This is a genomic window from Natronomonas amylolytica (genome assembly GCF_037031205.1).
In the GTDB taxonomy this organism is placed as follows: domain Archaea; phylum Halobacteriota; class Halobacteria; order Halobacteriales; family Haloarculaceae; genus Natronomonas; species Natronomonas amylolytica.
Genome location: NZ_JAYEZM010000001.1, coordinates 1 through 439,627, shown reverse-complemented (window position 1 = coordinate 439,627; position 439,627 = coordinate 1). Strand labels below are relative to the sequence as shown.

At 63.6% G+C, this 439,627-nt stretch carries 469 protein-coding genes, 12 tRNA genes and 3 pseudogenes (1 of these 484 cut by a window edge); 244 read left to right on the top strand and 240 right to left on the bottom strand.

The window, feature by feature from the left end; genetic code table 11:
- Window positions 1-20: the 5' end (the start) of a ZIP family metal transporter gene (locus U5914_RS02420; protein ID WP_336133886.1), read on the bottom strand. It extends 835 nt beyond the left edge of the window; 20 of the gene's 855 nt are visible here — the first part of the coding sequence; the start codon lies at window positions 18-20; the stop codon falls past the left edge of the window.
- Between the two features lie 195 nt (window positions 21-215).
- Between U5914_RS02420 and U5914_RS02415 the strand changes: the two genes are divergently transcribed.
- The gene (locus U5914_RS02415; protein ID WP_336133885.1) at window positions 216-575 is read left to right on the top strand and encodes a hypothetical protein; all 360 of its coding nucleotides are present in this window, start codon (window positions 216-218) and stop codon (window positions 573-575) included.
- A gap of 3 nt (window positions 576-578) precedes the next feature.
- Window positions 579-908, top strand: a complete 330-nt coding sequence (locus U5914_RS02410) for a hypothetical protein (protein ID WP_336133883.1) — start codon at window positions 579-581, stop codon at window positions 906-908.
- Between the two features lie 210 nt (window positions 909-1,118).
- Here the strand turns inward: U5914_RS02410 and U5914_RS02405 are convergent, their stop codons facing one another.
- The 5 genes from U5914_RS02405 to U5914_RS02385 all read right to left on the bottom strand — a co-directional run bounded on the left by U5914_RS02405 (window position 1,119) and on the right by U5914_RS02385 (window position 5,316).
- A complete protein-coding gene (locus U5914_RS02405; protein ID WP_336133881.1) occupies window positions 1,119-2,483 on the bottom strand; it encodes an NAD(P)/FAD-dependent oxidoreductase in 1,365 nt (454 codons plus the stop codon).
- Window positions 2,484-2,561: 78 nt separating this feature from the next.
- Window positions 2,562-3,098, bottom strand: coding sequence for a cob(I)yrinic acid a,c-diamide adenosyltransferase (locus U5914_RS02400; RefSeq protein ID WP_336133879.1), 537 nt, complete (start codon window positions 3,096-3,098; stop codon window positions 2,562-2,564).
- Between the two features lie 38 nt (window positions 3,099-3,136).
- Window positions 3,137-3,364, bottom strand: coding sequence for a hypothetical protein (locus tag U5914_RS02395; protein ID WP_336133878.1), 228 nt, complete (start codon window positions 3,362-3,364; stop codon window positions 3,137-3,139).
- Between the two features lie 415 nt (window positions 3,365-3,779).
- Entirely contained in the window at window positions 3,780-4,934 is a 1,155-nt protein-coding gene (locus tag U5914_RS02390; RefSeq protein WP_336133877.1) for an acyl-CoA dehydrogenase family protein, read from the bottom strand.
- Window positions 4,935-5,040: 106 nt separating this feature from the next.
- Entirely contained in the window at window positions 5,041-5,316 is a 276-nt protein-coding gene (locus U5914_RS02385) for a PadR family transcriptional regulator (protein WP_336133876.1), read from the bottom strand.
- Window positions 5,317-5,545: 229 nt separating this feature from the next.
- Here U5914_RS02385 and U5914_RS02380 point away from each other — a divergent pair, with 229 nt between their 5' ends.
- A complete protein-coding gene (locus U5914_RS02380; protein WP_336133875.1) occupies window positions 5,546-5,824 on the top strand; it encodes an amphi-Trp domain-containing protein in 279 nt (92 codons plus the stop codon).
- A 176-nt stretch (window positions 5,825-6,000) separates the two neighbouring features.
- Here the strand turns inward: U5914_RS02380 and U5914_RS02375 are convergent, their stop codons facing one another.
- A complete protein-coding gene (locus U5914_RS02375) occupies window positions 6,001-6,147 on the bottom strand; it encodes a hypothetical protein (protein ID WP_178289087.1) in 147 nt (48 codons plus the stop codon).
- Window positions 6,148-6,231: 84 nt separating this feature from the next.
- On the opposite strand from U5914_RS02375, the gene U5914_RS02370 reads away from it, so the two are divergent.
- Both U5914_RS02370 and U5914_RS02365 read left to right on the top strand, forming a co-directional pair.
- Window positions 6,232-7,182 (top strand): asparaginase, encoded by a 951-nt coding sequence (locus U5914_RS02370; RefSeq protein ID WP_336133874.1) that lies wholly within the window; start codon window positions 6,232-6,234, stop codon window positions 7,180-7,182.
- A 75-nt stretch (window positions 7,183-7,257) separates the two neighbouring features.
- Window positions 7,258-8,184 (top strand): biotin--[acetyl-CoA-carboxylase] ligase, encoded by a 927-nt coding sequence (locus tag U5914_RS02365; RefSeq protein WP_336133873.1) that lies wholly within the window; start codon window positions 7,258-7,260, stop codon window positions 8,182-8,184.
- Window positions 8,185-8,265: 81 nt separating this feature from the next.
- On the opposite strand, the gene U5914_RS02360 is transcribed toward U5914_RS02365, so the two are convergent.
- The 6 genes from U5914_RS02360 to U5914_RS02335 all read right to left on the bottom strand — a co-directional run bounded on the left by U5914_RS02360 (window position 8,266) and on the right by U5914_RS02335 (window position 13,240).
- Window positions 8,266-8,769: a universal stress protein gene (locus U5914_RS02360; protein WP_336133871.1), complete on the bottom strand. Its 504-nt coding sequence runs from the start codon at window positions 8,767-8,769 to the stop codon at window positions 8,266-8,268.
- A gap of 84 nt (window positions 8,770-8,853) precedes the next feature.
- The gene (locus U5914_RS02355) at window positions 8,854-9,870 is read right to left on the bottom strand and encodes an amidohydrolase family protein (RefSeq protein WP_336133869.1); all 1,017 of its coding nucleotides are present in this window, start codon (window positions 9,868-9,870) and stop codon (window positions 8,854-8,856) included.
- Window positions 9,871-9,949: 79 nt separating this feature from the next.
- The gene (locus U5914_RS02350; RefSeq protein WP_336133866.1) at window positions 9,950-11,209 is read right to left on the bottom strand and encodes an HD domain-containing protein; all 1,260 of its coding nucleotides are present in this window, start codon (window positions 11,207-11,209) and stop codon (window positions 9,950-9,952) included.
- A gap of 79 nt (window positions 11,210-11,288) precedes the next feature.
- Window positions 11,289-11,798, bottom strand: coding sequence for a PIN domain-containing protein (locus tag U5914_RS02345; RefSeq protein ID WP_336133865.1), 510 nt, complete (start codon window positions 11,796-11,798; stop codon window positions 11,289-11,291).
- Window positions 11,799-12,023: a UPF0175 family protein gene (locus tag U5914_RS02340; RefSeq protein ID WP_336133863.1), complete on the bottom strand. Its 225-nt coding sequence runs from the start codon at window positions 12,021-12,023 to the stop codon at window positions 11,799-11,801.
- Between the two features lie 62 nt (window positions 12,024-12,085).
- The gene (locus U5914_RS02335) at window positions 12,086-13,240 is read right to left on the bottom strand and encodes an HD domain-containing protein (RefSeq protein ID WP_336133862.1); all 1,155 of its coding nucleotides are present in this window, start codon (window positions 13,238-13,240) and stop codon (window positions 12,086-12,088) included.
- Window positions 13,241-13,333: 93 nt separating this feature from the next.
- Here U5914_RS02335 and cofD point away from each other — a divergent pair, with 93 nt between their 5' ends.
- From cofD to asd, 7 genes are all read left to right on the top strand, one after another.
- Window positions 13,334-14,338, top strand: a complete 1,005-nt coding sequence (gene cofD / locus U5914_RS02330; protein ID WP_336133861.1) for a 2-phospho-L-lactate transferase — start codon at window positions 13,334-13,336, stop codon at window positions 14,336-14,338.
- The gene (locus tag U5914_RS02325) at window positions 14,338-15,111 is read left to right on the top strand and encodes a tRNA-dihydrouridine synthase (protein ID WP_336133860.1); all 774 of its coding nucleotides are present in this window, start codon (window positions 14,338-14,340) and stop codon (window positions 15,109-15,111) included. Before cofD ends, U5914_RS02325 begins: the two co-directional genes overlap by 1 nt.
- Window positions 15,104-15,937 carry a triphosphoribosyl-dephospho-CoA synthase gene (locus tag U5914_RS02320; protein WP_336133858.1) on the top strand — a complete coding sequence of 278 codons (834 nt, stop codon included), beginning with the start codon at window positions 15,104-15,106 and terminating at the stop codon, window positions 15,935-15,937. The genes U5914_RS02325 and U5914_RS02320 overlap by 8 nt, the downstream gene beginning before the upstream one ends.
- Before the next feature lies 1 nt (window position 15,938).
- Window positions 15,939-16,544: a DUF447 domain-containing protein gene (locus U5914_RS02315; protein ID WP_336133857.1), complete on the top strand. Its 606-nt coding sequence runs from the start codon at window positions 15,939-15,941 to the stop codon at window positions 16,542-16,544.
- A 72-nt stretch (window positions 16,545-16,616) separates the two neighbouring features.
- Entirely contained in the window at window positions 16,617-16,862 is a 246-nt protein-coding gene (locus U5914_RS02310; protein ID WP_336133855.1) for a PLDc N-terminal domain-containing protein, read from the top strand.
- A gap of 89 nt (window positions 16,863-16,951) precedes the next feature.
- The gene (locus tag U5914_RS02305; protein WP_336133854.1) at window positions 16,952-17,143 is read left to right on the top strand and encodes a 30S ribosomal protein S17e; all 192 of its coding nucleotides are present in this window, start codon (window positions 16,952-16,954) and stop codon (window positions 17,141-17,143) included.
- Window positions 17,144-17,260: 117 nt separating this feature from the next.
- The gene (asd, locus tag U5914_RS02300; RefSeq protein WP_336133852.1) at window positions 17,261-18,295 is read left to right on the top strand and encodes an aspartate-semialdehyde dehydrogenase; all 1,035 of its coding nucleotides are present in this window, start codon (window positions 17,261-17,263) and stop codon (window positions 18,293-18,295) included.
- A 530-nt stretch (window positions 18,296-18,825) separates the two neighbouring features.
- Here asd and glyA read toward each other — a convergent pair.
- The gene (gene glyA, locus U5914_RS02295; RefSeq protein ID WP_336133851.1) at window positions 18,826-20,100 is read right to left on the bottom strand and encodes a serine hydroxymethyltransferase; all 1,275 of its coding nucleotides are present in this window, start codon (window positions 20,098-20,100) and stop codon (window positions 18,826-18,828) included.
- A gap of 201 nt (window positions 20,101-20,301) precedes the next feature.
- Here glyA and U5914_RS02290 point away from each other — a divergent pair, with 201 nt between their 5' ends.
- The 3 genes from U5914_RS02290 to U5914_RS02280 all read left to right on the top strand — a co-directional run bounded on the left by U5914_RS02290 (window position 20,302) and on the right by U5914_RS02280 (window position 25,006).
- Entirely contained in the window at window positions 20,302-22,269 is a 1,968-nt protein-coding gene (locus tag U5914_RS02290; protein WP_336133850.1) for a hypothetical protein, read from the top strand.
- A 130-nt stretch (window positions 22,270-22,399) separates the two neighbouring features.
- The gene (gene tbsP, locus U5914_RS02285) at window positions 22,400-23,209 is read left to right on the top strand and encodes a transcriptional regulator TbsP (protein ID WP_336133848.1); all 810 of its coding nucleotides are present in this window, start codon (window positions 22,400-22,402) and stop codon (window positions 23,207-23,209) included.
- Window positions 23,210-23,305: 96 nt separating this feature from the next.
- Window positions 23,306-25,006, top strand: a complete 1,701-nt coding sequence (locus tag U5914_RS02280) for a YcaO-like family protein (protein WP_336133846.1) — start codon at window positions 23,306-23,308, stop codon at window positions 25,004-25,006.
- Between the two features lie 39 nt (window positions 25,007-25,045).
- On the opposite strand, the gene U5914_RS02275 is transcribed toward U5914_RS02280, so the two are convergent.
- The gene (locus tag U5914_RS02275) at window positions 25,046-25,786 is read right to left on the bottom strand and encodes a proteasome assembly chaperone family protein (protein WP_336133844.1); all 741 of its coding nucleotides are present in this window, start codon (window positions 25,784-25,786) and stop codon (window positions 25,046-25,048) included.
- A 76-nt stretch (window positions 25,787-25,862) separates the two neighbouring features.
- On the opposite strand from U5914_RS02275, the gene U5914_RS02270 reads away from it, so the two are divergent.
- Window positions 25,863-26,960 (top strand): mechanosensitive ion channel family protein, encoded by a 1,098-nt coding sequence (locus U5914_RS02270; protein WP_336133842.1) that lies wholly within the window; start codon window positions 25,863-25,865, stop codon window positions 26,958-26,960.
- Here U5914_RS02270 and U5914_RS02265 read toward each other — a convergent pair.
- Both U5914_RS02265 and U5914_RS02260 read right to left on the bottom strand, forming a co-directional pair.
- Window positions 26,944-27,345 carry a universal stress protein gene (locus U5914_RS02265; protein WP_336133841.1) on the bottom strand — a complete coding sequence of 134 codons (402 nt, stop codon included), beginning with the start codon at window positions 27,343-27,345 and terminating at the stop codon, window positions 26,944-26,946. The genes U5914_RS02270 and U5914_RS02265 overlap by 17 nt on opposite strands.
- A 59-nt stretch (window positions 27,346-27,404) precedes the next feature.
- Window positions 27,405-28,766, bottom strand: coding sequence for a bifunctional metallophosphatase/5'-nucleotidase (locus U5914_RS02260; RefSeq protein WP_336133840.1), 1,362 nt, complete (start codon window positions 28,764-28,766; stop codon window positions 27,405-27,407).
- A gap of 82 nt (window positions 28,767-28,848) precedes the next feature.
- Here U5914_RS02260 and U5914_RS02255 point away from each other — a divergent pair, with 82 nt between their 5' ends.
- Window positions 28,849-29,085: a DUF5816 domain-containing protein gene (locus U5914_RS02255; protein WP_336133838.1), complete on the top strand. Its 237-nt coding sequence runs from the start codon at window positions 28,849-28,851 to the stop codon at window positions 29,083-29,085.
- 124 nt (window positions 29,086-29,209) lie between these two features.
- Complete coding sequence (locus tag U5914_RS02250; RefSeq protein ID WP_336133836.1) at window positions 29,210-29,524, top strand: DUF7116 family protein; 315 nt, start codon at window positions 29,210-29,212, stop codon at window positions 29,522-29,524.
- Here the strand turns inward: U5914_RS02250 and U5914_RS02245 are convergent, their stop codons facing one another.
- Entirely contained in the window at window positions 29,525-30,706 is a 1,182-nt protein-coding gene (locus U5914_RS02245) for a pyridoxal-phosphate-dependent aminotransferase family protein (RefSeq protein WP_336133835.1), read from the bottom strand.
- 114 nt (window positions 30,707-30,820) lie between these two features.
- Here U5914_RS02245 and U5914_RS02240 point away from each other — a divergent pair, with 114 nt between their 5' ends.
- Window positions 30,821-31,018, top strand: coding sequence for a dodecin (locus U5914_RS02240; protein WP_336133833.1), 198 nt, complete (start codon window positions 30,821-30,823; stop codon window positions 31,016-31,018).
- Between the two features lie 94 nt (window positions 31,019-31,112).
- Here the strand turns inward: U5914_RS02240 and U5914_RS02235 are convergent, their stop codons facing one another.
- Window positions 31,113-31,472: a HesB/IscA family protein gene (locus U5914_RS02235; protein ID WP_336133831.1), complete on the bottom strand. Its 360-nt coding sequence runs from the start codon at window positions 31,470-31,472 to the stop codon at window positions 31,113-31,115.
- Window positions 31,473-31,653: 181 nt separating this feature from the next.
- Here U5914_RS02235 and U5914_RS02230 point away from each other — a divergent pair, with 181 nt between their 5' ends.
- From U5914_RS02230 to U5914_RS02205, 6 genes are all read left to right on the top strand, one after another.
- Window positions 31,654-31,923, top strand: coding sequence for a DUF7553 family protein (locus tag U5914_RS02230; protein ID WP_336133829.1), 270 nt, complete (start codon window positions 31,654-31,656; stop codon window positions 31,921-31,923).
- Window positions 31,924-31,973: 50 nt separating this feature from the next.
- Window positions 31,974-32,048 (top strand) — tRNA-Val (locus tag U5914_RS02225).
- A 108-nt stretch (window positions 32,049-32,156) separates the two neighbouring features.
- On the top strand, window positions 32,157-32,453 hold the full coding sequence (locus U5914_RS02220) for a hypothetical protein (RefSeq protein WP_336133827.1): 297 nt from the start codon (window positions 32,157-32,159) through the stop codon (window positions 32,451-32,453).
- A 77-nt stretch (window positions 32,454-32,530) separates the two neighbouring features.
- Window positions 32,531-33,631 carry an AI-2E family transporter gene (locus tag U5914_RS02215; RefSeq protein ID WP_336133826.1) on the top strand — a complete coding sequence of 367 codons (1,101 nt, stop codon included), beginning with the start codon at window positions 32,531-32,533 and terminating at the stop codon, window positions 33,629-33,631.
- Window positions 33,632-33,744: 113 nt separating this feature from the next.
- Entirely contained in the window at window positions 33,745-34,371 is a 627-nt protein-coding gene (locus U5914_RS02210) for a DUF7504 family protein (RefSeq protein ID WP_336133825.1), read from the top strand.
- 306 nt (window positions 34,372-34,677) lie between these two features.
- Window positions 34,678-35,853 (top strand): hypothetical protein, encoded by a 1,176-nt coding sequence (locus U5914_RS02205; RefSeq protein WP_336133824.1) that lies wholly within the window; start codon window positions 34,678-34,680, stop codon window positions 35,851-35,853.
- 23 nt (window positions 35,854-35,876) lie between these two features.
- Here U5914_RS02205 and U5914_RS02200 read toward each other — a convergent pair whose 3' ends face one another.
- The gene (locus U5914_RS02200; protein WP_336133823.1) at window positions 35,877-36,668 is read right to left on the bottom strand and encodes an SDR family NAD(P)-dependent oxidoreductase; all 792 of its coding nucleotides are present in this window, start codon (window positions 36,666-36,668) and stop codon (window positions 35,877-35,879) included.
- 165 nt (window positions 36,669-36,833) lie between these two features.
- Here U5914_RS02200 and U5914_RS02195 point away from each other — a divergent pair, with 165 nt between their 5' ends.
- The 5 genes from U5914_RS02195 (at window position 36,834) to U5914_RS02175 (ending at window position 40,773) form a co-directional block, all read left to right on the top strand.
- Window positions 36,834-37,259 carry a DoxX family protein gene (locus U5914_RS02195; RefSeq protein WP_336133822.1) on the top strand — a complete coding sequence of 142 codons (426 nt, stop codon included), beginning with the start codon at window positions 36,834-36,836 and terminating at the stop codon, window positions 37,257-37,259.
- Window positions 37,260-37,328: 69 nt separating this feature from the next.
- A complete protein-coding gene (locus tag U5914_RS02190) occupies window positions 37,329-38,741 on the top strand; it encodes an FAD-dependent oxidoreductase (protein WP_336133821.1) in 1,413 nt (470 codons plus the stop codon).
- Entirely contained in the window at window positions 38,738-39,286 is a 549-nt protein-coding gene (locus tag U5914_RS02185) for a hypothetical protein (RefSeq protein ID WP_336133820.1), read from the top strand. Before U5914_RS02190 ends, U5914_RS02185 begins: the two co-directional genes overlap by 4 nt.
- Window positions 39,287-39,378: 92 nt before the next feature.
- Window positions 39,379-40,272 (top strand): bifunctional methylenetetrahydrofolate dehydrogenase/methenyltetrahydrofolate cyclohydrolase FolD, encoded by an 894-nt coding sequence (gene folD / locus U5914_RS02180; RefSeq protein WP_336133819.1) that lies wholly within the window; start codon window positions 39,379-39,381, stop codon window positions 40,270-40,272.
- A complete protein-coding gene (locus U5914_RS02175) occupies window positions 40,273-40,773 on the top strand; it encodes an NUDIX hydrolase (RefSeq protein WP_336133818.1) in 501 nt (166 codons plus the stop codon).
- A 9-nt stretch (window positions 40,774-40,782) separates the two neighbouring features.
- On the opposite strand, the gene U5914_RS02170 is transcribed toward U5914_RS02175, so the two are convergent.
- Both U5914_RS02170 and U5914_RS02165 read right to left on the bottom strand, forming a co-directional pair.
- Window positions 40,783-41,493 (bottom strand): DUF7117 family protein, encoded by a 711-nt coding sequence (locus tag U5914_RS02170; protein ID WP_336133817.1) that lies wholly within the window; start codon window positions 41,491-41,493, stop codon window positions 40,783-40,785.
- 51 nt (window positions 41,494-41,544) lie between these two features.
- On the bottom strand, window positions 41,545-42,786 hold the full coding sequence (locus tag U5914_RS02165; RefSeq protein ID WP_336133815.1) for an MFS transporter: 1,242 nt from the start codon (window positions 42,784-42,786) through the stop codon (window positions 41,545-41,547).
- Between the two features lie 85 nt (window positions 42,787-42,871).
- On the opposite strand from U5914_RS02165, the gene U5914_RS02160 reads away from it, so the two are divergent.
- From U5914_RS02160 to U5914_RS02150, 3 genes are read left to right on the top strand one after another with little or no spacing between them, the layout of a single operon-like run.
- A complete protein-coding gene (locus tag U5914_RS02160; RefSeq protein ID WP_336133814.1) occupies window positions 42,872-43,246 on the top strand; it encodes a universal stress protein in 375 nt (124 codons plus the stop codon).
- Window positions 43,247-43,285: 39 nt separating this feature from the next.
- Window positions 43,286-44,230: a D-2-hydroxyacid dehydrogenase gene (locus tag U5914_RS02155; RefSeq protein WP_336133813.1), complete on the top strand. Its 945-nt coding sequence runs from the start codon at window positions 43,286-43,288 to the stop codon at window positions 44,228-44,230.
- Between the two features lie 24 nt (window positions 44,231-44,254).
- Window positions 44,255-44,626, top strand: a complete 372-nt coding sequence (locus tag U5914_RS02150) for a universal stress protein (protein WP_336133812.1) — start codon at window positions 44,255-44,257, stop codon at window positions 44,624-44,626.
- Here U5914_RS02150 and U5914_RS02145 read toward each other — a convergent pair.
- Both U5914_RS02145 and U5914_RS02140 read right to left on the bottom strand, forming a co-directional pair.
- Window positions 44,623-44,997 (bottom strand): VOC family protein, encoded by a 375-nt coding sequence (locus U5914_RS02145; RefSeq protein WP_336133811.1) that lies wholly within the window; start codon window positions 44,995-44,997, stop codon window positions 44,623-44,625. The genes U5914_RS02150 and U5914_RS02145 overlap by 4 nt on opposite strands.
- A gap of 59 nt (window positions 44,998-45,056) precedes the next feature.
- A complete protein-coding gene (locus U5914_RS02140) occupies window positions 45,057-45,548 on the bottom strand; it encodes a hypothetical protein (protein ID WP_336133810.1) in 492 nt (163 codons plus the stop codon).
- 109 nt (window positions 45,549-45,657) lie between these two features.
- On the opposite strand from U5914_RS02140, the gene U5914_RS02135 reads away from it, so the two are divergent.
- Window positions 45,658-46,560, top strand: coding sequence for a DMT family transporter (locus tag U5914_RS02135; RefSeq protein ID WP_336133808.1), 903 nt, complete (start codon window positions 45,658-45,660; stop codon window positions 46,558-46,560).
- Window positions 46,561-46,614: 54 nt separating this feature from the next.
- Here U5914_RS02135 and U5914_RS02130 read toward each other — a convergent pair whose 3' ends face one another.
- The 4 genes from U5914_RS02130 to U5914_RS02115 all read right to left on the bottom strand — a co-directional run bounded on the left by U5914_RS02130 (window position 46,615) and on the right by U5914_RS02115 (window position 51,781).
- Window positions 46,615-48,459, bottom strand: coding sequence for an acetyl-CoA carboxylase biotin carboxylase subunit (locus tag U5914_RS02130; RefSeq protein ID WP_336133807.1), 1,845 nt, complete (start codon window positions 48,457-48,459; stop codon window positions 46,615-46,617).
- Window positions 48,460-48,582: 123 nt separating this feature from the next.
- A complete protein-coding gene (locus U5914_RS02125; protein ID WP_336134065.1) occupies window positions 48,583-48,828 on the bottom strand; it encodes a DUF8022 family protein in 246 nt (81 codons plus the stop codon).
- 2 nt (window positions 48,829-48,830) lie between these two features.
- Window positions 48,831-50,381, bottom strand: coding sequence for an acyl-CoA carboxylase subunit beta (locus U5914_RS02120; RefSeq protein WP_336133806.1), 1,551 nt, complete (start codon window positions 50,379-50,381; stop codon window positions 48,831-48,833).
- Window positions 50,382-50,464: 83 nt separating this feature from the next.
- A complete protein-coding gene (locus tag U5914_RS02115) occupies window positions 50,465-51,781 on the bottom strand; it encodes a sodium-dependent transporter (protein ID WP_336133805.1) in 1,317 nt (438 codons plus the stop codon).
- 175 nt (window positions 51,782-51,956) lie between these two features.
- Here U5914_RS02115 and U5914_RS02110 point away from each other — a divergent pair, with 175 nt between their 5' ends.
- From U5914_RS02110 to sucD, 3 genes are all read left to right on the top strand, one after another.
- Window positions 51,957-52,634 carry a glycerophosphodiester phosphodiesterase gene (locus U5914_RS02110; protein WP_336133803.1) on the top strand — a complete coding sequence of 226 codons (678 nt, stop codon included), beginning with the start codon at window positions 51,957-51,959 and terminating at the stop codon, window positions 52,632-52,634.
- Window positions 52,635-52,715: 81 nt separating this feature from the next.
- Window positions 52,716-53,861, top strand: coding sequence for an ADP-forming succinate--CoA ligase subunit beta (gene sucC, locus U5914_RS02105; protein WP_336133802.1), 1,146 nt, complete (start codon window positions 52,716-52,718; stop codon window positions 53,859-53,861).
- A 1-nt stretch (window position 53,862) separates the two neighbouring features.
- Entirely contained in the window at window positions 53,863-54,732 is an 870-nt protein-coding gene (sucD, locus tag U5914_RS02100; RefSeq protein WP_336133801.1) for a succinate--CoA ligase subunit alpha, read from the top strand.
- Between the two features lie 148 nt (window positions 54,733-54,880).
- On the opposite strand, the gene U5914_RS02095 is transcribed toward sucD, so the two are convergent.
- The 3 genes from U5914_RS02095 to U5914_RS02085 form a co-directional block, all read right to left on the bottom strand.
- On the bottom strand, window positions 54,881-55,018 hold the full coding sequence (locus U5914_RS02095; protein ID WP_336133800.1) for a hypothetical protein: 138 nt from the start codon (window positions 55,016-55,018) through the stop codon (window positions 54,881-54,883).
- A gap of 184 nt (window positions 55,019-55,202) precedes the next feature.
- Window positions 55,203-55,427: a hypothetical protein gene (locus U5914_RS02090; RefSeq protein WP_336133799.1), complete on the bottom strand. Its 225-nt coding sequence runs from the start codon at window positions 55,425-55,427 to the stop codon at window positions 55,203-55,205.
- A 30-nt stretch (window positions 55,428-55,457) separates the two neighbouring features.
- Window positions 55,458-56,237 (bottom strand): hypothetical protein, encoded by a 780-nt coding sequence (locus tag U5914_RS02085; protein WP_336133798.1) that lies wholly within the window; start codon window positions 56,235-56,237, stop codon window positions 55,458-55,460.
- Between the two features lie 106 nt (window positions 56,238-56,343).
- Between U5914_RS02085 and U5914_RS02080 the strand changes: the two genes are divergently transcribed.
- On the top strand, window positions 56,344-57,753 hold the full coding sequence (locus tag U5914_RS02080; RefSeq protein ID WP_336133797.1) for a two-component system sensor histidine kinase NtrB: 1,410 nt from the start codon (window positions 56,344-56,346) through the stop codon (window positions 57,751-57,753).
- A 205-nt stretch (window positions 57,754-57,958) separates the two neighbouring features.
- On the opposite strand, the gene fer is transcribed toward U5914_RS02080, so the two are convergent.
- Window positions 57,959-58,624 carry a ferredoxin Fer gene (gene fer, locus U5914_RS02075; RefSeq protein ID WP_336133796.1) on the bottom strand — a complete coding sequence of 222 codons (666 nt, stop codon included), beginning with the start codon at window positions 58,622-58,624 and terminating at the stop codon, window positions 57,959-57,961.
- A gap of 101 nt (window positions 58,625-58,725) precedes the next feature.
- Between fer and U5914_RS02070 the strand changes: the two genes are divergently transcribed.
- The gene (locus tag U5914_RS02070) at window positions 58,726-60,567 is read left to right on the top strand and encodes an SLC13 family permease (RefSeq protein WP_336133794.1); all 1,842 of its coding nucleotides are present in this window, start codon (window positions 58,726-58,728) and stop codon (window positions 60,565-60,567) included.
- Here U5914_RS02070 and U5914_RS02065 read toward each other — a convergent pair.
- From U5914_RS02065 to U5914_RS02040, 6 genes are all read right to left on the bottom strand, one after another.
- Window positions 60,564-63,599, bottom strand: coding sequence for a PAS domain S-box protein (locus U5914_RS02065; protein ID WP_336133792.1), 3,036 nt, complete (start codon window positions 63,597-63,599; stop codon window positions 60,564-60,566). The two genes, U5914_RS02070 and U5914_RS02065, sit on opposite strands and share 4 nt — an antisense overlap.
- A gap of 110 nt (window positions 63,600-63,709) precedes the next feature.
- Window positions 63,710-64,264, bottom strand: a complete 555-nt coding sequence (locus tag U5914_RS02060; RefSeq protein WP_336133790.1) for a DoxX family protein — start codon at window positions 64,262-64,264, stop codon at window positions 63,710-63,712.
- Between the two features lie 84 nt (window positions 64,265-64,348).
- Window positions 64,349-65,119 (bottom strand): pirin family protein, encoded by a 771-nt coding sequence (locus U5914_RS02055; protein WP_336133789.1) that lies wholly within the window; start codon window positions 65,117-65,119, stop codon window positions 64,349-64,351.
- Window positions 65,120-65,173: 54 nt separating this feature from the next.
- Window positions 65,174-65,247 (bottom strand) — tRNA-Thr (locus U5914_RS02050).
- A 5-nt stretch (window positions 65,248-65,252) separates the two neighbouring features.
- Window positions 65,253-65,756, bottom strand: coding sequence for a GNAT family N-acetyltransferase (locus U5914_RS02045; RefSeq protein ID WP_336133787.1), 504 nt, complete (start codon window positions 65,754-65,756; stop codon window positions 65,253-65,255).
- Between the two features lie 3 nt (window positions 65,757-65,759).
- Window positions 65,760-66,944: a phosphoglycerate kinase gene (locus U5914_RS02040; protein ID WP_336133785.1), complete on the bottom strand. Its 1,185-nt coding sequence runs from the start codon at window positions 66,942-66,944 to the stop codon at window positions 65,760-65,762.
- 173 nt (window positions 66,945-67,117) lie between these two features.
- Between U5914_RS02040 and U5914_RS02035 the strand changes: the two genes are divergently transcribed.
- From U5914_RS02035 to U5914_RS02020, 4 genes are read left to right on the top strand one after another with little or no spacing between them, the layout of a single operon-like run.
- Window positions 67,118-68,254, top strand: coding sequence for a branched-chain amino acid ABC transporter permease (locus U5914_RS02035; RefSeq protein ID WP_336133783.1), 1,137 nt, complete (start codon window positions 67,118-67,120; stop codon window positions 68,252-68,254).
- Window positions 68,251-69,636 carry a branched-chain amino acid ABC transporter permease gene (locus tag U5914_RS02030; RefSeq protein WP_336133782.1) on the top strand — a complete coding sequence of 462 codons (1,386 nt, stop codon included), beginning with the start codon at window positions 68,251-68,253 and terminating at the stop codon, window positions 69,634-69,636. The genes U5914_RS02035 and U5914_RS02030 overlap by 4 nt, the downstream gene beginning before the upstream one ends.
- Window positions 69,629-70,504 carry an ABC transporter ATP-binding protein gene (locus U5914_RS02025; RefSeq protein ID WP_336133781.1) on the top strand — a complete coding sequence of 292 codons (876 nt, stop codon included), beginning with the start codon at window positions 69,629-69,631 and terminating at the stop codon, window positions 70,502-70,504. Before U5914_RS02030 ends, U5914_RS02025 begins: the two co-directional genes overlap by 8 nt.
- Window positions 70,501-71,280: an ABC transporter ATP-binding protein gene (locus U5914_RS02020; protein ID WP_336133780.1), complete on the top strand. Its 780-nt coding sequence runs from the start codon at window positions 70,501-70,503 to the stop codon at window positions 71,278-71,280. Before U5914_RS02025 ends, U5914_RS02020 begins: the two co-directional genes overlap by 4 nt.
- Window positions 71,281-71,347: 67 nt before the next feature.
- Here U5914_RS02020 and U5914_RS02015 read toward each other — a convergent pair whose 3' ends face one another.
- Window positions 71,348-72,631 carry an ABC transporter substrate-binding protein gene (locus U5914_RS02015; RefSeq protein WP_336133779.1) on the bottom strand — a complete coding sequence of 428 codons (1,284 nt, stop codon included), beginning with the start codon at window positions 72,629-72,631 and terminating at the stop codon, window positions 71,348-71,350.
- 149 nt (window positions 72,632-72,780) lie between these two features.
- Window positions 72,781-73,542, bottom strand: a complete 762-nt coding sequence (locus U5914_RS02010) for a GTP cyclohydrolase III (RefSeq protein ID WP_336133778.1) — start codon at window positions 73,540-73,542, stop codon at window positions 72,781-72,783.
- 116 nt (window positions 73,543-73,658) lie between these two features.
- On the opposite strand from U5914_RS02010, the gene udk reads away from it, so the two are divergent.
- On the top strand, window positions 73,659-74,243 hold the full coding sequence (gene udk / locus U5914_RS02005; protein WP_336133777.1) for a uridine kinase: 585 nt from the start codon (window positions 73,659-73,661) through the stop codon (window positions 74,241-74,243).
- A gap of 475 nt (window positions 74,244-74,718) precedes the next feature.
- Here the strand turns inward: udk and U5914_RS02000 are convergent, their stop codons facing one another.
- Complete coding sequence (locus U5914_RS02000) at window positions 74,719-75,021, bottom strand: DUF5785 family protein (protein WP_336133776.1); 303 nt, start codon at window positions 75,019-75,021, stop codon at window positions 74,719-74,721.
- 135 nt (window positions 75,022-75,156) lie between these two features.
- Between U5914_RS02000 and U5914_RS01995 the strand changes: the two genes are divergently transcribed.
- Window positions 75,157-75,807, top strand: a complete 651-nt coding sequence (locus tag U5914_RS01995; protein ID WP_336133775.1) for a helix-turn-helix domain-containing protein — start codon at window positions 75,157-75,159, stop codon at window positions 75,805-75,807.
- A gap of 46 nt (window positions 75,808-75,853) precedes the next feature.
- Here U5914_RS01995 and U5914_RS01990 read toward each other — a convergent pair whose 3' ends face one another.
- The gene (locus U5914_RS01990) at window positions 75,854-76,309 is read right to left on the bottom strand and encodes a DUF5793 family protein (protein WP_418766737.1); all 456 of its coding nucleotides are present in this window, start codon (window positions 76,307-76,309) and stop codon (window positions 75,854-75,856) included.
- A gap of 111 nt (window positions 76,310-76,420) precedes the next feature.
- On the opposite strand from U5914_RS01990, the gene U5914_RS01985 reads away from it, so the two are divergent.
- The 4 genes from U5914_RS01985 to U5914_RS01970 all read left to right on the top strand — a co-directional run bounded on the left by U5914_RS01985 (window position 76,421) and on the right by U5914_RS01970 (window position 81,395).
- Window positions 76,421-76,909, top strand: a complete 489-nt coding sequence (locus U5914_RS01985; RefSeq protein ID WP_336133772.1) for a DUF7549 family protein — start codon at window positions 76,421-76,423, stop codon at window positions 76,907-76,909.
- 88 nt (window positions 76,910-76,997) lie between these two features.
- Window positions 76,998-78,623, top strand: a complete 1,626-nt coding sequence (locus U5914_RS01980) for a type II/IV secretion system ATPase subunit (RefSeq protein ID WP_336133771.1) — start codon at window positions 76,998-77,000, stop codon at window positions 78,621-78,623.
- Window positions 78,624-80,708 (top strand): type II secretion system F family protein, encoded by a 2,085-nt coding sequence (locus tag U5914_RS01975; protein ID WP_336133770.1) that lies wholly within the window; start codon window positions 78,624-78,626, stop codon window positions 80,706-80,708.
- 60 nt (window positions 80,709-80,768) lie between these two features.
- Window positions 80,769-81,395: a class I SAM-dependent methyltransferase gene (locus U5914_RS01970; RefSeq protein ID WP_336133769.1), complete on the top strand. Its 627-nt coding sequence runs from the start codon at window positions 80,769-80,771 to the stop codon at window positions 81,393-81,395.
- 466 nt (window positions 81,396-81,861) lie between these two features.
- Here U5914_RS01970 and U5914_RS01965 read toward each other — a convergent pair.
- Window positions 81,862-81,932 (bottom strand) — tRNA-Gly (locus U5914_RS01965).
- 320 nt (window positions 81,933-82,252) lie between these two features.
- On the opposite strand from U5914_RS01965, the gene U5914_RS01960 reads away from it, so the two are divergent.
- The 7 genes from U5914_RS01960 (at window position 82,253) to U5914_RS01930 (ending at window position 89,837) form a co-directional block, all read left to right on the top strand.
- Complete coding sequence (locus tag U5914_RS01960) at window positions 82,253-84,091, top strand: type II/IV secretion system ATPase subunit (protein ID WP_336133767.1); 1,839 nt, start codon at window positions 82,253-82,255, stop codon at window positions 84,089-84,091.
- Window positions 84,088-86,118 carry a type II secretion system F family protein gene (locus U5914_RS01955; RefSeq protein WP_336133765.1) on the top strand — a complete coding sequence of 677 codons (2,031 nt, stop codon included), beginning with the start codon at window positions 84,088-84,090 and terminating at the stop codon, window positions 86,116-86,118. Before U5914_RS01960 ends, U5914_RS01955 begins: the two co-directional genes overlap by 4 nt.
- A gap of 4 nt (window positions 86,119-86,122) precedes the next feature.
- Window positions 86,123-87,682: an Ig-like domain-containing protein gene (locus U5914_RS01950; protein ID WP_336133764.1), complete on the top strand. Its 1,560-nt coding sequence runs from the start codon at window positions 86,123-86,125 to the stop codon at window positions 87,680-87,682.
- 221 nt (window positions 87,683-87,903) lie between these two features.
- Window positions 87,904-88,140 (top strand): hypothetical protein, encoded by a 237-nt coding sequence (locus U5914_RS01945; RefSeq protein ID WP_336133763.1) that lies wholly within the window; start codon window positions 87,904-87,906, stop codon window positions 88,138-88,140.
- Complete coding sequence (locus tag U5914_RS01940) at window positions 88,130-88,534, top strand: PIN domain-containing protein (protein ID WP_336133762.1); 405 nt, start codon at window positions 88,130-88,132, stop codon at window positions 88,532-88,534. The genes U5914_RS01945 and U5914_RS01940 overlap by 11 nt, the downstream gene beginning before the upstream one ends.
- An 86-nt stretch (window positions 88,535-88,620) precedes the next feature.
- Window positions 88,621-89,244, top strand: a complete 624-nt coding sequence (locus U5914_RS01935) for a response regulator (protein WP_336133761.1) — start codon at window positions 88,621-88,623, stop codon at window positions 89,242-89,244.
- Between the two features lie 2 nt (window positions 89,245-89,246).
- On the top strand, window positions 89,247-89,837 hold the full coding sequence (locus U5914_RS01930; protein WP_336133760.1) for a DUF7504 family protein: 591 nt from the start codon (window positions 89,247-89,249) through the stop codon (window positions 89,835-89,837).
- Window positions 89,838-89,843: 6 nt separating this feature from the next.
- Here the strand turns inward: U5914_RS01930 and U5914_RS01925 are convergent, their stop codons facing one another.
- Window positions 89,844-90,662 (bottom strand): HD domain-containing protein, encoded by an 819-nt coding sequence (locus U5914_RS01925; protein ID WP_336133758.1) that lies wholly within the window; start codon window positions 90,660-90,662, stop codon window positions 89,844-89,846.
- 38 nt (window positions 90,663-90,700) lie between these two features.
- A complete protein-coding gene (locus U5914_RS01920) occupies window positions 90,701-91,180 on the bottom strand; it encodes a redoxin domain-containing protein (protein WP_336133757.1) in 480 nt (159 codons plus the stop codon).
- Window positions 91,181-91,268: 88 nt separating this feature from the next.
- Here U5914_RS01920 and U5914_RS01915 point away from each other — a divergent pair, with 88 nt between their 5' ends.
- The 3 genes from U5914_RS01915 to U5914_RS01905 all read left to right on the top strand — a co-directional run bounded on the left by U5914_RS01915 (window position 91,269) and on the right by U5914_RS01905 (window position 92,049).
- Complete coding sequence (locus U5914_RS01915; protein ID WP_336133756.1) at window positions 91,269-91,517, top strand: Sec-independent protein translocase subunit TatA/TatB; 249 nt, start codon at window positions 91,269-91,271, stop codon at window positions 91,515-91,517.
- 87 nt (window positions 91,518-91,604) lie between these two features.
- A complete protein-coding gene (locus U5914_RS01910) occupies window positions 91,605-91,937 on the top strand; it encodes a twin-arginine translocase TatA/TatE family subunit (protein WP_336133754.1) in 333 nt (110 codons plus the stop codon).
- Between the two features lie 38 nt (window positions 91,938-91,975).
- A tRNA-Arg gene (locus U5914_RS01905) sits at window positions 91,976-92,049 on the top strand.
- Between the two features lie 635 nt (window positions 92,050-92,684).
- On the opposite strand, the gene U5914_RS01900 is transcribed toward U5914_RS01905, so the two are convergent.
- The 4 genes from U5914_RS01900 to U5914_RS01885 form a co-directional block, all read right to left on the bottom strand.
- Window positions 92,685-92,936 (bottom strand): winged helix-turn-helix domain-containing protein, encoded by a 252-nt coding sequence (locus tag U5914_RS01900; protein WP_336133753.1) that lies wholly within the window; start codon window positions 92,934-92,936, stop codon window positions 92,685-92,687.
- A 76-nt stretch (window positions 92,937-93,012) separates the two neighbouring features.
- Window positions 93,013-94,050: an MBL fold metallo-hydrolase gene (locus U5914_RS01895; protein WP_336133752.1), complete on the bottom strand. Its 1,038-nt coding sequence runs from the start codon at window positions 94,048-94,050 to the stop codon at window positions 93,013-93,015.
- Window positions 94,047-94,361: a ubiquitin-like small modifier protein 1 gene (locus U5914_RS01890; protein ID WP_336133751.1), complete on the bottom strand. Its 315-nt coding sequence runs from the start codon at window positions 94,359-94,361 to the stop codon at window positions 94,047-94,049. Before U5914_RS01890 ends, U5914_RS01895 begins: the two co-directional genes overlap by 4 nt.
- A 66-nt stretch (window positions 94,362-94,427) precedes the next feature.
- Window positions 94,428-95,036 (bottom strand): VOC family protein, encoded by a 609-nt coding sequence (locus tag U5914_RS01885; protein WP_336133750.1) that lies wholly within the window; start codon window positions 95,034-95,036, stop codon window positions 94,428-94,430.
- 147 nt (window positions 95,037-95,183) lie between these two features.
- On the opposite strand from U5914_RS01885, the gene U5914_RS01880 reads away from it, so the two are divergent.
- Window positions 95,184-96,086, top strand: coding sequence for a haloalkane dehalogenase (locus tag U5914_RS01880; RefSeq protein WP_336133749.1), 903 nt, complete (start codon window positions 95,184-95,186; stop codon window positions 96,084-96,086).
- A gap of 270 nt (window positions 96,087-96,356) precedes the next feature.
- Here the strand turns inward: U5914_RS01880 and U5914_RS01875 are convergent, their stop codons facing one another.
- On the bottom strand, window positions 96,357-97,247 hold the full coding sequence (locus tag U5914_RS01875; protein WP_336133748.1) for a beta-keto acid cleavage family enzyme: 891 nt from the start codon (window positions 97,245-97,247) through the stop codon (window positions 96,357-96,359).
- 43 nt (window positions 97,248-97,290) lie between these two features.
- Window positions 97,291-98,133, bottom strand: coding sequence for an enoyl-CoA hydratase/isomerase family protein (locus tag U5914_RS01870; RefSeq protein WP_336133747.1), 843 nt, complete (start codon window positions 98,131-98,133; stop codon window positions 97,291-97,293).
- A gap of 143 nt (window positions 98,134-98,276) precedes the next feature.
- Here U5914_RS01870 and U5914_RS01865 point away from each other — a divergent pair, with 143 nt between their 5' ends.
- Genes U5914_RS01865 through U5914_RS01855 form a run of 3 tightly spaced genes read left to right on the top strand, consistent with a single transcriptional unit; the run spans window position 98,277 to window position 100,638 of the window.
- Entirely contained in the window at window positions 98,277-100,055 is a 1,779-nt protein-coding gene (locus U5914_RS01865) for an acyl-CoA dehydrogenase family protein (protein ID WP_336133746.1), read from the top strand.
- 58 nt (window positions 100,056-100,113) lie between these two features.
- The gene (locus tag U5914_RS01860) at window positions 100,114-100,383 is read left to right on the top strand and encodes a type II toxin-antitoxin system HicB family antitoxin (RefSeq protein WP_336133745.1); all 270 of its coding nucleotides are present in this window, start codon (window positions 100,114-100,116) and stop codon (window positions 100,381-100,383) included.
- A 3-nt stretch (window positions 100,384-100,386) separates the two neighbouring features.
- Window positions 100,387-100,638, top strand: coding sequence for a type II toxin-antitoxin system HicA family toxin (locus U5914_RS01855; protein WP_336133744.1), 252 nt, complete (start codon window positions 100,387-100,389; stop codon window positions 100,636-100,638).
- 52 nt (window positions 100,639-100,690) lie between these two features.
- Here the strand turns inward: U5914_RS01855 and U5914_RS01850 are convergent, their stop codons facing one another.
- Window positions 100,691-100,816, bottom strand: coding sequence for a hypothetical protein (locus U5914_RS01850; RefSeq protein WP_281362667.1), 126 nt, complete (start codon window positions 100,814-100,816; stop codon window positions 100,691-100,693).
- Window positions 100,817-101,100: 284 nt separating this feature from the next.
- Here U5914_RS01850 and U5914_RS01845 point away from each other — a divergent pair, with 284 nt between their 5' ends.
- From U5914_RS01845 to U5914_RS01830, 4 genes are read left to right on the top strand one after another with little or no spacing between them, the layout of a single operon-like run.
- Window positions 101,101-101,604, top strand: coding sequence for a nuclear transport factor 2 family protein (locus U5914_RS01845; RefSeq protein ID WP_336133740.1), 504 nt, complete (start codon window positions 101,101-101,103; stop codon window positions 101,602-101,604).
- On the top strand, window positions 101,601-101,837 hold the full coding sequence (locus tag U5914_RS01840; RefSeq protein ID WP_336133737.1) for a hypothetical protein: 237 nt from the start codon (window positions 101,601-101,603) through the stop codon (window positions 101,835-101,837). Before U5914_RS01845 ends, U5914_RS01840 begins: the two co-directional genes overlap by 4 nt.
- Before the next feature lie 47 nt (window positions 101,838-101,884).
- Window positions 101,885-103,051 carry a thiolase C-terminal domain-containing protein gene (locus U5914_RS01835; protein WP_336133735.1) on the top strand — a complete coding sequence of 389 codons (1,167 nt, stop codon included), beginning with the start codon at window positions 101,885-101,887 and terminating at the stop codon, window positions 103,049-103,051.
- Window positions 103,048-103,419 (top strand): Zn-ribbon domain-containing OB-fold protein, encoded by a 372-nt coding sequence (locus U5914_RS01830; RefSeq protein ID WP_336133733.1) that lies wholly within the window; start codon window positions 103,048-103,050, stop codon window positions 103,417-103,419. The genes U5914_RS01835 and U5914_RS01830 overlap by 4 nt, the downstream gene beginning before the upstream one ends.
- On the opposite strand, the gene U5914_RS01825 is transcribed toward U5914_RS01830, so the two are convergent.
- Window positions 103,416-103,721, bottom strand: coding sequence for a DUF7577 domain-containing protein (locus U5914_RS01825; protein WP_336133732.1), 306 nt, complete (start codon window positions 103,719-103,721; stop codon window positions 103,416-103,418). The genes U5914_RS01830 and U5914_RS01825 overlap by 4 nt on opposite strands.
- 52 nt (window positions 103,722-103,773) lie before the next feature.
- Window positions 103,774-104,718: a zinc-dependent metalloprotease gene (locus tag U5914_RS01820; protein ID WP_336133730.1), complete on the bottom strand. Its 945-nt coding sequence runs from the start codon at window positions 104,716-104,718 to the stop codon at window positions 103,774-103,776.
- A 91-nt stretch (window positions 104,719-104,809) separates the two neighbouring features.
- On the opposite strand from U5914_RS01820, the gene U5914_RS01815 reads away from it, so the two are divergent.
- Both U5914_RS01815 and U5914_RS01810 read left to right on the top strand, forming a co-directional pair.
- Window positions 104,810-105,004, top strand: coding sequence for a hypothetical protein (locus U5914_RS01815; RefSeq protein ID WP_336133728.1), 195 nt, complete (start codon window positions 104,810-104,812; stop codon window positions 105,002-105,004).
- Entirely contained in the window at window positions 105,001-105,843 is an 843-nt protein-coding gene (locus tag U5914_RS01810; RefSeq protein WP_336133727.1) for a beta-keto acid cleavage family enzyme, read from the top strand. Before U5914_RS01815 ends, U5914_RS01810 begins: the two co-directional genes overlap by 4 nt.
- Here the strand turns inward: U5914_RS01810 and U5914_RS01805 are convergent, their stop codons facing one another.
- A complete protein-coding gene (locus U5914_RS01805) occupies window positions 105,844-106,098 on the bottom strand; it encodes a hypothetical protein (RefSeq protein ID WP_336133726.1) in 255 nt (84 codons plus the stop codon).
- A gap of 144 nt (window positions 106,099-106,242) precedes the next feature.
- Between U5914_RS01805 and U5914_RS01800 the strand changes: the two genes are divergently transcribed.
- The 4 genes from U5914_RS01800 to purF all read left to right on the top strand — a co-directional run bounded on the left by U5914_RS01800 (window position 106,243) and on the right by purF (window position 109,395).
- Window positions 106,243-107,307 carry a M20/M25/M40 family metallo-hydrolase gene (locus U5914_RS01800; protein WP_336133724.1) on the top strand — a complete coding sequence of 355 codons (1,065 nt, stop codon included), beginning with the start codon at window positions 106,243-106,245 and terminating at the stop codon, window positions 107,305-107,307.
- 58 nt (window positions 107,308-107,365) lie between these two features.
- The gene (locus U5914_RS01795; protein ID WP_336133723.1) at window positions 107,366-107,551 is read left to right on the top strand and encodes an LSM domain-containing protein; all 186 of its coding nucleotides are present in this window, start codon (window positions 107,366-107,368) and stop codon (window positions 107,549-107,551) included.
- Entirely contained in the window at window positions 107,548-107,721 is a 174-nt protein-coding gene (locus tag U5914_RS01790) for a 50S ribosomal protein L37e (RefSeq protein WP_336133721.1), read from the top strand. Before U5914_RS01795 ends, U5914_RS01790 begins: the two co-directional genes overlap by 4 nt.
- A 201-nt stretch (window positions 107,722-107,922) precedes the next feature.
- The gene (gene purF / locus U5914_RS01785; RefSeq protein ID WP_336133720.1) at window positions 107,923-109,395 is read left to right on the top strand and encodes an amidophosphoribosyltransferase; all 1,473 of its coding nucleotides are present in this window, start codon (window positions 107,923-107,925) and stop codon (window positions 109,393-109,395) included.
- 7 nt (window positions 109,396-109,402) lie between these two features.
- Here the strand turns inward: purF and U5914_RS01780 are convergent, their stop codons facing one another.
- Complete coding sequence (locus U5914_RS01780) at window positions 109,403-110,116, bottom strand: sterol carrier protein (RefSeq protein ID WP_336133719.1); 714 nt, start codon at window positions 110,114-110,116, stop codon at window positions 109,403-109,405.
- A gap of 84 nt (window positions 110,117-110,200) precedes the next feature.
- Window positions 110,201-110,764 carry a DUF420 domain-containing protein gene (locus U5914_RS01775; protein WP_336133718.1) on the bottom strand — a complete coding sequence of 188 codons (564 nt, stop codon included), beginning with the start codon at window positions 110,762-110,764 and terminating at the stop codon, window positions 110,201-110,203.
- 96 nt (window positions 110,765-110,860) lie between these two features.
- On the opposite strand from U5914_RS01775, the gene U5914_RS01770 reads away from it, so the two are divergent.
- Complete coding sequence (locus U5914_RS01770; protein WP_336133716.1) at window positions 110,861-110,995, top strand: rubrerythrin-like domain-containing protein; 135 nt, start codon at window positions 110,861-110,863, stop codon at window positions 110,993-110,995.
- Window positions 110,996-111,271: 276 nt separating this feature from the next.
- Here the strand turns inward: U5914_RS01770 and U5914_RS01765 are convergent.
- Window positions 111,272-111,356, bottom strand: a tRNA-Leu gene (locus tag U5914_RS01765).
- 171 nt (window positions 111,357-111,527) lie between these two features.
- On the opposite strand from U5914_RS01765, the gene U5914_RS01760 reads away from it, so the two are divergent.
- The 3 genes from U5914_RS01760 (at window position 111,528) to fdhF (U5914_RS01750) (ending at window position 115,377) form a co-directional block, all read left to right on the top strand.
- Window positions 111,528-112,031 carry a multiprotein-bridging factor 1 family protein gene (locus tag U5914_RS01760; protein ID WP_336133715.1) on the top strand — a complete coding sequence of 168 codons (504 nt, stop codon included), beginning with the start codon at window positions 111,528-111,530 and terminating at the stop codon, window positions 112,029-112,031.
- 103 nt (window positions 112,032-112,134) lie between these two features.
- The gene (locus tag U5914_RS01755) at window positions 112,135-113,262 is read left to right on the top strand and encodes an acyl-CoA dehydrogenase family protein (RefSeq protein ID WP_336133713.1); all 1,128 of its coding nucleotides are present in this window, start codon (window positions 112,135-112,137) and stop codon (window positions 113,260-113,262) included.
- A 60-nt stretch (window positions 113,263-113,322) separates the two neighbouring features.
- A complete protein-coding gene (fdhF, locus tag U5914_RS01750) occupies window positions 113,323-115,377 on the top strand; it encodes a formate dehydrogenase subunit alpha (RefSeq protein WP_336133711.1) in 2,055 nt (684 codons plus the stop codon).
- A gap of 8 nt (window positions 115,378-115,385) precedes the next feature.
- Here the strand turns inward: fdhF (U5914_RS01750) and U5914_RS01745 are convergent, their stop codons facing one another.
- Together U5914_RS01745 and U5914_RS01740 are read right to left on the bottom strand one after the other, a co-directional pair.
- Entirely contained in the window at window positions 115,386-115,835 is a 450-nt protein-coding gene (locus U5914_RS01745; RefSeq protein WP_336133710.1) for a universal stress protein, read from the bottom strand.
- A gap of 78 nt (window positions 115,836-115,913) precedes the next feature.
- On the bottom strand, window positions 115,914-116,330 hold the full coding sequence (locus U5914_RS01740) for a DUF2267 domain-containing protein (RefSeq protein ID WP_336133709.1): 417 nt from the start codon (window positions 116,328-116,330) through the stop codon (window positions 115,914-115,916).
- 113 nt (window positions 116,331-116,443) lie between these two features.
- On the opposite strand from U5914_RS01740, the gene U5914_RS01735 reads away from it, so the two are divergent.
- The 3 genes from U5914_RS01735 to U5914_RS01725 all read left to right on the top strand — a co-directional run bounded on the left by U5914_RS01735 (window position 116,444) and on the right by U5914_RS01725 (window position 119,008).
- Window positions 116,444-117,976 carry an SLC13 family permease gene (locus U5914_RS01735; RefSeq protein ID WP_336133708.1) on the top strand — a complete coding sequence of 511 codons (1,533 nt, stop codon included), beginning with the start codon at window positions 116,444-116,446 and terminating at the stop codon, window positions 117,974-117,976.
- Between the two features lie 97 nt (window positions 117,977-118,073).
- Window positions 118,074-118,484: a hypothetical protein gene (locus tag U5914_RS01730; protein ID WP_336133706.1), complete on the top strand. Its 411-nt coding sequence runs from the start codon at window positions 118,074-118,076 to the stop codon at window positions 118,482-118,484.
- On the top strand, window positions 118,481-119,008 hold the full coding sequence (locus U5914_RS01725) for an HAD family hydrolase (protein WP_336133704.1): 528 nt from the start codon (window positions 118,481-118,483) through the stop codon (window positions 119,006-119,008). Before U5914_RS01730 ends, U5914_RS01725 begins: the two co-directional genes overlap by 4 nt.
- Here U5914_RS01725 and U5914_RS01720 read toward each other — a convergent pair.
- Window positions 118,975-119,217 (bottom strand): DUF5822 domain-containing protein, encoded by a 243-nt coding sequence (locus U5914_RS01720; RefSeq protein ID WP_332313447.1) that lies wholly within the window; start codon window positions 119,215-119,217, stop codon window positions 118,975-118,977. The genes U5914_RS01725 and U5914_RS01720 overlap by 34 nt on opposite strands.
- Before the next feature lie 115 nt (window positions 119,218-119,332).
- Between U5914_RS01720 and panB the strand changes: the two genes are divergently transcribed.
- Entirely contained in the window at window positions 119,333-120,139 is an 807-nt protein-coding gene (panB, locus tag U5914_RS01715) for a 3-methyl-2-oxobutanoate hydroxymethyltransferase (protein ID WP_336133701.1), read from the top strand.
- A 22-nt stretch (window positions 120,140-120,161) separates the two neighbouring features.
- On the opposite strand, the gene U5914_RS01710 is transcribed toward panB, so the two are convergent.
- On the bottom strand, window positions 120,162-120,548 hold the full coding sequence (locus tag U5914_RS01710; RefSeq protein ID WP_336133700.1) for a cupin domain-containing protein: 387 nt from the start codon (window positions 120,546-120,548) through the stop codon (window positions 120,162-120,164).
- Window positions 120,549-120,636: 88 nt separating this feature from the next.
- Here U5914_RS01710 and U5914_RS01705 point away from each other — a divergent pair, with 88 nt between their 5' ends.
- Window positions 120,637-121,332, top strand: a complete 696-nt coding sequence (locus U5914_RS01705; protein WP_336133699.1) for a Bax inhibitor-1 family protein — start codon at window positions 120,637-120,639, stop codon at window positions 121,330-121,332.
- Window positions 121,333-121,357: 25 nt separating this feature from the next.
- Here U5914_RS01705 and U5914_RS01700 read toward each other — a convergent pair whose 3' ends face one another.
- The gene (locus U5914_RS01700; protein WP_336133697.1) at window positions 121,358-121,567 is read right to left on the bottom strand and encodes a DUF8066 domain-containing protein; all 210 of its coding nucleotides are present in this window, start codon (window positions 121,565-121,567) and stop codon (window positions 121,358-121,360) included.
- A 133-nt stretch (window positions 121,568-121,700) separates the two neighbouring features.
- Between U5914_RS01700 and thyA the strand changes: the two genes are divergently transcribed.
- The 6 genes from thyA to U5914_RS01670 all read left to right on the top strand — a co-directional run bounded on the left by thyA (window position 121,701) and on the right by U5914_RS01670 (window position 130,384).
- Complete coding sequence (thyA, locus tag U5914_RS01695; protein WP_336133696.1) at window positions 121,701-122,729, top strand: thymidylate synthase; 1,029 nt, start codon at window positions 121,701-121,703, stop codon at window positions 122,727-122,729.
- Complete coding sequence (locus tag U5914_RS01690) at window positions 122,726-123,217, top strand: dihydrofolate reductase (protein WP_336133695.1); 492 nt, start codon at window positions 122,726-122,728, stop codon at window positions 123,215-123,217. Before thyA ends, U5914_RS01690 begins: the two co-directional genes overlap by 4 nt.
- 66 nt (window positions 123,218-123,283) lie before the next feature.
- The gene (locus tag U5914_RS01685) at window positions 123,284-126,343 is read left to right on the top strand and encodes an FAD-linked oxidase C-terminal domain-containing protein (protein ID WP_336133694.1); all 3,060 of its coding nucleotides are present in this window, start codon (window positions 123,284-123,286) and stop codon (window positions 126,341-126,343) included.
- Window positions 126,344-126,424: 81 nt separating this feature from the next.
- Window positions 126,425-126,553, top strand: coding sequence for a hypothetical protein (locus U5914_RS01680; RefSeq protein ID WP_336133693.1), 129 nt, complete (start codon window positions 126,425-126,427; stop codon window positions 126,551-126,553).
- Between the two features lie 51 nt (window positions 126,554-126,604).
- Window positions 126,605-127,840: a helix-turn-helix transcriptional regulator gene (locus U5914_RS01675; protein WP_336133692.1), complete on the top strand. Its 1,236-nt coding sequence runs from the start codon at window positions 126,605-126,607 to the stop codon at window positions 127,838-127,840.
- Between the two features lie 75 nt (window positions 127,841-127,915).
- A complete protein-coding gene (locus U5914_RS01670; RefSeq protein ID WP_336133690.1) occupies window positions 127,916-130,384 on the top strand; it encodes a bacterio-opsin activator domain-containing protein in 2,469 nt (822 codons plus the stop codon).
- Here the strand turns inward: U5914_RS01670 and U5914_RS01665 are convergent, their stop codons facing one another.
- Complete coding sequence (locus U5914_RS01665) at window positions 130,385-130,711, bottom strand: thioredoxin family protein (RefSeq protein ID WP_336133688.1); 327 nt, start codon at window positions 130,709-130,711, stop codon at window positions 130,385-130,387. It abuts the gene before it with no gap.
- A 100-nt stretch (window positions 130,712-130,811) separates the two neighbouring features.
- Between U5914_RS01665 and U5914_RS01660 the strand changes: the two genes are divergently transcribed.
- The 5 genes from U5914_RS01660 (at window position 130,812) to U5914_RS01640 (ending at window position 134,126) form a co-directional block, all read left to right on the top strand.
- Window positions 130,812-131,054, top strand: a complete 243-nt coding sequence (locus U5914_RS01660; protein WP_336133686.1) for a hypothetical protein — start codon at window positions 130,812-130,814, stop codon at window positions 131,052-131,054.
- A 190-nt stretch (window positions 131,055-131,244) separates the two neighbouring features.
- Window positions 131,245-131,979: an archaeal proteasome endopeptidase complex subunit alpha gene (gene psmA, locus U5914_RS01655; protein ID WP_336133685.1), complete on the top strand. Its 735-nt coding sequence runs from the start codon at window positions 131,245-131,247 to the stop codon at window positions 131,977-131,979.
- Window positions 131,972-132,661: an archaeal proteasome endopeptidase complex subunit beta gene (gene psmB, locus U5914_RS01650; RefSeq protein WP_336133684.1), complete on the top strand. Its 690-nt coding sequence runs from the start codon at window positions 131,972-131,974 to the stop codon at window positions 132,659-132,661. Before psmA ends, psmB (U5914_RS01650) begins: the two co-directional genes overlap by 8 nt.
- 145 nt (window positions 132,662-132,806) lie before the next feature.
- Window positions 132,807-132,881, top strand: a tRNA-Glu gene (locus tag U5914_RS01645).
- Between the two features lie 141 nt (window positions 132,882-133,022).
- On the top strand, window positions 133,023-134,126 hold the full coding sequence (locus U5914_RS01640) for a tyrosine-type recombinase/integrase (RefSeq protein WP_336133683.1): 1,104 nt from the start codon (window positions 133,023-133,025) through the stop codon (window positions 134,124-134,126).
- A gap of 8 nt (window positions 134,127-134,134) precedes the next feature.
- Here the strand turns inward: U5914_RS01640 and U5914_RS01635 are convergent, their stop codons facing one another.
- The 3 genes from U5914_RS01635 to U5914_RS01625 all read right to left on the bottom strand — a co-directional run bounded on the left by U5914_RS01635 (window position 134,135) and on the right by U5914_RS01625 (window position 135,958).
- Entirely contained in the window at window positions 134,135-134,362 is a 228-nt protein-coding gene (locus U5914_RS01635) for a DUF8139 family protein (protein WP_336133681.1), read from the bottom strand.
- Window positions 134,363-134,552: 190 nt separating this feature from the next.
- A complete protein-coding gene (locus U5914_RS01630) occupies window positions 134,553-135,422 on the bottom strand; it encodes a hypothetical protein (protein ID WP_336133680.1) in 870 nt (289 codons plus the stop codon).
- On the bottom strand, window positions 135,419-135,958 hold the full coding sequence (locus U5914_RS01625) for a hypothetical protein (RefSeq protein WP_336133678.1): 540 nt from the start codon (window positions 135,956-135,958) through the stop codon (window positions 135,419-135,421). Before U5914_RS01625 ends, U5914_RS01630 begins: the two co-directional genes overlap by 4 nt.
- 181 nt (window positions 135,959-136,139) lie before the next feature.
- Between U5914_RS01625 and U5914_RS01620 the strand changes: the two genes are divergently transcribed.
- Window positions 136,140-136,376, top strand: a complete 237-nt coding sequence (locus U5914_RS01620; protein ID WP_336133676.1) for an HTH domain-containing protein — start codon at window positions 136,140-136,142, stop codon at window positions 136,374-136,376.
- A gap of 624 nt (window positions 136,377-137,000) precedes the next feature.
- On the opposite strand, the gene U5914_RS01615 is transcribed toward U5914_RS01620, so the two are convergent.
- The 5 genes from U5914_RS01615 to U5914_RS01595 all read right to left on the bottom strand — a co-directional run bounded on the left by U5914_RS01615 (window position 137,001) and on the right by U5914_RS01595 (window position 144,666).
- The gene (locus tag U5914_RS01615) at window positions 137,001-137,282 is read right to left on the bottom strand and encodes a hypothetical protein (protein WP_336133674.1); all 282 of its coding nucleotides are present in this window, start codon (window positions 137,280-137,282) and stop codon (window positions 137,001-137,003) included.
- An 835-nt stretch (window positions 137,283-138,117) separates the two neighbouring features.
- Window positions 138,118-138,840 (bottom strand): M48 family metallopeptidase, encoded by a 723-nt coding sequence (locus U5914_RS01610; RefSeq protein ID WP_336133673.1) that lies wholly within the window; start codon window positions 138,838-138,840, stop codon window positions 138,118-138,120.
- Window positions 138,833-141,811, bottom strand: coding sequence for a type I restriction endonuclease subunit R (locus U5914_RS01605; RefSeq protein ID WP_336133672.1), 2,979 nt, complete (start codon window positions 141,809-141,811; stop codon window positions 138,833-138,835). The genes U5914_RS01610 and U5914_RS01605 overlap by 8 nt, the downstream gene beginning before the upstream one ends.
- Entirely contained in the window at window positions 141,804-143,171 is a 1,368-nt protein-coding gene (locus U5914_RS01600; protein ID WP_336133671.1) for a restriction endonuclease subunit S, read from the bottom strand. Before U5914_RS01600 ends, U5914_RS01605 begins: the two co-directional genes overlap by 8 nt.
- Window positions 143,164-144,666, bottom strand: coding sequence for a type I restriction-modification system subunit M (locus U5914_RS01595; RefSeq protein WP_336133670.1), 1,503 nt, complete (start codon window positions 144,664-144,666; stop codon window positions 143,164-143,166). Before U5914_RS01595 ends, U5914_RS01600 begins: the two co-directional genes overlap by 8 nt.
- A gap of 101 nt (window positions 144,667-144,767) precedes the next feature.
- Between U5914_RS01595 and U5914_RS01590 the strand changes: the two genes are divergently transcribed.
- A complete protein-coding gene (locus U5914_RS01590) occupies window positions 144,768-145,103 on the top strand; it encodes a hypothetical protein (protein ID WP_336133669.1) in 336 nt (111 codons plus the stop codon).
- Window positions 145,104-145,174: 71 nt separating this feature from the next.
- Here the strand turns inward: U5914_RS01590 and U5914_RS01585 are convergent, their stop codons facing one another.
- Window positions 145,175-146,188, bottom strand: coding sequence for a hypothetical protein (locus U5914_RS01585; protein WP_336133667.1), 1,014 nt, complete (start codon window positions 146,186-146,188; stop codon window positions 145,175-145,177).
- Between the two features lie 300 nt (window positions 146,189-146,488).
- On the opposite strand from U5914_RS01585, the gene U5914_RS01580 reads away from it, so the two are divergent.
- Together U5914_RS01580 and U5914_RS01575 are read left to right on the top strand one after the other, a co-directional pair.
- On the top strand, window positions 146,489-147,097 hold the full coding sequence (locus tag U5914_RS01580) for a hypothetical protein (RefSeq protein WP_336133665.1): 609 nt from the start codon (window positions 146,489-146,491) through the stop codon (window positions 147,095-147,097).
- Between the two features lie 300 nt (window positions 147,098-147,397).
- A tRNA-Glu gene (locus U5914_RS01575) sits at window positions 147,398-147,472 on the top strand.
- Window positions 147,473-148,725: 1,253 nt separating this feature from the next.
- Here the strand turns inward: U5914_RS01575 and U5914_RS01570 are convergent.
- From U5914_RS01570 to U5914_RS01560, 3 genes and pseudogenes are all read right to left on the bottom strand, one after another.
- Window positions 148,726-149,349: pseudogene (locus U5914_RS01570) on the bottom strand (IS6 family transposase).
- 356 nt (window positions 149,350-149,705) lie between these two features.
- Window positions 149,706-150,128: a cobalamin B12-binding domain-containing protein gene (locus U5914_RS01565; RefSeq protein WP_336133663.1), complete on the bottom strand. Its 423-nt coding sequence runs from the start codon at window positions 150,126-150,128 to the stop codon at window positions 149,706-149,708.
- Window positions 150,125-151,822 carry an acyl-CoA mutase large subunit family protein gene (locus tag U5914_RS01560; RefSeq protein WP_336133661.1) on the bottom strand — a complete coding sequence of 566 codons (1,698 nt, stop codon included), beginning with the start codon at window positions 151,820-151,822 and terminating at the stop codon, window positions 150,125-150,127. Before U5914_RS01560 ends, U5914_RS01565 begins: the two co-directional genes overlap by 4 nt.
- Before the next feature lie 1,052 nt (window positions 151,823-152,874).
- Here U5914_RS01560 and U5914_RS01555 point away from each other — a divergent pair.
- On the top strand, window positions 152,875-153,714 hold the full coding sequence (locus U5914_RS01555; RefSeq protein ID WP_336133659.1) for a DUF8073 domain-containing protein: 840 nt from the start codon (window positions 152,875-152,877) through the stop codon (window positions 153,712-153,714).
- Between the two features lie 237 nt (window positions 153,715-153,951).
- Here the strand turns inward: U5914_RS01555 and U5914_RS01550 are convergent, their stop codons facing one another.
- The 4 genes from U5914_RS01550 to U5914_RS01535 all read right to left on the bottom strand — a co-directional run bounded on the left by U5914_RS01550 (window position 153,952) and on the right by U5914_RS01535 (window position 159,179).
- Complete coding sequence (locus tag U5914_RS01550; protein WP_336133658.1) at window positions 153,952-154,716, bottom strand: coenzyme F420-0:L-glutamate ligase; 765 nt, start codon at window positions 154,714-154,716, stop codon at window positions 153,952-153,954.
- A gap of 22 nt (window positions 154,717-154,738) precedes the next feature.
- Complete coding sequence (gene npdG, locus U5914_RS01545) at window positions 154,739-155,410, bottom strand: NADPH-dependent F420 reductase (protein ID WP_336133657.1); 672 nt, start codon at window positions 155,408-155,410, stop codon at window positions 154,739-154,741.
- A 278-nt stretch (window positions 155,411-155,688) separates the two neighbouring features.
- Entirely contained in the window at window positions 155,689-156,525 is an 837-nt protein-coding gene (gene surE / locus U5914_RS01540) for a 5'/3'-nucleotidase SurE (protein ID WP_336133656.1), read from the bottom strand.
- Between the two features lie 1,391 nt (window positions 156,526-157,916).
- Entirely contained in the window at window positions 157,917-159,179 is a 1,263-nt protein-coding gene (locus U5914_RS01535) for an ABC transporter substrate-binding protein (protein WP_336133654.1), read from the bottom strand.
- A gap of 135 nt (window positions 159,180-159,314) precedes the next feature.
- Here U5914_RS01535 and cofC point away from each other — a divergent pair, with 135 nt between their 5' ends.
- From cofC to U5914_RS01520, 3 genes are all read left to right on the top strand, one after another.
- On the top strand, window positions 159,315-159,971 hold the full coding sequence (gene cofC, locus U5914_RS01530) for a 2-phospho-L-lactate guanylyltransferase (RefSeq protein WP_336133653.1): 657 nt from the start codon (window positions 159,315-159,317) through the stop codon (window positions 159,969-159,971).
- Window positions 159,972-160,077: 106 nt separating this feature from the next.
- Window positions 160,078-160,335: a hypothetical protein gene (locus tag U5914_RS01525; protein ID WP_336133652.1), complete on the top strand. Its 258-nt coding sequence runs from the start codon at window positions 160,078-160,080 to the stop codon at window positions 160,333-160,335.
- A 251-nt stretch (window positions 160,336-160,586) separates the two neighbouring features.
- Window positions 160,587-161,039 carry a MaoC/PaaZ C-terminal domain-containing protein gene (locus U5914_RS01520; RefSeq protein WP_336133651.1) on the top strand — a complete coding sequence of 151 codons (453 nt, stop codon included), beginning with the start codon at window positions 160,587-160,589 and terminating at the stop codon, window positions 161,037-161,039.
- A 37-nt stretch (window positions 161,040-161,076) separates the two neighbouring features.
- On the opposite strand, the gene U5914_RS01515 is transcribed toward U5914_RS01520, so the two are convergent.
- The gene (locus U5914_RS01515) at window positions 161,077-162,921 is read right to left on the bottom strand and encodes an acetyl-CoA carboxylase biotin carboxylase subunit (RefSeq protein ID WP_336133650.1); all 1,845 of its coding nucleotides are present in this window, start codon (window positions 162,919-162,921) and stop codon (window positions 161,077-161,079) included.
- A gap of 334 nt (window positions 162,922-163,255) precedes the next feature.
- On the opposite strand from U5914_RS01515, the gene U5914_RS01510 reads away from it, so the two are divergent.
- Entirely contained in the window at window positions 163,256-164,065 is an 810-nt protein-coding gene (locus tag U5914_RS01510) for an endonuclease/exonuclease/phosphatase family protein (RefSeq protein WP_336133649.1), read from the top strand.
- Window positions 164,066-164,211: 146 nt separating this feature from the next.
- On the opposite strand, the gene U5914_RS01505 is transcribed toward U5914_RS01510, so the two are convergent.
- Complete coding sequence (locus tag U5914_RS01505) at window positions 164,212-165,315, bottom strand: LLM class flavin-dependent oxidoreductase (RefSeq protein WP_336133648.1); 1,104 nt, start codon at window positions 165,313-165,315, stop codon at window positions 164,212-164,214.
- Window positions 165,316-165,481: 166 nt separating this feature from the next.
- Here U5914_RS01505 and U5914_RS01500 point away from each other — a divergent pair, with 166 nt between their 5' ends.
- From U5914_RS01500 to U5914_RS01490, 3 genes are all read left to right on the top strand, one after another.
- On the top strand, window positions 165,482-166,618 hold the full coding sequence (locus tag U5914_RS01500) for an acyl-CoA dehydrogenase family protein (RefSeq protein ID WP_336133646.1): 1,137 nt from the start codon (window positions 165,482-165,484) through the stop codon (window positions 166,616-166,618).
- A 157-nt stretch (window positions 166,619-166,775) separates the two neighbouring features.
- Window positions 166,776-167,813: an LLM class flavin-dependent oxidoreductase gene (locus U5914_RS01495; protein ID WP_336133644.1), complete on the top strand. Its 1,038-nt coding sequence runs from the start codon at window positions 166,776-166,778 to the stop codon at window positions 167,811-167,813.
- A gap of 243 nt (window positions 167,814-168,056) precedes the next feature.
- Complete coding sequence (locus U5914_RS01490; RefSeq protein WP_336133642.1) at window positions 168,057-169,220, top strand: ABC transporter substrate-binding protein; 1,164 nt, start codon at window positions 168,057-168,059, stop codon at window positions 169,218-169,220.
- Window positions 169,221-169,317: 97 nt separating this feature from the next.
- Here U5914_RS01490 and U5914_RS01485 read toward each other — a convergent pair whose 3' ends face one another.
- The 3 genes from U5914_RS01485 to U5914_RS01475 form a co-directional block, all read right to left on the bottom strand.
- Window positions 169,318-170,328, bottom strand: coding sequence for an LLM class flavin-dependent oxidoreductase (locus U5914_RS01485; RefSeq protein ID WP_336133641.1), 1,011 nt, complete (start codon window positions 170,326-170,328; stop codon window positions 169,318-169,320).
- Window positions 170,329-170,407: 79 nt separating this feature from the next.
- Window positions 170,408-171,445 carry a branched-chain amino acid ABC transporter permease gene (locus tag U5914_RS01480; RefSeq protein ID WP_336133640.1) on the bottom strand — a complete coding sequence of 346 codons (1,038 nt, stop codon included), beginning with the start codon at window positions 171,443-171,445 and terminating at the stop codon, window positions 170,408-170,410.
- Window positions 171,442-172,317, bottom strand: coding sequence for a branched-chain amino acid ABC transporter permease (locus tag U5914_RS01475; RefSeq protein WP_336133639.1), 876 nt, complete (start codon window positions 172,315-172,317; stop codon window positions 171,442-171,444). Before U5914_RS01475 ends, U5914_RS01480 begins: the two co-directional genes overlap by 4 nt.
- A gap of 347 nt (window positions 172,318-172,664) precedes the next feature.
- On the opposite strand from U5914_RS01475, the gene U5914_RS01470 reads away from it, so the two are divergent.
- Window positions 172,665-173,366 (top strand): ABC transporter ATP-binding protein, encoded by a 702-nt coding sequence (locus U5914_RS01470; RefSeq protein WP_336133638.1) that lies wholly within the window; start codon window positions 172,665-172,667, stop codon window positions 173,364-173,366.
- Window positions 173,359-174,060 carry an ABC transporter ATP-binding protein gene (locus tag U5914_RS01465; protein WP_336133637.1) on the top strand — a complete coding sequence of 234 codons (702 nt, stop codon included), beginning with the start codon at window positions 173,359-173,361 and terminating at the stop codon, window positions 174,058-174,060. The genes U5914_RS01470 and U5914_RS01465 overlap by 8 nt, the downstream gene beginning before the upstream one ends.
- Window positions 174,061-174,079: 19 nt before the next feature.
- Here the strand turns inward: U5914_RS01465 and cofG are convergent, their stop codons facing one another.
- Both cofG and U5914_RS01455 read right to left on the bottom strand, forming a co-directional pair.
- On the bottom strand, window positions 174,080-175,186 hold the full coding sequence (gene cofG, locus U5914_RS01460; RefSeq protein WP_336133636.1) for a 7,8-didemethyl-8-hydroxy-5-deazariboflavin synthase subunit CofG: 1,107 nt from the start codon (window positions 175,184-175,186) through the stop codon (window positions 174,080-174,082).
- Window positions 175,187-175,220: 34 nt separating this feature from the next.
- A complete protein-coding gene (locus tag U5914_RS01455) occupies window positions 175,221-176,951 on the bottom strand; it encodes an AMP-binding protein (protein WP_336133635.1) in 1,731 nt (576 codons plus the stop codon).
- Between the two features lie 122 nt (window positions 176,952-177,073).
- Here U5914_RS01455 and U5914_RS01450 point away from each other — a divergent pair, with 122 nt between their 5' ends.
- Window positions 177,074-177,862, top strand: a complete 789-nt coding sequence (locus U5914_RS01450) for an enoyl-CoA hydratase-related protein (protein ID WP_336133634.1) — start codon at window positions 177,074-177,076, stop codon at window positions 177,860-177,862.
- Window positions 177,863-177,865: 3 nt separating this feature from the next.
- Here U5914_RS01450 and U5914_RS01445 read toward each other — a convergent pair whose 3' ends face one another.
- A complete protein-coding gene (locus U5914_RS01445; protein WP_336133633.1) occupies window positions 177,866-179,308 on the bottom strand; it encodes a zinc ribbon domain-containing protein in 1,443 nt (480 codons plus the stop codon).
- Window positions 179,308-180,495 (bottom strand): thiolase C-terminal domain-containing protein, encoded by a 1,188-nt coding sequence (locus U5914_RS01440; protein ID WP_336133632.1) that lies wholly within the window; start codon window positions 180,493-180,495, stop codon window positions 179,308-179,310. The genes U5914_RS01445 and U5914_RS01440 overlap by 1 nt, the downstream gene beginning before the upstream one ends.
- A gap of 141 nt (window positions 180,496-180,636) precedes the next feature.
- Between U5914_RS01440 and U5914_RS01435 the strand changes: the two genes are divergently transcribed.
- From U5914_RS01435 to U5914_RS01420, 4 genes are all read left to right on the top strand, one after another.
- Window positions 180,637-181,857 (top strand): acyl-CoA dehydrogenase family protein, encoded by a 1,221-nt coding sequence (locus U5914_RS01435; protein WP_336133631.1) that lies wholly within the window; start codon window positions 180,637-180,639, stop codon window positions 181,855-181,857.
- An 11-nt stretch (window positions 181,858-181,868) separates the two neighbouring features.
- Window positions 181,869-182,783 (top strand): MBL fold metallo-hydrolase, encoded by a 915-nt coding sequence (locus tag U5914_RS01430; RefSeq protein ID WP_336133630.1) that lies wholly within the window; start codon window positions 181,869-181,871, stop codon window positions 182,781-182,783.
- A 112-nt stretch (window positions 182,784-182,895) separates the two neighbouring features.
- Window positions 182,896-183,294, top strand: coding sequence for an acyl-CoA thioesterase (locus U5914_RS01425; protein ID WP_336133628.1), 399 nt, complete (start codon window positions 182,896-182,898; stop codon window positions 183,292-183,294).
- Between the two features lie 162 nt (window positions 183,295-183,456).
- Window positions 183,457-184,308 (top strand): amidohydrolase family protein, encoded by an 852-nt coding sequence (locus U5914_RS01420; RefSeq protein ID WP_336133626.1) that lies wholly within the window; start codon window positions 183,457-183,459, stop codon window positions 184,306-184,308.
- A gap of 15 nt (window positions 184,309-184,323) precedes the next feature.
- Here U5914_RS01420 and U5914_RS01415 read toward each other — a convergent pair whose 3' ends face one another.
- The 3 genes from U5914_RS01415 to U5914_RS01405 all read right to left on the bottom strand — a co-directional run bounded on the left by U5914_RS01415 (window position 184,324) and on the right by U5914_RS01405 (window position 187,315).
- Window positions 184,324-184,791, bottom strand: coding sequence for a hypothetical protein (locus tag U5914_RS01415; protein WP_336133625.1), 468 nt, complete (start codon window positions 184,789-184,791; stop codon window positions 184,324-184,326).
- A 64-nt stretch (window positions 184,792-184,855) separates the two neighbouring features.
- Window positions 184,856-186,232 carry a 7,8-didemethyl-8-hydroxy-5-deazariboflavin synthase subunit CofH gene (cofH, locus tag U5914_RS01410; protein ID WP_336133624.1) on the bottom strand — a complete coding sequence of 459 codons (1,377 nt, stop codon included), beginning with the start codon at window positions 186,230-186,232 and terminating at the stop codon, window positions 184,856-184,858.
- A 90-nt stretch (window positions 186,233-186,322) separates the two neighbouring features.
- Window positions 186,323-187,315 carry a DUF7065 domain-containing protein gene (locus tag U5914_RS01405; RefSeq protein WP_336133623.1) on the bottom strand — a complete coding sequence of 331 codons (993 nt, stop codon included), beginning with the start codon at window positions 187,313-187,315 and terminating at the stop codon, window positions 186,323-186,325.
- Window positions 187,316-187,380: 65 nt separating this feature from the next.
- On the opposite strand from U5914_RS01405, the gene U5914_RS01400 reads away from it, so the two are divergent.
- Window positions 187,381-188,688, top strand: coding sequence for a phenylacetate--CoA ligase family protein (locus U5914_RS01400; RefSeq protein WP_336133622.1), 1,308 nt, complete (start codon window positions 187,381-187,383; stop codon window positions 188,686-188,688).
- 26 nt (window positions 188,689-188,714) lie between these two features.
- Here U5914_RS01400 and U5914_RS01395 read toward each other — a convergent pair whose 3' ends face one another.
- The 9 genes from U5914_RS01395 to U5914_RS01355 form a co-directional block, all read right to left on the bottom strand.
- Window positions 188,715-189,155: a MaoC family dehydratase gene (locus U5914_RS01395; protein ID WP_336133621.1), complete on the bottom strand. Its 441-nt coding sequence runs from the start codon at window positions 189,153-189,155 to the stop codon at window positions 188,715-188,717.
- A gap of 8 nt (window positions 189,156-189,163) precedes the next feature.
- Window positions 189,164-189,646 carry an FAS1-like dehydratase domain-containing protein gene (locus U5914_RS01390; protein WP_336133620.1) on the bottom strand — a complete coding sequence of 161 codons (483 nt, stop codon included), beginning with the start codon at window positions 189,644-189,646 and terminating at the stop codon, window positions 189,164-189,166.
- A gap of 6 nt (window positions 189,647-189,652) precedes the next feature.
- Window positions 189,653-190,534, bottom strand: a complete 882-nt coding sequence (locus U5914_RS01385; protein ID WP_336133619.1) for an SDR family NAD(P)-dependent oxidoreductase — start codon at window positions 190,532-190,534, stop codon at window positions 189,653-189,655.
- Window positions 190,535-190,597: 63 nt separating this feature from the next.
- Complete coding sequence (locus tag U5914_RS01380; protein ID WP_336133618.1) at window positions 190,598-192,205, bottom strand: acyl-CoA carboxylase subunit beta; 1,608 nt, start codon at window positions 192,203-192,205, stop codon at window positions 190,598-190,600.
- 20 nt (window positions 192,206-192,225) lie between these two features.
- The gene (locus U5914_RS01375; RefSeq protein WP_336133617.1) at window positions 192,226-192,690 is read right to left on the bottom strand and encodes a Zn-ribbon domain-containing OB-fold protein; all 465 of its coding nucleotides are present in this window, start codon (window positions 192,688-192,690) and stop codon (window positions 192,226-192,228) included.
- 76 nt (window positions 192,691-192,766) lie between these two features.
- On the bottom strand, window positions 192,767-193,939 hold the full coding sequence (locus U5914_RS01370) for a thiolase family protein (protein ID WP_336133616.1): 1,173 nt from the start codon (window positions 193,937-193,939) through the stop codon (window positions 192,767-192,769).
- A gap of 2 nt (window positions 193,940-193,941) precedes the next feature.
- Window positions 193,942-195,096: a thiolase family protein gene (locus tag U5914_RS01365; RefSeq protein ID WP_336133615.1), complete on the bottom strand. Its 1,155-nt coding sequence runs from the start codon at window positions 195,094-195,096 to the stop codon at window positions 193,942-193,944.
- A 111-nt stretch (window positions 195,097-195,207) separates the two neighbouring features.
- Window positions 195,208-195,984, bottom strand: coding sequence for an enoyl-CoA hydratase/isomerase family protein (locus tag U5914_RS01360; RefSeq protein WP_336133613.1), 777 nt, complete (start codon window positions 195,982-195,984; stop codon window positions 195,208-195,210).
- A gap of 64 nt (window positions 195,985-196,048) precedes the next feature.
- The gene (locus U5914_RS01355) at window positions 196,049-196,432 is read right to left on the bottom strand and encodes a PaaI family thioesterase (protein ID WP_336133611.1); all 384 of its coding nucleotides are present in this window, start codon (window positions 196,430-196,432) and stop codon (window positions 196,049-196,051) included.
- Between the two features lie 111 nt (window positions 196,433-196,543).
- Here U5914_RS01355 and U5914_RS01350 point away from each other — a divergent pair, with 111 nt between their 5' ends.
- Entirely contained in the window at window positions 196,544-198,256 is a 1,713-nt protein-coding gene (locus tag U5914_RS01350; protein WP_336133609.1) for an AMP-binding protein, read from the top strand.
- A 147-nt stretch (window positions 198,257-198,403) separates the two neighbouring features.
- Here the strand turns inward: U5914_RS01350 and U5914_RS01345 are convergent, their stop codons facing one another.
- On the bottom strand, window positions 198,404-199,465 hold the full coding sequence (locus U5914_RS01345; protein WP_336133608.1) for a phosphotransferase family protein: 1,062 nt from the start codon (window positions 199,463-199,465) through the stop codon (window positions 198,404-198,406).
- Between the two features lie 169 nt (window positions 199,466-199,634).
- On the opposite strand from U5914_RS01345, the gene U5914_RS01340 reads away from it, so the two are divergent.
- Both U5914_RS01340 and U5914_RS01335 read left to right on the top strand, forming a co-directional pair.
- Window positions 199,635-201,269, top strand: coding sequence for a class I adenylate-forming enzyme family protein (locus tag U5914_RS01340; RefSeq protein ID WP_336133606.1), 1,635 nt, complete (start codon window positions 199,635-199,637; stop codon window positions 201,267-201,269).
- 114 nt (window positions 201,270-201,383) lie between these two features.
- Complete coding sequence (locus U5914_RS01335; protein WP_336133605.1) at window positions 201,384-202,571, top strand: hypothetical protein; 1,188 nt, start codon at window positions 201,384-201,386, stop codon at window positions 202,569-202,571.
- Between the two features lie 217 nt (window positions 202,572-202,788).
- On the opposite strand, the gene U5914_RS01330 is transcribed toward U5914_RS01335, so the two are convergent.
- The 7 genes from U5914_RS01330 to U5914_RS01300 form a co-directional block, all read right to left on the bottom strand.
- A complete protein-coding gene (locus U5914_RS01330) occupies window positions 202,789-203,781 on the bottom strand; it encodes a DUF7065 domain-containing protein (RefSeq protein WP_336133604.1) in 993 nt (330 codons plus the stop codon).
- A 52-nt stretch (window positions 203,782-203,833) separates the two neighbouring features.
- Entirely contained in the window at window positions 203,834-204,289 is a 456-nt protein-coding gene (locus tag U5914_RS01325) for a MaoC/PaaZ C-terminal domain-containing protein (protein ID WP_336133602.1), read from the bottom strand.
- Window positions 204,290-204,359: 70 nt separating this feature from the next.
- Window positions 204,360-205,430 carry a phosphotransferase family protein gene (locus tag U5914_RS01320; protein WP_336133601.1) on the bottom strand — a complete coding sequence of 357 codons (1,071 nt, stop codon included), beginning with the start codon at window positions 205,428-205,430 and terminating at the stop codon, window positions 204,360-204,362.
- Window positions 205,431-205,514: 84 nt separating this feature from the next.
- The gene (locus tag U5914_RS01315) at window positions 205,515-205,820 is read right to left on the bottom strand and encodes an acetone carboxylase subunit gamma (RefSeq protein ID WP_336133599.1); all 306 of its coding nucleotides are present in this window, start codon (window positions 205,818-205,820) and stop codon (window positions 205,515-205,517) included.
- Between the two features lie 2 nt (window positions 205,821-205,822).
- Window positions 205,823-207,805, bottom strand: coding sequence for a hydantoinase B/oxoprolinase family protein (locus tag U5914_RS01310; protein WP_336133598.1), 1,983 nt, complete (start codon window positions 207,803-207,805; stop codon window positions 205,823-205,825).
- A gap of 54 nt (window positions 207,806-207,859) precedes the next feature.
- Window positions 207,860-210,007 (bottom strand): hydantoinase/oxoprolinase family protein, encoded by a 2,148-nt coding sequence (locus tag U5914_RS01305; protein WP_336133596.1) that lies wholly within the window; start codon window positions 210,005-210,007, stop codon window positions 207,860-207,862.
- A gap of 168 nt (window positions 210,008-210,175) precedes the next feature.
- Window positions 210,176-210,937: an IclR family transcriptional regulator gene (locus U5914_RS01300; RefSeq protein WP_336133594.1), complete on the bottom strand. Its 762-nt coding sequence runs from the start codon at window positions 210,935-210,937 to the stop codon at window positions 210,176-210,178.
- 1,595 nt (window positions 210,938-212,532) lie between these two features.
- Between U5914_RS01300 and U5914_RS01295 the strand changes: the two genes are divergently transcribed.
- Window positions 212,533-212,808 carry a hypothetical protein gene (locus U5914_RS01295; protein WP_336133592.1) on the top strand — a complete coding sequence of 92 codons (276 nt, stop codon included), beginning with the start codon at window positions 212,533-212,535 and terminating at the stop codon, window positions 212,806-212,808.
- A gap of 184 nt (window positions 212,809-212,992) precedes the next feature.
- Window positions 212,993-215,782 (top strand): aconitate hydratase AcnA, encoded by a 2,790-nt coding sequence (gene acnA, locus U5914_RS01290; protein WP_336133590.1) that lies wholly within the window; start codon window positions 212,993-212,995, stop codon window positions 215,780-215,782.
- A gap of 159 nt (window positions 215,783-215,941) precedes the next feature.
- On the opposite strand, the gene U5914_RS01285 is transcribed toward acnA, so the two are convergent.
- The 4 genes from U5914_RS01285 to U5914_RS01270 form a co-directional block, all read right to left on the bottom strand.
- Entirely contained in the window at window positions 215,942-217,003 is a 1,062-nt protein-coding gene (locus tag U5914_RS01285; protein WP_336133588.1) for an enolase-like domain-containing protein, read from the bottom strand.
- A gap of 240 nt (window positions 217,004-217,243) precedes the next feature.
- Entirely contained in the window at window positions 217,244-217,456 is a 213-nt protein-coding gene (locus U5914_RS01280) for a DUF8106 domain-containing protein (RefSeq protein WP_336133586.1), read from the bottom strand.
- Between the two features lie 98 nt (window positions 217,457-217,554).
- On the bottom strand, window positions 217,555-217,905 hold the full coding sequence (locus U5914_RS01275; RefSeq protein ID WP_336133585.1) for a DUF7344 domain-containing protein: 351 nt from the start codon (window positions 217,903-217,905) through the stop codon (window positions 217,555-217,557).
- 107 nt (window positions 217,906-218,012) lie between these two features.
- Window positions 218,013-218,678 carry a helix-turn-helix domain-containing protein gene (locus tag U5914_RS01270; protein ID WP_336133584.1) on the bottom strand — a complete coding sequence of 222 codons (666 nt, stop codon included), beginning with the start codon at window positions 218,676-218,678 and terminating at the stop codon, window positions 218,013-218,015.
- 179 nt (window positions 218,679-218,857) lie between these two features.
- On the opposite strand from U5914_RS01270, the gene U5914_RS01265 reads away from it, so the two are divergent.
- The 3 genes from U5914_RS01265 (at window position 218,858) to U5914_RS01255 (ending at window position 220,102) form a co-directional block, all read left to right on the top strand.
- On the top strand, window positions 218,858-219,499 hold the full coding sequence (locus U5914_RS01265) for a helix-turn-helix domain-containing protein (protein WP_336133582.1): 642 nt from the start codon (window positions 218,858-218,860) through the stop codon (window positions 219,497-219,499).
- A gap of 67 nt (window positions 219,500-219,566) precedes the next feature.
- A complete protein-coding gene (locus tag U5914_RS01260) occupies window positions 219,567-219,920 on the top strand; it encodes a HalOD1 output domain-containing protein (protein ID WP_336133581.1) in 354 nt (117 codons plus the stop codon).
- A complete protein-coding gene (locus U5914_RS01255) occupies window positions 219,917-220,102 on the top strand; it encodes a hypothetical protein (protein WP_336133580.1) in 186 nt (61 codons plus the stop codon). The genes U5914_RS01260 and U5914_RS01255 overlap by 4 nt, the downstream gene beginning before the upstream one ends.
- A gap of 357 nt (window positions 220,103-220,459) precedes the next feature.
- Here the strand turns inward: U5914_RS01255 and U5914_RS01250 are convergent, their stop codons facing one another.
- From U5914_RS01250 to U5914_RS01230, 5 genes are all read right to left on the bottom strand, one after another.
- Window positions 220,460-220,705, bottom strand: coding sequence for a PRC-barrel domain containing protein (locus tag U5914_RS01250; RefSeq protein WP_336133579.1), 246 nt, complete (start codon window positions 220,703-220,705; stop codon window positions 220,460-220,462).
- Between the two features lie 122 nt (window positions 220,706-220,827).
- Window positions 220,828-221,745, bottom strand: coding sequence for a ferritin-like domain-containing protein (locus U5914_RS01245; RefSeq protein WP_336133577.1), 918 nt, complete (start codon window positions 221,743-221,745; stop codon window positions 220,828-220,830).
- 245 nt (window positions 221,746-221,990) lie between these two features.
- Window positions 221,991-222,725, bottom strand: a complete 735-nt coding sequence (locus U5914_RS01240; protein WP_336133575.1) for a hypothetical protein — start codon at window positions 222,723-222,725, stop codon at window positions 221,991-221,993.
- A 182-nt stretch (window positions 222,726-222,907) separates the two neighbouring features.
- The gene (locus U5914_RS01235) at window positions 222,908-223,153 is read right to left on the bottom strand and encodes a helix-turn-helix domain-containing protein (protein ID WP_336133573.1); all 246 of its coding nucleotides are present in this window, start codon (window positions 223,151-223,153) and stop codon (window positions 222,908-222,910) included.
- Between the two features lie 72 nt (window positions 223,154-223,225).
- Entirely contained in the window at window positions 223,226-223,396 is a 171-nt protein-coding gene (locus U5914_RS01230) for a DUF1328 family protein (protein WP_336134064.1), read from the bottom strand.
- A 349-nt stretch (window positions 223,397-223,745) separates the two neighbouring features.
- Here U5914_RS01230 and U5914_RS01225 point away from each other — a divergent pair, with 349 nt between their 5' ends.
- The 3 genes from U5914_RS01225 to U5914_RS01215 all read left to right on the top strand — a co-directional run bounded on the left by U5914_RS01225 (window position 223,746) and on the right by U5914_RS01215 (window position 226,830).
- On the top strand, window positions 223,746-223,979 hold the full coding sequence (locus tag U5914_RS01225) for a hypothetical protein (RefSeq protein WP_336133571.1): 234 nt from the start codon (window positions 223,746-223,748) through the stop codon (window positions 223,977-223,979).
- A gap of 334 nt (window positions 223,980-224,313) precedes the next feature.
- Window positions 224,314-226,125: a glutamine--fructose-6-phosphate transaminase (isomerizing) gene (gene glmS / locus U5914_RS01220; RefSeq protein WP_336134063.1), complete on the top strand. Its 1,812-nt coding sequence runs from the start codon at window positions 224,314-224,316 to the stop codon at window positions 226,123-226,125.
- A gap of 105 nt (window positions 226,126-226,230) precedes the next feature.
- A complete protein-coding gene (locus U5914_RS01215) occupies window positions 226,231-226,830 on the top strand; it encodes a DUF5789 family protein (RefSeq protein ID WP_336133569.1) in 600 nt (199 codons plus the stop codon).
- A 108-nt stretch (window positions 226,831-226,938) separates the two neighbouring features.
- Here U5914_RS01215 and U5914_RS01210 read toward each other — a convergent pair whose 3' ends face one another.
- Window positions 226,939-227,622 (bottom strand): HAD family hydrolase, encoded by a 684-nt coding sequence (locus U5914_RS01210; RefSeq protein ID WP_336133568.1) that lies wholly within the window; start codon window positions 227,620-227,622, stop codon window positions 226,939-226,941.
- 248 nt (window positions 227,623-227,870) lie between these two features.
- Window positions 227,871-228,521, bottom strand: coding sequence for a DUF7344 domain-containing protein (locus U5914_RS01205; protein ID WP_336133566.1), 651 nt, complete (start codon window positions 228,519-228,521; stop codon window positions 227,871-227,873).
- Window positions 228,522-229,176: 655 nt separating this feature from the next.
- Between U5914_RS01205 and U5914_RS01200 the strand changes: the two genes are divergently transcribed.
- Window positions 229,177-229,737, top strand: coding sequence for a DUF7344 domain-containing protein (locus tag U5914_RS01200; protein WP_336133565.1), 561 nt, complete (start codon window positions 229,177-229,179; stop codon window positions 229,735-229,737).
- A gap of 2 nt (window positions 229,738-229,739) precedes the next feature.
- Here U5914_RS01200 and U5914_RS01195 read toward each other — a convergent pair whose 3' ends face one another.
- Window positions 229,740-229,958, bottom strand: a complete 219-nt coding sequence (locus U5914_RS01195; RefSeq protein ID WP_336133564.1) for a hypothetical protein — start codon at window positions 229,956-229,958, stop codon at window positions 229,740-229,742.
- Between the two features lie 324 nt (window positions 229,959-230,282).
- The gene (locus U5914_RS01190; protein ID WP_336133562.1) at window positions 230,283-230,582 is read right to left on the bottom strand and encodes a HalOD1 output domain-containing protein; all 300 of its coding nucleotides are present in this window, start codon (window positions 230,580-230,582) and stop codon (window positions 230,283-230,285) included.
- A 643-nt stretch (window positions 230,583-231,225) separates the two neighbouring features.
- Here U5914_RS01190 and U5914_RS01185 point away from each other — a divergent pair.
- A complete protein-coding gene (locus U5914_RS01185; RefSeq protein ID WP_336133560.1) occupies window positions 231,226-231,501 on the top strand; it encodes a winged helix-turn-helix domain-containing protein in 276 nt (91 codons plus the stop codon).
- A gap of 644 nt (window positions 231,502-232,145) precedes the next feature.
- Window positions 232,146-232,604, top strand: coding sequence for a YbhB/YbcL family Raf kinase inhibitor-like protein (locus U5914_RS01180; protein WP_336133558.1), 459 nt, complete (start codon window positions 232,146-232,148; stop codon window positions 232,602-232,604).
- A gap of 22 nt (window positions 232,605-232,626) precedes the next feature.
- Here the strand turns inward: U5914_RS01180 and U5914_RS01175 are convergent, their stop codons facing one another.
- Window positions 232,627-234,357 (bottom strand): alpha/beta hydrolase family protein, encoded by a 1,731-nt coding sequence (locus U5914_RS01175; RefSeq protein WP_336133557.1) that lies wholly within the window; start codon window positions 234,355-234,357, stop codon window positions 232,627-232,629.
- A 197-nt stretch (window positions 234,358-234,554) separates the two neighbouring features.
- On the opposite strand from U5914_RS01175, the gene pyk reads away from it, so the two are divergent.
- Entirely contained in the window at window positions 234,555-236,309 is a 1,755-nt protein-coding gene (pyk, locus tag U5914_RS01170; protein WP_336133556.1) for a pyruvate kinase, read from the top strand.
- 3 nt (window positions 236,310-236,312) lie between these two features.
- On the opposite strand, the gene U5914_RS01165 is transcribed toward pyk, so the two are convergent.
- The 3 genes from U5914_RS01165 to U5914_RS01155 all read right to left on the bottom strand — a co-directional run bounded on the left by U5914_RS01165 (window position 236,313) and on the right by U5914_RS01155 (window position 238,652).
- Window positions 236,313-236,519: a hypothetical protein gene (locus U5914_RS01165; RefSeq protein WP_336133555.1), complete on the bottom strand. Its 207-nt coding sequence runs from the start codon at window positions 236,517-236,519 to the stop codon at window positions 236,313-236,315.
- Window positions 236,520-236,596: 77 nt separating this feature from the next.
- A complete protein-coding gene (locus U5914_RS01160; protein ID WP_336133554.1) occupies window positions 236,597-237,160 on the bottom strand; it encodes a 2'-5' RNA ligase family protein in 564 nt (187 codons plus the stop codon).
- A gap of 55 nt (window positions 237,161-237,215) precedes the next feature.
- On the bottom strand, window positions 237,216-238,652 hold the full coding sequence (locus U5914_RS01155) for an APC family permease (protein WP_336133553.1): 1,437 nt from the start codon (window positions 238,650-238,652) through the stop codon (window positions 237,216-237,218).
- A 116-nt stretch (window positions 238,653-238,768) separates the two neighbouring features.
- Between U5914_RS01155 and U5914_RS01150 the strand changes: the two genes are divergently transcribed.
- Both U5914_RS01150 and U5914_RS01145 read left to right on the top strand, forming a co-directional pair.
- The gene (locus U5914_RS01150; RefSeq protein WP_336133552.1) at window positions 238,769-239,452 is read left to right on the top strand and encodes an NUMOD3 domain-containing DNA-binding protein; all 684 of its coding nucleotides are present in this window, start codon (window positions 238,769-238,771) and stop codon (window positions 239,450-239,452) included.
- 53 nt (window positions 239,453-239,505) lie between these two features.
- A tRNA-Glu gene (locus U5914_RS01145) sits at window positions 239,506-239,580 on the top strand.
- 80 nt (window positions 239,581-239,660) lie between these two features.
- On the opposite strand, the gene U5914_RS01140 is transcribed toward U5914_RS01145, so the two are convergent.
- The gene (locus tag U5914_RS01140) at window positions 239,661-240,260 is read right to left on the bottom strand and encodes a protein sorting system archaetidylserine decarboxylase (protein WP_336133551.1); all 600 of its coding nucleotides are present in this window, start codon (window positions 240,258-240,260) and stop codon (window positions 239,661-239,663) included.
- A gap of 114 nt (window positions 240,261-240,374) precedes the next feature.
- On the opposite strand from U5914_RS01140, the gene U5914_RS01135 reads away from it, so the two are divergent.
- The 7 genes and pseudogenes from U5914_RS01135 to thiM all read left to right on the top strand — a co-directional run bounded on the left by U5914_RS01135 (window position 240,375) and on the right by thiM (window position 246,202).
- Entirely contained in the window at window positions 240,375-240,758 is a 384-nt protein-coding gene (locus tag U5914_RS01135) for an Hsp20/alpha crystallin family protein (protein ID WP_336133550.1), read from the top strand.
- A gap of 185 nt (window positions 240,759-240,943) precedes the next feature.
- The gene (locus U5914_RS01130; RefSeq protein WP_336133549.1) at window positions 240,944-242,899 is read left to right on the top strand and encodes an AMP-dependent synthetase/ligase; all 1,956 of its coding nucleotides are present in this window, start codon (window positions 240,944-240,946) and stop codon (window positions 242,897-242,899) included.
- A 327-nt stretch (window positions 242,900-243,226) separates the two neighbouring features.
- Window positions 243,227-243,790, top strand: coding sequence for a serine O-acetyltransferase (gene cysE / locus U5914_RS01125; RefSeq protein WP_336134061.1), 564 nt, complete (start codon window positions 243,227-243,229; stop codon window positions 243,788-243,790).
- Between the two features lie 30 nt (window positions 243,791-243,820).
- Window positions 243,821-244,426: a DNA-3-methyladenine glycosylase family protein gene (locus U5914_RS01120; RefSeq protein WP_336133548.1), complete on the top strand. Its 606-nt coding sequence runs from the start codon at window positions 243,821-243,823 to the stop codon at window positions 244,424-244,426.
- A 51-nt stretch (window positions 244,427-244,477) separates the two neighbouring features.
- Window positions 244,478-244,681 (top strand): XapX domain-containing protein, encoded by a 204-nt coding sequence (locus U5914_RS01115; protein WP_336133547.1) that lies wholly within the window; start codon window positions 244,478-244,480, stop codon window positions 244,679-244,681.
- A 41-nt stretch (window positions 244,682-244,722) separates the two neighbouring features.
- Window positions 244,723-245,368 (top strand): annotated as a pseudogene (gene thiE, locus U5914_RS01110) (thiamine phosphate synthase); the annotation flags it as partial.
- Window positions 245,369-246,202, top strand: a complete 834-nt coding sequence (gene thiM / locus U5914_RS01105; protein WP_336133544.1) for a hydroxyethylthiazole kinase — start codon at window positions 245,369-245,371, stop codon at window positions 246,200-246,202. It abuts the pseudogene before it with no gap.
- Window positions 246,203-246,481: 279 nt separating this feature from the next.
- Here thiM and U5914_RS01100 read toward each other — a convergent pair whose 3' ends face one another.
- Both U5914_RS01100 and U5914_RS01095 read right to left on the bottom strand, forming a co-directional pair.
- Complete coding sequence (locus tag U5914_RS01100; RefSeq protein ID WP_336133542.1) at window positions 246,482-246,880, bottom strand: OsmC family protein; 399 nt, start codon at window positions 246,878-246,880, stop codon at window positions 246,482-246,484.
- Window positions 246,881-246,940: 60 nt separating this feature from the next.
- The gene (locus U5914_RS01095; protein WP_336133540.1) at window positions 246,941-247,666 is read right to left on the bottom strand and encodes a metal-dependent hydrolase; all 726 of its coding nucleotides are present in this window, start codon (window positions 247,664-247,666) and stop codon (window positions 246,941-246,943) included.
- A 115-nt stretch (window positions 247,667-247,781) separates the two neighbouring features.
- Here U5914_RS01095 and U5914_RS01090 point away from each other — a divergent pair, with 115 nt between their 5' ends.
- Window positions 247,782-248,207, top strand: a complete 426-nt coding sequence (locus tag U5914_RS01090; RefSeq protein ID WP_336133538.1) for a GNAT family N-acetyltransferase — start codon at window positions 247,782-247,784, stop codon at window positions 248,205-248,207.
- Window positions 248,208-248,213: 6 nt separating this feature from the next.
- Here U5914_RS01090 and U5914_RS01085 read toward each other — a convergent pair whose 3' ends face one another.
- A complete protein-coding gene (locus tag U5914_RS01085) occupies window positions 248,214-248,366 on the bottom strand; it encodes a hypothetical protein (protein WP_336133536.1) in 153 nt (50 codons plus the stop codon).
- An 86-nt stretch (window positions 248,367-248,452) separates the two neighbouring features.
- On the opposite strand from U5914_RS01085, the gene U5914_RS01080 reads away from it, so the two are divergent.
- Together U5914_RS01080 and U5914_RS01075 are read left to right on the top strand one after the other, a co-directional pair.
- A complete protein-coding gene (locus tag U5914_RS01080; protein ID WP_336133535.1) occupies window positions 248,453-249,214 on the top strand; it encodes a fumarylacetoacetate hydrolase family protein in 762 nt (253 codons plus the stop codon).
- On the top strand, window positions 249,214-249,411 hold the full coding sequence (locus U5914_RS01075) for a hypothetical protein (RefSeq protein WP_336133534.1): 198 nt from the start codon (window positions 249,214-249,216) through the stop codon (window positions 249,409-249,411). Before U5914_RS01080 ends, U5914_RS01075 begins: the two co-directional genes overlap by 1 nt.
- 9 nt (window positions 249,412-249,420) lie before the next feature.
- Here the strand turns inward: U5914_RS01075 and U5914_RS01070 are convergent, their stop codons facing one another.
- Window positions 249,421-249,888 (bottom strand): transporter, encoded by a 468-nt coding sequence (locus tag U5914_RS01070; RefSeq protein ID WP_336133533.1) that lies wholly within the window; start codon window positions 249,886-249,888, stop codon window positions 249,421-249,423.
- A gap of 99 nt (window positions 249,889-249,987) precedes the next feature.
- Here U5914_RS01070 and yqeC point away from each other — a divergent pair, with 99 nt between their 5' ends.
- Window positions 249,988-250,710 carry a selenium cofactor biosynthesis protein YqeC gene (gene yqeC, locus U5914_RS01065; RefSeq protein ID WP_336133532.1) on the top strand — a complete coding sequence of 241 codons (723 nt, stop codon included), beginning with the start codon at window positions 249,988-249,990 and terminating at the stop codon, window positions 250,708-250,710.
- Between the two features lie 67 nt (window positions 250,711-250,777).
- Here yqeC and U5914_RS01060 read toward each other — a convergent pair whose 3' ends face one another.
- The 5 genes from U5914_RS01060 to U5914_RS01040 all read right to left on the bottom strand — a co-directional run bounded on the left by U5914_RS01060 (window position 250,778) and on the right by U5914_RS01040 (window position 257,536).
- Window positions 250,778-251,263, bottom strand: coding sequence for a DUF6789 family protein (locus U5914_RS01060; RefSeq protein WP_336133531.1), 486 nt, complete (start codon window positions 251,261-251,263; stop codon window positions 250,778-250,780).
- 196 nt (window positions 251,264-251,459) lie between these two features.
- Entirely contained in the window at window positions 251,460-252,161 is a 702-nt protein-coding gene (locus U5914_RS01055; protein ID WP_336133530.1) for an SDR family NAD(P)-dependent oxidoreductase, read from the bottom strand.
- 33 nt (window positions 252,162-252,194) lie between these two features.
- Entirely contained in the window at window positions 252,195-252,812 is a 618-nt protein-coding gene (locus U5914_RS01050) for a molybdenum cofactor guanylyltransferase (protein ID WP_336133529.1), read from the bottom strand.
- Window positions 252,813-252,860: 48 nt separating this feature from the next.
- On the bottom strand, window positions 252,861-256,061 hold the full coding sequence (gene fdhF, locus U5914_RS01045; protein ID WP_336133528.1) for a formate dehydrogenase subunit alpha: 3,201 nt from the start codon (window positions 256,059-256,061) through the stop codon (window positions 252,861-252,863).
- The gene (locus U5914_RS01040; RefSeq protein WP_336133527.1) at window positions 256,058-257,536 is read right to left on the bottom strand and encodes an NADH-ubiquinone oxidoreductase-F iron-sulfur binding region domain-containing protein; all 1,479 of its coding nucleotides are present in this window, start codon (window positions 257,534-257,536) and stop codon (window positions 256,058-256,060) included. The genes fdhF (U5914_RS01045) and U5914_RS01040 overlap by 4 nt, the downstream gene beginning before the upstream one ends.
- Window positions 257,537-257,626: 90 nt before the next feature.
- Here U5914_RS01040 and hisC point away from each other — a divergent pair, with 90 nt between their 5' ends.
- The 3 genes from hisC to U5914_RS01025 are packed head-to-tail and all read left to right on the top strand — an operon-like array spanning window position 257,627 to window position 259,823.
- Window positions 257,627-258,694 (top strand): histidinol-phosphate transaminase, encoded by a 1,068-nt coding sequence (gene hisC / locus U5914_RS01035; protein WP_336133526.1) that lies wholly within the window; start codon window positions 257,627-257,629, stop codon window positions 258,692-258,694.
- The gene (locus U5914_RS01030; RefSeq protein WP_336133525.1) at window positions 258,691-259,197 is read left to right on the top strand and encodes an adenylate kinase family protein; all 507 of its coding nucleotides are present in this window, start codon (window positions 258,691-258,693) and stop codon (window positions 259,195-259,197) included. The genes hisC and U5914_RS01030 overlap by 4 nt, the downstream gene beginning before the upstream one ends.
- A complete protein-coding gene (locus tag U5914_RS01025) occupies window positions 259,194-259,823 on the top strand; it encodes a CDP-alcohol phosphatidyltransferase family protein (RefSeq protein ID WP_336133523.1) in 630 nt (209 codons plus the stop codon). The genes U5914_RS01030 and U5914_RS01025 overlap by 4 nt, the downstream gene beginning before the upstream one ends.
- Before the next feature lie 223 nt (window positions 259,824-260,046).
- On the opposite strand, the gene U5914_RS01020 is transcribed toward U5914_RS01025, so the two are convergent.
- Window positions 260,047-260,120 (bottom strand) — tRNA-Lys (locus U5914_RS01020).
- Between the two features lie 123 nt (window positions 260,121-260,243).
- On the opposite strand from U5914_RS01020, the gene U5914_RS01015 reads away from it, so the two are divergent.
- Window positions 260,244-261,704 carry a DHH family phosphoesterase gene (locus U5914_RS01015; RefSeq protein WP_336133522.1) on the top strand — a complete coding sequence of 487 codons (1,461 nt, stop codon included), beginning with the start codon at window positions 260,244-260,246 and terminating at the stop codon, window positions 261,702-261,704.
- Here U5914_RS01015 and U5914_RS01010 read toward each other — a convergent pair.
- Complete coding sequence (locus tag U5914_RS01010) at window positions 261,701-261,994, bottom strand: PRC-barrel domain-containing protein (protein WP_336133520.1); 294 nt, start codon at window positions 261,992-261,994, stop codon at window positions 261,701-261,703. The two genes, U5914_RS01015 and U5914_RS01010, sit on opposite strands and share 4 nt — an antisense overlap.
- Window positions 261,995-262,205: 211 nt before the next feature.
- On the opposite strand from U5914_RS01010, the gene trxA reads away from it, so the two are divergent.
- Complete coding sequence (gene trxA / locus U5914_RS01005) at window positions 262,206-262,595, top strand: thioredoxin (protein ID WP_336133519.1); 390 nt, start codon at window positions 262,206-262,208, stop codon at window positions 262,593-262,595.
- Between the two features lie 289 nt (window positions 262,596-262,884).
- Here trxA and U5914_RS01000 read toward each other — a convergent pair whose 3' ends face one another.
- The 8 genes from U5914_RS01000 to U5914_RS00965 all read right to left on the bottom strand — a co-directional run bounded on the left by U5914_RS01000 (window position 262,885) and on the right by U5914_RS00965 (window position 270,864).
- Entirely contained in the window at window positions 262,885-263,364 is a 480-nt protein-coding gene (locus U5914_RS01000; RefSeq protein ID WP_336133517.1) for a hypothetical protein, read from the bottom strand.
- Between the two features lie 82 nt (window positions 263,365-263,446).
- Entirely contained in the window at window positions 263,447-264,157 is a 711-nt protein-coding gene (locus U5914_RS00995; protein WP_336133515.1) for a class I SAM-dependent methyltransferase, read from the bottom strand.
- 57 nt (window positions 264,158-264,214) lie between these two features.
- A complete protein-coding gene (locus U5914_RS00990) occupies window positions 264,215-265,273 on the bottom strand; it encodes a phosphotransacetylase family protein (RefSeq protein WP_336133513.1) in 1,059 nt (352 codons plus the stop codon).
- The gene (locus U5914_RS00985; RefSeq protein ID WP_336133511.1) at window positions 265,270-267,363 is read right to left on the bottom strand and encodes an acetate--CoA ligase family protein; all 2,094 of its coding nucleotides are present in this window, start codon (window positions 267,361-267,363) and stop codon (window positions 265,270-265,272) included. The genes U5914_RS00990 and U5914_RS00985 overlap by 4 nt, the downstream gene beginning before the upstream one ends.
- A gap of 81 nt (window positions 267,364-267,444) precedes the next feature.
- Window positions 267,445-268,500 (bottom strand): metal ABC transporter permease, encoded by a 1,056-nt coding sequence (locus U5914_RS00980; RefSeq protein WP_336133510.1) that lies wholly within the window; start codon window positions 268,498-268,500, stop codon window positions 267,445-267,447.
- Complete coding sequence (locus tag U5914_RS00975; RefSeq protein WP_418766736.1) at window positions 268,500-269,240, bottom strand: metal ABC transporter ATP-binding protein; 741 nt, start codon at window positions 269,238-269,240, stop codon at window positions 268,500-268,502. The genes U5914_RS00980 and U5914_RS00975 overlap by 1 nt, the downstream gene beginning before the upstream one ends.
- A gap of 77 nt (window positions 269,241-269,317) precedes the next feature.
- Window positions 269,318-270,289 (bottom strand): metal ABC transporter solute-binding protein, Zn/Mn family, encoded by a 972-nt coding sequence (locus U5914_RS00970; protein ID WP_336133508.1) that lies wholly within the window; start codon window positions 270,287-270,289, stop codon window positions 269,318-269,320.
- A 98-nt stretch (window positions 270,290-270,387) separates the two neighbouring features.
- On the bottom strand, window positions 270,388-270,864 hold the full coding sequence (locus U5914_RS00965; RefSeq protein ID WP_336133507.1) for a YbaK/EbsC family protein: 477 nt from the start codon (window positions 270,862-270,864) through the stop codon (window positions 270,388-270,390).
- A gap of 102 nt (window positions 270,865-270,966) precedes the next feature.
- On the opposite strand from U5914_RS00965, the gene U5914_RS00960 reads away from it, so the two are divergent.
- Entirely contained in the window at window positions 270,967-271,518 is a 552-nt protein-coding gene (locus U5914_RS00960; RefSeq protein ID WP_336133506.1) for a hypothetical protein, read from the top strand.
- Here U5914_RS00960 and U5914_RS00955 read toward each other — a convergent pair.
- Together U5914_RS00955 and U5914_RS00950 are read right to left on the bottom strand one after the other, a co-directional pair.
- Window positions 271,515-272,897: a zinc ribbon domain-containing protein gene (locus U5914_RS00955; protein WP_418766735.1), complete on the bottom strand. Its 1,383-nt coding sequence runs from the start codon at window positions 272,895-272,897 to the stop codon at window positions 271,515-271,517. The genes U5914_RS00960 and U5914_RS00955 overlap by 4 nt on opposite strands.
- Entirely contained in the window at window positions 272,891-274,075 is a 1,185-nt protein-coding gene (locus U5914_RS00950) for a thiolase domain-containing protein (RefSeq protein ID WP_336133504.1), read from the bottom strand. The genes U5914_RS00955 and U5914_RS00950 overlap by 7 nt, the downstream gene beginning before the upstream one ends.
- 281 nt (window positions 274,076-274,356) lie before the next feature.
- On the opposite strand from U5914_RS00950, the gene U5914_RS00945 reads away from it, so the two are divergent.
- Window positions 274,357-274,776: an ester cyclase gene (locus tag U5914_RS00945; protein ID WP_336133503.1), complete on the top strand. Its 420-nt coding sequence runs from the start codon at window positions 274,357-274,359 to the stop codon at window positions 274,774-274,776.
- A gap of 849 nt (window positions 274,777-275,625) precedes the next feature.
- Here the strand turns inward: U5914_RS00945 and U5914_RS00940 are convergent.
- Together U5914_RS00940 and guaB are read right to left on the bottom strand one after the other, a co-directional pair.
- Window positions 275,626-276,057, bottom strand: coding sequence for a MaoC/PaaZ C-terminal domain-containing protein (locus tag U5914_RS00940; protein WP_336133502.1), 432 nt, complete (start codon window positions 276,055-276,057; stop codon window positions 275,626-275,628).
- A gap of 131 nt (window positions 276,058-276,188) precedes the next feature.
- A complete protein-coding gene (gene guaB / locus U5914_RS00935) occupies window positions 276,189-277,667 on the bottom strand; it encodes an IMP dehydrogenase (RefSeq protein ID WP_336133501.1) in 1,479 nt (492 codons plus the stop codon).
- A 296-nt stretch (window positions 277,668-277,963) separates the two neighbouring features.
- On the opposite strand from guaB, the gene U5914_RS00930 reads away from it, so the two are divergent.
- The 4 genes from U5914_RS00930 (at window position 277,964) to U5914_RS00915 (ending at window position 279,650) form a co-directional block, all read left to right on the top strand.
- Window positions 277,964-278,155 carry a DUF8099 family protein gene (locus U5914_RS00930; protein WP_336133500.1) on the top strand — a complete coding sequence of 64 codons (192 nt, stop codon included), beginning with the start codon at window positions 277,964-277,966 and terminating at the stop codon, window positions 278,153-278,155.
- A gap of 3 nt (window positions 278,156-278,158) precedes the next feature.
- A complete protein-coding gene (locus U5914_RS00925; protein WP_336133499.1) occupies window positions 278,159-279,082 on the top strand; it encodes a DUF5794 domain-containing protein in 924 nt (307 codons plus the stop codon).
- 44 nt (window positions 279,083-279,126) lie between these two features.
- Window positions 279,127-279,351, top strand: a complete 225-nt coding sequence (locus U5914_RS00920; protein ID WP_178291425.1) for a DUF5795 family protein — start codon at window positions 279,127-279,129, stop codon at window positions 279,349-279,351.
- 117 nt (window positions 279,352-279,468) lie between these two features.
- Window positions 279,469-279,650: transfer RNA gene (locus U5914_RS00915), tRNA-Trp, on the top strand.
- Window positions 279,651-279,761: 111 nt separating this feature from the next.
- Here the strand turns inward: U5914_RS00915 and U5914_RS00910 are convergent.
- Window positions 279,762-280,436, bottom strand: a complete 675-nt coding sequence (locus U5914_RS00910) for a hypothetical protein (protein WP_336133496.1) — start codon at window positions 280,434-280,436, stop codon at window positions 279,762-279,764.
- A gap of 207 nt (window positions 280,437-280,643) precedes the next feature.
- Between U5914_RS00910 and U5914_RS00905 the strand changes: the two genes are divergently transcribed.
- Window positions 280,644-281,786: an acyl-CoA dehydrogenase family protein gene (locus U5914_RS00905; RefSeq protein ID WP_336133494.1), complete on the top strand. Its 1,143-nt coding sequence runs from the start codon at window positions 280,644-280,646 to the stop codon at window positions 281,784-281,786.
- A 187-nt stretch (window positions 281,787-281,973) separates the two neighbouring features.
- Here U5914_RS00905 and U5914_RS00900 read toward each other — a convergent pair whose 3' ends face one another.
- Together U5914_RS00900 and U5914_RS00895 are read right to left on the bottom strand one after the other, a co-directional pair.
- Complete coding sequence (locus U5914_RS00900) at window positions 281,974-282,108, bottom strand: hypothetical protein (RefSeq protein ID WP_336133493.1); 135 nt, start codon at window positions 282,106-282,108, stop codon at window positions 281,974-281,976.
- A 127-nt stretch (window positions 282,109-282,235) separates the two neighbouring features.
- Entirely contained in the window at window positions 282,236-282,592 is a 357-nt protein-coding gene (locus U5914_RS00895) for a DUF7522 family protein (protein ID WP_336133492.1), read from the bottom strand.
- A 275-nt stretch (window positions 282,593-282,867) separates the two neighbouring features.
- On the opposite strand from U5914_RS00895, the gene U5914_RS00890 reads away from it, so the two are divergent.
- The 4 genes from U5914_RS00890 to U5914_RS00875 are packed head-to-tail and all read left to right on the top strand — an operon-like array spanning window position 282,868 to window position 286,924.
- Window positions 282,868-284,460: a COG1361 S-layer family protein gene (locus U5914_RS00890; protein WP_336133491.1), complete on the top strand. Its 1,593-nt coding sequence runs from the start codon at window positions 282,868-282,870 to the stop codon at window positions 284,458-284,460.
- Window positions 284,461-284,467: 7 nt separating this feature from the next.
- Complete coding sequence (locus U5914_RS00885) at window positions 284,468-285,385, top strand: ABC transporter ATP-binding protein (protein ID WP_418766734.1); 918 nt, start codon at window positions 284,468-284,470, stop codon at window positions 285,383-285,385.
- A complete protein-coding gene (locus tag U5914_RS00880) occupies window positions 285,378-286,163 on the top strand; it encodes an ABC transporter permease subunit (RefSeq protein WP_336133488.1) in 786 nt (261 codons plus the stop codon). The genes U5914_RS00885 and U5914_RS00880 overlap by 8 nt, the downstream gene beginning before the upstream one ends.
- Before the next feature lie 56 nt (window positions 286,164-286,219).
- Complete coding sequence (locus U5914_RS00875) at window positions 286,220-286,924, top strand: hypothetical protein (protein WP_336133487.1); 705 nt, start codon at window positions 286,220-286,222, stop codon at window positions 286,922-286,924.
- Window positions 286,925-286,934: 10 nt separating this feature from the next.
- On the opposite strand, the gene U5914_RS00870 is transcribed toward U5914_RS00875, so the two are convergent.
- Window positions 286,935-287,594 carry an HAD family hydrolase gene (locus tag U5914_RS00870; protein WP_336133486.1) on the bottom strand — a complete coding sequence of 220 codons (660 nt, stop codon included), beginning with the start codon at window positions 287,592-287,594 and terminating at the stop codon, window positions 286,935-286,937.
- An 83-nt stretch (window positions 287,595-287,677) separates the two neighbouring features.
- Window positions 287,678-288,760 carry a HAMP domain-containing sensor histidine kinase gene (locus U5914_RS00865; protein WP_336133484.1) on the bottom strand — a complete coding sequence of 361 codons (1,083 nt, stop codon included), beginning with the start codon at window positions 288,758-288,760 and terminating at the stop codon, window positions 287,678-287,680.
- Window positions 288,761-288,868: 108 nt separating this feature from the next.
- Between U5914_RS00865 and U5914_RS00860 the strand changes: the two genes are divergently transcribed.
- The gene (locus U5914_RS00860) at window positions 288,869-289,462 is read left to right on the top strand and encodes a hypothetical protein (protein ID WP_336133482.1); all 594 of its coding nucleotides are present in this window, start codon (window positions 288,869-288,871) and stop codon (window positions 289,460-289,462) included.
- A gap of 53 nt (window positions 289,463-289,515) precedes the next feature.
- Window positions 289,516-290,817: an MFS transporter gene (locus tag U5914_RS00855; protein WP_336133480.1), complete on the top strand. Its 1,302-nt coding sequence runs from the start codon at window positions 289,516-289,518 to the stop codon at window positions 290,815-290,817.
- A 9-nt stretch (window positions 290,818-290,826) separates the two neighbouring features.
- Here the strand turns inward: U5914_RS00855 and U5914_RS00850 are convergent, their stop codons facing one another.
- Complete coding sequence (locus U5914_RS00850; RefSeq protein WP_336133478.1) at window positions 290,827-291,015, bottom strand: hypothetical protein; 189 nt, start codon at window positions 291,013-291,015, stop codon at window positions 290,827-290,829.
- Window positions 291,016-291,318, bottom strand: coding sequence for a hypothetical protein (locus U5914_RS00845; RefSeq protein ID WP_336133476.1), 303 nt, complete (start codon window positions 291,316-291,318; stop codon window positions 291,016-291,018).
- A 139-nt stretch (window positions 291,319-291,457) separates the two neighbouring features.
- On the opposite strand from U5914_RS00845, the gene U5914_RS00840 reads away from it, so the two are divergent.
- Window positions 291,458-293,071 (top strand): FAD-binding oxidoreductase, encoded by a 1,614-nt coding sequence (locus U5914_RS00840; RefSeq protein WP_336133474.1) that lies wholly within the window; start codon window positions 291,458-291,460, stop codon window positions 293,069-293,071.
- A gap of 85 nt (window positions 293,072-293,156) precedes the next feature.
- The gene (locus U5914_RS00835; protein ID WP_336133472.1) at window positions 293,157-293,588 is read left to right on the top strand and encodes a hypothetical protein; all 432 of its coding nucleotides are present in this window, start codon (window positions 293,157-293,159) and stop codon (window positions 293,586-293,588) included.
- A gap of 15 nt (window positions 293,589-293,603) precedes the next feature.
- Here U5914_RS00835 and U5914_RS00830 read toward each other — a convergent pair whose 3' ends face one another.
- From U5914_RS00830 to U5914_RS00805, 6 genes are all read right to left on the bottom strand, one after another.
- The gene (locus U5914_RS00830; RefSeq protein ID WP_336133471.1) at window positions 293,604-294,758 is read right to left on the bottom strand and encodes an acyl-CoA dehydrogenase family protein; all 1,155 of its coding nucleotides are present in this window, start codon (window positions 294,756-294,758) and stop codon (window positions 293,604-293,606) included.
- 60 nt (window positions 294,759-294,818) lie between these two features.
- On the bottom strand, window positions 294,819-295,253 hold the full coding sequence (locus tag U5914_RS00825; RefSeq protein ID WP_336133470.1) for a CBS domain-containing protein: 435 nt from the start codon (window positions 295,251-295,253) through the stop codon (window positions 294,819-294,821).
- Between the two features lie 132 nt (window positions 295,254-295,385).
- Window positions 295,386-295,574 carry a DUF7576 family protein gene (locus U5914_RS00820; RefSeq protein ID WP_336133468.1) on the bottom strand — a complete coding sequence of 63 codons (189 nt, stop codon included), beginning with the start codon at window positions 295,572-295,574 and terminating at the stop codon, window positions 295,386-295,388.
- Window positions 295,575-295,650: 76 nt separating this feature from the next.
- Window positions 295,651-296,514, bottom strand: coding sequence for an SDR family oxidoreductase (locus tag U5914_RS00815; protein WP_336133466.1), 864 nt, complete (start codon window positions 296,512-296,514; stop codon window positions 295,651-295,653).
- Window positions 296,515-296,620: 106 nt separating this feature from the next.
- On the bottom strand, window positions 296,621-297,808 hold the full coding sequence (glmU, locus tag U5914_RS00810) for a bifunctional sugar-1-phosphate nucleotidylyltransferase/acetyltransferase (RefSeq protein ID WP_336133464.1): 1,188 nt from the start codon (window positions 297,806-297,808) through the stop codon (window positions 296,621-296,623).
- Between the two features lie 58 nt (window positions 297,809-297,866).
- Window positions 297,867-299,222 (bottom strand): RimK family alpha-L-glutamate ligase, encoded by a 1,356-nt coding sequence (locus tag U5914_RS00805; protein ID WP_336133463.1) that lies wholly within the window; start codon window positions 299,220-299,222, stop codon window positions 297,867-297,869.
- 145 nt (window positions 299,223-299,367) lie between these two features.
- Between U5914_RS00805 and U5914_RS00800 the strand changes: the two genes are divergently transcribed.
- The 6 genes from U5914_RS00800 to U5914_RS00775 all read left to right on the top strand — a co-directional run bounded on the left by U5914_RS00800 (window position 299,368) and on the right by U5914_RS00775 (window position 304,702).
- Window positions 299,368-300,378: a succinylglutamate desuccinylase/aspartoacylase family protein gene (locus U5914_RS00800; protein WP_336133462.1), complete on the top strand. Its 1,011-nt coding sequence runs from the start codon at window positions 299,368-299,370 to the stop codon at window positions 300,376-300,378.
- Window positions 300,379-300,550: 172 nt separating this feature from the next.
- Window positions 300,551-300,940 carry a succinate dehydrogenase, cytochrome b556 subunit gene (sdhC, locus tag U5914_RS00795; RefSeq protein ID WP_336133460.1) on the top strand — a complete coding sequence of 130 codons (390 nt, stop codon included), beginning with the start codon at window positions 300,551-300,553 and terminating at the stop codon, window positions 300,938-300,940.
- Window position 300,941: 1 nt separating this feature from the next.
- The gene (locus tag U5914_RS00790; protein WP_336133459.1) at window positions 300,942-301,307 is read left to right on the top strand and encodes a succinate dehydrogenase hydrophobic membrane anchor subunit; all 366 of its coding nucleotides are present in this window, start codon (window positions 300,942-300,944) and stop codon (window positions 301,305-301,307) included.
- Window positions 301,308-301,309: 2 nt separating this feature from the next.
- Entirely contained in the window at window positions 301,310-302,170 is an 861-nt protein-coding gene (locus U5914_RS00785; RefSeq protein ID WP_336133457.1) for a succinate dehydrogenase/fumarate reductase iron-sulfur subunit, read from the top strand.
- Between the two features lie 43 nt (window positions 302,171-302,213).
- Entirely contained in the window at window positions 302,214-304,043 is a 1,830-nt protein-coding gene (locus tag U5914_RS00780; RefSeq protein WP_336134059.1) for an FAD-binding protein, read from the top strand.
- Window positions 304,044-304,237: 194 nt separating this feature from the next.
- Complete coding sequence (locus tag U5914_RS00775) at window positions 304,238-304,702, top strand: DUF5799 family protein (RefSeq protein WP_336133455.1); 465 nt, start codon at window positions 304,238-304,240, stop codon at window positions 304,700-304,702.
- Window positions 304,703-304,707: 5 nt separating this feature from the next.
- Here the strand turns inward: U5914_RS00775 and U5914_RS00770 are convergent, their stop codons facing one another.
- From U5914_RS00770 to U5914_RS00735, 8 genes are all read right to left on the bottom strand, one after another.
- A complete protein-coding gene (locus U5914_RS00770; RefSeq protein ID WP_336133454.1) occupies window positions 304,708-305,685 on the bottom strand; it encodes an isocitrate/isopropylmalate family dehydrogenase in 978 nt (325 codons plus the stop codon).
- Window positions 305,678-306,322, bottom strand: coding sequence for a 3-isopropylmalate dehydratase small subunit (gene leuD / locus U5914_RS00765; RefSeq protein WP_336133453.1), 645 nt, complete (start codon window positions 306,320-306,322; stop codon window positions 305,678-305,680). The genes U5914_RS00770 and leuD overlap by 8 nt, the downstream gene beginning before the upstream one ends.
- Complete coding sequence (leuC, locus tag U5914_RS00760; RefSeq protein ID WP_336133451.1) at window positions 306,322-307,743, bottom strand: 3-isopropylmalate dehydratase large subunit; 1,422 nt, start codon at window positions 307,741-307,743, stop codon at window positions 306,322-306,324. The genes leuD and leuC overlap by 1 nt, the downstream gene beginning before the upstream one ends.
- The gene (locus U5914_RS00755) at window positions 307,740-307,982 is read right to left on the bottom strand and encodes a DUF7989 family protein (RefSeq protein ID WP_336133449.1); all 243 of its coding nucleotides are present in this window, start codon (window positions 307,980-307,982) and stop codon (window positions 307,740-307,742) included. The genes leuC and U5914_RS00755 overlap by 4 nt, the downstream gene beginning before the upstream one ends.
- Complete coding sequence (gene ilvC / locus U5914_RS00750) at window positions 307,983-308,978, bottom strand: ketol-acid reductoisomerase (protein ID WP_336133448.1); 996 nt, start codon at window positions 308,976-308,978, stop codon at window positions 307,983-307,985. It lies immediately after the preceding gene.
- Window positions 308,975-309,607: an acetolactate synthase small subunit gene (gene ilvN / locus U5914_RS00745; protein WP_336133445.1), complete on the bottom strand. Its 633-nt coding sequence runs from the start codon at window positions 309,605-309,607 to the stop codon at window positions 308,975-308,977. The genes ilvC and ilvN overlap by 4 nt, the downstream gene beginning before the upstream one ends.
- The gene (ilvB, locus tag U5914_RS00740; RefSeq protein WP_336133444.1) at window positions 309,604-311,358 is read right to left on the bottom strand and encodes a biosynthetic-type acetolactate synthase large subunit; all 1,755 of its coding nucleotides are present in this window, start codon (window positions 311,356-311,358) and stop codon (window positions 309,604-309,606) included. Before ilvB ends, ilvN begins: the two co-directional genes overlap by 4 nt.
- Before the next feature lie 295 nt (window positions 311,359-311,653).
- The gene (locus U5914_RS00735; RefSeq protein ID WP_336134058.1) at window positions 311,654-312,853 is read right to left on the bottom strand and encodes a LeuA family protein; all 1,200 of its coding nucleotides are present in this window, start codon (window positions 312,851-312,853) and stop codon (window positions 311,654-311,656) included.
- A gap of 393 nt (window positions 312,854-313,246) precedes the next feature.
- Between U5914_RS00735 and U5914_RS00730 the strand changes: the two genes are divergently transcribed.
- The 3 genes from U5914_RS00730 to U5914_RS00720 all read left to right on the top strand — a co-directional run bounded on the left by U5914_RS00730 (window position 313,247) and on the right by U5914_RS00720 (window position 316,376).
- A complete protein-coding gene (locus U5914_RS00730; RefSeq protein WP_336133443.1) occupies window positions 313,247-313,747 on the top strand; it encodes a gamma carbonic anhydrase family protein in 501 nt (166 codons plus the stop codon).
- 60 nt (window positions 313,748-313,807) lie between these two features.
- On the top strand, window positions 313,808-315,325 hold the full coding sequence (glpK, locus tag U5914_RS00725) for a glycerol kinase GlpK (protein ID WP_336133441.1): 1,518 nt from the start codon (window positions 313,808-313,810) through the stop codon (window positions 315,323-315,325).
- A 67-nt stretch (window positions 315,326-315,392) separates the two neighbouring features.
- Window positions 315,393-316,376, top strand: a complete 984-nt coding sequence (locus U5914_RS00720; protein WP_336133439.1) for an LLM class flavin-dependent oxidoreductase — start codon at window positions 315,393-315,395, stop codon at window positions 316,374-316,376.
- Between the two features lie 102 nt (window positions 316,377-316,478).
- On the opposite strand, the gene U5914_RS00715 is transcribed toward U5914_RS00720, so the two are convergent.
- Together U5914_RS00715 and U5914_RS00710 are read right to left on the bottom strand one after the other, a co-directional pair.
- Window positions 316,479-317,129, bottom strand: coding sequence for a winged helix-turn-helix transcriptional regulator (locus tag U5914_RS00715; protein WP_336133438.1), 651 nt, complete (start codon window positions 317,127-317,129; stop codon window positions 316,479-316,481).
- An 88-nt stretch (window positions 317,130-317,217) separates the two neighbouring features.
- Window positions 317,218-318,252, bottom strand: coding sequence for a saccharopine dehydrogenase family protein (locus U5914_RS00710; protein WP_336133437.1), 1,035 nt, complete (start codon window positions 318,250-318,252; stop codon window positions 317,218-317,220).
- Between the two features lie 128 nt (window positions 318,253-318,380).
- Between U5914_RS00710 and U5914_RS00705 the strand changes: the two genes are divergently transcribed.
- Both U5914_RS00705 and U5914_RS00700 read left to right on the top strand, forming a co-directional pair.
- Window positions 318,381-320,699 carry a PAS domain S-box protein gene (locus U5914_RS00705; protein WP_336133436.1) on the top strand — a complete coding sequence of 773 codons (2,319 nt, stop codon included), beginning with the start codon at window positions 318,381-318,383 and terminating at the stop codon, window positions 320,697-320,699.
- Between the two features lie 32 nt (window positions 320,700-320,731).
- Window positions 320,732-321,724: a TIGR04024 family LLM class F420-dependent oxidoreductase gene (locus U5914_RS00700; RefSeq protein WP_336133434.1), complete on the top strand. Its 993-nt coding sequence runs from the start codon at window positions 320,732-320,734 to the stop codon at window positions 321,722-321,724.
- Here U5914_RS00700 and U5914_RS00695 read toward each other — a convergent pair whose 3' ends face one another.
- The 3 genes from U5914_RS00695 to U5914_RS00685 are packed head-to-tail and all read right to left on the bottom strand — an operon-like array spanning window position 321,725 to window position 322,883.
- Window positions 321,725-321,979: a DUF8152 family protein gene (locus U5914_RS00695; RefSeq protein WP_336133432.1), complete on the bottom strand. Its 255-nt coding sequence runs from the start codon at window positions 321,977-321,979 to the stop codon at window positions 321,725-321,727.
- On the bottom strand, window positions 321,976-322,674 hold the full coding sequence (locus U5914_RS00690) for a nucleotidyltransferase family protein (RefSeq protein ID WP_336133431.1): 699 nt from the start codon (window positions 322,672-322,674) through the stop codon (window positions 321,976-321,978). The genes U5914_RS00695 and U5914_RS00690 overlap by 4 nt, the downstream gene beginning before the upstream one ends.
- A gap of 53 nt (window positions 322,675-322,727) precedes the next feature.
- Window positions 322,728-322,883, bottom strand: a complete 156-nt coding sequence (locus tag U5914_RS00685; RefSeq protein WP_336133430.1) for a hypothetical protein — start codon at window positions 322,881-322,883, stop codon at window positions 322,728-322,730.
- A gap of 263 nt (window positions 322,884-323,146) precedes the next feature.
- On the opposite strand from U5914_RS00685, the gene U5914_RS00680 reads away from it, so the two are divergent.
- Window positions 323,147-323,614: a helix-turn-helix transcriptional regulator gene (locus U5914_RS00680; RefSeq protein ID WP_336133429.1), complete on the top strand. Its 468-nt coding sequence runs from the start codon at window positions 323,147-323,149 to the stop codon at window positions 323,612-323,614.
- A 91-nt stretch (window positions 323,615-323,705) separates the two neighbouring features.
- Complete coding sequence (locus tag U5914_RS00675; protein ID WP_336133427.1) at window positions 323,706-323,930, top strand: TRAM domain-containing protein; 225 nt, start codon at window positions 323,706-323,708, stop codon at window positions 323,928-323,930.
- Window positions 323,931-324,051: 121 nt separating this feature from the next.
- Here U5914_RS00675 and katG read toward each other — a convergent pair whose 3' ends face one another.
- The 3 genes from katG to U5914_RS00660 all read right to left on the bottom strand — a co-directional run bounded on the left by katG (window position 324,052) and on the right by U5914_RS00660 (window position 326,807).
- Window positions 324,052-326,211, bottom strand: a complete 2,160-nt coding sequence (gene katG / locus U5914_RS00670) for a catalase/peroxidase HPI (protein WP_336133425.1) — start codon at window positions 326,209-326,211, stop codon at window positions 324,052-324,054.
- Window positions 326,212-326,288: 77 nt separating this feature from the next.
- Complete coding sequence (gene cutA / locus U5914_RS00665; protein ID WP_336133424.1) at window positions 326,289-326,591, bottom strand: divalent-cation tolerance protein CutA; 303 nt, start codon at window positions 326,589-326,591, stop codon at window positions 326,289-326,291.
- A gap of 3 nt (window positions 326,592-326,594) precedes the next feature.
- On the bottom strand, window positions 326,595-326,807 hold the full coding sequence (locus U5914_RS00660; RefSeq protein WP_336133423.1) for an HEWD family protein: 213 nt from the start codon (window positions 326,805-326,807) through the stop codon (window positions 326,595-326,597).
- A 120-nt stretch (window positions 326,808-326,927) separates the two neighbouring features.
- Here U5914_RS00660 and U5914_RS00655 point away from each other — a divergent pair, with 120 nt between their 5' ends.
- On the top strand, window positions 326,928-327,488 hold the full coding sequence (locus U5914_RS00655; RefSeq protein ID WP_336133421.1) for a YbhB/YbcL family Raf kinase inhibitor-like protein: 561 nt from the start codon (window positions 326,928-326,930) through the stop codon (window positions 327,486-327,488).
- Window positions 327,489-327,515: 27 nt separating this feature from the next.
- On the opposite strand, the gene U5914_RS00650 is transcribed toward U5914_RS00655, so the two are convergent.
- The gene (locus tag U5914_RS00650) at window positions 327,516-327,968 is read right to left on the bottom strand and encodes a DUF7992 family protein (protein WP_336133419.1); all 453 of its coding nucleotides are present in this window, start codon (window positions 327,966-327,968) and stop codon (window positions 327,516-327,518) included.
- 112 nt (window positions 327,969-328,080) lie between these two features.
- Between U5914_RS00650 and U5914_RS00645 the strand changes: the two genes are divergently transcribed.
- Window positions 328,081-328,500 carry a universal stress protein gene (locus tag U5914_RS00645; RefSeq protein ID WP_336133418.1) on the top strand — a complete coding sequence of 140 codons (420 nt, stop codon included), beginning with the start codon at window positions 328,081-328,083 and terminating at the stop codon, window positions 328,498-328,500.
- A gap of 13 nt (window positions 328,501-328,513) precedes the next feature.
- Here U5914_RS00645 and U5914_RS00640 read toward each other — a convergent pair whose 3' ends face one another.
- Entirely contained in the window at window positions 328,514-328,954 is a 441-nt protein-coding gene (locus U5914_RS00640; RefSeq protein ID WP_336133416.1) for an acyl-CoA thioesterase, read from the bottom strand.
- A gap of 229 nt (window positions 328,955-329,183) precedes the next feature.
- On the opposite strand from U5914_RS00640, the gene U5914_RS00635 reads away from it, so the two are divergent.
- The 4 genes from U5914_RS00635 to U5914_RS00620 all read left to right on the top strand — a co-directional run bounded on the left by U5914_RS00635 (window position 329,184) and on the right by U5914_RS00620 (window position 333,126).
- Window positions 329,184-330,683, top strand: a complete 1,500-nt coding sequence (locus U5914_RS00635) for a TraB/GumN family protein (protein WP_336133414.1) — start codon at window positions 329,184-329,186, stop codon at window positions 330,681-330,683.
- Window positions 330,680-331,330, top strand: a complete 651-nt coding sequence (locus U5914_RS00630) for a zinc metalloprotease (protein WP_336133413.1) — start codon at window positions 330,680-330,682, stop codon at window positions 331,328-331,330. Before U5914_RS00635 ends, U5914_RS00630 begins: the two co-directional genes overlap by 4 nt.
- A gap of 101 nt (window positions 331,331-331,431) precedes the next feature.
- A complete protein-coding gene (gene purM / locus U5914_RS00625; RefSeq protein WP_336133412.1) occupies window positions 331,432-332,418 on the top strand; it encodes a phosphoribosylformylglycinamidine cyclo-ligase in 987 nt (328 codons plus the stop codon).
- A 165-nt stretch (window positions 332,419-332,583) separates the two neighbouring features.
- Window positions 332,584-333,126: a CBS domain-containing protein gene (locus U5914_RS00620; protein ID WP_336133411.1), complete on the top strand. Its 543-nt coding sequence runs from the start codon at window positions 332,584-332,586 to the stop codon at window positions 333,124-333,126.
- Here U5914_RS00620 and U5914_RS00615 read toward each other — a convergent pair.
- Entirely contained in the window at window positions 333,123-333,491 is a 369-nt protein-coding gene (locus tag U5914_RS00615; protein WP_336133410.1) for a DUF555 domain-containing protein, read from the bottom strand. The two genes, U5914_RS00620 and U5914_RS00615, sit on opposite strands and share 4 nt — an antisense overlap.
- A gap of 277 nt (window positions 333,492-333,768) precedes the next feature.
- Here U5914_RS00615 and U5914_RS00610 point away from each other — a divergent pair, with 277 nt between their 5' ends.
- From U5914_RS00610 to ligA, 3 genes are all read left to right on the top strand, one after another.
- A complete protein-coding gene (locus tag U5914_RS00610; protein ID WP_336133409.1) occupies window positions 333,769-333,951 on the top strand; it encodes a hypothetical protein in 183 nt (60 codons plus the stop codon).
- A 40-nt stretch (window positions 333,952-333,991) separates the two neighbouring features.
- Window positions 333,992-334,711: an archaeal proteasome endopeptidase complex subunit beta gene (gene psmB / locus U5914_RS00605; protein WP_336133408.1), complete on the top strand. Its 720-nt coding sequence runs from the start codon at window positions 333,992-333,994 to the stop codon at window positions 334,709-334,711.
- Window positions 334,712-334,986: 275 nt separating this feature from the next.
- Window positions 334,987-336,639 (top strand): ATP-dependent DNA ligase LigA, encoded by a 1,653-nt coding sequence (gene ligA / locus U5914_RS00600; RefSeq protein ID WP_336133407.1) that lies wholly within the window; start codon window positions 334,987-334,989, stop codon window positions 336,637-336,639.
- Here the strand turns inward: ligA and U5914_RS00595 are convergent.
- A complete protein-coding gene (locus U5914_RS00595; RefSeq protein ID WP_336133406.1) occupies window positions 336,636-336,881 on the bottom strand; it encodes a hypothetical protein in 246 nt (81 codons plus the stop codon). The two genes, ligA and U5914_RS00595, sit on opposite strands and share 4 nt — an antisense overlap.
- 92 nt (window positions 336,882-336,973) lie before the next feature.
- Here U5914_RS00595 and U5914_RS00590 point away from each other — a divergent pair, with 92 nt between their 5' ends.
- Window positions 336,974-337,666 (top strand): MBL fold metallo-hydrolase, encoded by a 693-nt coding sequence (locus U5914_RS00590; RefSeq protein WP_336133405.1) that lies wholly within the window; start codon window positions 336,974-336,976, stop codon window positions 337,664-337,666.
- 1 nt (window position 337,667) lies between these two features.
- On the opposite strand, the gene U5914_RS00585 is transcribed toward U5914_RS00590, so the two are convergent.
- The 4 genes from U5914_RS00585 to U5914_RS00570 form a co-directional block, all read right to left on the bottom strand.
- Window positions 337,668-337,937 carry a hypothetical protein gene (locus U5914_RS00585; RefSeq protein WP_336133404.1) on the bottom strand — a complete coding sequence of 90 codons (270 nt, stop codon included), beginning with the start codon at window positions 337,935-337,937 and terminating at the stop codon, window positions 337,668-337,670.
- Window positions 337,938-337,974: 37 nt separating this feature from the next.
- Complete coding sequence (locus U5914_RS00580; protein WP_336133403.1) at window positions 337,975-339,081, bottom strand: DNA topoisomerase IV subunit A; 1,107 nt, start codon at window positions 339,079-339,081, stop codon at window positions 337,975-337,977.
- Window position 339,082: 1 nt separating this feature from the next.
- Window positions 339,083-341,482: a DNA topoisomerase VI subunit B gene (locus U5914_RS00575; protein WP_336133401.1), complete on the bottom strand. Its 2,400-nt coding sequence runs from the start codon at window positions 341,480-341,482 to the stop codon at window positions 339,083-339,085.
- Between the two features lie 135 nt (window positions 341,483-341,617).
- On the bottom strand, window positions 341,618-342,133 hold the full coding sequence (locus tag U5914_RS00570) for a DUF21 domain-containing protein (RefSeq protein ID WP_336133399.1): 516 nt from the start codon (window positions 342,131-342,133) through the stop codon (window positions 341,618-341,620).
- Between the two features lie 75 nt (window positions 342,134-342,208).
- Between U5914_RS00570 and U5914_RS00565 the strand changes: the two genes are divergently transcribed.
- The 4 genes from U5914_RS00565 (at window position 342,209) to trpB (ending at window position 348,519) form a co-directional block, all read left to right on the top strand.
- Complete coding sequence (locus tag U5914_RS00565) at window positions 342,209-342,754, top strand: mechanosensitive ion channel domain-containing protein (RefSeq protein WP_336133397.1); 546 nt, start codon at window positions 342,209-342,211, stop codon at window positions 342,752-342,754.
- 91 nt (window positions 342,755-342,845) lie between these two features.
- Complete coding sequence (gyrB, locus tag U5914_RS00560; RefSeq protein WP_336133395.1) at window positions 342,846-344,765, top strand: DNA topoisomerase (ATP-hydrolyzing) subunit B; 1,920 nt, start codon at window positions 342,846-342,848, stop codon at window positions 344,763-344,765.
- Window position 344,766: 1 nt separating this feature from the next.
- Window positions 344,767-347,280: a DNA gyrase subunit A gene (gene gyrA / locus U5914_RS00555; protein WP_336133393.1), complete on the top strand. Its 2,514-nt coding sequence runs from the start codon at window positions 344,767-344,769 to the stop codon at window positions 347,278-347,280.
- A 75-nt stretch (window positions 347,281-347,355) separates the two neighbouring features.
- Window positions 347,356-348,519, top strand: coding sequence for a tryptophan synthase subunit beta (gene trpB, locus U5914_RS00550; protein WP_336133392.1), 1,164 nt, complete (start codon window positions 347,356-347,358; stop codon window positions 348,517-348,519).
- A gap of 11 nt (window positions 348,520-348,530) precedes the next feature.
- Here trpB and rocF read toward each other — a convergent pair whose 3' ends face one another.
- Window positions 348,531-349,436 carry an arginase gene (rocF, locus tag U5914_RS00545; protein WP_336133391.1) on the bottom strand — a complete coding sequence of 302 codons (906 nt, stop codon included), beginning with the start codon at window positions 349,434-349,436 and terminating at the stop codon, window positions 348,531-348,533.
- 209 nt (window positions 349,437-349,645) lie between these two features.
- Here rocF and U5914_RS00540 point away from each other — a divergent pair, with 209 nt between their 5' ends.
- Window positions 349,646-350,185, top strand: coding sequence for an Rrf2 family transcriptional regulator (locus U5914_RS00540; protein WP_336133390.1), 540 nt, complete (start codon window positions 349,646-349,648; stop codon window positions 350,183-350,185).
- An 85-nt stretch (window positions 350,186-350,270) separates the two neighbouring features.
- Window positions 350,271-351,437, top strand: a complete 1,167-nt coding sequence (locus U5914_RS00535; RefSeq protein ID WP_336133389.1) for an NAD(P)/FAD-dependent oxidoreductase — start codon at window positions 350,271-350,273, stop codon at window positions 351,435-351,437.
- A 133-nt stretch (window positions 351,438-351,570) separates the two neighbouring features.
- Here U5914_RS00535 and pyrF read toward each other — a convergent pair whose 3' ends face one another.
- Genes pyrF through U5914_RS00520 form a run of 3 tightly spaced genes read right to left on the bottom strand, consistent with a single transcriptional unit; the run spans window position 351,571 to window position 353,266 of the window.
- Entirely contained in the window at window positions 351,571-352,380 is an 810-nt protein-coding gene (gene pyrF, locus U5914_RS00530; RefSeq protein ID WP_336133388.1) for an orotidine-5'-phosphate decarboxylase, read from the bottom strand.
- A 52-nt stretch (window positions 352,381-352,432) separates the two neighbouring features.
- Window positions 352,433-352,825: a DUF7993 family protein gene (locus U5914_RS00525; protein ID WP_336133387.1), complete on the bottom strand. Its 393-nt coding sequence runs from the start codon at window positions 352,823-352,825 to the stop codon at window positions 352,433-352,435.
- The gene (locus tag U5914_RS00520; protein ID WP_336133386.1) at window positions 352,826-353,266 is read right to left on the bottom strand and encodes a DUF2240 family protein; all 441 of its coding nucleotides are present in this window, start codon (window positions 353,264-353,266) and stop codon (window positions 352,826-352,828) included.
- Window positions 353,267-353,977: 711 nt separating this feature from the next.
- Here U5914_RS00520 and U5914_RS00515 point away from each other — a divergent pair.
- Together U5914_RS00515 and U5914_RS00510 are read left to right on the top strand one after the other, a co-directional pair.
- On the top strand, window positions 353,978-354,349 hold the full coding sequence (locus tag U5914_RS00515; protein WP_336133384.1) for a 30S ribosomal protein S8e: 372 nt from the start codon (window positions 353,978-353,980) through the stop codon (window positions 354,347-354,349).
- A gap of 166 nt (window positions 354,350-354,515) precedes the next feature.
- Entirely contained in the window at window positions 354,516-355,913 is a 1,398-nt protein-coding gene (locus U5914_RS00510; RefSeq protein WP_336133383.1) for an FAD-dependent oxidoreductase, read from the top strand.
- 81 nt (window positions 355,914-355,994) lie between these two features.
- On the opposite strand, the gene U5914_RS00505 is transcribed toward U5914_RS00510, so the two are convergent.
- Window positions 355,995-356,699 (bottom strand): helix-turn-helix domain-containing protein, encoded by a 705-nt coding sequence (locus U5914_RS00505; protein ID WP_336133382.1) that lies wholly within the window; start codon window positions 356,697-356,699, stop codon window positions 355,995-355,997.
- A gap of 128 nt (window positions 356,700-356,827) precedes the next feature.
- Between U5914_RS00505 and U5914_RS00500 the strand changes: the two genes are divergently transcribed.
- From U5914_RS00500 to U5914_RS00490, 3 genes are read left to right on the top strand one after another with little or no spacing between them, the layout of a single operon-like run.
- A complete protein-coding gene (locus U5914_RS00500) occupies window positions 356,828-357,475 on the top strand; it encodes a metal-dependent hydrolase (RefSeq protein WP_336133381.1) in 648 nt (215 codons plus the stop codon).
- Window positions 357,475-358,155 carry a metal-dependent hydrolase gene (locus U5914_RS00495; protein ID WP_336133380.1) on the top strand — a complete coding sequence of 227 codons (681 nt, stop codon included), beginning with the start codon at window positions 357,475-357,477 and terminating at the stop codon, window positions 358,153-358,155. Before U5914_RS00500 ends, U5914_RS00495 begins: the two co-directional genes overlap by 1 nt.
- Window positions 358,148-358,687 (top strand): GNAT family N-acetyltransferase, encoded by a 540-nt coding sequence (locus tag U5914_RS00490; protein ID WP_336133378.1) that lies wholly within the window; start codon window positions 358,148-358,150, stop codon window positions 358,685-358,687. The genes U5914_RS00495 and U5914_RS00490 overlap by 8 nt, the downstream gene beginning before the upstream one ends.
- On the opposite strand, the gene U5914_RS00485 is transcribed toward U5914_RS00490, so the two are convergent.
- The 4 genes from U5914_RS00485 to U5914_RS00470 form a co-directional block, all read right to left on the bottom strand.
- Window positions 358,682-359,263 (bottom strand): DUF7978 family protein, encoded by a 582-nt coding sequence (locus U5914_RS00485; protein ID WP_336133377.1) that lies wholly within the window; start codon window positions 359,261-359,263, stop codon window positions 358,682-358,684. The genes U5914_RS00490 and U5914_RS00485 overlap by 6 nt on opposite strands.
- 57 nt (window positions 359,264-359,320) lie before the next feature.
- Window positions 359,321-360,157: a TatD family hydrolase gene (locus U5914_RS00480; protein ID WP_336133376.1), complete on the bottom strand. Its 837-nt coding sequence runs from the start codon at window positions 360,155-360,157 to the stop codon at window positions 359,321-359,323.
- A 72-nt stretch (window positions 360,158-360,229) separates the two neighbouring features.
- A complete protein-coding gene (locus U5914_RS00475) occupies window positions 360,230-361,240 on the bottom strand; it encodes a sodium:calcium antiporter (protein ID WP_336133375.1) in 1,011 nt (336 codons plus the stop codon).
- The gene (locus tag U5914_RS00470; protein ID WP_336133374.1) at window positions 361,240-361,686 is read right to left on the bottom strand and encodes an NYN domain-containing protein; all 447 of its coding nucleotides are present in this window, start codon (window positions 361,684-361,686) and stop codon (window positions 361,240-361,242) included. The genes U5914_RS00475 and U5914_RS00470 overlap by 1 nt, the downstream gene beginning before the upstream one ends.
- 95 nt (window positions 361,687-361,781) lie before the next feature.
- Here U5914_RS00470 and gcvT point away from each other — a divergent pair, with 95 nt between their 5' ends.
- From gcvT to U5914_RS00440, 6 genes are all read left to right on the top strand, one after another.
- Entirely contained in the window at window positions 361,782-362,870 is a 1,089-nt protein-coding gene (gene gcvT, locus U5914_RS00465; RefSeq protein WP_336133373.1) for a glycine cleavage system aminomethyltransferase GcvT, read from the top strand.
- A 61-nt stretch (window positions 362,871-362,931) separates the two neighbouring features.
- On the top strand, window positions 362,932-363,081 hold the full coding sequence (locus U5914_RS00460; protein ID WP_336133372.1) for a hypothetical protein: 150 nt from the start codon (window positions 362,932-362,934) through the stop codon (window positions 363,079-363,081).
- Window positions 363,082-363,131: 50 nt separating this feature from the next.
- Window positions 363,132-363,512 (top strand): DUF8147 domain-containing protein, encoded by a 381-nt coding sequence (locus tag U5914_RS00455; RefSeq protein ID WP_336133371.1) that lies wholly within the window; start codon window positions 363,132-363,134, stop codon window positions 363,510-363,512.
- A 64-nt stretch (window positions 363,513-363,576) separates the two neighbouring features.
- On the top strand, window positions 363,577-363,960 hold the full coding sequence (gcvH, locus tag U5914_RS00450) for a glycine cleavage system protein GcvH (RefSeq protein ID WP_336133370.1): 384 nt from the start codon (window positions 363,577-363,579) through the stop codon (window positions 363,958-363,960).
- Window positions 363,961-364,055: 95 nt separating this feature from the next.
- Complete coding sequence (locus tag U5914_RS00445; RefSeq protein ID WP_336133369.1) at window positions 364,056-365,009, top strand: phytoene/squalene synthase family protein; 954 nt, start codon at window positions 364,056-364,058, stop codon at window positions 365,007-365,009.
- A gap of 3 nt (window positions 365,010-365,012) precedes the next feature.
- A complete protein-coding gene (locus U5914_RS00440) occupies window positions 365,013-366,428 on the top strand; it encodes a carotenoid oxygenase family protein (protein ID WP_336133368.1) in 1,416 nt (471 codons plus the stop codon).
- On the opposite strand, the gene cruF is transcribed toward U5914_RS00440, so the two are convergent.
- Genes cruF through U5914_RS00425 form a run of 3 tightly spaced genes read right to left on the bottom strand, consistent with a single transcriptional unit; the run spans window position 366,425 to window position 369,618 of the window.
- Complete coding sequence (gene cruF / locus U5914_RS00435) at window positions 366,425-367,276, bottom strand: bisanhydrobacterioruberin hydratase (RefSeq protein ID WP_336133367.1); 852 nt, start codon at window positions 367,274-367,276, stop codon at window positions 366,425-366,427. The genes U5914_RS00440 and cruF overlap by 4 nt on opposite strands.
- Window positions 367,269-368,141, bottom strand: coding sequence for a prenyltransferase (locus tag U5914_RS00430; protein ID WP_336133366.1), 873 nt, complete (start codon window positions 368,139-368,141; stop codon window positions 367,269-367,271). Before U5914_RS00430 ends, cruF begins: the two co-directional genes overlap by 8 nt.
- 1 nt (window position 368,142) lies before the next feature.
- Window positions 368,143-369,618 carry a phytoene desaturase family protein gene (locus tag U5914_RS00425; RefSeq protein WP_336133365.1) on the bottom strand — a complete coding sequence of 492 codons (1,476 nt, stop codon included), beginning with the start codon at window positions 369,616-369,618 and terminating at the stop codon, window positions 368,143-368,145.
- 97 nt (window positions 369,619-369,715) lie between these two features.
- Here U5914_RS00425 and U5914_RS00420 point away from each other — a divergent pair, with 97 nt between their 5' ends.
- The gene (locus U5914_RS00420) at window positions 369,716-370,411 is read left to right on the top strand and encodes an SDR family NAD(P)-dependent oxidoreductase (RefSeq protein ID WP_336133364.1); all 696 of its coding nucleotides are present in this window, start codon (window positions 369,716-369,718) and stop codon (window positions 370,409-370,411) included.
- On the opposite strand, the gene U5914_RS00415 is transcribed toward U5914_RS00420, so the two are convergent.
- The 9 genes from U5914_RS00415 to U5914_RS00375 all read right to left on the bottom strand — a co-directional run bounded on the left by U5914_RS00415 (window position 370,412) and on the right by U5914_RS00375 (window position 377,652).
- Entirely contained in the window at window positions 370,412-371,119 is a 708-nt protein-coding gene (locus U5914_RS00415) for a universal stress protein (RefSeq protein ID WP_336133363.1), read from the bottom strand.
- Window positions 371,119-372,531 (bottom strand): APC family permease, encoded by a 1,413-nt coding sequence (locus U5914_RS00410; RefSeq protein ID WP_336133362.1) that lies wholly within the window; start codon window positions 372,529-372,531, stop codon window positions 371,119-371,121. Before U5914_RS00410 ends, U5914_RS00415 begins: the two co-directional genes overlap by 1 nt.
- Window positions 372,532-372,601: 70 nt before the next feature.
- Window positions 372,602-373,372, bottom strand: coding sequence for a Nif3-like dinuclear metal center hexameric protein (locus U5914_RS00405; protein ID WP_336133360.1), 771 nt, complete (start codon window positions 373,370-373,372; stop codon window positions 372,602-372,604).
- 47 nt (window positions 373,373-373,419) lie between these two features.
- Window positions 373,420-374,037, bottom strand: coding sequence for a hypothetical protein (locus tag U5914_RS00400; protein WP_336133359.1), 618 nt, complete (start codon window positions 374,035-374,037; stop codon window positions 373,420-373,422).
- 36 nt (window positions 374,038-374,073) lie between these two features.
- Window positions 374,074-374,883: an arginase family protein gene (locus U5914_RS00395; protein ID WP_336133358.1), complete on the bottom strand. Its 810-nt coding sequence runs from the start codon at window positions 374,881-374,883 to the stop codon at window positions 374,074-374,076.
- Window positions 374,884-374,899: 16 nt separating this feature from the next.
- The gene (locus U5914_RS00390; RefSeq protein ID WP_336133357.1) at window positions 374,900-375,274 is read right to left on the bottom strand and encodes a translation initiation factor IF-5A; all 375 of its coding nucleotides are present in this window, start codon (window positions 375,272-375,274) and stop codon (window positions 374,900-374,902) included.
- Between the two features lie 53 nt (window positions 375,275-375,327).
- Window positions 375,328-375,813, bottom strand: coding sequence for a double winged helix-containing putative transcriptional regulator (locus U5914_RS00385; protein ID WP_336133356.1), 486 nt, complete (start codon window positions 375,811-375,813; stop codon window positions 375,328-375,330).
- Window positions 375,814-376,746 carry a methenyltetrahydromethanopterin cyclohydrolase gene (mch, locus tag U5914_RS00380; protein ID WP_336133355.1) on the bottom strand — a complete coding sequence of 311 codons (933 nt, stop codon included), beginning with the start codon at window positions 376,744-376,746 and terminating at the stop codon, window positions 375,814-375,816.
- A 72-nt stretch (window positions 376,747-376,818) separates the two neighbouring features.
- Window positions 376,819-377,652, bottom strand: coding sequence for a COX15/CtaA family protein (locus U5914_RS00375; RefSeq protein WP_336133354.1), 834 nt, complete (start codon window positions 377,650-377,652; stop codon window positions 376,819-376,821).
- 154 nt (window positions 377,653-377,806) lie between these two features.
- On the opposite strand from U5914_RS00375, the gene U5914_RS00370 reads away from it, so the two are divergent.
- From U5914_RS00370 to U5914_RS00355, 4 genes are all read left to right on the top strand, one after another.
- Window positions 377,807-380,065 carry an NADP-dependent malic enzyme gene (locus U5914_RS00370; RefSeq protein ID WP_336133353.1) on the top strand — a complete coding sequence of 753 codons (2,259 nt, stop codon included), beginning with the start codon at window positions 377,807-377,809 and terminating at the stop codon, window positions 380,063-380,065.
- 123 nt (window positions 380,066-380,188) lie between these two features.
- Window positions 380,189-381,013, top strand: a complete 825-nt coding sequence (locus U5914_RS00365) for a basic amino acid ABC transporter substrate-binding protein (protein WP_418766733.1) — start codon at window positions 380,189-380,191, stop codon at window positions 381,011-381,013.
- Between the two features lie 101 nt (window positions 381,014-381,114).
- A complete protein-coding gene (locus U5914_RS00360) occupies window positions 381,115-381,945 on the top strand; it encodes an amino acid ABC transporter permease (RefSeq protein WP_418766732.1) in 831 nt (276 codons plus the stop codon).
- Window positions 381,942-382,673: an amino acid ABC transporter ATP-binding protein gene (locus U5914_RS00355; protein WP_336133350.1), complete on the top strand. Its 732-nt coding sequence runs from the start codon at window positions 381,942-381,944 to the stop codon at window positions 382,671-382,673. Before U5914_RS00360 ends, U5914_RS00355 begins: the two co-directional genes overlap by 4 nt.
- A gap of 1 nt (window position 382,674) precedes the next feature.
- On the opposite strand, the gene U5914_RS00350 is transcribed toward U5914_RS00355, so the two are convergent.
- The 5 genes from U5914_RS00350 to U5914_RS00330 all read right to left on the bottom strand — a co-directional run bounded on the left by U5914_RS00350 (window position 382,675) and on the right by U5914_RS00330 (window position 385,907).
- Complete coding sequence (locus U5914_RS00350) at window positions 382,675-384,171, bottom strand: replication factor C large subunit (protein WP_336133349.1); 1,497 nt, start codon at window positions 384,169-384,171, stop codon at window positions 382,675-382,677.
- A gap of 42 nt (window positions 384,172-384,213) precedes the next feature.
- Window positions 384,214-384,588: a PIN domain-containing protein gene (locus U5914_RS00345; protein ID WP_336133348.1), complete on the bottom strand. Its 375-nt coding sequence runs from the start codon at window positions 384,586-384,588 to the stop codon at window positions 384,214-384,216.
- Complete coding sequence (locus tag U5914_RS00340) at window positions 384,589-384,819, bottom strand: AbrB/MazE/SpoVT family DNA-binding domain-containing protein (RefSeq protein ID WP_336133347.1); 231 nt, start codon at window positions 384,817-384,819, stop codon at window positions 384,589-384,591.
- Window positions 384,820-384,916: 97 nt separating this feature from the next.
- On the bottom strand, window positions 384,917-385,285 hold the full coding sequence (locus U5914_RS00335; protein WP_336133346.1) for a hypothetical protein: 369 nt from the start codon (window positions 385,283-385,285) through the stop codon (window positions 384,917-384,919).
- Between the two features lie 64 nt (window positions 385,286-385,349).
- On the bottom strand, window positions 385,350-385,907 hold the full coding sequence (locus U5914_RS00330) for an HD domain-containing protein (RefSeq protein ID WP_336133345.1): 558 nt from the start codon (window positions 385,905-385,907) through the stop codon (window positions 385,350-385,352).
- Window positions 385,908-386,021: 114 nt separating this feature from the next.
- Between U5914_RS00330 and U5914_RS00325 the strand changes: the two genes are divergently transcribed.
- Window positions 386,022-387,650 carry a rhomboid family intramembrane serine protease gene (locus U5914_RS00325; RefSeq protein ID WP_336133343.1) on the top strand — a complete coding sequence of 543 codons (1,629 nt, stop codon included), beginning with the start codon at window positions 386,022-386,024 and terminating at the stop codon, window positions 387,648-387,650.
- 17 nt (window positions 387,651-387,667) lie between these two features.
- On the opposite strand, the gene U5914_RS00320 is transcribed toward U5914_RS00325, so the two are convergent.
- Both U5914_RS00320 and U5914_RS00315 read right to left on the bottom strand, forming a co-directional pair.
- Window positions 387,668-390,334 (bottom strand): AAA domain-containing protein, encoded by a 2,667-nt coding sequence (locus U5914_RS00320; protein WP_336133342.1) that lies wholly within the window; start codon window positions 390,332-390,334, stop codon window positions 387,668-387,670.
- Window positions 390,335-390,391: 57 nt separating this feature from the next.
- On the bottom strand, window positions 390,392-392,044 hold the full coding sequence (locus U5914_RS00315) for a hypothetical protein (RefSeq protein ID WP_336133341.1): 1,653 nt from the start codon (window positions 392,042-392,044) through the stop codon (window positions 390,392-390,394).
- A 137-nt stretch (window positions 392,045-392,181) separates the two neighbouring features.
- Here U5914_RS00315 and U5914_RS00310 point away from each other — a divergent pair, with 137 nt between their 5' ends.
- Complete coding sequence (locus U5914_RS00310; RefSeq protein ID WP_336133340.1) at window positions 392,182-392,733, top strand: hypothetical protein; 552 nt, start codon at window positions 392,182-392,184, stop codon at window positions 392,731-392,733.
- 40 nt (window positions 392,734-392,773) lie between these two features.
- On the opposite strand, the gene rbcL is transcribed toward U5914_RS00310, so the two are convergent.
- The 9 genes from rbcL to U5914_RS00265 form a co-directional block, all read right to left on the bottom strand.
- Window positions 392,774-394,027, bottom strand: coding sequence for a type III ribulose-bisphosphate carboxylase (rbcL, locus tag U5914_RS00305; protein WP_336133339.1), 1,254 nt, complete (start codon window positions 394,025-394,027; stop codon window positions 392,774-392,776).
- Window positions 394,028-394,161: 134 nt separating this feature from the next.
- Window positions 394,162-394,320, bottom strand: coding sequence for a hypothetical protein (locus U5914_RS00300; RefSeq protein WP_336133338.1), 159 nt, complete (start codon window positions 394,318-394,320; stop codon window positions 394,162-394,164).
- Window positions 394,321-394,428: 108 nt separating this feature from the next.
- Complete coding sequence (locus tag U5914_RS00295) at window positions 394,429-395,208, bottom strand: HAD-IIA family hydrolase (RefSeq protein WP_336133337.1); 780 nt, start codon at window positions 395,206-395,208, stop codon at window positions 394,429-394,431.
- A 30-nt stretch (window positions 395,209-395,238) separates the two neighbouring features.
- The gene (locus tag U5914_RS00290; RefSeq protein ID WP_336133336.1) at window positions 395,239-395,475 is read right to left on the bottom strand and encodes a CDGSH iron-sulfur domain-containing protein; all 237 of its coding nucleotides are present in this window, start codon (window positions 395,473-395,475) and stop codon (window positions 395,239-395,241) included.
- 40 nt (window positions 395,476-395,515) lie between these two features.
- A complete protein-coding gene (locus U5914_RS00285) occupies window positions 395,516-396,352 on the bottom strand; it encodes a DUF7537 family lipoprotein (RefSeq protein WP_336133334.1) in 837 nt (278 codons plus the stop codon).
- Window positions 396,353-396,433: 81 nt separating this feature from the next.
- Window positions 396,434-397,225 carry a DUF7537 family lipoprotein gene (locus U5914_RS00280; RefSeq protein WP_336133333.1) on the bottom strand — a complete coding sequence of 264 codons (792 nt, stop codon included), beginning with the start codon at window positions 397,223-397,225 and terminating at the stop codon, window positions 396,434-396,436.
- 55 nt (window positions 397,226-397,280) lie between these two features.
- The gene (locus U5914_RS00275) at window positions 397,281-398,783 is read right to left on the bottom strand and encodes a PH domain-containing protein (RefSeq protein WP_336133332.1); all 1,503 of its coding nucleotides are present in this window, start codon (window positions 398,781-398,783) and stop codon (window positions 397,281-397,283) included.
- Window positions 398,783-399,193 (bottom strand): PH domain-containing protein, encoded by a 411-nt coding sequence (locus tag U5914_RS00270; RefSeq protein WP_418766731.1) that lies wholly within the window; start codon window positions 399,191-399,193, stop codon window positions 398,783-398,785. The genes U5914_RS00275 and U5914_RS00270 overlap by 1 nt, the downstream gene beginning before the upstream one ends.
- A gap of 252 nt (window positions 399,194-399,445) precedes the next feature.
- On the bottom strand, window positions 399,446-400,141 hold the full coding sequence (locus U5914_RS00265; RefSeq protein WP_336133330.1) for a YqjF family protein: 696 nt from the start codon (window positions 400,139-400,141) through the stop codon (window positions 399,446-399,448).
- A gap of 118 nt (window positions 400,142-400,259) precedes the next feature.
- Between U5914_RS00265 and U5914_RS00260 the strand changes: the two genes are divergently transcribed.
- Both U5914_RS00260 and U5914_RS00255 read left to right on the top strand, forming a co-directional pair.
- Window positions 400,260-400,769 carry a macro domain-containing protein gene (locus U5914_RS00260; protein WP_336133328.1) on the top strand — a complete coding sequence of 170 codons (510 nt, stop codon included), beginning with the start codon at window positions 400,260-400,262 and terminating at the stop codon, window positions 400,767-400,769.
- An 88-nt stretch (window positions 400,770-400,857) separates the two neighbouring features.
- Window positions 400,858-401,349, top strand: a complete 492-nt coding sequence (locus U5914_RS00255) for a hypothetical protein (RefSeq protein WP_336133327.1) — start codon at window positions 400,858-400,860, stop codon at window positions 401,347-401,349.
- Here the strand turns inward: U5914_RS00255 and U5914_RS00250 are convergent.
- Window positions 401,346-401,996, bottom strand: a complete 651-nt coding sequence (locus tag U5914_RS00250) for a helix-turn-helix domain-containing protein (protein WP_336133326.1) — start codon at window positions 401,994-401,996, stop codon at window positions 401,346-401,348. The two genes, U5914_RS00255 and U5914_RS00250, sit on opposite strands and share 4 nt — an antisense overlap.
- A gap of 186 nt (window positions 401,997-402,182) precedes the next feature.
- On the opposite strand from U5914_RS00250, the gene U5914_RS00245 reads away from it, so the two are divergent.
- Window positions 402,183-403,073, top strand: coding sequence for a PGF-CTERM sorting domain-containing protein (locus tag U5914_RS00245; protein ID WP_336133324.1), 891 nt, complete (start codon window positions 402,183-402,185; stop codon window positions 403,071-403,073).
- A 10-nt stretch (window positions 403,074-403,083) separates the two neighbouring features.
- Here the strand turns inward: U5914_RS00245 and U5914_RS00240 are convergent, their stop codons facing one another.
- Window positions 403,084-404,058, bottom strand: a complete 975-nt coding sequence (locus U5914_RS00240; protein ID WP_336133322.1) for an aldo/keto reductase — start codon at window positions 404,056-404,058, stop codon at window positions 403,084-403,086.
- 55 nt (window positions 404,059-404,113) lie between these two features.
- Complete coding sequence (locus U5914_RS00235; protein ID WP_336133320.1) at window positions 404,114-404,356, bottom strand: transcriptional regulator; 243 nt, start codon at window positions 404,354-404,356, stop codon at window positions 404,114-404,116.
- Between the two features lie 228 nt (window positions 404,357-404,584).
- On the opposite strand from U5914_RS00235, the gene U5914_RS00230 reads away from it, so the two are divergent.
- Window positions 404,585-404,911: a winged helix-turn-helix transcriptional regulator gene (locus tag U5914_RS00230; protein WP_336133319.1), complete on the top strand. Its 327-nt coding sequence runs from the start codon at window positions 404,585-404,587 to the stop codon at window positions 404,909-404,911.
- On the opposite strand, the gene U5914_RS00225 is transcribed toward U5914_RS00230, so the two are convergent.
- Both U5914_RS00225 and U5914_RS00220 read right to left on the bottom strand, forming a co-directional pair.
- Window positions 404,908-405,174, bottom strand: coding sequence for a hypothetical protein (locus U5914_RS00225; RefSeq protein ID WP_336133317.1), 267 nt, complete (start codon window positions 405,172-405,174; stop codon window positions 404,908-404,910). The two genes, U5914_RS00230 and U5914_RS00225, sit on opposite strands and share 4 nt — an antisense overlap.
- Window positions 405,175-405,253: 79 nt before the next feature.
- Window positions 405,254-406,291, bottom strand: a complete 1,038-nt coding sequence (locus U5914_RS00220) for a tyrosine--tRNA ligase (RefSeq protein WP_336133316.1) — start codon at window positions 406,289-406,291, stop codon at window positions 405,254-405,256.
- Window positions 406,292-406,443: 152 nt separating this feature from the next.
- On the opposite strand from U5914_RS00220, the gene U5914_RS00215 reads away from it, so the two are divergent.
- On the top strand, window positions 406,444-406,929 hold the full coding sequence (locus tag U5914_RS00215) for a DUF7960 family protein (protein WP_336133314.1): 486 nt from the start codon (window positions 406,444-406,446) through the stop codon (window positions 406,927-406,929).
- On the opposite strand, the gene U5914_RS00210 is transcribed toward U5914_RS00215, so the two are convergent.
- Complete coding sequence (locus U5914_RS00210) at window positions 406,926-408,242, bottom strand: sensor histidine kinase (protein ID WP_336133313.1); 1,317 nt, start codon at window positions 408,240-408,242, stop codon at window positions 406,926-406,928. The genes U5914_RS00215 and U5914_RS00210 overlap by 4 nt on opposite strands.
- A gap of 224 nt (window positions 408,243-408,466) precedes the next feature.
- Between U5914_RS00210 and U5914_RS00205 the strand changes: the two genes are divergently transcribed.
- From U5914_RS00205 to U5914_RS00190, 4 genes are all read left to right on the top strand, one after another.
- Window positions 408,467-409,312 (top strand): PKD domain-containing protein, encoded by an 846-nt coding sequence (locus U5914_RS00205; RefSeq protein ID WP_336133312.1) that lies wholly within the window; start codon window positions 408,467-408,469, stop codon window positions 409,310-409,312.
- Window positions 409,254-410,150: a hypothetical protein gene (locus U5914_RS00200; RefSeq protein WP_336133311.1), complete on the top strand. Its 897-nt coding sequence runs from the start codon at window positions 409,254-409,256 to the stop codon at window positions 410,148-410,150. The genes U5914_RS00205 and U5914_RS00200 overlap by 59 nt, the downstream gene beginning before the upstream one ends.
- A gap of 56 nt (window positions 410,151-410,206) precedes the next feature.
- A complete protein-coding gene (locus tag U5914_RS00195; RefSeq protein ID WP_336133310.1) occupies window positions 410,207-410,761 on the top strand; it encodes a CAP domain-containing protein in 555 nt (184 codons plus the stop codon).
- Between the two features lie 140 nt (window positions 410,762-410,901).
- Window positions 410,902-411,792 carry a hypothetical protein gene (locus tag U5914_RS00190; RefSeq protein ID WP_336133309.1) on the top strand — a complete coding sequence of 297 codons (891 nt, stop codon included), beginning with the start codon at window positions 410,902-410,904 and terminating at the stop codon, window positions 411,790-411,792.
- A 46-nt stretch (window positions 411,793-411,838) separates the two neighbouring features.
- On the opposite strand, the gene moaA is transcribed toward U5914_RS00190, so the two are convergent.
- On the bottom strand, window positions 411,839-412,822 hold the full coding sequence (gene moaA, locus U5914_RS00185) for a GTP 3',8-cyclase MoaA (RefSeq protein ID WP_336133308.1): 984 nt from the start codon (window positions 412,820-412,822) through the stop codon (window positions 411,839-411,841).
- A 128-nt stretch (window positions 412,823-412,950) separates the two neighbouring features.
- Between moaA and U5914_RS00180 the strand changes: the two genes are divergently transcribed.
- The 15 genes from U5914_RS00180 (at window position 412,951) to rpsB (ending at window position 420,554) form a co-directional block, all read left to right on the top strand.
- Complete coding sequence (locus U5914_RS00180; protein WP_336133306.1) at window positions 412,951-413,994, top strand: Mrp/NBP35 family ATP-binding protein; 1,044 nt, start codon at window positions 412,951-412,953, stop codon at window positions 413,992-413,994.
- Between the two features lie 3 nt (window positions 413,995-413,997).
- Window positions 413,998-414,228, top strand: coding sequence for a DUF7976 family protein (locus U5914_RS00175; RefSeq protein WP_336133305.1), 231 nt, complete (start codon window positions 413,998-414,000; stop codon window positions 414,226-414,228).
- A 229-nt stretch (window positions 414,229-414,457) separates the two neighbouring features.
- Window positions 414,458-414,541, top strand: a tRNA-Ser gene (locus tag U5914_RS00170).
- A 16-nt stretch (window positions 414,542-414,557) separates the two neighbouring features.
- Window positions 414,558-415,076: a 30S ribosomal protein S13 gene (locus U5914_RS00165; RefSeq protein WP_336133304.1), complete on the top strand. Its 519-nt coding sequence runs from the start codon at window positions 414,558-414,560 to the stop codon at window positions 415,074-415,076.
- Window positions 415,076-415,600: a 30S ribosomal protein S4 gene (locus U5914_RS00160; RefSeq protein WP_178291570.1), complete on the top strand. Its 525-nt coding sequence runs from the start codon at window positions 415,076-415,078 to the stop codon at window positions 415,598-415,600. Before U5914_RS00165 ends, U5914_RS00160 begins: the two co-directional genes overlap by 1 nt.
- Window positions 415,601-415,984, top strand: a complete 384-nt coding sequence (locus U5914_RS00155) for a 30S ribosomal protein S11 (protein ID WP_336133303.1) — start codon at window positions 415,601-415,603, stop codon at window positions 415,982-415,984.
- A gap of 1 nt (window position 415,985) precedes the next feature.
- On the top strand, window positions 415,986-416,729 hold the full coding sequence (locus tag U5914_RS00150) for a DNA-directed RNA polymerase subunit D (protein WP_336133302.1): 744 nt from the start codon (window positions 415,986-415,988) through the stop codon (window positions 416,727-416,729).
- 144 nt (window positions 416,730-416,873) lie between these two features.
- Window positions 416,874-416,958 (top strand) — tRNA-Leu (locus U5914_RS00145).
- 24 nt (window positions 416,959-416,982) lie between these two features.
- Window positions 416,983-417,336 (top strand): 50S ribosomal protein L18e, encoded by a 354-nt coding sequence (locus U5914_RS00140; protein WP_178291573.1) that lies wholly within the window; start codon window positions 416,983-416,985, stop codon window positions 417,334-417,336.
- Window positions 417,333-417,767, top strand: coding sequence for a 50S ribosomal protein L13 (locus U5914_RS00135; protein WP_332312321.1), 435 nt, complete (start codon window positions 417,333-417,335; stop codon window positions 417,765-417,767). Before U5914_RS00140 ends, U5914_RS00135 begins: the two co-directional genes overlap by 4 nt.
- Window positions 417,761-418,159: a 30S ribosomal protein S9 gene (locus U5914_RS00130; RefSeq protein ID WP_336133299.1), complete on the top strand. Its 399-nt coding sequence runs from the start codon at window positions 417,761-417,763 to the stop codon at window positions 418,157-418,159. Before U5914_RS00135 ends, U5914_RS00130 begins: the two co-directional genes overlap by 7 nt.
- 12 nt (window positions 418,160-418,171) lie before the next feature.
- On the top strand, window positions 418,172-418,366 hold the full coding sequence (locus U5914_RS00125; protein WP_156708642.1) for a DNA-directed RNA polymerase subunit N: 195 nt from the start codon (window positions 418,172-418,174) through the stop codon (window positions 418,364-418,366).
- Window positions 418,363-418,536, top strand: a complete 174-nt coding sequence (locus U5914_RS00120) for a DNA-directed RNA polymerase subunit K (RefSeq protein ID WP_336133298.1) — start codon at window positions 418,363-418,365, stop codon at window positions 418,534-418,536. Before U5914_RS00125 ends, U5914_RS00120 begins: the two co-directional genes overlap by 4 nt.
- The gene (gene eno / locus U5914_RS00115; RefSeq protein WP_336133296.1) at window positions 418,537-419,739 is read left to right on the top strand and encodes a phosphopyruvate hydratase; all 1,203 of its coding nucleotides are present in this window, start codon (window positions 418,537-418,539) and stop codon (window positions 419,737-419,739) included.
- Window positions 419,736-420,554 (top strand): 30S ribosomal protein S2, encoded by an 819-nt coding sequence (gene rpsB, locus U5914_RS00110; protein ID WP_336133295.1) that lies wholly within the window; start codon window positions 419,736-419,738, stop codon window positions 420,552-420,554. The genes eno and rpsB overlap by 4 nt, the downstream gene beginning before the upstream one ends.
- Window positions 420,555-420,587: 33 nt before the next feature.
- Here the strand turns inward: rpsB and U5914_RS00105 are convergent, their stop codons facing one another.
- A complete protein-coding gene (locus tag U5914_RS00105) occupies window positions 420,588-421,109 on the bottom strand; it encodes an NUDIX hydrolase (RefSeq protein ID WP_336133294.1) in 522 nt (173 codons plus the stop codon).
- Between the two features lie 83 nt (window positions 421,110-421,192).
- Here U5914_RS00105 and mvk point away from each other — a divergent pair, with 83 nt between their 5' ends.
- Window positions 421,193-422,185: a mevalonate kinase gene (gene mvk, locus U5914_RS00100; RefSeq protein ID WP_336133293.1), complete on the top strand. Its 993-nt coding sequence runs from the start codon at window positions 421,193-421,195 to the stop codon at window positions 422,183-422,185.
- Window positions 422,182-422,913, top strand: a complete 732-nt coding sequence (locus U5914_RS00095; RefSeq protein ID WP_336133292.1) for an isopentenyl phosphate kinase — start codon at window positions 422,182-422,184, stop codon at window positions 422,911-422,913. The genes mvk and U5914_RS00095 overlap by 4 nt, the downstream gene beginning before the upstream one ends.
- 118 nt (window positions 422,914-423,031) lie before the next feature.
- Here U5914_RS00095 and U5914_RS00090 read toward each other — a convergent pair whose 3' ends face one another.
- Window positions 423,032-424,534: a class I adenylate-forming enzyme family protein gene (locus U5914_RS00090; RefSeq protein ID WP_336133291.1), complete on the bottom strand. Its 1,503-nt coding sequence runs from the start codon at window positions 424,532-424,534 to the stop codon at window positions 423,032-423,034.
- Between the two features lie 85 nt (window positions 424,535-424,619).
- Here U5914_RS00090 and U5914_RS00085 point away from each other — a divergent pair, with 85 nt between their 5' ends.
- A complete protein-coding gene (locus U5914_RS00085) occupies window positions 424,620-425,519 on the top strand; it encodes an MBL fold metallo-hydrolase (RefSeq protein ID WP_336133290.1) in 900 nt (299 codons plus the stop codon).
- Here U5914_RS00085 and U5914_RS00080 read toward each other — a convergent pair.
- Window positions 425,514-426,650, bottom strand: coding sequence for an acyl-CoA dehydrogenase family protein (locus tag U5914_RS00080; RefSeq protein ID WP_336133289.1), 1,137 nt, complete (start codon window positions 426,648-426,650; stop codon window positions 425,514-425,516). The two genes, U5914_RS00085 and U5914_RS00080, sit on opposite strands and share 6 nt — an antisense overlap.
- 106 nt (window positions 426,651-426,756) lie before the next feature.
- Between U5914_RS00080 and U5914_RS00075 the strand changes: the two genes are divergently transcribed.
- The gene (locus tag U5914_RS00075) at window positions 426,757-427,566 is read left to right on the top strand and encodes an SDR family oxidoreductase (protein WP_336133288.1); all 810 of its coding nucleotides are present in this window, start codon (window positions 426,757-426,759) and stop codon (window positions 427,564-427,566) included.
- Window positions 427,567-427,989: 423 nt separating this feature from the next.
- On the opposite strand, the gene U5914_RS00070 is transcribed toward U5914_RS00075, so the two are convergent.
- Window positions 427,990-428,331 carry a ribbon-helix-helix protein gene (locus tag U5914_RS00070; protein WP_336133287.1) on the bottom strand — a complete coding sequence of 114 codons (342 nt, stop codon included), beginning with the start codon at window positions 428,329-428,331 and terminating at the stop codon, window positions 427,990-427,992.
- 88 nt (window positions 428,332-428,419) lie between these two features.
- On the opposite strand from U5914_RS00070, the gene U5914_RS00065 reads away from it, so the two are divergent.
- Entirely contained in the window at window positions 428,420-429,343 is a 924-nt protein-coding gene (locus tag U5914_RS00065) for an A/G-specific adenine glycosylase (RefSeq protein ID WP_336133286.1), read from the top strand.
- 273 nt (window positions 429,344-429,616) lie between these two features.
- On the opposite strand, the gene U5914_RS00060 is transcribed toward U5914_RS00065, so the two are convergent.
- The 4 genes from U5914_RS00060 to U5914_RS00045 form a co-directional block, all read right to left on the bottom strand.
- Window positions 429,617-430,273, bottom strand: coding sequence for a hypothetical protein (locus U5914_RS00060; RefSeq protein ID WP_336133284.1), 657 nt, complete (start codon window positions 430,271-430,273; stop codon window positions 429,617-429,619).
- A 167-nt stretch (window positions 430,274-430,440) separates the two neighbouring features.
- Window positions 430,441-431,316 carry a polymer-forming cytoskeletal protein gene (locus U5914_RS00055; protein ID WP_336133282.1) on the bottom strand — a complete coding sequence of 292 codons (876 nt, stop codon included), beginning with the start codon at window positions 431,314-431,316 and terminating at the stop codon, window positions 430,441-430,443.
- The gene (locus tag U5914_RS00050; RefSeq protein WP_336133281.1) at window positions 431,313-432,620 is read right to left on the bottom strand and encodes an MFS transporter; all 1,308 of its coding nucleotides are present in this window, start codon (window positions 432,618-432,620) and stop codon (window positions 431,313-431,315) included. The genes U5914_RS00055 and U5914_RS00050 overlap by 4 nt, the downstream gene beginning before the upstream one ends.
- 102 nt (window positions 432,621-432,722) lie before the next feature.
- Window positions 432,723-433,178: a hypothetical protein gene (locus U5914_RS00045; RefSeq protein WP_336133279.1), complete on the bottom strand. Its 456-nt coding sequence runs from the start codon at window positions 433,176-433,178 to the stop codon at window positions 432,723-432,725.
- Window positions 433,179-433,339: 161 nt separating this feature from the next.
- Between U5914_RS00045 and U5914_RS00040 the strand changes: the two genes are divergently transcribed.
- The 7 genes from U5914_RS00040 (at window position 433,340) to U5914_RS00010 (ending at window position 439,545) form a co-directional block, all read left to right on the top strand.
- Window positions 433,340-434,146, top strand: coding sequence for a CPBP family intramembrane glutamic endopeptidase (locus tag U5914_RS00040; protein ID WP_336133278.1), 807 nt, complete (start codon window positions 433,340-433,342; stop codon window positions 434,144-434,146).
- Window positions 434,147-434,555: 409 nt separating this feature from the next.
- Window positions 434,556-434,984 (top strand): universal stress protein, encoded by a 429-nt coding sequence (locus tag U5914_RS00035; protein WP_336133277.1) that lies wholly within the window; start codon window positions 434,556-434,558, stop codon window positions 434,982-434,984.
- 132 nt (window positions 434,985-435,116) lie between these two features.
- A complete protein-coding gene (locus U5914_RS00030; protein ID WP_418766730.1) occupies window positions 435,117-437,294 on the top strand; it encodes a heavy metal translocating P-type ATPase in 2,178 nt (725 codons plus the stop codon).
- A 141-nt stretch (window positions 437,295-437,435) separates the two neighbouring features.
- Window positions 437,436-437,666 carry a CPBP family intramembrane glutamic endopeptidase gene (locus U5914_RS00025; protein ID WP_336133274.1) on the top strand — a complete coding sequence of 77 codons (231 nt, stop codon included), beginning with the start codon at window positions 437,436-437,438 and terminating at the stop codon, window positions 437,664-437,666.
- Window positions 437,667-437,981: 315 nt separating this feature from the next.
- Window positions 437,982-438,617, top strand: a complete 636-nt coding sequence (locus U5914_RS00020; protein ID WP_336133273.1) for an SOUL family heme-binding protein — start codon at window positions 437,982-437,984, stop codon at window positions 438,615-438,617.
- A 217-nt stretch (window positions 438,618-438,834) separates the two neighbouring features.
- Complete coding sequence (locus U5914_RS00015) at window positions 438,835-439,098, top strand: HalOD1 output domain-containing protein (RefSeq protein ID WP_336133272.1); 264 nt, start codon at window positions 438,835-438,837, stop codon at window positions 439,096-439,098.
- Window positions 439,099-439,347: 249 nt separating this feature from the next.
- Window positions 439,348-439,545: a hypothetical protein gene (locus tag U5914_RS00010; RefSeq protein WP_336133271.1), complete on the top strand. Its 198-nt coding sequence runs from the start codon at window positions 439,348-439,350 to the stop codon at window positions 439,543-439,545.
- On the opposite strand, the pseudogene U5914_RS00005 reads toward U5914_RS00010, so the two are convergent.
- Window positions 439,542-439,627: pseudogene (locus U5914_RS00005) on the bottom strand (IS6 family transposase); the annotation flags it as partial. The gene U5914_RS00010 and the pseudogene U5914_RS00005 overlap by 4 nt on opposite strands.

Here is a 439,627-nt window from a genome sequence, read left to right as displayed (position 1 = left end):
TCCGTAAACTGCGCCGGCATTGCTTAATCCTCAAGAATACAGCATTTATAAGTATGCATCTGCTTGGATCGGAACTGTATCGAAAACGTGTGTTCTGAACACTACCGGGCAAGAAGCTACTAGTCGGCTCGGTAGGGCGAAAGTGTACCTGTCTTGGCTATCAGTAACTTCGGCACAGCAGTACATTCATTACATCAGCACGCTGAGTACTGTATATGCCCGTTCGTATCGAGGAGTTCGAAACAGGGGATCTTCCGAGTGGTCCGAGCGTTCCTGAGCAGGTACTCGTCTACCTGTATGCGAATCGGGACAAAGCGTTCACCCGCTCGGAAATCGCGACCGGAATCGGGGAAGATCCGAATACGGTCGGGACTGCTCTCTCTCGGCTGAAGCAGCGTGACCTCATCAGACATAAGGGTGAGTACTGGGCGATCACGAGGGATCTGGAACGTGTACAGGATGCGTACGATCTCCACACTGTGACGGAGCAGCTCAACGACGAGGATGGGGGAGTCGACCCGGACGAGTGGGATGCGGCCGCTCCGGACGAGTCACATCCCAGCGAGAGGGACTGATAAATGCAACCGGAACGAGGCGACGTGGTCCGCAGTTCCGATCCGTTCAAATTAGGTGAGGATAGCCAGCGACCGTGGTTGATCGTCAACAACAGTTCACACCCGTTCGTCGACGAGCAGTTCCTCGCGGTCGCCGTATCGACGAAGGAGTACGAAGACTCGCTTGCGTTACGCCCCTACGTGTGGGAAGTCGGTGGTGTTCCGCACGAGTCGTTCGCCTCGCCGTGGGCAGTCCACTCGCCACGAATCGAAGATCTGGTAGCGTGGCAGGGCCGAGTTACCGACGAGTTCGTCGATACTGTCGTCGACGAAATAGAGACGTATCTGCGATAATTCGAAATATACGCCCGGAACACTAACTTCCGACGTCACTCCAAGCGGCGTGCCGTGGTCGGTCGGCTAACCCTCGTGCCGGGCGGGTCGAACGTGACCAGCGATGATGTCGCACACCCGGGTTCTCCGGTCCGTCATCGCTGCCCGTGGGGGCGGCTCCGTCGGGGACTAAAGGTGCGCGAGAAGGGCTAGGTCGTTCGTCGGCTTAAGTTACCGGGAACGCTGAACGCTGTACTCCGATTCCCGAATCTGGGCGTATCGGCCGTCCCGGAACCCGAACTTCTTCCATTTGTATTCCGCAAAGAGCTTCGCGCCGGTCCAGCCGGCGTAGACGGCCTCGTGGGCCGAGAAGGCGCCGTCGCCCTTCACGTTGCTGACGAGGCCGAACATGGTGTCCCAGTCGTCTGGTTCGTAGCCGCGGACCATGTCGGCGAAGACGCAGTTGCGGCGGATTTCGTCGCCGATGGCGTCGTGCCACAGGTCGTTGTAGCTGTCGAGGGTGCCGCGTGCGGCCAGCCGCCCGGCGAGTTGGCCGGTTCGGATGGCGACGTGGTCGCCGCCCTCGTGGAACTCGGAGGTCGCGCCCATCGCGCCGCCGGCGACGGCGACGTTGGCGGCTGTCGGCGACTCGATGGGTCGCGTCGAGGAGATGGGGTAGGTCTCGGTGCCGCCGGATTTGCCGCGGTTCTCGACCAGCGGGAAGTCGTCGAGGTCGTAGCCCGGGTACTCCCGCTGGAGCAGACGCTGGATGTAGGTGCCACCCTGTGGGACGCGGTCGTCCTCGGGGCGGAGCAGGCAGTACTCCTCGCGGTTTTCCACGTCGTCGAGGTCCATCCCGATGGGCATCGTCAGGCCGACGCGGGCGACGGGGTCGTCGTTCGGGAAGACCCACGGGTAGGCGGTGTGGCCGGGCATGTAGCCCCACCAGAACTTGATGCGGTCGTCCTCGAACAGTTCCTCCGGAATCCGGCGGTACTCCTGATAGGCGATGTGGTTGGTCTTCCGGGAGTCGAGTCGCGACATCGCCGCGTCGTCGAGCCAGTCTTCGAGGACGGTACCGGTGATGGTTCGCTGGGGGCCGTCGGCGAGGACGAGGTAGTCGGCCTCGATTTCGGTGCCGTCCCGGAGCGTGAGAGTGTGGGTGGGCGGCCCGGTCAGGTCGGTCTCGACCTCGGCGACGCCGGTGCCGACGCGGTATTCGGCGCCGGCGTCTTCGGCGCGCTCGCGGAGCCAGTCGTCGAAGCGGGCGCGGTGGAGGGTAAACCCGAAGTTGGGGTAGGAAGACGGGATACCGGTCGAGGTCAACTCCAGTGTCTCCGAGGGGCCGATGAACTCCGCGGCGTCGAGTTCCTGGTGTTTGACGTGCTCGGGAATCGGCTCGCCGAGGTTCATGATGTCGACCCAGTAATCGAGGATACCGGCGGCGTCCGTCGAGTCGGGGCCGAGGTCCTCGCGGTCGGCCCGGGGGACGCCCTTCTCGATGACGACGGCGTCGGCACCCTCGCTGGCGGCCGCGTGGCCGGCCGAACTGCCGGCGGGGCCGCCCCCGACGATGGCGACGTCTACCTGTTGCATACACGCCTCGGCGTTCCCGTGGGGCTTAAAAGAATTGACCCGCCGTCGGGAGACGGCCCCGAAAGTCGCGCGGTCGGGTCAGTATTTCGGCGATTCTTCCGGGACGCCCTCGCGCTGGTTGACGACGCGGGCCCACACGAACAGCGCGTCCGAAAGACGGTTCAGGTACGCGACGGCGTCCTCGTTGATGGGCTGGTCGGCCGCCAGCGCCACCGCGCGGCGCTCCGCTCGCCGGCAGACCGACCGCGCGTGGTGGATCTTCGACCCGACGTCGCTGCCGCCCGGGAGGATGAAACTCTCCAGCGGCTCCAGTTCGTCGTCGTAGGCGTCCATCCACGCTTCGAGGTCGTCGACGTGTTCGTCGGTCACCCGCGGGGCGTCCTCGTCGTCGCGGTCCGGGTTCGCGAAGTCGGCCTGGATGATGTGGAGGTGGTTCTGGACGGCGCCGAGTTTCTCGTCGATGTCGTCGTAGCCCGACGGTCGGATGCGCCCGACGACGCTGTTGAGTTCGTCGACGGTCCCGTAGGATTCGATGCGGGGGCTGGCCTTCGAGACCCGGGACATGTCCCGGAGGTCGGTCATTCCCTCGTCGCCACGGCCGGTGTATATCTTCATACTCGACCCTTCGACCCGCGAGGGCTTATAAGCGGAGGCTACTCCTCGTCGTTGGCCGGTTTCTCCGCGCCCGCCTCCCCTTCGTCGTCACTCGTCGGTTTGACGAAGAGATACGCGAAGGCGCCGATAGCGACCGCAAGCGGGAGGCCGAACTCCACGCTCGCGCGTACATCTCCGACGAGAAGGCCGCCGAGCAGCATCAACACGAACGCGAGCGCGAAGAACGTCGTCGCCCTGATAAAGTCGTCCTCGACGAGGCTACGCATTACCGGGGAGACGCGCCGCTGGGGGTAAACGGTACGTTTCGATGCGAACGGATGAAGCGCCCCACGGAAACCGTGGGGCAGACACGAGGCACGTGACGAGTGGGCCCGTCAGGCTACGGGCACAACGTCGCCCGACGGACCACGGAGGGAGCATCCGCGGAGGGGGCGCTTGAAAAGCGCCCCCGAGGCGGTTTGCTCAAAAGAGCGCGGTGCGCTCTTTTGGCATGACGAAAGGCGCGAAGCGCCTTTCGAACCACCCGGCGCCGACCGCAGGGAGGCGCCGTAGCGCGCGCGGACTAACGCGGCCCCGAGGGCCGCGGCAGGAGCACGCGCGCATATTTTCACTACGTTTTTGCCGCGGAGGCGGGTCTGGCGCTTTCGCGCGCCAGACCGCCGGAGCGTGCAAAAAGTAGTTTCAGAAGCCCTTGCCCTGCAACTCCCGAGCGATGACCATCTTCTGGATTTCGGTGGTCCCCTCGTATATCTGGGTAATCTTGGCGTCGCGGTAGAACCGTTCGACGTCGAAGTCGTCGACGTAGCCGGAGCCGCCGTGAATCTGGACGGCCTCGTTGGCGTTGCTGACGGCGGTGCGGGAGGCGAACTCCTTGGCCATCGAGGCGAGCTTGGTCAGCTGGCCGTCGGCGTGGTCGACCGACCACGCGGACTTGTAGGTGAGGTTGCGTGCGGCTTCGGCCTCGGTGTGCATGTCGGCGAGTTTGTGCTGGATGGCCTGGAAGTCGCCGATGGGGCGGCCGAACTGCTCGCGTTCCTGTGCGTATTCGAGGGCGCGCTCGGCGGCGCCTTTGGCGATGCCGACGCCCTGTGCGGCGACGCCGGTACGCGTCTCGTCGAAGAACTGCATCTGCTGGAGGAAGCCGGCGCCGCGAGTGCCGACGAGGTTCTCCTCGGGGACGCGAACGTCGTCGAAGATGAGTTCGGCGGTGTCGGAAGCGCGGATGCCGAGTTTGCCGGTAATCTTGTCGGCTTCGAAGCCGTCGCGGTCGGCTTCGACGATGATTTGCGAGAAGCCGTTGTAGCGGCCCTCAGCCTCGGGGTCGGTCTTACAGAGGACGACGAAGAAGTCACCGATGGAGCCGTTGGTGATCCACATCTTGTTGCCGTTGATGACCCACTCGTCGCCGTCCTTCTCCGCACGCGTGCTCACCGAGGAGACGTCCGAACCGGTGTCGGGTTCGGAGATGGCGGCCCCGGAGATGGCCTCACCGGCGGCGACGGGTTCGAGGTACTCCTCTTTCTGCTCCTCGGTGCCGAACTCGATGATGGCCTCCGTACCGAAGCCGCTGGAGGACAGACACAGGCCGATACCGGGGTCGGCGGCGAACAGTTCCTCGACGATGATGGCGGTATCGAGGACGTCGTAGCCGGCGCCGCCGTACTCGAAGGGAATCTGCGGGGCGAGCAGGCCCATCTCGGCGGCCTTCTCGACGACCTCCCACGGGTACTTTTCCTCGCGGTCGTACTCCTTGGCGACCGGAATAATCTCGTTTTCGGCGAAGCGCTGGACCTCGCTTTTCAGTTGCTCTTGTTCTTCGGACAGTTCGAAGTCCATACCCGAACGTTTGACTGCAAGTATAAAACACCAACTTTTCCTAACGACGTTTGCAGCATCTCTACCTTTGGTTTACAACGATAACCGGCTTGTGCCGGTTCGTTTATCAAATGTCGACGTACTGTTCTTCCCACTCGCGGCGCGCTTCGATCTCGCGGCGGCCGCGGCGGGTGAGCGTATAGAAGTTGGTCCGGCGGTCGCGCTGGCCCTTCTCGACGAGGCCCTTGTCGACGAGCGTATCGAGATTGGGGTAGAGACGGCCGTGGTGAATCTCCTTCTCGTAGTAGTCCTCGAGTTCCTCCTTAATCGCAAGCCCGTGGGGTTCTTCCCGCCCGGCGATGACGTACAGCAGGTCTCGCTGGAATCCTGTCAGGTCGTACATCGGTAAGTTCTATCTGCATGTTACTGTCGAATTAGGTTAAATATATCGAACCGTATCTCGCTATCGCTCCGATGACCGTTCCGAAAACCGTTCTGTGCGGCGCTATCGCGGCTACGGAGCGTACGTACGGAACGTGATAATAAACGAAAATGTACTGGCTGTGTTATGTAGTGTCAGGTGATACCACAGTTGCCTGATGGCTTATAGTGCCTCGGCACGTTCCTTCGGTATGGAAGAAGTTCTCTTCGAAAGCGAGAAGCGCCAGTCCCGCAGCGAAACCGCCGAGATGCTCCGTGCGGTCGCGGACAAACTCGACGCGGGTGAGTCGGTGTCGCTGTCCGCCGGCGAGCAATCGGTTACGCTGACGGTGCCGGAAACCCACACCTTCGAGGTCAAGGCCGAACGAGAGACCGGCGGCGGTGAATCGGAGCTGAGCGTCGAGTTCGAGTTGGAATGGGACGAGAACGGGGAATCCGGCGATGGCGACGCCTCTCTAGATATCGCCTGAGCTATCGAATGTGGTTCAGCGAGAGGAAAGCAGCCGACCGGCAGAAAACGCCGGTCGGCCGCTTGCCGCCCTGAATAGGTCCCCGCTGACGCTTCGGCCCTCCAAGCGAAGCGTCACGTGATACAAACGCGTATTGAGGTATAAATGTACCGCCTACGGCGAAGCCGACCGGCGACCTAGATATACTCCTCTTCGAGGACCCAGCCGAGGGCTCGTTTATAATAGGTGAACATCTGCCGGACCCCCTCGTGGTTCATGTTCTCGTCGTCCAACTCCTCTTTCAGGAACTCGTATTGCTCGCGGATCTCCTCTTCGTCGCGCATACCGGGTAGAGGGGTGCGGGACAAATGAAAGTTCGCGACACGGCGACCGGAACCCACAACTCGATGCCAGTCCGGGGTGACGGTATGGACGTCCACGTCATCGCGACCGGCGGAACCATCGCCTCGACCGCGGAGGGCGCCGATTCGGGCGCCGCACCAACCCTCTCGGGTGCCGACCTCGTCAAGGCCGTCCCCGAAATCGAACGCTTCGCCGACGTGACCGTCGAAAGCGTCGCCGACAGTCCCGGCTTCGACATGTCGCCCGCGGTCTGTGCCCGCGTCGCAGACCGAATCGCCCAGCGCGACGACACCGTCGACGGCTTCGTCGTCACACACGGCACGGACACGCTGGCCGAAACCGCGCGCTATCTCGACCTGACCGTCTCGGCGCCGGTCGTCGTCACAGGTGCCCAGCGCCGCCCCGACGAGGCCGGCAGCGACGGCCCGACGAACCTCCGGAGTGCGGTCCGGGCAGCCGCACACGAGCGGCTCACCGAGGGCGCCTTCGTCGCTTTCGACGAGGAACTCCACGACGCTGCGACCGTCCGGAAGGCCCACACCTGTGCGCTGGATACCTTTCGGTCACCCGAGACCGGCCCCGTCGCCCGCCTGACCCGCAAGCGCGTCCACTGGTACCGGGAACCGTCGGCGCCCGACGACCGGCTGCCGGTCCCCGACCCCGACGACCACCCGACGGTCCCGCTCGTCGTCTCCGCCTCCGGGGTCGGCCGCGAGGCCTTCGAGGCCGCCGAAGCGCGCGGTGATGCGGTCGTCGTCGCCGGAACCGGTCTCGGGAACACCACCGCCGCCATCGGGGAGGCCATCGCCGAGGCCGACTGTCCGGTCGTCCTCTCGTCGCGGTGTCACGCGGGGCCGACCGAGCCGGTCTACGGGACGCCCGGCGGCGCCGCAACGCTGGCCGAACTCGACCACGTCCGCTTTTCGCACGCGACGCCGTGGGCGACACGCATCGAGTGCATGCTCGCGGTCGCCGCCGACCGCATCGACGAGCGGTTCGACGACTTCGAGGAGTAGCGGCGTACGGTTCGTCGCCGGATGTGGGCGCTGGACGGACGCCGTTTATATACGCGTCCCGCGATAGCCTCGTCCATGCAGGAGACACGCGAACGCGTCCTCGGGGCGCTGGCCGAGGGACCGGTTTCGGGGCCGAAACTGGCCGAGGAACTCGACGTCTCCCGGGCGGCGGTCTGGAAGCACGTCGAGGCGCTCCGGGAGGCGGGGTTCGACGTCGAGAGCAGGGAGGACGGCTACGTCCTGACGGCGGTCCCGGAGTTCGGCGGTGCGGCCGTCGAGTTCGGCCTCGATGCGCCCTTCGAGGTCGAATACCACGACACCATCGGCAGCACGAACGACCGCGCTCGCGAGTTGGCCGGCGCTGGCGCCGAGGACATCGCCGTCCTCGCCGACGAGCAGACGGGCGCTCGGGGGCGTCTCGACCGGGCGTTCTCCTCGCCGTCGGGCGGCATCTGGGTGAGTCTCGTCTGCCGACCGGACCTGCCGCCGGCGCAGGTGCCGATATACACGCTGGCCGCTGCCGTCGCCACCGCCGAGGCACTTCGAGCGGTCGGCGTCGAGGCGGGCATCAAGTGGCCGAACGACGTGCTCATCGAGGGTAGCGAGGCGAAAATAGTCGGCATCCTCACCGAGATGGAGGGCGAGGCCGACCGCGTTTCGTGGGTCGTCGTCGGTATCGGTATCAACGCGAATATCGACGCCGAAGCCGTGCCGCCGGAGGCGACGACGATTCGAGAACAGGTCGGCGACGTCGACCGGGCCGAGCTGACCCGACACCTCCTCGAACGCTTCGACGAACTGCGCAACGACCCCGAATCCGTCCTGCCGGCGTGGCGCGAGCTATCGCTGACGCTGGGCAAGCGGGTTCGCGTCGAGACGCCGGGCGGCGACGTAATCGGGGAGGCCGTCGACGTGGCGTCCCCCGGGACGCTCGTGGTTGAAACAGAAGACGGAGAAAAACGCGTTTCGGCGGGCGACTGCGAGCACCTGCGACCGGTCTGATACGAACTGTTGTAACGAATTACCGGCGAGCGCCGGGCGTACGTGCGCTCACCGGTCAAAGACTATAACGATTCGTATGACTCACTCCATGGCCTCGCCGACCGGCGAATCCGGCGTGGGGTTCCGCTCGGAGGCTTCGCCGGTTGCTTCGTCGGCGTCGTCGCCGACCCGGACGGTCATCACGGGGACGGGCGCCGAGCGGACGACGCGTTCGGCGACGCTGCCCAACAGCAGGCGATTGATGCCGCCCCGGCCGTGGGTGCCCATCACGATGAGGTCACAGCCCTCCTCGCGGGCGTGGTCGACGATCTCTTTGCTCGGTGGGCCCTCGCCCAGCGCGGTTACGACGTCGTCGGTGTCGGCGCGGCGCTCGGCGGCCTGCAGGGCGGTTTCCCCCTCGTCGCGGAGCATCGAGGTGACGTTCTCCCAGGAGGTCTCCATCGGGAGGTTGGCGAAACTGGCCGTGTTGACGACGTAGAGGAACTGCACCTCCGCGTCGTGGGAATCAGCGAGGTTCGAGGCGTGGTCGATAACCCGGTTCATGCCCGCCGACCCGTCCGTCGGGACGAGAATTTGATTGTACATTGTGACCACCACACATGATTTGTCCGTACACACACAAACCCTTTTCGACCGTTCGAGGGCGGTAGCGTGACAGAAATCGCGTTTTTAGGGCTGGATAACTCGTTTGACGTCGTCGACGCCGGCCCGGCGGACGACGGCGCGGACGGGGTCGCGTGCGCCCGTGAGGTTGTCGGAGTCGCCATCGAGGACGAGCAGGCGTGCTTCGCGGCCGGGTTCGACGACCCCGCAGTTCAACCCCGCGATGTCGGCGCCGGCTTTCGTCGCCATGCGGAGGACCTCCGGCGCGCTCACGTCGAAGAGTTTCGCGGCGAACTCCATCTCGCGGAACATCGAGGGACTGTTGAGGAAGACGTTGTCCGTCCCGAGGGCGACGGTCGTCCGCTCCAGCAACGCCTCGACGGGCGGGAGGCCGACGTCGGTGACGAGGTTCGACCGCGGGCAGACGGCGACCGGGATGTCGTCGTCCTCGACGCGTTCGAGGTGGAGTTGCTGTGCGTGGACCATGTGAACCACGAAGTCCGGGTCGAGGTCCAGCGCGGGGTTGATGTCGTGTTCGTCGACCTCGCCGGCGTGGATGGCGAAGGGCTTCTCGCGGCGTCTGGCTTCGTTACGCTCCGACGTGAAGTCGGCGTCGTCGGCGCCGCTGGCACCGTAGCCGTCGGCGATGTCGAGCACGTCAATCTCCTCGCGGCCGAACACGACTGGGTCGATGTCGATGTGGGCCGCCGCATCGAGCAGGGCGTGGACGCCGTCGACGCCGCCCTCGCGGAACTCGAGGAAGGCGGTAGTACCGCTTTGGGTCATGAATTCGAGCGACCGACGCATCGCTTCGACCTTCTCCTCGCGGGAGGCCTCTCGGAGCAGACGGTGTTTCAGGCCGTCCGGCGGTGCGACCAACTCCTCCAGGGAGAGGCCGCGGCCGGCCTCCTTGGCGATGGAGTCGCCGATGTGGGTGTGGGCGTTGACGAAGGCCGGACAGACGATGTCGCTCGAGGCGGTTTCGGCCTCCTCGATGGCCGTAATCTCGCCCTCCTCGACGACCACACGTCCCTCGACGGGTTCGTACTCCTCGCCGGCCAGTATCGTCCCCGACAGTTCCATACTCCCGGCTTGGGAGCGTCTTGGATAAAAACGGGTCGCTACTCGATGGGCCTCCGGCGAGGACGCCGGAGGCCCCCGACTACTCGTCCGCGCCGGGGCCCGCGTCGACGCCGACATCGGCGCCGAACTCGTCGAGGGTGGTGTGCATGCCCCGCCGGACGTCGACGACCAGCGCTTCCAGGTCGAGGCCCAGCACGTCCTCGGTGGCCTGTCCGACCCGTTCGGTGACCGAATCCGGCGCGTAAACGCCCATCCGCCACTGCTCGTGTTGGGCGCGCTGGAGGGCCTTCACGAGCGTCGACTGGCTGGCCAGTTTCCGAACCTCGCCGTTGACGACGACGCGACTCGACGACTCCCGCATCGTCGGCCGCGAGGGGATATCGAGGATGACCTCGTCGGGGTCGACCTCCGCGCGGGCGGCGATCTCCTGCTCGTACTCCCGGACCGTCTCGTGGTCGGCGTCGACGATATCGTCTGGTACGTCCCGAAGTTCCGCCCAGACCGCGCGTTTATAAAGCGTTCGCGTATCGAGCATCTCCGCAAATCCGGCCGTCTCCGGGCAACTTCGCAGTGCGACGGTCAAATCGCGGTCGTCCATCCGCCGGACCTCCTCGGCCGTCGCCGCGTCGGCCTCCAGCAGGCCCTCGGTCGCCCGCCGGAGCATCGCCTTCGAGATGCGGGCGACGTGGTGATTGTAGACGACGGGGTTCATCAGCGCCCGCGCCAAGAGGAGGGATTCGGCGGTCTGGACGTTGTTCTCCGCCAGCACGAGTTCGCCGTCGACGAAGCGCAACTCCCGGACGAACCGCCCCGTGTCGATGGTGCCGTAGGGGACGCCGGTGTGGTGGGCGTCGCGGACGAGGTAGTCCATCCGGTCGACGTCGAGTTCGCCCGAGACCAGTTGACCGAACTCGCCTTTGCCGGCCACGAGGTCGGCCACCTTCGCGGGGTCGATGTCGTGGAGTGTGAGCACCCGGGCGACGTCGCCCTTTTCGAGCAGGTCCTCGACCTCGTCGTGGAGTTTGCCGGTGCGGCGAGCGATGAGGTCCTCGATGTTGTGGCTGAACGGCGAGTGGCCGATATCGTGGAGCATGGCCGCTGCCCGGAGGCGTTCGGCCTGCTTGCCCTCGATACCGAGGTTGTCGAGGGCGCGCGTCGCGAGATGGTAGACGCCCAGCGAGTGTTCGAACCGGGTGTGGTTCGCGCTGGGATAGACGAGTTCGGCGGTGCCGAGCTGCTTGATGCGCCGGAGTCGCTGGACTGCCGGCGTATCGAGCAGGTCCTCGGCAACCCCCTCGACCGTGATGTGGTCGTGGACGGAGTCCTTGATGGTTGCCATTATTGCCGGCTTCGTCGCCATGACTTAAAAACCGTCGTCCTGGTGGCGGGGATTCGTCGGTGTGGCGGTCGTTGCCGGCCTACTCCCCGGTATCGAGAACGTCACCGACGCTGTCGACGGGTGCATAATAATCCCGCTCGTTTCGCCAGATGTCGAGCCATCGGTCCGCCGTCTTTTGGTCGATGTAGTCGCGCCGGATACCAAGAACCAGCAGGCCGACAGAGCCGATGACTGCTTGGTTTCGCCCTTCGGCGACTCGTCGTGCCGCGAGGTCGTCGGTTGCTATCGTTCCACCGTGTTCGATAGCGCCGCGTAGCGATTCCGCTTCTCCGATGTCGAGACGCTCTCGTAGCTCCGCCAGTAGCTCGTCTTGCGGCACGCTTCGTACTGGTAGCGTGTCCTCGAAGGCGTCGACCGCCGATTCGAGATATTCGTATTCGAGCTGGAATCCCTGCGTAATCTCCTCACGAACTGCTGGCGTCACGACGGTCGACTCGCGCAGTTGAGGGAAAAACGGGAGCGAGTCGGAGCTAGCGAAGTTACTGACGACCGTCGAATCCAGAAAGAGCGGCGAGGCGTAGCCCGACATTTACTCGTCTAACTGACGCGCAGCGTCCAACTCGGCCTGCAACTCCTCGTCCGACCGCGGTCCGTATAGTGCCGTAAACCCCGCCTCTTCGAGGAGTTCTTCGAACTCCCAGCGGGACATCCCAGCCTCTTCGGCAGCTTTGCCGAGGGACACTTCTCCGAGAGCGTACCGGCCGACGGCAGTCGCCAGTTCGTCACCCGGACCACGGTTGGTCGAAGATGCCATTCTATCCATACCTCGGGGCTGTCGAGGTAAGTATCTAACCCGGGAGAGTCTGATATAAAACGTTATCGTGGTAAAGCCAGCACGTCGCTGGCGGCCCGTTCGACGGCTTCGACGTCGCTTTCCGGGCAGTAGACGCCCATCCGCCAGTTGGCGCGGCGGGCGCGACGGAGCGAACCGACCAGTTCCGAAGCCTCTTCGAGTCGCTGGACGACGCCGTTGACGACGACGCGCGAGCGCGATTCCTTGAGGGCGGGCCGGGAGGGGATATCGACGATGACCGATTCGCGGTCGATTCCCGCTTCGTCGGCGATTTCGCGAGCGGCCTGTCGCTCGGCCTCGCGGTCCATCTCCGTGACGGCCTCGGGCACGCGGTCGAGGCCCGCCCAGACGGCGCGTTTATAAAGCGAACGGCGCTCGATGCGCTCGCCGAGGTCGGGCACGTCCTCTCGCAGGGCGACGAGCAGGTCGTGGTCGGCCATCCGCCGGAACTCGTCGATGGTGACGCCGGTATCGAGCAGGCGCTCGCAGGCCCGTTCCAGCATGGCGCCGGCGATGCGGGAGACGTGGTGCCGGTAGACGGTGCCGTCCATCAGCGACCGCGCGAGCAGGAGGGATTCGGCGGTATGTACGTTGTTCTCTGCGAGGACGAGATGACCGTCGCGGAACCGGAGCGCCCGCAGGAGGCGGCCGTGGTCGATGGTGCCGTAGGGGACGCCGGTGTGGTGGGCATCGCGGACGAGGTAGTCCATGCGGTCGACGTCGAGTTCGCCCGAGACCAGTTGACCGAGTTCGCCCTCCCCGGCGACGAGGGCGGCCACGCGGTCGGGGTCGAGGCCGTGGGACTCCAGTACCTCCGCGAGCGTCGTCTCGTAGAGCAACTCGCCGATGTCGTCGTGGTCCTGACCCGTATGCCGGCGGATGACGTCCTCGGTCTGGTGGCCGTAGGGGCCGTGGCCGACGTCATGGAGGAGGGCGGCAGCGCGGACGTGGGCGGCCCGTTCGCCCTCGATACCGAGATGCTGGAGGGCTTCGCGGGCGAGATGGTAGACGCCGAGCGAGTGCTCGAAGCGGGAGTGGGAGGCGGAGGGGTAGACCAGTCGAACCGTCGAGAGCTGTTTGATGTGGCGGAGCCGCTGGAGGGCGGGGGCGTCGACGAGGTCGACCGCCACGTCGTCCAGCGGTATCCAGTCGTGGACGGAGTCCTTGATGGCGTTCATTGCCGACCGTTCGGGTGTCGGTGGCAAAAGATGCCCGAAACACCCCCCTCGCCTAACGGTCAGATACAAATCCGTCGGCGCGAAAGCCGGGGTATGGTCACGTTCCTCGCCGGCGGGACGGGTACGCCGAAACTCCTCGACGGCGCCGACGACGTCTTCGCGCCCGCCGAGACGCCGGTCGTCTGCAACACCGGCGACGACGTGGAGTTGGGCGGCCTGCTGGTCTGTCCCGACGTCGATACGACGCTGTTCTCCGAGGGCGACCTGCTGGACCGCGAGACGTGGTGGGGCATCGCCGACGATACCACCGAGACGCACGAGGAACTGCACGCTCTCGCCGAGGCGGCGGGCCTCGAAACCGGGCCGCGCTACCTCCCCGACGAGGCCCAGACGAGCGGCCGGTATATCGCCCGCTGGCGGCGGTTTTCGGGCGTCGCGGAGTTCATGGAACTGGGTGACCGTGACCGCGCGGTCCACATCACCCGAACCGGTTTGCTGGACGAGGGCAAGACGCTCACCGAAGTCACCGAGATTCTCTGTGATGCTCTGAGCGTCGACCGACCCGTCCTGCCGATGAGCGACGACCCCGTCGCCTCCATCGTTCACACCGAGGAGGGACCGATGCACTTTCAGGAGTTCTGGGTCCACCACCGGGCAGCCCCCGAAGTCGAGTCCGTGGAGTTCCGCGGCGCCGACGACGCCGGCCCGACCGATGCCGTCCTCGATGCGCTTGACGCGCCGGTCGTTATCGGTCCCTCGAACCCAATCACGAGTCTCGGGCCGATGCTCGCGATGGACGCCTTTCGAGAGGCCCTCGAATCGACGCCCGTCGTCGCGGTCTCGCCGTTCGTCGAGGACCGAGTGTTCTCCGGCCCGGCCGGGAAACTGATGGAAGCGACGGGCTACGAGGCCTCGACGGCGGGCGTCGCCGAGGCCTATCCCTTCGCTGATGCGTTCGTTCTGGATTCGGCGGACGGCACCGACCTCCATCGGCCGGTGGTTCGCACCGACACCGAACTCGGAACGCCCGAGGACGGCCAGCGCGTCTGTCGGGCCGTCGAGGAGGCGCTCGCGCTCGCGGGCGCGGAGGTGTCGTGATGTTCGAGCCACGCCTCGCAATCGCGTCGCTGTCGGGCGAATCAGACGCCGAGTGGGCACGAGCGGCGGCGCCGCAGGTCGGCTGTGCCTTCCTCGGCGGTATCGCCCTTGACTCGGCGACCCGCGATGCGGCCCGCGAGATGGTCGACCGGGACCGCACGGAATTCCTGCCCGACGACCCGATAGCCTTCATCGACGAGCAACTCACGGCGCTCGACGACATCGACGTGCGGGCGGGCTTCAACGTCCGAAGCGCGACACTGGAGCCGATTGCGAAGGCAGCCGAAACCTGCGCGCACCACGACGCCATCCTCGAAATCAACGCCCACTGCCGGCAAGACGAGATGTGCGCCGCCGGCGCCGGACAGTCGTTGCTCCGGGACGGCGACCGCCTCTGCGAGCAGGTGGCGACGGCCGCCGACGCCGGTGCGGACGTGAGCGTCAAGGTCCGAACGGAAGTGGCGGGCGTCGACCTGCCGGCGCTGGCCGAACGGCTGGCGGACGCGGGCGCCGACGCGCTCCACGTCGACGCAATGGACAGCGAACCCGTCGTCAGGGAGGTGGCCGAGGCGGCGCCCGACGCCTTCCTCGTTGCCAACAACGGCGTTCGGGACCGGGCGACGGCACACGAGTATCTGGACTACGGTGCCGACGCGGTGTCGGTCGGTCGGCCCTCGGATAACCCGACCGTCCTCCGGCGCGTACGCTCGGCGGTCGAGGAGTGGTTCGCGGAGACGGGCGAAACGGATGCGGAGGTGTCGACCGATGCGTAACCCTGCTGAGAACGCCCAGTTGGCGCTCTTGCTGGAGGTCTCGGGCACGCCGAAACCGGGCAACGTCGACCGGCATCGGGATTACGACGATTTGCGCTTCGAACACTTCATGGCCGGCGCGGTTGGGTCGCTGTCGGGCCTGCGGATGGCCGCCGACGGCGCCCGCGTCGGCCGGGCCTTCGAGCGCGCCGTCGCCGGCATGAGCGACCAGTCGGGTGGCAACACCCAGTTCGGCGCCCTGCTGATGCTCACGCCGCTGGTCCGGGCCGCGGCGACCGCCCGGCTCTCGCACACGGGCACGAGCGACGTAGTCGAAGCGACGACGGTCGCCGACGCCTGCGACTTCTATCGCGCCTTCGACCACGTCGACGTGGCCGTCGACGACCTACCCGAGGACGTCGACGCCCTCGACGTCCGGCGGGGCAGCGACGCGGTGTCGGCGCTTCGCGAGCGCGAGGTGACCCTCCACGACGTGATGACACAGTCCGCGGACCGCGACGGCGTGGCCGCCGAGTGGACCTCCGGCTTCGAGCGGAGTTTCGAGGCCGCCGAGTGGCTACTCGACGCCGACGGCCCCATTTATAAGCGCGCGTCTCGGGTTTTCCTCCGCCTACTTGCCGACGAGGAGGATACCTTCATACTCACCCGGAACGGCGCGGCCGCGGCCGCCGAGGCGACCGAGCGGGCACAGTCGGTTCTCGACGGCGAGGAGGCCGCCGAGGCGCTCGCTGAGGAGTTCGTCGAGCGGGACATCAATCCGGGGACGACGGCCGACCTGACGGCCGCCGCGCTGTTCGTCGCGCTGGAGCGGGGATTGGTGGTCTGAGATGGGCGAGGCTGACGCCGGCGACGCAGATTGGCCCGTCGACCTCTCGGGTGTGACCGAATCCGTCGTAACGACGCTGGGGCCGAACGACCGCTGGAACGTCGCGGCTCTCGGGGTCTTCGCACCCGAGGATGGCGGCCCGGCGACGGCGACCACGTGGGGCCGCACCCGGACGTGGCGCAACTTCACCGAGCGCGGGGCGGGCTACGTGCAGTTCACCCGTGACCCGGTCGATTTCGTCGACGCGGCCTGCTCGGTCCGGGAGGCAGACGAGCCGGTACTCGATTCGGCGGATGCGTGGGCCCGCGTCGACGTTGCGGCTATCGACGAGGGCGACCGCGGCGGCACGCAATGGGTCGAGTGGGAACTCCGGCCGGTGGAGTCGGCCGTCGAGCGGCGGGTCGTCCCGACGACGAACCGGGGCTACTATGCCGTCATCGAGGCGACCGTCGCCGTCTCGCGACTCGACGTGCCCGAATACGACACCGACGAACTGCTGGCCCGCATCGACTACTTCGAGAGCGTGGTCGACCGCTGTGGCGGCGACCGCGAACAGGTGGCGTTCGAGCGACTGCGCGAGTACGCCGACCTATCGCTGGACCAGTAGTATTTAAACCCGTGTGAAACACCGGCAATCGTCGGGAACTTATTTAGCGATTGAGTGTGGGAATTGGGGTGTATGCCCTCCACGATCGCCCTGCAGTCCGGCGGCGGCGGTGCCGTATTGCTCATCTGGTTGTTGTTCATGGTGCTGTTCCTCGCGATGGTCGTCTGGACCTACTCGGACGCCAAACAGAACAGCAGCCATCCGGCCTTCCTGTGGGCCATCGTGGTGTTCCTCGCACCGCTGCTCGGTATCGTCCTCTACCTCCTGCTCGGTCGCGACCAGCAGGGCGGCGGTCCGGGCGGACGCGGGACGGTTTAGGGCCGTCCGCCGTGCGATGCGACACCACGGACCCGTCGGCGACCCTTTCGAACCTTTTTTGAAGTACACAGCAGTAGGGAGGTATACCAATGGCCATCAAACCCGCCTACGTCAAAAAGACCGGAACGCTACTCATGGAACGATACCCGAACGCCTTCGGCGACGACTTCGAGCACAACAAGGAGGTCGTCACCGAACTGACCAACGTCGAATCGAAGGGCGTCCGCAACCGCATCGCCGGGTACGTCACCCGGAAGATGCGCTCGCCGCAGACGGCGTAGTCGGGTTTGTCTTCTCTCGCTTTCGCCGCCCGATAGTCACGGCACCGTCCGTCGACCCCCACGGCCACTCTTGGTACTTTCACAACCGTTTTCCTCCCGCTCATCGTAGCGCCAGCAATGTCTATCCGCGTAGGTATCCTCGGCGCGACCGGCGCCGTCGGCCAACGGCTCATCCAGCTGCTCGAACCGCACCCGGACTTCGAAATCGCCGCGCTCACGGCCTCGCCGGCCAGCGCCGGCCGCTCGTATCGGGACGCCGCCAAATGGCGCGTCGACACGCCCATCCCCGAATCGGTCGCCGAGATGACCGTCGTCGAGACCGACCCCGACGAAGTGCCGAACGATATCCCGCTCCTGTTCTCGTCGCTGCCGTCCAGTATCGGCGCCGACGTCGAACCCGCCTTCGTCGAGGCCGGCTACGTCGTCTCCTCGAACTCCTCGAACGGCCGCATGGACGAGGACATCCCCCTTACCATCCCGGAGGTCAACCCCGACCACCTCGGCCTCATCGAGGTCCAGCGCGACGAGCGCGGCTGGGACGGCGCCCTCATCAAGAACCCCAACTGCTCGACGATTACGATGGTGCCGACCCTCGCCGCGCTGGACGGCTTCGGCCTCCAGCAGGTCCGCGTCTCCACCCTGCAGGCCGTCTCCGGGGCCGGCTACTCCGGCGTCACCTCCATGGAAATCCTCGATAACGTCCTGCCGCACATCGGCGGCGAGGCCCAGAAGATGGAATCGGAGTCCCTGAAACTGCTCGGTGCCTTCGACGGCGCCGAGGTCAGCCTCCACCCAGCCGACGTGTCGGCCTCCTGCAACCGCGTGCCGACCCTCGACGGCCACCTCGAGAACGTCTGGGCGGACCTCGAAGACGACCCCTCCGCCGACGAGGTCGCCGCCATGATGGCGGAGTATCCGAGCGCGGACCTGCCCTCGTCGCCGGACCCGCTCATCCACGTCTTCGAGGACCCCGAACGCCCCCAGCCCCGCATGGACCGCATGCTCGGCGACGGGATGGCGGTGGCCGCCGGCGGTATCGAGGAGACGCCGAGCGGCGTCCAGTTCAACTGTCTCGCTCACAACACGATTCGCGGCGCTGCCGGCGCGAGCGTGCTGAACGGCGAACTCCTGCTCGAAGAAGGCTACCTGTAAGGCACTTTTAAATCTCGGTTTTGTGGGCTGGCTCGGTCGGTTTTCTGGTAACTGCTACTCGAAAGAGACCGCAACCATCTCCGAAGCCCTCGGCCGGCTCGACCCTCCGGGCCTCGCTGCGCTCCTCGTCGCTCACTTCGTTCGCTCCTGCGGTGCTTACGTCGTCCGGGAGGGACCGACCCGACCTCGCCCTTCGATTCCGCCAGGGCAGCACCGCAGCCACACACCTCCCCAACCGACTCCCTCCCTCGCTTCGCTCGGTCAGTCGTCCCTCGCACGGTTTCGTCCGACCGCCGCTCACGAGCGCGTTCGCGGCGGTCTGCCAGCGTGCGCCATTTATAAAAGCCGGGAGCGCGGGCAGCCCGTCAGGGCCGTCGCGCGACCCGGGGAAGGGGCAGGCGCGGTGCGGTTCCTGGCATCCTCGTGAGCGACTGAAAGGAGCGAACGAGGGCTTTCCGGCTGTTTGCGACAGAGCAGACGCCAAGCTCGATTTATAAAAGAACGACAGAAACAGCAGACCGTCCAGCGAGTTACTCGGAGTCGGTAATGGAGCCGTCGCCCTGATAAAGCGGGAACTCATCGCAGAGTTCGTCAACCTCGGCAGCCGCTTCAGATTTGACGTCCTCGTCGTCGGGGTTGTCGACGACCCGGTAGATGATGTCGGCGACCTGTTCGCAGGCGTCCTCGTCGAAGCCGCGAGTCGTCAGCGCGGGCGTGCCGGCGCGGATGCCCGAGGGGTTGAACGGCGAGCGCGTCTCGCCGGGGACGGTGTTCTTGTTGAGGACGATGCCGACCTCCTCGAGGGCCTCCTCGGCGACGGTGCCGGAGGTGTCCGGATGGGATTCCCGGAGGTCGACGAGGACGAGGTGGGTGTCGGTGCCCTCCGAGACCAGCGAGAAGCCGTGGTCCTGCAGGCGGTTGCCGAGGGCCTTGGCGTTGTCGACGACCTGCTGGGCGTACTGGTCGAATTCGGGCTGGAGGGCCTCCTTGAAGCCAACGGCCTTGCCGGCGATGTTGTGCATGAGGGGGCCGCCCTGTGCGCCGGGGAAGACGGCGGCGTCGATGTCGTCGGCGTACTCTTCGTCGCACATGATGATGCCGCCGCGGCCCGCGCGGATGGTCTTGTGCGTGGAGCCAGTCACGAAGTCGGCGACGCCGACGGGCGATTCGTGGACGCCGGCGGCGACGAGGCCGGTGATGTGGGCGATGTCGGCGAGGTGGTAGGCATCGACCGAATCGGCGGTCTCCTGAACGCGCTGGAAGTCGACCTCGCGGGGGTAGGCCGAATAACCGGAGACGATGATGTCGGGGTCGAACTCCTCGGCGAGCGAGTCGAGTTCCTCGTAGTCGATGTAGCCCGTTTCGGGGTCGATTTCGTACTGTTCGACCTCGTAGGTCTTGCCGGTGAAGTTGGCGGGGTGGCCGTGGCTGAGGTGGCCGCCGTGTTCGAGTTCCAAGGAGAGTATCTTGTCGCCGGGTTCGAGCATGGCGAGGTAGACGCCCATGTTGGCCTGCGTGCCAGAGTGGGGTTGGACGTTGACGTGGTCGGCGCCCCACAGTTCCTCGGCGCGCTCGATGGCGAGTTCCTCGACGTCGTCGGCGTACTCACAGCCGGCGTAGTAGCGCTCGCCGGGGTAGCCTTCGGCGTACTTGTTGGTCAACTCCGAGGACTGTGCTTCGAGGACGGCCTTCGAGGCGTGGTTCTCGGAGGCGATCATCGCCAGCGTGTTCTCCTGTCTGTCGCGTTCGCCTTCGAGGGCGTCGGCCAGGGCGGGGTCGACACCGCGGACCGTATCGTAGCTCATGTGAATAGGTCGGGTACGACGAGACAAGAAGCTACCCGTTCTTGGCAAGCAACTCCGGTGTCGATGGTCGCGGGTGGACGGTCGCGTGGCCGTCGTCAGGTGAGGCTGACGCCGCCGAATCGGGGGACGTGTCGTGGCGGTGCCGTCATCCACAGAGCTAGGGAACACTACTATACACTCGGGAAATCTCCGCACGTATTGATGGTCGAGTGGGTAGCCGGCGACGAGTGTATCCGGGGATTCGGCGAGCGCGAGTCCGTCCACCTCGGTGTTTCGGGCTGGCGGCCGCGCGGACGTCCGCCCGCGCTTCGGACGCCGGTCGACGCCGCGACCGTGGGCACCACCCGCGGACTCCGGTTGTCTACGCCCGCTCGCTTGGCAGACGGGACCCCCCTCTCGACGGATACGTCGTTCGATGGGGGCGTCCACCGAATCGTCGCCGACGGCGCCGTCGAGACGCGAATCGCCTTCGAAGGGGCGGCGACCGTCGAGACCGGCGTCGAGGACGACGAAGGCGACGATAGCGGCGTTCGGCTTCGGTTCCCGGCGGGGACTGCCGTCACGGTCGGCTTCCGCGAGGGGACGCCCGAACGTCCCTCGCTGTCGGTTCCGCCGACGCCGGCGGGGCTGGCGGCGGCGGTGACGGCTGCCGGCGCGACGCCCCGGACGACCGGCCCTCGGCGGTCGCATCCGGGGTTTCGGCCGCGGACGCCCACCGTCGACCTCGACGAATCGGCGACGGCCGCAGTGCCGTCCGGCCTGTCGGCACCCACCGACGACCCGCCCACGATGACAGTCCCGGCTTCGACGACGGCCGTCCTTGTGGCCGCGCCGCTCGCGTACTACCTCGGGGCGCGGCTTCGCATCGAGGAGGGACCGCCCCGGCTTCGCGGTCCCGGTCTCGACCGGGCGTTCGCAGCCCTGCCGGCGTTCGCCGAGGAGGCCGCCGACGCGCTGCGCCGACTGGTCGCGCTCGATTGCCGGCTCCGGTCGCTGCCGGGCGAACCGCTGAATCGGCCGCCGGGAATCGAGGCCGACATCGAGGCGCGGCCGCCGACCGAGCGCCTCGCGGCGGCCCTCGACTGGACGCCCGACGGGTTGCCGACGTGGCCGCTGTCGACATACGTCGTCGACGACCCGGCCACCGGCCGGTATCTGCCGTACCTGCTGGACCGGTTGAGCCTCGTCCATCCGGCGTCGGCGTCGCGGCTCGACCCGAAGGCGCTGCTCGAACGGAGCCTCGACGAGTTCTTCCGCGGGGAGGCACCGAACGTCGAGGCGGTCGACCCGGCGCTGTCCGAGAGCCGGCATCATGCGTGGCTCGGGGATGGGACACCGGTCGACGCCTACACCCTGCTCGGCGCCCCGACGGGCGGCACCTCCTCCGGCGGGGACCTCACCGTCGAGGTCGTCTGCAACGACGCGGCGATGGCGGCCGAACGGAACGTTGCCGACGTCTATCGACAGCGACTCACGAGCGACGACGCCGACGTGCGGGTCCACGAACGGCTCTCGACGACCGAACTGGCGGCGCTTCTCGAAACGGAGGCCGACCTCGTCCACTTCATCGGCCACTGCGAGGTCGACGGGCTGGTCTGTCGTGACGGCACCCTCGCGGCGGCCGACCTCGACGCCTGCAGGGTCGGGGCGTTCTTCCTCAACGCCTGTGGCTCCTACTACGAGGGGTTCGACCTCGTCCGGCAGGGGGCGTCGGTCGGCGCGGTGACGCTGACGACCGTACTCGACGAACAGGCCGTCTCGCTGGGGACGACCTTCGCCGAACTGCTCGCCGCGGGCTTTGCCTTCGAGCGGGCACTGTCGCTCGCCCGCGGCGAGATTATCGTTGGCCGTGACTACGCGGTGGTCGGCGACGGCACCCAACGGCTCCGAACGGCCGCGCACCCGCCGGGGGTCTTCACGGTCACGCCGACGGACGGCGGCCGCTACTCGGTCGACTACGACGTGACGCCGCCCGACGCGGCCGGCCGGCGATACTGGGACCCCATCGCCGAGTGCTACCGGCCCTGTGGGGAGACGGCGACGGCGACGCTGGGCGGTGACCGGCTCCGGGAGGTACTTTCGGGGACGGTCCAACCGGTCCGATACGACGGCGCCCTCCGGTGGTCGGACGCGCTGGCGCGGGAACTGGACGAATCCCGACAGGCCTAAACGACGGGGACGACTGGTCCCAAATAAGCGCGACCGTTCCTTGACGGTTACTTAAATATTGTTTTCGTGTGTTCCGCACATAGCCCCGCTAATATTAAATATGCTGTAGACCATACTAATTCGCACGATAATGGAATCAAACCTTCTCGAGCGGACCGTGGCGGACGTACTTTCCGAGGCGCTTTCGACGGTGGACGACGAACTGTTCGTGGTCAACCCCACGACCGAGACCATCGACGAACTGGTCTCCGTGATGGACGGCGACGGGCCGACCGTTCGCCTCCTCGCTACCGAGGACGTCCTGAAATCCGTCATGGACGATTTCCTCGTCGCGAGTCGTGCGGCCGACCACGTCGAGGCCGACCGCCTCGAGATTCGCACCTACGAGGAACCGACCAACACGCTGCTCGTGACCGACTCGACGGTCGTCTCGGTGGTCCGCGCCGACGGCCGCGTCGCCGGCCTGACAACCGACGACGAGGCGTTCATCGAGAGCGCCTACGACCGCTTCAGCGAAGCGTGGGACGACGCCGAGGCGTTCAACCTCCGGACGCCGGCCCTCTCGCGGGTCGAATCGACGCTACGTGACGGCCTCGGTGAGCCGACCGCCGACGACTTCGAGAGCGTCCTCGCGTCGCTGGAGACCGCCCGCGGCAACGGCGAAGGTCTCGACGAGGTGACCATCTCGCTGCTGGTCGCCGCCAAGAACGAGGACCTGCTCTACGACATCTCCAAGTGGGGCGAGGACGTCGGCATCGCCTCGAAGGCCACCTTCTCCCGGACCAAGAGCCGCATGGAGGAGATGGGCCTCATCGACACCGAGAAGGTTCCCATCGACGTCGGTCGCCCGCGCCTGCGCCTCAAACTGGGCGACGACCGACTCCGTGACGCCGACGCCGGCCAACTGGCCAGCATCGCCCAGTCGATGCTCGCGGCCTGATTCCGGTTTTTCCTTCCGTGGTTTTATCGACGCCTCGCCCGAAGCGGCGCGTATGCAACTCGTCTCGACGCTCCCCGCACTCCCCCTGGTGATACCGTGACGACGGTCGGTCTGGTCGGTGACGGCCCTGCCGCCGAATCGATTTCGGCCGCCCTCTCGGACGCCTCGGCCGCGACGACGGCCGTCGACCCGGGCGCCATCGCCGGCGTCGACATCGCCGTCGTCGCGGCGCCGGTCGGCGACAGCGCCTTCGCCACGGCGGCGACGGCAGCCAAGGGGTCGGGCACGCCGGTCGTCTCGGTCGAACTCGGCGGCATCGGTGGCCAACCGGTCGCCGGCGTCGACGCCGCCGTCTCCGGCTACGCGCCGGGAACGGCCTGTTTCGACTGTCTCTGCGACCGCGTCGCCGCGACCGACCCCGAGACCGACGCCGGCGACTACGACGCCGCGACCGCTCGGTTTGCGGGCGCGCTCGCGGGCCGGGAACTCGCCTCGCTCGTCGCCGGCGGCCAGTCGACGTTGCTCGGCGGTGTCATCGAGGTTCCACACGCCCAGCGACGGGTCCTGCCGGTGCCGTACTGCGAGTGTGGCGAGGACTCCTCGCGGGGACCGGTCCCCCGCGAACGGGCCGAGCGGTCGCTGGAGGAATCGCTATCGCTGGCGGAGGGGGCCTTCGACGCCCGCCTCGGCCCGATTACCGAGGTCGGCGAGGTCGAATCCTTCCCGGTTCCGTACTATCTGGCGACGCTTTCGGCGACGCCGTTCTCGGATGCCGACGTTCCCAGCCACGCGGCCGGCGTCGGCGCCGACTGGGACCCCGCCTTCATGAAGGCACTCGGCGAGGCGCTGGAGCGGTACAGCGCCGCGGTGTATCGGACCGACGAGTTCGTTACGGAGCCGTCGAACCCTGTCGTCCCCGAGCGGTTCGTCCAGTCCGGCGGCCCCACGGCCGAATCGGCAATCGACTACTGGCACCCTGCCGAGGACCTCGGGACCGGCGACTCCGTCGAACTGCCGGCCGAACTCGTCGTCTTCCCGCCGCCCGAGCGCAACGTTCGCCCGCCGATTACGACCGGGCTTGGGTTGGGCAACGACGGCATCGAGGCGCTGCTGTCGGGCCTCTACGAGGTCATCGAGCGCGATGCGGCGATGCTGTCGTGGTATTCGAGCTACGACCCGCTGGGGCTGGCCGTCGACGACGAGGGCTTCGAGACGCTCGCGGCCCGCGCCGAAAGCGAGGGCCTCGATACGACGGCCCTGCTGTTGACACAGGACGTCGACGTGCCGGTCGTCGCGGCCTGCGTCCACCGCGAGGGCGAGTGGCCGCACTTTGCGGCGGGGATGTCCGCGGACCTCGACCCCGAGGCCGCGGCCCGCGGCGCGCTGGAGGAGGCCATCCAGAACTGGCTCGAACTCCGGCGGATGGGCCCGGACCGCGCGGCCGACGAGTCGGGGGCCATCGGCCACTACGCCGACCTCCCCGAGGCGGCGCGAGCGTTCGTCACGCCGGAGACGACCGTGCCGGCCGACAGCGTCGGCCCCGAAACGACGCCCGAGGGTGAGGCCGAACTCTCCGCCGTCGTCGACCGGGTTGTCGATGCGGACCTCGACGCCTACGGTGCCCGGGTGACACCGCGGGACGTGGCCTCGCTGGGCTTCGAGGCGGTTCGGGTCGCCGTTCCTGCGGCCCAGCCGCTTTTCACCGACAACGCGTACTTCGGCGAGCGCGCGCGGTCGGTGCCCGATTCCCTCGGCTTCGAGTTCGACCCCGACCGGCCGCACCACCCGTTCCCGTAGCCGTCTCGCTCGACTCGTCGGGTGGGCCGCTCGGTCCTTCTACATGTACATCCGGTCTTCGGGTACCTGCTCTTTCTGTTGGGCTTCGAGTTGGGCGGCCAGTTCCGCGTACTGCTCGGAGACGGCCGCGGCGAACTCCTCGAGGGGGCCGGTGTCGAGGTCGAGGTCGTAGACGGCTTCGATGGCCTCCAGCAGGCGCAACGCGGCGTCGACGTCCGGCACCTGCTGGTGGACCGGGGTGGTGAAGATGCAGGCTCGCAGCGGCTCCTCGATGGCCCGCTCCATCAGCGCGCCGTTGAGGCCGTCGAGGAACCCGCCGGGCATCGGTTTGATGTCGTGGTCGCCGTCGAGGCGGGTCTGCTGGTAGTCCTCGCTGGCGACGTAGAACGGACGGTGGTCGTCGGGGCCGTGTGCGATGGGGATGCCCGAGAGGACGACCACCTCCTCGACGCCGCTGGATTCGGTGTGTTCGATGATGGCGTTGCCGAACGGCTCGGCGGCGTAGGTCGGAACGAACAGTTCGCCGACGGTGATGGTGATGTCGAGGTCGGGCTTCGAGAACAGTCGGGTGTGGTGGCGGGGCGTCCCGTTCTCGAAGGGCGTCACCGCGGGCAACTGGTCGACGGCGATGTGGCCGGTCTGTTCGAGGTCGAGTTCTTTCCGGAGGTAGTCGACGGCCGTCAGGCCGGCGAGGCCGAACTGGGCGAAGCCGGCCACCAGCGTCTCCGTCGGGTTCGGATGGTTGATGTCGAAATCGGGTTCGCGGTGGGTGCCAATCATACACGTACAGTCGCGGCCATCGGCCTTAGCTTGCGGGGGCGGAACGCTTTTTTCGCGTCCCGGCGACGGGATGGGTATGGTCGGTCTCTGGGCAGTTCTGCAGGCGGGAACGCCGACGCCGACGGAGGCGACCGAGCCGTTGGCTCGCCCGCCGTGGCTGCCCGACTACGTGCCGATGTTCGGCTATCGGCTGGTGTTGGCGGTGGCGCTCGTCGTGGGGTCCTACTACTTCTCGCAGTTGCTCCGACAGGTCCTCGGGCGGCGCATCGCCCGCCGGTTCAAGCGCCCGTCGGTGACCCGGACGATTCTCCGGGGGATGCAGACGGTTATCGTGCTTTCGGCGGGCGTCGTGGCGCTTTCGTTCTTCGGCCTCGGGTTCGGCAACGTCGCCCTCTCGGTGGGTGTCTTCTCGGCGGTTGTCGGTATCGTCCTCGCGCCGATTATCGGGAACATCCTGAGCGGCGTCTTCGTCCTCTCGGAACAGCCCTACGAGATCGGCGACATGGTCGAGATAAAGGACACCGAGACGCGCGGGTTCGTCGAGGACATCACGCTGCTGTACACCAAGGTGTTCACCCTCGACAACACCTTCATGGTCCTGTCGAACGGGACGATGCGGGACCGCGATATCGTCAACTACTCCGCGGAGGACACCCGCGTCCGGCTGACGCTGGACGTCGGTGTCACCTACGAGAGTGACATCGGAACCGCGCGCAAGCAGATGGAGGCCGCTGCCCGCCACACCGACGGCGTCCTGAAGGGCGGCCCGGACATCCGCATCGGCAGCGCGCGGTATCCGGCGTCGCCGACCTGCTATATCAGCCAGTTCGGCGACAGCGAGGTGCTGTTGCGGCTTCGGTACTGGGCCCACGAACCCTACAAGCAGATGGCGGTCCGCTCGCGGGTGATGACCAACGTCTGGGAGCGGTTCGAGGACCACGACATCGAGATTCCGTACCCGCATTCGCATCTGGTCTTCGACGACACTAGCGGCGAGATGCAGGTCGCGATGCGGGAGGCCGCGGAGGGACCGGCGGCCCAGCAAAGCGGCGCGACCAGACGGGGGGAATCGGAGAACATGGGGGTCCCGGAGCAGGCGGACGGCGAGGCGGGCGGCGAATCGTCTGCTGACGCCGAAACCGAAGACGATGCGGACGCTACGGGCTCGCAGTGATTACCTGACAGTCCAACTCGCGGCGGAGGAAGTCCTCGATGTCGGGGTCGTCGACGAGGCGGCGGACCATCGACCGCCAGCGACTGGCCTGCTTCTGGCCGATGACGACGAAATCGGCGTCCTCCTCGGCGACCTCGTCGAGGATGGTCTCCTCGACGAGAAAGCCCGGTCGGGCGACGTAGCGGGCGAAATCCAGCCGGCCGAACTCCCGTTCGACGGCCCGCTTGAGTTCGGTTCGGGTCACCCGCTGGTCGCTCTGATAGAGGTTCACATGAAGGACGGTCAGGTCGGCCTCCTCGTCGCGCGCGAGGTCGATGGCGCGTTTCACCGTCGCTCTGGAGTGTTCGGAGAGAGGATACCTGACGGGCACGACGACGAGCGTCATTTGTTGGGGCAAGCAGGGGGTCGGCCCTCAACCTTCCGGTCGCCTCACGGATGACGAATTCACAGTCCCGTCCGGACGATTCGTCCCTCCAGTTCGGGGTCGATGCCGACCTCGCGGGCGTAGTCGGCCAGTATCTCGTATTGGGTGTCGAGTCGGCGGATGGCGTTTCGCTCGGTGAGCGTCGGGAACTCGGCGTCGGTATGCAGGAGGAACTCCGAGGTGGCGAGTCGGTAGGTGGCCTCCGGGTCGATGGGGTCGCCGTCGACGCGGGCCTCGACGAGTTCGTCCTCGCTGTAATCGTAGACGAGGCGGGCGCCGGAGACGTGGGCGTGCCACCAGTCCGATTGGCCGAAGCCGGTCGTTTCGGCGCCCTCCCGGAAGAGGTCGAACAGTTCCGTCCCGGAGAGTTCGGCGACGGCCATCGACTCCTCGAAGGGGACGAGGCTGACGAGGTCGCCGACGGTCACCTCGCCTTCGATGGGCGCGCCGGTTCGGATGCCGCCGCTGTTCTGGAGGCCGACGACCGGCGGGTCGACGCCGAGTTCGCGCTGGGTCGCCCACCGGTAGGCGTCGGCGACGAAGTTGCCGACGCGGCTCTCGCCGCGGAAGGCTTCCCGCTCGGTGCGGCGAATCGGCTCGTCGACGCGGCCGACGACCTCGTCGAGGCCGGCCGCTTCGAGGCGGTCCCGATAGGTCGCCGCGAGGTCGGCATCCAGCGGCGCCTCGGCGACGGTGTGGCGGGTCACCTCGTCGGCCGCGAGGTCGATTTCGAGGACGACCTTGCCACCGCCGCCCGGGCGAGTCAGGAGCGTGCCGGCGGTCCGCTCGATTCGCTCGGAGTGGACGTGGCCGCCGAGAACGACGTCGATATCGCAGGCCGCCGCGAGGCGCTCGTCGGCACGGCCGAGATGCGACAGCGCGACGACGTAATCGACGCCGCGGTCGCGGAGGGCCTCGACGGCCCGGCGGGCCGCTTCGATGGGGTCGGTAAGCGAAAGCGAGTGGGCGCTTTCGTTGCCGGAGGGGGTCGTCGGGTCGGTGAGGCCGACGAAGCCGACGCGGTCGCCGTCGGCCTCGTGGATGGCCCACGGTCGACAGCCGGCGAAGCGGTCGCCCTCGCTGTAGATGTTGGCGGTGAGCCACTGCTGTGGCGAGGCGGCGACGAGTTCGCGGGCGCGGTCGAGGCCGAAATCGAAGTCGTGGTTGCCGAAGGTTTCGACGGCCGGCGAGACGGCCTCGAAGAAATCCAGCGCCTGCCCGCCGCGGGTGACGAGCGGGAGGACGCCCGGCGCCACGTTGTCGCCGGTACCGCAGACGAGGGTATCTGGCCCGCGCCGGTCGGCGATGAGGCCGGCGATGCGGCCGACCCGTTCGGGGTCGTCGTGGGCGTTTTCGATATCGGAGTAGTGGAGGAGACGCACGTTCGACCGGAGGAGTGGGGGGCGCAAAACCGTACCGTATCGGGACCGTGAGCGTTTTGCCGCCGGGCGGCCCACCGTCTGTATGGACGAACGAGAGGGCCCCGACGGGCAGACGCTCTACGTCTCTCGCGAGGTCGAACGCGGCAACAAGGCGCCGTTCCGTGTCGTCTACACGGACCCGGAAGGCGAGACCCGCTGGGGCTTCTTCTGTGCGAACTGCGAGTCGTTCGACACCGCCGTCGACGCGATGGGCCGCATCAAGTGCAACGTCTGTTCGAACTTCCACAAGGCCGAAGAGTGGGACGCCGCCCACGAGTAAATAAATCTAGACGTACTCGAAAAACCGGCTGACTCCGACCGTGCTTCCGTTCCTTCGAGACGTATAGGTCACCCACCGGGCACGTACTAATCTTTATCTCCCAGCGTGACGAATCCCCGAACGAATGGGAGCTGTTAGCACATCCCTCGACGAGGAGGCACGAGACATCTTCACCGACCTCGGCTACGAGGTTTCCGAGGATGGCGAGGAACTCCGCGCCGAACGCAAATGGCGGACCGTCCACGTGACGACCGCCGACCCCGAACAGGCCGCGACACACGGCAACTTGCGCTGTTTCGTCACGCGGGCCGAGCAGGCATCCGCCGTCCGTGAACGGCTACTCGCCGCCGAACCCGATTACGACTGGGCGGTCATCAGCGTCGAGGAGAACGGCTATCAGGTGCTGCATCCGGGGGCGGACGTGCTGCCGGCGCCCTGATTACCGGCTGAACGCGTCCGTCGCCGCCGACGCCCCTGCACCGGGGGCCACGTCGATGCCCTTCTTCGCGAGCGTCTCGCCGAGCGCGCCGAGGGTCTCCAGTACCGGTCCGCGGCGCGCGCCGTAGCCCATACAGCCGACGCGGACCGCCTCGTCGGCGAAGGCGCCGAGGCCGGTCGCGATTTCGACGTCGTAGTCGTCGCGCATCGTGTCGACGACCTCGCCGGGGTCGAGGCCGCCCGGCAGTCGGGCGGTGATGAGACTCGGCAGGCGGACCGACTCGTCGACGACCGGTTCGAGGCCGAGCGCCCACAGCCCCTCCTGAAGGGCTGCCGAGGCGCGCTTGTGGCGCTCCCAGCGGGCTTCGAGGCCCTCCTCGTGGACGATTCGGAGCGCCTCCCGCAGGCCGTAGACGTTGTTGATGGGCGCGGTGTGGTGGTAGGCACGTTCCTCGCCCCAGTAGTCGTCGAGCAGGGAGAGGTCGAGATACCACGACCGGACCGGTTCCTCGCGAGCGTTGATCTTGGCCATCGCGTCGTCGCTGACCGAGAGGGGACTCGCGCCCGGCGGACAGGAGAGGCACTTCTGAGGGCCGGCGTAGGCCACGTCGACGCCCCACTCGTCCATGCGGAACTCGACGCCGCCGATGGAGGTGACACAGTCGGCGACGACGAGGGCGTCGTGGTCGTGGGCGGCCGCGGTAATCGCGGCCATCTCGGGTTGGCGAACGCCCGTCGAGGTCTCGGCGTGGACGACGCCGACGACCGAGGGGTCGTGTTCGGCGCAGGCGTCGGCCACCGTCTCGGGGTCCAGCGGCTCGCCCCACGGCGCCTCGACGGTGACCGGCGTCCCACCGGCCCGGCGGACCATCTCGGCCATCCGGTCGCCGAAGTAGCCGTTGCCGGGCACGAGCGCGGTCTCACCGGGTTCGACCAGATTGCCGATGGCGGCTTCCATCGCCGCCGACCCGGTGCCGCTGACCGGAATCGTCCGCTCGTTGTCCGTTCGGAGCGTCTCGCGGAGCAGCGTCTGCGTCTCGTCCATCACCTCGATAAAGGCGGGGTCGAGGTGGCCGACCGGCTCGGTTCCGAAGGCCCGGAGCACACGCGGGTGTGTCTCGCTCGGGCCGGGGCCCATGAGGAGCCGTTCGGGTGGCCGCAACTCGTCGACGGCGGATTCCATACACGAACGTGCACAGCCGCCGTACAAAAGGACCGCGAATCGAGGGGGATACCCATCCGTATCCTGATAGGTCAGGATACATTTAGGAGCCTGCGGAAAGAAGTCGATACTGCGATGGTATTCAAGAAAATCACGCTCGTCGGTACGAGCGACGAGAGTTTCGATGCGGCGGTAGACGACGCCGTCGACCGAGCTGAGGCGACCCTCGACAACGTCCACTGGGTCGAAGTCGAGGAACTCGGCGTCGAGGTCGCGTCGGTCAGCGACCGGGAGTATCAGGCCGAAGTCGAGGTCGCCTTCCAGCTCGAATAACCATCGCGGTCCTTCGAAAGGGGAAGGAGCCCCCGGCCTCGCCGGGGATTTTTGAGGAAAGAGATCCCGCCGACCAGCCGCCGCGCTCGTCTCGTTACGTTCGGAACGACTCGCCGCAGCCGCATTCGCTTTCGGCGTTGGGGTTCTCGACGTGGAAGCCCGCACCCTGCAGACCGCCCTCGAAATCGAGGACGGAGCCGTCGACGTACTTCTGGCTCGCCGGGTCGACGAAGATCCGGAGCCCGTGGTGTTCGGTTATCGCGTCGTCTTCCTCGGGTTCGAGGTCGAAGCGGAGCCCGTAGGAGAGGCCCGCACAGCCGCCCTGCTGGACGAACAGCCGAAGCCCGGCCTCGTCGGTGTCGTAGCCCTCGTTGGTGAGAAGGTCCAGCGCCTGCTCGGCGGCCGCCTCGGTGACCTCTACCGGTTGGTCGGTCGTTTCGGCGGTCTGGCTCATGCCACTCCGTAGCAGACCCACGGACATAACCCTGACGCACCGCGTTTATATACGATACCCGGGCTCGTCCCCTCCGCCTCGCCCCGCCCGATTCCGACGGGATGGGTGCGGAATCCGTGGGCTGGTCTATCAGGGCTGCCACAATGGTTTTAGCCTTGCTCGCCCTATATTAACTCGTATCATGAACAAGCACTTCGAGGACGCCCGACACCACCTGAAGCGAGCCGCAGAGACCGCGAAAGCCGGTCTCTCCGAGGAGTTCGAACCGGTTCGCGAGAAGGCACAGGACCTCATGAACCGCGAGGAGGAAGAACCCGAACCCGGCCGGTTCGAGGAGGTCAAGCAGGAACTCAAGGACCTGCAGGAGAAGGCCGAGGGCGAAACTCGCGAGGCCATCGCCGACGCCCGCGAGAAACTCGACGACTACCGCAGCCAGCGCACCGAGCAGTAGCCACGTCGGTTGAAAAGGGTTAAGTCCGGCCGTCCGATATTTCGACGCGCGGGCCGGTGGTCTAGGTCGGTTATGACACCTCCTTCACACGGAGGAAGCCGGCGGTTCAAATCCGCCCCGGCCCACTGAGGTTTCTCTGGTGCACTACTCGGAGCGTAGTGCGAACCTCGGCGTACCGGAGCGGCGCTCCCGTGAGTACCGCCTTTTTGAGGACCGGCGCCCATCCGCCGAGTATGCCCGACGACGCCGACATCAACGACGCCCTGCAGGAGTGGAAATCGGAGATGCAGGCCGAGCACGCCGACGCCATCGAGAACCCTGACCCCGACGCCGACCACCGCATCGAAGGGGTGACGCAGGTCAACTACCGGGTGGCTTTCGCCTACGACGCCGAGTCGGGACGACTCGAACGGACCGAGACCGAACAGGTCGACGAGCTCTCGGACCCGGAACTGCTGTCGTGTTCCTGTGGCGTGCGCGGAATGACGCGTGCGGAGGCGCTGAGCCACATCGAGGCGGCTGGAGAGTAACCGAGGCGGCCGGAGAGCCGGTTTCAGCACGTCGACTCGCCCCGGGCTTTATTTGGGGTCCGTCTGACAGACGTCATATGGACGAGAACAAAGCGGTGGTGACGGTGTTCGGCCTCGCCGTCGGTGCGGCCACCGCCTACGTCATCTATCGGTTCATCGCGGCGTTCACCATCGCGGCGTTCCTCTACTACTCGACCCGGCGGTTCTACAGTTACCTCAGTCGACTCCGGATTCCGGCCCGCACCAGAGCGGTGCTGACGCTCTCGTTGCTCGGGATACCGCTGCTGTTCTTGCTCAGTTACACGCTGGTGTTGATGGTACTGGAAGTCCGGCGGTTCGTCCAGGAGAATCAATTCGTCATGTCGACCGTCGAGGATACGCCGTGGTTCCAGAACACCGAGGGCCTTCCGGAGTTGACGATAGACGGCCTGATTCGGGCCTATCAGACCGGGCAGATGGACCCAATCATCGACTTCGCAGTCGAACAGGCCGGGTACGTTACCGGAATCCTGTCGTCGTTCGTACTGAACCTGTTCATCATCGTCGTCGTCACCTACTACCTGCTCATCGAGGGCTGGAAGATACGGGAGTGGTTGCTCGACTTCGAGGACGGCTCGACGGCACGCGAGTTCTTCGAGGCGGCCGACGACGAGTTGGAGGCGGTCCTCTACGGCAACCTGTTGAACGTCATCGCAATCTCCATCATCGCTGTCGTGTCGTATCTCGGCTACAACGCGTTCGCGCCCTCGGCCGTCGAAGTCCCCTATCCCGTCCTCGCCGGGGTCCTGACCGGCATCGCGAGCCTGATTCCGGTCGTCGGGATGAAGATCGTCTACATCCCGCTTGCGGCCGCGGCGGCGCTTCCGGTCGCGCTCGGCGGGGATCCGGAACTGCTGGTGTACATCGGCGCGTTCCTCGGTATCGCCGTCGTCATCGTGGACACGATTCCGGACCTGCTGTTGCGACCGTACCTCAGCGGCAACCGGACCCACGTCGGACTGCTGCTTTTGGCCTACATCTTCGGGCCCATCATCTTCGGGTTCTACGGGCTCTTCCTCGCGCCCATCCTCCTCGTGTTGGCGCTCACGTTCTTCGACGTGGCGCTGCCGCCGCTGCTCGGTGTCGAGTCGGACGACGACGGCATCCCGCCGAGCCAGCGTCGACTCGACGAGTTCTGACCTCACCGGACGCCTCGCCGCCCGATTCGATGATGGCCTCGGGGTGGGTGTTATCCGAGGCTGAAAACGGACGGAACCGTTTATGTGGTGTAGTTCGAAGGTATCGATACCGAATGAGTGCTCTGGGTAGCTGTTGTGAGGATTCGTTCTCGGCGGTCGACCCGCCCGCGAACGTGCTTTTGCGTGCGCCGGCGCTATCGGAGGGCCGGACGTCAGTCTGCCCGCAGTTCGGCGCCGACGATGCCGAGCGGAACCTCCTTCTCGTCTCGCTGTCGGGAAGCCCGGACAGCCATCTGGACGCGTGGCGTCGCCACGGTGGCCTCCCCGAGAAGGTCGCCATCATCACGGCCGACGAGGTCCGGAGCGCGGCCGCGACTGACGGCGGTTCGGCGATGCGGCAGTCGGATGGAACGGTCATCTCGACGACCACGGTCTCCGAACCGGGTGACCTGACCGGCATCGGCATCAAGATGAACAAGGCGCTTTCGGCGTGGGCCGACGACGACGCACACACCCACGTCTGCTTCGATTCGCTGACGACGCTCATGCAGTACGTCGACACCAAACGGGCCTTCCAGTATCTCCACGTGACGACCAAACGCGTCGAATCCGCCGGGGCGACGGCCCACTACCACATCGACCCCGACGCACACGACGAACAGACGCTGGCGACAATCGAGAGCCTTTTCTCGGACGTCTGCGAGTACGACCCCGAAACCGGTACGTGGAACCGGGTCTGACGCCACGTCCCCGACGACTCTCGCTGGTTCATACTGTCGGCTGTAGGTCCGTTCTCAGCGTTTCGAGGTATCCGGCAGTAAACTGTCTCGAACACCGAATCCCGGACGGTCTGTTCGAAATCGTTACAGTCGGCAGTATCAGTACGGACCGGACGTGACACCCCTACGGCCGGCATCTAGTGGTTTAGTCCCCAGGGTATGACGTGTCACGGCCACCGCCGGGAGTATTAAAAGCCGGCTATACTGAGCAGAGAATTTATACATATCTTCCCGAATCTGACGGGCAAGGGAACGCGCTACGCATAGATGACAGAACGAGATACGACACCGGACGATGAACGCGACCGGTCCGAGACGGTCGGCGGCTTCAAGTTCGGGGTGACCGACGGCGGTGATGCCGACGACGAGCGGCCCCCGACTCGGACCGACGGCGCCGGCGGCGGCCGCAGCGCGCGGTTCGATTTTCAGGAGTGGTTCGGTGGCTCGCTGTCGGAGCTCCGCGAGAAGGCACCCGGGTTCGGGGGAACGGAATCGGTCGACACGGCGGCGGCCGAGTCGGTCAGTTTCGCCGGCTTCGACTTCGGCGAGTGGCTCGGGAGTTACACACCGTCGACCCCCGAGACGCCCATCGAGGAATCAGCCGACGCGGAAACGGAGTCGGCTCCCGTCGAGACGCTGGCGTTCGAGGGCTTCGATTTCGGCGAGTGGCTCGAAGCCACGGACGCCGAGGCGGTCGAAACCGAACCCGCCGACCCGGACCCCGCTGACCTCGGACCGACCTACTCGGGGTTCGACTTCCGCCAGTGGATGGCCGCCGACGGCGAAACCGGCCCGAAGGACCCGCCAGCGACGCCCCGCGTCGTCGGCGCGACGCCCGACCCGGACGCCTCTAGGCGGGCACGACTGTTCGGCCTGCTCCCGTTCGTCGGTGGCCCCGAGCAGGTCGACACCTATCCGGGCGGCTTCGAGTTCGCCGAATGGCTGGGCGAGGGCGACGGCACCGCCGAAATCATCGACCCCGTCGATTCCGAGCCGGAACCGGCTGGGGGTGACTCGGCGACCATCGAAGGACCGGAGTACCCGACCCCGCCGGGCGGCAGCATCACCGACACGCCGCCCGTCAAAATCGCCGCGTTCGCGCTCTTCGCGGCGAGCCTCGTCGCGGTCGGGCTGACGATGTCGGGAGCCATCGGCGCTCTCGGGCCGGCGGCCGGGTTCGGTAGCCCGCAGCCGGCCGACGACGGCGGCGAACCGGTCGCGACGGCGACCCCGACGCCGACGCCCGAGCCGACGCCGGAACCGACGGCAACGCCGACGCCAACACCAACGCCGACGCCGACGCCAACATCGACACCAACACCGACACCGACACCAACACCGTCGCCGACGCCGACCCCGGAACCGACGGCGACACCGACCCCGACACCGACGCCAGAGAACGGTAGCGTGCTCGACCCGATTACCGACCCGATTCTCGGGTGAGGCGTTCGAAAAGACGAGTTCTCTTATTCGAGACCGAGGTCGACGTCGAAGCTGTTGCCGGCCCGCGGCACGCCCTTCGCGGTGACGGTTTCGCCGTTCATGAACGCGGCGGCGTCGCTGGCGAGGAACTGGACGACGTCGGCGATGTCTTCGGTGTGACCGATGCGGCGGTCGGCCTCCTCGCGGGCGGGCATCTGTTCCTCGTCGATGCCGAGCGTCTCGGCGACGCCGGGCGTCTGGATGAGCCCCGGCGCGACGCAGTTGACGCGGATGCCGTATTTGGCCCATTCGGTCGCCAGCGTCTCGGTCAGACGGATGATGGCCGCTTTCGAGGCGCCGTAATGGCTCTCGTGGGGCGCGGCGTGCTGGCCGTTGACGCTGGCCATGTTGATGATACAGCCGCCGTCGTTCTCGCGCATGTACTCGCCGGCGGCCTGGATGCCGTGGCGGGTGCCGTGGAGGTTGAGGTCGACGATGGACTTCCAGCCATTCTCGGAGATGTCCTCGAAGGGGGCGACGAACTCGCCGCCGGCGTTGTTGACGAGCAGGTCGACGCCGCCGAACTCCTCGACGGTTTCGGCGACGAAGTCTTGGACCGACTCAGCGTCCCGAACGTCACACTCGACGGCCAGTGCGGTGCCGCCCTTCTCGCGAATCCCCTCGGCGACGGGGTCGACTCGCTCCTGTGCGCGCGAACAGATGGCGACGTTGGCGCCGTCGGCGGCGAGTCGTTCGGCGATGGTCTTCCCGATACCCTGCGAGGCACCCGTTACGATGGCGTTGCGACCCTCGACGCTGAACTGTGAGGTTGGCATACACGCCTCAATGATTTACGGTGTTAAGTTAGTACCGGCATCGGCGACACCATCGCTAACCGTTACGTCGCGAAGGGTGAGGTCATCCGCGGAGCGAACGCACCGCTTTCCGGGAAAACGTATGCCAGCGACAAAGAATAACCCGCCTCGCTCGGTGCTTCGCCCATGGACGACGGCATCCCCGAGCTGCTGGCCCGCCTCAAACTTCCCCTCTGTTATGCGATGGGCGGCATCTACGTCATCGCCGGCATCATGCATTTCGTCGCGCCGGAGTCGTACGTCCAGATCGTCCCGCCGTCTCTGCCAGCACCGCTGGCGCTCGTCTACCTCTCGGGGGTCGCCGAGGTGGGCCTCGGTCTCGGTGTTCTGCACCCGCGGACGCGGCCTTACGCGGCGTGGGGGCTCGTCGCGCTGCTGCTCGCGATATTCCCGGCGAACGTCTACATGGCGACCAGCGGCGTGGTCATCGAGGGGGCGTCGGCGCCGATTCGGGACCCCTCGCCGCTGGCGCGGTGGGCCCGCCTTCCGATGCAGGTCGTCCTCATCGCGTGGGCGTGGTGGTACACGACGCCGATGCCGGACGGCGACTGATACCGCCGGCTTGTCGTCCGGTCGCACTCCCGACCGGCCTTTATAAATGGTGCCGTCGAATCACGGGGTATGTCTACATTCGTAGTCGTCGGCGGCGACGCTGCCGGGATGAGCGCCGCCAGCAAGGCCAAACGCGACGACCCGGACCTCGACGTCGTCGTCTTCGAGAAGGGCCAGTGGGTCTCCTACGGCGCCTGTGGGCTGCCGTACTACATCAAGGGCGAGATTCAGACGCTGGAGGAACTCGTCTCGGTGACGCCCGAGGAGTTCCGCGAGGAACGCGATATCGACCTGCGGACGGGCCACGAGGTGGTCGACATCGACCCCGGGGACCGAACCGTCACGGCCGAAAGCGACGACGGCGAGGTGACCGTCGACTACGACCACCTGCTCATCGCAACTGGCGCCGAATCGGTCGTTCCGCCCATCGACGGCAAGGACCTCGAGGGCGTCTACACGCTCGGGTCGATGACCGACGGCAAGGAGCTGCGGGAGTTCGTCGCCCGCTCTCGGGAGACAAGTCCCCTCGACCAACCGGATCGCGGGCCGGCCTGCCACTTCCTCGAAACCTGTGTGGCTCCCATCGCCATCGTCGGCGGCGGCTACATCGGCGTCGAGATGGCCGAAGCCCTGGCCGAAAACGACTTCGAGGTCCACCTCTTCCAGCGGGGCGACCGCATCCTCAAGGGCTTCAGCGAAGCGACCAGCGAGGCGGTCCGCGAGCACGTCGAATCGAACGACGTCGCCGTGAACCTGAACGCCGAGATTGAGGCCTTCGAGGGCGACGACGGGGTCGAGGCCGTCGTCACGGCCGACGGCGAACGCACCGAGGTGGGGATGGCGCTGCTCGGCGCGGGCGTCCGTCCGCGAACCGACCTCGCGGAGGCGACGGGCGTCGAACTCGGGCCGACCGGTGCCATCGCGACAGACGAATACCGGGAGACGAACCTGCCGGACGTCTACGCGGCCGGCGACTGCGCGGAAGCCGAACACGTCGTCACCGGCGATCCGACCTACGTTCCGCTGGCGCTGACCGCCAACCGCCACGGGCGCGCGGTCGGACAGACCGTCGCCGGCACCCCCAGTGAGGGCGGCGGTGTCGCCGGCACGGCGGCGGTCAAGGCCTTCGACGTCGAGGCCGCCCGCACCGGGTGTCTCGACCACGAGGAAGCACGCGAGGCGGGCTTCGACCCCGTGACGAAGACCATCGACGCCAAATCCCGCGCGGGCTACTACCCCGAGGGCGGCACCGTCAAAGTCACCCTGACGGCCGACCGGGAAACCGAACGCGTCCTCGGTGCCAGCCTCGTCTCCGAGTACGGCGAGGGGGCGGTCCACCGGAGCCACGCCATCGTGGGCGCCGTCACCGAGGGGGTCACCGTCGAGGAACTGGCGAACTACGACCTCGCCTACGCGCCACCGTTCAACACGACGTGGGACCCCGTGTTGACCGCGGCGAAGGTGTTGGGTGGGAAACTGTGAGGCTCGACCGTCGTCGACTCCTCGCCGTCGGTGGTGGTATCCTTGGAGTCACGGTGGCGGGGTGTACCGACGGTGACTCCCCCGATAGCAGCGAACCAGACGCCGACGGCACGGCGACCGAAACCCCGACGCACTCGGCGGAATCTTCGACGCCGACCGACGATGGCGATGGAGAACTCGACCTCCGAGAGGCGAACGTCGTCGGGGTCGAGGCCGAACAGAACGACGGCGAGGTCCGGTTCTCGGTGACCCTGATTCACGACGACGACGGCGAGGACGGCTACGCGAACTGGTGGCGGGTCGAGACGCTCGACGGCGAACGGGTCGGCCGCCGGGACCTCGAACACGCCCACGGGACCCGGGAATTCACCCGTTCCGACACCTTCGAGGTTCCCGACGACCTCGCCTGTGTCGTCGTCCGTGGGCACGACCAGACGCACGGATACGGCGGGCAGGCGATGCTGTTCGACCTCGACTCGGGGGCGACGAGAGCGGTCCGACAGGGGAGCGAACCTGTCGAATTCAACGTCGGTGATTGCCCATAATAATCACATTCATGCATACAAATCGTATTTCTAAGTAGCAAAGTAGCACGAACCCGGATATTTTATACGTCCGGGCCGACCACGCTCGGGTAATGACAGAGGACATCGACGGCAACGCCGTCGCCGCCGACATCCGCGAATCGCTGAGCGAGGGCATCGAGACGCTCGAAGCCGAGGGCGTCACGCCCGGTCTCGCCACCGTGCTGATGAGCGACGACCCCGCCAGCGAGACGTACGTTTCGATGAAACAGCGGGACTGCGAGGAGGTCGGCATCAATGGCATCCACGTCGAGATCGACCCCGATGCGTCCGCCGAGGAACTCTACGATACCATCGACGACCTCAACGCCGACCCCGAGGTCCACGGCATCCTCGTCCAGATGCCCGTCCCGGACCACGTCGACGACCGGCAGGTCCTCCGGAGTATCGACCCCATCAAGGACGTCGACGGCTTCCACCCCGAGAACGTCGGCCGCCTCGTCGCGGGCAACGACCGCTATCGGCCCTGCACGCCCCACGGCGTCCAGAAACTGCTGGAGGCCTACGACATCGAGACGGAGGGCGCCGACGCGGTCATCGTCGGCCGCTCGAACATCGTCGGCAAGCCGCTGGCCAATCTCCTCCTCCAGAAGGCGCCGGACGGCAACGCGACGGTAACGGTCTGTCACTCCCGCACCGACGACCTTCAAGCCAAGTGCCGCAATGCCGACATCCTCGTCGCCGCCGCAGGCATGCCGGCGTTCATCGACGCCGAGATGGTCGGTGAGGGCGCGACCGTCATCGACGTGGGAATCAACCGCGTGGATGCCGACACCGAGAAGGGCTACGAACTGGTCGGCGACGTCGACTACGACAGCGCCAAACAGCAGGCCGACTACATCACGCCGGTTCCGGGCGGCGTCGGCCCGATGACCCGCGCGATGCTCCTGTACAACACGGTCAAGGCGACGGGGATTCAGGAGGACATCGACGTCGAACTCCCGTAGATGGCCGAATTGAGTCCCGAGGCGCTTTCGGCCCGCTACGGCGACCACTACCGGAAGGCCGACCGCATCGAGATTTCCGCCGAGCGATTCGAGAAGGGCCTCGAACGCGGCGACGACGGCGAGTGGGGCGCCGGCTGTCTCGTCGTCGACGACGGGGCAATTCTGCTGGTCCGCGAGGGCGACGACTGGTTGGTCCCCGGCGGGCGAGTCGAAGCCGGCGAATCGCCTGCCGTTGCCGCACGGCGAGAGGTACTGGAGGAGACGGGCCTCTCGGTCGAGGTGACCGGCCTCGGCGCCATCGCCGAACAGACGTTCGTCGACGAGGTATCGGGCGACGCCTACGAGTTCTACTTCGCGACGTTCGTCGGCGAACCGGCCGAGGCAGACCCGTCGTTCGACCCCGAACCCGGAATCGATGAGGTGGCGTGGCTTCGCGATGTGCCGGAGAACACCTTCGACCGGGAGCTGGTCGAACGGCTCGCGGCCGAGTATACGGCGTAAGTCGCGGTCTCAGGCGAGGCTATCGAGTCGGCTCTCGGCCCCTGCGAGCGCGCTTTCGTCGCCTTCTGCGAGATAGCGGCCGATGTCGCGAGTCGCGGCCACGAGCGTTTCGGCCTCCCGTGGCGGGACGTCCCCATCGAGCGCGCGGACGCGCTTGGTGTGGTCGGCGAGTCGTTCCATCACTCGCTGGACCGCGGGGTCCGGATGCTCGTCGAGGTAGGTTCGGAGGTCCGAGCGGTACTCCTCGACGGCGTTGGCGTCGGCCAACCCGGAGAGGGCTCGCAGGGTATCCGGAACTTCCTCGGGGGCCGGCCGTTCGCCCTCGTCGGCGTTCAGCAGTTGCGTGAAGTACCACTCCTCGTCGTCGGTGGCGCTCGTCTTCCGGGCGAGTTCGCCGGCGACGTGGCGGAGTTCCATCGCGGCGAGGTACGTGTCGTCGAGCGGCTGGAGGGTGCCGGCGTCGATGAAGCCGTAGCCGGCGGTGTACTCCTTGGCGCGCTCGGTCGCCCGTTCGGCGAGTCGACGGACCGGGTCGTCGTCGATGTCGTTCCGAATCGGCGTGAGGTCGAGCGTCTTTGGGGCCGCAGTGTGGAGAGAGCGGTCCTCGTCGACGCCGACGCTGTGGAGGCTGCCGCAGTTCGGGCAGGCCACCTCGCCGGTCTCGTAGTAGGACCACCGCGTCCCACACTCCTTGCACTCCCGTTGGCCGCGGACTTTCATATCCCCGGGTTGGGCGGCCGCGGCAAAACACCCTTGGACTCCCGTCGATGGTCAGTCGACGACGACGGTGTCGGTGTCGGCGTCGTAGGTTTCGACCAGCCCCCACGCGACGATGGCCGTCGCGGCGAAGCCGACGAGGCTCGCGCCCGCGAAGGCGACCTCGTAAGTAAAGAGGGTGGCCCCGGCGCCGACGAGTGCGGGGCCGATGACGCCGCCGATGCCCTTCGCCGTCTCGCGGATGCCCATCAGTTCGGATTCCCGCTCGACCGGCGCCACGTCGCTGATGAAGGCGAGGCCGCCGATGGTCATCGCCGAGAAGGACGCGCCCAGCACGACGAAGGTGAGGACGCCGAAGGCGATCTGCGGGAGGCCGGACGGAAGCAGCGTCAGGCCGGCGGCCATGACCGCGAAGACGGCACTGCCGCCCATGCCGACGACCACGAGCGGTTTGCGACCGATGTGGTCGGCGACCACGCCGAGCCAGTACATGAAGACGACCTGCGAGCCGTGATTGAACGCGAGGAGGATGCCCATCGCGACCTGCGTGACGCCGACGACGGCGACGAGGTACGGCGCCATGATGGCCATGATGCCGAGGACGGCGACGTTCCGGAGCGCGACGGCGACGTAGAGCCACAGCAGGCCGTTCCGCGTGAGGTGGCCGCGCTCGTCGGGGGCCGGAAACAGCCGGCGGCGCGTTTCGGCGAGCAGTTCGCTGGCGGTCGGTTGGCGGTCCGGGTTCGGCGTCGGGTCGGAGACGAAAAGCACCGCGACCGTCGAGACGAACGTGACCGCGGCGATGGCCCAGTAGATGTCGACGGGCGTGACGTACTCCAGCAGGGCGCCCGATACGACGTAGCCGACCGCGAACCCGCCGGAGCGGGCGCTGTTGAAGATGCCGATGGAGCGGCCCCGTCCCGTCGTGCCGCCGTGGTGGCTGACGATGGCCAAGGCGACGGGTGCGAAGCCGGCGAGGAAGGCGGCATAGATTCCCCGAGCACCGATAGCGACCGAAACGGTATCGACGACGAGCAGCGGGAGGACCGCGAGGACGCCGCCGATGCCGGTCACGACCAACACGAGGCGGCGTCGACCGGAGATATCCGCCAGCGCGCCCCAGAACGGCGAGAAGAACATCAGGCCCGCGTAGTAGGCGGTGCCGACCATCCCCGCCGCGAAGGCCGAGGCGCGTTCCTCGACGATGACTGCCAGCACCGTCCCCATGAGGATGGCCCCGGCGAAGCGTGCGAACGTGGCGACGCTCAGGGCCGTCCACTGCCGGCGACTCGTCATTATCGGGTCGTCGCGCTGGCTGTTGGTAAGGGCCGCGTTTCGCGCCGACCCGAAGCTTCGAGGGCTGGCCGGCCGAGGTGTCGCTATGCAGTACCTCGTCGCCACCGATTCGGTCCATACCACGGCCGCCGCGTGCGACTTCCTCGAAGACTGCCTCGATGGCGGCGACAGCGTCGCCGTCGTCACGGTACCGGATGCCGATACCCGGGACGCCGCCGACGCCCTCAACGTCGCGAACGCCCGACTGCTCGGCTACGCCGACGTCACGACCGAGCGGCTGGATAGCGATGGCGACCCCGCGAGCGCAATCCTCGCGGCCGCCACCGAGCGGAACGCCGATACCATCGCCATCGGCCCACACGCGGGGACCGACGGCGCTGGTCCGGCGATGGGCAGTACCGCTCGACGCATCGTCGAGGGCGCCGACGTGCCCGTGGTCGTGGTGCCGCCCTCGCTATGAGCCGCGGAGGTTGATATGACCGGCCGTCGAACGACCGATATGAACCTGCTCGTCCTTCGGGAAGGCGTTCATCGCCACGACGCCGAGGAGTACGCGGCCGCGCTCCGGGCACGGCTCGACGACCACACGGTGCGGCACGCCGAAACGCCGGCCGAGGAGCGTCGAGCCATCGCCGACGCCGACGTGGTGACGGGGCCGCGAATCGACGCCGACCTACTCGAACGGGCCGAGGGCCTCGACCTGTTCGCGTGTGCGTACGCCGGGTACGGACACCTCCCGCTTGAGGCCCTCGCCGAGGCCGACGTCGAACTCACCAACGCCGCGGGCGTCCACGCACCGAACGCCGCCGAGCACGCCATCGGCGCGATGCTCACGTTCTCCCGGGGATTCCACGAGGCGAGTCGCGCCGAGACGTGGCAAACGCTTTCACCCGGCGAACTCGCCGGGTCGACTGCCGCCATCGTCGGCCTCGGTGCTATCGGGACCGCTATCGCCGAGCGCCTCGGTGCCTTCGACGTCGACACCCTCGGCGTGCGTCGAAGACCCGAGCAGGGCGGCCCGACCGACGAGGTGTTCGGCCAACCGGACCTTCACGAGGCGCTGGCCCGGACCGACTACCTCGTGTTGTGCTGTCCGCTGACCGAGGAGACGCGTGGGCTCATCGGCGAGGCGGAGTTCGGGACCCTATCGCCCGATGCCGTCCTCGTCAATATCGCCCGCGGTGCCGTCGTCGACACCGATGCGCTCGTTCGGACGCTCCGGCGTGGTCGGCTCGGCGGCGCGGCACTCGACGTCACCGACCCCGAACCGCTGCCGGACGACCACCCGCTGTGGGGATTCGACGACGTGTTGATAACGCCGCATACGGCCGGCGCGACGCCCGCCTACTACGACCGACTGGCGGATATCGTCGCCGACAACGTTCGCCGACTGGCCGATGGCCGCCCGCTTCGGAACCGAGTCGAAATGGGGGAAAGCGATTAACCCCCGGTCGTCCAACCCCCGATAGTGACCCAGTACCTCGTCGCGACGGCGTCCGAACGGACGACCGAATCGGCCTGTGACTACCTCCGCGACAAACTGGAAGCCGGCGACCGGGTCAACGTGCTGACCGTCGACGTACCGGACGAATCGGACGACCGCGAGGCTGCTCTCGACCTCGCGCAGGTTCGACTCGCCGATGTGACCGAGGTCCGCACGTTCCGCCGTGACGGCGAGCCCGCGCGAGAAATCGTCACCTTCGCCCGCGAGAACGACGTCGACGAGATAATCATGGGCCCGGCACGGGAGGGTGGACTCTCTACCATCGGGTCGACGACGCGTGCAGTGCTGTCGCGAGTCGACGAACCCGTGTACGTCGTTCCGAGCGACCCCGCTTAGTCGTCGAGCGGTTCGATGAGTTCGATGACGTGACCGTCGGGGTCCTTGATAAAGGCGGTTCGGGCGCCGGCGGCGGGCTGGTCGGCGGGTTCCTTGACGACGCCGTGGTCGTCGATTTCCTCGAAGGTAGCGTCGACATCGTCGACCTTGACGGCGAGGTGGTCCCAGAGGTCGCCCTCATCGGCGGGCGTCTGTCCGTCGGTGTCCGACAACTGGAGTTCGACGCCGTTTTCGTCGGCGACGTAGCGGTTGACCGTTTCGCCGTCGGGCGTCTCGAAGCCCCACGATTCCTCGAAGTCGAGGTTCGCGGTGTACCAGTCGACGGCGCGGTCGGCGTCGGCCACGTTCAGGCAGGTGTGCAGAATCGCCATATCGATGGGGCGTCGGCCGGACGCATAACCCCGACGGTATCCGCGGTTCGTGCCGCAGCTCACAGGAATAGCGACAGCACCAGCAGCGTCGTCCCGAGAAACACCGCCAGCGCGACGAGTTGCAGCAACGCAAATCGTGACGGCGGCTCCGGCAACTCCGCCGTCCGACTGTCGTGGCGATGCTTCTCGACGGCGGCGACGAAGCCGACCGTCCCGAGCAGTACGGCGCCGCCCGCCGACCCGACGAGGGCGGTCGCCGCATCGCGCAGCGCGCCGTCGGCGAGCGGCGGCCCGATGCGAGCGGCGGCCGGCACGAAGCCGCCGGCCCAACTGGCGAGGATGCTGCCGTTCAGATAGCCGGCGACGAACGACAGTACGAGGCCACCCAGCAGGCCGATGGCCGCATAACCGTAGAGTGTGGCACCGCCGAATTCTCCGAGAAACTGCACGCGTGCGGCTTCCAGCCCCGCGACGAGGACGGCCAATCCGAACGCGATGCCGCAGAAATAGCCCGTCAGGCGCCGCGACCGGCCGACGATGTGTTCGCGCATACCGGCGACTGTTCGCCGAACGGCATGGGGTTTTGGATGGCCTGTGAGTGACCGTCCGCCTCCGGGTTGGTGCGTTGCTACTATACCCTCCCCATTCGAGAATCGACCAATGAGAATCGGACGTGACCTCGGACTTTTCGTCGCCCTCTCGGCGCTGTGGGGGCTTTCCTTCCCCGCCATCTCGGCCGGCCTCGAAACGCTGCCGCCGCTGCTTTTCGCCGCGTTCAGATACGACGTCGGTGGCGTGCTGTTGCTCGCGTTTCTCGTCGTCCGCGGCGTCGCGTGGCGGCCCGACACCCGCGAGGACGGCATCGCCATCCTCATCGCGGGCGCGTTCCTCATCGCCGGCAACAGCCTGCTTTTCGTCGGCCAACAGACCATCCCGAGCGGCATCGCCTCCATCCTCTATGCGCTCATCCCCATCCTGACCACTGGCTTCGCGGCGGTCTTCCTCCCGGCAGAACCGCTGACCGGCCGGCGCATGGTCGGCGTCCTCATCGGTCTCGCTGGGGTCGGCGTCATCGCCCGACCCGACCCCTCGAACCTCCTCGGCTCGGAACTTCTCGGCATCGGGTTCGTCGTCGCCGCCGCCGCCAGCGTCGCCCTCGGGAGCGTGCTCCTTCGGACGCGAAGTCCCTCCATGGATATCGCGCCGATGACCGCGTGGGCGATGATTCTCGGCGGGGTGTTCCTCCATGCCGGCAGTCTCGGGGCTGGCGAACCGGTCGCCAGCGTCCGCCTGTCGCCGGTCAGCATCGTCGCCATCCTCTATCTCGGCGTCCTCGCCAGCGCCCTCGCCTACGTCATCTACTTCACGCTGCTGGAGCGGTTCGGGCCGCTGGAGATCAACCTCGTCTCCTACGTCGTCCCCGTCTTCGCCACCATCGGCGGCATCGTCCTGCTTGGCGAGGGACTGACGATCACGATGGTCGTCGGCTTCGCCCTCATCGCCAGCGGGTTCTTCGTGCTGAAAGCTCGGGTCATCGCGCGGGAGTTCGGGTATCTGGTGTGACGACGTAAGGTCCTGGGAGTCCTCCGACCCTTCTTAAAAAGAGGTGAGCCGAATCTAGTCCAGAACGACCAGCGGGTCGCCCTGGTCGACGCTGTCGCCTTCGGCGACGGCGACTTCGGCGACGGTGCCGCCGACCTCGGCGACGACGTCGTTTTCCATCTTCATGGCTTCGAGGACGCAGATGACGTCACCGGCTTCGACGGTGTCGCCCTCGGCGACGTTGACCTCGAGGATGGTGCCCTGCATCTCGGCGCTGACGACCTCGCCTTCAGCGGAGACGGCGGGTGCGGACCCGCCACCGCCGCCCCCACCGCCACCGCTGCCGCCACTACTGCTGCCGCCGCCCGAGGGGCCGGGCGCGGAGGGGCGTTCGGCGGCGAACTCGGCGCGCTCTTCGAGTTCGACCTCGAAGCGCTTGCCGTTGACCTCGACGGTGAACTCCCGTTCGACGACGTCCTCCTCGCTGGCGGATTCGACGTCGCCGGTGCCCCATTTCTCCTGGGCGTCTTCGAGGCGGTCCTGTTCGAGTTCGTGGTCGAGATATTTCGTGGTGTGGGTGCCGGCGGTGAACTCGTCGTCCCGGAGCATCAGCCGGTGGAACGGGATGATGGTCGGGATGCCCTCGATGTCGTATTCGGCGAGCGCGCGGTCCGAGCGGGCGAGACACTCCTCGCGGTCCCCCCCGTGGACGATGAGTTTGGCGATCATCGAATCGTAGTCGGTCACGAGGTCGTCGCCCTGCCGGAGCGCATCGTCGAGGCGGACGCCGATGCCGCCCGGCGGGTCGTAGGTTTCGAGTGTGCCGCCCTTCGCGGGCGCGAAGTCGTCGGGGGCGGTCTCGGCGTTGATGCGGAATTCGACGGCGTGGCCGTCGAGTTCGACGTCGTCCTGCGAGAAGTCGAGTTCCTCGCCGTCGGCGATGCGGAGTTGCCATTTGACGATGTCGATACCCGTCAGTTCCTCGGTGACGGTGTGTTCGACCTGAATGCGGGTGTTGACTTCGAGGAAGTAGAAGTTCGCGTCGGGGCCGAGGAGTTCGCCGTCCGCGCGCTCTTCCTCTTCGACGAGGAACTCGAAGGTGCCGGCGTTGTAGTAGTCGGCGGCGTCGGCGCCGCGGCGGGCGGCCTCGCCGATTTTCTCGCGGAGGTCGTCCGAGAGGGCGGGCGAGGGGCCCTCCTCGATGACCTTCTGGTGGCGGCGCTGCAGCGAGCAGTCACGCTCGCCGAGATGGCGGACGTTGCCGTGTTCGTCAGCGAGAATCTGGACCTCGATGTGGCGGGGGCTCTCCAGATAGCGTTCGAGATAGACCGAGTCGTTGTCGAAGTAGGCTTCGCCCTCGCGTTTGGCGGTTTCGAGCTGTTCTTCGGCTTCCTCGGGGTCGCGGACGATCTTCATGCCGCGGCCGCCGCCGCCGCCTTCGGCCTTGATGGCGATGGGATAGCCGTGTTCGTCGCCGAACTCGTGGACCTCGTCGACGGTGGTGACGGGGTCGGTGGTCCCGGGGACAATGGGGACGTTGGCCTCGTTCATGATTCTGCGGGCTTTGGTCTTCTCGCCGGCCTGTTCCATCGATTCGGCCGACGGGCCGACCCACGTGATGTCGTCGTGGGCTTCGACCTTGCCGGCGAATTCGGCGTTCTCCGCGAGGAAACCATAGCCGGGGTGGATGGCGTCGGCGTCGGCTTTCTCGGCGGCCTCGATGACGGCCTCGTGGTCGAGATACGAATCGGCTGCGCGGGCCGGCCCGATGTTGTACGCTTCGTCAGCGTACCGGACGTGGCCGCCGTGTTTGTCCGCATCGCTGTAGACCGCGACGGTGTCCACACCGAGGTCATCGCAGGCACGCATGACGCGCACCGCGATTTCACCTCGGTTGGCAACGAGTACCTTGTCGAACATGCTGTGCGGAGAAAATCACGGCGCATACGTCATTCTATCGATTCTCACAATTGACAACTCCGGGAGAGTTTTCGCTGGGGTGCGTAGACGAATCGACGAAAAGGGATTGACGAAGACCGCCGCTCAGTAGCGGTCGGTTCGGCCCGCCGCGCTCCAGGCGTCTCGGGGGGCGTCGGTCGGCACCCGAACGGTGCGGTTCTGCAGGGAGTTGACGCGGCCGGTAAAGCGCCAGCGGTTGCCGGCCCACTCGGGTTCGACGTCGTCGTCCTCGGCGGCGGCTTCCTCCTGTGCGCGCATGTGTGACCGGACGACGGCGGCGATGGCGGCGGCCTCCTCGTCGTCGGCGTCGTCGGGGATGTCGAGCCGCATCGTCACAGCGGGATGTTGCCGTGTTTGCGGTCCGGCTGGTCCTTGCGCTTGGATTCGAGCATCTCGAGGTCGTTGATGAGCCGCGGTCGCGTCTCCTGCGGTTCGAGCACGTCGTCGACGAAGCCACGCTCGGCGGCCGTATACGGGTTGGCGAAGGCATCGCGGTACTCGTCGATGAGTTGCTGGCGTCGTTCCTCGACGTCGTCGGCGGCTTCGAGTTCGTCGTCGTAGAGGATGTTGACCGCGCCGCGCGGGCCCATGACCGCGATTTCAGCCGTCGGCCACGCGTAATTGACGTCGGCTTCGAGGTGCTTCGAGGCCATGACGTCGTAGGCGCCGCCGTAGGCCTTCCGCGTGATGACCGTCAGGAGCGGGACGGTTGCTTCGCTGTAGGCGTAGAGCAGTTTCGCGCCGTGTTTGATGATGCCGTTGTGCTCTTGGTCGGTGCCGGGCATGAAGCCGGGCACGTCGACGAAGGTGACGATGGGGATGTTGAAGGCGTCACAGAAGCGGACGAACCGCGAGCCCTTCAGCGAGGAGTCGATGTCCAGCGTGCCGGCGTTGACGCGGGGCTGGTTGGCGACGACGCCGACCGAGCGGCCGTCGAGGCGGCCGAACCCGGTGACGAGGTTGCGGGCGTAGCCCTCGGCGACCTCGAAGAAGGAGTCCTCGTCGACGACGCGGTCGATGACGTCGACGATGTCGTAGGGTTTCTGCGGTTCGGCGGGCACGATGTCCTGCAGTTCCTCGTCGCGGCGGTCGGGGTCGTCCCACGGTTCGACCCGCGGCGGGTCCTCGACGTTGTTCGAGGGGAGATACGACAAGAGGCGTCGGATGTCGTCGAGGGCGGTTTCCTCGTCGAGTTCGGCGAACTGGGACACGCCAGTCTCATTCGTATGGGTCGAGGCCCCGCCGAGTTCCTCGAAGCCGACCTCCTCACCGGTGACCGTCTCGATGACGTCGGGGCCGGTGATGAACATGTGGCTGGTGTCCTGGACCATGAAGATGAAGTCCGTGATGGCGGGCGAGTAGACCGCGCCGCCAGCGCACGGGCCCATGATGGCCGAAATCTGCGGGACGACGCCGGAGGCCTTCTGGTTGCGGTGGAAGATATCCGCGTATCCTGCCAGCGAGTCGATGCCTTCCTGAATCCGGGCGCCCGCCGAATCGTTCAGGCCGATGATGGGCGCGCCGGTTTCGATGGCGCGGTCCATGACCTTGCAGACTTTCTCGGCGAAGGCCTCGCCGAGCGAGCCGCCGAAGACGGTGAAGTCGTGGGCGAAGACGAAGACCTTCCGGCCGTCGACGTCGCCGTAGCCGGTGACGACGCCGTCGCCGTAGGGCTGGTCTTCGTCCATGTCGAAGTTCGTCGACCGGTGTGTTTTCAGTTGGTCGAACTCCTGAAAGGTGCCGTCATCGAGGAAGTACTCGATGCGCTCGCGGGCAGTCATCTTGCCCTTGTCGTGCTGGGCTTGGATGCGTTCCTCGCCGCCACCTTTCTCGGCCTCGCGCTTCTTCTCGCGTAACTCCTCTATCTTGTCATCCATCGTCATAGTGGCCGCCTTGCTCGGGGAACGGACAGCAACGAAAAAGGCGTTCCGCTATCGGATAGACGAGGGGGTTCCCCCAAACCCGCCTACAGCGGGGCGCCGGTCAACTCGAAGACGCTCAGCGCCAGCGTGCCGAGAACGGCGAGGAAGACGACCGTCCGGACGGACCACAGCCAGACCGGCCCGATACTCGCGAAGGTGTCGGTTCCCTTCCGGATTTCGGCGACCGCGTCGTCGGCGAGCACCCAGCCCACGAAGACGACGACCAGGAGGACCGTCGACGGGACGAGCAGGTTCACGCCGATGTTGTCGAACCACGTCAGCCACGCGGTGTCCATCGCCGAGGGGACGCCGAGCAGGAAGATGAGGGTCCCGAGCAGGAGGGTCGTCCGCTTGCGCTCGAAGTCGTAGGTGTCAACCAGATGCGAGACGACGACTTCGAGCAGCGAGATGGCCGAGGACAGCGCCGCGACGGCCACGATGAGGAAGAAGACGAACCCGACGGCGGCGCCGAACGGCACCTCCGAGAGCGCGGTCGGTACCGACACGAAGACGGCGCCCGCACCGGCCGACCCGTAGTCGCCGCCCTGCACGGCCAAAAGCGGGAAGACGACGAGGCCGGCGGTGATGCCGACGAAGGTGTTGGTCACCGCGATGGCGCCGCTGTCGACGAACATGTCCTCGTCGTCGCCGATGTAGGAGGCGTAGGTGATCATCACCGAGAACCCGATGGACAGCGAGAACAGCGCCTGTCCGACCGCGGCCGGGACGACCGCCTGATAATTATCGGCGATGGCGGAGAAGTCGGGCTGGAGGAAGTACTCGTAGCCGGCGCCGGAGCCGGGAATCGTGAACGCGTAGACGGCAAGCCCGACCAGCAGCACGACGATGCTGGGGACCATCACGCGCGTAGCGCGTTCGATGCCGCCCCGGATACCGAAGGCTACGATACCAATCGTCACGGCCATGAAGACCGCGTGGAAGGCGATGGCCTCGGAGCCGGCGGAGACGGCAAGGAAGTGCTCGCCGGGCGACGAGAGGTACGCGCCCGTGACGCTATCGATGATGTACCGGAACACCCAGCCGCCGACGACGCTGTAGTACGACAGCGTCCAGAAGCCGGCGAAGACGCCCAGCGCGCCCACGGCCCGCCAGCCGGGAAAGCCGAGTTCGTCGAAGGCGTCGATGGCACTCAGCCCCGCCCGGCGTCCGATGACGAACTCCGCGAGTATAGCCGGGAGACCGATGATCAGTACGGCAATCAGGTAGACGACGAGGAACGCCGCCCCGCCGAACTCGGCCGTCTGATAGGGGAACCGCCAGATGTTCCCGAGGCCGACGGCCGAACCGACCGATGCGAGTATGAATCCGAGTCGCGTCGCCCACGTCTCTCTGTCTGACATTCCTATCGGAGACCAACAGCGAATAGGGATAACTGACACTATTCGACGCTGGTGTGCCAAGGGTTCGATTTCGAGCGACGCCGACCGCTCTACTTCCACCGCGTGGCAACCCTTTTTATAATATAATCAAACGCCATACGACAGGCACTTATTCGGCAATCGTTCAGGGGGAGATATGCGACTCATCGCCCACCGTGGTTTCGCGGGGGCGCTCCCGGAGAACACCCGCCGGGCGGTCGAGGAGGCGACCGAGTACGCCGACGAGATCGAAATCGACGTTCGGCGGTGCAAAAGCGGCGAACTCGTCGTGATACACGACGCGACCGTCGACCGCGTGACCGACGGCTCCGGGGCCGTTGCCGACCACACCATCGACGAACTTCGCGCGCTCGACGTTCTCGGAACCGGGGAAGGCGTCCCGACCCTCTCGGCGGTCCTTCGTGCCGTCCCCAACCACATCGGCGTCAACGTCGAACTCAAGGAACCCGGCATCGCGGTCGATGCACTGACGCGGATGGCCTCGCTCCACCCTCAGACGCTCGTCTCCTCGTTCCTGCCGGACGAACTCGCCGACTGTCGGGCCGCCGCCCCCGACGTGCCGCGGGCGCTCATCACCGACGACGGGGACGACGCCGTCCGGGCCGCACGCGACCTCGGTTGTGAGTACGTCCACCCGTCCGTCGACGCCTGCACCGAGCGACTGGTCGGCGCGGCACACCGGCAGGGCCTGAGCGTCAACGTCTGGACGGTGCGCACCCGAAATGAGGCCGAGCGCCTCGCCGAACTCGGCGTCGACGGCATCATCGCGGACCACTGGGACGTCAGGTCGAACGACGCCTCGTTCTCCGAGTAATCCCTCTGTGTGCGCCGTGTTATCACGGATGCGGCAGTATATGACACGTTTTAAGCGCATGCCGGACGCCAACTCAGGTGGATGAAGCTACACGAGTATCAAGCGAAGGGAGTCTTCGCCGATGCCGGAATTCCGGTTCCGGATTCCACGCTCGCATCGACCGTCGACGAGGCGGTCGAGGCGGCCGAGGAGATCGGCTACCCCGTCGCGATCAAGGCGCAGGTACAGGTGGGCGGCCGCGGGAAAGCGGGCGGTATCAAACTCGTCGACGACGCCGACGAGGCCCGCGAGGCCGCCGACGATATCCTCGGAATGGACCTCAAGGGACTGCACGTCGACCGCGTGCTCGTCGAGGCCGCCGTCGACTTCACGAACGAACTCTACGTCGGCGTGACGATGGACCGGACCGTCGGCAAGCCCGTCGCGATGGTCTCGACCCGCGGCGGCGTCAACATCGAGGAGGTCGCCGAGGAGGACCCCGACGCCATCGTTCGGGAACACATCGACCCCGCCTTCGGCATGCACCCCTATCAGGCCCGGAAGGCCGTCTACGATGCCGGCGTCGACCGCGAGGTCGCCAACGACGTCGCCTCCATCCTGACCCAGCTCTACGACCTCTGGGAGGACAAGGACGCGACCGAAATCGAGGTCAACCCGCTGATGGTCACCTCGGACGACGAGGTCATCGCCGCCGACGCGGTGATGAACATCGACGAGGACGCGCTCTTCCGACATCCCGACCTCGCGGAGATGGAGGAGGAAGCCGCGGAGGACGAACTCGAAGCCAAGGCCAACGAGTACGGCTTCGACTACGTCCGCCTCTCGGGTAACACCGGCATCATCGGCAACGGCGCGGGTCTCGTCATGACGACGCTGGACCTCGTCGACTACTACGGCGGCGAACCCGCCAACTTCCTCGACATCGGCGGCGGCGCCAAGGCCGACCGCGTCGCCAACGCGCTCGACATGGTCTTCTCCGACGAGAACGTCGACGCGGTCGTCTTCAACATCTTCGGCGGCATCACCCGTGGCGACGAGGTCGCCCGCGGTATCAACGAAGCCCTCGAAAGCTTCGACGAGATTCCGAAGAAGGTCGTCGTCCGCCTCGCCGGCACCAACGCCGAGGAAGGCATGGAAATCCTGAACACCGACCTCGTGACCGTCGAAAAGACGCTGGAAGACGCCGTCCAGCGTGCGGTCGAATACGCCGATGAGGAGGCGAACTGACATGAGTATCCTAGTCGACAACGACACGCGCGTCGTGGTACAGGGCATCACTGGCGGGGAAGGGAAGTTCCACACCTCCCAGATGATGGAGTACGGGACCAACGTCGTCGCCGGCGCCGTCCCCGGTCGCGGCGGTCAGGAAGTCGCCGGCGTCCCCGTTTACGACACCGTCCACAAGGCCGCACGCGAGGAGGACGCCGACGCCTCGGTCGTCTTCGTCCCCCCGGCCTTCGCCGCGGACGCCCTCTTCGAGGCGCTCGATTCGCCCGTCGACCTCGTCGTCGCCATCACCGAGGGCATCCCCCAGCAGGACATGGCGAAGGTCTACCGCAAACTCAAGGAGACCGACACCCACCTCGTCGGGCCCAACTGCCCCGGCCTCATCACCCCCGGCGAAGCCAAACTCGGCATCCTGCCGGGCAACATCTTCGAGTCCGGTAACGTCGGCCTCGTCTCCCGCTCGGGGACGCTGACCTACCAGGTCGTCGACACCCTCACCAGCCGCGGTATCGGTCAGACCACCGCCGTCGGCATCGGTGGCGACCCCATCATCGGCACCGACTTCGTCGACGCCCTCGACATGTTCGAGCAGGACCCCGACACCGAGGCCGTCGTCATGTGCGGCGAAATCGGTGGCGAGGACGAGGAAGAGGCCGCCGAGTTCATCGGCGCCAACATGGACACGCCCGTCGCCGGCTTCATCGCCGGCCGCACCGCACCGCCGGGCAAGCGCATGGGCCACGCCGGCGCCATCGTCTCCGGGTCCGGCACCGGCACCGCCCAGTCCAAGATCGACGCCCTCAACGACGCGGGCGTCCCCGTCGGCGACACCCCCAACGAAGTCGTCGACCACATCGAGGACTACCTGTAAGCCACTTTCTGCACGCTCCGGCGGGCCGCGGCGCTTCGGCCGCGACCCCGCCTCCGCGGGCGTGACATCGACTGTCGACTCGAATATCCGAACCGCCGGCTAGCGAGTCGTCGAAACGCACCCCGAGTTGGGGCGCGGTGAGACGCCGTCAGTCGTCCGACGGCGACTTTATCTGGGTTATCGTGACGATGTAGTTGGCACCGCAGTCACAGTAGACTCTGTCGTCGTTGGCGTCGAATGCGACCAGCGAACCGCATGTACAGGTGATGGTTCCTTCTTCGACCATAGGTCCTCCCCAACAAGCGGGAAGCGGGTGCATCCCCACCGCTTGCCGATTCCCGACTTGCTGTTGCGGCTACTAATTACACGAGCAAAAATCTTCGGATATAATTATCGAAATCGCTCGAACGAACCCCTTGATAACGCATCCTACTCGGGGATGGGACGGATATTCGGGAAGTATTATTTCGCTACTCCATCCGGGAAATCAGGAGGTACAGCAGGAACACGCCGACGGGGACGGCGACGAGGCCGAGCGTCCCCAACACGAGCAACGCGGTGATGCGGTCGCCGCCGACCTCCAGCCCCAGCGAGAGGTGGGTGGGAAGCATCGGTGCCGCGAGCGTAACGCCGAAGACGATGCCGATGAGGACGGCCACGCCGGTCCCGACGGGGTCACGGATGTAACTGCTCACAGGTCCCGTTGAGTGCGGTGTGATAAGAAGCTATCCGAGAAGCACGGTGGCTACCAGCAACACGGCCGCCGCCCACAGCACGGCGATAGAGCCGAGAAGCGCAACGAGCAGGCCGACCGCGTGACTCCGTTTGCTCGCCCAGCCACAGGCGCCGACGAACGCCATGCCGACGACGACGTGCCCGGGCAGCAACGCCCACAGGAACGGGTCGACGCCGGCCATCCCCGCCAGCCAGTCGAGGGCCGTCGTCACCAGTCCGGTTCGCGTCCCGCCCAACTGCTCGACGACGACCGCCGAGGCGACGCCGTCGAGGGCGATGGCTCCGAGCGTATAGAGGCCGGCCAATCGGAGTTCGGCGAGGGCGTCGGTGTAGACCAACCCGAGGAGGAAGTAACCGACGGCCGCGAGCAACGCGGCGGCGGTCGGCGCGATGACGAACCAGGCGAGTCGCAGCGGCGGGAAATCGGCCTGAAACAGGACCGCCCCGCCGAGGATGACGGCGGCCGCACTGCCCGTCGCGGCCAGATACCGGTCCCGATAGGCGAGTCCGCGCAGGTCGGCCAGATGGATGCTTCCGGCCCAACTCCCGGTCGCGAGTGCGGCGACGGCGGCGATGACGGCTCGAGAGGATATCTCGACCGCGAGCGCGTCGTAGGCGCCCATGCGCGCGGCGACGACGGCGAGCGCGGCGGTGACGGTCCACGGGCCGGCGGCGAGGACGGTCCTGCGGGTCGGAACCGCCAACCGGGCGACGAGCCCACCCATGAGGGCGGCAGCCAGCATGGCTGCCGCCTCGACCGAAGTGACCATACCCTGCCGTGATACGGCCGCCGAGAAAGCGCTTGCGGCCGACGCCCGTTGTCCGGAATCGTGTCGATGCGAGAGATTATACCGGACGCGGACACAGACTCGCCCGATGGGACGATTCGCTGACGCAGTGCCGGCCGGGCCGCTGTTGGTGCTCTGTGGTATCGGGGCCATCGGCATCGCCGGCCAACGGGCCTACGTCGCCGAGACGCTCGACCCGATGCTGGTACTGGCGCTGACTCCCGTGTTCCTCTCCGGGGGGTTCCTGCTGGCGCTCGGCGTCCGAGTCCGGGGCTTGGCGGCGGATTCGGGACGCGTTCTCCTGTGGACCGCTGTCGGGGCCCTTGCCGTCGGACTCTCGGCGGACGTCGTACTGCTCCGGACGCGCGTGTTCGATGCCTCGCTGGACCCGCTTTTGATTCTCGCGACGGTCGCGTCGGTCGGCGCCGCGGGCGGCGCTATCGCCGCCTTCGTCGATACCCGCCGCCGGAACACGGTTCGGAATCTCGAGGCCCGCGCCGACCGCGCCGAGCGGACGCTGGATGCGGCCCGCGGGTTCGTCGTCGCCCGTCTCGACCCCGAAGGCTACATCGACGAGTGGAGCGACGGCGCGGCCGACCTCACCGGCTTCGCCCCCGAGGACGTCGTCGGCGCGCGCCTCGACGCCCTCTATCCGGAACACAGCGACCGCGAGCCGAAACAGGACCTCCAGCGCGCCCTCCGGACCGACGCCGTCGAGTTCGAAGACGAGTTCCGACGAGCAAACGGCGAGACGTTCCACGGTCGAGGGACCCTCACCGCGGTACAGGACGGCGACACCCTCCTCGGCTACGTCCTCGTGCTCGCCGACCGGAGCGACGAACACGAGAAACGCGAGCAACTCGAACGCCGCAATCAGCAACTCGAGGCCTTCGCCAGCGTCGTCAGCCACGACCTTCGGAACCCGCTCAACGTCGCCATCGGCAACGTCGGCATGGCTCGCGGCAAGGACGATAACGAACAGCAACTGGAGACTGCCGAGGAGTCCCTCGAACGGATGGAGAAACTCATCGAGGAGGTGCTCACGCTCGCCCGACAGGGCAAGGACGTCGACGAGTTCGAACGCGTCGACCTCGAGGAGACCGTCAGCCTCGCGTGGAGCAGCGTCGACGAGATGTGGGCCGAGCTCGACTACGGCGAGTTGCCGGATATCACCGCCGACGGCGAGCGGGTCCGACGACTCTTCGAGAACCTCTTTCGGAACGCCATCGAACACGGCGGCGAGGACGCCCACGTCCGCGTCGGCATGATCGACGACAGGGGCTTTTTCATCGAGGACGACGGCCCCGGCATCCCCAAGCACAAACGCGACGAGATATTCGAGGCCGGCTTTACGACCGGCGACGACGGCACCGGCCTCGGGTTGGCTATCGTCCAGAGCATCGCCGAGGCTCACGGCTGGGACATCGAGGCGGCCGAAAGCTCCGCGGGCGGCGCTCGATTCGAGATTACCGGCGTCCAGACGCTGGCCGACCGCTGACCGTCACAGAACCGTGCCGAGATACGATATCGTCAGCAACACCAGCCCGACGACGAGTGCAGTCAACACGAACAGCCCACCCTTCTGCAGGAGGTACATGTGATACTGTCGTCACTGCTTCGACTAAATACCGCCACAGCGGTTTCGGTATCTGAGAAGACCTCTGCCACATCGACAGCGTGGGCTCACGGAGGCGGTCGCCGTCTCAATCGTCGGCCTTCGCCCGTTTGAACGGCCCCGGTGGCAATCGCAGTTCCTCCAACTCCGGCAGGTGCTTGACGTTGTAGACGATGCGGAGTTCTTCGGTGAGCGGTTCGCCGACACAGGAGAGTCGGATTCCCCGGTCGACGAGTTCCGGCGAGAGGATGTGGTCGACCGGCTGGGAGAGTTCGCCCTCGACGACCTTGACAGCGCAGTTCGCACACGCGCCGCCCCGGCAGGCGAAGGGCCACGTGAAGCCGCGTTCCTCGGCGGCCTCCAGCAGGAACTCGCCGGGTTCGACGAGGAACCGGCCGTAATCACGCGTATCGAGGTTCGCGTCGGCGGCCTTCTCGAAGAGGTCGTCGTCGGTCACCGACCAGTCGAAATCGGCCAGCACCTCGTAGTCGAGATACTCCACGCGCGAGGGCCGCTCCTCGGGCGGTTTCTCGACGGTGGGTTCGGGGTCGGGCTCCGGCGACGCTTCCGGCTCCGGTTCGGCGTCGACGTCGCCGCTCTGTATCGCTTCGTAGGCCCGCCGGACGCGGCGAAACGCTTCCTGTGAGCCACCGTGGTCCGGATGGGCGTCCTTGATTCGCTGGCGATAGGCCCGCTCGACCGTCTCCTCGTCGGCTCCGGGCTCGATTTCCAACACCTCGAACGGGGACGGCATTGCTGGAGAGTAGTCGGATGAGACGGATAAACCCCTGTACCGTAGCAATCCATGCTGGTGGTGGGACAACAGTAAAGAGGGCGACCCGAGTCGGAACGTGCATGCCGGTGTTCGAGGTTTCGGGCGCCACCGTCGTGTTCCTCCTCATCGTCGCGGTGCTGGTGGCCTTCCTCACCGAAATCGTCCCCAACGACGTTACCGCCATCGGCGTCGTGGCCGCGCTCGTCGTCCTCGAACCGTGGACCGGCGTGGACTCCCGGGCCGCTATCTCGGGCTTTGCCAACCCCGCGACGGTGACGATTATCGCGATGTACATGCTCAGCGCGGGCATCCAGAACACGGGGCTGGTCGAGCGACTCGGCATCTATCTCGCCGATTTCACTGCCGGCAAGGAGTTCCGCGCGCTCGTCGCGACCGTCTGTACGACCGGCCCAATCGCCGGCTTCGTGAACAACACGCCCGTCGTCGCCGTCTTCATCCCGATGGTCACCGACCTCGCCGAGAAGACGGACATGAGCCCGTCGAAACTCCTGTTGCCGCTGTCGTATGCCGCGATTCTGGGCGGAACGCTCACGCTCATCGGGACGTCGACGAACATCGTCGCCAGCGACTTCGCCCGCCTTCTCATCGACGGCCGCGACGGCATCGGCATGTTCGAGTTCACGGGCCTCGGCGCCGTGCTATTGGCCGTTGGCATCGCGTACCTGCTGACCGTCGGGTGGCGACTGACGCCCGCGCGCGTGCCGGTCGACAGCGACCCGGTCTCGGAGTTCGACCTCGATAACTACCTCACGTTCATGGAGGTCCGAGAGACTTCGGAGGCCGTCGGCGTCTCCGTCGAGGCGTTCGACGAGGCGTATCCCGACGTTCGACTCCTGCAAGCCCGCCGCGACGGCCGGGCCTACGCCGGGCCACATTCCGACCGGCTCCTCGAAGCGGGGGACACGCTGGTCGTCCACGGCTCGCTGCAAGCCGTAAACCGGTTCCGGGAGGCGGCTGGCCTCGGCCAGCGGTCCCGCGAGGCCGTCACCGAGGACACCTTCGAGGCGACGGCGACCGACGGCACGCTCGCGAAGGCGGTCGTACCGGACCATTCGCGATACGTCGGCGAGACGGTCGGCGAGACCGGCTTACACGAGTATCACGAGACGAGCGTCCTCGCGGTGCGCCGGGGTGGCGAACTCCTCAGAACCGACCTCAAAGACCGGACGCTTCAGGCCGGCGACATGCTGTTGGTGCGGACGACGCCGGCGTCGATTCGCTATTTCACCGACACGGGGGACCTCCTCGTCGCCGACGAGCGCGCCATCGACCGCATGGCGAGTACCGACATCGCGGAACTGGCGCCGCTGTCATCGAAGACGCCCGTGGCGGTCGGCATCCTCGCGAGCGTCGTCGGACTCGCGGCGCTGGACGTCCTGCCCATCGTCATCGCCGCGCTCGCGGGCGTCGTCGCGATGGTCGTCACCGGCTGTCTGACGACCGCGGACGCCTACGGGGCGGTCTCGTGGAACGTCGTCTTCCTGCTCGCCGGCGTCATCCCGCTCGGTCTCGCCCTCGAATCGACCGGTGGTGCGGCCGCCGTCGCGCAGTTCATCGTCGCGACGGGGGAGGTGCTCCCACTTCTCGGCGTGCTGTTCGTGCTCTATGCCGCCGTCGGGTTGCTGGCCAGCGTCATCACGCCGGTCGCGACGGCCGTGCTCATGATTCCGGTCGGCGTCGACGCCGCCGCCCGCCTCGGTGCCAACGAGTTCGCGTTCCTCCTGGCGGTGATGTTCGCCTCGGCGACGTCGTTCATGACGCCCGTCGGCTACCAGACGAACCTGATGGTGTACGGGCCCGGCGGCTACGAGTTCTCGGATTTCCTTCGGGTCGGCGGCCCACTCCAGTTGTTGCTCGGCGTCGTCGCAACCGTCGGAATCGCCATCGGCTGGGGGCTCTAGGACGACCTGACGCCCGATATCTCGAACCGCGCCCCGCCGGCGTCCGATTCGGTGACTCGAATCTCCCAGCCGTGGGCCTCGACGATTTGTTTGACGATGCTCAGACCGAAGCCGGTCCCCGCATCGCCCGTCGAGTATCCGGCTTCGAAGATCTCCTCCCGCGACTCGGGCGGGATGCCGGTCCCGTCGTCCTCGACGTAGAACCCGCCGTCGAGGTCGCCGACGGTGACCGTCACGTCCTCGCCGCCGTGTTCGAGGGCGTTCCGAAAGAGGTTCTCGAGGAGTTGCTGGAGGCGCCCCCGACTCGCCGCCACGACGCGGTCGGTCTCGATTCGGACCGCGGCGTCGCCGGTCGAGACGTTCTCCCAGCATTGGCGTACGACTGCTTCGAGGGCGACCGGTTCGAGGTCGCCGACCACGTCGCCCTGTCGGGCGAGCGTGAGGAGGTCGTCGATGAGCGCGTTCATCCGGTCGAGTGCTTGCTCGGCCGGTTCGAGATGCGGCGTGTCGCAGTCCTCCCGTGCCAACTCGAGGCGGCCCGACGCGACGCTCAGCGGGTTCCGGAGGTCGTGAGAGACGATGCTCGCGAACTCCTCGAGCCGGTCGTTCTGTCGGGTCAGTTCGCGTTCGCGGGCCCGGAGTTGCTCCGTCCGTTCGATCTGCTCGAAGGCCGTCGTGATACTGCCGGCCAGAATCTGGCCGAGCGCGATGTCCTCCTCGTCGAACGCGTTCGGCGTCAGCGAGCCGGCGATCAGGATACCGTGCTCGCCGAGCGGGAGATGCAGTTCGCTACGAATCGGGGTCTCCGGGTTGTACACGTCCGCATCGTCGTGGACGTCGTCGATAGCGAGGGCCTCTCCCTCCTCGTAGGCTCGCCACGCGATGCTGTCTCCCGGCGTGAACGTCGGTAGGTCACCGACCAGTTCGTCGATGGTTTCGGTCCGCGCCGCCGGCTCTAGGGCGTCCCGCTCGTCGTTCGCGAGCTGGACGGCGTTGGTGTCCAGCCCCAGCACATCGCGTGCGGCCTCGACGCCGATCTCCGCGACGCGCTCGCGAGACTCGGCGCCGATCAGGTTCTGGGCGCGCTCGTTGAGCGCTTCGAGTCGCTGTTCGTACTCCTTCCGTTCGGTGATATCCCGATACATCCAGAGATGCCCCGGCCCATCCGGCAGTTCGACCGGGACGTGGCTTCGCGTGAAGGTGCGGCCGTCCCGAACCGCTATCTCCTCGTCGGTCATGGCGTCGCCCTCGTCGACGACTTCGTTGATGCGCTCGACGAAGCCGTCGGAGTCGACGAACATGTCGCTGACCTCCTCGGCGATACGTTCACAGTCGGCCCCGATGGCCTCCTCCGGCGTTCGGTCCATCTCGAAGAGGTCGAACAGCCGCTGGTTGGCCGCCAGCACCTCCCGTTCTTCGTCTTCGGCCAGCACCGCGACGGGCAGCGTCTCCAGAAGCGACGAGAGGACGGCGTTCGTCCATTCGAGTTCGCGCTCGTGTTCCTTCTGCTCGGTGATGTCGCGGTCCGAAACGAGAAGCGAGACGACCTCGCCGTCGTCGTTCGTGACCGGCCGGAACACGCCCTCGACGGTGTAGGGGTCGCCGTTGGGGTGTTCGAGGTCGATCTCGTACTCGACGTACTCGCCGGCGGCCGCCCGGTCGATCCAGTCTCGGACCTTCGTCTGTACGGTCTCCGAGTGGGCGAACCACGGTGTCATCCAAAACGGCTCGTCGCGAAGCTCTTCGAAGGACTGCTCGATGTATCCCAGTGCCGTCTCGTTGACGTCCTGTACGGTCCCGTCGGTATCCAACAACCCCACGCGGATGTTGGGGTCGTTGAGCACCGCCTGATACCGGCGTTCCTTCCGCTGGAGTTCCGTTTCGCGTGCTTTCCGTTCGGTGATGTCGCGGATGATGCCGACGAACAGCCGCTCGCCCTCGTAGGTCACCTCGCCGAAGGTGACCGAGAGTGGAATCGACGACCCGTCGCGGTGTTGGCCTTCGAGTTCGGTGTATTCCCACTCGAGGGTTCGCTCGCCGGTTTCGAGGTAGCGCTCGAAGGCGGCGATGTGCCGTTCGGCCACCGCCTCGGACATCAGCGTCGTCACCGGTTCGCCGACCAGTTCCTCGGGCGTGTAGCCGAAGGTGTCCTCGACGGCGGGGTTGACCGATTCGATTCGGTTCTCCTCGTCGACCGTGAGTATCGTGTTCGTCGCGGCCTGAACGACGGCGCGGTGGCGTTCGAGTTCCTGCTGTCGGGTTCGCTGCTCCGTGACGTCCTGGAACTGCGAGAATATCGCGATTATCTCGTCGGCATCGTTCGTCACGACCCAGTTGTGCCACTCACAGAGGACGTGCTCGCCGTCCTTCCGACGGGTCTCGGTCACGGTGTGGTAGCCGCCCTCGTTCTCGAGTACTCCCTCGATGACGGTGGCGGTCTCCGAGCGGTCGCTTTCGGCGACGAGACCCGCCCACGAGCGACCCGAGAGGTCGCCGTCGTCGTATCCGAGGATGTCCGCTGCGGCCTCGTTGGCGCGGACGACCTCGAACTCGTCGTTCCACTCGATGACGCCGAGCGGCGATTCCTCGAAGAACAGCGAGAGGCGTTCTTTGCTCGCCTCGAGGGCGCGTTTCGAGCGGTACTGGTCGACGGCGTTGGTTACGCGGTTGGCCAACACCGCGTACTGGCTCGACGTGGTCTCCTTCTGGAGGTAATCGGTCACGCCCGCCGAGATGGCGTCGCTTGCGACCTCCTCGCTTCCCTTCCCGGTGTACAGGATGAACGGGAGGTCGGGATACTCCGCGCGGACGGTTTCGAGGAACTCGATGCCGTTCGTCCTCGGCATGTCGTAATCCGAGACGATGCAGTCGACGTCGCTGGCGGCGAGAAACTCCAGTCCCGCCGCCGGGGATGTCGCCGTCTCGACCGTGATTCGGTCGTCCTCGCGTTCGAGGAAGGTCCCGGCCAGTTCCGCGAATTCGGGGTCGTCGTCGACGTGGAGGACGGTAATCGGGTCGGTACCTGCACTCATGGGTCGGGACGCATTGCCAGTTCATGGGCCCCCTGCGACTTAAGCGGTGACCACGAACGGGGCCGCCGTCACGATAAAATTCGAGTCCGACCGGTGGTGTGCTGGGTCGACTACCCGAGGAGGTATCGGGTCCACGGATACCGCTCGACGAGCGGGACGCCACCGACCTCGTACTGTTCGACGTAGGCGTCGAGGCCGAGGATGCGACCGGCACCGAACGCCGCCACCGAGAGGAACACCAGCATGTACGCGAAGTCGCCGTTGATGTACCCGTGGCTGACGTCCCAGTTGCCGAGGTAGAACATGAGCATCATGAACGCGCCCCAGAAGGCGGCCAGTCGGGTGAGAAGACCTACTAACAGGCCGAGGCCGATGAGGACCTCCCCCCACGGGACGGCGATGTTCACGAAGTCGACGAACCACGCCGTGTTCCCCATACTGACGAACAGGTCCGCGACCGGACTCCCGTTCGACGGCGGCGCGTTCTGCAGGTAGCCGGCGGCGCTGAAGCTCCCGGACAGGACCTTGTCGACGCCGCTCTGGAGGAACGCGATTCCCATCATGAGCCGCAACGCGAGGATGAACCAGACGCTCAGCGTGTGGAGTTGACCCTTCGCGGTGTAGCCACCGATGGTGCTTTCTAGCCGGACCTCTTGGGAAGACATAACATTTGTCTCATCTCACATCTGATACTTAAACATTTTCACAAAGGTGGTGGGTATGAATACAAAAACACGGGGTCGCCGAAATTAGCGGCCGATCGTTCCCTGTCGGGTAATCGGCGCGTCCGGGTTGATGTGGAAGGCGGCCAGCGTCGAATCCTCGGTGGCGGTTACAGGTACCTCGTCGTCCGCGGTCACGAGCGCGCTTTCGGTGAACCCGATGTGTGCCTCCCCGTCCCCGAGGGTCACCGCTCCATCGAACACGTAGAGGTAGGTATCCCACCCCGCTCGCGATGGAAGCGTGACGGTCGCACCCGATTCGAGTCGGCAGTCGTAGAATTCGGCGTCGTTGCGGACGTACAGCGGTGCGTCGCCGCCTTCGGGACCGAAGAGATGACGCCACTCGTTCGCCGTGTATTCCGGAATCGGTTCGTGCTGGATGCTGGGGTCTAAACCGAGGCTGGGCGGCCGGACGAATATCTGAAGCATCCGCAGCGGCGGGTCGTCGGCGAGCGTCTCTTCGGCGTGCCAGAAGCCGCTTCCGGCGCCCATCACCATCAGGTGCTCGTCGTCGGTGACCAGTTCGTTCCCCTGTCGGTCGTCGTGACGCATCACGCCATCGGGCCCCCACGAGATGATTTCTTCGTTGCGGTGCTGGTGCATCCGGATAAGCGTGCCGGGGTCCATGAACGACTCGACGACGGTCGCCAGCGGGCCGTAGCCGTGGTCGTCGTGGCCCGGGAGGTTGTGTCCGGGAAAGTTCAGATGGATGCGGAACTTCCCCTGGTTCTGGGAAACGTCCGTTCGTGGCGCCGTATGTATCCGTGACTGGGCTCGTGCCGACGATGACTCGTCCATTACGTGTGGGTAGGGCATCGCGCGCTATATGGGTTCTGAGCGACGAAGGCAGAAAGCCAGGGGTGGGATTTGAACCCACGAACTCCCGATTACAAGTCGGGTGCTTGGACCACCCAAGCTCCCCTGGCGCGAATCACTCTTGTCGGTCGCCTTTTGTGAGGCTATCGCTTTCGGCCGGCTTTTCCAGTTCGATGCGGTGGGGGCGATAGCCGTGTCGATGGTAGAACGCACGGGCGCGTTCGTTGGTCGCCATCGCCTGCAGGGCGATACTGTCGACGCCCATCGCTACCAACCGCTCCTCGGCGGCCGAAAGCAGGTCGGTGCCGATGCCCTCGCCGCGGCGCCCCTCGCGGACGAAGACGTTGTGTATCTGGCCGCGAACGAGGTCCTGCTCGAAGGTCTCCGATTCGCGGCCGAAGGTGACGAAGCCGACGATTCGGTCGCCGTCTCGGGCCACGAACGCGGTGTCCGCGACGACTTGCTGGAGCATCACCTCGACCATCCGGTCGCGGTTGGCCTCGGGGTCGAGATGGGAGCCGTAGGCCCGCTGGTCGGCGGCGAGGGCGACCCACAGGTCCGCCATCGTCTCGGCGTCGTCGCTGTCGGCGGGGTCGATGCGATAGGCGTCGTCGGACACGGGTTACTGGTCGAGCGCCTGGACGCCGGCCAGCGTCTCACCGGTGAGCATCTTGAGGGCGGCACCGCCGCCGGTCGAGACGTGGTCGAAGCCGTCGACGCCGAGGCCGCGAAGCGCCGCGGCGGTGTCGCCGCCGCCGACGATACTCATCTCCGAGCGGGTCGCCGCGTTGTAGAGTTCGCGGGTCCCCTCCTCGAAGAGCGGGTCCTCGAAGACGCCAGCAGGCCCGTTGAGGATGGCCGTGCCGGAGTCTTCGAGTATGTCGGCGTAGGCCGCCAGCGTCCGGGCGCCGATGTCCATGGCGGGTTCCTCCGCGGGGAGTTCGTCGAGGCCGATTTCGACGCGCTCGTCGTTGCGTTCGACGGCCACGTCACGGGGCATGTAGATGCGGTGGCTGAAATCGTCCAGCAGGTCGCCGGCCTGTCGGACGGCCTCGTGGCTGCGCTCGTTGACGACGGCGGCGGAGGCCGCCCCGAGGGAGACGCCGTCCGCAAGCAGGAAGGCGTTGCCGACGATGCCGGCGGTGAGGACCGCGTCGGCGAGGCCGCGTTGCAGGACCGAGCGGGCGACGTCGATGGAGTCGTCGACTTTGGCGCCGCCGAGGACGTACACGCGTGGTTCGGGGCTCTCGTCGATGTTGCCGAGGACGTCGATTTCCTCTTCCATGACGCGGCCGGCGTAGGACGGAAGCGTCTCGGGGAAGCCGACGATGGACGGCTGGCGGCGGTGGGCCGCCGCGAAGGCGTCGTTGACGTAGGCGTCGAGCGCGGGGGAGAGCTTGGCGACGAGGTGGGTGCCGGCGGCCGCCTCGGCGTCGAGGGACATGTACTCCTCCGAGTAGAAGCGGGTGTTCTCTAGCAGGACGGCCTCGCCGTCGTCGAGGCCGTCGATGCGTTCGCGGGCGCCCGAGGAGAAGGTCGTATCGCAGTAGTCGACGGGACAATCGAGGAGCTCGTCGAGGCGGTCGGCGTGGGTCGCGAGGTCCGCGAACTCGTCGCCACCCGGCCGACCCTGATGGGCCAGCAGGGCCACGCGACCGCCGCGGGAACAGAGTTCTTCGATGGTATCGACGTGGGCGCGAAGCCGAGCATCGTCGGCCAACTCGCCGTCCTCGAGTGGGCTGTTGATGTCGACGCGAACCCCGAGTGCCGCCCCCTCGACATCGAGGTCGTCGAGCGTCCGTATCATACTGTGGGCTCCCCGCGGGGCCCGCATAGGCGTTTTGTTCCTCGGTCGCCTCGGCCGACCGCCGATTACGGTCGTTACGGCCGTCAATGTCCGACAATTAAGGCGAGTGAGCGAATCGGTAACGAAGGTTTATTTATTGCTAGGCATCCGAAGGTACTGCGTGAACTCGACTCATGGATGTAGCTGAGACATACTCGACTGGCAGGCGAGTCCTCATCGAACGTCCGGCTGTCGCGCTGCTGGTCGTCGTGCTTCTGTACCTGCTCGTCGATCTGATACTGAAAGCGGCGAACGTGTCCGTAGCACCCGGCGGCGTTCACCTCATCGGTGGTGAGGTCCCGCTTTCGAACCTGGCCCGGTTCCTGCTCGACGGACTCATCGTCGGGCTGGTCGTCGGCCTCGCCGGGGTCGGACTCTCGATGACGTACAGCATTCTCAACTTCGCCAATTTCGCTCACGGGGACTACATCACGACGGGCGCCTTCTCCGGCTGGCTCGTGGCGTACATCGTCGGGTTTGTCACGCTCTCGGTCGATGCCCCGTTCGGTGATATCTTCCTGTTCGGCGAATCGTCCCTCGTTTCCGTCATGAACGCCCCGCTCGCGGTCGTTCTTGGCCTCATCGCGTCGGGGCTCGGGACGGTTGCTGTCGTCCTCCTGCTCGACAGATGGGTCTACCGACCGATGCGCGACAAGGGCGGGATTCCGCTTTTGATTGCCTCTATCGGTGTCGCACTGGCACTCCGCTATGCCATCGTCTTCGTCTTCGGCACCAGTTCGTCCGGTCTGACGTCGACCAGTGATATCCCGCAGTTCGATATCCCGGTCGGCGAGGGCTCGGTTCCCATCGACCTTCACGAGATTACGCTCATCGTCGCCGCCATCGCGCTCATGTTCGGCATCCACTTCCTGCTGCAGCGGACGAAACTCGGCAAGGCGATGCGTGCGATGGCCGACAACAAGGACCTCGCGCAGGTGACCGGCATCCCGACCGAACGCGTCATCCGCGCGACGTGGATCATCGGTGGCGGTCTCGCCGGCATCGCCGGCTTCCTTATCGTGCTCGAACGCGGCGTCATCAGCTTCAACATGGGCTGGCGGCTTCTGCTGCTCATCTTCGCCGGCGTCATCCTGGGCGGAATCGGTAGCGTCTACGGGGCGATGGCCGGCGGCATCATCATCGGTATCGCCTCCCGACTCTCGCTGGTGTGGATTCCCTCCGACTTCGCTCGCGTCGCCGCGTTCACGGTCATGATTCTCGTCTTGCTCTATCGACCCGAAGGACTGTTCGGGGGGGTGAAGACCGCATGAGCGTCGGTCAGCGACTCTGGAGCGCCGTCCCCGACTCCATCAAGGAGGACGACAAACGACTCATCATCGCGCTTTTGGCCGGCACCTACCTCGTCTACGCTCTCTCACAGATTTACCTCTCGTTCATGGCGAACGCGGAAATCGTCCCGGCGGTTGCCAACTCCCTGCAGAACCTCACCTTCCTCATCGCCGTCTACGCCATCATGGCACTGGCGCTGAACCTCCACTGGGGCTACACCGGCCTCTTCAACATCGGGATTGCCGGGTTCATGGCCGTCGGCGTCTACTCGATGTCGATTCTGGCCGCGCCGCCGGGTGGCTCGCCGCCCGGGTTCGGGCTACCCGTCCCGCTTGCCATCCTCGGTGCGCTGGTCATCACAGCCATCGTCGGCGGCATCGCGGCGCTGCCGGCACTCCAACTCGAAGCCGACTACCTCGCTATCGTCACGGTCGGCCTCTCGGAAATCATCCGACTCGTCCTCAACGCCGATTACTTCTCTGGGACAGTCACCGACCCCGAATCCAGCAGCTACAACGTCGTCGAGGTCTTCGGCCTCAAGTTCGGGACCGGGGGCGGACAGGGTATCAATACGCCGCTTTCCTCACCGACGTCGTACCTCTACGGACCGGGGAGCGACCCGAACGCGCTCGGCCAGTTCGTCTACAGCCTCGGCGAGTCACTCGGCGTTAACACCAGCGTCGTCAACGGCGCCACCTACGGCCTGTTCCTGCTGGTGTTCGTCATGACTGCCTACTACATCCTGCTGGTCCGCATCGGGAACTCCCCGTTCGGCCGCGTCCTGAAGGCGATTCGGGAGGACGAACTCGTCGCCCAGTCGCTCGGCAAGGACACCCGCTGGTTCAAGGTCAAGGTCTTCATGGTCGGCTGTGCGCTGATGGGACTCGGCGGCATCCTCTGGCAGGGGACCTACGGCTTCGTCAACCCCAACACGTTCCGCCCCATCGTCACCTTCTACATCTTCACGGCGCTCATCGTCGGCGGGTCGGGGTCGAACACCGGCAGCGTCGTCGGCGGCGCCGTCTTCGCGGCGTTCCTCTTCGAGGGACCGCGACAGTTGGCACGGGTCATCGAAGCCGGCACCGAAGCGCTCCTGATTACGCTTTCGGGCCCCGGTGCCTCGATGCCCTCGCCGAACAACTTCTATGCGGCCTTCACCGCGCTGGACCCGCTGGGATGGCTCGGCTACACCATCAACAACATCAGTTCGCTCCGCTTTATCTTCCTCGGCGTCGTGCTGGTCTACCTGATGCAGAACCGCTCCGACGGCCTGCTCGGCCACCGCAAGGAAATCGCCGCGAGCGTCGACCTCAGCGACCGCGAGGGCACGGCGGCGACCGACGGAGGTGAATCCGATGAGTGACGCCCCCGAGTCGGCCGGCAGCCCCGAGGCGAAAGCCCCCGACGAACTGCCGGACGTCGAGGAAAGCGAGGTCGAGAAGGCCGCCCAGGAGACGCCGCGCGGCCTACCCTTGCGCGTCCAGAACCTCGAAAAGCACTTCGGCGGTATCACCGCCGTCGACGGCGTCTCCTTCGAGGTCGAGGAGGGCTCGCTGACCGGTCTCATCGGCCCGAACGGCGCCGGCAAATCGACGACGTTCAACTGCATCACCGGCGTCCACGAGGCCGACGCCGGGACGGTCCTGTTCAAAGGCGAGGACATCACGGGACGGAAGCCCTACGAGATCGCCGACCGCGGGCTGGTCCGGACCTTCCAGATTGCCCGCGAACTCGAGGAGATGACCGTCCTCGAGAACCTGATGCTCGCGCCACGCGGACAGATAGGTGAGAAACTCTATCGGTCGGTGACGCCCGGCCTTCGCGGCGACGTCATCGAACAGGAGGAGGACCTCCGCGAGGAGGTCTGGGAGACGCTGGAGTTCTTCGAAATCGACCACCTCGCCGAGGAGTACGCGGGCAACCTCTCGGGCGGCCAGCGAAAACTGCTCGAACTCGCTCGGGCGCTGATGGTCGACCCCGACGTGCTGCTGCTGGACGAGCCGTTTGCGGGCGTGAACCCGTCGCTGGAGGAGAAACTCCTCGACCGGGTGCACGCGCTCCGCGAGCAGGGCTACACGTTCCTGCTCGTCGAACACGACATGGACCTCATCATGGAGAACTGCGAACACGTCATCGTCATGCATCAGGGCAAGCTCCTTGCGGAGGGGCCGCCCGAGGAGATACGGAACAACGAACAGGTCATCGAGGCATATCTGGGTGAGGACATATGAGCTCCGGAACTGGCGACCAGCGGGACGTCTCGGAAGCGAGCGTCAACGCGACGGATTTCACGACGGCCGACGACAGCCTCCTGCAGGTGGGGGACCTCGACGCCGGCTACGGGGACCTGCAGATCCTCGAAGGCGTCGACATGAACGTCGAGGACGGCGAGTACGTCACCATCGTCGGGCCGAACGGTGCCGGCAAGTCGACCGTGATGAAATCCATCTTCGGGCTGACGAACCACATGGGCGGCACCGTCGAGTTCGACGGTGAGGACATCACCGGCGAGAAACCCGAGGACATCATCCACAAGGGCCTCGGCTACGTCCCCCAGTCGGACAACATCTTCTCGACGCTGTCGGTGCTGGAGAACCTCGAGATGGGTGCCTACATCCTCGACGAGGTGCCGCAGGAGCGACTCGACGAGGTCTTCGACCGCTTCCCGATTCTGGAAGAACGGAAGGACCAGAAGGCCGGCACGATGTCCGGCGGCCAACAGCAGATGCTCGCGATGGGGCGGGCGCTGATGCTCGACCCCGACCTGCTCATGCTGGACGAACCCTCGGCGGGACTGGCGCCCGACCTCGTCGACGACATGTTCGACCGCATCGACCGCATCAACGAGGCCGGAACGGCCGTCCTCATGGTCGAGCAGAACGCCAAGGAAGCGCTTCGGCGCTGTGACCGCGGTTACGTCCTCGTGCAGGGGCAGAACCGCTTTATGGACTCCGGCGACGCGCTGCTCGGCGACGAGCAGGTCCGACAGGAGTTCCTCGGCGGCTAAGTCGGTCGCGGACCTCGGAGTATCGGGTCGCGGACTGCGTTTTCGAAAGAAAAGCTGGGGTTTCGGGTTACTGGCCGAACTGGACTTCGTCGACCTCGGTGAAGTCGCGGTCCTCGACCTCGTAGACGCCGTAGGAGACGGCGACCATGTCACCGTTGTCGTCGAAGTTCGTCGCCGAGGAGGCGCCCTGATAGTTGATGTCGTCGCCGGCGTCGGCGGCCTCGATGGCCTCCGCGAGTTCGCCGGGGCCGAACTCCTCGCCTTCGGGGTTGGCGGCCCGCTGCATGTTGTCGCGGACGGCGGTGCCGTCGTTCTCGCCGGCGTAGACGTTCGCCAGCAGGCAGATGGCCGTCGCGTCGTAGGCGTGGGCGTTGAAGACGCCGGGGGAGCGGTCGTACTCCTCCTGGTAGAGTTCGTCGAAGTCCTCGCGGCCGGGACCGCTGGATTTCGGTGCGGTCCCGGTCACGTTGCCCATGTCGTTGTCGACGTTGTCCGGCAGTTCGTCGTCGATGAGTCCGTCGGTGACGACGATGTCTTCGCCGCTGTCGAAGTCGCTATAGTAGTCGCGGAACAGCTGGTTGCCCGACTCGGGGTAGCCGATGACCACGAGCATGCCCGGGCTGTCGTTGAGCGCGGACTCCAGTTGGGAGGTGTAGGAGCTCTGCTGCTGTTCGAAGGAGACCTGCTGTTTGACCTCGCCGTCGTATTCGCTCTCGAACGTGTCGGCGAAGGACTGCGAGAGCGCCTGTCCGTAGTCGTTGTTGACGTACATCGTCGCGGCGTCGGAGTTGCCGAGTTCCTCGGCACCGACCTGCGCGATGACCTGCCCCTGCAGGGCGTCGGACGGACAGGTCCGGAAGGAGTAGCCGTCGTCCTCGAGGCTCGTGATCGCCGGCGAGGTCGAGGCCGGCGAGCAGTTGACCGTCGAGTTCGGGATGGTCGACTGCTGGGTCACCTGCATGGTGACGCCGGAGGAGGCCGCGCCGGTGATGGCCGGATAGCCGGCGTCGATGAGCGCGTCGGCACCGGAGATACCGGCCTGCGGGTTCGTCTCCGTGTCCTCCTCCTGGATGTCGATGGTGTAGTCGGTCGCGCCCTCCAGCTCCGCGGCCGGCAGGATGGCGCCGTCGCGGATGGGCTGGCCGAGGTTCGCGAGGTCACCGGAAAGCGGCATCAGGACGCCCTGCTTGAGTTCGCGGCCACCGTTGCCACCGTTGCCGTTCCCGTTGCCACCGTTGCCGTTCCCATTGCCATTGCCGTTTCCGCCGCCGAGACAGCCGGCGAACGTGACGGCAGCCCCAGTGGCCCCGGCACCCTTCAATACGTCGCGTCGTTTGATGTTGCGTGGCATACCGGGTGGCTATATAAACCGGTGGGTTATAAATGTGCGCCTCATTGACATCGGTCGGGTATTTGAATCCCCGGCTGTTTCCCACCAGCGTCTCCGGAATTCGAACGGCGCGTTCGTACGGTCGGTCGCAACGATTCGCGCCGCCCGTATCAGGTACCGAACTCGACGGCGGTGTTCTCCTCGCGACAGGTCTCGAGGGCGTGTTTGGCGGCCATGCCGGCCGACTGGGCGTTGTCCGCAGAACCAACGCCGACCTTCAGGTCGACGCCGACGGCCTCCTGAACGTGTTCGATGGCGTCGGCGAACCCTTCGTGGTCGATGTCGCTGCAGACGGAGATGATGTTGTCGCCGCCGACGAAAAACGAGGGCGACTGGTGGGCCCGCCACATGTATCGCATCAACTCGGCGTAGCCCTGTTCGATGTTGATGAAGGAGTCGAACTCGTTGAGCTGGTCGGTGTACTTCGCGGTCGCGTCGTTGACGTCGAAGTGGGCGACCTGTACGTCCCCGTCGGTGCGTTCCGTCTCCGGCACGGGGTCGCCGCGGAGGATTTCCGTCCGACCTTTGTCCTGTGCGCTCCCGGCGTCCTGCAACTGGTCGGTTGCGACCCCGAGTGCCTCCCCCGGTGCGGGGTCGGCGGCGATGCTCAGGCTGATCGTCACCGGATACCGGTTCCCGACCGATTCCTGAATCAGCGCGTGGGTGTCGGTATCCAGCCCGTTCGTCACCGCGACCATGTTGTCGAAACGGGTGAAGAAGACGTAGCCGTCCCGGTTGCCGATGAGTTGGGAGAGGTCGGCGTACAGTCGCGACTGCAGCGTCTGGAGGTCCGGCTCGCGGCGTGGCTCGGGCGTGACGGTCCACGGCCCGTAGTTGTCTATCTGGATGAGCGTTACCTGCGTGTTCGTCACGCGAGGAGGTTAGCAACCCGCCGGTATTTGCCTTATCATCCGTTCCGGCGCGAGCGGCGTGCTCACCGTCGTCCGACCACGACGGCCTTTTGAGGGTTCCAGCCGACGCTTCTCGCATGCTCATCGGTATCGCCGGCGGGTCGGGGGCGGGCAAGACCACCGTCGCCCAGCAGGTCACGGAGGACGTCGCCGACGTGCACGTTCTCCCCCTCGACAACTACTATCGGGACCGCTCGACGCTCCCGCCGGAGGAACGCGCTCGCATCAACTACGACCACCCCGACGCCTTCGATTGGGAACTCGTCCGCGACCACCTCGATTCGCTCGAATCGGGCGACCACATCGAGATGCCGCAGTACGATTTCGAGGCCCACTGCCGGACCGACGAGACGGTCCACGTCGACCCCGCTCCCGTCGTCGTCATCGAGGGCATCCTCGCGCTCTACGACGATGCCGTCCGCGAACGCCTCGACCTCCGACTCTACGTCGAGACCGACGCCGACGTACGCGTCCTCCGCCGAATCCAGCGCGACGTCGAGGAACGCGGCCGCGACCTCTCGGGCGTCATCGACCAGTACCTCTCGACGGTCAAGCCCATGCACGAACAGTTCGTCCGCCCCACCAAACGCCACGCCCACCTCGTTATTCCCGAAGGCGCCAACGAGAAGGCCGTGGAGTTGCTTCGGAACCGCATCGACTAGCCACTTTTTGCACGCTCCGGCGGTTCGGCGCGCTGCGGCGCCGAACCCACCTCCGCGGCAAAAACGTGGGGAAAATATGCGCGACTCGTTCCTGCCGCGCGGCTTCGCCGCGCGTTAGTCACTCGTCGCTACGGCGCCTCACTTCGTTCGGCGCCGGGAACCGCCTCGGGGGCGACCTTCGGACGCCCCGCTCGGCGGATGCCATCTCGGGCTCTTAATTCAGCAAGCTTCGAGGTATCTCTTGTACAGGCTGCCTTAGCAGGAAATAGAGTTGATGTCCGCGAGCGCCCGTAGGGCGCGAGCGGTTCCCCGCGGGACCGAAGGGAGCGCGGGACCAAGGGCCGACCGGAGGTCCCGCGAACGGAGTGAGCGGGAGCGTTGGAAGACGAGCGAAGCGAGTCTTCCTGAGGGAGGCCCGCCGTGTCTTTTTCATGAAGGTTTTTGCCGGGCGCCGTAGGCGCCCGTGCAAAAAGTTTCAGGCGTGTTTTTCGACGTCGATATCCCACATGCCGGCCGACCGCATCGCGCGGCCGGTGGCCTTGTGGAACGAGACGATGTCCTCGAACTCGTCTTCCTCGACGTGTTCGAAGATGTCGTTGACGCTGACGACGCGCTCGTGGTTGATGCGGACGGGTTCGTCGCCGTGGTCCGCGACGAAGTCCTCCTTTTTCAGGGGGAAGTCCTCCTCTTCGTCGAGTTTCTTTGCGAGAACCGCCTGCCCGTACTTGCGTTTCCCCTCGGAGCCTTCCTCGCCGTCGGGGTCGTGGGGCCAGTCCATACCGTATGGGTCGGCCACCCGTCCCAAAAGCGTTTCCGCTCCCGGTTGCCGTGTGGACGGTTCGCAACGTTTGGACGTTTTTGTCAGAACCTTAAATCCCCGTCCTGACCCGGTCCCGGATAGACCGGAGACCCCATGCAATACTTGAAACTCAGCCTCTCGCCGACCGAGCGCGCCGTCCACCCGATAGACCGCTTTCTCGCGGGCCACGACGCGATTTCACGCGAGGCGCTCCTGCACGTCGACTCCCGGGCGGACGGGACGACGGTCCTTTTATATCGAGTGACGGGCGACGGCGAAGGCTTCGCCGACGCGCTCTCGGAGCGGGACGCCGTCCACGACCACGAGACCGTCGACCTTGCGGGCAACGGCTATCACGTCTTCGTCCACGCCGACCGAACGTCCCGGGGGAACGTCCTACTCGACGTCGCCCACGAACACGCCCTCATCGTGGATACGCCGTTGAAGTTCACCGACGATGGACTCCGGGCGACGCTAGTCGGTACCCACGAGAACCTCCGGAACGCGCTGGGTGCGATGCCCGACGCTATCGACTTCTCGGTGAACAACGCGGGAACGTACATCCCCGGCAACGAGGACTTACTGTCGCCGCTGACCGACCGCCAACTGGAGGTCTTCGAGACGGCGGTCGAGGAGGGGTACTACGACGTGCCGCGGCGGGCGACCCACAAGGACATCGCCGACAACCTCGACTGTGCGCCCTCGACGGTCGACGAACACCTCCGAAAAGCTGAATCCCGTGTGGTCACCGGGCTAATCCAGTAGCGACGCGCCCGGATAGAAAAGACGGTTGGCCCTTTTTGCCGGTACGTTATAGCTCCACGCCGCTGGGAATGAGGCTCTCGCCGCGGAGGAGGTCGCCGTCGGAATCGTAGACGAGCAGCGACGACATGTCGTAGGTGGCGAGATGGCCGTCGTCGGTTTCGAGGACGATCCGATACCGGTCGTCGTTGTCCCGTTCGGCGCCGAACTCGCGGGCGGCTTCGATGAACTCGAAGACGGAGTCGGCGTCGGCGTTCAGTTCGAGGACGTACTCGCCGGTCATCCGGTCGGCCAGCGCGACGACGCCCTCGGGGCTGTCGGCGTCGAGGGGGTCCTTGAGGCGGTAGGCGACGTCGACCTCCTCTTCGGAGAGGAGCGACCCGCCCTTGGTCAGCCGCGATTCGAGTTGTTCGGTCGGGCCTTCGTAGGTAATCGTGACGACGGGCCGCTGTGGCTCGTCCGTGGCAACACCGTCGACGGTCAGAGTGAAGTAATCACGCCGCATCCCTTGAGTATCAACACCTAGGGTGGCCGCGGACATGAACGTAACGCCATAGGAGACGCCTTCCGCCCGCGATGCGGTATCTTTTATTCCCTGCCCGGCGCGGCAAGCGGTATGTGGGTCCGCTCGGAATACGCCGGAGAACTCGCCGTCCTGTCAGCGTGGCTCTGCTCGCTCATGCCGTGGGTCGTCACGTACATCCCGACGGGCACCCAGATTCGAATACACTTCCCCTACGTCTTCATCCAGTTCACGCCCACGCTGGCCGATCTCCGGGCGTTCTCGGCGTTCGTTCACGAGGGCGCCGACGGCGCCGCGACCGAAGCGACCGCGACGGCCTACCAGTTGTGGGTCGTCGGCGCCGCCCTGCTGTCGCTCGCGCTCGTGTTGAGCATCGCCTACTACGTCTACGAAGAACGGCTCGAAGCCGAATCGCCGGTCGACCCGGTCCGTCTCATGGGCGCGCTCCTCGTCGGGGCGGGCCTGCCGCTTGCGGTCGCCTGCTACTACCTGTGGGTCGGGCTCGCGGTGTTCACGATTCCGGTCGGGGTCTTCTTCATGTTCTTCCTCGGCGGGACGCTTCTGGTCGTCGAGCGGGCTTGATTGCTGTATCGGGCGGGTGTTTTATGCCGAGCGAAGGACTACGAGGGAACGACACTGAAGACGTGGGGTTCGTCAGGAAGACTCATCGATGGCACGCAATCAAAACGAGGGGGTTCTCGATGCCGTCCGCGAACAGCTGGTACGGACAGCGGAGATGCTCCGCGGTTCGCGCGTGCCCGACGAACTATATCGACCCGGCGAACACGGACTCGTCGCCGACGACCGGACGTTCGAAGGGCGGGAAACCGACCGCTACTGGCTGAACCCGCCGTTTTCCTACGCGGTCATCACCTACGAGGAGGCGGACGACAAGCACCTCTATCACGTCGTCGAACCCCAACTCGACTCCTTCGAGGCGGAACTCGTCGAGACGCTCTACGACGACGTGCGGACGCCGCTCCTGTACGAACCGCGCGAGGGAAGCCCCGAGGAGGTCCTCCGGCAGGAACTGAAGACCCGCCTCGAACAGTACGGCATCGAGGTCGACGTCTCGGGGTTCTATCGGCTCTTCTACTACCTCTACCGGCGGTTTCAGGGTTTCGGTCGGCTCGACCCCCTGATGCACGACCCGTACATCGAGGACATCTCCTGTGACGGCTACGACGTGCCGCTGTACGCCTATCACGACGATTATCTGGACATCGAGACGAACCTCTCCTTCGCACAGGACGAACTCGACAGCTACATCGTCCGGATGGCCCAGCAGGCCGGCCGACACATCTCGGTCGGCAACCCCGTCGTCGAGACGACGCTGCAGGACGGCTCCCGCGCGGAACTGGCCCTCGGCGAGGAAGTGACGCCGCGGGGGTCGGCCTTCACCATCCGGAAGTACAGCGACGAACCGTTCACCCCCATCGACCTGCTGGAGTTCGGCACCTACTCGCTCCAGCAGATGGCCTACCTCTGGATGGCCATCGAGCACAACAAGAACATCGTCTTCGCGGGCGGGACCGCCTCGGGGAAGACCACCTCGATGAACGCCATATCGATGTTCATCCCGCCGCGGTCGAAGCTCATCACCATCGAGGACACCCGCGAACTCGCCTTATACCACGACAACTGGCTCTCGTGTGTCACCCGCGAACGGCTCGACGAGGCCGCCAACGTCACGATGTACGACCTGCTGCGGTCGGCGCTCCGACACCGGCCGGAGTACATCATCGTCGGCGAGGTCCGCGGCGAGGAAGCCATCACGCTGTTTCAGGCGATGAACACGGGCCACACCACGCTGTCGACGATGCATGCCGACTCGGTCCAGACGGTCATCAACCGACTCGAGAACGAGCCCATCAACGTGCCGCGGCCGATGGTCCAGTCGCTGGACGTCCTCTGTGTGCAGACGCTGGCCCGCTTCGGTGGCGAGCGGGTTCGCCGTGCCAAGGCCATCGCCGAGATCGAGGGCATCGACCAGCGGACCGGCGAACTCGACTACACCGGCGCCTACGAGTGGCGGTCGGCCGACGACACCTACCGGGAGGGCAACCGGAACCTCATGGACGAGATTCGCGAGGAGCGGGGCTGGAGCCAGTCGGAACTGCTCCGGGAGATGCAGCGACGCCGGAAGTTCCTCAAGTACCTCTGGGACGAGAACGTCGACCAGTACGAGCAGTTCACCGCGATGGTCAACAAGTACTACGCCGACCCCGAGACGGTGATGGAGAAGATCGCGGACGTCGAAGTGGAATCGACCGAAGCCGAACCGACGAGCACATAGATGCTCCGACTGGTCCCGCTTTTTGTCGCGGCCGTCATCCTCTGTACGTTCGCTCTCGCCCCGTACAGTTCACGCCTGAACGGGGTCCTCTCCCGGATAGCGTTCTCGCTGTTCGACGGCGGGAACCTCGCCATCGATAGAACGCGGGAACGCACGCTCCGAACCGCGGCCATCGGAACGCCGTACCGGGAGTACGCCACGAAGACCTACCTCTACACGCTGGGGTCGGCGTTCGCCGGCGCCGTCCTCGGTGTCTACGGCGGTGCCGTGGCCCTCGCTGCCGCTCGGACGCTGGGGGTCCCGACCGTGCCCTCGCTCGGCCTCTTTACCAACCTCCCGGACCTCTCGTGGGTCCCGTCGCTGCCCGGGATTCCCGAGCGGGTCGTCACCTTCGACGGAACCGTCTTCCTCGTCTTTCTGGGGTCGAGTGCCCTCCTCGGGATACTCGCCGGCGTGACGGCCTACATCGTGCGGTGGAAGCTTCCCGAGGTCCGGTCGGATACCCGTCGTCGGCAGATTGACGCGGGAATGCCGCGGATGGTCGCGTTCATCTACGCGCTGACCCGCGGCGGGATGGCCTTTCCCGACGTGATGCGGGCGCTAGCGCGCAACGACGGCGTCTTCGGCGAAGGGGCATCGGAGGTCGGCATCGCCGTTCGGAACATGGACCTGTTCAACGTCGACCTCGTGACGGCGGTCAAGGGCCTCTCCCAGCAGACGCCCTCCAACCAGTTCGAGCGGTTCTCCGAGAACCTCGGCAGCGTCCTCCAGAGCGGCCGGAACATCTCCTCGTTCCTCAACGAGGAGTACGAACGCTACCGAGAGGAAGCCGAAGAACAGCAGGAGGAGATTCTCGAGTTGCTGGCGACGACCGCCGAGGTCTACGTGACGACCGTCGTCGCCGGGATGTTGTTTCTGGTCACCATCCTGCTCATCATCGGCCTGACCGCCGGCGATACGCTGTTTATCATCCAGCTTATCGCCTATGTCATCCTGCCGGCGGGGAACCTGCTTTTCCTCGCGTATCTCTCGGAGATCACCCAGCCACTTCGAGCCTCGCGCGACGGCAATCGCGTCCTCGCGGCCGAGGCGGAGACGGGGACGCCACGACAGAACGTCGAGGCCGACGGCGGCTACACGCGCGCGGCATCGCCGGCGAACCACGACCGCCTACGCGCCTACGAGCGCCTTCGAACCCTTCGAAGCACGCTGGCGTCGCCGATACAGTCGGCCATCAACAAGCCCGTCCTCGTCTTTTACGTGACCGTCCCCATCGCCGTCGCGGTGACTGCCTATCGGCTGCCGACAGCCGTCGCCGACGGCTCCATCGACCCGCGGGCGCTCGACGACATCGTCGTACAGGCGGTGCTCTTCCTGATGGCGACCTTCGCGGTCGTCTACGAGACGAGCAAGCGCCGCCTCCGACGGCTCGAGGAGTCGGTACCGGACCTCCTGGAGCGACTGGCCAGCCTCAACGAGGCGGGCATCGCCGTCGTCTCCTCGTTCGACCGCGTTCGCAGCAGCGACATCGCCGCCCTCGACGAGGAGGTCGACCGCATCTGGCGGGACATCCAGTTGGGCGCGACGGTCGCACAGGCGCTGGAGCGCTTCGAAACGCGGGTCCAGACGCCCTCCATCACGCGGGTTGTCACGCTCATCACCAACGCGATGCGGGCCTCCAACGAAATCGGGCCGGTGCTCCGCATCGCCGCCGAGCAGGCGCGTGCCGACCAGCGGCTTCGCCGCCAGCGCCGACAGGAGATGTTCACGTACCTCGTGGTCATCTACGTCTCCTTCGTGGTCTTTCTCATCGTCATCATGGCGCTGGACTACGTCCTCATTCCGAACCTCCCGGATACCGGTTCCATCGGCGGTACCGGGGCCGGCAGTGGCAGCTTCCTCAGCGGCTTCGAGAGTGGCGACAGGGACGCCTATCGGCTCGCCTTCTTCCATACGGCCATCATCCAGTCGGCGCTGTCCGGACTCGTCGGCGGCATGATGGGCGCCGGCTCCATCAAGGACGGCGTCAAACACGCGACGATCATGCTGACTATCACTTATATCATCCTGACGCTCTTGGGCTGACTGTCCGTCCCGGTCGGCCCTGACCGTCGCGCTCTTGTGACCGCCCGGAATAGGAGGGGTATGGACGACCGGCAGGGCGTACGCGACACCTACGAATACATCGCCGAGCACTTCGCGACGACGCGGGAGTATCCGTGGCCCGAAGTCGAGTCCTTCTGTGCCGACCGGACGGTCGACACCGCGCTGGACCTCGGTTGTGGCAACGGGCGCCACGTCGAGTTGCTCACCAAGCACGCCGACCGCGTCCTCGGGCTTGATATCAGTCGCGAACTGCTGACCATCGCCGCCGACCGCGTCCCGTCGGCGACGCTCATCGAGGGCGACGCCTCCCGCCTGCCGCTGGCCGACGGGTCGGTCGGCCTCGCCGTCTACGTCGCCACGCTCCATCACCTGCCGAGCCCGGCGCTTCGCCGCGCGAGTCTGGACGAACTGGCGCGCGTCCTCGATGGCTCGGCGCTGGTCAGCGCGTGGAGTACGGCCCACGACCGCTTCGACGCGGACGCCGACGCCGACGAGGGGTTCGATACGGAAATCGATTGGACGCTCCCCGGCGGCGAGACGGTTCCCCGGTTCTATCACATCTACGCGCCCGAAGAATTCGATGCGGACCTCGAAGCGAGTGCACTGTCCGTCGAACGCTCGTGGATTTCGAGTGGGAACTGCTATGCGGTCGTCGAAGCGGAGTGACGCTGGTCGGAAACACGCTATCCTAGTCTTCGGCTGTAGCATCCGCCGAGCGACTACCGCGCGCCGTTAGGCGCGCGACAGGAGCGAGTCGCGCATCTTTTCCCCATGTTTTTGCACGGCCGCTCGCCATCGACGAGCGGCCGTGCAAAAAGTGGTAGTGCGCGGTCCGGGATTTTGAACCGGAGCAAGACAGTCCGGGCCTGCGGCGCTTCGCGCCGTTCCGGGCTGTGACTGGCAGGGTTCAAATCCCGGGGAGGACCTCCGAACTACGCCGAGACGTGCTCGTTCGCTTCGCTCACTCCGCGCGACTCGTCTACTTCGGAGCCCTCGGGCAATTCTCACAGCGCTGCCGCTCACGACGTTCGCGGCGTCTGTGAGAATATGCCCGGGACAAGAATCCTGCCTCACGCGAAGCAGGTAGCGCTTCGCTGTCGCTCAGCGCTACTGCGTTGGTTCGGCAGGAATATGCGCGGTCCGGGATTTGAACCCGGGTCGATGGCTTGGAAGGCCATAGTCATGCCGCTAGACCAACCGCGCAAGCATGTGGATTTTCACCGTCTCCGTTTAAGTCAATTTTCCTTTGGGTCGGGCGGTCGGGTCGAAAACGAACGATGAATCCCGCGAAGATTTATTGTGGGTGAAGAATCTCAACGGTAACAACGTCTGAGCGCGCGGTATACCAGAGCATCGTGCCCTCTATGCCGCGTGGATGAATCGAACCGCACTAAAAAGACCCGTACGTCCGGGCAATAACATTAAATAGACGTTTACGAATCAACAGGTGGAACTAATGAACGACATATGTGGAGGGTTCCCGTATCGCTTGGGTCAATGCGCGGTCGCCGAACGGAGGAACCGTGAGTAGCGATAGCGACTCGGGAGAGGGCGACGAACTCGACGAGTTCGAGTTCGGCGACCCTCGGGGGGACGACGAGCGACCCGACGTGGAGGACCAACCGGAAGCCGACCGGTCGAACGTCGACGCATCGACGGACGGCCAGCAATCAGAGGGAACGCCCGCCGTCAGCAGGGAGGTCGAAGGCGACCGGACGCTGGTTTCGGACCACCCCATCAAGGGTGAAATCCTCCGGGAGGTAAACGAGTACTTCGAGGAGGCGAACATCGACCAGTCGTTCGCCGAGCGGCCGGACTTCGACTTCATCAAGGGTCGCTTCTTCGATTTCTCGTATCTCGATAATCACGAAGAAATCGACCGCCTCTGGGTCAACAAGCCGTACGCCTACGTCTCTATTCTCCGGCGTGACGGCGAGGACAAACTCCGGTATCACGTCCACGAACCGCATCTGACGGAGTTCGAGGAGTACGTCCGGGAGGACCTCGTCAAGATCCTCCGGAACAGCCTGATGTATCAGGACTTGGAGGACGAGGACGACCGGGAGGCCATCTTCGAGCGGAAGGCCAAGGAGATCATCTCCGACCACGCGGCGGCGACCATCGAGGACGGTTCGCTGCTCAAACTCAAATACTACCTCCTGCGGGATTTCGTCCATCTCGGCCCCATCGACCCGGTGATGCGGGACCCCCACATCGAGGACGTCTCGTGTGACGGCATCGAGATTCCGGTGTACGTCTACCACGCCGAACACCGGGACCTGCCGTCGAACATCACCTTCGACAAGCAGGAACTGTCGTCGTTCGCCCTTCGCTTGGCCCAGCGTGCGGGCGAACAGGTGTCGGTCTCGGAGCCACTGATGGACGGGACGCTTCCCGACGGCTCCCGCGTTCAGTTGACCTTCGGTTCCGACGTAGCGACCCGTGGGTCGAACTTCACGATTCGGAAGTTCGCCAACATCCCCTTCACGCCCATCGACCTCGTCGAGCGCGGCACCTTCAGCGTCGAGCAGATGGCCTACTTCTGGCTGGCCATCGAGAACAACCGCTCGCTCATCTTCTCGGGCGGGACGGGGTCGGGGAAGACGACCTCGATGAACGCCGTGTCGATGTTCATCCCCGAGGACGCGAAGGTGGTCTCCATCGAGGACACCCGCGAAATCAAACTCCCCCACGACAACTGGATCCAGAGCCTAACGCGGGAATCGCTGACCGCGGAGGGCCGCGGGCAGGTGTCGATGTACGAACTCCTGCAGGCGGCGCTCCGACAGCGGCCCGAGTACCTGCTGGTCGGCGAGATTCGAACCGAGCAGAACGTCGCGTTCACCTTCTTCCAGGCCATCGGGACCGGCCACACGGCGTATACGACGATTCACGCCGAAAGCGTCGAGGGCGTGCTCAACCGGCTGGAGAACCAGCCGCTGAACGTCCCCGTCCAGATGATTCTGGAGTTGGACATCATCTCCATTCAAAAGCAGACGTTCCAGGACGGCGACCGCGTCCGCCGCAACGACGGCGTGACTGAAATCTTGCCGAGCGGCGACGCCGAGGACTCCATCCGCGCCATCGACGTCTTCGACCGCGACGCCGAGGCCGACACCATCCAGCGGGTGAACAACTCGCAGGTGTTGCAGGAGATCGCCGACGACCGCGGGTGGAGCGGTCGCGAACTCGCCGAGGAACTCCGAAAGCGGCGCGAGTTCCTCCAGTATCTCGTCGACAATGAGATCGACGACTACGCCGAGGTGACCTCGGCCATCCACATGTTCGGCAACAGCGAATCGGAACTGATGGAGAAGGTCGAGGCGGGCACGCTAACCGTCGAGGACATCCGAGAGGAATGAGCGGAGAAACCATCGAGGATACGAGTCCGATTCCGGACTACGAGCTCGAGCAGTACTTCCCGGAGCGACACGACCTCTCGGATTCCGACCGCGAACGGCTCCGCGAACAGCACGGCCGGATTCGCACGTGGTTCCTGATGAACCCCGAGCGGTTCCGCCACCTTCAGCGGTGGCTCAATCAGGCCCGTATGGGCTATACCTACGATATCTACCTCACTCGCGTCGTCGGCTACACGCTCATCGCGACTGCCGTCGGCCTGTTCCTCGGCTCCCTGCTTACCGTTCAGATGATTACCTTCGGCGGCTTTGCCGCCGTCGGTATCGAATCGACACTGGTTGCTGCCCTCTTGAGCGTCTTCATCGTCGTGTTCTCGACGGCGCTGTTCGCCGTCGGCGCCTTCGCGACCGGATATTATTATCCGCGGATGCAGGTCGGCACCCGCGAGCGGAACATCAACGTCGTGCTTCCGCACGCCATCGTCTACATGTACGCGTTGAGCCACGGCGGGATGAACACCTTCGAGGTGGTCAAGGAACTCGCCGACGCCGAGGAGGTCTACGGGGAGGTCTCCAACGAGTTCGACATGGTCGTCCGCGACGTCGAGTTGTTCGGCAACGACCTCTTTACGGCGCTTCGGGACGCGCGCAACCTGACGCCCAGCGAGAACCTCGAACAGTTCATCGACGACATGATATCGGTGCTGGATTCAGGCAGCGACTTCGCGACCTTCCTCGAAGACGAGGCCGAGACCTACATGGACGAGGCCCGCGACGAACAGGACAGTTTCCTCGGAACGCTGTCGATTCTCTCGGAGATATTCGTCGTCGCCTTCGTCGCCGCGCCGCTGTTCCTCATCGTCACCCTGCTCGTCATCAGCCTGCTCGGCGGTGACGCGCTCTTGCAGACGTACTTCCTCGTCTACGTCGGCCTGCCCTTCGGCATGCTCGCCTTCCTCATCGCGGTCGACGTCCTCTCGAAGCCCTACGCCGAACACACCGACCAACTGGAGATCGAAGACGAGGAGTTCAGCCGGGAGTGGGGCCCGCAGGTGACCGAACACTCGCTGTACGAGGACTACGAGGCCGAAAAGCAACGCGCGGCCCGCCGGGAGATGCTGTCGAATCCCATCCAGCACATCCGCAACCGAAGCCCGCTGCTTTCCCTCGTGGTGAGCGCTCCCATCGCTCTGTTCTGTATCCTGTTCCTGCTCGGTACCGGCGCCGTCCCGATGTCGCTGTCCGGCATGCTCGATGCGCCCATCGAATCGACTATCGGCCTGTTCGTCGTCCCGTTCCTTATCGCGACGGTCCCGCTGACCCTCTTTTATGAGGCCAAGCGGCGCCGGCAGAAGCGCATCGAGAAGCGCTTCCCAGATACGCTGAACATCCTCTCCAGCGCCAACCAGATGGGCATCCGACTCGTCGACGCGCTGAACCTCGTCGCGCGGTGGTCAGAGGGCGTCCTCGCCGAGGAACTCCGCAAGGTGCGCAACGACATCCGCTGGAATCACGACATCGAACGGGCGCTGTTGCAGTTCGCCAACCGCCTGCGCGTCCCGCAGGTCACCCGGACGATGAAACTCATCGCCAAGGGCAACTACTCCTCCAGCGACCTCTCGGAAATCATCTCCATCGCCGCGGAGGACACCCGCAACCGCCACCAGATCGAACGCAAGCGCCGCAGCGAGATGAGCGCCTACACGGCCATCGTCATCATCGGCTTCCTCGTCTACCTCGCGGTCGTCGTCATGCTGGATACCAGCTATCTGACCCCGATTAGCCAACTGACGACGACGGCCGCCGAGGGCGCCGGACAGAACGCCGCCGCGGGCGGCGCCGCCGGCGTCATCAACGTGGGACAGGTTCCGGTCGACATCTACCGGACGGTCTTCTTCCACTCGGCGCTCATCCAGGGCATCGGCAGCGGCCTGCTGGCCGGCAAACTCGCGGAGAACAACGTCCTCGCGGGGCTGAAATACAGCATCGGACTCGTCGTCATCACCCTCGTGGTCTTCATGCTCATCTAAACCAATGACACTCAGAAACGACACCAGAGGCGTATCGGAGGTCGTCGGCGCGATTCTCGTCTTCGGCGTGCTAATCGCGCTGCTGGCGGTTATGCAGACGCAGGCCGTCCCGGCCGCGAACCAGCAAGTCGAATTCGAACACAGTCAGGACGTACAGGGTGACTTCGCCGAATTCCACGCGGCCGCAAACGATGTCGCAACCGGTGGCGACCGCGAATCGGTTAGTATCGCGGCTGGAACCGGATATCCGACACGGATGCTGTTCTTCAATCCCCCACGGGTACAGGGGTCGATTTCCACGAGCGAGAACCGGACGGTGACGATACAGAACGCGCAGGCAGTCGACCCCGAGGTCGACGATTACCTGAACGGGGACGATGTCTCGCTCGGGAGTCGAACCCTCCGCTACGACGTCTCCTACAACGAACTCGGGAACCCGCCGCAAGTCCGCTACGAGTACGGCATCCTCTACAACCAGTTCCGCGGTGATACGACCATCCAGAACCCCGGGTCGGTCATCGACGACACCGAAATCAATCTGGTCTTCATGGCCGGCAACTACTCGCGGACGGCGGGTGATACGCAATCGCTCGAAGTCAGGCCGGTAAGCGCCCCATCCCGCCCCGTGACCGTCGAAGGGAAGGATGGCAACAACATCACGATGGTCCTCCCGACTGAGTTGCCAGTCGAGGACTGGCAGGAACTGTACGGCGATCAAGACCACGTCACGATTACGGACGCGACCGGCGACAACATCAAAATCGAACTCGATGGCGACAGGCGGTACACGCTCAAGATGGCCGGTCTCGGACTCGAACAGGGCGTCGACAAGCCCGATGCGCACTACATCGTACCGGCCAAAGAAGGCGTAACCGATGTTGGTGCCGGTGGAAACGTGAGCGTGGCGTTCGAGGTTCGGGACCGGTATAACAATCCGGTTGCGGGCGAGAACGTGAGTATCACACTCGGTGGAAACACAAAATTTGTTGACACGAATGGCGAGGGGAAAGCGGCAATCTCTGTCTCGCCGTCGACGACTGGTACTGCGACTGGTAAGATTGTTGATTGTACTGGGTCTGATCGGTGTACCGCTGATTTCAACGTGAACGTAATCAGTCCCGGTGGGTCAATTAATCCGAGCGGTGGCGTTAGACTTCAGGAAGCCGTTTTGGCTACCTCTATAGAAAATGACCTTGGTAACGCAATCGGTGGTCTCAACCCATGGACCCCCGGTAATAATGAGGGTGATGCTGTAGATCTGGTCTTTAGTGTCGATGACAATCTGGAATTCGATGGAGTTCGAGTCAATTACTACGCATCTAGTGATGATAGTGCACCACCGGAGGAATGGGCCATGACCGACGGAAGTAGCACCATCTCTGGTGAAATCTCTGGAAAGTTCAATAGCTCATCGTCTTTAGACCCTAGCGCCGATCTTCAGGTTGCCTTTACTGACGGAAGTGGTTCTGTTGTGAGCGCAAGTACCTCAGACTATTTTGTTATTACTGTAATACTATCCAATGGAGAACAATCGATATATTTCGCATCACCAAGGACAAATTAAATGCTGGTCCTTAAGCATAGTCTCAACTGACTAAACCGCGAACCGTATACAAATATTTCGACACTCTCGCTCAATCTCCTACTCAAAGCCAACTTATAGAATCCCCCGGGAAATGCCGGATAACCGAATACTAGAGGGGACAAATCAATAGTGGTCTTCAAGAATAAACTGGCATTCACTCCCCACTAATCTTTTTAAATATGCATATCCGAATATACGACATGGCCTCGACCATCCGGGTTTCCGAGGAGTTCAGGGAGTTCGTCAAGGCCCACAAGCGGGACGACGAGACGATGGAGGACACGCTCCGGCGGCTCATCGGCGGGCCGCATCCGGAGTCGGTGGCCGGGTTTCTCTCCGAGGGGACGGCCGAAACAATCCACGAACACGTCGAAACCAAGGCGGAACGCGATGTCGAGAGTCGCCGCCGCATCGTGGAGCGGATGGATGATTCTTGATACGAACTACCTCGTTGCGCTCGGCAAGAACGACGAGGGTGCCTTTCGGAAAGGTGTCGAATTAGTCGAGTCGGGCGAGACGCAGTGGGTGCCGGTTCCGGTGATTCAGGAACTCGAATACGGGGTCGCTTTTACCGGTTCCGAGGCCGAAAAGCGCCGGGTGCGAAACGTCTGGAGTTTATACCCGCCTGTGGAAATAAATCGCGAGATTGCTCGTCGTGCGGGACAGTTGGCCGCCCATGCCGACCTCGAAAACGGTGGCACGGTCGGCGCTGCAGGCATCGACAGTATCGACCCGATGGTCGCAGCTGTCGCGGACGTCTTTGACGACGCAGTGCTGACCGACAACGTCTCCGACTTCGAGGCGTTGGGCGTTCCAGTCGAGTCGTTTTGACCCAAGACCCACCGACTTTCGTCCGTATTGATGCGTACACCGAAGCCAACTTATAGAACCCCTCCGGGGGAACACAGGATAACTGAATGACTGAGGAGGGCAAACCGACGCTGCTCGTCGTTGAGGACGAACGGGCGCTTATCGAACTCTACGTGCGGTGGCTGGAGGACGACTACGACGTCCGCACTGCCGAGGGTGGCGAGGAGGCTCTCGAACGGATGGACGGGGACGTCGATGTCGTCCTACTCGACCGGTTGATGCCGGGGATGAGTGGCGACGAGGTGCTGGAGGAGGTTCAAGACCGGATACCGGACGCCAAGGTCGCGATGGTGACCGCCGTCGAGCCGGATTTCGACGTTATCAAGATGGGCTTCGACGATTATCTGACCAAGCCCGTGGAACGCGAGGAGCTACTCCGGACGGTCGAGCGCCTGTTGGGTCGCTCGGAGTTCGCCGAACTCGAACAGGAACTCTACGCGCTCGTCTCCAAGCAGGCGGCGCTCCGGTCGACGAAACCTGAGGAGGAACTGGCGAAAAGCGACGAGTTCGCGGACCTCGAAGACCGCATCGCGGAACTCCGGTCGGACATCGGTGCTACCCTGCCCGACATCGAAAGCGACGAGTTCGTCGCGATGGTTCGGGATATCGAGGCGGAAGACGAGGACGGCGAGGGCGGTGCGGCCGACACGCCCGGGGATGGGGGTGACTGACAGTGTATCGTGTCGACGAACTCGGAAACGGCGTGTCGTTCGATTCCGGGACGAGCCTCTTGCTGACCGGGACGTCCGCCGAAACCGACGCGAAGCTCTTCGATGCGGTCGCGCCGGTAGGGGACGAGCGGTGTATCGTCATCACGACGAACAAGGACGCCCAGCAGGTCACCGACGAACTCCTCGACCGCGGTGTCGACCGGGAGAAGATCGGCATCATCGACTGTACGAGCCAGGAGACGACGGTCGAGGACGTCGACGTTCGGCAGTTGAGTTCGCCGGGCGACCTGACGGGTATCAGCCTCGAGTTCGCCAAACTGGTCGAGGAGTGGGGCGATTCGGTCCCGACGCGGATCGGCTTCGCCTCGGTGTCGACGGCGTTGATGTACGCGGAAACCCGGACGATGTTCCGGTTCCTACACGTCTTTACGGCGCGCATCCGGTCGGCGGAGATGCTGGGCGTCTTCGCTCTGGACCCGGAGATGCACGAGAATCAGGCCTACAACACGATTCGCGCGGTCTTCACCTGCGAAGCCGAGGTCGGCGAGGGGGAGACCGAACTTCGGGGAAGCGGGTTCCAGATGCAGGCGTGAGACGCGCTACATCTCGATTCGCTCTACCAGTTCGTCGCCATCGCCTCGGGTATTGATGGCGACGATGCGGACGTGTTCTTCGATGCGGGAGTCGTGGAGTTTGTGCTTGAGGAGTTCGTCGACCTGATAGACGCCCGCGGCGTCGGTCATCTCGATTTCGACCAGTACGGGGCTTTCATCGCCGGACTGGAGGGACACCTTTCGGATGGCGCGGCTTGAGATGGTGTTGATGCCGCGGCCGCCCTCCTCGTAGGGGATGCGGGAGCGGCCCCGCTCCATGTCGAGGGCGTCGGCGACGCGGACGACGCCGGCTTCGTGGGTCAGCGGCTGTTCCTCGGTGTGATGACAGAGAATCGCGTGCAACACCTCGCCTTTCATCCGGACGGTCTCGGCGGTGTCGTAGAAGGACAGTTCGCCGAGCAGTCGGTCGAGGATATCCGCCGCCAGCGGGATGGAGTAGTAGGGATGAGAATCACGGTGGACGACGTGGCCGATGTCGTGGAGCGTCGCCGCGAGGGCGATGATGACGCTCTCGTCGGCCTCGTCGAGCCCCTGCTGGGCGGCGCCGTTGAACCCGACGCCACCGCCCTTCAGCAGGTCGTACAGACAGAGCGCGCGGTTGCGGACGATTTCGATGTGTTTCGTGCCGTGGTCGTTGAACCCCTTTCGGGCGACGGGGTTGACGTTCTGGGCCTCGAGATACGCCCGAACCTCCTCGTCGTTTCGGAGGAGTGTCAGCGTCTCGTTGAGACGCTCGTCGGGGAAGGCGTGGTCGCCGTCGGGGTCGTATGTCCGCCCGTTGGCGGTTTCGGAGTCGCTGCTCATGGCGGTGAGAGGTGCGCCGAGGAGAAAAAACGCCCGCCCTATGCGTCGGCCGCGGCGGCCTCGACTTCCTCGTAGTCCGGTTCGACGCCGGGGTCGTCGGAGACCCACGCGTAGGAGACCGCTCCGGATTCGTCGACGACGAAGACCGACCGCTTGGCGACGCCGGCCAGTCCAAGTCCCTCGAAGTCCATCTCGACGTCGTAGGCGTCGATGAGTTCCTTGTTCGAGTCGCTGATGAGCGGGAAGTTGAGTTGGTTCACGTCCGCGAACTCGTCGAGCGCGAACGGCGTGTCGATGCTGACGCCGTAGAGGTCGGCGCCGGCGTCGGTAATCGCATCGAGGCGGTCGCGGAACGTGACCATCTCGCCGGTACAGACACTGGTGAACGCACCGGGGAAGAAGGCCAATACGACGGGACCGTCTTCGAGGAGGTCCGACAGGGCCTCCTCCTCGATGTCGCCGTCGGGGTATGCCACCGGTGCCGAAAACACGGGTGCGTCGTCGCCTGTGTCGACCATATCGGGGCATATAGTGGCGGTTGCTTGAAAGTATGGCTTCCGGCGGGCGCGGCGAAAGGCCTACAAGTGGTGCCACGAACGGGGAGATATGGAAACGCTACTGTTCATCGGTGGGCTCGGGCCAATGGAACTCGGGCTCGTCGCGCTCGTGTTAATCCTGCTTTTCGGTGCCAGCAAACTGCCGGACCTCGCGCGGTCGATGGGGTCGGCGACCGGCGAGTTCAAGAAGGGTCGGCAGGAAGTCGAGGAGGAACTCGAGGACATGCAGGAGCCCCCCGAAAGCGAGGCCGACGAGGACGCCGAACCCGCCGGCGAGGCCGAACGCTCGAACGTCTGAAGGAAGCTCGAACGTCCGACCGAAACGTCTCTTTTCGCGGGAGCGAGGAAAAAGCCTATAATCGCGTCTGGGCTAGCCACGAACACGATGGTAGACCTGATCCCACTGCAGTTCGGGCTTCCGGGTGGTCCCGAACTCCTCATCATCCTGTTGATCGCCGTCCTGCTGTTCGGCGCGAACAAGATCCCGAAACTCGCCCGCTCGACCGGCGAGGCGATGGGCGAGTTCCAGAAGGGCCGTGAGGAAGTCGAACAGGAACTTCAGGATATGCGCGATGGCGCGACCGGCGAGAGCAGCGATTCCGCCACCACGACCGACGACGAGGACGACTACGAGATCGCGGATGCCGAATCCGAACCCGCACCCGCATCCGCGGCCGAACCCGACTCCGAGGCCGAATCCGAAGAAGAGACCAACTGACGCCCGATTTCGGGACGCCCGATTTTCCGTCGGTAGCAGGGCGTGTGGCCTAGTGGACTACGGCGAGAGGTTCCTAACCTCTAGAGCGTGGGTTCGAATCCCGCCACGCCCGCTCGCTCACTTCGTTCGCTCGCGGCCGTGGCGTAGTTCGCAAAGCCGTAGGCTTTGCTCACTCCCGCCACGCCCTGCAGCGACGACTGAACCGGCAAGGCGGGGTTCCTATATCGGCCAGCCGCGCACCGCGATTAAGCACGTCTGGCTCTGGTTCGAATCCTGCCGTGTCCCTACCGATGGCTACTCATCGAAGGCTGCTCACGCTTCGGCCAAGCAGACGACTTAAAATAACTCGCGAGCGTGCGCGACTGGTCTCCGACTCCTGTCTGAATTGGGGTCTCAGTCGCGTACTTTCACGTCCCCTGAAAGGCACTCCATGCACTTTGCTCGGTCCGGTGTCTTCGTCGATTCGAAGGTGTTCCCGCATTCCTGACATTCGAACGTCCGGTGGGTGATACTATCGTCCTCGATCGGTAGCGCGGACTTGAGCTTCTGGATTACGCTCATAGTCTCACCGCATGCGAAATACTAACGTCCGAAATGTAAAACCTGTGTCGTATTTAGTATCACCGAGTAGTGAAAACTTGCGGGACAGTTCTCGGAGCGGTCGAAGACGCGGGACGCGGACGGACGATGTGCGTGTCGCCGGGGCGGATTCGGTAATGTTGGCGTCGTCGGTTACGTCCGACAGTATCAGGCGGTGGGCGCTTCAGTGTTCGATTCGAGGGCGGTGTAGGTCGATTTGCGGGCGTCCATCAGGTAGACCGATTCCTCGATGACGCCGGCGTCGTCGAGCTTCTTGAGCGCGTGGCGAACCGTCCGCTGGGGAAGGAGGGACTCCTCGGCGAGTTCCGACTGTGTGAGCGACCCCTCGTATTCGAGTGTCTTATAAACGAGTTTCGCGCTCGGCGGCAGGGACTCGACGGTTGATTCCGTTTCAGACATGCTACTACGTTGGAGGGTGGGAAGCCGTTTAATGGTCGTTCGGTGTGGTGGCCGGGACACACATCCGGTGCCGATTTTATATATCAGGGTGGCTGGCGGCTCCCGCGGAGACGTCGGGGAACAGCGAATCGAGGTCGGGACCGGCTTCGAGCAGGACGAACGCACGACCGTCCCGGCGGACGACGCCCGCTTCTTCGAGGTGTTCGAGGTGGGCGAAGGCCTCGCCGGGGCCGTGGAGGATGTGGATGTAGGACAGCGAACCGAACAGTTCGGCGCTTACCTCCCACGGGGTCGCCGGTCCCGATTCGAGGATACCGACGATGCGTTCGGTGCGCTCGCGGTGGTGGTGGACGATGTCGGCCGCACGGCCCGGCGGGTCGATGATGGGTCCGCGGTGGCCGGGCCACGCGCGGGTGTAGCCCCGTTCGACGATGCCGGCGAGCGTATCGAGGTACTTGGCGAGGGCACCGTCGACGCGGGTGTCGGCACCACCGACGTTCGGCGTGTAGTAGGGCAACAGCGCGTCGCCGCTGAACACCTCCTCGCCGTCCCGTCCCTCGAAGACGTACCCGACGAGGCCGGCGGCGTGGCCGGGCATGTGGACGGCTTCGAGTTCGACTGAGCCGATATCGAACGTCTCACCGCCCGTGATGGGGGTCACCTCGGGCGGGTCGTCGCCGATACCCGACGTCGAATCGAGGAAGGCCAGCAGTTCGTCCTGTTTGTCCTCGGGCATGCCCCACTCGTCGATACACCGCCGGAGGCGGTCCTCGTGGGCAGCCGTCGCCTCGGGTTCTTGGCCGACCAGCGGCACGTCGGCCTCGTGGACGTAGACGGTACAGTCGCTTTCGGCCTGAATCTCGCCGGCGAGGCCGGTGTGGTCGGCGTGGTGGTGGGTGATGAAGACTCGGTCGATGTCGGCGAAGTCGAGGTCGTACTCGGCCAATCCGTCGCGCAACTGCTCGCGGGTCTCGGGGACCGCAACCCCGGTATCGACAAGCGTCGTGTCGGCGCCGTCTTCGAGGCCGAGGACGTAGCAGTTGTTGTTCCCCTCGAAGGCGGTGTTGCCGAGCGAGACGATTCCCAGCTCGAAATCGAGGCCGGGGTCGGTCATGGCTGGCACCCCGCGAGCGCCGCGGCGTTCGCCCCACCAGCGACGCCGGGCGAGCAGACGACGGTATCGCCGTCGGATAGCTCGATGTCGGCCGGGTCGGTCCCGTTCATCGGTTGGCCGTTCAGCGAGACCGTGACGTTCGGGCGGACCGCGCCGTTGGCTCGAAAGATGAGTGATTCCAGTCCATCATAGTCGTCGGCGACGGCGTGTAACGCCGTCTCGATAGATGTCTCCGCTTCGAGTTCGCGAGCGACCGTCTTCTCGCCGACGGCGTCGCGAAGGGTGGCGTAGAACTCGAACTCGACACGCATACACCCCCCTGTGTCCCGCCGTGTCAAAAGGTTTCGCTCACAGGTGGTTTCGGTCAGTTTTCGGGCTTATACCCTGGTCCCGGTCGGCGCGTCGCCCTCGAACTGCGGTTCGGGGTCGAGACCGAGTTCCTCCAGTGCCGCCTGCATGTGTTCGTCGTCGACGAACCCGGCACCCTCCTCGACGCGTTTCTCGTGGGCCAGCGCCAGCACCTCGCCGCGTCGGTCGTCGGGAATGGCGTACTTCTCGACGACCAATTCGACGATGAGGCCGCCGGGGTCCTGCGTGTACAGCGAGTGGAAGGCGCCGCGGTCGAACTCGTTGAAGCCGTAGCCGGCCGCCTGCAGGGCCTGTTTGGTGTCGTCGAACTCCTCGGGGGCGATGGAGAAGGCGAGGTGGTGGACGTTGCCGGGGCCGCGCTGGGGCCGAGTGCGCTGGCCCTCCTTCGTGAAGAAGGTGAGGATGCGGCCGTCGCCGGTGTCGAAGAAGAGGTGGGTCAACTCGGGTTGGTCGAGGTTGGGCTGTTCGAGGACCAGCGGCATCCCGAGTAGGTCCCGATAGAAGGCGATGGTGCCGGCGGAATCGCCGCCCATGACGGTCATGTGGTCGGTGCCGATGGTGTGGACGGGGCTGTCCGGCTGGTCTGCGGTCACGTCGAACTCCGGTGTGTGTTCCATACGACCTGTAGACTCCGGGGACTAAAGTATAGTCCGCGGCATCGGCGATACCGGGTGACAGCGGTGTAACCGGCTGTGTCGAGGCCCCTGCGTCGTTGAACTCGCCGCCTCCAGAACTGTTTTTGCGCGTGCTCTGGAGTTCCGTTCGTGACTTACATTAGCACGCCCGAATCGGCCTTCGAGGACGTCCCGAACTACGATTACCCACACGACAAGGTCCCCGTCACCGACGACGGCGCGGAGATGGCTTATGCCGATGTGGAGGGGGAAGGAGATGAGACCTTCCTCCTCATGCACGGCGAACCGACATGGGGCTTTCTCTACCGCAAACTCATCCCAACCCTCTCGGAGCACGGCCGCGTCATCGTCCCCGACATGCTCGGCCTCGGCCGCTCCGACAAGTACACCGACCCCGACGACTACGGATTCGACCTCCACTACGAGAGCTTCGAGACGCTGCTGTTCGACGAACTGGACCTCGACGACGTCACCCTCGTCTGTCAGGACTGGGGCGGCATCCTCGGGTTGGCGCTTGCGGGCCACCACCCCGAGCGGTTCGCTCGCCTCGTCCCGATGAACACCGGCGTTCCCGACGGGACACAGGAGATGTCCGACGCGTGGCACGAGTTCGCGGATTTCGTCGAAAACGTCGACGAGTTGCCTATCGGCATGCTCATCCAGAACGCCACTAGCGACGAACTCGACGACGAGGTCATCGCGGCCTACGAGGCGCCCTTCCCCAGCGAGGAATCGAAGGCCTGCGCCCGGTCGCTGCCCTTCGATATCCCCCACTCGCCGGATGACGAGGGCGCCGACACCATGCGCGAGGCCAAGGAACGCCTCAGCGAGTGGCAGAAGCCGGCGTTCGTGCTCTTCTCGGATTCGGACCCCATCACGCGGAACGCCCGCGACCCGCTCCGGGAACTGATTCCGACAGCGAAGGACCAGCCGGATACGTGGATCGAAGGCGCGATGCACTTCCTGCAGGAGGATTCGGGGGAGGAGATCGCCGAGGAAGTCGTCGCCTTCGTTCAGCGGACGCAATCCTGACCGACACCCTCATTCCCGCCTTCTTGGACAAGAAATAGAAGTGGCATCCGCCGAGGGCGGGTTCGAAGAACCCGCCTGAGGCGGTTCCCGGCGGCGACTGCAGGGAGGCGCCGTAGCGCGCGACGACTAACGCGAAACCGAGCAAAGCGAGGTTTCGCGGCACGGAGGAGCGCGCGCATATTTTCCCCATGTTTTTGCCGCGGAAGCGTGTCTGGCGCCGTAGCGCGCCAGACCGCTGGAGCGTGCAAAAAGTGGGCGTCGAGTGGGGATTTAGAGGTGAGGCGCGTCGATTTCCATAATCTCCGCCGCTTCCTCGGGCGTCGCGGGTTCGCGGCCGACGTTGCGGGCCATCTCGGCGGCCTTCCCGACGAGTTCGGGGTTGGTCGCCATCTCGCCGTTCGGGAGGTAGAAGTTGTCTTCGAGGCCGACGCGGACGTTGCCGCCCATCGACAGCGCCGCGGCGACGAGTTGCCACTGGTCTTCGGAGATGCCGATGACCTGCCAGTTGGCGTCGTCGGGCAACTGCCGGACCTGATGGGCGAGATTCTCGACGCTCGGCGGGATGCCGCCGAGGACGCCCATGATGAGCGAGAAGTGGATGGGGTGTTCGAGCGTGCCGGATTCGAGGAACGGGCGGATGTTCCCGATGTGGCCGGTGTCGAAACACTCCAGTTCGGGTTTGACGCCCGATTCGTTCATGGCTTCGAGGAACTGCTCGATTTCGTTGAACGGGTTCTCGAAGACCATGTCGAAGACGAAGTCCTCGCGGGATTCGCTGTACTTCGCGTAGTTCATCGAGCCCATGTTGAGGGCGGCGATGTCGGGCTGGACGCCCTCGACGTACTGGATGCGGGAGTCGACGGGTTCGTGGAGCGCGCCCGTCGAGAAGTTGATGAGGATATCCGTCCGGTCGCGAACCTCGTCGTAAATCTCCTGATAGGTCTCCTCGTCGAAGGTCGGCGAGCCGTTTTCGGTCCGGGCGTGGATGTGTGCGACGGCGGCGCCGTTCTCGCGGGCTTCGGCGGCATCCTCGGCGATTTCCTCCGGCGTGTAGGGAATGTGCTCACACTGGTCGCGCGTGGTGAGCGCGCCGGTCAGCGCCGCGCTGATTATCGCTTTATTGGGGTCGTTGCCTTTGACGGATTCTTGGTCGATTGCCATGGTTGGTGGTTGGTGTCGGTGGTTGTGTCGGGCGGTTAGCAGGTTATTCGGCGTCGGCGTCGTCCTCGCTTTCCTCGTCGGGGCGGCCCTTCCAGTCGGGTTCCTCGCCGGTGAGGAAGGAGTTGAACCCCTCCTCGGCGTCGTCGCTCATCGCCAGCATCGTGACCATCTCGCGCATGTAGTCCAGCGACTCGGAGAAGCTCATCTCGCGCTGGTTGTAGAAGGACTCCTTGCCGATTTCGATCATAAAGGACGACGGCGTGGTGAGGTCGTCGACGAGCGAATCGAGTTCGTCGTCGAAGGCCTCGGGGGCCACGAGGTCCGTGGTAAATCCGATATCGTGGGCGGTCTGTGCGTCGAAATGCTCGCCGGTAAAGAGGTATTTGAGGGCCTGTTTTTCGTTGACCGTGCGCATGATGGGCACGAGCGCCTGTGCGGGGAAGATGCCGATATCGACTTCGGGCGTGCCGAAGGTGGCCTCCTCGCTGGCGACGATGACGTCGCAGGCGGCGGCCAGTCCCATCCCGCCGGCCAGACAGTAGCCCTCGACGGCGGCGACGGTGAGCGCGGCGGTATCGACGGCCCTCTCGATGAGTTGTTTCATGCCGGCGAAGCCCTCGCGGTAGGCCTGCGAACCCTGGCCGACGGCGCTTGCCATCGACTTGATGTCGCCGCCGGCACAGAAGGTGCCCTCGGCGCCGCGGATGACGACGACGCGGGCCGGGCCGTCGTCGGCGAAGTCGAACACGGCCGACAGCCCCTCGATGACGTTCTCGTTGAGGGCGTTGCGGTCGTCCGGGCGGTCGATAGTCGCCCGGACGACGAGGTCGTCGTCGGCTACCTCGACGTCGAGGTCGTCGTTGGAGAGGTCCTCGCTCGTGACCATGCTGTCATACGGATGCGGTGGCGTACCCATCATGATTTCGGACGCCTATAAACGAACAATTAGTTCAACCGTGAAAAGCGGAAGCGGCGTTGTCGAACGTGTTCGACGGGGGAATTTATACTGGCTGCTCCGAAGGATGACGTATGGCAACTGACCCCATCGACTACGGGGAGTTGGACGAAGGGCGGAACTGCAACTACTGGGCGCTGGACCCAACGTTGCAGTTCGAGGCCCAACGCGTCTACCCCGACGAGGAGTTCGAATGGGCTGAAGACGTGCTCTCGGAGTTCGGCGAGGTGCTCGGCCACCGGATGGCCGACACCGCCGACCGCATCGACGAGGAGGGCCACGAACTGAAATCGTTCGACAAGTACGGCGACCGCCTCAACGAGGTCGAATACCACCCGCTCATGCGCGAGCAGGAGGAAATCGCCTACGAGGAGTTCGGCATCACCCACGACGCCTTCCACGCACCGCCGGGCCGGGATGAACCCGTCGGCCTCTCGCATGCGCTGATGATGCAGGCGCTCGTGTCCTACGTCGATATGGGCTTTTGCTGTCCCGTCTCGATGACGAACGGCGCCGCCATCGTCCTCGATAAGTTCGACGACGGCGACCTCGAGGAGTACTTCGAGGGCCTCACCGCCCGCAACCTCGACGAGCACATCGAGGGCGCGATGTTCCTCACCGAGGAACAGGGCGGCTCCGACGTCGGCGCCAACGAGGTTCGCGCGGAGCGGACCGATGAAGACCGGGTCTACGAACTCTACGGCGAGAAGTGGTTCTGCTCGAACATCGACGCCGAGGGCGCACTGGCGCTGGCGCGCACGCCCGACGCCCCCGAGGGCGTCGACGGCCTCTCGCTGTTTCTCGTGCCCCGAACGAAGCCGAACGGCGAGGTCAACGAATCGCACTTCCGCCGCCTGAAGGACAAACTCGGCACCCTCTCCGTGCCGACCGGCGAAATCGAGTTCGAGGGCGCCGAGGCCTACCTCGTCGGCGAGGAGGAGGAGGGCTTCAAGTACATGGCCGAGATGATGAACTTCGAGCGACTGACCAACGCGACGGGGTCGGTCGGCGTGATGGGTCGGGCCCTGCTCGAAGCGAAGGTCCGGGCCGCCCAGCGGGAGGCCTTCGGCGACACTATCGACGAGTACCCCTTGATGCGGCGGGATCTCGTGGACATGGCCGTCGACTACGAGGCCGCGGCCGTCTTCTCCTTCGAGGGCGCGCGCCTGCTGGACGAACGGGAACGACAGGGCGACGATTCGGCGGCCTACCAGTTGATGCGCCTGTTCATCCCCGTCGCCAAGTACAAGACCGCCCGCATGTCCGTCGAGACGGCCTCCTATGCGATGGAAATCCTCGGCGGCAACGGCTACGTCCGCGAGCATACGACCGAGCGCCTGCTCCGTGACGCGCAGGTCCTGCCCATCTGGGAGGGCCCCTCCAATATCCTCGCGCTGGATACGCTGCGGGCGCTGAACCGGGAGAACGCCCACGAGGCGCTCATCCCGTACGTTCAGGAGAAACTCGACGCCGTCGAGCACCCCCATCTCGACGAGTTGGCCGACGACGTCGAGGAGCGGTTCCTCGAACTTCAGAACGCGCTGGCGACGCTGGCGACCGAGGACGGCGATTACGCGCAGTATCACGGCAAGCGCCTCGCGGACCTCATCTTCGACGTGGTGACGGCGGCGCTCCTGCTGGAGGAAGCACAGTCCCAGATTGACGCCGAGGGCGACGCCCGGAAGGCCCTCGTTGCAGAGCGGTTTATCGGCACGCGATTCGGCGATGACGAGGCCTACGGCGTCACCTCCGGCGAGCGCTTCGCGATGGAGGACGACGCCTTCGAAGCCATCGTCAAGTACGCCAGCGTCGAACCCGAGGCGCTGGTCGAGCCCGCGCCGGCCGACGACTGATCTGTTACTCTCTCGCGGCCGAACCCTTTTACCTCATATCGCGTAAATACCGACTGTAATGGCCAGTTCGACGCGAACCGGTGACGCCCGTGACGGAGAAATCCGCCTCTGGCGCGAGGATGACTGGTGGCTCGCGGAGGACGTCGAAACCGGTGTCACAACCCAGGGGGAGACCCGAACGGAGGCATTAGCGAACCTTGACGAGGCGGTCGCGCTCCATGAGGGTGAGACCGGCCGACCCCCTACCGACGAGGAACTCCGCGAAGCGGGCATCGACCCCGCCGATAACGCGACTAACGACGAGGAACCGCCGGACGTACTCGATTGATAGATGAGCCGGCGAACGTTTTCCGGCAGCGAGGTCGTCACGGTACTCGTCAATGCAGGCGGGTTCGAGTGGCGGCGAACTACGGGCGACCACGCACAACTGTACTACGAACACCCGACGAATGAGGATGACCGTCGGCGTGTAACCGTTCCGCTGCACGACGAACTTCGAACCGGAACGTTACGAAGCATCGCTGAGAGCGCTGGGGCGAACGATTTCGACACGTTCTGCGAGTGGATCGAAAGGAACGCTTGACTGACCTGTCGCTGTCGACTGCTGAAAACGGTAGAATACCTCTATGATGCCCTTAGAGGCGGTGGCTGAATACGGTCTCTTCGAGGGTTTCCTCGCTAAGCGACGAGGGGAGAGAGTCGTCAGTCTTGATCGGAACCATCGGAGCGCCGGTGTTGGTTTCGTCCGTATAGCGGGTCATTTGTTGTCGGGCGCTTTCGCGCTGTACTCCATGAACGACGACGGACGATTATAAAGTTAATGAACGATAATGTTAAAACACATCTACCTGTTTAAGGTCGTATTCATATTCGAACACGTGTCTCTGTGAGTGCGGATTATTCCGTATATTCTCATTTATATGGTGGTTCGTGGATGTATAAATGGCTATACATGCACGAACGACATGCGTGGGAATCGGCCCGAGACTCGTCGGGGTTCAGCGGCCATCGGCAGCGGTAAGTTCGCCGCGATGCAACCGTGACTATGGACGCCGAGGCGACCGTGCGCGCGTACTACGACGCGCTCCGTGACGGCGAGCCGCTGTATCCCTTCTTCGCCCGCGAGGAATCGACCGTCAAGTTCGGCATCGGCGAGCGCCTGACCGGCTACGAGGAGGTCGAGGCCGGCCTCCGCGCACAGACGGAGACGACCGAGGGCTGGGCCGTCGACAGCGACCGACTCGTCGTCGCGGAACGGGACGACCACGCGTACTTTTCAGACGACGTGTTCATGGCGTGGAACAGCCTCGAACGGGGCATCCGCTACGAGTTCGACACCCGCTGGAGCGGGACGCTGGAGCGACGCGAAGACGACCGGCTGGGAACCGACTGGCGGTTCGTCGGGATGCACGTCTCGTGCGAGGCGCTACGCGCCTCGGGAGGTGCGAGTAGCGCGGAACGGCGTTCCGCGGACCGTTCGAGCGGGCAAAGCCCGCGAGAAGACGGCGACGCCAGCGAGCCGCGAGCGACGGAGGGAGCCACGCGATGACCGGCCCCATCTCCCGCGAGGAGCGGGCCAAGACGATGCGGTGGGTGAAGCTCGTTTTCGTCCTGCTGGTCGGGGTGTCGGCGGGCCTCATCACCTCACAGGGCGATGCCTCGCTCGAAATCGTCGTCGGGGCCATCGTCGGTGGACTGCTGTTGGGCATCGCCCTCGTGTGGTATCTCTTTCCGGACCCCGAGGCGCTGGCGCCGGCGACCGACTACGAGTACCGGAAATAGGCTCCTCGGACCGTGCGGATTATTACCGGTGTTTCCCATGTTCCTGTATGGCACGAGCCGCGGTCGTCGGCGCCGGCATGACGAAGTTCGGCGTCCACGACACACCGCTACAGGAACTGTTCGGGCAGGCCGCCCTCGATACGTTCGACGACGCCGGAATCACCCCGGACGAAGTCGACGCGTTCTACTTCGGCAACGCGATGGGCGGACAGACCGAGAACGACACCCACCTCGGGCCGAAACTCGCCTCCCACGTCGGGATGGCGGGGGTTCCGGTCCAGCGCTTCGAGGACGCGTGTGCGACCTCCTCGAACGCCTTCAAGAACGCCGTCGAGGCCGTCGAGGCCGGCGTCCACGATGTCGTCCTCGTCGGCGGCGTCGAGCGCTGTACCCCCGAGACGGGCAAGGACACGCCGGAGATGACCCGCATCTTCGCCTCGGCGTCTCACCGCCAGTACGAACAGCCGACCGGCCTCACGTTCCCGGGCGTCTTCGCGCTCTTCACGAAGCGGCACATGCACGAACACGGGACGACCGAGGAACACCTCGCCAACGTCGCGGTCAAGAACCACGGCAACGGCAGTCTCAACCCGAACGCCCACTTCGGCAAACAGACGACCGTCGAGGAGGCCCTCGACGCACCGAAAGTGGCCGATCCCTTCCGACTGATGGACTGCTGTCCGTTCTCCGACGGCGCCAGCGCCGTGGTCGTCGTCAGCGACGACTACGCCGACTCCTTCGACGCCCCCGTCGACGTCTCCGGTATCGGCCACGCGACGGACGTCGTCCCCATCGGCGACAAGGAGAAACCCCACGTCACGCAGGCCGCCCGTGATGCGGCCGCACAGGCCTACGAGCAGGCCGACACGACCGCGGACGCGATGGACTTCGCGGAGGTTCACGACTGCTTTACGGGCGCGGAAATCCTCGCCAGCGAGGCACTCGGCCTCGTCGGCGAGGGCGAAGGCGGGCCCGCGGCCGCCGAGGGCCGCACCGCCCGCGACGGCGAGATTCCTATCAATCCCTCGGGCGGCCTGAAGGCCAAGGGCCATCCCATCGGCGCGACCGGGACGGCCCAGATCGTCGAGTTGACCGAACACCTCCGCGGGACCGCGGGCGAGCGCCAACTCGACGGCGCCGAGCGCGGCGTCGCACACAACCTCGGCGGGGATGCTGCTACCACCGTCGTTACCGTCATGGAGGCCCGAGAATGAGCGACCGACTCACCCACGGTGACTGGAGCGACGCGGTCGAAGACGGCGACCTGCTCGGTCAGGAATGTCCCGACTGCGGGACGGTCCAGGGCACGCCGAAGGCGGCCTGTCCCGACTGCGGGTCGACCGACCTCGAAACGGTCGAATTGCCCACCGAGGGCACCGTCTACACCGAGACGACGATTCACGTTCCGCCGGCGCCCATCGAGGAGCGCGGCTATCAGGTCGTCGTCGTCCAGTTAGGTGAGGCCCGCGTGATGGGTCGTCTGACCGACGGCGACGTCGACATCGGCGATACCGTCACGCTGTCGGGGTTCGTCGAGGACCACGAGGGCTACGTCGCGCCGACCTTCGCGGCGGGGAACTAGTTCCCGAGGCGGTCGGTCGCGTTCGGTCCGGCGTTCGCCGCCGAATTCCCTGACAGGTCGCTGATACAGCGTCGACAGAACCGATAGCTCGGGTCGTTCGGCGTCCCGCAGGTCGGACAGGCGATACGCTCGTCGTCGGGGCCCGTCGTCTCCTCGGCGGGCGGGTACTCCCCCTCGCTGGACGCGAGCAGGTCCGTCGGGTCGGTCGGCCCCGTCGCCTTGCGGTAGAGGTAGACGACCACCGCCGCATGGAGGCCGAACAGCAGCGCCGCCAGCGCGACGAGCCAGACGAGCTGTTCCATGACACATGTTACTACGTGTCCCGGATACTTAGACGTTCGTGGGGACGAGCCGTCAGGCGACCCGCGAGAGCCACAGTTCGGGGTCGTCGAGTTCCTCGTCGGTCGGGAGGTACTCCGGGTCCTCCCAGACGACGCCGGCGGCGGCGACGCCGCGTGCGTCCGCGACGGCGTCGAAGAAGTCCTTGCCGCGCTCGTACTGCTTGCGCTTCATGTCGAAGCCCAGTAGCTTCCGGATGATGCTCGAGACCGGTCCGGCGTTCTGCCGGCGGGCGTCGAGTTTCTCCCGGAGGTCCTCGTATTCCCGGTCGAAGGCCCGGTCCATGACGAGTTCCGCGTAGCCCTCGACGGCGGTCATCGTCACGGTCAGTTCCCGCAGTGCGTCGCGGTCGAGGTGGCCATCGGCGAGTTCCGAGACGGCTTCCTCCATCTTGTCTTCGAGGTGGGGGCCGAGCCACGGGGCGGCGCCGAACTCGGCGGCATGCGAGACCTCGTGGAAGGCGATCCAGCGGCGGAAGCGGTCGCGGTCGACGTCGAGGCTCTCGGCGACCTTCTCGATGTTCGGGTGGACGAAGTAGAGTTCGTGGTCGCCTTCCCCGAGCAGCAGCGGGTCGTACTGGCCGAGGACGTTGTTGGCGAGAAAGCCCAGCGTGACGGCCATCGAACCGGTGTTGGCCGCTCGCGCCAGCGACGGCGCCAGCGAGGCCTTCTCCTCGAGGGGGTCGAGTAACCGCTCGAAGGTGCCGATGTTGGCGTCGATCCAGTGGTGGCGGTTCTGGATCTGGACGCTATGGGGAAGGTCGAAATCGATGGCGGCAGCCTCACGGATGCCGTCTCGGGCGTCGGCCACGTCGTCGGCGTAGCCGTCGCGTTCGGCCTCCGAGAGCGTCAGGTCGCCGGCGTCGGTCGCCGCGTGGGCGGCGGTGCTGACGGCGGTCCAGTCGACTGGTCCCTCGCCGTCGGTGTCGGCGACAGCGCGGGCGGCGCGAAAGAGACTCACAGATAGACTACCCTACCGGAAGGCAAAGACCTTCCGGCCGGTTACACCGGCGCCAGCCAACGATTTTATTACCTCCGGCCGTAGGGTCGGCATGACCTGCCCGTATCTGGAGTACCGCGACGAGGCTGAGGGACGTTCGTTCGATACCGAACGCGCCTACTGCACCGCGGTCGATTCGTTCGTCCAGCCGATGCGCGCCGACATCTGCAACGACCGCTACGACCTCCATCACGCCGAGGACTGCGAGTTTTATATCGAAGCGGCGGCGGAGGGCGACGACGCATGAGCTACGAGGCCTACCAGCGCGGCGACCCGGTCATCATCACCGCGGCGCTGACTGGCGGCGTCCACGGCAAGGAAGCCAGCCCGCACCTGCCGGAGACACCCGAGGAAGTCGCCGCGGCGGCCGAAGCCTGCGAGGACGCCGGCGCCAGCGTCGTCCACCTGCACGCCCGCAAAGAGAACGGCGAGCGGGATTTCTCGCGGGAGCGGTTTCAGGAGTTGACTGAGGCCGTCCGCGAGCGCACGGACCTCGTCGTCCAGCACTCGACGGGCGGGACGGGCGCGCCCGACGACCTGCGGCACGAACCCCTCCGGACGGACCCCGCACCCGACATGGCGTCGCTGGATATGGGGCCGCTCAATCGGTATCAGCACCTCACCTCGGAGAACACTCGCGCGCTCGTTGAAGCCCTCGGCGAGGAGATGCGCGAACGGGGTATCAAACCGGAGATGGAGGTGTTCAACGGCGGCCACCTCAACGAAGTGCACGGACTGCTGGAGCGCCGGCCCGACCTGCTGGACGAGCCCTACCACACGACGCTCATCTTCGGGGGCGGGACGACGGCGATGCCGACGCCGCGGAACTTCCTGAACCTCGTCGACCACTTACCGGAGGGCGCGACGTTCAACACGCTCGCGTTCGGCCCCCATCAGTTGCCGTTCGCGGCGATGGGAATCGTCTTCGGCGGCCACGTCCGGGTCGGACTGGAGGACAACCGCTACTTCCGGCAGGGGGAGTTGGCTACGAACGAGCAGTTGGTCGAGCGGGCGGCGACGCTCGCGCGGACGCTGGAACGGCCCGTCGCCTCGCCCGACGAGGCACGGGAGATACTCGGGTTGTAATCAGACATCGAGTTCGTCGTCGACGAACTCCTCGACCTCGTCCCCATCGAGGAACTTCTTCTTGGCGAGGTAGGCGACGACGGCGAGGAAGACGAGGCCGATGATGGCGGCCAGCGCGCCGCCTTTCTTCGACCCGCCGTCCTCGTCCGGCGGTTCGTCGCCGGCGACGACGTCCTTCTCGCCGTGACTGTACGGGGCGTTGGCCGTCAGCGACGAGTCGTCGAGGTGAATCTCGAGGAAGGTGAATTCGACCATGCGTATCGTTCGTCGCCCGCTTACTTATAAGGTGTGTCGCGGAAACTGCACGGATGCGGTAGGACTGCCACAACCGTCGCGTACGCGTCTTTCCGGGCGGTTCTATCCCGGGACGTTCTTATATTAGCCGTTCAAGGCGTCGATATGAACGATACACATCGGGCGTTTCTCGACGACCTCCTGTCGACGGCCACTCCGTCGGGCTTCGAGACGCCGGGCCAGCGCGTCTGGCTGGATTACGTCGCGGAGTTCGCCGACGAGACGCACGTCGACGACTACGGCAACGCCGTCGCCGTCTACGAGGGCGACCCCGACGCGCCGTCTATCGCGCTCGCCGGCCACGGCGACGAGATCGGCCTGATGGTCCGGGACATCACCGACGACGGCTTCCTGAAACTCGCCCGCATCGGCGGGTCGGACAAGACCGTCACCCGCGGCCAGTACGTCACGATTCACACCGACGACGGCCCCATCGAGGGCGTCGTCGGACAGGTCGCTATCCACCTCCGAGAGGCCGAGGACAACGAGTACGACGAGATCAACGAACAGTACGTCGACATCGGCGTCGAGGACGAGGAAGCGGCCCAGGAACTCGTCGACATCGGCGACCCGATTACCTTCGATACCGAGATTACGGACCTCGCGGACGGCCGGGTCGCCGCCCGCGGGATGGACAACCGCGTCGGGACGTGGACCGCGGCCGAGGCGTTCCGTCGGGCCGTCGAGGCCGAACCGGACGCGACGGTCTACGCCGTCTCGACGGTCCAAGAGGAGATCGGTCTCAGGGGCGCCCGGATGGTCGGCTTCGACCTCGCGCCCGACGCGGTCGTCGCGACGGACGTGACTCACGCGACCGACCAGCCCGACTCGCCAGCCACCAAGGGCAGCGGCATCGAACTCGGCGGGGGGCCGGTCGTCGCCCGCGGCAGCGCCAACCACCCGAAACTGGTCGCCGCGGCCCGCACGGCGGCTGGTGACGACGATATCGATATCCAACTGCAGGCCTCCGGTTCGTTCACCGGCACCGACGCCGATGCCTTCTACACCTCGAAGGGCGGCATTCCCTCCCTGAACGTCGGCCTGCCGAACCGCTATATGCATACGCCCGCGGAGGTCATCGACCTCGGCGACCTCGACGAGGCGGCGGACCTGCTGGCGGCGGTCGCCGTCCGCGCCGACGAGTTCTCGCCCTTCTCGGTCGACGTGTAGGCCCGCTCGGCCGCCGCATGCCGGTGCGTTTATACCCTCGGCGTGAGCGCCACAGCATATGACTGACCGTCCGCTCGACGTACTCGAAGAAACGCTCGGTTCCGAGGTTAGCGTCACGCTGAAGGGTGGCGAGGTCTTCGACGGCGAACTCGCCGGCTACGACCAGCACATGAACCTCGTCCTCGGAGCAGGCGACAACGTAACCATTATCCGCGGCGATAACGTCGTCTCGATAGAACCATGACCGGAGCCGGGACCCCAAGTCAGGGTAAGAAGAACAAGACGACGCACGTGAAATGCCGACGCTGCGGCGAGAAGTCCTACCACAGCAAGAAGAAGGTCTGTGCCTCCTGTGGGTTCGGCAAGTCCGCCAAGCGTCGCGACTACGCGTGGCAGTCGAAGCAGGGCGAATAACGCCGATTTTCTTCCGCGTTCTCCACCGTCCATAGCCGCGGCGCCGTCTCGACACGCTGAACGTCCGCCCAAGCGCCGGTGATGCGGTGGCTGTCGGTTTTCGGCACGATTATACAGGGACGTGTATACACACGTCCGTGATTACCACCAAACCACGCACGATGGGGCATGTTTTTACCCTTGGACGCACCACCTCTATCCATGCCAGACGGGCGGCACTCGGAGGGGCCGACGGAGAAATGCGGCGTGGTCGGCGTCTCGCTCGATGACCGCGAGGCGGCACGACCGCTGTACTACGCGCTGTATGCGCTCCAGCATCGAGGACAGGAATCGGCGGGTATCGTCACCCACGACGGGTTCCAACAGCACAGCCACGTCGAGATGGGGCTGGTCGGGGACGCCTTCGACGAGGGCGACCTCGAATCCCTGAACGGCGAGACGGGTATCGGCCACGTCCGATATCCGACCGCCGGCAGCGTCGATTCGTCGTGTGCCCAACCCTTCTCGGTCTCCTTCAAATCCGGCTCGCTCGGCCTCAGTCACAACGGCAACCTCGTCAACGCCGAGGAAGTCCGACAGGAACTGGCCGCGAAGGGCCACGCCTTCACCAGCGACGGCGACACCGAGGTCATCGCCCACGACCTCGCGCGGAACCTGCTGGAGGAGGACCTCATCCGCGCGGTCAAGCGCACGATGGGCCGGATTCACGGCTCCTACTCGCTGACCATCATGCACGACGACACCGTCCTCGGGGTACGGGACCCCGAAGGCAACCGACCGCTCTGTATCGGCGAGGTCGACGGCGGCTACATGCTCGCCTCCGAATCCGCCGCCATCGACGTCCTCGACGGGGAGTTCGTTCGAGACGTGAAACCGGGCGAACTCGTCGTCCTCCAGCCCGACGGGAGCGGTTTCGACTCCTATCAACTGGTCGAACAGGACAACACCGCACACTGCTTTTTCGAACACGTCTACTTCGCTCGGCCCGACTCCCGCATCGACGACAACCTCGTCTACGACGTCCGCCGTGAACTCGGCCGCAAGCTCTGGGACGAATCCGGCGTCGACAGCGACGTCGTCCTGCCGGTGCCGGACTCCGGCCGCGCCTTCGCCTCCGGCTACGCCGAGGCCGCACAGGACGAGGGCGCCGGCGTCGAGTTCGCCGAAGGCCTGATGAAGAACCGCTACGTCGGCCGGACGTTCATCATGCCGACACAGGACGCCCGCGAGCGGGCCGTCCGTCTGAAACTCAACCCGATCCGGGACGTAGTCGAGGGCAAGACCGTCACCGTCATCGACGACTCCATCGTCCGCGGGACCACCTCGACCCAACTCGTCCAGTTGCTGAAGGACGTCGGCGCCGAGGAGGTCCACATGCGCATCGGCGCGCCGCCCATCGTCGCGCCCTGCTACATGGGCATCGACATGGCCTCTCGCGAGGAACTCATCGCTGCCGGACAGGACACCGAGGACATCCGCGAGGAGATCGCCGCCGACTCCCTTTCGTATCTTTCCATCGACGCCGTCGCCGAGGCGCTCGGCGAGTCGAAGGCCGACCTCTGTCTCGGCTGTGTGACCGGCGAGTACCCCTACGACATCGAGGGCGAAACCACGGACCGGGACGTCGCGCGGCCGGAAATAGACGGTGCCGAAGCCGGCATCGCCGACGACTAACAGGCGGCTACAATAGGTTGAGCGTCCGGCCTGCCCACGAGGCCTGCCGGTGGGCGAACCGTTGGAGGAGGACCGTCGGACGAACCGCGTTGTCGAGAACGACCTCTCCGGGGTTCGAGGGCCCCTCCGGGAAGACGTGGGTCGTCTCGACGTTGGCGGCGACGTCGCCGAGCAACTGGAATATGGCGAAATACTGGAGCTGTCGGGTTCTGCTGCCGTCGACAGCGAGGTCGCCCTCTAGCATGGCCGAAAGCGCCGGCCGCCCGTCGACGATGCTCCGCCACGTCTCGTAGCTTCCGGTGATGCTGAAGCCCGCCTCCCGCTCGTCGGGTGCGCCGAGGACCTTCGCGTCCGTACAGGCGCCGTCTTCGAGACTGAGATGGGCATATAGCGTGCCGTCGACGACGTTCTCGTCGAGTTGGGTCAGCAGCCGTCGGGCCCCCTCGGGAAGGCCCGCCCGAACGTTCTCGTCGACGACCGACGTGAGTTCGGCAAGCGAGAGCGTCGCCAGTTGGCTTCGGACGGCCTCGGGAACACCGTCGAGGACGCTGTCCGGGAGGTCGGCGACCGCCGTCTCCGCGAGCGGGAGGTCGGTGATGACCAGCCGGATGTCCCCGTCGAAGCCATCACCCCAGCCGGCGGCGACGTCGTCGAGGGCACGACTCTCGTCGAGCCGTCGCGCGTATTCGTCCAGCCACCGTTCCGAGGGGTACAGAGCCATGTGGAATGGTACCGTGAGACTCGACCGTCGAACGTATAAACCCCTCGGCCGTCGTGGAGTCGTCGGCGAAGGGCGGGTGGCTCGTCAGTAGACCTGATAGAGTATCGCGTAGACCGCGACGCCCATCACGAATGAGATTATCCAGAGTCCGGCGGCGATACGTCCCGCAGTTCTGTGGTTCGTCTCGTAGATGGCCTCGACGGGTCGGGTACCGGCCAACAGGAGGGCATAGAAGACGAACGGGACACAGACGATGGCGAGGGCGATGTGGACGAAGAGGAAGGGGAGATAGACGTAGGTCCGAACGGCTGCGGGGCCGGGAAACTCGGTCGGCCCGATGATGGCCACCCGGTAGAGGTACAGCGCGAGAAACAGGGCGAACAGGCCGAAACTCGCCACCATGAGCTTGCGGTGTTTCGAGACCTCGCCGTTGCGGATGGCCCGTACGCCGGTCGTAATCGTTCCGAGCGCCACGAGGCTGATGACCGCGTTGACGTGCGGGATGGCCGACAGCAGGGCCTCCGGTGCCGGCAACGGCTCGGTCGGAATCGCCTGCAGGGCCGCCCCGAAGACCACAGCCAGGGAGACGACTGACAACACCGCCGTCAGGATCGGTACGTTCTCGCGCGCCCACGTTCGCGTGTCCATGCCCTCCGATATGGACGGATGCCGAATATGTCTTGGTGATTCTGGTTATGTGTAGTGGTAACATTTACCAATACCGAACGCGTATCTACATGCGGGATGCCCGGGATGCAACCGGACGGCGAACCGATATACGAGTGTATCGACTGTGGCGACCGCCAGTCGGACCCGGAGGGCCGACTCTGTTCCTGTGGCGGCTACCTCAAGAACATCAGCGTGAGCCGAAACCTGTAATCCACGTTTTCGGCAGGGCCCGGCGGTAGCGGCCGCTGTGTGTGTTGTGTCCGTGAGAAGTTTGCGTGGGTGCTGTCTTCGAGCACCCGCACTGACATTCGGCGACTGTGAGTCGCCCGCAGTGCGTGGGACCGGATTTTGAACCGGAGCAAGACGGTCGCTCACTTCGTTCGCGCTGCGTCTTGCAGGGTTCAAATCCGGAGCCTTCGCTGGTCGATTTGTTTTGTGAGAAGTTTGCGTGGGTGCTGTCTTCGAGCACCCGCACTGTGTTGACAGTGCGTGGGACCGGATTTGAACCGGCGGACCTCTACAGGACAGCGCCCTCAACGCTGCGCCGTTGGCCTAGCTTGGCTACCCACGCACGGTGTGTCTGTCTGCACTCAACCGTAACCCGTCGGATGATAAAAGGGCTTTCCTTTGTGCCGCCGGAGGGGAGCGATTCGCATGGGGCGCGACGACTCGTCGGCACCACACGGGCCGCAAGGCCTGCGCTTCCGCACAGTTCAAGTAGATACCTCCACTCGTTACGTGTATGGCAAAATACTCGACCGGCGGTGTCGGGGGCGACTCCAGCGGGGCCTGCGAACTCTGCGGTGCCGAGGACCGTTCGCTGGAGACCGCGACGGTCGCCGGCGCGGAACTGCAGGTCTGCTCGGAGTGTGCCCGCCACGGCGACGACGGCGGTTCGGGCGGGTCGGAATCCGGCGGTGACGGCCGCGAGGAGACGAACCGCCGCAAGAAGGCCGCACAGAACATGGCCAAACTCGACGACGCCCAGAAGGTCAACTCCGACTGGCAGGAGGAAACCGAATACGAGGACGACCCGCTTCCCTACCTCGTCCGCGGCTACGGCGACCGCGCCGAGCAGGCCCGACAGGACGCGGGCCTCCAGACCGACGAACTGGCCGAGGAACTCGGCGTCGACGAGGAGGACATCGTCGCCGTCGAACAGGGCCGGGCCGCCCGCGCCGGCGTCGGCGGGTCGCTCATCGAGGCGCTCGAAGACGAACTCGGCATCGAACTGGCCGAGGAGTAACGACGGCCGGGGTCGCGTCTCGACGCTCGTTTCGGACTGCACGCGAGCGACACGCGAGCGCACATCACCCTATGTTTTTGCGGCCCCCGCCGTATGCGACGGTATGGACCTCTCCCCCGAGCAGCAGGCCATCCGCGAGACGGTTCGGGAGTTCGCCCTCGAAGAGATTCGACCGACCGCCCGCGAGGCCGACGAGAACGAAACGTTCCCCGAGGACGTCTGGGACGGCCTCGCCGACCTCGAACTGACGGCGATGACCGTCCCCGAGGAGTACGGCGGCCTCGACGTCGACGGCCTGACCTACGCACTCGTCAACGAACAGGTCGCCTACGGCCAGTTGGCGGTCGCGACCGCGCTGTCGGTTCACTGTCTGGCAACCTCCTGTATCGCGGAGTTCGGCGACGACGAACACAAGGAACGCTGGCTCCCCGAGATGGTCGAGGGCCGACCCGTCGGCGCCTTCGCCCTGTCGGAACCCGACGCGGGGTCGAACCCCGCCGAGATGTCCACCGAGGCCCGCCCCGACGGCGACGAGTTCGTCATCAACGGCACGAAACAGTGGATAACCAACGGCGAGCGCTCCGGCGTCGTCATCCTGTTCGCCAAGACCGACGCCGACGACCCCCGAACCGTCACGCAGTTCGTCGTTCCGAAGGACGTCGACGGCCTCGAAGTCGGCAAGAAGGAGGAGAAACTCGGCCTCCGGGCCAGCGACACGACGACGCTGACCTTCGATGACGTGCGCATCCCGAAGGAAAACCAGCTAACCGACGAGGGTCGCGGCCTCTCGGCCGCTCTCTCTATTCTGACCGGCGGACGGGTCGGCATCGCCGCCCAGTCGGTCGGCCTCGCCCAGTCGGCGCTGGATGCGGCGATGGAGTACGCTCAGGACCGCGAGCAGTTCGACAAGCCCATCGCCGATATCCAGTCCATCCGGCACAAGATATCGGAAATGTACGCGAAAACGCAGGCCGGCCGACTGCTGACCTACGAGGCGGCCCGCGGCCTCGACGGCGACGAACCGCCGTCGCTGGCGGCCAGCACGGCCAAGTACTTCGCCAGCGAGGCGGCGATGGACGTGACCAACGAGGCCGTCCAGATTCACGGCGGCTACGGCTACACGACTGATTTCCCGGTCGAGCGGCTCTACCGGGACGCCAAGATAACGACCATCTACGAGGGGACGACACAGATTCAGAAGAAGGTCATCGCCCGCGAGTTGCTGGAGTAGGCGGGCCATCGGAACCGCTGGCGAGCCAATACTGATTGTCCGGGCGGACGAAGTCGGGCTATGGCCGATCGCGACGCCGAACCCGACCCCGCCGAAAGCATCTGCCCGTACTGTGGCGTCGGGTGCGGAATCAAATACAACCCGAAATCGGGGAAGGCGACCGGCTGGAAGGGGCCCGTCAACACCCGGGGAGAGGTCTGTCCGAAGGGGGCGGCCGCGTGGGAGATAGTCGACCACGACGAGCGCCTGACGCGGCCGCTGGTCCGTGAGGACGGCGCCCTCGTCGAGACGACGTGGGCGGCGGCGCTGGACCGCATCGAGTCGTCCTTTTCACGAATCGTCGCCGAATCCGGCCCCGATGCGCTCGCCTTCTTCGCGTCGTCGAACTGCACCAACGAGGAGAACTACGTCATCCAGAAACTCGCTCGCGCACTCGGGACGAACAACGTCGACAACTGCGCCCGCCTGTGTCACTCCTCGACGGTCGCCGCGATGGGCGAGCGGTTCGGCGCCGGCGCGATGACCAACTCCCTCGACGACCTCCGGGAGGCCGACGCCTTCCTCGTCGCCGGCGCCAATCCCGCCGAACAGCACCCGATAATCTTCCGGTCGTACCTCCTGCCGGCGATTCGCGACGGGGCCGACCTCATCCACGTCGACCCCCGAGCGACCGACACCACGGGCGAGGCGAGCCTCCATCTCCCGGTCAAACCGGGCTTCGACATCCCGCTTTGCAACGCCATCGCGAAGGTCATCGTCGAGGAGGGCCTCGTCGATACGGCGTTCGTCGCCGACCGCGTCGACGGGTTCGAGCAGTTCCGCGAATCGCTCGAGGGGGTCGATATCGGGGCGAACGCCGAACTCGCAGGCGTCGACCCGGCCGATATCGAGGCGGCCGCGCGAACCTACGCCGAGGCCGACCGGGCGGCCATCATCACGGGCATGGGGATGAGCCAGCACCACTGCGGGACCGACAACGTCCACGCGCTGCTCAACCTCGCGCTGTTGACCGGGAACGTGGGAACGCGTGGCGCCGGCGTGAACCCGCTTCGCGGCCAGAATAACGTTCAGGGCGCCGGCGACGTGGGCGCCTTGCCCGACGTGTTGCCCGGATACCGGCCGGTTACCGACGCCGAGGCGCGCGAGGCGGCCGCCGACGTCTGGGGGTTTTCGCCGCCGGCGACACCCGGCCTGACGGAGGTGGAGATGACCCACGCCTTCGGCGAGTCGATACACGGGGCGTTCGTCTTCGGCGAGAACCCCGCGGTCACCGAACCCAACGCGAACCGCGTTCGGGACTGCTTCGACCGCCTCGACAGTCTCGTCGTTCTCGACCTCTTCCGGACGGAAACCGCCGAACACGCCGACGTCGTCCTGCCCGGCAGCGCGTGGGCCGAGAAGGCCGGCACCGTCACCAACACCGACCGGCAGGTCATGCGGATGCGCCCGAACGCCGACCCGCCGGGCGAGGCCCGGCGTGACCTGTCGGTCCTGTGTGAACTCGGCGGCCGACTGACCGACCGGAACTTCGACTACGAGGGCCCGGAGGCAGTCTTCGATGAACTCCGTCGGGTGCTCCCCCAGTACGCGGGGATGTCCTACGCGAACATCGGCACGGACAGCCAGCGCTGGCCCTTCCCCGAGGGCGCCGAGGAGGGCGTCGACGTCCTCCATACCGAGACGTTCGCCGACGGGAGTCGAACGGCCCAACTCCGGGCGGTCGAACACGTCGACCCGGTCGATTCCGTCGCCGACGAGGAACTCGTCCTCACGACCGGCCGCGTCCTCCAGCACTTCAACAGCGGCGCGCTCACCCGCCGGTCGGGGACGCTCGTGCGGATGCGCGGCGAGGACGTCCTCCAGATTCACCCCGAGGACGCCGACGCCCGCGGCATCGACGACGGGGACACGGTCCGGGTCGGGAACGACCGCGGCGAGGTCGCCGTCGAGGCCGACGTCACGCCGGCGATTCGACGCGGGACCGTCTTCGCGACCTTCCACTACGCCGCCCCCCTAATCAATCGGCTCACGGGCGACAGGCTGGACCCGGTCTCGAAGATTCCGGAGTACAAGCACAGCGCCGTCAGGGTCGAGGTGACGCCTGACGGTTCCTGACGTCGCCGCTACTCGTCGGGAGCCCCGTCCTCCTCGGTACCGACGACGAGGACCGGAACCGCCGCCTGCCGGAGCACCCGCTCGGCCGTACTTCCGAGCAGCACCGTCTTGAACGCCGACCGCCCCGTCGCGCCGATGACGATAAGGTCGACCCCGTGGTCGGCGGCGTAGTCGAGAATCTCCTCGTGAGGGACGCCCTTCCGAATCGCGGTTTCGGCCTCGATACCCGCCTCGGCCGCTCGTTCGTCGAGTACCGCAAGCGCCTCCTCGCCGTCCTCGCGGAGGGTCCGCTCGACCTCGTCGGGGTCGACGATGGCGTTATCGTAGGCCGTCCGCGTCTCGATGGCGTAGATGCCGTGGAGGCTCGCGCCGGTGCCGTCGGCGAGAGCGACGGCTTCGTCGATGGCGTCGGCCGCGTTTTCGCTGCCGTCCGTCGCGACGAGGATGCGGTCGTACATAGGGGTTCGTAGCAGGAACGGGCGTAAGTAGCTATCCGACGGGGGCGTTCGGTCGGGGGCGTCGCTCCGTCGTCCCTCTTATTCGTCCCCGCCGTCGGCGTCGACGAGCGTGAAGAGCTTCCCCCAGTTCTCGTCGTCCTCGCTTTCGGGAAGCATGTCCCGCAACTGTCGCAGGTCCGAGGGGGGCACGAGCGTACTCGTCAGGTCCATAATGACCTGTGCGTGGTAGGCCGCATCCGGCCGGTCGGCGCCCTCGATCTCGGCGACCCGCTCGACGAACTCCGACCAGTCGAACCGCTGGCCGTGTTCGTGGACGGCACCGGTCATGTACCACTTGATCTCCATCGGGAGCGAGGCCGCGAAATCCTCCGCGTTCCCCTCGGGAATGCGCTGACCGAGCGTCATCAGTGTCGCCCGAATCGCACGGACGGCCTCGCCGGTCGCCGGGAGTTCGAGTCGGTGCTGGACCTCGCCAGTGAATTCGTCGAAGTTCATGAATTGGCTCCTCCGTTTCTAACTATGACTTGAGGCGTGATAACTCCCCACCTACCACCCCTGACCTCGCAAACGAACAAGGGGGAGGGGCGTAAACGTCGTCTCGGAACGACATGCGACGGAACGCACTCGCCGGAGGGGTCTCCCGCCAGCGGATCGGACTGCCGCTCGGACCGGCGGTGTTCGCCCTCCTCTTGCTGCTTCGACCGTTCGATATCGCGCCGTCGGCGAACGCGGCGCTGGCGAGCACGCTCTGGATCGCCATCTGGTGGGTGACCGAGGCGATTCCGATTCCGGCGACGAGCCTCCTGCCCGTCGTGCTCTTTCCGGTGACCGGCGTCGTCGACGCCGCGGGCGCGACGGCGCCCTATGCCGACCCGGTCGTCTTCCTGCTGCTCGGTGGGTTCCTCCTCGCGCTCGCCATCGAGCGCTGGGGCCTCCACAGGCGTATCGCGCTCGCCATCGTGAGTCTCGTGGGCGTCAGAGCCGACCGACTCCTGCTCGGGTTCATGGTCGCGACGGCGTTCCTCTCGATGTGGATATCGAACTCCGCGACGGCGATGCTGATGGTGCCCATCGGAACCGCCGTCATCGTCTCGGTCGGGACGGTCGGCGGGGACGGCGACACCACCGACGACGGGCCGGCCGCTCCCGATGGGACGCTCGTCGCGGGGACTGCGGCGGACCCCCGGGAACGCCCGGCGACCGACTTCGGACTGGCGTTGATGCTCGGTATCGCCTACGGCGCCTCCATCGGCGGCGTGGCGACGCTCATCGGGAGCCCGCCGAACGCCGTCTTCGCGGGTATCGCAGCATCTCGCCTCGATATCCAGATTACCTTCCTTGACTGGCTGGTCTTCGCGGCGCCGCTTTCGGCCGTGTTCTTGCTGCTGGCGTGGCTGGTGTTGGTGGCTCGGTTCGACCCCGAACTCCCAGGAGAGGGCGATATCGAGGGGCTTATCCGGACACAGCGGGACGCGCTGGGTCCGATGTCCCGCGGCGAGCGCCGCGTCCTGGCCGTCTTCGTGGCGGTCGCCGCCGGGTGGGTCCTGCGACCGTTCGTGCTTCAGCCGGTGTTTCCGGCGATTACGGACACCGTCGTCGCGGTCGTCGGCGGTATCCTCCTGTTCGTCGTCCCCGTCGATTACCGGAACCGGGAGTTCCTTCTGGACTGGCGCGACACCGAACGGCTGCCGTGGGGCGTGCTCGTCCTTCTCGGAGCCGGATTCTCGCTGGCCAACGGCTTTCAGGAGAGTGGGCTGGACGCGCTCATCGCCGACGGACTGGCCACCATCGCGGGTGTGCCGCTGGTCGTGCTCCTCCTCGCGGTCGCGACGGTCGTCGTGTTCCTCACGGAAGTGGCCTCGAATACGGCGACGGCGACGGTCTTCATGCCGATAATGATCAGTCTCGGGCTGACGCTCGGCGTGCCGCCGCTCACGCTGATGGCGGCCGTCTCGCTTGCGGCCTCGATGGCGTTCATGCTCCCGGTTGCGACGCCGCCGAACGCCGTCGTCTTCGGTAGCGGCTACGTGACCATCCCGCAGATGTCGGCGACCGGATTCTGGCTGAACCTGCTCGGTATCGTCGCTATCGTCGCACTCACCTATCTGTGGCTGCCGATAGCTCTCGGAGTCGCGAGTTAGTCCCGACGCAGGCTGCCATCTGCTTCACCCCGCTTCGCGATATCCGACCCCGAACCCACCCGTACTATTAACCGGTTGACGGACAGACGGGGGTACGATGGTGGATAACGGACGGGCCGACGTGGTCGATTTCGACCCCGAGGCCGTGCTGTCGGCGGCCAACGGCGCTATCGGAGCGGAGAACGTCTTTACCTGTGTCGTCTACGACGCCGAGCGGTTCCGAACGGTCCACGTCGACGACCGACTCGAGGCGCTGTATGCCGACCACGAGGAGCGACAGGCACATTTCGGGGAAGTTCACTCCTACGTTCACCTCGATTTCACCGAACGGGAACTCTTCGAGGAACTGTTCCGCGACCCGGAGGGGGTTCGCGCCTTCGTCACGTACATGAGCAGTCTCGTCGCCGTTCGCGTCGTCAGCGAGAAGCAGGGAGTCTTCTTCTCGATTGCCCCCGACGCGCCGGTGACGAAACTGGTTACTTCCGTCGAGGCCGAGATGCAAGCGTGAACCACGACCACGACACGGTCGTTTTCGACCTCGATGGGACGCTCGTCCGCCTCGCCGTCGACTGGGATATCGTCGCCCGAGAGGTCGCGACCGTCCTCGAAGAGCGCGATATCGTCCCGCCGGAGAGCCTCTGGGCGATGCTCGCTACCGCCGACGACAACGGCGCCCGCGAGGCCGTCGAGCGGGTCATCGCCGGCCACGAACGCGAGGGCGCCCGCGATTCCGAGCGCCTGCCCGCAGCCGATACCGTCCCCGGGGGCCCCGTCGGCGTCTGCTCGCTCAACGCCGAGGAAGCGTGTCGAATCGCCCTCGACACACACGACATCGACGGTATCGGGGCCGTCGTCGGTCGGGATACCGTCGCGACGGAAAAACCCGACCCCGAACCGCTACTGGAGGCCATCGAGCGTCTCGGCGGCGCCCCCGCCGGGACGCTCTTCGTCGGCGATAGCGACACGGACCGCACGACGGCCGAACGCGCCGGCACCGACTACGTCGACGTCTCGGAGTGGCTTCGCGCGTAGAGAAAGACGGGCACGCCGATACAGAGCCACACGACCGCGCCGACGCGAACCGCGAACTCGACGCGCTGGCCCCACGTCGGTAGCGTGACGAAAATCGAGAGGAGGGCGATGACGGGTGCGCCGACGACGATGGTGAGCACGAACGTCGTCTGCATCACCCAGCCGTAGTCGACCCCTTCGGGGTCGGTCGTCTCGACGCGGGTCGGCATACTCGGATATGTGGGTGTCGCCCGGTAAGCCGTTACGATTCAGCGCCGAGGAGCGGGGCTGACCGACCTCTTGGGAGTAATAGCGTTTAACCCCTCGCGCGACCGATTCGATGCCATGCGAGCGAAGGATATCCGCGCGAAGGCCGGCGAAGAGCCGATAACGATGCTGACGGCCTACGACGCGCCGACGGCGGAACTCGTCGACGAGGCCGGCATCGACATGGTGCTGGTCGGCGATTCGGTCGGCAACGTCAAACTCGGCTTCGACTCGACGCTGCCCGTCACCGTCGACCAGATAGCCAGCCATACGGCCGCAGTCGCCCGCGCGACCGACGACGCCCTCGTCATCGCCGACATGCCGTTTCTCTCCTTCGGCGCCGACGAGGCCGACGCCATCGAGAACTGCGGCCGCATGCTCAAGGAGGCCGACGCCGACGCCATCAAACTCGAATGCGGTCCCCACACTGTCGACCTCACGCGGCGACTCACCCGCCTCGGCATCCCCGTACAGGCCCATCTCGGCCTCACGCCCCAGCGGGAGAACGAGACGGGCCTCTTCCGACAGGGCACCGACCCCGAGACCGCCCGTCGAATTCTCGATTTGGCCCGGGAACACGAGGCCGCTGGCGCCTTCTCGCTCGTCCTCGAACACGTCCCCGCGAACCTCGCCAGCGAGGTGACCGACGCCATCTCGATTCCCACCATCGGCATCGGCGCCGGCCCCGACTGCAACGGACAGGTGCTGGTCATCGACGAGGTCACCGGTCTCTCGGAGGGAACCGCCCCCTTCTCGAAGGCCTTCGGCGACGTGCGCAGCGAGATGCAGGATGCCATCTCCTCCTACGCCGAGGCCGTCGAAAGCGGCGAGTTCCCGGCCGAGGAACACAGCCACTACGAGGAGGAAATCGAGGACATATACTGACCGGTCGGTCGATAGCCGCTTTTTATGGCGCGCCGGCGACGACCAGCCGCACCCGCGCGTCGCTGTGGTTGTGGAGTTGCCGCTGCGTCTCGGGGCTGACCCGGATTGCCTCGCCGGGTTCGAGCGTCACTTCCGCCTCGTGGTCGTCCTCCGGGCCGAGCCGAACCGTCAGTTCGGGGTCGCCCACCTCGTCGGCGTCGTCGGCCTGCTCGCCGCCGACGACGAGGTAGACCTCCTCTTGGCCGTCCGCGGCGTGGGCGTGGTGTTTGCCCTTGCCGCCGGGTTCCAACTCCAGCAGCGTGATACCGAGGTTCTCGCAGTCCAGCGGCTCCCGGAAGAACCACATGCCGCCGTACTCCTCGGGGACGACGCTGTCGATGTCGTCGGTGCTCGCAGTCGTGTAGTCCATGTCCGTAGATTCCGTGCGAGAGGACTTAAATATCGGTTCGACCGGGCTGGCCGCTATTTATAAGCGGCGTGCGAGCGGATGCCCGTGTATGGGACAAGCCTACTCCACGCGGACCGGCACGGCACACCCGAAGTTCCGGGAGGTCGGCCTGCCGGCGGCGGCGCTTATCGGTCTCAACGTACTGTTGATGGCCGTCGTCGCGATGACGCCGCTGGCGGCGATAAACGACCTCCTGTTCGGAATCGCGCCCATCGTCGGCCTGCTGGTGTTCGGTGTCGTCCTGACCGCAGGCAACTACCTCGCCGAGAGGGGCCTCGAATCCGGCGACATGGGGACGGCCTACGCCGGCATCGCGCTGTTGCAGGCCGCCTACGGCGTCTTCGGCGGCGGCATCGTCGCCACGGTCGGCTCCCAGAGCGCCCGGGCGGTCCTGCTTGGGGTCACCCTCGCCATCACCGTCGCGATGACGGTCGGCATCGCCGCCTACGTCTACGTCCGCGATAAGGACTACAGCCACTGGAACACGTGGTCGCTGGGCGCGTTCGTGGTCGGCGCGGTACTGGTGCTGGCCGGCTCTTTCGTCAGCATCGGGGCCCTGTTACTCGGCGGCTTCGTCTTCATCTTCGCCGGCTTCACGCTCCGACTCGGCTACGAGATATGGCGCGTTCGGGACGGCTATCGCGCCGACCAGCCGCTCACCCACTCGCTGGGCATCTACGTGGCGTTCACGGGTGTGTTCGTCCACGTTCTGCAGATCGTTCGGCAGTTCGTCCTCGAACGGTAACCGACGGCGTCGGCGACCGTTTTCTCTACTCGTCTCGATTCCGCGCTTCGAGCGCGGCCGCGATGCGCTCGTGTGCCCGGATGAATCGCCACAGCAGATACAACCCAAGTAACCAGGCGACGACTGAGGCGCCGAGCAGGAGTTGCTGGGCGACGAGGACGCTGTAGGCGAGGATGACGATGCCGGCGACGGCGAGGCCGACGATGAGTTGCTCGTTGTCGGGGGCGGAGGGCATGCATCCGCCGACAGCGCCGCCGACAATAAATCCTTCCGCGCCGCTTGGGCCGGGTTCACCGTGGCACGGTCGCCGTCCGGTTGGCCGTTGACGGAACCTTTTACCTCCTGCCGGGCAGACTCGATAGCAACGAATGCGCCAGTATCACGACCTCGTCTCGAACGTCCTTTCGGGTGGGACGTACAAGCCGAACCGGACCGGCGTCGATACGGTCGCCTCCTTCTCGCACCACTACGAGGTGGACCTCGCCGAGGGCTTTCCCCTGTTGACGACAAAGCGGATGGACGGCTACCGCTGGAACTCCCTGATTCACGAACTCCTCTGGTATCTCTCCGGGGAGGAACACATCCGAAACCTCCGCGAGGAGACGAAAATCTGGGACGCGTGGGCCGACGAGGACGGTATGCTCGATACCGCCTACGGTCGCTTCTGGCGGCGCTTCCCGGTCCCCGACGACACGAGTCGGCTGCCGGGCGAGTCCTGGCCCGACGAGGCCCACCGCTGGACCGACACCGAGACGGCACCGAACGGCGACGAACGACAGGTCTTCGACCAGATTCAGTACGTCCTCGACACGCTGGAGGAGAACCCCAACTCACGGCGGATGGTCGTCAACGCGTGGCATCCGGCCAACGCGACCGTCTCGACGCTGCCGCCCTGCCACTACACCTTCGTCTTCAACGTGCAGGGCGACCGCCTGAACGTCCACCTCACCCAGCGCTCGGGCGACATCGCTCTGGGCGTCCCGTTCAACCTCGCCGCCTACTCGATTCTCGCCCACGCTGTCGCCAACCGCACCGACTTCGAGGTGGGGTCGTTCGGTCACACCATCGTCGACGCCCACGTCTACTGCGGGCAGGGCGACCGGGGCGAATGGTACGGCGAGCACCTCCCCGAACTCCAAGAGCGGCTGGCGAGCGTCGAGGAGCGCGAGGAGTACGCCGACGTTCGCGCGTGGCTCGAAGACGAGGCACCCGCTGAACCCGAGGGCGAGGAAAACTACGACCACGTGCCGAACCTGCTCACCCAGTTGACGCGAGAACCACGTGAGCGGCCGAGACTGGAGGTGGCGAACGAGCCGCTGGACGAACTCGAATACGAGGACGTCCAACTGCTGGAGTACGACCCCGCGCCGGGACTGGACTTCGCGGTCGCCGAATGAAGCTCTCGCTTATCGCGGCGGTCGCCGAGAACGGTGTCATCGGCGTCGACGGCGGGATGCCGTGGCACTACTCGGAGGACCTCAAGCACTTCAAGGAGACGACGATGGGCCATCCCGTCGTGATGGGTCGGACGACCTACGAGTCCATCGAATCGCGTCTCGGCGGGCCGCTACCCGGCCGGACGAACGTCGTCCTCTCGGGGCGGGACTCGCTCCACTTGCCGGAGGGCGCGGTCCACGCCTCGGATACCGACGAGGCCCTCGAACTGGCTCGCGAGGCGCTCGCCGAGGGTCAAGAGACCGTCTACGTCGTCGGCGGTGCGACTGTCTACGAGCAGTTCATCGACGCGGCCGACGAACTCGTGATTACGGAGGTCCCGGAGGCCCCCGACGGCGACACCCACTTCCCCGAAATCGGCGAGGAGTGGACCGAAACGGCCCGGGAGGTCGGCGACGAGGTCACATTCGTCACCTACGAGCGAGGCTGACGGCTCGTTGCGGCGGTTCCGTCCCCGACTCCCGGGGTTTTAGACGCCGGGGCCAGTAACCAAGGTATGGCCACGGAGGGTGGAGACGAGCGGACCCGCGTCGACCCGGCCGCGGACGGCCGCGCCGACTACGACTACACCGGGGGGTCGGTCGACCGGCCCGGACTGGTCGCCGACCTCGAAGCGCTCATTGACGGCGAGGTCCGCTTCGACGAGTTCACGCGCACGCTGTATGCGACCGACGCCTCGGCTTACGAGGTGACGCCCATCGGCGTCGTGTTCCCGACCGACACCGCCGACGTCGTCGCGGTGATGAACTACTGCGAGGAGCGTGCCATTCCGGTGCTGCCGCGCGGCGGCGGCACGTCGCTGGCCGGTCAGACGGTCAACGAGGCCGTCGTGCTGGATTTCACTCATCACATGGACGGCCTCGTCGAGATCGACGCCGACATGCGAGAGGCGACCGCCCAACCCGGCGTCCGACTCGGCGACCTCAACGCCGAACTCGCCGAGGAGGGCCTGAAGTTCGCGCCGGACCCCGCGTGGGGCGACAAGAGCGCCCTCGGCGGCGCCATCGGAAACAACTCGACGGGCAGCCACTCGCTTGTCTACGGCAAGACCGACGCCTACATCGAGGAGTTGGAGGTCGTCCTCGGCAACGGCACAGTCCATCGGTTCGGCGAGATAACTATCGAGGAGTGGCGCCGCCGCGCCGACGCTGACACGTTCCTCGGGCGGGTCTACGCCGAACTGCTGGAAATCGCCGAGGAGAACGCCGAGACGATACGCTCGGCCTACCCGGAACTGAAGCGAAACGTCTCCGGGTACAACCTCGACCGACTGGTCGAGGAGTACCGCGCCGTCGAGGCGGGCGACCGCGAGACGGTCAATCTCGCGCGGGTCTTCGCCGGCAGCGAGGGCACCCTCGGTATCGTCACCGAGGCGACCGTCTCCCTGGAGCCGATTCCCGAAACGAAGGCGATGGCGCTTTTAGCGTACGACGACCTCATCACCGCGCTGGAGGACGTCGCCCCCATCCTCGAATTCGACCCAGCCGCCGTCGAGGTGCTGGACGACGTGCTCTTGGACCTCGCCCGCGACACCTCAGAGTTCGGGGAACTCGTCGAGGAGACACTGCCCGAGGGGACCGGAAGCGTCCTGCTCGTGGAGTTCTACGCCGAGTCGGACGCCGACGGCCGACAGCGAGTCGCGGAGCTGCTCGCCGACCGACAGCCGGCGACGGCCGTCGAGGGTAGCGTGGACGCGGACGACCGACCGACCACCGACGCGCCAGTCCGGTCGTTCTACGCCGCGGAGGCCCACGCGGAGGCCGACCGCGAGCGGTTCTGGAAACTCCGCAAGTCGGGCCTCCCGATTCTGCTCGGCCGGACGACCGACGAGAAACATATCAGTTTCATCGAGGACACCGCCGTCCCGCCGGAACACCTCCCGGAGTACGTCGCGGATTTCAAGGCGGTCCTCGAGGAGAACGGGACCTTCGCGAGTTTCTACGCCCACGCGGGGCCGGGCTGTCTGCACATCCGGCCGCTCGTGAACACGAAAACCGTCGACGGTGTCGAACAGATGCGGGGAATTGCGGAGGGAGCGACCGACCTCGTCCTCGAATACGACGGCAGCGTCTCGGGCGAACACGGCGACGGCCGCGCACGCACCGAGTGGAACAGGAAACTCTACGGCGAGGCGGTCTTCGAGGTCTTCCGGAGCCTCAAGAACACGCTCGACCCGTGGTGGCTCCTCAATCCGGGACAGGTCTGCGGCGACGCCGAGATGACCGAGAACCTCCGGTTCGACCCGGACTACGAGTTCGACCCCGGTTTCGAGCCCGCTCTCCAGTGGGACAACGACAACGGCTTTCAGGGGATGGCCGAGTTGTGTCACGGCTGTGGCGGCTGTCGCGGCCCTCAGGAGACGACGGGTGGCGTCATGTGTCCGACCTATCGGGCGGCCGACGAGGAGATACAGAGCACGCGCGGCCGGGCGAACGCCCTCCGTGCGGCGATGAGCGGCGACCTCGACGTCGAGGCGACCGACCCCGAGTTCGTCGCGGAGGTGATGGACCTCTGTGTGGGCTGTAAGGGCTGTACCAACGACTGCCCCAGCGAGGTCGACATGGCCAAACTGAAAGCCGAGGTCGAGTACGCCCACCACCGGGACCACGGCACCTCGCTTCGCGAACGGCTGTTCGCCGAAATCGACTGGACCGCCAAGTGGGGCAGTCGCCTCGCGCCGCTTGCCAACCGCGTCGATGCGATTCCCGGGGCCCGAACCCTGCTGGAGAAGACCGTCGGTATCGCCCGGGAGCGTGCGCTGCCGACCTTCCGTCGTGAGTCCTTCGCCGACTGGTTCGAGGCACGTGGCCCCGCCGTTCCGGCCGAGGCGGCCGAGCGGCGCGTCCTCCTGTTGCCGGATACCTTCACGAACTACACGGACCCCGAGGTGGCGAAGGCGGCGGTGCGGGTCCTCGAAGCCGCCGACGTGCACGTTGAGGTGCCCGACGTGGGGTCGAGCGGGCGGGCGGCCTATTCGAAGGGCTTTCTGGGGGCGGCGGCCGAACGTGCCCAGGACGTCGTCACCACGCTCGCGCCGCGCATCGAGGACGGCTGGGACGTCGTCGTCTGCGAGCCCTCCGACGCCGTCATGATACAGGACGACTACGCGTCGCTCGTCTCGGGGGCCGACGTCGACCTCGTCGGCGAGTACACCTACAGCATCTGCGAGTACCTCGACGTCCACCGCCTCGACGAGGCCTTCGACCTCGCTCCCGACGACGAGACGGCGCCCGACGAGGCGCTCGTCTATCACGGCCACTGCCACCAGAAGGCGACCAAGCGCGACCACCACGCTGTCGGCGTGTTGCGACGGGTCGGCTACGAGGTCGACCCGCTGGATTCGACCTGCTGTGGGATGGCCGGGTCGTTCGGCTACGAGGCCGAACACTACTCGATGAGTCAGGCCATCGGCGAGCAACTGTTCGAGCAGGTCGACACCGTCGACGCCGACCCCGTCGCGCCGGGAGCGTCCTGCCGGACGCAACTCGGCGACCGCGAGGGCGCCGAGACGCCGGACCACCCGATACAGCGCGTCGACGCCGCTCTCGACGGCTAAGCGTCGAAGCGCGCCGAACCGGTCTACCGCCGTCCGTCTGCCAACACGCTCATATAGCCACGGTCGGTACGACCGGGTACCTTGCGCGCGTACAAGTTGCTTTTCGCCACGCTGCTGGCCGTTCTCCTGTTGGCCGTCGCCGTCGATGGGACCGTTCTCGAACTCCTCTCCGAACTGTGGGCCGACCTCCAGCGGAGTCCGCCTGCCTGACCGACCGAAAAGATAGATGTTTTATAAGACATCGGCGAGGTGTTCGTAGCAATGAGTAGGTCACGCGGGCCGACCCCTGCTGCCGTGCTGACGTTGGCGTTCGCCGTCGTACTCGTCTCGACGGCACTCCTCGGGGGTCTCGCGCCCGTCGCCGCCAGCGACGGCCCGGCGGGTGGGGCGGCGCTCACACAGAGCGTCGACGCCGACCGCGTCGAGTTCCGCGTGACCGTCTACGAGAACGGCTCCGCCGAGTGGCTGTTCCGCTACGAACAGCAACTGGAATCCGATACCGAACGGCAGGACTTCGAGGCCTTCGCCGAGGAGTTCAACACCAACGAGACGGACCTCTATCTGAACTTCCGTGACCGGGCGGAGACGCTGACGGCCTCGGGGACCAACGCCACGGGTCGCGAGATGAACGCGGAGGCCTTCTCGCGTGAGGCCCGCGTCGAGGAGCGCGGCATCGACGCCAGCCGGGAGTTCGGCGTCGTCGAGATGTCGTTCCGGTGGACGGCCTTCGCGGCCGAGGAGGACGGCCGCCTCGTCGTCGGCGACGTCTTCGACGGCGGCCTCTACGTCGGCCCGGAACAGGCGGTCGTCTTCTCGCCCGGACCGAACCTCCAGTTCCAGGAGGTCCGGCCCGACGACGCCGACTACTCGGGCGGGACGCTGGCCGAAAGCGACTCCGTGACGTGGGAGGGCGAACGCTCCTTTACCGACAATCGGCCGCGGGTCGTCTACGTCGAGGCGGGGTCGGAACCGGCGACGACGGGGTCGACCACCGGGTCCGACCCCGGGTTGCTGTTGCCGCTGGCGGCCCTCGTGGTCGTGGTGCTGCTCGGCGCCGTCGCGGCCGTCGCCTATCGCGCCGGTATGCTCCCGCCGTCGGGCGGGGACGCGGCCGCCGACGCCGATAGCTCTGACGGGGACGCGGGGGGTGTCGAAGGTGGTTCCGAGGGGGGTGCCGCAGGTGCCGAGGCGGCGGCGCCGGACGGCGAGGCGGACGCGGGCGCCGAGGGGGCGGCCGCCGGGGCGACCATCTCCGAGGAGGACCTCCTGTCCGACGAGGAGCGGGTCGTCTCGCTGCTGGAGGACCACGGCGGCCGCATGAAGCAGGTCCAGATCGTCGACGAGACCGGGTGGTCGAAATCCAAGGTGTCGATGCTGCTGTCGGACATGGAAGAAGAGGGGACGATTTCGAAGCTCCGTGTCGGCCGGGAGAACATCGTCTCGCTTTCCGGTCACGAACCCGACGCCGCCGGGTCGCCCTTCGACGACGACTCCTGACCGCCGTTTGCGGCCCAGTTCCGTCCGGCTAGCTGGGCCGAGAACCTTTTTATTGATGAGCTGGCTTTGAACGATATGGGACGTACCCACGGTGACGATGCGGCCGATGGCAGTACGGCCGGTGAGGGCGGCGAACCCGTCGCGGAGGTCTTCGACCGGCTGACGGACGCCGTCTTCGCGCTCGACCGTGAGGGTCGCTTTACCTACGTCAACGACCCGGCCGAGCGGGTCCTCGGCGAGTCCGAGGCCGAGTTGCTCGGCACCGTCGCGTGGGAGGCGTTCTCCGGGAACCGTCGAGAGCAGTTCGAACAGCACTGTGCGGAGGCCCTCCGGACACAGGAGTCGACGTCCTTCGAGGAGTTCGACCCGACCGTCGAGACGTGGTACGACGTGGGGGTCCACCCCTCGGAGACGGGCGTGTCGGTCCACTTCCGGGATATCACCGAGCGGCGCGAGGCCCAGCAGGCGCTCCACGAGCGGGAGCGACAGCTCTCGACGCTGATGAGCAACGTTCCGGGGATGGTCTACCGCTGCCGGGACGAGGAGGGCTGGCCGATGGAGTTCGTCGGTGAGGGGTGTGCCGACCTGACCGGCTACGACCCCGACGTCATCGAAGACGGCGTGGTCGAATGGGCCGACGAGGTCGTCGTCGAGGCCGACCGGGGCGGCCACCGCGAGGAGATACTGAATCGGGTCGAGCGGCGGGAGTCCTTCTCGGTCACCTACCGCATTCGGCGCGCCGACGGCGAGGTGCGGTGGGTTCGCGAACGGGGCCGCGGCGTCTTCGAGGACGGCGACCTCGTGGGGCTCGAGGGCGTCATCACCGACGTGACCGAGCGCGTCGAGAAACAGCAGGCCCTCGAAGACCGGGAACGACGGCTCCGGGAGACCTACGACATCATCGCGGACAACGACCGGGACTTCGAGGACCAACTCACGGCGCTGTTGGAAATCGGCCGCGACGTGACCGACGCCGACTACGCCGCGCTCGGCCGGATACACGAGGACGCCTACGTCTTCGATTCGGTCATCGCACCGGCGAACGATGTCGAACCGGGCGACGTGGTGCCGCTGTCGACGCGGGTCTGCGAGCGGACCGCCGATGCGGGGTCGTCGCTCCGACTGGACGACATCGAGGCGGAGGCGCCGGAACTGACCGACCGCGGCGGCTACGAGGCCCGCGACGTGAACTGCTATCTCGGCGCCCCCGTCGTCGTCGAAGGCGAGGTATACGGCGTCCTCTGTTTCTACGGGCCGGAGGCGGGCGAGGACCGCTTTACCGAGTGGCAGGCCACGTTCGTGGATATCATGAGCCGGTGGATCGGCACCGAACTGGAGACCCGCCGGCACACCGAGCAACTGGCGGCCCTGAACGAACTCAACGGCGTCGTTCGGGGGGTCTCGGATGCGGTCATCGACCAGTCGACCCGCGAGGAAATCGAGGAGATAACCTGCGACCGACTGGCGGCATCGGAGTCCTATGCGGCCGCGTGGCTCGGCGAACCGGATACCGAGCGCCGGACCGTCGACCCCCGCGCGTCCGCCGGGGCGGCGGAGACTCCCGACGGACTCGATATCGTCCCGGATCCGGCGGCCACCGAGCGCCCGGAACCGGTCGCGGAGACGCTGCAGGACGGTGCGGTTCGGACCGTCAGGAACGTCCAGCCGGACGGCGACGAGTCGCGGCAGGCGGTCGCCGACGAGGCCGGGTTCTGGTCGGCGGCGACCGTGCCGGTCGTCCACGAGGATACGACCTACGGCGTCCTGACGATATACACCCGCCGGGAGGACGCCTTCGAGCGCCAAGAGCGGGTGGTCTTGGAGCATCTCGGCGAACTCGTCGGCCACGCTATCGCGGCCGTCGAACGGAAACGCGCGCTGATGACCGACGAGGTCGTCGAGTTGGAGTTCGCCGCGCCGAACCTCTTTGCCGGTGCGGACGGCGGGTCGATTCCCGACGGAACGGTCTCCTTCGACCGCTCGATTCCGACCGGCGACGGCCAGTTCCTCGTCTACGCCAGCGTCGAGGGCGAGGCCGCTGCCGACCTCGATGGGGTCGTCGAGGCGGCGCCGCTGGGCGAGTCGATAACTGACGTCGAGTCGACCGGCGACGGCACCTACCGGATACGGCTCTCGGAGCCCCCGCTCATCTCGACTATCGCCTCCCTCGGCGGCTCCGTCGAGAGCGCGGTCATCGAGGACGGCGACTTCCGAATGTGTGTCCACGTCCCCAGCGGGGCCGACGTCCGGCAGGTCATCGACACCGTTCAGGAGACGGTCCCGCAGGCCGAACCGCTCGCGCGGCGGCAGATTCGCCGCTCGGAGGGGGCGGCCGGCAGCGGCTTCACGGCGGACCTCGATATCGACCTGACCGACAGACAGCGCGCGGCGGTCGAGGCCGCCTACTTCGCGGGCTTCTTCGAGTGGCCCCGGGACAGTTCCGGCGAGGAGGTCGCCGAATCGCTGGATATCACCTCGCCGACCTTCCACCAGCACGTCCGGGCCGCCGAGAACAAGGTCTTCACCGCGCTGTTCGACGGGTAATCAGGCCGCTTCGACGAACTCGACGAGGGCTTCGGTCCCCTCGACGCCGCCGGCCCGCTTGCCGACCTGCTCGCCGTTCTTGAACAGTATCAGCGTCGGCGTCGACGAGATGTCGAAGCGGTCCAGCACCGAGAGGTCGTCGCGGGGGTTCAGCATGGCGACGGCGGCGTCGGTCGCGCGGGCGACGTTGCCGATGATGGGTTCCATCGCCTGACACTTCGGACAGCCCACCGAGTAGAACTCTACCAAAGCGAGGTCGTTGTCCGCGATGAAGCGGTCGAGGTCCGCGCCGTCGTCGAGCCGTTCCGGACGGGTCGTTTCGCTCATACGTCACGTACGCCGTCGTCGCTGAAATCCCTATCGGCGATGGATACCGGATTCGGACGCGGGGTGGGGACTTATTTCACCACCGGGCCAACGGGTTCCCATGAGCGAACTGCAGGACGACATCCGGTCGGCGTTCGAAGCCACGAAGTACACCGTCGCGGACGTGAGCCAGAACCGCGGGCAGGTGCGCATCGAACTGCTGGAGGCCGACGCCGAGGCCGACGCCCTCCGGGAGGTACTGGATACAGTCGTCGACCTCGACGACGTGTTCGGGCCGAACGTGACGACCGAATCGACCGATGGCCAAGGCGTTCGCACCGTCGTCACGTTCCGACAGCGATAGCCGGCGGGAGTCGAACGCCTCGGAGTGGCGGTCCAGTGTCTCCGAGTGCCCCCAACGCTCTTGAGGCTCGACCCCGGCGGCGTAACGCTCTTTGCCCTTGACCGAATGTCGGGGCAAGCTTATCCCATTATAAGGAACGTATATATAGGGGGCTCCTAACCCGGGGTAAGGCTCTCTGGCCTCTCACACTATGCAAGGTAATTCACAACAGCAGGCGTACGACCGCGGGATCACCATCTTCTCCCCGGACGGACGCCTCTATCAGGTCGAATACGCCCGGGAAGCGGTTTCCCGTGGGACCGCCAGCGTCGGCGTTCGGACCTCCGAGGGCGTCGTCCTCGCCGCCAACCGGCGCGTCCGGTCGCCGCTCATGGAGCGGTCCTCGGTCGAAAAGCTTCACAAGATAGACGAACACATCGGCATCGCCAGCGCCGGCCACGTGGCCGACGCCCGCCAACTCATCGACTTCGCGCGGCGACGCGCCCAGACCGAACGGCTCCGCTACAGCGAGCCAGTTCCCGTCGAGACGCTGACGAAGTCGGTCACCGACCACATCCAGGAGTACACCCAGACGGGCGGCGCTCGCCCGTTCGGGGTCGCGCTTTTGGTCGGCGGCATCTACGACGGCGAACCGCGCCTCTTCGAGACGGACCCCTCGGGGACGCCCTACGAGTGGCAGGCGACGGCGGTCGGCGGCGACCGCGAGGAGATTCAGGAGACCCTCGAAGCCGGCTACAGCGAGGACATCAGCCTCGAAGACGGTATCGACCTCGCCGTCGAGGCGCTCGTCTCGGCGAACGAGGACCTCGAACCCGGCAACGTCGAACTCTCGACGGTCGACGCCGAGACCGAGGCTTTCCGGACGCTCTCGACCGACGAGGTCGCCGAGCACTTCCCCGAAACCGGCGGTGAGAACGATGAATGAGGACCGTCTCGGTGAGACGGCCTCGCCGTACGAACCCGAACTCGGTCAGGTGCCCTCGACGCCGGGCGAGGACGAAACGGTCAACAAGACCGGGACGACGACGGTCGGCATCTCCACCGAGAACGGCGTCGCCATCGCGACCGACATGCGCGCGTCGCTCGGCGGCCGGTTCGTCTCCAACAAGAACGTCCAGAAGGTCGAGCAGATCCACCCGACGGCGGCGCTGACGCTGGTCGGCTCCGTCGGCGGCGCCCAGTCCTTCATCCGCTCGCTTCGCGCGGAATCCTCGCTGTACGAGACCCGACGCGGCGAGCCGATGAACATCGAGGCGCTGGGCACGCTCGCGGGCAACCTCGCCCGCGGCGGCCCCTTCCGTGCCATCCGCCCCATCCTCGGCGGCGTCGACGACGAGGGCAGCCACGTCTACTCCATCGACCCCGCCGGCGGCGTCATGGCCGACGACTACACCGTCACGGGCAGCGGGATGCAACTCGCCTACGGTGTCCTCGAAAACGACTACGAACCCGACCTCGACATCGACGCGGCGACGACGCTGTCGGCCCGTGCCGTCGAGGCGGCCGTCGAACGCGACACCGGCTCCGGCAACGGCGTCTACCTCGCGACGGTCACCGACGAGGGCGTCGATATCCGCGGCCACAAGGACTTCGACGACGTCCTGTAATCGGGATTCGGGTTCCGTCGACGTTCTCTGTTCGGCTTCGAGAACCGCCGGCCGACACGGGCCCTCGCGGTGTGAAACCACAACAGGGCTACGCCGAAACACAACCGTTATACGTTTCTCCCGGATACGTTGAGATGCGACGAACGCTCCGTTGGTGTAGTCCGGCCAATCATCTTGCCCTCTCACGGCAAGGACCAGGGTTCGAATCCCTGACGGAGCATAGGAAATCCACTCTCGTCTTGCGGTTTTTCGAGGTTCTTTCTGGTCGTGAATAACCGAATCGTTGCAACAAGGAAGTAGGGTGTAATTCCCATCCCACCGCAGTCTTGCGGTTTTGCAACGTGTTAGGGCAAATACACAAATGGACCTCGAAAACCTGCCCGTCACGACCCAAGACGACGAAATAGCACTTACCGACAAACAACTCGAAACGTGGGAAGTCAAACGCCGAGCGTTCGCTAACTGGCTTCTCGAACGCGGAAAGAAACCAAAATCACTCACGGGGTATTCGGCTCATACCACGAAGGACACCCTGTACCGAACTGACCACTTTGCCCGCTTCGTGTGGGACAACGACGAGTTCAAAACAGAGTTCACACACGATGAGGCGGACGAGTATATGGAGAATATCCTCCTCGATGAAGACTGCTCTGCCAGTCACGCTGAGGGAACAGAGAAAGCACTCAAGCGGTTGTTCAAGCACTACCAATCGCTTGATGATGACCGAACAGAGTGGGAGCCGGAGTACTCCATCCCGAAGGCCGGGGGTAAACGCAACATCAACGACGTGTTTTCAGAAGCGGAGATAGAGAAACTCTACAACGCGAGCCTCAACTACAACCAACTCCCGGCCTACAACGACCTGACTCCCGTTGAGCGAAGCCAATGGAAGGGCTATATCGCGATGAGCCTCGGCAAACCGAAAAGCGAGGTCGTTCCCGATGACTGGGAGAAAGTCGATAACTGGAAAATCCCGAGTCTCGTGAAAGTGAGCATTGACGCTGGCCTTCGCCCCATCGAAGTTGAGCGGAGTAAGGTGAGTTGGCTTGACCTCGAAGATAGTCGCCTCATCATCCCGGCTGACGAATCCTCGAAGAACCGCGAGAATTGGCGGGTTGGAATTAGCGATATGGCTACTCGTGCCCTCAAGAACTGGTTTGAACAGCGAGAGAATATCGAGAAGTACGAGGGACGCGATGAGATATGGCTCACCCGTGAAGGGAACCCATACAGCAGTAGTAGTCTTCGCTACCTCATCCTGAATCTCTGCGAGGATGCAGGTATCAACACACAGCATCGCTCCGTGAGTTGGTATTCCATTCGGCACGCAACGGGAACTTTCTACGCCAAGAAAGGGACGCTCGTTGACGCTCAGGAACAACTCCGACATACGAGCGCGGAGACGACGAAAAAGTACGTCCACTCATCGAGCGAGGAACGGTCCAATCTCGCTAACAAGCGATGAAGGACTATTCACTCAATCGGGGGTCGTAGGTCACGCCATCGAAAATCAGCCGTCTCCCCGTTTTCTAATTCTACGCGATAAATCTCTTCATCGCGGTCATCGCCTGTTACCTCGCTAATCTCGTCTTCCAGCACGTCCACAACAGTCCCATGCACGCCGTGGTATCGGTCGTGGTCGGGGTCTGTCGTATCGGGGATGTCTACCCGAACACGGTCGCCTTCGGTGAACTGCTCCATCTGCTTAGACCGCGATAAGGGCGAGAGCGGGTTAGTCCTATCTAACTTCCGTCCACTCGCACCCGCATATCTCGCAGGAGTATTGTTCCTTGGTCAGGGTCGGCTCGGTCTTCTCGAAGAGCCACACATCGCTATCATCTCCACAGCGGGGACACGACTCGGTGACACGGCGGGCAAGAGGCATGGAGAATTACCTCCAATTCCCGAACTCGACATGGAGTCCACGCTTCGGGTGGTTCTCATCGAGAACATTGGCTCCGTAGCGAAGAAACGCGATAAGGTCGGCAATTGTCCCATGTCGTGGGTCCTCGCTGGTGGCGCGTTCCAGTCCCGCCGCCACATCTCGGGCTTCCTCAGCGTTGTAGAAGGCTGATTCACCGCGACAGGCAACCATGATACCCTCGGATTCAAGCGCGGCGGTTACAGAGTGGTCGGTCTGGCCTGCTTGCGCATAGGTCACGAGAGCAGAGAAGACATCATCGTGTGACGGATTCTGACTCAAGGCTCGATTTTCTATCTCAATGCCCAGTAGTTTTCGACGAACACGCGCCGCCGCCTCTGCATCTCCGTTCGCCATGAAATCAGCAATCAGGTGATAGACCTGCTGTTTCGACACCGCACCCTTATCGGTGTCAGAAATCTCGGTATCTCTTGAGTCATCTACAACGCTAATGATGTTCCCCCGTTCGTCAACCTCAACGACCGGGAAATCGCTCTCATCGTGTTGTTTGGCCGCATCTTCGGGATGGTTCTTTCTCCCTGCGACTTGGCCGAGATGTATGAGAACGCCGTTAGTTCCCTTGTATGGGGTAGAACAGTACGGGCAGAGCCGGGCGACTTGTTCTGTTTCTCGTTCCTCCGGATAGTCCATCTGGACGGACTCTGTTCCGACCGTCTCCAAGTCGTCTGTCGAGATATGGTCGGGAACCTCTCCCTGTGGGCCGTGGCCGTTGCCACTCGACCGCATGAGATGGAGATTGATTCCGCGGGCGAGCGGCGTAGCCTCACACCCATCGACCGGACAGCGAACCGTCCGTTCGTCGTTTGTGTGGTCAGTCATTGGTCCACCTCGTAGCAATCAAAGCAGGGGAAGGATTCCCCGTCAGGGCCGTCACAGCACTCGTTCCCGTTCTGACAGACATCGGTATCTTCAGGGACGCTCATCGCACCGCCATCAGTCCGAAGGGTCCCCCTTCCCGATTGGTCGGAGTCGTTGTTCGACCGCGATAAGGTGGGGGGCTGCTCGCCACAGGCAGAGTTCTCAGTATGTTCTCCGAGTTGTGAGTCTATCGCATCAACATTAGCGTACTCCGGGATTGAGCGCTCGCCCGTAGCGAAAGCAACTCTCGCGAGGTGCTTACAGCGCTCCCGCCCGTCGTCCGTTGGGAGGTTTTGTTCGTAATCCGGGCACGTACAGCGCTCTTCAAGGGCATCAACGTGGTACTCAGAACCGCTTTCAGTCGTCACCGAGTACAGATGACCTCCTAACGGCAGGGTAGTCATGTACTCCGTGAGCGCTCGCACGTCTCGTTTTTCAAGGTCGGGACAGCCGTCCGTGACGGAAGATTGACCTTCCGCCGTCTTGTAGTCAGTCATGGCGTTCTCGCACCTGAGAAGGCCACCCGTCCGGTGTCTCAAGCACCGGGCGTTTTCCGAACCGCCACGCCCTGAGGGTCAGGCAACCTCCTACCAATAACCACGAAGTTATTGGTAATAAGTCTTTTCCAATAACCACGAAGACATAGGAATTATACACCGTACGCGTGGGTACATACGCATGGACCGCGAGCGAGATGAGACGGGTCAGTACACAGAGCAGGTAACACTTGAGGACGTGCTAAATGCCTTTGAAGAAGCGGAACTCCCTGTTTTGACAGCCAGCGAGGTAGCCGAGATGCTGGATTGTTCTCGGGCCGCCGCTTACAACAAACTCGAAGAGTTGGTAAACCGAGACGAGATACACAAGAAGAAGGTTGGGGCGCGCGCGGCAGTTTATATCCGGATGGACGAGTAGCGATAGTGGCCTGATTCCGGCTCATGGAGGATATAGGGAACGGCCCCCTTGGAGAAACCTGTCTGTCGGTCATACCTCTCCAGTTGGAACATTGGAGTGACCCCCCACCCGGTTTCTTTAGTAACCAGCCGCGTACAAAGTTGAGTGGTTCTTATCAGATTTTGGGGTTTATTACCGATGGTATATCGGCATCTCTTTACTGCATCCCACACTATAGTTTAGCGAGGGCAGGTCGACGTGGTTCCGGCTTCTCTCGGACTTTCTCTGCCGTAGTCAAATCTCTCGTACCTATCGAGAGTTATCGAGCGTCCGAGAGCCGCAGGGTCGTTTCGATAAGCGTCGGTTTTGCCTTCTCCAAACGCATCAATGCATACTACACCAGCATATCATGTACCGAGCGACCTCACCGACAGCGATACAAACAACGCAACGAGAATCGGCTGGCAAAAATGGAATGGTGGCAGGTGGCCCAAAGGATACCGCCCTGAAAGTAAGAAACTATATTATAAATACCTTGATAGGTTGAATAGTGGCCTTCAGAACGGCCCAAAATGGCAGAATGGCCACTATGAAACATATCAATTGAATCGCAACCTCATACAATGTATGAGTGATACGCTTCGATTAGACGAGTGGGAAATCAAGCAGGCCATTCGGTGGTTTGACGGCCTTCAACGGAGTAATATGGGAATCAAATCGAGGGTTGTCGCCTTCTGTACCTGTGCGTATCTCGTCCATGAGATGGATGACCGCCGAAAGTATCATCCACAAACAAAGCCCGAGGACCGTGACTACTATTTTGAGGAGTGTCGAGAGGACTTCGGCATCTCTCACGAATGGTTCCAAAGCGTCTACGGGAAAGTCAGTTACAAAATCCGCAATAAGGAACTCGATATTCAGCGTCACGACGCCTACGAAGTAGACGGCAACGCAGAACAGAGTTGGCGAACTCGTAGTGACGGTAGCAAGGACTGGCTCTAAGAGGAATCGAGGGGAGGGGGTATATAAACCTCTATCATTTAATTAATTGGGGGAGGTGAAGTGATGTGGACCACAATAGAAGACATTCAGATACCCGTGGCTCCATCATGAAATGATATGGTTAGTAGGATAATCTCGGGGTCTTCCTGAGATGTTCACAGCGATAAGGTGGGGGTCGCAGACAGCCCAGCAGACCGCCGCCGCACCGCACCACTCTGGTCGCCCTGCCGACCGTTCCGGTGCGGCTTCGGCGGTCATTCTGGCTATCCTGCAATATTAAAAACTGATTTGATAACGGCGGGGTTCTACAGAACAATTACAAACAGAACGCTATCCAGCAGTCCGAAACAGCGACCTTATCGCGGCGACCCATTGCCGTTAGCCAATCAATAAATGGCCACGAATATAGTCAGAACTTTTCGTTCTCCCCATCGGCTTAACCTATTTTGCTCAGGCTTAGTCATGTGGTCGTCATCATTTCTACTGCATGAATCTCTCAGATGATGTGGAGAATCATCTCAGAAAAGCGGGGCGACCAAACCCCGCCATGAATCCCTAACCGAAGAGGCGGGACACAACCTTGGGGCGATTGCCCCGATGGTCTTAACAAATACCACACAGGTAAAGCTTGAGGATAACTCATTGTATTTTGAAATTCTCTCCCTCTGGAATTGGATTAAATTTCACGGCCAGATTTCTTAGCCCCGCCCTTCCCGCGGCAACTCCTCGCGTCGAATAATCCGTATATAGCTCCGTATAGTCAGAGGTCTTCGTCTGAGAAAATCAGTTTGACGCTATTTTCTTTCAGCCACCGGGCGTGTTCCTCGTACTTCGGGTCATGTTCTGCGACGAGCGACCAGAAGGAATCGGTATGGTTCGGCTCTCGGAGATGAGCGAGTTCGTGAATTACGATGTAATCCACAATCTCCGGGGGAGCCATCATTAACCGCCAATTCAGGCCAAGTGTCCCGGTCGTAGAGCATGACCCCCACTTTGTGCGTTGATTTCTCACCTCGATTTGCTCGAACTCAACCCCCATCTCCTCGGCAAAGTAATCTGCCCGCTTCTCAAATCGTTCACGGGCCTTGCGTCGATAGAGTGTTTCGAGCGCACGCTTGAGCGAGGTTTCCTCAATGTGGTATTCCGCCAGTCGAAAATACCCATTCACCACGCTCGATGAGGGACGACGCTCGACGACAACCTCACAATCGTCGCCAAGATACGGGAAGACAGCACCCTCTTCGAAGTCCCGCTCCGGAACCTCCTCTCGATACCCGTCATATCGGCGCTTCTTCTCAATAACCCATGCCGCGTTCTCGCTGAGTAACTCTGCTGGTCGAACCTCCTCGGAGTCAGGAACGACCACCGTAACTCCGTGAATATCCACGTCAATCCGCGGTTCTGAAGCCTCCGAACTATGCCGAACGTCAAACTCAACGGATTCTCCCAACAACTCTATTTCTCGCCGTTGAGCCTTAGCCATGATTCTGGATTAGATAGTCCCGCATAGCGTCTACGAACCCGTCCTCCTCTTGGATGAGGTGGCCGAGGTCGTGTTCGACAACCAGTACATCCAGTAGGATACGCTCGATTTCCGCGATAGTTTGCTGGTTGGTCTTCCAGCCTTCGTAACCGCGGTCCACTCGCTCGCGGAATTGAGAGACGATTTCCCCGGCAACCTCCTCCCCCTTATCGGAGTCGACCGCCGACGGTGTCTCCTCAGTCAGATGTGTGTAGATGGCGAACTCCGCTTTATCCATTCCTTGCTCTTCGGCTTCCTCCTCGACCTCCAATACTTGCTCCTCGACCGATTTCAGAGCCTCAACAGCCTCCGGGTCGCCTATCTCATCGCCTTGCCACCGTTCGACTATGTCCGTAACGCGCTCACTCAGGCGCTTGTAGCGAGGATTCTGGTTCTCTCGGGGATGCAGATGTTCGCGGGTCGCGTGCGCAATCTGGCTGGCCTTTACGCCGGGATTGTCTAATCCCTCAACGTCTTCGAGATACTCTTCCCCGAGTTTGTAGGTGGGGAAGTCGCGTTTGATTTCCCCGATTTCAACGTGTTCGTTGATTATCTCTCGGGTCTTTTCGCGCATCTCCTTCTCGGGGTTGTCCTCGCCTGAGGTCGTGCGCTTGAAGGCGACGTGAATCCGACTAAGCCACTTGTACTTTTGCTGGATACCCTCGCTGACGAGCCGCCCGTCAGGGGCAACCGCCTCGTAGAGGTTTTCGAGCCGGCGGAAGCCCTGCTTGAACTCCCGGCGTTCCGGGTGTGTACTGACACGTTCGACCGCTTTGGAAGTTGCCTCTTGGGTATCCGTCTTCGGAATCCCGTCGAATATTTCCATCACCTGCTCGACCTGCTCAACGAGGTCGTCATAGAGTTCGTCTTTGTCACGAGCGGCGTAGGCCTTCGTCTCAGCGTCGTAATCGAGGGCTTCGTCGATGTTCTCAAAGACGCCTTGGAAGTCCACAATCTCGCCGTTCTCCTTGCCCTTTGCGGGCCGGTTTGTCCGGGCGATAGCCTGCATTAGATTGTGGTTCTTGAGGTTGCGGTCAAGATACATCGTCTTCAGAATTGGGGCGTCAAAGCCCGTCAGAAGCATATTATGGACGACGAGCAGTTTGGGGTTCTCGTCGTCTTTGAATGCCTTGACGATGCTATCGCGTTCCTCTGAATCCGTGTGGAACTGTTGGATGAGGTCAGGGTCGTCTTTGTTCGACGTGTAGAGTACTTCCACCTCATCCTCGTCGCGCCGTTTGATGAGCTGCTCACCGTACATCGCCGCCGACCGGCGGCTTGGTGTCACGACCATTCCCTTCCAGCCATTCGGGGAAACGTGGTCGTCATAATGCTGGTCGATTTCTTCGACCGCACGCTCTACGCGCGGCTCGATTTCTGCCAGCGTTCTCGCGGTTACGTTCTCGCGGATGGCCTCGCGTTTCTCGTCGGTCGTCATTCCGCGGAACGTCTGCTCGAACTCCTCGTCAAGTCCAGCCTCGTCTATATTCCACTCCATCTCGTGGCGGAGCGTGAAGTAAACAGGGAGAATCAGGCCGTCGTCAATGCCTTGTTTGACCGAGTAGCGATGAAGATAGTCCTCGCCCTCCGGACAAAACTCACGCATAGTATTGCGTTTTGCTTGTTCTCTTTCGTTGGGAGCGTAGCGTTTGCCCTCTTGAACAGGCGTTCCAGTAAACCCGAAATGGTAGGCTCCTTCAAGTGCGTTATCGAGTCGAGTACCAAGCCCACCTTCCATGAATCGGTGCGCCTCGTCGGACATTACGATGACTTCGTCGTTCCCCTGCACGTTGGGGTCAACGTCCTCGAACTTCTGGATGGTCGTGAGGACGAGTTGACTGCTTCCCTCCTCGATGAGTCGCTGTAGGTGGTCGATACTCTCGGCTTCGGTCCATTGTTCCAAAGAGAGATTAGCCAGTTGGTCGCGCATCTGGCTGTTCAACTTGTCCGTATCGACGATGATGAACACCTGCGGGTTGCGGGATACTGAGGCCCGTGAGAGAAGATTCTCGGCGGCGTAGAGCATCGTGAAGGACTTGCCCGACCCTTGGGTGTGCCAGATGAGGCCCCGTTTGTGGTCGCCCTTACGGACACGTTCGAGGATGCGATTCACCGCGTAGTACTGCATATATCGCGGGACGATTTTCGCGTCTCCACCGGCTCGGCGCTCGTAGAAGACGAAGTGCTTCAAAAGGTCGAGGATTGTCTCAGGATTACAGAGCGCCTGCACCGCCTGCCGCATCTCATTTTCGTCCTCGAACTTCTCGGGGGCGTCGTTCCACGGTTCGTAGAACTCACGGGGGGCATCAACCGCGCCGTATCGCAGTTCCATCGTGTCGGCGGCGACGTTGAACAAACCGGGGACGAACAGACGTGGCACGTCCTCCTCGTAATCTTTGAGGTCGCGGACGGCGTCGTGCCAGTCGTTATCCTGCGCGAGGCTCTTGAGTTCCATCGTCACGAGCGGAATCCCGTTGACAAACAGGTTCACGTCCGGTCGGATGGTCGTTTCGCGGGAGACAGAGAACTGGTTTACCGCGTGGAAGCGGTTCTTCCGGGGGTTCTCGTAGTCGATGAGGTCGACGTAAACCGTCTCCCTCTCGCCCTTATCGGTGTTGACGGAGAACGTCTTTCCCTTGGTGAGCAACTGGTGGAAGGTACGATTTCCGTCCATCAGGTTCTCGGAATCGAGGTCACGGCGGAGTGAGGAGATGAACTGCTCTATGTTCTCTTCGTTCACTTCCTCGTTTAGCGATATGACTTGCTCAGCGAGGAGGTTCCAGTAGATGACCTCGTGACTGTCGCGTTCGTAGTCCTCGTCAAGGACGTTCGCGCCTCGGTCGCCGTCCTGCCCGTGTGTCTCCCATCCGACGCCGTCGAGCCACGAGAGCCAGGAGCGTTCGACGCCGCCCTCTGATGGGATATTAACCATACTGTGCGATTTCCTCGGGCACCTCTATGTTAGTGTCGGTCGTGCGGACTGTTCCCGAGAGTAGGTCTTGCATTAGGCCCCGTTTGAAGCGCTTTAAGCGGTTTAAATACTCCTTTTCCGTGCTAAGACCGTCTTCAACAGCACTAACTTTTTTCAAAATCTCTCTTTGTTCAGGTATTGGGGGCACCGGAATTGAAAGTTGCTCGATTTCCTCAAGATGTAGATTGGTTACCGTCCCTGTTTTTGAGCGTGCGTTTGCTTGACGCATACAGATTCGAGATTCTAATAATGTCGACAAATATTCTGAGAGGATGATTTCTTGATTAGGGCGTATTAATGCGAGGCTGACGAAGTGGCTAAACTCACGATTCCAATCGACAACTTTGGAGATGCCAATTGTTCCATTTTTAGATAAAAGAACATCTCCTTCCGTCGGTTTGCCTCGGTTGGTCAACGTCTTATGTTCTTCTTCTGGTATCCTGGCTACAGAATCCCAATCTATTTCATCTTGTTTAATATCTTCCACCTTCAAGAAAGGGATTCCATTGTCTACATATGTCGGAGTCTGGTGAGCGCCATCAGTAATTAGAGTCGATATGTCTTTTAAAAACTTCAACTCCCAATGGGCTGGGATTTCCCATCTTTCAGGAAGCATCGGGACTTTTTGTTCAACCAAGTTCTCATTACCAATGCCAGTAGTCGCTATGTCCTCAATAAGTCCCGAACGTATAGACTCGAATTTGTCTATAATTTCTCCCGTCTTCTCAATCGCCCGGTCAACCGTATAGAGTATGGTGGCGATTTTGCGTTGTTCCGGGAGTGGTGGCAACGCAACGTCCAACTCACGACGGAACACGCTGAATGGAACACGCTGGCGTCCGGTTGAGCCACGCATTCGAGAAACTGCATAGTTGTGTACTGGATGAGACTTACCGAAGTAGTACAGAAGCCACGGATTGATACTACCCCTCTTTGGTGAGAGAACAGCATACTCCGTTGACCCGATTCCGACTTCTGTTTCCATTTCTGGAACAAGAGCCGCTTTGCCGTTCTCGGTACACGGTGTTATCCGTGCAAAGAGAGTATCGCCCTTGGTGAACGTCTTCCCACTATACTCGGAAGCGTCCCGCGTCCCGAAGTATTTCGGCCACGGGAGTTCCGTATCGAGAGCGTCCATCTCGATATACGTGTTCGGCTCCTCCTCGGGCTTCGGATTCGGATTTACATCATATACCTCAGAGCCGTTCACGAGTCGCCAACCTTCGGGTATCTCACCCCAAAATCGGCTCGTTGCACGTTCTTGAGAGTCTTCGGTGTCCGAGGAGTCAGCGAACTCATCAAGAGTGACCTCTTCACTCATAATTCAACGCCTCCATATGCTCGTTCATCGTCGCCTCTATCTCGTCACGCTCAGCCTGTAACTCGCGTAACTTCGCCAGTTCCTCCTCCACATCTATATCTTCTTCTGGCTCCGTGGTATCGACGTACAGCGCGATGTTGAGGTTGTAGTCGTTCTCTCGAATCTCATCGAGTGACACGGTGCGGCTCACGCGCTCCTCGGTCGCCCACTCGCGGAAGTTCGAAACGATATGGTCGAGTCCATCCTCGGTCAGTTCGTTCTGGTTCGATAACTCCTCGTAGAACGCTTCGTCTGCGGCGTGAATGAACTGCACCTCGCCTTCTCGTTCGGCGGGCTTGTCCGTGTTCAACACGAGGACGGCGGAGGGAATCGAGTTGTTCTGGAATAGATTCTCGGGAAGCCCGACGATGGCCTCCACCATATCCTCCTCAAGCATATACTCCCGATAGCGCGACTCGTGCTTGCGGAACAGCACGCCGTGAGGAATGACGATAGCCGCCTTGCCCCCACCCTTATCGGTGTCTGGACGCTTGAGTTGCTTCGCCATATGCATAATGAAGGCGTAGTCGCCCCGGTCGGCACGCGGGAGTTTCTCGTGCCAGTCGAAGCGCTCGTAGGGGTCGTCCTGAAGTTCGTCTTTCGCCCAATCAGCGGAGAACGGGAAGTTTGCCAGTACGCGGTCGAAGCGCGTGAGTTCGCTGTTCTCCTCATCGGTGAACGCGGGACTCGAAAGAGAGTCCTCACGCTCTATCTCGCCATCCAGCCCGTGAATGGAGAGATTCATCTTCGCAATCGCGGCAATGTCAGGGTTCACCTCTTGCCCGGTGAAGGTCATCTTCGTCGGGTCGCCGCCCTGCTCCTCGCGGTAGTACCGTGCGGCCTCAATGAGCATCCCGCCAGAGCCAACAGTCGGGTCGTGGAAGGTCATCCCGTCCTCGAAGTCATCGACGAGTCGGACACAGAGATTGACGATGTGCGGGGGTGTGAAGAACTGGCCGCCGGACTTGCCCTCCTCCTCGGCGAAGTGGCGCACCAAGTCCATGTACGCCTCGCCGAGCATATCCGGTGGGACGCTGTCGCGGTCGAGGTCGTATTTCGAGAGGTGTTCGACTAATTTGCCAAGCCGGTCGTCATCGAGGGCATCTGCATCGATATAGTCAGCACGGAATACGCCCTTGAGTTCGGGGTTTTCCGTGGTTAGGGCCTCGAAAGACTCGTTGAGGGTTTCATCCACGTTGTCGCTAACTGCGCGAAGGTCGTCCCACAGGTAGCCTTCAGGAACAACGGGAATATCGTAGAGATTGTTTCGGCGGGCGAACTCCTCGCCGTACTCCTCAACGTTTTCGTTGTACTGCTTCTCGAACTCGTCAGAGATGGACTTGTAGTAAACGAGAGGGAGAATGTATTCCTTGTAGTCGGTCGGGTCAACGGCATCGCGGATTATGTCAGCACATTTGAACAGATGAGATTCCAGTTCATCCAGCGAGAGGGGCATATCGCTATAGTTCCGCGCGGGTATGATATGTTCTGCGGTGGGGGAGGGGTTCTTGTTCTCATCCAGCAAAGTAATGTACGCACTCGGGGAGACGCCTTCCTATGGGCGATGAAAGGTGGCATATCGAAGGAGAGTTTCGGGACGGTAGTAAACGAGTCCGGGACTCAGATGGGCAATATCAGTCAGTAAGTACTGCTATCCTTGAGGAGGTTTCAGAGTTTGAAACGTTTAGCGAGTCAGACCTCGCCTCTCGATTGGGAGTAGATGAAACAGTTGTCCTCGAACACCTTGGTCATCTGAAGAATGAGGGGCTAATCACCGGGAATAGTGGTAGTTGGAGCAAAGAGCCAGACGCTATAGAAGACGCATTTTCAGGAGAGAATGAGCATTATTTCCCTTGGGAAGGACGAAACTCGGACGACGAATCTATATACTGAGAAGGGCGCGAGGGCTGGGGGCCTACCTCGAAGTGTTTTGACTCCCCCTCTCATCGCGTCTTGGCTGAGAGTTACGAATAGAGTTGTTCCTTCCAGATTCTCGCTTCATTTTTTACGCTCTCAGCGACATTCTGCGGGTCAGAGACATACGGAGCGAGTGTTCCTATTAATTGTTCCAGAGTAACATCATCTGCGAGTTGTTTCACGTCGGGATTCCCGAGTTCGTCTTCAATGTCGGTTTGGGCTTCGTGAATATTATCCAATTCTTCGGGAGACACCGATTTTGAAACAAAGAATGCTATATCTCCTTCCTCGATAATCTCTGTGAGGTTCACACTCTCATTAGCCAATAACCGAGAAAAGTCTTCAGAGTCGAATATATCTTCCAAATCAAATTCCCAATCGACGGTGCTGAAAAAGTGAGGTAGGTCGTCTTCCTCATAATCGGATGATGAGTAGACGTTTCTGAGGTCAACTAATCCGAACATCGCAATGTGGGCGAGAGCATCTTGATGGTCAGAATAAACTTCATCTTCAATCCAAGTCTCAAGTGCCGCCCTACTATCAGGCTTAGACTTAATTTGGCTCGGTACATCCTTTGGTGGCACAATATAGGTGGAGCCGGTGATTTGCTCTACATTTCGCCCGCGACGAAGTGCCTCCAAAACGAAGTTCGTCTCTCCCTCATCGGTATCGACCTTGCTCTTCGTGAAGCAGGCTACTAACGCGTGAAGTGGTTTCCAATAGTTCTCGATGAGACGCTTTCGGGCTATACCCTCATCCTGGATTGACTCGATAATTCGCTCGTAATCAGAAAGTTCATTCTTAAACTCCTCTATCTCTGTATCCTTCTCTCTGCGTATCTTCTTCTTTTCCTCACGCAATCTTTCTAACCTATCCACGACATTCTGGTTCCCCTCTTTTTTGCGTCGATTAACTGTATCAGCCTTTACAACCGGAGTCTTGTTAGCGGCATTTGCTCCGGCTTGTTGAAGGTAGCCTTTGAAAAATAGGTAGCCACCCCCCACAACTGCACCTCCCACGGCTCCACCAAGGCTGATGATGATTGAGGAACCAGATACCATCTGTTATCTGATTAGTAACCACCAATTTATATTTCTGGCGTTGATGGTGTTTGATAAATGATTCTAATTACCGAAACCTCTCGGTAATGATTCAGTATATGACCCTCTAACCGGGCGTAGTGAGTGATTAGCCTAACTTTATCAGGGTGTTCTGGCTATTTCGCCGCCTCACCATGGCAAGACTTGACTGAACCAAACAGAACGAACTTTTAAGAACCAGAGATTTCAATCGTGAGATTCCCAAAATATCATACCGGAGAATGTTAAACTGATAGGCTCGCCCTCATATCAACACCCATAATGACTTCCACATTTCCTCCTACGTCCTCTCCGACTTCACAATCAACCGCGACACCTACAGCGACTCCCACCCCTTCTACATCGCAGAATGCCACAATAGTTACTAAGTTAATAGGTCAGGGGAATGAATTGCTCTCTGAGATTCCTGTCGAAATTATTCTTTTATTAATTACAATCGGCCTTAGTGGACTGGGTGTATACCTGTCCGTCGGTACTCACGTATTTCAAGTCAATACTGGATTGCGAGAGTCGTTAGAGCAACTTGACGACGTTCTTATCGGGAAAAACACGAAGGTTAGAGTCATACTCCACGATTTTGAGTACTCCCCCCTTCGGAATTCCCTTCCACGTAGTACAAATAGAAGGAGATGCGTTCTGGAGTTTCGAGTCTATGAACTTAATCACCAGAACATTGGTGGTGCAGGGCAACCAATAGAAATACGACATTTTATTGAGGGATTAGCGATGGAAAATATAGAGGAATTTGACTACGTGACGAGTGCAGAGGAGGACTCCTATTGGATGCGTGTCTCTGTTGAATCTATTGACCCTGCTAAGTGTCGTGAAATATCGTCTAAAGTAATGAGAAAAATTGTTGAAGTCAATTAATAGTTCTCGTCTAAACCTGAGATGTAGAGCGAAAATCTCCATAGCGACCAATCCATCTCAAACATCTCCCTGCGAAGTTCCCGTTTTTCGCTTTCACCCCGAGCGTCGTAGTGCTTGTCGAGAACGTCAACGGAAACGTCCATTCGGTCGCTGATTAGTTCCTTTGAGTGCCCATCATTCATCGAATCCCTATTGTTCAGGGAACAAGGAAGTAGGGTTTATAAGTAGACGACTCGTTCAATCAATCGCACGACCCCGAAAGCGACCCGGAAATCGCTATACGGGAGTAGATAACCCAACGCTCCGTTGGTGTAGTCCGGCCAATCATCTTGCCCTCTCACGGCAAGGACCAGGGTTCGAATCCCTGACGGAGCATCCCTTTCCTCTCGCCTTCTTGTGGTTTTATTTGTGCACTAAGTTAGAGGTACTACAACATAATGCGCAGACCGAGTACGGCCGGAAGATCCCCACACGACCGCGCTGGCTTGTGGTTTTGCGTTTGCCACGCCTATTGGATTCATAGGATTCTCTGTATCGCGACGTCACGGTGATCGCGCAGCACCAATTGCGGTGACATCTCTATTACTCTATCTTCAGAAGTAGAGTCACTTTTCGGGGCTGTGTTCCGGATATCTTCTAGCTATCAAGCGCTAATAGGACTAAGTCAACTATAAATGCATATGTACATAAGCGTAATTCAATCTAAAGCGCATAATTATCATCTTCTGAGAATACTCCAAATGCACAATTCGACGGCACCGAGAGCATCGTACACGAATCGGGCCGATATCTATGGAATAGCCGAGAATTCACAGAGATTCTTACGACGGCAGTACGTCGGTCAGCGCTATCGTACTAGATAACGATACCGGCTTACGACCAGCGTAAGTGACAGGGCATAGAACATTAAGCAGTATATTCTGGGCAGTGCCTCTGAATAGCGCTTTTCTGGTTGACGAACGGTCGCAGCCTCGTATTTCCAGCAAGTCGGGGTCGTTGGATTCGACTAGGTTGACGAACTCCTCTCCTTCACCCACCACGCTACGAATCTCGTATTCGATATCGGCGTCGCTAAGCGCTGCTGCCATATCTCGTATCGACCGACTTCGTCTGTTGTTGGGGTCGCACTGTTCATACTCCTCTTTCCCGTAAGATCTCGCCAGTACTACTATTGCATCCATAAGTTCTGCGACATTGAGAACGGCATCAGTAAGCGGTTACTGGTCTTCACCATCTCGCACTGGTACCCCCACTCGAACGCTGTCGTGAGGAGGAGTACCATCAAAAGTCCCTAGAGAAGATTCGCGAGGGTTCCAACTACCTCAGATTAATATCAATATAGAAATTACTTTTTCTGAATACGAGCGGCTATTCTGCTCTAACCGGTTTCGATTCATACTTGCCGTAGATTTCGACCTGAATTTGATATCCACTAATTCTTCTGTCAGAGTGACGGAAAAGTGACGGCCGAATGTATGCCGCTTAAATCTCCGTAACCCGCCGATAGCCGTCGTCAAGCGCCCGCCCGTCTCGGTGAGCACCACCTCTGTACGGTCGACAAAGATACGTACTGCGACACTTAAGCACGCGTTGGTATACCATTTCTTATGGCCTAATTAGCATCGTGTTCAGTTAAGCGAATTCCACCAGACGGCGAAGGCCTGCAACCATGTTTCTGCCGTCATCGCCTGCACGTGGCTGAAAATATTACTAAACGAAGATGTACGGAGTCTTATCCCTCAAAATAGACGTTCGACAGCATTCCGATTTCTATGACGAATCGTCTGAAATCGGAGCCCTGCCCGCTGAAGTGCCGCCGCTAGATGTTTGGCGTAGTCGACGAAAAATACGGCGTCTTCGACGTCGTGTTTCTCACGAAGCTCTCACAGAAATCGTTGTGTTAATGCGGTCTTAGTCGTCGCAAAGAGCGTATATGCAGGAATTTATTCGTGTCTGAATCGACAGCAGCATACAGCCAAAACTGCTGGCCATTATTCGGATCACCGTTTCGTCGAGCGCAACGTGATCCGGACTGGCATCGTCGGCCGTCTGTAGATCGTCTTTCTGCACCCAATCATGGACGGCTTTTTGTGACTGTTTGACATCGAAATTCTAAAGTTCTCGAATGGTATTCGAAAGTGATAGTTCGGACAGATGCAGTCGAATACCAAGCTGCATCAGCTCGCTCGGTGTCCGTTTTCGCTCCACAAATCTAACTCGATCCAATCGCTACGACCGCCGAGGGGAGCGATTTCAGCCCTTGAACCAGCCGAAATTCAGCTCGCCTCACTCTTCATGCTCAATTAAACACTATGGCCGTGACGGGCCGCCTTCTAACAAGCATGGGAGTCAACTAATTCAGGAGCTGAAAGTCGAGGTGAGTACTGTTACGTAGGGTACTGGTAGGATCCGTCCGTTCATTTCGCTAAACAGGTCGATTACCTCCGGCACGGAACCATATAAAACAGGTAAAGTGAGAAGCACCGACGTTTGTCAGGAGAATTTTACTACAGTCGATATTGGGCACGAATCACTCAGAAACCTTCTACTTTATTATTAAGTTGATATAGTAGCCTGGATAAATTGCAGCTTGAAAACCAGTTTGATATTACCGCTCAGAGACGTTCTCGCGAACGAAGTCGATGGTTTCCTGCATCTCGGCGCCGGGGCCGAAGATCGCGTCGACGCCGAGGTCGTACAGTTCCGCGCGGTCCTCGTCGGGGATGATGCCACCGACGAGGATGACGGTATCCTCGAAGGCGTCGTACTCCTCGAGGCCGTCGATGATCTTCGGCACCAGCGTGTCGTGAGCGCCCGACAGAATCGAGATGCCCAGCACGTCGACGTCCTCCTGAACGGTCGCCTGGACGATCTCGGCGGGCGACTGGTGAAGCCCCGAGTAGATGACCTCGAAACCGGCATCTCGGAACGCCCGCGCGATGACGTGGGCGCCCCGATCGTGGCCGTCAAGGCCGACCTTCGCCACCAGACACCGGATCGACCGGCCGTCCGTCTGTTGGTCGGTGCTCATGCGAGGCTAACCGTCTCCTGATAGGAACCGTGGTGGTCTTCGAAGACGGCCATGATCTCGCCCATCGTCGCGTAGGCTTTCACCGCGTCGATGATCGGCGGCATGACGTTCTCGTCGGCCTCGATGGCCGCGGAAATGTCGTTGAGGGCGTCTTCGACAGCCGACTCATCGCGGTCGTCCTTGACCTGTTCGAGGCGGTCGAGTTGCCGGTCCCGGGTTTCGGGGTCGACCTGCAAGATATCCATATCGGTGTCCTCGTCGATCTGGTATTCGTTGACGCCAACGACGACCTCCTCGCCCGCGTCGACGCGCTTCTGGTACTGGTAGGAGGATTCCTGGATCTCTCGGTGGAAGTAGCCCTGTGGAATCCCTTCGAGGATACCATCCCGAACCGAGCCGTCGCCCATCTCTTTGATCTCCTCGATGTAGGCCATGATCTCGGCTTCCATCTCGTTGGTCAGCTTCTCGATGGCGAAGGAGCCACCCATCGGGTCGACGATGTCCGCGATACCGGATTCCTCGGCGAGAATCTGCTGGGTCCGAAGCGCCACTCGAACCGCGTCCTCGCTCGGTAGCGCCAGCGCCTCGTCGTAGCTGTTCGTATGCAGACTCTGAGTGCCGCCCAGCACCGCCGCCATCGCCTGCACTGTCGTCCGAACGATGTTGTTCAACGGCTGTTGGGCCGTCAGACTCTGGCCGGCCGTCTGGGTGTGGAACTTCATGCGCTTGGATTCGTCCTTCTCGGCGCCGTACCACTCCTCCATGACGTTCGCCCAGATGCGGCGCGAGGCACGGAATTTCGCAATCTCCTCGAAAATGGAGTTATGCGAGTTGAAGAAGAACGAGAGCAGCGGCGCGAACTCGTCGACATTCATCCCGCGGTCCAGACAGTCCTCGACGTATGCAAAGCCATCGGCGAGCGTGAAGGCGGCTTCTTGGGCGGCGGTTGACCCCGCCTCGCGGATGTGATACCCGGAGATGGAGACGGGATGGAATTTGGGCGTTTCCTCGACAGCGAACTCGATGGTGTCGGTCACCACGTCCAAAGAGGGCTCGGGCGGAATGACCCACTCTTTCTGGGCGATAAATTCCTTGAGCATGTCGTTCTGGAGGGTCCCGCGAACCTCCTCGCGCGGGACGCCCTGCTGGTCCGCCAGCGCGATGTACATCGCGTAAATCACGGGGGCGGAGGGATTGATCGTGAACGAGGTGGAGATTTCGCCGATATCGATGCCATCGAAGAGGATTTCCATATCCCGCAAGGTGTCGACGGCGACGCCCTCCTTGCCGACTTCACCCTCGCTCATCGGGTGGTCGGAGTCGATGCCCATCAGACTCGGCATGTCGAAGGCCGTCGAAAGACCGGTCTGCCCCTCGTCGATGAGGTAGTGGAACCGCTCGTTGGCCTCTTCGGCCGTCCCGAAGCCCGCAAACTGCCGCATCGTCCACGTCCGACCACGATACATCGTCGGATACGGCCCCCGAGTATACGGTGGTTCGCCCGGAAAGCCCAGATTCTCGTCGTAGTCTAGCCCGTCGATATCCTCCGGCCCGTAGAGGCGATCGACCTCGTGGTTCGAGACCGTCACGAAATCGTCCTTCCGCTCGCCCCGCTCTAGGAAGGGCTCGAGCGTCTCCGACTCCCATCGCTCTCGCTCGTCGCGTATCTCCGCGAGGTCCTCCTCGTCGAACATGGCTGTGACTATTGATATCCTGTATCAAAACAGTTTCTACTCGACATTCTGACAAACTAATAGACTAGATCATGAGGGGAGTTATTCTAATAAGCCGATTCAAAAGCCAGCATAAGTTGCATACGTATATGTGGATATCTGCGAGAAACACGCGTCGTTGGGGCGACGTGGGCTCTTGCCGTGGAACCTCAAAACACAAACTCATATTCCGTATCTCTCCGGTTTCGTCGCTGGGTCAGTCACAAACTTGGTCGGAATGATTTCAAAAATTGGTGAAAGTCCCCACAGAATTCTCAACAACGTGCTTCATAGGAGGGCAAATATTTTTGATTGATTCGATACGAGATACTCGGATATTGGATCTGTTCTGCTACCCTGATATTTGATAGAATAGGTGACAGGGTGTATAATCGTACTGTGATAATTTGAATTAATACCCCCTGAACCTTCTGATTTTGTATAAAATATTCTCCATCTGGATTGATACATGCTTGCTGTTAATCCGATTATTTCGGACGAATAGCACGTGGATATCAGACATCATTTTTATGAGGACTTATAGTAGAGAAATAATATCAATCTCGGGAAAAGCGTCGTGATATGGGCGTAAATCATGGCCCATCAATCCGATTATAGCTCAGCGAAAAATCGAGACAGGTGATCAAAATAACAAATTTATGCTTGTTATCGTAGGCGGTGAACCAACAGAATCGACATTGTTACTAAACGCTGGATCCCCTAAGATCATCGGCGACATATAATGAATAATATAAATCCGACATAACCGGATGTTTGTCGCCTCGATATTCATGATGCTTCGAGTTGCAAAGATAGACGAGCAAGGGTCGTGTGCGACTGGATATCGTCGTGCGGTCTTCGAGGTAGTATTGACTCGTTTTTTAAGACATAGTTTGGTATCTCTTGACAAAAGAGTTACAATAGTTATAAATATTGAGACTTTGCAATACAGAGGTGTGGTTCGATATAGCAAAGCAGGAAAGAGGTAGGCCAATAATGCCAGATCGAGCCAACAAAGATAGGTGAGGACAAAGATGAGCACTGTCAGTAACAGATTAAAACAGTTAGCGGATACGATAGAGTCTTTAGAAAACCATGGTCGACCGGTGACAAACATATCCACCAGTACGGGGGAGCTATGCTCAAATGATGGCTTAAATGCACAGTTTTCTGTAAAGATTCCTTTGCCATTCCAAAGCGGGGATGACGATGGTGAGTCGGCTTTTACAGCGACCGAAGCTGAATTGAGAAAAGATGGATCCGTTCTCGTATCCTTTGAGGGCGCAATCACAGATCAAGAAATCGAAGCCGTGAGTGAAAACGAGAGGCTTGATCAACAATCAGGGGAGTCAAGCGGTAGCCCTTCTCCCCACCGGGATCCAGAATCTTTGCGGGAAGCATACGAACAGTGTGACACCTTTGTCGAAATGAAACAGACACTCGGGACTGATGTTACTCCCGAGGCCGTCCGCCAGCAGATGGTTAAACATGGTATCCACGAGGTTCCAGAAGACGACGTGTCGGAGGCCAGTAGTGATCAGGAGAAATCGAGAGAAGATTCAATAATGTCACCCGATATGGTGGAGAACAATACTCAAGCAAAAACCAACCAATCCGATGAAATCTTCATTTCGGACGGTGGCTTCCCATCTAATATGACCGTCGAAGATCTCGAGCACGTTGTTAAATCCTCACGGACTCTGTATGAAGCAACACAAAAGTTGCAAGTAGATCAGGAGGAAGCACGGAAAATCCTCAAACGTCTTAATCTTCTGGACCTAGTTATTGGTCGACTTAGCACGAAGGAGGAGCAGGAAGTCACGAGTGAAGAGATCGAACGTCGAATCAATTCATCAAACATCCTCCAAACATAGTTCAGAGAATCATGACTGGTATGTCTACTATAGAAACTGACCGGATTCCATAGGTCGATAATTTAGCAGCTATAGTCAGTAGTTGCTAGTGTTCATCCTAACTTGGGCAAATAACTCTTCTATACTCCTCTACGCCTTAAGAAACATCAGCTATGCTTGCCAACTAGCCGCGTCCTCTTGGCAAACTCTCGTACGGCATTTGGCCCCCAACGTGTTGAACAGCCGATAGTAGCTTTTCTACGAATCGTCGTCAAAAGACCATGATCGGAGGGCTTGTCGAACGATATCCTCTGCTGAATCTCGGAATACGTTCTCATCACCTGCATGATCACCGAAGGACCAGTCACGTACGACTGCAATCGGAGTTCCACCGTCACCTTCACCAGTGACCAAGTTCGCCGCACCCGCTAACTCGTCAACGATACATTGTACCGTCGCACTGAGTTCACGCCCATCACGGTCGTGTTCACCGCGCCAATCACGATTTGGTGAAAGCCCAGCCCATCCTAGAGCAACCCCTCGCTGTCCGTGTCGAAATGGTCTTCCTGACGTATCGGTGATGACGATGTCGGCATCAACTGTAAGCTCGGCACGTATCCGTTTGGCGCTCGTGGATGGCTTTCTTGGAAGCATGAGGAGGTCCGAATTTGGGATATTTGAGCGATCAATACCTGCATTGACTGTGATATGGCCAAAAGAGGTTACAGCCAGCAGAAATGGGGCTTCGATCAGTAGTTCCTCGCTTTCTTCAAGCACGGCTTGGACGAACTCGGGTTCCATTGTCTCGCCCGTGAGGTTCTCTAACCGTGTGCTAATATCTTCTGCACGTTCACTTGCCGGAAAATCAGCAAGTCTCGCTTGTCGTCCTTCAACCTTGGAGACAATCGTACTGGCGACCAGTACCACATCATCTGACGTAAGTTCTACTTGGGATTCGATGTGAGTGGCGATATTTTCTCCAACTTGAAATTCAGGCAAGTCCGGAATAGCGGTGATTTCCATGATACTTCTAACCTGTTATCGTTTACTGGAAACGCACCCCTAGGTGGTTCATTTCCTCGTTGTTCATCGCGATATTGATGAGTAAAGGTGTGACTCCTTCTACTTCTGGGGCGTTTGCCAAATCTCCCCCGTCAATAGCGCGAAGGCCTTTGATTTCGTCAGCCAACTTTTTTACTAGGTATTTGGCTTCCTTGCCATCACCAACAACAACTGTATCGACATCTAATTCTGTATCAAGATTCGTGAGACGATCTGCTGAGATATTGTGGAACGCCCCGACGGCAGGGATACCATCTGGAGTGGCCTCCTCAGCGATGGCAGTAGCACTTCCGCTACTTTCGGGTTGTTCGTAGTGGAAACCACTATCGTCTCGTGACATACTAACGGCCGGACTCACGACAACCATATCCTCGGATAGTGAACCCGCAACTGTCTCTATCGTCTCTAGGACATACTCGGGAGGAACAGATAGCAATACGACATCTGCCCCGCCCACTGCATCGATGTTTGATGCACCTGCTATATCGCTTTCACCCCCTTGCTCACGGATTCTCTCACGGTATGCAGTCGCGTGTTGACGTGCTTTTTGTGGATCTCTGGAGCCGACAATGATCTTGTGATCCGTATCCAAGCCCCAGCGCAAGGCAAGTCCTTCACCAATGTCACCAGTTCCACCTAGTATGGCAATCCGCATATGTCGTTATCGCACAGCAGTATCATAATCGTTGTGTGATTTACACCATTCTAAGGATAATATAGAATTTTTAAATTTTGGTAATGATTGTAGCGACGGCCCCATCTCGGTCCGTCTTCGACCTCGATTGATGAATTAACAACATTTCAGAAGTCAATTTAGGTTAATAATACAGCGTCGTTTAGGGAATAGTCAGGCCAACCTATTATGGGACCGCCCCGCGTGAGCTCGGTGTTGTCAGACGTGAGCTTTCCGGCGCAGGTGGCCGAGCGTGTTCGTCAACAATGACTATCGACAAACTCCTTGAGTGTAGACGTCGGTGTTGGAGTAAATGGTAGCTGAAACGGGGTAATGCTCACCGAATCCTGCTTGAGCGCTTCTCTGTCAGAAATCAAATCCGTGCTAGATTCCGCGGTTGTGAATGTTCTACGCGTCTCTGCATGGCTGAACTCGAAGACGCTTTTTTCACCTGAATCAGTTGCAGTGAATCCGTATTTTTCTACGGGTCGTGTGAGTCTGACAGAGCGATAACTCGAAGTGGGAATACTGAGGCTCAAGTAGTCAACATTGCGAAACACCTCGTTTGCTAGTGAAAATTCAATCAGATTACGGGCGAACTCACACGCGTACTGGTAGTCCTCGTCGGTTGGTTTGTATTCTCCACTCGACACTGCAACGCCAGGAACACCGAGGCGGGCTGCCTCAACCGCAGCAGAAACGGTGCCTGAACGTCCAAAAGAAGTAACACCGAGATTGGGGCCTGGATTACATCCTGAGACGACGACGTCTGGATTTAGTTCTAGCGCGGTTACTCCGGCAATTACACAATCACATGGAGTTCCTTCGACTGCATATCCTAACTCGTGGTCAGCATACGCGACTTCATGCTTCAAGTCAGAAGATTCTACTTCCACCCCTTCACTATCCGATCCAGTTCCAAGCGGTACGGACCGCCCGAAGGAAAGAACCCGTCCGATACCACTATGATCAACACTTGGGGCAACGACTGTGACATCAGCGAACTCAGAAAGCTCTTCATACAATATTTGAATCCCTGTTGAATCGATTCCATCGTCGTTCGTTAGCAGAACCGTTGGCGGATTTTGGGAGGACACAAGTATACACCCTCAAGTGATTCAGATAATGACTTCCCCGGTATTTGTTCTTGCCCTTATTCGATCATTCATTACGAGAGCTGACCTGTTTCGGAATCACCGCGCTGTAGTAGCGTATTCACGGACAAATCGGATCGTCTCGTCGATCGATGACCAAGTCTAAACACTTCGTCAACACCGACCTCTCGAAGGACCCCTCGTCATCGACAGGAATTAGCCCACCGACAAGAACAGGAGGTCGTTGAACGCATCATCTTGAGACCATCAACGTCTTCCTGAACGGTCGCCTGTACAATCTAAGCAGATTCTCGATGTAGTCCGAATAAATAATCTCGAAACCCACTGTGACCATCAAGACCGACTTTTGTAATGAGATACCGAATTGAATCCGACTATGTCGGATATCCTTGCTGATGTTTATTTAGCGTGAGAGCTAGTGGATGCCAATAAAACTAACAATTCTAACTTTGTTATTCAATATGACGTACGAGTTCAGATTACCAGATCGAACATAGGAGTACTGTCTACTCGGCAGAGGCCAGTTCCCGAAATCCGCCAATCTCCTATTCGAAGTTGATCATTTTTTCAGGCAGCCTGACCGACCTCAGCACCATCAACGTCTGATATTTAGTCCTAGTGTCTAATTACCGGTAGCCCCATTCCTCGGAAGGAAAACGCGATTGATTCGCCCAGTATAACACTTCTATTATTAGCCAGAAAGTCAGGGATACGATTCACGGTTACCTTCTTGTGTCGTGTTAGTTCATGACAAGGATGTCCGAGATTGGCGGAACGGTTTCTTACATCTGTATGAAATGAAAGTCTCGAGAATAGTCCGTATTCGATGGATGTCAGTCTATGACAGGACCCGTCGACTGGTATCTCCCAAATAGAACCGATACGATAAACTCGGATATGACACCCTTTTTATTAATCTTGTAATATACATTAGCCATTGGCTGGTTCCACGTCACTACATTTAGTTTTTTCACGAAACTTATACCTGAGTATTCTGTTTAGATCGTATTCGTACTGGTGTCGTTACCACCTTAAGATACCGTAGCAACGCAGTACTGGAGAATCGGGGCTCTCAGAGTGATATTCAGAGCTAAGCTCGAGGAACATACCGAAACAGCCCATCCGGGATCTTCGGACCCCTACGCAGCTATATCATACCTAAAAAGTTAGCGGTGATATGTGGTACATCGAAGTAGAGTCTGCATACCGATTGATCCGCCATGCTGGTTTTACACGTGATTCGTCAGCATCACTGAACGAGCGGGTCCATCCTGCCGAAGCACTGTAGGTGGCTGGTGATTAGGACCACCGGCGCTCAACAGGAGACGTGTATTTGGCGTCTTCGCGGGTTCAATTGACGGTTCTCCCGAACGCTACATATCGCAGTTGTTGTCTTGACACGATCGCATAATCTGCTCACCACCCATCGAATCAAGCACGTTGTAATAATCAGATTCGCTCTCCTTTTCGCTGGGCGATTTCCCTTCTAAGAGATAGAACGGTTGGATAGCCCGATGGTCGCAAGCCCGCCAAGTGGCAGGCCGGGTCCAGTTGAATTCCCGTCCCTCTAAATGCTGAATCAGATCGTCTGGTGATGCGGATCCAACGGTATCCACGGCAGTGAGCGCTTCCATGCTGGCATCGAATGCCGGGGCGGTAAACCAGTCCGGCAACTGTCCGTACTCCTCGCGGAATGCAGTGCTGAATTCTTTCGAGCCTTCGGCCTCCCAGTAGAAGTGGGTTCCAGCGTACACTCCGTCAAGCGCCTCTGAGCCAACGGCATTGGCTAGGAGATTCCCAGCGAAGACGAAAAACAGGTCCATCTCGTTATGGAGGCCCGCACCCCTCGCCTGCTGAAGGAATCGAATCGAGTCCGACGCAGCCGAAATGAAGTAGCAAACATCGGCATTGCTTTCACGTGCGTCGGAGATCTGTGAACTGAAATCTTGGTTTCCGAGCGGGAACGTACTCGTTCCACGGACGTCTGCATCACGCTCGTCTCTGAGTAGTTGCTCGACAGCGTTGGTTGTCGCACGGCCAGCTGAGTAGTCCCCAGCGAGCACATACAAACTATCGAACAACCCGTTTTCGTACGCCGCAACAGGCGCGCCCGCGAATTGGTACCCGTTCGAGTGAGCCGCGAACGTGTACTTGTTGCATTTTTCGCCGGTTATACTTGTTGCGCCGCCGCCGACAGGCAAATACAGCAATTCTTCACGCTTTGCGACGTCCTGTAGCGCGAGAATTACGGAACTGCTGAATCCTCCGATGAGGATGTCGATGTCTTCCGACTGTATCAACTCGTTCGTTTTTGGAACAGCCGTGCCCGCTTCTGTTCCCGAGTCTCTAACGAAGGTTTCGACTGGTCGACCGGCGACCTGTTCCTCGACCCGGGACGTTGCCATCTCGAGGGATTGCGTCATCGTTTCACCAGCTGAAGCAAACGGACCGCTCGTGGGGACGACAAATCCGATTTTCAGTGCTTCATTGCTACCTTGACCGAGCGGATTGGTACAGCCCGCAAGGGAGACTGCTCCCGACGCTCCGAGTCCCTTCAACACTGTTCGTCTATCTATTCGAGTCGCCATCGATGCACCTACGTCTTGGCGGTTGGGCCCCCGCTTACCATCCGACATACTGGTTGTCAATGTCTCTCTTCGGTATAAAACTAAGGAAAATTAGAATCGCAAAACTTGCTCCCCCACCAACTTGGAAACTACGTCGTTCCTAGCACGGGATACTTTTATTGAAATATGGGACCCAGTTCGGGTATGGACGTCTATATCCCGTATCGCTCCGAGAATCCGAAGACCCGTCTTTCACCTTCTCTTTCACGGGACGAACGCCGAGGGCTGAGCCGTGCTATGCTTATAGATGTCTACGAGACGGTCGTCAACGCTGGACACAACCCAATCGTACTGGCGACCGAGTCAGTGAGCCTCGACGTCAGGACCACCATTTTGACCGAGCCCTTGAGCGAAGCTGTCAATTCAGTTCTACCGACGAATGGAGGCGACCAGACACGAAAATCAGATGTCGCTACCGATCCGACCGCTGTCGTCATGGCCGATCTCGGTCTACTGACCGTAGATGCAATCGAGCGATTATTCGAACCCGATTCGGCTCTCGTAATCGCTCCCGGTCAGCGTGGAGGAACGAATGCGCTGGTAAGTCGCTCACGCGACTTTTACGTCGACTACCACGGTGCCAGTTTCCGCGACCATCGCGAAATCGCAAGTGCCAACGGAATCGATATTGCTGAGGTCGACTCGTTCAGGCTCGCATGCGATATTGACGAACCCTCTGACCTCGTCGATCTGTTCCTCCACGGACAGGGGAAAGCGGGACGATACCTACGGGACCGGTTCTGGATTGACGATGAGGGCGGCACAGTCACTGTTCGCAAAGACTCAAGTGAAAATCGATAGCCCCGATTGGGCAACCCGCGTCGACAGTTTCGAATTGCTCGCTCACGGTTTTGCCAAGCGGTTGAATCCCACAAATTAAGTAGCTATATGTTTGCTATGCATGTACATGCCGCAAGAGCAGACTGATCTACAGATAGAGATTCTCCGGCTGCTGGACGAACAACAGACCCTAAAGATACGTGACCTCGCAGATGCCATCGACGAATCCGCAGTATCGATCGATATCGAGTGTTACAATCTCTGTGAGCAGGACCTCATCCAACACCTTGGGAAGGGTCGGTATCAACTTACTGACCACAGGAACGACAACAGCGTGGTGGCCAACCCGAGAGGGTCGGCAGACGATTGCGACAAAGAATACTAAATCGGAGCATTAACGCGCCTAACGCGTCTCTAGGAGTCGAGAAAGGTACTATCCAGTCTACTGGGAACGGCAGGAACTTCTCGGTCCACTGCCGATACGGTCACGCTGGGTGATGTCGAACAGACACCCGACGACAACCATGGCATCCATCAAGAGGCCGGGTGGACGCCCTGACACGTCACGTTGCTTTCAGTTAGGTGGTGCTGAACGCTGTCAGCAAGCTATTTTTTTCTGTGGGCACCACCACGAGTGTGAGATACTACGAAGACGTCACCATCGGTGAAGCGTACGAACACGGCAGTTATACCTTCGACCGAGACGAAATCGTCTCGTTCGCTGAACAGTACGATCCTCAGCCGTTTCATATCGACGAAGACTACGGCCAAGATTCGATGTTCGGTAGTCTGATCGCCAGCGGACTACACACTTTGTCTGTCTGTAACCGCCTTGCAACGGATGGGGTCTTGGAGAACTTCGCAATTCTCGGAGGCCGAGGGGTAGATGAACTACGATTCCTTGAACCGGTATACCCCGATGATACGCTCTCGGTCGAAGTAACCGTCCGGAAGAAGCACGGGATCGACCGCCGTCACGGGCGAGGGGATGTCGATATCCAGGTTACTGGGTTCGATGAGAACGCGATCGAGAAAATCAGATGGACCGCGCTTACGATGATAGAAACGCGGGGAGCGAACGGGAACTGACGATCATACCTGAAAGCAAACCAGGCATACACGACCGTCAGTCGAGAGTGAGTAGGTGGTCGCCCATGTCGACGCTGTCACCTTCGCTGACACCGATTTCCGTTACTGTCCCATCGTACTTGGAGACGATGTCGTTTTCCATCTTCATCGCTTCGAGGACGCAGATAATGTCGCCCGACTCAACCTCGTCACCCTCCTCGACGTTGACCGAGAGAATCGTCCCCTGCATCTCGGCCTCAATCCGGTTGCTGTCGCCTGAATCAGTCGAAGGGGGACTTGTGGCCGCTTCTCCCTCGGCTGCGTCGAGCAGTCCCGAATCGCTGGTACTGTCACCCTCTGAGGTCGCTACGGCCGCCTCCCTCGACGCTGGGTCAGCCTGTGGCCCGAAAATCCCGGCCTCACCCTCTTCTTGATACAGCGTCATCTCGAACCGCCTACCGCCCAACTCGACGAGGAACTCCCGACCCACGTAGTCGTCACCGGGGCTGGTCCCGTTCGTCTCGGCACCCCACTGTTCCTGTGCAGATTCGAGGCGATGCTGACTGAGCTCCTCGTCGAGATATTTCGTGGTATGGGCCCCGTCGATGAACGTCTCGTCGTCGAGCATCAACTGGTGGAACGGAACCGTCGTCGACAGCCCATCCACGTCGAAGGCCTCGAACGCACGGCGTGACCGTGCCAGACACTCTGTACGGTCTGTGCCATGAACGATCAGTTTCGCGATCATCGAGTCGTACTCACCACCAACCACGTCGCCTTGTCGAATCGCATCGTCGAGACGAACGCCGATTCCTCCGGGTGGGTCGTACGTCTCGAGAGTTCCGGTTTCGGGTGAGAACTCATCCGCGGGATTCTCCGCGTTGATGCGGAACTCTATCGCGTGGCCATTGAACGTCACATCGTCCTGCTCGAAGGCCAACTCCTCGCCGGCCGCGACCCGAAGCTGCCACTTGACGACGTCGATGTCCGTAATCTCCTCTGAGACGGTATGCTCGACCTGAATCCGGGTGTTCACTTCGAGGAAATAGAATTCGTCGTCCTCGACGAGGAATTCTACTGTTCCGGCGTTCGTGTAGTTTGTCGACTCAAGGCCATGACGTGCCGCCGCAGCGATCTCCTCGCGCATGTCAGCGTCGAGTGCCGGGCTCGGTGCCTCTTCGATGATCTTCTGATGGCGACGCTGGAGCGAGCAATCGCGCTCGCCGAGATGTCGAACGTTGCCGTGTTCGTCCGCGAGAATCTGTATTTCGATGTGCCGCGGGTTCTCGAGATACCGTTCCAAGTAGACAGAATCGTTGTCGAAGTATGCTTCTCCTTCGCGCTTGGCGCTCTCAAGCTGTGCTTCTACTTCGTCCGGTTCGCGGACGACTTTCATACCGCGCCCACCGCCACCGCCCTCGGCCTTGATGGCAACCGGGTAGCCGTGTTCGTCGGCGAAGGCAGTCACGTCGTCAACGCTCTCGACGGGATCTGTGGTGCCGGGGACAATCGGTACATCGGCATCTCGCATCACCGTCCGAGCTTTCGTCTTTTCACCGAGTTGCGTCATCGCCTCGCTGCTGGGGCCAATCCAAGTTACACCGTCCGTCTCCTCGACTCGGCGTGCGAACTCGGCGTTCTCTGCGAGGAACCCGTATCCCGGATGGATGGCATCGGCGCCGGACTGCGTTGCGACGTCGATGATCGCTTCTTGGTCCAGATACGACTCGCTCGCCGGTGCTGGACCGATATTGTACGCCTCGTCAGCGAATCGGGCATGGCCAGCGTCCTTGTCAGCGTCGCTATACACCGCGACGGTCTCAATTCCTAGGTCCTTGCACGCATTCATCACCCTGACCGCAATCTCGCTACGATTGGCAATCAGCACCTTGTCAAACGGCATCAACTCTATATTTACACATCCAGTGTATTATTCTGTCGGTGTGTGGTGTCTGAGAGAGGGTATCGATCACCTTCGCAGCACGGACGGGGGTCAGCATGTACCCTGTCCAGCAAACCACAGTTGTGATTAGAATCGCGTTCAATGATACCGATGTTATGACACTGGATACAGGGGGCGTCGGACGTGCATTCGATAGAGTGTCGACGCCAAACACGGCCTGCCAGAACGTTCACAGCAACGGGCAGTCAGTCGGCAGAACGCGTCTCTGTACCGAATATCGTGGCGGCAATCCGGTTGAGCGTTACACTGTCCCGCCGAGTAAGGGAGGGCGCTCGTGAGTAGAGAGTTGTCCGTCGTTTCGTACAACATCCACTCGGGGATCGGTATCGACGGGCGACATAGTCTGCAACGTGTCGCTGACGTTCTCGAGCGACTCGATGCGGACGTCATCAGCCTACAGGAAGTACAACGGGAACTCGCCGAAGAGACCGGCTTCGAAGACCAGCCAGCAAAACTCCAATCAATGCTGGACCACGACGGTGCGTACGGACCAACCGTTACCCTCACCGAAGATGACGTCGAGGAAGTCGAAGAGGACCTCGGCGTTACCGATAGTAGCCTTGCCCGCGAGTTCGGCAATCTGATTCTCGTCGATGGGACCGTGAAGTCCGTTGAATACGATACGCTCACCAGTCCCGCCGACGGCGGCCAGCGAGGCTACATTACTGCTGTCGTCGAATGTGCCGGAATCGAACTACGAATCGTCAACACGCATCTCGGTCTCAGTCGCGAAATCCGCGAGCGACAGCTAGACGAACTCTTCAAGTCGCTCGGCACGCTGGAGCGGCCGACGATTCTCGCCGGAGATTTTAACGCTCGGCCGAGCTGGCCGGCGATCGACAGACTAACCGAACGCTTTGTTGACGCGTTTGCCGAAGACGGCAACGATCGGTTTACCTTCCCGACGCCGTACGTTGACCGGAAGCCGCAGGAGTACTACGAGCGGACATACACCCCACACCGACGCATCGACTACGTGTTCTGTACGTCCGAGGTGTCGGTCGATTCGACGGAGGTCTACCACAGCCTTGCCTCCGACCACTCCCCGATACTTGCCCGCCTTTCTGTCCCCGCCGACAGGTGACGAGACAGACTAGGCTGCGCCCAGAACTAAGAAAGGCCCCGAACACCAGGTCGTTTTGACCCGGATTCGAGCCACGACGCCGTTTAGCTACCATGGCAACGTGGTCGTCTGCTAGCCGACAATACGGCTGTAAACCGTGTCAATCGTCAGAAGCCAGCGAGCATGTGGGTCTCGGTATCTTCTTCATTGTTCAGGATCCACTCACCATCATCCTCCTCGTGGAAGTACGGAAGGACTTCCTCGCCGAACAACTCAACTGCTTCGCGCTCTTTCTCCAAGGACGGCCCCTTTGGCAGGCGGAACCGCATTACACAGTAGTCGATGTCGTACTTCTCCTCGTACTCCGCCATCTTCTCGATACAGTCTTCGGGGTTCCCGATGACCATGTGGTCACGCAGGTTTTCGAGTGTGAAGTCGTCCTCGGACTGGAAGTCGGGGTGATGTGTGAGAATTCCCTGATGGTAGTAGAACAACAACTCTTCTTTGAATATCGGGCCGAAGACCTCTTCTGCCTCTTCCCTAGTCGGGGCGACGTATGCATCGCGCATCAATCCGATGCGGGCGTCGTTACCGCGCTCTTCGGCAGCCTCCTTGTAGAGGTCGATCTGGCGCTTGAACGTTTCTTCTTCTAGAGGGAACGGGTCCAGCGCCCACCCCTCTCCTAGTTCACCGGCGCGTTCGATCGCTGGGTCGGCTTGGCCGCCCGGCCAGATGGGAGGTCTCGGTTCCTGATACGGGTCAGGAGATTGGAAGACCTCCTCAAACTGGTGATACTTTCCGTCGAAGCTGAACGGCTCGTCCTTCGAAGAAGCCCACGCCTCTTTGATGACTTCCAATCCATCGATGAAGCGTCCAAACTTGTCATCGGGGTCGTGTCCGAAGTACTGGGGGTAGCCGGGATGGTACCCCATCGCTGGGACGTAGACGAACCGACCCTTCGAGAGCTGGTCGATGTATGCGACCTGCTCGGCGATGCGCATCGGATTGTACAGCGAGAGCACGTTCGCCCACGTTCCCAGCTTGATCTCGTCGGTGAGTGTCGCCAAGGAACTCAACAGCCCCATCTGGTCCGGAACGTAGGTCTCGGGACGCATATGTCGGTCAGGAACCCACAATCCGTCGTAACCGACGTCTTCGGCCATCTGTGACGTCTCGAGCAAGTGGTCGATGAACTCTGCGACTTCGTCGCGACCGGGATGCGGTGCATCGTAGTCGGCCGCGTGTGTATCGGGCATATACCCTATTCTCATTTGTCGGCCCTCGTTTGGTAAGTGCTCACACTATACTTAAAGTTTATTAATGATATATAATCATTATCCGGTCCAGCTCTGCTCGCTCCGGATCGGGGGAAGATAGTCGATTGCTGCCGGGTGAGGAGGAAGTTTTAATTATCTGATTTCCGTTGGTCGAATCACTGTGACCGCGCTTTCCCAAGAGCAGCAGATGTTAGCACAGTCTCTGATGGAACTCGCCGAAAACGAGTTCAGCGACGCGGCCTTCGAGTGGGATGGCGAGCCACCGTGGGAGAACGTCGAGTTGCTGGCGGACCAAGGTTTCCTCGGCATCAATATCGGCGAGGAATACGGTGGTGGCGGCATGTCCGAGTTCGAGGCAATGCTCACCATCGAGATCGTCGGGTCAGTCTGTCCGGACACCGCGGAGTTCCTGTACAACCAACAGATGGTCGCACCACGGGCCATCGAGATGTTCGGCACCGACGAGGCTAAAGAGGAGTATCTTCCACCGGTAACAGCCGGTGAAGATGCCATCGCAATCGCCATCTCGGAGCCGGAATCCGGCTCTGACGTGGGGTCGATGAACACCACCGCCGAGGACGACGGCGATAGCATCGTCATTAACGGCGAGAAGACGTGGGTAAGCAATGTCAAACATGCGAGTGCCGCCGTCACGTGGGTGAAGTTTCCAGAAGGACTCGGATCAGTGATCGTCGACCTCGATTCACCCGGTATCGAGATTCAGCAGCACTATACTAACATGGCTGATCACGAGCAGACACACTTCTATCTCGAAGACGTCAAGGTTCCCGAACGGAACGTTCTCACTCGAGGGACGGAAGGATTCAAAAACCAGCTCAAAGCCCTGAACTGGGAGCGACTGGGGAGTGCGACGCTGGCGAATACGATCGCTCGCTGTGCGCTGGACGAGGCTCTCGAATACGCCGAGCAGCGAGAGCAGTTCGACCAACCGATCGGGGAATTTCAGGGCATCGAGTGGAAGCTAGCCGATATGGTCACGGAACTAGAGGCGTCCAGAGCACTCACGTATCGTGCCGCTGAACGGGCGCATGAACAAGACCGTATCCCCGACAGGGTTGACGCGTCGATAGCGAAACTCTACTCCGGAACGATGGCCGAATCGGTAGTTAGCGAAGCCCTCCAGATTCATGGGGCAAACGGATATCAGCGCGACCACCCCCTCGAATACCTCTACCGCCTCGCTCGTGGCCGGCGTATCGCGGCGGGTACGGACGAGATCCAAAAGAACACCATCGCCTCAGTCGTCAAGAGCGATGGTCTCCCCTCGCTACTCTGACTGATTCTGGAACCAAACACGTTCCAGCCTCCGCTTGTGTTCTGTTGATGGTCACTCACTGAGGAGTCTGTTATGTGCTGCCCTGACACGTGTTCACAAAAGACGTAGCTATAAGTACCGGTGGAAATTAATGGCCGTTGCAGGTGAGAAATTAGCCATGGAATTCGGAATTGGAACCTTCAATTGCGACAGACACCCAGACGACGATCGACCACACTCGGAACTGTATCAAGAGATGATAGAGGAAGTTCAGGTTGCCGAGGAGAACAACTTCGACTGTGCGTGGCTGACCGAACACCACTTCACGGATGGCGGCTATATGCCGTCGGTTACGTCGGGAATGGCAGCATTGGCTGCGGTGACTGACGACATCGATATCGGCACCAACATCGCTCTTGGGCCACAGTACAAACAGCCAGTGCGACTGGCGGAAGACCTAGCTGTCATCGACAACATCTCGGAGGGACGAGTACGGTTCGGCGTGGGCAACGGCTATCGGGTCGAAGAGTTCGAGCATTTCAACGTGCCCCTCGAAGAACGCGCAGTTCGACTGCGGAACCTCATCCAGATACTGCGGAAGTCGTGGGCAGACGAACCGTTGCACCACGAACCACACGAAGTGTTGCAGGGAGAGCGCAGTTCTTGGGAGTTCGACGGCGCCAACGTCACGCCGCCACCGGCACAGGACGGCGGACCGCCGATAATTATCGGCGGGTTCGCCCCACCCGCGATCGAACGCGCCGGGAAGATGGGCGATGGGTTCACCATCGGTTCGCTCGTCGGCCTCGAGGAAGCCGAGGAGGCCGTCGACCTGTACTGGCAATCAGTCGAGGAGGCAGGAAAAGACCCCGATGAACAGGAACTGGTCATTTGGAACTTCGCGTTCCTGACTGATGGGGGAGACGCCGAATCGATCGTCGATGACGGCTGGGAGCAGACCCTAGACCAATACGGGCGCTGGTATCACAACGCCGGTATGATCGAGGATCCGAACGACCTCCACGCTGGCTTCAACGAGGTCGCGATGTACTACGACTCCCCCGAGCGGATGATCGAGGAGATCGAGCGATATCAAGAGATCTTCGGCGACGACTTCCACTTCGTGTACCAAGCTGCCCAACCGTGTCTCGACTCCGACGCACTGAAAGAATCGATCGAGCTCTTCGGGCAGGAAGTCATTCCGCACTTCAACTGACAATCACCTCCGTTCTCTCCGACGTGAGCCTATTTTGAGATCCAGACTTGAAAGGGAGCAGTGGTGAGTCACGATTTCTTCGGGTTATATTTCAGCGGTATTACCAAAATAGATATTACTATGTGGATTCACCCCTTATCCGGAATGCCAACGAGTAACAGCGTTTCCATCCAGAGGAGCGGATAGCTCATGAAAAGAGTCAAAAGACGTACATTTATTGCGGGATCCGCCGGCGCTGCGGGGTTGACGGGTCTCACAGGCTGTCTCGGTGACAGCGGTACCAGCGGGTCCGATTCGATCGTATTTGGGATTCCGGTGCCAACGAGTGGACCACCGGCAGTGTACGGCAACGGGTCAGTCGAAGCGGTCGAATATGCGATTCAATCACAGTTCGACGGCGAAATCGCTGGGAAGAAAGTCGAAACAGCCGTTCGGGACACGAAAGGTGATCCGGGCGTTGCGGTGCCGGCTGCGACGGAACTGATCACCGAGGAGGACGCGGACGTACTCCTTGGAGGCTACGTCAGCGCGTCCTGTCTCGGAATCATGGATGTCGCCAAACGAGAGGGTGTTCCGTACATCCCACAGGCGACCTCCGTCCAGATAACCGGTGAGAACTGTAACCGCTACACGTTCCACCATAGCCCGAACAGCCGCCAGAACGCTGCGAGTATCCTCGCTGCCTACGAGAACGACGTCTTCGACACGCTCCATATCCATCACGCCGATTTAGCTGGGGAACGTGACATGGCGGATGCGACGGAGGCGACGCTCGAATCAACGGACGCGGAAGTCGTCGAGCGAACCACGTTCCCGGAGGGCAACGAGGACTTCAGTACCGGCATCAGTGCCATGCGGGATAGCGATGCGGACGCCGCGTTTCTCATCTACAACCTTGGCGGTGTTATCTCCTTCCTCTCGCAGGCTATCCAAGCCGGGTTGAAAGAAGAAATGGAATTCATTTTCCCGATGGTTAGCCCGCAACTCGCAGCGGGTGCTGGCGAAGAAGCAGTTGAGGGAGTATACGGGACCAACTTCTTCTACTGGCGACAGGAGAACGCCTTGGAGTTCAGTGACCAGTATCTCGAGAGCAATGACCACCGACCACGTTGGTGGGAAGCAGGTTCGTACGAAGGTGCGATGGAGCTTCTTTCCGCCATCGAACGCGAGGATGGTGAGACGGCTGCAGATGGTATCATTTCCCAACTCGAAGGACGGGAATTCGACTGGATCACGTCCGCAAGGTGGCGTGAGTGTGACCACCTCTCGATAAAGGACATGCTCCTCCTTCGTGGAAAGTCGCCGGATGAAAAGGAAGAAGAGAGCGACTACTTCAGTGTCGCCGGAACGAAAAGCGCAGACGTGGCGACGCTGCCGTGCAGCGAGAAGGCGTGCAATATGGACTGAAAACGAACAAGCAGTGAACGGTCACGGAAGTGCTGCGACAGCAGCGAGCAAGCGATCACGGAGCAGATAGCGGCAGTCGGTCACGGCGACGCGGTTGTCACGTTGAGGTTATGGGCTCAAGGGCGGTGAGCATCGATTCGATATCGGCTGGTGTCGCGGTATAGGGCGGCATCACGGAAATCGTGTCGGCACCCGTCTGCTCCTGTAGCTCCTGTAACCGACTTCGGCACTCTTCAGGGGTGCCCGCCACTGTGAGTTCGTCGACCATCGGGTCGCATATCGCTGCCGTAGCAGCGTCACGATTCCCCTTTCTCCAGTGAGCAGCTGCTTCGTCAGGGGCGTCGCCGAATCCAAACTGGGCGACATGGCCGTTGTATCCGACGGCCATTGCCTGTGCGAGTGACCGCCTCGCCTGTGTTCGGGCTGCTGCTGTCGTCTCCGCCACTGATGTCGTGACGAGGGGGGTCACGGAAACGTCAGCGGGATCGCGGTCTGCAGCCTCCACACCGTGGAGGATCTCCTCTTCGTACAGAGTTCGAATGGTTTCCGGCGGCGTATAGACAGGAAGCCAGCCGTCGGCATACTCTCCGGTCAGTCTACAGTTCGTCGGCCCCATCGCGGCGTTGTAGATCGGCATGGTTTCTCGGTCCATGTCGAACCCCACCGGGTACGGCCCGACATCGAAGATCTCTCCGTCGTACTCGACGGTTTCCTCAGCGAACATCGCTTGCAGGACTTCTATCATCTCTCGTGTCCTGCGGAGCGGCCGTTCGTACGACTGCCCGTACCACGACTTGATGACGGTCTCAGTGCTCACGCCGAGCCCCAGTACCGTTCGGCCGTCGGACAGCATATCTAGGGTCGCCGCGCTCATCGCGATCAGCGCTGGTGGGCGGGTGAAGACGTTCGTAATCGCTGTCCCCAAGTTGATGGTCTCGGTCGCAGTCGCGATGCTACTCAGGTTCATGAACGAATTCGTGCTGTACGATTCGCCCTTCCAAACCGTTCGGAACTCTGCCGCTTCAGCAGCTTTCGCCAGTTCGACGGTATCTTGAATGGTGTAGTTGCCGATTTTGCCCTCCGGTAAGAGGAGATCGAGCTGTGCCATACGCTATCGATATGAGAGCCGTCATATATCACTTCTGCCCACGAACCCCCGTCTCGAGAACTAAAGAGAACGAACGCGGTTATCTCGGTGAATCCGAGTTCTCATCCGATTTGGACCGCTTTCCAACAGTGTTTTTGAGGGACTGGACAGCACGGTTGAGCATTTCGATGAAGCCGCCCCGCTCGAACAGCACAATCAGCACGAATATCGTCCCCACGGTGACGTTGTAATATCCCGGTTCCGTCTCGAAGAGCAATCGATTCACGCTCCGGAGGAAGCCGGCACCGAGGATCGGCCCCATAACGGACTGCATTCCGCCGATGAGCGTGTACAGGATCACGTCGCCGGTGTTCGACCAGTACAGTATCTGGGGACTGAGGAATCGGATATACATGCCCCACAGTCCGCCCATGACCGCCGCCATCCCACCGGCGATGGTGAATACGATGACCTTCACACGATAGGTGTTGACGCCGAGAGCCGCAGTGCGTTCCTCGTTGATGCGGATGGCTGTGAGCGTTCGGCCGAACAGGGACCGCGACAGCAGGTACGTGTAGCTGACACAGAGGACGGCGATGCCAGCACAGACAGCATAGAACATCACCTCGTCGGTGAGGTCGACCAGTCCCAATCCGAGCGGTGAGGGACGATAGATGCCGAGCAACCCGTCCGCACCGCCGGTGTACTCGTCTAGCTTGAGTACCGCCTCGTAGCCGAGTTGGGCAAACGCCAGCGTTACCATCGCGAACGCGATTCCGGACAACTGAATTGATATCAACCCTATGACCAAGGACAGTCCGAGTGCGAGCAAGAACACGACGACGAGTGTTGGGAGGAGGGGTAGCCCAGTCTCGATGATGATTCCTGCCGCAAGATAGGCCCCGAAGCCGAAAAAGAGTGCGTGCCCGAACGAAAGAAGACCAGTAAATCCGAACATGAGGTTGTACGAGAGCGCGAATACGCCGAGAATCAGAATCTCGGTCGCGAGACCGATACTCACGAATAGTGGGAGCGTGAGGATGGCGAGGATTAATCCGAAGACACCGCTCGGCGTTTCGAACAGGCGTGTGAACAGCCTGCCCCAGCGGGACATGTCAGCCCGTTCGGCCTCACTCATGCTGTGACCTCCCCGAACAGCCCTTCGGGTTTCATCACGAGGACTCCACCCATGACGATGAATATTATCGCATTTGCGATGGGGGGATAGAAGAACAGCGAGAGGTTGTAGACGATGCCGAGAAGCAGCGCTGCGACGATGGTTCCACGGATGTTACCAAGGCCGCCGATAATGACGATCGCGAAGCTCGTAATCAGGAGGTTCGTCCCGAGATTCGGGGCGACGCCCAGTAGAGGGCCGGCGAGGAACCCACCGATAGCGGCCAGTCCCGCCCCGACCGCGAACACTAGCATATTGATTCGCCCCAGTCGAATGCCCAGCAATAACGTCCGTTCCCGGTCCTGAATCCCGGCCTTGATGACGAGCCCGAGGCGTGTCCGCTGGATGGTGAGCCAAACGACGGCCACCACGAGTATCGTGAAGAGAATGATGAATAGCCGATAACGAGGGATGAGGGCCGGACCAAACGGCACGGGGGACCCCTCCGTAAACGCGGGCGGGTTGAGTTGCTGATTCCCCTCGCCATACTGGATGATGAGCAACCCCTCGATAATCAGCGCGAGTCCGAACGTCAACAACAACTGGAAGATGTGATCGACATCGTATAGTTTTTTCACCAACCCACGTTCGATGCCCGCACCGAGTAGACCGACGAGAACCGCAACCGCAACGAGCGAGAGCCAGTAACTACCGGACGCGTTCCACGCCGTGAGACCGAGATACGCTCCCAGTGTCACGAGCGCGCCGTGTGCAAAGTTGATGACGTCCATCAGTCCAAATATCAGCGTCAATCCGAGCGAGATTAACAGATAAATCATCCCGAGCGAGATTCCGTAGATAATCGCCTCCAGAACAGTCGATAGTGTTGACATCGGTGGGGCTCTATTTGAGCCGTCTCTCGGGCTCTCGTACCCTGTGTGGTTGATCCGCGGAACTGTCCGTCTCGATACACGCCGACTCTCCCCGATCGGCGCGCGTCATCTGCTGGTTGAAGTCACTTCTCATTGGCGTGTCTACTCATACCGGAGAGATGCTAAATAAACATTCTGGTGGTCGGGGGAGACTAACTCTGGAAGACGAAGAAATAACAGAAGGGACAGCCACTCAGGCGCCATCCGCGCCGAACCACCGCACCCAAACGTTTAATTTAGCGTCCCCGTTCACTACGAACATCGTGCTGTTACAAACGAGCGGGCTCACCAAGAAGTTCAACGAGTTCGTGGCCGTCGACGAGGTTGATCTCGCGATTCAAGAGAACGAGCTCCACTCGGTCATCGGACCGAACGGGGCGGGAAAGACGACGCTGTTCAATCTGCTCATGGGCGTCTACGAACCAACTGCCGGGCGAATCGAGATCGAAGGTACGGACATCACGACCGAGCCTGTCCACAAGCGACCCTACCTCGGTATCTCCCGATCATACCAAATATCAAATATTTATCCATCACTAACGGTCTTCGAGAACCTACAGACTGCGGTGGGTACATTTCATGGGAACTACTACGACATGCTCCGGCCGATCAGTAGTAACGATACACTTACAGAGAAAACGGAACAGCTGATATCGCGTCTGGGATTCGAGGATAGGCGAGAGACTGCGGCGAGCGCTCTCTCTCACGGGGATAAACGCCATCTCGAGATTGGGATGGCACTGGCCGCGGAACCCCAATTGCTCCTCCTCGACGAGCCGACTGCCGGAATGGGGACGAAAGAAACGAATGAGACGATGGATTTCATCGAGGAACTGACCGACGAAATGGCCGTCGTCCTCGTCGAGCACAACATCGAGGAAGTCATGCGGGTCTCGGACGTCATCACGGTTCTCGAACTGGGACGGGTAATCGCGGACGGTGACCCGGAAACTATCAAGGCTGACGAGCGCGTCCAGCGTGCGTATCTCGGAGGGGACCAGCATGCTTGAACTGTCGGACGTCCACACTTACTATGGTGAATCACACGTTCTCAAGGGAGTCTCATTGACTGTCGGAGACGGTGAAGTAGTCGGACTGGTCGGCCGCAACGGAGCGGGTAAGACGACCACGCTCCGCTCAATAACCGGGACTCAACCGCCCAGAAACGGGACGATTCGGTTCGAAGGTGACGATATCACGGCGACTGACGTAGCGGCGACCTCTCGACTCGGTATTCGAATCGCTCTGGAGGACCGCCGGCCGTTTCCTGATTTGACGGTCCGGGAAAACCTAAAGCTGAGTAAAGACACCACCTATGGGACCGACTGGACGTTCGACCGAGTTCTCGATGTCCTGCCCCGCCTCGAAGAGCGGCTGGACCAACAGGCAACCCACCTGAGCGGCGGCGAACAGCAGATGCTCGTCATCGCCCAAGCGCTGCTCGGGAATCCGAAACTGATCATGCTCGACGAGCCGATGGAGGGGCTTGCCCCCCAGATCGTCGAACGCATCGTCGACCTCATCGCAGAGATCAAGAAAGCTGGAATTCCGATACTGCTCGTCGAGCAGAACTTCGAAACCTGCCTCGAGCTGATGGATCGCGGGTATCTCATTCATAAGGGCGAAATCAAATTCTCCGGCAGCAAGGCAGAATTCGAGGACATCCCCGAAGAAGTCGAGCGATACCTCGGCGTCAAAGTCTGAGGTCACGCTGCTTCGTCGATCATGCGGACTGGTCTAGAACACGACGGTACCGAGTACCAGCCTCATCTGAGGCCGCAATCGCTTCCAGAATCGGCGGCGACAGCCACTCGCGTTCTTCGTCTTCGAGGAATCGCTCGTGAACCGGCAGTCGCTCGAACAATGGCAGATCGGCGTCTTCCGCGATCGATTCGAGCTCGCGCAGTGCCGGCCACTCGTAATCGGGATTGATGTAGTCATCAGTTACTGGTGAAACGCCGCCGAGGTCGTCGATTCCACAGTCCAGCAAGTCACGCACCGGCGCCAGATTTGGCGGGACCTGCACGGAAACGTCCTCGGGAAGGGCCACACGTGCCATTGCCACCACGCGACGCATCACATCAAGGGCCGGCGTCCCATCCTGCCACCGTTCGTTTTCGACCACTGGCTGAACGATGACTTCCTGAACATGGTCGTAACGGTCGTGTAACCTACGGATCGCGAGCAAGCTCTCCGCCCTATCTTCCCAGTCTTCGCCGAGGCCGACGAGGATGCCAGTCGTGAAAGGTATCTCGAGTTCGCCCGCATTTCGGATGGTATTGAGGCGCTGTCCCGGCGACTTCGACCGCGGTCCAGCGTGAGCCTGCACATTGGCCGTCGTCTCCAGCATCACGCCCATACTCGCATTAACGTCGGCGACCTCCGCCATCTGTTCGCGCGTCTGGTCGCCCGGATTGCTGTGCGGAAGCAGCCCCTCGTTGAGGGCGATTTCACAGGCTTCTCGCAGATACGAGTGAATCGACTCGTGACCCCAGTCCCGCAATTGCTGGTGGACGTCCGTGTACCGGTCATCCGGGTCGTCACCAAACGTGAATAGTGCCTCCGTACAGCCCGCGTCGGCACCACGACGGACTGCCGTTCGGATATCATATGGCGACATTAATGACGCGTCTCCCGGAGCGTCGAAGTACGTACAGTAGGTGCAGGTATAGCGACACGCTGTCGTCAGGGGAAGAAAAACGTTCTTCGCGAACGTCAACTCGGCCGGCGCTGTCACGTCGTCAGGCGTGACATCCAGCAGGTTCTCGACCTGTTCGTCGCGGATGTGGATATCGACGTCGTACCGGTCAGCACCTGGAATCGATCTCATTCAGTACACTAAGGTTGTGACGTGGTTCGCCGAACTAGTCCTCGTCAAGGCTGATATCTTCATTCTCACGGTCCCACGTGTCCTCTGAATTCCCCCGCTCTCGGAGGTCCTTCTTTTTGATTTTCTCGTTCGACGTCTTGGGAAGTTCGTCGATGAATTCCAGATACCGGGGAACCATGAACGCCGGGAGGCGCTCGTTGCTCCACTCGATGAGCTCTTCCGGCGTCGCGCTTTCGCCGTCCTTGAACACAACGAAAGCTTTCACCTCCTCTTCGCCGCCTTCCTCGGGTGCCGGCACGCCGACGACGGCGACTTCTTCGACTGCCTCGTGGTTGAGGATGGGTTCTTCGACCTCGTAACTCGAGATGTTCTCACCACGCCGGCGAAGCGTGTCGCCGATGCGATCGACGAAGTAGAACCAGCCGTCTTCGTCCCGGCGGATTCCGTCTTCCGTATGGAACCAGTGATTTCGCGACGCTTCGAGGGTCTTCTCTGGCATTCCGTAGTAGCCGGTCGTCGTTATCCAAGGAACCTTCGGACGCGCAGCGAACTCACCCATCTTCCCCTGCTCGACCGGTTGGTCTGTTTTCGGGTCCGCGAGCTTGACGTCATAGAACTCCTCAAGCAGGAGTCCAGCAGCCCCGTCAGGCCGGTCCACGCCATAGGGGGTCAACACGGGCAGCGAGATCTCCGTACTGCCGTACACTTCGGTGATATACTCGATGCCGAACCGCTCCATGAACTCCTCTTTGATGCCGGTCGCCGTGGGAGCAGCGAACAGGCATCGGAGATCGTTCTGGTCGTCTATATCCCGTTCGGGTTGCTGATAGACGAAGTCCATCATCGAACCTAGGAAGTTGCACACCGTCGCCCCGGTTTCGTGTAGTCGGTCGACCCAGTTGGACCCACTGAACCCCTCGAACAGGCACACCTTTGCCCCGGCAATCAGGGCCGGATAGACGACAAGCACCTGCGCGTTGCTGTGGAACAGCGGATTGCCAGTCATGTATACGTCGTCCTCGGTCAACTGTACGAGGTTCCGGCACTCCTCGGAGAAGAAGTACTGGTGGGAGTAGGTCTTTTGAATCGCCTTCGAGGGCCCCGTGGTCCCGGAGGTCATGATAATCGATGTCACGTCGTGGTACTCGAGGTGAACGTCCGGGTTCTCTTCGGTGTCGGAGACCAGATCGTCGTAGGCGAGGAAGTCCAGCCCCACCTCGCTGGGTGCCGCCCCTTTGTCACCCATGACGGCTACCTCTTCTAGGTGTTCGAGGTCGTCCTCGATCGGTTCAAGCCGAGAGACGTAGTCCTCGTGGAAGATGCCGAATTGGGCTTCCGTGAGGTTCGCCACATGGCTCAGTGACTGACGTTTGTAGTCGGTGTTGATCGGGACCTCCACAGCGCCAATCTTGCTGAGTGCGAACCAGAGGTACAGGTATTCAAGCGAGTTGGGCAACATCAGCAACACATGGTCGCCCTTCTCGATACCTTGGTCGGCGAGCCCGTGAGCGAGTCTGTTTACTATTCGGTTCGTCTCTTCGAAGCTGACTGTCTCGTCAGTGGTCTCCCATTGCAGGAAGGTACGATCACCCTGTTCGGCTGCTTGGTGTTCCAGTACGTTCGGGAGAAGCCAGTCTTCTTGGTCTTCCCACTTGAGACTGAAGTCTGCGAAGTCTTCATACGACTTCATGATTGAACACGTTGCTTCTTGAGTACTTATAATCAACGCCCACCAGACGCCGACTTGGCAACCGCAGGCATACACTGGGCCGTGTCGATAACCAACGTGCCGTTGGAAAAGTAGCTCACCACAACAACTTTTTATCTGCCCGCGGATTCAACTCGTGAACGCCGCAGATGGCGATTAGGAGAACTCATAGGTGAAAGATGTCGATACAATATGAAAAAGACGACGACAGAGTGTACATAACGCTGGATCGGCCAGATGCTCGCAACGCACTGACAGAGGAGATGGTCGGAGACATCGCGCAGGCGTTGAACAGAGCAGACGAGGACGACGATGTACTCTCCATTATTGTCACCGGCGCGGGCGAGGAAGCGTTCTGCGCTGGCGGTGACCTCAAATCGATGATTCCAGCGATTACCTCGGGCGATTTCCCGCTTGGCCGAGGCATCGCTGAGGACCCGGAACAGGACATGATGTTGAAGCACAACCTGATTCGGACGCCGATTATCGCAGCAGTAAATGGGGTCGCGCTCGCAGGCGGCACGGAGTTCCTTCAGGCGACCGACATCCGTGTCGCCGAAGAACACGCCGTTTTTGGCCTCCCGGAGGTTTCTTGGGGGCTGGCCCCCGCAGGTGGCTCGCACACCAGATTACCGCGACAGATTCCCTACTGTCGCGCGATGGAGATTCTCCTGACGGGCGACCGGATATCTGCCGAGGAAGCAAACGAGATGGGCCTCGTCAACAAGGTGGTCGAGAAGGGAAACGCACTCGCTGCAGCGGACGAGTATGCTGATTCGATCGCCGAGAACGGCCCACTCGCGGTCAGGAAAATCAAGGAAGCCGTAGTTCGAGGCTTGAGCGTCCCGATGGAGCAGGCCTTCTACACGGAAGAAGCCATCGTGAGTGAGGCCCTCGATAGCAAGGATGCAAGCGAAGGCCCTCAGGCGTTCAAGGAGAACCGCGATCCAGAATTTACGGGTGAATAGTCTTCAGAGATCGTCTCGCAGCGGTCTGAATTTCATGCCGTACCTGATCACGTCTTCTTGTACGTAGACCCGCCGTACCGTGAATTCGACGCGGTCACCGATCTCGAGGGTGCCGGGGTCGGTTTCGACGACCTGTGCTGGAATGCTCGCGGTGTCCCCGTCCGGCCCATCGATTGCAACGATTGCGACCGTGTAATCGCCCGTCCGCGCCTGTTGCTCGACGAACTCTGGTGGTGCACCTCCCTGCGAGATGACGGTTACTGCTTCCACAGTGGCCGTGGAGTCGAGTTGGACTGGTTCGTACTCGACCAACTCGTGGCAGCCACTGCAGGCACCAGATGGTGGGAAGTTCAGCGCCTCACAGGCAGGGCACCGACCGGCTTCTAGTCGGTACCTCTGTGGGAGCGTTCGCTTCCAAGCTGGCACGCTAACATATGCGCCGCCACCATCTGGTGACCCTGACGTTATCTCGCCCCGCTGACGCAGATAGTCAGTGTAGGACACCTCGCGATCCCCGTCGATGGCGAGCGCGACTGACGGCGCGTTACTGGATTGGTCGACTGCAAGCGTCATGGCTTCTGCGACTGCACCAGAGCCGAATGCGGCAGCCAGCACGGTTTCGCTTCCCGACGCCAGCGCCCGCGCGAGACTGAGCGGGACGCTTGCTGCCCCGATGTCACCGAGCTCGTGGACGGTCGCCGCGTTCTCGATGAGCGATGCGTCGATGCCAGCCGCCGCGCCAGCACGGTATGGGAGTCCCCCATCCGGGGCTTGGATAGCGGCTGCGTCGAGTATCTCGACATCGACATCGAGCCGGGCGATAGCCGCCGAAATCGTCGACGTGAACGCTTCACGGTCGAACGCGGTGATATCGAGGGCCTCCGTCCGGTCGCTCCCCGTCGGTCGGAACCGCGTCCCTTGGAAGGATTCGGCGTACGTGGCGTGGTCGCGAACTGTCATCGGGCCGTCTTGGTCGACAACGAAAGCTGCGGCTCCGGCACCGGCGGCCTGTTCGACGGCGTCGTCGAGTTCTCCCTGCGGACGGTCAGATGCCACGACGAGTGCCGGCGTGGCCGATGATTCAACGAGCGCGTCGGCGAGCGCCTGCAACCCCGCGCGAGTGCTCCCGGTGTACAGTTGCAGGTCGGCGGTGTCCGGGAGGTCGAGCAACTCGCTGAGATGAACGGTCATCTCCGTCTCGGCCATCGGAGGCATAGTCGTTGCAAATGCGAGCGATTCGAGCGCTGCGCCGTCCGTGTCGGCAGCGTCGAGCGCCCGTTTGGCGGCCTCGTATCCCATCGTAAGCGTATCCTCGTCGGCGTCGGGGACGGCCGTCTGTTCGATGCCGCTGGCCTCGAACTGTCCCCACGCGTCACCGACTTCAGTCGCGGAAAGACGAGTGTTCGGTGCGTATCCGCCAACGCCGGTAATCCCGGGTCCCGACATCACGCGCTCACCTCACTGTCGACCCGCTCCAGCACGTGGACGGTCACTGCACCGCCACTGCCACCCATGTTGTGACAGAGGCCACGTCGGGGCGAATCAAGTTGGCGGTCGCCAGCCCGACCGGTGAGTTGCTTGAATGCCTCCACGACCTGTCCAGTCCCGGTCGCCCCAATGGGATGGCCCTTGGATTTCAGCCCACCCGACGTATTCACTGGGAGGTCGCCGTCGGGTTCTGGGTGTCCCTCAGCGATGAACGTCCCTCCCTCGCCGGGTGCACAGAATCCGAGATCTTCGTAAGCGATGAGTTCGGCGATAGAGAAACAATCGTGGACCTCCGCGAAATCGAGACTTTCGACCGGATTCTCGATGTCGGCCTCCGCGTAGGCCTTCTCACGAGCTTCCTTCGTGGCGGGAATCGATGTGTATGTGTCTCGCTCGAACAGCCCGATGCCACCGCTTGAGGCGCCGACGCCGGCGACTCGCACCGGCTGGTCAGTGTACTGGTCGACAACGTCCTCGCTCACGATTAGGGCCGTCGCTGCCCCATCGGACATGGGACAGCAGTGGTAGAGATTCAGCGGGGCCGCGACATCGGGTGCTGACATCGCTTGGTCCAGTGAACACTCGAATCCGAGCTGGGCGTGGGGATTGTCCGCCCCGTAGGCGTGACTCTTCACCGAAATTTGCGATAGGTGTTCTCGGGTCGTCTCGTATTCGGCCATGTGAGCGCTGGCCATCTGTGCGAAGACGCCGGAGAAGGTCGTGCCAGCCATCCGCTCCCACTCCATTTCACCGCTGACACCGAACCAGTACTTGGCAGCGTCACTCGACATGTCGTTCATCAGTTCGATGCCGCCCGCGAGGACGACATCGGCCATTCCACTTCGGACTGCCTGCACGGCCTGCCGAACGGCGAACCCGCCCGAGGCACAGGCGTTCTCCAGCCGGACCGTCGAGATGCCGTTCAGTCCGAGGTGTGACGTCGCACCCGGCCCCGCGAGGCCAATCTGACGACCACCGATTCCGACCATCCCGACGAAGGCTTCGTCAATGTCGTCGGTGTCGACGGTACTATCGACGCTCTCGCGGGTTGCATCGAACGCTTCGCGGAACATCGATCGATAACTCTCGTTTGGAAAGGAACCGAAATCCGTCTGTCCGGCTCCGATTACGTACGCGTCACGCATGCTGTACCTCAACTCTCACGCGGTGGCCACAAATAGCTACTCGTGTCCCCAGTCATCGGAGCCGAATCGCAATGCGGCGTTGAAGGCCCGTCAGCTGCCAGCCCGCGTGCCACTACTCGATGACCGCAATCCCAAACGCTATTGGCAAAAAGTGACATTGAAGGAGTTATGGTAGATTTTACCAGCAGCGAAGAGGTCTCGCTGATAAAGCAGACGATAGACGACTTCGTCGAACAGGAGATCGATCCGCTGGAAGCAGAACACGAAGACCTTCTTCAGCCGGACTTCCGACGACTCGGTGAAGACGGCCGCCAGAAGCCCGAAGCGGTCGAGCTGATGGACGAGATTCGGCGCAAGTCCGGGGAGGCCGGCATCTATGGCATGCACATGCCCGAGGACGTGGGTGGACTCGGGTTGAACACGACGGAGATCGCACAGATTGAACAGCATATCTACACCCACGGGATGGGGCTCAACCGGTACATGTTCGAGTTCTCGCCGGGGCCGCACCCCTCTCTGCTGCACCTCAACGACGATCTCAAACGTGAGTACCTCGAACCGTTCGTGGCCGGAAAAAGGAGCGCGTGTCTCTGCATCACCGAACAGAGCTCCGGGTCGGACGCACTCGACATGAACACGACGGCCGAGAAAGACGGCGATGAGTGGGTCATCAACGGGACCAAACAATGGATTACGAACGGGCCTTATGCTGACTTCGGGCAGGTGTTCGCGGTTACTGACCCCGATGAGAACGGCCCTGAGAAGATTTCAGCGTTCCTGTTCGAAACCGACAATCCGGGCTTTGAGGTCCAGAGCATTAATCAGACGCTGCTTAACGACGGGATGCAGGCCGAAGTCCAATTTGACAACGTTCGCGTTCCCGAAGAACACATGATTGGGGACCGTGGAGAGGGATTCCTCGCCATGATGAACACCATCAATACTGGCCGTGCGCGAATCGGCGCCCGCTGTGCCGGTCTCATGCAGTTCCTTTTGGACGAGACCATCAGGTACGCCAACGAGCGGACGTCTTGGGGCAAGCCGATTGGCAAGCGACAACACGTCCGCCGGATGATATCCAATATCGCCACTTGGCAGGCGACAACCGAAAACCTCGCGCTACGGACAGCTTGGCTCATTGACCAAGGTGAAGACCCCGCGAAGCAATCGGCGATGACGAAGTACTACGGAACGGAAAAACTGTTCGAAGCTGCCGACTTCGCCGTCCAAGTCTTCGGCGGAAACGGGCTAACCTACGACTATCCGGTCCAGAAAGTGTTCCGCTATGCACGGATGCTCCGCATCCCGGAAGGGACGTCGGAGATTCAGCAGGAAACTATCGCCAGCGAACTCGGACTGTAGCGAGACGACACATGGAGTACGAACGATTCGAGGTCAGGGATCCAATGTTCGGTGCGTCGAACGTCTACGTCATCGGTGAGACGCTCGTCGACACTGGAAGCATCCCCAAGTCGGCCGGTTCGGTCGCACCAATCGAACGCGATTTGGACGAGACGGTACTCACGAATGTCGACCGCATTGTCGTCACTCATCCGCACGTCGACCACATCGGCGGATCGGAGACCGCACAGACGTTGCGGACGGTTCCACACGTGGTGTACGAGGGAGCAGAGACCGTGCTCACTGATTTTGGCGGGTATCTCGATCAAGTAATCACCGAGTGGCGGTCGATCCAACGCGCATTACCCCCCGAGAACGACTTGGTCGACTTCGAGTGGCCAAGGGGACTCTCGTTCGCTGACCATACACTCGACATCGAACAGACGGTGAGCGACGGCGACACGGTCCAGTTAGGAGACGAACCGTTCGAGGTGATGCACACACCAGGACACGACAGGCATCACCTCGCGCTGGTTCACAAGCAGTCGGGAACGGTCATCACAGGTGACCTCGTCCTCGAACACGGGTACTTCATCAGAGGGCCGCTCCGAGCGGGTGTGGCCGCCTACGAAACGTCGCTGCAACGACTCAAGGAGGTCGACCCGATGCAGCTCTTCCCCGGCCACGGGGACGTCATCGAGGACCCCATACAGGCTATCGACCACTGTCTCGAAATCAGCAAAGAACTGCGACGAGGCGTCCGAACAGCGGTCACGAACACGCCGACCACGCTCGGGGCAGTCGTCGACCGGTTACTTGACGAGGCGGTCGACGATTACACCCGCTGGTTGTTCACCACAACCGCTCTCGCGTACCTCGAGGAGATGGCCGACGACGGCGCGCTGGTCCTCGACTGGGAGGACGGAGTCACGGTTCGATCGACCTGAACGGCGCATCGTTCGGAGGACCGCCGTTCGCGGCGCTACGTTTCGGCGAGTGCAGCACAACAAAAGCACGCTCGGGAAAGAGGTTATACATCCGCTGCACCCATGAGCAGGCATGACGTACTCATACACGTGGACAGTCAAGACCGGCGATACCGATTTCAGTGGCCTTATTTACACGCCAACGGTCATCGACCACGTCGTTCGAGGCATGGAGGAACTGATGACCGAGGTCGACTTCTCCCCGTCCGCCGCAGAAGAGCGCGGACTGCTCTATCCGGCAGTCCACGCCGAGGCTGACTACGTCGACTCGATCGGTGTCGACGACACCGTGGTCATCGAGCTCGTCCCTCGCGTTGGCGACGCCTCCATCACGCTGGCCGCTCGTGGCACGCTCAAGGGCGAACTGGTTTTCACGGCCGAGCTGACGCTTGCTTGTATCGATGCAGCGACTGGAGAACCGACCCACGTTCCACCCGATATCCGTAATCGCCTGCAGGAATACACCGAGTGACCGACCCCATTGGTCGCTGAGTTGTGGAACGACCGGGAACCGTCAGAAGCGCAAATACTTTTGTGTGATGTCTTCGAGATGTAGAACGATGCGAGTGTGGCAAGTTCCACAGCCGGATGCACAGCGCCCAGATTACCGGTCGGTCCTCACGGAGGTTAAAGCATGACGGACGGAATCGCCATCGATACGTGGTGTAACCCCTTCACCGAAGACGCGCTTCACCAGTTCAGTGATTCGGCGGTCCAAGATGCGGCCGAACTGTTCGACCAGCCGGACCTCTTTACTGGTGCGGTCAAAACGCCGGACGAGTTCGTCGAAAAGATGGACGCCGCGGGCGTCGACAAAGTCCTGATTCCGGCGCTCAAGTACGGTAACGTCCGTCATAAGGGGATGGAGATAGACATATCCTACGAACTCGTCCACGAGCTCTGCCAAGAGTACCCGGACCGGTTCAAGGGCCTCGCGGGAATCAACCCACACGACGGCATGGAGGGTGTCCGTCGCCTCGAAACAGCCGTCGAAGACTACGGCTTTGTCGGTGCCAATATCGACGCCTACGGCTTCGACGTGCCGCTCAACCACCGCAAGTTCTATCCATTCTACACGAAATGTGCCGAGCTCGGCGTGCCCGTGGTGATGCAGGTCGGCCACTCGGCGATTCCGACGCCCAACAAGCACGGGAAGCCGATTCTTCTCGACGATATCGCCATCGACTTCCCCGAACTCGATCTCGTCGGCTCACACACAGGCTGGCCGTGGACGGAAGAATTGGTCGCCCACGCGTGGGTCCACCCTAACGTCTATATCGGCACTGCCGCCTACGCCCCCCAGTACTGGGACGAGTCCCTCGTCAACTTCATGCGGTCACACGGTCGTGACAAGGTCCTCTGGGGAACGGACTATCCGGTCGTCGACTTCGATCAGTCACTGGGCCAACTCGAGGAGTTCGAGCTCTCAAACGAGGTCGAGAGCAAAGTACTCGCTGAGAACGCCGAGTCGATATTCGACCTGTAGCGCCCTCTGTCGCTCCTATTTTCGTCCGAGCAGATCGAGCTGCGTTTGAACTCGCGTATCGAGAAAGTCATAGAGTGGCTGGCGCGCTTGCTGGGCGTCGGCGTCGTCGAGTTCTTCGTTGACAGCCTCGAAAACAGCGATTGCAGCAGTGGTCAACTCCTGTTCGAACTCACGGGCGTTCGTTGCGTCGGCGCGTTCGATGTCCGCCCGCGCGGCGGTAATCGCGTCTGCGACTGCAGCGGCCGACTCGTCCTCACCGAGGCTGTCCTCGACGTCATCGAGCGCACAGTGTAACCGCCGCTGCTGGGTCTTGAGCGCGACGTGCATTCCCCCGAGTTCCCGCGATAAGAAATTCAGGGAACTGGACATCGACCCTACCTGTGCTTGGACGAACTTCTGGTCGTCCTCGATAGCGTTCCGCACGTCCTCGTTCAGATAACTCGCGAACTGCTGTAACACGTGTTCGGGTTCTAGGTACGGCATCCTGCCGTGGAAACGCATGCACAGCCCATAAAAATACCCCCGAGACTGCCAACCTAGATTCGTCTCAGTCGCCCCGGACGGGCGGCGATGCTAGCATGGGCGTCCCATCGGCACGTGGTCCGAGCGCCGGACCGTGCGGGTCGTCGTCGGGGTTGATGCGGCGACGCTGCTCGTAGTCGGTTGACCGTTCGACTGGTGTGCGCCCGATGGCCGAGATCATGTCGACGAACTCTTCGAACGAGCGAAACTCACCGTGTCCGCCCCCGGCCCGTTTCGTAATCTCCTCCGAGAGAATTGTTCCCATGAAGTCGTTCGCGCCACAGGAGAGCATCTTCAGGCCCTGATCGTCGCCGTATTTGACCCAAGATGACTGGATGTTGTCGATGTTATCGAGGAACAGCCGCGAAACGGCGATCATCAGTTCGTCTTCGTCGGTAGTCGCCCCGGCGTCGACCATTCCGCGCTCGTGGAGGGGTGTGTCGTGGTGGATGAACGAAAGAGGGACGAACTCCGTGATGTTTCCCGTGCGGTCTTGGATATTTCTGATTCGTTCGAGGTGCATGACACGGTGGGCCTCATTCTCGACGTGGCCGTACATGATAGTCGCCGTTGTCGGGAGCCCGGCACTCGCCGCACCTTCCATAGCATCGATCCACTCGGTCGTGTCGATTTTCCCGGGACAGATTACGTCACGGACCTCGTCGACGAGTATCTCGGCCGCAGTGCCGGGTACCGAATCTAGGCCAGCGGTTTTCAGCCGGCTGTACACCTCATCGTAGGACCAGTCCGTCCCCCGCCGGGCGTGGTATGCCTCTTCCGGCGTCATCGAGTGGACGTGCACGTCGTCGACGCTCATCGCGCGTATCTGCTCGACGTACGTTCCAGGGTCTTTTTCGTACTCCTCTGCCGGACGGTAGTTCAGATCCCCCCGGTCGCTGGCTTCGAGACGGGCTAGATGCTCGTCGTCAAGCGTGAACGCCGGATGAAGACCGCTGACGGACGTCACCTCGTAGATGCCACGGTCGACCGCGTCACGGACGATTTCTCTGGATTCGTCCGGTGTCTTGGTGAACCCTTCATGGTCGTCGTCGTGTGTGACCCGGAACTCCTCGGAGCGATCCTTGAAGTTGCAGAACAGACAGCCCGTGTTACAGGCCGTCGTGACGTTGTTGTTGATGTTCGCAATAAACGTTACCTCATCGCCGACGACCTCGGCGCGCCGCCGGTCAGCGGCTTCGAGGACTGCCTCTTTTCGTTTGCGGTCGATTTCAGGTTCGTCGGTCCCCGTCGTCAGGAGTTCGATCCCATCGTCGACGGTTAGGCGATCCCCCGATCGCGCCTTCGCGAGGGCGTTCTCGAACGACTGGTCGGTCTCGGGTACCGACTCAAACTCGAACTCCTCGCGTGAGATGTTTGCAGCGCTCCGAAAACCATCTGTCATGGTATGACACCACACGGAAACAGCGTATAAAATTTGTGCCCTTCAGCCAGCTCAGACGGTCGTTAATCAGCGGGAGTCGGGACGACCTGTTCAGTTGAACGGATGGGTCGCCTCGATCCAGCCGGATCCCGCGACGCCGTCCCACTCGCAATCGACCGGCATCCGGTTCAGCACGCCTTGGAGCCACGGCCCGTCGGGGTCGGACAGCGCCCAGTTGCGGTCCTCGTAGCCGATGGGGAGATTGTGCAAGGGTGTACAGTGAATATCGGTCCGGCCCTCGCCGAAGTCGGGGCTGTAGGTAATTCGTTCAGGGCGGTCGCCTTCGGCCCACGCCCGCCCGCGGTCCTCCCGATTTAGTCCGTCCGAACACGAGACGCCAGCCTCGTTAATGGTCTCGAAGCGGTCGCCATTCGCCCGGTATCCGAACGTGGTGCGGACGCTCGAATCGGGCCGAATCTGCGCGACGAGCGTCACGCACTCACCGTTCTCGAACTGCAGCATGCCCGAGTAGTGACCCCACTCACCCGGCGTCCAGTCCCGAAACCAGCCCCACGAGTGATCACGGAACCCCTGTCCGTCGACCTCGTATTGGGTGCCGTCGATCGTCGCTGTGCCGGAGTAGTGACCGGTCTGGTCGTAGTGGTCCTGCGTGTCGACCAGCATGTCAATGGAGTACGCGTCGTGGTGCGGATCGGCGAAGGTGAGGTCGAGTTCGACCGGAACCGACTCGTCGGCACCGACGAGTACGTCCCACGAATCGTCGCTCGCGGCACACGTGCCCTCAGCGGTGAGCGACCACTCGGCGTGTGGGTCGACGATACGGTAGGATTTCCGGAGTGCGTCGGTCCGAACATGGTGGCCGTGACAGTTTTCGATCGGAATCGTCTCGTCTCGGTACCAGTATACGGTCCCGTCCTGCACGAGGTAGAACCAGACGTTTGCCCGGCGCTCGAACGGCTGGAAACCGAGACGCATGAACCCGCGAACGTCATCGGCAGTGAAATCGAAGTAGTAACTTTCGTTCCACAACCGGCGGTCCATCGGCTCGTGCAGATATTCGTCAGTTACGGCAGCAGTCTCCATACCAGAATCGTCGTCAGGCGTGTCATATAAGCGTTGCCACGATACATATCATCGACCGGTGTACCGTGAGGGGTGTTACCCACCCGAAACTATTTTTCCCTAACCGAAATCATACATACCGTATGGTTCGAGCCACATTAGATGAGACAGAAGAGGTCATCGACAGACTACAAAGCGCCGCCGAATATCTCTGGCAGTTCGACTTCTATCAGGAGCGGTTCGAGGAAGCGGGACTGGAGCCTGAAGATATCGACTCGATAGAGACGTTCCGACAACTACCGGCCATGACGCCGGAAGACCTAGCAAATGACTACACCGAGAACCCGCCGCTGGGGAGCCTCGTCCCCGACGAGTGGGACGTCATCCGGACAAACCTCACGCCCAACCCCTACATGGACACGCGCATGCCGGTGCCCCAGACAACCAAAGACATCGAAATCAACAACGAGGTCAACGCCAAAGCGTACCGCAATATCGGCGTCACGTCGGACGACATAGTGTTGAACACGGCGAACTTCACACCATACCCATTCGGTTGGGCTATCGGCGGGGCAGCAGAAGAGATCGGTGCCCGTCACATCCCGACTGGCCCAGGCGACACTGAAGAGCAGGTCGAAGTGATAGCGAATCACGAGGTGACCACCGTCTGTGGATTCCCCAGTTTCATGCTGAAAATCGCTAACACGGCAGATGAGGGGCAACTCGACAGCGTCGAGCGCGTCATCTGCAGTGGGGAACCGTTTACGGCAATCGACGGGTACCGTGAACAGGTACGCGGCGCGTTCGGCGGTGACGTTACGGTCGTCGATGGGTACGGACTCAGCGAGTTCGGGACGGGTCACATCGCGTTCGAGTCCCACGAAGAAGACGGGATGCATCTGTTCACCAAGAAGGTGTTCCCAGAGGTTGTCGATCCCGAAACTGGCGAGCTCGTCGAACGGGGCGAAAAGGGCGAACTCGTTCTTACAACACTTCAAGAAGAAGCCGCACCAGTCCTCCGGCTCCGCACCGGCGACCTGACGATTCTCGACAAGCGCGAGACGGAACACGGGGAATACGTCCTACCAGAGGGTGTCTTCGGGCGGACCGACAACATGCGTAAGATCAAGGGCGTCAAGGTCTATCCGCTCGAACTCCAGATGCACCTCGCGGGTGTGCCGAACGTAGATCCCGAGAACATGCAACTGCACGTGAGTCGACCGGAGGGTCAGACTGACCGCCTCGAGATCACGGTCGGCGGCGACCCCGACGGCGTCGACACCGACGAACTCGGTGATGGCATCGCTGAGGTAATCAACATATCACCGGACACTGTAGAGGTCAAAGAAGGCTTTGAGGTCACCGAGGGGGAAGTCGTCGTCGACGAGCGGTAATAACAAGCTGTTGACGACCTTAGCGGTCACTCTGTCGGAACGATCGCCATCGCCTCGCCGGTGACGAGCGTTTCGTCGTCTTGGTTCGTCGCCGCGAACTCGGCGTCGACGCAGACGTTACCGTCTGATTCGTACTTGTCGACGATCTCGCCAGTCACTGTCACCGTATCCCCGGGCCAAAGTTTGGCCGTAAACCGGGTCTTGAACCGCCTGAGGTTGGCAAGTCCGAACCAGTCGGTGACCATTCGCGAGGCGTATCCCGCGGTGAGCATCCCGTGTCCGAAGACGCTCGGGTTGCCGGCTTCCTTGGCGTACGGTTCGACCACGTGCAACGGATTGAAGTCTCCGCTCGCACCGGCGTACTTTGCAAAATCTATTCGTTCGACGTCCTCGACGACGAGCGTTGGTCCCTCGTCGCCGACTGCGACGTCGCCCGCACGCAAGGGTTCCGTGTATTCGCTGGTCATATTCGATGTCAGGTTTCGATAGCCGTTCGTCGTTCCGTCACTAACAACTCATCATCGTTGTTGCGGTACTCGGTTGTGAGAACCGCGAACGTCATCGTTCCGTCGCTGCCTTCCCGCTGGAAGACGTCTGTCAGGGTAGTTGTTCCAGTTAGAGTCTCACCGACTACTGCCGGACGCTCGAACTCGTATTCCTGCTCGCCGTGGACAGTTCGTTCCTCGTCGAACCCTAGGTCGAAGCCTTGGATACCGTCTTCGTCGAAGTCTGCAGGCTGATAGTGGGGATGCCGAGCGACCTGGGTGAACGTCGGTGGAGCCGGAATCCCGTCGAACCCCTGTTCAGCCGCCATTTCGGCGTCACGATACACCGGATTCTCGTCTCGCACCGCGGTGGCGAACTCCGCGACTTTGCCACGCTCGACTGTGAGCCCTTCGACGGTGATGCGTGATACTCCAATCATCTCTTCGAGTTCAGTGAGCGGTTTTGCTGGCATCGTTCCTCACTGCGTGCGGTCTAGGTTCACATCGTTTCCGACGGTATCGCGGAACCTGTCGGCAATCTCTTCGGCCGTCCAGCCGCCTTCTTGGAAGGCTAGCCGGTCGATAGACGGCTCGGAGACGAGGCCAATGGCGTCTCCCGCCGCTCGTAGGATACACCCGTTGATGTCCTCAGCGGCGTCACTCATCATGTAGCCGACCATGGGTGCGACCTTCTCCGGGGGCATCTCCTCTTCCGTGAAGGGACGTTGTTCCTCGGGGATTTCTTCTATGAGGCGGGTGAACGCAGTTGGCATCAGCGCGTTCATCCGGACATTGTACCGGGAGAGTTCCTGTGCTGCAGTCCAGGTCATCCCCATGATACCGGACTTCGCTGCCGAGTAATTGATCTGTCCCGGGTTGCCAAGCGCCGAGCGGCTCGTCATTGCAAGGAACGAGCGTTGGGAGTCAAGCCCCTCGTCTTTCGACCGTTGACGCCAGTGTGCGGCGACGTTCCGCAACAGGGCGAAGTGCCCCCTGAGGTGGACGTTGATGACGCTGTCCCATTCATCCCCGGACATACTGTGGGTGAACGAATCGTTGAGTATACCCGCAAAGTTAGCAACACCGTCTATACGACCGTACTCGTCGACCGTATCATCGACGAGTTCCTGCGTATACTCAAGAGAGGTCACGTCGCCGAAGTGTGGCATCGCGGTGCCACCTGCAGCTTCGACCTCTTCTGCGACCTTCGCCGCCGGTTCTTCGTCCCGACTCTCACCGCTCGGATCGGTCCCGAGGTCATTGATGACAACGGTCGCGCCGAGTTTGCCGAGATGGATTGCAGTCGCTTCGCCGAGCCCGTGGCCGCCGCCAGCCACGATACACACTTTTCCGTCTAGCATACGTGCTACTTTGCTCAACGCAACCTCATGAAACTACGTGTTCAAGTTGGAAAAGTGAGACTACTATATCGGCGGAATACCGTGCTTCTTCGGCGGGAGCTTGTCCGAATCGACCTGCTCAGTGCGTTCGAGCACATGGGTAATTATGTCGCGGGTATTCCGCGGGTCGATCGCTGCGTCGACCCCCATGTCTTCAGTCGCGCGGAGGGGGCCGGTTCGTGACGTGAACTCATCAATCAACTCCTGACGTTTCGCTTCCGAGTCCTCCGCGTCTTGGATTTTGTCGCGATAAACCAGACTTACCGCCCCCTCGATTGACATGCCAGCGATTTCCGTCGTCGGCCAGACGAGTTTGAGCTGGTTCGCGTTGCGACCGCCGGCCATCGCTAAATAGCCGAACCCGTAGCCGCGTCGCATAGTGACGTTGATAATCGGGGTCGTCGCCCGGCCGAGTTCGTAGAGGAACTTGCCAGCGTGTCTGGCGAGACCCCTCCGCTCTTGGTCCGGCCCGGGCAGGAAGCCCGGAATGTCCGAGAAGAACACGATTGGAACATCGTAAGCGTCACACATGCTGATAAAGCGTGGCCCCTTGCTTGTCACGTCGACGTCGATCGTCCCGGCTTTGATGCGAGGGTTGTTCGCCACGATTCCGACGGAGTGACCGTCGATTCGAGCGAATCCGACGATGATGTTCTGGGCGAAGTTCTCCTGTAACTCGAAAAACGAACCTTGGTCGACGATGCCGTCAATGACGTTGTGCGTGTCGTAGCCTTTCTTTGGATCCGGAGGGACCACCTCGAGGAGATCCTCGACTTTGCTCTGTGGTGGGGGCGTCTGGTCATTTGTCTTAGGCGGCGACTCCGTCGCGTTCCGAGGCAGATACGAGAGATAGGTTCTGATCGAATCCAGACACTTCTCGTCCGTCTCGAACGAGGCATGCGCCATTCCCGTCTCGACGGTGTGGAACCGGGCGTCGTAATCGTCTTTGGAGATGTCCTTTCCGAGCGCCGCCTTGACGATTTCGGGTCCGGCCATCCCCATGTTCCCGCGTCCCTCGACGATGGGGACGTAGTCACACAGCGATGCGTAGTTGGTCGGCCCGGCGAATCCGGCACCCATAATCCCCGAGACTAGGGGCACATATCCGGATAATTTGGCCAGCATGTCGAAAGTCCCCTGATAATCACCATGGGCGATGGGTCGTGCGTCGAGGCCCTCTTGGATGCGGTGGCCGCCGCCCTCGTGCAGAAGAACCACTGGATACCCATTGTCTCGGGCGAGATCGAGAATCCGTCGCAGTTTCGTGAACCCGGTATGGCCAATCGAGCCGCCTTTGACGGTGAAATCGAACGACCCGACGGCGACCGGGCAACCGTCGATTTCACCGATTCCAGTGATGATGCCGTCTGCTGGCGCGTCATGGCGGTCCCAATCAACCGTCTCGGGCGTGCTCGGCCCGGGGGATGCGAGCTGTCCGATCTCGTCGAAGGAACCGTCGTCACAGAGATACGTTACGCGCTCACGTGCTGTCAGCGCGTCGTTTTCGTGCATCTGCTCGACGTCCTCCGGGCGTCCCTCGTCGGAGACCTTCCGTTTCTCCTCTATAACTCGTTCTAGCAGTTCCTCTGAATCCAGCTGTCGTCGGTTCGGATCGCCGTTCTCGTCAGACATTTTTAGTGGTAAGTCTCGAATTAGTTTACGGGCTCGAAGTGCTTGATGTCGAGGATGTCGCCGTCGCGGTCGTCGTCCCAGACCGGCTCAACGACCGTGCCGCTGCTTACCTCGTCGATGAGGTCCTCGGGTTCGTCGTAGTCAATGCCACCGATGAAGTGGAGCAGCGATGTCGCCGAGTCACCGATCTTGATGGCACCGTTGATGTACGGTGGTTCCGGCATGTTACGAAACTGCCGGAAGGTGACTGTGTAGCTCTCGACGACCGCCTCCTGTTCCATCTCAACCCATTCGTCGGTTCTGGCGAAACATTCGTCACAGTACGGCTGCGGCGGGACGAACACCCGACCACAGTCGGGACATTCCTTCCCGAGAATCCGCTTTTCTTTCAGTCCCTCGAAGAACTTGCGGTCTGTCTCACCCAGATTAAGACTGAAATCCAGTTCCCAGCGAAACGTCTTCTCGTATGAATCTGTGTCTGTCATTTGTGTACTCCTATCTGTTTGCTCGTTCGGTCAAAGGCTTTTCGTCCGTTTTCGTCGGCCGGTTTGAGTCCTCTCATCAGGCGGACTCCTTTGACATGACTGCCAAGGTGTGGAATTGGCCGAGATTCGATCCCCAAGAGTGTGAGAGTCCGACCTCCGGGTCGTCGACTTGCCGGTCACCGGCATCGCCCATGAGTTGCAGGGCGACTTCGATGTGGCGTGAAAGCGACGCGCAGATCCCGGAGTTCGTACAGAGGACACCGCCGGACATATTCCACGGGACGTCACCATCGGCCTGCGTGATTCCCGACCGGAGATACTCGGGCCCCTCACCGTACTCACAGAAGCCGAGGGCCTCGTACTGCATTAACTCGAATGCAATATACGGGTTAAACGTCTCGACGTAGTCGATCTCGGACTCCGGGTCCTCGATGGCCGCGTTTTCGTAGACCCGTTCGGCAAGCGTTTCGAGCTTCGGAAAGCTCTCGTAGGTGCGATAGCCCGTCAGGAACGTGTTCGTGATGCTCTGTGCCGCGTCCACCCAGATCGGCTCGTCCATGAGTTCGCGCGTCGCCTCTTCGGAGGCCAGTATCATCGCGCCACCACCAGACGAGACGGGGCAGGTCAGCAACCGACGGAGTGGCCAAGCGACCATCTCCGAGTCCATGATCTCCTCGACGGAGAACGCACGGTCACGGTGTGCCCACGGGTTGTTCGATGCCGACTCGTAGTTTTTCGCCGCTGTCAGCGCGAGATCCTCCTCGGTGACATCATACGTGTCCATGTACTTCGAGGCATACAGTGCGCCCATATGAATCGCAGAGATAATTGGCTTCTCGAAGATCGGCGGCGCAGCGGTGTTCATGATCTGCTGCCCCTCGACGGCGGAGTCGAACGAGCCCGACGCATAGACGAGCACCACGTCATGTTGGCCAGCGGCGATCTGTTCATAGGCCGCTTTGAAGGCGCTACCACCACCAGTGCCACCAGTGTTGACGCTGATGAGTGGGATGTTGTTCCCTTGGCCAAGGGTCCCGAGAGTTCGTTCGATCCGGTTGGTGGCCTCAAACCCGTCGACCGTCGTGAATACCGTCGCATCGACATCGGCCATTCCGATACCAGCGTTGTCGAGGGTGTTCTCGATAGTGGAGAGGGCCAGGTCCTCTTTCGAACGTTCCGCGTTTCGGTGGTCGGTGAACGTTTCGGGATCGGAGTATCCGGCACCGACCACGCCGACTTGTTCGGTCATAGTTAGGCGGCCTCCCCTCCGAGGACGAGCACGCCGTCGGTCCGACCACGACTTCCGTACATCTGGTCACTGCCCATGACAGCCGCTTTCTGCGCACCGGGAACGGAAACGCTTTGGTCGTCACCCCGAAGCGCTGCCATGGCCATCGCAGTCCGATAGAGCCCGCCGGTGTTGAGCGGGTTCGTCGCGACCGCGCCACCCGACGGATTCACCGGAAGGTCGCCGTCGCTCTCCGTGATGCCGTCTCGTATCATTTGAGCACCTGCACCATCCTCACAGAAGTCAAGTGCCTCGTAACTTAGAATTTCCATTGGTGCGATAGGGTCGTAAACCTCCGCCAGATCGATTTCAGCACGCGGGTCGGTGATATCGGCCTGTTCGTACGCCTCGTGCCGTGCTGCTCGAAGTGAAGGGATGCGCCTGAGCTCGTCCATATCTCGCATCGAGTAGCGACTCGAACCCAGCCCCGTACCTTCGATCCACACCGGCGAATCTGTCACTTCTCTGGCTAAGTCGGCCGACGTGAGCACGATGGCACCCCCGCCAGCAGAGACAGGGGCGATTTCGGACTCTCGAATCGGCCACGACACGAGGTCGGAATCGAGGACTTCGTCGACCGTTGGTTCCTTTTTACGATGCGCGTACGGATTGTCCGCAGCCGCCGCGTAGTTTTTTACCACAGTGCGAGCGTAATCCCGCTCCGTTACATCATCACGCTCGAGGTGATGACTCGCGATCATCGCGTGTGATTGGGCGTAGTTCTGGCCAATCGGACGTGTGTACACCGGATCCTGGCTAATGGTACTAATCGCCGTTTCATCGAAACGGACGTTGTCTTCGGACGCGATGACGACACAGTCAGCTTTACCGGCGAGAATCTTCGACCGGGCCTGCGCGATCGCATATACCCCGCCGTTCTGAATGCGCGTCGACGGTTTGTTATAGCCGCCAACCGCGCACGCTTTCATGCCGAAACTTACTGTCACGCCATTGAATGCGTCCTGATCACACCCGATGACTGCGTCGACGTCCTCGCGTTCGAGACCGACCTTGTCCAAGGCGTCACGAGAGACCTCGAAGACGACTTCATTCCCGCGAGACGCGATGCGGTCATGGAAGCCCTCAAGCGCGTATGAGACTAAAGCTACTTCTGACATTGCACTACCACCCTACTCTTCCTCCCCGACATAGATATAAATTTGGTGTCCACAACCAGTTCACTATCGATACCGAGGTGTGGGCAACTCGGTCGGCCTAACGATACGCCATCAGGAGTAATCTCGGTCGAAGTCCGGCTCTCGGGACTCACGCATGGCAGCGACCGCTTCGTCGTGTTCCGGATCAGTCACGCAGTCCCACTGGTGTTCGATTGCCTGTTTGCAGTGCTCGTCGAAGGAGACCTCCGGATCGAGGCGTTTGGTTCCCTGGACTGCCGTCGCAGGCAGGTCACGGATCTCGCTTGCCAACTCCTGTGCCCGTCCCAGCGGCTTGTCGGAAATTTCGACGAGAAGGCCAAGTTCGCGCGCCTCGTCGGCAGGTATGTCCTTGCCTGTGAGGAGGTACTCCTTGGCCTTCGACTCCCCGATGAGTCGCGGGAGCAGCCACGCTCCCCCATCGCCGGGGACCAGCCCGACCCGCACGAATCCCTCGCGAAACACCGCGTCCGGGCCAGCGACACGAAGATCACATGCGAGCGCGAAGTCACAGCCAGCACCGACAGCAGGCCCCGAGACGGCCGCGGCGCTCGGTTTCGACATCGACCTGAGCGTCCGCACGACATCTTGGACGGATTCGAGAAACGCACTGTAGGCTTCCTTGCCTTGTTCCTTCCAGTCCGGCATCTCGGTAATGTCGCCGCCGGCACAGAAGGCACCCTCGGCCCCGGTAAGCACCAGCGCGTAGATTTCATCGTCGTCTCGGACCCTGCCAAGGGCGTCGTTCAGTTCGGATACCGTCTTGGCCCGGAACGCGTTGGCCACCGAAGGACGGTCGATCGTTATCGTCGCGACTCCCTCAGTCGTCTCGTACTGAACGTCGGAGTACATCGGCTTGGACGGACGAAGGAACGCCTCCCCTATAAGTACCACCGTCAGTGACTCAGTCCGGCAGTCAAGTAAGCGCGAGGACTGCCGTTGCGCCGACGACCCGCGATTGGTCTTCGTCGACGACATCGACCTCGACGATGCCGACCTCGTCCCCGTTACGAACGACCTCGGCCTCCGCGTAGAGATCACCGTACCCGGTATTGAGGTACTTGACGTCGATGTCGATCGTGAAAACCGGCGGTTCGTTGAGCGATACCATCGCGGCCGCGCCTGTCACCTCCGCGAGCGTGAACGTGACGCCGCTGTGGGCCATCTGTTCGTTCGCGTTCCACGAGAGTTCGTCTTGCATCTCGAGATATCCCTCCGCCCGACCGTTGTCGGCCTCGACAACTTCGATACCAAGGAAGTTGACGAACGGCAGTTGCTCAAAAAACCTCTCGATTTCCATACCTCTCGTTCAATCCCAACGATATTCAAGATACCGACGAGGTCGATTCAACAGTGACTTCGTTCGTCGACAGTTGGGCCAGTCGGGCGCCGTCAGGCTAGAAGTTTTATTATGGTAGTAGCAAACAAACCACGTATGGCCGACGTGCCAAACCTAGACGCATACCACTTCTACCAGCAGGAGTGGGACAGTTATGATCAGCTCTTAGACGAGTTCGAGTGGGATATCCCCGACCAATTCAACATGGCGGACTATGTCTGTGACCGGTGGGCAGACGACAAAAGCCGTGTCGCCATCTTCGCGGAAGATCCGGAAGGGAACGAGCGTACCTACACGTTCTGGCAGATGCAAAACATCACGAATCAGATCGCGAACTACCTCGTGGATCAGGGGATCGAACCCGGCGACCGCGTCGGCGTCAACGTTCCACAGAAAGCTGAAGCCGCACTTGCACACATTGCAATCTGGAAGCTCGGTGCCGTCTCGATTCCACTCAGCGTCCTGTTCGGTCCCGATGGTCTTAGCTTCCGCCTCGAAAGTTCGAGCGCGAAGGCTTGTATCGTCGACGAGAACAACATCGACACGTTCCGTGATGTGAAAGACGATCTCGACGACCTCGAGAGCGTCCTGACTGTCGGCGATGTCGAACCGGAGGGCGACGAGGGCAACTTCTGGGAGACGATCGACGACTACTCGAGAGAGTTCGACACGTACCCGACGGATCCCGACGACGACGCGATCATCATCTACACGAGCGGGACGACCGGCGATCCGAAGGGCGTGCTTCACGGACATCGCTTCCTCTTAGGGCAGCTCCCGTGTTTCATAACGACGTTCTCGGCAATGGACGTCAAAGGCGAGGACGTATACTGGATGCCGATGGAGTGGGCATGGGTGGGTATCTTCAATATGGTATTCTGCCCGTTCTACTACGGTCGCCCGGTTGTCGCCTATGAACGCCGGGAGTTCGTTCCCGAGAAGGCGTTCGAGATCATCGAGAAGTACGGCGTGACGAGTTTCCTGTCGGTGCCGACGGCACTCCGGATGATGGAGCAACACGACGACGTCGCAGACGAACACGACGTCAGCAGCGTCAGGGTCGTCCCGAGTGGCGGCGAAGAGGTCGGCCAGAGCATTGTCGATTGGGCCGCTGAGACGTTCGACGGTGCGACGATCCAGAAGGCCTACGGACAGACCGAGGCAAACATTATCATCGGAGACTGCACCGAGTTGACGGACTACCGAGAAGGAAAGATGGGCCGGGCCGCGCCGGGCCATGAGGTCGAAATCGTCGATCCCGAGACGGCGGAAGTGATCGAAGAGCCCGAGGAACCCGGCGAAATCGCCGTGCGCTACGAGAACGATCCGGTGTGTTTCAAGGAGTACTGGAACGAGCCCGAAAAGACGGCCAGCAAGCGAAAGAACGGCTGGCACCTGATGGAAGACCTCGGAACGAAAGATGAGGACGGCTATTTCGGCTTCGTGAGCCGGAAAGACGACGTCATCCTCAGTTCGGGATACCGGGTCGGACCGGAGGAAGTCGAGGAAAGCGTGGTGAGCCACGATGCGGTCGCCGACTGTGGCGTCATCGGCATTCCGCACGACACTCGTGGACAGGTACCGAAGGCCTTCGTCGTCCTGAATGAGGAAGAAGAGCCATCCGAGGAGTTGAAGGAGGACCTCCAAGAGTACGTCAAGCAGAACCTCGCGAAATACGAGTATCCTCGTGAGATCGAGTTCGTTGACGAGTTGCCCAAAAACCCCGTCGGCAAACTCCGACGGACAGACCTCCGGGAACGCGAAGGCGTGGCCCAAGCGTTCTAACCTCCTTTTCTCGGCGCACTCTGGATCTGGTCCGTCGCCTCTTACCCACGGTCCGTCACCGAAAAGCGAATCCGTTTGTCTCAGCCGCTATCGCATCGACGGTGAAAACGCAGCGGCCCGCAAAACAGTGAAGGATCTCCCTCGTCGTTACGTTCGGTCGTCGCGGATCTGATCGAGCAGCGACTCACGGAGCCCGGGGAGCATGTACTGGAACCAGACGTTTCGAACGTCGTCGGACTGGGCCTCGTGGTAGCGGTGCATTCCGCCGATACACATCGTGATGACTAGGAATATCGAGAGGACGCGCCAGAATTTCACCCGCTCCTGTGTCACGGTTCGGCCGGTTCGTTTCTCGTATTCGTCGTAGAACCAGTCGCGTTCAAGCAGCGAACACGCCAGCTCGGGTCGCTCAGGTTCGTTAATCAGCTTGCCAGCGTAGTAATCCATGCTCGCATAGCCGATGTCGAACAGCGGGTCGCCTGCCCGTGCGAACTCCCAATCGAGAACACCGGTCATCGTTCCGTCGTCGACGAGCATGTTCCCGACGCGGAAGTCGCCGTGGACGAGTGTCGTCTCGTCGACTGTCGGCTGATTGTGTTTCAGCCACTCGAGGGCCTCTTCCATGAGCGGTTCTTCGACTAGAACCGTCTCCCGGTACAGCGATTCCCAGCGGTCGATTTCGCGCTTCGTGATTTCATCCGGTGGGACATCCTCGATGCCGTCGACAGCTGCCGGATCTATCGAGTGAACACCAGCCGCTGCGTCGACGAACTGGTGTGGGAGTGTGCGGTCGTCTGAATCCCACATGTCGTACAGCTGTGAACGCCACTTCGGTGACCAAGTTATCGGCGCTTCGCCAGGGATGTGTTCGACGAGAAAGAACCGGCCGCCAAGATGGGATTCGTCGTCTTCGTACCAGTACGTCTCCGGCACGGGGATGTCCGCAGACTGAGCCGCATCCATGGCGTGGAACTCCGTTTCGATTTCCCCGTAGAGCTGTAGGTCAGCATTCGTCTGTTCTTCGCTTTCGGCTCTGACGACGAGACGCTCCTCGACTTCCTCGCCGTCTTCCGTCCATGATGCAGTGAACGAAACAGTATCTCGCGACCATCCCTCTACGTGTTCGACCCGATCTGTTACCGTCACTTCATCGTCCGCGAGCCGCCCGGATAGATACGATGACAGCGACTCCGTACTGATATCTGGCATACGTCTGTAGCGATAGCTCGTATCTCAGGGTTAAAAAACTGTGCCCCTAATTAGCGCAAGTCAGTGGTCCGCAGTGGTGAAAATCGCATTACGGTTGTACTGATCGAGTTATCTCTCGCCCGCACGGGGACAAAGGATTATGATAAAGACGGCTGAATAGCGACATGCTATGCCAATAGCTGATGGTCTAAACGTCGATCTTGGAGGAACGGACACCGCCCATCACGTCGGACAAGTCCACTCGTACACTGTCGGCGATTTGCTCGAGAAACAGGCCCGGAACAACCCTGAGAAAACAGCGATCGTCGCGGAGGACGACACAGCGCTGACGTACAGTGAGCTCGACGAGCGTGCTAATCGACTTGCGAACGCCCTCCGCGACCGGGGGCTCGACCGGGGAAGCAGCATCGCCGTAATCTCGGAAAACCGGGCTGAATACGCCGAAGTCCTGTTCGCCGCGGCCAAGTTCGGTGCGATGGTGCCGACGATAAACTGGCGGCAAGCCAGAGAGGAACTACTGCACTGTCTCTCGATTGCACGACCGGACGTCGTCGTGGTTTCCGACGAACAGTACGAGAAGGTCGACTGGATCGACGACAGCGATGACCTCACACCAGATATCGTCGCTCTCGACGGGTCGGACGAGGCACTCGATTACGATTCACTCGTGGCGTCAGGCGCGACGGGGCCGCCAGAACCGACGACTCCTGTGGCACGGGAGGACGCACTCGCGATCCTGTATACGTCCGGGACGACCGGGCTCCCGAAAGGTGCGGTCCTCAGTCACGATACACTCCTCTATCGCGCGCTCGCATGGCACGTCACCGGAGATGTCGGGCCGGACTTCGTCGGGTGGGGGCCCATGTTTCATATGATCTCGACCGAGCCTTTACTCACCGTTACACTGCTCGGCGGTACCTTCTACATGGTGGATGGCTTCAAGACGGAACTCGTGCTTGAACGCCACAGACAAGCTGATACCGGGTATTTCCTCTTCATTCCGGGCGTCGTGGATCGCATCCTCGAATACGCAGCCGAAAACGACATCGAGACGGCAGCATACGAGTCCTTGGAGAAAATCGGGGCGCTGGCAGACCTCGTCGATCCGGACAAAATAAAGCGACTCACGGAACTGTTCGATGCCGAGTATCTCAACACGTTCGGGTCCACTGAGGTCGGCTTCCCGCCGCTGAGCAACGACACGATTCCCATCGGTACCCGTCCGGGGACAGAGGACCTCTCGAAGTCCGAGGGGCCGCTGTGTAAGGTCAAACTCATCGACGAGGACTGGAACGAGGTTCCAGACGGCGAATACGGCGAGATGGCAGTCAGCGGGCCGACCGTGTTTAGCGGATATATCGGCAACGCGGAGGCCAACGACTCGGAGTTCGAGGCGGGCTGGTTCCGAACGGGCGATATGTTCGTCCGGAACGAGGACGGCACGTACGATTTCATCGACCGCCGGAAATATCTCATAAAGTCCGGTGGAGAGAACATCTATCCCGCGGAGCTCGAGCGTGTACTGCTGGATCACGAGGCAATAACGGAAGCAGTCGTCGTTCGGGTTCCCGACCAAGAATGGGGCGAGGTCCCGAAGGCGTACATCTCGAAGGGGGGAGACAGCGAACCGTCGTCAGAAGACGTACTCGACCACATGGACGGCCGAATCGCGCGGTACAAACTCCCCCATTACATTGAATTCGTCGACCAGGAGGAGTTTCCCCGAAGTACGAGCGGGAAAGTCGTCCGCGGCAGCGTCGAGGAATGGAGCGTCAGCGACGACGAGCGCGTGCGGTCGCCCTGAGACGGGACGAACAGCCCCGTTCTAACGGTTTACTCAGCTGACTCTTTGTTCCACCGGGAGAAAGTTTAATAACCCTCCATAAGCATGACATACTGTCTCGATACAGGTGATAACATGGTTAGGAGAATTGACATTGACGATGCAACGATTGGAACGTGGGGCGCAGTCGCGTCGCTGATGCGCACCCAGATGCGTAACGACGAGTTCGAGGACACGGTAGTAACGCTTTCCTGGTCGGAAGACCAGCCGTCACTCGCACTTGGCAACTACGAGGACGCGGACCAGCTTGACGTAGATCTCGTCCGAGAGAACGACGTTACGGCGGGTCGCGTCTATCACAGTGGTGGTGGTGGCAGCGGCGTGTTCACGCCAGCCATCCCGCTCGTCCTTGTGTACTACCAACACGACAAACACGACAAGGACGAGAATTCACTGCTCAAACACTTCGACGAACTCAATGGAAAGGCGAACGCGGCGGCACTCCAGAAGGTCGGACTCGACGGCGAATATCGATCCATCGGTGACGCGGAAGTCGTCCTCGACGACAATCGGTACAAAGTGATGGCCTGCGCCGCGACAAACTTCCCCCAGTCCGAGTACTGGGCGATCGTCTCGAGCGCGATTTGGGACGCACCACCGCAGGAGTACGCGGCACTGATGGACGAAGCCATCGACATGCCGAAAGAGAAGTTCGAGGACAAGGATACCGACAGTCTCACCTCTCGGATGCGACCGATTTCGGATATCCTTGAGGACCTCGGAAAGGACGTCACGAAAGACGATATGATTGACGCGCTCGTCGAGGAGAACGTCAAACGTCTCATCGGCGAGGACGAGGAAATCGTCGACGCGAAGCTGGAAGACGACGAAGCGGAGTTCATCGAGGAGATGACGCCGTTCTTCGAGAGCGATCCGTGGATCAACCGGATTTCGACCGCAGAGTTGTGCGAAGACGCACCGGACGACTTAGATCTCGGGATTGCCGCCTACAAGTCCCGCAAGCTCATCAAAGCGGGCGTCGTCTTCAACGACGACGGGACGATTTACGACGTTCAGTTCTCCGGAGACTTCTATTTTCGTCCAGCACTCCATCTCACCACGACATCAGTACTCGACGACCTCGCGAACGCTGTCATCGGTCTCGACCCATCCGATCAGGACGCACTCGAAAGTGCCATCGCGGAGGTCTTCGACGATCCGGCCCTCGAGTTCCCCCGAATCGAACCGACCGACTTCGTCCAGCCGATCATCCGGGCGACCGACAATACCCAGTCCGTTGCCAACTACCTCGACGAACACTGAGGGACTGCCGGGGCAGAGCCATCCTTTTTTAAGATCAGATAGCCCGTGACTCCGCGGCAAGTGGCGACATTGGTAAGAAAACCTCCGACAGTGTTCCCTGTGAACACCAGTGCAGAGGCCTATACAAAAGATCGGTAGGCAGGCTTTGAAACAGTTGGCAAACAAGGAGAGGGACAATTCTTGCAGTCTGTCTCACCACGAGACTGCGCGACTGCAATCAGATCGATAGAAGTTCTTCGGGCCAAGCGAGTCCGTCGTGTCCCTGCCACTGACACGTAGCGGGCATACGGTTTGTGATGCTGGTGAGCCACGGCCCATCGGGGTCGGTCAGCGCCCAGTTGCGGTCCTCATAGCCGATGGGGATGTTGTGCGTTGGCTCACAGCGAAGCGTTTCCGTTCCGTCGTCGAATTCGAGAGTGTACTGAATGTCGTCGGGATACTCGCCCTCGGCCCAAGCCCGTGCACGGTTTTCACGGTCGTGACCGTCGTTCCAGTCAACGGTTGCATCACGAATCGGCCGTGTGGTCTCCTCATTGGCGTGATAGCCGTAGACGTGGTGGACTTCGTCATCCGGGTTCGTCGAAGCGATGAGGGTGAAACAGTCACCAGTCTCGAACTGTGCGAAACACGCCATGTGGCCCCACTTCCCCGGTGTCCAGTCTCGGAACCAACCCCACGAATGGTCCCGGTATCCTCGTCCGTCGACCGTTATCTCCTCGCCACCGATGGTGAGCGTTCCCGTGACGCGACCAGCGTGATCGTAGTGATACTGAGTGTCGACGAGCAGGTCGATGTCGAGCGCATCGTGTAGCGGGTCCGTGAAGGTCAGGTCGGCCTCAAGTTCGACCTGCTCGTCGGTCCCGGTAAAGACGCCCGCCGCGTCGTTCGCAACGTGACTGGTCCCGGATGCCGATATCGTCCACTCTTGATACGGGTTCTCGAGTTCGTACCGCTGTGTAAACTCTGGCGTCTCGGATTGCAAGCCGAACGTCCGTTCGAGGGGAATATTCTCATCGCGATACCAGTACACCTCGTCGTCGTAGACCACGTAGAACCACGCGTTAGCGCGCCGTTCGTAGGGCTGGAACCCCAGTCGTGTGAATCCCCGGACCGCGTCGTCGTTGAAGTCGAAAAAGTAACTCTCGTTCCACAGTCGCCGGTCCAACGGTTCGTGGAGGTACTCGTCGCTGGGGTCTGACTTGACGTTCATGCAGAAGACATCCTCTCGGTACGTGTTAAAGTTACCGCGTACCCCGGGACCGTCAGGCCTCGCCTGCTTGGCGCCGTTCAAAAAACGGCAGTGCGACTGTGGAAAGGACTTCTTCCCCGTCTTGATTGAGTCCGGTGTACTGGATTCGCACGAGACCTCGGTCCGGATAGCTCTCTAACGACCGTTTCTCCAGTACCTCCATCCGGACCGAGAGCGTATCCCCGGCGTAGACGGGCGCGGTACACTGGATGGCCTCGAATCCGGCGCCCATCTTTGTCACGGCATCGCGGAAGAGCGTGTCTGCGACGATACGCTGACAGATCGAAACTGTGTGCAGCGCACTCGCGATGAGGCCGCCGAACAGTTCGTTCGCTACCTCCTCGTCGACGTGATACGGCTGTGGGTCGAACCGTTCGCCGAATTCGATTATCTCCTCACGAGTCACCTCGTATGCGCCGGCCTCTCGAGACAGTCCCTCCTCAATATCTTCGAAATATAGCTGACTCACGTGTATCGATATGGTCGCTGGGCGAACCTAATAACTTTGCCGGCGGTTCACTCTGCGTACGCCGTCGCAACTAGAGCGGTTCATTGCCGGAAATAATACGGAGACCGCGCTCGGCCATCGAAGGCACACGGTGTTCCATCCGTGGGTAGAGCGGATCGCTTGTCTCGCCGTCGAGATATCGGGCGTAGAACATCTCACCGGCGACCGCCTCTTTGAATACGGCCAGCGCTCTATAGAACCGCTCGTTCGTGAACTCTAACCCGGTCAATTCTTCGTACCGTTCGACGAGTTGCTCCCTCGTCAGGTAGTCAGGGTGCTCCGTGTGAGGTGACGTCCACTCGGGAATCGCGGGGTCGGCGTCGTCCTTCGGGTCGCGCCAGTGGGCGAGCAGAAACCCGAGATCAGTGAGCGGGTCACCGAGCGTGCTGAGTTCCCAGTCCAGAACTGCCACGAGTTCGGGTGGTGTCCCAGTTCCAAACAGCATGTTGTCGAGCCGGAAGTCACCGTGGACAAGTGTCTCAGGGTGTGATTCGGGGACGTTATCCAAGAGCCAGTCACGGAGCGATTCGAGATCGGAAACGTGTCGGTCGTGTCCCTTCTCCTCGTAGAGCCAGTCCATCTGTTTCGTCCAGCGGTCGACCTGACGCTGTGTGAATCCGGACGGACGGCCAAAGTCACCGAGTCCGACCGCCTCGTAATCAACCGTGTGGATATGTGATAGAGTTTCAATAAGTTCCGTCCCGATCTGTCGGCGATACTCCGGCGTCGCGAACCGTTCAGGCTCCGAATCACCAATGACTTCTCCCTCAACGCGCTCCATGAGATAGAACTCGGCACCGATAATCGACGTGTCCTCACACGAGAGAACCGTTCGTGGAACGGGAACCGGTGTCGGCTGAAGCGCCGAGAGGACGCGATACTCACGGAGGATTTGGTGCGCTGTGCTCGCCGTCTCGCCCGGCGGCGGCCGACGAAGAACGAGATCCATGTTGTCCCACGTGACGAAGAGAATCTCGTTCGAGTTCCCGCCTTCGTGGTACGTCACCTCGAATGTGTCCGATGCCCCGAGTTCAGCCGTCAGGTACTCACGGAGCTGGCGTTCATCGACCAACTGGTCGAGGTACTCCGAATCTTCAGACATTACAGGCCACAATACGTCGCAGTGTTAAATATCTACGGGACGGAATCCCGCTACAGAGAGCGGGATTAGTCGTTAGCGGCCGTTTCAGGCGGTCATCCCGTCGACGTCGAGTTCGATATCGTGGAGGATTGGATCGTCCTCACGAGCGAATTCGTGATCGAACAAGACACCACAGCTAGGACAGAAGAACTGTCGGAACTCGAGATGTGGGTCTTCCCCAAGCAGCTTTTCGGGCGGTTCGAACGCTGGTCCCGCGTCTGTGACGGGACCGGTCCGCATCGCCGAGTACTCCTTGTAGTTCTCCTCGGCGTCACAGAGCGTCTCACCGCACTGGCGACACGATATGGTCTGGGCGTCTTCGTCGAGATCGAGGTACTTCTGTATCTGCATGATTATTCCTCCGCAGGGATAGTACTCTCCGCGAGGCGCGTCTCGATGATCTCCTCACGTCGGTTTTCAGTTGCCTGTTCGTTCACAGTCTGTTCGCCGTCATCAGCATCGAACACGACGCCGTAGATATCGGTTGCGACTTCCTCACTGATGATCTCCTCCTTCACGTCTTCGAGGACCTTCTCGGGGTCACGCTCGAGCGGATCGCCGTAGCCCGCCGTCCCCGGCGAGCGGGTCTCCATTACGTCCAACGCACCTTGGACGAACTCGGCTTTCGGGGGGTACGTCTCCATATCCCCGTTGACTTCCTCGATGTCGTCCGGAATCTCTTGGTTCTCGAACTGCTCCAAGATGTCGGAGTCGTCGACGGTTCGGCTCCGGATCGGCGCACCGGGGTAGGCGGCGATGCCGCGCGTGTTCGGCGTGACACCTCCGTTCCCGGCGACGACGGTCTGGATAGCCTCGGTGTTGTGTGGTATGAAACAGGAGTCCATGCCACCTCCACCGCGGTATTCGCCGTGTCCAGCGGAGTCCTGCGATTCACGCCGGTAGAGGTACAGCATCGGATAATCCTGCTCGTTGTTCTCGATGTTGGGCAGCGGCCCTTTCGGCGAGAAAAGGATGCCACCGACGTCGATGCCGTCCTTGTCTGTCCGCGCACCGAAGCCAGTTCCCATCACGTCCAGATTCATCGTTCCGAATGGGTTGCCCCACTGGTCCATGCCGGCCTGCGAGAGGACGATTAGTCCAGCCAGCGGATCTGTGATGATGTCTTCACGTGTTTCGTCCGATGCCGAGAGCATCCGGGTCATAACGTCGTATATCAACGCAATGGAAAGCTCGATGCTCAGCGTGCCGCCACAGCTGACACCTGAGGGGTATTCCGCCCGGTTCAGTGTTCCCGGATCGGTGTTGATATCGATGTGGCGGTAGGCGCCACTCGTAACCCACAGCTGGTCGTAGAGTAACATTGGGTTCACGACACAGGAGATAGCCGTTCGGAAACCTGCGTACGTGAGGTTCATCGATCCCTCGTTCTCGGCGCTGCCTTTATTCCTGAAGGTAAGCGTATCCCCGTCCTTCTCAAGTTGGAGTTCCGCCACGTACAGGTCGTCGTCACCAGTCTTCGACCCTTCCATGTACTCGCGGGCACGCCAGGTACCGTCCGGCAATTCACGCAATTTCTCGAGGAACTTCGTCTCCGAGTCCTCGATGATGCGGTCCATCACGCCCTTGACCGTCTGGGCCCCGTATTCGTCGATGAGTTCGTCAATCTGCTCTTGGGTAACCTGCAGCCCAGCCACCTGTGCGTTGAAATCCAACCCGACCATGTCGGGCATCCGCGAGTGGCGCTGGTACATCTGCTTGACGTCCTTGCGAACCTCGCCATTCTCGACGGCTTTGATCGGTGGAATCGGTGTCGACTCATCGAACACGTCGTCTGCGCTGGGAACGAAACTCCCTGCACTCTGGCCGCCGATGTCGTACTGGTGGAGCGTGTTCGCGATCCAGCAGAACAACTCTCCGTCGACGAAGATTGGTGCGACGAAGAACACGTCCGGCTGGTGTGTACTGCCGACCCACGGGTCGTTCGAAATGAAGACATCGCCCGGTTCGATACCCGGGTTGTCGCTCCGATTCTCGAGGATCCACTTCACCTGCAACTCCGCAATCGGCGAGAACAGTTGCACGTAGGGACCGTTGAACACAACCTCGCCATCGTGTGTCATCAACGTCGGATTGAAGTCCTGCCCGAAGTACGCAACCGGCGACCCGGAGACGTTCTCGAGTGTTTGTCCGTGTTCCTCGTTGACGGTCCAGAGCCTGTGGCGAAGTACTTCGTATGTTACCGTGTCAATATCCTTGGTGTATTCTTCGTGGAGATCCAGACTGGGATGGATATCGAGGTCGTCTTCGGGGACGTATCCCTTCTGGAAGTCCTCCCAGACGTTGGATCCCTCGTGGCCTTGGTCGTCAGTTGACATAGTTACCCCCGCACTGCTGTCGATTCTCCGTCGCGTCGCGCATCTGTGCTGGAATCATGATCGGATGATGATGTTGTTGTACTGGTCAATCTCGCCCGAGTCGGATTTGGGGACGGCCACTGTCGTGTTGTTCAGCCGCATGACAGCGGGTCCCTCGAAAGTCATTCCGGGACCGATGTCGTCTTGGTAGTACACCGTCGTGTCGAGATACCGATCCTCAGCCGGCCAGAAGATCTCCTCCGTCTCGACGTTGCCACCGTCGGCTTGGGCCTCTGCGGTTTCGGCACGCAGGTTCGGCTTCGTGGTTTCGCCGTACCCGTCGACGCGGACGGTGACAAGCTCGAAACCAGTCTGGCTCGCACCCGCGCCCTCACCGTAGAGTTGTTCGTACTTCTGTTCGAACCGACCGATGAGTTCGTCCATATCGTCCTCGGTTAGTTCACCGGACGGGACTGGTACGGTGACCTCGTGAACCTGTAGTCCGTAACTCAGGTTCGCGTACCGCTCCAGACGGGTATCCTCTTCGTCGAAGCCCTCCGATTTCAGATCAGACCGGATGTCGTCCTCGATGGCCGCGAACTGTTCTGTCAACTCCTCCGGGTCGAAGGGAGCGAACGTTCGCATGTTCGATTTCTCGTTGCGATGGAGCACGTCGGACGAAGAGATGCCGACCGCCGACCAGACGGACGAGGAGTCACCTGTCGGGATGACGACCTCGTCGACGCTAAGCCGGTGGGCAATCGACGGCAGATACAGCGGGCCTGCGCCCCCGTACGCGTATACGGTGAAGTTACGCGGGTCGTGGCCCTTGTTGATCGTCCGCTGGCTGATGAGATCTGCCATCTGTGCATTGGAGATCTCGATCACGCCACGAGCAACGTCCATCAGGTCCATCCCAGTGGCGTCCATGAGATCCTCGGCAGCCGCTTTCGCACTGTCTATGTCCAGTGACTCGCGGCCTCCGAGGAAGTACTCCGGATCGATGAAGCCACAGAGAACAGCTGCGTCGGTCACTGTGAACTTCTCACCACCTTGACCGTAACACGCGGGTCCGGGATCGGCACCGGCACTCTCGGGGCCGACACGGAGTCGGTCGGTATTCTCCTCGACCCACGCGATGGAACCGCCGCCGTTCCCGATAGACTCGATGTCGATGTTCCGAATACTGTAGTCGTACTGACGGACAACGTTGGTGGCTTTTGTAATCGGTTCCCCATCCGTGATGAGGCCGACGTCGAAGCTAGTGCCACCCATGTCGCCTGCGATGATATTTTCGTGTTCCAGCGTATCCGCGAGATAGCTACATCCAGTCATCCCGGCAGCCGGACCCGAGTCGATCGTTCGGACTGGTTCATTGATCGCGTCTTCCGCTGGGGCCACTCCGCCACCAACCTGCATCACGAGCAGTGTTCCGTCGTATCCCAGTTCTTCGAGGCGGTCGTCGATCTTTTCGATGTAGTCAGACGTCGATGGCCCGATGAGAGCGTTTATTGCAGTCGCCGCAGTCCGCTCGTACTCGCCCCACGTCGGTGTCAGGTCGCTACTCCGCGTCAGGAACACGTCGCCATCAACTTCTTCCTCAAGAATTTCTTCCATACGCTCCTCATGCTCCGGATTGAGGAACGACCACAGGCAACTGATCGCGACCGAATCGACGTCTGACTCGGCGATTTCTGCCGCGATTTCCCGGGCTTGCTCCTCGTTGAACTCGACAACTACATCCCCCATACAGTCGATACGTTCGTTAAGCCCATACGTATCTTCTTTCGAAACCAGCCTGTCTGGTTTGGTCACCTCCTGCATGTGGAGATACTCCTCAACGGAGAGACCACTGGTCCGCCCTGGGGCACCGCGCATCATCGACAGTACCGACTCGGCTCCTTTCGTGGTGACCAGTTTCGTATCCACGTCGTCACCTTCTAGAACCGCGTTGGTCCCGACTGTGGTCCCGTGCGAGACGAGCTCGGCGTCGTTGAGGAGTCCCTCAACATCCGTTCCGATCTTGTCCGCTATGACCTCCAGCGAATTGAAGAACCCCTCCGAGAAGTCGTCCGGCGTGGACGCTACCTTCCCGTCAATTATATCGCCCTGTTCATCGATTACAACACCGTCGGTGTGTGTTCCACCGATATCGACGTTAACTAAATAGCTCATTGTCGTTTGTACATTATAGTTGCTCCTATTACACTGCTCGTGAATCACATGCAAAGGTAGTGTTATTAATCTTTCCCCGGATTTCTAGCGAGGGGGCGGCAAATTCAGTCTCTAGTTGGTTCCTTCAAGCCGCCTACGTAGTGGAATTCGCTGTTTTCTTTGTTTGAGTTATGATTGATTTATATTTTAAAGATAGGAAAATACTTACAGGGGAAATCAACGAGAGGTCATGTTCAGTTCAATTACGTTCGCGGCCTCGATGAGTAATTCGGGAACGGCCTCTTGGAACTCCTTGTTACGGGTCCGGCTCGTCGGCCCATAGACGCTCACGGCACCAAGGACCTCTTCTGTATCGCGACGGATGATCGGGGCACCGACACCACGCATTCCGTCCATTATTTCTCCCTTCTCAAATGCGTACCCTTGGTCACGAACTGTTTCGAGCTCACTCATGAGCTTCTCACGATCCGTTATCGTATTTTTCGTTACTTGAAGGAGTCCATGTCTCTCAAGGATCTCCTCGACACGCTCCGGTGAGAGATTCGCTAGGATTGTCCGTCCCGGAGCCGTGGCGTGAAGCGGCGTTCTCGTTCCGTCGTGGGTGACGACTTCGACAGCGTCGTCTCCCATCATCGTAGCCAGAAGAATACCCATGCCACTCTCTTCGATCACCAGCGAAGCGTGTTCGCCAGTCTCCTGAGCCAGTTTCTTTATTTGTGGCTTCGCTGTCCGATAGATTTCCATGTCGAGGCGTCGGCGGGCACCGTGTTCCAGCAGTCGCGTACTCAATGCGTATCCGTCGGAGTTGCTAATCAGGTATCCCGTTTCATCTAGTGATCGAAGGTAGTCATGTGCAGTACTGTTCGGCATATCCGCCTTCTCAGCGACTTCCGAGACCCCAATTCGCCCCTCTCGAGAGACAATCTCAAGCAGCTTTGTTGTGTTTTCGACCGCGTTTATTTTGACGTTTTTGCTCATGGCCATGCTCTAGCAGAGGAAGATAATAAGCCTTATCCGACATCGTCGAATCATGATAAGAGTCAACTATCCACACGATATCTAAACCAGACCTATCCTCTCTTTTGATTCCTGTTCGAAAAGCAGTAGTTTATCGGCTACGCCATCAAAATGGATATCCGACTTCGTCGGACTCTTTCCACCAAGCTACTCTGTTGAGTGCTCTTCATTTGGAATATTAACTAGGTAATTGGGCAAAATCACCGATCCACACGCTTTCATCTGTGTTCTATCTGAGGTGAAACCATTATAACTAAATAAATACATAGAAATTCGACTAGGATAGAGATATTAATCGGTTACCCGTATTATTATTTTTCATATATGGAGATATAATGTTAAAAATTGGAAGTGCGACCTTTTATATACTCCCGACATTGTCGGATTGGTGTGTTCACAGGAAACGTATAAAACTCTAACAAGCATAATAGTGTTATTCTACTGTGGTTCGTGACACCGACTAGTTGCACACGGGAAGATCGGTGACAGCTACGTAGCCTGTGGTATAGTGATTGTTTACCGAAACGGAGTGTACCCACCGGCCTTACTGTCTGATTCCTCTACTCCCGAAATAGACGGTGTCACCTTCCGAGGGGGATGCCGAGCGGACTGATGAAGTCGTCTCGACGACCTCACCAGTTCGTTCGGCCGCATCCTATCTTGAGGAAGTCGTTAAAAGGCTGGTCTACGAACTCGCTGTCCTTGTAACAGAATCGCAGTTGGTTCTCGTCAGAGCCCTCAAGTGTCATGATTTGGGCCCTACCATGTCTGTCTTCCCACTCATCGACCGTTTGTTCAAGCAGCGTTCTGGATTCTATTAACACAACGTTTAACGCTTGTATACATAACCGTATTGATTTAGGAAACGCTTAAAATAAGGTCGTATACCTGATCTACTGGTATCAACCATTATTCATAAGAAGGTGTGAGGGGACACAAACCCAACACATTCAAACAGCAAAATATCTGGATTGTCTACCAGCTGCACGGAGTGACAACGTGAACACGGTGATGAAGTTCGTGTATTTGACCGCTACTGTATCCGACGAGTTGGTAGATTCATTATAGCTCTCAACGAAGGATGAGAGTCAGATCAAAGTAATCGACGAATAGAGCGGCCGTATTATACATCTCAACTATCCAGTGGAGATCGAAACCTCACGTGATAGAGAGATGATCGATATCGAAATACCGCATTAAAGGCCGAGTAGATCAATCAGACGCAGTCCTTCGAACCGGACTTGCCGAGAGGACAATCGTCTGGGTATTTTATATATACACAGGCGAAATAGGTCTACTGAAGCAGGCTGAAACCCCGATTTCGGCGGTACTTGGGCGGGATGTTCCCGGAGGCGTTCCCGCGGACCCCTCGGGCCTCTCACGGCAAGGACCAGGGTTCGAATCCCTGACGGAGCATGTTTATTCGGCCCACGTCTTGCAATTTTCGGCTGTTTTCTGACCGCGTAGATACGAACACGTTACGACAAAAAAGCAGGGTTCAATTCCCACTCCACCGCCCTCTGGTGGTTTTGTAACGTGTTAGGGCAAATACTACAATGGGACTCGAAAACCTGCCGCTGACAACGCGAGACGCCGCAGACGTACTGCACGACAAACAACTCCAGACGTGGGAAGTAACACGTAGAGGCTTCGCTAACTGGCTGATTGAGCGCGGAAAGAATCCGAAATCACTCGAAGGATACTCCGAATACACAGCGAAGGACACCCTCTATCGAACTAACTCCCCCGGCGAGACAGGGAACGCAATGCGACTCTCGCGAATCGCTCCTGAACGCATGCTTAGTGAGGCTGATCTGGAAACGGGTGCATGATTCCTATGAATTCTGATAAAAACGAGTCACCTCATTCAGGGCCGTATTGCGAGCCGAATGTGAGCGCGACGACCGCTTTGGGCCCTCTCGGTCCGGTTCAGCGTGTAACTCGAACTGTTCGGGCCCAGTCTCCCGAGAGCGGGGGCAAGAATAACGGTTGCTCAACCCAAATATTCCACGAATAATGAATCCCTTCAATGCGATCCGCGAGTTCGAGGTCGATGGAACGACCTACAAGATGGCTGACCTCACGGTCCTCGAAGAGCAGGGTCTCTGTGACCTCGACAAGTTACCGGTCAGTATCCGTGTCCTCCTCGAGTCCGTGCTTCGAAATGCCGACGGGGCGGATATCACTGAGGAAGACGTCCGTGACCTCGCTGGCTGGCAACCGGACGTTCCCGACGCTGACATCCCGTTCCAACCGTCTCGGGTCATCCTTCAGGACCTCACCGGCGTCCCCGCCGTCGTCGACCTGGCTGCACTTCGGTCGGCCGTCGAGCGGAAGGGCCAGAACCCGAGTCTCGTCGAACCCGAGGTTCCTATTGACCTCGTCATCGACCACAGCGTCCAAGTAGACTATTTCGGCAGCGAGGACGCCTACGAGAAGAACGTCGAATTGGAATACGAACGGAACAGCGAACGATATAAGGCGCTGAAGTGGGCGCAAAACGCCTTTGATGACTTCAGCGTCGTCCCGCCCGGGACCGGTATCGTCCATCAGGTGAACCTGGAGTACCTCGGGCAGGTCGTCCATGAGCGCGAGCAGGACGGCGACAACTGGCTGTTCCCGGATACGCTCGTCGGGACTGACAGCCATACGCCGATGATCGGCGGCATCGGCGTCGTCGGCTGGGGTGTCGGCGGTATCGAAGCCGAGGCCGCGATGCTCGGCCAGCCCATCACGATGAACCTCCCGGAGGTCGTCGGCGTCAAACTCACCGGCGAACTGCCCGAAGGGGCGACGGCGACCGACCTCGTGCTCCACGTCACCGAACTGCTTCGGGATGTCGGCGTCGTTGACCGATTCGTAGAGTTCTACGGGCCCGCCGTGGAGACGCTGACAGTCCCCGACCGGGCGACCATCGCCAACATGGCACCCGAGCAGGGTTCGACCATCAGCATGTTCCCCGTTGACGAGGCCACCTTGGACTACCTCGAACTGACGGGTCGCGATGAGGAACACATCGAACTCGTCCGGGAGTACCTGGATGCCCAGGGACTATTCGGTGAGCAGAATCCCGAGTACACCGAGACGGTCGAACTGGATCTTTCGACCGTGACGCCGAGTCTCGCCGGGCCGAAGAAGCCACAGTCACGTGTCGAGATGGGCAACATGCGAACCCACTTCCGGGAACTGCTCCACGGTGAGTTCGAGGACGAACTCGACGACACCGACGAGGAGGCGCTGGCCCGGTGGCTCGGTGAGAGCGACCAGTCGATGGGTCGGACCGACGGCGGCGAGGCGGTCGTGGACGCTGACCGAGGTGTCTCCGACCTCGGACCTCTCACTAAGCGCGTCACCGTGAATCTCGACGGCAACGAGGTCGAGATCGGCCATGGGAGCGTCGTCGTCAGCGCGATTACCAGCTGTACGAACACGTCGAATCCATCCGTGATGCTGGCGGCCGGGTTGCTGGCGAAGAATGCTGTCGAGCGTGGCCTCGACGTCCCGGACTACGTCAAGACGAGTCTCGCACCAGGCAGCCGCGTCGTGACCCAGTACCTCGAGGCATCGGGACTGCTACCGTATCTCGAGGACCTCGGCTACAACGTCGTGGGCTACGGCTGTACGACCTGCATCGGGAACGCGGGGCCGCTCCCGGAGTCTATCGAGGCGGCCATCGACGAACACGACCTCTGGACGACGAGCGTCCTCTCCGGGAACCGGAACTTCGAGGCGCGCATCCATCCGAAAGTACGGGCGAACTACCTCGCCAGCCCGCCGCTGGTGGTGGCCTACGGGCTCGCCGGTCGGATGGATATCGACCTGGAGAACGACCCACTCGGGCACGACGACGACGGCAATCCCGTCTATCTCGCGGACCTCTGGCCAGACAGCGGAGAGATTCACGAGGCGGTACACGACTTCGTTGACCCGTCGATGTTCGAGGAGAAGTACGCCTCCGTGTTCGAAGGCGACGAGCGGTGGGACGCGCTGGACGCACCGACCGGCGAGGTGTACGAGTGGGACGAGAATTCGACGTACATCCGGGAGCCGCCGTTCTTCAAGGACTTCCCGCTGGAGAAACCCGGCGTCTCCGACGTCGAGGACGCGCGTGGGCTGCTGACCCTAGGTGATACGGTCACGACCGACCACATCAGTCCCGCGGGACCGTTCGGTTCGGACCTACCAGCCGGGCAGTGGCTGATGGACCACGGCGTCGAGCCCCATGCGTTCAACACGTACGGTGCCCGCCGGGGCAACCACGAGGTGATGATGCGTGGGACGTTCGCCAACGTCCGAATCGAGAATCAGATGCTCGATGACGTCGAAGGCGGCTACACGATCCATCATCCGACGGGTGAGCAGACGACCGTTTTTGAGGCCAGCCAACGCTACCGCGAGGACGGGACTCCCCTCGTTGTGATGGCGGGCGAGGAGTTCGGGACGGGATCGAGTCGTGACTGGGCGGCAAAAGGGACGGACCTCCTCGGGGTTCGCGCGACCATCGCGGAGAGCTACGAGCGCATTTATCGGGACAATCTCGTCGGGATGGGCGTACTGCCGTTACAGTTCCAGGACGGTGACTCGTGGGAGTCGCTCGGATTGGACGGCTCAGAGGTCTACAGTATATACGGGTTGGACGACGGGCTGGAGCCGATGGCCGAACTGACGGTTACCGCAGAGGGGTCGGACGGTTCGTCGGTCGAGTTCCCGGTGACGGCTCAGGTCGGGACACCTGCGGGAGTGCGATATATCGAACATGGCGGAATCCTTCACTACGTCCTCCGACGGCGCCTGACCGAATCGTAACCTAGCGTGACACGGTCGTATCGAACGCGTTCTGTCCGAACGCGTTCTCTCTGATGACGATTTTTTACGGTCGACCAGTCAATGCCGTCTCGACGTAGAGCATCACAGAACACCATCAGGTAGAGCCGTAGAACCTTGCAGCAGTTCACGCGGCGCCCGCTACTCGAATTCGAGTTGCTTCCATTCCATCCCGGTCGGCTCCTCAGGCGGCTCGAGAGGGCTCGAGCGCAGGTCCGCTTTCACCGTCGGTTTGTTGTACGCTCGCGGCGCGACTTCGTTCGGGGCGTCGGGGTAGAACAGTGACGCGAGCAGTTGGATATGCCCGCGTCCGACACAGAGTTCGCACTGGCCACCGCCGTACATACTGATGTCCCGTTCCGCACAGTACTCGATCGTCTCGAGAAGCGACCGGACGGTTCCGAACCGCGACGGGACGATAGAACACCAGTTCGGCTCGAACGGCGCATCACGGATGTCGGCTGTGCTGCGGACCGACGCACCCAACGAGAGACGATCCGAATTCGCCGCGAGCAGGTCGTGTACGTCGTCGGAGACGACAGGGTCTGTCACGATAGCATCGGGGAACGTCTCGAAGACCCGGCGATAGAGCTCGGGATTCGGTGCTCGACTGTCGCCGTCTCCGCCGAACTGGCCGTTCAAATCGAGTACGCGGACTGCGTCCATCTCCGCGAGTCTCGCGAAGGTGTCCGCGGTCCATTCATCCGTCGGCTCAAGCGCGAACTCGCAGGAGGGGTTGACTGCGAGTATCCCTTCGACTCGAGTCGTATCCCCATCCGGGACCGGAGTACTGACAACGAATCGCACCGGTGAGCGCTCCCGACCGAAGCGGGACGCCAGTGTCGTGTCGTTTTGTTTGAGGGCCAGGTCGAGTGCGGCACTCTCGACTGCCCAGCGTCGATACGACCGTGAGATTTCGCGCTCGGGTGGCTTCGTCGGAAAGAGGTCGACGGCTTCGAGCGACTGTGAGAACTCGTCGAACGTATATTCGCCTGCAAAATCGAACGGCAATGTCTCTGGCAACGCTTCGTGGTCGACAGCCTCGTGCGTGACGTCTTCGCCAGCGCCGAATTCATCTTCCGCCAGCAGGACGAACGTTGAGGTGACACGAGTCGTCTCGCCCACCATCTTTCGGCGGCGGCTGGTCCGATCTGAACCCGATATCGTCAACGGAAGGTCCGCGATGCGCTCGTACAGCGTCATACCGCAGTCCAGTGGGGACACACGAGGGTCGGACCAACTCCCGTGCCAGTGGTACGGTCGAATACACTCGCGGACGGACGCGACGAGCGGCCGTGGTGGGTCTGACAGTTCATATTAGAGTATGGTGTAGTAATCACAAATCTATTACGTTCTATCCTCGTCAACTCTAACAGCTACAAGGCGAACACCGCCACCGGCAGACGGGAGGAATCTGCCGCCGACAGCGTGAGACGACGCTGGTCAGGGAGAAAGCAGCGGTTTCGGCCGGGGCCGTTTCGCGATGGTGGTACTGCAGACGGGACATTCGTAGACGCGCCGGTTCGGTTCCTCGTGGACGGTCCAGTCGCCGTCGATATCGCTTTCGTGGTCACAGTCCGGACAGAAGAGCATCGTCTTCTGACGCGGTGTGGCGTCGGTCGGTGAGGGTCGTTTCGCGGGCACGGTCGTTGTCATATAGATGTAGTTGCTGAAGCGGGATAACACTGTCTAAGGGAGGTGAAACGGGTGATATCGTCTCTCGTGGGTACCGGCGCCACGCGGCGCACTGCCGGTCATTCCCCGGGCTCGTAGTCGTCGAGAACGGCCAGCAGTTCCGCGCTCAGTTCGTCGGCACCGCTTCGGACCTCCTTCGTTTCGGGGTCGTAGGAGAGCAGGCCGTAGGCGTCCAGTTTCGGGAGGTGAATCTGATGGAGCGCGATACGGACGCGGCGGCGGTGGTCCGCCTCGGAAGCCTGTGTGGTCGTGACGTGGGCGACTCGGTCCGCAAGCGCGTCGAGTTCCATCGCCTCCCTGTCGCTGTGATTCAGCAACCGCAGTGTGGCTCGTCGGTGCTCGTCGGCGACTGCCGAGAGGACTGCGTCTACTGGAGCCGACCGTTCGGCTCTGGTTTCTGGTGGCGTCATTCGAGCGCTCCGACTATCGCCGACGTTCGACTCGACTGACTGTTCATACATAGTGGAGTCCCCCATGACTTGTGACGATTCGCCATGGTGTACAATGCGAAGGCGCTCTATTCGGACGATTCGGCCGATTCGGCGGTGACGAGGGTGTTCGACACGAGGGAGACGATGCCGCGTCGGAGTCGCTCGGTCACGGCTTGGTCGGAGATGCCCAGTTCGGCGGCGAGTTCCTTGGTCGTACAGCCCCTCGGAATGTCGTAATACCCCATCCGTACGGCGAGTGTCATCGCCTCGCGCTGGGGGTCGGTCAGGCCGTACCATGGGTGGGCATCCGGCTCCGTGGGGTTGTACACGTAATTGATGGTCAGAGAGATGCCCGACTCCTCGCAGTAGGTCGAGAACTCGGTGAGAACGTCGTAATCGGGAAATCGGAGTTCGAACTCCCATGTCTCGGGCGTGCCGACGGCGCTCAACAGTTGCCCCTGGGATTCCTGAATTCCTTGGATGAGGTGGTCGTCGGTGGGTTCCCAATCGAGGGTGAAAAGCGTCCGGTCCTCGAACACGTCGACCTCCGCGGCGTTGTTGACGCCGGGGTGGCTTTGGACGTTTTCGACGAACGAATCCCGCGTCGAGTTGTGGACCCAGAAGAGCGGGACGGTCGCCTCACCGATGGGGACGAGACGTTCGAGTTCGATCGTCGTGTCCCCGTCGATAGTGAGGATGCGCCCGAGTTCGAAGTCGGTAGATGGTACGCGGAATTCTGCGATGACACTCATTACTGTCCGTGATACATCGATTGACCGTCCCCACACTAAACGGGATAGCATGGTATACCATGCAAGTTATCAGGGCCGTGCCTCGGCCGGGCGCTCGTTGTCACAGCGGGCGGCCGGTTCGGGGGCCGCCTTGGTGTACCACCCCTGTTGATTATGCCCGTTCGTCCCGACTCGTCCGTATGGCAACGGTAATGGAGTTCAGCAGTCCGGTCGAGGAGTTCCCACTCGGGACCGTCTTCGAGAACCTGCCGGAGGTGACTGTCGAACTGGAGCGACTCATCCCCCACGAGACGTTCATCATCCCCTACTTCTGGGTCCGTGGCGCGGAAGCCGACGACATCGAAGCCGCGTTCGAGCCCCACGCGGGCTTGGTCAGTATCACACTCGTCGACGGCGTCGACGACGAGTATCTCATGCGCGCCGAATGGAAAAGCGAGTATTTCGGCCTCTTGAGCGCGCTGGCGAATACCAACGTGGTCGTGCTTTCGGGGGTCGGCACGAAAGACGGCTGGCGATTCGAGGTTCGAGGCGAGAGCCGTGAGGCCATCGGTGAGTTTCGGACGGTGTGTCAGGAACACGATATTCGAATCGAGATAACCGCCGTCCACGAACTGCTACCGGTGCAGGATGACGACTACGAACTGACGGAGGGGCAACGAGAGGCGCTCGTGTTGGCCTACGAGCGCGGATATTTCGACTCTCCGAGGGCGACGTCGCTTGCGGAACTGGCCGAGGAACTCGGCGTCACACAGCAGTCGCTTTCCGAACGCCTCAAGCGCGGCCATCGGCGCCTCATCGCCGGGGCACTCCTTCCGAGATAGTATTTATACCTCCTGTATTATCTGTGCACCTACTGAACCGCGTGACGGCGCTAGAGTCAGACAACTAATGGTCGCTACAAAGGCTGGTGTCGAATTGAAATCGTTCGAACAAACCCGTGAAGCTGACGCCTGTCAGGCCCAGTACGACCCCGAATCGATGCCCGCCAGCATGGCGGTCATCGCGACGCTTTCGGAGTTGACCGGGCGGTGTCCGACAGACCTCCGGCCGCTTCACGAGGTCGTCGATACCGACGCCCTCAACGAGGTCTTCTGCAACGACGGGAGTTCTGACGGCGATATCGCCGTCACGTTCTCCCTGGCGGGTCACACGGTCACGGTGAACGCCCTTGGCCGAATCGCCATCACGAAATCGAACGGGACGGCTCCGGCAGCACCCGACGGGGAGGACCCACACGAATGACCGCCGACGGAACCGGACCGACGACCGACGCCGAACTGAATGCCGAACTGGAGACGATTCTCCACCGGGCCAACGAGAACGGCATCGACGTCCGGGGCGGCTGGGAGTGTCGAAACGGCCCCGAGAGTCCGGACTGGGACGTCCTCATCACCGAGGTCGAAAAGCCCGATGCCTCGGACTAACCGACGTCCTTCCGTACCTCGGATTCGAAACAGCATCGACGGGCAACGCCTGATTTCGGAACGAATCTGAGGCCGACACGGCGGTACGGTTCCGCCGATGTGTGACCGACCGCGCGAGCGAAATCGACGGCTATCGTCGGCGGCCGCGTCGTGACCCCCGACGGCGTCTACGACGAGGGAAGCGTCGTCATGTGCGGGCCCAGCGCGTGAAACCGACCGCCGACCCGCAGACCTACGCCGATACGACTGTCGACGCGACTGGGTCGCCCCTGAGACTCGTGGACCTTCGGTAGCGATGACCTCTCTCAGCTTCCGTCGAGCACCAGCAAAAAAGTCGATGTCGGGGTGGTTCCGACGTTAGAAGTTGCTCTTGAGCCGAACCTCATCGTCGGTTACCGTGTCGATGCGACTCTCCTCGAGGGCATAGTCGTCATCATCGGCGTCGCCCCAGCCGAGTTTCGAGCGGATGGTGTCGGTGAGTCCCGGGTCCGCGTTCACGTACGCGGTGCCGGACCTGACCTCGGTAATCATACCGATCTTCTGACCGCTCGAATCGACTACTGCTTTGCCTTCGTCGTCGTCGGTGACGTGCTTTCGTTCCATTGCGTATGGGGATATATCTCCGCTCGGTATTGTTATGGAGATGATATCTAACAGGGGCGTCCGGTAGCCCTGCGTTACAGCCGGATGACCGGCTGTATGCAGGCGCTATCTGGCGATTTTAGCTATTGGCCGGCTGTTTCGGTCCCATTACCGGTCGGAATGTCGGTGCCGTTGTCAGTGGGGACGTCGGTGCCGTTATCGGTTGGAACGTCCGTTCCGTTATCGGTTGGGACATCGGTCCCGTTATCGACCGGTCCCTCGGTGCCGTTGTCGGCCGGGGTGTCAGTTCCGTTGTCGACGGGTTCCTCGTCAGCCTCGACGATGAAGCCGGATGTCAGTTCGAGGACCTCGGGCCGCGACCGGGCCTCGTCGATGACGTTCGGGAAGGCGGACTCGCCGACGAGCGTCCGCAGGAACGCCGCATGCCGCGCTTCGGTGCTGTGAATGCCGAGCGCGGGCGGGAGCAGGTCCTCGCTTTCGATGTACGGCGCCGCGCCCGCGTAGGCGGACACGCCGATGTCCTCCAGTTGTGCCGCCGTCCCGAGGAACGCCATCGGATACTGCACCGCGAGCCCGAAGTCGAACTCAGGTTCCTCGATGGGCGTCCCGCCGAGGCTCTCGATGGCCGACACGAGCGTCTCGACGTGTTGTTCCTCGTGTTCCTGTATCGTCGCGAGCTCGTCCATGACGACCTCCTGCAGGTGGCTGTCCTCGGTGAGCGCCCTGCAATTACAGAACTCTTCCTCGCTGATGTTCTCGAGACCCTGCTGGTAGAATCGCGCTTCGAGGTACTCCAGTGTCAGGGCGTAGTTGAGGATGTCGACGTCGTCCTCGAACTCGCTTTCGGGCATCTCGTCGCCCTCGTCGCCGTTCTCGTCGTCCGTGCCGTCGTCCTCCTGAGCGAGGACGGACCCGGCCAGCGTGCTGCCGACTGCGAGCCCGCCGAGGGCGCCGGCCGATCCGGCAACGAACTGTCGCCGTGTGTTGCTGTACGAACTGTTCTCCGGTCGGTCGCCGCTTTCGTCGTTGGGAGTTACCACACGGTCACGATGGCGAGAATCCGGATTGTTATACGGTAGCTGGTTTCCGGTTCGGTCGGCTTAGCGAAACGGACCTATCGGATTCCGTTGCTGTCTGCGAGTTTCGGGGACGACTGTCGTCCTGCGGTAAGATGCCATGGGTCTCTGGTAACGATATCGTAGATGGCTGATCGAGACCGGATTTCCCGTGGTTCGTCCTCGGCTACCCGGTCGCCGTCGGACTCGCTTTCGGCCGAGGCGCCGTGTCAGACCGCCCCGTCGGCCAGTCGCTCGGCCAGCGAATCGAGGTGGTCGATACCGACAACGGCGACGACGTCGCCCTCGCGGTGCTCCGAGAGGCGGGCGGCCATCTCCTCCTCTCGGGCCGCGTCGGCCAGCCGGGAGGCCCGAGAGCGGCTGGCTGTCCGGAACGCCGCCATGAACGAGCGGGACCGCTGAATCTGCTCGTGTTCGTCGGTCGCCTGGTCCTCGGGGGCGGCCTCGCGGTCGATATCGTGCGGTACCGGCGCGTCGACCTCCAGTCGGATGGACGTCCGCGCGGCGACTGCGGCCGCGAGCCGACACAGGACTGCGTGTTTCGTCGTCGAGGCGGCGCTGGAGACGACGTTTCGGACCGTCGCGGGGGACGGCCGCTCTCGGAGGAGTTTGCGACCGAGGCTCCGGAAGAAGCCGCCGGTCGGCCGGTCGATGCCGACGGCGGTCTCGGGAGCGGCGGCCTGAATCGCGGCGCTCATCTCGCCGCCGAAGACGGGCGGCGTTCGGTCGGTCTCGGCGTACTGCTCGAAAAGCGGCACCGACATCGGCGGCAACTCCAGCGCGAGGACCTCGGGGTCGATTCCCTCGACGACCTGCTGGACGCGATAGACGCTCGCCGGGTGGTCGTGGACGACGCCCACGAGCGTCAGCGTTCCCGACTCCCGGGGGACCTCGCGCACGTACTCGCCAGTCACTCTGGGGTCCGAATCGAGGTCAATCTCCACTGGAGACGCCATGATTAGGGATGAATTACCCTCGTTAGGAGACGATTACATAAACGCTTGTCTCCATCGCGCCGCTACTCGAACTCGCCCGACGTGAGGGTGACCCCATCTGTACGGACGACATACCGCGAGTTCGGCCCTAAACGACGTCAAAAAGCAGCTGTCGACCGACCGGTCGCGTGTCAGTCCGCCCGTTCGACCGAGAGAACGTAGAGGAGTCCACGTCTGCGGACGAACCCCCGCTCGGTCAAGGATTCGAGGACGGTCGCGATGGTCTCCCGGGGGAGCCGCAGGTCCCGGGCGATCTCGTCGGCGAGCGCGGCCGGGACGCGGTCGAGATACATGCACACGAGCCGCTCGCTCGCGGACTCGAGCGCCAGTATCGGGGGCCGCCGCTTGCCCGCCCGGCCGGCCGGTTCGGTTGCCATGTTCGGTCGTATCCGCGCCGCTCCCCGTCAGTATACACTTCCTAACGGCGGTGTGTGACGGTCGCGTTCCGCCTACAGGACCAGCGAGATGATTGCCAGAGCGACGAAGATGATGATGAACCACTTCGCGACCGTCATGCTGATACCCGCGACGCCACGGGCGCCGACGGCGGCTGCGACGAGTGCGAGGACGATGAACACCAGCGCCCACTGGAGGAAGTCCCCCGAGAACTGCAGCGGCATCAGTTGTAGGGCTTCCGCGACGGCTATCGACCCGGAAGACTGTAGCGGAGCTATTGCGCTCATACGGATATCACGGCGGCTGACGCTTTCGTTATAGACGGATTACGGCCACTCGAAAGCCGGCGCCGAACGTCCACCGAAACCGATGGACCGGTCGATGCCGGTCGACGAACGAAGGTGGCTCCTAATTTCTCGAACGTCAATAAACTATCGTCTCCGTTTTTATTTCCTCCCATCCGCCCCCATACACAATACATGTGGGTTACTCACAGGGGTCGACGACGGCACTCGCGTGTCGCCATAGCGGAGACAGCGCCGAACGGCCGAACCGTTACAGGGGGCCGGTAGCATGTCGGAGCAGAACCGGTCGACAGCCGAGTTCGAGACCCGCCACCGGAAACTGCGCGACATCTTCATCGCTACAACCGGCTCGGAAGGCTTCACCGAAACGCAACACCAGCGACCGAACTCGCGTCGCGTCGCCGACGAGGAATCGGTCGCCGAGGTGGTCACCGCGCTCGCGAAAGACGACGGCCTTCGGGACACCTATGCGGACCTCGTGTATCGAATTGACGGTGTATGAGACGACCCCAGCGCGGTTCGTGACCGCCTCGTATACCGGTGCCTGCATAGCACGACCCGCGTGCCGAAGTACCGGTTTCTTACCGGCCTCCACTTCCGTACGAATGTTGCAAGACTGTCTATAACAAAGGGTGTTTCTACCTTTGCGACGGTATGCGCCTGAGAAACGCTCCCCGTAACGACGCGTTCCGGACGGTGTATGCCCCGTTCCAGCACCGACGACGTGTCGACCGGATTCGGCCGAATCGTGGCGTTGCTGGCATAACGCCGCGCTGTTCGGGACGGCTTCGGGAACGCCTTTCGTGGGCGCCGCCCTCCTTCGGGGTGGGTTCCTGATGTGCGGCATCACCGCCCGAATCGGCGACGACGACTCGCTCGAGGACCTGCTCGTCAGCCTCAAGAACCTCGAATACCGCGGGTACGATTCGGCCGGCATCGCGGTACAGAACGGTACCGGTATCGAGATCGACAAATGCGAGGGCGAGGTCTCGGAACTGCAGGCCGAACTCGCCACGAAGGACCACGACGGTCCCATCGGCATCGGTCACACGCGCTGGAGTACCCACGGCCCGCCGACCGACGCCAACGCCCACCCCCACACCGGCTGCAAGGGGCGGGTCGTCGCCGTCCACAACGGCATCATCGAGAACTACACCACGCTACGCGAGGGCCTGCAGGCCCGCGGCCACGAGTTCACGAGCGACACCGATACCGAGGTGATTCCGCACCTCGTCGAGGAGCGACTGGACGCCGGCTTCGAGGCGGAGGCGGCCTTCCGCGATGCCATCGCCGAACTCGACGGCAGCTACGCCATCGCGATGATAATCGACGGCGACCCGGCCGTGTACGCGACGCGAAACGGGTCTCCGCTCGTGGTGGGCGTCGGCGATGACGCCAACTACCTCGCCAGCGACGTGCCGGCCTTCCTGGAGTTCACCGACCGCGTCGTCTACCTCGAAGACGACGACGTCGCCGTCATCACGGCCGACGACTACCGGGTGACCGACACGAAGGGCGACGCGGTCTCCCGCCCGGTCGAGACCGTCGAGTGGGACTCCGAGGACGCCGAGAAAGGCGGGTACGACCACTACATGCTCAAGGAGATACACGAGCAACCGGTCGCGCTTCGACAGACCATCCACGGTCGCATCGAGGGCGAGGACGTCGTCCTCGAGGAGTTCCCGCCGGGAACGTTCACCGACATCGACCGCGTCCACTTCGTCGCCTGTGGAACGTCGTATCACGCGGGGATGTACGGCGAGTGGTTGCTCTCGAAGTGGGGTATCGACGCCAGCACGTTCATCGCCAGCGAGTACGCTGCCTATCCGGCCCCGGTCGACGAGGGGACCTTGGTCATCGGCGTCACCCAGAGTGGCGAGACCGCGGACACGCTGGAGGCGCTCGAGAGCGCCCGCAAGCGGGGCGCACGCACCCTCGCGTTGACGAACGTCATCGGCTCGACGGCCGCCCGTACCTGCGACGACGCCCTCTTTATCCGTGCCGGCCCCGAGATCGGCGTCGCCGCGACCAAGACGTTCTCCTCGCAGGTGGCGACGCTGGTCCTCCTCGGCGAGCGGCTCGTCCGCGATATGACTGCCGAACCGACCGACGAGTGCCGACAGCGACTGGACGCCCTCGAATCGCTTCCCGAGCACATCGAGACGGTAATCGAGGACTCCCGGGCCGCAGCCATCAGCGAACGGTGGCTCGGCGACGACGGCCACTTCTTCATCGGTCGGGGCAACGCCTATCCCGTTGCGCTGGAGGGCGCGCTGAAGTTCAAGGAGATAACCTACGAACACGCCGAGGGCTTCGCGGCCGGGGAGCTGAAACACGGCCCCCTCGCGCTCGTGACCGAGGAGACGCCGGTCTTCGCTATCGGCACGGGCCAGTACCCGAAGCGACTGGAGAGCAACGTTCGGGAGATACAGACCCGCGGAGCCCCCGTCATCGCCGTCGCGCCGCGCACGGCGACGGACCTCGCCGATACCGCCGACGAAGCCCTCTCGGTGCCCGCGACCCATCCGGACCTCGTGGCGATTCTGGCGAACGTCCAGCTCCAGCTCATCGCCTACCACGCCGCCGACGAGATGGAACGCTCCATCGACAAACCCCGCAACCTCGCCAAGAGCGTCACCGTCGAATAGCGTCGACGGTCGGCGTTCTCGCTTCGACTCGTAGTCGCCCATTATCGGGGTTGCGTTTCGTTAACTAACAACGAAGCTTTGAGCGAGGAGCCCCTTCGTATAGGAATGGCAGACGACAAACAGGGCCGAGAGGCGCAAGCCGACACGGCCGACAAGCGACAGCGCGAGCGGGCGATAGCCACGGAGCTCGAACGGCGCGACGAGCCGGAACCCCCCGTCGACCCGTCGGAACTCGCCTACTTCGAGACGGAACTCGAATCGGTGTCCTTCCCGGCGACGGGAGCCGATATCGTCGCGGCGGTCGGCGACCGGGAAATCGAGGCCGCCGACGGCCCCCACGAAATCGCGGAACTGCTGCCGGACACCGACGTCGAGACGTTCGATGCGCCCGAGGAGGTCCGCGTGCGCATCCAGCGGCCGACCGTCGCCAGCGCGATGAAACGAGTGGTCGAGGCGGCGGGAACCCTCCCGAACGTCGAGTTCGGGACCTCTCAGCGCGATGCCTACGAGCGAACGTTCCGGGAACTCGAAGCCATCGACGCCGATGACGACGACGAGGGAATCAGGGCGATTCGGGAGTGGGTCGTCGAGCGCATCCACGAGAAAGGGAAGCTTCCGGGCTCGCGAGCAGTGCGCCGCGAAGCGGCGTCGTTCTGCCGGGAGAACGGCTACGAGGTCCGCAACGACGAGTGGCTCGGTATCTAATTACGTATCGGCTTCTTTTCGGCGGCTAGTAGAAACCGGCGCCGTGTCCGTCAGCATTCTACATCGACTCGAACTCCGCAACGTGACGGCCCGGGGCCCCTCGCGTCGCTACTTCCCCTTCGAGAGGCGTTCGACACGGTCGATTCGCGCGAGGACGTTCGGCAGTTCGTCCAGCCGCCGAATCTCGTTGTCGGGGACGGCGGCTCGGTCGGTCGGTTCGACGTCGGCATACCGACCGCGCCGGAGGCGGACCGTGGTCATCCCGAGGTCGTTCGGGGCGTGGAAATCGCGCGGATCGTCTCCGACGTAGACTGCCGACTGCGGCGATGCCGATAGCTTCGAGAGGAGGTATTCGAACGCCTCGGGGTCCTGCTTCGAGTGCCCGATAGCTCCTGTGACCAGCGCCTCGTCGAAGTACTCGTGGATACCCAGCCGTCGCAGTTTGGTGTGGCCGCCCCGGGCATCCGTGATACAGCCGAGGCGGTACGTCCCGGCGAGTTCGGCCAGCACCGGCTCCGCGTCATCGTAGGGCTTCAGCGGCCCGATAGCGCCGTGATAGGCCTCCTCCATCTCGTCGACGAGTTCCGTGGCGAGACCGTGACGTTCGGCGAGGACGTCGAAGGTGTCGTCGGTGATTCCCTCCTCGAAGTAGATGTCGAACAGTTCGGCGTGGTACTGGCGCCCGGTGAGTGCTTCGAGGTAGTCGCCGACCTCGTCGAGGCCGGCCTGCGCGTATCGCAGGTAATCGTAGAGCGTATCGTCGAGGTCGAAACAGATCGCTTCGATGCTCATGGCTCGTTCGCCCGTGTCGACCGGCGGTCGCGTGACCCGCTTCGCTCGGGCAGTCGTGTGCCTCGCTCGACCATTTCGAGTCGGCCGAGGGGGCGATACCGGGTAGTAATGAATCGCCTACACCGGGTCGGTTGGGCGATAGAGCGAGCTTACCGCTGGTTGTGTGTTCGGCCGGGGACCGCGAGAGTCGCGACTCGCCGAGTGGCCCGGCGCGGCAGAAAGAACGGCCTGCTCGACGGTAGTCGGGGCTACGCCTCGGGCGTGTCGTCCTCGTCGCCGTTCGTTCGTAGCCAGTTGATATTGACGAGCGAATACGTCGAAAACGCGAGGATGGACGTCGCAACGGCGAGGTCGACGACCGGAAGCGCCGTCATCGGGCGGACCAGCAGCGCGGCGCCGAGCACGAGCGCACCCGCCAGCGACAGCGCAACCGAGTACCGGTGCCACGGCGGTTCTTCGGCCTCGTCGTCGACATCGAGGTACTTGTAAAGTCCCTCGGCGTTCTTCCCCAGTTCGATGATGCCGCGTGGCTTGTTGAACGCGATGACGTCGACGTCGTCCATCTTCGGGAGATGGCACTGGTAGAGCCCGACGTAGACGCGTTTGCGCTCGCTGGAGGTGATCTGACGGACCTCCTTGTCGTTTTCCCACGCGGCGATCTGTTCGGCCACCTCGCTCAGCGACACCGCGCCGTCGGCCTCGTAGAGGTACTCGAGGACGTTTCGGCGCCGCTGGTTTTTCAGTATCCCGAACGCTTGGTCGAGCGGCAACGCCTCGGGTGGCTGTTCGTCGGCCTCCGAAGTCTCCTCCGGAGCCGGTTCGGTATCGAGTTCTTCCTCGGCGATGTCCGCATCCAAAGCGCCGTCGCTCGAAGAAGCCCCACTCATTGTTTGTGCCATGTTTGAATCCCCACCTTGTGCTTCCCTACCAATGTGTCCCTCCTACTAATATTTATATTGCTCATAAACCGACCTGTTATGGAAGGCACAGGAACATTGGTCGAAATTCCTCCCCTTCGCTCGACGTACTCGTCGCCCACCGCTGGGAGCCGGCTGGCAGTCACGTACTGCCTTCCGACCTCCTCGTTCGTGTGGGATGTTTCGGCCGCGGATTCGGGCGTTGCTGTACTCGCTCTGTTCGTCGGGCTGGTACGGTCACGTCGCCCCCATCTGCCGGATCGTTTGTCCGTGTTCATCGTTGGTGTGTTCAAGGGCTTACACCGGCGTTACCCCCGTATGAGTCCCTTTCTCGGTGGTTCGCGTTTGCGGACGATACGGTAGCGTCGTAGCTTCTCGGTACGACTACCCTGACACCACCGACCCAGTTTGTTATAGATTACCTATCCCGGCTTAATCCGGTGTTTCTTTTATATAACGTCGGTATCGAGCGTCGCGAGAACCCCGTCGAACGAGGTTCCGGGGGCTGGCCGAAGGTATGTTCGTCGTACCTCCATTAACTACGCCGTAACAAAGCGTATACGGCCTGACAACCGGTGTATGAGAGCGTCAACTCCGGTAGTCGGGCTCGAACGAGAGGGTCCGCGGGCAAGGGAAAATGAGCTCTGACGCTGATACCACCGGTGGGATGTCGCCGGACCTCGTCTTCGAGATACTCAGCAACACGCGCCGGCGGATGTTGCTGTTCTACCTTCGGGAACACGGTGGGTCGGCGACCGTCAAGGAGCTCGCCGAACAGATCGCGGCACTGGAAAACGAGGTCGACGTCGACGACCTGCAGCGCCAGCAGCAAAAGCGCGTGTACGTCTCGCTGTACCAGACGCACGTCCCGAAACTGGAGGAGGCCGGCATCGTCGAGTACGACGACGCCTCGGGGGAGGTACGCCTTACCAACCGCGCCGGGGAGTTCGATACCTATCTGACGCCCACGACGGAACCGGAGTATCCGTGGCGCATCCACTACCTCGTTCTCGCGGCGCTCGGCGGCTGGTTGTTCGTGCTTTCCCTCACGGACATTCCTGTCGTCTCGGCGATTCCCACGACTGCCCTCGGGGTCGCCCTCGTCGTCGCCTTCGGGGTCTCGGCGGCCGTCCAGTACTGGCGGCACAGACAGCGACAGCGCGAGATTCCGGCCGAACTACTGGACCACGAGGAGTGACCCTAGCGGCACTCGTCGAGCCGGCAGACGCTTCCGGGGTCCGCGACGATGAACTCCTCGCTTTCGAGGTGGTCGTCATTGCCCGGGAGAATCATGTAGCTCCCGCCCTTCTTCTCCTCGATTTTAATGACCGTCAGCGGCTGGAGTTCGTAATCGAGGTCGGTGTTGGGGTCGGGTTCGGCGGCGGCGTCCTCCCACGCCTCGCTGAGAGAGCGGGTCACAGTATCGGCGCCCCGTTTTGCCCCTGGTAAAGACCTATTACCGGCATCGAATCCGAGGTAATCGTTAACTTACATCGCATCACGGGGCCGGGGTTGTCGGGTGCAACCCCCGCTCCGATGGATTTCCGGACTGCGTCCGTATGCATAGTGGGTAAGTGCTTCCTACCGCAGATAACGGTTCTGGCAGGGTACTTACCGGATAGTTACGTCCACCTGTCGTTTGGGTGTGGTTCGCTCTTTCGATACCACCGACGAATAGTCCGGGACAAACGGAGGGAAGAGGCAGATGGCCGAGGCGGCTCGACGTGGTCGCTACCGATGCGGTTACGAGGTTCTGACCGTCACTTCGCCGTCGGCCGTTACTGTGACGCGATAATCGTCGACGGGGAACGTGACGTGTCCCTGATGTGGGCTCCCGTTCGCGGGGCCGAACAACTCGTCGAGTGCGTCGAGGTCGACGTGATCGAAAACGACGGTGTCGCTGTTCTCGACGTCGTACCCCGGGACCGAGTCTAGCGCCTCCAGTACGCGCGTACTTAGTTTCTGGTCCGCTTGGCTATCCGAGCGATAGACGACCGAACCGTCCGTTTCGGTCCGGCCATCGCCCTCCCCAGCGTGTGACATTGCTGCAATATTGGTGCATCCCTCATAAAACTCTGCTGAAATCGGAAGCCCTCAGACGGTTCCTTTTTCCCACCGCTGAGCCTTGTGACAGCAACGTGGGGCACAAAGCGGAACGAGCGCTCGAACCGAATCGTCCGTTTCGTGGCTATGTATTTGGATACTCGCCCCCGTCGAAGAGTCGCTTGCCTCTAATCGTCGTTCACACCGGTAGACAGCCTCTGGTATTGTATGTTTTTACCAATCACGAACACGTGAATTTACCAATGTTATCACGAGCCCCATCGGATGGCTCGTCTTCGCGTGCGAGATGAGAATCTCGACTGTTCTGCCTGCCGACCCGCCAAAGGAGCTATTTAAACGTACATCTCGTCGGTATGCGGCTCCTTCTCCGAAGGACGCTCCGTTCAGGGGGGGTCTCGGGTGCGTTTCGTTCCGTCGCCGCGTCCGCTGGCGTTTCGGTGTTCCTACTCGATTTATGGGATTTGAACGGACGAAATGGCTATACAAGCAGGGGTGAGAATAACGGTATCGACAGTCGGAACTTGTCGACTACGAAACCGCAGGCGTCCGGAGGTACCACGCAGCCACCTGAGTATGTTTACACACCAAACCGTCTTCAATCGAAACCACACCTGGGGAACAGATGAGCGCTGACTGGGACGAGGTTAGCTACGTCATCAGCTCGTCATATCGAGTCAAAGTACTGGAGCGGCTCGCGGAATCGCCCGCGACCCCCTCGCGAATCGCCGAGGAGACCGACTGTCCGATCGCACACATCTCCCGCGCGCTGCGGGGGCTGCGGGAGCGCGACCTCGTCGACCTGCTCGTTTCCGAGGAGCAACAGAAGGGCCGAGTGTACGGCATTACCGAGCAGGGCGAAACGATTTGGGGGACCATCGAAGCACAGAACCTCGTGTAGCGCCGCCCCCCGCCTGCTATTCGTCTTCGTCTGGCAGCAGTTGTTCGGGGTCGCGCTTGTATTTCGGCGTCGACGCGAACTCGGCGATGCGGTCCAAATCTCGCTCTGACAGGAACTCCGTCATGTACCGAATACGTGCGCTACGGGAGGATAGTAATGGACTACCTACGGTAAGCTTGGAATACGGTTCAGCCACGCCTTACGTTCGGCCCCAGTCGTTTTATTTTGCCACTCACAGGACATCTACTGCCAAAACCCGGGTCGGGCGAGCGGCGACCCCACGCTGTTGGTCGCTCGGTCCCGTCCGCAAGCGAGGCGAAACGCCGCATGAACCGGAATGATGAGGCTCCGTGAGTCGTCCTCGTCGGCGGTGCGCTGAACCGTATCCCTGCTTCCCAAACACAGCGCCCTGTAAACGGCGTTTTCGAAGGTTATCGGGCCAGTAACACCTCTATTACAATGCGTGCGTGGCCCAATCGTTCGCCCGGAGGTCGGAGTCGGGGCCGACCGACTTGATCTCCGGAACCCCCACCCCTATCCCACCGCCTCGGGCGACTCGCATGGGCTCGCCTCGGGGTGCCCTTTTTCGACCCGTTCCCGCCACCAAGGCTACATACTAGGGGGGAGAAGCCCTCGGCCGTACGATGACGTTCGAACTAACGAGCCCCGCTTTCGGGGACGGCGAGCCGATTCCCGAGCCGTACGGCTACACGAACCGCAACGAGAACCCGGCACTGGAGGTCGACGGCGTGCCGGCCGAGACGGAATCGCTCGCGCTCATCGTCGACGACCCCGACGCCCGCGAACCGGCGGGCAAGATCTGGGACCACTGGGTGGTCTGGAACATCAGCCCGGAGACCCGGACGATACCGGCGGACTGGGACCCCGCCATCGCGGGGGCGACCGAAGGGAAGAACGACTTCGGCGAACACGGCTACGGCGGCCCGAACCCCCCGGACCGGGAGCACACCTACCGGTTCGAACTCTACGCGCTGGATACCGAACTCGACGTTCCGGAACCGGCCGACGCCGACGCCCTCCGAGCGGCGATGGAGGGCCACGTCCTCGAAAAGACGACGCTTCACGGCACCTACACGCCGTAGGCGCCACGAACGCGACCGTCCGCTAGTCGACCAGCGGCACGTCGACGCTGAGGTTCTCGAACAGCACGCTCCCGGGCGTCCGGGCCGACCCGTGAGCGAAGGACATGTCCGAGACGGCCGACAGCGTCAGATAGAGGGTCTCGCCCTCGGCAACGTCGACGGCGACCCCCGGCAACTCGACCGACCGACTGTGGCGGACGACCGGTTCCGGTTCCCGAAGCGGCAGCATGTTGTTCTGGACGACCCGTGCCGTCGCGGGCGATTCCCCGACCGACAGCCCGAAGAAGATCCGCTGGTCGACGCCGGCGGTGGTCACCTCGGTAGTCAGCTCGGGAATCCCACCGACCGTCAGCGGTCCCTCGGCCAGTTCCAGATGGACGGGCGTGCCCGCGCCGGTCGGCGTGGCGGCGACGCCGCCCTCGGGTTCCTCGGCGGCCTCGGTAGCCGCCGTGACCGTCTCGGGGTCGTACTCGCCGGGGAACCCTTCGCCGGTCGCGACGGTGTGTTCCCCGAGGCCGGCCGTCCAGCCGATATCGAGGTTCCCGGCGCCGTCGTTCGAAACGCCGAGGTCGATGCCGCTGGCCAGCGTCGTCCGGTCGTCGAGGGAATCGAGTCGGAGACAGCGCCCGCCGTCGGCGGTCGTCAGCGAGTAGGGCGCGCCGACGATATCGCGGGCGTCGCCCTCGCCGTCGCGGACCGCCTCGAAGAACTGCAGGCGGGTCTCGGCGAACCCTCCGTCGACCGAGCAGGCCCCCTCGTGGGTGCCGAGTTCCGCACCGAAGGGCGTGCCCGGCGGATACGCGTTCGGCAGGGCGTGGCCGCCGTTGTAGCCGATGACGGCGCTTTGCTCGCGGGCCTCATTGGAGAGCGCACGCTCGAAGTTCCGCCACGCCTGATTCAGATTGAACAGGTTGTCGGTGAGGCCCTGTCCGAAGAGGACGGGCACGTCGAGTTCGACCTCGTCGACGAAGCCGCTCGGGCCGTTTTCGGAGAACCGCCCGTCGAGGTCGGGGATTCCGGGGGTCTCGCCGCTCGGCCACTGCCCGGTCGATATCCCGTAGGCGAAGCCGCGGTGGATGAACTCGGGGACGTTGGGCGCGCCGAGCGCGTAGAGGGCAGCGGCCCACGCCGACCGGACGACCCGACTCGGCGCGAGGGACTCGCTGAGGTCGAACCACGTTATCTCCGGCGCCAGCGCATCGAAGCGTGTGTAGCCCCTCCGTGCGGTCTCGGTGAACGCGCCGACCAGTTGGTAGGCGCCGCCGTAACTGCCGCCGATGGCGAAGACCATCGGGTCGCTGGCCCGGCCGGTGGGTCGGGGGCCGGCGCTGCCGCGACTGCGGGCGACCCACTCGAGTCCCTCGACGTAATCCAGCACCTCGATGACGTCCCGGCCCTCCAGGGTCGGGTTCTGGACGTGAGCCTGTCCACCGGACTCGCCATGGCCTCGCTGGTCGAAACTCAGAACTCCGAACCCACGGGCCAGTTCGGCGCTGAAGGCACCCTCGCTGCTCGTTCGGGAGCCGCCCCAGCCGTGGGAGTGGAGGATAATCGGCACCGGCGCGTCGGCGCTGGCGCCCGCTGGTTTATAAACGGTCATCGCGAGTTCGGTGCCGTCGTGGCTCTCGATGGTGACGTTCTCCCGGGCGTGGTCGACGGCGCCGGTGCCGACGCTTCCGAGCACGAGACTACCGGCGGTCGCCGACGACAGCGCGAGCAGTCGGCGACGGCTCAGATTCGGCCCGTCGGTCATCGCGACTCACCCGGCGTCGGCGTGTGCGTGGTAGGTGCCATCACACCCGACGGTCGGCGGCAAGCGGGTTAGCCCTTCTACCGTCTATCCTCGCGTTTTTATGTATCACCGCGTCCGGTGTCCCGCAGTCGCGCCGACCGCTCCGACTCGGGGCGGACCGACGGACGACTTTTCCCGTCGCCGGACGGAGTCAGTGTATGCGGAACGCGAAAATCGTCTGTACGCTCGGTCCCGCCTCGGCCGACCGAGACACCGTCCGGAAACTGGCCGACGCCGGGATGGCCGTCGCTCGACTCAACGCCAGCCACGGGACGACCGAGGGACGCGCCGAGACCATCGAGCGGGTCCGCGAGGTCGACGCGGCGACCGACGACTCCCTCGGCGTCATGGTCGACCTGCAGGGCCCGGAGGTCAGGACCGCCGAAACCGACGACGCGGTCGAACTCCGCGCGGGCCGAGAAATCCGCTTCACCGAGGGCGACGTGCTTTCGGACGAGACGGTCGGCCTCTCGGATTCGATAGCCGCCGTCGAACCGGGCGATACCGTCCTGCTGGACGACGGCCGCATCGAGACGACCGTCGAACGGGTCGAGGGCGACGACGTCATCGCCGTCGTCGACTCCGGAGGCCGACTCGGCGGCCGAAAGGGCGTTACCATCCGCGGTGTCGACCTCGGGTTGGACCTCGTCGGCGAGGCCGACGAACGCGAAATCCGGATGGCCGCCGACCACGAGGCGGATTTCGTCGCCGCCTCATTCGTCCGCGACGGCGACGACGTCTACGAAATCGCCGACGCGCTCGACGCGGCGGGCGGCGGCGGCACTCCCGTCGTCGCCAAGATAGAGCGGGCCGTCGCCGTCGAGAACCTCGACGGCATCGTCGCGGCGGCCGACGGCGTCATGGTCGCCCGCGGCGACCTCGGCGTCGAATGCCCGCTGGAGGACGTCCCCCTCATCCAGAAGCGCATCATCAATCGGTGTATGGCCGCCGGCGTGCCGGTCATCACCGCGACGGAGATGCTGGATTCGATGGTCCACGCCAAGCGGCCGACCCGCGCCGAGGCTTCCGACGTGGCCAACGCCGTCCTCGACGGCACGGACGCCGTGATGCTCTCCGGGGAGACGGCCATCGGCGACAACCCCGTCGCGGCCGCGGAGACGATGGCCCGCATCATCCGGCGCATCGAGGAAAGCGACGAGTACGCCGAAACGCGCGACCGGCGCGTCCCGGCGGCCGACGACTCCCGGACCGACGCCCTCGCCCGCTCGGCACGATACCTCGCCCGCGACGTCGACGCCAGCGCCATCGTCGCCGTCTCCGAGTCGGGCTATACGGCCCGGAAGGTAGCCAAGTTCCGGCCCACGGTTCCGGTCGTCGCCACGACGCCCGACGACCGGGTTCGCCGCCAGCTAACCGTCTCGTGGGGCATCGACGCCCACGTCGCGACCTACGAGCCGGATATCGAGGACGTCCTCGATACGGCCGTCGACGTGGCGCTGGCCTCGGGCCTCGCCGAGAGCGGCGACACCATCGTCGTCCTCTCGGGCATGTTGACCGACCTGCCGGGGACGGACACGACCAACACGCTGAAGGTCCACGTCGTCGCCGAGACCATCGCCCGCGGGACCTCCGCCGTCGCCGGACAGGTCGCCGGCCCCCTCGTCCGGCCGACTGGCGGCGACCTCTCGGCCCTCCCGGAGGGGTCCATCCTCGCGTTGCCCGAGGGGTTCGACGCGGAGTTCGAGGGCGACCTCACCGGCGTCGGCGGCATCATCACCGCCGCGACCGAACTGACCGGCTATCAGGCCATCATCGCCCGCGAACTCGGCGTGCCGATGGTCGCGGACGCGACGCTTCCGGCCGATATCCCCGACGGCACGGTCGTCACCATCGACGCCGACCGCGGGGTCGTCTACGAGGGCGACGTGACGCGGCACGATACCGACCGTTGAGAGCTACTGCTTGCTCCCCTCGACGATTGCGTAACCTTTCGCCCCGACGTACCCGACCGCGACGAACGAGCCGAGGAGCGCGACGACCGGGAGGACCCACCGGGGAATCGCGGACCCGGCCGCACCGAGTGCTATGCCGACCAGACAGACGACCACCACGCCGACGGCGACGGCACGGTTCGTGAATCGTTGTTGCTGTTCCTGAGACATCGACGCCCCACCCCTGGGTCGTTATCGAACCTCGGGAAACGACGAGCACAAGGGTTCTGCCGGGAGCAGCCGGCGCTTTAAACCCCTCCGTGGAAGACGACCCGTGGGGCTTCGATTCGGACCTCGAAATTCGGGGCCACGAGCCGTTCCGGCGGGTCGTAGCCGTTCTCGGCTCCCGAAACCGCGTCTAGTCGGTCACGGACCTCCGGCGGCACCTGCGCCCACTGGAGTTCCTCGCCGGGGACGCCGCCCTTGAAGAGGGTGACGTGGGGGTGGGTCGGCCCCCAGCGTCGACGGCCGCCGCGGGCCGAAAGCAGGTCCGCCAGCGGCGAGGCGACGGCTTCCATCGGGTACGGTACGTCGAGGGTGACGACCATCGGGTTCCGCGTCGACGGCCAGACGTGATAGCCCTCAATGGCCCCTTCCCACGGGCCGACGGCGTCGGCGAATCGCTCGGCCTCGGACGCGAAGGTCGCCGCCCGGTCGGCCGGCAGGTGAAAGCCGAAGACGCTGAGATGCGGCTCGTCCTCCCGGCGGTACGGTTCGGGCGCGCCGAGCCAGCCGTAGAGGTGGTCTCGGAGGGTTTCGACCCGGTGAGATTCGGCGAGTCGGCAGGTGACCCACCCGGTGACCGACTCCATACACGCGGCGGAGGGAACAGAGACTCAAAAGGGCGCCGTCGGCGGGCGGGAGTGCCTACTCGTCGGTCGCCGCGGCGTCCTTCTCGTGGTCGTGGAGGAACTTCATCCGCGAGCGGAGGTCGATTCCCCGTTCGTCGTATCGGTAGACTCGATACCGATAGACGGGATACCCCAGCACCAGCCACGCCAAGATTCCGGCGCCGACGTAGGGGTGTTCGGTCATGAGCAGCATCCAGAAGACCGTCGGGACGGCGACGCCACCTGCGGCGGCGAAATACAGCAGCGGTCGCGGCAGCCGATAGAACGAGTGCTCGTATCGCTGAGGGAATACCTTCGGCAGCCGGTAGGCCGAGATGGCGAGGAAGACGATACTCAAAAGTAGCGCCAACGAGAGGACGATGGACATCACGACCGGGTCCAGCACGCTCTCGGGGCCCGTCAGCGGAACCAGAAACACCGGCGGCACGCCGATGAGCAGGATGGCGCGGTTCGGGCTGTCGAACCGGTCGTGAACGCTCGCCAGCGAGGTCGGGAATATCTCGTCGCGGGCCGCCCGCATGACCAGCCGCGAGAAGTTGACGTAGATGGTGTTGATGGTCGTCAGCGCGCCGACGATGGCCGCCAGCGCGACGACTGCGGCGCCCCACCACGGCAGGAACTCCAGCGCGACGACCGAGATACCGGCCTCGGAGCCGGCCCACTCGGTCCACTCCAGCGCCCCGACGGCGACGACGACGGCGCCGACCATCAGCGAGACGCCGATGACCGTACTCAACGCGATGACACGCGGGATGTTCTTGATGGGGTCCTCGATTTCCTCGCCGATGTTCAACGCCAACCCGAAGCCGTACATTCCGATGAAAAGCGAGATGACCGCGACGATGAACGGGCCGTACCCCTCCGGGAACATGGGCGTGTAGTTCGCCGTGTCGATAGTCGCCGCACCGGGGACGATGAACAGCAACATGCCGAAGATGATGACCGCGACGAGGGCGAACTGAATCCCCGTGACGAACCGGATGCCGAGGAGGTTCAAAAACAGGAACGGGACGATGCCGACCAGAATCCAGAACTCGATGGACAGTGCCGGAACCGTCAGCGCGGCAACGCCGAGCGGCACCTCCAGCGGCAGGAAGAACCGGACGTATTCCGCGAAGCCGTAGCCGGTGTAGACGATGCCGAGCCAGACGGCCGGAATCGACACCCACGGGAGGACGAATCCCCAGAAGGGACTGATGAGTCGCGATGCGTAGACGTAGCCGCCGCCGGCGGCCGGCATCGCCCCGCCGAGCTGGAGCATCAGCAGTATCGAGAAGACGGTCGGAACCGCCGTCACCGCGGCCGCCAGCGCGATGGAGGGCCCCGCCCCGTCGGCCAGCAGATGCGCCGGCAGCAGGAACATCGTAATCGCGACGGCGTTGCCGACCGTCAGCGCCGTCGCCCCGAGCAAGCCGACCTTCTGGTCGATTATCTTGAACTCTGCCTGTGCCATGTGGGTACGGATAGCACGGTCTGTAATTATTGTTCGGCCTTCCTCTGACGGCCGCGGTTTCACTTTCACCGGGGCAGGATGGCTTCTTATACCATGACGAGGGAGCCTTCGACCCCATGCCGCCCCGGTACCGACGCGCGGAGTGGTTGTACGAGCAGTACCACGAGCAGGGACGGACCCAACAGGAGATGGCAGACGCCTGCAACGTATCCCCACGAACGATTCGCGAATGGATGACCCGACACGATATCGAGACGCGCGACGTCGAAGGCGAGAACCACCCGCTGTACGGCAAAGAGCGGGACGAAAGCGTCAAGCAGCGGATTTCCGAGACGATGGAGGGGCAGAAGACGCCGGAAGAGACACGCCGGAAGATGTCACAAGCACACGCAGGACGTGAACTTCCGGAGTCGACCAAAGAGCGCATCGCTGAAGCTCTAGAGGGACGCAAAAAACCCGCAGAGACCCGTCGCCGAATGAGTGAATCCCGAACGGGGAAGGACAATCCGAACTGGGAAGGTGGCCACAGTCGGAGCTACGGTCCCGGATGGATTGCAGCGCGGGAGGACGTTCGCCAACGGGACGGGGGTTGCCAGAACTGTGGCGTAAACGAGACCGAGAGACCGCTCGAAGTCCATCACATCATTCCCGTTCGCGAGTTCCAGAACGCCGACTCAGTTCCTCTCGAAGAAGCACATGACATGCGAAATCTCGTTCTCCTTTGTCGGGATTGTCACCTCGAAGTTCATCACGGTACGCTATCGTTCACCACGGAAATATCGCACCCGGCGGACCGATAGTGCCGGTCGAGAAAGACAGTTTTATAACTCCTCCAATCTGAGAAACTGATGTCGCTCGCTTGGTGTAGCCCGGCCAATCATGAGGGCCTTTCGAGCCTTCGACAGGGGTTCAAATCCCCTAGCGAGCATTCTTAGGCCGTCTCAATTTCCGTAGTTCCCCGTCCGAACAGCCGCCTCTTGAGTTCCACTGACTTCGTCTCGGCCTCAATCAAGCGACCAAGACCGTCTCGCCCGCCCGGACACGCTGGTTCGATGCGACGCGAACGTCACCGATGTCGTATTCTGGAGCCAACAGGACGTCGACGCGCGACCCGAAGGAGATGTGGCCGATGCGGTCGCCGCGGTCGAGTTCGTCGTCAGACTCGACGTAGGGGTGGATGCGGCGGGCGACGGCGCCGGCGATGAGCGTGAGTTCGTACTCGCCGCAGTCGATGGTGACGCGCTCGTTGCGGTCGGATTCCTTGGTGAACGCCGGCAGGTGCTTGCCGGGGGTGTGGTCGACCGACTCGACGGTCGCCGGTGCGGGCGCGCGGTTGACGTGGACGTCGGTGACGTTCATGAACACGCCGACGCGAACCCGGTCGCCCTCCTCGCGGATGACGGAGACGCGACCGTCGGCGGGGGCGACGATGCCGGTCGGCGGCGGCGAGCGCGGCGGGTCGCGGTGGAACCACAGCGCGCCGAGGCCGGCGGCGAGGCAGGCGAGGCCGGCCGGCGGGGCGAGGACGACGAGCGGGATGGCCAGCGCCAGCGGATATTTGGCGTACTGCCACGCGCCGGGCGCGAGGTCGGGGAGCGTCGGGAGCACGGAGCAACGATGACGCGCCGCTGTCAAGGCGGTTTCGCTGTCTTCCGCCCTCGTGTTAGCATACGTTCTATCTCCCTTTATCTCCTCTGAGCGCCTCTCTACTGTTGAAACACGATGAGACAAACGACCCCCTTCGACGAGATGGACCGCCTGTTCGAGAGTATGCGCCGCTCCATGCTGGGCGGCGGTTGGATGGCCGACGAGACGAACCTCCGACTGGAGGCGACCGACGGGATGTACCTCGTCCACGCCGACCTGCCGGGGTTCGAGACGGACGAACTCGACATCCGGTTCGACGACGGCGTCCTGACTATCGACGCCGTCCACGAGGTCGAGGACGACGACGGGTCGCGCTCCCGGCACGTCCACGAATCCGTCCGCGTCGGGGCCGACGTCGACGTGGAGGAAATCGACGCCGACTACCGCAACGGCGTCCTCGAAGTTCGTCTGCCGGTCGACGCCGACCACGACGGCGGCCACCGCATCGACGTGAACTGACCGGACGGCATGGCCCCTAAACGGCGCTCGTATTTTTCCAATCGTTAACCAGTTTGTGGAAGTTTTCGTGTGTTGTATGGCGAAAACGGTTTCATTCAGAACAGAATCGGCCGTTATCGGCTAATTAGCCGTCCCGAAGCGCCTGCATTAATATGGGTGGCAGAAGACCGACCAGACAGCAAGTCATGCGTAGCAATAACGCGGCCTGGTTACAGGCAGAGGCGGAGTACGAGGACGAGGTAATCGGGGAGAACACGATTCCGCGACTCTTCGAGGAGAGCGCCTCCCGCCACGCGAGCCGGGAGGCCCAGTGGTATAAAGGCGGTATCTACGAGCGCTCGATGGCCGGCGACGTGATTCCCGCGGCGCCGGCCGGCCAGTACGCGGCGCTTACCTACGCCGAGATGCAGGACATCGTCCGGAACCTCGCGGCCGGCTTCCGTGACCTCGGCGTCGAGGCCGACACCCGCGTCGGCATCTTCGCCAACACCCGGATGGAGTGGGCGCAATCCGACTTCGGCATCCTCACCGCGGGCGGCGTCGTGACGACCGTCTACACCGAATCCTCGCCCGACCAGGTCCAGTACCTGCTCGACGACCCGGGCGCCGAGGGCGTCGTCGTCGAGAACGAGGAACTGCTGGAGCGCGTCCTCGCAGTCGAGGACGACCTCAATCTCGCGTTCGTCGTCGTCCTCGACGAGTTCGACGGCTACGAGGACCGCGACGATATCCTCTCGCTGGCGGAGCTGTATCACCGCGGCGAGGAGGCCTTCGACCTCGACGAGTACGAATCGTGGCTCGCCGACCGGGACCTCGACGACCTCGCCTCTCTCATCTACACCTCGGGGACGACGGGCAAGCCGAAGGGCGTCCAGCTCACGCACGGCAACTTCCGGTCGAACATCAACGGCATCCGCAAGCGGTTCGGTCCCCGCCCCGACAAGGACCCCGAACTGGACACGATCGACGAGACTTCGCGGTCGCTTTCCTTCCTGCCGCTCGCGCACGTCTTCGAGCGCATCTCCGGTCACTTCCTGATGTTCGGTTCCGGCGCGACCGTCGCCTACGCCGAATCGACCGACACCGTCGCCGACGACATCCAACTCGTCCAGCCGACGACCGCGGCCTCGGTGCCCCGCGTCTACGAGCGCATCTACGACAGCCTCCGCGACGAGGCGCCGGAAGCCGTCTTCGAGCGCGCGGTCCCCGTCGCCCGCCAGTGGGCGACCACCGAGAACCCGGGTATCGGCCTCAAACTCAAATACAAGATATTCGACAAACTCGTCTACTCCAACGTCCGCGAGAAGATGGGCGGCAACATCGAGTTCTTCGTCAGCGGCGGCGGGTCGCTCTCGAAGCGCCTCGCCCAACTCTTCGACGGGATGGGCATCCCCATCCTCGAGGGGTACGGGCTGACCGAAACCTCACCCGTCGTCTCGGTGAATCCCTCCGAGGACGCCCGTGCCGGCACGCTCGGTCCGCCGCTTTCGAACGTCGACGTTCGCGTCGACGAGACGGTCGTCACCGAGGACCGCCGCGAGGCGGCCGACGGCGAACTCGGCGAACTCCACGTCAAGGGGCCGAACGTCACCCAGGGCTACTGGGAGCGCCCCGGCGCGACCGAGGAGGCCTTCACCGAGGACGGGTGGTTCCGGACCGGCGACCTCATCGAGGTGAGCGACGACGGATACCTCACCTATCACGACCGCCTCAAGCAACTCATCGTGCTCGATACGGGCAAGAACATCGCCCCCCAGCCAATCGAAGACGAGTTCGCCACCTCCGAGCGCATCGAGCAGGCGATGGTCATCGGCGACAACCAGAAGTTCATCGCCGCGCTGTTGGTCCCCAACTTCGAGCACCTCGAACGGTGGGCCGACAAGGAGGGCATCGACCTGCCCGACGACCCCGAAGCCATCTGCGAACACGACCGCGTGATCGAGTACATCGACGAGGAGGTCGAGGCGGTCAACGAGACCCTCGCGAAATCGGAGAGGATCAAGGAGTTCCGTCTCGTTCCCATGGAGTGGACGGCCGACAACGACCTGCTGACGCCGTCGATGAAGATCAAGCGCCGGAACGTCAAAGGGGAGTTCGAACCGCAAGTCCGAGACATCTACGGCGAGGACTACAACGCCTGATACGGATTCTTGTAACGATTTGCCGGTCATCGGCAGTGGGCGGTCGGCGAAGACCGGTAAACGACTACAAGAACCCGTATAACGTCCGAACGGCCGTTCTGGCGATAAACCGACCATCTCACCGACACCTTTTATATCTCGCTTGCCACAATACCCACTATACGATGGCGCACAGCCACGTCGCATCCACGGTCCGTCCCGCTCGCCGACCAGTCTCGGCCGCGGCGTGCTGTCGTTGCTGCTGATTTCTCGGTTCCGGCGTTGCTACCAGTAACGCCGGGTTCGCCTCGCTCGCTTTCAGACCGCTATCGACCCCCACCGACAATGATATTCGACCGACTCAGAGAAGACGTCCGCACCGCCCTTGCAAAGGACCCGGCAGCCACCAGCGCTATCACCGTCGCGCTCCTGTATCCCGGCCTGCACGCCGTCTGGGGCTACCGCATCGCCCACGCCCTCTGGGAGCGCGGCTTCGAGTTCCCCGCCCGCGCGCTCTCGCAGTTCGTTCGCCTGCTCACCGGCGTCGAGATTCATCCAGCCGCGGATATCGGCCGCCGACTGTTCATCGACCACGGCGCCGCCGTCGTCGTCGGTGAGACGGCCGACATCGGCGACGACGTGCTGATGTATCACGGCGTCACGCTGGGTGGCGATTCGATGCGCCGGGAGAAACGCCACCCGACGCTGGAGGACGGCGCCACCGTCGGCGCGAACTCGACGCTCATCGGCGACATCGTCGTCGGCGAGAACGCCACCGTCGGCGCCGGCAGCGTCGTCGTCGAGGACGTTCCGGCCGACACGACCGTCGCCGGGTCGCCGGCCGAACCCGTCGATGGCACCGGCAGCGCCCGTGTCAGTTCCGAGGACGCCGACGCCCTCGAGTGCGAGTGAGCTTTCAGGTTCGAGCCCATCCTGCCTACCGTGACCTCGCCGTACGAAACACTCCGAGAGGATAGCTATCTCGGCCCCCTCGTCGACCAGCACGGACGGCTCGACCTCGACCCGGCCGACGACATGTTCGAGCGGCTGGTCGTCTCCATCCTCCGCCAGCAGGTGTCGATGGCATCGGCAGCGGCGACCCGCGAACGCCTTTTCGAGGCCGTCGAGGTGACGCCCGAGGGCATCCTTGCCGCTGACCCCGGGACGCTCCGAGACGCCGGCCTTTCCCGACAGAAGACTGGCTACGTGCGCAACGTCGCCGAGGCGTTCCGTGACGAATTCAGCAAGGACTACTTCGAGGAACTGGACGACGAGGCGGTCGTCGACGAACTGACGGAAATAAAGGGCGTCGGCGAGTGGACGGCGCGCATGCAGTTGCTCTTCTCGCTGGGCCGCCCCGACGTCTTCCCGGTCGGCGACCTCGGCATCCGGAAGGGAATGCGGACTCTCTACGGCGAGGACCTGAACCGTGCGGAGATGGTCGAGGAGGCCGAGCGGTGGGCGCCGTACCGGAGCTATGCGAGTCTCTATCTGTGGCGCGTCGAGGAGGACATCGCCGATTCGGTCGCGGAAGTCGTCGGTGAGTGACCGCCGGCCGATTGCCGGAAACGACTTGAAGCCGCCGGGCGCGTTCCCGGTATGGTCGATGCAAGCCTCGTTATCGCGCTTCTGGCACTACTGACTGGGTTCATCACCGGCGCCGTCTTCTCCTTTGCCGGCGTGCCCATCCCGGCCCCGCCCTCCATCGCGGGCGTGCTCGGTATCGTCGGCATCTATCTGGGATACAAAGTGGTCGAATACCTCGATGTCGGCTACGACCTGCTCGAGGCCATCGGAATCTAGAGAGCGGAAGACCGATACGGGATGATGTTATACCGAGTTGTATGACCGACGAATTCGGCGTGTATCTGGTGACCGACGAGGACCTGTCGGCAGGTCGTTCGACGGTCGAGACCGTCGAGGCCGCCATCCGCGGCGGCGTCGATATCGTCCAGTTGCGCGAGAAATCCGCCAGCGCGAACGAACGCTACGAACTCGGCCGTGAACTCCGAGAGCTGACCCGTGAGGCCGGCGTGCCGCTCATCGTCAACGACCGCGTGGACCTCGCGGCCGCCCTCGACGCCGACGGCGTCCATCTCGGGGACGACGACCTGCCCGTCTCGGTCGCCCGCGAGCAGTTGGGCGAGGCGGCCATCATCGGCCGCTCGGTGTCGACGCCCGAGGCCGCTCGGCGGGCCGAGGACGCCGGCGCCGATTACCTCGGTGTGGGTGCGGTCTTCGCGACGGATTCGAAGGACGACGTGCCACCCGAGGAGATGGGTATCGGTCTCGACCGGATTCGCGCGGTCCGGGCGGCGACGGACCTGCCCTTCGTCGGCATCGGCGGGGTCACATCCGACAACGCCGCTGACGTCGTCGAGGCGGGCGCCGACGGCGTCGCCGTCATCTCGGCGATTACGGGCGCTGAGGACCCCGAAGCCGCGACGCGCGAACTCGCCGAGGCGGTCCGCGGCCGGGAGGTGTCGGTCGATGACTGAACCCTCTGTCGACCCTTCGGCGGCACTGGCGGCCGTCGAGCAGGCCGGCCCGCTGGTCAACTCCGTGACGAACAGCGTGACGGTCAACGACGTGGCCAACGTCACGCTCCATTGGGGTGGCCTGCCGGTCATGTCCGACGACGAGCGGGAGGTGGGCGAGATGGTCTCGACCGCAGGGGCCTGCCTGCTCAATATGGGCACCGTCGACGAGGCGGGCGAGGGGGCGATGCTGACGGCGGGTGCGGCCGCAAACGAGAGCGGGATTCCGCTCGTCGTGGACCCGGTCGGCGTCGGCGCGACCTCGGTCCGAACGGCCGTCGCCGAGCGACTCGTCACCGACCTCGACGTGACGGTTCTGAAGGGCAACTACGCCGAGATTACGGCTCTCGTCGGCGAGGACGCCGACGTCAGGGGCGTCGAATCGGTCGGCGAATACAGCGACATCGCCGAAACCGCCGTCACCTGTGCCCGCGAACACGACACCGTCGTGGTCGCCTCCGGCGAGACGGACGTCGTCGCCACCGACGAGGCGGCCTACGAGGTATCGGTCGGTCATCCCCTGATGGGACAGGTCGTCGGAACCGGGTGTATGCTCGGCGTCACCCTCGCCACCTTCGGCGGTGGCCTCGGCGTCGACCGGCCGCTCGAAACCGCCCTTGCGGGAACGGCCTGCTTCGGCCTCGCCGGCGAACGGGCCGCAGAGGAAGGCGAGTACAACGGCCCCGCGAGCTACAAGACTGCCTTCCTCGATACGGTCGCGAACATGGGCGCGGCGAACGCGCCCGTCGCCGACGAGCGAATCGAGCAGGTGCTTTCGGCGGAGTGACGGCTGTTCGGATTTAAATAACGAGTAGCATCCGCCGAGCGGGGCGTTCGAAAAACGCTCCCGAGGCGGTTTGCTGAAAAGAGCGCGAAGCGCTCTTTTCGCATGACGAAAGACGCCTTTGGCGTCTTTCGAACCACCCCGGACAAGGGCGCCGAAGGCGCCCGCAGTCCGGTAGCGAGAGCCGACTAACGCGGCGCGAAGCGCCGCGGCTGGAGGCTCTCGCGCATATTTTCCCCACGTTTTTGCCGGACCGGCGAAGCCGGTCCGTGCAAAAAGTGGCTAGAACGCGTCAGCCGTCACGTCGATGTCGGCGTGGAGGCTCTCTTTCAGCGAGTCGTGGACGTGGCAAATGTCCTTGCCGAGATCCAGGACGTCCTCTACCTCGTCGTCGCTGAGGTCGGCCTCGATCTGCATGTGGAAGCGGATCGCGGTGAGGTCGTCATCGTCGTTGATGTCGGCTTCGGCTTCGGTTTCGACCTTGCCGAGGTCGATGTCGAGTTCGTTCGAGGCGCCGGCGCGGCAGGCGAAGGTAAAGCAGGAGGCGTAGTCGGCGACGAGGACCTGATTGGGGCTCGGGCCCTCCTGTTCGGTCGCGTCGATGCTGAGTTCGAAGTCGCCGGCACGGCTCAGGGCGTGATACTTCTCTTCGTTGACGGTAGTGGTGTTTATGTCGGCCATGACACTCGAACGGTTGGACGGCACGCATAAAAAGGTAGGTCGCTTGGGGTCGGGCGGTCGTCAACCGTCGAGGGTGAACGTCTCGTCGCCGTCGAGGATGACGGCTTCGGCCCCGGCCCCGGTCGCTTTCAGTTCGCGCTCGAAGTCGCTGGTGTCGAGTTCGATGGGCGGGAAGGTGTCGTAATGCATCGGTGCAGCGTAGTCGACGCCGAGCCAGTCGGCGGCGATGGCCGCCTGTGCGGGACCCATCGTGAAGTGGTCGCCGGCCGGCAGCGCGGCGAAGTCGGGTTCGAGGAACGGCGCGATGACGTCGCGCATCTCCGTCAGGAGACTGGTGTCGCCCGCGTGGTAGAAGGCGGTGTTGTCGGCGTCGGACTCCTGTGTCGGCTTCTTCTCGCTAATCACGAAGCCGCCGGGGACGCCCGCGGAGGCGCCGTAGTCCGTCTCGATGCCGTTGGTGTGGGCGGCCTGAGTCATGGTCACCCATGCGTCGCCGCACTCGACGGTGCCGCCGATGTTCATCCCCATCCCCCCGACGGCGTCGTAGTCGCCGAAGTTGTCCTCGACGTACCCGACCAGTTCCGGCACCGCCACGAGGCCGGCGCCCTCGTAGCGGTCGACGTCGCCGATGTGGTCGGCGTGGCCGTGGGTCAGCAGGACGTAGTCGGGGTCCAGTTCCTCGGGGTCGGTGTCCGTCTTCGGGTTGTCGAAGAACGGGTCGATGAGCAGGTCGGTGTCTTCGAGGCTTACGTGCCACGTCGAATGACCGTACCAGGTAAGGTCCATAGCAGGTAGGACTACTCACGAAACCCTAATAAGCGTGGGTGGGTATCGACAGAGAGTAACTGACACGATACGGTCGAGTCGAGGGAGTTAGGGCCGTCGCGGTGTTCGGGCCAGTATGGACGTTCGGTGCGTCGAAACCGACGAGGAGTTGGCGGACGCCCTCGCGGTCCGCCGCGAGGTGTTCATCGAGGAGCAGGGCGTTCCGGAGGACCTCGAAATCGACGGCAACGACGAGGAAGCCATCGGGTTCGTCGCCTACGACGGCGACGAACCGGTCGGTGCTGCCCGCCTTCGGGCATACGACGACTCGACGGCGAAAGTCGAGCGGGTGGCGGTCGTCGAGCGTGAACGCGGGACCGGCCTCGGCCGTGAGATTATGGCCGTCGTCGAGGATACCGCGCGGTCGGAGGGCTACGAGAGAGTTATCCTGCACGCCCAAGCGCCCGTCATCGGGTTCTACGAGCGACTCGGCTACGAGATAACGAGCGAGGAGTTCGAGGAAGCGGGTATCCCCCATCGGGAGATGCGGAAACCGCTCTGAGGCTGGCTATCGTCCGTGACGGAGAGGATTTAAATATAGGTGCTCGCGGTCTATCCTGGTCCAGACCGAATCGAAACCGGCGTCCTCGGCGGCCGTGGCGTGGTCCAGCAGCGTCGTCGGCGCGTGATGTTCGTGGGCGGCAAAGAGTCCGGTGCGCATACGACCCCGGTCTCGGCCGGAGGACAAAAGGCTGGGGCGAGGCCCGTTTCGTGAACGCTTAAGCGGCGGCCCTCCAACGCGGGCGTATGCGACGAGTACGATTCCGCGATTCCCACAGTGACGTTCGCCACGGAGCCCTGGAAGACGAGAAGATTCGTGCGTTCCCGACCAACGGCGAGCGCGTGACCGCCGACGAGGAGTACGTCGACCCCAGCGAGGTCGATGTCCTCCCCCCGACCGACCCCTCGAAGATAGTCTGTGTCGGTCTGAACTACGCCGACCACGCCGCAGAGCAGGGCAAGGATATTCCCGACCGGCCCCTGCTCTTCCTGAAGCCGCCGAACACCGTCGCCAGCCACGAGCAGACCGTCGAACTGCCGGCAGGCAAGGAACGCCTCGATTACGAGGCCGAACTCGGCGTCGTCATCGGCGAGCGGTGTCGCGACGTCTCCGAAGACGACGCCAGCGACGTCATCGCCGGCTTCACCTGCGTCAACGACCTCTCGAACCGCGACGACCAGTCGGTCGAGACCAACTGGGTCCGCGGGAAGGCCTTCGACGATGCGGCGCCAATCGGGCCGGTCGTCGCCTCCCCGGACGAGGTGCCGATGGACGCCTCGGTGCAGTGTCGGGTCAACGGCGAGGTTCGGCAGGACTCCTCCCGAGAGCAGTTCATCTTCAGCGTCCCCGAACTGGTCGCCGAAATAACGAGCTACATCACGCTGGAACCCGGCGACGTGATTTCGACCGGGACCCCGGAGGGCGTCGGCCCGCTCTCGGACGGCGATACCGTCGAGATAGAGGTCGAGGGCGTCGGCACCCTGCGGAACGAAGTCCGCATTCCCTGATGTACTACTGGTTCCGGCCCTCGGTGCATTTCTGCGAGGCGCTGGACGCCGAGCGGACGCTCTGTGGGGCCGAAATCACCGGCCTGTCGCCGACGATTCGGCCGCTTCCCGACGACGCCGACCCCGAAGACCTGTTCGCCGACCGCGAGGCCACCGTCTGTGGGAACTGTCTACGAATCATGACTGACGCGGCGTGACGGCTCGATTTAAAACGGAAGCCCGTATCGGCTGCCGACGCCGAGGAGGCCGGCGACCAGAAGTAGACCCGCCGCGAAGACGGCCCCGACGAGATAGAATGGTCGGGCGGCGCGTGCGGGTTCGCGAATCTTGTTCTCGTCGACGCCGCGGTGGGCTTTTGCGCTCCCTATCTCGACGACCGCGGCGAGACCGAGCCACAGCGCCAGCATCGCGAGGACGAGATGTCCGTTCCCGCTGCCGGTCAGGCTCTCGACGTCGTAGAGCGTACCGGCGAGGTGGCCGCCGCTGATAAAGAGCAGGGCCGCGCTCCCGCGGGTGACCCACTGGAGCTTGGAGACGATACTGCCGAAGGCTTCCGGCGCGAGGTCGCCGTCCATCGCCAGCGGCAGGACCGCCGCGGCGACGAACAGCACCGACCCGGACCACAGCGCCGCGAAGGCGGTGTGGACGATATACATCACTGTATCCAGAACCATATCCGAGTTACCGGGCGCCGGCGTCTTATATACCAGCGAAGCGGCAGGCTCTCGCGGGCCGTCGGTGGGGTTTTGCCGGACCGCTTCGAGGGGTTCAGCATGAACCTTCGCGAGGCCTTCGACCCGGAGGGCATCGTCGCAGTCGTCGGCGCGGGCGGCAAGAAGTCGACGCTGTACGCGCTCGCCGCCGAATGCGAGCGTGCAGTCGTTACGACGACCGTCCGCATCCCGCCGTTCGATGGCCACGTCGAACGGCTGGAGATTACCGATGACCCCGTCTCCGTCCTCGAAGACAACGACGAGTGGCCGCTCGGGTTAGTTCCGGGCCGCGATGGCGACCGGGAGCGGTATCTCGGCTACGACAACGCCACTGTCGACGCGATGGCCGAGGCGACCGACGCCCCCCTACTGACGAAAGCAGACGGCGCGCGCACGCGCTGGCTGAAAGCGCCGAAGGAGGACGAACCGCAGATTCCGGAGACGGCGAGCATGGTCGTCCCCGTCGCCAGCGTCAAATCGGTCGGCGAAGCCCTCGCCGAGGAACACGTCCACCGACCCGAACGGGTCGCCGCGATTACGGACCGTGACCTCGGCGAGGAGATACAGCCCGAAGACGTCGTCACCGTCCTCACCCACGAGGAGGGCGGCCTGAAGGGCGTTCCCGACGATGCTCGCGTGGTCGCGCTCCTGAACATGGTCGACGACGACGAACTCGAAGCGACCGCCCGCGACATCGCCGACGAGGTGCTCGCCCATCCGCGCATCGACCGGGTCGTCCTCGGGCGGATGGACCTGCGAAAGGTCGTCGACGTGGTGTCGTAATTCCCGGTTGAAACGACACGACGGCAGACGGTCGCTCCCGGTCCGACGAGAATCGCGGCCGCCGATGTCAATCCGTCTCCCCACTCATGAAGGTCCTGTGTTCGGCGAGGTAATCGTACACGCCTCCGAGCACGGCGCCATAGACGAGATACGCCAGCAACATGGCGATAACGAGGCCGAGTTCCGTCGAGAGCGATTCGGTCCCCTCCCAGACGGTGAACAACGCGACGACCACGAACCCGGACCAGAGAATCAGGCCGAACGCCACGCCATGCGTGAGTCCCGACTCACCGGGCAGTCCCCACGTGAACCCGCCGAAGAGCAGCGGCCACGCCACCACGTACAACGACAGGAACACGATGCTCGTCAACAACAGTGCCGACGTGCTCCCCAAATCGCAGTACGGAGGGCCACCAACTGCGCACGGGCCGGTAAACGTCGCGAAGACGAACAGAGAGGTGCCGCGAAGAAGGAAGTCTGCCCCGAGGAGGAACAGGACGACAGCGATCGTGGCGACGATACCTCCGCCGAGGCTGCTTTTGACAGGATCCATAGCATATACTTCGTCAAGCAGTGAAATAAATGTCTGCAGGCGGAGAACGTCTACAGATGAACGAAGTTGGGTTTCAAAGACGGGACATAATCAGCCACCCTTCAGCACGGACGCTGAGATACGTCCGCTAAAGATGGCCGCAACTGGCCGGTAGCGTCTCGGTCGGACGGAGTACGATTCCTCGTCGGACGCCAACTCAGAACTCCTCGACGTGCGGCCGGAGGTCGAGTTCGAGCGTCCACGCAGAGCGGTCCTGTTCGACGAGATGCCAGTAGCTGTCGGCGATGGCATCGGGGTCGAGGTACTCCTCGGGGTCGTCGGGCCCGTCGCCCGGCGGCAGGATTCCGCCGTCGATGACGACGTGGGCGACGTGGACGCCCCTCGGTCCCAGTTCGCGAGCCATCGATTCGGCCAATCCTCGGCAGGCGAACTTGGCGGCGCTGAAGCCGACGGCTCCCTCCCGCCCTCGAACCGACGTCGTCGCACCGGTGAAGATAACGGTGCCCTCGTCGCCGTCGACCATGTCCGAGACGGCCTCTTGCGAGCAGTAGAGGGCCGCTTCTGGGCCGACCGCCAGCGCCTGTCGGAAGTCCTCGGGGTCTTGCTCCAGCAGGCCGTCCCACGAGGCCGCGCTGGCGTGGTTGACGAGGATATCGACCGGACCGAAGCGCTCGCGAACCTCCGAGAAGGCCGCCTCGATGTCCGCACCGTCGGCGAGGTCGGTCGGAATCGCCGCCGCATCGCCCGGCGTCTCCTCGCGGAGTCGTTCGGCGAGGTCGTCGAGATACGATTCCGAACGCGCCAGCAGGGCGACCGAACAGCCCTCCTCGGCGAACCGCTCGGCGATGGATGCTCCCAGTCCCGGCCCGACGCCAGCGATGACTGCCGTTCGTGACATGGACGTGCTATCGAACGCCAGCGTCAAGAAATGCTACCCGGACAGTTGCTCGGTCGCCCACGCCAAATCCTCGGGCGTGTCCACGCTCTCGAAACTGTCCAGCGAGCCGTGGTCGACGAGGTCGGCCCGCTCGACGACATCGTAATCCAGCGAGAACAGGGGTTCGATGATGCGCGTGTCCTCCTCTTCGAGGGCCTCCTCGCAGGCGGCGGCCATCGGCTCGGGCCGGTAGACGGCGTGGAGCGGTTCGAACCAGTCGCCGGGCCGCGGGACGGCGGCGTCGTGCCCCTCGGCGCGCTCGAAGATGTAATCGTAGAGGTTCGGGTCCAAAAGCGGCATATCGGCCGCGGCGATGGCGGCGTAGTCGGTTTCGGCGGCCCGGAGCCCCTCCGCGATGCCGGCGACGGGGCCACGGTCCGGTTCCTCGTCGATGGCGAACGCAACATCGAGGTCCGACAGCGCGTCGGCGATGGCCGCCCGCTGGTCTGCCCGGCAGTTGACCACGAGTTCCTCGGTCGCCTCGAGCAGGCGCTCGGCGGTGTGCCTGATGACGGGCTTGCCGTTCAGGTCGGCGACGGTCTTGTCCGTGCCACCGAACCGGACCGACCGCCCGCCGCCGACGATGACGCCCGCTCTTGCTCCGTCTGTCATTGCGTGGGTCTTGGTTCGGGTTCGGTTATAAACCCTCGATGGGTGCGGTCAGTCGTCGGTCCGCGCGGTAGCGTCCGTCGACTCCCGGACGCCCTCGACGGGCGAAACGCGCACGCTGGCGACCTTGTACTCGGGGATGCCGCTCGTAGGGTCGTAGTTTTCGCCGGTCAGAACGTTGGCCGCTCCATCCGCGAAGTGCATGGGGACGAAGACGACGCCCTTGCCGGGGCGGTCCGTGACCTGTGCGCGCACCTCGATACTGCCCCGAGCGGAATCCACGCGGACGTACTGCCCGTCGGAAATACCGAGGTCGGCGGCTGTCTCGGGATGAATCTCGACGAAACTCTCGCCGACGTGGTCCGTGAGCGCGTCGACACGTCGAGTCAGCGTTCCGGTGTGGAAGTGATACAGCACGCGGCCAGTCGTCAGCGTGAGCGGGTACTCCTCGTCGGGCAACTCGCCGGGTTCGCCCATGTCGGCGGGGACGAACCGGGCCTTGCCGTCCTCGAAGTTGAAGCCGTCCTCGTAGAGGAACCGGGTGCCGGCATCGTCTTCGTCGGTACAGGGCCACTGGATGCCGCCCTCGCGTTCGAGGCGGTCGTGGCTGATGCCGCCGTAGATGGGCGCGACCTGCGATATTTCGTCCATGACTTCGGCCGCGTCGTCGTAATCCCAGTCGGCACCCATCCGATTGGCGAGTTGCTGGACGACGCGCCAGTCCGGGCGGGCCTCGCCCGGCGGGTCGACGGCGGGGTTGACCTTCTGGACGCGGCGCTCGGTGTTGGTGAAGGTGCCCGATTTCTCGGCGAAGGAAGCGGCGGGGAGTACCACGTCGGCGTACTGGGTCGTCTCGGTCGGGAAGATATCGAGGACGGCGAGGAAATCGAGTTCGTCGAGGGCCTCCTCGGCGTGGCTGATATCGGGTTCGGACATAGCTGGGTTCTCGCCCATGACGAACAGGCCGCGGACGTCGTCGTTGTGGATGGCCTCGAAGACCTCCGTCACCTTGAGGCCGACCTCTTCGGGCGGGCGGACGCCCCAGACGTCCTCGTAGCGGTCGACGGTTTCGGGGTCGGTCACGTCGCCGTAGCCCGGGAGTTTGTTGGGCAGGGTACCCATGTCGCCGCCCCCGCCCTGGACGTTGTTGTGGCCGCGGAACGGCGAGAGGCCGGCGTTGGGCTTGCCGACGTTGCCCGTCAGCAGGGCGAGATTCGCCATCGCCAGTACGTTGTTCGTCCCGTGGCTGTGCTGGGTGAGGCCCATCGCCCACCCGAAGATGACCGAATCGGCCTCGGCGATGGTCTCGGCGGCCCGCTTCAGGCCGTCGGGCGCGATGCCCGCGAGTCGCTCGACTTCCTCGGGCGTGAACGGCTCGACCTTCTCGCGCAGGGCCTCGAAGTCGTGGACGTGCTCGTCGACGAACGCCTCGTCGTAGCGGTCCTCTTCGATGAGATACCGGGCCATCCCGTTCATCCACGCCACGTCATAGCCCGGCTCCGAGCGGAGGTACTGGTCGGCGTGTTCGGCGACGCCGACCTTCCGCGGGTCGACGACGACGAGGTCGGCGCCGTCCCGGACGTTGCGTTTGATCTTCGTCGCCAGCACGGGGTGAGATTCGGTGGTGTTCGTCCCCGAGAGCAGGTAGGCGTCGGCGTTGGCCACGTCGTCGATGCTGTTGGACATCGCGCCATAGCCGACCGACTGCAGGAGGGCGGCGACCGTCGAGGAGTGACAGAGGCGCGCGCAGTTGTCGACGTTCGGCGTCTCCAGCACCGTCCGTGCGAACTTCTGGAGGAGGTAGTCGTCCTCGTTGGTACACTTCGAGGAAGCGAAGGCGGCGACCGAATCGGGGCCACCCTCCTCGCGGATCTCGCCCAACTCGGTGGCGATTCGCTCCAGCGCCTCGTCCCACGAGGCTTCGCGCAGTTCGCCGTCCTCGCGTATCTGGGGCGATTCGAGGCGGTCCTCACGGTCGACGAAGCCGTAGCCGAACTTGCCCTTCACGCAGGTCGAGAAGTCGTTGGCGGGCGCGGCGTCGGGGTCCGTCGCGCGCACGCCGAGGATGTCATCGCCCTTCGAGTGGACGTCGAACCGACAGCCGACGGCACAGTAGCCGCAGGTCGTCTCGGTCACGTCCATCTGTTTCATCCGGGCGTCGCCGACTCGTTTCGCGATACCGAAGAGGATGCCCTCCGAGAACACATCGGCAGCGACGTCCTCGGCGACGTGCTCGCCGGCTTTTATCGCGCGGTCGCCGACCGCTTTCGCGCCGGATTTCGCCGTTCGCTTGGCGCGGTCCATGAATCCGGCGACGCCGGATTGGGCGGCCTCACCGCGAGCGGGTGCATCGCTGTCGGGGATGCTCTTCGTCCCGCGGTCGTCCCGTTCCAGCACCTCGCCGACGGAGTTACGCTGTGTGAATCCGGGGAACGGCAGCGTCGTCGCGTCGACCAGTCCTTCCTCGACCAGACTCCCGGTCGGACAGACCGTCGCACAATGACCGCAGGTGACGCAGGTCGAATCGGCCATCGTCTCCGCGCCGGTCTGGAATCCGATGCGGGCGTCCTCGCCGGTACCCTCGACGCGCAGGACGCCTTCGACCTGCACGTCGTTGCAGGCCTCGACGCACCGGTTGCACATGATGCACTTGTTGCGGTCGATGTGGATGGGCGAGGACGCATCGAGCGGTTCGTACTCGCTTCGGTCGTCGAGGACGCCGTATCGCGGGTGGGTGACGCCCTCCTCGATGGACGTGTCCTGCAGTTCACACCGGCCGTTCTTCCCGCAGGTGGTACACCGGAGGTTGTGATTCGAGAGGACGAGGTCGAGATTGACGCTTCGGGCCTCCTCCGCGTCGGGGGCGTCGGTCCGAACCGTCAGACCGTCCTCGACGGGCGTCGAGCAGGAGGCCACGAGGCCATCGTCGGTTTCGACGACACAGGTCCGGCAGGTCGACCGCGGGCCGATTTCCTCGGCGGCCTCGGTATCCCTATCGTAGTGACACAGCGCGGCGACGTCGCTGCCGGCTGCCTCGACGGCATCAAGCAGGGAGGCGTCTGCCGGGACGACGACGGTTTCACCGTCGACGGTGAGCGAGACTGGTTCGCCGTCGTCGGAGGCCGCCTTCTCCGGTCGCGGTGGGTCGTTGGCGGTCCCCGTTCGGAAGTCCTCGGTCAGCGGCGTCGACGGCCGCGGGTCCTCGATGTCGGGCACGCCGGGCGTCGGCGCATCGCTATCGTCGGCGCTCATTGCATCCCTCCGCAGGCGCCGGCGGGACACCGGCCCTTGGCGTGGGCGCGGAACTCGCTTTCGAACTCCGAGAGCGCCGTTTTGACGGGGCGGGCGGCCGTCTCGCCGAACGCACAGAGGCTCGTGGTTCGCATCGTCCGAGCCAGTTCTCCGATGTCGCCGGCGTCGAAGGCCCCATCGTAGACCGCACGCAGGGATTCGTGGAGTTGCTTCGAGCCCTCGCGGCAGGGCACACACCGCCCGCAGTTCTCCTCGCGGGCGAAGGCCGCGCGCTCGCCGACCGTCGCGACGATACAGCGGTCGGTGCTCAGCACCTCGATGGCGCCCTCGGTTCCGAGGCCGGCGCTCGCCATTGCGGGGGCGCTCGCGGGAGTGTCGAGGCTGCGGGTCAGGCCGCCGAAGCGCCCGCCGACGGCGTAGCGGGCGGACTTCGGGGATTCGACGGCATCGAGTGCACGGGAAAGCGGTGCCCCGGTCGACAGTTCGACGGTCGCTGGTTCCGGTATGTCCCCGCTGACCGTCACGAGGCGCGTGCCGGGGTCCGTGGCTTCGGGGTCGAATGAGTCGGGATTCTGCCACAGTTCCGCGAGTTGCAGCAGTGTCCGCGGCGTGTGGACGAGCGTGGGCCGGCCGTAGAGGCCCCACTCCTCCGGGCCCGGCGGGCGGCGGCGGGCCTCGATGCGGTCGTTGCCCTCCAGGGCTTCGAGGGCCATCGTCGGTTCGCCGACCCGGAAGGAGGAATCGGCGCGGGCGACCTGCCAGTCGCCGACGGCTTCGAGTCGGTCCGCGAGCAGTTCGTCCTCGGCAGGTGCGAAGGCAATGATGTCCTCGGTGCCGACGATGGAGGCGACGGCCTCAGCGGCGTCCCAGACGCGACCGGGCGCGGACGCGCCGCAGAGACGGTCCGCGTCGGCTTCGGGGTCGGCGTCGTTCGCGTGGACGACGAGGACCGGGTCGCCGTCGGCGTCTCGGGTTCGGGTCCAGTACTCCGCGAGCGGTTCGTCGGTGGCGACGTCGGCACGGCCGCGGCCCCGGAGGCCGACCCGTTCGACGGTCGCGAGCGCCTCGTCGGGCCCCTCGCGTACGTCGGGGGCGACCGGATTCGGAACCGCATCCGGTGGATGCCAGCCGAAGCCGTCGAGCACGCACGGGGTGCCGACCGCGAGTGGGCCCGACTCAGGAGTCGGCGGGCGTTCGCCTTCGGCTACCGCCTCGGCTTCGCCAGTCAGTAGTCGGCCGCCCTCGCAGGCCGAAACGATGCGCTTTATGGTCGTCTCCGTGACCGCGCCGTAGCGGGCCGTCCGGCCATCGACGGTCGCATAGCAGTGCGGGCCGCCGGGCGCGCCGGTGGGTCCGGTTTCGAGCACGCGCGTCCGGTCGGCCGCCTCTCGGGCGGCGGCGAGTACGTCGGCGTCCCGTCCCACTGTGTCGCCGACCGCGACCCTGACGGTCGGCGTGCCGGGGCTGTCGTTCATCTCGTATACCGTGGGAGGATTAACTCAAAAACGTTGTCGGGACACGGGAGATGGACGCCTACTTAAGATACGGCGCCCAGACGTTCGTGTATGGAACCACGGGACCTCTCGTCGCATATCGCCTACGAGGCGGGCCGAGGGGTCGAGGAGGTCGCTCGCGAACTCGGCCTCGATGCCGACGACCTGGTGAAACTCTCCTCGAACGAGAACTCCTTCGGTCCCTCCCCGCAGGCGGCAGCGGCGATTCGCGATTACGCGCCGATGGTACACACCTATCCGAAATCTTCGGCGACGGACCTCAGAGAGCGACTGGCCGAGCAGTGGGCCGTCACGAGATCCCAGATATGGCTCGCTAACGGCGGCGACGGCGCCCTCGACTACCTCGCCCGCGCGATGCTCGAACCGGACGACGAAGTGCTCGTCCCCAATCCCGGCTTCGCCTACTACGGGATGAGCGCTCGCTACCACCACGGCGAGGTCAACGAGTACCCGGTCCGAAAGGCTGAGGACTTCGCCCAGACGGCCGACACGGTCCTCCCGCACTACGACGGCGAGCGTATCGTCTATCTCACCAGCCCCCACAATCCGACGGGCAGCGAGGTGTCGCTGTCGGCCGTCGAGGAAATCGCCGAGAGAACCGACGAGGAAACCCTCGTCGTCGTCGACGAGGCCTACGGCGAGTTCTCCGATTCGCCCTCGGCAATCGCGCTGGTCGAGGAACGCGACGACGTGGCCGTCCTCCGGACGTTCTCGAAGGCCTACGGCCTCGCCGGCGTCCGCCTCGGCTACGCCATCGTTCCCGGGGAGTGGGCCGACGCCTACGCCCGTGTGAACACGCCCTTTGCGGCCTCCGAAATCGCCTGCCGGGCCGGCCTCGCTGCCCTCGGCGACGACAGCCACGTCGAACAGACCGTACAGGCCACCAAGTGGGCCCGCGAGTACATGTACGACAACCTCGATTGCCACACCTGGGAAAGCGCAGGCAACTTCGTGCTGTGTGAGGTCGGCGACGGCAGCGCGGTCGCCGAAGCGGCCCAGAAGGAAGGTGTCATCGTCCGTGACACGACCTCCTTCGGCTTGCCGGAGTGCGTCCGGGTCACCTGCGGTACCCGAGACGAGACCGAACGCGCCGTGGAGGTGCTGAACGACCTCCTATGAGAGTCGTCGTCACCGGCACCCCCGGCACGGGCAAGACCACCGCCACCGAGCACGTCGAGACGGACCTCGATATCGTCCACCTCAACGACCTCATCCGCGAGGAGGGCCTCGACGAGGGCGAGGACCCCGAACGCGGCAGCCTCATCGCCGACATCGACGCCCTTCAGGAGCGCCTCGCCGACCGCGATGACGTCCTCATCGAGTCCCACCTCGCCCACCACCTCGATGCCGACCGGGTGGTCGTGTTGCGCTGTCATCCCCGCCAGTTGCGCGAGCGCCTCCTCGACCGCGGCGAGGACGGCGCCAAGGCCGCCGAGAACGCCGAGGCAGAGGCGCTCGACGTCATCCTCTCGGAGGCCGTCAACGCCCACGGCATCGAGAACGTCTACGAGGTCGACACCACCGACCGCTCGCCGGCGGCCGTCGCCGAGGCCATCGAGGCGGTCATCGCGGGCGAGCGCGAGCCATCCGCCGGAGCGGTCGACTTCCTCGATTACCTATGACGCTCGATAAGTTCCGTCACGTCGCCGACCGACTGCTCGAACCCTTCGTCACCGCCGCCGACCGGGTCGGTCTCACCCCGAACGGCGTCAGCATCATCGCCTTCGGCTTCGCCGTCCTCGCTGGTGGCTCCTATGCCCTGACCGGCCATGGCCTCGGTCCCATCGAACCGACGCCGCTCCTGTATGCGGCCGGCGCCGCCTTCGTCCTCCTGAACGGCTGGATGGACCTGCTGGACGGCGCGCTCGCCCGCCGACAGGGCGTCGCCTCGAAAGCCGGCGACCTACTGGACCACGTACTCGACCGCTACGCCGACATCGTCATCATCGCCGGCCTCGCCGCCGGGACGACCCAGTACCTGCTCGGTCTGCTCGCCATCACTGGCGTGCTGATGACCTCCTATCTCGGCACGCAGGCACAGGCGGTCGGCCTTGACCGCGTCTACGGCGGCCTCGTCGGCCGCGCCGACCGCCTCGCCATCATCGGCATCGTCACGCTCGTCGCCGGCTTCTATACCAGCTCGATCTACGGTCTCACGCTCGCCGGCTGGCTCCTCGTCTTCTTCGCCGTCGTCGGCCACTTCACCGCGCTCCAGCGGTTCTACTACTCGATGGCCGCTTTGGACTGAATCCCACTTTTATATTGTCCGAGGATTCGCACGCTATATTATCGGTAACGCTCAGCGTTGCTCGCAGTTCGTTCTTCAAAAAGGCGGGCCGAGAGGGATTTGAACCACGGTCGGAGCAAAGCTCCTCCCTGATTCAAATCCCTCTGCCGCTTTCCTCGTCGCGTAAAAACCGCGGAGCGCTCGCTGGTGCTCACGCTCCGCGGTGGATTGCTCCTCGGAAAAGCGGGCCGAGAGGGATTTGAACCCTCGACCGACGGCTTAAGAGGCCGTCGCTCTCCCTGACTGAGCTATCGGCCCTGCGATTCATGATACCCACGGTTCATTCAAATAGGTTGCGTTCCGGAGGCCCATCGGGACGTCGTCGCACGGTTCGGAGAGTACGGTCCTATTAAGTACGCTGCGGCCCTCGGCACGGCTACCATGAGCAGCGCCATCTCGATGGCCTCGATGTCGACGTACGCCATTCTCGGTTGTGGCAGCGTCGGCCACGCCGTCGCCGAGGAACTCGTCGCCGAGGAGAAGGACGTCCTCATCCTCGACCGCGACGAGGGCCGCGTCGAGGCGCTTCGGGACCAGGACCTCGACGCACGGACCGCCGACATCGCCGAGGAGACGGTCGCCGAGGCGGTCGCCGACCGCGACGTCGTTCTCATCCTCTCGCCGAACGTCGAGGCCAACAAGAAGGCCCTCGAGAACATCCGCGCGCGCGGCGAAGAACAGTTCATCATCGTCCGCGCCTCGGACCCCGTCACCGCCGACGAACTCTCCGAGGCGGGCGCCGACGTCGTCATCAACCCCTCGGCGGTCATCGCGGATTCGGCGCTGCGCGCGCTCGAACAGGGCGAACTCGAATACAAGGCCGCCCAACTGGCGGACGTCCTCGACGGGGCCGATCAACTCGCGATTCTTGCCCACCGGTCGCCGGGACCGGACTCCATCGCCTCGGCGGTCGCGCTGAAGGCCATCGCCGAGGCCTACGATGTCGAGGCCGACATCCTCTATCGCGGCGAAATCGGTCATCAGGAGAATCGAGCGTTCGTCAACCTGCTCGGTATCGAACTGACGCCGTTTTCGGAGGCCGACCTCGCCGGTTACGACACCATCGCGCTGGTCGACTGCGCGAAGGCCTCCGAACCGGTCGTTGACCGCGATGTCGACATCTTCATCGACCACTTCGAATCCGAGGTCGAGTACAACGCGGAGTTCACCGACATCCGGCCGAACGTCTCCTCTACCTCGACTATCCTGACGAAGTACATCCAGGAGTTCGACCTCAGCCTCTCGGAGGAGGTCGCTACGGCGCTGCTCTACGGGATTCGGGCGGAGACGCTGGATTTCAAGCGCGATACGACGCCCGCCGATTTGACCGCGGCGGCGTACCTGTATCCGTTCGCCAACCACGACACGCTCGAACAGGTCGAATCGCCGTCGATGAGCCCCGAAACGCTGGACGTCCTCGCCGAAGCCATCCGGAACCGCGAGGTCAAGGGCAGCCATCTCGTCTCGAACGCGGGATTCATCCGCGACCGGGACGCCCTCTCGCAGGCCGCCCAACACCTCCTGAATCTGGAGGGCATCACGACTTCGGCGGTTTTCGCCATCGCCGACGACACCATCTACCTCGCGGCCCGGTCGAAGGACATCCGGATGAACATCGGCAACGTCCTGCAGGAGGCCTTCGACGAAATCGGCGAGGTCGTCGGCCACTCGACGGACGCCTCCGCGGAGATTCCGCTCGGCATCTTCACGGGACTGGAGATAACGGGCGACAACCGCGAGACGCTGTTGCAGTTGACCGAGGAAGCGGTTCGGTCGAAACTGTTCGAGGCACTCGGCGTGGAAGGCGGCAGCAGCGGCGGCGAGAGTTCGAACGGGAGTTAGGCGGGCGCCTCTTCTTCGTCCGGTTGTCGTAGCCGCTCGACGATGTCGTTGACGAGGACGATATCGCCGACGGCGCGGACCCACCGGTAGGGGATAATGACGCCGTTCGATTTGCTGACGCGTGCGTCGAACAACTCGCGGTTGACCTCGCCCAAGGCGAGGCCGGTGACGAGTTCCTGGTCGACGTCGAGTTGGATGTCCTCGACTTCGCCGACGAAGACGCCGTTGTTCGAGTACACCTCACGGCCCACGAGCGTGGTAATCTCTTGAGGGACGGACTCCGGCTCCATAGCGGGCGGTGGGGTGGCCGGCCCTTAACTGTTGCCGGTAGCGCACGCCGGCCGGGCGTCGCTGCCGACCGCCGGAGCCGTCGGTCGACCGGGCTCGGACCTCACTTCGGCCCGTCACCGGGACGCCGTCGGCGGTTCCGGACGGCTTCGCTGTGTGCACGCCGTGCACCTGCCCGAAGGAGTTAACGTCGATTGTCCACTACACGGACCCATGAGCGACGCAGAGGACATCGACGACATTCGCGAGCAGAAGAAAGAAGAGTTGATGGCCCGCGCCGGCACGCCCGACGAGCCGGTCCACATCGACAGCGGTGCCCACCTCGAGGAGGTACTTGAGGACAACCACGTCGTCCTCGTGGACTTCTATGCCGACTGGTGTGGTCCCTGCAAGATGCTCGAACCGACCGTCGAGGAGATCGCCGCCGAGACCGACGCCGCCGTCGCCAAGGTGGACATCGACGCCCTCCAGAGCCTCGCCCAGGAGTACCAGGTCCAGGGCGTCCCGACGCTGTACCTGTTCGTCGACGGCGAAACCGCGGACCGAATGGTCGGCGTGCAGGACAAGCCGACGCTCGTCCAGAAGATCGAAGCCCACGCCTGAATCGGGTACCGACACCTACGCGACGCTTTCTCGGACCGAATACGGCACTCGAAGCGGGAACCGCAGCGGACGCTGCCGGAGTCTGAACTGATGGAACCGGAAGCCGTCCGAATACTCGCGGAAAACCTGCCGCCGCCCCACAGACAGATGGGGGAGTGACCCCCCGTGTGACACTACGGAGTCCGATGGACTCCACACACCAGTATGGCTGGCAGGGTCATAATTCTGTGGCTGCTGTCCCCAAGCGGCGCTTTCGCGGTTCGCTCGGCACTTTCGCGACGCCCCGGCGTCAGCGTTCGCCGCCGGCAGGGAGGTCCTCGTACCGCTCGTAGCGGAGTCCGTCCGCGTCGAGCGAGTCGCCGAGGCGCTCGACGCCCCGGGTCACGTCCAGCCCGATGCCTTCGAGGTGGTCCTGGTCGTACTCGGTGGGTTCGAGTTCGTAGTGTGGTCGGAGACGGACCGAGCCGTCGTCCTGTACCCAGCCGCGAACGTGGGTCTGCCACCAGACGTATTCGTGGCCGTGAACCTCTCGGGGTTCGTGTACTACCCGTGCGAGGTTCAGGTCCTCGCCCCGCTCGTGGTAGGAGAACTGCCAGTTCGGGCCGAAGTACCGGCGACCCAGCGCCGCAGTCACCGCCTCGCGACTCGCGTCGACGACCAGCGCCTGCCCGCCGTGTTCGGTACTCGAAGCGACGATTCGTCGGAGGTCCCGATAGAGCGACCGAAGCGCGTTCCAGAGGGCGTGCCACACGGTCGTCGGATGGCTCATATCGTGGAATCTGCTTCCGCTGTCAATTCAAATACACGGCCGTCCGGCGACCCCCGAGAGCCAACGCCTCCGGAGCCGCCCCTCATCGGTCCAACACCAGAAAGTACCGCGCCCCGTCGCCCTCGATGACCTCGCTTACCGACCACGCCGTCGGCGCGACGGCTTCCCGGGCGGCTTCTGAAGTGAGACATAACAAATCGAGCCACGGGCCTCTTAAATCGCGGTACTCCGTCCGCATCCGGCGGTAGCCGATGCCGGCTTCCCGGTCGAACTCGCGAAGTTCCTCCTTGCCCGCGACGTGTGTCTCGGCGACGACGAAGGGGTCCTTGAGGTCGCCGACGAGGCGGGCGTCGGGCGTCGTCGTGGCGGCGAGCGCGTCGAGGGTCTCCCGAAAGGCCTCGACGGTCCCTCCGATTCCGAACTGCGTGCCCGCGAGGAGGACGCAGTCGGCGCGGGCCGGCAGCGACCGCAGGTCCGCCCGCGCGAGTCGGCCGACGCCACGCCCGCGGGCCGCTCGGAGCGCGCCCTCGCTGACGTCGGTCGCGAGGACGTCGACCCCCGACCGCTGGAGAGCGAGGGCGTGGGAGCCGGCGCCGCAGCCGGCGTCGACGACACGGCCGTCGACGGCACGAACCCGCTCTAGGGCCGCCTCCGTCTCGTCGGGGAACGACTCGCTGAAATACCACTCCGGATGGCCGTCGCGGGTCTCGCCCGTGTGGCTCCGGTAGCGGCCGCTGCCGTCGTATGCGTCGTGGTAGTAGTCCAACACCATCCGTCCGAAGGCGTCGTCCATATCCGGGGTAGGACCAGCAGAAGAATGTGTCTTATTGTGACACGGCACCAACCAACACTACTCGCCGAGCATCGCGTCGATGTCCGCGTAGTCGCCGAGCAACTCGCTCATCCGGTCGACGGTGTCGGCGTCGCGGGTCCGGCCGGAGCTGATGACCGTCTCGGCGCGGTCGATGGTCGTCTTGGTGTCGGTACGGACGAGCAGGACCGGTATGCCCTCGGATTCGGCGCGGCCGAGTGCGGCCTCAGGCGGGCGGATGCCGCCGGTCAGGAGGAGGCATTTGACGCCGGAGGCCTCCAGTGCGGTCGTCTGGATGTCGGTGCGGTCCCCGCCGGTGACGAGGGCGGCATCGCGGACCCGCCGGAGGCCCTTGAGGGCCTCGTTGGCGGTCATCGCACCGACGACGAACCGCTGGACGAGCGCGTCTGTCGACGCGCGCTCCGTGAGTATCTCGGCACCGAGTTCGTCCGCGAGGTCGGCCACCGAAACGCCCGCGAGGTCCGGCTGGTAGGGAATCGTCCCGTAGACGCGGATGCCCCGGCTTTCGAGGAACGGGACGACATCACTGGCGAGGTCGTCGAACGCGGCGTCGGGGACGGCGTTGAAGAGGACGCCGCCGAGGCGGTCTCCGAGCGTCTCGGCCGCCGCGAGGACGTCGTCGATGTCGCCCGGTTCCTCGTAGCGAGCGACGAGGACTACGGTCGCATCGAGCAGTTCCGCGAGGTCCGCGTCGGTCGCTTCGATGACGCCACCCGTCGCGAGCGAGCCGCCGCCCTCGAGGACCATGCGGTCGTGGTCGGCCGCGAGGTCGTCGAAGCCGGATTCGATGCTCTCCCGGAGCGCGTCGACATCCTCGTGGCCGCGGACGACCTCCTGAACGAAGGTCGGCGAGTAGACGACGGGCTCCATCTCGTGGGTCTCGGCGTCGAGGCCGAGTATCTCGCGAGCGAGCAGCGGGTCCTCGTCGATGGTCTTGCCGACCGCCGACCGGAGCCGAGTGCCGATGGGTTTCATGTAGCCGACGTCCTCGCCGCGGGCCTCGGCGGCCTTCGCCAAGGCGAGCGCGACGGCGGTCTTGCCTGTACTCCGGTCGGTCGAGGTGACGAGTATCGTCATAGTGTTTCGGGGTCGACGGTGAGACGGAGGTCTACCGCGGCGACGCCGTCGGGAGTCGCCACGAGCGGGTTGATGTCCAGTTCGACGATGGCGGGGAAGTCGGTTACCAGTTGCGAGAGTCGCCCTATCGTCTCGACGACGGCGGCCTCGTCGACGGGGGTTCGGCCCCGAGCGCCGCGGAGCAGCGGCGCCGAGTCGATGGCGTCTATCATGCCGGCGGCCTCCCGTTCAGAGACCGGCGCGACGCGGGTCGCGGTGTCCTCGAAGACCTCGACGAAGACCCCGCCGAGGCCGAAGAGGAGCAGCGGGCCGAACTGCGGGTCGCGGTTCGCGCCGACGATGGTCTCGACGCCCGCACCGAGGTCGACCATCTCCTGTACCTGCACGCCGAGGATGCGGGCGTCCTGCTGGTAGTTGCGCGCGCGAGTGACGAGCGTCTCGTAGATGTCCGCGACGTCCTCGTCGGCGACGCCGACCTCGACGCCGCCGACGTCGGTCTTGTGGAGGATGTCGGGCGAGACGATCTTCATCACCACGTCGCCGTCGATGGCTTCGGCGGTCTCGCGGGCCGCCCGCGGCGAGTCGACGATGCGGCCCTCGGGCGTCGGAATCCCGTAGGCCTCCAGCAGGTCCATCGCCTCGACGCCGAGTCTGTTGTCCGAGCGGTCCCGTACCGTCGCCAGTATCTCGCGGGCCGCCTCGCGGTCGACGTCGAAGGTCCGTGGGGCCTCGTAGGTCCGGTCGCGTATCTCGCGATACTCGAAGAGGACGTCGAGGCTCCGGACGGCGCGGGCGGGGTCGAAATAGCTCGGGAGGCCGACGTCGGCGAGGGTCGCGGCGGCCGCCTCGGTCGATTCGCCGCCCATCAGACAGGCCGCGACCGGGAGGTCGTAGTCGCCGGTGACCGCCGCGAGCGTGTCCGCCAGCGATTCGAAGGCCAGCGTCGCCGTCGGGCAGGCGATGACGACGGCCGCACCGACGTTCGGGTCGTCGAGTACTACCTCCAGCGCAGCACCGAAGCGGTCGGCATCGGCGTCCCCGATGACGTCGACCGGATTGCGGCGGCTTGCCGCCGCGGGGAGCACGTCGTCGAGTCGCTCGCGGGTCGACTCACCGAGGGGGGCCAGTTCGGCCTCGGCGTCGCCGATGGCGTCGGTCGCCATCACGCCCGGGCCGCCGGCGTTGGTGACGACGGCGACGCCTTCGCCCTCGGGGAGCGGTTGGCCGGCCAGCATCTGGCCGAACTCGAAGAGTTCCTCGCCGGTGTCGACGCGGATGACGCCCGACTGGTCGAGACCGGCGTCGTAGGCCGCCTCGCTGCCCGCGATGGCACCCGTATGTGAGGCCGCGGCCGTCGCGCCGGCCTCCGTCCGCCCGGATTTGACGGCCAGCACGGGCGTCTCGGCGGTCACCTCGCGGGCGACCTCCATGAAGCGTCGGCCGTCCCGAATCCCTTCGAGATAGCCCAACACGACGTCGGTTTCGGGGTCGTCGCCCCACGCCGCCACGAAGTCGGATTCGTCGAGGACGGCCTTGTTGCCCAGCGAGACGATGTCCTTGAACCCGAGGTTCCGGTCGGCCGCCCAGTCGAGGACGGCCGTGATGTAGGCGCCGGACTGGCTCATGAAGGATATCGAGCCGTCGAGGGCGTTCCGGGGGCTGAAAGTGGCGTTCAGCCCCGACGGCGTCGAGATGACGCCAATGGAGTTCGGCCCGACGAGGTTCAGGTCGTACTCCTCGGCGATATCGACCAGTCGCTCCTCGCGGTCGGTCCCCTCGGGACCGGCCTCGCCGAACCCCGCGGAGATGACGACGACGTTCTCGATGCTGGCCTCGCTCGCCTGTTCGACCACGCCGGGGACGGCCTCGGCCGGCACCGCCACGACGGCGAGGTCGGCCCCTGTCCCCGCGACGCTGTCGTGGCACTCGCGGTCGAACAGTCGGTCGAACCGCGGGTTGACGGGCACGACCTCGCCCTCGAAGTCCGCCAGCAGGTTCCGGACGACCGCCCGGCCGACCGACCCCTCACGCTCGGTCGCACCGACGACGGCGACACACTGTGGGGCGAACAGCCCCGCGAGTTCGCTCATCGGTAGGTAGTTCGGTTGGCTCGCTTAAATAGGTCGGTCGAGATTCAGGGGGTACGGAACCGGACCGTCGCCACTGGTGGGTCAGTGCGTCGCGAGCGCGTTCGACCGGCCGGAGACGGCGATGGCTAGCAGGTAGATGGCGATGGCGACGACGACGATGGAGCCGCCGGAGGGCAGCCCCTGCTGGATGGAGACCGCGAAGCCGCCGATGATGGCCAGTTGGCCGAAGATGATGGCGAGATACAGCGTCTCCCGGAAGCTCCGGGCCAGTTGGGTCGCGGTCGCGACGGGGATGACGAGCATGGCGGCGACGAGGATGATGCCGAGGACCTGCATCGCGCCGACGACGACCACGGCGGTCAGCACGATGAGCAGGGTGTTGTACCAGGTGACGTTGAGGCGGGCGACCCGGGCGGCCTGCTCGTCGAAGGTGATGAAGAGCATCTGCTTGTAGGTCGCGGCGACGACGGCCACGACGATGACGCTGAGGACGGCCATCAGGCGGGCGCCCTCGACGGTGACGACCGCGAGGCTCCCGAAGAGGTAGCTCTCGATGTTGATGCCAGTGAAGCCGCGGCCGTAGCTGATGAGGAGGGTGCCGACGGCGAAACTCCCGGTGAGCATGATGGCGATGGGTACGTCGCCGTAAGTGTCGGTGTGTTCGGCGAGCCACTGGACGGCGAGGGCGCCGAGGACGGCGACGACGAGTGCCGACAGCAGGATGGGCGCGTTCCAGCCGGTGACGCCGCCGACGAGGAAGCCGACGGCGACGCCGGCGAAGGCGGTATGGGCCAGCGTCTCGCCGATGAGGGCCATCTCGCGGTGGACGAGGTAGGTGCCGACGAGCGGCGCAACGATGCCGACGAAGACGCCCGTCGCCATCGACTGCCACATGAACGGATGCCGGAAGACGTTGGTTCCGAGGGTAGCGTCCATGAGACGGCCGAAGGCGCGGTATTGTCCATAAAGGTCGCTTGCAACGGGGAATCCCCGCAGCCAGTAGAGGGCGATGAAGCCGAGCATGACCACGGCCAGAAGCGCGGTTACAGCGATACCGGCGTGTTCGATGGTGCGTCTACTGGGGCGGAGCCCGGTCGCGGCCGACGCGCCGTCGGATTCGGGTCTTTCGCCGGCCATTAGTGGTGGTGATGGAGGACCTGCCCCGAGGAGCCGTAGGCCTCCGCGAGGGCGTCGCTTTCGACGAACGACTCGGTGTCGCCGTGGTGGTAGAGTTCGCGGTTGATGCAGGCGATGTGGTCGGCGCGGTCGGTGACGACGCCGATGTCGTGTTCGATGAGGATGACCGTGATGCCGTCGTCGTTCAGCGAGTCCAGCAGGTGATAGAAGGCGTCCCGGGACTCGGCGTCGACGCCGACGGTCGGCTCGTCGAGCGCGAGCAGGTCGGCCTCGGAGGCCAGCGCCCGGGCGATGTAGGCCCGCTGGCGCTGGCCGCCCGACAGCTGGTTGATGCGGCGGTCGGCGAGGTCCGTGATGCCGACCGTTTCGAGGGCCTCCTCGACGGCCGTCCGGTCGGGTTCGGTGAGGCGGCCGTGGCCGGCGTGGGCAAAGCGGCCCATCGTCACGACCTCGCGGACGGTGACCGGCATCGTCGAGCCCTTCTCGGTGGCCTGCTGGGAGACGTAGCCGATGCGCTCGCCGGCCTCGAACGTCTCGACGGGTTCGCCGAAGAGTTCGATTGTGCCTTCGTCCGGCGAATGCAAGCCGAGCATCAGATGCAAAAGCGTCGTCTTCCCGGAGCCGTTCGGGCCGACCAGTCCGAGGAAATCGCCCTGCTCGACGGTGAGGGAGACGTCCTCTACGGCCGGCTGGTCGCCGTAGGCGAACGTGACGTTCTCGACGGAGACGGCGGGGGGCACGGTGGGTGTATCGGCGTCGGTGCCGCTCGGATTTATGTTTTCTACTTCCGCAGATGGTCGGTTGGCCTTCGACATCGTTACTCGGCCCCCAGTGCGGCCCGGAAGGCGGGCAGGTTCAGTCGCTCCATCTGGTCGATGTAGCCCCAGCCGTCGCCGTTCCACTCCGGAGTGGTCCCCGCGGCGGGACTGACCGCTCGGGTCGCCTCGGCGTCGCTGTTCTCGACGATGGTTTCGGCGAGGTTCGGCGACTCGAAGCGGTCGTAGAGGACCACGTCGATGCCGTTGTCGTCGACGAACGCGATGGTGTCGGCGATGTCGGACTGGCTGGGTTGGGCCTTCGGCGAGATGGCGACCGGCGTGTGCAACTCGAAGCCGTAGCGGGCTTCGAGATACTGAAAGGAGTTGTGGCCGGCGAGGACGGCGGTTTCGCGGTCGACCTCGTCGACCATCGTCTCGAAGGCCGCGTCGAGGTCGTCCAGTTTCGACCGGTAGCTGTCGGCGTTCTCGCGATAGGTCGCCTCGTTGTCGGGGTCGGCCGCCGCGAGGCCGTCGGCGATGTTGGCGACCATCGCCTTGGCGAGGGCGGGGTCCGTCCAGACGTGTGGGTCGAAGGCCCCTTCGCCGTGGTCGTCCTCGGTATGTGCCTCGTCGTTCTGGTGGTCGCCCCTGAGAAGGCGGTCGTCGAGGTCGGCCAACGCGTCTATGACGGCGACGGTCTCGTAGTCGGCCTCCAGCGTCGCGGCGACGTCCTGTGCCCACCCGAACTCCGGGGAGTCGAGATAGACGAAGGCGTCCGTCGCCGCGATGTCGGCGGTGATGTTGCCGGTCGGCTCCCAGCCGTGGCCCATCTGCCCCACGTCGACGGGGTCCTCGAACGTCGCGAGGTCGCCGCTGACGGCCTCGGCCCACTCGTGGAGCGTGAAGAAGGCGGCATACCCCGACCCGACGCCCTCGTCGCCCTGCGTGGACGTATCCAGACAGCCAGCGATGGCACTCGCGGCGAGTACCCCGACTCCACTCCGCAACACCGACCGACGTGTCCGTGACATACACACCGATAGGCCTCCTCCGAGTAAAAGAGTTATTATCTAATGGAATTTATTTAATAATCTTGGCTGCATATCGGGGGCCAGTTACTAGATTCGACTCAATCCGCGACGTCGACGACCGCCGCTCCGGAGAGTTCCTGGAGTGTCTCGGGGGCGATGGGGAAGACGGCTTCCGGGGTTCCGGCGGCGGCCCAGACCTCCTCGAAGTCGGTCAGCGTCTCGTCCATGAACCTCGGCACGTCGGCGTCGTGGCAGAAGGGCGGGACGCCGCCGATGGACCACCCCAGCGTCTCCTTTATATCGCCGGCGTCGGCCATCGAGACCTCGCTTTCGTCGACGTCGAGCAGGTCGGCGAGTTTGGCTTCGCTGACGCGGTTGGCGCCGCTGGTGATGACGACGACGAGTTCGTCGCCCACCGACAGGACGATGCCGCTGGCGATCTGGGCGACGTCACAGCCGATGGCCTCGGCGGCGTCGGCGGCGGTCTTGGTCCCTTCCGGAAACTCGTGGACTTCGACGTCGAAGTCGTACTCGTCGGCGGCGCGTTCGCTGAACTCCTCGGCGCGTGGATGCATGCGAGCGTGGTGAACCCGCCGGGTCAAGAATCCCTCGCCGTATGTCAAAGGTCCGTTTGAACCTCCGGCACCCCTTTTATATGCGCCGTGAAAGGGTGGAACATGAAGCGACGTGCTCTCCTCGCGGCCGCGGCGGCCGCGACGACGACCGGTGTGGCTGGCTGTCTCCGCGGTAACAGTATCGGCGATTCGAACCCCGACGGAACCGATACCGAGGAGCCGTCCGATGGCGAATCGACGGCCGACAGTCCCCGACTCGTCGACCAGTCCTTCGAGGTCGAACGGGTTGAGTGCGGCAACGACTTCGGAAGCCACGACGTGACCACCGAGGACGGCGTGGTCACCGTCGAGGGCGTCCTCGACGGCAACAACTCCTGTTACACCGCGGAACTCGTTCGCGGGGAGTACGTCGCCGAGGAAGATACCCTCTACGTGGAGGTCGAAAGCATCGACGACGCGGGCGAAAACGAGATGTGTAGCACCTGCATCGTCGAAATCGAGTACGTGGCGACCTTCGAGTTCGAGGGTGGCAAACCGGGCTCCATCCGGGTCGACCAGAGCGGGCAGACCTCGGGGTCCAGTTCCGCCAGCAAAAGCGTCAGCGCCAGCGCACCGACCGAGACGGCGACGCCGAAATCGACCGACGACGACTAATCCTGCGGGAGCGCCTTCAGCCCGTATCGCGGAACGCCCTCCTCGACGTAGACGCGTCGTGGCACCGCGCGAACGGTGTCGCCGACGTCGACGCTCTCGGTGGCCTGCATCGGCAGGGACACCTCGCCGTCACCGGCCGCAAAGCGGACGATAGCCGCGCCGAAGGCCCCCTGCTGGGCCTGCTGTTCGGCGAACTCCGGCGGTGCGCCGCCCTGACCGATGGTCGTCGCGGCGTCGACGGTGCCCGTCAGTTCAGGAACGACTGGTTCGAACTCCACGAGCGACCGGCAGTCGGGACAGGCACCACCCGGTGGGAACGCGACGGCGCCGCATTCGGGACAGCGCCCCGCTTCGTGGCGATGGCGCTGGGCGACGCTTCGCTGCCACGTCGGCACCGAGACGTGGGCGGCGCCGCCGTCGGGTTTCTCGCCGACGATGTCGCCGCGCCGGCGGAGGTAGGCGGGATAATCGAGTTCGCGGCCGCCCTCCAGTTCGGTCTCGACGGGCGCGACGCCCTCGACGACGAAGGCCGTCGCCCCGGCCCCGGAGCCCCACCCGACGGCCAGCGTCCGGTCGTAACCCTCGGTGAACGCCGTGGCGAGCGACAGCGGGACGCTCGCGGCCGCGGTGTCGCCCAGTTCGGAGACCGTCTCGACGGCCGCGATGGCCTCGTTGTCGAGGCTCGTCCGGTATGGGAGTTTACCGTTCGGCGCCTGTACCGCCACGGCGTCCGTGTCGGCCTCGACCGAGAGCGCGTCGACGGCGGCCTCGATGGGTTCGCGGAACGCCGCCCGCCCGTAGGTGCCGGTGTCGAGGCCCGCCACGTCGCCCTCGCCGTGACCGCGGAAGCGGGTTCCGGGCCGAACCTCGCTTTCGGTCGCGCGGTCGGCGACGGTCGCCGGAGCGTCATCGCCGACGACGAAGGCGACGGCGCCGGCACCTGCGGCGTGTTCGCGGCTGTCGTCCGGTTCGCCCTCGGGGCAGTCGGACACGACGACGAGGGCCGTGTCGTCAGAATCGAGCGCGCCGAAGAGGGCGTCGATGCCGGCGCGGGTGCTGCCGGTGTGTGTTCGGCGACTCGCCGAATCCGGGACGCCGAGGTACGAACCCAGCCGCGGCGTCTGGTCTTCCTCGGCCAGCGGCGGGTTCGTCGTCGCGAAGGCGAGACGGTCGATGGCATCGCCGTCGGCGTCGCCGGCCGACAGCGCCCGCCGGGCGGCCTGCACGCCCATCGTCAGGGCGTCCTCGTCGCCGTCGGGGACGGCCTTCGTCTCGACGCCCGGCGCGTCGAAACTGCCCCACGCCTCCTCGAAAGCTTCGGCTGGGACGCGGTTCTCGGGTGCGTACGCACCGACTGCGACGATGCCGCGGCTCATGATTCCACCTCCTCGACGTCTTCCTTCTCAAAGACGTGGACGACGGCCGCACCGCCGGAACCGCCGACGTTGTGGGTCAGTCCGACCTGCGGGTCGTCGAGTTGCCGCTCGCCGGCCCGGCCCGTCAGTTGGTCGAAGGCCTCGACGACCTGCCCGGCGCCCGTCGCGCCGATGGGGTGGCCCTTCGATTTCAGGCCGCCGGAGGTGTTGACGGGCAACTCGCCGTCCGGCCGGGTCGCGCCCGATTCGATGTAGGGGCCGGCCTCGCCGCGTTCGCAGAAGCCGAGGTCCTCGTAGGCCATCAGTTCCGCGATGGCAAAGCAGTCGTGAACTTCGGCGAAATCGAGGTCCTCGGGGCTCACGCCGGCTTCCTCGTAGGCCTCGTCGCCGGCCTGCTTCGCGGCGGGCACGGAGTTGTAGGTGTCCCGCTGGAAGAGGCCGACGCGGTCGGAGGCGGCGCCGACGCCGGCCACGCGGACGGGTTCGTCGGTGTACTCCTCGACGACGTCCTCGCTGACGATGAGCGCGGTCGCGGCGCCGTCGGTGGTCGGACAGCAGTGATAGAGGTTCAGGGGTTCGGCGACGTCCGGCGCGCTGACGGCGTCTTCGAGGGTGCAACTGAATCCGAGGTGGGCCTTCGGGTTCTTCGAGCCGTTCTCGTGGTTCTTGACGGCGACGTGGGAGAGTTGTTCCTTCGTGGTCCCGTGTTCGCGCATGTGCGCGGAGGCCATCTGCGCGTAGACGCCGGCGAAAGTGGTGCCGGACATCCGCTCCCACTCGGTTTCGCCGGAGACCCCGAGCCAGTAGCGGACGGCGTCGCCGGAGAGGTCGGTCATCACCTCGACGCCGCCCGCCAGCACGACGTCGGCCATGCCCGAACGGACCGCCATGACGGCCTGTCGGATGGCGTACCCCGACGCGGCACAGGCGTTTTCGACCCGCGTGACGGGGACGCCGTGGAGGCCGACGTGTTCGGTGACGGCGGGGCCCGGCAGGCCGAGTTGTCGGCCGCCGACGCCGAGGGTGCCGACGTAGGCCTCGTCTATCTCGTCGACGTCCGCGCCGTCGTCGACGCTATCCAGCGTGTTCTCGACCGCCGTCCCGAACAGCGACCGATAGCTCTCGTCGGGGAAGGAGCCGTACTTCGATTGGCCCGCTCCGACGACGTAGGCATCTCGCATACTCGGTGGGTCGCCATGTCGAAGTATAAACGCGACGACAACGGCAGTGGTGTTTACCGGTCGCGTTTATTTTAGTCAAATCGAAATACGTCGCAGTTGATACGATTGTAGTGCTGAATATAGAGGATGGAGACAGCAATCCGATTCCATTAGTTCCAACCAGTCTGCCATGAATCAGCCGTGCGAACGAGCCTTCTTATCGATCGGCGATTATTCTCAAGCCACTAACGGGAGTAAACTCCTTGTCACTCCACCACATACTCTGATACGGGGTGGCACCCATGGCAACAACTACAACAGAGGCTGAACGGCTCGTCACCGAGTACGTTCGCATCTGGAACGAGCGGGAGTTATCGGAACTGGATGACGTTGTCGCCGAATCGTTCACGTTCACGTCACCAACTGCGGGCACCATCGAAGGCCGGGAAAACGTCAAGGCATATGCTGATGCGGTTGTTAAGGGATTCTCGGACTTCCAGATCACCGTCCACGAGATGCTGAGTGGCGACCACTTGGTGATGGCCGAGAGTACCCTCTCGGGCACACACGACGGAGAGTTCGATGGAATCCCCCCGACCCAGGAGACGTTCGACGTTCAGGATATGGCGAAGTTCGTCGTCGAAGACGGGCTTCTCAAAGAGGAACGTACCTACTTCGATCAGCAAGATTTCCTCGGTCAACTGGGCCTCCCCGACGAATAGCTGCTTTTCTCCACCACCCTCTCTTCGCTGCGATCGGTCACAGTTCCCCCGACATCTTGTTCCCTAAGCCCCCTATACTGAGCGATTATATTGTCCACCACCTCAGGGAAGATTGCACGCTGTATTCGTGCCGTCTATTCGGCACGACCCAGGAGACCTACCAGATTTCTGAGTATACCACGGTGCTGAATACAGAGGCTGTATGCATCACGACAATCGGGTTTGTTTCACAAGTCTCCCGATGAAATGGCCGGCCAATAGACGTGCGTGTTGACCGCTGACGATACTGTCAGAACAGGGCTATGTTGAGAACGCTCTGCTGAATACAGGTGACTAATATATCGGCTACTTCTCGGCATACAGGAGAGTTCGTCGGCACTCGGGGCAAACGTATGGAACTGGCGTCAGGATCTCATCCGCTCGGATACTACTCAGAAATCCGTCGTCCGTCGACGGTGAGACAATAGAGAGTTCGCCAACGGCGTCGGTTCCTTGTAGTTCCATCCGTTCTAGTGGTTCCTCGCAATCGGGACACGTCTTCTCGGAGGACATACCTGTAGAGAGTACAGTTGCCTCTCCCAAAAACTAATTCGATGTGTTCCCCGGTTCGGATAGAACTGTATTCGTTCTAATGGCGATTGATACACACTCTATATCGACCGATTCGAACTGTCTGAGTCTGAGTGGACTCCACATGAAATACGCGCCATGTATTCAGCACGGTTGCTGGAAAATATCAAATATAATCAATTTCAACTAAAATTCATTTTCTATTCATCGGTTGGTGCTGGTCTGGTTGCCCGAAATCAGATCGTCTCGAAGTAGTCGTCCTGACGGTAGTCCGCTGTCTCACCGCGACCAGACGGTCTCGTTGCGCATGTCGAAGACCGTCTCGCCGTCCACCGTCGCGGTCCGTCGCGTCGCCACCAGTCCCTTGCCACTCTCGGTGACGCTTTTTTCAAGAACCTCCAGTTCGACGTGGAGAGTATCGCCCGGACGGACGGGCGCGGGCAGTCGGAGGTCCTCGATGTGTCTGGCGGCGACGAGGTCGGAGTCGCCGTAAAAGGCCTCGACGACCAGTGGCTGGGTCAGCGCGAAGGTGTGGATGCCGCTGGCGATGAGGCCGCCGAAGGGGGAGTCGGCGGCCGCCTCCGGGTCGACGTGGATGTCGAGGGGGTCGAACTCTCCGGCGAAGTCGAGGACGTCCTCCTGTGTTACCGTAGTCGTCCCGCAGTCGATTATCTCGCCGACGGTCAGGTCCTCGAACGTGCGGTGACTCATGGTGCGGGGTGAGGACTTCGAGCGCGAAAGCTCTACTGTGGTAGGTGGTATCGAGCGTCAGGAACGGCCAGCGTGTGCGGGTCGAAAAACGTGGGCGAACGAATGCCGTGACCGTGCGTTGCGCGTCCTGTTCAGGTATCGGGGCTGTAGTTCGGCGCTTCGTCGGTGATGACGACGTCGTGGGCGTGGCTTTCGGTCTGGCCGGCCGAGGAGACGCGGACGAACTCCGAGCGCTCCTTGAACTCCGGAATCGTCTCGGCGCCGACGTAGCCCATCCCGGACTGCATACCGCCGACGAGCTGGTGGAGTTCCGAGGAGAGCGAGCCCTTGTACGGCGTTGCGGCCTCGACGCCCTCGGGGACGAACTCCTCGTTTTCTTCGTCCTCTTTGAGGTAGCGTTCGCCGCCGCCGTCGTTCATGGCGCCGACCGAGCCCATGCCGCGGTACTGCTTGTAGCGCTTGCCGTTGCGGGTGATGATGCGGCCGGGGGCCTCGGCGGTCCCGGCGAAGTAGGAGCCGAGCATGACGGCGTCGGCGCCGGCGGCGATGGCCTTGATGGCGTCGCCGGAGTAGCGGATGCCGCCGTCGGCGATGACGGGCACGTCGTGTTGGCTGGCCACGTCGGCCACCTCGGCGACGGCCGTAATCTGGGGCATGCCGGACCCGGAGACGATGCGGGTCGTACAGATGGAGCCGGGGCCGATGCCGACCTTGACGCCGTCGGCGAAGTCGACGATTTCCTCGGCGGCCTCGCGGGTGCCGACGTTGCCGACGACGACGTCGGCGTCGACTTCCGCCTTGATTTCGCGGGCGGTGTCGATGACGTCGAGGTTGTGTGCGTGCGCGCAGTCGATGAATACGATGTCCGCGCCGGCCTCGTCGGCGGCCTGTGCACGGTCGGCCTCGAAGGGGCCGACGGCGACGCCGACGACGAGCGAGCCGTCATCGTCGCGGGCGGCGCTGTCGTATTCGCGGCGTGCGAGGATGCCGGCCATCGTGACGAGGCCGGTGAGGTGGTTGTCCTCGTCGACGATGGGCACGCGCTCGATCTTGTGTTCGTACATGAGTTCGAGCGCCTGTCGCGGGGTGACCTCCTCGTGGGCGGTGATGACCTCGTCGGTCATCGCCTCGCGGACGAGGTCGCTTTCGCCGACTTCGAGGTACGGGCGGATGTCGGTGCCCGAGATGATGCCGAGAACGGTGTCATCCTCGTCGACGACGGGGGCGCCGGAGACGCCCTCTCGCTCCATCATGGTGTCGACCTCCCGGACGGTCTGGTCCGGCGAGGCGGTCACCACGTCGCGGATGATGAGTTCGTCGGCGCGTTTGACCTCCTCGACTTCCTCGACCATCTGTTCGACGGTCATGTTGCGATGGAGGACGCCGAGGCCGCCCTGTCGGGCCATCTCTGTCGCCAGTTCGGCCTCGGTGACGGTGTCCATCGCCGCCGAGAGAACCGGGATGTTCAGCGTCACGTTCGTCGACACGCGGGTCGTCATGTCCGCCGCGTCGGGCTCGACGCGGCTTTCCTTCGGCCGAAGAAGAACGTCGTCGAACGTCAATGCCTCTGGTACGCGGAGTTTCTCCGAGAACGGCTCGTCGCTCGCCATGTAAACGGTCAGGCGGCGCCGCCCAAAAGCGTTGCGAGAGCGCCAGCGGCACGGTATGTGAGGCCACGACGGGGCGGCGACCGGTTTGCTCCCCACTGCGGTGGCGGCACGCGGCGCCAACAGACAATCATCGATGTCGGAATCTGTACGCCACCTGCCACGGATGGATGACCGTCCGCTTATTCCGGTAACCTCGTCGGTTCCTCAACCGAAACGGTTGGAGGATGGATATTCGTTCGGTGTGTGGGGACGTGTTTCACACAACATTTATGTTCCAATCAATTCTTTCGTGATGTATGGACTCCGTTAGTCCCATCGCACAGCGTATCGCCGGCAAGACCAGCTTCGCCACCGGCATTACATTTAATTTCGCGATCGGGACAAATAAAGCGGAGAACGCCGCACTCGACTGGCTCTCCATCCGAGACCCCAGAGGGTATCGCGGCGATTACCACCGTTCGTCCCACGGTGAGGGCTATCCAGCCTGACGCATGAGTGCCTCACGCCACCCGATAGCCTTACGCCTCGAGCGGCAGGTCGGTGAGGGGACGCGCCTCCTCGCGACCGTCATGGCGCTGCCCCTCATCGACGGTATCTTCGCAGCCCTCATCATCGCCGGTGCGGTCTCCGGCATCCTCGGCATGGTCGAGGTCGGGCTGCTCATCTTCGGCGGGAGTGCGACCCTCGCGGTCGTCCTCGCCGAGATGGAGGGTAGCCGCCGCAAGCGCGCCAAGAACGTCCTGCTCGTGGGTGCGGTCGTCGTCCCCGGCGCCGCCCTGCAGGCCGCCATCGCCCCGACCATCGAGTCGGTGCTGAACCTCGCCATCTTCGAGCGGTTCGCGGCGCTCGTCATCCTCGCTATCGCCGCCAAGACCGCCAGTTCGACCATCGGCGAATACCTGCCGAACCCCAGCGTCATAATCGGCCTCGGCCTCATCGGGAGCTTCCGGCCCAACGGCTTCGAGTTCGCGTACGTCTCCGAGCCGATTTACGTCGTCTACGGCACCGGCGCCGCCCTCATCGGCGTGTCCTTCGCGCTGGCCGTCGCCATGTTCGGCCCGTGGCTCCGCGGCAACGTCGACATCGACCGCTTCCGCTTCGGCAGCGCGGTCGCGCTGGGCGTCCTCCCGCTGACCATCCTCGAAATCGGCCCCATCACGGGTGAGGAACCGCTGGCGCTGGTCGTCCTCGCCATCACCGGCCTGCTGGCGTTCAACCCCGAGGGCGCGATGGACGCCGAGGCCATCGAATCGGCGACCGAGACGCCCGCCGCCGCGGACGGCGGCAACGCCGAATCCGCCCTCGCCGATGCCGCTGTCGAGGGGCCCCTCCCCGAGGAAGTCGCCGAGGAGTCGGACCGCTCCGAGGACGACTCGCCCGGCATCGACGAGGGCGACCGCGCGCCGTGGCTGTAGGGTCGCATCGCTGCAATTAGGTTTCTCCGCCCCTCCCGTTCGGTATGGCCGACAACCGCGTCGTCGAGGGTCGCATGGTCACGCCGGGCAAACTCGCCGAACTCATCGAGGGCGAATCCGTCATGGACGCCGAGGACATCGAGGAGGCCGACCGCGAGTGTCCCGACTGCGGCGGCGACGTCCTCAAGGTGGGCTACATGCCCAGCGTGACCGAATTTATTACGGGGTACAAGTGTCAGGACTGCTCGTGGTCCGAGACGGACCGCTGATTTCCCCGCTGGAGATTTCAGTAGCTCGGGGATTCGAATCCCTCCGTCCCCGTCCGCCCTCGGCACAATACTGCGAATCGAAACCCCTTTAGGGAAACCCGAAATAGGAATACCCGAGGGGACGTGGCCAAGCCAGGCATGGCGGCTGACTCCAGAGGCCACGCGCCCGGTGACGAGACTCCAGACTGATATACCGAGCGGACGGCTGATCACCGCTTCCGCGTTGACGACCCTCTGGAGACCCGAGGCGCTACACCGGAGATATCAGTAGATCGGGGGTTCAAATCCCTCCGTCCCCACTTCCTTTCCGACTTACTCAACACACAGATTGTGATTTAGTCTATAAGATAGGTCATAACAGCATATCTTCGATTAGGGGCTACTCCACTCATGGTGCGCGGGATACTGACTTATTGTCCGTCCTCAAATCCAGGGTGTTTCTTGAGGAGGTCCTGATATTCTCTCCATCGTTGACTTTCCTCTATATCTGGGGCGAGGATATAGAGAAATTGGACGGAGAAGGTTATTGACTCAATTCCCTCTCTTTTGAGTTTTATTGGCTTCAAAACACCTTTGAAGGGATATGGGTCCTCCGTCTTTGTAGCGGTCACGGCATGACTTCTTGAGCCCCAGTTCCCAACTGAAGTAGTCCCAGAAAATTCTACACCACCATGTTTACCGATAACTTCGATGTAATTCTTATCATCAAATGGGCTCTCAGTTGGAATCAATTGAAGCGGGCAATCAAAATAGTACAGACCGGACGGAGACGCCTTCTTTTCTTTAAGAGAAGATACTGGGTAGACCTGATCTGACTCATCTAGTAAATTCATTGACTTTTTGACTTGGAGGAACGAATCATTAAAATTGATTTGGTGAATTTCCTCACTACCGACCTCTCCAGAAAACTCCGCATTCAACTTTGCAAATGTATCTATTCCGATTTCAATACTTGACCCCGAATCCTCTGATTTAGATATAGATATTTTATCGGATTCAGAGACGTTCTCGGTAAAGAATTGGTTAATATGCGACTTAGAAAAGTACATTACGTGATTGTATCTGTCTATCTCATCCTCTTCCATACTAACACAAAATTATCCTACAATCACTTAAATACATATTTGAATATAACAGACGATTGGTCGCTTACAGCGAACTTCGGTTAATCCCGAGATTCTAATAGTCCCGCCGCGAGATTGTAGAATCCACTAAGTGCTTTTGAAGAGGGTGAATCAAATTATCTGATTCTCCGCACCAAGAACTAACAGAACACGGAGCCACCTCCACCCATGCAGTTCCAGCTAACAGCGGCCCAACAGTCCCTCCGTGACGAGGTGCGAACGTTTGCACAGGAGGAAATCCGGCCACGGGCAATCGAACTCGACCAGCAGGGCGAGTACCCCGCCGATATCCTCGCCGAACTCGGGGATAGACGGCTGACCGGACTGACCCTGCCCGAGGAGTACGGCGGACGTGGCGAGGGATTGGTCGAACTGGCGTTGATGACCGAGGAGCTCTCGGCGGCGATGATGTCGGTCGCGAGCACCGTCGCGCTGCATCTCGGCGTCGCGACCGTCATCGAACGGTTCGGCACCGACGACCAGCGCGAGGAGTTCCTGCCGGAGATGGCGACCTACGATACGGTGGGCGCGCTCGGGTTGAGCGAGGAGAACGCGGGCAGCGACAAATCGAGGATGGAGACGACGGCCGAGCGCGACGGCGACGAGTGGGTGTTGAACGGCCACAAGCGCTGGGTGACGAACTACCTCGACGCCGACGTCGTCCTCACGTACGCGAAGACGGGCCCGGAGGAGGCGGCCCCGCACAACGTGAGTGCCTTTCTCGTCCCGGTGGAGGCCTTCGAGGTCGAGAGCGTCTGGGACACGCTGGGGGCCCGGAGCGCGAAGGCCGTGAAGGTCTCGCTTTCGGGGGTTCGGGTCTCCGACGGCCGGCGGGTCGGCGAGGAGGGCGAGGCCTACGTCGAGCGCGGGCGTGTCAAAAACGGGGTGAACGTCCCTGCACGCGGTGTGGGTATCGCACGAGCGGCCCTCGAGGATACCGTCGAATACACGAGTCGACGGCAGCAGTACGACCAGTCGATAAGCGAGTTTCAGGGCGTCCGATGGGAAGTCGGAAAGATGGCCGAACGCGTCGATACGGCACGCCTGCTCACGCTCCGGGCGGCCGACCGTGCCGACCGCGGAGCGGACGTGAGCCGGGAGTTCAGCATGGCGAAAGTCAACGCGACGCAGGCGGCGGTCGACAACGCCAACGACGCGATGCAACTCCACGGCGGCATCGGGTACACGAGCGAGCGCCACGTCGAGCGGTATCTTCGGGACGCTCGCCTGCTCACCATCGCGGGCGGTCCGAACGAGGGTCACAAGGACGCCCTAGCGGATGCCGTCTTCGCTCGCCATTCACGGCAGTAGGCACCCGTCTTCGGGGTCGAATCCCGACCTACCGCCCGGCGGTGGTTGGCGTCCTCGCCCCGTCGCCCAACCGGTGGCGTTGTGAGTCGCTGCGTCTCGGAATCGGACTCGTACGGATTATTGTCTCTTTTATTGGCCATCACCGATGCGCACTGGTGGTGACCGATAAACCGTTAAATAATCCGTATCAGGCGTCGGTCATCGGGGCGATGTCGCAGTCGTGGTCCGTCTCGTCGACGTGGGTGTCGGCGCGTGACTGCGCGCCAACGCGGGACGGGTGGAAGCCGATTCGGCCACAGTCAGCACAGTTTATCTCGTACATCCGTGTCCACCCGTTCAATTCCTTCATTTATAATTATGATATTCATATCCCGCTCGTTCGGGGAGTAAGGGCTACCTTCGTGGTCGCCGACGGCTGACTGTCTCGGTCTCCAGTGGTGGGACCGAGGTCAATCCAGCACTTCGATGCCGGTCTCGACCACGTCGGCGACCGGGATGGACCCTTCGCGGTCGTATGATACCAGGACGCCGTCGTAGCGAGACGCCGGGAAGATGAACGCGAGAACGTCCTCGAAGAAGAACTGCTGGGATTCCAATCTCCCGTGGTCGACCGCCTGACTGAAATCCTCCGAGGAGACCTGATTCGCGACGAGGTTCCGGTGGGCGGTGTCCAGTTCCTCGCCCGTGAACGCGTCCCGAAGGTCCTCCCGGACGTACTGCAGCTCGTAGTTGGTCGCGTCGTGTGTCGAGACCATCCGCAGTTCGTCGTCGCCGAACGCTTCGAAGGCCTCGATGTAGTTCCCCATACCTCCGAAACTGGTCTGATACGAATAAGGATACTCCCGACGATTTTAGGGCACCTCGACAGCAGAGAGCCGAATCGGGCCCCGAGTTGGGAACCGATACGTAGCACCGAATCCCCGGTAGTTCGACGTTCGTACGAAACGTGCGGCGCATCGTGCCAAGAGATAATGTGTCTCGGGTCGTAGGATTCCGGACACCTGTTAATAATGGGGGGAGAGAAGATGTCCACCAAGATGCTCCATCGGGGAACGGCGACGCGGCCGAGCGAGGACGGTCGATGAGCACTAGGTTCGTTCGACTGGTGTTCCTGTCGGCCCTCCTCGTCGGGGTCGTAGCGGGACTCGGCGTCGCACAGGAGGACGCGCGGTTCGTTCGTGGCGAACCGGACCTCGACGCGTACGCGCCCGAATCGACGCTGACGCCGGGCAGCACGTCGACGCTCACCGTGCAGGTCGCCAACGACGGCGAGTTGGCGGCCGGTCCCGACGCGCGACGGGGCGTGGTGACGACCGCACGCAGCGTCACCGTCGCGGTCGCGGACGACGACGTTCCGTTCACCGTCGAAACGGACCGACAGGCGATAGGTTCGATGGCCGACGGGGCCGTTCGTGAGGTCCCGATTACCGTTACCGTTCCGGAGGACGTCGACCCCGGAGAGTACTCCCTCGACGTTCGCCTCCGGTATTCGTACACGTCCGTCTCCGCGCCACGGAGCGGCGTGACACAGGAGCGGTCGCGAACCGAGCGGGAACGCATCGACGTGACCATCGACGACAGCCCCCGCTTCGAACTGCGGACGGTCGACAGCGACGTGCAGGTCGGCGGGTCCGGGACGCTCGTGACGGAGGTGCGGAACGTCGGGGGCGAACCCGCACGCGACCTCACCGTCGCCGTGGAATCGACGAGCAGTGACGCCGCGTTGGGTGAATCAGCGGGGAACACCGCCCGAATCGACCGACTGGCACCCGGCGAGAACGCGACTGTCACCTACGACGTGGGCGTCCGCCCCGACGTCTCGCCGCGGAGTCTGGCGCTGACGGGAACGGTTCGGTTCACCGACCCCGACGGCATTCGGGGCACCGACGAGGGCCTGTCCGTCGGCGTCCGGCCGAACGCCGAGCAGGCGTTCTCGCTGTCGGTCAACGAGTCGACGCTCCGCGTCGGGGAGACCGGGACGGTACGGGGCGTGATACGGAACGATGGCCCGGCGGACGTGAACGACGTCGTCCTCTCGCTCGGGGAGTCCCAGTTCGCACCCCGGAGTCCGACCTACGCCGTCGGTGATATCGCCGCCGGCGAGTCCGCGACGTTCCGGTTCCGAGGCGCGGTTCCCCCCGAGGGGGACGCGGTCCCCCAGCGCATCGACGTTACGACCCGGTACCGGACGCGTTCGGACGAGGAACGCCAGACACAGGGGTCGATGCACGTCCCCGTCGCCGAGCGCCGGGACGCGGTCGCGGTGCGAGCGGTCGAACCGCGGTTCGATGCCGGCGAGGAGGGTGTTCTCGAACTCGAGGTTACGAACCAGCGCGACGTCGAGATTCGCGACGTGCGGCTCACGCTCGCCGCCGAGGAACCGCTGACGAGCGAGTTCCGGACGACCGTCGTCCCGTCCCTCCAGCCCGGCGAGACCGGTCGGGTCGCCTTCGACCTCGAAGTGGATGGTGACGCCCCGGCGAGTCGCTATCCGGCGACGGTCGAGACGACCTACGTCGATACCGACGGCGACACCAACACGGCCCGCCCGTCGACGGTCGCCGTCACCGTGACCGAAACCGGTGGGGAGGACTTCCCCGTCGAGTTCGTCATCTTCGGCGTCCTGCTGGTGGTCGTCGCCGCCGGGGCGTGGTGGTTCTATGGGAAGCGATAGCCCGACCATGCCTCCCATCGAAGTCGAGGACCTCTCGAAGGATTACGGGAGCGTCCTGGCGAACGATTCCCTGTCATTTACCGTCGAAGAAGGGGAGATATTCGGGTTCCTCGGTCCGAACGGCTCCGGCAAATCGACGACGATTCGGCTGCTGCTCGGATTGTTGAAACCCACGTCGGGGACGGCGTCGGTACTGGGGGCGGACATCCACGACGAAGCCGCGCTCATCGAGGCGAAACAGCGAATCGGCTACCTGCCGGACCATCTCGGGTTCAACGAGGAGGTCACCGGAAACGAGGTGCTCGACTACCACGCCTCGATGAAAGGCGACGGCCGACTCGAGGAACTCCTCGAGATATTCACGCCCCCGCTCGAACGCCCGATTCGGGAGTACTCGACCGGGAACAAGCGGATGCTCGGGCTGATTCAGGCGTTCATGCACGACCCTGATTTGGTGCTCATGGACGAGCCAACCTCGGGACTCGACCCGCTGAAACAGGAGGAGTTCAACGAGTTCGTCAGGAACGAACGCCAGCACGGCACGACGGTGTTCTTCTCGTCGCACGTGCTGAGCGAGGTGCGGCGCATCTGCGACCGCGTCGGCATCATCCGGGAGGGACGGCTCATCGAACTCGAGGACATCGAGACGCTCATGAAGCAGGGCGGCAAGCGCGTCCGTGTCCACACCACCGACGAGGCCGTCGAACGCCTCGAAACCCTCGACGGCGTCGTCGACGCCACCCCGTTTCCCGACGGCGTCCAGTTCATCTATACCGGCGAGTACAACACGCTCATTCGTGAACTCGCGGCGTACGATATCCGGGACGTAGACATCGGTGAGCCGCCGATAGAAGACGTCTTCATTCACTATTACGGCGCGGGGGAGACGGATACGGCAGACAACCCGGAGGGGACCGATGTTTGAGACGACCCGCTACGAGGTCGGCCGCCGTCTCAAGGGGTCGGTCTACCTTTCGGTCGCCATCAGCATCTACGCGGGATTTATCGTCTGGTACTTCACCGTGCTGGAGGACGTCGCCATCGAGGAGGTCTTTCAGGAGCTCCCGCCGGCAATGCTGGAGGCCTTCGGCATCCAGACGCTGAACACTATCGAGGGGTTCCTCGGCGCGGAGGTCTACAACTTCGTGTGGGTGCTTGGGCTGGGGCTGTACTTCGCCTACGTCGCGGGCGGAACGATCGCCAGCGACATCGAGAACGAACGGATGGACCTGCTGCTCTCGCTGCCGATTTCGCGGGCGCGACTGCTCGCCGAGAAGTTCGTCTCGTTGCTCTTCCCGATACTCACCGTCAACGTGGTCGTCGGGGCGGCGATATACGTCTTCGCCTCGGCCATCGGAGAACCCATCGACCCGACGCATCTCGCATTGACCCACCTGCTGTCGGTTCCGTACCTCCTCGTCTGTGCCGCGGTCGGGCTGGTCTTCTCCGTGGTGGCAAGCCGCGCGGCGCTGGCCGAGCGAGGCGCCCTCGGCGTCGTGTTCGCGCTGTTCCTCGTCGAGTCGGTGGTCGGCGGGGCCGACCAGTACGACTGGATTCAGTACATCAGCCCGACGCACTACTACGAGCCGACCCCGCTTTTGATCGACGGCTCCTACGACCTCATCGACAGCGGGATACTCCTCGTGGCGTTTCTCGGCCTGATGTTGCTCAGCCAGATTCTGTTCCAGCGGCGGGACATCTGACCGGCCGCGAGCACCCGGCCGACACCTCTTTGCGGATGCTCGACATAAACCGGGCAATGACTCGCCGCGCGGCGGAGACCGGCTTCGAGCGGTTCACGAACCGGACGCTCGATGCGACCCACGAGGAGTTCAGCGTCGGCCGCGCTCTCGACGGAACGACGCTCGGGCCGGGCGGCGCTCTCGTCGACCGACTCCGGAACAACTCCGACCTGCTGGAGCGACACGTCGTCGAACCCGAACTCGACACCTATCGCGAGCGGACCATCCGGCAGTTCTCGATTCTGCTGGATTACGTCGAGAGCGACGCAGACCTGACGGCCTTCGAGGAGGACCTGCTGGCTCACGACAACTACATGGGCGCCCTGAAGCCGGAGGTGTCGGCGGACACGCGGGACGCTGTCGCCGATGCGACCCTGACGCGGCTGGCGCGACTCGCCGAGGGCATCGAACCGCTGGTCGCCAGTCCCGAAGCGGATTTCTGGGCGGCCGCCGAGGCGTCGCTGGACCGAACGGCCGCGATGGCGCTCGTCGACGACGCGGTCCGGTTTACTGCGCCGATTCGGGCGTTCGAGGGCTCGTTCGTCTTCGAGGCGGGGCTGGACCCCAACGAGATACTGACGAGTCGGCTGTTGCCGTCGCTGCCGACCGTCACCATCGAGTACACCGACGAGGCGGTCCGGTCGATGACGACTGCCGAAGAGCGCATCGTCGGCGAACTGAAAGCCGAGGTTCGGAATCGGTTCGACGCGGTTGGGGAGTGACCAACTCGACTTATTCCAACAGCGACGGCAGCGCCGAAAGCGTCTCGATTTCGTAAGTTGGCTCGACCGGCGGGTCGACGTCACGGCTGTGTTCGCGGCGGACGAAGGCGGAGTCCATGCCGGCGTTTTCGGCCGCCAGCACGTCGCTTCCGCTGTCGCCGACGTAGAGGGCGGATTCGCCGCCGAGGTCGGCCATCGCGCGGTCGAGATAGTGGGTGTTCGGCTTCTTGCGGCGGAGGCTCTCGATGGTCTTCGGCCGGCCGTAGTAGGTCTCGAAGTGCGCATCGAGGTCGAAGTGGTCCAGCACGAACTCGACGGTGCTGTGGTGGTTGTTGCTGACGACGCCACAGGGGTGGGCGAGGTCAGCGAGAACGTCGACGTCGTCGTAGGTCCCGCGAACGCCGGCCTCGAACTGCTCGAACTGCGACCGCTCGTCGTGGCGTTCGCGGGCGTCCCACAGCGTCTCAGGGTCGACGCCGTAGGTCGAACCGAGTTCGTTGAGGGTATCGACGGTGACGCCGCTGCAGACCGCGGCAACGTGGTCGGGGTCGGGCGCGTCGATGCCGACCGACCGAAAGGCCTCGCGGATGGCCGCCGACTGCGTCTCGAAGGCAGGCGGCTCCACGAGGACGCCGTCGTTGTCGAAGAGGAGGGTATCGTAGTCGGGCAACGGACGTCGCTTCTCGGCGCCCGGAGTTCACCGTTTCGGTCGGCTGTGGCTACGTCGCACGCGCTACCGACGGGTTCGCCGGCTCACGCGGCGGGGAGGCGAATCCGGAAGGCGGTCCCCGAGGGGTCACTGTCCTCGATGGTGACGCTCCCGTCGCAGGTCTCGACCAGTTTCCGGACGAGATAGAGGCCGAGTCCGTCGCCCTCGCTTTCGGGGCGCTGAATCGACGGCTCGAACGCCGATTCGAGGATTCCCTCGGGAATTCCGCCCCCGTCGTCGGCGATGGCGACCTCGACGGTCTCGCCGACGCGTTCGGTCGTGACGCTGACGGTCAGCCCCGAGACGTCGTTGTGTTCGGCGGCGTTTTCGAGGACGTTCCAGAACACCTCGTCGATGAGTTCGTTGGCGGCCACTCGCAGGTCGTCGTCGATGTCGGCGTCGACGGCGAGGTCCGGATAGGTGGTCTCGAGCGCGTCGACCTGTTCGCGAAGGGCCACCGACAGGTCCACGGGTTCGGTCGTCAACTGGCCGGTTTCGGATTCGATTATCGTGTCGGCGGTCTCCAGCAGGCTCCGGGCGGCGTCGGTGCGCTCCTGAATCAGTGCGAGTTCCTCGGGGTCGGCGTCGTACTGTCCCTCCAGTCGGTCGGCGAAGCCGCCGATGACGGCGAGGTCGTTCTTGATGTCGTGGCGAACGAGCCGCAGGAGGAACCGAAGCGTCTCGCGTTGGTCTCTCGTATCCTCGACGAGGCGAGCGTTCTGGGCGGCCTGCCCGCGATTGAGGCCGATGAGGACGCCCGCCGCGGCGCCGACCGACCCGACGATGACGAACTGGTTGGCGAAGGCGAGCGAGATGCCGCCGGCGCGAATCTCGGGGACGGATGCCCAAACGACGAAACTCGACATGAAGAGGAAGCCGCCGAGACACCACTTGGCGGCGACCCAACACTCCGAGACCGCGAGGTCGCTCCGGTAGATAGTTAGCCCCGACATCACGACGATATAGCCGAACAGGACGTGGACGACGATGCCCAGCACGGCCTGATTGTACGACCCGGCGGTCGGCAGCCCCCACGCGAACCAGAAGGTCAGGCCGGCGGCTGCCAGCGTCACACCGAGCGTGACGAACAGCGCCCCCCACCGCTTCCGACTGCCGGGCGTTGACACGCTTCCTTCGTGGGGGCGCGCCGAAGTATAGGTGACGGCCATAACGCACCGTGATGGCCGTCCATCCCCGACGATTTATACGAGGGGCGTGGCACGTTCGCCACGAGCATGACCGACGCCGACGGGGCGGCCACCCACTTCACCGACGCGGAGATCGCCGCCGTCATCGACCACTACGACGACCCCGACCACCCCGACGCGCTGTCGGTCGCCGAGGCCCGCTCGCGGCTCGAAACCCTCCAGACCACCCTCGAAGCCGACTGGTCGGCCCACCTCGATGCGGTCCGCCACGGCGACCTCAATGTCGTCCGCGATACCGGCGCCGTCGTCGTCTTTCGGGACGACGGTCGGACGGCGTGGAACCGCCTGCTCGACGACTGCGACTGGTACGACAGCGTCGACCGGACGATTCTCCGGGTCGTCCACCATCAGGCCGCCACCCGCCTGACCGACCGCGACTTCGAGGGGTCGGACCCGATAGTCGCCGCCAAACCCGACGACGCCGAGGCCGGCCAGCGTCTCGTCGAGGCCCTTATCAATCGCCTGCTCGATGCGGGTTTGCTCCCCAACGAGGCGTGGGCCTACTACGGTATCGAGGTTCGCGGCTACGACGGCCGCGAGTGGGCCGACCGCTGTGGCTACGAGGACCGCATCGCGGTCGCCGACGCGGTCGAGACCGCCCGCGACAAACTCGGAGAGTAGTTCGGGCCGCCGAATCCGAAACCGTCTTACTTGACTGACCGGTCAGTCAAGACGTGACTACCGGCGACGCTGAGGGCCTCCGAGCGCGACTCCGGAGCGGTGACCGGCAGTACACGGTCATCGCGACGGTCATCGCCAGTACCTTCTTCGTCGGCTTCGGCGGCGGCGTCATCTTCCCCATCCTGCCGAACCTCGGCAAGGTCCTCGGCATCTCGCCGTTCATGGTCGGCCTCATCCTCAGCGCCAACCGCTTTTCGCGACTCTTCGCCAACGCACCGGCCGGCATCGTCGTCGACCGGGTCGGCACCCGGACGCCCTTCGTCGTCGGACTGGCGATTCAGGGCGTCGGCACCGGCGGCTACATCGTCGCCATGTACTCCGGCCTCCCTGCGGCGTGGTTCCTCGCCGCCCGAATCGGCTGGGGGTTCGGCAGCGCCCTGGTCTTCGCGACGGCCTACACCATCGCCGCCGACCTCAGCGACAGCGATACGCGGGGAACGAACATGGGGCTCATCCGCGGCGGCGTCATCTTCGGCTTTCCGACCGGCCTCGTCGTCGGCGGCCTCGTGAGCGAACTCTACGGCACCGTCGCGGCCTTCGTCGTCGCCACCGCCTTCGCCCTCCTGGCCAGCGTCCTCGCCTACCTCGCCGTCCCCGAAACCCACGTCGAGGGCACTCCCCGACAGTCGGTCAAACCGTGGGACGTCGATACCTCGCTGCCCTCCGTCACCATCGGCCTCGTGAACTTCGCCGTCCTCTTCGCGTACATCGGCGTCCTCTTTGCGACGCTCGTGCTCTTCCTCGAGGAGAACGACATCGGCGTCTACGGACTGGACGCACAGGGCACCTCCGGGCTGTTCATGGCGGTTACGGTCATTGCCGCGGCCGTCTTCATGTTCCTCAGCGGCTACATCAGCGACCGCCGAGGCTCGCGGATGCCCGCGCTGTTGGCCTTCCTCTTTATCACCTTCGTCGGGCTGGTCCTCTTCGCGGTCGCCCAGTCCGTATCGTTGCTGACCGTCGCCTGCCTGCTCATCGGCGCCGGTCAGGGCGGCACGAGCGGCCCGCTGATGGCGCTCCTTGCCGACCTGACGCCCGAGGACCGGATGGGTCGGGCCGTCGGCACCAACAACGTCTTCGGCGACATCGGCGGCGGACTCGGCCCGATGGTCTCGCTGCCGCTCGTCGAGGCAGTGGGCTTCTGGCCGGTCTACATCGCGTGTGCGGTCCTCCCGCTGATAGCGGCCGTCGTCCTCCTTGTGGGCGTTCGCCGCGAGACCGGCGAGTTCCTGCCGCTGGTCGGCGAGAACGGAGCGGAGTCGACGGCCGGACGCACCTCGGGCGTCGACGACTAGCGCTGCAGTCTACGACCGGGATTCCCGCAAGAGAACGAGTACACAGCCGATTAGACAGCCGAGAGCGACAGCGTAGAGTCCCCGGTCGACGGCCGTCGGCGCGCCGAACCGAGCGGCGACGACGCGGACGACGAGGGCGGCAAGCGCCGCGACGAGGAGGGTGATAAGCTGGCGACGCGTTCGGGTCTCGAGTCGCATCTACGTATCGGCCGTCGTCGCAGTCCGGGCGTCGAAAAGCGCGTAGTAGGCGGTGATGGCCGTCAGCGCGATTGCACCGATTTCGAGGCCGTGGGCGCCGAGGTGGACCCATTCGGCGCCCCCGAAGCCGAGGCCCCCGATGAGGCCGCGCGTGCCGGCCGACAGCAGGGCCACGCCGGCGAGCGCGCCGACCCGCGACCAGCCGTCACGCGTGAGTGCGATGGCCGCGGCGACGACGACGAGCGCGAGCGCCACGATGAGTACCGATTCCGAGCCCGGATGTCCGGAGTGAAGCGGAAGCATGCGTATATCCCGACGTGGGCCGGTCCTGATACAACGTTTTCCCTTCGTGGCCGGGCGTGTGCCGCGGCACCGACTACCGTTCACCCGGGCGTCGATGGCCGGCACCAACGTTATGTACGTTTACTGTTCACACGACTCTATGACCGACGACCGACGGCGGAGTTTCTGGGCGTGGGGCTACGAGGACCGACTCCCCGACGACGAGGACAGACGGGAGATGAAGGAGCAACTCGAAGGACTGCTCGGGTTTCCGGAACTGCCGATGATGGAGTACCCGTCGCTGGCGGACGTCGACATTCCCGACCCCCGCCTCGACGTGCCCGACGAACTGGCCGCCTTCGCCACGACGGACCGCCGGGCGCGAGCCAGCAGAACCTACGGCAAGGGGTATCGTGACCTCGTTCGAGGGTTTCACGGCGACTTCTCGCCGGCGCCCGATATCGTCGCCACCCCCCGAAACGAGAGCGAGGTCGAGGACGCCATCGCGTGGGCGACCGCCGAGAACGTCGCGGTCGTCCCATTCGGCGGCGGCACCAGCGTCGTCGGCGGCGTCGAGTGCGGCGGCGACGGCTACGCCGGCGTGCTCTGTCTCGACATGCGGGAGATGAATTCCGTGCTGGAGGTCGACGAGCACTCCCGGAGCGCGCGGATTCAGGCCGGCGCGACGGGCCCCGAGATTCAGGCCCAACTCGCCGACCACGACCTCCAGTTGCGCCACTACCCCCAGTCCTACGAGTTCTCGACGTTCGGCGGGTGGGTCGCGACCCGCGCCGGCGGCCACTTCGCGACGCGGTATACGCACATCGACGATTTCGTCGAGTCGGTGCGCGCGGTCACGCCCGCCGGGGGCCTCGAAACCCGACGGCTACCAGCCTCCGGGGCCGGCCCCGACCCCAACCGCTTTTTACTCGGCAGCGAGGGCGCCTTCGGCGTCATCACCGAGGGCTGGACACGGGTCCAGCCCCGACCGCACCACCGTGCCCGCGCGACGATGTACTTCGACGACTACTGGGACGCCGTCGATGCGACCCGCGAAATCGTGCAGGCGCGGCTCTATCCCGCCAACTGCCGCCTGCTGGACAGCAACGAGGCCATGCTGAACGAACTGGCCTTCGACGGGAGCCACCTGCTCGTGTTGGGCTTCGAATCGACCGACCACCCCGTCGGCGACGACCTCGACCGCGCGATGGCGATTGCCGAAGAACACGGCGGCACCTGTCCGGAGGGCCCGACCGTCGAGGACCGCTCGAAGGGCGGGAAAGAACGCGACCGTGAGGATTCTTCGGAGGGGTCGTGGCGCGATGCCTTCTTCGAGGCGCCCTACCGGTTCAACGGCCTCGTCTCGATGGGCGTGCTGGTCGACACCTTCGAGACGGCCGTCACGTGGGAGCAGTTCCCCGACCTCCACGAGGCCCTCCAGGAGAACGTCGTCGGCGCGATGGAAGCCGAATGTGGCACCGGCTTCATGTCCTGTCGCTTCACCCACGTCTACGAGGACGGCCCCGCGCCCTACTACACCCTCATCGCGCCCGCCGAGGTCGGCGAGGAACTCGACCAGTGGCGGACCATCAAGCAAGCCGCCTCGGACACGCTGATGGAGTACGGCGCGACAATCACCCACCACCACGCCGTCGGCCGGGTTCATAAGGGCCACTACCACGAGGAAGTACCCGACGAGTATCTCGACGCCCTCCGGTCGATGAAGCGGACGCTGGACCCGGACGGCATCATGAACCCCGGTGCATTGTTGTAGCAGGGTGTGAACGGCCGACATCGACGGTCAAACGCCCGTTTGATGCTGAGATGGGTATTTATCGGAGTCGAACGACCCGCCTATTATGAAACGTCGCACGTTTCTCGCCGCGACTGCCGTCTCCCTCACGTCCGCGCTCGCCGGGTGCTCTCTCGGGACTAGCGTCGAGACGATATCGGTCACAGAGGCGACCGTCGAGCAGGGCGAGACGGCGACCATCTCCGTCGCGGCGCCGAACCTTTCGGGACTTCACATCGCCGAGTTCCCCGAGGCGTTCCGACGGGATGGGCCGCTGTCCCTCGGTGAGGCGAGTTTCGACCCGTCGCCGGACGTCGTCTGGCAGGCCCATCCGCCTCACTGGTCGTTTTCGGGACTGGATGTCGAAGGGACGGTACCGATTCGAACCAGTCCGGAAACACCACCGGACTCCTATCGCTTCGGCTTCGAGTTCGATATCGACGGTGAAGAAGATCCTCGCTACGAGGAGACGGCGGTGACGGTCAAAGGCGAGTCCTGAGGGACGACCGCGCTGTCACATCCCCTTGCCCTGCAACTCGCGAGCGATGACGTTCTTCTGAATCTCGGAGGTGCCCTCGTAGATTTGGGTGATTTTGGCGTCCCGATAGAGCCGTTCGGCGTCGAAGTCGTCGACGTATCCGGAACCGCCGTGAATCTGGACGCACTCGTTGGCGTTCCGGACGGCAATGCGAGAGGCGTACTCCTTGGCCATCGAGGCGAGCATGGTCAACTGCTCGTCCTTGTGGTCGACCGACCACGCCGATTTGTACGTCAACTGGCGTGCGGCTTCGGCCTCGGTGTGCATGTCGGCGAGTTTGTGCTGGATGGCCTGAAAGTCGCCGATGGGGCGGCCGAACTGTTCGCGTTCTTGGGCGTATTCGAGGGCGCGCTCGGCGGCGCCTTTGGCGATACCGACGCCCTGGGCGGCCACCTGCGTCCGGGTTTCGTCGAAGAACTGCATCTGCTGGAGGAAGCCGGCGCCGCGAGTGCCGACGAGGTTCTCCTCGGGGACGCGAACGTCGTCGAAGATGAGTTCGGCGGTGTCGGAGGCGCGAATGCCCATCTTCCCGGTGATTTTGTCGGCTTCGAAGCCGTCGCGGTCGGACTCGACGACGATCTGTGAGAAGCCGTTGTAGCGGCCCTCGGCGTCGGGGTCCGTCTTGCAGAGGACGACGAAGAAGTCACCGATGGAGCCGTTGGTGATCCACATCTTGTTGCCGTTGATGACCCACTCGTCCCCATCTTTCTCGGCGCGGGTAGAGATGGAGGCCACGTCGCTGCCGGCGTGGGGTTCGGAGATGGCCGACCCACAGATGGCATCACCCGCCGCGAGGTCCGGCAGCCAGCGTTCCTTCTGGTCGTCGCTGCCGAAGGCGATGATGGCCTCGCTGCCGAAGGCGGTGCCGAGGATGCTGCCACCGATGCCGGGGTCGGCGGCGTAGAGTTCCTCGACGACGAGGGCGACATCGAGCGTATCGTAGCCGGCACCGCCGTATTCGATGGGAATCTGGGCGCCCGTCAGTCCCATCTGGGCGCCCTTCTCGATGAGGTCGAGGGGCGCCTTCTCCTCGCGGTCGTACTCCGTGGCGACCGGACGAATCTCGTTTTCGGCGAAGCGGCGGACCTCCTCGCGAATCTGCTGCTGTTCGTCTGAGAGTTCGAAATCCATACCCTCCCATAGGGAGGATGGAGAATAAAATCCGGGGACGGTTCGGGTCCGGTTGCGGGCCTACTCCCACTCGCCGTCAACGATGTCGGGTTCGGCCTGATGGGCCATACTGACCTGAAAGTCCGGGAGGTGCAGCGCGAGGTCGGTGGTGGTGATGATGCCGATGGCGGCGCCGTCCTCGACGACGGGAAGCTTCTTGACGCCGTTGTGGCCCATCCGCTCGGCGGCCACCTGCAGGGTGTCGATTCGGCGAATCGTGACGACCGGGTCGGACATGATCTCGGAGACGGGTGTGTCGGGGTCCATCTCGTCAGCGACCGACGCGACGACGTCCGATTCGGTGACGATGCCGGTCAACTGCTCGTCGCCGACGACGAGCGAGCCGATGCCTTCCGCGGTCAGCACGCGGGCGGCCTCCGCGATGGTCGCGTCCGGGGCGATGGTCTCGACGGGCGAACTCATCAGGGTCTCCACGTTCGCGTCTCGTTCGGCCATAGATGCATATGTGTGCGAGTTCGCAAAAGCCTACGGCTTCCTTCAACGCCCGCGTCATACGGGCCGTTGTCGTCTTTTACCGACGACTGCCCGCTACATCGCGCTCGCCGGTACTCTGTCACACCAACCGTATCAGTCGTCGGCGTTCCACTCACCGTGACACGTCTCCGAACAGAAATGGGCGGTCCGGACGCTCCCGCCTTCGACCCACGTGATGACGCGGTGTGTCGTCTCGTTTACTATCGGGTCGTCACATACCTCACAACGCGGCGCGTCGTCCTCGGAGACGTCCTCTCCGAGGTCCGAAGTCGGGTCCACCATTTACTGATACACTTCGTTGGCACCCATATGAACGATTATGTTCCCGCAGGCGGTGCCAGCCACCGTCGACGCCCGCTTACTCCGGTCGCTCGTACTCGGGGTCGAACATCTGGGCGGACATCGGTGCCGGGTCGCCCTCGGTGAGGTTGTACTTCGAGAAGTCCTCGACGCCGCACTCACGCAGGAGTTCCTCGTCGTAGACGGCGTTGCCGGAGTAGGAGGCGGGGTCCCGCGAGAGGATTTCGAGGACGGTATCCGAGACGATTTCGGGGGTCCGCCAGTCGTCTTCGGTCCCCATCCCGAAGTACCGCGTCGCGCGGGTGTCGATGGCCGTGACGGGCCAGAAGGAATTACAGCCGACCTCGTGGCCGCTGAGTTCCGTATCCAGCGACAGCGTCAGGAAGGACATGCCCATCTTCGACCACGCGTAGGGTGCCTCGCCGGGCGCGCGGTCGACGTTCACGGGCGGGGCGTTCGTCAACAGCCACGCGTCGTCGACCTCCTTGAGGTGGTCGAGGAAGGCCCGCGAGACCAGATAGGTGCCGCGGACGTTGACGTCCGTCAGCAGGTCGAAGCGGTTGGCCGGCAGGTCCTCGACGTTGGCGATCTGGATGGCGCTGGCGTTGTTGATGACGATGTTGACCTCGCCGAAGTGGTCGATGGCCTCCTGTGCGGCGGCCTCGACGTTGTCCTCGTCGCGGACGTTCAACTGGATGGGCAGCGCCTCGACGCCCTTCTCCTCGCATTCGCGGGCGGTCTGTTCGATGGTTCCTTCGAGGTCCTTGTCCTCGCCGTAGTCGTCGTTCTCGCTGGTCTTGCCGGTCGAGACGATGTTACATCCCTGCTCGGCGAGGGAGAGGGCGATTGCTTTCCCGATGCCACGGGTCGTCCCCGTGATGAACGCGGTCTGTCCCGAGAGGTCGGGCTTGCTGAGCGTCATGTCCCCGTCATTCGAGGCGGTCCCCTTAAATCCGCACGCGTCACGGCAACGTTCATACGAAAACGACGACCGAGTAGTGGCGTTCGTGGTGCGTGACGGGACGTCCTCAGCGGTCCCGAGTGACCGACTCGCCGGGCGCCGTCGTCGCCCCGGCCGACAGCACGAGGCCCGGTGCGAGGCTGGTGTTGATGGCCGTCTTGGCGCCGGGGCCGGCGACGACGCCGTACTTCCGGCGGCCCGTCGAGACGCGGTCGCCCTTGACGGTCTGTTTCACGTCGGCCCCGTCGTGTCGGAGGTTCGCCACCTGCGTGCCCGCGCCGAGGTTGACGTCGGTTCCGAGCAGGCTGTCGCCGACGTAGGAGAGATGCGGGACGTTCGACCCGGCCATGACGACGGAGTTCTTGAGTTCGACGCCGTGGCCGATGTGGCAGTCCTCGCCGATAAGCGTCGCACCGCGGACGTAGGCGTTCGGCCCGACCTCGGCGCCCGCTCGGACCAGCGCCGGCCCCTCGATGACGACGCCGGGTTCGATGACCGCGCCCTCCTCGACGACCACGTCCCCACGGAGGTCGGCGTCGCCGCGGACCTCGCCGTCGACCCGCCGGTCGAGGTCGCCGAGTTTCCACTCGTTGGCCGCCAGCAGTTCCCACGGTCGGCCGACGTCGAGCCACCGCTTCAGCGTCACGGGCGCTACCTCGTATTCCTCGATGACGCGGGCCACGACGTCCGTAATCTCGTATTCGCCGCGCTCGCTTTTCTCGACGTCGAGCCACTCGCGAGCCGCCGCGGGGAACGCGTAGGCGCCGGCGTTGGCGAGGTTCGACGGCGGGTCCGACGGTTTCTCGACGACCTCCGTTATCCGGTCGCCCCCCTCGTCCGTCGAGAGGACGCCGTAGTTCCGCGGCTCGGCGACCTCGATGGCGCCGATAGCGGGTGCCGCCTCGAAGAGGGCGTCGACGCCCGCCGGGTCGTAGAGGTTGTCGCCGTTGAGGACGACGAAGGCCTCCTCGAGGTGGTCGCGGGCCGCCCGGACGGCGTGGGCGGTGCCGAGTTGTTCCTCTTGGACGGCAAAGGAGACGGGAACCCCGCGGTACTCGTCGCCGAAATACGAGCGGACGGCCTCTGCCTCGTAGCCGACGACGAAGACGAGTTCGGAGGCGCCGGCCTCGACGGCGGCGTCGGCCGTATGCGCACACAGCGGCCGGTCGGCGACCGGGAGCATCGGCTTGGGGACGGTTTCTGTCAGCGGGCGCATCCGGGTGCCTTCCCCCGCAGCGAGGACGACGGTTTGCATACCCGGCGTCTCGGGCGGCGCCATGAAAAGGGGCGTGGTCCGGCCGTCCGTCTCGGGCTTACTCCTCTTCTTCGAGCGCGTCTTCGGCGCCGAGGGCCGCCGGTTCGTCCTCGTCGGCCCGCTTGCGCACGTCGACGTGGTAGTCCCCGAGGATGTCGCGGCCGAGCAGGAGGGGGTAGTCCATGTGGCTGCGGTCCTCGATGCTGGCAGTAACGGTGTGCTGTTTGCCGCCGATACCGACGACGACGTCGACGACGGGCCGGGATTTGCCCTTCTTGACGCTACCGGACCTGATTTTCACGATGTCCTTGATGGGGCCGGTCCCGATATCGGCGGCGAGGCGGGCGTCGATGCTCGTCCGGGTCGCGCCAGTGTCGGATTTGGCGAGGACCGTCTTCTGACCCGTGGTGCCCATCGCGACGACTTCCTCGACGTAGCCGATAACGAGGGGTTCGCCCGCCTGTACCTTCTGCTTTTTCGGCATGCAGGCCGGCCGGGAATCATCGAGGTTCGCCGTGAGTTCGCGGACGCGTTCGTGGTCGACGTCCCCGCCCGCTCGCTCGATGGCGAGTGCGGCTATCTCCGGCGCCGGCGAGCGTCCGGTTGCCTTATAAAGGCCGCGGAAGCCGGCGGTGGGGTTGACCTCGAGGACGTAGTAGCCGTCCTCGCCCTGTACGATGTCGACGCCGGCGTAATCGAGGCCGACGACGTCGGAGGCGCGTTTGGCCATCGTGATGACCTCCTCGGGGAGGTCCTCGGTCGCGTCCTCGACGTCACCGCCCAAGGCGACGTTGGTCCGCCATTCGCCCTCCGCCGCATACCGGTTCATCGCCCCGACGACCCGCTCGCCGACCACGTAGATGCGGAGGTCGTGGTGGCGTTTCTCGTCGTGTTCGATAAGTTCCTGCAGGAACGCCTGCCGGGAACCGACCATGGGGTTGACGGGGTCGTCGGTGTCGAGTTTCCACGTCCCGCCGCCGTGGGTGCCGATGGCCGTCTTGTAGACGACCTCGTCGCCGAAGCGGTCGCGGTTGGCGTTGAGCGTGTCGGACGAAAGCGCCATGAACGCGTCGGGAACCGGGACGCCGGCCTCGGCGAGTGCCGTGCCGCTGGCGAACTTGTGGATGGCCGTCATCGTCGATGTCGGCGTGTTCAGCATGGGACGCATCCGGTCGAGCATCGTCGCCAGACCGAGCGCCTCCGCGGGCTGTTCTTCCTTCGAGAGCAACAGGCGATTGACGACGATGTCGACGTCCGGTTCGAGGGTCACGTCGCCGTCCTCGATGCCGATGGACGCGTTCTCCGCGCGGAGCCACTCGGTGTCGAAACCGAGCGCGTCGGCGGCGTTGAGGATGGCCTTCGATTCCTTGGAACTGTGAAGACTCAACACGCCGACAGTAATATCTGAAGACATACTCGTTATCGGAGCGGTTTGCCCAAAACGCTACCGGAGGGCGTGTTCACAGATACCAGAACGCCGGTCGGAACCGCGGGCCACGAACCGGCCGGGTCGTCCTCGTGGGGCAGGGCCTTATGTACCCATCCCCTCTCTCCCCCGTATGAGCGAGGCGTTCACCTACGACGGCGGGTCGGTCGCTCCCGGCGAGACGGCCAACATCCGCTACACGGTCAGCGAGACGTACCTCGGTGACCCGGTCCGGGTGCCGGTCACCATCGTCAACGGCGACCGCGACGGACCGACCGTATTCCTCTCGGCGGCCGCACACGGCGACGAGTTGAACGGCATCGAAATCGTCCGGGAGGTCGCCCACGAGTGGGACCACGGGAAACTGGCCGGCACGCTCGTCTGTCTGCCCGTCCTCAACGTTCCGGCCTTCATCGCACAGGAGCGGTACCTCCCCATCTACGACCGGGACCTCAATCGCTCGTTCCCGGGCAACGACTCGGGGACGAGCGCGAAACGCATCGCCGACCGTCTCTTCCGGAACTTCATCGAACCCTGCGACTTCGGCCTCGATTTCCACACCTCGACGCGCGGCCGGACGAACATGCTCCACGTCCGGGGTGATACGGACGACGCCGACGTCGCCCGCATCGCGCACGCCTTCGGTTCGAACGTCATCATCTCCAGCGAGGGCCCCAGCGGCACCCTCCGTCGCGAGGCAAGCGAGGCGGGCACGCCGACGATAACCATCGAACTCGGCGAGGCCCACCGCTTCCAGCGCGCGCTCATCGACAAGGCCCTCGAGGGCGTGCTGTCGGTGATGGCCGAGTTCGAGATGCGGCAGAACGAACCGGTCAAATGGCCCGGCTGGCGGGTCGTCATCAACGGCTCCGAGGAGAAGACGTGGCTCCGCGCGGACGCCGGCGGCCTCGTCGAGATGCACCACGACCGCGGGTCGCTCGTCGAGGCCGGCGACCGCGTCTGCACCATCACGAACCCCTTCAAGACTGACACGACCGTCGTGAAGGCCCCCTTCACCGGCCTGCTGGTCGGCGTTCTCGAGAACCCGCTCGTCTACCCCGGCAACCCGCTGTGTCATCTCGTCGCCCTCGACGAGGTGACGTTGCGGGCCCTCCGGGGCGACCAGACCACAAGGCGGTCTTGAACTCGAGACGGCCATCAATTATGGCTTTCCTCCGACGCGGCTTCTTTTAAGTCCCCCCGCCGTCTATCCGCGCCGCTCCGCCGTCGATAGCCGGTGATAACTGCCGCATACGGCCTGTGATACGTTCGCAGATAGTTACTACTATACCGGCGGGGTACTCACTCTCCCGTGCATGAGTCAATCGTACGACCGAGGTCTGATAGAGGACTTCGGGCGGTGGCAGGAGTTCTCCGCCGGCATGTGGGCTTGGGTTTTCCACAAGTTCACCGGCTGGGTGCTCATCGGCTACCTGTTTACGCACATCGCCGTTCTGAGCACCGCCACGGTGGATGCCGGAACGTACACGACGACGCTTCAGAGCCTCGAGAGCTTCCTCGTCGTGCGCGTTCTGGAGGTCGGCCTCCTCGCCGTCGCCGTCTTCCATATCCTGAACGGCGTCCGCCTGCTCTTCGTCGACCTCGGTGTGGGTCTTGAGGCACAGGACAAGGCGTTCTACGCCGCATTAATCGTCTCGGCGGCCATCACGGTCGCGAGTATCCCCACCTTCCTCGGAGGTCTCTAAGATGGCGGAACACTACTCCTCGTTCGAACCGAAAGGCACGCGCTGGCTGCTGCAGCGGATTACGGCCGCGTTCCTCGTGGCCGTGCTGGCGTATCACTTCCTAATGCTGCACTTCGTCAACCACGCAGCCGAAATCACCTTCGCCGGCACGCAAGCCCGGATGAGTCAGGTCGGCTACTTCCTGACGATGGTGCTGTTCCTCATCGCGGGCACGTTCCACGGCGTCAACGGCGTCTACAACGCCCTCGTCAATCAGGGTCTCGACGGGACCCCGAAAACCGCCGTCAAGTGGCTGCTCGTCGTCGCGAGTCTCGTGCTCATCGCACAGGGCTTCCGCGTCGCCGCGGCCATGACAAACCTCGTCTAATCATGAGTACGCAAGTTACCGAAGGAGAAGCCGAGACGGAACCGGAGACGGAAAGCACCCATCAGGAGCGCCGGATGGCAGAAAAGCGCGAACGTGCCGACATGCGCGAACGCGCGGAATCCGACCTCGACGACACCGAGGAGACGGTGAAGATCAAGGTCTTCCGCTACGACCCCGAGGTCGAGGGCAAGAAGGACCCCCGGTTCGACACCTTCCGCGTCCCCTTCACGAAGGGGATGACGGTGCTGGACGCGCTCATCTACGCCCGGGACCACTTCGACTCCAGTCTCACCTTCCGACACTCCTGTCGTCAGGCCATCTGTGGCTCCGACGCGCTCTTCATCAACGGCTCCCAGCGCCTCGGCTGTAAGACCCAGATGTCCGAACTCGAGTGGCCCGTTCGCATCGAACCGCTCCCGCACGCCGAGGTCGTCAAGGACCTCGTCGTCGACATGGAGCACTTCTACGACCAGATGGAGGCCGTCGAACCCTACTTCCAGACCAACGACCTCCCCGCGGCCGACGAAGAACAGCGGCAGTCCCGCGAGAACCGCGAGAAGGTTAAGATGTCGACGCGCTGTATCTGGTGTAGCGCGTGTATGTCCTCCTGCAACATCGCCGCGGGCGACAACGAGTATCTCGGCCCCGCAGCCATCAACAAGGCCTACCGCTTCGCGATGGACAAGCGGGAAGGCGAGGACATGAAGGAACACCGCCTCAACATCATCGAGCAGGAACACGGCGTCTGGCGGTGCCAGACCCAGTTCTCCTGTACCGAGGTCTGCCCGAAGGACATCCCCCTGACCGAGCACATCCAGGAACTCAAGCGCGAGGCGGTCAAGAGCAACCTCAAGTTCTGGTAACCGTACGCTAAAGGCTTTCAAATACTAATCACAAACAATGACGATACACGAACACGACGTGATCGTGGTCGGCGCTGGCGGTGCCGGTCTTCGTGCGGCCATCGCGGCCCACGAGGAAGGCGCCGACGTCGCCATGGTCACCAAACTGCATCCGGTCCGTTCCCACACCGGCGCCGCGGAAGGCGGCATCAACGCCGCCCTCCGCGACGGCGACGACTGGGAACTCCACGCGTACGACACGATGAAGGGGTCCGACTATCTCGGTGACGCCCCCGCCATCGAAACGCTCGCCCAGGACGCCCCCGACGAGGTCATCCAGCTCGAACACTGGGGGATGCCCTTCTCGCGAGAGGACGACGGCCGCGTCTCCCAGCGACCGTTCGGCGGCCTCTCCTTCCCGCGAACCACCTACGCCGGCGCCGAAACCGGCCACCACCTGCTCCACACCATGTACGAGCAGGTCGTCAAACGGGGCATTCAGGTCTACGACGAGTACTACGTCTCCGAACTCGCCGTCACCGACCACGACGACCCGGCCGACCGGGAGTGTCACGGCGTCGTGGCCTACGACATCAAGAGCGGCGATATCACCGGCTTCCGCGCGACGAACGGCGTCGTCCTCGCCACCGGTGGCGACGGGCAGGTCTTCGACCACACGACCAACGCCGTCGCCAACACCGGCGACGGGGCCGCGATGGCCTACCGCGCCGGCGTCCCGCTGGAGGACATGGAGTTCGTCCAGTTCCACCCCACCACGCTGCCGAGTACGGGCGTTCTCATCTCCGAGGGTGTCCGCGGTGAGGGTGGCATCCTCTACAACAGCGAGGGCGAGCGGTTCATGTTCGAGTACGGCTACGCGAACAACGCCGGCGAACTCGCCTCGCGTGACGTCGTCGCCCGCGCCGAACTGACCGAGGTCAACGAGGGCCGCGGCATCAACGACGAGTACGTCTACCTCGACATGCGCCACCTCGGCGACGAGCGCATCCACGACCGACTGGAGAACATCATCCACCTCGCGGAGGACTTCGAGGGCGTCAACCCCGTCGAGGAGCCGATGCCCGTCAAGCCCGGCCAGCACTACCACATGGGCGGCATCGAGACCAACGAGCACGGCCAGACCTGCATCGATGGCCTCTATGCAGCCGGCGAGTGTGCCTGTGCGTCGGTCCACGGCTCGAACCGCCTCGGCGGCAACGCGCTGCCGGAACTCATCGTCTTCGGCGCCCGCGCCGGCCGCCACGCCGCCGGCACGGACCTCGGCGAGGCTGAGGTCCCGACCGGACCCTCCGCCAAGAGCGAGGATGAGGACAGCCTCGATACGCCCGTCGAACCCGGCGCCGTCGACGCGGGCGACGAGGACGTCGTCGCCGACGGCGCGATGGTCGACGCCGACGGCATCGTCGAAGCCGCCGTCGAGGCCGAACGCCGCCGCGTCGAGAACCTCCTCGAACGCGAGGGCACGAACCACGCCGAGATTCGCGAGGACCTCCAGAAGGCGATGACCGAGAACGTCAACGTCTTCCGCAACAAGGATAGCCTCAAGGACGCACTGGAGGTGATTCGCGAGTGCCGCGAACGCTACCAGCACGTCGCGGTGTCGGACCCCTCCCGGACGTTCAACACCGACCTCATCCACACCATCGAGACGCGCAACCTCATCGACATCGCCGAGACCATCACCCTCGGCGCCCTCGCCCGCGACGAGTTCCGTGGCGCCCACTGGCGGCAGGAACATCAGGAGCGGAAGGACGACGAGTGGCTCAAGCACACGATGATCGCCTGGGAGGACGGCACCCCCGACCTCTACTACAAGCCCGTCATCCTCGAAGGCGAAGAGAAGGAATACGAACCGAAGGTCCGCTCGTACTGACGACCCGTCGCGTTCTTTTCTGCTTTCGTCGCCACCACCGTCGACCAGCCGTTTATATACCAGCACGCGGCCAGACGGCGTGTGCTCTGAGCGACCGTCGGCCATCCGCCGAGGCGGGAGCGCGGGACCCGGATGGCCGTCGAGCGGCCCGCCTGCTCGCCACGCATAAGCCCCCCCAGTCCCTACGCCGGGGTATGAGTGACTGGCAGGACATGCTCGTCGGCGACCGGATGGCCGTCGACAACGAGTTTACCCGTCGCGTCGAACAGTCCCAGTTCTCCCGACAGGAGTGGGGACTTATCATGACGGCGACCACCTTCGACATCAGGAACCCCGGCGACGAGGACGCCGCACAGCTCGTCGCCGACACCTCCGAACTCCCGACGGTCATGCCCGAGTTGGAGAACGTCGCCAACATGGGGCCGATGGGAATGCCAGCCGAGGACGACGGCGGCTCCGGCGGCCTCCTCGATTCGCTGCTCGGCTCGCTCGGCCTCAGTCGCAACGGGACCGACACCGATGACGGTACCGACGAGGAGAAACTCCAAGCCGCCGAGCGACTGGTCACCGCCTACGCACAGCAACTGCAGGCACACCTCGAAGAGAGCGGTCGCTGGGACGAGGTGCGAACCGCTGCCGCCGAAGCGAAGGAAGAGTAGGGCCGTTACAGCCGGTCGACGATGGCCGCGGTGATGTCCTCGGTCGAGGCTGACCCACCGAGGTCCGGTGTTCGTGGGCCGTCAGCGAGGACGCCCTCGACCGCGCCGCGAACGTCAGCTGCTTCCTCGTCGTAGCCGAGATGCTCCAGTAGCATCGCGCCCGACAGAATCGTCGCCGCGGGGTTGGCGACACCCTCTCCGGCGATGTCCGGTGCCGAGCCGTGAACTGGCTCGAACAGCGCGTTGTCCTCGCCGACGTTGGCACTCGGCAGGAGGCCGAGACCGCCGACGAGGCCCGCCGCGAGGTCCGAGAGCATGTCGCCCGCGAGATTCGGACAGATGACGACGCCGTACTCCTCCGGTGTCAGGAGGAGATGCATCGCCAGCGCGTCCATCAGCGCCTCCTCGTAGTCGGCACCGCGCTCCTCGGCGACGGCCGCGACCGCATCGAGGAACTGGCCGTCGGTAGTGCGCATCACGTTGGCCTTGTGGGCGACCGTCACGTCGTCGTAGCCGTTCTCTGCGGCGTATTCGAAGCCGTAATCGGCGATTCGACGGGAGGCGTCCTCGGTGACGACCCGAGTCAGCGTCGTCACGCCCTCGTCGATTTCCGACTCGATGCCCTTGTAGACGCCCTCGGTGTTCTCCCGGACGAACACGATGTCCGTCTCGGGCCGGAGCGCGTCGACGCCCGGGTAGGCGCGGGCCGGCCGGATGTTGGCGAAGGAGTCGACCGCCTGCCGAAGCGGCAGGATGACGTCGGCGGCCGTCTCGCCGGCGGCGCCGAACAGCGTCGCGTCGGCTTCGGTCGCCAGTCGTCGCGTTTCCTCCGGCAGCGCCTCGCCGGTCTCCTCCTTGACGTGGTCGCCGGCCTGGGCCTTGACGAACTCGAAGTCAGCGACGGCTTCGAGTACCTCGACGGCTGCAGGGACGACTTCCTGGCCGATACCGTCGCCGGGGACGACCAGTACCGTCTCAGTCATCGGCGTGTCCCTTCCGCGCTTCGGGCTCGTCGATGTACGGCAGCGACGCGGCGGTGTCGGCGATGGCCTCGGTGTTGGACTTCATCAGCGCCGTCGTGTCCCAGATGCCGTCGACAAGCGCCTTCCGCTGGGCGTCGTCGACGTCGACTTCGACGACACGGTCGTCGTAGGAGACCGTCTCGGCCTCGACGTCGATCTCGATTTCGCTGTCAGGGTACTTCTCGACGTAGTCCTGCAGTTCGCGGATGGTCTCGGTGTCGGCCGTGACGGTCGGCACACCCAGCGCGAGACAGTTGCCCGCGAAGATTTCCGCGAAAGACTCGCCGATGATTGCGTCGATGCCCCAGCGGACCAGCGCCTGCGGGGCGTGCTCTCGGGAGGAGCCACAGCCGAAGTTGGAGTTGACGACCAGGACGTTGGCGTCCTGATACTGCTCCTCGTTGAACGGGTGGTCCTTCTCGTTGTCCTCGTCGTCGAACCGCTGGTCGAAGAAGGCGAACTCCCCGAGGCCGTCGAAGGTGACGACCTTCATGAAGCGCGCCGGGATGATCTGGTCGGTGTCGATGTCGTTCCCACGGACCGGAATCCCGGTCCCTTCGACGTGTTCGACGCTCGGAATCTCGGTTTCGTCGGCCATTATGCCTCTACCTCCGCCTTCGGCAGTTCACGCACGTCTGTCACTTCGCCGGTGACCGCTGCGGCGGCGACCATCTCGGGGCTCATCAGGACGGTCCGGCCGTCCTTCGAGCCCTGTCGGCCGACGAAGTTCCGGTTCGACGAGGAGGCACACGCCTCGTCGCCGACCAGTTGGTCGTCGTTCATGCCGAGACACATCGAACAGCCGGCCTCACGCCAGTCGAAGCCGGCCTCCTTGAACACCTCGTCGAGACCCTCCGCCTCGGCGGCAGCCTTGACGCGCTGGCTGCCGGGGACGACCATCGCGCGGACGGAGTCGTGGACCTCGCGGTCCTTGACGATCTCCGCCGCGGCTCGGAGGTCGGGCAGTCGAGCGTTCGTACACGAGCCCAGGAAGGCGACGTCGATGTTGTAGCCCTCCATCGTGTCGCCGGGTTCGACGCGCATGTGTTCCTGTGCGCGACGGGCGGTGTCCTGCTTGTCCTCGCGGAGGTCCTCGGGTGCGGGAATCTCTTCGGTGATGCCGATACCCTGACCGGGGGTGGTTCCCCACGTGACCACGGGTTCGATTTCGGAGCCGTCGATTGTGACGATGTCGTCGTATTCGGCGTCGTCGGATTTGATGGACTCCCAGTAGGGCTTCAGTTCCTCGAAGCGCTCGGGGTCCTCGGCAAATTCGTCCGTCTGCTTGAGCCACTCGTAGGTGGTCTCGTCGGGGTTGACGTAACCCGCACGAGCGCCGCCTTCGATGGACATATTACAGATGGACATCCGGCCTTCCATGCCGAGGTTCTCGATAGCCTCGCCGGCGTACTCGTAGACGTAGCCGACGCCGCCCTCGGTGCCAAGGCGGCGAATGATGGTCAGGATGATGTCCTTGGCGGTGACGCCTTCACCGAGTTCGCCGGTGACCTCGATTTTGCGAACCTTCTTCTTCTCCATCGCAACCGTCTGGGTCGCCAGCACGTCCCGAATCTGGGAGGTGCCGATACCGAACGCCAGGGCGCCGAACGCGCCGTGGGTGGAGGTGTGGCTGTCACCGCAGACGATGGTCTTGCCCGGCTGGGTGATGCCCTGCTCCGGCCCGATGACGTGGACGATGCCCTGGTTGCCCGTCGTCGGGTCGTCCAGTTCGATGCCGGCCTCGCGGACGTTCTCCTCGAGTTCCGCCATCATCTCCTCGGCGGCGTCGTTGTCCAGCGGCCGCGACTGGTCGGCGGTCGGGACGATGTGGTCGACCGTCGCGTGGGTCAAATCGGGGCGAGCGACTTCGATGTCACGTTCCCGAAGCATCCCGAAGGCCTGCGGGCTCGTGACCTCATGGATGAGATGGAGGCCGACGAACAGTTGGTCCTGACCGTTCGGCAGGGTCGTCACCTTGTGTCGGTCCCAGACCTTGTCGTAGAGCGTTCCCTCGCTCATCGGTCTGCTCCGCGGTCGTAGGCGCGTTGTGCGCCGTCGTTCTCGCCCGGCGGCGTGTGGCGTACGTCGCTCAGCGTCTCCGCTTCGGGGGCGCTGTCGGCCTCACCGCCGTCGGCGGCGATGGTTCGGCCGCGGCTATACGTCTGTGTGTCGCCGAACACCCGCCCCGTATAGGGATTGGTGTGGCTCATCTCGCCCAGTGTGTTCTCTGTCATGTCCTCGGTGTCGTCGGTCGTCATCTATTCGTCTCCCCACGCGAACAGCGCGCGCAGGTCCTCGCCCACGTCCTCGATGTCGTGGTTCTTCTCGGCCTCTCGGAGCTGTTTGTAGCTCGGGCGGCCCGCCTGATTCTCGTTGATCCACTCGCGGGCGAAGGTGCCGTTCTGGACCTCTTCGAGGACCTCCTCCATCTGCTCGCGGGCGTGTTCGTCGACCACGCGGTCACCGCGGGTCAGCCCGCCGTATTCGGCGGTATCGGAGACGGAGTCCCACATCTCGCTGTTGCCGCCCTCGTACATGAGGTCGACAATCAGTTTCAGTTCGTTCAGGCACTCGAAGTAGGCCATCTCGCGGGAGTAGCCGGCCTCGACGAGCGTCTCGTAGCCCTGCTTGACCAGCGAGGTGACGCCGCCACAGAGGACGGCCTGCTCGCCGAAGAGGTCGGTCTCGGTCTCCTCGCGGAACGTCGTCTCGACGACGCCCGCGCGGGTGCAGCCGATGTCCTTCGCGTACGCGAGGCTGACGTCGTGGGCCTCGCCGTTGGCGTCCTGATAGACCGCCAGCAGGCCGGGCGTGCCCTCGTCGTTCTCGTAGTTCCGGCGGACGAGGTGGCCGGGCGATTTCGGCGCGACCATCGTGACGTTGACGTCTTCGCTCGGCTCGATCTGTCCGTAGTGGATGTTGAACCCGTGGGCGAACTGGAGCGTGTCGCCCGGTTCGAGGACCGGCGCAATCTCCTCGTAGACGGCCGGCTGGACGGTGTCGGGGACCAGCACGCTCACGAGGTCGGCCTGCTCGGCGGCGTTGCGGGGCGTCGCCACGTCGAGACCGTCGGATTCGGCGGCGTCTCGCGAGGACGAATCCTCGCGCAGGCCGACGACCACGTCGACCCCCGAATCGTCGAGGTTCTGGGCGTGGGCGTGGCCCTGACTGCCGTAGCCGAGGACGGCTACGGTCTTGTCGTCGAGTGCGGTGCTGTCTGCGTCGTCGTCGTAGTAGATAGTAGCGTCAGTCATGTATGGGTCTCGTCTACGCGTGCGGTTTCCTTCTCGCCACGTGCCAGCGCCGCCTGTCCAGTCCGGGCGATTTCCCGGATGCCGAACTGCTCGTAGGCGTCGATGGCGTCGTCGATCTTGCTCTCGTCGCCGGTAATCTGGACCGTGACGGTCCGCGGACCGGCGTCCAGCGTCTGGCCGTCGTACATCTCCGTGATGGCCTGTACCTTGTCCGGCTCGTCGCCGTTGACCTTCAGGATGACCAACTCGCGGGCCACCGGGTCGTTGTCCAACTCGCGGACGTGAACGACCGGTAGCACCTTCTGGAGCTGTTTCTTCGCCTGCTCGATGCCCGGTTCGGGCTCCTCGATGACGAGGGTGATACGGGAGTAGCCCTCGTTCTGCGTGGGCCCGACCGTCAGCGATTCGATGTTGAACTGCCGTCGGTGGAACAGGCCGGATACCCGCGCCAGCACGCCGGGTTCGTCCGCGACGTACGCGGAGATGATGGTCCGTCGGGGCTCGTGTTCCGCCTCGACCTCGGGGTCGACGCGGATGCCCTGAGAGTTCCGGCGGCCGACCGGCCGCTTTCGCTCCTCGGGTTCGGGGCCCTCCAGGCCCTGTCGGTAGTCCTCGTCGCGTCGGCTCATAGCTGGTCCTCCGCGAGAGCGAACAGGCCGTTGTCGCCGCCGCTCGGCACCATCGGGTAGACGTTCTCTCCGGGGTCGATGTGTGCGTCGACGACGCTCGGGCCGTCGTACGCGAGGGCTTCCTCGACGACCTCGTCGACCTCCTCGTAGGTGTCGATGCGGAAGCCGCGGGCGCCGAAGGCCTCAGCGAGGGTGTCGAAGTCCGGCACCCACGGGTACTCCGAGGCCATGTGGCGCTCGCCGAAGAAGGCGTCCTGCCACTGTCGGACCATACCGATGGCGGCGTTGTTCAGCACGACGATAGTGATATCGAGGTCCTCGCGGACGGCGACCGAGAGGCCCTGACACGTCATCAGGAAGGAGCCGTCGCCGTCGAAGCAGACGACCTCCTGGTCGGGCGCCGCGATCTTCGCGCCGATGGCGGAGGGGACGCCGTAGCCCATCGCGCCGAGGCCGTGGGAGGAGACCCACGTGCGCGGTTCCTTGTAGGTCCAGTACTGGCAGGCCCACATCTGGTGTTGACCGACGCCGGTCGTGACGATGGCGTCGTCGGCCGTCTCCTCGTCGAACCGCTCGACGACGTACTGCGGCTTGACGGGTTCGTCCTCGGGCGCCGAGTAGTCCATCGGGTACTCGTCTTTCCACGTCTGGACCTGCTCGCGCCAACTGTCGGCCTCCGGCGCGTGCGGCATCGCCGTCGACAGCTGTTTGACGACGGCCTTCGCGTCGCCGAGCAGCGGATAGTCAGCCTCGATGTTCTTCGAGATTTCCGCGGGGTCGATGTCGACGTGAATGATCTCGGCGTCGGGAGCGAAGGTCTCGACGCCGCCGGTCAGGCGGTCGTCGAAGCGCGTCCCGATAGCCAGCATGCAGTCGGTCAGCGTGATGGCCATGTTGGCGTAGCCGGTGCCGTGCATGCCGGCCATCTCGAGGGACAGTTCGTGGTCCTCGGGGAAGGCGCCGATGCCGGGCATCGTCGTGATGACCGGAATCTCGTGTTCGGTGGCGAACTCCCGGAGGACCTCGCTGGCCTCTGCCTTGATGACGCCGCCGCCCGCCAGAATGACGGGTTTGTCGGCCTGGGCCAGCACGTCGGCGGCCTCGGCGACGGCCTCTGGCTCGGCCGTCTCCGGCGGGTTGTACGTACTCGGCGTTTCGGGTTCGCCGGGGTCCTCGGTGGCGTTGCCCTTCGTGACGTCCTTCGGCAGGTCGACGAGCGTCGGGCCCTGCCGGCCGCGCTTCGCGAGCGCGAAGGCGGTGCCGACGTCGGTGCCGACCGCCTCGGAGTCGTCGGCGAAGAAGTTGGCCTTCGTGATTGGGGTGGTGACGCCGACGGTGTCGGTCTCCTGGAAGGCGTCGCTGCCGACGAAATCCGTCGACACTTGGCCCGTCAGCGCGATGACGGGGTCCGAGTCCATGTTGGAGTCGGCCAGTCCCGTCACGAGGTTGGTCGCGCCCGGCCCGGAGGTGGCCATACAGACGCCCGGCTCGCCGGAGACGATGCCGTATGCGTCGGCTGCGTGGGCCGCGCCCTGTTCGTGGGCCATCGTGACGTGTGTCATCTCCGAGTCGTACAGGGCGTCGTAAACCGGCATGATTGCGCCGCCCTGCACGCCGAAGAGGTGCTCGACGCCTGCGTTCTCGAGCGCGCGCACGACCGCATCCGCGCCCGTCTCGATGTCTTTGGCTCCCGCTTCGGCGTCCGGTTCCGTCTCGGACTCCGAGGGGACCTGGGCCGGTTCGCCGCTCATGGCGAATCACCCATCGTGCGATACCGTCGATTGGAGTGCTGTGTGTACATGGTCCTGTGAGTGTGGTCGTCTGAAACCGATGCGAACCGCGGTGGAGAGAAAGTAGGTGTAGGGGCTAGGCCCCTACAATAATCGCGACGCTGGCGAGAAGCGCTCGACGCGCGCCAACAGTCGCGGGTCTCATCACTACCTTGGTAGTGGCGTCGACCGTAATAATGGTTCCGCGTTCCGCGAGCCTTGCCGCTCGCGTTCACCCGCCGCTGTGACGGGGAGCGAACTGCCGCGACGGACATCCCTATACGCGGACCTCCTCGCGTTTGATGCCCACGTCGCGGGCGAACTCCTTGAGCCGCTCGAAGGTGACCTGCTCCTTCTGTGCGCCCTGTTCCTTGACGCGGCGGGTCACCTCCCGTACCTCGGCGTCGGTCGGTTCGAAGCCGGCGTCCTCCAGTCGCTCGCGGACGGAGTGTTTGCCGGTGTGTTTGCCGAGTACCAACTCTCGGGTCGCGCCGACCATCTCGGGGGTCATCACGCCGGGTTCGAAGGTGTCGGCGTTCTCGATGACGCCGGCGGCGTGGATGCCCGACTCGTGGGAGAAGGCGTTGTCGCCCACGATGGGCTTGTTCGCCGGAATCGGGATGTCGCTTTTCTCCTCGACGATGCGGGCCAGTTCCGTGATTCGCTCGGTCTTGATGCCCGTATCGACGTCGTAGAGCGACTCCAGCGACATGACGACCTCCTCGTAGGCCGCGTTGCCGGCCCGTTCGCCGATGCCGTTGACCGAGACCTGCGCCTGTGCGGCGCCGGCCTCGAAGCCCGACAGCGCGTTGGCCGACGCCAACCCGAAGTCGTCGTGGGTGTGGACGTCGACGTGGGCGTCGGTGTGTGCCACGACGTTCTCGACCATGTCGTAGAACCGTCGTGGCGTCGCGACACCGCAGGTGTCGGGGATATTTATCCAGTCCGTCCCGGCGTCGGAGACGGCCTCGATGACGTCGATCAAGAACTGTTCGTCCGTTCGTGTCGCGTCCATCGGCGAGTACATGCAGGTCACGCCGGCGTCCTTGACGCGCTCGACGGCCTCGACGGACCGCTCCAGCGCCTCCTGCCGGGTCGCGTGCATCGAATCCTGCAGTTGGACGTCGCTGGTGGACGCGAAGACGTGCACCATCTCGACGCCGGAATCGATGGCGGCGTCGATGTCCTTCTCTACGACGCGGGCGAGCCCGCAGACCGTAGTGGACGTCGCGTCGGCGATGTCCGATACCGCTTCGAACTCCGCCTCGGAGTTCACGGGGAATCCGGCCTCGATGACGTGCGTGCCCATGTCATCGAGGATGGCGGCTATCTCTCGTTTGTCCTCGTAGTCGAACGAGGTTCGCGGGGACTGTTCGCCGTCGCGCAGGGTCGTGTCGAAAATCCGGGCCTCACTTATCTCTGAGGTACTATCTAGCGTGCCCTGGAAGAACTCGATCCGCCGACGAAGTCGACGTATCCTCGTGCTGTGTCATAGCAACCGATTGGAAGTCCGGCCACCTATTTAAAACTGTCCTTGAGACAGATGTTGCACGGGGATTGATATACAGCGGATGGCGGCCGCCTCACAAAACCGCAAGACGTAGCGGCCTAGTACGTCCTAAAATGGCCTCCTACAATTGGGTATGTGACGGCGTCGAACCGGCGTTTAAATAATCGTGTACGTGTTATTTTCTACCTCTGAGTTTAGAATCGAGTAGTTTTCCACCTCGCGCGCGGTCCGGAAGTTGACGAACATCCAGTCAGTTGGTTGCGGCGCATCGCGCCAAGCCATGTCGCGGCGCGCTTGGACGCGGCGGTAGCGGCCGCCGGAGCGCGTACGTTTAACAGGGCCCGGCGACTCTCCGCGCGTATGCTCCGAAGCTTCGACGGCGTCGAACCCGACGTCCACGAGGACGCCTACGTCGACCCGGCGGCAGTCGTCATCGGGGACGTGACCATCGAGAAGGACGCCAGCGTCTGGCCGAACGTCACCCTGCGCGGCGACCACGGTCCCATCGTCCTCCGGGAGGGCTCGAACGTCCAGGACAACGCCGTCCTCCACGAGGGCGCCGAAATCGGCCCCTACGCGACGGTCGGCCACACCGCCATCGTCCACAACGCCGAGGTCGGCGAGCGCGCGCTGGTCGGAATGAGCGCGACCGTACTGGACCGCACCGTCGTCGGCGAGAAGGCGATGGTCGGCGCCAACAGCCTCGTCACCGAGGACTCCGAAATCGAGCCGAACACGCTCTATGCCGGCAACCCCGCCGAGAAACTCAAGGAGGTCGAAGACTCGCCGTGGGCCTACGCCGGCGACCGGTACGTCGAACTCTCGCGGGAGCACATGGAGAACTCCGAACTCCTCGAATAAGCCTCACTCGCGGTCGGCGTTACGAGTCACTTATTTGCCCCCGGCGCCCGCCTCGCCGACATGGCGTACGTCGCGGCTATCGACCAGGGGACGACGGGCACCCGGAGCATGGTCTTCGACCGCGAGGGCCGCGTCCACGGGCAGGCCTACGAGACCCACGAGCAGTTCTATCCGGAACCGGGGTGGGTCGAACACGACCCCGAGGAGATATACGACAACGCCGTCTCGACGCTCCGTTCGGCCATCGATTCGGCCGGCATCGACGCCACCGATATCGCCGCCCTCGGCGTGGCGAACCAGCGGGAGACGACCGTTCTCTGGGACGCCGAAACGGGTGAACCGGTCCACGACGCCATCGTCTGGCAGGACCGCCGGACGACCGAGCGCGTCGAACGCCTCGAACGGGAGGGCCGGGCGGCCGCCATCCGCCGGAAGACCGGCCTCCAACCGGACGCCTACTTCTCGGCGACGAAACTGGAGTGGCTGCTGGACAACGCCGACCCCATCGCGCCGGACCGGGGCCGCGGCGCCGACGTCCGCGAGCGGGCCGAAGCCGGGGATCTGTGTTTCGGAACCATCGACTCGTGGCTGGTCTGGAACCTCACCGGCCAGCACGTTACCGACGTGACCAATGCTTCCCGAACCCTGCTTTTCGACATCCACGAGATGGCGTGGGACGAGGACCTGCTGGCGGAATTCGACGTGCCCGAGGCCGTCCTGCCCGAAGTTCGGCCCTCCAGCGACGCCGATATCTACGGCTGCACCGACAAGGAAGTCTTCGGCGCGGAGATCCCCGTCGCGGCCGCGCTCGGCGACCAGCAGGCCGCCCTCTTCGGACAGACCTGTTTCGACGCCGGCGACGCCAAGAACACCTACGGCACCGGCTCCTTCCTCCTTTTAAATACTGGCGCGGAGGCTGTCGATTCGGACCACGGCCTCCTGACGACCGTTGCCTTCCAGCGCTCCGGCGAGCCCGTCCAGTACGCCCTGGAAGGCTCCATCTTCGTCACCGGCGCCGCTATCGGCTGGCTCGAAGACGTCGACCTCATCGACGACCCCGCCGATACCGAACGGCTCGCCCGCGAGGTCGATTCGACCGACGGCGTCTACTTCGTGCCCGCCTTCGCCGGCCTCGGGGCGCCACACTGGGACCAGCGCGCACGCGGGACGATGGTCGGCCTCACTCGCGGGACCGAACGCGCCCACATCGTCCGGGCGACCCTGGAGGCCATCGCCTACCAGACCCGGGACGTGGTCGAGGCGATGGTCGAGGACAGCGGCCTCGAACTCACCGACCTCCGCGTCGACGGCGGCGCCGTCAAGAACAACTTCCTCTGTGGCCTGCAGGCCGACATCCTCGAAAGCGACATCGTCCGACCGGTCGTCGACGAGACGACCGCGCTCGGGGCGGCCTACGCTGCCGGCCTCGCGGTCGACTACTGGGAGAGCGTCGACGAACTCCGCGAGAACTGGCGTATCGACCGGGAATTCGCGCCGGATTCCGCCGCGGACATCGACCGGCGCTACGAACGCTGGAGCGAGGCCGTCGAGCGCGCGAAAGGCTGGGCGCGGGAGTGAACCGTCACGGCCGTCGGCCGGGACTCGCCCTCCCCATTTATGGGCCCTGTGGTGGATTGACACAGATATGCCGACCGACCTGCTGCTCCCGATGGTATCGGAGATGGACGACGGCGACCTCGCGGCCCGGGCCGAGGACCTCGGCTACGACGGCCTCTGGCTCGGCGAACTGTGGGGCGCAAGCAGCGTCGTCCGACTCACCGAGATAGCAACCCGGACCGACGACATCGACCTCGGAACGGCGATACTCAACGTCTTCTCGCGGACGCCCGCGGTGCTGGCGATGACCGCGGCGTCTCTCGACGACGTCGCCGGCGGCCAGTTCAAACTGGGGGTCGGCACCTCCACGAAGAAGTCCATCGAGGACCTCCACGGCGCCGAGTGGGACGACCCCAACCCGGTGCGACGGGCCCACGAGACCATCGAAGTGACGAAGGCGTATCTCGACGGCGACGAGCGCGTCGAATACGACGGTGAGGTCTTCGAGGTACAGGACTTCCCCGCCCTCGGGGCCGACGTGCCGGTCTACCACGCGGCGCTCGGAAAGGCCAACAGGCGCGTCGTCGCGAGGCTCTGTGACGGGTGGATTCCGCACAACATCCCCTTCCCCGTTCTACAGGACAACTACGAGTACATCCGCGAACACGCCGAAAAGGTGGGCCGGGAGACGACCATCGACGTCGTGCCGTACGTCCCGGCGGCCGTCGCGGACGATACCGAGACTGCCAGAGACGTCATCCGCGGGCACGTCGCCTACTACGTCGGCAGCGGTGAGGGCTACGAGCGGGCCGTCGCCGAACTGTTCCCCGAGGAAGCCGAGGCCGTCGCCACGGCGTGGCGGTCCGGCGACCGCTCGGCCGCCACCGAGGCCGTCACCGACGAGATGGTCGACGCGCTTGGGGTCGCCGGCACACCGGATGAGGCCCGCGACGAACTCCGAGATATCGCCGACATCGACTGCGTGACGCGCCCGATGGTGACGATTCCGAGCAACGCCGACGAGGAGACGGCGCGACGGACGATAGAAGAACTGGCACCGTCAAATCACTGAGCGACGGCCTGATAGCTCGGCTCATATGGATCTTGTAGTCTTTTACCGGCGAGTACCGAACCGTACCGGGTGCTCGCCGGTAATTCGTTACAAGGATCCGTATCAATCGTCGGCGGGGATGGGAGCGTCGGCTACCACGGCCCGCGTCTCGTCTGACAGTCGGGTGAGGACGGCTTCGCCGGCGCGCTCTCGCTCGACGAGGCCGCGGTCGGCGAGCGTCGAGAGGTGATGTGAAACGGTCGATTGCGCCCGACCGGTCACCGCGGCGACCTCCCGAACGGACGCCGGTTCGGTCTCGGCGACGGCTTCGAGGACGGCGTTGGTCGGTTCGGCACTCGTGGCGGCCGCGAGGTCGGCGTTCATCTCGGCGGGCGCAAAGCGGAGCGCACCACCGGCCTCGACGGCTTCGACGAGGCCCGCGTCTCGGAGGACGTCGGCGTGGTAGCGGACGGTCGATTTCGTCACGCCGACGGCGTCGGCCAGCGTCGCGAGGTCCGCCCCCGGCGATTCGCGAATCGCGGCGTAGACGGCCTTCCGTGTGCGCTGTTCGAGGACGCCCTCGGTGTCGGCCCGCGAAAGCCCCGACGAGAGAACGACGGAGCGATACCGGTCGATTTCAGGGGAGTCGAAGCCGACGGGAGCGGTGAGACTGGCTTTTCCGTCGCCGTCGCCGCTGGCGGCGACGGCCGGCGGCGCGAACAGACCGACGACGAGGAGGGCGACGAGGGCGGCGACCAGCGGCCGGCGATGCATACACGGTCCTGTGGCGGCGTCGGATGTATGCCTTTTCCCACGGCTATCGAAAGGGTAGCGAGGAACGAGTACGTGAACCGTCGAGAGACTACTCGTCGAAGAAGCCCTCGACGCCGTCGAGAGCGAGGACGAACTCGGGGCCGAAGGCCGCCGCCGGCGTCTCGAAGCCGGTCGGCGCGTCCGCCAAGATGCGCTCGGCGGCCGTCGTCGCCGCATCGACCGTCAGCGCGTAGGTCTCGGGCGTTTTCACCCGCGAGGTGACGGTCGTCTCGCCGTCGGTCGCCTCGCCCCAGACGTAGCAGGCGCCCTCCTCGCGTTGGCGTTCGCTCGGCCCGTCGACGAACGTCCGCGCGAGCGTCTGGAGGGCCTCCTTGACCGGTGGGAGGCCGAAAAGGGGCGCGGCGAACCGGCTGAGCTTCATGGCCGACCCGACCAGTGGCGGAACAGCGGTGTAGGTCTCGATGTTCTCGATGCCGGTCGTGTAGTAGGCCGTCGAGACGTCGCCCCACGGGACGGTGACGGCGTTGCGCTCGCCGCGACCGAAGTCGATTTGCCGGCGTGCGTGGGCGGTCGGTACGTCGACGATGCGGCCGCCACGCCGGACCTTCCCGCCCGCGTCGGCGTGTTCGATGACCGAGGCGAGCGTGCCCTTCGAGATGGTGCCCGAGGGGTCGAACCCGAGACGGAGTTCGTCGGCCTCGGGCAGGCGGTCGTGGAGGTGGCCCGCCAGACAGTCGGTCGGCACCACGTCGAAGCCGACGCCGGGGAGCAGACAGACGCCGGCCTTCTCGGCCTCGCGGTCGCGTTCGGCGATGGCCTCGAAGACCGACAACTCGCCCGTGATGTCGAGGTAGTGGGTTCCGGTTTCGAGACACGCCTCGACAAGCGGCTCGTACGTCTCGACGAACGGACCAGCACAGTTGAGACAGACGTCGATATCGTCGAGGTGGTCGTCCGCGGCGCCGACGTCGAACCCCCGCCCCGGTACGCCGAGTCGTGCGGCGAGGTGGTCGGTTCGGACCTCGTTGCGGCCGGCGACCACGACGTCGAGGCCGCGGTCGACGGCCTCCTCTGCGACGAGTTCGCCCGTGTAGCCGTATGCGCCGTATATCAGCAGGGTCATGGCGGTATCTCGCCCGGCGACATCAAAAAGCCACAGTACGGCGTGGATACGGGTCTGCGTGAGTTCGGTGAGGAGACGGTTCGATGCGAGACAAAAGTATATCCGGAAAAGGGCGGTAAAATTACAAAATGACGATTCGTGCAGTCCACGTCGCCCGGGATGACGTCTATTTGCGGGACGCTTCTATCGAGGTCGAACGGGTCGAGACGAGCCACAGCGCGGTTCAGCGACTCGGCGAGGGCGATGTCGACTGCGTCGTCAGCGGATACGAACTCGACGCACCGACGGGCAGGGGCGTCGACGGCGAGACGGGCCTCGACGTCCTGCGGGCGGTCCGCGAGCGAGACGGGTCGGTCCCGTTTCTGCTCTACACCGACGCGACCGACGGCGATGTGGCCATCGACGCGACGCGCCTCGGCGTGACGGAGTACACCTCGATGGCGCGGCTACGACGGGACGATGCGGCGCTCGCCGACCGGGTCCACGCGATTACCGAGGGGAGCGGGTCGACGTCGGTCCCGTACGACACCAACGCCATCGCGGAACTCACGCGTATCGCCGCTGGCGACGATGCGACCTTCGACGAGAAAGTCGGTGAACTGCTCGACCTCGGCCGAAGCATCCTCGGGCTGGATATCGGTTTCGTCTCCCGCATCGAGGGGGATACCCACACCATCACCCACGCCCGCGGAAACGACGAACTCTCCGAGCAGGGACCCGTCGACCTCTCGACGACCTACTGTCAGTACACCGTCCAGTCGGAGAGCCTCTTCGGCGTTCAGGACGCCGAGGTCGAGGGCTGGAGCGGCAACCCGGTCTACGAGGAATCGGGACTCAGTTGCTACCTCGGCGGGCGGATTACCGTCGGCGGCGAACTCTACGGGACGCTCTGTTTCGCCGACGCGGACCCGCGTGAACTGGCCTTCACCGACGACGAACGGCGGTTCATCGAACTGCTCGTCGAGTGGCTCGGCCACGAAATCGCCCGCGAGAACCGGGAGGCATCGCTTCGCCGGTACAAGGCGATTCACGAGACCGTCCAGCAGATGGTGTTCGTCATCGGCGACGAGGCGACCATCGAGTTGTTCACCGAACCGGTCGCCGAACGGTTCGGCTACGAGAGCGAACAACTCCGCAACGAACCGGCGACGGCCTTCCTCGATGCCGACGCGGTCGAGGCGGGCTACGAGGCCCTCGGGGAACTTCAGGCGGCGCCCGGCGAGGCGAGTCGAACCATCGAGACGACCATCGAGACGGCCGATGGCGAGGCGGTCCCCGTCGAAATCGAACTTTCCTTGCTGTCGGATGCGACGGAGTATCGGGGCCTCGTCGGGGTCATTCACGACCGGTCGGACCTGGCGGAGACCAAGGCCGAACTCGCCGCCGAGCGCGACCGGTTCCGGTACCTGTTCGAGCACATTCCGGACCCGGTCGTCGAAACCGAGTTCGTCGACGGGCGGAACGTCGTCCGTGCGGTCAATCCGACGTTCGAAGAGCGGTTCGGCTACGCCGAGCCCGAAGCGACCGGCAGACCGATAAACGACCTCATCGTCCCCCCTGACGAGCGAGAGCAGGCCGAGGCCTTCGACGAACGGATACGCGAAGAGGGCTCCGTGGCCGCCGAAACCCGCCGCAACACGACCGACGGCTACCGCCGATTCCTCTTCCGTGGCTTCGAGTATCGGAACGCCGACAGCGACCGCGCGTTCGGTATCTACACCGATATCACCGAGCGCGCCGAGCGCGACCAGTACCTGCAGGTCGTCAACCGCATCCTCCGGCACAACCTTCGGAACGACCTCAGCATCGTCATGGGGTTTGCCGACGCCATCGCCGAAGACGCCCCCGACGAGCGGACCGCCGACCGTGCGAGGACCATCGTCGAAACCGCGAAAACCCTCAGCGAGATGGCCGAAACGGCCAACGATATGTCGCGAATCGTCGGCCAGCGGTCCTCGTCGGCCGACCACGAAATCGACCTCGCCGACACCGTCGCGGAGGTCCGTGCCGAAGCGTCGGAGGCCTACCCCGAGGCCGAAATCGTCGCGGACGTTCCATCGAACCGCTTCGTCAGAGCCGATTCGAAACTGACTCGCGTCCTCCGGGAACTGATGGACAACGCCGTCGAGTACGGCGACGCCGAGACGCCACGGGTCCGGTTCGAACTTCGGGACGGCGGCGCCGAGAACTTCGTCACGCTCGCGGTGTCCGACAACGGCCCCGGGATTCCGGCAGCCGACCGCGAGCGCGTCCTCGGCGAGCGGGAGATAACCCAACTCGACCACGCACAGGGTATCGGCCTGTGGCTGGTCAAATGGCTCGTCGAATCCTACGGCGGCGTCCTCGGGTTCGACGTCGACGACGAGGGAACGACGGTCCTGCTGGAGTTGCCAGTCTACGAGGGCGCCGGGACCGGCATCGATGGCGAACGCCCCGACGCGGCCTGACCCTTATCACGGACCGCGACGCAGTGGTCCCCATGTCCGAACGAGACATCGTCGTCCCCAGCGGGATGGACGACATCGACGACGTCGCCGCGATGGCGACCCACGCCGAAGACCACGGCTACGACCGCATCTCCCTGCCCGAGGTGACCGGCCGGGACGGCGTCACGCTGTTGGCAATCCTCGCGGACCGAACCGATACCATCGGCCTCTCGAACGACGTCTTCTCGCCGTGGGGGCGCTCGCCAGCGATTCTCGGCCAGACGGGCGTCACCCTGCAGGAGGCCAGCGACGGCCGCTACCGGATGGGACTGGGCGCGTCCTCGCCGGACCTGACCGAGAAGTGGCACCTCGGCGAGTTCGACCGGCCGCTCCGACGCCTCCGGGAGACGGTCGAACTCGTCAAGCAGGTCACCAGCGGCGAGCGAATCGACTACGACGGCGAGTTCTTCGAAGGTGGCGGTCTCAGCCTTCGGGGTGTCGACCCTGCTGAGGTCCCTATCGACGTGGCCGCCCTCGGGCCGAAAGCCGTCGAACTCGCGGGCCGCTTCGCCGACGGATGGGTCCCGCAACTGTTCACGGCCGAGGCACTCGAAGACCGTCTCGACGACTTCCGCCGCGGCGCCGAACTGAGCGACCGCAACCCCGAGGACCTGCGCGTGGCCGTCACGGTTCGCTCCTGTGTGCTGGACGACCCCGAGCGCGCACGCGAGGTGGCCCGGCGGCAACTCGCCTTCATGGTCGGCGCCTACGGGCCGTACTACCGGCAATCGATAGCCGAACAGGGGTTCGAAGCGGCGACCGATTCGATACGCGAGGCGTGGACGGAAGGGGACCGCGAGGCAGGTGTCGCCGCAGTCACCGACGAGATGGTCGACCGACTGGTCGCCGTTGGGACACAGGAGACCGCCGAGGAGCGCCTCGAACGCTACGAGGCTATCGACGGCGTCGACGCGGTCCGCATCGGCTTCTTCGGTGAGATGACCGCCGAGGAACGGCGCCGGACGACCGAGATGCTGGCGCCGTAATCACTCGTCGGCCAACGCCGAGGCAAGGGCGCGCGCCTGTTCGACGTGTTCGTCGGCCTCGCTGTGGCCCGTCGTGTCGACCTTCGCCAGCAACTGCTCGACGACGGCCGCCCGTTCGGCCTGCACGTCGGGGTCGGCCTCCCGGAGGTCGTCGGCGACGGCTTCGGCCTCACCGAGGAGCCTGCTCGCGCTCCGCTCGACGGGCAACTCGGCGGTCGCCGCGAGGTGTTCGTAGAGGCGGTCAGCGTCGCTCACAGGCGTTCCTCCGCGCGTTCGATATCTGCTTCGGTGTTGACGTTGACCCGCCAGCCGTCGAGTTCGACCGTCTCGATGCGGCCGCCCTGTGCTCGGAGCCACTCGATGGCGTCGGGGAGTTCGTACTCGCCGCGGTCGGAGGGGTCGATGGCTCGACAGGCCTCGAAGACCCGCGGCGAGAAGGCGAAACAGCCGGTCGTCGCCAGCGTGGTCGGTGGGTCGTCCGGTTTCTCGACGAGGCCGACTACCTCGCCGTCCTCGGTTCTGACCACGCCGCCGCGTTTCGCTCGCTCGCGGGAGACGTCCTCGACGAGGAGCGTCGCATCGGCGTCGGTTCGGCGGTGAGTGCGGGCCACGTCCCCGAGGTTTCCGCGGAGGACGTTATCGCCGTTCAACTGGAGGAAAGGGTCGTCGACGGCCGGTTCGGCCTGCCGGACGGCGTGAGCGAGGCCGCGCTGGGTCGGCTGTTCGACGTAGGTTATCGACCGGTCGTCGTAGCTGTCGCCGTACCACTCCCGAATCCGGTCGCCACGGTAGCCGATAACGACGACGTAACCGTCGACGTGGGGTCTGAGCGCGTCGAAGACGTGCGTTAAAAGGGGTGTGCCGGCGACGCGCACCAGCGCCTTCGGCCGGTCGTCGGTCAGCGGTCGGAGCCGGGTGCCGCGGCCGGCGGCTGGGACCACGCCCTGCATGGGGAGGGCTTTGTGGCGGTCGGACAAACCGTTGTCCGTCCTCGGAGAGGGCGTTACGCCTCGGTGACGAGGAAGGTGTGGCCGCCGCGTCGCTCGAAGTAGACGTCGTCGGCCTCGCGGGCGTAGCGGCGGACCCGGTCGAACTCGAGGTCGCTGACTTCGATGATGCCGTTGTGCATCGGTTCGCTGGTTCGGGTACCTGCTGACATACGAACGGCTACGCGAGGAACTCCTAAAGGGGCGAGCCAACCCCGGAGTGAAAGTGAAAGTAACGGAGTGCGTCGGCCCGACAGGAATATCACCGCTGGTTACGGCGCTCGATTCGAGCGGTAAGTCCGCCCGGATGCTATTATCTGCCGTCGGGTCCGGCATGTAATACCCGCCGTTGTTTTCAGCATCTGAAAACGCTGAACACCCCTTATATTGGTATGGGTGGTAATACAGGTATGGTTGCCACGACCGTGGTCGAAGCATGAGTGCGGAGGGAACGCGCGGTGCGTCCGTCGAACAGCTGTACCGGGAACTGACCGAAGAGGGCTCGGTCGAACTGACCGAGGACGCCTCGGGGTCGGCGGCCGTCGTCGACGGCGTCACCGGACAGCTCTTTCCCGAGGAGTCCTTCCAGTTCGAGGAAGATTTGGTGAAACACTCCCTCGAAGAGCTCCTTTTGGTCCTCGTGGCGCTGCGGGACGCCGACACCCACGGCAAGGGGCTGATGGACGACCTGTCGACGCTGTTCGACGCCCGCCTCAGCCCCGGGACGGTCTACCCCCGGCTTCACGACCTCGAAGACGAGGAAATCCTCGAGATGCACGAACTCGTCCGGACGAAGGAGTACCGCATCGACGACGCCGAGGCCGCCCGTGAGCAGATTCAGGCGGCGATGCGACAGCACCTCACGCTCGGTTTCGTCTTCTATTCCGCGCTTCAGGACATCTGAGCCCGATTTTCTACTCTACGCGGCGAGCCGACAGCGGCGGCGCTACTCCGGCAATGGGTTTGAAGGGGCCATCCGACGTAGCTCTGTAGATGTGTTCCTTGATACCATGAACCAACCAGATACCGCTCCGGTCGAGGAGGGCGAATCCCACTACGTCGAAATCGAGGAACTCGGTGACGAGGGTGACGGCATCGCCTACATCGAGGGGTTCGTCGTCTTCGTTCCGGAGACCGACCCGACCGACTCGGTCGATATCGAGATCGACACCGTGCAGGGCTCCTTCGCGACGGCCGAGGTCGTCGAACGGCACGGCTAACGGCTCAGTTTGCGAAAAAATCCGGCGCTCGGTTCGGACGGATACAGAGCGCGTCAGCGAATCCGGGCGGAAGCCGTCGACGTGACGTCGTCGACTGCCGACCGGGCGTTCTCGGCGGGACTTACTCGAGGTCGAAGCGGTCGAGCTTCATCACCTTGCTCCAGGCGTCCACGAAGTCCTGGACGAACTCTTCCTCGCCGTCGTCGGCGCCGTAGACGTCGGCGACGGCGCGAAGCCGGGAGTTCGAGCCGAAGATGAGGTCGAAGCGGGTGGCTTCCCACTCGACTTCGCCGGTTTCGCGGTCGCGTACCTCGAAGACTTCCTCCTCCTCGTCGACCGCTTCCCACTCGTAGTCCATATCGAGCAGGTTCACGAAGAAGTCGTTGGTCAGCGCGCCCGGCCGGTCGGTGAAGACGCCGCGGTCGGTGCCCTCGTAGGTCGCACCCAGCGCGCGCATGCCGCCGACCAGCACCGTCATCTCCGGGACGGTCAGGTTCAGGAGGTCCGCCTTGTCGACCATCCGCTCCTCGGGGGAGCCGTACAGGTCGTCGAAATCACCCTCGCCGAGGTAGTTGCGGAAGGCGTCGACCTTCGGTTCGAGTACCTCGAAAGACTCGACGTCGGTCTGCTCCGCCGTGGCGTCCGTTCGGCCCGGTTCGAACGGCACTTCCACGTCGTAGCCGGCCTCCGCGGCCGCCTGCTCGACGGCCGCGTTGCCGCCGAGGACGATCAGGTCGGCCAGCGAGACGCGCACGTCGTCCGACCGGGAGCCGTTGAAGTCATCCTGCACCCCTTCGAGGGTCTCCAGGACCATCTCCAGCTCCGCGGGCTCGTTGACCTCCCAGCCCCGCTGAGGCTCCAGACGGATACGGGCGCCGTTGGCGCCGCCGCGCTTGTCGCTGTCGCGGTAGGTCGACGCCGCCGCCCACGCCGTCTTGGCCAGTTGTGAGACGGAGAGGTCCGAGTCGAGAACCGCCGCTTTGAGTTCGGCCGCCTCCTCGTCGCCGATCAGGTCGTAGTCGGCCTCGGGCAGGGGGTCCTGCCAGATCATCGTCTCGTCGGGCACATCGGGACCGAGGTACCGCTCGGGCGGACCCATGTCGCGGTGGAGCAGTTTGTACCACGCCTTCGCGAAGGCCTTCTGGAACTCCTCGGGGTTCTCCTGGAAGCGCTCGAGGACCTCCCGGTAGTCGTCGTCGTGTTTCAGCGCGACGTCGGTCGTCAGCATCATCGGCTGCTCGGCCTCCGAGGGGTCCTGTGCGCCGGGTGCCGACTCGACTGCATCCCCGTCGGCCGGCCGCCACTGCCACGCACCGCCGGGACCCTTGACGGAGACCCAATCGTGTTCCAGCAGGTTGTCGACGTAGCCCATGTCCCACTGGGTCGGTGCGTCGGTCCAAGGCCCTTCGATACCGCTGGTGATCATCCCGCCGATGTCGCCGAACTCGTGGTTCCAGCCGAGGCCTTGCTCCTCGATGGGCGCCGCCTCGGGCTCGGGACCGAGATGCTCCTCGGGGTTGTCGGCCCCGTGGACCTTCCCGAAGGTGTGGCCGCCGGCGATGAGCGCGACCGTCTCCTCGTCGTTCATCGCCATGCGGTCGAACTCCTCGCGGATGTTCTTCGCCGAGCCTTCGACGTCCGGCTCGCCGTTCGGCCCCTCGGGGTTCACGTAGATGAGCCCCATCACGGTGTTCGCCAGCGGGTCCTTGAGGTTGCCCACCTCTCCGTCCTCGTATCGCTCGGGCGAGGTCGTTTCCCATTCGTCTTCGGGGCCCCACTCGACGGCCTCGTTGGACTTGAACGCGTCCACGCGGCCGCCGGCGAAGCCGTAGGTCTCGAAGCCCATCGAATCGAGGGCGACGTTGCCGGCCAGCACGATCAGGTCGCCCCACGAGAGCTTCCGGCCGTACTTCTGTTTGACCGGCTGGAGCAGGCGACGGGCCTTGTCGAGGTTGATGTTGTCGGGCCAACTGCTCTCCGGCGGGAGGCGCTGGAGGCCGCCGGAGGCGCCGGCACGGCCGTCAGCGGTTCGGTACGTCCCGGCGCTGTGCCAGGCCATCCGGATGAAAAGCGGTCCGTAGTGACCGTAGTCGGCCGGCCACCACTCCTGCGAGGTCGTCATTACCTCCTCGAGGTCCGCCTTCACTTCCTCGAAGTCGAGCTTCTGGAACTCCTCTGCGTAATCGAAGTCCTCGTCGTAGGGACTGAGGTCCCGGGCGTTATCGTCGAGGACATCCAGTCGTAGTAGGTTCGGCCACCACTCCTGATTGGACCAGGGCATACGAAAGTGATTGACGGAGTCAGTACATTAAGTTTGTCTTATTGGAAGTCGATGGGGGTCAGATAACAAATAAAGTTCTACTTGACGCTACCGAGTAGCCACCCCTCGAAGGCTTCAAGGGCGTCGCTCTCGTCGAACCGCTCGATGCACGGAACGTCGTAGGGATGGAGTTCCACGACGCGTCTTTCGAGGTCGCCGTATCGCTCGTCGGTGGTCTTCGCGAGCAGAATCACCTCGTCCTCGTGGACGATGTCGCCCTCCCACCGGAACGTCGACCGACAGTCGAAGCGGTTGACGCAGGCGGCCAGTCGCTCCTCGACGAGCGTTTCGGCGAGTTCCGGGGCGGCCGACGGCGGTGCGGTGATGTAGGCCGTCGGCATCCCTCAGGCGTCCGCGTCGGCGTCGACGTCGGCCTTCCCCGCCACTGGGTTGTACTGGCCGTTGATGTCCCACTCGTGGATGCAATGGCGGTTGCCGACCTGTCGTTCGCCGTTTTCCTCGGCGATGACCCAGTTTTCGGTTTCGGAATCCCAGACGTCCATCCGACCGCACTTCTCGCAGGTCCGTTCCTTCGGCGGGACGATATCCGTGCTCATGTTCGCCTCCACGTCGGCCACCGTAATCAACTGCCCGCCCTGTCGGCGACGATGGACGTTCGTCCAGCGATTCGCGGCCGAACCCGGAGGGGTCTTGACGGCGTGGACCGAAACGCCGGTATGCGACGGCGCGCCCTGCTGGCGACGGTCGGTGCCGCGGCGGTCGGCGGCTGTACCATCGGCGGCGAGCCCCCCGACCGAGACGGTCTCTCGGTCCGGGCCCCGACCTTCGAGGACGGCACCATCCCCGAACGATACACCTGTGACGGTGCGGGCGTCTCCCCGCCGCTGCTCGTCGAAGGCCTCCCCGGCCGAACCGAATCGGTTGCCATCGTCGGCGAGTGGCTCCAGAGCATCGACCCGGCTTCGGGGCCGAGCACAATCTGGTTGCTGTGGGGCCTTCCGCCCGAGGACCCACTCGAAGTCCCCGAGAACATCGCTTCCGACCCCGAACCCGACGCCTTCGCGGGCGCAAAACAGGGTCGAAACGACGAAGGGTCGGTCGGGTACCGCTCGCCGTGCCACGAATCGCCGGACGACAACGAATACCGGTTCGTCGTCCTCGCCCTCTCCGAACCACCGGAGGTCGAGGCAGGGGCCGTCCGGGATACCTTCGACGACGCTACCGAATCGACCGTCGTCGCCAGCACTGCCATCCGAGCAACGTATAACCGGTTTTGACAGTCCGCGAAATCTCGTCAGCTAGTATCAGAAATCCGGGAGGTCGTCGGGAGCCTCGTAGTCGGCCTCCCAGTCGATGTAGTCCTCCTTGAGCGTCCGGCTCACCGATTCGCCGAACTCCGCCATCGACGCGTTGATGCCCGAGACCGTCTCCCACGAGTCGAGGTCCGGATGGAGGTCACGCTCCCGCCAGTCTTCGGGGATGCCGGGCGCGTGATACCCCACCCGGTCGGCGAAGTCGTCCCAGAAGAAGTCGAACTCCGCGAACATCCCGAGGTCGACGGCGATGTCGAACGCCTCGGTGTTCAGGTCCGTCTCCGCGGCCCACGACTCGAACGCGTCTGCCCACGCGCCCTCGTGGAGCAGTTCCTCGATTTCCTCGCGCCGGTATTCGTCGCCCTGTACCTCCACGTCGTCGTAGGCGTCCGCGTCCAGTTCCGGCAGTTCCGGCACCGGCGGCGTCTCGACGTCAAGTTCCATACATCCCGTTGGGTCGCCGGCCCCTAAACAGTAGCCGATGTGCTGATTGCTCCGTCGGCCGACGCGACAGCGACGACCCACGCTTAAGGCCATCCCGACCGAATCTCCGGACATGCGCATAGTCGTTCCATACGACGGGTCGGAGCTATCGAAGAAGGCCCTCCGGCACGCGGTCGACACCTACGAGGGCGCCGATATCGTCCTCGTGCACGTACTGGATTTCGTCGAGGCCGGATACGACGCCCCGCCGGAGGCGGCTCTACCGGGCTACTGGCAGGAGTGGTACGAGGAAGCCGAGGGGGGTGCCGAGGAACTGCTCGCGAAAGCGGAGGACATCGTCGATGCCGACCTCGAAACCGAGATCGTCGTGGGGCGTCCGGCCAGCGAGATAGTGGCGTTCGCCGAGGAAACGGACGCCGACGCCATCGTTATGGGGAGTCACGGCCGGGACGGCGTCTCGCGTATCCTCCTCGGGAGCGTCGCCGAAACCGTCGTTCGACGGGCGACGGTCCCCGTTACCGTCGTTCGGTAGCGTCCCGGTCCGCTCAGTTCGGGGCGTCTTCGAGAGCTTCCTGCCGCAATCGCTCGCCTCGGTCCGTGGACACGGTCAGTTCGGGAACCGTCGTCGGGTTTCGGTCCTCATCGATGGCCACGAAAACGAGGTACGACTCGGTGGTGAGTTCGGTTTCGGCCTTTCCGGGGTTCTCCCGAAACACGCGTGTCCGGAGCCGGATACTGCTCTCGCCCGCCTGATAGACGTACGACTTGACTAGCGCGATATCCCCGACCTCGATCGGGCGTTTGAAATTCACCTCGTCCATGTGCGCGGTCACGCACGTCTCACCGGAGAAGTGCATGGCGCTCATCGCTCCTGCCTCGTCCATCCACTTCATCACGTTTCCCCCATGTGCGGTGTTCAGGTTGTTGGCGTGGTTCGGTTGCACCATCCACCTGTTCTCGATCAGCGTATCCAGTACATCGGGCATGGTCCATGCATCGGTTCCAACGGGTGAAAATACCAGTCGGTTTTCACCGGTGGCTGGGTGGTGGTTCCCTCGCTGCCACGAGCCAGTGGTAATCGGCCCCCGACCACTCGTTCGAGGGCCCGCGTATCGAATCTCCTCGCCCGTAGCACACAGTGAGTAATCAATCTCGTGGCCCACCGTGTGGCCCAATCCCGACACACGTAAGCCGCTTGGCCGATTGAAGCCGACAATGAGCGACGAGGAGGGGTCCGTGCGCGTCGTCGGAACCGCGCACGTCTCCGAGGCGAGCGTTACCGAGGTCGAAGAGGTCATCGACGCCGAGCAACCCGACGTCGTCGCCGTCGAACTCGACGAGGGGCGGTATCGCCAGATGAAAGGCGAGACTCCGGAGGACCTCGATGCCGGCGACCTCCTCCGGGGGAACACGGTCTATCAGTTCCTGGCCTACTGGATGCTCTCCTACGTGCAGGCCCGCCTCGGCGAGCGGTTCGACATCGAACCCGGCGCCGACATGAAGGCCGCGATCGACAGCGCGGAGGGCCACGGCATCGACGTCGCACTCGTCGACCGCGACATTCAGGTGACGATACAGCGGTTCTGGGCCCGTCTAACCTTCCTCGAGAAGATCAAACTGATAGGCAACCTTGCAGTCGGCCTCGGCGACCCACGTGAGATCGGTATGGGCGTCGGCGTCGGAATCGCCCTCATGCTATCCATCGTTGCGGGCGCTATCGCCGGTCCTTTCGTCGTCCCCAGCGCTCTCGGCCCCGGCGTGTTGGTCGGCATCCTCGATACCCTCATCGTCGGCCTCGGCCTCGGGCTGTTACTCGGCGGACTCATCGTCGTCGCACTCTTGCGGATGGCACCCGAAGACGACGAGATCGAGGAGTTCGATATCGAGCAGATGACCGACACCGATGTCGTCGGCGCGATGATGGAGGAATTCCGCCGGTTCTCCCCGGGTGGTGCGGAGGCGCTTATCGACGAACGGGACGCGTACATCGCCCACCAGCTCGTCGCCCTCCGCGATCAGGGCAAACACGTCGTCGCCATCGTCGGCGCGGGCCACCGCGAGGGTATCGAGCGATATCTGGAGACACCGTCGACGCTGCCTGACATGAGCGAATTGACGGGCCGTGCCTCAGGGAGTCGCTTCTCGCTGTACAAGCTCTTCGGCTACCTGTTCACGCTCGGCTTCCTCGTCTTCTTCGTCCTGCTGGCTATCGCCACGTACACCGGGGTCGAAGGGACATCCAGCGACCTGCTCTTCAGCCTCTTTGCGGCGTGGTTCCTCGTCAACGGAATCCTCGCCTTCGGGCTGGCCAAACTCGCCGGTGCCCACTGGAGTTCCGCCGGCGTCGGCGGCGGCGTCGCGTGGCTGACGAGCGTCAACCCGCTTCTCGCGCCGGGCTGGTTCGCCGGGTACGTCGAGTTGCGATACCTCGACGTCAACGTCGGCGACATCAAGGAACTCAACGAGATTATGAGCGACGAGGAAGCGCCCATTCGGGAACTGTGGCGGAACCTCAAGTCGGTGCCGCTGTTCCGACTCATCATGATCGTCGCGCTCACGAACATCGGGAGCTTCGTCGGTAGCGTCGTCTTCGCGACCGTGCTGTTGCCGTACCTGTTTGCCGGCTCCGGCATCGAGGGCGCCAGCGGCGTCGCGCGGCTGATGCTCGAAGCCGCGCGCAACAGCCTCGACCTCCTCGTGGAGGTGTTCCGATGAGCGGCGTCACGCTCGGTGGCATCCGGTTCTACCCTGACGAACTTCGCGACCTCGTGGTCGCGTGGGTCGTCCTCGGCGCGGCCTTCAGTGTCTTCTTCTTCCGGGCGACCGGCCGGCAGGTCTTTCCCGATATTGCGGGCGTGATCTCCACGCCGGCGTTCGGTCGCCTGCTCGCCGTGAGCATGCTCACCGTCGGCGTCGGCTTCCTGCTTCACGAACTGGCCCACAAGGTCGTCGCCGTTCGGTTCGGTCAGGTGGCGGCCTTCCGCGCCGACTATCCGATGTTGGCGCTGTGTCTCGGCGCCGCGCTCGCGGGCTTCCTCTTTGCGGCCCCCGGCGCAGTCCACCATCGGGGCCGAATCACGCCCCGCCAAAACGGGTTGGTCTCCGTTGCGGGGCCCCTGACGAACGTCGCTCTCGTCGCGGTCTTCCTTCCGTTCTACTTCCTCAGTGGCTTCCTCGGTGACGTCGGTCAACTCGGCGTCATCATCAACGCCGTTCTTGCGGCGTTCAACATGATTCCGTTCGGGCCGCTCGACGGGAGGAAGGTCCTCGGCTGGAGCAAGACGGTCTTTGCTGCCGTCTTCCTCGGGACGGCCGCGCTCGCGGTCGGCAGTTTCCTCGTAGTCGGCTTCCCCGCGTTCTGATACGGGCCGTTGTCGTCTTTCACCGGTCATCGTCGACACCAGCGATTCGTGTGAGGTCGGGAACCGACGCGCTTTTGCTCCGGTCGGACGCCGGTTCGGGTATGACCGAGGAGACCGACGAGGACGAGGAGGGGCTTACCTACGCCGAGACCGGCGTCGATATCGAGGCCAGCGAAGCGGCGACGGCGGCGCTTATCGGCGCCGTCGGCGAGTTCGAGGGCGACTACGCCGGTCTCGTCGACATCGGCGACCGCTATCTCGCCTTGGCGACCGACGGCGTCGGGACGAAACTGCTCGTCGCCGAGGCGCTGAGGGATTACTCGACGATCGGTATCGACTGCATCGCGATGAACGCCAACGACCTCATCGCGACGGGCGTGACGCCGGTGGCGTTCGTCGACTACCTCGCCATCGAGGAACCGAACGACGCGACGGCCGAACAGATCGGTGACGGTCTGTCGGCGGGCGCAGAGCAGGCCGAAATCGCACTGGTCGGCGGCGAGACGGCCGTCATGCCGGAAGTCATCAAGGGTCTGGACCTCGCAGGCGCCTGTGTCGGCCTCGCGACCGAGGACGAACTCTTCGACGGGAAAGCCGAGTCTGGCGACGTGCTGGTCGGTCTCCCGTCGTCAGGCATCCACTCCAACGGGCTGACGCTGGCCCGGGAGGCGGCGACGCGGAACCACGAGTACACCGACCCCTTCCCGTACGACGAGAGTCGGTCCATCGGCGAGGTGTTGCTGGAGCCGACCCGCATCTACCGGGAAGTACTGGGGCCGCTTCACGCCGCGGAGACGCATGCCGCGGCACACGTCACCGGCGGCGGCTGGACGAACCTCTCGCGGATGGGCGAGTTCCGCTACGAAATCACGGACCCCTTCGAAGCGCAACCGGTCTTCGAGTTCGTCCAAGACGAGGGCGACGTGAGCGACGAAGAGATGCACCGCACGTTCAACATGGGGACCGGCTTCGTCGCAGCGCTCCCGGAAGACGATGCCGAGGCCGTCGTCGAGGAGTTGGACGATGCCCGGGTCATCGGCCACGTCGAAGACGGCGACTGCGTAGCCGTTCGCGGACTGGAGCTATAGGCGAGCAGGCGGGGAGGGTGTCGTCGGCCAACCCGTCCTCGCGCTTCCGCCTTGGGGGCTGGCCGCCGTTCGCTACCGCATACGGCCGCTGGTCCCGTCTCCGTATTTCAATCCTCGGCTGGGGGAAGGTTTTTGTATAACTCAAGGTTATTGTCGCGCATGGGTATGGACCTGCCGACGCCGGCGGACCTCCGGGAACGACGGACGAATCTCGGGTTGACACAGAGCGAACTCGCCGACCGGGCCGACGTTTCCCAGCCACTTATCGCCCGAATCGAGGGCGGCGACGTCGACCCCCGGCTGTCGACGCTTCGGCGCATCGTCAACGCGCTCGACGAGGCCGAAAGCGCCGTCATGCACGCGGAGGACATCATGCACGAAGGCGTCGTTACGGTCGCGCCGGACGACAGCCTCCGGGATGCTATCGACGTGATGGTCAAGGAAGGCTACTCCCAGTTGCCGGTCGTTCGGGACGGCCGCCCGCAGGGTATCATCTCGAACTCCGACATCCGACAACTGGAGGAGGAAAACGCCGGGGAGTTGCCGGTCGCAGACGCGATGCGCGAGGCGATTACGACCGTCGAACCAACTGCGACGATGGACGAGGTCAACGCCCACCTCAACCATCAGGACGCGGTGATGGTCGTCGAGGACGGACAACTACTCGGAATCATCACCGAGGCGGACGTCGCCGCCCACATGTCCTAGTCGTCGGGTTCTTCGACCTCTTCGTCCTTCTCGAAGGTCTCGATGACCTTCAGCGGCACGTCACGGAGGGCGCCGCCGACCTCGCTTTTGGCGATTCGGGAGGCGTGCTGGTCGCTATCAGCGTTGAAGACTTTCATTTCCAGCAGGAGCCCGACGAGTGCGGTGTCGGCGGCGATGAAGGCCGAATCGAAGGCCTCGCCACAGGCGGGACAGGGCGTCGCACCGACTTCGACTTCGACGTAGTCCATGTCCGCGTTGTTGAGGCGCTTGCCGGCCTCACTGACGGCGACACCGATGGCGTCGTCGATCTCTTCGACATCACGAACCAACCATGCGGCTTCCATCGCGACGACGTAATTGCTCATACACGTTGCAAACGGTGCCTGACGGATAGCCCTATTGTTTCCGGCCCGGCCTTCGCCGAGCGCACGTGACCGGAATCCTCGCCATAACTTATGAGAATGACCCGCCGGGGGTACCGGAGTTATCCGTTCGGGCCACCCCGTTCTCGCCTCAAATGGCGGTCAGCACAACCATAGTTGAATCGCAAGACTGCGGCGGTGTTTTTCCACATAATCTATCATACGATACAACGAGTCGAGGGGAAAGCATTTATACACCCAACGGATTGGGACGGTCACGATGGCAACACAGGTGTACCGGGCGTTCGTCTTCGCTCTGTACCAGTTCAGTATCGTCCTCGGTATCGCACTCCTCCCCGTCGCGTTGGCGACGAGTAGGGTCGGCTTCACCCTCCCCATCGGCCGCGTCGTCGAGCGCCTCGGGGCCGCCTACGAGAACGCGACACCGGAAGCGACGGCCTGACCGAAAGGATTTATCAGCGGTCGGTTTCTACCAGCAGGCAATGCGACAACCAGATTCCTCCCTGCCGCGGACCGGTCAGGACCACACCCTCTCGCCGTACGAACCCGAACTCGGCGAGGTACCGTCCAACGACCTCACCGCGGAGGACCTCGAAAGCGTCAACAAGACCGGCACGACGACCATCGGCATCTCCACGTCCGAAGGCGTCGTCATCGCCACTGACATGCGCGCGTCCCTCGGTGGCCGCTTCGTCTCCAACAAGGACGTCCAGAAGGTCGAACAGATTCACCCCAACGCCGCCCTGACACTGGTCGGCTCCGTCGGCGGCGCCCAGTCCTTCATCCGCTCGCTTCGCGCCGAGGTCAACCTCTACGAGTCCCGCCGTGGCGAGGACATCTCCATCGAGGCGCTGGCCACGCTCGCGGGCAACTTCGCCCGCGGCGGCCCCTTCTTCGCCATCAACCCCATCCTCGGCGGCGTCGACGACGAGGGCCACCACGTCTTCTCCATCGACCCCGCCGGCGGCGTCATGAAGGACGACTACACCGTCACCGGCTCCGGTCTCACCGTCGCCTACGGCACCCTCGAACGCGAGTACGAGGACGACATGACCAACGAGGAGGCAAAGAAAGTCGCCGCCTCCGGCATCAAGGCCGCCGTCGAACGCGACACCGGCTCCGGCAACGGCGTCTTCCTCGCGACGGTCACCGACGAGGGCGTCGACATCAAGGGTCACAAGAACTTCGACGACGTGCTCTAGAACACCCACTTTTTACTCCCTCGGGTTTCCTCGCTCGCTTCGCTCGCTGCGGGAACTGCGTGGCGGCTTTGCCGCCACGATGTTCAGTTGCGGGCCACCGGCCCGCAACTCACTCGGTCGCAAAAACTTGGGGAAAAACTCAGCCGGCGGCTCACTCCGTTCGCCGCCGGTGAACCGCTCGGACGCCTCCGGCGCCCTCGCGGATGCTACCTTTATATTCTGTTTCCCATCTCGATTCGCACCTTTTAATCGGGCCACTCGCTTAGCGGATAGCGATGGAATTCGCCGAGTTCGCCGCCCGTGCCGCCGAGATGGAGGAAGAGCCTGCGGACCTCGAAACAGTCGCGCTCGTCGCCGAGTTGTTCGAGGACGCGGGCGATGACCTCGGTATCGTGACTCGGTTCGTGCAGGGGCGGGTCTTCCCGGCCCACGACGGCACGAAACTCGATATCGGGCCGAACCTCTGCTATGGGGCGCTGGCGAAGGCCGCCGGCCAGAACGTCTCGTCCGACGACATCGAGGACCGACTGGCAGACGTCGGCGAAATCGGTGCGGTCGCGGAGGAACTCGATTTGGGCGGCCAACAGGGGCTTGCCGCCTTCGGGGGTGGCGGCAGCGACGCCCTGACCGTCGCCGAGGTAGACGAGACACTTCGGAACCTCGCCGCTGCTGCGGGGTCCGGCAGTACGGACACGAAACTCGATACGCTGTTCGGTCTGTTCAATCGCGCCGAGTCGCTGGAGGCTCGCTTCCTCGCCCGACTCGTGTTGGGCGAGATGCGCGTCGGCGTCGGCGAGGGAACCGTCCGCGATGCGATAGCGGAGGCCTTCGACGTACCGACCGCGGCCGTCGAACGCGCGATTCAGGTGTCGAACGATTGCGGCCTCGTCGCCGAAACCGCCCGTGATGAGGGCGAATCCGGATTGGCTGACGTCCACCTCGAAGTCGGCCGGCCGGTTCAGGCCATGCTCGCACAGGCCGGAACAGCGGTGGACGCCCTCGAAGAATGGGAGGAAGCCGCCGTCGAGACCAAATTCGACGGGGCTCGCGTACAGGTCCACTACGACGGCGAGACGACGCAGTTGTTCTCCCGCAACCTCGAAGACGTGACCGACCCGCTGCCGGAGGTCGTCGAGTTCGTCGACGACGAACTCACCGCTCCCGCGATTCTGGACGGCGAGGTCGTGGCCGTCGACGACGAGGGCGACCCGCTACCGTTTCAGGAGATCCTGCGGCGCTTCCGCCGGAAACACGACGTGGCGGCGGCCCGCGAGGACGTCGCGGTCGAGTTACACGCCTTCGATTGCCTCCATGCCGACGGCGACGACCTCCTCGATGCGCCGCTGGTCGAACGCCACGACCGGCTTTCGTCGGTACTCTCGGAGGGCGTCTCCGAACTCGCGATTACCGACGATGCCGACGAGATTGCCGACCTTGAGGCCGACGCGCTGGAAGCAGGCCACGAGGGCATCATGCTCAAGAACCCCCAGTCGGCGTACACCCCCGGAAATCGCGGGAAGAACTGGCTGAAGCGCAAACCCGACGTCGAGACGCTCGACCTCGTGGTCACCGGCGCCGAGTGGGGCGAGGGGCGACGGGCGAACCTGCTCGGCACCTTCCTGCTTTCGGCCCGCGACGGCGACGACTACGAGACCATCGGCAAGGTGGCGACCGGCATCACCGACGAGCAACTGGCGGAGTTAGACGAACTGCTGGAACCACACGTCCGGTCGGAATCCGGAACCGAGGTGGACATCGATCCCGAAGTCGTCTTCGAGGTCGGCTACGAGGAGATTCAGGAATCGCCGACCTATTCGTCGGGGTACGCCCTCCGATTCCCACGATTAGTCGGCGTTCGGGAGGACAAGGGCCCGGCGGACGCCGACAGTCTCGAACGCGTCGAACGGCTGGCGGCGGCCCAGCACTAGAGGCGCGATTCGAGGTCGTCCAGTCGGGATTCGAGCCGTTCGAGCCGCTCGACGACGGTCGCGAGGTCCGCCTCGTCGGCCGACGATTCGTCGACGCGTTCGATGCGACGGGCAAGTTCGTCGTGAATTTCCCCGGCGGCTTCCCGGTACTCGTCGAGTTCCTCGGTCGCGGTCGCGCTTCCGTGACCCTGACACCCCTCTATTCGGGAGACGTGGCGTGCGAGTTCTTCGTCACTCGCCATATCTCAGATAGCGTAACCCGATATATAAATCCGGGTTACCGTTCGCCTATCGAAACCGCCGGGCTTGAGACGGTCCGTCGCGTAGTGCGGCTATGCTCCACCACGACGGCCTCGATATCGCGTGGCTCGGCTACGCGACGCTCCGACTCGAAGGCGCCGATACCGTCGTCTACGTCGACCCCGGCCGATACGGCGTCTTAGACGATTACGACGGGGGAGACGGCGACGTGGTCTGTGTCTCCCACGACCACCACTACGACACCGACGCCATCCGGAAAGTCGCCGATGAGAACGCGACGGTCGTCCTCTTCGAGGGTATCAACACCCATCTCATCGACCGCGACGTCGAACGGCCCGCCGACCTGCCCTACGAGGTTCGAACCGTCGACATGGAGGCCGACATCGCCGTCGGCGACGCTATCGTCCGGACGACCGCCGCCTACAACGACCCCGACGGCCCGCACACGCGACCGACCGGCGAACCGTATCACCCCGAGGGACGCGGCTGTGGTTTCCACGTCGCCCTCGACGGCGTCTCGGTCTACTGGCCCGGCGATACCGACGTACTCGACGGCCACGAATATCTCGATGTCGACGTGTTCTGTCCGCCCATCGGCGGCACGTTCACGATGGACCGCCACGAGGCCGCCGACCTCGCCGAGGCGATGGCCCCGGACCTCGTCGTTCCGGTTCACTACGATACCTTCACCGAGATAGAGGCCGACGCCGAGGCGTTCTCCGAGGACCTCGAATCACGAGGCGTTCTGGTCGCTCTCGACGACTGACTCAGAGAACGAAGCCGACGACGAGCAGGAGAACGAAGAACACGGCGACGGCAACCAGCACGCGGAACGCCAGCGAGACGTACGGTTCATCGCGGACGAGGCTTCTGTCGGCGTTTTTGGGGTCCAGCAGGCGCTCCCGCAACGCGAGCAACGAATATCGCGAGCGCCCACCGTCCTCGTCGGCCGCCGGATTGAGGTTCGCCGACCCACAGACGCACGTCTCCGGCGGTTCGTCGTAGACCCGGTCGCAGTCGCCGCAGCGCCACTTCACATCCCGAATACGGCCCGGACGAATAAAATAGCGACCCCTACAGCACGCCCATATCCGTGAGGCGCTCGGGGAGGTAGGTGTCGGTCACGAAGTCGAGGCCACGGGAGGCGAGTGCCTGCTGTTCGGCCTTCTTGCCGATGTCGAGCTGGAGTTCTATCTGTTCGGTCCAGTAGTCGTCCTGGAAGCGGGGGTCGTCGAGTTCGCTCTCCAAGGCGTTGATGTCGGAGTCGCTGAGGGGGTCGGTCGGCAGTTCGTACTCGACGATGTCCTCCGGCTGGATGCCGATGTATTCGGCCTCCGGCGTCGCGAGGTACTCCGAGAGGTGCGCCGACTTGATGGAACCATAGGAGACCGACGCGTAGATGCGGTACGACCACGGGTCGCCGTCACAGAAGACGACCACCGGCAGGTCGAGTTCGTCGTGGAGCCGTTTCGTGATGCGGCGGGTCGCCCGTGCGGGCTGACCCTTGAGGTGGACGATGATGGCGTTGTACTCCTCGTCGAAGCCGTTCTCGACGAGGCGGTCCCGCATACCACCGGTCTCCACACACAGGACGAAGTCGGCGTCGTTGTCGAGGAACTCGATGGTGTCGGGGTTGTTCGGAATCTGGTAGCCGCCCTCGCCGACGTCCTTCTGACAGTGAATCTCCCGCTCGCCGCGGCGGGTCTGCTCGCGGAGGAACAGCGGGCCCATGATGGTCGCGCCGGACTCCTCCGGGCGCATGTGGAAGTCCTCGCGGGTGACGTCGGAGACGATTTCGAGGTCCTCGACGAGTTGGTTGGATTCGTCCTGTCCGTTGAACTGTGCGCGCTCTTCGTCCCACGATTCGGAGAGGTAGTAGAGTTCACGCAGGGTCGACGAGCGGCCCTCCTTGAGCTGGTTTTCGAGGAACTCGATTGTGTAAATCGCCTTCAAGAGTTTCTGGGCGCCGCTGACGGTGTTGGCCGAGCGCGTCGAGGTGCGGTCGCCGTAGACCCAGACGTCCTTGTCCTCGTCGAAGACGATGTTGCTTTTCGTCCGAGTCGGGATCTCCATCGTCGGAACGTCCCCCTCGGCGAACTGGTCGTAGAACTCGCTTGCGAGGTCGATAAGCCGCTCGCGGGCGAGGTCGTCCTGAATCTCGTAGTCGTCGTTTGCGCTCATGTTATGCGTTGATGGTCAGCCGCTCGTTTTCGATGCCCTCCACGGAGACGTCGAAGTCGGCGTCGCCGTCGATGTCGTATTCGAGGGTCGCTTTCTCGCCGCCGGAAACCGTCGGGGACCACTTGAGGAACCACTCGCCGTCCATTTCGACGACGGTCGCGTCCTCGTGGTCGCCGGGGTCGGCGGTGACGATTTCCGTGATTTCGGGGTTGACGTTCGTGTCGCCGTGGTTGTGGATGGTCAACTCGACCGTCGAGCCGTTGACGGACCGCTCGACGAGCACGTTGTTCATGATGCGTGCCAGCGAGTCGTCGATGTCGAGCGGGTCCCGGTCGGTCACCTCCGCGAGTTTGTCGGCCATCTCCGGCAGGATGTCGGCGATGACGTTCTGCTTGCGGCGGCGCTTTTCGAGCGACTGTTGCTTGCTGAGATAGGAACTCATCTCGCGGCCGGCCTCCTGCAGGGCCAGTCGGAGTTGCTTCTCGATTTCGGGGATGTTGGCGACGGCGTCCTTCGATTCGCTGGTGAAGGGGACGCTCGTCGAGGCGACGTGGGCCATGATGACGGCGGGGCCGCCCGGCATCCCGGAGCCGCCGGGCTGGTCGAGGCCGTAGTTTCGCCAGTTGACGTCCTTGATGACGTCGACGGTGGCACACGCGCCGCGCTGGTAGACCAGCGGGACGCGGTTGGCAAACCGGAGGATTTCGGCGGAGCCCTCGGCGGACAGGTCACCGCCGTAGGCGATACCGACTTCGACGACGAAGGGGTCGCCGCCGTGGACTGCCGCGTCCCGAGTGACGGAGGTGTAGAAATCGGCCTCGTACTCCTTCTCGAGGCCGGCCTGTACGAGGTCCTCGGAGATGGGTGCCAGACAGTCCGTCGGCGGCGCGAGGATGTCCGTCTCCCGCATCGCTTCGAGGAACTTGGCGGCCGTGTCACGCTCCCCGGCGACGGATTTGACGTTCGGGACGTCGTCGTCGACGCGGACGGCACGCTCCCAGAAGGCGTCGACGACGTTCTCGCGGGCGGTGTCGCCGAAACTGGCGTCGTCGCGGTCCTCGGTCATGTCCGCCGCGCGGTCGACGAACTCCCGGAGTCCCGACCGGGTGACGCGGTTGCGGGCGTCTTCCTGGTCGTCGAACTTGTCGGCCAGTCGGCGGGCCATCCCCTCGACGACGGCGTCGTCCTTGCGGGTGGTGGTCGCCTCGTCGACGAGTTCGTAGCAGTCGGCGCGGCGGTCGACGGTTATCTCGTCCCACGCGGCGTCGACGGCGTTGTCCCGGACGGTCGACCCGAACGTCTCGTCGAATTCGGCTTCGACCTCGTCGGCGAGGTCGTCGGCGAGGGCGGCGACCTCGGTGTGGGCGATGCGGTCGTGGTCGGCGATTCGGTCGGCCAGCCGCTCGGCGAAGGCGCCGGTCGCGTCGGCGCTCTTGTTCGCGACGGCGTCGGAAACCACACTTTCGATATCGGCCTCGTCGTGAGCCTGCGGCGGCCGCCACGCCATCTCCCGGCCGAAGTGTCGGTCCCGGAAGTTGTCGACGACCTCGTCGGCGGTCTTTCCGCCGACGCGGGTGAATTCGCCCTGCAGGAATCCGGAGATGGAGTAAGAATCCGTCGCATCGAGCATCTTCAGGAGCGTCCCGAGTTCGACGCCATGGGGATGGGGGCGAATCTCCTCGGTTTCGGGCGGCAGTTGGTCGGTCGCCCGCTCGAACTTCTTGGACTCCTTGGGTTCGTGGAACTCGATGCGGGCGTGGGGGTTGACGACCGCCGTGTACTTGATGTAGTCGTGGAGTTGCTGGCGGGCGCGCATGTTGCCCTCCATCTCCAGTTCGATGCGGGTTCCGTGGGGACGCTCCCACGACGCGGACTCGTCGACGTCGATTTCGGGCTCGTTGGTGTCCGTATCGATGGTCAACTCGAAGTACTGGGCGTCGCCGCCGTTCTCGGTCTTGGAGGTAATCTTCGCGGGCTTGCCGGAGGTGAGTTGCGAGTAGAGGACCGCCGCGGAGATACCGATACCCTGCTGGCCGCGGGTCTGCTCGCGGGCGTGGAACCGGGAGCCATAGAGGAGCTTCCCGAAGACTTTCGGGAGTTGCTCTTTCGTGATACCGGGGCCGTTGTCCTCGATGGTGAGCCGGTAGTAGTTGCCGACCTCTTCGATTTCGACGTAGATGTCCGGGAGGATGCTGGCTTCCTCGGTGGCGTCGAGGGCGTTGTCGACGGCCTCCTTGACGGCCGTGACGAGCGCCTTGGCCCCGCTGTCGAAGCCCAGCATCTGCTTGTTCTTCTCGAAGAACTCGGCGATAGAGATGGAGCGCTGACTCTCGGCCAACTGCTCGGCCGTCGCAGGCTCGCTGCCGCCGCCTTCCCCGAGTTGCGACTGAAACGAGGTCATTCGTTTTGACGTAAATCCCCACCCACGTAAAACCTCGTCGCTACCGGAGTGAAAGTGAAACCGGCCGATAGAACGGCTCCGATGACGGGCGTCGGACGGGTCGGTCGGGATTCGGTATATAAATAGAATCCAGCATCAGTCGGTGTACGGTTTCTCGATGTCGGGGTCGACACTGATGAGGGCGTTCATGCGGCGCGTGATGAAATCGAAGAGCGTGATGAGCGGCGACAGCGCGCGCCCGACGAGGCGGACGGGCGAGGCGATGGTCAGCGACCAGTTTTCGGCGTTAGCGAGGCCGTAGGCCTTCGGCACGATTTCGCCGAATATCAGGATGAGAAAGCTCGTGATAACTGTCGTCGTGGCGACGGCGGAGCCGGCCGAGAGGTACCCGGAGATGAGGACGGTGAGGATGCTCGAAATCGCGATGTTCACGACGTTGTTGCCAACGAGCAGGGTGACGAGCAGGCGGTGGGGGTCGTCGCGCAGTTCCTGCAGGACCATGGCACGGCTGTCACCCGTTGCGGCCTGTTCGTCGATCCACTCCGGTGACAGCGAGAAGACGGCCGTCTCCGAACTCGAGAAGAAGGCGCTACACAGCAGGAGCAGGCCCGTCGCGACGGCGCCAGCGAGAACGAGTGACGTGGATACCATGTCGGGGCGTCGTCGGGGCATCTTATAAACTATGTCGGGGAACCCTTTTTGTCCGAGCCGTGAGGGAAGGCGGGCATGGTGGCCGATTTCGTCCTCCGCATCGTCGACCAAACGATTCGAGGACTCGTCCTCGGCGTCGAGGCGGCGCTCCCGCGGCTCGTTGCCGGGGTCGTCTTCGCCGTCGTCGCCTACGTCGGCATCAGGCTGATACTGGCGGCGCTCAAGGCGTCGCTCGAGCGGTACTACAGCGAGCGACAACAACTGGTCGCCCAACTCTTCGTCGCCGTGGCCGGCATCTTCCTGTGGTTCGCTGCGGGGTTGACCTTCCTGAAGATCGTCGGGATGGGCGATATCGCCGCCAGTCTGGGGACCGCCGTCGGCTTCATCGCGCTGGGCGTCTCCTATGCGCTCTCGGAGATGATCGAGGACACCGTCGCCGGCGTCTACCTGCTGAGGGACCCGGACTTCGAAATCGGCGACCGTATCGAGGTCGGGGGCACCGAGGGCACCGTCACGGCCATCGAGTTGCGGAAGAGCCGGTTTCGGCTCGAGGACGGAGATACGTGGGTCGTCGCCAACCGCGACGTCGAATCGGAGTGGACGAAACACGCCGCCGAGTAGCGGTTTTGCAGCCGTCGTCTCAGCGCTCACGCGCGGGCGCGTGTGGGGGTTTTATACCTGCCCGGTGGCTAGGGGCGGATAGATACTTCAGATGTCTCAGGATAGTGAATACAGCGCCGGGCAGATACAGGTGCTGGAAGGACTCGAAGCAGTCCAGAAGCGCCCGGCCATGTACATCGGGTCGACGGACGCCCGTGGCCTCCATCATCTCGTCTACGAGGTCGTCGACAACTCCATCGACGAGGCGCTCGCCGGCTACTGTGACACCATCGAGGTCGTCATCAACAGCGACGGGTCGGTGACCGTCAGCGACGACGGCCGCGGCATCCCCGTGGACCTCCACGAGGAGTACGACCGCCCCGCCGTCGAGGTCATCATGACCGTCCTCCACGCCGGCGGCAAGTTCGACAGCAAATCGTATCAGGTCTCCGGCGGCCTCCACGGCGTCGGCGTCTCCGTCGTCAACGCCCTCTCGAAGTGGCTCGAGGTCGAAATCAAGCGGGACGGCTACGTCTGGAAGCACCGCTTCGACCACGGCGAACCGGACCAGGACCTCGAGAAGGTTCGCGAGATGGAACCCGACGAGGAGACGGGCACAGAGATCACCTTCTGGCCCGACGACGATATCTTCGAGACGGGCGAGTTCGCCTACTCGACCCTCCAGTCGCGACTCCGCGAGTTAGCCTTCCTCAACCCCGGCGTCGAAATCACGCTCCGGGACGAACGAACCGAGGACGGTGAGGAGGATACCTTCGAGTACGAGGGGGGCATCAAGGAGTTCGTCGAATATCTCAACGAGACGCGCGACGTCCTCCACGACGAGGTCGTCTACTTCGAGGACGAGGAAGACGACATCCACGTCGAGGTCGCCATTCAGGCGACTGCCGGCGTGCAGGGGTCGATTCACGCCTTCGCCAACAACATCAACACCCGCGAGGGCGGGACCCACCTGACCGGCTTCAAGACTGCGCTCACGCGAGTCATCAACGACTACGCCACCAGCAACGACATGCTGTCGGACCTCGACGGCACCCTCAAGGGCGAGGACATCCGCGAGGGCCTGACGGCGGTCATCTCGGTCAAGCACCCCGACCCGCAGTTCGAGGGCCAGACCAAGACCAAGTTGGGCAACAGCGAGGTCCGGGGCATCGTCGAAGGGGCCGTCCACGAGGAACTGGCGACGTATCTCGAGGAGAACCCGAGTACGGCCGAGGCCATCGTCTCGAAGGCCGTCGAGGCCGCGAAGGCCCGGAAGGCCGCCAAGAAGGCCGAGGAACTGACGCGCCGGAAGTCGGCGCTCGAATCCACGTCGCTGCCGGGCAAACTCGCGGACTGTCAGACCCGCGACCCCGAGGAGGCCGAACTCTTCGTGGTCGAGGGCGACTCCGCCGGCGGCTCCGCGAAACAGGGCCGCAACCCGGAGTTCCAGGCCATCCTCCCGCTTCGCGGGAAGATTCTCAACGTCGAGAAACACCGGTTGGACCGGATTCTGGAGAACGACCAGATTCGGAACCTCATCACCGCCGTCGGCACCGGCATCGGCGAGGAGTTCGACATCGAGGAGGCGCGCTATCACAAGATAATCATCCTCTGTGACGCCGACGTCGACGGCGCCCACATCCGGACGCTCCTGCTTACCTTCCTCTATCGCCACATGACGCCGCTCATCGAGCGGGGCTACGTCTACGCCGCCCAGCCGCCGCTGTACCGCATCCGGTACAAGGGCGAGACCTACGACGCGATGACCGAAGAAGAGCGAGAGCGCATCGTCGAGGAGGTCTGTGACGGCAACCCCTCGCAGGTCCAGCGGTTCAAGGGCCTCGGCGAGATGAACCCCGAACAGCTCTGGGACACGACGATGAACCCCGACAATCGGATTCTCAAGCAGGTCACCATCGAGGACGCCGCCGCGGCCGACCGGATGTTCAGCGTCCTGATGGGCGATGCGGTCGAACCGCGAAAGCAGTTCATCAAGGAACACGCCGACGAAGCCGAGTGGATCGACATCTAACATGAGTTCTGAATCACCAGACGCGCCGGACATTCCGGCAGACAAGGTAGAGCCCGTCCGCATCGAGGACGAGATGGAACAGTCGTACATCGACTACGCGATGAGCGTCATCGTCGGGCGCGCGCTGCCCGACGCCCGAGACGGCCTCAAGCCCGTCCAGCGGCGCATCCTCTATGCGATGGAGGAGATGAGCCTCACGCCGCGGTCGGGCCACCGGAAGTCCTCGTCCATCGTCGGCGAGACGATGGGTAACTACCACCCGCACGGCGACAAGGCCATCTACGACGCGCTGGCGCGGATGGCACAGGACTTCTCGCTACGGTATCCGCTCGTCGACGGGCAGGGGAACTTCGGCTCTATCGACGGCGACCCGCCCGCGGCGATGCGGTACACGGAGGCCCGGATGGCGCCGCTCGCTCAGGAACTGCTGGCGGACATCGACAAGGACACCGTCGATTTCACCAGCAACTACGACGACCGCCTGACCGAACCCGACGTGCTGCCGTCGAAGGTGCCGAACCTCCTTTTGAACGGCGCCTCCGGTATCGCCGTCGGGATGTCGACGAACATCCCACCGCACAACCTCGGCGAGGTCGTCGACGCGGCCATCCACCTCATCGACAATCCCGAGTGCTCGGTTTCGGACCTCCTCGATACGCCGAACTCGGACGGCTTTATCAAGGGCCCGGACTTCCCGACCGGTGCGAACATCGTCAACCGCGAGGGCCTGTGGGACGCCTACACCGAGGGCCGCGGCCGCCTGCGGGTTCGCGCCGACCTCGACGTCGAGTACAGCGAGACGGGCGGGGACCGCATCATCATCAACGAACTCCCCTATCAGGAGAACAAGGCCCGCCGCATCGAGCGCATCGCCGAGGACGTCAAGGAGGGCAAAATCGAGGGTATCAGCGACATCCGCGACGAGTCCGACCGCAACGGCATCCGCGTGGTCATCGACTGCAAGCGCGGCGCCAACGTCGACGTCGTCAAAAACCAGCTCATCGAGAACCACCTCGAGACCACCTTCTCGGTCATCTCGCTGGCGCTCGTCGACGAACAGCCCCGGGTGCTGAACCTGAAGGAGTTGCTCGAACAGTTCGTCGACCACCGACGGGAAGTGGTCCGCCGGCGCTCGCAGTTCGAACTCGGCGAGGCCGAGGACCGCGCCCACATCCTCGAAGGCCGACTGGTCGCGCTCGATAACGTCGACAGCGTCGTCGACCTGATTCAGGACAGCGAGGACCGGGAGACCGCCATCGAGACTCTCCAGGAGGACTTCGACCTCTCCTCGGAGCAGGCCGAACACATCGTTCGGATGCAACTCGGTTCGCTGACCTCGATGGAGGCCGGCGAGATTCAGACCGAATACGAGGAGGTACAGGCCGAAATCGAGCGGCTCGAAACCATCCTCGGCGACGAGGAGGAACTGCTCGGCGTCATCAAGGACGAACTCCGCGAGGTCAAAGAGGAGTACGACGACGAGCGCCGCACCCACGTCATCGAGGACGCGGGCGCGGTCACCCGCGAGGACCTCATCGCCGAGGAGGAGGTCGTCGTGGTCGTCACCGAGGACGACTACGTCAAGCGGATGCCGCTGTCGGAGTTCGACCCCCAGCACCGCGGCGGGAAGGGCATCATCGGCTCCCGACCCAAGGAGGGCGACCGCGTTTCGACGGTCTTTACCGCCTCGACACACGATTACCTGCTCTGCTTTACGAATCAGGGGCAGGTCTACCGCCTGAAAGTCTTCGAGTTGCCCGAGATGGGCCGCACGGCCCGCGGCACGTCGGCGGTCAACATCATCGACCTCGACGACGGCGAGGAGATAACCGCCGTCGTCAACACCGACGACATCGACGAGGGCTACCTCGCGATGGCGACCGGGAGTGGCTACGTCAAGCGAACCGCCGTCTCCGAGTTCGAGAACGTCCACTCCGGCGGCATTCGCGCCGTCAGCCTCGAGGACGAGGACTCGCTGGTCGACGTGGAGGTCACTGCCGGCGACGGCGACCTGCTCATCGGCACCCGACAGGGCATGACCATCCGCTTTGCCGAGGAGGACGCCCGGCCGATGGGCCGGACCGCGAGGGGCGTCAACGGCATCAAACTCGAAGGTGACGACCGGGTCGCCGGCCTCGTCGCCGCCGAACGCGACGACGACCGCGACCTGCTGACGGTGACCAAACACGGCTACGGCAAGCGGACGCCGCTTTCGGAGTACCGCCAGCAGTCCCGCTACGGCAAGGGCCTCATCGACATCAAGACCGACGAGCGGAACGGCCCGGTCTGTTCGATTAACACGGTCTCGGCGGGCGACGGCCTCGTCATCATGAGCGAGGCCGGCCAGATCATGCGCACCCACGTCGACGAGGTCTCGGAGGTCGGCCGGAACACGAAGGGCGTGGTCGTGATGCGCGTCGACGAGGACGACCAGGTCGCCGGCGTCGACGTCGTCCCCGCCGCGGCGATGGCGGACGACGACGCGGCCGAGAGCGACGCCGAAACCGAGGAGTAGCGGTGTCGGACGGCGTGCGGTCGCCATCTCTGCTCTCCCGACAACTATTTTGACCGTTGACGAACAGGTAGAGCCATGTCAGACAACGAGGAACACCAGTTCGGCGAGTTCGGCGGCCGGTACGTCCCCGAACCGATGCAGGAACCGCTCGAACAGTTAGCGGGCGCCTTCGAGGAAATCGCCCAGTCCGAGGAATTCAAAGCGGAGTTCCGCCACATCCTCGAACAGTACGCGGGTCGTCCGACGCCGCTGTTCCACGCCGAGAACCTCAGCGAGGCCTATGGTGCCGACATCTATCTGAAGCGTGAGGACCTGCTCCACGGCGGCGCACACAAGATAAACAACTGCGTCGGACAGGCACTCCTGGCGAAGAAGGCCGGCAAGGAGCGTCTCATCGCCGAGACCGGCGCCGGCCAGCACGGCACGGCGACGGCGATGGTCGGCGCCCTGTTCGGCCTCGACACGGAGATTTACATGGGCAAGAAGGACATCGAGCGCCAGAAGATGAACGTCTTCCGCATGCGCCTGATGGGCGCGGAGGTCAACGAGGTCACTCGCGGCGACGAGGGCCTCGCCGAGGCCGTCGACGCCGCCCTCGAGGATTTCGCCGAGAACATGGACGATACCCACTATCTGGTCGGCAGCGTCGTCGGTCCCGACCCCTTCCCGCGGATGGTCCGGGAGTTCCAGTCGGTCATCGGCACGGAGGCTCGCGAGCAGATTATCGACCAACTGGGCGAGTTGCCGGACGCCTGTGTCGCCTGCGTCGGCGGCGGGTCGAACGCCATCGGTCTCTTCCACGCCTTCCGGGATGACCCCGTGGAGTTCTACGGCGGCGAAGGCGGCGGCGAGGGGTCCGACTCGACTCGCCACGCCGCCCCGCTGGCCGAGGGGACCGAGGACGTCATCCACGGCATGAAAACCCGGATTCTCGACGAGGACGTCGACGTCCACAGCGTCTCCGCCGGCCTCGACTATCCCGGTGTCGGCCCGGAACACGCCATGTTCCGGGCTATCGGCCGTGCCGAGTATCGCGGCATCACCGACGACGAGGCGCTGGCGGCGTTCCGCGACCTCGCCGAACTGGAGGGCATCATTCCGGCGCTGGAATCGGCCCACGCCATCGCGCTGGCCGGCCAACTCGCCGACGAGGGCGACCACGACACCCTCGTCGTGAACCTCTCGGGCCGCGGCGACAAGGACATGCAGCAGGTCGCCGAGATGCTGGAGCTGGAGTAAACCCGTCGCGCTCAGAGAATCCGCTTGCCGAGGCCGCTGGCGATGAGTTCGACCGCGAGGTCGGCGGTGGTGTTGTGCGAATCGAGAATGGGGTTGACCTCGACGACCTCCATCGAGCAGACGGCGTCGGTGTCGGCGACGAGTTCCATCGCGGCGTGGGCCTCCCGATAGGTGGCGCCGCCGCGGACGGGCGTGCCGACGCCGGGTGCCTCGTTGGGGTCCAGAAAGTCCATATCGAGGCTGACGTGGAGGGCGTCGACGCCGTCGAGAGCGGTCTCGATGGCGTCCTCGACGACGGGCGTCAGGCCGCGACTGTCGACGTCGCTCATCGTGTAGGCGGTCACGTCGCTATCGTTGATTGCGGTCCGTTCCTCGTCGTCGATATCCCGGAGGCCGACCATGGCGATGTTCTCCTCGTCGATGTCGGCGGTCGCCCAACTCTTGTCGGCGAAGGCACCACGGCCGAGCATCGCGGCGACGGGCATCCCGTGGATGTTGCCGCTCGGCGAGGTTTCGGGGGTGTTGAAATCGCCGTGGGCGTCCAGCCACAGGAGACCGACGTCCTGGTCCTTGCTCGCGCCGCCGATGCTCCCGATAGCGATGGAGTGGTCGCCGCCCAACACGAGGGGGAAGTCGCCCTCGCTGATGGCGTCGGCGACGGCGCTTTCGACGCGGCGGCAGACCCACCGGGTCTCGCGGAGGTACTTCGCGTTGCCGCCGTCGGGGCGTTCGGCGTTGGGGTTCCGGCCCTCCGGACGCGGGACGGGCAGGTCGCCGGTGTCGTCGTAGGAGTAGCCGATGTCCCTGACGGCATCCGAGAGGCCAGCATACCGGATGGCCGACGGTCCCATGTCGACGCCACGGCGGTCCGCGCCGAGGTCCATCGGCGCGCCGATGACTCGCAGGTCCATATCCACCCCTCCGCCGCCAGCGATAAAAACGGTCGCAATCGTTGCCGGAAGACGGAGGCCATCCCAGCGTTTTCCCGGCGGCAGGTCCCACAGCAGCCGACCGAACGCGGCGCTAACAGGCCCTACGCGCGTTTCGGCGGTATATCGGTCGGAACGGACCGTCAGTGGGGTTCCTCACCGTCGGGTTTAAGGATGAAACTACCAAAAGATAGTTTATGTCATCCATCGAATTGACTCCCAGTCAGAAGACGATTCTGCAGGAACTCGTCAACCTCTACCGGGAGTCCGAAACGGCGGTTAAAGGCGAGGACATCGCCGAGCAGGTAGATCGCAACCCGGGAACCATCCGCAACCAGATGCAGAGTCTGAAGGCATTGCAGTTGGTCGAGGGGGTACCGGGGCCGAAAGGGGGTTACAAGCCGACGGCCAACGCCTACGACGCGCTGAAGATTCAGGAGATGGAGCAGGCCGCCGACGTGCCGTTCCGCCACCGCGGCGAACTCATCGAGGGCGCGAACGTGCAGGAGATCGACCTCACGAGCGTCCACCACCCCGAACTCTGCCGTGCGGAGATCAAAATGCAGGGCTCCATCGCCGACTTCAACGAGGGCGACAAGATCAGCGTCGGCCCGACGCCGCTGTCGAAACTCCTCATCGAGGGCCAACTCGAGGGTAAGGACGACACGAACAACAGCCTCATTCTCACCATCGACAACATGGAGGCACCCGCCGGCGACGCCGACCCGCTCCACTAAGCGCCCGTTTTTCCGCCGGAACGACAATATTCGCCGCGAATCCCGTTCCAACAGGTTTGTATCGATGGGTTCCCCATTCTGTCATATGACGGACGACGTCGTCGTGCTTGGGTCCGGTTACGCCGGCACCGGCGCGGTCAAGAAACTCGAATCGGAACTCGACGACACGGCCGACCTCACGTGGGTCTCGGACGTCGACCACCACCTCGTCCTCCACGAGTCCCACCGCTGTATCCGGGACCCGGACGTCCAGGAGAAGATTACCTTCGACGTCGACGAAATCAAATCGCCCTCCACGCGCTTCGTACAGGGTCGCGTCGAGGAAGTCGACGAGGACGCCCGCGAAATCACCCTCGCCGACGACTCGACCATCGAGTACGACTACCTGCTCGTCGGCTTCGGCTCCCAGACCGCCTTCTTCGGTATCGACGGCCTGAAGGAACACTCCCTGACTCTCAAGAACCTCGAGGACGCTCTCGAGATTCACGACGCCGTCGGCGAGGCCGCCCGCGAGGCCTCCCGCAACGACCCCGCACAGGTCATCATCGGGGGCGCCGGCCTCTCCGGTATCCAGTCGGCCGGCGAAATCGCGGCGTTTCGCGACAAGCACCGCGCGCCGCTGGAGATTCACCTCGTCGAGGGCCTCGACAACGTCTTCCCGAACAACGACCCCGTCGTGCAGGCCAAACTCCGCAAACTGCTGGAGGAGAAGGACGTCGAGATACACACCGGCGAGTTCATCGGCGAGGTCGACGAGGAGACGGTCTACGTCGGCGAGGAGAAGGAACTCGACTACGACGTGCTGCTGTGGACCGGCGGTATCACCGGACAGGACGCCGCCGAAACCGTCGACGTCGACAAGGACGAACGGAGCAACCGCATCGAGGCCGCCTCGAACTTCCAGACGACCGACGAGCGCATCTTCGCGCTGGGTGACGCCGCCCTCGTCGACCAGGCCGACCAGGACGACCCCGCGCCGCCGACCGCGCAGGCCGCCTGGCAGGCCGCCGAGGTCGCCGGCGAGAACATCGCTCGCGACATCCGCGGCCAGCCGCTGAAGGAGTGGACCTACGACGACAAGGGGACGCTCATCTCCGTCGGCAGCAAGGCCGTCGCGCACAACGTCAAGGGCCTGCCCGTCGACACCTTCGGCGGCCCCGCCGCGAAGGGCCTCAAGAAGACCGTCGCCGCCCGCTGGATCAAAAAGGTCAACGGCTTCGCCGACGCCGCGAAGGCCTTCCCCGACATGTAGGACGGATTGTTGTAACGGTTCATCGGGCATCGCCGACCGGGCTGGCGATGCCCGGTGAAAGACTACAACAATCCGTCAAAGGCGACGGCGCCTCGGGCGCCGTTTAAAAACTGAATCGCTCTCGACCCGTCTTCTACCGGTATTCGTTCAGTCGCTTTTTGAGTCGCTTCGCCGACTGGCCAGCAGCGCCGAAGTATTCGCGTTCGGTGTCGGCGCCCTCGCCGGCGAAGATGATGCCGCGAGAGGAGTTGACCAGTCCGACACCGTCGGCGAGGCCGTATTCGACGGCGGCCTCGGCGTCGCCGCCCTGTGCGCCGACGCCGGGCACGAGGAAGGGCAGGTCGACGAGTTCGCGGACGGATTCGAGTTCCTCGGGTGCCGTCGCGCCGACGACGAGGCCGACGTTGTCGTTGTCGTTCCACTCCGCACAGCGCTGGGCGACGTACTCGTAGAGGGGCTTGCCGTTGCCGATGTTGAGGTTCTGGAAGTCGGAACCGCCCGCGTTCGAGGTCCGACAGAGGACGATGACGCCCTTCTCGTCCATCGAGAGGTACGGTTCGAGCGTGTCCCGGCCCATGTAGGGGTTGACCGTCATCGCGTCGGCGCCGAGGCCGTCGTCGTCCAGCAGGTTCGCGTACTGGCGGGCGGTGTTCCCGATGTCGCCGCGCTTGGCGTCCAGCAGGACGGGCACACCCTTGCCGTGGGCGTAGGCGACCGTCTCCTCCAGCGCCCGCCAGCCGTCGGCGTCCTCGTAGAAGGCCGCGTTCGGCTTGTAGCAGGCCGCATGCTCGTGAGTCGCGTCGATGATTCGGCGGTTGAACTGCCAGCGCGGCAACTCGCCGTCGAGAAAGTCCGGCAGGCGGTCGAGGTCCGGGTCCAGCCCGACGGAGACGACGCTGTCGGTGGATTCGATGCGGTCGGCGAGGTCGTCGAAGAAGCCCATTTACCGGCGTGTGGCGGGCGGTGTTTATAAGCGCACCCGTTTCGTCGGTGGTTCAGTCGTCGGTGTCGAGTCTCTCTGCGACGGCACGAACCACCCGAAGTGCGCTCTTTACCTCCGCGCCGTTCTCGACGAAGACCAGCGTTCGCGGTGGGTCGACGGCCTTGGGTCGGACGCGAAGCCCCTCCGAATCGCCTTTTTCAGCGGCGATGTCGACGCCGACGCGGAACTCCACGTGGGCGCGGTCGGGGTGGACGTACACCTCGGCGAGGCGCTCCGATTCATCGTCTTCGATAGCGTACGCGAAGGCACCGGCCTCGGTGGGTTCCACGTCGGTGTCGGCGTCCGTGACCGACAGGCGGCCGAGCGCGCCGCGTTCGTAGCCGTGAATCTCCGAGGAGAGTAACTGCCCGATACGCCTGCCGTCGGTGATTTCGTCTTTGACCATTTATAACTCCAAGCGGGCGGCGTCCGCGAGTTCCTGAACGTCGATTCCCTGCCGATGTGCGTAGAGGACGGCCGCGGCCTCGATGGTGACCGCGAGATTCGACTGGAGGGTGTTGACGGCGGCGACGGCCTCTTGCTTGTCGTGGCCGGCCTCGACGAGTGCCCCGAGGACGCGTTCGAAGGTCGACCGCTCTTGCAGGATGGACTCGTCGGGGACGAAGTCCTCGGGCACGTCGACCTCGTTGGGGTCGAACTGGACGGTCAACTCGCCGTCGGCGCGGTCGACCATCCCCTCGCTGGCGGCGACGTCGACCAGTCGCTTCGCCTGGTCCGGCGAGAACCAATCGCGGTCCAGCGACAGCGCGACGACGAAGGCGCTTTCCCCCATCTCGCGGCTCCCCTCCTGTCGGAAGGGCGCGGCGACTGCCGTCCGGAGGCTCATGCGTGTTGGCTGACGTGGCGCGGCCAAATACCCGTCGGTCGCTAGGTGTGCGTTTATAAGTGGGGTTTGGCTACTCCCTGACCGCAAACAGCCGGAAAGCCCTCGGCCCGCTGGCGGTCGCTAAGCAGGATATCCTCCCTCGCTCCGCTCGGTCGGATAGGGCCTGCTTAGCGACTATATAAACGCCACCGGGCCTCACGGGTCGCTTCGCTCCCCGCTCGGCCATACCGAGACGCTCACTTCGTTCGCGTCTCGCACGCCTCGCCCTTTCAGTCCACCAGGAACCGCACCGCACCTGCCCTTCCCCGGGTCGCGAGGGTCGCCGAGGGCGACCACTCGCTCCCGGCCATTTGGATTTATAAATGGCGCGCGCTGGCCGACCGCCGCGAACATCTCGTGAGCGGCGGTCGGGCGGACCCGTGCGAGGGACGACCGAGCGAAGCGAGGGAGTCGGTTGGGGAGGCCTGTGGTGCGGTTGCTGTCCTCGGCGGAATCGAAGGGCGAAGCCGGGTGGACGAAGCACGGCGACGCAAGCACCACAGGAACGACCGAAGGGAGTGACGAGGAGCACAGCGAGCCGCGCGAGTCGAGCCGGCTGAGGGCTTCGGAAGTGTTGTGGTCGAGCGAGTCACGAACGCGCCTCCGGGGACAATAATCGCCAGTCACTCCAACCCGAGGCATTGAAGTACGCGCCCGGGATAGCTAACGCATATGAACAGTCACGGACGGTCCGAGAAGAAACGGACTGGCGGTCGACGACGGAACGTACGCAAAAAGCGCAAGCACGAACTCGGTAGCGAGCCGACCGAGACCCGCGTCGGCGAGGACAAACTGAAGGTCATCGACTCCCACGGCAACACGACGAAGGTCCGTGCCGTCGCTCGCGGTGTCGCCAGCGTCGCCACCGACGACGGCGTCGTCAACGCCGACATCGAGGACGTCGTCGAGAACGCCTCGAACCCCAACTACGTCCGACGGAACATCATCACGAAGGGCGCCATCGTCGAGACCTCCGAGGGCCGCGCACGCGTCACCTCCCGTCCCGGTCAGGACGGGCAGGTCAACGCCGTCCTCGTCGAATAACGCCGCTCGTTTCTCCCGCGCTTTCGCGCCGACAGCACCCGCACTCGACGCCGGCTGATACCGCCCGAAAAACCGTGATATACGTTGCCGTATACCTCAGAGATGGCGTATGAAGGGGCTTAAGTAACCGTCCACGGTGGTTACGAGTAGCAGGGTCCGTTATAGAATGTCCGAGGAATACGAACTAGTCATCATTGGTGGCGGAATATCGGGCGCGTCGCTTCTCTATACGGTCGCGAACTTCACCGACGTAGAGAGGGTCGCGCTCATCGAAAAGGAAGACGAGATAGCGGCGATCAACTCCGATCACACGAACAACTCCCAGACGCTTCACTTCGGGGACATCGAGACGAACTACTCCATCGAAAAGGCCGAGGAGGTAAAGGAGGGCGCCGAACTGCTGGCCGGCTACCTCGAGAACGTCGACGAGGACCGCCGGATGCACAGCAAGCGGAGCAAGATGGTACTGGCGGTCGGCGACGAGGAGGTCGACAAGCTGGAATCCCGATACTACGACGAGGGCTTCGGCGACCTCTTTCCGAAACTCGAACCCATCGGCCGCGACGAAATCGCCGAACACGAACCGGCGGTCGTCGAGGGCCGCGACCCGAACAAGGAACTGCTCGCGCTGCAGACGCCCGACGGCTACACCGTCGACTACGGTCAGACCTCGAAGTCCTTCGTCGACGACGTCCGCGACGAGTCCGGCGTCGACGTCTTCACGGGCACCGAGGTCAAGGACATCAAGGAGACCGACGACGGCTTCGATATCTGGACCGACGAGGGCTCCTTCTCGGCGGAGACGACCGTCGTCGCCGCCGGCTCGCATAGTCTCCAAGTCGCTCAGGAGATGGGCTACGGCGAACACCTCTCGCTGCTGCCGGTCGCCGGGAGTTTCTTCCTCGCCGACGACCTCCTGAACGGGAAGGTCTACACCCTCCAGATGAAGAAACTCCCCTTCGCCGCGGTCCACGGGGACGCCGACGTTCACGACCCCTCGATTACGCGCTTCGGCCCGACGGCGAAACTCGTGCCCGCCCTCGAACGCGGCCGGGTCTCGACCGTCAGCGACTTCTTCGACGTCTTCGGCCTCCGTGCCAGCGCGTTCCTGAGTTACGCGAACATCCTCTCGGACCGCGTGCTGCTGCCGTACGTCCTCCAGAACCTCGTCTACGACCTGCCGGAGGTCGGCAAGCGCTCGTTCCTCCCGCACGTCCAGAAGGTCGTGCCGAACGTCGAGGCCTCCGACATCGAGCGCGCGAAGGGCTACGGCGGCGTTCGGCCTCAGATCGTCAACACGCGCAAGAAGTCCCTCGAGATGGGCGAGGCGAAACTGGTCGAGGACGACATCATCTACAACATCACGCCCTCGCCGGGCGCCTCGACCTGCCTGAAGAACGCGATGCGCGACACCCACCAGATCGTCGAGTTCCTCGACGGCGACTACGAGTTCGACGAGGAAGCCTTCCGCAGCGAGACCATCGACAACTTCCCGCGTGTCGACAGCGGTGGCCCCACGGTCGATGCCGACGCCGAGAGCGAGACCGCCGAAGCCGACGACTGAATCGGGTTTCAGCCGGTAGTCGCACGATTTTTGTCGCTTCCTGTACGTAGCGGTTCCCGGCCGATTCAGCCTCGGCTACCGTCAGGGGAACTCCCGAAGCGCGTCCAGCAGTTCGTCGAGCGGTTTCGTCGTCGTCGCGAGCGACACGCCGTCGGCCCGGGCCAGCGCCGGCGCGTGCTCCCAGAGGTCCTCGTCCTCGATGCCGTGGAGGACGACGGCGGAGGGCGTCGGCGTGACGACCCGAAGCGCTACCAGCGGCGATTCACCCCGCGTCACGTCCGTGAAGACGAGCGCGCGATTGGTCGACTGACCGTAGAGGCGGTAGAACTCCTCGCTGGAGAGCCGTTTGATGGCCTCGACGCTGTTGATGACTGTGTGGCCGGCGATGGTCTCGGCCTGTCCCGTTACGACGGGCTTGGCGTCGATGGTCCGGTGAAAGCGGGTAATCGGAACGGTCGTCGAGTATTCACGGAGGTCGTAGACCACGTCGGATTCGAATCCGGCCGAGATGACCCGGGCGTGTTGGCGAACGCGGTCGCCGCCGCGGCGTTCGTCGACGGCGAGCAGTCCCTCGACGACCCGGCGGACGACGCGAACGCCGGGGTTCTCCCGTCGGCCGCTCTCGTAGTCGGAGACGACCGAGGCCGAGACGTCCAGTTCCTCGGCCAGCGTCGTCTGGGCGACGTCGAACTCCTCGCGCCACTTCCGTAGCGTCGCTCCGGGGTCTGCGGAGAGGGTGACCTCGCCGGCGATGCGCTCGGCGAGTTCCTCGCGGGGGTCGCGCATACCCCAAGCCAGCGCGCCGACGGGTATAAGCGTGCCTTCGTGGCGCCGTCGCTGGCTCGGACTCGCCCCTTCAGTCCCAGCACATGTCCGCCCGCGAATTTAAGCGGGTTCGGACGAAGGGGCCGATAATGCCGCCGACCCTCGTCAACGTCGCCGTCGGCGTCCTCATCGGCGTCTCCCTTTTAGGGGCGGCCTTCGACCGCCGGTCGTTGGCGGTCGTCGCCGTCGCCGCCGCCCTGCCCGATTTCGACGCGGTCCTCAGTCTCCTCGTCCACGGCACGACGAACGCCGCCCTCCATTCGGCGTTCGTCCCGCTTGCGGCCGCTGGCCTCCTCTACTGGGATACCGAACGCCGCGAGGAGTCGTGGCTCCGGGCCCGCTATGGCTGGTACGGCGTCCGGGTCGCGTGGGTCGCCGTCGCCGCCTACGCCGTCGCCGGCATCGGCCTCGACCTCTTCAATATCGAGAGCGTCGCGGTGCTCTATCCCCTGTCGAACGACTACTACGCCATCGTCGGCAAGTTCGTCCTCTCGACACAGGAGGGGGTCGTCCAGACCTACGTCGAGTTCGGCAACAGCGTCCTGTCGGTTCGGACCGTCGGCACGACCGAGAGCCGCCACATCGCGACGTGGGTCAACCCGACGGCCGGCACCAGCAATCCGCCCGGCGCCGAGCGAACCGTTCGAATCGTCGATTCGGCGTGGCAACTCGTCGTCGTCATCGGGGCTATCGCCACCATCCCAGCCAAGTTCGCCGTCGAAGGGGGGCGGCACTGATGCCGTCGACGATAGTTCAGGTCGGCCTCGCGTTCCTCGTCGGCGTCGGCCTCCTCGGCAGCTACTACGACCGCCGGGCGGCCGTCTTCCTCCTCGTGGCGGTCCTGCTGCCGGATGCCGACACCCTCGTCGGGTTCGTGATGAACGGCGCCCACCGGACGCTGTTGCACAACGTCCTCGTGCCGGTGGGCGGGATGGGGCTCCTCTACTGGGAGACCCACGCCCGGGAGGCGTCGTGGATACGCCACCGGGTCGGTGACTACGGCACGCGGCTTCTGTGGGTCGGCGCCTTCGTCCACGTCTTCGCTCACATCTCCCTCGATTGGACGCATCTGGAGGGCGTCAACATGCTGTGGCCGCTCCGCGACCAGTTCTTCAAACTGGATGGCGAAGCCTACTACTCGACGGCCGAGGGCTTCGTCCAGACGTTCGTCGAGGTGTTCGAGGACCCCGATACCGGCCAGCAGTCCGTCGACGTCGGCGGCGGCGGGGGTCGACAGGAGACCCACGTCTCGAACCCCGCTCAGCCCTCCGCGAACCCCTCGTCGGACGGCCCCGTCGACCGGCGGGTTCCCATCGCGGTACAGGGGTGGCAACTCTACCTCATCGTCGCCGGTCTCTTCGTCGCCGTAGCGAAGCGGTTTCAATCCCCCGGCGTCTCCGAGTCGAACGATGAGTGAACGCCCCGAGGGAATCACGCTTCGCCCCTACGACCCGAGCGACGACGCCGACCGACAGGCGCTGTGGGACCACAAAATCGCCTTCGAGACCGGCCTCGGTACCGGAACGGGCGGCGACGAGAAGGCCGCCAAATACGAGTCGAAGCTGGACGACGCCTACCGCCGCCGCTGGCTGTCGTGGGTCGACCGCTGCATCGACGACGAGGACCGCTGTCTCCTGCTCGCGGAGGCCGCGGCCGATGCCGGAACCGACCGCACGGACGGCGTCGTCGGCTACATCTTCCTCCTCCCCGAGCGACTCGCCTTCATCTGGGACGCCGCGGTCATCAACGAACTCTACGTCGCTCCCAACTGGCGCGGCGAGGGGGTCGCCGACGCGCTCATCGAGGCCGCCGTCGACGTGGCCCGCGGACAGGACCTGCCGCTGGACCGGCTACTGCTCGACGTCGACAGGGACAACGAGCGGGCCTACGCGTTCTACGAACGCCACGGCTTCGAGCCGTGGGGAGAAATCGTCGCTCGGGAGCTATGAGCCGCCGGTGCTGTCTTCGGCAGTGACGGAGGCGAGGATACCGCCGATGGCACCGAACACGACCGGATAGACGATGCCGGCCAGCAGAATCGTCGGCAGCAGGTCGGGTTGACCGCTGGCGCCGCCGGCTTCGACGCGGAAGAGGAATGCCCCGACTATCGAGAGCACCAGATATCCCGGAACGACGAACGCACCAGCGACGGCGCCATCGTTCGCGTCGGTAACTCCCTGATAGCGGCCGATCGCGAGTCCCGAAGCGAGCAGGAGCAACGGCGGAATCACGTACAGCAGCGCGGTGAAGCCGTCCTCACCGCCGACGAAGTTCGCCGCACTGGTTCCGAAGAACCCCGCATCGATGATGGTATCGGCGAAGTGGGAGTTGAAGAACACCCACCCGACGAGTTCGTAGGTCGCATCGCCGTCACCGAACGCCTGGGCGAACTGGTTCAGTGTGGACTCACGGAGGTCGGAACTTACCAGTACGTAGGTGAACACGTAGCCGAGCAGCCACGCGATAGCGCCGGCGACGGCGCCGGGGACCAGTGGAAGGCTATCCGCATCGATATTGGACGACATAACAGTACTCTGGACTCCTCTCTGGGTAAATAATTTTGTGGCTCTCGAAAGGACGAACTACGACAGCGTCGCTTCGGTGTCGACGCCGTAGACCCGCGCCGGCGTCTCGACGTGGGCGCGGTAGAGGGCCTCCCCGTAGCCCGCCTCGGCGAGCCACTTCGTCCGGTTGGGGACGGTCTTCGGGCCGAAGACCGCGCCCGGTCGGTCGGGGTCGTCGATGAAGTCCGTCTCCATGAAGAAGGGCCAGTCGCCCTCACAGGCCCGCTGGAGTTCGTCCTTGTCGCAGATGACGCTCGGAATCGGCCCTTCGATGTGACCGTTCGAGTAGTGTTTGACCACCCGCTCGCGGGGCAGGCCCTCGGCTTCCGCCCACTCGGCTATCTCCTCGAAGTCCTCGCCGCCCTCGGTGTGCAACTGGACGGCACAGCCGACCTCCGCGGCGCGCTCGAAAGCATGGCGCATCACCTCGTTGGAGGCGTCCCAGACTGCGTCGCTGACGTCGTAGTGCGGGCGGCCGGATTTGATGGCCAGCGCCGGCCCCTCTGCGACGTACTCGGCGGCCACCTCGATGCCGGTTTTCATCAACTCGGCGGCCTCCTCGGGGTCGAAACCGCGGTCGGTCAACTGCGATATCAGACCGGGGTGAACGCCGAGGACGGGCCACGCGCGGCCCGTCAGAATTTCGTCGGCCTCCTCGGTCACCTCGATAGTGAGTTCGAACGTCTCGCGGAACCCCTCGGCGCCCTTGACGTCGCCGACGAGGTGCCACGAGGGCTTGTTGAGGACGTTCATGTGGGTGCCGCCGACGTTGGCGAAATCCTCGGCCGCCTCGGCGCCGCGGCCGTTCACCGGGTCGAGATGGAGGTGGTTGTCGAGAATCGGGCCGTCGTACATGAATGCCGGTTCGGCGGGCAGGACAAAAAGCGGCAGGGAACGCGGTGGCTGCACCACGCGTCCGTGGGCCACCTAGATGTAGTTCACGACGCCGACGCTCTCCAGGAGGAGCCATCCCACGAACGCGAAGTACATCACGAGCATCGCGCTGGCCTCCCCGTCGGATATCTCCATGTCCGTCCGGGCGAACGTGAAGAGGACGATGGTGGCGATAACCAGAAAGCCCATCATCGGCACGGCATCGGTAAAGGAGACCGTCGTCGCGCCCGCCAGCAGGACGCCGGCGGGGATGGCCACGAGCAGGTCGAAGATGTTGCTCCCGAGGACGTTCCCGAGGCTGACGGCGGGTTCGTCGATGCGGGCGGCGGCGACGCTGATAAGGGCGTCCGGAAGGCTCGTCGCCGCGGCGACGACGGTCATCCCCCAGAGGAACGACGGCGTCCCGAAGGCATCCCCGAGGCCGATGGCCGACCAGACCAGCGCCTCGATGCCGGCGATGATGAGTGCGATGCCGGCGAGGAGTTTGCCCCACTCAATGAGGAGGTCCCGCAGGGACAGGGTGACGGCCTTCACGTTGGCGTCGCTGATGTCGAGATACTGGATGAAGACGTAGAGGCCGTACAGCGCCAGAAGCGACAGCGCGAGCGGCCGGGTGATGTCCCCGCGAAGCCCCGCCCCCTCGGCCGGATTGTAGATGACGGCAAACGAAAGCACGAGGAACAGCGACGCGACCGAGAGCATGTAGAACTGGGCCTCCTTATAAACGACGTCGCGGCCGGTATCCAGCGAGCCGTCGGCGAGCAGCGCCGACAGCGCCGGAATGACGAGGATGTTGAAGACGGCGGAGCCGACGATGACGCCGACGCCGAGTTCGAACTCGCCGTAGCGGACCGTCGAGATGACCGCACTCGCCAGTTCGGGCGCCGACGACCCGACGGCGGCGATGAGCGCGCCCTGAATCAGCCGCGGGAGAGCGTAGTGTTCGGCGAGCGTTCCCGAGGCGCCTTCGAGCCACGACGAACCGGCCCAGACGATGGCGGTCGCCACGAGGCCGACACCGAGCAGGACGGGCACCGAGGCCATTATTCGAGCGTCACCTCGTCGTGGGCGGCGTTCCGCAGCGCGTCCGAGCGACCGTACGTGCCGGGGGCGACGGCGACGGTGTGGAGCCCGCGTTTCTTCGCGGTCTCGATGACGGGCTTGAAATCGGTGTCCCGCGAGACGATGACGAGCGTGTCGATACGGCCCTCGACGGCCGCTTCGACGGCGTCGACGGCGAGTTTCACGTCCACGTCGCCGCTGGTGGTGACGACCTCGAACCCGCGGGCCTCGGCGGCCTGAATCAGGCCGCCGCCGGCGTTCTCGTCGACGTAGACCCGGGCGATGGCGCTGGACCCCTCGCGTTCGGCCAGCGCCCGCAGGTCGTCGAGGTCGACGTCGAACTCCTCGCGGAAGACGTTCGGCCCATCGACGAAGATACCGACGGCGGGGGCCGACGTCCCGCTTCGGAGTCGGTCGAACAATCCCATACCGACCACTCCGAGCGGCCCCGTCTAATCGCTGGCGGTCCGCCGCGGCGGGCGGAGTGGGAAGACCTTACTCCCCGGCCGCCGAGGACGCAGGTATGTCCCTTCGAACGCCGCCGCTCGGCGCCGTCCACGCCGACGCGGGCGCGAAACTGACCGAGTTCGGCGGGTGGGAGATGCCCGTCGAGTTCGACTCCATCCGCGAAGAACACGAGGCCGTCCGCACCGCCGCCGGGAAGTTCGACGTCTCACACATGGGCGAAATCGAGGTCTCGGGCCCCGACGCGACCGCCCTCATGAACCGCCTGACGAGCAACGACGTCACCGAACTGGGAGCGGGCGACGCACAATACGCGACGGTCACCGACGAAAACGGCGACATCATCGACGATACGGTCGTCTACCGGCTTCCCGACCGCGAGGACGCCGACTTCCTGTTCATCCCGAACGCCGGCCACGACGACCAGATGTACGACCGCTGGACGGCCCACGCCGACGAGTGGGGCCTCGATGTCACGGTCGAGAACGCCACGACCGACTACGGGATGGTCGCCCTGCAGGGCCCCGACGCCCTGTCGCTGCTGGCCGAACTGTGCGAGGACCCGAGCGACATCACCCGCTTTACCGCCGAACACCGCGAGGTGGCCGGCGTCGACTGTCTGGTCGCTCGCACCGGCTACACCGGCGAGGACGGCGTCGAGTTGCTCTTCGACGCCGACGACGCAGAGGCCGTCTGGTCGGCGCTGGACTGCCAGCCCTGTGGGCTCGGGGCCCGCGACACGCTCCGCCTCGAAGCCGGCTTCCTGCTTTCGGGACAGGATTTCGATATCGACGAGAATCCCCGCACCCCCTATGAAGCCGGCATCGCCTTCGTCGTCGACCTCGATGCCGAGTTCGTCGGCCGCGACGCGCTGGCCGAGATACACGAACGTGGGGTCGACGAACGGCTGGTCGGCTTCCGACTTCAGGAGCGGGGCATCGCCCGCCACGGGTACGACATCGCCGTCGACGGCGAGACGGTCGGCGAGGTCACGAGCGGGACGATGAGTCCGACGCTCGGCGAGGCCATCGGCCTCGGCTACGTGCCCACCGAGTACGCCGACCCCGGTACCGAACTCGACGTTCTCGTGCGTGACCGCGAAAAGCGGGCCGAGGTGGCGTCGCTGCCGTTCTACGAGCGGGACTGAACACTCCCGCCGAATCACCCAGTAGGGTGTACGTTATTTATACTGCCCTCGTAGTACTGGCGTGGCCACACTGAGTCAGGAGGGATGGAAACACCTGTTCGTCGTGCTACTCGCGGTTCTCGTCTTGGTGATGGTCGTCGTCCTCGCGACGGCGCTGATAACGAACATTCTCATCCCGGAGTTCTTCGAAACATCCGCTTTCCGCCCGTGACGCGCCGGTACGCGCTGTATATTTTTAAATCGAGCCCGCGTTAGACCCGTATGGCACTTCGACGAACCCTGATATCGGTCGGCGTCGGCGGTGCGGCCTTCCTCGTCGCGAGCGTCGCCGGTTTCACGGTGTTCGGCGGGGACTTCCCGTCGGTGTTCTACGTCCTTCCGATAGCCCTCGCCAGCGCGCTCGTCGGGGCCGCCGGAACCTACGTCCTCTTCGGGTCACGTCGGCCGCGACCGGTTCGCGCCCTGCTGACCGGGGTGGCCGCCTTCGGGTACTCGGTGTTCCTGCTGTGGTTCGTCAGATACTCGGTTGCCCGGACGAGGAGCCTTCTACCGTTCGATTCGATTGCCCTCCTGAGCGTCGCCGTCGCCCTCGTGGTCGCCGCGCTGGCGTGGCGTTCCCGACCGATAGCGGATGAGGCGTAGTCGGCGGGTATCCCGAAAGCGGGGCATAGAAAGCACTACATTCCCCACGGCGGAAACGCCACGTATGAGCTTCGAGGTTCCCGAGGACTGTCGGTATCTGGAGTCCCACGAGTGGGCGCGCCGCGAGGACGGAACTGCGCGCATCGGCATCACCGACTTCGCACAGGACGAACTCGGCGACGTGGTCTTCGTCGAACTGCCCGAGGTCGGCGACGCCATCGAGAAGGACGCCGATTTCGGCGTCGTCGAATCCATCAAGGCCGTTTCGGACCTCTATGCCCCCGTTTCCGGCGAGGTGACGGCGGTCAACGAGGACCTCTTCGACGCCCCGGAACTGGTCAACGAGGCCCCCTTCGGCGACGGGTGGATGCTGGAGGTCGACCTCGCCGACGAAAGCGAGTACGAGGCGCTGCTGTCGCCCGACGAGTACGAGGCCCAACTGGGCTGAGGACCCGACCGTTCGTAACTAGAGGCCGTGATAGCGCCAGCGATACCGGCGCACAAACACATAAGATGCGTGCGGCCCTATTATGGAATAACCGAATGGTCGACGAAACCCAGCTCGCGGAGAGCAAGTCCATCCACAGGCGGACTGGGAAGACCTTCTATTATGCGACGCGGCTGCTTCCGGAACGGGTCCGTGAGGCGACGTACGTCCTGTACGCGTTCTTCCGTGTCGCGGACGAGGTCGTCGACAATCCCGAGGGGATGTCACCCAGCGAACAGCGCGAGCGACTGGCGGAGATTCGGCGGCAAGCCCTCGGCGAGGAACCCACCGACGACCCCGTCCTGTCGGCCTTCTGTGAACTCCGGGAAACCCACGACATCCCGGTGGAGGAAGTCGAGGTGTTCATCGACGCGATGATGGCCGACATCGACACCGACCGCTACGAGACCTACGAGGACCTCGAGGTCTATATGCGCGGGTCGGCCTCCGCCGTCGGCGTCATGATGACGATAATCATGGATACCGACGACGAGAATACGGCGGTTCCGCACGCCCGCAAACTCGGTGAGGCCTTCCAGTTGACGAACTTCCTTCGGGACGTCCGCGAGGACATCGTCGACCTCGACCGGATATACCTGCCGCGGGAGACGTTGCGGACCTACGACGCCGACCCCGGGGACATCGAGAACCTCCGGTTTACCGACGAGGTCGGCGATGCGATCCGTCACGAACTCCGACGGGCCGAACGGCTCTACCGCGAGGGGGTCGCCGGCATCAAGTACCTGCCCCGCGATTGCCAACTGCCCGTCCTGACGGCGGCAGTGTTGTACGCCGAGCATCACCGACTGATTCGCGAGCAGGACTACGACACCGTCTCCGAACAGCCCTCCCTCAGCACGCTTCGGAAGCTCTCGCTCATCGTCCGCACTCGGTGGCACTGGATGCGGCACGGCGACCCCGAGACCGTTTTCACGAAGGTCAGCGCGGTCCGGATGGCCGAAGACAGGGGGCCGATGGCCCGACCCAAGGACCCGCTGCCGATGCACTAATCTGTGGATTCTACCGACCGCGCCTACGAACTCGGCTTCCAGTCGCTCGACGAGGAGGTGGTCGACCGGCGGCTCCCCGTCGAGGGGTCGGTCCCGACGTGGCTCTCCGGCGCCCTGATACGGAACGGTCCCGGCTCCTTCGAGTTCGGCGGCGAGCGGGCGACCCACTGGTTCGACGGCCTCGCCATGCTCCGCCGGTACGGCTTCGAGGACGGCGAGGTTCGGTACACGAACCGCTTTCTCCGCAGCGAAGCCTACGAGGACGCCCAGTCCGGGGCGACGGCCGGCGAGTTCGCCAGCGGCGGCGGGCCGCTTCGGGAGGCCCGTCGCTGGCTTCGCGCCCTCGGACCGCCCGCCTCGACGGACAACGCAAACGTCCACGTCGCCCGGTTCGGCGACCACTACGTCGCGCTGACCGAAGCGCCGCGACGGGTCGCCTTCGACCCGACCACGCTGGAGACCCGAGGCGAGTTCCGCTGGAACGACGAGATTCGAGAACACCTCGCGACTGCTCACTTCTCGGTCGACCCGCACCGCGGCGAAACGGTGGGCTATGCGACCGCCTTCGGCCGACAGTCGAACTATCACTTCTACCGCGTTCCGGACGGGTCTGCCGAGCGCGAACAGTTCGCCTCGGTCGATGCCGAGGGGCCGGGCTACGTCCACGACATCGCCATCACCGAGCACTACGCCGTGCTCGTCGAACCGCCGCTCCGCATCGCGCTCCTCCGGGCGCTGTTGCCGTGGCGGGAAGGGTTGCTCGATATGCTCGAATACGACGCGGACCGCGACGCCCGGTTCGTCGTCGTCGACCGCGATTCCGGAGCCCTCGTTGCGGACCTTCGAACGGACCCGTTCTTCGTCTTCCATCACGTCAACGCCTACGAGGACGGCAGCGACGTCGTGGTCGACCTCGTGGCCTTCGAGGACGCCGCCATCGTCGAGGCACTGACCTTCGATGCCCTGTCGGCGGACGCCTTCGCCGCGGCGCCGGACGGCCGACTGGTCCGGTTCCGGCTGTCGCCGGACTCGGAGGCGGTGACCCGTACCCGTCAGTACGACGGCGGTCTAGAGATGCCGACGGTCCCCCGGGCGGTTCGGGGCCGGCACTACCGGTACGCCTACGCGCAGGCGACGGACCGCCGCGGCGCGAACGGCCTCGCCAAAATCGACGTCGAGTCGGGCACGGCCAACGAGTGGTGGGAGCGCGGCGTCTACGTCGAGGAACCGCGGATGGTCCAGCATCCCGAGGCCGACGCAGAAGACGACGGCGTGGTGCTAGCGCCCGCGCTGGATACCGAAGCCGAGCGCTCGATGCTCCTGCTTTTCGACGCGAGGACGCTGACCGAACTGGCGCGGGCGCCGCTTCCGCACGTCGTCCCCTTCGGCTTCCACGGGCGGTACTTCCCCGAGGTCTAGCGCTCCGGGAAGTCGAACCGGTCGACCTGCCACAGCGCGTAGCCGTAGCCGACCGCCAGCACTGCGGGCACCCAGTTGCCGTAGAAGGCGTTGACGAAGCCCCACAGGATGACGAAGCTCACGAGGTCGTCCAGCATGAACGGGCAGGCGTCGAGGCGGGCCAGCAGACCGCCGCGGTCGAAGACGAAGTCGAGTACGAGGACCGCGACGGTCGCCGACAGGACCCACCCGGCGTAGTTCAGCCACGGGACGCCGTAGTAGAGGCCGCCGGCGTCGTAGCTCCAGAAGCCGATGGCGACCGCCGCGGGGTCGAGGACGAGGTCCATGCCGACGACGGCGGCGATGACGACCGGCACGCGAAGCGCCGCGTTTCGGGCCGACTCGCCCAACACGAGCAGACACAGCAGGTAGGCGTTGAGAACCAGCGGCAGGAAGAACAGCGGCAGGGCCGCCGGTATCGCATCCGCGACCATCGGCCCGAGGTCGACGCCGTACTCGAAGTTGCCGTACGGATAGCCCGTGAGCACACCGACGAACTCGATGCCGTAGGTGTAGGCACAGAGGGCCAGCAGGCCGATTCCGGCCTTCCGGGTCAACAGCGGCGCGACCCCGGCGATGAGCGGGAGGCGCATGACCGCGACGCCGAGCAAGACCAGATAGGGATTGAACGAGAGGGGGTCGGGGAGCAGCCCTTCGGCGGAGGCCAACAGCATGACCGCCCCGACCGTCGGGAAGACGACGGCGATGGTGAATCGGTTGTCGTCGACCAGCGCATCGAGACGACGTTCGAGTTGCTGGCGCGTCGGCACCTCTCGCGTCGTCGCAACGGCGCCGTCGCCGTCAGCCATACAGCATCACCCACAGGGCGCTCAGCGTCAGGACCATCCCGGCGGCGGTGTTGAGGAACGGGAACCACCAGTAGGCGCGGTCCACGCTCACGTCGCTGGCGACGATGCCTGCGATGAAGACCGGATAAACCCCGAGCACCGCGGCGAAAAACGGGTGGACGAACCCGAAGACGGCGGCCGCCGCGAGCCAGCAGGCGGCGCAGTAGGCGTAGGTCCGCGACTCGCCGAGGAACGTCGCGGTCGTCTCGATGCCCGCCTCGCGGTCCGGTTCGATGTCCGGAATCGCCGAGAAGGTGTGCATGCCCATCGCCCACAGCCAGCCGCCGGCGATGGCGGCGAGCGGTGGCCCCTGTCCCGTCAGGCCCGCGTAGGCGACGACGCCCGGCAGGATGTAGAGGCCGTTCGACAGCGAATCGAGGAACGGCGTCGTCTTGAACCGGAGCGGCGGCGCGCTGTATTCGACCGACAACAGGAGGAAGGCGGCCATCGCGGCGACGCCGACCGTCGGGAGGAACGGAACGAAGGCGACGCCGAGAAGCCCCGAAACGACGACCGCGGCGGGGACCAGTCGGTCGCCCTGATAGCGGACCTCGCGGTCCTCTTTCTTGGGGTTCTCGGCGTCGATGTCGGCGTCGAAGACGTCGTTGACGCCGTAGAGGAAGACGTTCGCCGGAACGAGGAAGTACGCGAAGAGCGCGACGGCAAGCGGCGAGAACAGGTCGTCGACGCCGCTTGCGGCGTAGGCGACGCCGACGATGACCGGCCCCGCGAGATACAGCCAAAAGCGGGGACGGGAGGCCCGGAGCAGGTAGCCCGAGGCCGTCGATTCGCTCGGAAGCAATCGGTCCAGCGCGTGGTCGGTCATGTCAGGAGGCGTCGTCGATGAGCGCGTCCGCGGCGTGTTCGCCGCTGATGAGACACATCGGGACGCCGATGCCGGGGGTGGTGTACGAGCCGGTGAAGTAGAGGCCCGGACACGATTCCGAGCGGTGCGGCGGCCGGAAGACGGCGGTCTGTCGGAGGGTGTGTGCGAGGCCGAGGGCCGTCCCCGCGCGACTGTTGTAGCGGTCGGCGAACTCCGAGACGGAGAACGTTTCCTCGAAGACGATGCGGTCCCGCAGGTCCACGCCGGTGCTCTCGGCGATGTCGTCGAGGATGAGGTCCCGGTACCATGTCCGGACCTCCTCGCTGTCGTCGAGTCCGGGGGCGACCGGCACGAGCGCAAAGAGGTTGCTGTGGCCCTCCGGGGCAACGCTGTCGTCGGTCTTCGAGGGGACACAGAGGTAGTAGGCCGGGTTCTCGGGCCACTCGGGGTCATCGAATATCTGCTCGAAGTGGTGGTTCCAGTCCTCGGGCAGAACGAGGGTGTGGTGTTCCAGCGGTTCGACGTCGCCCTCGACGCCCATGTACATCAGGAAGGCGGAGGGAGCGTACGTCCGGGAGTCCCAGTACTCGGCGTCGTACTGGCGTTCGTGTTCCGGAAGCAGTTCCTGTTCGGTGTGGGCGTAGTCGGCGTCGCTGACGACGTAGTCGGCCTCGAAGGTGCCGGCGGCCGATTCGACCTCGAAGCCCTGCTTCCGATTTATTATCTCGCTCACTTCGGCGTCGGTGACGTAGTCGACGCCCATCGATTCGCCCAACTCGACGCAGGCGTCGACGACCGAGCGCATCCCGTTTTCGGGGTAGTGGACGCCGAGGTTGAAATCGACGTGGCTCATCATGTTGTAAAGGGCGGGCGTGTTCGAGGGCGCGCCGCCGAGGAAGACCAGCGAGTACTGGGTTATCTGCCGGAGTTTCGGGTGGTCGAAGTAGTCGGCGACGTAGTCGTCCATCGTCCCCAGCAGTTGGAGGCCGATGGGTGCTGCCCGCATCACGTCGAGGCCGACCCAGTCCCGGAGGTTCGGGCGGTCCTCGTAGACGAACTTGTTCATCGCCGTCTCGTAGTGGGTCTCGGAGGTGTCGAGATACGACTCTAGGGCCTCGCCGGCGCCGTCCTCGTAGGACTCGAAGAGGTCGTACATCTCCTCGCGGTCGGAGGTAATCGCGGCGGAGTCGCCGTCCTTGAAGAAGACCCGGTAGTGCGGGTCCAGCGCCTCCAGTTCGTAGAAGTCGCTCGGGTGGTGGTCGAAGTGGCCGAAGAAGCGCTCGAAGACGTCGGGCATCAGGTACCACGACGGCCCCATGTCGAACCGGAAGCCCTCGGCCTCCAGTACGGAGGCGCGGCCGCCGAGCTGTTCGTTCTTCTCCAGCACGGTCACGTCGTAGCCCGCGTCGGCGAGATAGCAGGCCGTCGAGAGGCCGCCGAAGCCCGACCCCACGACGATGACCCGGTCGGTGGACATACGCACCTCTAGCGTCGGCGACACCATTAAAACGGGTGTGGCGGCGACCCACACGGGGGATGGAAACCGCCTTGTCGGGGCCGCGCGTGGGCGGCGTATGGATACGGCAGTCGTCACCGGGGCCTCCCGTGGCGTCGGCGAGGCGGTCGCGAGACTGTTCGCCGACCGGGGCGCCCACGTCGTCATCTGCGCCCGAGACCAGGAGCACATCGCGGCCGTCGCCGAGGACATCGAGGCCGCAGGCGGGTCGGCGACGCCGATGCGGGCCGACGTCCGCGACGAGTTCGACATCGAGCGCCTGATGGAGACCGCCTCCCGGGAGGGCGAGGCGGCGGGCATCGATTGCGTCGTCGCCAACGCTGGCGTCTACCACGGCGCGCCCGGGGAGACGCCGCTGGCCGAGGAGTCCTATTCGGCGTTCGACGACACCCTCCGAAACAACGCTCGCGGCGTCTTCGCGACGATTCGCGAGGCCGTCCCGCATCTGAACGAGGGTGCCCGCGCCCTCGTTCCCTCCGGAGGAGTCGCCCGGGAGGCGAAGCCTGGATTCGGCGCGTACGCCGTCTCGAAGGCCGCCGCGGAGGCCGTCGCCCGGCAGTTCGCCGTCGAACTCGAAGCCGTCGTCGGCGTCCTCGATCTGGGGCAGGTCGAGACCGAACTGACGAACTACGCGCAGGGGCGGGAACCCGAAGACGTTGCACCGATGTTCTGGTGGGCCGCCAGCGAGGCCGGCGCCGATACCGTTGACGGCGAAGTGGTCGATCTGCGAGAGTGGAAGGCGGCGACCCGCTGATTACTCGCCGAGCGACTCCGCGGCGGTCTGCTCGCCGCGGACGACCAGTACGGGACCGACGGACGCCGACGCGATACGTTCGGCCTCGTCGCCACGGAGGAACGTCGACAGCGACGGCGCCTCCTCACCGATGACGATGGCGTCGTGACCGGGGACCGCATCGATGAGTGCGTCGAACGGCCGAGCGGAGACAACCAGTTCCGTCTCGGTCGTGATGTCCGCGTCTTCGAGTGTACCGGCCGCTTCCTCGAGTAGGGCGTCGGCGCCGTCGGCCTCGCTCGCGAGGAAGAGCGTCACCGTGATATCGCGGTCACCGACGAGTTCGATGACGAAATCGAGGATGCGGTTAACCGCCACGTCGCCCGCGATGGGTACGAGGAGGCGCCCGACGTCGCCGGTCGCGCCGGTGATGGCGTAGGCACGGGCGTCGACGTCGTTGGCCACCCGGTCGACGGTCTGCTCTCGGTCGTGGGTGAACACGAGGCGGGATTCGGCGTCGCCGCCGGCCTCGCGGAACTCCTCGGCGAGGTCCTCCAGCCCCGAGACGGCCCGCTCTTCGAACTGTTCGCGGGCCTGGTCGGTCGGCGTCTGCTCGGGGAGGACGTGGTAACCGAGGACGGTCACGTCCATGGTCCCCAGGAGGTTCATCAGGCCGTAGGAGACCGAGCCCCCTTCGAGAATCTCGACCGGGACGAGTACGCGAGTCATTACAGTGCCCCCTTGAGTTCGATATCGCGCGCATAGTAGAAGTACCATGCGGCGCTGCCGAGCATGATGGCGAAGCCGAGAACCTGCGAAAGCAGTTGCATGAACCCGATAAGCGCGAAACTGGATACCGCGCCGACGCCTGCTACGAGCCGATAGGCCGGCACCCGGAAGTCGGGGTCGTACCACTCGGGTTCGTCGCGGCGCAGGGCGACCAAGGCGACACAGATGAGCCCGTACATGATGAGATGGAGGAACGAGGCCACTTCGGCGAGTATCTCGACGCGACCCGTCGCCGTCAGCGCGAGAATCGGCCCGCCGGCCATCCCCAGCGCGACATGCGGGGTGCCGTACTTCAGGTTGATTCTGCTGGCCCACTTCGGCAAGAGGGCGTCCTTCGAGACGGCGTAGATGGCCCGCGACGTCGAGAGAATCGAGGCGTTCGCACTCGACATCGTCGCCAGCAGGCCGCCGAAGAGGATGGCGAGGGCGCCCGCCGGCCCGAGCAGGTCGCGGCCGACGGCGACCATCGCGGTTTCACCCTCCACCGCCAGTCGCTCGGCGCCGAAGGAACTCGTCGCCACGAAGATGGTCGTCACGTAGAGGACGCCGACGATGAGGACCGACCCGACCATCGCCAGCGGGAGGTTCCGGCCGGGGTCCTTCATCTCGCCGGCGACGGTGGCGACCTGTGCGAAGCCGAGATAGGAGGTGAAGACGAGCGCGGCCGTCGAGAGGACGGGCACGTATCCGAACGGCGCGAACCGCTCGGGGGCAGTCGGTTGGCCGACGATGCCGACGGCGTCGAGGACACCGAACCCGAGGAAGACGGCGAGAATCGACAACAGGAGGGCGACCACGCCGTTCTGGAGTTTGGCGGCGTTTTCGGTCCCGGTCACGTTCAGGGCGGTGAAACCGGCGCCGACCACGAGCGCCAGCGGGATGACCCAGTCGGCGCCGACGGCCACGCCCACCTCGGCCAGCGAATCGACCGCGTAGTAGCCGAACCCGACCAGATAGAAGGCCGTCGCGAAGACCAGCCCGAACCACAGCGACAGGCCGACGACAGCGCCCGCGAGCGCGCCGAGGCCGCGAGAGATGAAGTAGTAGCCGCCGCCGGATTTCGGCATCGCCGTCGCCAGTTCGGAGGCCGGTAGGGCGACCAGCAGCGCGATGACGGTGCCGATGCCGAAGGAAAGCGCCGCGGCGGGCCCCGCGTTGCCGGCTGCCAACCCCGGGAAGACGAAGATGCCGGCACCGATCATCGTCCCAATACCGATGGCGAGGCCGCCGGATAATCCGAGCGTCCGTTCCAGTTCGGCGTTCTCCGTGACCGTCGCCTCATCCGTTTCGACGACGGTCTCGGAGACGGGTGCCTCCCCCTCGATGTTGGTGCCGCTGGCTCCGCCACTCATTCCGTGCGGAGTTCCATTCGGCTACGGTTTATGCGTATCCCCGGTGCCGCGCTACGAGCGTACCGACGGCTCATAGGCCGGTCGGGTGGTCGAGATACGTCGTCTCGACGTCCCACGTTGCCACGAGGTCAGCGAGAGCCTGCACGCCGAAGGTCTCGGTCGCGTAGTGGCCGGCGAGGAAGACGTTCACACCGGCCTCGCGGGCCTCGTGGTAGACCTTCTGTTTGCCCTCGCCGGTGACGAAGGCGTCGACGCCTGCCTCGGCGGCCTCCCGAATCCAGTCGGCGCCGCCGCCGGTGACGATGCCGATATCCTCGATTTCCTCGGGGCCGAAATCGAGCACGTCGACCGGCTTGCCGCCGGTATCTAGTCCGGAGAGCCGGTCCCGGAGGCGCTCGACAGTATAGGGCGTCTCGGCACGGACACGCTGGCCGATATGAACGCCGCCGGCCTCGCCGAACGGTTCGACGAGTTCGCAATCGAGGTAGTCGGCCAGTCCTGCGGCGTTGCCGAGTTCGTCGTGGCCGTCTAGCGGGAGGTGGGAGACGTAGAGGTCGAGGTCGTTCTCGACGAGGGTGGCGACGCGGTCGTATTCCAGTCCCGTCACACGGTCGAGGCCGCCCCAGACGATGCCGTGATGGACGACGAGGACATCGGCGCCGGCGGCCGCTGCGGCCTCGAAGGTGGCTTCGACGCCGTCGACTGCGAACGCGGCGTGTTCGACCGTGTCGGCCGGTTCGACGCTGCCGACCTGCAAGCCGTTGGCGCTGGCGTCGGCGCTTGCGTACTCGTCGTGGTCCAACAGGTCGTTCAGGCGGTCGCGGAACTCCGAGAGGTGCATACTCGAGTCGTCGGGCGGCGGGCATTTGTATCGGTCGCCCTGCCTGCTCACTCGGCGTCGGTGTTCGCCGCCCCGCTCGCGGTCGCCTCGCCCTCGGGATTCTGGAGCGTCACGTCGAAGGTGACCGTCTCGAAGGCGGTTTCGGTCTCGGCGTTCTGGGAACCCACCACGTCGACCCGGAGGGTGAGTTCGACGGTCGTCGTCACGACCTCGCCAGGGCCGAGGTTCGTGCCGAAATCGCTCCTCGTCACCGCATCACCGACCGCCGTGATGTCCACGCGGTCGAACGCAAGGGCCACCGCTCCGTCGACGGCATCGAGGCCGTCACCGTCGGTGCTCACGCCATCCGCCGCTGTCGTCCCGTCGAACAGCAGGTCGTAGCCGGACTCGCCGTCGAGCGCCGCCGAGAGAGTAAGGCCGATACGGTCGAGGCCGCCACCGAAATCCGACCACTCGACGGCCAGTTCCGGCGCGACGGTCACCGCGTCGAGTTCGCCGTCGTTGCGCTCGATGCGGACGTCGGCGGCGTCGAGAACGTTCTCCGTTTCGACGGCGACGGACGGCCGGGTGGCGACGTAACTGCCGCCGGCGATAGCGCCGCCCGCTCCGGTGGCGGCGGCGAGGCTCTTGAGAACGGTGCGGCGCGAGGGAGTGGGTCCCGTCATGCTACGACGGGATGGGCCCGGTTTGGTATATAAACCTCAGCCGAGGGTCGCCTCGGCGTGGGCGAAGACGAACGTCTGGAGGAGTTTGCCGGCCAGCGAGGCGGCCTGTCCGTCGTCGCGGTCGTTGACCTCGACGACGTCGAAGCCGACCGACTGGGGTGCAACCGCGCGGACGACGTCGCGCATCTCGCGGGGCTGAAGGCCGAACGGTTCCGGCGTGCCGGTCCCGGGGGCGAATCCGGGGTCGGCGGCGTCGATGTCGACGCTGAGGTAGGCGTCGCCGTCGAAGTCTGGTTCCCAGTCGGGGACATCCTCGGGCGGAACGACGGTCACGTCGGCCTCGCTGGCGCGGTCCCACTCGTCTTCGCTGCCCGTGCGCACCCCGAGGAGGACGGCCTCGTCGGCGATATCGAGGGCGTGGTTCGTGACCGTCGCGTGGGCGTACTCATCGCCCGCGTAGGCCTCGTATAGGTCGAGGTGGGCGTCCAGACAGACGTAGACGTCGGGGTCGGCGGCGCGGAGGCCGGCGACGGTGACGGTGTGTTCGCCGCCGAGGAGGAGCGGCAGGCGGCCGGCGTCGTGGTGGTCGGTCAGTTGGCCGGTCAGAAAGTCGAGGTAGTCGGGAACGTCGCCCCACGGGGCGACGTCGCCCGAGTCACAGGCGAGGTCCGAGAAGTGCCGGCCTGTGCGCTGGTCGTATTCGTCGAACGGGCGGGCGAATCGACGGATGCGGTCGGGCCCGAAGCGGGCGCCGGGGCGAAACGTGGTAGAAACGTCGAGCGGTGCGCCGACGACCGCGTAGGCGGCGTCGTCCAAAGCGGCGCGCGCACCGGGAAAGTCGCCCATTACCGTCGTGCCCTATTTAAACAACCTTGCGCTGGCCTTCCCACTCGAGGTACTCGATGTCGTCGTCCGGGCTGGGGTCAAGGTCCTCGGGGATACGCATCGTGATGGTGTCGTAGGTGTCGAGGTCCATGACCTGCATGTCGTTGCCGGAGATGGAGACGACCTGACCCTGCTTGCGCTCTACGATGGGGACCCAGACCTTCTGGTCGACGGGCTGGGTGAAGTTGCGCTTCTGGCCGTCGAAGACGCCGGTGCCCTCGACGCGGGCCTTCGCACTCCCGTGCTTGCCGGGCTTGGACGTGCTGTAGGCAGTGATCTTACACGGCACGTCGTCGATCAGTACGTAGTTGCCTTCCTGAAGGTCTCGGACCTCAGTCTGCTCTTTCGGCATACCCACGGCTTCCCGTCGGGACAGTATAAACCGTTTGGATGCGCCCGAGGGTGTTATGCCGCCACGTAGCCGCTATCGGCGCGTTCGGCCAGCCCGAAGACGACCGCCCACTCCAGAATCCGGTAGACGCGCTCCCGCCAGACGGCCTCGGGGTCGGTATGGCGGAGCCGCTCCCACTGTGGAAGCCGGTCGGTGAGTCGGTCGAACACCGCATCGAGGTCGAGCGGGTCGTCGGCCGCATCGAGCAGATTCACCACGTCCTCGGCCAGATATATCCGTTCCAGAAACGCCGCACGAAGGTCCCCGGGATTAGCGTCACGCTGGAGTCGGTGGTACTTCCCGTCGTCTTCCTCGACCAGTCGCAGAGCGCGCAGGAAGGTCAGCCACTCCTTGGCGCTGTCCTGCGAGCCCACGTCGGTCCGCTGTATCACCCTCGCACAGCAGGAGGTCTCCTCGTCGGGCACCAGCGGGACCGCCGCCTGTATCTCCGCGACCGTCTCGACGGACTCGACGGGTTCGGGAAGGACCTTGAACTTCATTTATAAGCCGAAGCTCTCGGCGAGCAGGGCCTCGTCGGTGCGGCCCACCACTTCGACGCCCTCGCCGACGATGTCGATGGTCACCTGCGCGGGCGCGAACACCTCGACTGGCAGGTCGTAGAAGTCCCATTCGTGGTCCTCGAAGACCTCGACGAACGGGTGGCCGAACTCCTCGCGGGCCGTCGAGGCGACCTCCTCGAAGCGGTCGAAGTCGCTGTCGACTGTCATGTGGACCTGCCCACCGTAGGCCAGCGCGTCGTTGGTCCGGGCCATCGCGAGTTCGTCGCTTTCGGCGACGGGCGCGACGGGTGCCGAGGCGGTAACGGTCAGCATCTCCAGCGGGTCGTAGCCGAGTTCCGACAGCCGGAAGGCGGCGAGTTCGGCGGCACGGGCGGCCAAGGCGACGCTGCCGGTCACGCTCGCCGTCGAGAACGTCGGCAGGAAGACGCTCGAGACGGGCACGCCCGTCATGTCCGCGACGTGTTCGGCGACTGCCTCACCGGGCAGTTCCTCGCTTTCGACCGCCAGCACGCCGAAATCCGAGGCGTCGCGGTAGCCGATGCGCTGGAACTCGTCTTCCTCGGCCACGAGCGCCCGGGCGGGCCCGCTGCCCAGTCCCTCGAAGCCGTCGACCGACAGCTCCCAGCCGGCCTTCTGTGCGCAAAGCAGCGCCATCGCGGGGTGGTCGGTCGATATCTCGACGTGGGTCAGCGGTGCGCCTTCGATTTCATCGATGCCGGTCTGGACCGTCGCCAGCCCGCCGGTCTGAATCTCCGCCAGCAGCAGGCCGGCTTCGATGCCGCCCGGCGAGTCGACGCCGAAATCCAGTACCATCGCACCGTTGTCGAGTTCGTGTACCTCTATCGCGAGTTCGTCGGCGAAGTCGATGGCCTCGTCGGTGAGTTCGAGGGCCATCCGATTGAGACTCTCCATACCGAACGTGGGGCGGTTTCGCTCAAAAGGCTTCGTGACTCGGCGTCGGGCGAAGACACTTCGGTTTCGGCCCTACTCGCCAGCGACGGCGCGGTTCGGAGAGGCATCGAGGCTTCGACTCCGACTGACCGCGCCGAGGGTCAGTCCGAAGGCCGCAAACGACAGCGCGAGGATGAGCAACTGGCCGCGACTGCCGAAGGCCTGCCGGGCGATGATGAGTTGGCTGATGACGGCGAGTGCTGCGGTGCCGCCGGCCAGCGAGACGCCGCGGGCAGCGAGTTCGCGGCCCCACAGCGCGACGGCGACCAGCGCCGCGAAGACGGCGAACCCGAGGCCGTAGTAGACGAACTGCGCGACTTCGCCGAAGGTGACGAACAGCCGCGGCGTCAGCGCGACCATGACCGGGTAGCCGAGCAGCGCGAGGCCGCCGGCCTGCTGGATGCGGTCGAGCGAGACGGGGCTGGCTTCGGCGTAGGCCCACACGGTCGCGGCCACGAGCAGACCGAGGATGGTCGCCGCGAAACCGAAATGCAGCGTCAACACGACGATGGAGTAGCCGAAGACGAGTTCGTGGACGAGCACCGTGAACGCGCCGAAGACGATTTGAACGGGCGTGATGACGAGCGCCGCCAGCGTCGCAAAGCGGACGCGGCGCGGGTGGCTGCCGCGCCACGCGGCGATAGTGGAGCCGATGATGAGAAAGCCGGTTATCATCGCCACCAGCCGGTGGGACCACTCGATGAAGGACATGAAGTTGGCCGGGAAGAGGCCGAAGACGGCGCCGTCACACAGCGGCCACCGTGCCTCACAGGTCAGGCCGGCCCCCGAGGTGGCGGTCAACACGCCCACGAGCGCGGTGAGCGCGGTCGTGATGGTCGTGACGAACAACAGCCGGCGGAGGTCCATACTCGTCGCTGGGACCTGCGGGAGTAAATACCCCCCGAAACCGGCTGTGTCGCCCGGAGCGGGGCTCCGGAGGCGGGGCGGCGACGGTTGGGGCAAGGCCTGCCGGCCCCGCCATGTTGGGTAGCTTTTTGAGGCCGCTGTACGGGGTACCTCTATGGGACTGGACGAGGACTCACTCGAGTACCACCGGCGTGAGCCACCGGGTAAACTCGAGATTTCGACGACGAAACCGACCAACACACAGCGGGACCTCTCTTTGGCGTACTCGCCGGGGGTCGCCGCGCCGTGTAACGAGATCGCCGACGACCCCAACGAGGCCTTCACCTACACGACGAAGGGCAACATGGTGGGCGTCGTCTCCAACGGCACCGCCGTGCTCGGACTCGGAGACATCGGCGCGCAGGCCTCCAAGCCCGTCATGGAGGGCAAGGGCGTCCTGTTCAAGCGCTTCGCCGACATCGACGTCTTCGACATCGAACTCGACCAGGACGACCCGAAGGACATCATCGAGTCGGTCAGCGCGATGGAACCGACCTTCGGGGGCATCAACCTCGAGGACATCAAGGCGCCCGAATGCTTCGAAATCGAGGAGACGCTCCGCGAGGAGATGGACATCCCCGTCTTCCACGACGACCAGCACGGGACGGCCATCATCTCCGGAGCCGCACTTTTGAACGCCGCCGACATCGCCGATAAGGACCTCGACGAACTGGATATCGTCTTCTCCGGCGCCGGCGCCTCGGCACTGGCGACCGCCCGGTTCTACGTCTCGCTCGGCGCGGAACGCGACAACATCACGATGTGCGACTCGACGGGCATCATCACCGAAGCCCGTGCCGAGGACGGCGAGGTCAACGAGTTCAAACGGGAGTTCGCACAGGACCGACCGGAGGGCGACCTCGCGGACGCGATGGAGGGTGCGGACGTCTTCGTCGGCCTCTCGGTCGGCGGTATCGTCGACCAGGACATGATTCAGGCGATGGCCGACGACCCCATCGTCTTCGCGATGGCGAACCCGGACCCCGAAATCGGCTACGAGGCGGCCAAGAACGCACGGGACGACACCGTCATCATGGCGACGGGCCGGTCGGATTATCCGAATCAGGTCAACAACGTCCTCGGGTTCCCGTTCATCTTCCGTGGTGCCCTCGACGTTCGCGCGACCGAAATCAACGAGGACATGAAGGTCGCCGCCGCCGAGGCGCTGGCGGAGTTGGCCCGACAGGACGTGCCGGACGCGGTCGTCAAGGCCTACGGCGACCAGCCGCTGCAGTTCGGTCCGAACTACATCATCCCGAAGCCGCTGGACCCTCGCGTCCTCTTCGAGGTCGCACCGGCCGTGGCGAAAGCCGCTATCGACAGCGGCTGTGCCCGCATCGACCTGGACCTCGAAACCTACGCGGAGAAACTGGAGGCCCGTCTCGGCAAGTCCCGCGAGATGATGCGGGTCGTCCTCAACAAGGCCAAAAGCGACCCCAAGCGACTCGTCCTCGCGGAGGGCGACGACGAGAAGATGGTCCGTGCGGCCTATCAACTGGTCGACCAGGGCATCGCCGAGCCGGTTCTCATCGGCGACCGGGAGGAAATCTGGGCGCACGCCGAACGCCTCGGGCTCGACTTCGAACCGGAAATCGTCGACCCCGAGGAGGGCAACCTCGACCCCTACGCCGAGCGGCTCTACGAACTCCGCCAGCGGAAGGGCATCACGCGCCGTGAGGCCGACGAACTCATCGAGGACGGCAACTACCTCGGCAGCGTCATGGTCGAGATGGGCGACGCCGACGCGATGCTGACCGGCCTGATGCACCACTACCCGTCGGCGCTGCGGCCGCCGCTGCAGGTCGTCGGCACCGCCGAAGACGCCAACTACGCGGCCGGCGTCTACATGCTCACCTTCAAGAACCGCGTCGTCTTCGTCGCCGACGCCACGGTCAACCAGTCGCCCGACGAGGACGTGCTGGCCGAGGTCACGAAACAGACCGCCGAACTCGCCCGCCGGTTCAATATCGACCCGAAGGCGGCACTGCTCTCGTATTCGGACTTCGGCAGCGTCGACAACGAGGGGACTCGCAAGCCGCGGAAGGCCGCGGAGATGCTCCGGGCCGACGACGCGGTCGACTTCCCGGTCGACGGCGAGATGCAGGCCGACACCGCCGTCGTCGAGGACATGCTCGAAGGTACCTATAGCTTCTCGGAACTGGACGAGCCAGCGAACCTGCTCATCTTCCCGAACCTCGAAGCGGGCAACATCGCCTACAAACTGCTGCAGCGACTGGGCGGCGCCGAAGCCATCGGCCCGATGCTGGTCGGGATGGACAAGCCCGTCCACGTCCTCCAGCGGGGCGACGAAGTGAAGGACATCGTGAATCTCGCGGGCGTTGCGGTCGTCGACGCGCAGTCGAACGACGAATAATTCCGGCTGTAACAGGCCGAACGGTCATTCTTTCGGTACTGAGTATATATTTGCCGCTCCGTCCCACGTCGAAACCTTAAAACGCGTTTCTGCCAAGGAACGGATATGGTAGAACAAACCGATCTGGACCGTCGTTCGTACCTGAAGACGGTCGGTGGCGCCGGCGCGGCCGCGGCGTTCGCCGGCTGTCTCGGCGACGGCGGGAACGGCAATGGCGACGACGGAGCGGAGACGATTACTATCGGTTCGGACATCCCGTATCCGCCGTTCGAGTACCGGACCGAGGAGGGCGAACTCGTCGGTTTCGACGTCGAGATCGCCGAGGCGGTCTTCGCCGGGGAACTCGGCTACGAGTACGAGTTTCAGGAGACCAGTTTCGACGGCATCATCCCGTCGCTGAACAACGGTAACTTCCGGGTCATCATGAGCGCGATGACCATCAACGACGAGCGGGCCGAGGAAGTCGACTTCTCCGACCCCTACTTCACGGCCTACCAGACCGTCCTCGTTCTCGACGACGGGAACATCACCTCGAAGGAGGACCTCAAGGGCACGCAGGTCGGCGTCCAGAAGGGGACGACCGGCGAGGCGGCCGCCGAGGGGCTTCAAGAGGAGTTCGACGGCGACCTCACCATCGAGAGCTACGACCAGATTACCGGCGCCTTCGACGCGCTGCTGAACAATCAGGTCGACGCCGTCATCAACGACAACACCGTCAGCGCCGAGTTCGCAAACGAGAACGACGAGGTCGTCTTCCTCGAAGGCGAGGGCGAGGCCGCCGCCCAGGGCGACGACGCGCCGCCGTACCTCACGCTGACCGTCGAGGAGTACGGCATCGCCTTCCGACAGGACGACGACGACTTCCGTCAGGAGGTCAACGACGCGCTGGCAGCTATCCGCGAGGACGGCACCTACGACGAAATTTACAGCGAGTACTTCGCTGCATAGGCGAATCCGTCTCGGTAGTTTCATCCCTTCGGGACCGATTCGGATAGCATATGGCAGAAGCGCACACCGGCGAGGAGGACGCCGAGAGCGGCGGCGTGCTGATGCGTGATGCACTCGTCAGACGATTCGGTGAAATCGTATCCGGCGGATTCCTCCTTCTTATCGGCGCCCTCGTGGTATGGATTCTGCAAACACAGGTCAATTACACACTGCTTACGTCGCCGTTCATCGCCCAACGGTTCGCAGAGGCCTTCGTTCTCGTCCTCCAGATCGTCGTCATCTCGAGTCTCCTCTCGGTAACTCTCGGCGTCATGGTTGGCTTGGGGCGTATCTCCACCTCAGGCGTCACCGGACGCATCGCGAAGGGATACGTCGAGTTCTTCCGCGGGACGCCGCTGCTCTTCCAGCTTTTCGTCATCTACTTCGGCATCCCTCGACTGTGGGCGACCGGCCAGTTCCCCTTCGAGAACTGGGCGGTTCCGGCGGCGATAATCGGCCTCACGTTGAACCACGGCGCCTACGTCGGCGAGGCCATCCGTGGCGGTATCGACGCCGTCCCCGACGGACAGATGGAGGCCGCCCGCTCCCTCGGGATGTCGCGAGTGATGGCGCTTCGACACATCGTCCTCCCGCAGGCGTGGCGCAACGCCCTCGCCGCCATCGGCAACGACCAGATCATCCTCGTCAAGGACACCTCGCTTCTGACCGTCATTGCCGTCCCCGAGATTATGAGCGTCTTCCGGAACATCAACAGCAACCAACTTGACCCGTGGACGCCGCTGGTGTGGGTCTGTATCCTCTATCTCATGATTACGATGTCGATGAGTCAGGTTGTCAACTCCCTCGAAAAGTACTCCGACTGGGGCTCCGACGGGGGCATCCTCGGGCGGTTGTCGAACCTCTCCCGAACTGTCGGGGGTGGTGACGAATGAGCCACGAACCGCTCGTCGAGTTCGAGGGCGTCGACAAGTACTTCGGCGATACCCACGTCCTGAAGGACATCGACCTGTCGGTCGACCAGCAGGAGGTCGTCGTCGTCATCGGACCCTCCGGGTCCGGGAAGTCGACGCTGCTTCGGTGTACGAACCGCCTCGAGGAGATTCAGAGCGGCGAGATTCGACTGGATGGCCGGTCGATTACCGACGGCGACGTCAATCAGGTCCGCCAGCAGGTCGGGATGGTCTTCCAGTCGTTCAACCTCTTTCCGCACAAGAACGCCCTCGAAAACGTCTCCATCGGGCCGAAGGAAGTCCGGGGCCTCCCCGCGACGGAGGCCACGCGCCGCGCCGAGGAACTGCTGGACCGCGTCGGCCTCGCCGACCAGATGGATTCGTATCCCCACGAACTCTCCGGTGGCCAACAACAGCGGGTCGCCATCGCCCGTGCGCTCGCGATGGACCCCAAGGTGATGCTGTTCGACGAGGTAACCAGCGCGCTGGACCCCGAACTCGTCGGCGAGGTGCTGGACGTCATCGAGGACCTCGCCGAGGAGGGCATGACGATGATGCTCGTCACCCACGAGATGGGCTTTGCCCGGGAGGTCGCCGACCGCATCGTCCTGATGTCCGAGGGTCGCATCGTCGAGGAGAACGAACCGGAGACGTTCTTCGAGAACCCCCAGACCGAACGCGGCGAGCAGTTCCTCTCCCGCCTGCTCTGAGTCACATAAAGTCCGAGAGGCCGGCCTGCCCGTCGTCGTCTTCGGCTTCCGCAGCGCGTTCTTCGGTCGACTGCTCGTCAGCATCGTCCCGTTTTCCGTCGGTCGTCGAACCGTCGCCGGAGGCCCCGAAGTCAGCGAGGGTTCCACTTTCGTCCTCGTCCCCGCCGCGTTCGTCGCTCTCGTCGTTCTCGGTGTCCGCCTCGCCGGTCGTCGCCCCCTCGATGGACGCGAAGGCCCCGCCGGAGTGGTCGACGGCCTCCTTCTCCAGCAGTTCCTCGGCGTCTTCGATGATGCCTTGGACCTTGTTGGTGGTCTTGCCCGACCCCGTGATGAAGGAGACGTGGTCGGCATCGAGGTCGTAGCGGGCCGCCATCTCGACGGTCAACTCGCGGTTCTTGCAGTGGTGGGTCATCACCGAGAGGTAGGGCATGACCTCCCGGCGTGCGGTCGCCGTCGAGACGCCCGATTTCTCGGCGATCTTCTCGGCGATGTAATCCCGGGTGGCGTCCCGCGAGGAGCGGTAGGGTGCGCCGCCATAGCGGGTCCAGCCGCCGCGTTCCTGCTGGCGGGCCGAGGCGACCCCGGCGGCGACGTTGTCGGTCGCATAGCGCCAGTAACTGTAGTTCTGGGTGGCTCGCACCCGACCGAGCCAGACGTCGGCGTCGGCGAGGTGTTCGTAGGCGTCGGCCAACTCGCCGCGCTCGTAGACCTTGGGCACCTTGTCCTCGATCCACTGCAGGAGGTTATCGGGTGTCTCGTCAACGTCGTAGGCCGTCCGGAGGGCCTCCTCCGCGGACTCCTCTTTGAGGACCGCATCGAGAAACGAGAAGATGTCGACGGTCTTGTCGCGGTCGCCCTCCGAACCTTCGGCGCGAATCTCGCCGCCCTGCTCGCGGGCCTGCAGGTCCTTGATGGCCCCGCGCAGGTCCCCGCGGTTCTGCTCGGCGATGGATTCGAGTACGTCCTCGTCGAAGGCGACGTTCTCCTGTCGGCAGATGTCACGGAGGACCGGCACGATAGAGCGCGTCGAGATGTCGCGGAACTCGATGTCCCGTGCGGCGCTGCGGAGGCCGGAGGACATCTCGTAGTAGTCGTTGGCGATGAGGACGATGGGTTGGGTGGCGTTCTTGACCAGTCGGGTCATCGCGGCGGCCCCGCCGCGGTCCTTGTGCTGGTGGAGGTTGTCGGCCTCGTCGAGGATGATGAGTTGTCGCTGACTGCCCAGCGTCGTGTTCGAGGCCGCTCGGCCAGCGAACCGCTCGATTTCGTCCTTGGTTCGGGCGTCCGAGGCGTTCATCTCCAGTACCGGCCAGTCCATGTCGTTGGCCAGCGCGTGGGCGGCGGAGGTCTTGCCGACCCCCGGCGCGCCGTGGAGGACGACCGCCTCGCCGTGGTCGTCCCACGTCTCGGCCCACTCCTTCAGCGCGTCGCGGGCCTTGTTGTTCCCCCGGACCTCCGAGAGGGTCTCCGGGCGGTACTTTTCCGTCCAGTCACTCATTGTCGGAGGAAAGAGGGTAGCGGGTAAAGCCGTTGCGGAGGGCTATTCGGTACCTTCAGCAGTCAGGTCGATTCGAGACGCGAACCCATCGTATGCGCTGTCGCTAGAGACGATCGTATCGCCGTCTGATTCGACGAGATGGAGCGCATCGAAGGGTGTGAACCCGTGGTCCTCGACGTATGTCGCCGCCGCAACCACAGTATCTACATCGCCTCGAACGTCTATGAGTGCGGCGGCGTTCGCAACTACCTGCTCAGTATCGCGGTTTTCGCGGTAGGCGACCAGCAGTAGCTCGATGAGAGTGAACTGTGAGGTCCAGAGGTCCTCGCGTCGGTCTCGATAAACCTCTTCAGCAGCCCCACCGAGCCAGTCCTCCTCTTTGATAAGGGCGAGAAGGAAATCGGTTTCCGCGTACATTCAGCGGCCAGCCTCGTCCAGCGCTGCGTCACGTGCCCCTTCACGGAGTTCCTCGGCCGATTTTTCGACCCCGGAGAATTCGGCACGGAGAGCGTCGAGAGGGTCATCCGCGATGGGGATCAGTTTGATTCCATCGTGGAGTTCGACGATACGGTAGCGGTCGCCGTAGCGCTCCCGCAGTTCCTTCGGCAGGGTGAGCCGTCCCCTGTCGTCGAGGGTCGTCTCTGACATATCTCCGATTACGGTGGGTAGCGATAAAAGAATTCCCCAGATTGTGTAGTTTACCCAAAATAATACGACTTCCCACGATATCGCTATACCGCGAACATCACCGTTTTGCCAGCCGTTCGCCGAAATCCCTGAAGTACGGCGTCAGAATCGCGTTAGCGAGGCCGGCCAACACGAGCATGTAGCCGAGGACGTAGAAGTCGCCTCCCCCGACGTTCGGCCACAGCCAGACGCCGAACGAACCGGTCAGGAGGCCGAGCGAGATGCCCATCGCACCGCCTTCGAGTTTCTCGAAGACGAGCATGGCGATAGCCAATCCGGCGAGACCGTACACGAGGATAGCGTAGGGTCGCGAACTGACGGAGGCGACGAGGTACGTGAGCACGCCCGCGATGGTGATGCCGTAGCCGACGAGGCGCAACTGCTTCCGCTGTCGGTTCGACTCGGCGTCTCCCTCGTCGTCGCTCATATCCGATGGTCCGATGGCAGGCGATTAGTCCTTGCGTTCGGGCCCGGGGTCGCTCGGATACCGGTCAGGCGTCCCGGAGGTCGTCGAGGGCCGTCGTCCGGATGCTCGCGGCCGCTACCCCGTCGGCGCGGCGGACGATTTCGGCCTCCAGCGTCGCCGGTTCGACGGTCGTTCTGGAGCTATGCGAGAGGACGATGTGGGCGATATCGACCGGCAGGTTCGCTCGCGAGACGACCGAGACGCCGTAGTAGGGGTGGCCCAGCAGGCGTCCGACCTCGGTGCGGTCCATGCCGTCGAACTCGTAGAGTTTCGAGACGTCGTGGACCAGAGCGCCGGCGATGACGGTGTCGATGTCGATATCGAGGTCGTCGTCCCGCGAGAGCAGCGATTCCGCGAGGCCGAGCGCACACGAGGTCACGTCCTTGACGTGGTCGACGAGCAGCGCCTCGTCGGCGGCCATATCGAGGTCCCGCTGGGCCGGCGGCAGCCACGGTACCTCGGGTAACTCCTCGATATCGAGTCCGTTGACGCCCGCGGCGCTGGTCCACGCCGAGGCGACGCCGGTCCGAAGCGTGTCGTCCTCGATGGTCTCGATCTCCGGAAAGACGGCTTCGATGTCCATACGCGTCGGTTGGCGCCCGACGGCTAAACGCTGTGGAACTCGCGCGGACGGGCCGACGGCGGAACCGCTGGAACACCGCCGACTTATATATCAGTCCACGCCGTGGCCCTCGGTATGGCTGTCCCGGTCGCCGCCTGGTATCTCACGCTCGCGGCCGGCATCGGCGTCTCGCTGGTGGCCCTGTGGCGTCTCGACCGGCCCGATGGCCGGTGGGGCCTGCTGGCTCGCAAACGCCTCGTCATGGGCGTGCCGTGGGGCACGCTCGTGGCCGTCCTCGGCGTCGCGGCCTTCTATCTGCTAGCCCAGGACGGCCTCGCCAACCCGCGAGACCCCGTCGTCCTTCCGTTCCGCGCGTGGGGGTACCTCTATCCCACCGGGATGCTCACGGCGGGCTTTGCCCACGCCGGGTTGGGCCACATCACCGGGAACCTGCTGGGGACGCTCGTCTTCGGGTCGCTGGCCGAGTACGCCTGGAGTCACTTCCCCCGCGAGCGCGGCACTACCTCGTTCTCGTCGCTCCGTACCAATCCCTTCGCCCGCATCGCCGCGTGGGTTCTCGGCGTCTTCGTCGTCGGCATCCTCTCGGGGCTGTTCGCGCTCGGACCGGTCATCGGCTTCTCCGGCGTCGTCTTCGCCTTCATCGGGTTCGCCTTAGTTCGGTTCCCGCTGGCGGCGGTCGCGGCGACGCTGCTCGCGGACGTGGTGAGTCTCGTCTACAACGCCATCCGGTTTCCGACGATTACGCGGACGGCGAGCGAATCCTTCTCCCAGCCGTGGTGGGCCGACGTCGCGATTCAGGGTCATGCGCTCGGCCTTTTCGTCGGTATCGTTCTCGCGGCGTGGCTCCTCTATCGCCGCAACGTCCGCCCGAAAGCGACCCACGTGTGGCTGGCCGCGCTGGTGGTCGCCGCCGACCGCGGCCTGTGGGCCGTCTACGCCATCGAAGGCTCCGATACCTTCACCCTCTATCAAGGATTGGGCGCGGCGCTCGTCTTTCTCGTGGCCGCGGTGGTCGCCAGCGGCGCGACGGCGACGCCCCGGGACCTCATCACCAGTATCGACCTCTCGCGGCGGGAGGCCGCCTACGGCCTTCTGTTGGCGACCGTTTTCGCGCTCGCGCTCGTCGCCGTCCCGTTCAACCTGTTCGTCGTCAACGACCCCAGTGCCGGCCTCGGCGGCGCCGACCCCGTCGAGGTGGGCGATTACACCGTCTTCTACGCCGAAGACGTCGAGAACCAGTACATCTCCGCCGTTCCGATTCCGGCCGGCAACACCACCAGCGTCAACGCCAGCGGCGTCATCGTCGTCTCCGAGCAGCGCAACATCTGGTGGGAGCAGGTCTCGAAGAATCGCCTCGCCAGCAGCGGCGAAGCGACGATTCGCGTCGGCGGCGTCACGTGGAACGAGGACGTCCGCGTCACCCGTACGACCTGGTCGCTGGCCGGTAGCGACTCGACCTACAACGTCCGTCTCGGTATCGAGACCGAAGACCGGCCGGTCGTGTTCCGCGACGAACGGGCGACCGCCGACGCGCGCATCGACGGGCGGAACGTCTCCATCGCCCCAACCGGCGACGGATTCGATGTCGTCGTCTCCCGGAACAACGAGACGCTCGGTCGCGCGACCGTTCCCGAGAACGGCACCAACACCACTGTCGGCGGCATAACGTTCGAACGCGACGAGCGGGACCTCTTCGCCGAGCGCGAGGACACGCGACTTCGCATCGCTCGGCGGTCGCGGTAGTGTCGGCGGCCCGGCGTCTAATTGCCGTCCGCCCAGTTCAACATCCGCTCGTAGAAGGGCACTGTCGAGAGCGCGTCGGCATCACCGACGAGGACGAGGGATTTTTTCGCCCGCGTCAGCCCAACGTTGACCCGGCGATAGTCCTCGAAGATGGGGCTTTCGAGGTCCTCGGTGGCGACGAAGGAGATGACGATGACCTCCTTCGAGGAGCCCTGAAAGCGGTCGACGGTGTCGACGGCGATATCGGCCGGCACGCGGCGAGATATCTCGGCGACCTGCGCCCGAAACGGCGCGATGACGCCGATATCGTCGGGCGCGACCCCCGCCTCGCGGAACGACCGGACGATTTCGGCGACGCGGTCGGCCTCGATGCGGTTCGTGTTGCCGTCCGCGCGGCCGTCGGGGTCGACGAAGGAGACGGGGTTTCGAAGTTCTGCCGGGAGCGCGTCGGCGTCGACGCCCGGCAACTGGTCGAGTCGCTGGGCGGCCACCTCGCCGCTGGCCGGGCGCAGTTGGCCGTCGTAGAACTCCTCGCTGGAGAACCACTGAACGCGCTGGCTCATCCGGTACTGGCGGTCGAGCATGACGCCGGCCTCGGGGTAGGTCTCGATGAGACGTTCGAAAAGGGATTCCTGCAGGTCGTTTCCGGCCCGAACCACGGGCGGTAATTGCTCGTGGTCGCCGACAAGCACGAACCGGTCGGCGAGGTTCGTCGCGAGGAAGGTTCCCGGTTCGGTCAACTGGCCGGCCTCGTCGACGACGGCGACGTCGAAGTGTTGCTCTTTGAGCGCCCGTGAGCCACAGGCCGCGGTGGTCGCGGCGACGACCTGTGCGTCCTGCAGTTCGGCGGCCCGGTCTCGGGGGTCGCCGCTGCGTTCCATTCGGTACTCCTGCATATCGTCGCGAACGCCCGATTCGGAGCCCCAGCGGACGATGTCGGTGAAGCCCTGCTCTTCGAGAGCCTCGATGGCGTTGTCGACCGCCCGATTGGTGAAGGCCGACAGCAGGACGCGCTCGCCGCTCCGAACGAGCGTGCGGACCGTCTGAGCCAGCGTGTAGGTCTTTCCCGTCCCGGGCGGGCCGTGGACGAGGGCGAAATCATCGGCGTTGACGGCCTTGTTGACCGCCTCGTTCTGTGCGTCGTTGTTGTCGATGTAGGTGCGCTCCTCGCCGGAGAACTCGGGGTCGCGACGACCGAAGAGGACGTCCTTCCGGTCCGGGTCGCCGCGAAGTATCGCGTCGTGGAGCGCGGTCAACTGGCGGTCGACGCCGATTTCCGAGGGGTAGACGTCGAGCCGCCGGAGGTCCAGCGGTTCGTCGGCCACGACGACGACCTCCTCGCCCAGTTCCTCGACAGTCGCGAGTTCGGCAGTCCCGTCGATGGGGTCGCCGTCGCTGGCGAGGACGCGGTCGCCCTCCCGAATCTTCGAGACTGCATCAGAGGTCCGTTCCGCGCGGAGACGCCAGCGCCCGCCCGAGACGGCGCGCCTATCAAGCGGTTCGAGGTCGATGAGCGCGCGGTCGTCGTCGGCCCGCTCTTCGGCGGTCTGCTCCCAGAGCTTCCGGTACTCCTTGTGGACCTCGCGGCGCTCCTCCTCGATGGAGCGATAGAACCGCTCGAAGTACTCGCGCTCCGCCTCCGGCAGGGGTTCGCCGATTTGACCGGCCTTCGACTCCTGGTCGAGGCGCCCCGAGACGACCATGCAGGTGTCCTGCTCGAAGCAGTATTCGCATTTGGCGTTGGCCTCGTAGCCCGTCGGAACGGACATGTCGTGTTCGGCGGCGGCGATTTCGTTGCGCGTCCGGAGGACGAACTGCAGGAACCCCGACCCGATGGAGAACTCCTTGGCCGGCGAGAGGTCGCCGGACTCCTCGCTCCGTTCCAGCGCGGTGTTTTTGGTGTACAGCAGGGTCCCGGTATCCGGTGCGTCTTCGACGCCATCGGCCAAAAGCAGGGCGTAGCAGGCCGCCTGCACCTTGTCCTGGAACCGCGGTTCCTTGGTCAGATTCTTGCCGGTCTTCAGTTCGACGGGCATCCCACGGCGGACGGCGTCGGCCCGACCCTTGATGCCGAACCGCTTGGAGATGAGCGTCTGCTCGGAGCGCCACGTATCGGCGTCGTCGCCGAGTCGGCCCTGCTGGAGCCACCCCTGAATCGCGGCGGCGTTCTGCCGGATGTCGTCAGCGACGGAGTCGGCTGTCTCGCCGAGCAGCCCCACGTCGAGGGCGGCCTCCGCGACGCGTTCCTCGATGCTGTCTTCGAGGTCCCGCCCCCGCAATAGGTCGCCGAACACCTCGTGGACGACGGTCCCCTTGATGACCGGGTACTTCAGCGGAATGCCGGTGAGTTTGTCGAGGTAGTACATCCGTGGGCACTGAACCCACGAGCGGATGTCGGTCACGTCGACGAGGAAATCGGGGTCGACCACGACCAGCGAATCGCCCGTCGTCGAATACTGGGTTTCGCCCTTGAACTCGTCTTCCTCGACGTTGGTGACGAGGAGTTCCATTCCCTCCTCCAGTAGTTCCGCGGTCTCGGTCCAGTCGCCCCACAGCGTCACCGAGACGGGGTCGCGGGCGCCCCGCTCGGGACGGACCGTCACCTCGGCGAGTTCCGAGGTGCCGTAGCTCGTCTCGACGGTCCGGGGGTCTTGCGCCTCGACGATGGGGCCGCGAACGTTCACACAAGCACCAACGCGCTCGTCGGAAAAACGCTATCGGTCGGTCGATGCTTCTTGCTCCTATGAGAACATCGTTTCAAGAGCACCCTTGGCGGTTTCTAGGTCGAGGATATCTGACCCATAGAAGACGGAAAGGGGGAACTCGGCGTCATTATCGTATTCCGCCTGCCAGTAGCGAGCTAATTCCGTGAAGGTGTCCGCTCGGACCAATCTGATGTCGATACCACCGACCTGTGTCTCTAGCTGATTCGCCCGCTGTTCCGCCGATTTCGCGAACTCAGGAGCGATGATGAAGAACCACTCGACGTCGTGTTGCTGGTTTTTCGTATCGATGTAGTCCTTTATTTTGGCCCTGGTATCGGCATCGAGTTTGAACTTCCCCGACCGTCGTTTGTTGTCCCAGAGGAGCCATCTACTGTCTTGTTCGATTTGCCCGTCAGCGACGTTGCCGCCTCCAGTTTGGCCCAGTAATTCGGTCTCAGAGAGATTGAATACGTCCTCGAAAATCTCGGCCGTTGCGCGTTCGAAGAGTATCTCCAACTTCTTCGATTTGTCCGGTTCATCGACTATCGTCTGGAGCTGTGGGGGTATCTTCTCGATTTTGCCGTCTGCGATATCCTCGAAGCACTGCAGGTAGAGTTCTGACTCCGGTTCGCCCTCTTCGACGCTCTTCTGTGCCCGTTCGAAGTATTCGATGGTCTTCTCAATCATCTCGTTCCGCCGTCGCTTGTGTGCGTCGATGCCGTACTCGTCGACAATATCTTTTAAGTCGTCTTTGGTGAGTGTCTCATCCAACAAATCACTCGGATAAACGCCTGCCTCGACGAGACTTCCCCGGCGCCTATCGTTCCGCCCTCCCGTTTTCGTGTTGATATCGAAGGTCTCGCGTGCCTCGATGAGCCTCGATTGACTGTCGAACTGGCCGAGGCTCTCTAACATCGTCCGGAAGTTCTCATCGGCAATCTCGTAGCTGACCCACTCCTGGATGATATCGTCGTAATCTTCCGGGATACCGACGATATTCTGCCCGTTTTCGATAACCTCGTAGACCAGTGCTTGCTCCTGCAACGACCAGAGGCCTTTTTCAATCGTATCGAGGGCGTGTTCGGGCTTCTCGGAGCGAGATACCTTCGGGAAGCGATTGATAGTCGAAAGTCGCTCGAACATATCCCGCCAGGTGTAGTGCTCGTGCTTCCATTGCTGCTGCTCGTTGTACAGTTCCGTGTATCTGTATATCAGGTGTAGTTCCGAATCGTCAACGTCGGATCCGTGATTGACGGCTGCCTTCGACAGGTGAAAGAGCGTATCATCGTCGGAGAACTCGGAATCAGAACCCTCCGCTATAATTTCTCCTTGCCATTCCTGGACCGTTTCCAGCAGCGATTCCTTCGGCATCGAGTACCCGGGTTCCCTGATAAGCGTCCGAAGGATTCCGTACCGAATAACCAACGCTTGGTATGGTGAGTTGTTTATTGACCCGAGGCGTGGAGGTGTGAAATCCGTAAGCTCAGTCCAGACCCGGTTCTTATTGGCTAACGCAGGGGCATACGTATCAAGATATTTCTCACGGTCGTCGAACCCCTCGTGCTTGAACGATTCTGGGTCGAAATCATCGGTTTTCGTCTTCGTTGAGTCCTTCAGAAAGCGTTTCTTCTCGTGGGCTTTCCATTCGTGGTCGACGAGATCCGAGAGATGCATGCTAACTATGGTCACTATCTGCCAGCAGCTATTATAAAGTTACACAATACTTTAAAAATAATAATGTGTTAGAGGCCAGTAACTGAGTCCAGTTCGTTGAACAAACCGCCGAAGCCGACAGGTTCATTCTCGTCGGCACGCGAACGTCGTATATGCGCGTCCGTGACTGGGAGGACATCCTCGAAGACGTGGTCGAGTCGAACGCGGAGCCCAGCGGCTGGCGTGCCGTCGCCGGCGACCGCCGCGGTGGCGTCGGCGAGGACCTCTTCGTCGGCCACCCCTCCGTCGGGGCCTACCAGCTGAAGACCTACGCGAAGAACCCATTCGAGGTACAGGGCGTCGGCGCACAGGTCGCCCGAAAGGTCGACGACGAACTCGACCCGCTGTTCCCGGGCAAGGACAGCGGCGGCCGCTTCGGCGTCAATCAGGGCATCGAGGACGAAAGCGAGGCCGAAGAGCGGGCGAAGGAACTCGAAACCGTCCTCGAAACCCACGCCGACGCGCCGACGACGGGCGATGCGCTCTTCGAGGACGTGATGGACGCCCTCGATAGCCCCGCCTTCGGGCCGATGGAGTACGACATGTACGACCGGCCCGACGCACTCGACGACCTCTCGGAGACCTTCGAGGAGGCCGAGGACCTGCTCTCGAAGGAACTCGACGACCTCATCGAGGAATCGGACGTCGGACGCGGGTTCCAGTAACCCGCACGTTCGGCGACACTACCTGCGATTCCATCTGCTTTTACCGCGGTGAATCGGTCCCCCACTTGTCGAGCGCCGTCGCGAGTTCGGGGACGGATTCGGCCCGCGTTTCGAGCGACTCGCCGTCGCCGTGGGCTTCGACGGCGGCCCGGAGGGCACGAGCGCCGGCCTCGGTGCCGTCGGGGTGGCCGTGGATGCCGCCACCGGCCTGGACCATGATGTTCGTTCCGAGCGCGTCGAGCAGTTGGTCGACGATGCCGGGATGGAGGCCGCCGGAGGCGACCGGCAGGACGTCGCTGTGGCCGTAGAGGTCCGAGCGGAGCCAGTCGTTGATGCCGGGCGTGTCCTCGTTTTCGAGTTTGCCGAGGCCGGCGGTGCCGGTGTGGATGTGGTCGACGCCGGCGAGGCGGGCGAACTGCGCGAGACAGCGCATCGAGACGCCGTGCTGTGGCAGGCGGTCGAAGGCGGCGTGCATCGCCCGGTGGGCGTGGATGGCGAGGTCAAGGTCCTCGGTCCGCCGGCGGACGGTCTGGAGGCCGCTCCAGCCGGCGGTGATGATGTCGACCATGACGAAGGAGCCGCCCTGGTCGGCGACGTACTCGGCGCGGCGAAGCATCTCGTCGGTCTCGGCGGTGATGTTGACGAGGTAGTCCTTGCGCTCGCCGGTCTCGTCTTCGATGCGGTCGCGGGCTTCGAGGGCGTCGGCCACCCGGCGCTCGAAGGGGTTGAAATCCTGGTCGGTGAGGTTCTCGTCGTCCTTCAGGAGGTCGACGCCGCCGCGCCACGCCGCCTCGGCGATGTCGACGTGTTCCTCGGTCGAGAGGCCGACCTTCGGCTTGGGGACGGTCGCCAGCGGCGGCCGGTCGCCGGCATCGAGAATCTCGGTTCGGACGTCCGAACCGTACTGCGGCCCCGGGAAGGAGTCGGCGAGGCCCTCGGGCCACTCACAGTCGAGCAGGCGGATGGTATCGACGGCTTTCATCCCCATGATGTTGCCGGCGATACAGGACAGCACCTGCGGGAGGCTCCCGGCCTCGAAGAGGGCTTCGGGGTAGGCGACCGTTATATCGGTGCCGTGAGGGCCCTCTCCGCCGATACCGCAGGCCAGCGCCGAGTACTGCCGGACGTCCGACTCCGGCGAGAGGGCGGCCCACGTGCCGTTGGAGGACTCGGAGGCGACGCGGGCCGCGGCCTCGCCGACCGACAGGCCCTCGCCCGGGGCGATTCTGAACGTGCAGACGAGGTCGGCGGCTCCGGGTTCGTACGACTCGTCGAGGAAGTCGGCGTACTCCATAGCTTGTTCTTGGTCGTGAGGCGTCTTATAAGATGGCGCGAAAACGGGGGGTCCTGCGAACGATGCGTCGGTGGTATCGGGCCGGCCGTCGGCTGCGACCGCCCCGGGGGCCGACTACGCGTCGGCCCGGGGCGTCATGGCTCCTCGACCTTCGTGTAGCTTCTGTAACTCATCACCGACCCGTCGACGATGACCGTGTCGGCGCCGTGCTGTTGTTCGTGTGGCGGGTCCTCGCCAAGCGCTTCGGTTTCTGCCTCGCCGTAGTCATACGGAGTATGGTCTGTGTCAACCATACTCGTGGGTCGGTACCGATGGTATATAAATCCTTGTCAGACGCTACCAATCGAGACTGTTCAAACGTCTACTTCGGGCTCTGATACTGGACCGTTTATAACTCTCAGTCAGGCCCAAATCGTCTCTAGCTCGGCCAGCGAGTCGATGACGTGGTCCGGTTGGACGTCACTGTCGGCCACGTCAGCATCGGTCGCCACGCCGGTTCGGACGAGTACCGTCGTCATGCCGGCGCGTTCCCCGAGGGCGATATCCGTGTTGAGGCGGTCGCCGACGACCAGACACCGCTCGGGAGCGACGCCGAGATTGTCGAGGACCGCCCGCTGGGCTTCCGCCGACGGCTTGCCGAGAATCTTCGCCGGCTCTCGGTCGACGATGCCGCCGACGGCGTTGATGATGGCTCCGGAGCCCGGAACCATCCCCTCCTCGGCGGGCACCAGCAAATCCGGGTCGGTACCGTAGAAGGCCGCGCCGGCGTTCAGCGCGCGATAGCCCGCCAGCATGTCGCCGTAGCTGAAATCGATATCGTAGGAGGCGACCAACACGTCGGCCTCCGTGGCGTCGGCGACCGTCGAGAGGCCGGCCGCCTCGAACTGTTCGACCAGTCCGTCGGAGCCGACGACGAACACCGCGTCGTCGCCGTGTTCGTCCGCGAGGAACCGCGTCGTGACCGTCCCGGCCGACAGCACCGCCGATTCGTCGACGTCGATACCGAGGTCTCGGAGCCGTTCGGCGTAGGCGGCCCGCGACCTGGTCGGGTTGTTCGAGAAAAAGCACAGGTCGACCCCGGCCGCCCGGAGCCGGTCGACGGCCGCCGCGGCGCCGGGCAGCAACGAATCGCCGCGGTAGACCGTTCCGTCGAGGTCGAGTACTGCGGCCTCGTAGTCCATACGCCGGCTATGGCGGCGACTTATAAGTGACTACTCGTCGGCGAAGACGAGTTCGTCGATGACGTGCCGCTCGTTCTCGTCGTCGTCGTTCTCGTATTTGTAGACGGCATCGTCCTCCTCGTCGTGGGTGCCGTTGTGTGAACCGTCACAGAGGGGCTTGTTCGCCGAGAGCCCACAACGACAGACGAATATCTTCCCGTCGTCGCCGATGTCGTCTTCGTCCAGTACGTCCGGTCCCTGTGCGTCGTGGCGGACTTCGCGTGCCATACGCTCTCAATGGGTGGCTGTCAGAAAAATCGTTGGGCGGCTACGAGTCGTCGGTCTCGTCGAACCACTCGGGCCGCTCGACGTTCGTCGAGTTGATCTCGCTGAGCGACATTCGGGCACTCACGTCGTTGTCGGCCTCGACGACGAACATGGCCTCCCGGACGGTGCCGTCGGCGTCGACGACGATGCTCACGTCGAAGCGGTCGATGTCGTTGTCGTCGACCTGCGTGCCGAGAATCTCCTCGGGGTTCGTGACCTCGGCGCTCGTATAGCGGAAGTAGGTGCCGCTCTCGGTCTCGATGACCTCGGCGTCGTTGTACTCGACGGCGCCCAGAAGCGGGCCGACGAACTGGACGCCCGAGAACTCCTCCATGTCGTACTCGCGGTCCGTGGAGTTGTATCGGGTCTCGTCGCTCGTCTCGTCGCGGAGGTACACGCGGTCGTCCTCGTAGTAGGCCGCCTGTGGTCCCCGGGACGTGTCGCGGACGGCGTAGGCCACCTCGTCCTCGTTATCCGAAGCAGTCGTATACGCGAACGAACTGTTGCCTTCGGCGGTTTCCAGCCGGCTCTGGTAGGTAAATATGTAACTCGAGTAGCCGAGAAGCGCGTCGACGTGGGCGGCGGTCGCGGTCCCGGGGTCGCTCACGCCGCTGGCGTTGTAGCCCGGCGGATACGAGGCGTCTTCGACCCCGTCACCGCCGTCGCCGCCGGGGTCGGCGTTCGGCACCGATTCGGTTGGCGTCGGCGTCGCGGTAGGCGTGTCGGTCCCGGCTTCGGGAGCCGTGTTTCCGCCGTCGTCCCAGACGGGGAGTGCTGAACAACCTGCCAGCGCCAGAAAGAGGGCGACTACGACGGTCAGCGCCACGCGGCGATTCATGGAAGGTGCTTCTACCGAGACTTCAAAAGCGCTGTGCCCGTGCATACCGGGCTCTTATTGGGGCGGTTCCGTTCGACGGTATCAGGCTTGGTCGGCCTCGTCGGCCCAACCGGGCCGTTCGACGGTCGTCTCCCCGACGTCGGTGAGTTCGAACTCCATCGTGGTCGACCGCTCGTTGCCGTCGACGACGAAATCCAACTGGAGGGTCGCGCTGTGAATCAGCCCCTCGGAATCGACGACGAAGGTCGCCTCGAAGTTCGAGACGCTATCGGGGTTCTCGACGCCGACGATGCCCGCGGCGTCGCCGATGTCCGTCGTCTCGTAGACGACGACCGGCTCGCCGCCTCGCCGCTCGACGGTCGCGTCGTACTCCGTGGCGTTCAAAAGCAGCGGGGCGATGGCCTCGGAGGCCGTCAACTGCTCGGGCGGGAACGACTCGTTTTCGACGCCGACGTTGCCCTGCTCGCCCTCGTATTCGGCGCGCGTGTAGCGCGTGTCGCCCTCGTAGTACGTATCGACGGTGGCGTTGACGTCGGGCGATTCGATGACGGCCTGCTGGTCGGCCCGTTCGGCCTCGAAGTCGACGCGATACTCGACGTCGACGTCGGTTTCGCCGTCGTTCGTCGTGACGACGTAGCCGTACTCGCCGGTGTAGTTGCCCTGTGTCTGCACCGCGTCGTTGTAGGTCTCGAGGGCGGTCTCCCCGTCGGTCACGCCGTCGGCGCCGAAGCCGGCGGCGTAGTCGAACGCTTCGGGGTCCTCGGGGAGTTCCTCGGTCGGGGTGCCGTTCCCGTCGCCACCGACGAGGCCCGAACAGCCGGATAGCAGAACGAAAACGGCCAACAAGACTGTTACTGTCGCTCGTGATACCATACGAATCCGGAGTATCGAGCGGTGCTTAAGCGTGGTGGCCCGCCCTCGCCCGGAATCAGTCGTCCGGTGCCGTTTCCGGCGATTCAGCGGTGATCGACGTCAACCGCTCGCGGCGGCGTTCCTCGCGACGGCGGGCGAGCGCCGCCTGCAAGCGGTCCGCGACGGCTTCACGCAACTCGCGAGCCGTCTCGGCGTCGATATCGAGCGCTCGCGGTTGCCCGCTCGTCAGCCCGCTGGTGCCGGCCGTATCCACCACGAGCGTCGCCAGTCGACGACGCCGCTGGAATATCGACTGGGAGTCGACGACGGTCTGGACGCGGTAGTAGGGCACGACCGTTATCGTCCGGGTCCAGAACCCCTCCCGGAGGACGACGTACTCGTCTTGGACGTCGTAGCCGAGGTTTTTCCACTTGAGGTGGGCGGCGACCGGGACGACCGCCAGCAGACCTGCGATGGCGTACCACGCGAACGCCAGCCCAGTCCAGCGGTCGACGGCGTAGGCGACGGCGACGAGGAGGGTGACGACGATGGCGTAGCGAGCGACGTACCGTTCGCGGGCGCGCTTGGGCGGGCGTTCGAATTCGAGGTCGTCGAACGCCTCGACCGACTGGGCGAGCGACAGGACGCGCGCGCGGTCCGCGAGCGGAATCGCCGACTGGGACCCGGCGTCGCCCGGCGCGTACCCCGCCGTCTCGACGGCCAAGGAGGCGTAGCCGAGCCGTCGCGCGATGACGTTCTCCGAAACCGCGAGCGTCTGGACCTTCTCGAGGGGGATGCTCCCGCTGAATCGCTGGAGGAGGCCCCGCTCGTAGAGGAGTTCGTCTCCGCGGCGTGACAGGTGGAAGTCGTAGTAGTTCGTCACGGCGATCGCGCCGCTTATCGCTGCGGTGACGGCGACGATGGCGAGGGCCACGAGCGGTGCCGTCGTCGCCAGCGCCAGCAGGGGGTCCTGGAACGGGTCGCCGAACCGGCGCTGGACCGAGGGAAAGACCACCGGCAGGATTACCGTCACGAAGCCGAGCAACCGGAGGTCGATGCCGATGACGCCGAGCAGGCCGAGTTCCTTCGGCGTGATGGCGAACAGTTCCGTTTCGGCCGCGGCCTCGGGAGTTTCCTCACCTTCCGCCTCGCCGCGTTTCAGGCGTGCGATTTCGGACTGCAACCGCTCGGCTTCCTCCGTACTGACGTATCGGAGGGAGGCTTCCGTCGAGGAGCCACCGGCGGTTTCGAGGTCGATACGCGAGAGGCCGAGCACGCGCTGGACGACGTTTCGGCTGATGTCGACGTTCTGGACCCGACGAATCGGAATCTCCCGCTGGCGGCGGGAGACGACGCCGGAGGCGATATCCAGCGTGTCCTCGGTGAGTTCGTAGTCGAACCGCTGGTAGTAGACCAGTTGGTAGCCGACCGCGATGACGAACCAGCCGACCACGAGCAGGCCGATACCGGTCGGGCCGCTGAGTCCCGGCGTCCCGATGAAGGCGATGACGAGCACCCACGCTAGCCGAACGACGGATTCGCCTGCTCGGTACGGAATCGAGAGCGGGTCGAGCTTCATCAGACTGCGTCTTCACCCTCCGCGGCGATGGCGAGGCTTTTCAACCGCGCCTGCAGGTCGTTGGCCCGCTCCGGCGTCAGACCGGGAATCGAGACGTCGGCCCCGCGGGAGCCGGCGGTGTAGACGACCGTCGTCGCCAGTCCAAAGGCCCGCTCGGTCGGCCCGCGGCGGACGTCGACGTGCTGGATGCGGACGTAGGGTGCGACCGTCGAAACGCGCGTGAGGACGCCCCGCTGGAGCAACAGCGAATCCGTCCGCAACTGGTAGGACCAGACCCGATACCGGAGGAGTGCGAAGACGGCACTCAGAAGGAAGACGGCTACGGAGACGACGGCGCCCATCCACGGCGCGCCGACCGGCGCGAAGACGAGCGCGACGGCGACGATGACGCCGAGGACGGTCGCCGAGATGGCACCCTGCAGTATCCAGACGACCTGAATCGACGGTTCGAGCGTCCGTTCGGGGCCGATGAGTTCGTCGATGTCCGGCACCTCGTCGCCGCCCGCCGAAGCGCCTCCGCCGTCGACGGGGGTGACAGCCGGTTGTAACCCCTCGTCGAACGGCCCACCGTTCGGGCTCCCGTCGTCACGTTCGTCCATTACCGGCGATTATGGCCCGGCCGTATTTAGTAGGGCATGTCCGAGACGACCGCCGACCGGTGGCTATCGACGCCTGATTCGGCCGGCCGTCACGTCGATGGGCGCCGCGAAGTGCAGTATCGGCTCGCCGCCCGGGCGGTCGAACCCGTTCGCATCGAAGAGGGTGTTCTCCTCGATGTCGGCCCACCCCTCGGCCAGCGACCACGGTTCGTGGTCGATGTCGCCGTAGTAGACCCGCCCGCCGTCGTCGGTCGTATAAAAGCGGTAGCGCTCGGTGAGGAACTCGGCCCGGGAGTCCGCCTCGGGCGTGGCGAAATCCCCGTCGGGCCCGTATCGGCCATCGAACCGGGCGGATGAGACGCCCGTCGTGCGGCGTCGGCTTCGGAACGACACCTCGCGGTCCGCGTCCGACCCCGTGGTTTCGATGTCCATCTCGGCGCGGTAATACGGCAGGCGGAACAGTTTCCGGGCGAGGATGACGCCGAGTCTGTCGTCCGCATCGAGGTTGAAGAAGTAGACGCCGGGCGTCCCGTCGACGGTGACGTACGTCCGGAGGTTGAGTTCGCCGAACCCCAACCCCAGCGGTGCGCCGCGCACGCGAATGTCGTCCATGACGAAGGGAACGACGCCGAGATAGGCATCGCCCTCGTAGGTGTCGACCGAGACCTCGTCCGGGAGTTTCGCCGCGATGGTCGCGGGGGCGACCGACCAATGGGCGAACAGCAGGTCGCGCCACCGCATCGAGAGCAACGGGCGCATACCTGAACGTAGGGGTCGGAGGGCTTTCGGGCTACCGCTTCCGGCCGTCTACGACCCGCGCCGACCGTCTCACAGGGGGTGCCCAGAACTTTTGCTGTCGGCCGATGAACGACGACACATGGAGTTCCGGGTGGTACAGGGAGACATCGCGGCACAGTCGGCGGACGCGCTCGTCAACGCCGCCGGGACCAGCCTGCAGATGGGCTCCGGGGTGGCTGGCGCGCTCAGACGCGCCGCCGGTCGGGGCATCAACGAAGAGGCGGTCTCGAAGGGGCCGGTCGACCTCGGTGCGGTCGCGGTGACCGACGCCTACGACCTCGATGCCGACTACGTGATTCACGCCGCAGCGATGCCCCACTACGGCGACGGGAAGGCGACCGCCGAGAGCATCCGCGAGGCGACGCGGAACACGCTGGAGACGGCCGACGAACTGGGCTGTGCGTCGCTGGTGATACCGGCACTCGGCTGTGGCGTCGCCGGGTTCGACATCGAGGAAGGCGCCCGCATCATCGCCGAGACCATCGCCGCGTACGACCCCGAAACCCTCTCGGACGTCCGGTTCATCGCCTACAGCGACGACGAGTACGAGACCGTCGAGCGCGTCACCAGCGGGGTTTCGGGCGAGTAGGGCCTTCGACCGTCACGCACCAGTCGTATTTAATTCCCCGTCGTATCGCGGCACCATCCACAGGTGGGTCCGGTGACAAGCCCGATTCATGCGAAAGAGCCTCTCGTATCTGCTGGCCGTCATCGGTCTCTTCGGCCTCCTCGGGGCCGGCGTGGGGCTGGCGTCGAACTTCACGATCAGCTTCTTCATCGAACAGTTCGTCGAACCCGGGACCGACCCGCTCGACAACACGCAGGTCGGCATCATGTTCCTCGTCGCCATCTTCTTCTCGTATGCGGTCGGCCCGCTCGCTTCCGGTGTCACGGGCGTCGTGGTCGGACGCGGCCTCTCCGGTCGGGAAGCCGTCGCCGGCGTCGTCGCTGGAACGGGTGGCTTCCTCGGATTCTATCTGTTCGTCGGCCTCGCGCTGTTCTCGCTGCTGGCGGTTCTCTCGGAGTTCGGGCCGCCGGGCGGCGGTGGTGGCGGTGGCGGTGACGGCCCCCTGAACCCCTCGGCGCTGCTGACGCTGATGGTACAGGTGAGCCTCCTGACTGGCCTCGTCGGGTTCGGGACGGCCTATCTGACCAGCCGCATCGATTAGTGGGCGATTTCGGAGAGCATCCGCGCCTCGATTTTGCGGAGGTGCTCGCCGACGGTCGTCGTCGAGAGGTCGAGTTCGTCGGCGATGTCCTGATGGGTCGCCCGCCGCGGCACCTCGTAGTAGCCGAGATCGGCGGCCGTGTTGAGTATCTCCCGCTGGCGGTCGGTCAGAAGCGAGGAGAGTTCGCGGAGTTCGGGGTCGTAATCCGAGAGCTGTTCGAGTTCGACGCGGATGCCCTCGGGGACGTCCTCGATGGCGCGTCGGACGGTCTCCTCCTGCCCGATGAGTGCGACCCGGAACCCGCCCTCGGGGCCGTACTCGATGGGCGTATCGAGGACGAACTCGTGTTCCTGCGTGAGGCCGAGCAGGCCCGCGGCCATGTGGGTCGGTTCGGCGTGGATGTACGCCTGCAGGCCGTCCCGGAGCGACGAGACGTTGTACGACATGACGGCGCGGTGGCTCTCCAGAATGTCGAGGATGGCGTCCCTGTCGCCTCGAAGTTGGGTCAGAAGGACGACGGTCCCGTCGTTCAGGCGGTTGATGTGGAGAATCGCCTCCCGTGTCAGCGATGGCTCCTGCTGTATCTCCTCGCCGACGGGGTCGATGTCACCCTCCGTGGGGATGAGGGAGACCTTGACGTACCGCATCGTTGCCGACGGTTGGCACCCCCGGTATATATGTCCCCTGCTCGCGCTACCAAGAAGGGGCCGTAGATAGACGGCAGTAGGCGTAACCGAGCCAATCCTGTATGCGATTGTGAACCGATGGCTCCGTCCCGGACTGCTGGCTTCGTATTCACGGCGCTGCTGGTGGTCTCTGTCGCGGTTGGGGCTGTGGCACTTTTCGGCGGGACCGCAACGGCGAGCCACGGTCCCGACGCGGCCAACTTCACCGTCGAGCCGATGGACCGCTCTCCCGGCGCGACGGACGTGAAATACGGGCAGATAGTCGTCGCGGAGGGCGGCAGGGACCTCGAAACCCTCGAGAAGACGACTGCCGTCTACGAAGCGGGCAGTTGGGCGAGTTGCGGGTCCGATGACGGCGAAGTCCTCGGCATCGACCGGGGCAACACGCACGAGGGCTACGAGACCGACGAGAGCCTCAAGAACAACGTCAAGCGGTTCTCGGCGGGCGAGGACGTCTTCGAGTTGGAGTTCAACGGCGAGAGCGACTTCGGCGCCTCGACGCACTTCAACGACGGCGACGCGTTCGTCTCGGTGGCGGACTGCATCGACAACCCCGACGAACCGGGCTGGTACCGGATTACCGGCAGTACGACCGGCGTCACCCCCGACGGCGAGCGGGTCACGTTCAGCAGCGAGTCCCACTACTTCTGGATCGGCGACTTCGAAAGCGAGGCCGAAGCCCGCGAGGAACTCGGTCCCCCACCCTCGGAACCGCAGGAGACACCGACCCTGACGCCCGACGCCGGAAATGACGAGGAATCCGGTTCGAACTCGGGGTCGGATGCCGATTCCGACGACGGGGCCGGGGACAGCGGTGGGGAGGCCACGACGGCGACGCCGACCGCGACGGCCGCCGCGACGGCGACGCCAGCCCCCGGTCCCGAAACGGAAACCGCGGAACCGACGCCGACGCCAACAGCCGCCGAGTGGGAGGGACAGGTCGTCCAGACGCCGACGCCCGGCGACGGCCCCGGCTTCGGCCCGGTCGTCGCGCTTCTCTCGATGTTGACGGCCGCGTTCCTCGTCCGTCGGCGATAGCGGTTCTGCCTTATTCGTAGCCCGAGACCGGAACGGGTTCGTACGGCTCCTCGAGATACTCGATATCGCTGGCCGAGAGGCTGATGTCGAGTGCCTCGACGGCGGCTTCGAGGTGTTCGATCTTCGAGGCGCCGACGATGGGTGCGTCGACCCAGTCCTTGTGGAGGACCCACGAGAGGGCTATCTGGGCCATCGAGACGCCCTTGTCCGCGGCGAGTTGCTGGACGCGCTCGTTGATCTCCTTGCCGCCGTTGTCCGCGTAGGGGTGTTCCTGCGCGTAGTCGTCGGTCTCGGCGCGCTTGGTGGACATGTACTCCTCGTGTGGGCGCGTGAGGTAGCCGCGGGCCATCGGGCTCCAGGGGATGACGCCGAGACCTTCCTTCTCACAGAGGGGCATGACCTCGCGTTCCTCCTCGCGGTAGGCGAGGTTGTAGTGGTTCTGCATCGTCGCGAACCGTTCGAGCCCCTCGCGGTCGCTGGTGTGTAGCGACTCGGCCAGCTGGTGGGCCCACATCGAAGACGCGCCGATGTGTCGGACCTTCCCGCGGCGGACGGCGTCGTCCATCGCCCGAAGCGTCTCCTCAATGGGCGTATCGTAGTCCCAGCGATGAATCTGATAGAGGTCGACGGTATCCATGCCGAGCCGTTCGAGGGACGCATCCAGTTCCTGCTCGATGGTCTTCCGGGAGAGGCCGCCGGAGTTGGGGTCGTCCTCGCGCATCTTGAAGAACACTTTCGTGGCGACGACGCTTTCCTCGCGGTGGCCTTCGAGGGCGTCGCCAAGAATGCGCTCGCTTTCGCCGCGCGAGTACATGTTGGCGGTGTCGAAGAAGTTGATGCCGAGGTCGCGGGCGCGCTCGACGAGTTCGTGGCCGAACTCCTCGCCGTTGACCCACTCGCGCCAGTCGGGGTCGCCGAAACTCATACAGCCGAGACAGAGCCGCGAGACTTCGATGCCGGTCGAACCGAGGGTCGTATACTCCATACCGCCCCCTCACGGCCGCGGGAGAAAAACCTAGCCGAGGCGGCGGCGACTGCGGCTACTGGGTGCTGGCTTCGAGTCGGAAGTCGCCGACGGAGTGGAGATCCTCGCCGAGGCCCTCACCGGCGCAGTCCTCGTTGGGGCAGACGTAATGCCAGCCGTCGCGGGTCGCACGCCGCTCCTCGAACTGCTCGCCGCAGCGCTCGCAGATGAGCGCCTCCGCCGAGCACGTGTCCCGATGGAGCTCGTATTTGAGTTTGCTGGTGAACGTGCGCTTGCAGTTCCGGCACGTGTGGGTCATACCTGACTCTCTCGTGGCATCGCTAATAGAAGTGCCCCTTCGTTCGTCAGGCCCTGTAATGGGCGAAAACGGATGATGGTGGCGTTTCAGCCGATTTCAGTGGAAACCGTTTTTCCTTTACTTCGGAAGTAGAAACGTCGATAAAATCGCCTCGCTACCGGCGTCCGAAAACCGGACAGCGACTCGGGCGGAGCGTGAATATTTATTGCCGGACGACCTACGACGGGTATGTCGAACGTACCTCAGCAGGTCGAGGCTCCCTGTCCCGTCGTCGAATCGATGGAGCAGATCGGCTCGAAATGGCGGTTGCTCGTGCTTCACGACCTTCAGGACGGCGAAAAGCGGTTCAACGAACTGAAGCGCTCGACGGACGCCAACTCCCGGACCCTCTCCCGCGTGCTCGACGACCTGCAGGACGCCGACTTCGTCGAGCGGCGCCTCGAAGAGGACGCCCCCGTCGCGACCTACTATTCGCTGACCGACAAGGGCCGCTCGCTGTGTCCCGTCTTCGACGAAATCGAGGCGTGGGCCGACGAGTGGCTCGACGGTGTCTAATCCTCGAAAACGCGGCTCTCCGCACGTAGTTCCTCGATATCGTCGGCGAGCGCGTCGACCTGCTCCGGGAACAGCGCCAGTTGTACCTCGTTGCCCTCCCCGTCCTCGGCGACGACTTTGACTCGTTTATCGCCGAATTCGCGGGCCTCGGCCGCCTCGACGTCGAAGAGTTTCGCCGTCACTTCCTTGGTCGCCGGGCCGACGTTCTTGACGCTACCCTCTTTGAACTCGACCATGAAATCCGAGAGGTTCAGGTTAAGCATACGCCACCTTCCGGTCGGCAGCGCTTAACGGTGGGTGGTAGCCGACAGAAACGGCTGCTCGATGGAAGGAAAGTCCGCGTTACGCGTACTTTTCGGGATAGGCGTCTTCGAGCAGTTCCGACTGGTCGAGCAGGCGTTCGCGAACGGGGTCGATGACCGTCGCGATGCCCGCCGCGGCGGCCGGCTTGAGGTCGGCGGGGTGGAGTTCCCCGGAGACGAAGTCGGCTTCGAGGTCGTCGTAGTCGTCGTAGACGAGGTCGCCGCCGTATTCCTCGGGTCGTTCGACGACGAACTCCTCGCCGCGCTCCTCGAGGATGGGGAATACGAGGTATTCGAGGTATTCGAGGACGCCGTTGCCCTCCGTCTCTCCGGCGGGACAGTAAGCGCCTTCGATCTTCTCGGCGACGGCGTCGTCGTCGTCCGTGAGGTTGATCTTCGACGTCTCCTCGGAGGCCGACATCTTGCCGCCCGAAAGCCCCGATAGGAGCGGCGCGAAGACGCAGGCCGGCTTGTCGTAGCCGAAGTCCGGCAGTTGCTCGCGGGCGAGCATGTAGATGCCACGCTGGTCGATGCCGCCGTAGGCGATGTCGGCGTCGAGTGCCGCCACGTCGAGGGCCTGCATCAGCGTGTAGACGAGGCCGCCGAGCTTCGGGTTCTCGGACTGGCGGACGACCTCGCTGCCGGCGCGCTGTGCACGCGAAAGCGTCGTCTCCGCGAGCATCCGGTAGAGGTCCATCGTGTAGGGGTCTTCGAGTTGGTACTCCGTGCCGCGGACGAACTCGACCCCGTCGGGGTCGGCGCCGGCGGCTTCGATCATGCCCTCGATGGCCGCCTCGTAGTACGCCGAGCGCGCGTCCAGCAGTTCGAAGGGGCTCTTCGCGTCGTCCAGATGGGCGTGCAGATCAGCGACGAGTACCGTCACGTCGAGGCCGGATTCGATGAAATCCGCGAGTTTGCGCATCGTCGTGAAGTGGCCGATGTGCATCTCGCCGGTGGGCGCATAGCCGATGTAGGCGGTCGGGGAGTCGCGTTCCTCGAACAGCGCCTCGATCTCGGCCTCGGTGACGACCTCCTCGGTGTACCGGGTGACCAGTTCGGTCCGCTCGGCCGTGTCCATAGGCGACGTTCCGTGAGGCGGCCGATAAAACGTTCGGGTATGGCCACGAATGGTATCGAATAGCAGAGGTGTGGGGTGACGGCGGGCCCGCGGTCCCGGCACGACCGGCCGGTGGCGGCATATCCAAACGGCAAGCAGCCCGAATCTACAGTATGTACACCGGGCGCACGGAGAAGCCCTGCTGTCTCTGCGGCCGACCGGACCCGGACCACCGCATCGACATCCCGCCACGAGCGGTACAACTACTGAAACACTCCGACCCCATCGCATGGCGGGACATCGAGGGTGAGGTGTCGCTGTATTTCTGCGAGGACGATTGGGCGACCGTTCGCGACCTCGTTCTCAAGACGGGAATGAGTCCGCTGTCGCGATGCAACGCCGCTCGCGCCTCGTTCGTCCTGCGGGAGGACTTCGAAGCCCTGCTGAACGCGACCCGCGAGGAACCCGACCAGACACCCCTCGAAGAGCGGATGCTCTCGGAGGCCGAGAACGCCAAAACGCGGTGGCAGGAGGACGGCACGCTCGTCGACGACCGAGACCTCGTCGAAGCCCATATCGTCGAATGGGCGCTTTCCGACCTCGACGGCGTGGAACCGGATACTACCAGAAAAGACCGTCTCGACGCCGGTAGCGACTAGTCGACCCGAAACTCGAAGCGGGCTCCATCCGAGTCGGTGGCATCGACCTCCCACCCGTGCCGTTCGGCGGCCAGTTCGACCAGCGCGAGCCCGATTCCCGTACTGTTACCCCCCGATTTGCCCCACTCGAACAGCGCGCCCGGGTCGATGTCGGGGAATCCCGCGCCGTCGTCCGCTACGTAGAACCCACCATCATCCAGCGGTCCGACCTCGACGGTGACAGCGTCGCCGCCGTGCTGTACCGCGTTCCGAAACAGGTTCGACAGCAGGAGTCGGAGAAGGTCCTCGTCCGCCTCGATGGTCGCGTCGTTGCCACGAAGCGTCGCATCGCTCGTCGAGGCGCTCTCCCAGACGTCCGTGGCGATGGCCTCCAGCGAGCACGGCTGGATATCGACGCTTCGGCTGACCAGCGCTCCCACCTCCTCGGTTACCGCCTCGATTCGCTCCAGGGCGGCCTCGACGTGGTCGAGGTGTTCGGCATCACCGTCGGCCAACTCCAGATGGACCGTCGCGAGGTCGAGATGGTTGTTTATCTCGTGCGTAATCGCCTCGCCGAGCAGCGCGTACGGCGGCCGCCCCGCCGGCCCGGAGGCGCCGAGTTCCTCGGCGAGACGGGACAGCGGTTCGATTTCGGCGCCGTCGATTCGGTCCGTGGTCACTCCGACTACACAGCCACCGTCGAACGGAACTGCGACCGTCGAAACGCCATCGTCGTCGATGACCGCGGTTCCTTCACGCATCGCTCGCGTCCACGGCCAGTCGCCTGTCTCGAACGTTCCGAGAGCCGATATCGGTATTCCCGCCGCCGCCGAGGGAACTGCGACCCCACCATCGCTTTCGAGAACCCACGCGCTGTCGAAGAGTCCCGACTCGACGAGCCGACGACAGACGCCCTCACCGGAGGCATTCGAAGCGGAACCGTGGTCCGTCTCGTCTGCTCCGGCGAGGCCCTCCAGTCGTCGGGTCCGACGGCGCGCGCGCTCGGTCGCCATCTTCTCGAGAACCACCTCCATTCGGCGGGCTATCGTCTCAGCATCGATTGGTACGACCGCATCCACCGAAACGTCGGACACCTCGTCGGCCGCGATAACGACCGTTTTGGCGCCGTCAATTCGGCGAACCGCGGCCACAGCATGCTCTATGTCGCGGGTCAATGCCGGTGCCACGAGAACGACGGGGCCCTCTTGGCGCTGGGCGAGGCCCGCGACCGAGGCCACTCGCTCCGTTTCGAACGCCGAGAGCCCGTCCAGAACGGTTCGTGTCGCTGTCATCTCGCGCCCGACGACCTGAATCCGCCGTATCTGTGCCGACATCCCTCCCTTTCTCCGAGTTGGTGTACCATCGACTCGAATCCACAAAAGGGTGCGGCCCGATTCCTACCTCGAACCATCGTCGATATCTAGATATATCACCGAATATTTATACGTGAAAGAAGGATTAATCCGCCATAGATTAGATGAATCGATTTCGCGTAATTTGTTTCGCTATGGTTGGGCTACTGGCCGTAAGCGGTGTGGTGGCCGCCGGTGGAGGCCCGATGGCCGACGCGGGGCTGGATCAGACCGTGCCCGTGAATACGACGGTCCAACTCGATGCCACCGGGTCGATACACCCGGATGGAACGATCGAGAGTTACGAATGGCGTATCGAGACGCCGAACGACCGAACGCTCATGCCTGCCTGTACGGCATGTGCGCAGACATCGTTTAAACCCACGACGCCCGGCAAATACGAGGCAACCGTCACTGTCACTGATGCTGCTGGAAACACATCGACCGACACATTGTACATCACCGTCGAGGACGCCGGCCCAAAAATCGATTTGACTGGCAATCCCGCGCCCGAAACCGGTGACCGTGTCACGTACTTCGCTGACGTCGTTGCGGACGGTGCGCCCCTCGACGAGATTGTCTGGCGCGTCGACGGGGAGAATGCCACGATTCGCTCCCTCGACGGTCGCTCGGCCGAGTCGTCGGTATCGATGGTCTTTCTCAAAACTGACGCTGCTCGCGTTCAGGCCACCGTCTACGATGAGGCTGGACGCACCGACTCAGCCGTCCTGAATGTGGAGCCATACGCTGACAATCCTTCGGAGACTTCGACAGTTGCCGGCCCTGAACCTGCCCAAACAGAGGCGACATGCAACGACGGGGAGTACTTTGCCGAGAACCACGCTGAATGTCTCGGACAAAGCGGTTCGAAAGCTCCTCTAGAGGTGGATTTACCTAGCACTATCGATCTTTGCCGTGGCGATGAGACACGGCTCGAACCGACGGTCGAAACCCCTCACGAACAGTCGCTACGCCGGGTCGTGGAGCGCACCGATGCCATTCGAGGGCGACGAGATCGGGCATCACAGTATCACCTACACCGCTACTGCTGATTCCGGTGAGACTGCCTCGGCGTCGACTACGATTAATGTAGAGGACTGTTCGACCACTCAGCAGAGGAATGAAGTTGTCGTAATATCTGGAACTGAGAATACAGTCGCAAACGCGGGAGATGACAACGACAATCTCGCCGTAATTGATAGACCGACTGATAGCGCAATCGGAAGATTGCAACACGCTGCACGAGGCTTTGCAGCAACGTTCGGCGATGCGCCACGAGATATAGTAACATCCGGAAACGGCTACGTAGTGGAAGTGGAGTTATCTGGCGAAAAAGCACGGGAGATAGTCAACCGGGTGGAAAATACAGACGGTAACGCTTGGACTGGACATGGCAATGAGATTGTCATTAACGAACATCGAGTGCTCGCCGAAGGGGACATATTAGACGGAATTGATGCCCAAGGAGCAGACGACGTGACCGTTGTTTTCGCGGTAGATCATAGTAATCCTCAGCAAGTAGCAAAGAACGTAACGGGTAGCGTTGGGCCGTCTGGTGGTGGTCCCGACACTTCTTCTAAAAGGGATTCTGAAGAAGGTCCGGATTATTCATACGGTACTCGCCAATCGACCAACGATCCGAATTCTGGGGTCGGCTATATAGCTCCCAGCAGCGATGACGGGGATGATTCAAACAACCAGAGCAAAGCCTCTGAATCGAGTAATCATTTGAGTGGAACTGGTAGCGGAGATTCCAGCGTAGGATATACCGCTCCAGAAAGTGATTCTACGTCGGAGTCTGCTTCTTCCTCAAACGATAGCAATTCAGAGGGTTCCAGCGATACTCCTGATCCGAACAATGACACGGGGTACGCACTTCCCGGAATTTGAAATTAAAATAGTCTAATACGATGACAAAACGACGAAGATTCATAACAACGACTGGTATGGTACTTAATGCAGCAATAGCTGGTTGTACGAGCTCAGAGAACCGACCGTCCACAGAAACAGCCAGTCCGAAGCCTCTGCCGGAGATTACGCCCTCAAAGAGCGAGTATTTCCCTGATGTCGAAATAATTGAGAAAACGACACATATGTATGCTAATAAACAGAGGGTGCTACGAAACTACGAGCGAGTCGCTTATGAAGAAGACCTCGCCAAGATAGCACGAATCCATTCGAACGATATGGCTAAGCGCGATTTTATTGGGCACGATAATCCAGATGGTGAAAGCCACGGAGATCGTTTAGAAAAGTATGGATATGATACGCACGTTTCTAGCGAGATAATCACCACATACACTCCGCCATACCCTGCTAAGACCTCCATCGAAGAAGTCGCTAAATACTTCGTCGACTCTTGGATGGATTCACCCCCACATCGATCAGCGATTCTTGACGAGGACTACGTCGAGGCCGGTGTCGGAGTTTGCGTAACGAGTGACGATTTCTTCTACGCCACGATGCTGTTTTCGGGGCGCGACACGGAGATTGACGGATGAGTTCGGACGGAATGAGCCGGCGGGCGCTGTTGACGGCGTGTGCTTCCGCCGCTGTCGGGGGTGTCGCGGGTTGTAGTGCTGTGCAGGACCCGACGGACAGCGTCACGTCAACGGGCACCCCAACGGAGAGATCGGACCGCGTGGACGAGGCCATCGCGACGGCTCGGTCGAGCCTTGATTCGGCTCTCGAGGAGTTGGAGGCGATGGAGGTGATTGTCGACGGGCGCATCGGGATTGTCACGGACACCAAGTTCGCCGAAGCAAGCGAGGTGGAATCGGCGGTAGTGACGGAGCCGATAACCGAGGCTCGTGAGGTGCTGTCAGGCGTCGAAGGCGATGCCGACGGCGAGCGAGTTGAGCGAATCGAGGCACTGCTTGATCTCGCCTCGTACACGAGCGCGAAGTATGGGGAGTATCTGGCGCTCGTGCAGACGTTCTCGTACCTCGACATCGTACTGCAGGCTTTCGCCGCGCGGCAGGCGGGGGAAGCTCTTACGATGGCCCAGAACAGTCGAACGAATCTTGAAGCCGCGTCCGAACGTCACCGGGCGGCCACGGAGGCGTTAGCATCGGTGACCGATCCCGTGACGCCGGCGGTTCCTGCCTTCGATGCGGCTGCCGAGCGCGACGAACAGGCGTACGTCTCGACGCTGCTTTCGCGGTGGGAGCCAGGCACGGCGGGGGTTGAGGCGTACGTACGGGGGCTCGTACGAACCCGAAACGCCTTCACTGCGCTGGAAGAGACGAGCTATTCGAGGGCCAAGACGGCAGCGACGCAGGCACGTTCGGATTTCATCGGCGGCTCTGAGCGCCTCGAGACAGCTATCGAACGCGATGTCGAAGTCTTCGCGTCCCCGGTCATCGGCTTCGAGTGTCAGTCGGAGGGTTTCATCGCCGTCGCCGACACGCTGGTAAAAGCCTCCCACGCCGGCCGCGCGGGTGAGACGGCGCGAGCGGACGGACTCGTAGCAGAAGCAGACGCGCGTGTCGACGCCGCTGTCGAGGACTGTTCGGTCGGGAATAGCGGATAGTCGTCAGGCGGCTCCCACACGGCCCGGGCCGGTCAAGAAAGGTTGCTCACGCCCCAATATACTCCTCATTAAAAACCCACTCTCCCTCTTCGTCTTGCACCATATACTCCCCATAATATGGAACTCGTTCGTCGACGGTTTCGCGGAACGTCTCGCGGATTTCGGGTTTCGTCATCTCACCCATGCTTTTGAGGTCGTCGTTCCGGTTCAGACAGCCCTTTAGATATCCCTCGTGCGTCACACGTACGCGATGGCAGTTGGCACAGAAGTCGGCGTTGCCGACGGGATCGACGATCTCGACCATCCCCGTTGCCGTCTCCGCGCTATCGTCGGGGCCGACCCAGTAACGTCGGCGGCCGTGCATCTCGCGTTGTTCGATGCGATCAGCTTGCTCTTCGAGCCAGTCGTGGACGCGGTCGATGTCGACGGCCCATTCAGGGCGGCCGGCGAGTTCGGGCATGTACTCGATGAGTTGGAGTTGGAGGCCGTCGTTGTTGGCGACGTGGTCGACCATCTCGGGGACGTAGCCGGCGGTCTTCTCGAAGACGACCATGTTGAGTTTGACGGGGTCGAGGCCGGCATCGAGGGCGGCGTCGATGCCTGCCATGACGTCGTCGTAGGCGGCGCTTTTGGTGACCTCGCGGAAGGCCTTGGGCGAGAGGGCGTCCTGTGAGATGTTGACGCGTTCGAGGCCGGCGTCGACGAGGTCGTCGGCGCGTTCGGGGAGGAAGGTGCCGTTGGTGGTTAGCGACGTTTCCATCGAGTCGGGGGTGCGTCGGACGATCTCTTCGAGGTCATCGCGGAGCATGGGTTCGCCGCCAGTGAATTTCACGGAGTCGACGTCGAACTCGGCGGCGACGTCGAGAAAGCGGACGACGTCGTCGGTCGACATCTCGTCGTCGGCGGGTTCCATCGGGCCACGGGTGTCGCCGAGGCCCTCGTTGTGGCAGTAGACGCAATCGAAGTTGCACCTGTCCGTCAGCGAGATGCGGACCCCAGTAACCTCACGGCCGAAGCCGTCCTCAAGCATAGGTGGGAGTTCGCGTAGAGTTGCTTAAAATCGACGCCGAGTTGGGGGGTTCCGTAACTGCATGTGGTTACATACAGTGGTATCGGGCTCCACAACCCTTATCGGCGCTTCGCGGCCTATCGATACGCATGGATGAAGACGCGATTCTCGACCGATTGTCGACGGTCGAGGACCCGGAACTCGGCGACGACATCGTCTCGCTCGGCTTGGTCAACGACGTGCGCATCGACGGCGATACCGTCTCTATCGACCTCGCACTGGGGGCGCCATACTCGCCGACGGAGACGGATATGGCGGGCGAAGTTCGCGAGGCGCTGGCCGATACGGGCCTCGAACTCGACCTGTCGGCGAGCATCGACACGGAGCTGAGTTCCGACGAGCAGGTCCTGCCGGGCGTCGAGAACGTCATCGCCGTCGCCTCGGGGAAGGGTGGCGTCGGGAAGTCGACGGTCGCGGTGAACCTCGCGGCAGGGCTGTCGCAGATGGGCGCCCGCGTTGGTCTCTTCGACGCGGACATCTACGGGCCGAACGTCCCGCGGATGGTCGACGCCGACGAGCGTCCGAAGGCGACCCACGACGAGAACATCGTTCCGCCAGAGAAGTACGGAATGAAACTGATGAGCATGGACTTCCTCGTCGGCGAGGACGACCCGGTCATCTGGCGTGGGCCGATGGTCCACAAGGTCTTGACCCAGCTGTGGGAGGACGTCGAGTGGGGCTCTTTGGACTACATGATTGTCGACCTGCCGCCGGGAACGGGCGACACGCAGTTGACGCTGCTGCAGTCGGTTCCGGTGTCGGGTGCGGTCATCGTGACGACGCCGCAGGAGGTCGCCCTCGACGACGCCCGCAAGGGCCTGCGGATGTTCGGCAAGCACGATACGCCGGTGCTCGGTATCGTCGAGAACATGTCCGGGTACATCTGTCCGGACTGTGGCTCCGAACACGACATCTTCGGCAAAGGTGGTGGCGAGGAGTTCGCCGAGGACGTCGACATGCCGTTCCTCGGTCGGATCCCGCTGGACCCCTCGGTCCGCGAGGGCGGCGACGAGGGGGGCCCCATCGTGCTGAACGACGAGGACGAGACCGGCGAGGCGTTCCGCGAGGTGGCGCGTGAGACCTCGCGCATGCAGGGCATCGTCAGTCGTCGGAAGGCCGGCGACAACCGCTGATTCATGAGCGACGGCGACTCATTCGCGGACGACCCCGAACGGGTCGAACTCCTCCGGGAAGTCGCCGAGGACGTTCGTGGAGACAGTTCGGAAAGCGAGCAACTCGCGGCGATGCTCTACCGAGTGTCGGACCTCTACGACCCCGACGAGGAGACGACCCCCGCGGAGATCTATCGGAACGTGCGGAACATTTTGGACATCAAGGAACGCGGCGGCCTGCCCGAGCGGGACTGACGGGTCGGCTGTCACGGCGGGTGCTACTTTTGGGGGGCTTCGACGTGCTGGTCTCCGAGACAGAGGTGGGATAATCCCCCGACGGGCGTGGGATGTGTCGTCGTACGCGAGGCGGTCACACGAGGGCGGACTATCGTTGTGTTTAAGTACGCCGGTCGGGTAGCGAGATACGCAATCGATGTAGGGGCCCCGGCCCCGAGTCCGAGAGGGCGAGGATACCCACACGCGAGTCGTGGTAGCCAAGCATGGCCCAAGGCGCAGGGTTGCTAACTCTGTGGCGCAAGCCTCCGGGGTTCAAATCCCCGCCACGACGCTAATCCAACCCACATATGAGTGCAGAAGAACCCCAAGCGGACGAAGAAGACGAGGACATTCAGTACTTCGTCCGTATCGGACAGACCGACCTCGACGGGACGAAAAGCGTCGAGCGTGCGTTGACCGACATGAACGGTATCGGTCGACGCGTCGCTCGCATTATCGCAGAGAAAGCCGACGTCGACCGCCGCGACACCATCGGTGCCCTCGACGAAGACAAGATCGACGAGATCATCGAACACGTCGAAGGCTACGCCGACGAAGTCCCCGAGTGGCTCACGAACCACCAGAACGACTTCTTCAGCGGCGAGACGACCCACGAAATCGGCAACGAACTCCAGATGACTCGACGGCAGGACATCAACCGCATGAAGATGATCGAGTCCTACCGCGGGATTCGACACAAGCGCGGACAGAAGGTCCGCGGTCAGCGGACGAAGTCCACGGGTCGTACCGAGGGCACCATCGGTGTCAACGTCGAGGCCATCAAGGAAGAACAGGCCGAAGAAGAAGCAGCGGGTGAGGAAGAATAATGGCGCTCGGAAGCAACACGAAGTTCTACGAAACCCCGAACCACCCCTTCCAGGGTGAGCGTATCGCCGAAGAGGCCGACCTCGTCACCCAGTACGGTCTCAGCAACAAGGAAGAACTCTGGCGCGCCCAGTCCGAACTGCGTGACTACCGCCGTGAAGCTCGTCGCCTCCTCGGTGAAGCACAGGGTGACGCCGAAGAGGCCGCCGAGGCCGGCAGCGATTTCCTCGCTCGCCTCAAGCGCATCGGCGTCCTCGACGAGGGCGACAGCCTCGACGACATCCTGTCGCTGGACGTGACCGACATCCTCGAGCGGCGACTCCAGACGGTCGCCTACCGCAAGGGCGTCGGCAACACGGCCAAGCAGGCACGTCAGTTCATCAACCACGGCCACGTCACCGTCGAGGGCGCACGCGTCACCGCGCCGTCCTACAAGGTCGACGTCGCCATCGAGGACGACATCGAGTTCGACGAGACCAGTCCGCTGGCCGACGAACTCCACCCCGAACGAGCGGAGGGTCAATAAATGGCAGACGACAACACGTGGGGCGTCGCACACGTCTACGCCTCCTTCAACAACACGATCATCACGGTAACGGACCTGACCGGCGCCGAGACGATTACGAAGTCCTCCGGCGGGACGGTCGTGAAGCAGAACCGCGACGAGGCGTCCCCGTACGCCGCCATGCAGATGGCCGAAGTCGTCGCCGAAGAGGTACAGGACGCCGGCATCGACGGCGTTCACGTCCGCGTTCGCGGCCCCGGCGGCAACCAGCAGAAGAACCCCGGGCCGGGCGCGCAGGCGACGATTCGTGCGCTGGCTCGCGCCGGCCTCGAGATCGGTCGCATCGAGGACGTGACCCCGATTCCGCACGACGGTACCCGCGGCCCGAAGAACGCAGGATTCTAACATGAGTGAAGAATTCGAGGTAGAGTTCATCGACCGCGACGAACGGAGCGCCCGCTTCCTCGTCCGGGGCGTCAGCCCCGCCTTCGCCAACGGCATCCGCCGGGCGATGGTCGCCGACGTGCCGACGCTCTCGATCGACACCGTGCGTGTCATCGAGAACTCGTCGGTCATGTTCGACGAGCAGATCGCGCTTCGTCTCGGCCTCATCCCGCTTTCGACGCCGGACGACTACGAGCCGGGTGACACCGTCACGCTGGCAATCGACGTCGAGGGGCCCGACACCGCGTACTCGGGCGACCTCGTCTCCAGCGACGACAAGGTCCAGCCGGCCGAGGAGAACGTCCCCATCATCGAACTCAAAGAAGGCCAGCGGCTCGAACTCGAAGCCGACGCCGAACTCGGCCTCGGGAGAGACCACGCCAAACATCAGGGCGGCGTGGCCGTCGGCTACCGACACCTCCAGCGTGTCAACGTCGTCGGCGAGAAAGGCGAGTTCGAGGACGAAGAACCGGAGATCATCCGCGGCGTCATCGAGGAGGACGGCGAACTGATTCCGACCGAGGAGTTCGACAACGACCTCAGCCAGCGGTATCCGGGCAAGGAGGTCGAAATCGAGGACGTGCCGAACGCCTTCGTCTTCGACGTCGAATCCGACGGCTCGCTGTCGGTCGAGGACCTCGTCCTGCAGGCCGTCGAGAGCATCGAGGTCCGAGCCGAAGAACTCGAAGAAGCGGTTCAACTGTAACAACGACGATGATTCCCCACACCCCAACCACGACGCATTCCCCGGCCACGAGCGGCGGCGCGACCGCGCGCTCGGCGGCCGGAACCACCACACGACGGTGGACCGAAAGGGGCTTTAGTGGGGGCCAAGAACACACTATTGCGCGCAGGGATAGCCAAGTCAGGCCAACGGCGCAGCGTTCAGGGCGCTGTCCTGTAGAGGTCCGCAGGTTCAAATCCTGCTCCCTGCATCCACTTCTCAGGAGAGATAACCGATGAGTAGCAAAACGAACCCGAGGCTTTCTAGTCTCATCGCTGACCTGAAGTCGACCGCCCGCAACGGCGGCGGCGAGGTCTGGAACGATGTAGCCGAGCGCCTCGAAAAGCCCCGGAGCACGCACGCGGAGGTCAACCTGGGTCGTATCGAACGATACGCCCGGGAGGACGAAACCGTCATCGTGCCCGGCAAGGTGCTCGGGTCCGGTGCCCTTCGCAAGGAGGTCACCGTCGCAGCTGTCGACTTCTCGTCGACGGCCGAAACCAAGATCGACCAGGTAGGCGACGCAATCGAACTCGAACAGGCACTCGAAAACAACCCCGACGGCTCGAACGTGCGGGTGATCCGATGAGTTACGCGAAATTCGATGCGGACGTCGTCGTCGACGCCCGCGACTGTATCATGGGTCGTGTCGCCTCGCAGGTCGCACAGCGTGCGCTCGACGGCGAAACCGTCGCCGTCGTCAACGCCGAAAACGCTGTCATCACGGGCCGCGAGGAAGACGTGATGGAGACCTACCAGACGCGCGCCAACGTCGGCTCGGACCGTGGGCCCGAATACCCCAAGCGTCCGGACCGCATCTTCAAGCGCGCGATTCGCGGTATGGTCCCCTACAAGGAGACCAAGGGCCGCGAGGCCTTCGAGAACGTCCGCGTCTACGTGGGCAACCCCTACGACGAGGCGGAGGTTCTCGAGGACACCTCGCTGGACCGACTGTCGAACATCAAGTTCATCTCGCTGGGCGAAATCAGCGAGAACCTGGGTGCTAACGTAACATGGTAACCAACACGTCCGGCAAGAAGAAGACGGCTGTCGCACGCGCGACGGTGTCCGACGGCTCCGGTCGGGTGCGGATTAACTCCACGCCCGTCGAGCTGGTCGAACCCGAGCAGGCGCAGCTGAAGATGCTCGAACCGTTCCGTATCGCCGACGAGGACCTCCGCGATGAGGTCGACGTCGACGTGAACGTCGCTGGAGGCGGCTTCTCCGGCCAGGCCGACGCCGTGCGAACGGCCATCGCTCGTGGGCTCGTCGAACACACCAACGACGCCGAGCTTCGCGATGCGTTCATGTCCTTCGACCGCTCGCTGCTGGTCAACGACGTGCGCCAGTCCGAACCGAAAAAGTGGGGCGGCCCCGGCGCACGGGCACGCTACCAGAAGTCCTACCGCTAAGGTGATTCAGTCATGATGGTACCGGTCCGGTGTTTCACGTGCGGTAAAGTCGTCGGCGAGCACTGGGAGGAGTTCAAAGCTCGCGCCCGCGAGGGTGACGAGGACCCCGCAGAGGTGCTCGACGAGCTTGGCGTCGACCGCGCATGCTGTCGTCGCATGCTTGTCTCCCACAAAGACCTCGTCGACATCGTATCCCCCTACCAATGAGAGGCTCCAACCGCTACGAGAAGGCACGCATCCTCGGGGCGCGAGCCCTGCAGGTGTCCTACGGCGCGCCGGTGCTCATCGAGACGGACCAGACGGAGCCGATTCTCGTCGCTGCCGAGGAGTACGACGCTGGCGTCCTGCCGTTCACCGTCCGTCGAGGTGAGGAGTAGATGACGCTCATCACGGAGGTACGGCTCCGCCGCATCCTCGACAGTCGCGGCAATCCGACTGTCGAGGCCGAGGTGCGAACCGAAAGCGGTGGTTTCGGTCGTGGCGCAGCCCCCTCGGGGGCGTCGACCGGCGAGTACGAGGCCATCGAGCGGCCGGCCGAGGAGGCTATCGCCGCGGCCCGCGAACTCGCCGTCCCGCGTCTCGAAGGCCAGGTCTACGCCGGCGACCAGCGCGGCGTCGACCAGGCCCTCCGTGGTGCCGACGGCACCGAGGACTTCTCGGAAATCGGCGCCAATAGCGCGGTCGCCATCTCGATGGCCGCCGCGAAGGCCGCCGCCGACGTGCTCGGTGCGCCGCTGTACCAGCATCTCGGCGGCGCCTTCCGTGGCCGTGACTTCCCGACTCCGCTCGGGAACGTCATCGGCGGCGGCGAACACGCCGCGGACGCCACGCACATTCAGGAGTTCCTCGCGGCGCCAGTCGGTGCTCCCTCCGTGGCCGACGCCGTCTTCGCCAACGCCGAGGTTCACGGCGAGGTCCACGACATCCTCACCGAGCGGGACCTTCCCGCCGGGAAGGGCGACGAGGGAGCCTGGGCGCCGTCCATCGACGACGCCGAGGCCTTCGAGATTATGGAGGAAGCCGTCGAGACCGTCGAGGACAAGGTCGGCTTCGATATCGCCTTCGGGCTCGACGTCGCCGGTGCCGAACTGTACGACGCCGACGAGGGCGTCTACCGCTACGGCGACAAGACGCGTACGCCCGACGAGCAAATCGATTACATCGCCGACCTCGTCGACGAGTACGGTCTCGTCTACGTCGAGGACCCGCTTGACGAGAACGACTACGAGGGCTTCGCCGAACTGACCGACCGCGTCGGCGACCGGACGCTCATCTGCGGTGACGACCTCTTCGTCACCAACACCGAGCGACTCGCCGATGGCATCGACGTCGGCGCCGCAAACAGCATCCTCATCAAGCCGAATCAGATCGGGACGCTGACCGACGCCTTCGACGCAATCGAACTCGCCGTTCGGAACGGCTACGACCCCGTCGTCTCCCATCGCAGCGGTGAGACGGAGGATACGACCATCGCACACCTCGCCGTCGCGACCGACGCCCCCTTTATCAAGACGGGCGCGGTCGGCGGCGAGCGCACCGCCAAGCTGAACGAACTCATTCGAATCGAGGCAAACGCATGAGCGACAACGAAGAAGAAGGGTTCGACGCGTCCGACATCGACGAGGAACTCGATGAGCTCGAAGAAGAGCTCGACGAGGACCTCGACGAGGCGGCCGAGGAGGCCGCGGAGGTCGACGCCGAACCTACCGACGACGAACAGCCCGCCGAGGCGGCCGACGAGGCCGACGAGGCCGAAGCAGTAGACGAGGCCGACGAGGAGCCGGTCCTCGATGAGGACGTCATGCCCGACGACGAGACGGACCTCCTCATCCCCGTCGAGGACTACCTGGCTGCCGGTGTCCACATCGGTACCCAGCAGAAGACGAAGTCCATGGAGCGGTTCATCCACCGCGTCCGAACGGACGGACTCTACGTCCTCGACGTCTCGACGACCGACCAGCGTATCCGCACGGCGGCGTCGTTCCTCTCGAACTACGACCCCGAGCAGATTCTGGTCGCCTCCTCGCGACAGTACGGTCGGTTCCCGGCCGAGAAGTTCGCCGACGCCGTGGGCGCCCGCGCCCGCACCGGCCGCTTCATCCCCGGTACGCTGACCAACCCCGACTACGACGGCTACATCGAACCCGACGTCGTGGTCGTCACCGACCCCATCGGTGACAGCCAGGCCGTCAAGGAGGCCATCACGGTCGGCATCCCGGTCATCGCGATGTGTGACTCCAACAACACGACGTCGAACGTCGACCTCGTGGTCCCGACGAACAACAAGGGTCGCAAGGCGCTCAGCGTCATCTACTGGCTGCTGGCCAACGAGACGCTCGACCGCCGCGGCGCCGAACCCACCTACGGTCTCGACGACTTCGAGACCGAGCTCTAAGCCGGTTCGAGATTTCGTGTTTTCGGCGGTCCGCTATCCCGGTAGCGATAGCTCCGCGAGTTCCTCGTACAACAGGTTCTCCGGGACTGACTCCGCCCACCGCAATTCGGCGACGCCATCGCCAGCCCGTAGGTCGCCGCCGACGGGCGTCGCCTCGAAACTGACATACGGGTTCGGCACCGGGTCTCGGTCGGTCCAGTCGTCCATGTAGAGCAGATGCACCTGCGCGATATCGTCGACGCAGGCTTCGATGCCGGTCGTCTCTCGTATCGCTCGCTCGGCACATTCCCGATAGGATTCGCCGGGATGGCGGCTGCCGCCGGGGTCGACCCAGCCGTCGGCGCCCTCATAGCGAGCCAACAGAACGCGGCCGTCGGCGTCACGGACGCGACAGCCCGCACCGCCGACGACGCCGAAGGTATCGAATGTTTCGACGAGGGCGTCGTAGGCGTCCGGTTCGCAGTCGACGCGGCGGCCGACGAGGTCTACCTCGCCGTAGTCGGCGGCGAAATCGGCGACGAGACCGTTGACGTGGCGAATCAGTTCCACGACCACGACCTGACTGGGGCCCCCAGCGGCTTGGGCGTTACTCTATCGCGTTCGAATAGGCTTTTGCCCACGCCGGGTAACCACGAGATATGACCACTTCGAGCGCTCCCGGAAAGGTATACCTCTTCGGCGAGCACGCGGTCGTCTACGGCGAGCCGGCCGTCCCCTGTGCCATCGAGCGGCGGGCCCGCGTCACGGTCGAGGAACGCGACGACGACCGGGTTCGCGTCGAGGCCGACGAACTCACGCTGGACGGCTTTACCGTCATGTGGGGCGGCGAATCCGGCGACCGCCCGGACGTGAACGTTCCGACGCCGCTGGTGGAGGCCGCGATGGGCTACATAGACAACGCCCTCGAACAGGCGCGGGACGCCGCCGACGCCCCCGACGCGGGCTTCGACATCACCGTCGAAAGCGATATCCCGCTGGGTGCGGGACTCGGCTCCTCGGCGGCCGTCGTCGTCGCCGGTATCGACGCAGGAACCCGGGAACTCGGCGTCGAACTCGACCCGATAGAAATCGCCGACCGGGCCTATCAGGTCGAATACGAGGTGCAGGACGGGCAGGCCTCCCGCGCGGATACGTTCTGCTCGGCGATGGGGGGCGTCGTTCGCGTACAGGGCGACGACTGTCGGCGCATCGAGGGCGTCTCGAACCTCCCCTTCGTCGTCGGCTACGACGGTGGCTCCGGCGATACCGGGGAACTCGTCGCCGGCGTCCGAAAACTGAAGGAAGAGTACGAATTCGCCGAGAACACCGTCGAGTCCATCGGTGATATCGTCCGCAACGGCGAGTCCGCGCTGCGGAACGACGACCTCGAAGAGTTGGGTCGCCTGATGGATTTCAACCACGGTCTGCTGTCCGCGCTCGGCGTCTCCGGGCGGACGCTGGATTCGATGGTCTGGACCGCCCGAGAGGCCGACGCCCTCGGCGCGAAGCTAACGGGAGCGGGTGGGGGCGGCTGTATCGTCGCGCTGGACCGCACCGAGCAGACGAAGACGGCACTCGAATACACACCGGGGTGTGAGGCGGCCTTCCGCGCGGAACTCGATACCGATGGCGTCCGGGTGGAATCCGAATGACGACGGTCCTGAAACTCGGCGGCAGCGTGGTCACTGACAAGGACGTACCCGAAACTGTCGACGAGCGGAACCTTTCGCGTGCGGCTGATGCCATCGCCGCGGTCGACGAGGACCTCGTGGTCATCCACGGCGGCGGGAGTTTCGGCCACCCCTACGCCGCCGAACACGGCGTCTCGACGACGGACGGAACGCACGACCCGGTAGCTGTTCGGGCGATTCACGGCGCGATGAAGGAACTGAACGGGGCGGTCGTAGACGCCCTCGCAGCGGCGGAGGTCCCGGCGGTTCCGGTCCATCCGTTTTCGGTCGCCAGTCGCGATTCGGCGGGTGAGCTTTCCCTCCCCACCGACCAGTTAGCGACGATGCTCTCCGAAGGGTTCGCCCCCGTGCTCCACGGCGACGTCGTCGTCCACGAGTCCGCCGGCGCGACGGTCATCTCAGGTGACGAAATCGTCGTCGCATTGGCCGACGCGCTCGATGCCGACCGAGTCGGTGTCTGTTCGGCGGTTCCGGGCGTCTACGATGCCGAGGAGAACGTTATCGACCGAATCGACTCCTTCGACGACGTTGCCAACGCCCTTGGCGGAAGTGACGCGACCGACGTGACAGGTGGGATGGCCGCGAAGGTTCGGGAACTCCTCGGCCTCGATGCCCCTGCGTACATCTTCGATATCGACGGCCTCGATGGGTTCATCGCCGGAGAAAATCCCGGCACTCGAATCGGCTAAGGTTTTTATACGAACGCGCGGGCAGACGCCTCGTGTTCGACTGAGCCGCTCCGGCACGCACAGCGGGTGTGCGACAGGACGTGCCGGAGGCTGTTGGGGCGTCCTGTCGCCTGTTCGCCTATTCGCCGACCTGTTCGACGAGAGCCGTCTTGTCTATCTTCTGGCTGCCGGTCCGCGGGAAGGAATCCACGAAGTGGATTCGGCGGGGCTTCTCGTAGCCGGCGAGGCCGGCGTGGTTCTCACAGAATGCCGCCACGTCGTCGGTCGATAGCGACTCGTCACCGACGATAGCCGCAGTGACTGCCTCGCCCAGTCGGTCGTGTGGTGTTCCGAAGACCGCAACAGCATCGACGCCATCCATCTCCGCGAGGACGTCCTCGACCCGGGAGGGTGCGACCTTTTCGCCCCCGGAGAGGACGATGTCGTCGAGACGGTCGACGAAATAGAGGATACCGTCCTCCCGTCTGACCACGTCGCCGGTTCGGAACCACTCACCATCGAAGGCGCGGTCGGTCAACTCCGGTGCCCCCCAGTAGCGGGGCATGACGCTATCCCCACGGAGCCAGAGTTCTCCATCCTCGCCATCCGTGATGTCATCGCCAGTCTCGGGGTCGACGACGCGTGCCTCCACGCTCGGAACCGGCTTGCCGAGCGCGCCGGCCGTACGTGGCGTCTCCGGCGTCCCGGCGACCGTCAGCCCTGCGGCTTCGGTCTGGCCGTAGTAGTTCAGCAGTTCGTCGACTGCGAAGGCCTCCTCGAAGGCTGTCAGCGTCGACTCGGTGGCTGGACTGCCACCGTAGAAACACATCCGGAGCGACGAGGTGTCGTGTTCGCGAGCGGCGTCGCTGTCCAGCGCGTCGACCATCATCGCGGGGACGAGGCCGGTGATCGTCGCGTCGGTGGCCTCGACTAGCCGTGCCCATTCGGCGGCGCCCCACGCCGGGTGAATGACGACCGAGCCACCGGTGAACAGACCCATCAGCGTCGCGCCGTGGAAGCCGCCGACGTGGAACAGCGGGACCGAGACGACGGCAGTATCGTCGGTGGTCACGTCGTAGGTCGCGATGCCGGCGTCGACCTGTGCGCCGACGTTCCGGTGGGTCTGGACGACGCCCTTCGGGTCGCCCGTCGTGCCCGAGGTGTGCATGACGATAGCGGTTTCGTCGTCCAGTCGCGTGACCGGCTCCGGGGCGTCGGCCGGGTCACCGAACACATCCGCGTCGAACTCGCCTGCGTGGCCGGCGATGAGGGCATCGCTGCACCCTGCTCCTCCGGCGGCCTCCTCGGCGGTGTTCGCGAACACCCCATCGTGGACGACGACTTCGGGGTCGATGTCGTCCAGCACGTATGCCACCTCGTCGGGCCCGAAGCGGTAGTTGACGGGCGTGAACGCACAGCCGACGCGCCAGGTCCCGAGCGCGACCGCGAGGACGGTGGCGTTGTCGAGCATCAGTGCTGCGACCCGGTCGCCGACCTGGGTTCGGTCTTCGAGGAACGCGGCGACTGCGGCCGCCCGCTCCTGCAGGTCGCGATAGGTGATGTCCTCGCCATCGGGGTCGATGACTGCCGCTCGTTCCGGTCGTGCTCTGGCCTGCCGTGCGAATCGCTCGTAGAGGTTCATACCCACGCGCTGGTCGCGGCCAGCCATAAGCGTGTGGCTTGTTGGCAGGGGACGATTTTTGTGGGCCGGCGACGACCACCGGGTGATGGAGTACGAGCGACACGAACTCACCCAGCCGCTGTACGGCGGCGTCAACGTTCTCCGTATCGGCGACACGCTGGTCGATACGGGCCACGTCGCACCGGTCTCTCGGGATGCCCTTCGCGAGGCACTCGCTGGCCCACTCGACGGCATCGACCGCGTCCTGCATACCCACCCGCACATCGACCACGTGGGTGGTTCTCAGACTATCGAGGCGCTAGCTGATCTGCCGCACGTCGTTCCCGAGGGCGAACGGGACATCCTCTACGATTACACTGATTATCTCCGGCGTGCCCGCGAGGAGATGGCCCAGTTACTTGCGGGGTTTCCGAGCGATGCGACGATAGATGATGACTACTTCCCGATTCAGGAGTATTACGAAGAACGCATCGACATCACCCGCGAACTGAGGGACGGCGATATCGTCGAACTCGGCGAGTACGAACTCGAAGCCGTGTCGACCCCCGGGCACGCTGCTCCCCATCTCGCCTTCTGGCACGAACCGAGTGGTACGCTGTTTTCGGGCGACCTCGTCGATGCCAACGGCCGGTTTCAGTATGGGCCACTGTTGGGCGATGTCGGCGACTACAAGGAGTCACTCCGTCGGATACGCGACCTCGACCTCGAGATTCTCGTCCCGATGCACGGCCCGGAACTGACCGACCCGGAGGCCCGAATCAGGGCGTCGCTGGCGGATGCCGAACGGACGGAAGCCCGCTTGCTACGATTCCTCGGCGAGCATGGATCCGCTTTCGCTCGCGAATTCGTCATCGAGGAGTTGAGTGTCGAGGGCCCACGAGCAGGGTTCATTACTCTCATCATCTACGAGTACCTTCGCCATCTGGACGAGCGGGGCGACGTCGAGATGTGGGTGACCGACGAGGGGATTCGCGCCGAATTATAGGTCGAGGAGTTCCTTCGCGATGATGTTGCGCTGAATCTCGCTGGCACCCTCGCCGATCTGGTAGATCTTCGTGTGCCGATAGTGGCGTTCGACGGGGTAGTCGGTCGTGTAGCCGTTGCCGCCGTGGAGTTGGATGGCGTCGCTGGCGACCGCCTCGGCGATTTCGGAGGCATAGAGTTTCGCCATCGAGGCGAGTTTGGTCGGCTTCTCGCCGTCGTCGACGCGCTGGGCGGCGTCGTAGACGAGGCGGCGCGCGAGTTCGACCTTCATGCCCATCTCGGCGACCTTGTGCTGGACGGCTTGGAACTCTCTGAGTTCCCGGTCGAACTGCTCGCGCTGTTTGACGTAGTCGACGGTCTCCTCCAGACAGCCCTGCGCGATGCCGAGGGCTTGGGCGGCGATGCCGACCCGTTCCTCCTCGAAGAACTCCATCAGCTGGTAGAATCCGGCGTCCTCGTAGCCGACGAGGTTTTCCTCGGGGACGCGCACGTCGTCGTATCGGAGTTGGGCCGTCTCGCTCGCGTTCCAGCCGAGTTTGTGAATCTCGCTTTCGACCTCGAAGCCGTCGCGGTCCGTCTCGACGATGATAGCCGAGATGCCACTGTGACCCTCGTCGCCGGTTCGGCACATCGTAAGGACGTAATCGGCGATAGTGCCGTGGGTGATGAACGTCTTGACGCCGTTGATGACGTATTCGTCCCCATCCTTCTCGGCGGTAGTTTCGATACCAGCGGCGTTGGAGCCGTGGTTGGGTTCGGTGTTGCCGAGCGCGCCGATGAGTTCGCCTTCGGCGACGCCACGGAGGATCCATTCCTTCTGCTCGTCGGTGCCGTATTCCCGAATCATCCGCGTTCCGAACTCGGTACCGATGGCGGCGAGCATCCCCGCGTCGACGCGGCAGATTTCCTCCATGAATAGGCACGTCTCGACCTGAGAGAGGCCGGCGCCGCCGTATTCCTCGGGAATCGTTCCGCCGACCAGACCGGCGTCGACGGCTTTCTCCCAGACCTCCTCGGGCCACTCGCCGGTCTCCTCGTGGTGTCGGGCGACGGGCGCGATTTCGTTTTCGGCGAACTCGCGGGCAGTCTGTCGGATGGCACGTTCCTGTTCGGAGATGGAAAAATCGACCATGGCACGACCCATGACATGGTCCCACAAAGCTATAACGAAACAGGAAACTAGTTGTTCATTTCCGATAACCGGAACGGCTTTTGTGTGTCGATAACATGAGGTGGGCATGCCGAACGACTGGCCCGAGACGCCGGATAGCACCGACATCTACGCCGACGACCTGCTGGAAGGAGAGACCGCGCTTATTACAGGCGGTGGCACCGGCATCGGCGAGGAGATGGCACTGGCATTCGCCGACCACGGCGCAGATGTCGCCGTCGCCTCCCGCGATATGAACCACCTCGAACCCGTTGCCGAGGCAATCGAGGAAAAAGGCCAGAACGCCTGTGCGACGACCGTCGACGTCCGTGACAAGGAGAAGGTCGACGAGATGCGGGATACCGTCCTCGATGAGTTGGGCGACATCTCGATTCTCGTCAACAACGCCGGTGCGAACTTCCTGACGCCGCTTGAGGACCTCTCGGCGAACGGCTGGCGAGCCGTTGTCGGGACGATTCTCGACGGCACTGCCTACTGTACGATGAGCGTCGGCGACTACATGATCGACAACGGCGGCGGTTCCATCATCTCGATGGGCGCGACGAACTCCGTCCACGGCGCACCGTTCCACGGACACTCGGGAGCCGGCAAAGCCGGCATCCACAACCTGATGCAGACGGTCGCAAGTGAGTGGGCGAAGTACAACGTCCGTGCGAACACCATCGCTCCCGGCATCATCGAAACCGAGGGGGTCACCGAGGCGGCTGGCGGCGCCCTTCCCGAACAGATTCTGGACCACGTCCCGGCGGACCGGTTCGGAACGGCCAAGGATTGCGTTCCGCTCGCAGTTTTTCTCGCCTCCGACGCCTCCGCCTACGTGACCGGGAGTTACTATCCGATCGACGGCGGACATCTGCTGTTGCCGTCACCGTACTGAAGCGGACCCAGTCTCATTTTATAGCTCGCTAAATTTGAATCGAGAGAAGTATCCGCCGAGCGGGGCGTCCGAAGGTCGCCCCCGAGGCGGTTCGCCGGACGAGGGCGCCGAAGGCGCCCGCAGTCCGGTAGCGCGCACGGACTGGAGGCGGCCGAAGGCCGCCGGAAGGAGCGGGTTGCGGGCGGAGCCCGCAACCGCATGGACGTGGCGGCTTCGCCGTGGTTCGAGAGAGCGAAGCTCTCTCGTCATCACGAGAGGCGCACAGCGCCTCTCGAACGACCACGCAGCGCGCATATTTTCCCCATGTTTTTGCCGAGTGGGCCGCGGCTCCGCCGCGGCCTTATAACGTGGCGGCAAAGCCGCCACGCAACCGGGGTCGCGCCCCAACGCGGGCGCGACCCGCGTTCTCGTGCAAAAAGTGGCTCAGAATTGGTAGCGCCGCGCGTTGTCGTCTTGCGGCGGGTACTGGTCGGAGACGCCGCCAGCGGCGCCGGTCATCTCGTCGAAGGTCATCCCCGAGAGGTACTCGTCGTAGGTGACGTCGTAGCCGCTTCGGAGGTGGAAATCGAGGTTGCCGGTCTCGACGGCCGACTGGAAGAGCATGTGGACGGCCCGCCGGAGGAGTTCGTCGGGGTCGTCGGGGTCGTAGGCGTTGATGAGCATGGCCAGTTCGTTGCGCGTCTCGGTGTCGAGGTCGACTGCGAGTTCCTCGCCGAGGTCCGAATACGTGTCTTCGATGTCCGCCGAGAGGTCGTCGAGTCCCATGTCGGTAGATGGGGCTGGACGGTGGAAGTCCGTTTCGCTCGGGGCCGAACCGTCAGGCCCAAACGCCGGCCGTCGAAACGCTGGAGTGATGACCGACGCCGCCGAGTACCTCCCCGAAGACGCCGACGCAGTACGGGAGGCGCTGGTCAGTTGGTACGAGGCCGACCACCGCGAGTACCCGTGGCGGCAGACCGACGACGCCTACGAGATTCTCGTTTCGGAGGTGATGAGCCAGCAGACCCAACTGGACCGGATCGTTTCGGCGTGGAACGATTTTCTGGAGACGTGGCCCACCGTCGAGGACCTCGCTGCTGCCGACCGGGCCGATGTGGTGGGCTTCTGGACGGACCACTCGCTGGGGTACAACAACCGGGCGAAATACCTCCACGAGGCGGCCGGGCAGGTCGTCTCCGAGCACGGCGGGGAGTTTCCGGAGACACCAGAGGGTCTTCAGGAGTTGATGGGCGTCGGCCCCTACACGGCCAACGCCGTCGCCTCCTTCGCGTTCAACAACGGCGACGCCGTCGTGGATACGAACGTCAAGCGCGTCCTTTATCGGGCGTTTGACGAAATCCATAATACGGACGATCCTCCGTACGCTGAGGTTGCCTCTGCACTCATGCCGGAGGGAGAGTCGCGCGTCTGGAACAACGCGATTATGGAGTTGGGGGGTGTCGCCTGTCAGAAGAAGCCTCGCTGTGACGAGGAAGGATGCCCCTGGCGAAAATGGTGTCGCGCATATAACACAGGGGATTTCTCCGCTCCGGACGTGCCGACTCAACCGGAGTTCGAGGGAAGCCGCAGACAGATGCGGGGTCGAGTGATTTCGACCCTTCGAGAATTCGACGAACTGACCCTCGACGATCTGGGGCCTCGGGTCCGGGTCGATTACTCACCGAACGGTGAATACGGCCGTGAGTGGCTCCACGATCTCCTCTCTGATCTTGCTGAGGATGGCTTGGTCGAGGTGAAAGAAGGCGATGAGGAAACTCTTGCGCGCCTACAGACCTAGTTCCACCAGTACGGGGCCCTGTTAGCAGTAGCTACTGGTATGCGACTGGAGATATAGTGGTTCTACCGATATTTCTCTATAGAACTGCGCTATTCCGCTTACTCGTCCGTCGTATCGAGGTAAAGTCGTTCGTCCTCGATCCGGGGAAATACAGCATCGGCCTGTTCGACGTCACCCCCGAGCCGACCGAGTTCATCTGCCGGGATGAACAGGAGGGCACCCAGTCAGCTAACTGAAGCCATCCCTACCGGAAATCCCTTGACCATGCCCGCATCACCCGGCGACTTGTGCTATCGCGACGGCTTCTCGGTAGCAGGCGACTGCCAGCAGCAGATACCCACCAATCAGAAGCACCCACTCGCGACGCGTCAGCGACCAGTCCCTCGGGGATCGCACCTGTTCGAACTGTTCCTTCCACCGAGGCCCGGATTTCTGGTGCCAAAGCATCACACCACGCGTCGCGACCACGATCGCGACAAACGCCGTGATCTCCATCGGGCCGCTCCGTTCGACGAGCACGGCCAGCGACGGTGCGATTCGCTCACCCGTTCCGATAGCGAGCGATCCGGTCCCCCAGACTGCCCCGTAATAGGGCGCCTGAACGACCTCGATGACGTATCCCATCGGCGTGTTCACCGACCGGAGCGTGTTCGCGGCAACCGCGATCAACGAGATGCCGACGTTCCACCCGAACAGCCACAGGAATTCTCGCGTGATACTCCCTGCGTATCCAGTGGCTGCGCCCGGGTTCCCGCCGCGTAACAGCCCTTGGGGGAGGAAGAGGTAGCTGAGGACCCACGACGTCGTGAACACGCTCGCGACGACGACCCACAGGGAGACGAACCGAACGAGGACGCTGTCGTGGTTGACGTACCGCCCGATTCGCTTCGATACGCGACCGACCGGCTCGGTCGTGTTCGACGACACCATACAGGCAGTCGTCGTGCGCCGCTGACAAATACATTAGCGAGTTGGACGGTCAGCACCAAGTGACTTGCCAGCGGCGATGACAAGGACGGTGATGGTGAGCGTCGCGACGAGAACTCCGATCCCGAGGGGTGTCATCGCACCCGTGACACCCCCGACGGGGTAGTAATTCAAGAGGTCCCTCCGGGGATGGTGACAGGTTCGAATCGCTGGAGGCCGAAGTACGTGTTCAGGACAGCACCGAACCCGACGACAGCGACGGCGAGTTGCGCGATTCCGCCGAGGTACGGCACGAGCCCAAAGAGCTCGAGGCCGAGTAGGAACACGGCGATCCCTGCGAGCGTCGCGACGCCGTCGCGTTCGATCGGGAAGCGCGTCCCGATGAGGTACCCGAACACTGTCTGGCCGTAGAGGATGACGAGGAACTCGGCAAACAACCCAATGATCGCGAGCGGGAGCAGGATGAGGGTGAATGCCATGTAGACGAAGAGGACGAGGAGGGTCGTTGCGCCGAGGCTGCCGACGACGCCGCTGACGAGCGCGTGCTCGGTGATGGCCGCGCCGACGTTCTCGATGATGAGTGGGTGCCGCTCGACGAGCCACCATCCGAACGCGCCGAGGACGAGGAACTGCAGAAGGAACCCTCCGACCCGCTGTGCGGGCGAACTCGACGGGGTAGGTGCCTCGAATCGCGAGATCTGCCCGACCGATGCATCGGAGTTGACTGCAGCGGATCCCGAATACGTCTGGACGGTACCGCTCACAGTCGCGCCATCACGTACCGAGAGATTCCCGTCGAGGAGCGTCACGTCGCCGTCGACCGTCCCGTCGATGGCTGCGGTGCCACCGATTACGTAGACGTCGCCCTCGACGATGGCGTCGCCGGGGACGGTGGTGGTCCCGCCGGCGACGACGTGGACGTCGGCGAGCGAGTCGACGTCATTGTCGCCCTGGAACGTCACGGACATCTCCTGGATGTCGCCGCCCCCGATGGAGATCATAAGGAGGACGACGATGAGGAGCGGGATTGCCTCCGTTGGAGTCATGCACTCGCACCTCCGTCCTCGCGAGCGAGTTCAACCATCCGTCTGGCGTACAGGCCGACAGCGAGCCCGAACAGGAGGAGAAGAGAGAGCGCCTGCACGACGTTCAGGTGCGAAAGAAGGGTGAGGTCGACTGCTTGGAAGTACAGCGCCAGCGCGGTGCTGGAGAACGTGGCGAGCCAGCCGGCGACGCCGATCCCAATTGCGGAGTGCGTGCCGATCGTCTCGGGCGTCGAGAGGTCGGGCCAGAGCGCGAAGTTCAGCGTCGTGTAGAAGCTCACGGCAATCGCATACAGGGCGGGGTTCAGGATGGACGTTCCGTCACCCGCGATTGTGGGGAACACCGCGGCGAACCGCAGGTCAGACGTGTACATCACGTGCGTCAGGGCGAACAGCGCGAACGTCCAGAGGAAGATGCGCGAGAGCGAATACTTCGCGTAGATGACGCCGGCCATCACCGCGCCGACGACGTGTGCGACGGCGATGAACAGACGTGTCGAGAGTTCGGGCGACTGCCACGAACTCAGCAGCAGCGACGGCGTGTCGATGATTCGGAGAAACCCGAGGCTGTCGATGAAAAACACGCCAAACATCAGGACTACCGGAACAACGAAGGATAGACTTCGCGACCGAACTGGGTCCCCGTGACAGAACCGACCTGTGCCATACGTCTCGTGTTGTGCTTCGAGGCCATCGAGAACCGCATCGAGACGGTCGATGCGAACGAACGACAGGATGGTCAGCAGGAGAATGCCCGGCGCCATCGCGGCGACCATCAACTGGCTGAAAACGTCGACTGACCAGGAGAGCGGAATCGCGTTCGCCAAGAAGTACGCGATTGCCGTGATCGCCGCGGCGACGTAGCCCCGGTCCGGGACGGGAACGAGGTCGATCGCGAGCGAGAACGAGACCGGAAACCCAACCCCGAGTCCGATCGACGCGAGCACGATCCACGCGCCGAATCCGGGGACGGTCCGAATCATCGGAGCGACGAGCGTGAGCGCGAACTGGACGCAGACGACGCCAAACAGGAGTCGGAACTTCGTTCGGAGGTCCGTACTCCAGCCGCGTCGGTCCATCGTCACGCCGGTCACAACTGCGACAACCAGTGTCACGAGCGCAAGCGCCGCCATCCACATCGAAACAGCAGTCTCGGTCATGCCGACGAGGCGCGTCCCGAGATCGATGAGTCCCAACTGGACGAACGTGATGTTGTAATAGTAGCCGGCGACCATCAGGGCGACGAACAACACGTACCCGGCCACCGTTATCCATTGACGTTCCCGGACGTGCGTGGTGAACTCCATTTGAGCCGTCTTGACATATCATGGATATGCACAACCATTAAACACAGTGGGGCCGCCAGTCGAATACTCTGTCACTGCGATTTCTCACTCCACGTACCACCATTACCGTGATGGGCCATCGTATCGCCCCATCCCGGCGTGGAGATGGCCATCGAGCTGCGCCCATCCCTGACGGCCGTCTACGTAGATTGCGGGGGGAGTTGTCGCTTCGAACGTGTTGAAGCCGTTCGAGAGCCAGAATCCCCATCCGTTCCAGGCCTCGAACCTGATCTCGTCTATGGTAACGGTCGCTTGGTTCGGTGACTCGTACGTGGTTGCGGCGACGGTAGCGAAATTCCAGCACGTGCCCGAGTCGTCCCACGCGTACTGGCATTCGGCCGGGTTCACGTCCCTGACCGGTGCGAGGAACGACGCGTTTCCGGTTGGGTGTCGTGTCCCGATGTCGTGGTTGACCGAGTGCTGCCACGTAATCGAGTATCTGGTTGGGTCGGGTGAAAGTTCCTTGTTGATCATGTCCGCAGGGATTTCGTCAGGTCCGATTTCGGTCGGGTCTATCACCGAACCGTTCGGTGCGTACGTCCGGAATATGAACCGCCTCGGAGCTCAACCTCGAGACACTCGCCTTGTTTATTTATGATTTATAACAATATTAAGTATACTGAGTGTCTATTACCGACGGTGACACAACTGTTTTTTCGGTGTCGGGAGTCAGAGTATCTATGCCCCCCACGACGTACGGTGTCTCATTCGGCAAACGGTTCGGCGTGACCCTACTGGCTGGTGTTCCCGGAATCGTCGCTCTCGTCGGCTACATCTACGTTACTACGCCGCCGACTGCCGTCCCGGCGGGGCTGTCACTCCCGCTCCTCGCCGTTCTGTCGGGGGTCAATCCTTTGTTTCTCCTCGGCGTCGCGTGTCTGCTCGGTGCGTACGCAGCGCCGCGAGTGGGATTGCGATCGTACCTCATCAGCCGGATAGGGACTGGCGAGGGAGTCTGGAAACACCTCCGTGAGGACGTCGGACTGGCCGTCGGAATCGGCATCCTCGGGGGCGTCCTGATCGTCATCCTCGATACGGTGATGATGCCGTTCGTTGGTGATTTGCCCCAGTCCGTGATCGGGGCGACCCGACCGACCGTGGCGAGCGTTCTGGCGTACGCTCCGGTCCGGTTCCTCTATGGAGGGATCACCGAGGAGCTAATGCTTCGGTTCGGGCTCATGTCCATGCTTTCGTTTGTGGGCTGGCGCGTCACCGGTCGTCGTGCGGACGGCCCCGGACCGGGAGTCATGTGGACCGCGATCGTGGTTTCGGCCGTGCTGTTCGGCGTTGGCCACCTCCCGGCCCTCGCACAGTCCGTCGCTCTCACACCCGCACTAATCGCGCGGACAGTACTTCTGAACGCGGTTGCTGGAGTCCTGTTCGGCTGGCTCTACTGGCAGCGGAGCCTCGAAACGGCAATGGTAGCTCACGCCTCGTTCCACGTCCCCCTCCTGATGCTCTCACTCGTTCAGGTTGTGTTGCTCTAAGGGGGCCGGTCTGCTACACTCTGACCAAATAGTCGAGCCAGTCGGTCAGTAACTTCTCTTCTCACCAAGTATTAACAGCGGTTTGCGGAGAATGGGTGGTCCGTCACGGACCGACTAGCCTCGCAGCCACAGCCCAGATTCGGCTCTCGAAGGTGCTTCTCGTGAACGCTGGCTCAATTGCGGCACTCCCCATCCTTTTCGTTCTGCTCGCGATTCTCTTGGCTTGGCCGTCTCTAGTGGCACGATTTGGCGGCAGTAAACGGACTATCTCCGTACACTCGTAGCTCCCACTCGGTCACGGGGGAAATGAAGCCGACAACGTTGTGTATTGATGTCGCACGTAAGACTACTCTCAGCCGCGGTGCCTGTGGCAATACACTCTTCCCGGCTCGCAGCGAATTCTATGTCAATGCCTGACGATGTCCTCATCGCCTTCGACGGGTCGCCGCTTTCCGAGCGTGCGCTCACGTACGCTATCGAGACCTTCTCGGATGCAACCCTTACCACGATTTACGTCATCAATCCGATTGACTCGGTCATCGACGTGGAGGGTGGTGGCTTGCCAGTTGCTGAGGACTGGTACGACAATGCCCAAGAGCGTGCAACCAGAATTCACGATACAGCTACGGATCTCGCAGCAGAACACGATACCGACCTCACTACTGTGACAGAAGTCGGTAGCCCCGCACGAGCGATTCTCGAATATGCTGACGACCACGGCATCGATCAGATCGTCATGGGGAGCCACGGTCGCTCAGGAATCGACCGTACGCTCCTCGGAAGCGTTGCAGAGACAGTCACCCGTCGAGCACGAATTCCGGTGACGATTATTGGATGACTCGATCAGAACAGAAAGAGTACGGCTCAGTGGTCGCTGAACACTCGAAAAATCACCCCTGTATACAGCCGGACGGGTGCTCGTTGGCGTATCTAAACCATCAAACCCTTGCAACCCATCGGTAGAGAAAACGTGGCCGTTACTAAGTCACCCTCGCTTTCAACGTGTACGCTCCACATTGAACGACGAGGTGGTCGTGGCGAAGCGGGAGCGCGGGCGCTTGAGCGACACCTCCAGAATGTATCCGGCGTTCACGACGCTGACGTCTCGTTTCGAACAGGGAGCGCTCGGATTACTTATGACGAGGAGGTCACGTCCGAGGACACAATCAGAGAGGCAGTTCGCGACCAAGATGTCTCGATTCAAGACGACCCTGATACGGACACGGACGACGTGAGCAGCCGTTCGGAACTCAGACGGGAGGCGGTATTTGTCGGATTGACGTTGCTCGGGATGATGACTGGCCTGGTGACGGGCTGGCTCGACGGCCCGGCACTGCTTATGTGGGCCAGCTACGGCGTCGCCTACGCCTTCGGTGGCTGGTACGGACTCAAAGGCGCTGTCAAGACGCTCCGCCACGGCGCCGTGGACATCGACCTGTTGATGATCGTCGCCGCGCTCGGCGCGCTCTCGATTGGGGCGCCGTTCGAGGGCACGATGCTCCTCTTCCTGTTTTCGCTGTCGAACACGCTCCAACACTACGCAATTGGCCGCTCACGCCGGGCGATCAAGTCCCTCGTCGCGATGCGGCCGGACGAAGCACAGGTACTCCGCGATGGGGAGGAGGTTACCGTCCCAATCGACGAAGTCGCCGTCGGCGATGTCTTCGTCGTCCGTCCCGGCGACAAAATCCCGCTGGATGGCGTCGTCACGTCCGGCGAGGGGACGGTCGATCAAGCCTCACTCACAGGCGAGTCCGTGCCAGTACCGAAAGAACCCGGCGACGAGGTATTCGGCGGGACAATAAACGAGAGCGGGAGTCTCGAGATCGAGGTCACGCGGCAGGCCCATGAGTCTGCGATAAGCCGTCTCATCCATATGGTCGAACGCGCTCAGAGCGAGAAGGCGCCGACACAGCGGCTCATCGACCGTCTTGAACAACCGTACGTCCTCGGCGTGTTCGCACTCACGATCGCGGCGATTGCTATTCCGCTCGCGCTCGGGAGCGAGTTCACCAGTACGTTCTACCGCGCGATGACACTCATGGTTGCGGCCTCACCGTGTGCGGTCATCATCTCCACACCCGCAGCGGTCCTGTCGGCGATCGCCTCCGGCGGCAGGCAGGGCGTCCTATTCAAGGGTGGCGAGCACGTCGAGGCGGCAGCGAAGATTGATGCGGTCGCGTTCGACAAGACGGGCACTCTCACACAGGGCGATACACAGTTGACGGACGTCTTCGTCCGCGAGACGGCAGACGAATCACTGACCGACGACGGGCTGCTCTCGCTTGCGGCCGCAGTACAGGCCCGGTCAGAGCATCACCTCGCTCGTGCGACAGTGGCGGCAGCGGAGGAGCGATCACTAGACGTTCCCGATGCCCAGCGGTTTCAGTCAGCTGCGGGGAAAGGCGTCCGGGCTGCAGTCAAGGACGGTACCATCCACATCGGGAATCGGAGCTACTTCGGGACCGTCCTCGAAGACGCAGCAATCGAGGGGATCGAACCTGGCCTCGACCGACTCCAGTCGCTAGAATCGGAAGGGAAAACAAGTGTCATCGTCGCCCGAGAGGCCGGCGGCGACGTCACTGTGTTGGGATGGCTCGCGTTCACCGACACGGTCCGTCCCGGGGCTGCCAAGATGATCGAGGACCTCCGCTCGCTCGGTGTGGAGCACATCGTGATGCTGACTGGCGACAACGAGCGAGTCGCACAGCGGATCGCCGAAGAGGTCGGCATCGACGAAGTGCAGGCGGAGCTGTTGCCGGAGGAGAAAGTGTCGACCATCGAAGATCTGGTCGACCAGCACGAGAACGTGGCGATGGTCGGCGACGGCGTCAACGACGCACCGGCACTGGCGACCGCAACGCTCGGGATCGCGATGGGCGGTGCTGGGACAGACGTCGCGCTCGACACTGCTGACGTGGTATTGATGGGCGACGACCTCAGCAAGATCCCTTACGTCCTCGGTCTCGGGCGTAAGACACGCCGGACGCTCGCTGTCAACCTCGCTATCGCGTTCGGCGCGATCGCGCTTATGGTCGGCACGATTCTGCTTCGAGGCATCCCGCTTCCCCTTGCTGTGGTTGGTCACGAGGGTTCGACAGTGCTCGTCTCGCTGAACGGCCTCCGGTTGCTCGGCTATCGTGAGTAATTTGTGAGGCGGGAGACGCGCTCCGATTCGAGTCCCTCTCGGGAAACTCCTGTCTCCTTCGACGTCGGAGAACGCGTTCGACCGGCTCAGCGCGGCTCAGCCGGACGATTTTTCTGGTTGTTCTGTCAGGTGTGAGTATGGATGAAGTGGAGGAAGGCTGGTTCGAGTCTCCTGTTCGGATCCATGCATCTCGCCAACTACTCTGGACGGTTGCTTCCCATCGTCGCTGGTGCACTTATGATTTCGATAATCGGGACAATATTCGGGATTCTGTACGAACGGACCGGTAATCTCGCGGTTCCCATCCTCGTACACGCTGTTTACAACGTCGTCTTACTCCTCGTCAGTTACGCCACAACGACCAGCCTGTAACCAGGATTACGTACGTAGTTTAGGCTGAGGACACTTTATCAGATAGAGTCGTATCCGTGTTCGGTTAAGGCCGAGAGCGCAAGATCGTCCAAGTACCGGGTCTGACTGGCCACGTTCAAACAGCCGAATTCGGCGAGGCCAGCGAGCAGGTATGGTCGCCACAACTCGGAAAATATTACTGGAGGGCTCTGTTGAAATCCGTAGCCATTGATAGGAACCAAATCCAAGACATAGAGCGTCTATACAGCACAACGAAAGGTACCTCGAAGCTTATCGGGGCAGTTGGTTAATCCCTATGGACGACAAAGGTGTTGTATGAGACCGCTCACGAAAACGATACTTCTCGGTGGGGGTATGATATTTGCCGGCTGGGTCGGGTGGGGTATCTATTCGACCAGAAAGGCAAACGCAGTGCCGTATGAACACCTCCGAACGCTAGACGGCATCGAGTTCCGTCACTACCCCCAGACGGTTCTCGTCGAAACGACGGCACCGAATCAGCGGCGTGCGTTTCGACGACTCTTCAGATACATATCGGGGGACAACCGAGGTGACGAGTCGATCTCGATGACTGCCCCCGTCCAAACACAGAACGGGGAATCAATCTCGATGACCGCCCCCGTTCGGTCCGAGACGACTGAAGCCGACATTGATGCGGTCCGGATGGGCTTCTATCTTCCCACAGAGTACAGTCCCGAAACGGCCCCGGAACCGACGGCGTCGGACGTTACACTCGTCACCGAACCAGCGAAGCGAGTCGCCGTTGACCAGTTTTCGTGGTATACTCCTTCGTGGCGGGTCGAACGACGGACGCAGAAGCTTCTCTCCACACTCGAACGTGAGAACATCGAGCCGGCGGGTAAGCCCTACCTCCTCCGATATAACGACCCGTGGACACCGCCGTTTATGCGACGAAATGAAGTGGCGGTAGAGGTAGATGAGGAGAGTTGACTGTTGGAATAATCGAGTCGTTCATATTAGGTCAATCTATCTAGAGACTGCTTCGGGAAACGATTGCTTTGTTGAAATCCTCAACAGGTGATACATTTTGGCTTGCTGTAGTCAGTATAGAGTGTCAACAGAACAGTCTGTGCGGCAATGGCCCCCGACGATTACGTGAGCTAATGTCTGACAAAGATTTATGTGACATTCTTTACTTTGGACAAGTATGGCAAGGGGGAGGGGAACGGTATCCGAGCGACTTATCCAGCGAGTAGCGAATACCACCAACAGCAACCCTTCGGAGCTACCGGTGCTGTACGACCATGTCGATCCGGATGCTCTGGATACGCTCATCGAGAAGATGTCGGACGGCGAAATCTCGTTCACATATGCAGGCTGTGAGGTCACCGTCGAAAGTGAAGGAACTATTCAACTCGATGAACATCATACCGGAGGAACCACCAAGAGAAAAGGCATGAGCGACGACTGAGAGATATGCAGATTCGTTCCTACACCTGATTTAGTCAAATACTGGTGGAATGAACGGAGTCATCCTGCTGCATACAGCCTCTCTATCCAGCAGCACTCCGAGCACACCAACGCGATCTGAAAGGCCACAGCGGTACGTGGCCAGTCTTCACCGAACAACTGTGTCGCGCAAGAATATGTCCGAAGATTAGAATCTCAATGGCACCATATGCGTAAAAAGTAATTATTGATCCGCTGGAAAGCGCCACAAATGACCGACAAAGGCCCGATTGCGTCGGCTGAAGCGAAGGCTAGGGGGGTTTCCCCGCCCCCGACTCCAGAGGGATACAGCGATCCCTACCAATTCGAGTACCCCAAACTGCTCCTTGTCGTGGCTGCAATAGCACTGACGGTCGTCTTCACTGTCGTCTATGGGATAATTTTGGTTCAGATACAGCATCGTGTTTAGTTAAGCGAATTCCACCAGACGGCGAAGGCTTGCAGCCATGTTTCTGCTGTCGTCGGCTGCACGTTGCTGAAACTATTACTAA

Excerpts from the sequence above, each read along its gene's own strand:
- U5914_RS02415 (WP_336133885.1), top strand. The coding sequence starts at position 216 with ATGCCCGTTCGTATCGAGGAGTTCGAAACAGGGGATCTTCCGAGTGGT.
- U5914_RS02410 (WP_336133883.1), top strand. The coding sequence starts at position 579 with ATGCAACCGGAACGAGGCGACGTGGTCCGCAGTTCCGATCCGTTCAAA.
- U5914_RS02405 (WP_336133881.1), bottom strand. The coding sequence starts at position 2,483 with ATGCAACAGGTAGACGTCGCCATCGTCGGGGGCGGCCCCGCCGGCAGT.
- U5914_RS02400 (WP_336133879.1), bottom strand. The coding sequence starts at position 3,098 with ATGAAGATATACACCGGCCGTGGCGACGAGGGAATGACCGACCTCCGG.
- U5914_RS02395 (WP_336133878.1), bottom strand. The coding sequence starts at position 3,364 with ATGCGTAGCCTCGTCGAGGACGACTTTATCAGGGCGACGACGTTCTTC.
- U5914_RS02390 (WP_336133877.1), bottom strand. The coding sequence starts at position 4,934 with ATGGACTTCGAACTGTCCGAAGAACAAGAGCAACTGAAAAGCGAGGTC.
- U5914_RS02385 (WP_336133876.1), bottom strand. The coding sequence starts at position 5,316 with ATGTACGACCTGACAGGATTCCAGCGAGACCTGCTGTACGTCATCGCC.
- U5914_RS02380 (WP_336133875.1), top strand. The coding sequence starts at position 5,546 with ATGGAAGAAGTTCTCTTCGAAAGCGAGAAGCGCCAGTCCCGCAGCGAA.
- U5914_RS02375 (WP_178289087.1), bottom strand. The coding sequence starts at position 6,147 with ATGCGCGACGAAGAGGAGATCCGCGAGCAATACGAGTTCCTGAAAGAG.
- U5914_RS02370 (WP_336133874.1), top strand. The coding sequence starts at position 6,232 with ATGGACGTCCACGTCATCGCGACCGGCGGAACCATCGCCTCGACCGCG.
- U5914_RS02365 (WP_336133873.1), top strand. The coding sequence starts at position 7,258 with ATGCAGGAGACACGCGAACGCGTCCTCGGGGCGCTGGCCGAGGGACCG.
- U5914_RS02360 (WP_336133871.1), bottom strand. The coding sequence starts at position 8,769 with ATGTACAATCAAATTCTCGTCCCGACGGACGGGTCGGCGGGCATGAAC.
- U5914_RS02355 (WP_336133869.1), bottom strand. The coding sequence starts at position 9,870 with ATGGAACTGTCGGGGACGATACTGGCCGGCGAGGAGTACGAACCCGTC.
- U5914_RS02350 (WP_336133866.1), bottom strand. The coding sequence starts at position 11,209 with ATGGCAACCATCAAGGACTCCGTCCACGACCACATCACGGTCGAGGGG.
- U5914_RS02345 (WP_336133865.1), bottom strand. The coding sequence starts at position 11,798 with ATGTCGGGCTACGCCTCGCCGCTCTTTCTGGATTCGACGGTCGTCAGT.
- U5914_RS02340 (WP_336133863.1), bottom strand. The coding sequence starts at position 12,023 with ATGGCATCTTCGACCAACCGTGGTCCGGGTGACGAACTGGCGACTGCC.
- U5914_RS02335 (WP_336133862.1), bottom strand. The coding sequence starts at position 13,240 with ATGAACGCCATCAAGGACTCCGTCCACGACTGGATACCGCTGGACGAC.
- cofD (WP_336133861.1), top strand. The coding sequence starts at position 13,334 with ATGGTCACGTTCCTCGCCGGCGGGACGGGTACGCCGAAACTCCTCGAC.
- U5914_RS02325 (WP_336133860.1), top strand. The coding sequence starts at position 14,338 with ATGTTCGAGCCACGCCTCGCAATCGCGTCGCTGTCGGGCGAATCAGAC.
- U5914_RS02320 (WP_336133858.1), top strand. The coding sequence starts at position 15,104 with ATGCGTAACCCTGCTGAGAACGCCCAGTTGGCGCTCTTGCTGGAGGTC.
- U5914_RS02315 (WP_336133857.1), top strand. The coding sequence starts at position 15,939 with ATGGGCGAGGCTGACGCCGGCGACGCAGATTGGCCCGTCGACCTCTCG.
- U5914_RS02310 (WP_336133855.1), top strand. The coding sequence starts at position 16,617 with ATGCCCTCCACGATCGCCCTGCAGTCCGGCGGCGGCGGTGCCGTATTG.
- U5914_RS02305 (WP_336133854.1), top strand. The coding sequence starts at position 16,952 with ATGGCCATCAAACCCGCCTACGTCAAAAAGACCGGAACGCTACTCATG.
- asd (WP_336133852.1), top strand. The coding sequence starts at position 17,261 with ATGTCTATCCGCGTAGGTATCCTCGGCGCGACCGGCGCCGTCGGCCAA.
- glyA (WP_336133851.1), bottom strand. The coding sequence starts at position 20,100 with ATGAGCTACGATACGGTCCGCGGTGTCGACCCCGCCCTGGCCGACGCC.
- U5914_RS02290 (WP_336133850.1), top strand. The coding sequence starts at position 20,302 with ATGGTCGAGTGGGTAGCCGGCGACGAGTGTATCCGGGGATTCGGCGAG.
- tbsP (WP_336133848.1), top strand. The coding sequence starts at position 22,400 with ATGGAATCAAACCTTCTCGAGCGGACCGTGGCGGACGTACTTTCCGAG.
- U5914_RS02275 (WP_336133844.1), bottom strand. The coding sequence starts at position 25,786 with ATGATTGGCACCCACCGCGAACCCGATTTCGACATCAACCATCCGAAC.
- U5914_RS02270 (WP_336133842.1), top strand. The coding sequence starts at position 25,863 with ATGGTCGGTCTCTGGGCAGTTCTGCAGGCGGGAACGCCGACGCCGACG.
- U5914_RS02265 (WP_336133841.1), bottom strand. The coding sequence starts at position 27,345 with ATGACGCTCGTCGTCGTGCCCGTCAGGTATCCTCTCTCCGAACACTCC.
- U5914_RS02255 (WP_336133838.1), top strand. The coding sequence starts at position 28,849 with ATGGACGAACGAGAGGGCCCCGACGGGCAGACGCTCTACGTCTCTCGC.
- U5914_RS02250 (WP_336133836.1), top strand. The coding sequence starts at position 29,210 with ATGGGAGCTGTTAGCACATCCCTCGACGAGGAGGCACGAGACATCTTC.
- U5914_RS02245 (WP_336133835.1), bottom strand. The coding sequence starts at position 30,706 with ATGGAATCCGCCGTCGACGAGTTGCGGCCACCCGAACGGCTCCTCATG.
- U5914_RS02240 (WP_336133833.1), top strand. The coding sequence starts at position 30,821 with ATGGTATTCAAGAAAATCACGCTCGTCGGTACGAGCGACGAGAGTTTC.
- U5914_RS02235 (WP_336133831.1), bottom strand. The coding sequence starts at position 31,472 with ATGAGCCAGACCGCCGAAACGACCGACCAACCGGTAGAGGTCACCGAG.
- U5914_RS02230 (WP_336133829.1), top strand. The coding sequence starts at position 31,654 with ATGAACAAGCACTTCGAGGACGCCCGACACCACCTGAAGCGAGCCGCA.
- U5914_RS02220 (WP_336133827.1), top strand. The coding sequence starts at position 32,157 with ATGCCCGACGACGCCGACATCAACGACGCCCTGCAGGAGTGGAAATCG.
- U5914_RS02215 (WP_336133826.1), top strand. The coding sequence starts at position 32,531 with ATGGACGAGAACAAAGCGGTGGTGACGGTGTTCGGCCTCGCCGTCGGT.
- U5914_RS02210 (WP_336133825.1), top strand. The coding sequence starts at position 33,745 with ATGAGTGCTCTGGGTAGCTGTTGTGAGGATTCGTTCTCGGCGGTCGAC.
- U5914_RS02205 (WP_336133824.1), top strand. The coding sequence starts at position 34,678 with ATGACAGAACGAGATACGACACCGGACGATGAACGCGACCGGTCCGAG.
- U5914_RS02200 (WP_336133823.1), bottom strand. The coding sequence starts at position 36,668 with ATGCCAACCTCACAGTTCAGCGTCGAGGGTCGCAACGCCATCGTAACG.
- U5914_RS02195 (WP_336133822.1), top strand. The coding sequence starts at position 36,834 with ATGGACGACGGCATCCCCGAGCTGCTGGCCCGCCTCAAACTTCCCCTC.
- U5914_RS02190 (WP_336133821.1), top strand. The coding sequence starts at position 37,329 with ATGTCTACATTCGTAGTCGTCGGCGGCGACGCTGCCGGGATGAGCGCC.
- folD (WP_336133819.1), top strand. The coding sequence starts at position 39,379 with ATGACAGAGGACATCGACGGCAACGCCGTCGCCGCCGACATCCGCGAA.
- U5914_RS02175 (WP_336133818.1), top strand. The coding sequence starts at position 40,273 with ATGGCCGAATTGAGTCCCGAGGCGCTTTCGGCCCGCTACGGCGACCAC.
- U5914_RS02170 (WP_336133817.1), bottom strand. The coding sequence starts at position 41,493 with ATGAAAGTCCGCGGCCAACGGGAGTGCAAGGAGTGTGGGACGCGGTGG.
- U5914_RS02165 (WP_336133815.1), bottom strand. The coding sequence starts at position 42,786 with ATGACGAGTCGCCGGCAGTGGACGGCCCTGAGCGTCGCCACGTTCGCA.
- U5914_RS02160 (WP_336133814.1), top strand. The coding sequence starts at position 42,872 with ATGCAGTACCTCGTCGCCACCGATTCGGTCCATACCACGGCCGCCGCG.
- U5914_RS02155 (WP_336133813.1), top strand. The coding sequence starts at position 43,286 with ATGAACCTGCTCGTCCTTCGGGAAGGCGTTCATCGCCACGACGCCGAG.
- U5914_RS02145 (WP_336133811.1), bottom strand. The coding sequence starts at position 44,997 with ATGGCGATTCTGCACACCTGCCTGAACGTGGCCGACGCCGACCGCGCC.
- U5914_RS02140 (WP_336133810.1), bottom strand. The coding sequence starts at position 45,548 with ATGCGCGAACACATCGTCGGCCGGTCGCGGCGCCTGACGGGCTATTTC.
- U5914_RS02135 (WP_336133808.1), top strand. The coding sequence starts at position 45,658 with ATGAGAATCGGACGTGACCTCGGACTTTTCGTCGCCCTCTCGGCGCTG.
- U5914_RS02130 (WP_336133807.1), bottom strand. The coding sequence starts at position 48,459 with ATGTTCGACAAGGTACTCGTTGCCAACCGAGGTGAAATCGCGGTGCGC.
- U5914_RS02125 (WP_336134065.1), bottom strand. The coding sequence starts at position 48,828 with ATGCGGCTCGACATCCCCGACGACGCCGACGACGAGGAGGCCGCCGCC.
- U5914_RS02120 (WP_336133806.1), bottom strand. The coding sequence starts at position 50,381 with ATGACGATGGATGACAAGATAGAGGAGTTACGCGAGAAGAAGCGCGAG.
- U5914_RS02115 (WP_336133805.1), bottom strand. The coding sequence starts at position 51,781 with ATGTCAGACAGAGAGACGTGGGCGACGCGACTCGGATTCATACTCGCA.
- U5914_RS02110 (WP_336133803.1), top strand. The coding sequence starts at position 51,957 with ATGCGACTCATCGCCCACCGTGGTTTCGCGGGGGCGCTCCCGGAGAAC.
- sucC (WP_336133802.1), top strand. The coding sequence starts at position 52,716 with ATGAAGCTACACGAGTATCAAGCGAAGGGAGTCTTCGCCGATGCCGGA.
- sucD (WP_336133801.1), top strand. The coding sequence starts at position 53,863 with ATGAGTATCCTAGTCGACAACGACACGCGCGTCGTGGTACAGGGCATC.
- U5914_RS02095 (WP_336133800.1), bottom strand. The coding sequence starts at position 55,018 with ATGGTCGAAGAAGGAACCATCACCTGTACATGCGGTTCGCTGGTCGCA.
- U5914_RS02085 (WP_336133798.1), bottom strand. The coding sequence starts at position 56,237 with ATGGTCACTTCGGTCGAGGCGGCAGCCATGCTGGCTGCCGCCCTCATG.
- U5914_RS02080 (WP_336133797.1), top strand. The coding sequence starts at position 56,344 with ATGGGACGATTCGCTGACGCAGTGCCGGCCGGGCCGCTGTTGGTGCTC.
- fer (WP_336133796.1), bottom strand. The coding sequence starts at position 58,624 with ATGCCGTCCCCGTTCGAGGTGTTGGAAATCGAGCCCGGAGCCGACGAG.
- U5914_RS02070 (WP_336133794.1), top strand. The coding sequence starts at position 58,726 with ATGCCGGTGTTCGAGGTTTCGGGCGCCACCGTCGTGTTCCTCCTCATC.
- U5914_RS02065 (WP_336133792.1), bottom strand. The coding sequence starts at position 63,599 with ATGAGTGCAGGTACCGACCCGATTACCGTCCTCCACGTCGACGACGAC.
- U5914_RS02060 (WP_336133790.1), bottom strand. The coding sequence starts at position 64,264 with ATGTCTTCCCAAGAGGTCCGGCTAGAAAGCACCATCGGTGGCTACACC.
- U5914_RS02055 (WP_336133789.1), bottom strand. The coding sequence starts at position 65,119 with ATGGACGAGTCATCGTCGGCACGAGCCCAGTCACGGATACATACGGCG.
- U5914_RS02040 (WP_336133785.1), bottom strand. The coding sequence starts at position 66,944 with ATGATACGGACGCTCGACGACCTCGATGTCGAGGGGGCGGCACTCGGG.
- U5914_RS02035 (WP_336133783.1), top strand. The coding sequence starts at position 67,118 with ATGGATGTAGCTGAGACATACTCGACTGGCAGGCGAGTCCTCATCGAA.
- U5914_RS02030 (WP_336133782.1), top strand. The coding sequence starts at position 68,251 with ATGAGCGTCGGTCAGCGACTCTGGAGCGCCGTCCCCGACTCCATCAAG.
- U5914_RS02025 (WP_336133781.1), top strand. The coding sequence starts at position 69,629 with ATGAGTGACGCCCCCGAGTCGGCCGGCAGCCCCGAGGCGAAAGCCCCC.
- U5914_RS02020 (WP_336133780.1), top strand. The coding sequence starts at position 70,501 with ATGAGCTCCGGAACTGGCGACCAGCGGGACGTCTCGGAAGCGAGCGTC.
- U5914_RS02015 (WP_336133779.1), bottom strand. The coding sequence starts at position 72,631 with ATGCCACGCAACATCAAACGACGCGACGTATTGAAGGGTGCCGGGGCC.
- udk (WP_336133777.1), top strand. The coding sequence starts at position 73,659 with ATGCTCATCGGTATCGCCGGCGGGTCGGGGGCGGGCAAGACCACCGTC.
- U5914_RS02000 (WP_336133776.1), bottom strand. The coding sequence starts at position 75,021 with ATGGACTGGCCCCACGACCCCGACGGCGAGGAAGGCTCCGAGGGGAAA.
- U5914_RS01995 (WP_336133775.1), top strand. The coding sequence starts at position 75,157 with ATGCAATACTTGAAACTCAGCCTCTCGCCGACCGAGCGCGCCGTCCAC.
- U5914_RS01990 (WP_418766737.1), bottom strand. The coding sequence starts at position 76,309 with ATGCGGCGTGATTACTTCACTCTGACCGTCGACGGTGTTGCCACGGAC.
- U5914_RS01985 (WP_336133772.1), top strand. The coding sequence starts at position 76,421 with ATGTGGGTCCGCTCGGAATACGCCGGAGAACTCGCCGTCCTGTCAGCG.
- U5914_RS01980 (WP_336133771.1), top strand. The coding sequence starts at position 76,998 with ATGGCACGCAATCAAAACGAGGGGGTTCTCGATGCCGTCCGCGAACAG.
- U5914_RS01975 (WP_336133770.1), top strand. The coding sequence starts at position 78,624 with ATGCTCCGACTGGTCCCGCTTTTTGTCGCGGCCGTCATCCTCTGTACG.
- U5914_RS01970 (WP_336133769.1), top strand. The coding sequence starts at position 80,769 with ATGGACGACCGGCAGGGCGTACGCGACACCTACGAATACATCGCCGAG.
- U5914_RS01955 (WP_336133765.1), top strand. The coding sequence starts at position 84,088 with ATGAGCGGAGAAACCATCGAGGATACGAGTCCGATTCCGGACTACGAG.
- U5914_RS01950 (WP_336133764.1), top strand. The coding sequence starts at position 86,123 with ATGACACTCAGAAACGACACCAGAGGCGTATCGGAGGTCGTCGGCGCG.
- U5914_RS01945 (WP_336133763.1), top strand. The coding sequence starts at position 87,904 with ATGGCCTCGACCATCCGGGTTTCCGAGGAGTTCAGGGAGTTCGTCAAG.
- U5914_RS01940 (WP_336133762.1), top strand. The coding sequence starts at position 88,130 with ATGATTCTTGATACGAACTACCTCGTTGCGCTCGGCAAGAACGACGAG.
- U5914_RS01935 (WP_336133761.1), top strand. The coding sequence starts at position 88,621 with ATGACTGAGGAGGGCAAACCGACGCTGCTCGTCGTTGAGGACGAACGG.
- U5914_RS01925 (WP_336133758.1), bottom strand. The coding sequence starts at position 90,662 with ATGAGCAGCGACTCCGAAACCGCCAACGGGCGGACATACGACCCCGAC.
- U5914_RS01920 (WP_336133757.1), bottom strand. The coding sequence starts at position 91,180 with ATGGTCGACACAGGCGACGACGCACCCGTGTTTTCGGCACCGGTGGCA.
- U5914_RS01915 (WP_336133756.1), top strand. The coding sequence starts at position 91,269 with ATGGAAACGCTACTGTTCATCGGTGGGCTCGGGCCAATGGAACTCGGG.
- U5914_RS01910 (WP_336133754.1), top strand. The coding sequence starts at position 91,605 with ATGGTAGACCTGATCCCACTGCAGTTCGGGCTTCCGGGTGGTCCCGAA.
- U5914_RS01900 (WP_336133753.1), bottom strand. The coding sequence starts at position 92,936 with ATGTCTGAAACGGAATCAACCGTCGAGTCCCTGCCGCCGAGCGCGAAA.
- U5914_RS01895 (WP_336133752.1), bottom strand. The coding sequence starts at position 94,050 with ATGACCGACCCCGGCCTCGATTTCGAGCTGGGAATCGTCTCGCTCGGC.
- U5914_RS01890 (WP_336133751.1), bottom strand. The coding sequence starts at position 94,361 with ATGCGTGTCGAGTTCGAGTTCTACGCCACCCTTCGCGACGCCGTCGGC.
- U5914_RS01885 (WP_336133750.1), bottom strand. The coding sequence starts at position 95,036 with ATGGAACACACACCGGAGTTCGACGTGACCGCAGACCAGCCGGACAGC.
- U5914_RS01875 (WP_336133748.1), bottom strand. The coding sequence starts at position 97,247 with ATGGCAATCGACCAAGAATCCGTCAAAGGCAACGACCCCAATAAAGCG.
- U5914_RS01870 (WP_336133747.1), bottom strand. The coding sequence starts at position 98,133 with ATGGTCACGAGCGAGGACCTCTCCAACGACGACCTCGACGTCGAGGTA.
- U5914_RS01865 (WP_336133746.1), top strand. The coding sequence starts at position 98,277 with ATGGCAACTGACCCCATCGACTACGGGGAGTTGGACGAAGGGCGGAAC.
- U5914_RS01860 (WP_336133745.1), top strand. The coding sequence starts at position 100,114 with ATGGCCAGTTCGACGCGAACCGGTGACGCCCGTGACGGAGAAATCCGC.
- U5914_RS01855 (WP_336133744.1), top strand. The coding sequence starts at position 100,387 with ATGAGCCGGCGAACGTTTTCCGGCAGCGAGGTCGTCACGGTACTCGTC.
- U5914_RS01850 (WP_281362667.1), bottom strand. The coding sequence starts at position 100,816 with ATGACCCGCTATACGGACGAAACCAACACCGGCGCTCCGATGGTTCCG.
- U5914_RS01845 (WP_336133740.1), top strand. The coding sequence starts at position 101,101 with ATGGACGCCGAGGCGACCGTGCGCGCGTACTACGACGCGCTCCGTGAC.
- U5914_RS01840 (WP_336133737.1), top strand. The coding sequence starts at position 101,601 with ATGACCGGCCCCATCTCCCGCGAGGAGCGGGCCAAGACGATGCGGTGG.
- U5914_RS01835 (WP_336133735.1), top strand. The coding sequence starts at position 101,885 with ATGGCACGAGCCGCGGTCGTCGGCGCCGGCATGACGAAGTTCGGCGTC.
- U5914_RS01830 (WP_336133733.1), top strand. The coding sequence starts at position 103,048 with ATGAGCGACCGACTCACCCACGGTGACTGGAGCGACGCGGTCGAAGAC.
- U5914_RS01825 (WP_336133732.1), bottom strand. The coding sequence starts at position 103,721 with ATGGAACAGCTCGTCTGGCTCGTCGCGCTGGCGGCGCTGCTGTTCGGC.
- U5914_RS01815 (WP_336133728.1), top strand. The coding sequence starts at position 104,810 with ATGACCTGCCCGTATCTGGAGTACCGCGACGAGGCTGAGGGACGTTCG.
- U5914_RS01810 (WP_336133727.1), top strand. The coding sequence starts at position 105,001 with ATGAGCTACGAGGCCTACCAGCGCGGCGACCCGGTCATCATCACCGCG.
- U5914_RS01805 (WP_336133726.1), bottom strand. The coding sequence starts at position 106,098 with ATGGTCGAATTCACCTTCCTCGAGATTCACCTCGACGACTCGTCGCTG.
- U5914_RS01800 (WP_336133724.1), top strand. The coding sequence starts at position 106,243 with ATGAACGATACACATCGGGCGTTTCTCGACGACCTCCTGTCGACGGCC.
- U5914_RS01795 (WP_336133723.1), top strand. The coding sequence starts at position 107,366 with ATGACTGACCGTCCGCTCGACGTACTCGAAGAAACGCTCGGTTCCGAG.
- U5914_RS01790 (WP_336133721.1), top strand. The coding sequence starts at position 107,548 with ATGACCGGAGCCGGGACCCCAAGTCAGGGTAAGAAGAACAAGACGACG.
- purF (WP_336133720.1), top strand. The coding sequence starts at position 107,923 with ATGCCAGACGGGCGGCACTCGGAGGGGCCGACGGAGAAATGCGGCGTG.
- U5914_RS01780 (WP_336133719.1), bottom strand. The coding sequence starts at position 110,116 with ATGGCTCTGTACCCCTCGGAACGGTGGCTGGACGAATACGCGCGACGG.
- U5914_RS01775 (WP_336133718.1), bottom strand. The coding sequence starts at position 110,764 with ATGGACACGCGAACGTGGGCGCGCGAGAACGTACCGATCCTGACGGCG.
- U5914_RS01770 (WP_336133716.1), top strand. The coding sequence starts at position 110,861 with ATGCCCGGGATGCAACCGGACGGCGAACCGATATACGAGTGTATCGAC.
- U5914_RS01760 (WP_336133715.1), top strand. The coding sequence starts at position 111,528 with ATGGCAAAATACTCGACCGGCGGTGTCGGGGGCGACTCCAGCGGGGCC.
- U5914_RS01755 (WP_336133713.1), top strand. The coding sequence starts at position 112,135 with ATGGACCTCTCCCCCGAGCAGCAGGCCATCCGCGAGACGGTTCGGGAG.
- fdhF (WP_336133711.1), top strand. The coding sequence starts at position 113,323 with ATGGCCGATCGCGACGCCGAACCCGACCCCGCCGAAAGCATCTGCCCG.
- U5914_RS01745 (WP_336133710.1), bottom strand. The coding sequence starts at position 115,835 with ATGTACGACCGCATCCTCGTCGCGACGGACGGCAGCGAAAACGCGGCC.
- U5914_RS01740 (WP_336133709.1), bottom strand. The coding sequence starts at position 116,330 with ATGAACTTCGACGAATTCACTGGCGAGGTCCAGCACCGACTCGAACTC.
- U5914_RS01735 (WP_336133708.1), top strand. The coding sequence starts at position 116,444 with ATGCGACGGAACGCACTCGCCGGAGGGGTCTCCCGCCAGCGGATCGGA.
- U5914_RS01730 (WP_336133706.1), top strand. The coding sequence starts at position 118,074 with ATGGTGGATAACGGACGGGCCGACGTGGTCGATTTCGACCCCGAGGCC.
- U5914_RS01720 (WP_332313447.1), bottom strand. The coding sequence starts at position 119,217 with ATGCCGACCCGCGTCGAGACGACCGACCCCGAAGGGGTCGACTACGGC.
- panB (WP_336133701.1), top strand. The coding sequence starts at position 119,333 with ATGCGAGCGAAGGATATCCGCGCGAAGGCCGGCGAAGAGCCGATAACG.
- U5914_RS01710 (WP_336133700.1), bottom strand. The coding sequence starts at position 120,548 with ATGGACTACACGACTGCGAGCACCGACGACATCGACAGCGTCGTCCCC.
- U5914_RS01705 (WP_336133699.1), top strand. The coding sequence starts at position 120,637 with ATGGGACAAGCCTACTCCACGCGGACCGGCACGGCACACCCGAAGTTC.
- U5914_RS01700 (WP_336133697.1), bottom strand. The coding sequence starts at position 121,567 with ATGCCCTCCGCCCCCGACAACGAGCAACTCATCGTCGGCCTCGCCGTC.
- thyA (WP_336133696.1), top strand. The coding sequence starts at position 121,701 with ATGCGCCAGTATCACGACCTCGTCTCGAACGTCCTTTCGGGTGGGACG.
- U5914_RS01690 (WP_336133695.1), top strand. The coding sequence starts at position 122,726 with ATGAAGCTCTCGCTTATCGCGGCGGTCGCCGAGAACGGTGTCATCGGC.
- U5914_RS01685 (WP_336133694.1), top strand. The coding sequence starts at position 123,284 with ATGGCCACGGAGGGTGGAGACGAGCGGACCCGCGTCGACCCGGCCGCG.
- U5914_RS01675 (WP_336133692.1), top strand. The coding sequence starts at position 126,605 with ATGAGTAGGTCACGCGGGCCGACCCCTGCTGCCGTGCTGACGTTGGCG.
- U5914_RS01670 (WP_336133690.1), top strand. The coding sequence starts at position 127,916 with ATGGGACGTACCCACGGTGACGATGCGGCCGATGGCAGTACGGCCGGT.
- U5914_RS01665 (WP_336133688.1), bottom strand. The coding sequence starts at position 130,711 with ATGAGCGAAACGACCCGTCCGGAACGGCTCGACGACGGCGCGGACCTC.
- U5914_RS01660 (WP_336133686.1), top strand. The coding sequence starts at position 130,812 with ATGAGCGAACTGCAGGACGACATCCGGTCGGCGTTCGAAGCCACGAAG.
- psmA (WP_336133685.1), top strand. The coding sequence starts at position 131,245 with ATGCAAGGTAATTCACAACAGCAGGCGTACGACCGCGGGATCACCATC.
- psmB (WP_336133684.1), top strand. The coding sequence starts at position 131,972 with ATGAATGAGGACCGTCTCGGTGAGACGGCCTCGCCGTACGAACCCGAA.
- U5914_RS01640 (WP_336133683.1), top strand. The coding sequence starts at position 133,023 with ATGGACCTCGAAAACCTGCCCGTCACGACCCAAGACGACGAAATAGCA.
- U5914_RS01635 (WP_336133681.1), bottom strand. The coding sequence starts at position 134,362 with ATGGAGCAGTTCACCGAAGGCGACCGTGTTCGGGTAGACATCCCCGAT.
- U5914_RS01630 (WP_336133680.1), bottom strand. The coding sequence starts at position 135,422 with ATGACTGACCACACAAACGACGAACGGACGGTTCGCTGTCCGGTCGAT.
- U5914_RS01625 (WP_336133678.1), bottom strand. The coding sequence starts at position 135,958 with ATGACTGACTACAAGACGGCGGAAGGTCAATCTTCCGTCACGGACGGC.
- U5914_RS01620 (WP_336133676.1), top strand. The coding sequence starts at position 136,140 with ATGGACCGCGAGCGAGATGAGACGGGTCAGTACACAGAGCAGGTAACA.
- U5914_RS01610 (WP_336133673.1), bottom strand. The coding sequence starts at position 138,840 with ATGGCTAAGGCTCAACGGCGAGAAATAGAGTTGTTGGGAGAATCCGTT.
- U5914_RS01605 (WP_336133672.1), bottom strand. The coding sequence starts at position 141,811 with ATGGTTAATATCCCATCAGAGGGCGGCGTCGAACGCTCCTGGCTCTCG.
- U5914_RS01600 (WP_336133671.1), bottom strand. The coding sequence starts at position 143,171 with ATGAGTGAAGAGGTCACTCTTGATGAGTTCGCTGACTCCTCGGACACC.
- U5914_RS01595 (WP_336133670.1), bottom strand. The coding sequence starts at position 144,666 with ATGCCCCTCTCGCTGGATGAACTGGAATCTCATCTGTTCAAATGTGCT.
- U5914_RS01590 (WP_336133669.1), top strand. The coding sequence starts at position 144,768 with ATGGGCGATGAAAGGTGGCATATCGAAGGAGAGTTTCGGGACGGTAGT.
- U5914_RS01585 (WP_336133667.1), bottom strand. The coding sequence starts at position 146,188 with ATGGTATCTGGTTCCTCAATCATCATCAGCCTTGGTGGAGCCGTGGGA.
- U5914_RS01580 (WP_336133665.1), top strand. The coding sequence starts at position 146,489 with ATGACTTCCACATTTCCTCCTACGTCCTCTCCGACTTCACAATCAACC.
- U5914_RS01565 (WP_336133663.1), bottom strand. The coding sequence starts at position 150,128 with ATGAGCACCGACCAACAGACGGACGGCCGGTCGATCCGGTGTCTGGTG.
- U5914_RS01560 (WP_336133661.1), bottom strand. The coding sequence starts at position 151,822 with ATGTTCGACGAGGAGGACCTCGCGGAGATACGCGACGAGCGAGAGCGA.
- U5914_RS01555 (WP_336133659.1), top strand. The coding sequence starts at position 152,875 with ATGAGCACTGTCAGTAACAGATTAAAACAGTTAGCGGATACGATAGAG.
- U5914_RS01550 (WP_336133658.1), bottom strand. The coding sequence starts at position 154,716 with ATGGAAATCACCGCTATTCCGGACTTGCCTGAATTTCAAGTTGGAGAA.
- npdG (WP_336133657.1), bottom strand. The coding sequence starts at position 155,410 with ATGCGGATTGCCATACTAGGTGGAACTGGTGACATTGGTGAAGGACTT.
- U5914_RS01535 (WP_336133654.1), bottom strand. The coding sequence starts at position 159,179 with ATGTCGGATGGTAAGCGGGGGCCCAACCGCCAAGACGTAGGTGCATCG.
- cofC (WP_336133653.1), top strand. The coding sequence starts at position 159,315 with ATGGACGTCTATATCCCGTATCGCTCCGAGAATCCGAAGACCCGTCTT.
- U5914_RS01525 (WP_336133652.1), top strand. The coding sequence starts at position 160,078 with ATGCCGCAAGAGCAGACTGATCTACAGATAGAGATTCTCCGGCTGCTG.
- U5914_RS01515 (WP_336133650.1), bottom strand. The coding sequence starts at position 162,921 with ATGCCGTTTGACAAGGTGCTGATTGCCAATCGTAGCGAGATTGCGGTC.
- U5914_RS01505 (WP_336133648.1), bottom strand. The coding sequence starts at position 165,315 with ATGAGAATAGGGTATATGCCCGATACACACGCGGCCGACTACGATGCA.
- U5914_RS01495 (WP_336133644.1), top strand. The coding sequence starts at position 166,776 with ATGGAATTCGGAATTGGAACCTTCAATTGCGACAGACACCCAGACGAC.
- U5914_RS01485 (WP_336133641.1), bottom strand. The coding sequence starts at position 170,328 with ATGGCACAGCTCGATCTCCTCTTACCGGAGGGCAAAATCGGCAACTAC.
- U5914_RS01480 (WP_336133640.1), bottom strand. The coding sequence starts at position 171,445 with ATGAGTGAGGCCGAACGGGCTGACATGTCCCGCTGGGGCAGGCTGTTC.
- U5914_RS01475 (WP_336133639.1), bottom strand. The coding sequence starts at position 172,317 with ATGTCAACACTATCGACTGTTCTGGAGGCGATTATCTACGGAATCTCG.
- U5914_RS01465 (WP_336133637.1), top strand. The coding sequence starts at position 173,359 with ATGCTTGAACTGTCGGACGTCCACACTTACTATGGTGAATCACACGTT.
- cofG (WP_336133636.1), bottom strand. The coding sequence starts at position 175,186 with ATGAGATCGATTCCAGGTGCTGACCGGTACGACGTCGATATCCACATC.
- U5914_RS01450 (WP_336133634.1), top strand. The coding sequence starts at position 177,074 with ATGTCGATACAATATGAAAAAGACGACGACAGAGTGTACATAACGCTG.
- U5914_RS01445 (WP_336133633.1), bottom strand. The coding sequence starts at position 179,308 with ATGTCGGGACCCGGGATTACCGGCGTTGGCGGATACGCACCGAACACT.
- U5914_RS01440 (WP_336133632.1), bottom strand. The coding sequence starts at position 180,495 with ATGCGTGACGCGTACGTAATCGGAGCCGGACAGACGGATTTCGGTTCC.
- U5914_RS01430 (WP_336133630.1), top strand. The coding sequence starts at position 181,869 with ATGGAGTACGAACGATTCGAGGTCAGGGATCCAATGTTCGGTGCGTCG.
- U5914_RS01425 (WP_336133628.1), top strand. The coding sequence starts at position 182,896 with ATGACGTACTCATACACGTGGACAGTCAAGACCGGCGATACCGATTTC.
- U5914_RS01420 (WP_336133626.1), top strand. The coding sequence starts at position 183,457 with ATGACGGACGGAATCGCCATCGATACGTGGTGTAACCCCTTCACCGAA.
- U5914_RS01415 (WP_336133625.1), bottom strand. The coding sequence starts at position 184,791 with ATGCCGTACCTAGAACCCGAACACGTGTTACAGCAGTTCGCGAGTTAT.
- cofH (WP_336133624.1), bottom strand. The coding sequence starts at position 186,232 with ATGACAGATGGTTTTCGGAGCGCTGCAAACATCTCACGCGAGGAGTTC.
- U5914_RS01405 (WP_336133623.1), bottom strand. The coding sequence starts at position 187,315 with ATGGAGACTGCTGCCGTAACTGACGAATATCTGCACGAGCCGATGGAC.
- U5914_RS01395 (WP_336133621.1), bottom strand. The coding sequence starts at position 189,155 with ATGACCAGCGAATACACGGAACCCTTGCGTGCGGGCGACGTCGCAGTC.
- U5914_RS01390 (WP_336133620.1), bottom strand. The coding sequence starts at position 189,646 with ATGCCAGCAAAACCGCTCACTGAACTCGAAGAGATGATTGGAGTATCA.
- U5914_RS01385 (WP_336133619.1), bottom strand. The coding sequence starts at position 190,534 with ATGCTAGACGGAAAAGTGTGTATCGTGGCTGGCGGCGGCCACGGGCTC.
- U5914_RS01380 (WP_336133618.1), bottom strand. The coding sequence starts at position 192,205 with ATGTCTGACGAGAACGGCGATCCGAACCGACGACAGCTGGATTCAGAG.
- U5914_RS01375 (WP_336133617.1), bottom strand. The coding sequence starts at position 192,690 with ATGACAGACACAGATTCATACGAGAAGACGTTTCGCTGGGAACTGGAT.
- U5914_RS01370 (WP_336133616.1), bottom strand. The coding sequence starts at position 193,939 with ATGACCGAACAAGTCGGCGTGGTCGGTGCCGGATACTCCGATCCCGAA.
- U5914_RS01365 (WP_336133615.1), bottom strand. The coding sequence starts at position 195,096 with ATGTCAGAAGTAGCTTTAGTCTCATACGCGCTTGAGGGCTTCCATGAC.
- U5914_RS01360 (WP_336133613.1), bottom strand. The coding sequence starts at position 195,984 with ATGTACTCCGACGTTCAGTACGAGACGACTGAGGGAGTCGCGACGATA.
- U5914_RS01355 (WP_336133611.1), bottom strand. The coding sequence starts at position 196,432 with ATGGAAATCGAGAGGTTTTTTGAGCAACTGCCGTTCGTCAACTTCCTT.
- U5914_RS01350 (WP_336133609.1), top strand. The coding sequence starts at position 196,544 with ATGGTAGTAGCAAACAAACCACGTATGGCCGACGTGCCAAACCTAGAC.
- U5914_RS01345 (WP_336133608.1), bottom strand. The coding sequence starts at position 199,465 with ATGCCAGATATCAGTACGGAGTCGCTGTCATCGTATCTATCCGGGCGG.
- U5914_RS01340 (WP_336133606.1), top strand. The coding sequence starts at position 199,635 with ATGCCAATAGCTGATGGTCTAAACGTCGATCTTGGAGGAACGGACACC.
- U5914_RS01335 (WP_336133605.1), top strand. The coding sequence starts at position 201,384 with ATGGTTAGGAGAATTGACATTGACGATGCAACGATTGGAACGTGGGGC.
- U5914_RS01330 (WP_336133604.1), bottom strand. The coding sequence starts at position 203,781 with ATGAACGTCAAGTCAGACCCCAGCGACGAGTACCTCCACGAACCGTTG.
- U5914_RS01320 (WP_336133601.1), bottom strand. The coding sequence starts at position 205,430 with ATGTCTGAAGATTCGGAGTACCTCGACCAGTTGGTCGATGAACGCCAG.
- U5914_RS01315 (WP_336133599.1), bottom strand. The coding sequence starts at position 205,820 with ATGCAGATACAGAAGTACCTCGATCTCGACGAAGACGCCCAGACCATA.
- U5914_RS01310 (WP_336133598.1), bottom strand. The coding sequence starts at position 207,805 with ATGTCAACTGACGACCAAGGCCACGAGGGATCCAACGTCTGGGAGGAC.
- U5914_RS01300 (WP_336133594.1), bottom strand. The coding sequence starts at position 210,937 with ATGAGCAAAAACGTCAAAATAAACGCGGTCGAAAACACAACAAAGCTG.
- U5914_RS01295 (WP_336133592.1), top strand. The coding sequence starts at position 212,533 with ATGGGACTCGAAAACCTGCCGCTGACAACGCGAGACGCCGCAGACGTA.
- acnA (WP_336133590.1), top strand. The coding sequence starts at position 212,993 with ATGAATCCCTTCAATGCGATCCGCGAGTTCGAGGTCGATGGAACGACC.
- U5914_RS01285 (WP_336133588.1), bottom strand. The coding sequence starts at position 217,003 with ATGACGCTGTACGAGCGCATCGCGGACCTTCCGTTGACGATATCGGGT.
- U5914_RS01280 (WP_336133586.1), bottom strand. The coding sequence starts at position 217,456 with ATGACAACGACCGTGCCCGCGAAACGACCCTCACCGACCGACGCCACA.
- U5914_RS01275 (WP_336133585.1), bottom strand. The coding sequence starts at position 217,905 with ATGACGCCACCAGAAACCAGAGCCGAACGGTCGGCTCCAGTAGACGCA.
- U5914_RS01270 (WP_336133584.1), bottom strand. The coding sequence starts at position 218,678 with ATGAGTGTCATCGCAGAATTCCGCGTACCATCTACCGACTTCGAACTC.
- U5914_RS01265 (WP_336133582.1), top strand. The coding sequence starts at position 218,858 with ATGGCAACGGTAATGGAGTTCAGCAGTCCGGTCGAGGAGTTCCCACTC.
- U5914_RS01260 (WP_336133581.1), top strand. The coding sequence starts at position 219,567 with ATGGTCGCTACAAAGGCTGGTGTCGAATTGAAATCGTTCGAACAAACC.
- U5914_RS01255 (WP_336133580.1), top strand. The coding sequence starts at position 219,917 with ATGACCGCCGACGGAACCGGACCGACGACCGACGCCGAACTGAATGCC.
- U5914_RS01250 (WP_336133579.1), bottom strand. The coding sequence starts at position 220,705 with ATGGAACGAAAGCACGTCACCGACGACGACGAAGGCAAAGCAGTAGTC.
- U5914_RS01235 (WP_336133573.1), bottom strand. The coding sequence starts at position 223,153 with ATGGCAACCGAACCGGCCGGCCGGGCGGGCAAGCGGCGGCCCCCGATA.
- U5914_RS01230 (WP_336134064.1), bottom strand. The coding sequence starts at position 223,396 with ATGCCGCTGCAGTTCTCGGGGGACTTCCTCCAGTGGGCGCTGGTGTTC.
- U5914_RS01225 (WP_336133571.1), top strand. The coding sequence starts at position 223,746 with ATGTCGGAGCAGAACCGGTCGACAGCCGAGTTCGAGACCCGCCACCGG.
- glmS (WP_336134063.1), top strand. The coding sequence starts at position 224,314 with ATGTGCGGCATCACCGCCCGAATCGGCGACGACGACTCGCTCGAGGAC.
- U5914_RS01215 (WP_336133569.1), top strand. The coding sequence starts at position 226,231 with ATGGCAGACGACAAACAGGGCCGAGAGGCGCAAGCCGACACGGCCGAC.
- U5914_RS01210 (WP_336133568.1), bottom strand. The coding sequence starts at position 227,622 with ATGAGCATCGAAGCGATCTGTTTCGACCTCGACGATACGCTCTACGAT.
- U5914_RS01205 (WP_336133566.1), bottom strand. The coding sequence starts at position 228,521 with ATGGCACAAACAATGAGTGGGGCTTCTTCGAGCGACGGCGCTTTGGAT.
- U5914_RS01200 (WP_336133565.1), top strand. The coding sequence starts at position 229,177 with ATGAGCTCTGACGCTGATACCACCGGTGGGATGTCGCCGGACCTCGTC.
- U5914_RS01190 (WP_336133562.1), bottom strand. The coding sequence starts at position 230,582 with ATGTCACACGCTGGGGAGGGCGATGGCCGGACCGAAACGGACGGTTCG.
- U5914_RS01185 (WP_336133560.1), top strand. The coding sequence starts at position 231,226 with ATGAGCGCTGACTGGGACGAGGTTAGCTACGTCATCAGCTCGTCATAT.
- U5914_RS01180 (WP_336133558.1), top strand. The coding sequence starts at position 232,146 with ATGACGTTCGAACTAACGAGCCCCGCTTTCGGGGACGGCGAGCCGATT.
- U5914_RS01175 (WP_336133557.1), bottom strand. The coding sequence starts at position 234,357 with ATGACCGACGGGCCGAATCTGAGCCGTCGCCGACTGCTCGCGCTGTCG.
- pyk (WP_336133556.1), top strand. The coding sequence starts at position 234,555 with ATGCGGAACGCGAAAATCGTCTGTACGCTCGGTCCCGCCTCGGCCGAC.
- U5914_RS01165 (WP_336133555.1), bottom strand. The coding sequence starts at position 236,519 with ATGTCTCAGGAACAGCAACAACGATTCACGAACCGTGCCGTCGCCGTC.
- U5914_RS01160 (WP_336133554.1), bottom strand. The coding sequence starts at position 237,160 with ATGGAGTCGGTCACCGGGTGGGTCACCTGCCGACTCGCCGAATCTCAC.
- U5914_RS01155 (WP_336133553.1), bottom strand. The coding sequence starts at position 238,652 with ATGGCACAGGCAGAGTTCAAGATAATCGACCAGAAGGTCGGCTTGCTC.
- U5914_RS01150 (WP_336133552.1), top strand. The coding sequence starts at position 238,769 with ATGCCGCCCCGGTACCGACGCGCGGAGTGGTTGTACGAGCAGTACCAC.
- U5914_RS01135 (WP_336133550.1), top strand. The coding sequence starts at position 240,375 with ATGAGACAAACGACCCCCTTCGACGAGATGGACCGCCTGTTCGAGAGT.
- U5914_RS01130 (WP_336133549.1), top strand. The coding sequence starts at position 240,944 with ATGCGTAGCAATAACGCGGCCTGGTTACAGGCAGAGGCGGAGTACGAG.
- U5914_RS01115 (WP_336133547.1), top strand. The coding sequence starts at position 244,478 with ATGGTCGATGCAAGCCTCGTTATCGCGCTTCTGGCACTACTGACTGGG.
- thiM (WP_336133544.1), top strand. The coding sequence starts at position 245,369 with ATGACTGAACCCTCTGTCGACCCTTCGGCGGCACTGGCGGCCGTCGAG.
- U5914_RS01100 (WP_336133542.1), bottom strand. The coding sequence starts at position 246,880 with ATGGCCGACATAAACACCACTACCGTCAACGAAGAGAAGTATCACGCC.
- U5914_RS01095 (WP_336133540.1), bottom strand. The coding sequence starts at position 247,666 with ATGGACCTTACCTGGTACGGTCATTCGACGTGGCACGTAAGCCTCGAA.
- U5914_RS01090 (WP_336133538.1), top strand. The coding sequence starts at position 247,782 with ATGGACGTTCGGTGCGTCGAAACCGACGAGGAGTTGGCGGACGCCCTC.
- U5914_RS01085 (WP_336133536.1), bottom strand. The coding sequence starts at position 248,366 with ATGCGCACCGGACTCTTTGCCGCCCACGAACATCACGCGCCGACGACG.
- U5914_RS01080 (WP_336133535.1), top strand. The coding sequence starts at position 248,453 with ATGCGACGAGTACGATTCCGCGATTCCCACAGTGACGTTCGCCACGGA.
- U5914_RS01075 (WP_336133534.1), top strand. The coding sequence starts at position 249,214 with ATGTACTACTGGTTCCGGCCCTCGGTGCATTTCTGCGAGGCGCTGGAC.
- U5914_RS01070 (WP_336133533.1), bottom strand. The coding sequence starts at position 249,888 with ATGGTTCTGGATACAGTGATGTATATCGTCCACACCGCCTTCGCGGCG.
- yqeC (WP_336133532.1), top strand. The coding sequence starts at position 249,988 with ATGAACCTTCGCGAGGCCTTCGACCCGGAGGGCATCGTCGCAGTCGTC.
- U5914_RS01060 (WP_336133531.1), bottom strand. The coding sequence starts at position 251,263 with ATGGATCCTGTCAAAAGCAGCCTCGGCGGAGGTATCGTCGCCACGATC.
- U5914_RS01055 (WP_336133530.1), bottom strand. The coding sequence starts at position 252,161 with ATGTCACGAACGGCAGTCATCGCTGGCGTCGGGCCGGGACTGGGAGCA.
- U5914_RS01050 (WP_336133529.1), bottom strand. The coding sequence starts at position 252,812 with ATGACAGACGGAGCAAGAGCGGGCGTCATCGTCGGCGGCGGGCGGTCG.
- fdhF (WP_336133528.1), bottom strand. The coding sequence starts at position 256,061 with ATGAGCGCCGACGATAGCGATGCGCCGACGCCCGGCGTGCCCGACATC.
- U5914_RS01040 (WP_336133527.1), bottom strand. The coding sequence starts at position 257,536 with ATGAACGACAGCCCCGGCACGCCGACCGTCAGGGTCGCGGTCGGCGAC.
- hisC (WP_336133526.1), top strand. The coding sequence starts at position 257,627 with ATGGAACCACGGGACCTCTCGTCGCATATCGCCTACGAGGCGGGCCGA.
- U5914_RS01030 (WP_336133525.1), top strand. The coding sequence starts at position 258,691 with ATGAGAGTCGTCGTCACCGGCACCCCCGGCACGGGCAAGACCACCGCC.
- U5914_RS01025 (WP_336133523.1), top strand. The coding sequence starts at position 259,194 with ATGACGCTCGATAAGTTCCGTCACGTCGCCGACCGACTGCTCGAACCC.
- U5914_RS01015 (WP_336133522.1), top strand. The coding sequence starts at position 260,244 with ATGAGCAGCGCCATCTCGATGGCCTCGATGTCGACGTACGCCATTCTC.
- U5914_RS01010 (WP_336133520.1), bottom strand. The coding sequence starts at position 261,994 with ATGGAGCCGGAGTCCGTCCCTCAAGAGATTACCACGCTCGTGGGCCGT.
- trxA (WP_336133519.1), top strand. The coding sequence starts at position 262,206 with ATGAGCGACGCAGAGGACATCGACGACATTCGCGAGCAGAAGAAAGAA.
- U5914_RS01000 (WP_336133517.1), bottom strand. The coding sequence starts at position 263,364 with ATGAGCCATCCGACGACCGTGTGGCACGCCCTCTGGAACGCGCTTCGG.
- U5914_RS00995 (WP_336133515.1), bottom strand. The coding sequence starts at position 264,157 with ATGGACGACGCCTTCGGACGGATGGTGTTGGACTACTACCACGACGCA.
- U5914_RS00990 (WP_336133513.1), bottom strand. The coding sequence starts at position 265,273 with ATGACGATACTCGTCACCTCGACCGACCGGAGTACAGGCAAGACCGCC.
- U5914_RS00985 (WP_336133511.1), bottom strand. The coding sequence starts at position 267,363 with ATGAGCGAACTCGCGGGGCTGTTCGCCCCACAGTGTGTCGCCGTCGTC.
- U5914_RS00980 (WP_336133510.1), bottom strand. The coding sequence starts at position 268,500 with ATGGCCGGCGAAAGACCCGAATCCGACGGCGCGTCGGCCGCGACCGGG.
- U5914_RS00970 (WP_336133508.1), bottom strand. The coding sequence starts at position 270,289 with ATGTCACGGACACGTCGGTCGGTGTTGCGGAGTGGAGTCGGGGTACTC.
- U5914_RS00965 (WP_336133507.1), bottom strand. The coding sequence starts at position 270,864 with ATGCATCCACGCGCCGAGGAGTTCAGCGAACGCGCCGCCGACGAGTAC.
- U5914_RS00960 (WP_336133506.1), top strand. The coding sequence starts at position 270,967 with ATGAAGCGACGTGCTCTCCTCGCGGCCGCGGCGGCCGCGACGACGACC.
- U5914_RS00950 (WP_336133504.1), bottom strand. The coding sequence starts at position 274,075 with ATGCGAGATGCCTACGTCGTCGGAGCGGGCCAATCGAAGTACGGCTCC.
- U5914_RS00945 (WP_336133503.1), top strand. The coding sequence starts at position 274,357 with ATGGCAACAACTACAACAGAGGCTGAACGGCTCGTCACCGAGTACGTT.
- U5914_RS00940 (WP_336133502.1), bottom strand. The coding sequence starts at position 276,057 with ATGAGTCACCGCACGTTCGAGGACCTGACCGTCGGCGAGATAATCGAC.
- guaB (WP_336133501.1), bottom strand. The coding sequence starts at position 277,667 with ATGGCGAGCGACGAGCCGTTCTCGGAGAAACTCCGCGTACCAGAGGCA.
- U5914_RS00930 (WP_336133500.1), top strand. The coding sequence starts at position 277,964 with ATGGACTCCGTTAGTCCCATCGCACAGCGTATCGCCGGCAAGACCAGC.
- U5914_RS00925 (WP_336133499.1), top strand. The coding sequence starts at position 278,159 with ATGAGTGCCTCACGCCACCCGATAGCCTTACGCCTCGAGCGGCAGGTC.
- U5914_RS00920 (WP_178291425.1), top strand. The coding sequence starts at position 279,127 with ATGGCCGACAACCGCGTCGTCGAGGGTCGCATGGTCACGCCGGGCAAA.
- U5914_RS00910 (WP_336133496.1), bottom strand. The coding sequence starts at position 280,436 with ATGGAAGAGGATGAGATAGACAGATACAATCACGTAATGTACTTTTCT.
- U5914_RS00905 (WP_336133494.1), top strand. The coding sequence starts at position 280,644 with ATGCAGTTCCAGCTAACAGCGGCCCAACAGTCCCTCCGTGACGAGGTG.
- U5914_RS00900 (WP_336133493.1), bottom strand. The coding sequence starts at position 282,108 with ATGTACGAGATAAACTGTGCTGACTGTGGCCGAATCGGCTTCCACCCG.
- U5914_RS00895 (WP_336133492.1), bottom strand. The coding sequence starts at position 282,592 with ATGGGGAACTACATCGAGGCCTTCGAAGCGTTCGGCGACGACGAACTG.
- U5914_RS00890 (WP_336133491.1), top strand. The coding sequence starts at position 282,868 with ATGAGCACTAGGTTCGTTCGACTGGTGTTCCTGTCGGCCCTCCTCGTC.
- U5914_RS00885 (WP_418766734.1), top strand. The coding sequence starts at position 284,468 with ATGCCTCCCATCGAAGTCGAGGACCTCTCGAAGGATTACGGGAGCGTC.
- U5914_RS00880 (WP_336133488.1), top strand. The coding sequence starts at position 285,378 with ATGTTTGAGACGACCCGCTACGAGGTCGGCCGCCGTCTCAAGGGGTCG.
- U5914_RS00875 (WP_336133487.1), top strand. The coding sequence starts at position 286,220 with ATGACTCGCCGCGCGGCGGAGACCGGCTTCGAGCGGTTCACGAACCGG.
- U5914_RS00860 (WP_336133482.1), top strand. The coding sequence starts at position 288,869 with ATGACCGACGCCGACGGGGCGGCCACCCACTTCACCGACGCGGAGATC.
- U5914_RS00850 (WP_336133478.1), bottom strand. The coding sequence starts at position 291,015 with ATGCGACTCGAGACCCGAACGCGTCGCCAGCTTATCACCCTCCTCGTC.
- U5914_RS00845 (WP_336133476.1), bottom strand. The coding sequence starts at position 291,318 with ATGCTTCCGCTTCACTCCGGACATCCGGGCTCGGAATCGGTACTCATC.
- U5914_RS00840 (WP_336133474.1), top strand. The coding sequence starts at position 291,458 with ATGACCGACGACCGACGGCGGAGTTTCTGGGCGTGGGGCTACGAGGAC.
- U5914_RS00835 (WP_336133472.1), top strand. The coding sequence starts at position 293,157 with ATGAAACGTCGCACGTTTCTCGCCGCGACTGCCGTCTCCCTCACGTCC.
- U5914_RS00830 (WP_336133471.1), bottom strand. The coding sequence starts at position 294,758 with ATGGATTTCGAACTCTCAGACGAACAGCAGCAGATTCGCGAGGAGGTC.
- U5914_RS00825 (WP_336133470.1), bottom strand. The coding sequence starts at position 295,253 with ATGGCCGAACGAGACGCGAACGTGGAGACCCTGATGAGTTCGCCCGTC.
- U5914_RS00820 (WP_336133468.1), bottom strand. The coding sequence starts at position 295,574 with ATGGTGGACCCGACTTCGGACCTCGGAGAGGACGTCTCCGAGGACGAC.
- U5914_RS00815 (WP_336133466.1), bottom strand. The coding sequence starts at position 296,514 with ATGACGCTCAGCAAGCCCGACCTCTCGGGACAGACCGCGTTCATCACG.
- glmU (WP_336133464.1), bottom strand. The coding sequence starts at position 297,808 with ATGCAAACCGTCGTCCTCGCTGCGGGGGAAGGCACCCGGATGCGCCCG.
- U5914_RS00805 (WP_336133463.1), bottom strand. The coding sequence starts at position 299,222 with ATGTCTTCAGATATTACTGTCGGCGTGTTGAGTCTTCACAGTTCCAAG.
- U5914_RS00800 (WP_336133462.1), top strand. The coding sequence starts at position 299,368 with ATGAGCGAGGCGTTCACCTACGACGGCGGGTCGGTCGCTCCCGGCGAG.
- sdhC (WP_336133460.1), top strand. The coding sequence starts at position 300,551 with ATGAGTCAATCGTACGACCGAGGTCTGATAGAGGACTTCGGGCGGTGG.
- U5914_RS00790 (WP_336133459.1), top strand. The coding sequence starts at position 300,942 with ATGGCGGAACACTACTCCTCGTTCGAACCGAAAGGCACGCGCTGGCTG.
- U5914_RS00785 (WP_336133457.1), top strand. The coding sequence starts at position 301,310 with ATGAGTACGCAAGTTACCGAAGGAGAAGCCGAGACGGAACCGGAGACG.
- U5914_RS00775 (WP_336133455.1), top strand. The coding sequence starts at position 304,238 with ATGAGTGACTGGCAGGACATGCTCGTCGGCGACCGGATGGCCGTCGAC.
- U5914_RS00770 (WP_336133454.1), bottom strand. The coding sequence starts at position 305,685 with ATGACTGAGACGGTACTGGTCGTCCCCGGCGACGGTATCGGCCAGGAA.
- leuD (WP_336133453.1), bottom strand. The coding sequence starts at position 306,322 with ATGGCCGACGAAACCGAGATTCCGAGCGTCGAACACGTCGAAGGGACC.
- leuC (WP_336133451.1), bottom strand. The coding sequence starts at position 307,743 with ATGAGCGAGGGAACGCTCTACGACAAGGTCTGGGACCGACACAAGGTG.
- U5914_RS00755 (WP_336133449.1), bottom strand. The coding sequence starts at position 307,982 with ATGACGACCGACGACACCGAGGACATGACAGAGAACACACTGGGCGAG.
- ilvC (WP_336133448.1), bottom strand. The coding sequence starts at position 308,978 with ATGACTGACGCTACTATCTACTACGACGACGACGCAGACAGCACCGCA.
- ilvN (WP_336133445.1), bottom strand. The coding sequence starts at position 309,607 with ATGAGCCGACGCGACGAGGACTACCGACAGGGCCTGGAGGGCCCCGAA.
- ilvB (WP_336133444.1), bottom strand. The coding sequence starts at position 311,358 with ATGAGCGGCGAACCGGCCCAGGTCCCCTCGGAGTCCGAGACGGAACCG.
- U5914_RS00730 (WP_336133443.1), top strand. The coding sequence starts at position 313,247 with ATGCTCCGAAGCTTCGACGGCGTCGAACCCGACGTCCACGAGGACGCC.
- glpK (WP_336133441.1), top strand. The coding sequence starts at position 313,808 with ATGGCGTACGTCGCGGCTATCGACCAGGGGACGACGGGCACCCGGAGC.
- U5914_RS00720 (WP_336133439.1), top strand. The coding sequence starts at position 315,393 with ATGCCGACCGACCTGCTGCTCCCGATGGTATCGGAGATGGACGACGGC.
- U5914_RS00715 (WP_336133438.1), bottom strand. The coding sequence starts at position 317,129 with ATGCATCGCCGGCCGCTGGTCGCCGCCCTCGTCGCCCTCCTCGTCGTC.
- U5914_RS00710 (WP_336133437.1), bottom strand. The coding sequence starts at position 318,252 with ATGACCCTGCTGATATACGGCGCATACGGCTACACGGGCGAACTCGTC.
- U5914_RS00705 (WP_336133436.1), top strand. The coding sequence starts at position 318,381 with ATGACGATTCGTGCAGTCCACGTCGCCCGGGATGACGTCTATTTGCGG.
- U5914_RS00700 (WP_336133434.1), top strand. The coding sequence starts at position 320,732 with ATGTCCGAACGAGACATCGTCGTCCCCAGCGGGATGGACGACATCGAC.
- U5914_RS00690 (WP_336133431.1), bottom strand. The coding sequence starts at position 322,674 with ATGCAGGGCGTGGTCCCAGCCGCCGGCCGCGGCACCCGGCTCCGACCG.
- U5914_RS00685 (WP_336133430.1), bottom strand. The coding sequence starts at position 322,883 with ATGTCAGCAGGTACCCGAACCAGCGAACCGATGCACAACGGCATCATC.
- U5914_RS00680 (WP_336133429.1), top strand. The coding sequence starts at position 323,147 with ATGAGTGCGGAGGGAACGCGCGGTGCGTCCGTCGAACAGCTGTACCGG.
- katG (WP_336133425.1), bottom strand. The coding sequence starts at position 326,211 with ATGCCCTGGTCCAATCAGGAGTGGTGGCCGAACCTACTACGACTGGAT.
- cutA (WP_336133424.1), bottom strand. The coding sequence starts at position 326,591 with ATGCCGACGGCCTACATCACCGCACCGCCGTCGGCCGCCCCGGAACTC.
- U5914_RS00660 (WP_336133423.1), bottom strand. The coding sequence starts at position 326,807 with ATGAGCACGGATATCGTCCCGCCGAAGGAACGGACCTGCGAGAAGTGC.
- U5914_RS00655 (WP_336133421.1), top strand. The coding sequence starts at position 326,928 with ATGCGACGGCGCGCCCTGCTGGCGACGGTCGGTGCCGCGGCGGTCGGC.
- U5914_RS00650 (WP_336133419.1), bottom strand. The coding sequence starts at position 327,968 with ATGGAACTTGACGTCGAGACGCCGCCGGTGCCGGAACTGCCGGAACTG.
- U5914_RS00645 (WP_336133418.1), top strand. The coding sequence starts at position 328,081 with ATGCGCATAGTCGTTCCATACGACGGGTCGGAGCTATCGAAGAAGGCC.
- U5914_RS00640 (WP_336133416.1), bottom strand. The coding sequence starts at position 328,954 with ATGCCCGATGTACTGGATACGCTGATCGAGAACAGGTGGATGGTGCAA.
- U5914_RS00635 (WP_336133414.1), top strand. The coding sequence starts at position 329,184 with ATGAGCGACGAGGAGGGGTCCGTGCGCGTCGTCGGAACCGCGCACGTC.
- U5914_RS00630 (WP_336133413.1), top strand. The coding sequence starts at position 330,680 with ATGAGCGGCGTCACGCTCGGTGGCATCCGGTTCTACCCTGACGAACTT.
- purM (WP_336133412.1), top strand. The coding sequence starts at position 331,432 with ATGACCGAGGAGACCGACGAGGACGAGGAGGGGCTTACCTACGCCGAG.
- U5914_RS00620 (WP_336133411.1), top strand. The coding sequence starts at position 332,584 with ATGGACCTGCCGACGCCGGCGGACCTCCGGGAACGACGGACGAATCTC.
- U5914_RS00615 (WP_336133410.1), bottom strand. The coding sequence starts at position 333,491 with ATGAGCAATTACGTCGTCGCGATGGAAGCCGCATGGTTGGTTCGTGAT.
- U5914_RS00610 (WP_336133409.1), top strand. The coding sequence starts at position 333,769 with ATGGCAACACAGGTGTACCGGGCGTTCGTCTTCGCTCTGTACCAGTTC.
- psmB (WP_336133408.1), top strand. The coding sequence starts at position 333,992 with ATGCGACAACCAGATTCCTCCCTGCCGCGGACCGGTCAGGACCACACC.
- ligA (WP_336133407.1), top strand. The coding sequence starts at position 334,987 with ATGGAATTCGCCGAGTTCGCCGCCCGTGCCGCCGAGATGGAGGAAGAG.
- U5914_RS00595 (WP_336133406.1), bottom strand. The coding sequence starts at position 336,881 with ATGGCGAGTGACGAAGAACTCGCACGCCACGTCTCCCGAATAGAGGGG.
- U5914_RS00590 (WP_336133405.1), top strand. The coding sequence starts at position 336,974 with ATGCTCCACCACGACGGCCTCGATATCGCGTGGCTCGGCTACGCGACG.
- U5914_RS00580 (WP_336133403.1), bottom strand. The coding sequence starts at position 339,081 with ATGAGCGCAAACGACGACTACGAGATTCAGGACGACCTCGCCCGCGAG.
- U5914_RS00575 (WP_336133401.1), bottom strand. The coding sequence starts at position 341,482 with ATGACCTCGTTTCAGTCGCAACTCGGGGAAGGCGGCGGCAGCGAGCCT.
- U5914_RS00570 (WP_336133399.1), bottom strand. The coding sequence starts at position 342,133 with ATGGTATCCACGTCACTCGTTCTCGCTGGCGCCGTCGCGACGGGCCTG.
- U5914_RS00565 (WP_336133397.1), top strand. The coding sequence starts at position 342,209 with ATGGTGGCCGATTTCGTCCTCCGCATCGTCGACCAAACGATTCGAGGA.
- gyrB (WP_336133395.1), top strand. The coding sequence starts at position 342,846 with ATGTCTCAGGATAGTGAATACAGCGCCGGGCAGATACAGGTGCTGGAA.
- gyrA (WP_336133393.1), top strand. The coding sequence starts at position 344,767 with ATGAGTTCTGAATCACCAGACGCGCCGGACATTCCGGCAGACAAGGTA.
- trpB (WP_336133392.1), top strand. The coding sequence starts at position 347,356 with ATGTCAGACAACGAGGAACACCAGTTCGGCGAGTTCGGCGGCCGGTAC.
- U5914_RS00540 (WP_336133390.1), top strand. The coding sequence starts at position 349,646 with ATGTCATCCATCGAATTGACTCCCAGTCAGAAGACGATTCTGCAGGAA.
- U5914_RS00535 (WP_336133389.1), top strand. The coding sequence starts at position 350,271 with ATGACGGACGACGTCGTCGTGCTTGGGTCCGGTTACGCCGGCACCGGC.
- pyrF (WP_336133388.1), bottom strand. The coding sequence starts at position 352,380 with ATGGGCTTCTTCGACGACCTCGCCGACCGCATCGAATCCACCGACAGC.
- U5914_RS00525 (WP_336133387.1), bottom strand. The coding sequence starts at position 352,825 with ATGGTCAAAGACGAAATCACCGACGGCAGGCGTATCGGGCAGTTACTC.
- U5914_RS00520 (WP_336133386.1), bottom strand. The coding sequence starts at position 353,266 with ATGAGCCTCCGGACGGCAGTCGCCGCGCCCTTCCGACAGGAGGGGAGC.
- U5914_RS00515 (WP_336133384.1), top strand. The coding sequence starts at position 353,978 with ATGAACAGTCACGGACGGTCCGAGAAGAAACGGACTGGCGGTCGACGA.
- U5914_RS00510 (WP_336133383.1), top strand. The coding sequence starts at position 354,516 with ATGTCCGAGGAATACGAACTAGTCATCATTGGTGGCGGAATATCGGGC.
- U5914_RS00505 (WP_336133382.1), bottom strand. The coding sequence starts at position 356,699 with ATGCGCGACCCCCGCGAGGAACTCGCCGAGCGCATCGCCGGCGAGGTC.
- U5914_RS00500 (WP_336133381.1), top strand. The coding sequence starts at position 356,828 with ATGCCGCCGACCCTCGTCAACGTCGCCGTCGGCGTCCTCATCGGCGTC.
- U5914_RS00495 (WP_336133380.1), top strand. The coding sequence starts at position 357,475 with ATGCCGTCGACGATAGTTCAGGTCGGCCTCGCGTTCCTCGTCGGCGTC.
- U5914_RS00490 (WP_336133378.1), top strand. The coding sequence starts at position 358,148 with ATGAGTGAACGCCCCGAGGGAATCACGCTTCGCCCCTACGACCCGAGC.
- U5914_RS00485 (WP_336133377.1), bottom strand. The coding sequence starts at position 359,263 with ATGTCGTCCAATATCGATGCGGATAGCCTTCCACTGGTCCCCGGCGCC.
- U5914_RS00480 (WP_336133376.1), bottom strand. The coding sequence starts at position 360,157 with ATGTACGACGGCCCGATTCTCGACAACCACCTCCATCTCGACCCGGTG.
- U5914_RS00475 (WP_336133375.1), bottom strand. The coding sequence starts at position 361,240 with ATGGCCTCGGTGCCCGTCCTGCTCGGTGTCGGCCTCGTGGCGACCGCC.
- U5914_RS00470 (WP_336133374.1), bottom strand. The coding sequence starts at position 361,686 with ATGGGATTGTTCGACCGACTCCGAAGCGGGACGTCGGCCCCCGCCGTC.
- gcvT (WP_336133373.1), top strand. The coding sequence starts at position 361,782 with ATGTCCCTTCGAACGCCGCCGCTCGGCGCCGTCCACGCCGACGCGGGC.
- U5914_RS00455 (WP_336133371.1), top strand. The coding sequence starts at position 363,132 with ATGGCACTTCGACGAACCCTGATATCGGTCGGCGTCGGCGGTGCGGCC.
- gcvH (WP_336133370.1), top strand. The coding sequence starts at position 363,577 with ATGAGCTTCGAGGTTCCCGAGGACTGTCGGTATCTGGAGTCCCACGAG.
- U5914_RS00445 (WP_336133369.1), top strand. The coding sequence starts at position 364,056 with ATGGTCGACGAAACCCAGCTCGCGGAGAGCAAGTCCATCCACAGGCGG.
- cruF (WP_336133367.1), bottom strand. The coding sequence starts at position 367,276 with ATGGCTGACGGCGACGGCGCCGTTGCGACGACGCGAGAGGTGCCGACG.
- U5914_RS00430 (WP_336133366.1), bottom strand. The coding sequence starts at position 368,141 with ATGACCGACCACGCGCTGGACCGATTGCTTCCGAGCGAATCGACGGCC.
- U5914_RS00425 (WP_336133365.1), bottom strand. The coding sequence starts at position 369,618 with ATGTCCACCGACCGGGTCATCGTCGTGGGGTCGGGCTTCGGCGGCCTC.
- U5914_RS00420 (WP_336133364.1), top strand. The coding sequence starts at position 369,716 with ATGGATACGGCAGTCGTCACCGGGGCCTCCCGTGGCGTCGGCGAGGCG.
- U5914_RS00415 (WP_336133363.1), bottom strand. The coding sequence starts at position 371,119 with ATGACTCGCGTACTCGTCCCGGTCGAGATTCTCGAAGGGGGCTCGGTC.
- U5914_RS00410 (WP_336133362.1), bottom strand. The coding sequence starts at position 372,531 with ATGAGTGGCGGAGCCAGCGGCACCAACATCGAGGGGGAGGCACCCGTC.
- U5914_RS00405 (WP_336133360.1), bottom strand. The coding sequence starts at position 373,372 with ATGCACCTCTCGGAGTTCCGCGACCGCCTGAACGACCTGTTGGACCAC.
- U5914_RS00400 (WP_336133359.1), bottom strand. The coding sequence starts at position 374,037 with ATGACGGGACCCACTCCCTCGCGCCGCACCGTTCTCAAGAGCCTCGCC.
- U5914_RS00395 (WP_336133358.1), bottom strand. The coding sequence starts at position 374,883 with ATGGGCGACTTTCCCGGTGCGCGCGCCGCTTTGGACGACGCCGCCTAC.
- U5914_RS00390 (WP_336133357.1), bottom strand. The coding sequence starts at position 375,274 with ATGCCGAAAGAGCAGACTGAGGTCCGAGACCTTCAGGAAGGCAACTAC.
- U5914_RS00385 (WP_336133356.1), bottom strand. The coding sequence starts at position 375,813 with ATGAAGTTCAAGGTCCTTCCCGAACCCGTCGAGTCCGTCGAGACGGTC.
- mch (WP_336133355.1), bottom strand. The coding sequence starts at position 376,746 with ATGGAGAGTCTCAATCGGATGGCCCTCGAACTCACCGACGAGGCCATC.
- U5914_RS00375 (WP_336133354.1), bottom strand. The coding sequence starts at position 377,652 with ATGGACCTCCGCCGGCTGTTGTTCGTCACGACCATCACGACCGCGCTC.
- U5914_RS00370 (WP_336133353.1), top strand. The coding sequence starts at position 377,807 with ATGGGACTGGACGAGGACTCACTCGAGTACCACCGGCGTGAGCCACCG.
- U5914_RS00360 (WP_418766732.1), top strand. The coding sequence starts at position 381,115 with ATGCGTGATGCACTCGTCAGACGATTCGGTGAAATCGTATCCGGCGGA.
- U5914_RS00355 (WP_336133350.1), top strand. The coding sequence starts at position 381,942 with ATGAGCCACGAACCGCTCGTCGAGTTCGAGGGCGTCGACAAGTACTTC.
- U5914_RS00350 (WP_336133349.1), bottom strand. The coding sequence starts at position 384,171 with ATGAGTGACTGGACGGAAAAGTACCGCCCGGAGACCCTCTCGGAGGTC.
- U5914_RS00345 (WP_336133348.1), bottom strand. The coding sequence starts at position 384,588 with ATGTACGCGGAAACCGATTTCCTTCTCGCCCTTATCAAAGAGGAGGAC.
- U5914_RS00340 (WP_336133347.1), bottom strand. The coding sequence starts at position 384,819 with ATGTCAGAGACGACCCTCGACGACAGGGGACGGCTCACCCTGCCGAAG.
- U5914_RS00335 (WP_336133346.1), bottom strand. The coding sequence starts at position 385,285 with ATGAGCGACGACGAGGGAGACGCCGAGTCGAACCGACAGCGGAAGCAG.
- U5914_RS00330 (WP_336133345.1), bottom strand. The coding sequence starts at position 385,907 with ATGGACATCGAAGCCGTCTTTCCGGAGATCGAGACCATCGAGGACGAC.
- U5914_RS00325 (WP_336133343.1), top strand. The coding sequence starts at position 386,022 with ATGGCTGTCCCGGTCGCCGCCTGGTATCTCACGCTCGCGGCCGGCATC.
- U5914_RS00310 (WP_336133340.1), top strand. The coding sequence starts at position 392,182 with ATGCGCGTCCGTGACTGGGAGGACATCCTCGAAGACGTGGTCGAGTCG.
- rbcL (WP_336133339.1), bottom strand. The coding sequence starts at position 394,027 with ATGGAGTACGCCGACTTCCTCGACGAGTCGTACGAACCCGGAGCCGCC.
- U5914_RS00300 (WP_336133338.1), bottom strand. The coding sequence starts at position 394,320 with ATGGTTGACACAGACCATACTCCGTATGACTACGGCGAGGCAGAAACC.
- U5914_RS00295 (WP_336133337.1), bottom strand. The coding sequence starts at position 395,208 with ATGGACTACGAGGCCGCAGTACTCGACCTCGACGGAACGGTCTACCGC.
- U5914_RS00290 (WP_336133336.1), bottom strand. The coding sequence starts at position 395,475 with ATGGCACGCGAAGTCCGCCACGACGCACAGGGACCGGACGTACTGGAC.
- U5914_RS00285 (WP_336133334.1), bottom strand. The coding sequence starts at position 396,352 with ATGAATCGCCGCGTGGCGCTGACCGTCGTAGTCGCCCTCTTTCTGGCG.
- U5914_RS00280 (WP_336133333.1), bottom strand. The coding sequence starts at position 397,225 with ATGGTATCACGAGCGACAGTAACAGTCTTGTTGGCCGTTTTCGTTCTG.
- U5914_RS00275 (WP_336133332.1), bottom strand. The coding sequence starts at position 398,783 with ATGAAGCTCGACCCGCTCTCGATTCCGTACCGAGCAGGCGAATCCGTC.
- U5914_RS00265 (WP_336133330.1), bottom strand. The coding sequence starts at position 400,141 with ATGCGCCCGTTGCTCTCGATGCGGTGGCGCGACCTGCTGTTCGCCCAT.
- U5914_RS00260 (WP_336133328.1), top strand. The coding sequence starts at position 400,260 with ATGGAGTTCCGGGTGGTACAGGGAGACATCGCGGCACAGTCGGCGGAC.
- U5914_RS00255 (WP_336133327.1), top strand. The coding sequence starts at position 400,858 with ATGCGAAAGAGCCTCTCGTATCTGCTGGCCGTCATCGGTCTCTTCGGC.
- U5914_RS00250 (WP_336133326.1), bottom strand. The coding sequence starts at position 401,996 with ATGCGGTACGTCAAGGTCTCCCTCATCCCCACGGAGGGTGACATCGAC.
- U5914_RS00240 (WP_336133322.1), bottom strand. The coding sequence starts at position 404,058 with ATGGAGTATACGACCCTCGGTTCGACCGGCATCGAAGTCTCGCGGCTC.
- U5914_RS00235 (WP_336133320.1), bottom strand. The coding sequence starts at position 404,356 with ATGACCCACACGTGCCGGAACTGCAAGCGCACGTTCACCAGCAAACTC.
- U5914_RS00230 (WP_336133319.1), top strand. The coding sequence starts at position 404,585 with ATGTCGAACGTACCTCAGCAGGTCGAGGCTCCCTGTCCCGTCGTCGAA.
- U5914_RS00225 (WP_336133317.1), bottom strand. The coding sequence starts at position 405,174 with ATGCTTAACCTGAACCTCTCGGATTTCATGGTCGAGTTCAAAGAGGGT.
- U5914_RS00220 (WP_336133316.1), bottom strand. The coding sequence starts at position 406,291 with ATGGACACGGCCGAGCGGACCGAACTGGTCACCCGGTACACCGAGGAG.
- U5914_RS00215 (WP_336133314.1), top strand. The coding sequence starts at position 406,444 with ATGTACACCGGGCGCACGGAGAAGCCCTGCTGTCTCTGCGGCCGACCG.
- U5914_RS00210 (WP_336133313.1), bottom strand. The coding sequence starts at position 408,242 with ATGTCGGCACAGATACGGCGGATTCAGGTCGTCGGGCGCGAGATGACA.
- U5914_RS00205 (WP_336133312.1), top strand. The coding sequence starts at position 408,467 with ATGGCCGACGCGGGGCTGGATCAGACCGTGCCCGTGAATACGACGGTC.
- U5914_RS00200 (WP_336133311.1), top strand. The coding sequence starts at position 409,254 with ATGCCATTCGAGGGCGACGAGATCGGGCATCACAGTATCACCTACACC.
- U5914_RS00195 (WP_336133310.1), top strand. The coding sequence starts at position 410,207 with ATGGTACTTAATGCAGCAATAGCTGGTTGTACGAGCTCAGAGAACCGA.
- moaA (WP_336133308.1), bottom strand. The coding sequence starts at position 412,822 with ATGCTTGAGGACGGCTTCGGCCGTGAGGTTACTGGGGTCCGCATCTCG.
- U5914_RS00180 (WP_336133306.1), top strand. The coding sequence starts at position 412,951 with ATGGATGAAGACGCGATTCTCGACCGATTGTCGACGGTCGAGGACCCG.
- U5914_RS00175 (WP_336133305.1), top strand. The coding sequence starts at position 413,998 with ATGAGCGACGGCGACTCATTCGCGGACGACCCCGAACGGGTCGAACTC.
- U5914_RS00165 (WP_336133304.1), top strand. The coding sequence starts at position 414,558 with ATGAGTGCAGAAGAACCCCAAGCGGACGAAGAAGACGAGGACATTCAG.
- U5914_RS00160 (WP_178291570.1), top strand. The coding sequence starts at position 415,076 with ATGGCGCTCGGAAGCAACACGAAGTTCTACGAAACCCCGAACCACCCC.
- U5914_RS00155 (WP_336133303.1), top strand. The coding sequence starts at position 415,601 with ATGGCAGACGACAACACGTGGGGCGTCGCACACGTCTACGCCTCCTTC.
- U5914_RS00150 (WP_336133302.1), top strand. The coding sequence starts at position 415,986 with ATGAGTGAAGAATTCGAGGTAGAGTTCATCGACCGCGACGAACGGAGC.
- U5914_RS00140 (WP_178291573.1), top strand. The coding sequence starts at position 416,983 with ATGAGTAGCAAAACGAACCCGAGGCTTTCTAGTCTCATCGCTGACCTG.
- U5914_RS00135 (WP_332312321.1), top strand. The coding sequence starts at position 417,333 with ATGAGTTACGCGAAATTCGATGCGGACGTCGTCGTCGACGCCCGCGAC.
- U5914_RS00130 (WP_336133299.1), top strand. The coding sequence starts at position 417,761 with ATGGTAACCAACACGTCCGGCAAGAAGAAGACGGCTGTCGCACGCGCG.
- U5914_RS00125 (WP_156708642.1), top strand. The coding sequence starts at position 418,172 with ATGATGGTACCGGTCCGGTGTTTCACGTGCGGTAAAGTCGTCGGCGAG.
- U5914_RS00120 (WP_336133298.1), top strand. The coding sequence starts at position 418,363 with ATGAGAGGCTCCAACCGCTACGAGAAGGCACGCATCCTCGGGGCGCGA.
- eno (WP_336133296.1), top strand. The coding sequence starts at position 418,537 with ATGACGCTCATCACGGAGGTACGGCTCCGCCGCATCCTCGACAGTCGC.
- rpsB (WP_336133295.1), top strand. The coding sequence starts at position 419,736 with ATGAGCGACAACGAAGAAGAAGGGTTCGACGCGTCCGACATCGACGAG.
- mvk (WP_336133293.1), top strand. The coding sequence starts at position 421,193 with ATGACCACTTCGAGCGCTCCCGGAAAGGTATACCTCTTCGGCGAGCAC.
- U5914_RS00095 (WP_336133292.1), top strand. The coding sequence starts at position 422,182 with ATGACGACGGTCCTGAAACTCGGCGGCAGCGTGGTCACTGACAAGGAC.
- U5914_RS00090 (WP_336133291.1), bottom strand. The coding sequence starts at position 424,534 with ATGAACCTCTACGAGCGATTCGCACGGCAGGCCAGAGCACGACCGGAA.
- U5914_RS00085 (WP_336133290.1), top strand. The coding sequence starts at position 424,620 with ATGGAGTACGAGCGACACGAACTCACCCAGCCGCTGTACGGCGGCGTC.
- U5914_RS00080 (WP_336133289.1), bottom strand. The coding sequence starts at position 426,650 with ATGGTCGATTTTTCCATCTCCGAACAGGAACGTGCCATCCGACAGACT.
- U5914_RS00075 (WP_336133288.1), top strand. The coding sequence starts at position 426,757 with ATGCCGAACGACTGGCCCGAGACGCCGGATAGCACCGACATCTACGCC.
- U5914_RS00070 (WP_336133287.1), bottom strand. The coding sequence starts at position 428,331 with ATGGGACTCGACGACCTCTCGGCGGACATCGAAGACACGTATTCGGAC.
- U5914_RS00065 (WP_336133286.1), top strand. The coding sequence starts at position 428,420 with ATGACCGACGCCGCCGAGTACCTCCCCGAAGACGCCGACGCAGTACGG.
- U5914_RS00060 (WP_336133284.1), bottom strand. The coding sequence starts at position 430,273 with ATGGTGTCGTCGAACACGACCGAGCCGGTCGGTCGCGTATCGAAGCGA.
- U5914_RS00055 (WP_336133282.1), bottom strand. The coding sequence starts at position 431,316 with ATGACTCCAACGGAGGCAATCCCGCTCCTCATCGTCGTCCTCCTTATG.
- U5914_RS00050 (WP_336133281.1), bottom strand. The coding sequence starts at position 432,620 with ATGGAGTTCACCACGCACGTCCGGGAACGTCAATGGATAACGGTGGCC.
- U5914_RS00040 (WP_336133278.1), top strand. The coding sequence starts at position 433,340 with ATGCCCCCCACGACGTACGGTGTCTCATTCGGCAAACGGTTCGGCGTG.
- U5914_RS00035 (WP_336133277.1), top strand. The coding sequence starts at position 434,556 with ATGCCTGACGATGTCCTCATCGCCTTCGACGGGTCGCCGCTTTCCGAG.
- U5914_RS00025 (WP_336133274.1), top strand. The coding sequence starts at position 437,436 with ATGAAGTGGAGGAAGGCTGGTTCGAGTCTCCTGTTCGGATCCATGCAT.
- U5914_RS00020 (WP_336133273.1), top strand. The coding sequence starts at position 437,982 with ATGAGACCGCTCACGAAAACGATACTTCTCGGTGGGGGTATGATATTT.
- U5914_RS00015 (WP_336133272.1), top strand. The coding sequence starts at position 438,835 with ATGGCAAGGGGGAGGGGAACGGTATCCGAGCGACTTATCCAGCGAGTA.
- U5914_RS00010 (WP_336133271.1), top strand. The coding sequence starts at position 439,348 with ATGACCGACAAAGGCCCGATTGCGTCGGCTGAAGCGAAGGCTAGGGGG.